At 42.2% G+C, this 461,373-nt stretch carries 422 protein-coding genes, 1 tRNA gene, 2 pseudogenes, 1 riboswitch and 4 other annotated features (2 of these 430 only partly in view); of the genes and pseudogenes, 341 read left to right on the plus strand and 84 right to left on the minus strand.

Annotated elements, in window-relative coordinates; all coding sequences use genetic code 11:
• The 12 genes from IGI88_RS12975 to IGI88_RS13030 form a co-directional block, all read left to right on the plus strand.
• On the plus strand, positions 1 to 89 hold the 3' end of the coding sequence (locus tag IGI88_RS12975) for a carbohydrate ABC transporter permease (RefSeq protein ID WP_005225516.1). The gene continues 832 nt to the left of window position 1, outside the view; 89 of the gene's 921 nt are visible here — the last part of the coding sequence; the start codon falls outside the window, past its left edge; the stop codon is at positions 87 to 89.
• Positions 90 to 116: 27 nt separating this feature from the next.
• The gene (locus tag IGI88_RS12980) at positions 117 to 1,586 is read left to right on the plus strand and encodes an ABC transporter substrate-binding protein (RefSeq protein WP_016613578.1); all 1,470 of its coding nucleotides are present in this window, start codon (positions 117 to 119) and stop codon (positions 1,584 to 1,586) included.
• 273 nt (positions 1,587 to 1,859) lie between these two features.
• Positions 1,860 to 2,480 (plus strand): DUF624 domain-containing protein, encoded by a 621-nt coding sequence (locus IGI88_RS12985; RefSeq protein ID WP_008378954.1) that lies wholly within the window; start codon positions 1,860 to 1,862, stop codon positions 2,478 to 2,480.
• Positions 2,473 to 4,221: a sensor histidine kinase gene (locus IGI88_RS12990; protein ID WP_429960615.1), complete on the plus strand. Its 1,749-nt coding sequence runs from the start codon at positions 2,473 to 2,475 to the stop codon at positions 4,219 to 4,221. The genes IGI88_RS12985 and IGI88_RS12990 overlap by 8 nt, the downstream gene beginning before the upstream one ends.
• On the plus strand, positions 4,214 to 5,698 hold the full coding sequence (locus IGI88_RS12995; RefSeq protein ID WP_005234772.1) for a response regulator transcription factor: 1,485 nt from the start codon (positions 4,214 to 4,216) through the stop codon (positions 5,696 to 5,698). The genes IGI88_RS12990 and IGI88_RS12995 overlap by 8 nt, the downstream gene beginning before the upstream one ends.
• 107 nt (positions 5,699 to 5,805) lie before the next feature.
• Positions 5,806 to 6,405 (plus strand): YczE/YyaS/YitT family protein, encoded by a 600-nt coding sequence (locus tag IGI88_RS13000; RefSeq protein ID WP_005234774.1) that lies wholly within the window; start codon positions 5,806 to 5,808, stop codon positions 6,403 to 6,405.
• A gap of 188 nt (positions 6,406 to 6,593) precedes the next feature.
• Positions 6,594 to 7,814 carry an MFS transporter gene (locus IGI88_RS13005; RefSeq protein WP_429960616.1) on the plus strand — a complete coding sequence of 407 codons (1,221 nt, stop codon included), beginning with the start codon at positions 6,594 to 6,596 and terminating at the stop codon, positions 7,812 to 7,814.
• A gap of 123 nt (positions 7,815 to 7,937) precedes the next feature.
• Positions 7,938 to 9,269, plus strand: a complete 1,332-nt coding sequence (locus IGI88_RS13010; RefSeq protein WP_429960617.1) for an APC family permease — start codon at positions 7,938 to 7,940, stop codon at positions 9,267 to 9,269.
• Positions 9,266 to 10,225 (plus strand): D-2-hydroxyacid dehydrogenase, encoded by a 960-nt coding sequence (locus IGI88_RS13015; RefSeq protein ID WP_429960618.1) that lies wholly within the window; start codon positions 9,266 to 9,268, stop codon positions 10,223 to 10,225. The genes IGI88_RS13010 and IGI88_RS13015 overlap by 4 nt, the downstream gene beginning before the upstream one ends.
• A 165-nt stretch (positions 10,226 to 10,390) precedes the next feature.
• Positions 10,391 to 11,422: a YibE/F family protein gene (locus IGI88_RS13020; protein ID WP_429960619.1), complete on the plus strand. Its 1,032-nt coding sequence runs from the start codon at positions 10,391 to 10,393 to the stop codon at positions 11,420 to 11,422.
• Entirely contained in the window at positions 11,419 to 12,180 is a 762-nt protein-coding gene (locus IGI88_RS13025) for a YibE/F family protein (RefSeq protein WP_429960620.1), read from the plus strand. Before IGI88_RS13020 ends, IGI88_RS13025 begins: the two co-directional genes overlap by 4 nt.
• Before the next feature lie 17 nt (positions 12,181 to 12,197).
• Positions 12,198 to 12,719, plus strand: a complete 522-nt coding sequence (locus tag IGI88_RS13030; protein ID WP_429960621.1) for a GNAT family N-acetyltransferase — start codon at positions 12,198 to 12,200, stop codon at positions 12,717 to 12,719.
• 82 nt (positions 12,720 to 12,801) lie between these two features.
• Here IGI88_RS13030 and IGI88_RS13035 read toward each other — a convergent pair whose 3' ends face one another.
• Entirely contained in the window at positions 12,802 to 13,800 is a 999-nt protein-coding gene (locus IGI88_RS13035) for a LacI family DNA-binding transcriptional regulator (protein ID WP_008378943.1), read from the minus strand.
• A gap of 254 nt (positions 13,801 to 14,054) precedes the next feature.
• Here IGI88_RS13035 and IGI88_RS13040 point away from each other — a divergent pair, with 254 nt between their 5' ends.
• The 4 genes from IGI88_RS13040 to IGI88_RS13055 all read left to right on the plus strand — a co-directional run bounded on the left by IGI88_RS13040 (position 14,055) and on the right by IGI88_RS13055 (position 19,624).
• Positions 14,055 to 15,326 (plus strand): extracellular solute-binding protein, encoded by a 1,272-nt coding sequence (locus IGI88_RS13040; RefSeq protein ID WP_016613571.1) that lies wholly within the window; start codon positions 14,055 to 14,057, stop codon positions 15,324 to 15,326.
• 139 nt (positions 15,327 to 15,465) lie between these two features.
• A complete protein-coding gene (locus tag IGI88_RS13045) occupies positions 15,466 to 16,701 on the plus strand; it encodes a carbohydrate ABC transporter permease (protein WP_429960852.1) in 1,236 nt (411 codons plus the stop codon).
• Between the two features lies 1 nt (position 16,702).
• A complete protein-coding gene (locus IGI88_RS13050) occupies positions 16,703 to 17,557 on the plus strand; it encodes a sugar ABC transporter permease (protein WP_429960622.1) in 855 nt (284 codons plus the stop codon).
• A 9-nt stretch (positions 17,558 to 17,566) separates the two neighbouring features.
• A complete protein-coding gene (locus IGI88_RS13055; protein WP_429960623.1) occupies positions 17,567 to 19,624 on the plus strand; it encodes a beta-galactosidase in 2,058 nt (685 codons plus the stop codon).
• Positions 19,625 to 19,715: 91 nt separating this feature from the next.
• Here the strand turns inward: IGI88_RS13055 and IGI88_RS13060 are convergent, their stop codons facing one another.
• Entirely contained in the window at positions 19,716 to 21,230 is a 1,515-nt protein-coding gene (locus IGI88_RS13060) for a flavocytochrome c (RefSeq protein ID WP_429960624.1), read from the minus strand.
• A gap of 572 nt (positions 21,231 to 21,802) precedes the next feature.
• Here IGI88_RS13060 and IGI88_RS13065 point away from each other — a divergent pair.
• Complete coding sequence (locus tag IGI88_RS13065; RefSeq protein WP_005234801.1) at positions 21,803 to 22,525, plus strand: metal ABC transporter ATP-binding protein; 723 nt, start codon at positions 21,803 to 21,805, stop codon at positions 22,523 to 22,525.
• 1 nt (position 22,526) lies between these two features.
• Positions 22,527 to 24,284: a metal ABC transporter permease subunit gene (locus tag IGI88_RS13070; RefSeq protein ID WP_008378930.1), complete on the plus strand. Its 1,758-nt coding sequence runs from the start codon at positions 22,527 to 22,529 to the stop codon at positions 24,282 to 24,284.
• A 27-nt stretch (positions 24,285 to 24,311) separates the two neighbouring features.
• Here the strand turns inward: IGI88_RS13070 and IGI88_RS13075 are convergent, their stop codons facing one another.
• The 3 genes from IGI88_RS13075 to IGI88_RS13085 form a co-directional block, all read right to left on the minus strand.
• Complete coding sequence (locus IGI88_RS13075) at positions 24,312 to 24,485, minus strand: hypothetical protein (RefSeq protein WP_005234804.1); 174 nt, start codon at positions 24,483 to 24,485, stop codon at positions 24,312 to 24,314.
• A 134-nt stretch (positions 24,486 to 24,619) separates the two neighbouring features.
• Positions 24,620 to 25,480, minus strand: a complete 861-nt coding sequence (locus IGI88_RS13080) for a metallophosphoesterase (RefSeq protein ID WP_005234806.1) — start codon at positions 25,478 to 25,480, stop codon at positions 24,620 to 24,622.
• A gap of 173 nt (positions 25,481 to 25,653) precedes the next feature.
• On the minus strand, positions 25,654 to 26,370 hold the full coding sequence (locus IGI88_RS13085; RefSeq protein WP_429960625.1) for a hypothetical protein: 717 nt from the start codon (positions 26,368 to 26,370) through the stop codon (positions 25,654 to 25,656).
• A gap of 185 nt (positions 26,371 to 26,555) precedes the next feature.
• On the opposite strand from IGI88_RS13085, the gene IGI88_RS13090 reads away from it, so the two are divergent.
• The 15 genes and pseudogenes from IGI88_RS13090 to IGI88_RS13160 all read left to right on the plus strand — a co-directional run bounded on the left by IGI88_RS13090 (position 26,556) and on the right by IGI88_RS13160 (position 40,795).
• Positions 26,556 to 27,326, plus strand: coding sequence for a TatD family hydrolase (locus tag IGI88_RS13090; protein ID WP_016613564.1), 771 nt, complete (start codon positions 26,556 to 26,558; stop codon positions 27,324 to 27,326).
• Positions 27,319 to 27,891 (plus strand): ribonuclease M5, encoded by a 573-nt coding sequence (gene rnmV, locus IGI88_RS13095; protein WP_005234813.1) that lies wholly within the window; start codon positions 27,319 to 27,321, stop codon positions 27,889 to 27,891. The genes IGI88_RS13090 and rnmV overlap by 8 nt, the downstream gene beginning before the upstream one ends.
• A complete protein-coding gene (gene rsmA / locus IGI88_RS13100; protein WP_008378923.1) occupies positions 27,888 to 28,775 on the plus strand; it encodes a 16S rRNA (adenine(1518)-N(6)/adenine(1519)-N(6))-dimethyltransferase RsmA in 888 nt (295 codons plus the stop codon). The genes rnmV and rsmA overlap by 4 nt, the downstream gene beginning before the upstream one ends.
• Positions 28,776 to 28,893: 118 nt before the next feature.
• Positions 28,894 to 29,505: a hypothetical protein gene (locus tag IGI88_RS13105; RefSeq protein ID WP_005225537.1), complete on the plus strand. Its 612-nt coding sequence runs from the start codon at positions 28,894 to 28,896 to the stop codon at positions 29,503 to 29,505.
• A 138-nt stretch (positions 29,506 to 29,643) separates the two neighbouring features.
• Positions 29,644 to 30,414: a C39 family peptidase gene (locus IGI88_RS13110; RefSeq protein ID WP_016613561.1), complete on the plus strand. Its 771-nt coding sequence runs from the start codon at positions 29,644 to 29,646 to the stop codon at positions 30,412 to 30,414.
• A 399-nt stretch (positions 30,415 to 30,813) separates the two neighbouring features.
• Entirely contained in the window at positions 30,814 to 31,782 is a 969-nt protein-coding gene (locus IGI88_RS13115; protein WP_244732169.1) for a homoserine O-succinyltransferase, read from the plus strand.
• Positions 31,772 to 32,971, plus strand: a complete 1,200-nt coding sequence (locus IGI88_RS13120) for a MalY/PatB family protein (protein ID WP_429960626.1) — start codon at positions 31,772 to 31,774, stop codon at positions 32,969 to 32,971. The genes IGI88_RS13115 and IGI88_RS13120 overlap by 11 nt, the downstream gene beginning before the upstream one ends.
• A complete protein-coding gene (locus tag IGI88_RS13125; protein WP_086332559.1) occupies positions 32,961 to 34,055 on the plus strand; it encodes an aminotransferase class I/II-fold pyridoxal phosphate-dependent enzyme in 1,095 nt (364 codons plus the stop codon). The genes IGI88_RS13120 and IGI88_RS13125 overlap by 11 nt, the downstream gene beginning before the upstream one ends.
• A 255-nt stretch (positions 34,056 to 34,310) precedes the next feature.
• A pseudogene (locus IGI88_RS13130) lies at positions 34,311 to 35,141 on the plus strand (MetQ/NlpA family ABC transporter substrate-binding protein).
• A gap of 50 nt (positions 35,142 to 35,191) precedes the next feature.
• Complete coding sequence (locus tag IGI88_RS13135; protein WP_429960627.1) at positions 35,192 to 36,772, plus strand: ABC transporter substrate-binding protein; 1,581 nt, start codon at positions 35,192 to 35,194, stop codon at positions 36,770 to 36,772.
• 72 nt (positions 36,773 to 36,844) lie between these two features.
• On the plus strand, positions 36,845 to 37,804 hold the full coding sequence (locus tag IGI88_RS13140; protein ID WP_005234830.1) for an ABC transporter permease: 960 nt from the start codon (positions 36,845 to 36,847) through the stop codon (positions 37,802 to 37,804).
• Complete coding sequence (locus tag IGI88_RS13145; RefSeq protein WP_005234832.1) at positions 37,804 to 38,634, plus strand: ABC transporter permease; 831 nt, start codon at positions 37,804 to 37,806, stop codon at positions 38,632 to 38,634. The genes IGI88_RS13140 and IGI88_RS13145 overlap by 1 nt, the downstream gene beginning before the upstream one ends.
• A gap of 3 nt (positions 38,635 to 38,637) precedes the next feature.
• Positions 38,638 to 39,516, plus strand: coding sequence for an ABC transporter ATP-binding protein (locus IGI88_RS13150; RefSeq protein WP_061054391.1), 879 nt, complete (start codon positions 38,638 to 38,640; stop codon positions 39,514 to 39,516).
• Complete coding sequence (locus tag IGI88_RS13155) at positions 39,516 to 40,406, plus strand: ATP-binding cassette domain-containing protein (RefSeq protein ID WP_008378908.1); 891 nt, start codon at positions 39,516 to 39,518, stop codon at positions 40,404 to 40,406. The genes IGI88_RS13150 and IGI88_RS13155 overlap by 1 nt, the downstream gene beginning before the upstream one ends.
• Positions 40,403 to 40,795 carry an OsmC family protein gene (locus IGI88_RS13160; protein ID WP_010747810.1) on the plus strand — a complete coding sequence of 131 codons (393 nt, stop codon included), beginning with the start codon at positions 40,403 to 40,405 and terminating at the stop codon, positions 40,793 to 40,795. The genes IGI88_RS13155 and IGI88_RS13160 overlap by 4 nt, the downstream gene beginning before the upstream one ends.
• Before the next feature lie 54 nt (positions 40,796 to 40,849).
• On the opposite strand, the gene IGI88_RS13165 is transcribed toward IGI88_RS13160, so the two are convergent.
• Positions 40,850 to 41,506 (minus strand): Crp/Fnr family transcriptional regulator, encoded by a 657-nt coding sequence (locus IGI88_RS13165; protein WP_061054390.1) that lies wholly within the window; start codon positions 41,504 to 41,506, stop codon positions 40,850 to 40,852.
• A 222-nt stretch (positions 41,507 to 41,728) separates the two neighbouring features.
• Here IGI88_RS13165 and IGI88_RS13170 point away from each other — a divergent pair, with 222 nt between their 5' ends.
• The 4 genes from IGI88_RS13170 to IGI88_RS13185 all read left to right on the plus strand — a co-directional run bounded on the left by IGI88_RS13170 (position 41,729) and on the right by IGI88_RS13185 (position 45,454).
• Positions 41,729 to 42,994 (plus strand): MFS transporter, encoded by a 1,266-nt coding sequence (locus IGI88_RS13170; RefSeq protein ID WP_016621547.1) that lies wholly within the window; start codon positions 41,729 to 41,731, stop codon positions 42,992 to 42,994.
• A gap of 31 nt (positions 42,995 to 43,025) precedes the next feature.
• Positions 43,026 to 43,208, plus strand: coding sequence for a hypothetical protein (locus tag IGI88_RS13175; RefSeq protein ID WP_005225550.1), 183 nt, complete (start codon positions 43,026 to 43,028; stop codon positions 43,206 to 43,208).
• A gap of 230 nt (positions 43,209 to 43,438) precedes the next feature.
• A riboswitch (THF riboswitch) is annotated at positions 43,439 to 43,540 on the plus strand.
• 26 nt (positions 43,541 to 43,566) lie between these two features.
• Positions 43,567 to 44,097 carry a folate family ECF transporter S component gene (locus IGI88_RS13180; protein ID WP_005234846.1) on the plus strand — a complete coding sequence of 177 codons (531 nt, stop codon included), beginning with the start codon at positions 43,567 to 43,569 and terminating at the stop codon, positions 44,095 to 44,097.
• A 130-nt stretch (positions 44,098 to 44,227) separates the two neighbouring features.
• Positions 44,228 to 45,454: a glycoside hydrolase family 3 protein gene (locus tag IGI88_RS13185; protein ID WP_429960628.1), complete on the plus strand. Its 1,227-nt coding sequence runs from the start codon at positions 44,228 to 44,230 to the stop codon at positions 45,452 to 45,454.
• Positions 45,455 to 45,525: 71 nt separating this feature from the next.
• On the opposite strand, the gene IGI88_RS13190 is transcribed toward IGI88_RS13185, so the two are convergent.
• The 9 genes from IGI88_RS13190 to IGI88_RS13230 form a co-directional block, all read right to left on the minus strand.
• The gene (locus tag IGI88_RS13190) at positions 45,526 to 46,377 is read right to left on the minus strand and encodes an Rgg/GadR/MutR family transcriptional regulator (RefSeq protein ID WP_008378897.1); all 852 of its coding nucleotides are present in this window, start codon (positions 46,375 to 46,377) and stop codon (positions 45,526 to 45,528) included.
• Between the two features lie 403 nt (positions 46,378 to 46,780).
• The gene (locus IGI88_RS13195) at positions 46,781 to 46,969 is read right to left on the minus strand and encodes a hypothetical protein (protein WP_429960629.1); all 189 of its coding nucleotides are present in this window, start codon (positions 46,967 to 46,969) and stop codon (positions 46,781 to 46,783) included.
• A gap of 229 nt (positions 46,970 to 47,198) precedes the next feature.
• On the minus strand, positions 47,199 to 47,396 hold the full coding sequence (locus IGI88_RS13200) for a hypothetical protein (protein ID WP_429960630.1): 198 nt from the start codon (positions 47,394 to 47,396) through the stop codon (positions 47,199 to 47,201).
• A gap of 8 nt (positions 47,397 to 47,404) precedes the next feature.
• Positions 47,405 to 47,620: a hypothetical protein gene (locus IGI88_RS13205; protein ID WP_429960631.1), complete on the minus strand. Its 216-nt coding sequence runs from the start codon at positions 47,618 to 47,620 to the stop codon at positions 47,405 to 47,407.
• A gap of 103 nt (positions 47,621 to 47,723) precedes the next feature.
• Positions 47,724 to 48,308: an AAA family ATPase gene (locus IGI88_RS13210; protein ID WP_005234861.1), complete on the minus strand. Its 585-nt coding sequence runs from the start codon at positions 48,306 to 48,308 to the stop codon at positions 47,724 to 47,726.
• A gap of 116 nt (positions 48,309 to 48,424) precedes the next feature.
• Positions 48,425 to 48,796: a hypothetical protein gene (locus IGI88_RS13215; protein ID WP_008378891.1), complete on the minus strand. Its 372-nt coding sequence runs from the start codon at positions 48,794 to 48,796 to the stop codon at positions 48,425 to 48,427.
• 258 nt (positions 48,797 to 49,054) lie between these two features.
• A complete protein-coding gene (locus tag IGI88_RS13220; RefSeq protein WP_429960632.1) occupies positions 49,055 to 49,540 on the minus strand; it encodes a tetratricopeptide repeat protein in 486 nt (161 codons plus the stop codon).
• 57 nt (positions 49,541 to 49,597) lie between these two features.
• Positions 49,598 to 50,125, minus strand: a complete 528-nt coding sequence (locus tag IGI88_RS13225) for a GNAT family N-acetyltransferase (protein WP_429960633.1) — start codon at positions 50,123 to 50,125, stop codon at positions 49,598 to 49,600.
• Between the two features lie 24 nt (positions 50,126 to 50,149).
• Positions 50,150 to 50,362, minus strand: a complete 213-nt coding sequence (locus IGI88_RS13230) for a hypothetical protein (protein WP_008378885.1) — start codon at positions 50,360 to 50,362, stop codon at positions 50,150 to 50,152.
• 721 nt (positions 50,363 to 51,083) lie between these two features.
• Positions 51,084 to 51,137 (plus strand) — a sequence feature (sodium ion sensor (DUF1646 type); this cis-regulatory element may regulate processes involved in with the transportation of sodium ions).
• A gap of 112 nt (positions 51,138 to 51,249) precedes the next feature.
• Here IGI88_RS13230 and IGI88_RS13235 point away from each other — a divergent pair.
• From IGI88_RS13235 to IGI88_RS13280, 10 genes are all read left to right on the plus strand, one after another.
• Positions 51,250 to 51,582, plus strand: a complete 333-nt coding sequence (locus IGI88_RS13235) for a hypothetical protein (protein WP_008378883.1) — start codon at positions 51,250 to 51,252, stop codon at positions 51,580 to 51,582.
• Positions 51,560 to 53,521: a V-type ATP synthase subunit I gene (locus tag IGI88_RS13240; protein WP_429960634.1), complete on the plus strand. Its 1,962-nt coding sequence runs from the start codon at positions 51,560 to 51,562 to the stop codon at positions 53,519 to 53,521. Before IGI88_RS13235 ends, IGI88_RS13240 begins: the two co-directional genes overlap by 23 nt.
• Positions 53,518 to 53,988 carry a V-type ATP synthase subunit K gene (locus IGI88_RS13245; protein ID WP_005225567.1) on the plus strand — a complete coding sequence of 157 codons (471 nt, stop codon included), beginning with the start codon at positions 53,518 to 53,520 and terminating at the stop codon, positions 53,986 to 53,988. Before IGI88_RS13240 ends, IGI88_RS13245 begins: the two co-directional genes overlap by 4 nt.
• Before the next feature lie 13 nt (positions 53,989 to 54,001).
• Complete coding sequence (locus tag IGI88_RS13250) at positions 54,002 to 54,586, plus strand: hypothetical protein (protein WP_429960635.1); 585 nt, start codon at positions 54,002 to 54,004, stop codon at positions 54,584 to 54,586.
• 3 nt (positions 54,587 to 54,589) lie between these two features.
• Positions 54,590 to 55,576, plus strand: coding sequence for a V-type ATPase subunit (locus IGI88_RS13255; RefSeq protein WP_429960636.1), 987 nt, complete (start codon positions 54,590 to 54,592; stop codon positions 55,574 to 55,576).
• Positions 55,566 to 55,874: a V-type ATP synthase subunit F gene (locus IGI88_RS13260; RefSeq protein ID WP_005225570.1), complete on the plus strand. Its 309-nt coding sequence runs from the start codon at positions 55,566 to 55,568 to the stop codon at positions 55,872 to 55,874. Before IGI88_RS13255 ends, IGI88_RS13260 begins: the two co-directional genes overlap by 11 nt.
• 15 nt (positions 55,875 to 55,889) lie before the next feature.
• Positions 55,890 to 57,677, plus strand: a complete 1,788-nt coding sequence (locus tag IGI88_RS13265; RefSeq protein WP_194188382.1) for a V-type ATP synthase subunit A — start codon at positions 55,890 to 55,892, stop codon at positions 57,675 to 57,677.
• On the plus strand, positions 57,661 to 59,058 hold the full coding sequence (locus tag IGI88_RS13270; protein WP_429960637.1) for a V-type ATP synthase subunit B: 1,398 nt from the start codon (positions 57,661 to 57,663) through the stop codon (positions 59,056 to 59,058). The genes IGI88_RS13265 and IGI88_RS13270 overlap by 17 nt, the downstream gene beginning before the upstream one ends.
• Positions 59,039 to 59,668: a V-type ATP synthase subunit D gene (locus IGI88_RS13275; protein WP_008378868.1), complete on the plus strand. Its 630-nt coding sequence runs from the start codon at positions 59,039 to 59,041 to the stop codon at positions 59,666 to 59,668. Before IGI88_RS13270 ends, IGI88_RS13275 begins: the two co-directional genes overlap by 20 nt.
• 77 nt (positions 59,669 to 59,745) lie before the next feature.
• A complete protein-coding gene (locus IGI88_RS13280; RefSeq protein ID WP_429960638.1) occupies positions 59,746 to 61,122 on the plus strand; it encodes a TrkH family potassium uptake protein in 1,377 nt (458 codons plus the stop codon).
• A gap of 43 nt (positions 61,123 to 61,165) precedes the next feature.
• Here the strand turns inward: IGI88_RS13280 and IGI88_RS13285 are convergent, their stop codons facing one another.
• A complete protein-coding gene (locus IGI88_RS13285; RefSeq protein WP_086316370.1) occupies positions 61,166 to 61,825 on the minus strand; it encodes a hypothetical protein in 660 nt (219 codons plus the stop codon).
• Positions 61,826 to 62,146: 321 nt separating this feature from the next.
• On the opposite strand from IGI88_RS13285, the gene IGI88_RS13290 reads away from it, so the two are divergent.
• The 6 genes from IGI88_RS13290 (at position 62,147) to IGI88_RS13315 (ending at position 69,692) form a co-directional block, all read left to right on the plus strand.
• Entirely contained in the window at positions 62,147 to 62,518 is a 372-nt protein-coding gene (locus IGI88_RS13290; RefSeq protein ID WP_016613534.1) for a MarR family winged helix-turn-helix transcriptional regulator, read from the plus strand.
• A 171-nt stretch (positions 62,519 to 62,689) separates the two neighbouring features.
• Complete coding sequence (locus IGI88_RS13295) at positions 62,690 to 63,799, plus strand: NADH-dependent flavin oxidoreductase (RefSeq protein ID WP_086296968.1); 1,110 nt, start codon at positions 62,690 to 62,692, stop codon at positions 63,797 to 63,799.
• Between the two features lie 349 nt (positions 63,800 to 64,148).
• Positions 64,149 to 65,195: a hypothetical protein gene (locus IGI88_RS13300; protein WP_429960639.1), complete on the plus strand. Its 1,047-nt coding sequence runs from the start codon at positions 64,149 to 64,151 to the stop codon at positions 65,193 to 65,195.
• A gap of 228 nt (positions 65,196 to 65,423) precedes the next feature.
• Entirely contained in the window at positions 65,424 to 66,260 is an 837-nt protein-coding gene (licT, locus tag IGI88_RS13305; protein WP_429960640.1) for a BglG family transcription antiterminator LicT, read from the plus strand.
• 116 nt (positions 66,261 to 66,376) lie between these two features.
• Positions 66,377 to 68,248, plus strand: coding sequence for a beta-glucoside-specific PTS transporter subunit IIABC (locus tag IGI88_RS13310; RefSeq protein WP_087664918.1), 1,872 nt, complete (start codon positions 66,377 to 66,379; stop codon positions 68,246 to 68,248).
• A gap of 16 nt (positions 68,249 to 68,264) precedes the next feature.
• Entirely contained in the window at positions 68,265 to 69,692 is a 1,428-nt protein-coding gene (locus tag IGI88_RS13315) for a 6-phospho-beta-glucosidase (RefSeq protein ID WP_086296957.1), read from the plus strand.
• A 106-nt stretch (positions 69,693 to 69,798) separates the two neighbouring features.
• Here IGI88_RS13315 and IGI88_RS13320 read toward each other — a convergent pair whose 3' ends face one another.
• A complete protein-coding gene (locus IGI88_RS13320; protein ID WP_429960641.1) occupies positions 69,799 to 71,502 on the minus strand; it encodes a sensor histidine kinase in 1,704 nt (567 codons plus the stop codon).
• A complete protein-coding gene (locus IGI88_RS13325) occupies positions 71,499 to 73,022 on the minus strand; it encodes a response regulator transcription factor (protein WP_429960642.1) in 1,524 nt (507 codons plus the stop codon). The genes IGI88_RS13320 and IGI88_RS13325 overlap by 4 nt, the downstream gene beginning before the upstream one ends.
• 168 nt (positions 73,023 to 73,190) lie before the next feature.
• Between IGI88_RS13325 and IGI88_RS13330 the strand changes: the two genes are divergently transcribed.
• The 6 genes and pseudogenes from IGI88_RS13330 (at position 73,191) to IGI88_RS13355 (ending at position 79,197) form a co-directional block, all read left to right on the plus strand.
• On the plus strand, positions 73,191 to 74,480 hold the full coding sequence (locus tag IGI88_RS13330) for an ABC transporter substrate-binding protein (protein WP_005234924.1): 1,290 nt from the start codon (positions 73,191 to 73,193) through the stop codon (positions 74,478 to 74,480).
• Between the two features lie 61 nt (positions 74,481 to 74,541).
• On the plus strand, positions 74,542 to 75,417 hold the full coding sequence (locus tag IGI88_RS13335) for a carbohydrate ABC transporter permease (RefSeq protein ID WP_005225588.1): 876 nt from the start codon (positions 74,542 to 74,544) through the stop codon (positions 75,415 to 75,417).
• A 2-nt stretch (positions 75,418 to 75,419) separates the two neighbouring features.
• Positions 75,420 to 76,235, plus strand: a pseudogene (locus IGI88_RS13340) (carbohydrate ABC transporter permease); the annotation flags it as partial.
• Positions 76,236 to 76,275: 40 nt separating this feature from the next.
• The gene (locus IGI88_RS13345; protein ID WP_429960643.1) at positions 76,276 to 78,468 is read left to right on the plus strand and encodes an alpha-galactosidase; all 2,193 of its coding nucleotides are present in this window, start codon (positions 76,276 to 76,278) and stop codon (positions 78,466 to 78,468) included.
• A 190-nt stretch (positions 78,469 to 78,658) separates the two neighbouring features.
• On the plus strand, positions 78,659 to 78,937 hold the full coding sequence (locus IGI88_RS13350; RefSeq protein ID WP_008378829.1) for a (4Fe-4S)-binding protein: 279 nt from the start codon (positions 78,659 to 78,661) through the stop codon (positions 78,935 to 78,937).
• Positions 78,925 to 79,197, plus strand: coding sequence for a GNAT family N-acetyltransferase (locus tag IGI88_RS13355; protein ID WP_016613524.1), 273 nt, complete (start codon positions 78,925 to 78,927; stop codon positions 79,195 to 79,197). Before IGI88_RS13350 ends, IGI88_RS13355 begins: the two co-directional genes overlap by 13 nt.
• A 67-nt stretch (positions 79,198 to 79,264) precedes the next feature.
• Here IGI88_RS13355 and IGI88_RS13360 read toward each other — a convergent pair whose 3' ends face one another.
• From IGI88_RS13360 to IGI88_RS13380, 5 genes are all read right to left on the minus strand, one after another.
• Positions 79,265 to 81,019: an ABC transporter ATP-binding protein gene (locus IGI88_RS13360; protein WP_139960102.1), complete on the minus strand. Its 1,755-nt coding sequence runs from the start codon at positions 81,017 to 81,019 to the stop codon at positions 79,265 to 79,267.
• Positions 81,016 to 82,746 carry an ABC transporter ATP-binding protein gene (locus IGI88_RS13365; RefSeq protein ID WP_194188374.1) on the minus strand — a complete coding sequence of 577 codons (1,731 nt, stop codon included), beginning with the start codon at positions 82,744 to 82,746 and terminating at the stop codon, positions 81,016 to 81,018. Before IGI88_RS13365 ends, IGI88_RS13360 begins: the two co-directional genes overlap by 4 nt.
• Positions 82,747 to 82,761: 15 nt before the next feature.
• Positions 82,762 to 83,301 (minus strand): GNAT family N-acetyltransferase, encoded by a 540-nt coding sequence (locus IGI88_RS13370; protein WP_429960644.1) that lies wholly within the window; start codon positions 83,299 to 83,301, stop codon positions 82,762 to 82,764.
• A 148-nt stretch (positions 83,302 to 83,449) separates the two neighbouring features.
• Entirely contained in the window at positions 83,450 to 83,809 is a 360-nt protein-coding gene (locus tag IGI88_RS13375) for a hypothetical protein (protein ID WP_429960645.1), read from the minus strand.
• Between the two features lie 73 nt (positions 83,810 to 83,882).
• Positions 83,883 to 84,815 (minus strand): WYL domain-containing protein, encoded by a 933-nt coding sequence (locus IGI88_RS13380; RefSeq protein WP_218193188.1) that lies wholly within the window; start codon positions 84,813 to 84,815, stop codon positions 83,883 to 83,885.
• A 77-nt stretch (positions 84,816 to 84,892) separates the two neighbouring features.
• On the opposite strand from IGI88_RS13380, the gene IGI88_RS13385 reads away from it, so the two are divergent.
• From IGI88_RS13385 to IGI88_RS13420, 8 genes are all read left to right on the plus strand, one after another.
• Positions 84,893 to 85,357, plus strand: a complete 465-nt coding sequence (locus IGI88_RS13385) for a VOC family protein (protein WP_086373142.1) — start codon at positions 84,893 to 84,895, stop codon at positions 85,355 to 85,357.
• A gap of 193 nt (positions 85,358 to 85,550) precedes the next feature.
• Entirely contained in the window at positions 85,551 to 86,678 is a 1,128-nt protein-coding gene (locus IGI88_RS13390; RefSeq protein ID WP_008378814.1) for an LCP family protein, read from the plus strand.
• Positions 86,679 to 86,854: 176 nt separating this feature from the next.
• On the plus strand, positions 86,855 to 87,772 hold the full coding sequence (locus IGI88_RS13395) for a cation diffusion facilitator family transporter (protein WP_429960646.1): 918 nt from the start codon (positions 86,855 to 86,857) through the stop codon (positions 87,770 to 87,772).
• A 771-nt stretch (positions 87,773 to 88,543) separates the two neighbouring features.
• A complete protein-coding gene (locus IGI88_RS13400; protein WP_086296856.1) occupies positions 88,544 to 91,210 on the plus strand; it encodes a cation-translocating P-type ATPase in 2,667 nt (888 codons plus the stop codon).
• Between the two features lie 209 nt (positions 91,211 to 91,419).
• Positions 91,420 to 91,827: a MarR family winged helix-turn-helix transcriptional regulator gene (locus IGI88_RS13405; RefSeq protein ID WP_086373139.1), complete on the plus strand. Its 408-nt coding sequence runs from the start codon at positions 91,420 to 91,422 to the stop codon at positions 91,825 to 91,827.
• Between the two features lie 14 nt (positions 91,828 to 91,841).
• The gene (locus IGI88_RS13410) at positions 91,842 to 92,477 is read left to right on the plus strand and encodes a nitroreductase family protein (RefSeq protein WP_008378805.1); all 636 of its coding nucleotides are present in this window, start codon (positions 91,842 to 91,844) and stop codon (positions 92,475 to 92,477) included.
• 14 nt (positions 92,478 to 92,491) lie between these two features.
• Entirely contained in the window at positions 92,492 to 92,779 is a 288-nt protein-coding gene (locus tag IGI88_RS13415; RefSeq protein WP_086373138.1) for a putative quinol monooxygenase, read from the plus strand.
• 2 nt (positions 92,780 to 92,781) lie between these two features.
• Entirely contained in the window at positions 92,782 to 93,141 is a 360-nt protein-coding gene (locus IGI88_RS13420; protein ID WP_429960647.1) for a DUF1304 domain-containing protein, read from the plus strand.
• A 132-nt stretch (positions 93,142 to 93,273) separates the two neighbouring features.
• Here IGI88_RS13420 and IGI88_RS13425 read toward each other — a convergent pair whose 3' ends face one another.
• A complete protein-coding gene (locus IGI88_RS13425) occupies positions 93,274 to 93,876 on the minus strand; it encodes an ECF transporter S component (protein ID WP_005234954.1) in 603 nt (200 codons plus the stop codon).
• Positions 93,877 to 93,985: 109 nt separating this feature from the next.
• On the opposite strand from IGI88_RS13425, the gene IGI88_RS13430 reads away from it, so the two are divergent.
• The 3 genes from IGI88_RS13430 to IGI88_RS13440 all read left to right on the plus strand — a co-directional run bounded on the left by IGI88_RS13430 (position 93,986) and on the right by IGI88_RS13440 (position 98,355).
• Entirely contained in the window at positions 93,986 to 94,606 is a 621-nt protein-coding gene (locus IGI88_RS13430; protein ID WP_005225615.1) for a TetR/AcrR family transcriptional regulator, read from the plus strand.
• A gap of 368 nt (positions 94,607 to 94,974) precedes the next feature.
• Positions 94,975 to 96,465, plus strand: coding sequence for an NlpC/P60 family protein (locus IGI88_RS13435; protein ID WP_429960648.1), 1,491 nt, complete (start codon positions 94,975 to 94,977; stop codon positions 96,463 to 96,465).
• Between the two features lie 33 nt (positions 96,466 to 96,498).
• Positions 96,499 to 98,355: a glucosaminidase domain-containing protein gene (locus tag IGI88_RS13440; RefSeq protein WP_005234959.1), complete on the plus strand. Its 1,857-nt coding sequence runs from the start codon at positions 96,499 to 96,501 to the stop codon at positions 98,353 to 98,355.
• Between the two features lie 62 nt (positions 98,356 to 98,417).
• Here the strand turns inward: IGI88_RS13440 and IGI88_RS13445 are convergent, their stop codons facing one another.
• The gene (locus IGI88_RS13445) at positions 98,418 to 99,041 is read right to left on the minus strand and encodes a hypothetical protein (protein ID WP_429960649.1); all 624 of its coding nucleotides are present in this window, start codon (positions 99,039 to 99,041) and stop codon (positions 98,418 to 98,420) included.
• Between the two features lie 488 nt (positions 99,042 to 99,529).
• Between IGI88_RS13445 and IGI88_RS13450 the strand changes: the two genes are divergently transcribed.
• The 3 genes from IGI88_RS13450 to IGI88_RS13460 all read left to right on the plus strand — a co-directional run bounded on the left by IGI88_RS13450 (position 99,530) and on the right by IGI88_RS13460 (position 102,224).
• Positions 99,530 to 99,907 carry a DUF7006 family protein gene (locus IGI88_RS13450; RefSeq protein WP_005234961.1) on the plus strand — a complete coding sequence of 126 codons (378 nt, stop codon included), beginning with the start codon at positions 99,530 to 99,532 and terminating at the stop codon, positions 99,905 to 99,907.
• A 138-nt stretch (positions 99,908 to 100,045) separates the two neighbouring features.
• The gene (locus IGI88_RS13455) at positions 100,046 to 100,813 is read left to right on the plus strand and encodes a putative ABC transporter permease (RefSeq protein ID WP_139960111.1); all 768 of its coding nucleotides are present in this window, start codon (positions 100,046 to 100,048) and stop codon (positions 100,811 to 100,813) included.
• Between the two features lie 205 nt (positions 100,814 to 101,018).
• A complete protein-coding gene (locus IGI88_RS13460; protein ID WP_429960650.1) occupies positions 101,019 to 102,224 on the plus strand; it encodes a 3D domain-containing protein in 1,206 nt (401 codons plus the stop codon).
• Between the two features lie 300 nt (positions 102,225 to 102,524).
• Here the strand turns inward: IGI88_RS13460 and IGI88_RS13465 are convergent, their stop codons facing one another.
• Positions 102,525 to 103,994 carry a helix-turn-helix domain-containing protein gene (locus IGI88_RS13465; protein WP_016621502.1) on the minus strand — a complete coding sequence of 490 codons (1,470 nt, stop codon included), beginning with the start codon at positions 103,992 to 103,994 and terminating at the stop codon, positions 102,525 to 102,527.
• Between the two features lie 860 nt (positions 103,995 to 104,854).
• Here IGI88_RS13465 and IGI88_RS13470 point away from each other — a divergent pair.
• From IGI88_RS13470 to IGI88_RS13540, 15 genes are read left to right on the plus strand one after another with little or no spacing between them, the layout of a single operon-like run.
• Positions 104,855 to 105,724 carry a hypothetical protein gene (locus IGI88_RS13470; RefSeq protein WP_429960651.1) on the plus strand — a complete coding sequence of 290 codons (870 nt, stop codon included), beginning with the start codon at positions 104,855 to 104,857 and terminating at the stop codon, positions 105,722 to 105,724.
• A 45-nt stretch (positions 105,725 to 105,769) separates the two neighbouring features.
• Entirely contained in the window at positions 105,770 to 106,702 is a 933-nt protein-coding gene (locus IGI88_RS13475) for an LCP family protein (protein WP_429960652.1), read from the plus strand.
• 15 nt (positions 106,703 to 106,717) lie between these two features.
• Positions 106,718 to 107,497: a YveK family protein gene (locus IGI88_RS13480; protein WP_429960653.1), complete on the plus strand. Its 780-nt coding sequence runs from the start codon at positions 106,718 to 106,720 to the stop codon at positions 107,495 to 107,497.
• A gap of 9 nt (positions 107,498 to 107,506) precedes the next feature.
• Positions 107,507 to 108,214, plus strand: coding sequence for a CpsD/CapB family tyrosine-protein kinase (locus IGI88_RS13485; protein WP_420680569.1), 708 nt, complete (start codon positions 107,507 to 107,509; stop codon positions 108,212 to 108,214).
• 23 nt (positions 108,215 to 108,237) lie between these two features.
• On the plus strand, positions 108,238 to 109,002 hold the full coding sequence (locus IGI88_RS13490) for a tyrosine-protein phosphatase (protein WP_008378782.1): 765 nt from the start codon (positions 108,238 to 108,240) through the stop codon (positions 109,000 to 109,002).
• Positions 109,003 to 109,014: 12 nt separating this feature from the next.
• A complete protein-coding gene (locus IGI88_RS13495) occupies positions 109,015 to 110,832 on the plus strand; it encodes a polysaccharide biosynthesis protein (protein WP_016613510.1) in 1,818 nt (605 codons plus the stop codon).
• Between the two features lie 12 nt (positions 110,833 to 110,844).
• Positions 110,845 to 111,459, plus strand: a complete 615-nt coding sequence (locus IGI88_RS13500; RefSeq protein ID WP_429960654.1) for a sugar transferase — start codon at positions 110,845 to 110,847, stop codon at positions 111,457 to 111,459.
• A complete protein-coding gene (locus IGI88_RS13505; RefSeq protein ID WP_429960655.1) occupies positions 111,456 to 112,301 on the plus strand; it encodes an NAD-dependent epimerase/dehydratase family protein in 846 nt (281 codons plus the stop codon). The genes IGI88_RS13500 and IGI88_RS13505 overlap by 4 nt, the downstream gene beginning before the upstream one ends.
• Positions 112,298 to 113,413: a glycosyltransferase family 4 protein gene (locus tag IGI88_RS13510; RefSeq protein ID WP_144330525.1), complete on the plus strand. Its 1,116-nt coding sequence runs from the start codon at positions 112,298 to 112,300 to the stop codon at positions 113,411 to 113,413. The genes IGI88_RS13505 and IGI88_RS13510 overlap by 4 nt, the downstream gene beginning before the upstream one ends.
• Positions 113,385 to 114,695, plus strand: coding sequence for a nucleotide sugar dehydrogenase (locus tag IGI88_RS13515; protein ID WP_429960656.1), 1,311 nt, complete (start codon positions 113,385 to 113,387; stop codon positions 114,693 to 114,695). Before IGI88_RS13510 ends, IGI88_RS13515 begins: the two co-directional genes overlap by 29 nt.
• Before the next feature lie 2 nt (positions 114,696 to 114,697).
• Positions 114,698 to 115,675 carry an SDR family oxidoreductase gene (locus IGI88_RS13520; RefSeq protein WP_429960657.1) on the plus strand — a complete coding sequence of 326 codons (978 nt, stop codon included), beginning with the start codon at positions 114,698 to 114,700 and terminating at the stop codon, positions 115,673 to 115,675.
• An 8-nt stretch (positions 115,676 to 115,683) separates the two neighbouring features.
• Entirely contained in the window at positions 115,684 to 116,787 is a 1,104-nt protein-coding gene (locus tag IGI88_RS13525; protein ID WP_144330528.1) for a glycosyltransferase, read from the plus strand.
• The gene (locus IGI88_RS13530; RefSeq protein WP_144330529.1) at positions 116,784 to 118,067 is read left to right on the plus strand and encodes an oligosaccharide repeat unit polymerase; all 1,284 of its coding nucleotides are present in this window, start codon (positions 116,784 to 116,786) and stop codon (positions 118,065 to 118,067) included. The genes IGI88_RS13525 and IGI88_RS13530 overlap by 4 nt, the downstream gene beginning before the upstream one ends.
• A gap of 5 nt (positions 118,068 to 118,072) precedes the next feature.
• Positions 118,073 to 119,521, plus strand: a complete 1,449-nt coding sequence (locus tag IGI88_RS13535) for an oligosaccharide flippase family protein (protein WP_429960853.1) — start codon at positions 118,073 to 118,075, stop codon at positions 119,519 to 119,521.
• 13 nt (positions 119,522 to 119,534) lie between these two features.
• Positions 119,535 to 120,062 (plus strand): acyltransferase, encoded by a 528-nt coding sequence (locus IGI88_RS13540; RefSeq protein WP_144330531.1) that lies wholly within the window; start codon positions 119,535 to 119,537, stop codon positions 120,060 to 120,062.
• Positions 120,063 to 120,152: 90 nt separating this feature from the next.
• Here IGI88_RS13540 and IGI88_RS13545 read toward each other — a convergent pair whose 3' ends face one another.
• A complete protein-coding gene (locus tag IGI88_RS13545) occupies positions 120,153 to 120,767 on the minus strand; it encodes a helix-turn-helix domain-containing protein (protein WP_429960658.1) in 615 nt (204 codons plus the stop codon).
• Between the two features lie 635 nt (positions 120,768 to 121,402).
• Between IGI88_RS13545 and IGI88_RS13550 the strand changes: the two genes are divergently transcribed.
• Positions 121,403 to 124,306, plus strand: coding sequence for a MucBP domain-containing protein (locus IGI88_RS13550; RefSeq protein WP_429960659.1), 2,904 nt, complete (start codon positions 121,403 to 121,405; stop codon positions 124,304 to 124,306).
• A gap of 81 nt (positions 124,307 to 124,387) precedes the next feature.
• Here IGI88_RS13550 and IGI88_RS13555 read toward each other — a convergent pair whose 3' ends face one another.
• Positions 124,388 to 125,059, minus strand: a complete 672-nt coding sequence (locus tag IGI88_RS13555) for a CPBP family intramembrane glutamic endopeptidase (protein ID WP_016613494.1) — start codon at positions 125,057 to 125,059, stop codon at positions 124,388 to 124,390.
• 234 nt (positions 125,060 to 125,293) lie between these two features.
• On the opposite strand from IGI88_RS13555, the gene IGI88_RS13560 reads away from it, so the two are divergent.
• Entirely contained in the window at positions 125,294 to 126,856 is a 1,563-nt protein-coding gene (locus tag IGI88_RS13560) for a polysaccharide deacetylase family protein (protein WP_429960660.1), read from the plus strand.
• Between the two features lie 71 nt (positions 126,857 to 126,927).
• Here IGI88_RS13560 and IGI88_RS13565 read toward each other — a convergent pair whose 3' ends face one another.
• Positions 126,928 to 127,812 (minus strand): helix-turn-helix domain-containing protein, encoded by an 885-nt coding sequence (locus tag IGI88_RS13565; RefSeq protein ID WP_429960661.1) that lies wholly within the window; start codon positions 127,810 to 127,812, stop codon positions 126,928 to 126,930.
• A gap of 1,152 nt (positions 127,813 to 128,964) precedes the next feature.
• Between IGI88_RS13565 and IGI88_RS13570 the strand changes: the two genes are divergently transcribed.
• From IGI88_RS13570 to IGI88_RS13625, 12 genes are all read left to right on the plus strand, one after another.
• Entirely contained in the window at positions 128,965 to 138,375 is a 9,411-nt protein-coding gene (locus IGI88_RS13570) for an Ig-like domain-containing protein (RefSeq protein ID WP_429960662.1), read from the plus strand.
• Positions 138,376 to 138,477: 102 nt separating this feature from the next.
• Positions 138,478 to 139,947, plus strand: a complete 1,470-nt coding sequence (locus IGI88_RS13575) for an adhesive domain-containing protein (protein WP_429960663.1) — start codon at positions 138,478 to 138,480, stop codon at positions 139,945 to 139,947.
• Between the two features lie 14 nt (positions 139,948 to 139,961).
• Positions 139,962 to 140,270 (plus strand): hypothetical protein, encoded by a 309-nt coding sequence (locus IGI88_RS13580; RefSeq protein ID WP_086332525.1) that lies wholly within the window; start codon positions 139,962 to 139,964, stop codon positions 140,268 to 140,270.
• Complete coding sequence (locus IGI88_RS13585) at positions 140,267 to 140,914, plus strand: WxL domain-containing protein (protein ID WP_429960664.1); 648 nt, start codon at positions 140,267 to 140,269, stop codon at positions 140,912 to 140,914. The genes IGI88_RS13580 and IGI88_RS13585 overlap by 4 nt, the downstream gene beginning before the upstream one ends.
• A gap of 111 nt (positions 140,915 to 141,025) precedes the next feature.
• A complete protein-coding gene (locus tag IGI88_RS13590) occupies positions 141,026 to 142,069 on the plus strand; it encodes a DUF916 and DUF3324 domain-containing protein (RefSeq protein ID WP_005235023.1) in 1,044 nt (347 codons plus the stop codon).
• 657 nt (positions 142,070 to 142,726) lie between these two features.
• On the plus strand, positions 142,727 to 143,455 hold the full coding sequence (locus IGI88_RS13595; protein ID WP_005235024.1) for a LytTR family DNA-binding domain-containing protein: 729 nt from the start codon (positions 142,727 to 142,729) through the stop codon (positions 143,453 to 143,455).
• 28 nt (positions 143,456 to 143,483) lie between these two features.
• Entirely contained in the window at positions 143,484 to 149,414 is a 5,931-nt protein-coding gene (locus IGI88_RS13600) for a bacterial Ig-like domain-containing protein (protein WP_429960665.1), read from the plus strand.
• A gap of 269 nt (positions 149,415 to 149,683) precedes the next feature.
• On the plus strand, positions 149,684 to 151,360 hold the full coding sequence (gene kdpA / locus IGI88_RS13605; RefSeq protein WP_429960666.1) for a potassium-transporting ATPase subunit KdpA: 1,677 nt from the start codon (positions 149,684 to 149,686) through the stop codon (positions 151,358 to 151,360).
• Positions 151,361 to 151,372: 12 nt separating this feature from the next.
• On the plus strand, positions 151,373 to 153,403 hold the full coding sequence (gene kdpB / locus IGI88_RS13610; protein ID WP_429960667.1) for a potassium-transporting ATPase subunit KdpB: 2,031 nt from the start codon (positions 151,373 to 151,375) through the stop codon (positions 153,401 to 153,403).
• 41 nt (positions 153,404 to 153,444) lie between these two features.
• Positions 153,445 to 153,981 carry a potassium-transporting ATPase subunit C gene (locus tag IGI88_RS13615; RefSeq protein ID WP_008378732.1) on the plus strand — a complete coding sequence of 179 codons (537 nt, stop codon included), beginning with the start codon at positions 153,445 to 153,447 and terminating at the stop codon, positions 153,979 to 153,981.
• A gap of 12 nt (positions 153,982 to 153,993) precedes the next feature.
• Positions 153,994 to 156,594, plus strand: a complete 2,601-nt coding sequence (locus IGI88_RS13620) for a sensor histidine kinase (RefSeq protein WP_194199543.1) — start codon at positions 153,994 to 153,996, stop codon at positions 156,592 to 156,594.
• An 11-nt stretch (positions 156,595 to 156,605) separates the two neighbouring features.
• A complete protein-coding gene (locus IGI88_RS13625) occupies positions 156,606 to 157,307 on the plus strand; it encodes a response regulator transcription factor (protein ID WP_016613477.1) in 702 nt (233 codons plus the stop codon).
• A 296-nt stretch (positions 157,308 to 157,603) separates the two neighbouring features.
• Here the strand turns inward: IGI88_RS13625 and IGI88_RS13630 are convergent, their stop codons facing one another.
• On the minus strand, positions 157,604 to 158,035 hold the full coding sequence (locus IGI88_RS13630; protein ID WP_008378720.1) for a GNAT family N-acetyltransferase: 432 nt from the start codon (positions 158,033 to 158,035) through the stop codon (positions 157,604 to 157,606).
• Positions 158,036 to 158,317: 282 nt separating this feature from the next.
• Between IGI88_RS13630 and IGI88_RS13635 the strand changes: the two genes are divergently transcribed.
• Positions 158,318 to 159,658 carry a peptidoglycan DD-metalloendopeptidase family protein gene (locus IGI88_RS13635; protein ID WP_429960668.1) on the plus strand — a complete coding sequence of 447 codons (1,341 nt, stop codon included), beginning with the start codon at positions 158,318 to 158,320 and terminating at the stop codon, positions 159,656 to 159,658.
• Between the two features lie 77 nt (positions 159,659 to 159,735).
• On the opposite strand, the gene IGI88_RS13640 is transcribed toward IGI88_RS13635, so the two are convergent.
• A complete protein-coding gene (locus IGI88_RS13640) occupies positions 159,736 to 160,104 on the minus strand; it encodes an iron chaperone (RefSeq protein WP_005235074.1) in 369 nt (122 codons plus the stop codon).
• Between the two features lie 418 nt (positions 160,105 to 160,522).
• Between IGI88_RS13640 and IGI88_RS13645 the strand changes: the two genes are divergently transcribed.
• From IGI88_RS13645 to IGI88_RS13760, 24 genes are all read left to right on the plus strand, one after another.
• Entirely contained in the window at positions 160,523 to 161,035 is a 513-nt protein-coding gene (locus IGI88_RS13645) for a hypothetical protein (protein ID WP_086316331.1), read from the plus strand.
• Positions 161,019 to 162,374: a PTS cellobiose transporter subunit IIC gene (gene celB, locus IGI88_RS13650; protein WP_016613472.1), complete on the plus strand. Its 1,356-nt coding sequence runs from the start codon at positions 161,019 to 161,021 to the stop codon at positions 162,372 to 162,374. Before IGI88_RS13645 ends, celB begins: the two co-directional genes overlap by 17 nt.
• Before the next feature lie 101 nt (positions 162,375 to 162,475).
• Positions 162,476 to 163,204, plus strand: a complete 729-nt coding sequence (locus IGI88_RS13655; RefSeq protein WP_008378710.1) for a GntR family transcriptional regulator — start codon at positions 162,476 to 162,478, stop codon at positions 163,202 to 163,204.
• Between the two features lie 789 nt (positions 163,205 to 163,993).
• A complete protein-coding gene (locus IGI88_RS13660) occupies positions 163,994 to 165,067 on the plus strand; it encodes a DivIVA domain-containing protein (protein WP_087663937.1) in 1,074 nt (357 codons plus the stop codon).
• Between the two features lie 137 nt (positions 165,068 to 165,204).
• The gene (locus IGI88_RS13665) at positions 165,205 to 165,945 is read left to right on the plus strand and encodes a hypothetical protein (protein WP_429960669.1); all 741 of its coding nucleotides are present in this window, start codon (positions 165,205 to 165,207) and stop codon (positions 165,943 to 165,945) included.
• Complete coding sequence (locus IGI88_RS13670) at positions 165,918 to 166,511, plus strand: hypothetical protein (protein ID WP_255321308.1); 594 nt, start codon at positions 165,918 to 165,920, stop codon at positions 166,509 to 166,511. Before IGI88_RS13665 ends, IGI88_RS13670 begins: the two co-directional genes overlap by 28 nt.
• Positions 166,508 to 166,882 carry a hypothetical protein gene (locus IGI88_RS13675; protein ID WP_005235091.1) on the plus strand — a complete coding sequence of 125 codons (375 nt, stop codon included), beginning with the start codon at positions 166,508 to 166,510 and terminating at the stop codon, positions 166,880 to 166,882. The genes IGI88_RS13670 and IGI88_RS13675 overlap by 4 nt, the downstream gene beginning before the upstream one ends.
• Positions 166,815 to 168,194 (plus strand): glucosaminidase domain-containing protein, encoded by a 1,380-nt coding sequence (locus tag IGI88_RS13680; RefSeq protein ID WP_086316327.1) that lies wholly within the window; start codon positions 166,815 to 166,817, stop codon positions 168,192 to 168,194. Before IGI88_RS13675 ends, IGI88_RS13680 begins: the two co-directional genes overlap by 68 nt.
• Positions 168,187 to 169,230, plus strand: coding sequence for a hypothetical protein (locus IGI88_RS13685; RefSeq protein ID WP_086316326.1), 1,044 nt, complete (start codon positions 168,187 to 168,189; stop codon positions 169,228 to 169,230). The genes IGI88_RS13680 and IGI88_RS13685 overlap by 8 nt, the downstream gene beginning before the upstream one ends.
• Before the next feature lie 13 nt (positions 169,231 to 169,243).
• Complete coding sequence (locus IGI88_RS13690; protein WP_429960670.1) at positions 169,244 to 170,698, plus strand: hypothetical protein; 1,455 nt, start codon at positions 169,244 to 169,246, stop codon at positions 170,696 to 170,698.
• Positions 170,699 to 170,736: 38 nt separating this feature from the next.
• The gene (locus IGI88_RS13695) at positions 170,737 to 171,060 is read left to right on the plus strand and encodes a hypothetical protein (protein ID WP_218213115.1); all 324 of its coding nucleotides are present in this window, start codon (positions 170,737 to 170,739) and stop codon (positions 171,058 to 171,060) included.
• A gap of 21 nt (positions 171,061 to 171,081) precedes the next feature.
• Entirely contained in the window at positions 171,082 to 171,780 is a 699-nt protein-coding gene (locus tag IGI88_RS13700; protein ID WP_244732034.1) for a type IV pilus modification PilV family protein, read from the plus strand.
• Positions 171,781 to 171,823: 43 nt separating this feature from the next.
• A complete protein-coding gene (locus IGI88_RS13705) occupies positions 171,824 to 172,510 on the plus strand; it encodes a PulJ/GspJ family protein (protein ID WP_016613462.1) in 687 nt (228 codons plus the stop codon).
• Complete coding sequence (locus tag IGI88_RS13710; protein WP_429960671.1) at positions 172,497 to 174,545, plus strand: type II secretion system protein; 2,049 nt, start codon at positions 172,497 to 172,499, stop codon at positions 174,543 to 174,545. The genes IGI88_RS13705 and IGI88_RS13710 overlap by 14 nt, the downstream gene beginning before the upstream one ends.
• 14 nt (positions 174,546 to 174,559) lie before the next feature.
• On the plus strand, positions 174,560 to 176,134 hold the full coding sequence (locus tag IGI88_RS13715) for a GspE/PulE family protein (protein ID WP_429960672.1): 1,575 nt from the start codon (positions 174,560 to 174,562) through the stop codon (positions 176,132 to 176,134).
• Between the two features lie 91 nt (positions 176,135 to 176,225).
• Positions 176,226 to 177,536, plus strand: coding sequence for a type IV pilus twitching motility protein PilT (locus tag IGI88_RS13720; RefSeq protein WP_228100728.1), 1,311 nt, complete (start codon positions 176,226 to 176,228; stop codon positions 177,534 to 177,536).
• A 3-nt stretch (positions 177,537 to 177,539) separates the two neighbouring features.
• Entirely contained in the window at positions 177,540 to 178,751 is a 1,212-nt protein-coding gene (locus IGI88_RS13725; RefSeq protein ID WP_194188340.1) for a type II secretion system F family protein, read from the plus strand.
• Positions 178,752 to 178,826: 75 nt separating this feature from the next.
• On the plus strand, positions 178,827 to 179,351 hold the full coding sequence (locus IGI88_RS13730; RefSeq protein ID WP_008378681.1) for a type II secretion system protein: 525 nt from the start codon (positions 178,827 to 178,829) through the stop codon (positions 179,349 to 179,351).
• Between the two features lie 96 nt (positions 179,352 to 179,447).
• The gene (locus IGI88_RS13735) at positions 179,448 to 180,200 is read left to right on the plus strand and encodes a prepilin peptidase (RefSeq protein WP_008378680.1); all 753 of its coding nucleotides are present in this window, start codon (positions 179,448 to 179,450) and stop codon (positions 180,198 to 180,200) included.
• Between the two features lie 108 nt (positions 180,201 to 180,308).
• Positions 180,309 to 181,355, plus strand: coding sequence for a type IV pilus biogenesis protein PilM (gene pilM / locus IGI88_RS13740; protein WP_087663944.1), 1,047 nt, complete (start codon positions 180,309 to 180,311; stop codon positions 181,353 to 181,355).
• Between the two features lie 2 nt (positions 181,356 to 181,357).
• Positions 181,358 to 181,981 (plus strand): hypothetical protein, encoded by a 624-nt coding sequence (locus IGI88_RS13745; protein ID WP_194188339.1) that lies wholly within the window; start codon positions 181,358 to 181,360, stop codon positions 181,979 to 181,981.
• Entirely contained in the window at positions 181,974 to 182,600 is a 627-nt protein-coding gene (locus IGI88_RS13750) for a hypothetical protein (RefSeq protein WP_194188338.1), read from the plus strand. Before IGI88_RS13745 ends, IGI88_RS13750 begins: the two co-directional genes overlap by 8 nt.
• Before the next feature lie 21 nt (positions 182,601 to 182,621).
• Positions 182,622 to 186,665 carry a pectate lyase-like adhesive domain-containing protein gene (locus tag IGI88_RS13755; protein ID WP_429960673.1) on the plus strand — a complete coding sequence of 1,348 codons (4,044 nt, stop codon included), beginning with the start codon at positions 182,622 to 182,624 and terminating at the stop codon, positions 186,663 to 186,665.
• A 252-nt stretch (positions 186,666 to 186,917) separates the two neighbouring features.
• Positions 186,918 to 187,631, plus strand: a complete 714-nt coding sequence (locus tag IGI88_RS13760; protein ID WP_086373095.1) for a demethylmenaquinone methyltransferase — start codon at positions 186,918 to 186,920, stop codon at positions 187,629 to 187,631.
• Between the two features lie 97 nt (positions 187,632 to 187,728).
• Here the strand turns inward: IGI88_RS13760 and IGI88_RS13765 are convergent, their stop codons facing one another.
• The 5 genes from IGI88_RS13765 to IGI88_RS13785 all read right to left on the minus strand — a co-directional run bounded on the left by IGI88_RS13765 (position 187,729) and on the right by IGI88_RS13785 (position 192,487).
• Positions 187,729 to 189,534, minus strand: a complete 1,806-nt coding sequence (locus IGI88_RS13765; RefSeq protein ID WP_005235129.1) for an ABC transporter permease — start codon at positions 189,532 to 189,534, stop codon at positions 187,729 to 187,731.
• Positions 189,535 to 189,547: 13 nt separating this feature from the next.
• Positions 189,548 to 190,300 carry an ABC transporter ATP-binding protein gene (locus IGI88_RS13770; RefSeq protein ID WP_005235131.1) on the minus strand — a complete coding sequence of 251 codons (753 nt, stop codon included), beginning with the start codon at positions 190,298 to 190,300 and terminating at the stop codon, positions 189,548 to 189,550.
• Positions 190,301 to 190,307: 7 nt separating this feature from the next.
• Positions 190,308 to 190,670: a YxeA family protein gene (locus tag IGI88_RS13775; protein ID WP_005235132.1), complete on the minus strand. Its 363-nt coding sequence runs from the start codon at positions 190,668 to 190,670 to the stop codon at positions 190,308 to 190,310.
• Between the two features lie 168 nt (positions 190,671 to 190,838).
• On the minus strand, positions 190,839 to 191,189 hold the full coding sequence (locus IGI88_RS13780; protein WP_008378669.1) for a hypothetical protein: 351 nt from the start codon (positions 191,187 to 191,189) through the stop codon (positions 190,839 to 190,841).
• A complete protein-coding gene (locus IGI88_RS13785; RefSeq protein ID WP_005235137.1) occupies positions 191,186 to 192,487 on the minus strand; it encodes a DUF1576 domain-containing protein in 1,302 nt (433 codons plus the stop codon). Before IGI88_RS13785 ends, IGI88_RS13780 begins: the two co-directional genes overlap by 4 nt.
• Positions 192,488 to 192,847: 360 nt before the next feature.
• On the opposite strand from IGI88_RS13785, the gene IGI88_RS13790 reads away from it, so the two are divergent.
• On the plus strand, positions 192,848 to 194,641 hold the full coding sequence (locus IGI88_RS13790) for an oligopeptide ABC transporter substrate-binding protein (RefSeq protein ID WP_016613448.1): 1,794 nt from the start codon (positions 192,848 to 192,850) through the stop codon (positions 194,639 to 194,641).
• 311 nt (positions 194,642 to 194,952) lie between these two features.
• Here IGI88_RS13790 and IGI88_RS13795 read toward each other — a convergent pair whose 3' ends face one another.
• Positions 194,953 to 195,816: a helix-turn-helix domain-containing protein gene (locus IGI88_RS13795; protein WP_429960674.1), complete on the minus strand. Its 864-nt coding sequence runs from the start codon at positions 195,814 to 195,816 to the stop codon at positions 194,953 to 194,955.
• A 1,047-nt stretch (positions 195,817 to 196,863) separates the two neighbouring features.
• On the opposite strand from IGI88_RS13795, the gene IGI88_RS13800 reads away from it, so the two are divergent.
• The 3 genes from IGI88_RS13800 (at position 196,864) to IGI88_RS13810 (ending at position 201,338) form a co-directional block, all read left to right on the plus strand.
• On the plus strand, positions 196,864 to 197,706 hold the full coding sequence (locus tag IGI88_RS13800; protein WP_008378663.1) for a PRD domain-containing protein: 843 nt from the start codon (positions 196,864 to 196,866) through the stop codon (positions 197,704 to 197,706).
• A gap of 169 nt (positions 197,707 to 197,875) precedes the next feature.
• Positions 197,876 to 199,777, plus strand: a complete 1,902-nt coding sequence (locus IGI88_RS13805; RefSeq protein WP_005235158.1) for a beta-glucoside-specific PTS transporter subunit IIABC — start codon at positions 197,876 to 197,878, stop codon at positions 199,775 to 199,777.
• 91 nt (positions 199,778 to 199,868) lie between these two features.
• Positions 199,869 to 201,338, plus strand: a complete 1,470-nt coding sequence (locus IGI88_RS13810) for a glycoside hydrolase family 1 protein (RefSeq protein ID WP_086299326.1) — start codon at positions 199,869 to 199,871, stop codon at positions 201,336 to 201,338.
• 50 nt (positions 201,339 to 201,388) lie between these two features.
• Here IGI88_RS13810 and IGI88_RS13815 read toward each other — a convergent pair whose 3' ends face one another.
• The 3 genes from IGI88_RS13815 to IGI88_RS13825 form a co-directional block, all read right to left on the minus strand.
• Positions 201,389 to 201,574 (minus strand): hypothetical protein, encoded by a 186-nt coding sequence (locus tag IGI88_RS13815; protein WP_016613442.1) that lies wholly within the window; start codon positions 201,572 to 201,574, stop codon positions 201,389 to 201,391.
• 346 nt (positions 201,575 to 201,920) lie between these two features.
• The gene (locus tag IGI88_RS13820; protein ID WP_005235163.1) at positions 201,921 to 202,178 is read right to left on the minus strand and encodes a hypothetical protein; all 258 of its coding nucleotides are present in this window, start codon (positions 202,176 to 202,178) and stop codon (positions 201,921 to 201,923) included.
• A gap of 106 nt (positions 202,179 to 202,284) precedes the next feature.
• A complete protein-coding gene (locus IGI88_RS13825; RefSeq protein WP_429960675.1) occupies positions 202,285 to 203,520 on the minus strand; it encodes a helix-turn-helix domain-containing protein in 1,236 nt (411 codons plus the stop codon).
• A 100-nt stretch (positions 203,521 to 203,620) separates the two neighbouring features.
• On the opposite strand from IGI88_RS13825, the gene IGI88_RS13830 reads away from it, so the two are divergent.
• The 7 genes from IGI88_RS13830 to IGI88_RS13860 all read left to right on the plus strand — a co-directional run bounded on the left by IGI88_RS13830 (position 203,621) and on the right by IGI88_RS13860 (position 213,277).
• Complete coding sequence (locus IGI88_RS13830) at positions 203,621 to 205,822, plus strand: glycoside hydrolase family 3 N-terminal domain-containing protein (RefSeq protein ID WP_429960676.1); 2,202 nt, start codon at positions 203,621 to 203,623, stop codon at positions 205,820 to 205,822.
• 19 nt (positions 205,823 to 205,841) lie between these two features.
• Entirely contained in the window at positions 205,842 to 207,194 is a 1,353-nt protein-coding gene (locus tag IGI88_RS13835; RefSeq protein WP_144330551.1) for a PTS sugar transporter subunit IIC, read from the plus strand.
• Positions 207,195 to 207,203: 9 nt separating this feature from the next.
• Positions 207,204 to 208,109 carry an ROK family protein gene (locus IGI88_RS13840; protein WP_061054304.1) on the plus strand — a complete coding sequence of 302 codons (906 nt, stop codon included), beginning with the start codon at positions 207,204 to 207,206 and terminating at the stop codon, positions 208,107 to 208,109.
• On the plus strand, positions 208,102 to 209,466 hold the full coding sequence (locus tag IGI88_RS13845; RefSeq protein WP_061054303.1) for a glycoside hydrolase family 1 protein: 1,365 nt from the start codon (positions 208,102 to 208,104) through the stop codon (positions 209,464 to 209,466). The genes IGI88_RS13840 and IGI88_RS13845 overlap by 8 nt, the downstream gene beginning before the upstream one ends.
• A 3-nt stretch (positions 209,467 to 209,469) precedes the next feature.
• A complete protein-coding gene (locus tag IGI88_RS13850; protein ID WP_429960677.1) occupies positions 209,470 to 210,441 on the plus strand; it encodes an alpha/beta hydrolase in 972 nt (323 codons plus the stop codon).
• Positions 210,442 to 210,443: 2 nt separating this feature from the next.
• Positions 210,444 to 212,144 carry a DUF4091 domain-containing protein gene (locus tag IGI88_RS13855; RefSeq protein WP_142971680.1) on the plus strand — a complete coding sequence of 567 codons (1,701 nt, stop codon included), beginning with the start codon at positions 210,444 to 210,446 and terminating at the stop codon, positions 212,142 to 212,144.
• Positions 212,145 to 212,389: 245 nt separating this feature from the next.
• Complete coding sequence (locus tag IGI88_RS13860; RefSeq protein WP_005235175.1) at positions 212,390 to 213,277, plus strand: SDR family oxidoreductase; 888 nt, start codon at positions 212,390 to 212,392, stop codon at positions 213,275 to 213,277.
• A gap of 83 nt (positions 213,278 to 213,360) precedes the next feature.
• Here IGI88_RS13860 and IGI88_RS13865 read toward each other — a convergent pair whose 3' ends face one another.
• Positions 213,361 to 214,866 (minus strand): helix-turn-helix domain-containing protein, encoded by a 1,506-nt coding sequence (locus IGI88_RS13865; RefSeq protein ID WP_429960678.1) that lies wholly within the window; start codon positions 214,864 to 214,866, stop codon positions 213,361 to 213,363.
• A gap of 139 nt (positions 214,867 to 215,005) precedes the next feature.
• Here IGI88_RS13865 and IGI88_RS13870 point away from each other — a divergent pair, with 139 nt between their 5' ends.
• The 5 genes from IGI88_RS13870 (at position 215,006) to IGI88_RS13890 (ending at position 220,564) form a co-directional block, all read left to right on the plus strand.
• Positions 215,006 to 215,626, plus strand: coding sequence for a WxL domain-containing protein (locus tag IGI88_RS13870; protein ID WP_005235179.1), 621 nt, complete (start codon positions 215,006 to 215,008; stop codon positions 215,624 to 215,626).
• A 16-nt stretch (positions 215,627 to 215,642) separates the two neighbouring features.
• The gene (locus IGI88_RS13875; RefSeq protein WP_194188326.1) at positions 215,643 to 216,692 is read left to right on the plus strand and encodes a DUF916 and DUF3324 domain-containing protein; all 1,050 of its coding nucleotides are present in this window, start codon (positions 215,643 to 215,645) and stop codon (positions 216,690 to 216,692) included.
• A gap of 18 nt (positions 216,693 to 216,710) precedes the next feature.
• Positions 216,711 to 218,870, plus strand: coding sequence for a lectin-like domain-containing protein (locus tag IGI88_RS13880; RefSeq protein ID WP_429960679.1), 2,160 nt, complete (start codon positions 216,711 to 216,713; stop codon positions 218,868 to 218,870).
• Between the two features lie 684 nt (positions 218,871 to 219,554).
• Positions 219,555 to 219,923, plus strand: coding sequence for a DUF7006 family protein (locus IGI88_RS13885; RefSeq protein ID WP_005235188.1), 369 nt, complete (start codon positions 219,555 to 219,557; stop codon positions 219,921 to 219,923).
• 278 nt (positions 219,924 to 220,201) lie between these two features.
• On the plus strand, positions 220,202 to 220,564 hold the full coding sequence (locus tag IGI88_RS13890) for a hypothetical protein (protein ID WP_008378626.1): 363 nt from the start codon (positions 220,202 to 220,204) through the stop codon (positions 220,562 to 220,564).
• A 50-nt stretch (positions 220,565 to 220,614) separates the two neighbouring features.
• Here the strand turns inward: IGI88_RS13890 and IGI88_RS13895 are convergent, their stop codons facing one another.
• Complete coding sequence (locus tag IGI88_RS13895) at positions 220,615 to 221,049, minus strand: MarR family winged helix-turn-helix transcriptional regulator (RefSeq protein WP_008378623.1); 435 nt, start codon at positions 221,047 to 221,049, stop codon at positions 220,615 to 220,617.
• A gap of 58 nt (positions 221,050 to 221,107) precedes the next feature.
• Positions 221,108 to 221,518: an organic hydroperoxide resistance protein gene (locus IGI88_RS13900; RefSeq protein WP_429960854.1), complete on the minus strand. Its 411-nt coding sequence runs from the start codon at positions 221,516 to 221,518 to the stop codon at positions 221,108 to 221,110.
• A gap of 184 nt (positions 221,519 to 221,702) precedes the next feature.
• On the opposite strand from IGI88_RS13900, the gene IGI88_RS13905 reads away from it, so the two are divergent.
• Both IGI88_RS13905 and IGI88_RS13910 read left to right on the plus strand, forming a co-directional pair.
• Complete coding sequence (locus IGI88_RS13905) at positions 221,703 to 221,978, plus strand: hypothetical protein (protein WP_016620494.1); 276 nt, start codon at positions 221,703 to 221,705, stop codon at positions 221,976 to 221,978.
• Entirely contained in the window at positions 221,975 to 222,934 is a 960-nt protein-coding gene (locus IGI88_RS13910; protein WP_005235198.1) for an SPFH domain-containing protein, read from the plus strand. Before IGI88_RS13905 ends, IGI88_RS13910 begins: the two co-directional genes overlap by 4 nt.
• Positions 222,935 to 222,999: 65 nt before the next feature.
• On the opposite strand, the gene mprF is transcribed toward IGI88_RS13910, so the two are convergent.
• Complete coding sequence (mprF, locus tag IGI88_RS13915) at positions 223,000 to 225,546, minus strand: bifunctional lysylphosphatidylglycerol flippase/synthetase MprF (protein WP_005235200.1); 2,547 nt, start codon at positions 225,544 to 225,546, stop codon at positions 223,000 to 223,002.
• A 2-nt stretch (positions 225,547 to 225,548) separates the two neighbouring features.
• The gene (locus IGI88_RS13920) at positions 225,549 to 226,274 is read right to left on the minus strand and encodes an alpha/beta fold hydrolase (RefSeq protein WP_005235202.1); all 726 of its coding nucleotides are present in this window, start codon (positions 226,272 to 226,274) and stop codon (positions 225,549 to 225,551) included.
• A 266-nt stretch (positions 226,275 to 226,540) separates the two neighbouring features.
• Between IGI88_RS13920 and IGI88_RS13925 the strand changes: the two genes are divergently transcribed.
• From IGI88_RS13925 to IGI88_RS13935, 3 genes are all read left to right on the plus strand, one after another.
• Entirely contained in the window at positions 226,541 to 227,566 is a 1,026-nt protein-coding gene (locus IGI88_RS13925) for an NAD(P)/FAD-dependent oxidoreductase (RefSeq protein ID WP_086299335.1), read from the plus strand.
• Between the two features lie 200 nt (positions 227,567 to 227,766).
• Positions 227,767 to 228,642: a cation diffusion facilitator family transporter gene (locus IGI88_RS13930; RefSeq protein WP_005235206.1), complete on the plus strand. Its 876-nt coding sequence runs from the start codon at positions 227,767 to 227,769 to the stop codon at positions 228,640 to 228,642.
• A gap of 131 nt (positions 228,643 to 228,773) precedes the next feature.
• Positions 228,774 to 228,944 carry a hypothetical protein gene (locus tag IGI88_RS13935; RefSeq protein WP_429960680.1) on the plus strand — a complete coding sequence of 57 codons (171 nt, stop codon included), beginning with the start codon at positions 228,774 to 228,776 and terminating at the stop codon, positions 228,942 to 228,944.
• Positions 228,945 to 229,057: 113 nt separating this feature from the next.
• On the opposite strand, the gene IGI88_RS13940 is transcribed toward IGI88_RS13935, so the two are convergent.
• Positions 229,058 to 229,321 carry a hypothetical protein gene (locus tag IGI88_RS13940; protein WP_086299336.1) on the minus strand — a complete coding sequence of 88 codons (264 nt, stop codon included), beginning with the start codon at positions 229,319 to 229,321 and terminating at the stop codon, positions 229,058 to 229,060.
• Between the two features lie 171 nt (positions 229,322 to 229,492).
• Here IGI88_RS13940 and IGI88_RS13945 point away from each other — a divergent pair, with 171 nt between their 5' ends.
• Complete coding sequence (locus tag IGI88_RS13945; protein ID WP_086299337.1) at positions 229,493 to 229,996, plus strand: GNAT family N-acetyltransferase; 504 nt, start codon at positions 229,493 to 229,495, stop codon at positions 229,994 to 229,996.
• Between the two features lie 14 nt (positions 229,997 to 230,010).
• Positions 230,011 to 230,748, plus strand: coding sequence for a MurR/RpiR family transcriptional regulator (locus IGI88_RS13950; protein WP_086299338.1), 738 nt, complete (start codon positions 230,011 to 230,013; stop codon positions 230,746 to 230,748).
• Positions 230,749 to 230,771: 23 nt separating this feature from the next.
• Here the strand turns inward: IGI88_RS13950 and IGI88_RS13955 are convergent, their stop codons facing one another.
• Positions 230,772 to 231,542 (minus strand): MurR/RpiR family transcriptional regulator, encoded by a 771-nt coding sequence (locus IGI88_RS13955; RefSeq protein ID WP_086299339.1) that lies wholly within the window; start codon positions 231,540 to 231,542, stop codon positions 230,772 to 230,774.
• A gap of 171 nt (positions 231,543 to 231,713) precedes the next feature.
• On the opposite strand from IGI88_RS13955, the gene IGI88_RS13960 reads away from it, so the two are divergent.
• The 9 genes from IGI88_RS13960 (at position 231,714) to IGI88_RS14000 (ending at position 241,450) form a co-directional block, all read left to right on the plus strand.
• Positions 231,714 to 233,105, plus strand: coding sequence for a glycoside hydrolase family 1 protein (locus tag IGI88_RS13960; RefSeq protein WP_086299340.1), 1,392 nt, complete (start codon positions 231,714 to 231,716; stop codon positions 233,103 to 233,105).
• 12 nt (positions 233,106 to 233,117) lie between these two features.
• Positions 233,118 to 234,422, plus strand: coding sequence for a PTS sugar transporter subunit IIC (locus tag IGI88_RS13965; RefSeq protein WP_008378600.1), 1,305 nt, complete (start codon positions 233,118 to 233,120; stop codon positions 234,420 to 234,422).
• Positions 234,423 to 234,809: 387 nt separating this feature from the next.
• On the plus strand, positions 234,810 to 236,108 hold the full coding sequence (locus IGI88_RS13970) for a PTS sugar transporter subunit IIC (protein ID WP_429960681.1): 1,299 nt from the start codon (positions 234,810 to 234,812) through the stop codon (positions 236,106 to 236,108).
• A 27-nt stretch (positions 236,109 to 236,135) separates the two neighbouring features.
• Complete coding sequence (locus IGI88_RS13975) at positions 236,136 to 236,387, plus strand: hypothetical protein (RefSeq protein ID WP_005235223.1); 252 nt, start codon at positions 236,136 to 236,138, stop codon at positions 236,385 to 236,387.
• A gap of 1 nt (position 236,388) precedes the next feature.
• Positions 236,389 to 237,483 carry a DUF871 domain-containing protein gene (locus IGI88_RS13980; RefSeq protein WP_034872254.1) on the plus strand — a complete coding sequence of 365 codons (1,095 nt, stop codon included), beginning with the start codon at positions 236,389 to 236,391 and terminating at the stop codon, positions 237,481 to 237,483.
• A 4-nt stretch (positions 237,484 to 237,487) separates the two neighbouring features.
• Positions 237,488 to 238,600 (plus strand): amidohydrolase/deacetylase family metallohydrolase, encoded by a 1,113-nt coding sequence (locus tag IGI88_RS13985; RefSeq protein ID WP_005235227.1) that lies wholly within the window; start codon positions 237,488 to 237,490, stop codon positions 238,598 to 238,600.
• Entirely contained in the window at positions 238,584 to 239,690 is a 1,107-nt protein-coding gene (locus IGI88_RS13990; protein WP_086299341.1) for a DgaE family pyridoxal phosphate-dependent ammonia lyase, read from the plus strand. Before IGI88_RS13985 ends, IGI88_RS13990 begins: the two co-directional genes overlap by 17 nt.
• Entirely contained in the window at positions 239,687 to 240,436 is a 750-nt protein-coding gene (dagF, locus tag IGI88_RS13995) for a 2-dehydro-3-deoxy-phosphogluconate aldolase (protein ID WP_086299342.1), read from the plus strand. Before IGI88_RS13990 ends, dagF begins: the two co-directional genes overlap by 4 nt.
• Positions 240,437 to 240,445: 9 nt before the next feature.
• Positions 240,446 to 241,450 (plus strand): sugar kinase, encoded by a 1,005-nt coding sequence (locus IGI88_RS14000; RefSeq protein ID WP_061054288.1) that lies wholly within the window; start codon positions 240,446 to 240,448, stop codon positions 241,448 to 241,450.
• A 106-nt stretch (positions 241,451 to 241,556) separates the two neighbouring features.
• Here IGI88_RS14000 and IGI88_RS14005 read toward each other — a convergent pair whose 3' ends face one another.
• The 8 genes from IGI88_RS14005 to IGI88_RS14040 all read right to left on the minus strand — a co-directional run bounded on the left by IGI88_RS14005 (position 241,557) and on the right by IGI88_RS14040 (position 248,863).
• A complete protein-coding gene (locus IGI88_RS14005) occupies positions 241,557 to 242,135 on the minus strand; it encodes a TMEM175 family protein (RefSeq protein WP_042890962.1) in 579 nt (192 codons plus the stop codon).
• A gap of 99 nt (positions 242,136 to 242,234) precedes the next feature.
• Positions 242,235 to 242,795 (minus strand): TetR/AcrR family transcriptional regulator, encoded by a 561-nt coding sequence (locus IGI88_RS14010; protein WP_008378578.1) that lies wholly within the window; start codon positions 242,793 to 242,795, stop codon positions 242,235 to 242,237.
• A gap of 2 nt (positions 242,796 to 242,797) precedes the next feature.
• Entirely contained in the window at positions 242,798 to 243,721 is a 924-nt protein-coding gene (locus IGI88_RS14015) for a phytoene/squalene synthase family protein (protein WP_008378577.1), read from the minus strand.
• Complete coding sequence (locus IGI88_RS14020; RefSeq protein ID WP_005235239.1) at positions 243,711 to 245,198, minus strand: phytoene desaturase family protein; 1,488 nt, start codon at positions 245,196 to 245,198, stop codon at positions 243,711 to 243,713. The genes IGI88_RS14015 and IGI88_RS14020 overlap by 11 nt, the downstream gene beginning before the upstream one ends.
• Positions 245,195 to 245,911, minus strand: a complete 717-nt coding sequence (locus tag IGI88_RS14025) for an ABC transporter ATP-binding protein (protein ID WP_005235241.1) — start codon at positions 245,909 to 245,911, stop codon at positions 245,195 to 245,197. Before IGI88_RS14025 ends, IGI88_RS14020 begins: the two co-directional genes overlap by 4 nt.
• 11 nt (positions 245,912 to 245,922) lie before the next feature.
• On the minus strand, positions 245,923 to 246,987 hold the full coding sequence (locus IGI88_RS14030) for an ABC transporter permease (protein ID WP_016613416.1): 1,065 nt from the start codon (positions 246,985 to 246,987) through the stop codon (positions 245,923 to 245,925).
• Positions 246,988 to 247,302: 315 nt separating this feature from the next.
• Positions 247,303 to 247,950, minus strand: a complete 648-nt coding sequence (locus IGI88_RS14035) for an HD domain-containing protein (RefSeq protein WP_005235250.1) — start codon at positions 247,948 to 247,950, stop codon at positions 247,303 to 247,305.
• 22 nt (positions 247,951 to 247,972) lie between these two features.
• Complete coding sequence (locus IGI88_RS14040; RefSeq protein ID WP_008378574.1) at positions 247,973 to 248,863, minus strand: dihydrodipicolinate synthase family protein; 891 nt, start codon at positions 248,861 to 248,863, stop codon at positions 247,973 to 247,975.
• A 336-nt stretch (positions 248,864 to 249,199) separates the two neighbouring features.
• On the opposite strand from IGI88_RS14040, the gene IGI88_RS14045 reads away from it, so the two are divergent.
• From IGI88_RS14045 to IGI88_RS14055, 3 genes are read left to right on the plus strand one after another with little or no spacing between them, the layout of a single operon-like run.
• Positions 249,200 to 251,032: a beta-glucoside-specific PTS transporter subunit IIABC gene (locus IGI88_RS14045; RefSeq protein WP_429960682.1), complete on the plus strand. Its 1,833-nt coding sequence runs from the start codon at positions 249,200 to 249,202 to the stop codon at positions 251,030 to 251,032.
• A gap of 46 nt (positions 251,033 to 251,078) precedes the next feature.
• Complete coding sequence (locus tag IGI88_RS14050; protein WP_005235257.1) at positions 251,079 to 252,542, plus strand: glycoside hydrolase family 1 protein; 1,464 nt, start codon at positions 251,079 to 251,081, stop codon at positions 252,540 to 252,542.
• A 20-nt stretch (positions 252,543 to 252,562) separates the two neighbouring features.
• A complete protein-coding gene (locus tag IGI88_RS14055) occupies positions 252,563 to 253,411 on the plus strand; it encodes a PRD domain-containing protein (protein WP_005235258.1) in 849 nt (282 codons plus the stop codon).
• Between the two features lie 67 nt (positions 253,412 to 253,478).
• Here the strand turns inward: IGI88_RS14055 and IGI88_RS14060 are convergent, their stop codons facing one another.
• Positions 253,479 to 253,880 carry an HIT family protein gene (locus IGI88_RS14060; RefSeq protein ID WP_254905026.1) on the minus strand — a complete coding sequence of 134 codons (402 nt, stop codon included), beginning with the start codon at positions 253,878 to 253,880 and terminating at the stop codon, positions 253,479 to 253,481.
• Positions 253,881 to 254,053: 173 nt separating this feature from the next.
• Between IGI88_RS14060 and IGI88_RS14065 the strand changes: the two genes are divergently transcribed.
• The 4 genes from IGI88_RS14065 to IGI88_RS14080 all read left to right on the plus strand — a co-directional run bounded on the left by IGI88_RS14065 (position 254,054) and on the right by IGI88_RS14080 (position 256,927).
• Complete coding sequence (locus tag IGI88_RS14065) at positions 254,054 to 255,034, plus strand: aldo/keto reductase (protein WP_005235260.1); 981 nt, start codon at positions 254,054 to 254,056, stop codon at positions 255,032 to 255,034.
• A 75-nt stretch (positions 255,035 to 255,109) separates the two neighbouring features.
• Positions 255,110 to 255,514, plus strand: a complete 405-nt coding sequence (locus IGI88_RS14070; protein WP_005235261.1) for a MerR family transcriptional regulator — start codon at positions 255,110 to 255,112, stop codon at positions 255,512 to 255,514.
• A 66-nt stretch (positions 255,515 to 255,580) separates the two neighbouring features.
• Positions 255,581 to 256,141: an NAD(P)H-binding protein gene (locus IGI88_RS14075; RefSeq protein ID WP_244731927.1), complete on the plus strand. Its 561-nt coding sequence runs from the start codon at positions 255,581 to 255,583 to the stop codon at positions 256,139 to 256,141.
• Positions 256,142 to 256,309: 168 nt separating this feature from the next.
• Positions 256,310 to 256,927 carry a YitT family protein gene (locus IGI88_RS14080; protein ID WP_008378566.1) on the plus strand — a complete coding sequence of 206 codons (618 nt, stop codon included), beginning with the start codon at positions 256,310 to 256,312 and terminating at the stop codon, positions 256,925 to 256,927.
• A gap of 52 nt (positions 256,928 to 256,979) precedes the next feature.
• On the opposite strand, the gene IGI88_RS14085 is transcribed toward IGI88_RS14080, so the two are convergent.
• From IGI88_RS14085 to IGI88_RS14100, 4 genes are read right to left on the minus strand one after another with little or no spacing between them, the layout of a single operon-like run.
• Positions 256,980 to 257,744, minus strand: a complete 765-nt coding sequence (locus IGI88_RS14085; RefSeq protein WP_429960683.1) for an ABC transporter permease — start codon at positions 257,742 to 257,744, stop codon at positions 256,980 to 256,982.
• Entirely contained in the window at positions 257,741 to 258,652 is a 912-nt protein-coding gene (locus IGI88_RS14090) for an ABC transporter ATP-binding protein (RefSeq protein ID WP_008378547.1), read from the minus strand. Before IGI88_RS14090 ends, IGI88_RS14085 begins: the two co-directional genes overlap by 4 nt.
• Positions 258,649 to 258,876, minus strand: a complete 228-nt coding sequence (locus IGI88_RS14095) for a PLD nuclease N-terminal domain-containing protein (RefSeq protein WP_005235274.1) — start codon at positions 258,874 to 258,876, stop codon at positions 258,649 to 258,651. The genes IGI88_RS14090 and IGI88_RS14095 overlap by 4 nt, the downstream gene beginning before the upstream one ends.
• On the minus strand, positions 258,869 to 260,059 hold the full coding sequence (locus IGI88_RS14100) for a helix-turn-helix domain-containing protein (protein WP_061054280.1): 1,191 nt from the start codon (positions 260,057 to 260,059) through the stop codon (positions 258,869 to 258,871). The genes IGI88_RS14095 and IGI88_RS14100 overlap by 8 nt, the downstream gene beginning before the upstream one ends.
• Before the next feature lie 167 nt (positions 260,060 to 260,226).
• Here IGI88_RS14100 and IGI88_RS14105 point away from each other — a divergent pair, with 167 nt between their 5' ends.
• Positions 260,227 to 261,393 (plus strand): glycerate kinase family protein, encoded by a 1,167-nt coding sequence (locus IGI88_RS14105; protein ID WP_429960684.1) that lies wholly within the window; start codon positions 260,227 to 260,229, stop codon positions 261,391 to 261,393.
• 70 nt (positions 261,394 to 261,463) lie between these two features.
• Here the strand turns inward: IGI88_RS14105 and IGI88_RS14110 are convergent, their stop codons facing one another.
• The gene (locus IGI88_RS14110; RefSeq protein WP_429960685.1) at positions 261,464 to 261,802 is read right to left on the minus strand and encodes a RidA family protein; all 339 of its coding nucleotides are present in this window, start codon (positions 261,800 to 261,802) and stop codon (positions 261,464 to 261,466) included.
• 269 nt (positions 261,803 to 262,071) lie between these two features.
• Between IGI88_RS14110 and IGI88_RS14115 the strand changes: the two genes are divergently transcribed.
• A complete protein-coding gene (locus IGI88_RS14115) occupies positions 262,072 to 264,636 on the plus strand; it encodes an HAD-IC family P-type ATPase (RefSeq protein ID WP_429960687.1) in 2,565 nt (854 codons plus the stop codon).
• 16 nt (positions 264,637 to 264,652) lie between these two features.
• Here the strand turns inward: IGI88_RS14115 and IGI88_RS14120 are convergent, their stop codons facing one another.
• Positions 264,653 to 266,104: a helix-turn-helix domain-containing protein gene (locus IGI88_RS14120; RefSeq protein WP_005235280.1), complete on the minus strand. Its 1,452-nt coding sequence runs from the start codon at positions 266,102 to 266,104 to the stop codon at positions 264,653 to 264,655.
• A gap of 812 nt (positions 266,105 to 266,916) precedes the next feature.
• Positions 266,917 to 267,129, plus strand: a binding site (T-box leader).
• Between the two features lie 66 nt (positions 267,130 to 267,195).
• Positions 267,196 to 267,441 (plus strand) — a binding site (T-box leader).
• A gap of 58 nt (positions 267,442 to 267,499) precedes the next feature.
• Here IGI88_RS14120 and trpE point away from each other — a divergent pair.
• The 7 genes from trpE to trpA are packed head-to-tail and all read left to right on the plus strand — an operon-like array spanning position 267,500 to position 273,908.
• The gene (gene trpE / locus IGI88_RS14125) at positions 267,500 to 268,906 is read left to right on the plus strand and encodes an anthranilate synthase component I (protein ID WP_142437086.1); all 1,407 of its coding nucleotides are present in this window, start codon (positions 267,500 to 267,502) and stop codon (positions 268,904 to 268,906) included.
• Positions 268,887 to 269,534, plus strand: a complete 648-nt coding sequence (locus tag IGI88_RS14130) for an aminodeoxychorismate/anthranilate synthase component II (protein WP_260605067.1) — start codon at positions 268,887 to 268,889, stop codon at positions 269,532 to 269,534. The genes trpE and IGI88_RS14130 overlap by 20 nt, the downstream gene beginning before the upstream one ends.
• Positions 269,482 to 270,516 (plus strand): anthranilate phosphoribosyltransferase, encoded by a 1,035-nt coding sequence (trpD, locus tag IGI88_RS14135; RefSeq protein WP_429960688.1) that lies wholly within the window; start codon positions 269,482 to 269,484, stop codon positions 270,514 to 270,516. The genes IGI88_RS14130 and trpD overlap by 53 nt, the downstream gene beginning before the upstream one ends.
• 26 nt (positions 270,517 to 270,542) lie before the next feature.
• Positions 270,543 to 271,301 carry an indole-3-glycerol phosphate synthase TrpC gene (trpC, locus tag IGI88_RS14140; protein WP_142437087.1) on the plus strand — a complete coding sequence of 253 codons (759 nt, stop codon included), beginning with the start codon at positions 270,543 to 270,545 and terminating at the stop codon, positions 271,299 to 271,301.
• The gene (locus IGI88_RS14145) at positions 271,298 to 271,945 is read left to right on the plus strand and encodes a phosphoribosylanthranilate isomerase (protein WP_142437088.1); all 648 of its coding nucleotides are present in this window, start codon (positions 271,298 to 271,300) and stop codon (positions 271,943 to 271,945) included. The genes trpC and IGI88_RS14145 overlap by 4 nt, the downstream gene beginning before the upstream one ends.
• Positions 271,942 to 273,135 (plus strand): tryptophan synthase subunit beta, encoded by a 1,194-nt coding sequence (trpB, locus tag IGI88_RS14150; protein WP_008378520.1) that lies wholly within the window; start codon positions 271,942 to 271,944, stop codon positions 273,133 to 273,135. The genes IGI88_RS14145 and trpB overlap by 4 nt, the downstream gene beginning before the upstream one ends.
• Positions 273,132 to 273,908: a tryptophan synthase subunit alpha gene (trpA, locus tag IGI88_RS14155; RefSeq protein ID WP_005235298.1), complete on the plus strand. Its 777-nt coding sequence runs from the start codon at positions 273,132 to 273,134 to the stop codon at positions 273,906 to 273,908. Before trpB ends, trpA begins: the two co-directional genes overlap by 4 nt.
• A 153-nt stretch (positions 273,909 to 274,061) precedes the next feature.
• Here trpA and IGI88_RS14160 read toward each other — a convergent pair whose 3' ends face one another.
• The 3 genes from IGI88_RS14160 to IGI88_RS14170 form a co-directional block, all read right to left on the minus strand.
• Entirely contained in the window at positions 274,062 to 274,919 is an 858-nt protein-coding gene (locus IGI88_RS14160; RefSeq protein ID WP_086332466.1) for a PhzF family phenazine biosynthesis protein, read from the minus strand.
• A gap of 628 nt (positions 274,920 to 275,547) precedes the next feature.
• Positions 275,548 to 275,621: transfer RNA gene (locus IGI88_RS14165), tRNA-Arg, on the minus strand.
• Between the two features lie 145 nt (positions 275,622 to 275,766).
• Positions 275,767 to 276,465 carry an O-methyltransferase gene (locus tag IGI88_RS14170; RefSeq protein ID WP_034872576.1) on the minus strand — a complete coding sequence of 233 codons (699 nt, stop codon included), beginning with the start codon at positions 276,463 to 276,465 and terminating at the stop codon, positions 275,767 to 275,769.
• A gap of 576 nt (positions 276,466 to 277,041) precedes the next feature.
• Between IGI88_RS14170 and IGI88_RS14175 the strand changes: the two genes are divergently transcribed.
• Genes IGI88_RS14175 through leuD form a run of 4 tightly spaced genes read left to right on the plus strand, consistent with a single transcriptional unit; the run spans position 277,042 to position 281,573 of the window.
• Positions 277,042 to 278,562 (plus strand): 2-isopropylmalate synthase, encoded by a 1,521-nt coding sequence (locus IGI88_RS14175; protein WP_016612263.1) that lies wholly within the window; start codon positions 277,042 to 277,044, stop codon positions 278,560 to 278,562.
• A complete protein-coding gene (gene leuB, locus IGI88_RS14180) occupies positions 278,559 to 279,623 on the plus strand; it encodes a 3-isopropylmalate dehydrogenase (protein WP_005235314.1) in 1,065 nt (354 codons plus the stop codon). The genes IGI88_RS14175 and leuB overlap by 4 nt, the downstream gene beginning before the upstream one ends.
• Positions 279,604 to 280,986 carry a 3-isopropylmalate dehydratase large subunit gene (leuC, locus tag IGI88_RS14185; RefSeq protein WP_005235315.1) on the plus strand — a complete coding sequence of 461 codons (1,383 nt, stop codon included), beginning with the start codon at positions 279,604 to 279,606 and terminating at the stop codon, positions 280,984 to 280,986. The genes leuB and leuC overlap by 20 nt, the downstream gene beginning before the upstream one ends.
• Positions 280,986 to 281,573, plus strand: coding sequence for a 3-isopropylmalate dehydratase small subunit (leuD, locus tag IGI88_RS14190; protein WP_005235316.1), 588 nt, complete (start codon positions 280,986 to 280,988; stop codon positions 281,571 to 281,573). The genes leuC and leuD overlap by 1 nt, the downstream gene beginning before the upstream one ends.
• Positions 281,574 to 281,590: 17 nt before the next feature.
• Here the strand turns inward: leuD and IGI88_RS14195 are convergent, their stop codons facing one another.
• The gene (locus IGI88_RS14195; RefSeq protein WP_429960689.1) at positions 281,591 to 282,244 is read right to left on the minus strand and encodes a uracil-DNA glycosylase; all 654 of its coding nucleotides are present in this window, start codon (positions 282,242 to 282,244) and stop codon (positions 281,591 to 281,593) included.
• Positions 282,245 to 282,413: 169 nt separating this feature from the next.
• Positions 282,414 to 282,484, plus strand: a sequence feature (ribosomal protein L21 leader region).
• Between the two features lie 19 nt (positions 282,485 to 282,503).
• On the opposite strand from IGI88_RS14195, the gene rplU reads away from it, so the two are divergent.
• From rplU to IGI88_RS14380, 37 genes are all read left to right on the plus strand, one after another.
• A complete protein-coding gene (gene rplU / locus IGI88_RS14200) occupies positions 282,504 to 282,812 on the plus strand; it encodes a 50S ribosomal protein L21 (RefSeq protein WP_005225751.1) in 309 nt (102 codons plus the stop codon).
• Between the two features lie 26 nt (positions 282,813 to 282,838).
• Complete coding sequence (locus tag IGI88_RS14205; RefSeq protein WP_005225752.1) at positions 282,839 to 283,183, plus strand: ribosomal-processing cysteine protease Prp; 345 nt, start codon at positions 282,839 to 282,841, stop codon at positions 283,181 to 283,183.
• Between the two features lie 12 nt (positions 283,184 to 283,195).
• The gene (gene rpmA / locus IGI88_RS14210; RefSeq protein WP_003126181.1) at positions 283,196 to 283,489 is read left to right on the plus strand and encodes a 50S ribosomal protein L27; all 294 of its coding nucleotides are present in this window, start codon (positions 283,196 to 283,198) and stop codon (positions 283,487 to 283,489) included.
• A gap of 109 nt (positions 283,490 to 283,598) precedes the next feature.
• On the plus strand, positions 283,599 to 284,063 hold the full coding sequence (locus tag IGI88_RS14215; RefSeq protein WP_429960690.1) for a GNAT family N-acetyltransferase: 465 nt from the start codon (positions 283,599 to 283,601) through the stop codon (positions 284,061 to 284,063).
• Between the two features lie 463 nt (positions 284,064 to 284,526).
• A complete protein-coding gene (gene phnD, locus IGI88_RS14220) occupies positions 284,527 to 285,462 on the plus strand; it encodes a phosphate/phosphite/phosphonate ABC transporter substrate-binding protein (RefSeq protein WP_005235326.1) in 936 nt (311 codons plus the stop codon).
• A 95-nt stretch (positions 285,463 to 285,557) separates the two neighbouring features.
• Positions 285,558 to 286,346, plus strand: a complete 789-nt coding sequence (gene phnC / locus IGI88_RS14225; RefSeq protein WP_005235328.1) for a phosphonate ABC transporter ATP-binding protein — start codon at positions 285,558 to 285,560, stop codon at positions 286,344 to 286,346.
• Complete coding sequence (gene phnE / locus IGI88_RS14230) at positions 286,343 to 287,125, plus strand: phosphonate ABC transporter, permease protein PhnE (protein WP_005235330.1); 783 nt, start codon at positions 286,343 to 286,345, stop codon at positions 287,123 to 287,125. The genes phnC and phnE (IGI88_RS14230) overlap by 4 nt, the downstream gene beginning before the upstream one ends.
• Positions 287,122 to 287,913 (plus strand): phosphonate ABC transporter, permease protein PhnE, encoded by a 792-nt coding sequence (gene phnE / locus IGI88_RS14235; RefSeq protein ID WP_008378503.1) that lies wholly within the window; start codon positions 287,122 to 287,124, stop codon positions 287,911 to 287,913. Before phnE (IGI88_RS14230) ends, phnE (IGI88_RS14235) begins: the two co-directional genes overlap by 4 nt.
• Positions 287,914 to 288,058: 145 nt before the next feature.
• Entirely contained in the window at positions 288,059 to 288,967 is a 909-nt protein-coding gene (locus tag IGI88_RS14240; protein WP_008378502.1) for a diacylglycerol/lipid kinase family protein, read from the plus strand.
• A gap of 96 nt (positions 288,968 to 289,063) precedes the next feature.
• Entirely contained in the window at positions 289,064 to 289,597 is a 534-nt protein-coding gene (locus IGI88_RS14245) for an N-acetyltransferase family protein (RefSeq protein WP_429960691.1), read from the plus strand.
• A gap of 230 nt (positions 289,598 to 289,827) precedes the next feature.
• A complete protein-coding gene (locus IGI88_RS14250; protein WP_429960855.1) occupies positions 289,828 to 292,602 on the plus strand; it encodes a sigma-54-dependent transcriptional regulator in 2,775 nt (924 codons plus the stop codon).
• A gap of 229 nt (positions 292,603 to 292,831) precedes the next feature.
• Complete coding sequence (locus IGI88_RS14255) at positions 292,832 to 293,326, plus strand: PTS system mannose/fructose/N-acetylgalactosamine-transporter subunit IIB (protein WP_026008065.1); 495 nt, start codon at positions 292,832 to 292,834, stop codon at positions 293,324 to 293,326.
• Positions 293,327 to 293,394: 68 nt separating this feature from the next.
• Positions 293,395 to 294,387: a mannose/fructose/sorbose PTS transporter subunit IIA gene (locus tag IGI88_RS14260; protein ID WP_008378493.1), complete on the plus strand. Its 993-nt coding sequence runs from the start codon at positions 293,395 to 293,397 to the stop codon at positions 294,385 to 294,387.
• Positions 294,388 to 294,417: 30 nt separating this feature from the next.
• Positions 294,418 to 295,221 (plus strand): PTS mannose/fructose/sorbose transporter subunit IIC, encoded by an 804-nt coding sequence (locus IGI88_RS14265; RefSeq protein WP_008378492.1) that lies wholly within the window; start codon positions 294,418 to 294,420, stop codon positions 295,219 to 295,221.
• Positions 295,222 to 295,241: 20 nt separating this feature from the next.
• A complete protein-coding gene (locus IGI88_RS14270) occupies positions 295,242 to 296,153 on the plus strand; it encodes a PTS system mannose/fructose/sorbose family transporter subunit IID (RefSeq protein ID WP_005235347.1) in 912 nt (303 codons plus the stop codon).
• A gap of 116 nt (positions 296,154 to 296,269) precedes the next feature.
• Positions 296,270 to 296,635 (plus strand): DUF956 family protein, encoded by a 366-nt coding sequence (locus IGI88_RS14275; protein WP_005235348.1) that lies wholly within the window; start codon positions 296,270 to 296,272, stop codon positions 296,633 to 296,635.
• Between the two features lie 74 nt (positions 296,636 to 296,709).
• Positions 296,710 to 296,949 carry a GlsB/YeaQ/YmgE family stress response membrane protein gene (locus IGI88_RS14280; RefSeq protein ID WP_005225767.1) on the plus strand — a complete coding sequence of 80 codons (240 nt, stop codon included), beginning with the start codon at positions 296,710 to 296,712 and terminating at the stop codon, positions 296,947 to 296,949.
• 214 nt (positions 296,950 to 297,163) lie between these two features.
• Positions 297,164 to 298,228, plus strand: a complete 1,065-nt coding sequence (locus tag IGI88_RS14285) for a M24 family metallopeptidase (protein WP_005235349.1) — start codon at positions 297,164 to 297,166, stop codon at positions 298,226 to 298,228.
• A gap of 209 nt (positions 298,229 to 298,437) precedes the next feature.
• Positions 298,438 to 298,863 (plus strand): Asp23/Gls24 family envelope stress response protein, encoded by a 426-nt coding sequence (locus tag IGI88_RS14290; protein ID WP_429960692.1) that lies wholly within the window; start codon positions 298,438 to 298,440, stop codon positions 298,861 to 298,863.
• A complete protein-coding gene (gene nusB, locus IGI88_RS14295; RefSeq protein ID WP_005235350.1) occupies positions 298,856 to 299,320 on the plus strand; it encodes a transcription antitermination factor NusB in 465 nt (154 codons plus the stop codon). The genes IGI88_RS14290 and nusB overlap by 8 nt, the downstream gene beginning before the upstream one ends.
• Before the next feature lie 293 nt (positions 299,321 to 299,613).
• Complete coding sequence (locus IGI88_RS14300; RefSeq protein WP_144330573.1) at positions 299,614 to 300,465, plus strand: bifunctional methylenetetrahydrofolate dehydrogenase/methenyltetrahydrofolate cyclohydrolase; 852 nt, start codon at positions 299,614 to 299,616, stop codon at positions 300,463 to 300,465.
• On the plus strand, positions 300,466 to 301,818 hold the full coding sequence (gene xseA / locus IGI88_RS14305; protein WP_429960693.1) for an exodeoxyribonuclease VII large subunit: 1,353 nt from the start codon (positions 300,466 to 300,468) through the stop codon (positions 301,816 to 301,818).
• Entirely contained in the window at positions 301,799 to 302,020 is a 222-nt protein-coding gene (locus IGI88_RS14310) for an exodeoxyribonuclease VII small subunit (RefSeq protein ID WP_005235356.1), read from the plus strand. The genes xseA and IGI88_RS14310 overlap by 20 nt, the downstream gene beginning before the upstream one ends.
• Positions 302,017 to 302,913, plus strand: coding sequence for a polyprenyl synthetase family protein (locus tag IGI88_RS14315; RefSeq protein ID WP_086299367.1), 897 nt, complete (start codon positions 302,017 to 302,019; stop codon positions 302,911 to 302,913). Before IGI88_RS14310 ends, IGI88_RS14315 begins: the two co-directional genes overlap by 4 nt.
• On the plus strand, positions 302,910 to 303,731 hold the full coding sequence (locus IGI88_RS14320; RefSeq protein WP_429960694.1) for a TlyA family RNA methyltransferase: 822 nt from the start codon (positions 302,910 to 302,912) through the stop codon (positions 303,729 to 303,731). The genes IGI88_RS14315 and IGI88_RS14320 overlap by 4 nt, the downstream gene beginning before the upstream one ends.
• Before the next feature lie 97 nt (positions 303,732 to 303,828).
• Complete coding sequence (gene argR / locus IGI88_RS14325) at positions 303,829 to 304,278, plus strand: arginine repressor (RefSeq protein ID WP_005235362.1); 450 nt, start codon at positions 303,829 to 303,831, stop codon at positions 304,276 to 304,278.
• A 15-nt stretch (positions 304,279 to 304,293) separates the two neighbouring features.
• Entirely contained in the window at positions 304,294 to 305,967 is a 1,674-nt protein-coding gene (gene recN, locus IGI88_RS14330; protein WP_087663984.1) for a DNA repair protein RecN, read from the plus strand.
• A 96-nt stretch (positions 305,968 to 306,063) separates the two neighbouring features.
• Positions 306,064 to 306,795 (plus strand): alpha/beta hydrolase, encoded by a 732-nt coding sequence (locus tag IGI88_RS14335; RefSeq protein WP_194188715.1) that lies wholly within the window; start codon positions 306,064 to 306,066, stop codon positions 306,793 to 306,795.
• Between the two features lie 399 nt (positions 306,796 to 307,194).
• On the plus strand, positions 307,195 to 308,049 hold the full coding sequence (locus IGI88_RS14340; protein ID WP_008378479.1) for a phosphate ABC transporter substrate-binding protein PstS: 855 nt from the start codon (positions 307,195 to 307,197) through the stop codon (positions 308,047 to 308,049).
• 97 nt (positions 308,050 to 308,146) lie between these two features.
• Positions 308,147 to 309,067: a phosphate ABC transporter permease subunit PstC gene (pstC, locus tag IGI88_RS14345; RefSeq protein WP_005235375.1), complete on the plus strand. Its 921-nt coding sequence runs from the start codon at positions 308,147 to 308,149 to the stop codon at positions 309,065 to 309,067.
• Entirely contained in the window at positions 309,067 to 309,951 is an 885-nt protein-coding gene (pstA, locus tag IGI88_RS14350; protein WP_008378478.1) for a phosphate ABC transporter permease PstA, read from the plus strand. Before pstC ends, pstA begins: the two co-directional genes overlap by 1 nt.
• A 13-nt stretch (positions 309,952 to 309,964) precedes the next feature.
• A complete protein-coding gene (pstB, locus tag IGI88_RS14355) occupies positions 309,965 to 310,771 on the plus strand; it encodes a phosphate ABC transporter ATP-binding protein PstB (RefSeq protein WP_005225783.1) in 807 nt (268 codons plus the stop codon).
• A gap of 31 nt (positions 310,772 to 310,802) precedes the next feature.
• Positions 310,803 to 311,561 carry a phosphate ABC transporter ATP-binding protein PstB gene (gene pstB, locus IGI88_RS14360; protein WP_005235379.1) on the plus strand — a complete coding sequence of 253 codons (759 nt, stop codon included), beginning with the start codon at positions 310,803 to 310,805 and terminating at the stop codon, positions 311,559 to 311,561.
• An 11-nt stretch (positions 311,562 to 311,572) separates the two neighbouring features.
• Positions 311,573 to 312,250, plus strand: a complete 678-nt coding sequence (gene phoU, locus IGI88_RS14365) for a phosphate signaling complex protein PhoU (RefSeq protein WP_008378477.1) — start codon at positions 311,573 to 311,575, stop codon at positions 312,248 to 312,250.
• A 525-nt stretch (positions 312,251 to 312,775) separates the two neighbouring features.
• On the plus strand, positions 312,776 to 314,338 hold the full coding sequence (gene liaX, locus IGI88_RS14370; protein WP_008378476.1) for a daptomycin-sensing surface protein LiaX: 1,563 nt from the start codon (positions 312,776 to 312,778) through the stop codon (positions 314,336 to 314,338).
• Positions 314,339 to 314,387: 49 nt separating this feature from the next.
• Complete coding sequence (locus IGI88_RS14375; protein ID WP_005235384.1) at positions 314,388 to 314,696, plus strand: PspC domain-containing protein; 309 nt, start codon at positions 314,388 to 314,390, stop codon at positions 314,694 to 314,696.
• On the plus strand, positions 314,696 to 315,055 hold the full coding sequence (locus IGI88_RS14380; protein ID WP_005225788.1) for a phage holin family protein: 360 nt from the start codon (positions 314,696 to 314,698) through the stop codon (positions 315,053 to 315,055). Before IGI88_RS14375 ends, IGI88_RS14380 begins: the two co-directional genes overlap by 1 nt.
• Before the next feature lie 63 nt (positions 315,056 to 315,118).
• Here IGI88_RS14380 and IGI88_RS14385 read toward each other — a convergent pair whose 3' ends face one another.
• Positions 315,119 to 316,819, minus strand: coding sequence for a M3 family oligoendopeptidase (locus IGI88_RS14385; RefSeq protein WP_008378475.1), 1,701 nt, complete (start codon positions 316,817 to 316,819; stop codon positions 315,119 to 315,121).
• Between the two features lie 157 nt (positions 316,820 to 316,976).
• Between IGI88_RS14385 and hprK the strand changes: the two genes are divergently transcribed.
• The 6 genes from hprK to IGI88_RS14415 all read left to right on the plus strand — a co-directional run bounded on the left by hprK (position 316,977) and on the right by IGI88_RS14415 (position 322,077).
• Positions 316,977 to 317,912 (plus strand): HPr(Ser) kinase/phosphatase, encoded by a 936-nt coding sequence (hprK, locus tag IGI88_RS14390; protein ID WP_005235388.1) that lies wholly within the window; start codon positions 316,977 to 316,979, stop codon positions 317,910 to 317,912.
• Between the two features lie 14 nt (positions 317,913 to 317,926).
• The gene (lgt, locus tag IGI88_RS14395) at positions 317,927 to 318,757 is read left to right on the plus strand and encodes a prolipoprotein diacylglyceryl transferase (RefSeq protein WP_005235390.1); all 831 of its coding nucleotides are present in this window, start codon (positions 317,927 to 317,929) and stop codon (positions 318,755 to 318,757) included.
• Between the two features lie 75 nt (positions 318,758 to 318,832).
• A complete protein-coding gene (locus IGI88_RS14400; RefSeq protein ID WP_008378474.1) occupies positions 318,833 to 319,861 on the plus strand; it encodes an NAD(P)H-dependent glycerol-3-phosphate dehydrogenase in 1,029 nt (342 codons plus the stop codon).
• Between the two features lie 17 nt (positions 319,862 to 319,878).
• On the plus strand, positions 319,879 to 320,796 hold the full coding sequence (gene galU, locus IGI88_RS14405; RefSeq protein WP_008378473.1) for a UTP--glucose-1-phosphate uridylyltransferase GalU: 918 nt from the start codon (positions 319,879 to 319,881) through the stop codon (positions 320,794 to 320,796).
• Positions 320,797 to 320,956: 160 nt separating this feature from the next.
• Positions 320,957 to 321,382: a DUF948 domain-containing protein gene (locus IGI88_RS14410; RefSeq protein ID WP_005235398.1), complete on the plus strand. Its 426-nt coding sequence runs from the start codon at positions 320,957 to 320,959 to the stop codon at positions 321,380 to 321,382.
• 14 nt (positions 321,383 to 321,396) lie between these two features.
• On the plus strand, positions 321,397 to 322,077 hold the full coding sequence (locus IGI88_RS14415; RefSeq protein WP_005235400.1) for a YtxH domain-containing protein: 681 nt from the start codon (positions 321,397 to 321,399) through the stop codon (positions 322,075 to 322,077).
• Positions 322,078 to 322,160: 83 nt separating this feature from the next.
• Here IGI88_RS14415 and IGI88_RS14420 read toward each other — a convergent pair whose 3' ends face one another.
• Entirely contained in the window at positions 322,161 to 323,039 is an 879-nt protein-coding gene (locus tag IGI88_RS14420) for an NAD-dependent epimerase/dehydratase family protein (protein ID WP_086316227.1), read from the minus strand.
• A gap of 54 nt (positions 323,040 to 323,093) precedes the next feature.
• Positions 323,094 to 324,194, minus strand: a complete 1,101-nt coding sequence (locus tag IGI88_RS14425; protein ID WP_086316226.1) for a M24 family metallopeptidase — start codon at positions 324,192 to 324,194, stop codon at positions 323,094 to 323,096.
• Positions 324,195 to 324,388: 194 nt separating this feature from the next.
• On the opposite strand from IGI88_RS14425, the gene ccpA reads away from it, so the two are divergent.
• Positions 324,389 to 325,387 carry a catabolite control protein A gene (ccpA, locus tag IGI88_RS14430; protein ID WP_008378470.1) on the plus strand — a complete coding sequence of 333 codons (999 nt, stop codon included), beginning with the start codon at positions 324,389 to 324,391 and terminating at the stop codon, positions 325,385 to 325,387.
• A 142-nt stretch (positions 325,388 to 325,529) separates the two neighbouring features.
• Here the strand turns inward: ccpA and IGI88_RS14435 are convergent, their stop codons facing one another.
• Positions 325,530 to 327,968, minus strand: coding sequence for a transglycosylase domain-containing protein (locus IGI88_RS14435; RefSeq protein WP_016612234.1), 2,439 nt, complete (start codon positions 327,966 to 327,968; stop codon positions 325,530 to 325,532).
• 262 nt (positions 327,969 to 328,230) lie between these two features.
• Between IGI88_RS14435 and tyrS the strand changes: the two genes are divergently transcribed.
• The 4 genes from tyrS to IGI88_RS14455 all read left to right on the plus strand — a co-directional run bounded on the left by tyrS (position 328,231) and on the right by IGI88_RS14455 (position 331,889).
• Positions 328,231 to 329,493 carry a tyrosine--tRNA ligase gene (tyrS, locus tag IGI88_RS14440; protein WP_008378466.1) on the plus strand — a complete coding sequence of 421 codons (1,263 nt, stop codon included), beginning with the start codon at positions 328,231 to 328,233 and terminating at the stop codon, positions 329,491 to 329,493.
• 70 nt (positions 329,494 to 329,563) lie between these two features.
• Positions 329,564 to 330,475 carry an AEC family transporter gene (locus IGI88_RS14445; protein WP_016612232.1) on the plus strand — a complete coding sequence of 304 codons (912 nt, stop codon included), beginning with the start codon at positions 329,564 to 329,566 and terminating at the stop codon, positions 330,473 to 330,475.
• Between the two features lie 88 nt (positions 330,476 to 330,563).
• Positions 330,564 to 331,457: a deoxyribonuclease IV gene (locus IGI88_RS14450; RefSeq protein ID WP_429960695.1), complete on the plus strand. Its 894-nt coding sequence runs from the start codon at positions 330,564 to 330,566 to the stop codon at positions 331,455 to 331,457.
• A 45-nt stretch (positions 331,458 to 331,502) separates the two neighbouring features.
• On the plus strand, positions 331,503 to 331,889 hold the full coding sequence (locus IGI88_RS14455) for a cytidine deaminase family protein (RefSeq protein ID WP_034872565.1): 387 nt from the start codon (positions 331,503 to 331,505) through the stop codon (positions 331,887 to 331,889).
• Between the two features lie 140 nt (positions 331,890 to 332,029).
• Here the strand turns inward: IGI88_RS14455 and IGI88_RS14460 are convergent, their stop codons facing one another.
• Positions 332,030 to 332,647 (minus strand): FMN-dependent NADH-azoreductase, encoded by a 618-nt coding sequence (locus IGI88_RS14460; protein WP_005225804.1) that lies wholly within the window; start codon positions 332,645 to 332,647, stop codon positions 332,030 to 332,032.
• 162 nt (positions 332,648 to 332,809) lie between these two features.
• Here IGI88_RS14460 and IGI88_RS14465 point away from each other — a divergent pair, with 162 nt between their 5' ends.
• The 18 genes from IGI88_RS14465 to IGI88_RS14550 all read left to right on the plus strand — a co-directional run bounded on the left by IGI88_RS14465 (position 332,810) and on the right by IGI88_RS14550 (position 357,796).
• Positions 332,810 to 333,505, plus strand: a complete 696-nt coding sequence (locus tag IGI88_RS14465) for a response regulator transcription factor (protein WP_008378457.1) — start codon at positions 332,810 to 332,812, stop codon at positions 333,503 to 333,505.
• Positions 333,502 to 334,449: a sensor histidine kinase gene (locus IGI88_RS14470; protein ID WP_086316224.1), complete on the plus strand. Its 948-nt coding sequence runs from the start codon at positions 333,502 to 333,504 to the stop codon at positions 334,447 to 334,449. Before IGI88_RS14465 ends, IGI88_RS14470 begins: the two co-directional genes overlap by 4 nt.
• An 89-nt stretch (positions 334,450 to 334,538) precedes the next feature.
• Entirely contained in the window at positions 334,539 to 335,315 is a 777-nt protein-coding gene (locus IGI88_RS14475; protein WP_005235419.1) for an ABC transporter ATP-binding protein, read from the plus strand.
• Entirely contained in the window at positions 335,287 to 337,377 is a 2,091-nt protein-coding gene (locus tag IGI88_RS14480; protein WP_429960696.1) for an ABC transporter permease, read from the plus strand. The genes IGI88_RS14475 and IGI88_RS14480 overlap by 29 nt, the downstream gene beginning before the upstream one ends.
• 265 nt (positions 337,378 to 337,642) lie before the next feature.
• Positions 337,643 to 339,157, plus strand: a complete 1,515-nt coding sequence (locus tag IGI88_RS14485; protein ID WP_429960697.1) for an Ig-like domain-containing protein — start codon at positions 337,643 to 337,645, stop codon at positions 339,155 to 339,157.
• 182 nt (positions 339,158 to 339,339) lie between these two features.
• Positions 339,340 to 340,392, plus strand: coding sequence for an LPXTG cell wall anchor domain-containing protein (locus IGI88_RS14490; protein WP_086316221.1), 1,053 nt, complete (start codon positions 339,340 to 339,342; stop codon positions 340,390 to 340,392).
• A 297-nt stretch (positions 340,393 to 340,689) separates the two neighbouring features.
• Positions 340,690 to 342,213, plus strand: coding sequence for a helix-turn-helix domain-containing protein (locus IGI88_RS14495; RefSeq protein ID WP_429960698.1), 1,524 nt, complete (start codon positions 340,690 to 340,692; stop codon positions 342,211 to 342,213).
• Between the two features lie 240 nt (positions 342,214 to 342,453).
• Positions 342,454 to 343,362 (plus strand): ABC transporter ATP-binding protein, encoded by a 909-nt coding sequence (locus IGI88_RS14500; protein ID WP_429960699.1) that lies wholly within the window; start codon positions 342,454 to 342,456, stop codon positions 343,360 to 343,362.
• 2 nt (positions 343,363 to 343,364) lie between these two features.
• On the plus strand, positions 343,365 to 344,168 hold the full coding sequence (locus tag IGI88_RS14505) for an ABC transporter permease (protein ID WP_010748033.1): 804 nt from the start codon (positions 343,365 to 343,367) through the stop codon (positions 344,166 to 344,168).
• Between the two features lie 107 nt (positions 344,169 to 344,275).
• Positions 344,276 to 344,497 carry a YneF family protein gene (locus tag IGI88_RS14510; protein WP_005225816.1) on the plus strand — a complete coding sequence of 74 codons (222 nt, stop codon included), beginning with the start codon at positions 344,276 to 344,278 and terminating at the stop codon, positions 344,495 to 344,497.
• A 199-nt stretch (positions 344,498 to 344,696) separates the two neighbouring features.
• The gene (locus IGI88_RS14515) at positions 344,697 to 346,445 is read left to right on the plus strand and encodes an ABC transporter ATP-binding protein (protein ID WP_429960700.1); all 1,749 of its coding nucleotides are present in this window, start codon (positions 344,697 to 344,699) and stop codon (positions 346,443 to 346,445) included.
• Positions 346,445 to 348,220, plus strand: coding sequence for an ABC transporter ATP-binding protein (locus IGI88_RS14520; protein WP_429960701.1), 1,776 nt, complete (start codon positions 346,445 to 346,447; stop codon positions 348,218 to 348,220). Before IGI88_RS14515 ends, IGI88_RS14520 begins: the two co-directional genes overlap by 1 nt.
• A gap of 668 nt (positions 348,221 to 348,888) precedes the next feature.
• Positions 348,889 to 350,241, plus strand: a complete 1,353-nt coding sequence (locus IGI88_RS14525) for an SLC13 family permease (RefSeq protein ID WP_176273393.1) — start codon at positions 348,889 to 348,891, stop codon at positions 350,239 to 350,241.
• Positions 350,242 to 350,303: 62 nt separating this feature from the next.
• On the plus strand, positions 350,304 to 352,433 hold the full coding sequence (locus IGI88_RS14530; protein ID WP_429960702.1) for a hydantoinase/oxoprolinase family protein: 2,130 nt from the start codon (positions 350,304 to 350,306) through the stop codon (positions 352,431 to 352,433).
• Positions 352,430 to 353,164 carry a hypothetical protein gene (locus tag IGI88_RS14535; protein ID WP_016612221.1) on the plus strand — a complete coding sequence of 245 codons (735 nt, stop codon included), beginning with the start codon at positions 352,430 to 352,432 and terminating at the stop codon, positions 353,162 to 353,164. The genes IGI88_RS14530 and IGI88_RS14535 overlap by 4 nt, the downstream gene beginning before the upstream one ends.
• 148 nt (positions 353,165 to 353,312) lie before the next feature.
• Complete coding sequence (locus tag IGI88_RS14540) at positions 353,313 to 354,422, plus strand: LacI family DNA-binding transcriptional regulator (RefSeq protein ID WP_005235448.1); 1,110 nt, start codon at positions 353,313 to 353,315, stop codon at positions 354,420 to 354,422.
• Positions 354,423 to 354,836: 414 nt separating this feature from the next.
• Positions 354,837 to 355,679, plus strand: coding sequence for a BglG family transcription antiterminator LicT (licT, locus tag IGI88_RS14545; RefSeq protein WP_429960703.1), 843 nt, complete (start codon positions 354,837 to 354,839; stop codon positions 355,677 to 355,679).
• A 197-nt stretch (positions 355,680 to 355,876) separates the two neighbouring features.
• Complete coding sequence (locus IGI88_RS14550; RefSeq protein WP_429960704.1) at positions 355,877 to 357,796, plus strand: beta-glucoside-specific PTS transporter subunit IIABC; 1,920 nt, start codon at positions 355,877 to 355,879, stop codon at positions 357,794 to 357,796.
• A 76-nt stretch (positions 357,797 to 357,872) separates the two neighbouring features.
• On the opposite strand, the gene IGI88_RS14555 is transcribed toward IGI88_RS14550, so the two are convergent.
• On the minus strand, positions 357,873 to 358,793 hold the full coding sequence (locus IGI88_RS14555) for a MurR/RpiR family transcriptional regulator (RefSeq protein WP_005235454.1): 921 nt from the start codon (positions 358,791 to 358,793) through the stop codon (positions 357,873 to 357,875).
• 260 nt (positions 358,794 to 359,053) lie between these two features.
• Here IGI88_RS14555 and IGI88_RS14560 point away from each other — a divergent pair, with 260 nt between their 5' ends.
• On the plus strand, positions 359,054 to 360,445 hold the full coding sequence (locus tag IGI88_RS14560; protein WP_008378426.1) for a 6-phospho-beta-glucosidase: 1,392 nt from the start codon (positions 359,054 to 359,056) through the stop codon (positions 360,443 to 360,445).
• Between the two features lie 20 nt (positions 360,446 to 360,465).
• Positions 360,466 to 361,899 (plus strand): 6-phospho-beta-glucosidase, encoded by a 1,434-nt coding sequence (locus tag IGI88_RS14565; protein ID WP_429960705.1) that lies wholly within the window; start codon positions 360,466 to 360,468, stop codon positions 361,897 to 361,899.
• Positions 361,900 to 362,130: 231 nt separating this feature from the next.
• Here the strand turns inward: IGI88_RS14565 and IGI88_RS14570 are convergent, their stop codons facing one another.
• A complete protein-coding gene (locus IGI88_RS14570; RefSeq protein WP_005235460.1) occupies positions 362,131 to 362,601 on the minus strand; it encodes a glutathione peroxidase in 471 nt (156 codons plus the stop codon).
• A 153-nt stretch (positions 362,602 to 362,754) separates the two neighbouring features.
• Entirely contained in the window at positions 362,755 to 364,140 is a 1,386-nt protein-coding gene (locus IGI88_RS14575; protein ID WP_008378420.1) for an MATE family efflux transporter, read from the minus strand.
• Positions 364,141 to 364,325: 185 nt separating this feature from the next.
• Between IGI88_RS14575 and trxB the strand changes: the two genes are divergently transcribed.
• The 6 genes from trxB (at position 364,326) to thrB (ending at position 370,968) form a co-directional block, all read left to right on the plus strand.
• Positions 364,326 to 365,258, plus strand: coding sequence for a thioredoxin-disulfide reductase (gene trxB / locus IGI88_RS14580; protein ID WP_008378419.1), 933 nt, complete (start codon positions 364,326 to 364,328; stop codon positions 365,256 to 365,258).
• A 147-nt stretch (positions 365,259 to 365,405) separates the two neighbouring features.
• Positions 365,406 to 367,133 carry a phospho-sugar mutase gene (locus IGI88_RS14585; protein ID WP_016620427.1) on the plus strand — a complete coding sequence of 576 codons (1,728 nt, stop codon included), beginning with the start codon at positions 365,406 to 365,408 and terminating at the stop codon, positions 367,131 to 367,133.
• 247 nt (positions 367,134 to 367,380) lie between these two features.
• The gene (locus IGI88_RS14590) at positions 367,381 to 367,674 is read left to right on the plus strand and encodes an ArsR/SmtB family transcription factor (RefSeq protein WP_005235473.1); all 294 of its coding nucleotides are present in this window, start codon (positions 367,381 to 367,383) and stop codon (positions 367,672 to 367,674) included.
• A gap of 116 nt (positions 367,675 to 367,790) precedes the next feature.
• Entirely contained in the window at positions 367,791 to 369,041 is a 1,251-nt protein-coding gene (locus IGI88_RS14595) for a homoserine dehydrogenase (RefSeq protein ID WP_086316212.1), read from the plus strand.
• A 2-nt stretch (positions 369,042 to 369,043) separates the two neighbouring features.
• Positions 369,044 to 370,102 carry a threonine synthase gene (thrC, locus tag IGI88_RS14600; RefSeq protein ID WP_086316211.1) on the plus strand — a complete coding sequence of 353 codons (1,059 nt, stop codon included), beginning with the start codon at positions 369,044 to 369,046 and terminating at the stop codon, positions 370,100 to 370,102.
• Positions 370,099 to 370,968 (plus strand): homoserine kinase, encoded by an 870-nt coding sequence (gene thrB / locus IGI88_RS14605; protein ID WP_005235477.1) that lies wholly within the window; start codon positions 370,099 to 370,101, stop codon positions 370,966 to 370,968. The genes thrC and thrB overlap by 4 nt, the downstream gene beginning before the upstream one ends.
• A 79-nt stretch (positions 370,969 to 371,047) precedes the next feature.
• Here thrB and IGI88_RS14610 read toward each other — a convergent pair whose 3' ends face one another.
• Entirely contained in the window at positions 371,048 to 371,935 is an 888-nt protein-coding gene (locus IGI88_RS14610; RefSeq protein WP_008378409.1) for a pyruvate, water dikinase regulatory protein, read from the minus strand.
• A 95-nt stretch (positions 371,936 to 372,030) separates the two neighbouring features.
• On the opposite strand from IGI88_RS14610, the gene IGI88_RS14615 reads away from it, so the two are divergent.
• From IGI88_RS14615 to recO, 9 genes are all read left to right on the plus strand, one after another.
• The gene (locus IGI88_RS14615) at positions 372,031 to 372,462 is read left to right on the plus strand and encodes a Fur family transcriptional regulator (RefSeq protein ID WP_008378408.1); all 432 of its coding nucleotides are present in this window, start codon (positions 372,031 to 372,033) and stop codon (positions 372,460 to 372,462) included.
• Between the two features lie 160 nt (positions 372,463 to 372,622).
• Positions 372,623 to 372,799: a 30S ribosomal protein S21 gene (gene rpsU, locus IGI88_RS14620; RefSeq protein WP_002356740.1), complete on the plus strand. Its 177-nt coding sequence runs from the start codon at positions 372,623 to 372,625 to the stop codon at positions 372,797 to 372,799.
• Positions 372,800 to 372,832: 33 nt separating this feature from the next.
• Positions 372,833 to 373,282: a GatB/YqeY domain-containing protein gene (locus tag IGI88_RS14625; protein ID WP_005235483.1), complete on the plus strand. Its 450-nt coding sequence runs from the start codon at positions 372,833 to 372,835 to the stop codon at positions 373,280 to 373,282.
• Between the two features lie 186 nt (positions 373,283 to 373,468).
• Positions 373,469 to 374,428 (plus strand): PhoH family protein, encoded by a 960-nt coding sequence (locus IGI88_RS14630; protein WP_016612213.1) that lies wholly within the window; start codon positions 373,469 to 373,471, stop codon positions 374,426 to 374,428.
• Positions 374,429 to 374,449: 21 nt separating this feature from the next.
• Positions 374,450 to 376,651, plus strand: coding sequence for an HD family phosphohydrolase (locus IGI88_RS14635; protein ID WP_016612212.1), 2,202 nt, complete (start codon positions 374,450 to 374,452; stop codon positions 376,649 to 376,651).
• Complete coding sequence (ybeY, locus tag IGI88_RS14640) at positions 376,651 to 377,127, plus strand: rRNA maturation RNase YbeY (RefSeq protein WP_005235488.1); 477 nt, start codon at positions 376,651 to 376,653, stop codon at positions 377,125 to 377,127. Before IGI88_RS14635 ends, ybeY begins: the two co-directional genes overlap by 1 nt.
• Positions 377,111 to 377,500: a diacylglycerol kinase family protein gene (locus tag IGI88_RS14645; RefSeq protein ID WP_176273390.1), complete on the plus strand. Its 390-nt coding sequence runs from the start codon at positions 377,111 to 377,113 to the stop codon at positions 377,498 to 377,500. Before ybeY ends, IGI88_RS14645 begins: the two co-directional genes overlap by 17 nt.
• A gap of 34 nt (positions 377,501 to 377,534) precedes the next feature.
• On the plus strand, positions 377,535 to 378,434 hold the full coding sequence (era, locus tag IGI88_RS14650) for a GTPase Era (RefSeq protein WP_008378264.1): 900 nt from the start codon (positions 377,535 to 377,537) through the stop codon (positions 378,432 to 378,434).
• A gap of 93 nt (positions 378,435 to 378,527) precedes the next feature.
• Positions 378,528 to 379,301: a DNA repair protein RecO gene (gene recO / locus IGI88_RS14655; RefSeq protein ID WP_086316207.1), complete on the plus strand. Its 774-nt coding sequence runs from the start codon at positions 378,528 to 378,530 to the stop codon at positions 379,299 to 379,301.
• Here recO and IGI88_RS14660 read toward each other — a convergent pair.
• A complete protein-coding gene (locus tag IGI88_RS14660) occupies positions 379,295 to 380,101 on the minus strand; it encodes an AraC family transcriptional regulator (RefSeq protein ID WP_429960706.1) in 807 nt (268 codons plus the stop codon). The two genes, recO and IGI88_RS14660, sit on opposite strands and share 7 nt — an antisense overlap.
• A gap of 121 nt (positions 380,102 to 380,222) precedes the next feature.
• Here IGI88_RS14660 and IGI88_RS14665 point away from each other — a divergent pair, with 121 nt between their 5' ends.
• From IGI88_RS14665 to glyS, 5 genes are all read left to right on the plus strand, one after another.
• Complete coding sequence (locus IGI88_RS14665) at positions 380,223 to 382,235, plus strand: beta-galactosidase (protein ID WP_016620424.1); 2,013 nt, start codon at positions 380,223 to 380,225, stop codon at positions 382,233 to 382,235.
• On the plus strand, positions 382,235 to 383,992 hold the full coding sequence (locus tag IGI88_RS14670; protein WP_005235498.1) for a glycoside hydrolase family 35 protein: 1,758 nt from the start codon (positions 382,235 to 382,237) through the stop codon (positions 383,990 to 383,992). Before IGI88_RS14665 ends, IGI88_RS14670 begins: the two co-directional genes overlap by 1 nt.
• Positions 383,993 to 384,291: 299 nt before the next feature.
• Entirely contained in the window at positions 384,292 to 384,531 is a 240-nt protein-coding gene (locus tag IGI88_RS14675) for a hypothetical protein (protein WP_008378255.1), read from the plus strand.
• A 15-nt stretch (positions 384,532 to 384,546) separates the two neighbouring features.
• Positions 384,547 to 385,458, plus strand: a complete 912-nt coding sequence (gene glyQ / locus IGI88_RS14680; protein WP_005225852.1) for a glycine--tRNA ligase subunit alpha — start codon at positions 384,547 to 384,549, stop codon at positions 385,456 to 385,458.
• A gap of 1 nt (position 385,459) precedes the next feature.
• The gene (gene glyS / locus IGI88_RS14685; protein ID WP_429960707.1) at positions 385,460 to 387,532 is read left to right on the plus strand and encodes a glycine--tRNA ligase subunit beta; all 2,073 of its coding nucleotides are present in this window, start codon (positions 385,460 to 385,462) and stop codon (positions 387,530 to 387,532) included.
• Between the two features lie 329 nt (positions 387,533 to 387,861).
• On the opposite strand, the gene rlmD is transcribed toward glyS, so the two are convergent.
• On the minus strand, positions 387,862 to 389,238 hold the full coding sequence (gene rlmD, locus IGI88_RS14690) for a 23S rRNA (uracil(1939)-C(5))-methyltransferase RlmD (RefSeq protein WP_429960708.1): 1,377 nt from the start codon (positions 389,236 to 389,238) through the stop codon (positions 387,862 to 387,864).
• A 114-nt stretch (positions 389,239 to 389,352) separates the two neighbouring features.
• Here rlmD and recX point away from each other — a divergent pair, with 114 nt between their 5' ends.
• The 4 genes from recX to IGI88_RS14710 all read left to right on the plus strand — a co-directional run bounded on the left by recX (position 389,353) and on the right by IGI88_RS14710 (position 393,042).
• Complete coding sequence (gene recX / locus IGI88_RS14695; protein WP_008378247.1) at positions 389,353 to 390,147, plus strand: recombination regulator RecX; 795 nt, start codon at positions 389,353 to 389,355, stop codon at positions 390,145 to 390,147.
• Positions 390,140 to 391,291, plus strand: a complete 1,152-nt coding sequence (gene mutY, locus IGI88_RS14700; protein WP_005235515.1) for an A/G-specific adenine glycosylase — start codon at positions 390,140 to 390,142, stop codon at positions 391,289 to 391,291. The genes recX and mutY overlap by 8 nt, the downstream gene beginning before the upstream one ends.
• A 93-nt stretch (positions 391,292 to 391,384) precedes the next feature.
• Positions 391,385 to 391,918, plus strand: a complete 534-nt coding sequence (ntdP, locus tag IGI88_RS14705) for a nucleoside tri-diphosphate phosphatase (RefSeq protein ID WP_005225863.1) — start codon at positions 391,385 to 391,387, stop codon at positions 391,916 to 391,918.
• Positions 391,919 to 392,079: 161 nt separating this feature from the next.
• Positions 392,080 to 393,042 carry an N-acetylmuramoyl-L-alanine amidase gene (locus IGI88_RS14710; protein WP_016612206.1) on the plus strand — a complete coding sequence of 321 codons (963 nt, stop codon included), beginning with the start codon at positions 392,080 to 392,082 and terminating at the stop codon, positions 393,040 to 393,042.
• 57 nt (positions 393,043 to 393,099) lie between these two features.
• Here IGI88_RS14710 and IGI88_RS14715 read toward each other — a convergent pair whose 3' ends face one another.
• A complete protein-coding gene (locus IGI88_RS14715; protein WP_142437114.1) occupies positions 393,100 to 393,543 on the minus strand; it encodes a GNAT family N-acetyltransferase in 444 nt (147 codons plus the stop codon).
• Positions 393,544 to 393,685: 142 nt separating this feature from the next.
• Here IGI88_RS14715 and IGI88_RS14720 point away from each other — a divergent pair, with 142 nt between their 5' ends.
• The 8 genes from IGI88_RS14720 to IGI88_RS14755 all read left to right on the plus strand — a co-directional run bounded on the left by IGI88_RS14720 (position 393,686) and on the right by IGI88_RS14755 (position 402,966).
• On the plus strand, positions 393,686 to 394,801 hold the full coding sequence (locus tag IGI88_RS14720) for an AI-2E family transporter (protein ID WP_008378242.1): 1,116 nt from the start codon (positions 393,686 to 393,688) through the stop codon (positions 394,799 to 394,801).
• Between the two features lie 112 nt (positions 394,802 to 394,913).
• Entirely contained in the window at positions 394,914 to 396,290 is a 1,377-nt protein-coding gene (locus tag IGI88_RS14725; RefSeq protein WP_005235523.1) for a hemolysin family protein, read from the plus strand.
• Between the two features lie 238 nt (positions 396,291 to 396,528).
• Entirely contained in the window at positions 396,529 to 397,545 is a 1,017-nt protein-coding gene (locus IGI88_RS14730; protein WP_005235525.1) for a lipoate--protein ligase, read from the plus strand.
• 10 nt (positions 397,546 to 397,555) lie between these two features.
• Positions 397,556 to 398,281 carry a methionine ABC transporter ATP-binding protein gene (locus IGI88_RS14735; RefSeq protein WP_008378237.1) on the plus strand — a complete coding sequence of 242 codons (726 nt, stop codon included), beginning with the start codon at positions 397,556 to 397,558 and terminating at the stop codon, positions 398,279 to 398,281.
• On the plus strand, positions 398,268 to 398,936 hold the full coding sequence (locus IGI88_RS14740) for a methionine ABC transporter permease (RefSeq protein WP_429960709.1): 669 nt from the start codon (positions 398,268 to 398,270) through the stop codon (positions 398,934 to 398,936). Before IGI88_RS14735 ends, IGI88_RS14740 begins: the two co-directional genes overlap by 14 nt.
• 5 nt (positions 398,937 to 398,941) lie before the next feature.
• Positions 398,942 to 399,757 (plus strand): MetQ/NlpA family ABC transporter substrate-binding protein, encoded by an 816-nt coding sequence (locus IGI88_RS14745; RefSeq protein ID WP_016620418.1) that lies wholly within the window; start codon positions 398,942 to 398,944, stop codon positions 399,755 to 399,757.
• A gap of 192 nt (positions 399,758 to 399,949) precedes the next feature.
• A complete protein-coding gene (locus tag IGI88_RS14750; RefSeq protein ID WP_008378231.1) occupies positions 399,950 to 401,530 on the plus strand; it encodes a peptide chain release factor 3 in 1,581 nt (526 codons plus the stop codon).
• A gap of 665 nt (positions 401,531 to 402,195) precedes the next feature.
• Positions 402,196 to 402,966, plus strand: coding sequence for a hypothetical protein (locus IGI88_RS14755; RefSeq protein ID WP_061054249.1), 771 nt, complete (start codon positions 402,196 to 402,198; stop codon positions 402,964 to 402,966).
• Between the two features lie 140 nt (positions 402,967 to 403,106).
• Here IGI88_RS14755 and IGI88_RS14760 read toward each other — a convergent pair whose 3' ends face one another.
• On the minus strand, positions 403,107 to 404,165 hold the full coding sequence (locus IGI88_RS14760; RefSeq protein ID WP_400450587.1) for a WxL protein peptidoglycan domain-containing protein: 1,059 nt from the start codon (positions 404,163 to 404,165) through the stop codon (positions 403,107 to 403,109).
• A gap of 19 nt (positions 404,166 to 404,184) precedes the next feature.
• Positions 404,185 to 404,667 (minus strand): hypothetical protein, encoded by a 483-nt coding sequence (locus IGI88_RS14765; RefSeq protein WP_005235554.1) that lies wholly within the window; start codon positions 404,665 to 404,667, stop codon positions 404,185 to 404,187.
• Between the two features lie 1,031 nt (positions 404,668 to 405,698).
• Between IGI88_RS14765 and IGI88_RS14770 the strand changes: the two genes are divergently transcribed.
• The gene (locus tag IGI88_RS14770; RefSeq protein WP_101699139.1) at positions 405,699 to 406,166 is read left to right on the plus strand and encodes a hypothetical protein; all 468 of its coding nucleotides are present in this window, start codon (positions 405,699 to 405,701) and stop codon (positions 406,164 to 406,166) included.
• Between the two features lie 473 nt (positions 406,167 to 406,639).
• Positions 406,640 to 407,959 carry a helix-turn-helix domain-containing protein gene (locus IGI88_RS14775; RefSeq protein WP_429960856.1) on the plus strand — a complete coding sequence of 440 codons (1,320 nt, stop codon included), beginning with the start codon at positions 406,640 to 406,642 and terminating at the stop codon, positions 407,957 to 407,959.
• A gap of 161 nt (positions 407,960 to 408,120) precedes the next feature.
• On the opposite strand, the gene IGI88_RS14780 is transcribed toward IGI88_RS14775, so the two are convergent.
• Together IGI88_RS14780 and IGI88_RS14785 are read right to left on the minus strand one after the other, a co-directional pair.
• Positions 408,121 to 408,432 (minus strand): DUF1827 family protein, encoded by a 312-nt coding sequence (locus tag IGI88_RS14780; RefSeq protein WP_008378223.1) that lies wholly within the window; start codon positions 408,430 to 408,432, stop codon positions 408,121 to 408,123.
• A gap of 151 nt (positions 408,433 to 408,583) precedes the next feature.
• A complete protein-coding gene (locus IGI88_RS14785; protein ID WP_185953765.1) occupies positions 408,584 to 410,845 on the minus strand; it encodes an ATP-dependent Clp protease ATP-binding subunit in 2,262 nt (753 codons plus the stop codon).
• Between the two features lie 271 nt (positions 410,846 to 411,116).
• On the opposite strand from IGI88_RS14785, the gene IGI88_RS14790 reads away from it, so the two are divergent.
• The 8 genes from IGI88_RS14790 to IGI88_RS14825 all read left to right on the plus strand — a co-directional run bounded on the left by IGI88_RS14790 (position 411,117) and on the right by IGI88_RS14825 (position 420,357).
• Complete coding sequence (locus tag IGI88_RS14790) at positions 411,117 to 411,308, plus strand: hypothetical protein (RefSeq protein ID WP_005235564.1); 192 nt, start codon at positions 411,117 to 411,119, stop codon at positions 411,306 to 411,308.
• Between the two features lie 160 nt (positions 411,309 to 411,468).
• The gene (locus IGI88_RS14795; protein ID WP_003126335.1) at positions 411,469 to 411,735 is read left to right on the plus strand and encodes a phosphocarrier protein HPr; all 267 of its coding nucleotides are present in this window, start codon (positions 411,469 to 411,471) and stop codon (positions 411,733 to 411,735) included.
• Positions 411,735 to 413,462 (plus strand): phosphoenolpyruvate--protein phosphotransferase, encoded by a 1,728-nt coding sequence (gene ptsP / locus IGI88_RS14800; protein ID WP_008378209.1) that lies wholly within the window; start codon positions 411,735 to 411,737, stop codon positions 413,460 to 413,462. Before IGI88_RS14795 ends, ptsP begins: the two co-directional genes overlap by 1 nt.
• Positions 413,463 to 413,727: 265 nt before the next feature.
• Complete coding sequence (locus tag IGI88_RS14805) at positions 413,728 to 414,738, plus strand: glycosyltransferase (RefSeq protein ID WP_429960710.1); 1,011 nt, start codon at positions 413,728 to 413,730, stop codon at positions 414,736 to 414,738.
• A gap of 31 nt (positions 414,739 to 414,769) precedes the next feature.
• The gene (locus tag IGI88_RS14810; protein ID WP_008378207.1) at positions 414,770 to 416,002 is read left to right on the plus strand and encodes a glycosyltransferase family 4 protein; all 1,233 of its coding nucleotides are present in this window, start codon (positions 414,770 to 414,772) and stop codon (positions 416,000 to 416,002) included.
• Between the two features lie 884 nt (positions 416,003 to 416,886).
• Positions 416,887 to 418,077 carry a DUF4297 family anti-phage-associated protein gene (locus tag IGI88_RS14815; RefSeq protein WP_375814930.1) on the plus strand — a complete coding sequence of 397 codons (1,191 nt, stop codon included), beginning with the start codon at positions 416,887 to 416,889 and terminating at the stop codon, positions 418,075 to 418,077.
• Positions 418,078 to 418,087: 10 nt separating this feature from the next.
• Positions 418,088 to 419,722, plus strand: coding sequence for an ATP-binding protein (locus IGI88_RS14820; RefSeq protein WP_375814931.1), 1,635 nt, complete (start codon positions 418,088 to 418,090; stop codon positions 419,720 to 419,722).
• 116 nt (positions 419,723 to 419,838) lie between these two features.
• Complete coding sequence (locus IGI88_RS14825; RefSeq protein ID WP_375814932.1) at positions 419,839 to 420,357, plus strand: YfbU family protein; 519 nt, start codon at positions 419,839 to 419,841, stop codon at positions 420,355 to 420,357.
• Between the two features lie 378 nt (positions 420,358 to 420,735).
• Here IGI88_RS14825 and IGI88_RS14830 read toward each other — a convergent pair whose 3' ends face one another.
• Positions 420,736 to 420,948 (minus strand): helix-turn-helix domain-containing protein, encoded by a 213-nt coding sequence (locus tag IGI88_RS14830; protein ID WP_375814933.1) that lies wholly within the window; start codon positions 420,946 to 420,948, stop codon positions 420,736 to 420,738.
• Between the two features lie 156 nt (positions 420,949 to 421,104).
• On the opposite strand from IGI88_RS14830, the gene IGI88_RS14835 reads away from it, so the two are divergent.
• From IGI88_RS14835 to IGI88_RS15025, 39 genes are all read left to right on the plus strand, one after another.
• A complete protein-coding gene (locus tag IGI88_RS14835) occupies positions 421,105 to 421,320 on the plus strand; it encodes a helix-turn-helix transcriptional regulator (RefSeq protein ID WP_375814934.1) in 216 nt (71 codons plus the stop codon).
• 533 nt (positions 421,321 to 421,853) lie between these two features.
• The gene (locus IGI88_RS14840) at positions 421,854 to 422,096 is read left to right on the plus strand and encodes a hypothetical protein (RefSeq protein WP_375814935.1); all 243 of its coding nucleotides are present in this window, start codon (positions 421,854 to 421,856) and stop codon (positions 422,094 to 422,096) included.
• A 172-nt stretch (positions 422,097 to 422,268) separates the two neighbouring features.
• Complete coding sequence (locus IGI88_RS14845) at positions 422,269 to 422,613, plus strand: nucleotidyltransferase family protein (protein WP_375814936.1); 345 nt, start codon at positions 422,269 to 422,271, stop codon at positions 422,611 to 422,613.
• Complete coding sequence (locus tag IGI88_RS14850) at positions 422,582 to 422,938, plus strand: HepT-like ribonuclease domain-containing protein (protein WP_270276407.1); 357 nt, start codon at positions 422,582 to 422,584, stop codon at positions 422,936 to 422,938. The genes IGI88_RS14845 and IGI88_RS14850 overlap by 32 nt, the downstream gene beginning before the upstream one ends.
• 28 nt (positions 422,939 to 422,966) lie before the next feature.
• Complete coding sequence (locus tag IGI88_RS14855; protein ID WP_375814937.1) at positions 422,967 to 423,275, plus strand: DUF961 family protein; 309 nt, start codon at positions 422,967 to 422,969, stop codon at positions 423,273 to 423,275.
• Positions 423,276 to 423,296: 21 nt separating this feature from the next.
• On the plus strand, positions 423,297 to 423,680 hold the full coding sequence (locus tag IGI88_RS14860) for a DUF961 family protein (RefSeq protein WP_375814938.1): 384 nt from the start codon (positions 423,297 to 423,299) through the stop codon (positions 423,678 to 423,680).
• A gap of 126 nt (positions 423,681 to 423,806) precedes the next feature.
• On the plus strand, positions 423,807 to 424,286 hold the full coding sequence (locus IGI88_RS14865) for an antirestriction protein ArdA (protein ID WP_375814939.1): 480 nt from the start codon (positions 423,807 to 423,809) through the stop codon (positions 424,284 to 424,286).
• Between the two features lie 35 nt (positions 424,287 to 424,321).
• The gene (locus tag IGI88_RS14870) at positions 424,322 to 424,681 is read left to right on the plus strand and encodes a hypothetical protein (protein WP_429960712.1); all 360 of its coding nucleotides are present in this window, start codon (positions 424,322 to 424,324) and stop codon (positions 424,679 to 424,681) included.
• Positions 424,674 to 426,047 carry an FtsK/SpoIIIE domain-containing protein gene (locus IGI88_RS14875; protein WP_429960713.1) on the plus strand — a complete coding sequence of 458 codons (1,374 nt, stop codon included), beginning with the start codon at positions 424,674 to 424,676 and terminating at the stop codon, positions 426,045 to 426,047. The genes IGI88_RS14870 and IGI88_RS14875 overlap by 8 nt, the downstream gene beginning before the upstream one ends.
• Positions 426,048 to 426,290: 243 nt before the next feature.
• Entirely contained in the window at positions 426,291 to 426,455 is a 165-nt protein-coding gene (locus IGI88_RS14880; RefSeq protein WP_429960714.1) for a hypothetical protein, read from the plus strand.
• Between the two features lie 391 nt (positions 426,456 to 426,846).
• Positions 426,847 to 428,031 (plus strand): replication initiation factor domain-containing protein, encoded by a 1,185-nt coding sequence (locus IGI88_RS14885; RefSeq protein ID WP_429960715.1) that lies wholly within the window; start codon positions 426,847 to 426,849, stop codon positions 428,029 to 428,031.
• A 63-nt stretch (positions 428,032 to 428,094) separates the two neighbouring features.
• Positions 428,095 to 428,307 carry a hypothetical protein gene (locus IGI88_RS14890; protein WP_429960716.1) on the plus strand — a complete coding sequence of 71 codons (213 nt, stop codon included), beginning with the start codon at positions 428,095 to 428,097 and terminating at the stop codon, positions 428,305 to 428,307.
• A 179-nt stretch (positions 428,308 to 428,486) separates the two neighbouring features.
• Complete coding sequence (locus IGI88_RS14895; protein ID WP_429960717.1) at positions 428,487 to 429,017, plus strand: hypothetical protein; 531 nt, start codon at positions 428,487 to 428,489, stop codon at positions 429,015 to 429,017.
• 4 nt (positions 429,018 to 429,021) lie between these two features.
• Positions 429,022 to 429,363 carry a hypothetical protein gene (locus IGI88_RS14900; protein ID WP_395997270.1) on the plus strand — a complete coding sequence of 114 codons (342 nt, stop codon included), beginning with the start codon at positions 429,022 to 429,024 and terminating at the stop codon, positions 429,361 to 429,363.
• A gap of 22 nt (positions 429,364 to 429,385) precedes the next feature.
• The gene (locus IGI88_RS14905; RefSeq protein WP_429960718.1) at positions 429,386 to 432,037 is read left to right on the plus strand and encodes a hypothetical protein; all 2,652 of its coding nucleotides are present in this window, start codon (positions 429,386 to 429,388) and stop codon (positions 432,035 to 432,037) included.
• 4 nt (positions 432,038 to 432,041) lie between these two features.
• Positions 432,042 to 432,356, plus strand: coding sequence for a hypothetical protein (locus tag IGI88_RS14910; RefSeq protein ID WP_429960719.1), 315 nt, complete (start codon positions 432,042 to 432,044; stop codon positions 432,354 to 432,356).
• Positions 432,357 to 432,389: 33 nt separating this feature from the next.
• Positions 432,390 to 432,551, plus strand: coding sequence for a hypothetical protein (locus tag IGI88_RS14915; RefSeq protein WP_429960720.1), 162 nt, complete (start codon positions 432,390 to 432,392; stop codon positions 432,549 to 432,551).
• A gap of 50 nt (positions 432,552 to 432,601) precedes the next feature.
• Positions 432,602 to 432,916, plus strand: coding sequence for a hypothetical protein (locus tag IGI88_RS14920; RefSeq protein WP_429960721.1), 315 nt, complete (start codon positions 432,602 to 432,604; stop codon positions 432,914 to 432,916).
• A gap of 21 nt (positions 432,917 to 432,937) precedes the next feature.
• A complete protein-coding gene (locus IGI88_RS14925) occupies positions 432,938 to 433,099 on the plus strand; it encodes a hypothetical protein (protein ID WP_016620384.1) in 162 nt (53 codons plus the stop codon).
• A gap of 61 nt (positions 433,100 to 433,160) precedes the next feature.
• Positions 433,161 to 433,559 (plus strand): hypothetical protein, encoded by a 399-nt coding sequence (locus IGI88_RS14930; RefSeq protein WP_429960722.1) that lies wholly within the window; start codon positions 433,161 to 433,163, stop codon positions 433,557 to 433,559.
• A gap of 4 nt (positions 433,560 to 433,563) precedes the next feature.
• Positions 433,564 to 435,057 carry an ATPase, T2SS/T4P/T4SS family gene (locus IGI88_RS14935; RefSeq protein ID WP_429960723.1) on the plus strand — a complete coding sequence of 498 codons (1,494 nt, stop codon included), beginning with the start codon at positions 433,564 to 433,566 and terminating at the stop codon, positions 435,055 to 435,057.
• A complete protein-coding gene (locus IGI88_RS14940; protein ID WP_429960724.1) occupies positions 435,047 to 435,901 on the plus strand; it encodes a hypothetical protein in 855 nt (284 codons plus the stop codon). The genes IGI88_RS14935 and IGI88_RS14940 overlap by 11 nt, the downstream gene beginning before the upstream one ends.
• Positions 435,898 to 436,659 carry a hypothetical protein gene (locus tag IGI88_RS14945; protein WP_429960725.1) on the plus strand — a complete coding sequence of 254 codons (762 nt, stop codon included), beginning with the start codon at positions 435,898 to 435,900 and terminating at the stop codon, positions 436,657 to 436,659. Before IGI88_RS14940 ends, IGI88_RS14945 begins: the two co-directional genes overlap by 4 nt.
• A 12-nt stretch (positions 436,660 to 436,671) precedes the next feature.
• Positions 436,672 to 436,842, plus strand: coding sequence for a hypothetical protein (locus tag IGI88_RS14950; protein ID WP_429960726.1), 171 nt, complete (start codon positions 436,672 to 436,674; stop codon positions 436,840 to 436,842).
• Positions 436,843 to 436,854: 12 nt separating this feature from the next.
• Positions 436,855 to 437,217: a hypothetical protein gene (locus tag IGI88_RS14955; RefSeq protein ID WP_270276376.1), complete on the plus strand. Its 363-nt coding sequence runs from the start codon at positions 436,855 to 436,857 to the stop codon at positions 437,215 to 437,217.
• 4 nt (positions 437,218 to 437,221) lie between these two features.
• Positions 437,222 to 437,371, plus strand: a complete 150-nt coding sequence (locus IGI88_RS14960; protein ID WP_429960727.1) for a hypothetical protein — start codon at positions 437,222 to 437,224, stop codon at positions 437,369 to 437,371.
• A 17-nt stretch (positions 437,372 to 437,388) separates the two neighbouring features.
• On the plus strand, positions 437,389 to 438,240 hold the full coding sequence (locus IGI88_RS14965) for a hypothetical protein (protein WP_429960728.1): 852 nt from the start codon (positions 437,389 to 437,391) through the stop codon (positions 438,238 to 438,240).
• A 13-nt stretch (positions 438,241 to 438,253) separates the two neighbouring features.
• Positions 438,254 to 439,267, plus strand: coding sequence for a conjugal transfer protein (locus IGI88_RS14970; RefSeq protein WP_429960729.1), 1,014 nt, complete (start codon positions 438,254 to 438,256; stop codon positions 439,265 to 439,267).
• Positions 439,267 to 439,485 carry a TcpD family membrane protein gene (locus tag IGI88_RS14975; protein WP_270276372.1) on the plus strand — a complete coding sequence of 73 codons (219 nt, stop codon included), beginning with the start codon at positions 439,267 to 439,269 and terminating at the stop codon, positions 439,483 to 439,485. The genes IGI88_RS14970 and IGI88_RS14975 overlap by 1 nt, the downstream gene beginning before the upstream one ends.
• An 11-nt stretch (positions 439,486 to 439,496) precedes the next feature.
• Entirely contained in the window at positions 439,497 to 439,889 is a 393-nt protein-coding gene (locus tag IGI88_RS14980; protein WP_429960730.1) for a TcpE family conjugal transfer membrane protein, read from the plus strand.
• A 30-nt stretch (positions 439,890 to 439,919) separates the two neighbouring features.
• The gene (locus IGI88_RS14985) at positions 439,920 to 442,442 is read left to right on the plus strand and encodes an ATP-binding protein (RefSeq protein WP_429960731.1); all 2,523 of its coding nucleotides are present in this window, start codon (positions 439,920 to 439,922) and stop codon (positions 442,440 to 442,442) included.
• An 11-nt stretch (positions 442,443 to 442,453) separates the two neighbouring features.
• Positions 442,454 to 444,934 (plus strand): CD3337/EF1877 family mobilome membrane protein, encoded by a 2,481-nt coding sequence (locus IGI88_RS14990; protein ID WP_429960732.1) that lies wholly within the window; start codon positions 442,454 to 442,456, stop codon positions 444,932 to 444,934.
• On the plus strand, positions 444,935 to 445,993 hold the full coding sequence (locus IGI88_RS14995) for a lysozyme family protein (RefSeq protein WP_429960733.1): 1,059 nt from the start codon (positions 444,935 to 444,937) through the stop codon (positions 445,991 to 445,993). It begins immediately after the preceding gene.
• A 13-nt stretch (positions 445,994 to 446,006) separates the two neighbouring features.
• Positions 446,007 to 446,591 carry a hypothetical protein gene (locus IGI88_RS15000; protein ID WP_429960734.1) on the plus strand — a complete coding sequence of 195 codons (585 nt, stop codon included), beginning with the start codon at positions 446,007 to 446,009 and terminating at the stop codon, positions 446,589 to 446,591.
• Positions 446,592 to 446,637: 46 nt separating this feature from the next.
• Positions 446,638 to 447,030 (plus strand): hypothetical protein, encoded by a 393-nt coding sequence (locus tag IGI88_RS15005; protein WP_429960735.1) that lies wholly within the window; start codon positions 446,638 to 446,640, stop codon positions 447,028 to 447,030.
• Positions 447,031 to 447,100: 70 nt separating this feature from the next.
• A complete protein-coding gene (locus IGI88_RS15010; RefSeq protein ID WP_016620367.1) occupies positions 447,101 to 447,307 on the plus strand; it encodes a DUF3173 family protein in 207 nt (68 codons plus the stop codon).
• Complete coding sequence (locus IGI88_RS15015) at positions 447,300 to 448,484, plus strand: tyrosine-type recombinase/integrase (RefSeq protein WP_429960736.1); 1,185 nt, start codon at positions 447,300 to 447,302, stop codon at positions 448,482 to 448,484. The genes IGI88_RS15010 and IGI88_RS15015 overlap by 8 nt, the downstream gene beginning before the upstream one ends.
• Positions 448,485 to 448,643: 159 nt before the next feature.
• A complete protein-coding gene (locus IGI88_RS15020; RefSeq protein ID WP_429960737.1) occupies positions 448,644 to 449,519 on the plus strand; it encodes an NAD(P)-dependent oxidoreductase in 876 nt (291 codons plus the stop codon).
• Positions 449,520 to 449,602: 83 nt separating this feature from the next.
• On the plus strand, positions 449,603 to 449,833 hold the full coding sequence (locus IGI88_RS15025; RefSeq protein WP_005225886.1) for a YkuJ family protein: 231 nt from the start codon (positions 449,603 to 449,605) through the stop codon (positions 449,831 to 449,833).
• Positions 449,834 to 449,902: 69 nt separating this feature from the next.
• Here IGI88_RS15025 and IGI88_RS15030 read toward each other — a convergent pair whose 3' ends face one another.
• Positions 449,903 to 450,844 (minus strand): GIY-YIG nuclease family protein, encoded by a 942-nt coding sequence (locus IGI88_RS15030; RefSeq protein WP_016612191.1) that lies wholly within the window; start codon positions 450,842 to 450,844, stop codon positions 449,903 to 449,905.
• Between the two features lie 320 nt (positions 450,845 to 451,164).
• Between IGI88_RS15030 and fabT the strand changes: the two genes are divergently transcribed.
• From fabT to IGI88_RS15095, 13 genes are all read left to right on the plus strand, one after another.
• Complete coding sequence (fabT, locus tag IGI88_RS15035) at positions 451,165 to 451,605, plus strand: fatty acid biosynthesis transcriptional regulator FabT (protein WP_008378199.1); 441 nt, start codon at positions 451,165 to 451,167, stop codon at positions 451,603 to 451,605.
• Positions 451,606 to 451,614: 9 nt separating this feature from the next.
• A complete protein-coding gene (locus IGI88_RS15040; RefSeq protein ID WP_101699137.1) occupies positions 451,615 to 452,577 on the plus strand; it encodes a beta-ketoacyl-ACP synthase III in 963 nt (320 codons plus the stop codon).
• 52 nt (positions 452,578 to 452,629) lie between these two features.
• Positions 452,630 to 452,854, plus strand: a complete 225-nt coding sequence (locus IGI88_RS15045) for an acyl carrier protein (RefSeq protein WP_005225890.1) — start codon at positions 452,630 to 452,632, stop codon at positions 452,852 to 452,854.
• Positions 452,855 to 452,977: 123 nt separating this feature from the next.
• Positions 452,978 to 453,901, plus strand: coding sequence for an ACP S-malonyltransferase (fabD, locus tag IGI88_RS15050; protein ID WP_429960738.1), 924 nt, complete (start codon positions 452,978 to 452,980; stop codon positions 453,899 to 453,901).
• Positions 453,902 to 453,910: 9 nt separating this feature from the next.
• A complete protein-coding gene (gene fabG / locus IGI88_RS15055) occupies positions 453,911 to 454,648 on the plus strand; it encodes a 3-oxoacyl-[acyl-carrier-protein] reductase (protein WP_008378189.1) in 738 nt (245 codons plus the stop codon).
• Positions 454,649 to 454,660: 12 nt separating this feature from the next.
• On the plus strand, positions 454,661 to 455,899 hold the full coding sequence (gene fabF, locus IGI88_RS15060; RefSeq protein WP_429960739.1) for a beta-ketoacyl-ACP synthase II: 1,239 nt from the start codon (positions 454,661 to 454,663) through the stop codon (positions 455,897 to 455,899).
• On the plus strand, positions 455,900 to 456,382 hold the full coding sequence (accB, locus tag IGI88_RS15065; RefSeq protein ID WP_005235584.1) for an acetyl-CoA carboxylase biotin carboxyl carrier protein: 483 nt from the start codon (positions 455,900 to 455,902) through the stop codon (positions 456,380 to 456,382).
• Between the two features lie 4 nt (positions 456,383 to 456,386).
• Positions 456,387 to 456,815 carry a 3-hydroxyacyl-ACP dehydratase FabZ gene (fabZ, locus tag IGI88_RS15070; protein WP_429960740.1) on the plus strand — a complete coding sequence of 143 codons (429 nt, stop codon included), beginning with the start codon at positions 456,387 to 456,389 and terminating at the stop codon, positions 456,813 to 456,815.
• 7 nt (positions 456,816 to 456,822) lie between these two features.
• A complete protein-coding gene (locus IGI88_RS15075; protein ID WP_005235585.1) occupies positions 456,823 to 458,187 on the plus strand; it encodes an acetyl-CoA carboxylase biotin carboxylase subunit in 1,365 nt (454 codons plus the stop codon).
• Positions 458,188 to 458,199: 12 nt separating this feature from the next.
• On the plus strand, positions 458,200 to 459,069 hold the full coding sequence (gene accD / locus IGI88_RS15080; protein WP_086316197.1) for an acetyl-CoA carboxylase, carboxyltransferase subunit beta: 870 nt from the start codon (positions 458,200 to 458,202) through the stop codon (positions 459,067 to 459,069).
• Positions 459,062 to 459,847, plus strand: a complete 786-nt coding sequence (locus IGI88_RS15085; protein WP_005235587.1) for an acetyl-CoA carboxylase carboxyl transferase subunit alpha — start codon at positions 459,062 to 459,064, stop codon at positions 459,845 to 459,847. The genes accD and IGI88_RS15085 overlap by 8 nt, the downstream gene beginning before the upstream one ends.
• 189 nt (positions 459,848 to 460,036) lie before the next feature.
• Positions 460,037 to 460,882 (plus strand): transporter substrate-binding domain-containing protein, encoded by an 846-nt coding sequence (locus tag IGI88_RS15090; RefSeq protein ID WP_005235588.1) that lies wholly within the window; start codon positions 460,037 to 460,039, stop codon positions 460,880 to 460,882.
• Between the two features lie 22 nt (positions 460,883 to 460,904).
• Positions 460,905 to 461,373 carry the 5' portion of an amino acid ABC transporter permease gene (locus IGI88_RS15095; protein WP_005225900.1) on the plus strand. The gene runs 221 nt beyond the window's last position, so 469 of the gene's 690 nt are visible here — the first part of the coding sequence; the start codon lies at positions 460,905 to 460,907; the stop codon falls past the right edge of the window.

The following is a 461,373-nucleotide window of genomic DNA, read 5'->3' on the forward strand; positions in this document are numbered from 1 at the left end:
TTGTTGCAACCTTACCGATTGCGATCACCTATCCATTCTTCCAACGGTATTTTGTCGGTGGTCTGACAATTGGTGGCGTCAAAGAATAATCAAATGAGTATAGGGAGGAAACAAAAATGAATTTGTGGAAAAAAACAGCTTTTGCTGGGATGGCCGCAGCGGCAACTTTGGGAATGGCTGCCTGTGGGTCGAACGGCGCAACATCCGATTCAGAGAACAATGCAGACGGCGTAACGACTTTATTGATGTATCAAGTCGGGGACAAGCCAGAAAACTTTGATCAATTAATGGAGATCGCTAATAAACGCATTGAAGAAAAAACCAACGCTCGCATCGATCTGCAGTACATCGGCTGGGGAGACTGGGATCAAAAAATGAGCACCATCATTTCATCGGGTGAAAACTACGATATTTCTTTTGCCTCAAACTATGTTGCCAATGCGCAAAAAGGCGCGTATGCAGATTTGACGGAGTTAGCACCAAAATATGCCAAAGAAGCGTATGATCAATTAGACGAATCTTATATCAAAGGCAATACGATCGACGGAAAATTATATGCCTTTCCAGTCAACGGCAATATTTATGCCCAACAAGTCTTGACCTTCAATAAACAATATTTAGACAAATATGATTTGGATATCAGCGGGATCGAATCTTATGCAGATGCCGAAGACGTGTTGAAGAAGTTCAAAGAAGAAGAACCAAACATCGCACCGTTTGCGATCGGACAAACCTTTAATGTTTCTGGAAACTATGATTATGTGATTGGGAAAGATTACCCATTTGCTGTCAAATTGGATGGCGATACAACGAAGATCATCAATCAATACGAAGATGATGAACAAATGGAAAACTTGAAATTGATGCACAAATGGTACAACGAAGGCTTGATCCCAACCGATGCAGCCACCAATACAACTGGTTACCCATTAGAAGGCAACACATGGTTCATGCGTGAAGAAACCCAAGGACCAATGGATTACGGTGATACGATCTTAAGCAATGCCGCAGGTCATGAATTGGTTTCACGTCCAATCACGAAACAATTAAAATCAACCGGACAAGCGCAAATGGCAAACTTTGTCGTAGCGAATGTTTCGAAAAACAAAGAAAAAGCAGTGGAAGTGTTGGGCTTGTTGAACAGCGATCCTGAATTGTTGAATGGATTGGTTTGGGGTGTCGAAGGTGAAGCATGGGAAAAAATCGAAGGCCAAGACAACAAAATCCGTCTCCTTGATGGCTACTTGCCAAATACCCGGATGGCTGCTTGGAACACTGGGAACAACATGATCCTTTACACACAAGAATCCATCACAGACGATATGATCAAAGAGCGTGATGAAAACATTGCTAACGCGGAAGCATCACCAATCTTAGGGTTCAACTTCAAGACTGATAATGTGAAAACAGAAATCACGAATATCGCCAATGTCATGAACCGTTACAAAGCAAGTTTAGCAACCGGAACGATCGATCCAGAAGAAAATGTTCCGAAACTAAACGAAGAATTAAAAACCGCTGGCTGGGAGAAGGTCCGCGATGAAATGCAAAAACAATTTGATGAGTACCGCGCAAGCCAAGAATAAGTAACAGGTGGTTCTCATAAATCAATAGATCAAGCAAGCCGGAGGCTAAACGCATCAGGACCAATGGTTCCCACGTCTAGCTTTTGGCTGCTTTTTCTTTTAAAGTAAATAGCAAAATCTTTGATAAAAACGTTACTTTTGTTTTTAACGTTCAAACAGCAAGCATGTTGCATCTAAAACGTACATAGCATTAAAAGATTCTCAGGTAGCTTGAGTAGGAAGCTGGAATCATGCTACATTTTCGGTAGGGAACAAATAAGGGAGGAATTTTAAATGGAAGAAACAGCAAATAGCGGGTTGGTCAAGGGCTTTCGCTTGATTTGGGCGATCGTGAAGTTGAATTTGTTTTTTGTCGTATTGACGCTTGCCGGTGGGGGAATCTTAGGGATTGGTCCAGCGTTTCATACCATCAGTGCTTTGATCCACGAAGATGGACTAAATTATGAGAATCAAAGTTTTCGTAGCGCATGGCGCATTTGGCGCAACGTCTTTGTCAAGGCCAATAAGCAGTTTTATCTGTTCTTCCTACTGACAGGGTTCTTAGTGTATAACCTGTATTTAGCTACCCAGATCCAAGGCTTGATTTGGTTGATGATCTCTTTTGTTTTAGTTGTTGTCAGTGGATTGAGTGTTTTACTGTACCTGTTAAGTGTGGTTTTTGACACGTCTTATGAGATATCCTTGTGGAATAACCTGAAATTGTCCTTTGTGTGTCTGTTTCTTCATATGGCGACCTTTCTAAAATTGCTGGTTGGGATCGCTAGTATTCTAGTTTTTACTTGGATGATGAAAGGGCTCTTGCTCTTTGGAACATTCAGCTTACTGATTTTATGGTGCCATGTGGCGATCAGTCAGGAAAAAAACGTCATTGATCGGGATTTGGCACATGACTAAGTGGCGTTTTCGTTTGTTCAAACATGATTTTTTGATCAATCAGTTGATGCAGCTGTACAGTGTACTCTTGGTGATCATCTCCATCATTATTATGTTGGTCCTGACCGCTTATACCGGAGCGGATCGTTTTACTACGAGTGAACGTTTAGTGGAGAGCACAAGCTTGCAGCTGGATGCTTACGTGCAAGATCAAAATACCGTTGTTTCAACGGTACTTGGCGAATTTACTAGTTCAGATACCGCCTTTGAATCATTACGCAACTATTTGCAGCTTTCATTGCCAGATTATTTTTCCTATAGTAATGATATTTTTCGCCAGACGGGACAAAGTGTTTACTTGCCCAATATTCTCTATCGTTTGATTCGTAATCATCCTAGTATCGAAGAGATCATCATTCAATTGGATGAAAGCAATGAGACATTAGTGGCAACGCCGGATACACCTTATGGAGAAAAACACAGCGGCAAACAGATTGATTTAAAAAATCGTCTGTTTTTTGTTCGTTCGATCGCCCAACCAAGTAATTATGCCCAGCCCTTAGGACAAGTCTACGTGATCTTTCGTTCAGACGATGTTTTAGCCAATCGACAAGAAGACAACCAAGTTCATGGAATCAACAGTTTTTTGTTTACCTCAAATGGTCAGCGCCTTTACAAGGATGCCACGAACCTCAGCAAGGAAACTTTAGCTAAAATAGATCAGGCGGTTGCTCACGGAACCATTCACGACACTCTTTCGAAAGACTTTTATATCAAAAAACAAACCACTGTCAGCGGAGAAGTGTCCCTGGTTTTGTTGTCAAAAAGGGTGATCTGGCGTGATATTTTTTCTAGTGCCATCTGGATCTTTAGTTTCGGGATCGGGATTCTCTTATTAGTCCTATGGGTGCTTCATCGCACCTTTAAGCGCTATACATCGCAAGTACAGCAGATCGTCTATGCGACGAAAGAAGTCAGCCAAGGGAATTTTGACAAACGGATCGATACCGCCAATGTCCAACAAGAGCTGAAAGAAATCGCAGAAGCCATCAATCAAATGACCTACAGTATCAACGAGTACATCAAAGATATTTACACGCTAGAGATCAAACAACGGGATGCCGACATGCGGGCATTGCAAGCCCAGATCAATCCGCATTTTCTCTATAACACCTTAGAATACATTCGAATGTATGCCTTGAGCCGCAACCAAGAAGAGCTGGCAGATGTCGTCTATGCCTTTTCGGCACTGCTACGGAACAATACGACGCAAGAAAAGACGAAGACCTTAAAAGAAGAAATCGATTTTTGTGAAAAATATGTCTACTTGTTTCAGATGCGCTACCCAGATAAGATCGCCTATCATGTAACTATCGATCCGACATTAGAACAGTTGGAATTGCCGAAGTTCACGCTGCAGCCGCTTGTCGAAAACTATTTTGTTCACGGTATCGATTATCAGCGCAATGATAACGCCATCAGTATCAAAGCTTATAAAGAAGCCGATCAGATCGTGATTGAAGTCAAAGACAATGGCAAAGGCGCAGATCCGCAGCAGTTAGCGATGATTCATGAAGAACTGCAAAATCAGGAGATCGGAGCCCAAACCTCGATCGGGATCAAAAATGTTCACGAACGGTTGCGGGGAATGTTCAACGGCGCCTATCAAATGGATGTTACGTCTCAAGCAGCCGCTGGGTTTACGGTCAAGATCCGTCTAGATGAAAACAGTTTGCAAAGGGGGCATGAGGCAGATGTATAAAGCAATGTTCGTTGACGATGAATACATGATCTTGCAAGGGCTGCAGATGATCTTGCCTTGGCAAGAGCTGGGCTTTGAGGTGGTGCATACAGCGAAAAGTGCTAGTGAGGCTCTCGAGTATCTACAAGAACATTCCGTTGATTTGCTGATCACGGATATTCGGATGCCAGAAATGAACGGCATCGATATGATCCGCCAAGCGCAAGCGTTTGGGAATCGATTCTTCTCGATCATTCTCTCAGGCTATCAAGAGTTTGCCTTTGTCAAACAAGGCATGGCGTTAGGTGTGCGTAATTATCTGGTCAAACCTGTTAACAAAGAAGAACTGCGTAGCAGTGTTCAAGCAATTGCAGCTGAGTTAGAGGAGCAGCAAAAACTGTTGGCAGAAAAAGAACTTTATCAAGAATCAAGCCTGTTGCTTTGGTTGAATGATGAATTGAACGAAAGCGAGTACCTCCATTTGCTGGCGCAACAGCGGGTGCCGCTAGCAGCACCCTTTACCGTTTTGCAGTTCAATGGGACTGCCGAGATCTTACAAAAAATCACGACGTTTTTTCAGCAAAACGATCAGCCATTGATCTTACCAGGACGATTAGATGAAAACCAAGTGATCATTACCGCAGCCGGACCAAGACAGCAAATCAACGCTGACCTAAAAGCACTGGCACAGCAGCTTGATAGTAAAGACTGGCAGTTGATCATGAGCGAAACCATCAACGAGTGGGAGAATTTGTATAAAGCCTATGAAAAAATCAAACAGGTTCAGTCACTGCAAGCCTTCTACCCAGATCTGTTCTTACAAGAACAGACGATCCACGTGGATATATTAGAGCGAAACGAAGAACTCCCGTTTCTATCTTTTAACAAAGCACTGACCATCGGGGATGTTAAAACGATCCAACATGAGTTGGATAAAATGTTCGCTATTTTGGAACAAACCCAAGCAGACCCTGAGCATGTTCGTTATGTTTCTTTTTTATTGTTCAATGATATTTATCGGCAACTGCCGGTGCTTTCCCAAGAAAACCATGAGCAGATTTTAGCACGAATCCGCGAGTCCAATACATTGGCAGATTTGCGGCAACTCTTTGATGATGTGCTGGAATTGGCTAAATCACAACCGCCGCAAAAACGTTATTCAGAGATCGTTCAAAAGACGATCCAGCTGATTGAAGAAGGTTATACCCATGATTTGACGGTCAAATCAGCGGCAGAAGAACTGCACGTTAGTGTTGTTTATTTGGGGCAGCTCTTTAAGAAAGAAACGGAAATGAGCTTTAATCAGTATGTCAATCTGGTGCGCATCAAGCAAGCCCAACAGCTGCTGCTTCATTCGAAAGCCACGATCAGTGAGATCGGGGATCGCATTGGTTACAACAATACTAACTATTTTTCCAAAATGTTTAAGAAATTGAATGGTTTGACCCCCAAAGAGTTTCGCGATACCTATGAACAGCATTATGAATCCCTTGATTGAATTTAGATTTCTTCAAAAAAAATCCGGTTTTTGTGATTAAATGATAGTAATTGTGACGCTTTCACGGTAAACTAAGAGAGGAAAAATAAAGAAGAGAGCGTGATGTTGTGAAAGAAACCAAAAAATTTGCACAAGTTTTGATAGGTACCGGGCTGATTGCGTTAGCCATATCCTTATTGATCACTGCCCATCAAGGATATGATACGATCAGTACGTTTTTGTTAGGAATTTTGAATTTTATCGATGTCCCTTTTTGGATAGCCAGTTTGTGTTTTAACATTGTTGTTTTGTTGATCGTTGCAGTCTTTGATCGTGCCGAATTAGGCATTGGCAGTTTTATCAACGGGATCGGCTTAGGCTTGTTGATTGGGATCTTTGAACCAGTGATGGACAAAGTATCAATTCATTTGCCTTTCTACCCATGGATCGCTATTTTCGCTGCACCGATCTTATTTGGCATCGGCGCCGGCATTTACGTTTCTTCCAACAAAGGGTCGGCCGCACTTGAAGCCTTGACTGCCTTGATCTACAAACGAAGCAAATTGACCCAAAAAACGATCCGTATCGGATTGGATGCTGCGATGGTCTTGATCGGTTTTGCGTTAGGCGCCAGTGTGGGGTTAGGTACTCTCTTGTGTATCGTCTTTATTGGCCCAATCTTTGAAGCCACCATGAAAACCATCGCTGCCCGGAGGAAAAACGCCTAGCCTTGAGAATAAGTCGGAAAAAGCTGTCTGTGAGGGCAGCTTTTTTGCTGCTTCTATTTAAGGAAATCATCTGAAGAAAGAGGAATCCTGATTTCCTTAAGATTCTCTGGGTAAAAAAAGTGTTTTCTCCATGGTTCCCGACTGATTGGACTTGGTATACTGATAAGACGAGCAAAGGAGAAGTGAAAATGAAAAGTTATCGTTCGACGATTGCGGCTTGCTTTGTAGGGTACATCGTTCAAGCCGTGATCAATAATTTTGCCCCCTTATTATTTTTGACCTTTCAAAGCCAATACCAGCTACCAATCAGCCAGATAACTTTGTTGGTCAGTTTTAACTTTTTGACTCAGTTAGCCGTCGATTTTGCAGCAATCTTTTTTGTAGACCGTATCGGCTATCGTATTTCGATCGTAGCGGCGCATTTTTTTGCAGCGATCGGCTTGATTGGTCTAGCCGTTTTTCCCTTATGGTTTCCGACCCCGTTTAGCGGATTGTTAGCAGCGGTTTTGTTGTATGCCATTGGCGGTGGCTTGCTGGAAGTCTTAGTCAGTCCCATCGTTGAAGCCTGTCCAACGGAACATAAGGAAAAAACGATGAGCATGCTGCACTCGTTTTATTGCTGGGGGTACGTGGGGGTCGTTTTGTTCTCAACGGCGTTCTTCATGGTGTTCGGTATTCAACAGTGGCCGATTTTAGCGATCGTCTGGGCGCTGATCCCGTTGGTCAGTTTGTTTTTCTTTACCAAAGTCCCGTTGGCGCCAATCGTTGCCGAAGGAGAACGAGGGTTGACCACTCGGCAGCTCTTTTCCTTGAAAAGCTTTTGGCTGTTTCTGGTGATGATGGTCTGTGCTGGAGCCAGCGAACAAGCAGTCAGCCAATGGGCATCGACCTTTGCTGAACAGGGCTTAGGTGTTAGTAAGACACTAGGCGATTTGGCAGGACCGATGGTTTTTGCCTTGATGATGGGGATCTCCCGCTTGCTTTACGGCAAATTTGGAGAACGAATCGATTTGAAACGCTTTATGTTTTTGAGTGTTTTGCTTTGCCTACTGGCGTATATGATGATCGGCTTTGCTTCATTGCCATTGATCGGGTTCCTTGGCTGCGGCTTAAGCGGTTTTGCCGTAGGGATCATGTGGCCGGGGGTCTTTAGTCTTTCTGCGCAATACATTCGCAACGGCGGGACGGCGCTATTTGCTTATTTGGCATTAGCGGGAGATCTAGGATGTTCAATCGGACCCGCTGTCGTCGGTAGCATCGTCGAATGGACGGGACAACAGCTGCAGGTTGGGATTTTAGGTGCGATCATTTTCCCGATCATCTTGCTGGCAGGAATTTATTTGGTTCAACAAATGCACAAAAAACGACAGCTTCCGTTGCTGGTTTTTCAAGAATCCACAAAAGAATAAAAAAATTTTGGAGCAAATGCCGTCTTTTCATGGTATTTGCTTTTTGTTTTCTGAAATTCCTCTAGTCAAGATAGTTTCTATCCGCTATACTTTGACTTATTCATTTAAAAAGGAAGTGATGTTGTGAAAAGTCAATTGAAAAAAGAAATCAGTTTTTTTGGGGCATTATCGACAGTAATGGGAACGGTGATTGGCGCCGGCGTGTTTTTCAAAGCAGCGGCTGTGGTCCAGCAGACCCAATCGACTGGATTGACCTTGTTGGTTTGGCTACTTGCCGGCTTTCTAACGATTTGCGGCGGCTTGACCGTGGCAGAGTTAGCGACGGCGATTCCTGAGACCGGCGGACCTATTCGATATATCGAAAGAATTTATGGGAAATTACCCTCCTTTTTATTAGGCTGGGCACAAAGTATCATTTACTTTCCAGCGAACGTGGCGGCTTTAAGTATTATTTTCGCAACACAATGTTTGAACTTATTTCATCTACCTAGCAATTATTTGCTTCCTTTATCGATTTTGACCGGAACGAGTGTGACCTTGATTAATCTTTTGGGAACAAAAGCTGCAGCTCAAGTCCAGTCCGTCACCTTAGCAGTCAAGCTGATTCCGATTGCGGTGATTATCGTGGCTGGCCTGATGACACCAGGGCAAGTATCGGTCTCATTGGTGGATTTTTCTTCCAATACTCAAGGCTCCCTTGCAGCTGGTATCAGTAGTGCCCTCTTAGCAACCCTTTTTGCTTATGATGGCTGGATGGGGGTCGGCAATGTCGCTGGAGAAATGAAGCGACCCGAAAAAGATTTGCCAAAAGCCATCATCTTTGGGTTGAGTTTTGTTACCTTGGTGTATGTGTTGATCAATGTTGCCTTTTTAAAAACATTGCCGATCGATCAAATCGCTGGTAATTTGAACAGTGCCTCAGAAACTGCGATGGCCTTGTTCGGCAGTTTTGGCGGAAAATTGGTCACGATCGGTATCTTGATCTCTGTGTATGGCGCATTGAACGGCTATACAATGACTGGCTTGCGGGTCCCATATGCGATGGCGTTGGAAGATGAGATTCCTTTCAGCAAGACCTTTGCGACCTTAAGTAAAACCACTAATGCACCCTATGCGGCGGCCTTTTTACAATTAGGGATCGCTTGTATCATGATGCTTTTAGGCACCTTTGATCTTTTGACCGATATGCTGGTTTTTGTTATGTGGTTCTTTAGTGTATTATTGTTTGTAGGAGTTTTTCGTTTGCGAAAAACAGAACCGCAGATGAAGCGTCCGTATAAAGTTCCCTTCTATCCAATCATTCCCTTGATTGCGATTTTAGGTGGCTGTTTTATCTTGATCATGACCTTGATCAATGACACGTGGTTAGCAGTCGTGGGAATCGGCGTGACGTTACTAGGAATTCCCGTTTTTTATGGAAAAGCAAAAGGAAAAGCGAGAGGGGCGAAAGAATGAAGATCGTTGTACTTGATGGCTATGCGTTGAATCCAGGGGATTTGGCTTGGCAAGGGTTTGAAGAATTAGGAGAGGTGACGGTATATGATCGTACCTCATATACAGATAAACAAGAAATAATTGATCGAATCGGTGATGCCGAAGCGATTTTGACAAATAAAACACCGATCACCGCTGATGTGCTCAAAGCATGTCCGCAATTGACCTACATTGGGGTCTTAGCAACTGGATACAATGTCGTTGATTTGGCAGCAGCGAAGGAACAAGGAATCACCGTGACCAATATTCCTAGCTACAGTACCAATGCAGTGGCACAAGCGACCTTTGCTTTGCTGCTGGAAGTGACGAACCAAGTGGGACACCATAATCGTTCCGTGCATCAGGGTGACTGGCAAACCAGCAAAGATTTTTCTTATTGGCAGACGCCATTGATGGAATTGGCAGGCAAAACGATTGGGCTGATTGGATATGGTGCGATCGCTCAAGCAGTTGCCACGATCGCACATGCGTTTCAATTGAAAGTAATCTACTTTAATCATCGACCAAAACCAGCACAAGCTGCTTGGGCAAAACAAGTGTCGTTGGCGGAACTGTATCAAGAAGCAGATATCATTAGCCTTCATGTTCCACAGTTTCCTGAGACAGAAAAAATGGTCGATCGCACAGCATTGGCACAAATGAAACCTTCTGCGATCCTGATCAATACCTCGCGTGGCGGCTTGATCGATGAAGCGGCAGTTGCTGAAGCGCTGCAAACTGGGCAGATCGCAGCCTTGGCGGCAGATGTCGTCTCGAAAGAACCGATTGCAGCGGACAATCCCTTGTTGCAAGCACCAAATTGCTATTTGACGCCGCATATCGCTTGGGCGCCCGTCGAAACCCGACGTCGTTTGATGGGGATCGCTGTGGCGAACTTAAGCGGCTTTAAAGCAGGGACGCCACAAAACGTCGTGTAAGCAAAACGAGCAAAAGGACTTTGACAAAGCAGGCGACTAGCAAAGCAGTTAGTCTCGCCAACACAGTAACCATTTCGACCAGTCAGCCAGCTTCACAAGGTGATTGGTCGTAGGACTGGTGGTTTGTCTAAGTTCTTTTTTTGCTGAAAAAGAAAGGAGACGGTCTTGAAAAAGTATTATTATCTAGCGGCCTTTGTTAGCTTGGTTGTCTTGAGCTGGCTGATCCAAACCCAAAGCAGCCGCTTTTATGCACAGCCGATCATAGAAGTACAAACGGTTCAAGTCACCGCCGACCAGCAGCAGATTCAAGGGATCCTTCTTAACGGAGAAGAAGCTGGGGTACTGCGGACAGTCATTACAGAATACACGCCCAACGGTGCGATTCATCCGTTGTATCAGACCGGACAACAGCTGCTTTTGCAAAAAGAAGGGGATGGCTGGCAGGTACAAGCACAAAAACGGGATGGGTATCTCTTTTTCTTCCTTGCCTTATTCCTGATGGCAGTAGTCGCAATTGGTGGCAAAAAGGGCTTACGGGCTTTGCTTAGTATCTTTGTGAATACTGGCTTGCTGCTACTCTTTCTTTGGTTTCACAAAGGCAACAGCTCCTTTTCATTGGTCTTTTTGATGATCGTTTTTACGATCGTCTCGTTGGTTTTGACGATGGGGATTTCCTATGGCTTTCGTACGATCGACAGCCGCAAAATCATTGCCTCGTTAGCCAGCGTCCTCTTGGCGTTTTTTCTCTGTCGGTTCGCCATGGATCTTTTGCAAGATCATGGGTTGCGCTATGAAGAAATGTCGTTTCTGACCCGTCCGTATCGCAGTGTCTATCTAGGGAGTCTGCTGATTGGCGCGATTGGTGCCAGCATGGACAATATCGTCATGCTGATTGCCAGTCTAGATGAGATCCAGCGCATCAATCCCCAGACTAGCCGCAAGGAACGATTAGCGATCGGTCGGTCCATCGCGCAAGATACGACTTCTTCGATGATCAATGTCTTGTTGTTTGCTTATTTAAGTGGGAGTATGCCAGCGCTATTGTTTTACCTAGCAAATGGCTGGCTGCTGTCGCAAGCATTGCCGATGCATCTTTCTTTAGAAATAGTGCGTACAGTATGCGGCGGCTTTGCGCTGGTTTTATCGGTACCGTTGACGCTTCTTTGCTTTGAACTACAAAGGAGGAAAGCAGGATGAATGTTTTGTTTGTGTTGATCTTGTTTTTTCTCTTGCTGACTTTCGCTGTTTTTCGGATCGAAGGGCTGTTTCAAGTCACTGGTCTGTTTATGAATGTGGCTGTCTTTCTAGCGCTACTGGTCCTGATTGACCGAGGGGCACCGATCATACCAGCGGCTTGTGTTGCCTTTTTAGCCGTGGCGGCGATCACCTTGTTTTTCGTGAACGGCGTCAATCAGAAAACCAAAATTGCCTTTGTCTGTGTGTTGGTCTTTCTAGGGCTTTTTCTACTATTATTTCCTCTTGTGCTCTCTGCAATGAATCTTCATGGGTTTTCGGCAGAGGAACTCGATGAGTTGGCGATGTATTCCTTTGATGTAGCCATCGATTTTAAGACATTGATGACTGCGATCATTTTGATGAGTTTTTCGGGGGCGGTGGCAGATGGGAGTATGGCGATCAGCACTGCGACCTATGAACTTTTTCAAGCAAACCCGCAAGTCTCAATCAAGGCATTAAGTAAAAGTAGTATGACCGTGGTATCAGACGTATTGTCTTCAACGATCAATACCTTATTGTTTGCCTTTATGGGAAGTAATCTGGCGTTGATTGCGTGGTTTCAAGATTTGTCGATCTCCTTTGGTGAAATGCTCAATTCGAAGGCGTTCGTCTCAGAATTGGTCGTTTGTTTGATCACGGGTCTGGCAGCGGTGATTATTTTACCCATCACCGCATGGGCAGCAAGTTGGTATTTTTTGAAAAGAAACCGAATGGAATAGAAGGGAGCGCAACAACTATGGAACCACTAATTGAAACCGAGCGATTATTGTTGCGAGAAATGAGTCATGACGATCGACCAGCGATTGAAAAGATTTTGCAAGATCCAGAAGTTATGATTGCCTATGAAGGACCCTTCAGTGAGCAAGAAGTCACTGGTTGGATCGACAAACAGCTGCAACACTATCAAAACGATCACATTGGCTTGTGGCTAGTGATTGAGAAAGCATCCGGGCAAGCGATCGGTCAATGCGGGTTGACATGGCAAGACGTCAAGGGAGAAGCCGTTTTAGAAATTGGGTACTTGTTTCAAAAGAACTTCTGGCATCATGGGTTTGCCACAGAAGCCGCCCAGGCCTGTAAAGACTATGCGTTTGCAACGCTGAATGCCGATATTGTTTATTCGATCATTCGTGAGTCCAATCAAGCCTCCATAAATGTGGCATTGCGCAATGGAATGAAGCTGGTGGATCGCTTTGTTAAACACTATCGACAAGTGGACATGCCGCATCTTGTGTATGCTGTGGCGAAAGAGATGTGAAAAACGAAAGAATGCTTTTTTCGATTTAGACAATGAAACGCCCCTAGAAAGTTAGCTTTTCCTAACTTTCTAGGGGCGTTTTTTAAGCTTGCGTAAAGCTTTTTCGCTCGATGAGTTCAGCCCCTAAAAGGACTGTTTTGGTTATCGCTCGAGGATGAACGATCTGATCCACCAGCAAATCGATCGCGGTTTTGGCGATTTCCTCCACATCGATGTTAAACGTTGTTAGTGGGGGAGCCACAAATTTTGCGATCTCATTGTCATTGATACTGATTAATTCCAAGCGATCAGGAATGATGATAGATCGTTCATTTAACGCTTGGAGCACACCAACTGCGACGGTGTCAGAAGCCACAAAGAGCGCCTCTGGCAAATTGTCACCAAGGGATTCCACCATTTTTTTCGCCAAACGATAGCCGGTTTCAACGGAAAAATTGCCACCAGTAAACAGGAACGCCTCATCGAACGCATCTCGACGAGCCAGCGTTTGACGGAAGATGATCTCGCGACTATCCATTTCTGCACGTTGAGTATCAGGGTTTAGATAAGCGCCACCAATAAAGCCGATCTTACGGTATCCTTTTGTTAAAAACAGATCGATCGCCAGTTGCGTCATTCGATCAGTATCGGGTTTGACCGTATCGAACAGCTCTGGACAGGGGTTGATTTCCAAAAGGACACCATAGGGGCAAACGGATTTGAACTGCTGCGTTTCTTTCTCAGTGAAAGAGCCAATCCCAATAAACCCCGCGACCTCTTGCAATGTTTCTAAAACATCATCTTCATGGGTGATCAGTTGAATTTCCAAATTGTTGATTTTCGCATATTTTTCTAAAGAGATTCGCAATTGTCGAAAATAGACATCTTGAAGCTCTTCTTGTTCTGTCAGCCAGAAAAGGACGGCGATTTTTTCTAGTGTTGTTTTTATTTTTGAGCGATCATAACCTAGTGATAAAGCGGTATGAATAATTTTTTGACGCGTATCGGCTGCGATCGACAACGATTCGTCGCCTTTCAATAATCGGGAAACAGTCGCTTGTGAAAAGCCTGATTGCTCGGCAATTTTTTTTATTGTAACCAATCTTCTTCACCTCTTTCTTCTAGTATACGCTAACAACTTTACCAAGTAAATGAATTTACTAAATATATTTACTGAATAGTGAAATTTCAGAGCGTGGAGGTGTTTCAAAAAAATGTTTGTTTGAAAAACCTTGATTTAACCCGTTTGTTTACTCTGTTAAAGAAATTAATTTAGTAAAACTATTTACATATTAAGTAAAATAATTTATTATAAACAAGAAGATAGCGTTTGCAAAATAAAGAAAAGGTGGAGAAATGATGATGAAAAAAATGTCTCGAGTTCTTTTTTTAAGTGTAGCAGCTTTAGGATTAGGTGCTTGCGGTCCACAAAGTGAAGGGACAGATAGTACTGCAGCAAATAGTGGCAGCGATAAGGACTATGATCTATTGGTCTGGGAAGACCAAGCAAAATCAGCTGGGATTGAAGAGGCAGTCAAACAATTTGAAGAAGAACACGATGTGACGATCAAAGTGGTCGAAAAAGCCTATGGTGGACAGATTGAAGATTTACGATTGGATGGACCCGCTGGTACAGGTGCGGATGTCATCACAATTCCTGGTGATCAAATCGGTACAGCAGTTACCGAAGGGTTGTTGAAAGAATTAACAGTCGATCAAACGCTACAAGATCTGTATACGGAATCAGCAATGCAATCGCAAATCGTTGATGGCAAAGTTTACGGCTTACCAAAAGCGGTTGAAACACAAATTTTGTATTATAACAAAGAGCTAATTTCCGAAGAAGACTTGCCACAGACAACGGATGAGTGGCTAGAGTATTCTAAATCTGTTTTAGGTGCTGACAGTTATGGGTTACTGGCATTATGGGATCAAATTTATTACGCACAAGGTGTATTGAGCGGTTATGGCGGTTATGTTTTTGGCGAGAATGCCGATGGATCCTATGACCCTGAAGATATTGGATTAGCTAATGAAGGTGCGATCGAAGGAGCGGACTATATCCAACAGTTTTATGATGCAGGTGTTTTTCCATCCGGATTGGTCGGTGAACAAGGAATCAATGTGTTGGACTCTTTATTTACGGAAGGAAAAGCTGCAGCTGTCGTCTCGGGACCATGGAACTTGTCTCCTTATAAAGAAGCGGGCATCGACTATGGTGTGAAAGAATTGCCATTATTAGGGAATGGTGAACATATGGGCTCCTTTATCGGTGTCAAAAGCTACAACGTAAGTAGCTATTCCCAAAACCCTGAATTAGCTGAAGCGTTCGTGAAATTTATCAGCAATGAGGAGAATTCAAAAGTCCGTTATGAAAAAACACAAGAAGTACCAGCGGTTGCTTCTTTGGCAGATGATCCAGCAGTTCAAGAAAGTGAAAGTGCTGCAGCCATCGCCGCTCAGTCCCAACACGCAGAACTAACACCAGGGATCACTGAAATGAATTCAGTATGGGAACCAATGGATGCCGCATTGCAAACCATTGCTACTGGAAAGGCTGAACCGAAAACAGCTCTACCACAGGCAGTCGATCAGATCAAATCAGCCATTGCAGCAATTCAAAACTAAAAAGTCGTTACGAGGACAAACGTTTCGGATGGTGATTCAGCACTAGGAATCAAGTAATGCCGAACGAAACGTTTGTCAGCGGCTTTTTCTTACAGGGGGCGAAAATGTGAAAAACACGCAGTCGTATGCAAAACGAGCAATGCTATTCTCGATAATACCAGGATTCGGTCAATTTTATAATCGGCAAAAAATCAAAGGCGCTTTATTTTTCTTCTTTTTTGCTATGTATCTTGTCGTCTTTAAAGATTTATTTAATATGGGACTTTGGGGCATCGTGACATTAGGCGTGGAAGTGCCGAGAGACAATTCCATCTTTTTATTAGCAGAAGGATTAGTTGCCTTGATCGTCATCGGTTTTGGTCTGTTGTTCTATTATTTAAACATCCGTGATGCCTATAAAAACGGCGAATTAAGAGACAATGAGCTACCAGTCAACTCTATCCGTGAAAGCTACCAGGCACTATTAAGAGAAGGCTATCCTTATTTAATGAGTAGCCCAGCATTTTTCTTACTCGTGTTTTCTGTTATTTTTCCGATTCTCTTTAGTATCGCGTTAGCTTTTACGAACTATGATCTGTATCATTCTGCACCTGCCAATTTAGCAGATTGGGTGGGATTAGAGACCTTTAAGAAGATTTTTACTGTCGATATTTGGCGTAGTACCTTCTTCAATGTTCTAGGCTGGACAGTTATCTGGACCTTGATCGCCTCAACGTTACAAGTTTCTATCGGAATATTTTTAGCGGTGCTGGTGCATCAAAAAGAACTACGATTCAAAAAGTTCTTTCGAACGATTTTGATCCTCCCATGGGCAGTTCCGGGATTTGTTACGATCTTGGTATTTTCAGGAATGTTCAATGATTCCTTTGGTGCGATCAATAATACGATTTTGAATTTCTTCCAGATTTCACCGATTCCTTGGCTAACGAGTGCGAATTGGACCCGTTTAGCTTTGTTACTGATTCAAGGCTGGCTAGGCTTTCCGTATATTTTTATCGTGACTACAGGGACGCTGCAATCCATTCCTGATGATTTGTATGAGGCGGCGACCATCGATGGTGCTTCAGCTATGCAAAAATTCCGACGAATCACATTGCCATTACTGCTTTATGCAATGGCACCAATTTTGATTACGCAATATACGTTTAACTTCAACAATTTCAATATCATTTATCTGTTTAATTCTGGTGGGCCGGCAGTTCCTGGTTCGACCGCTGGTGGTACCGATATTTTGGTTTCATGGATCTATAAGCTCACGATGCAAAATAGTCAATATGCACTAGCAGCAGCATTGTCGATTCTCTTATCGATCGTCGTGATCGCGATTGCTTTATGGCAATTCCGTCGAACAAATTCATTCAAGGAGGTTGGATAACATGAAGGCAGCAAGTATGAAAAAACAAAAATTTGTCCGCCTATCCTTGACATATCTCGTACTGATTTTTACGGTAGTGGTGATCGTCTACCCTTTACTATGGACGATCGGTGCTAGTTTTAATCCTGGGAACAGTTTAATAAGTACGAGTCTGATTCCGACGAGTCCGACATTAAGTCACTACACGAAATTGTTTGCTGGCGACAATTCGTTATATTATAGTCAATGGTATTTGAATTCATTGAAAATCAGTGTATGCACTATGTTCCTGTCACTGATCTTTGTCTCCATGACGGCTTATTCCTTTTCACGGTTTCGTTTTACAGGCCGTAAAAATGGATTGATGATGTTCTTACTACTACAAATGATCCCGCAGTTCTCTGCCTTGATCGCAATTTTTGTACTGGCGCAAATGCTCGGCTTGATCAATAGTCATTGGTTGCTGATCTTGATTTACGTTGGGGGTCAGATTCCCATGAACACGTACTTATTGAAAGGATATTTTGACTCGATCCCGTTAGATTTAGACGAGAGTGCCAAGATAGATGGCGCAAGCAATACGCGAATATTCTGGCAAATTTTGATTCCATTATCTCGACCAATGCTGGCAGTGGTTGCCATGAATGGTTTCACCGGACCACTGGGAGACTTTGCCCTGTCTTCAGTGATTTTACGTAATCCTGAGTACTATACATTACCCATCGGGTTATACAAATTAGTCACGGATAAAATGGGTGCCAGCTATACGACTTTTGCGGCAGGGGCCATTTTGATCAGTATTCCGATCGCGCTCGTCTTTATTGCATTACAAAAACATTTTGTCACCGGTTTGACCGCTGGCGGCACAAAAGGATAGGAAGAGAAGATGACAAGATATAACTTAGAAGAACGCTTTTTACATGGTGGGGATTATAATCCTGACCAGTGGCTAAATTATCCCGAGATCTTAGCCAAAGATTTAGAACTAATGGAAAAAGCTCATGCTAATACATTTTCCCTTGGTATTTTTGCTTGGAGTGCCTTAGAGCCAGCAGAAGGGGTGTTTCAATTTGAATGGTTAGACAAAATCATGGATGAGCTTGCCGAACGAAACAGTAACGTCATTTTAGCGACGCCAAGCGGCGCGCGTCCTGCCTGGTTGTCTAAAGCATACCCTGAAGTTCTCCGGACCAATGAAAAACGGGAAAAAATGTTACACGGTGGGCGACACAATCACTGCTTTTCTTCGCCAATCTATCGTGAGAAAGTGGCGATCATCAATCGGAAATTAGCTGAACGCTACCACGATCACCCAGCACTATTGATGTGGCATATTTCCAATGAGTATTCTGGAGATTGTCATTGTCCTATTTGCCAAGAAAACTTTCGTCAGTGGGTCAAGCAGAAGTACCAAACGCTAGCAGCCTTGAATGAGGCCTGGTGGGGACCGTTCTGGAGCCATACCATCACCGATTGGTCGCAAATCGAATCTCCTTCACCGATCGGCGAAATGCAAGTTCATGGACTAAATCTAGACTGGCATCGTTTTGTAACCGATCAGACTATTGATTTCTATGAACATGAGATCAAAGACATTCGTCGTTTGTCTCCAGATGTGCCGATCACAACGAATTTCATGGCAGATACCCGTGATTTGATTCCCTTTTATAGTCTTGATTATGGAAAATTTGCCCAGCATGTGGATGTCATTAGTTGGGACTGTTATCCTGCTTGGCATAATGATTGGGGAACGACAGCCGATTTGGCAAGTAAGGTTGGGTTTATCAATGATCAATATCGTAGCTTGAAAAAGCAACCATTTTTGATCATGGAATCAACCCCTAGTGGTGTGAATTGGCATCCAGTCAATCGCACGAAACGTCCCGGGATGCATCTTTTGTCTTCTATGCAATTTATTGCTCACGGTTCAGACAGTAATCTTTATTTCCAATGGCGGAAATCTCGAGGCTCGTCTGAGAAGTTCCATGGGGCTGTCGTGGACCATGACAACGACGAACAAAATCGTGTTTTTCATGATGTAGTAGAAGTTGGGAAAGCCTTAGAAGAAATCAAAGAAATCAAGGGATTGCACAAAAAAGCCAAAGTGGCGATCATCTATGATTGGGATAACAATTGGGCGCTCAATGATGCGCAAGGTTTTGGTTTAGAGAGCAAACGCTACCCACAAACGTTGCAAGAGCATTACCGCTATTTTTGGGATCATGACATCGCGGTTGATGTCATCACGAAAGACCATGACTTTGATGCTTACCAATTGATCATCGCTCCGATGCTTTACCTCTTAACAAAAGAAACTATGAAAAAATTTCAACAGTATACGAAAAATGGCGGGACACTGGTTTCCACTTATTTGACGGGGATCGTGAATGAAACGGACTTGACCTATTTAGGAGGATGGCCCCAAGAGTTAGAAGAACTGTTTGGTGTGTCTGTGAAAGAAATCGATACGTTATATCCGAAACAAAAAAATATGCTTTTAATGAAGGAACAGCAGTACCGAATTCATGATTATTGTAGTATTGTCCAAACAAACACCGCCCAAACGTTAGGGGTGTACGGTGCAGATTTTTATCAAGGTCAAGCTGCAGTGACCGTAAATGATTATGGTGAAGGAAGTGCCTACTATCTTGGGGGACGGACGGATCAAGCCTTTTTGGAAGACTTCTATCAAGAAGTAACACAACAGCTTCGCTTACAAAATGAGTGGGTCCGCCAAGGTTCAACGAACGTGTCGATTCAAAGTAGAGAAAGTCAGCAAGAGCAGCTCGCTCCGACTACCTATTATTTTGTGATGAATTTTTCCGAAGAAAATCAAGAAGTAGAGGTAGCAACTTCAGGAATCGACTTGCTTACTGGAAAAACGACAAGCCAACTTCTTCAGTTGGCGCCTTATGAGGTGCAGATCATCAAAGTGACAGCATAAGATCAATAAAACTATTGTGTCAATTATATGAGAAAAAAGAAGTACTAACGCTGATGAAAAGCGTTAATACTTCTTTTTTATAGAGAATGGTTTAATTTTCTTGCGCAAATTCGGCAGCTTTTGTTCCTGCTTGGCGTCCGAAGATGATGATATCGGCAACTGCATTTCCGCCAATTCGGTTTTCACCATGCAACCCACCAGTTACTTCTCCGGCTGCAAAGAGACCTGGAATGATCTCGTTATCCGTAGCGATCACTTCTTTGTTCGTGTTGATCTTCACGCCGCCCATCGTGTGGTGGATACCAGGAGCTATGGCGATGGCATAGTAAGGTCCTGTTGACAAATCGTTGTCCATTGCTGTGCTGCGTCCAAAGGCTTCGTCTTCACCAGCAGCCACACTGCTGTTCCAGGTAGCGATCGTTTCAGCAAGCGCTGCTTCTGGCATGTCCAATTCTTTTGCCAATTCTTCGATCGTGTCAGCGGATTTGACTAACCCTTGTTGCTCGTAAAAATCAATGGCTGTTACGCGTTCTTTGACACCTGCATCAAAAACTAACGTTGCCGATTTTTCAGGTAGGGCAATAATCGCTTCAGAGACTTTGTCTCGTGTTTCCATTTCATTGAAGAACCGTTCGCCTTCTTGATTGACCAAGATCGCGCCTTCTCCACGGACAGCTTCAGTGATCAACAGTGATTTAGACTGATCCACTGTTGGGTGGATTTGGATTTGCTCTAAATCAACCGTTTGTCCGCCTAACGCTTCGATCATTTTGATTCCATCACCAGTCGAACCCTCTTGGTTCGTTGTCACGTAGTCTGCCAATTCTGGTTTGTACTCGGTGATCATGTCGAAATTGGCACCGAAACCGCCTGTTGTAACGACAACTGCTTTGGCATCAATGGTTTGTTCGTTTCCTTCTACTTCAACGGTCACCCCGTTGACTTGACCATCTTCTTCATTGATTTCTTTGACATCGGCATTTACAAAAATTGGGATTTCCAATTCATGGATGTTGCGCATCAAGCCATCAACTAAGTATTCCCCAACCGCGGAACCATCAGATGGACGGTGCGTTCTTTTTTCACTCATCCCGCCAGTCGTTGTTAAGTTGTCTAAAGTGATACCCATGGAATCTAACCAATCGATCGCTTCTGCTGAATGATCCACAAAGTAGCGCAACAATTCTTCATCATTGGTGTTGTGACCGCCAGCTAATGTTTCTTCATAGAATAGATCGTTTGAATCTTCAATGCCTTCTGCTTCTTGGAATTTGGTTTCTGAAGCGTTCATTCCTGCAGAAGATTTCAATGTATTCCCACCAGAAATTGGCATTTTTTCTAAAATAACTGGGTTTGCGCCAGCTTCCTTTGCTTGGATCGCAGCGGCCATTCCAGCGCCACCCGCACCGACAATCACGACATCGTAGCTGTCTGCAAGTTCGCTAGGGTCTGTGTATTCTTGACCAGATGCAGCTGAAGTTGCATCTGTTTCTTCATTAGCAGATGAACCAGTACTTGTGCTGCTGCTTGTTTGTGAATCAGCGCCACAAGCACTCAAAGTTGCTAACGAGGTTAGGACTAATAGTGTTTGGAAAATTTTCTTCATTGTTTTTATTCCTCCTAAAACTTTTTCCAAATCAAAGACTAACATAGTTGTCATGTTATTTTTAGGTTTTGTTCGAAAAATCACATAATAATTAGAAAAGTTTAATTTATAAAGCGTTTTAGTCGAGATGAAAGGGTTTCTTGGTCATCATAAAAAAGAGTAGATTCGTGAATTTGTGGAAATAGAAGAATTACTGATTCTTTGATTTGTTTGGTATTAATCATGAAGGGAGTATGAAATGAGATTTGATTTTTCTCTTTTCTGTTATTGAAAAAAAGTACGTCACTGAGGTGCCGAGGAACGATCTCTTTTATTGAAAATAAATTAAACGCTTTGCGATCAAAAGATAGAAAGAAATTAGTGGAATCAGTATTTGTGGTCGCCAATTTTTATTCAATAAATAGAGATAGAATCTTGGGTTTCAAGAACCATTGCCAAAAAATTGCGGTGTTTCTTAAAAAAATCAAGAGAACTGTCTTGCAAAACCAATCCTTTCTTGTATAATAAAAATAAGTTAGGTCTACCTAAAAAATAAATAAACTATCCTTAACTATGGAAATGGAGTGAAAATAATGATTACTTTTTCAGAAATATCCGCAGCCTATGATGGCAATCATCAAGTGATCTCGGATTTGTCGTTTCAAGTAGAGAAACCAGCGATCGTAGGGATCATCGGACCAAATGGGGCAGGGAAGTCGACGCTGATCAAAGCGGCGTTGAAGTTGATCCCTTCCAGTGGGAACATGAGTGTCAACAAAAAAGCGTTAAAAGACTTTCAAAAGGAAATTGCCTATGTCGAACAAAAGACTGCGGTTGATTACACGTTTCCGATCACAGTCAAAGAAGTCGTATCTTTAGGCTTGTATCCTAAGATGCGCATGTTCCAAAGAATGTCGGCCAACGATTGGCAGAAAGTGACAGCCGCTCTGGCAGCGGTAGAAATGGAATCCTTTGCGGAGCGTCAGATTGGGGAATTGTCCGGTGGGCAGTTTCAGCGGGTCTTGATTGCTCGAACGTTGGTGCAAGATGCTAACTATATCTTCCTCGATGAGCCCTTTGTAGGGATCGATGCCACCAGTGAAGCGATCATCGTCGGCCTGTTGCGTAACTTGCGAGATGCCGGAAAGACGATTTTTATCGTTCATCATGATCTGGGGAAAATCACCGAATACTTTGATTACTTGGTTTTTCTCAATCAAACCCTGATCGCTGCGGGACCAGTCAGTGAAGTCTTTACCGAAAGCAATTTGAAGCAAACATTTGGTGATGCGATCATCGTGAAAGGAGGCGTTTAACATGTTGACAAGCTTTTTTACGAGTTTAAGTAACTATCATTTCTTACAAAATGCCTTGATCACGGCAGTCGCGATCGGGATCGTCGCAGGGGTGATTGGTTGTTTTATCATCTTACGAGGGATGTCCTTGATGGGGGATGCAATCTCTCATGCGGTCTTACCAGGGGTAGCCTTGTCTTATATCTTCGGCGTTCACTTTTTTGTCGGGGCAATCTTCTTTGGGATTTTAGCCTCCATGATCATTACCTATATCGCCAATAACAGCCTGATCAAAAGCGATACGGCGATCGGTATCACCTTTAGTTCGTTTCTAGCTTTAGGGGTTATCTTAATTGGGGTAGCAAACAGTTCGACTGATTTGTTTCACATTTTGTTTGGGAATGTGCTAGCGGTGCAAGATAGCGACAAATGGCTGACGATCGCTATCGCTATCCTTGTGCTGGCAGTGATCATCCTCTTCTTCCGTCCACTGCTGATCACTTCTTTTGATCCGATGATGGCAAAGGCTTTTGGGATGAAAGTGCAAGCCTATCACTACTTATTGATGTTCTTATTAACTTTGGTTTCAGTGACAGCGATGCAAAGCGTCGGAACGATCTTGATCGTGGCTTTATTAGTCACTCCAGCAGCAACGGCTTATTTATATACAAAACAATTGAAGCATATGATGATCATCGCAGGGGTTTTAGGTGGTCTCGCCTCATTTATCGGCTTGTTTATCGGGTACAGCTTTAATATTGCCGCAGGATCAAGTATCGTTTTGACCGCAGGAGCCTTTTTCGTGATCGGTTTCTTGTTCTCACCAAAACAAAAGACCAGTCCAGTCAAGCGCTGGTCAGCGACAGCGGTTTTAGCAACGGCAGCTGTAGCCGGTGGCTTCTTTTTGGCACAGCAAAACGGACAGATGGCCCAAACAGAAGGGAAACTTTCAGTAGTAGCGACCAATTCGATCATTGCTGATATTACGGAAAACATTGCCGGTGATCGAATCGATCTTCACAGTATCGTACCAGTGGGGCGTGATCCCCATGAATATGAACCTTTAGTGGAAGATGTTCGAAAAGCGACCGATGCTGATCTTATCCTTTACAACGGCTTGAATCTAGAAACTGGCGGCAATGGCTGGTTTACCAAATTGATGAACAATGCCAATAAGGTAGAAAATGAAGATTACTTTGCCGTCAGTGATGGCGTGGATGTGCTTTATTTATCTGATGATGAAGACCACAGCAAAGCCGATCCTCATGCATGGTTAAATCTAGAAAACGGCATGATCTATGCCCGTAACATCGCTCAACGCCTGAGTGAAAAGGACCCTGACAATCGCTCTTTCTATGAAGAAAACCTTGAACGCTACTTGGCTTCATTAGAAGAACTGGATCAGCAAGCGAAGGAAAACTTCCAATCGATTCCTGAAGAGAAGAAATTGATCGTCACCAGTGAGGGAGCCTTCAAATACTTCTCTAAAGCCTATGGTGTACCGTCTGCCTATATTTGGGAAATCAATACCGAAGAAGAAGGTACCCCTGCGCAAATCAAAAACTTAGTGGATCAGCTGCAAAACTCAGCCGTCGCTTCCTTGTTTGTCGAAAGCAGCGTCAATACTCGTCCAATGCAAAGTGTTTCTCGTGATGCGGGCATTCCGATTTTCGGAACCGTCTTTACCGATTCGATTGCAGAACCGGGAGAAGAAGGCGACAGCTACTATAACATGATGAAGTGGAATCTCGAGACGATTTATCAAGGCTTGAATCAATAATACAAAAACATCCTTAGCTCGTTCTGGCTAAGGATGTTTTTTCGTCGTATTTTTGTGCTGGAGAAAAGCAAAGAGATAAAATCCGCAGCCCATCAAGGCAGCAAGAAATGCGATGACAGGAAAGTACAACCCCTGACCGTAAACATAGGCTGTATAAGCAAAGAAGGCGATCAAAAACCAGAGTGTTCCTGAGATGACCATTTTTTGGTTCCTCCTAATTGTTTAAAAGTATTTATTTGGTATATTTTAACACGGTAGGGGCAAAAAGAAAATCAGCGAATCGAACGTTTGCTGAAACGATTTGCTGATTTTTTCCCAATTACAACGATGAACAGTTAAGAAACGTTCAATTGCTGTTGCGGTTCTAAATGGTAATAAAGGATCTCTGGCGGGACGCCGAGTCGGGCGGGAATCTTGGTCATACCGACCCCACTGGAAACACTCAATAAGGTCTCATTTCCTAAAAGGTAGAGCCCATCGGTATATTTCAACGCGCCCTTTGTTTTCGCATAATAAAAAGGCAAGCGAATCTGCCCGCCATGGCTATGGCCAGAAAGAATCAAGTCGTAGTTTGGCAGATTGGTGATCCGAGAAACATAATCGGGTTCATGGAGCAAAAGCAGCTGCCATTCTGCTAAGGTTGCTTCATAGGTAAAACTGACTTTCGGACTTTCTATATCGATACCGACAATATTCATCGACGTCTTGTCATCAGAACCAAAAACCGACTCATTATCAAGTAAGGTAAACCCTGCATGCTGGTATATTTCCTTAACAAAGTAATGACCGTCATTCAAATGGTCATGGTTCCCCATAACTGCGATCTTACCCAGAGGCGCTTGCAATTTTTTCAGCTTTTCGATCAGTCGCTTGGTTGAACGATGCGGCCATTTTTTATAATTATCGATCAGATCCCCCGTGATGATGATCAGATCCGGCTTGTTTTGGATCGTTGATCGAATGATGCGATTCATTCGTCTTGGTTTAAACCAACGAGAAAAATGGAGATCACTGATATGGGCAATCACGATATTGCTTTCTGCTTGGTAAAGGTCATAAGCTTTTGAAATATCTAAGACGGTGCGCTTGTCTTTTTTTATGAGATAATGCCGTTGTTTGAGAAGATGCGGTTCAATAATAAAGGAGTAAACTAGCAAGCCCGTAAGGAGGAATGCAATAAGAATGAGGGTGTACATGGCGTGGCTCCTTTTTTGATTTGCTAGTTTCTAGCATAGTAGATTCTTACAAAAAAAGCAATCATACGGAAGCAAAAATAACAAAAAATATCCATCGTATTTCGCTTGATTTTTCCATTAAAAAAGATACAAAAGGGGCGGCAATAGCCGATCTTTTGTATCCTAGATCGCAATTATTTGATTTTCACCAAACGTTTAAAGCGTGCTTTGTGTTTGACGGGGATCAAAGCCATGACACAATCATAAGGGACGGAGATGATCGCCCATGCGAGACTTTTACTTGAAGCAAAGGGATAGTTTTGCTTTAAGACAAAATGGCCACTGATCAAGGCAAAACCGATACTGCCGACCCACAGCCATTGCGGGTTCCAATTCGTAAAGTGTTGGAGGGCTGTGATGACAAAGGGATAGCCGTAAAAGTACAATGCAGTCAAAACGAAAGTGACATTTTTGGTTAATTGACGCAGGGTCAGTAAGAAAAATAAGCCAGAAAGAACGATACCCAATGGCGGGAACAGACTAACTAAGAAGGAATACACGATGCCCCATACGATCATGCCAGGTCCTTTGACGAGAGCGGCTAAGACAAAGATAAAAAGTAGGAATAAGAGCTGTTGCGTAAAGTTTGCTGCTGTCAAAAGTCCGAAGAAACCAACCAAAAACCAGTGAGAAAAAGTCGTTGTTTGATTCTTTTGTGGTGTCTGTTGCTGCAATTTTAGCCAGGTAGCAAAATTCGGGAAATCATGCTGGAAATTTCGCTGAAAATCGCTGTTGAATGCTTGATGGGCATTTTGCTGCCGATAGTAATGATATTGATGTTTTAACGTGCCTTTCGTTGCTGCTTTTTGGCCAGAAAAAAAGCGGCCGGGATCAATTTTTGATCGTTCCATATTTCCACCTCCATACGATTTCGTTACCCTCAGTATAGAGAAAATAAGCTTCGGCGTCCTCCAACTTTGGGCGGATTTTTTTTGCTTGCTGAAAGTTTTCTTAAACTGCTGAAAAAAGCGGAGAGGATTCGTTTCTTAAACCGTCAAAATATGCTAGAGTATAGAAGGACTAAGGAGGAGATTTCATGATTTTTGATTCTCATACACATTTGAATGCAGAACAGTTTAACGAAGACATTCCCGAAACCGTCGCCCGTGCGCATGAACTAGGAGTAACGGAGATGGCGGTCGTCGGTTTCGATCAGCCAACGATTGAAAAATCGTTAGCATTAAGCAAAGAATATCCTGGCATTTACAGCATTATCGGTTGGCATCCCACCGAAGCTGGTTCTTATACCCCACACGTAGAAACCTATTTGCAAGAGCGCTTGGAACGACCAAAAGTCGTTGCCTTAGGTGAAATCGGTTTAGACTACCATTGGATGGAAGATCCGAAAGAAGTTCAAGAAAAGGTCTTTCGTCGGCAAATGGCAATCGCTCGTGAACATCAGCTGCCCATCAGTATTCATACCCGTGAAGCCTTAGAAGATACCTATGCGATCTTAAAGGATGAAAAAGTCCAAACAATCGGTGGTATTATGCACAGCTTTAGTGGAGACGGAGAATGGGCGAAAAAGTTCTTGGATCTAGGAATGTACATTTCCTTTAGTGGTGTCGTGACCTTCAAAAAGGCCACGGAGGTACAAGAAGCTGCACTAGTCGTACCACAAGATCGGCTACTCGTTGAGACTGACGCGCCGTATTTAGCCCCTGTTCCTTATCGCGGCAAACGCAATGAACCCGGCTATACCCATTATGTGGTGGATAAAATCGCGGAGCTGCGGCAAGAAGCGGTCGCTGATGTTGCGGCCTACACGACAAAAAATGCCCACCGCTTGTTTAGGATCAATGACTGATAAACCGAAAATCGAAGAAATCATTGTCGTCGAAGGCAAAGACGACACCCGTCGATTGCAAGAAGTGTTCGAAGTAGATACGATCGAAACGATCGGTTCAGCGATCGATGATACGATCCTTGATCAAATCGAGCATGCCCAAGAAACACGAGGGGTCATCGTGTTTACCGATCCCGATTTTTCGGGAGAAAAGATCCGCAAAATCATTATGGAAGTGGTTCCGGATGCCAAGCATGCCTTTTTACCGCGCAGTCAGGCAGCACCGAAAAGCAAAGGCAGTTTGGGCGTGGAACACGCCAGCCATGAAGCATTGAAAGAAGCCTTGCGAAAAGTCGTAACCCCGATTGCTTCAAATGAAGTCAGTGAAGGAACCATTGATCGCCAACAGTTATTAGCGTATGGCTTGATCGCAGGCGCTGGAGCAAAAGAGAAACGAGAGCGGCTAGGAGATCTTTTACGCATCGGCTATACGAACGGCAAACAATTAGAGAAGCGGCTGGCAATGTTTCGTATCACCGATGCAGAGTTGGCAGAAGCTATGAAAACAGTGGAGGAAGAATTGTGAAGGAAGAACGGGATATAGCAACCCCCTCAAGAACCAAAGAGATTTTAGCGAAACATGGCTTTACCTTTAAAAAAAGTTTAGGACAAAACTTCTTAACAGAACCGAATATTTTACGGAAAATCGTAGAAACAGCAGGCATCGACGAAACGACAAACGTCATTGAGGTTGGACCTGGAATCGGTGCGCTGACCGAACAGTTGGCAAAACACGCCAAGCAAGTGTTGGCGTTTGAAATCGATGATCGGTTGATCCCTGTATTAGCTGATACGATGCAGCCTTACGCAAACGTAAAGATCATTCATCAAGATGTCTTGCAAGCAGACCTATCAACGACCATTCGGTCAGAATTCAGCGATACGGCTGCTTCATTAAAAGTTGTCGCAAATCTGCCTTATTATATTACTACGCCTATCATGATGCACTTTTTAGAGTCTCAGGTACCAGTAGATGAAATGGTCGTGATGATGCAAAAAGAAGTGGCTGATCGAATCTCAGCAGTTCCCGGGACCAAAGCCTATGGCTCGTTGTCGATCGCTGTGCAATACTACATGGAAGCAAAACTGGCATTCATCGTCCCGAAAACCGTTTTTGTACCCCAACCGAATGTTGATTCGGCTATTTTGAAATTGACGCGCCGTCCACAACCAGCGGTCGCAGTCACCGATGAAAAAGAGTTCTTTAAATTAACGAAAGCAGCCTTTCAGTTGCGTCGTAAAACCCTTTGGAACAATTTGCAAAATAGCTATGGAAAAGATGAAGAAACCAAACAGTGGTTGGCAGACAGTTTAGAAGCAAGTGGGATCGATCCGAAACGTCGTGGAGAAACGCTGTCGTTAGCGGAATTTGCCAAATTAAGCAATGAAATGCAAGCGCGCAAAGGATAACTTCTATAAAAACGGATGTTGAATAAACATTCGTTTTTTTGTGTCTTGACACCTTGTGGAAATACCAGTAGAATAAGCAAGACAGAACTGTCATGACACATTTAAGGAGAGAGTATAAATGAAAAATCATTCCATCCGCCATTTAACGATCGCTGCATTGTTAATCGGCATGGGGATCGTCATTCCCATGGTAATGCCCAAAATCGTCATCGGACCTGCATCTTTTACCTTAGCTAGCCATGTTCCCGTATTTGTGGCGATGTTCTTTTCACCAGCGATGGCGATCGCTGTAGCTTTAGGAACGACCTTTGGCTTTTTCTTAACACTACCACCAATCATTGCATTACGGGCATTGTCCCATGTTGTTTTTGCAGTCATCGGTGCCTTTTATTTACAGAAGCACCCAGATATTTTACTGAAAAATGGCAAACCCTCTTTATTGAATATCAAATTTCAGAGCTTTAACTTGATTATCGGACTGATTCATTCTGCCGTTGAAATGGCAGTCGTTGCCGCCTTTTACTTCACAGGAAATGTACCAGGGACAGCATTCGATGGCAATTTCTACTATTTCTTGTTCGTTTTGATGGGGATCGGTGGCTTGATCCATAGCTTGATCGATTTCAATTTGGCTTATTTTGTTGCAGGTGCCTTAAGCAAACAATTTGATATTCGTTCGTTTTCAAAAGCAAAAGGACGCTTTATTCAGAAACAGAAGAAAGCGGCATAAGCGCCAGTTTGAATAGACCCGCTGCGTAAACGGGTCTATTTTTTTGTATTCAGATTAAGAAAATACTCCTTCTTAAAACGTTTATTATAGTGAAATAATAAACAGAAATAAGTTATAATATAAAAGAGGAGGAAGTAGATGAAGAAGAAAAAGTTAAAACGGTTACTTTTAGGTATGTTCGTCTTGATGCTCTTCTTTCTGCTGATTTTTTATGACAGTAAGAATGGGCAGTCCCCCTTTGAAAAGATAGAGGATGAATTGACACTAGCACTTTCGGATGAAGAACAAACACCAGAGCCTGAATACAGTGACGTTATTCAATTGGATGTTCCGTTAGAAAATCAATTCGATGAAGTTACGTTAGGAAATGGTTGTGAAGTAACGGCTTTATCGATGCTCTTGAATTTTTACGGATTTGATACCAATAAAAATCAATTGGCAGAAGAATTAGTGTATGTCCCACTTTATGAGGATTATAATCACCATGGAGATCCGCGAGAAGGCTTTGTTGGAAACATCTATGGCGGCGATAGCGCGATGGGTGTTGACGTAGAACCGATCACTGATGTCGCCGAAAGTATTGTAAAAGAGCAATATGAAGTCGTTAGTGGACGAGACAAAAGTTTTGATGAGATCGTCAAAGTCCTGCAATCTGGGAAACCAGTTTGGATGATCGCGACGTTAGAATTACAAGTACCTACCGATGCTGATTTCTTTCAATGGAATACCCAAAATGGCGAAATCCTTGTGACTGCATTGATCCATTCGGTAGTGATCACTGGCATCGATGGTGATACGATGTATGTCAACGACCCTTATGGGCATAAGGATCGCGAAGTCAGCAAAGAAGACTTAGCAGCGATCTATGAAAAAATGGGTCAGCAATACTTATATTTAGAAGAAATCTAAGGAAAAGTCTCAACTTGCCGTTGACAGTAAATGAAAAAACAATTATAATTTTTTAAAATTAAACAAAGATTTCGATAACGTTGAAGAGAAGAGTAGCAGATCAACAAAGGTACAGAGACTCCGGTTGGTGAAAAAGGAGACATGCGGTGATCAGTGAAGATGAGCTCTGAGTTTTTTTGTTGGTTCACGCCAGCAAAACGGCATGCGCCCGTTACAGCGCCAAGTATCATAGTGTACTGTTGAGGTGTTATTTGTGAGAATAGCACGAATTAGGGTGGTAACGCGCATCAAGTCGTCCCTTTTATCCATAAGGATAAAAGGGCGGCTTTTTTTGTTTTTCACAGCCGAAACTGTTCGCTTTCTCTTCAACAAGAAATTTATCTGTAAGGGGTTGAAGCAATGCCAATCATTATTCCCAAAGAATTACCCGCTGCAGCGGTCCTGCAAAAAGAAAATGTCTTTGCCTTACTGCAGCATAAAGCGGCGAAGCAAGAGATCCGTCCCTTGAAAATCGCGATCGTCAATTTGATGCCGAAAAAGATCGCTACAGAAAATCAGTTGTTGCGTTTACTTTCCCAAAGTCCACTGCAAATTGAGGTGACTTTACTAAAAATGAAATACCACGAAAGCAAAAACACCTCTGTCGATCACATGGAAAAGTTTTATCAAGAATTTTCAGTGATCCAGCCGCAACGATTCGATGGCTTGATCATCACCGGAGCCCCAGTTGAAAAAATGGCATTCGAAGCCATTGACTATTGGCAAGAACTACAAAAAATCATGGATTGGAGTCAGACGAATTGCACTTCAGTCCTACATATTTGCTGGGGGGCACAAGCGGGGCTTTATTACCATTACGGTATCGACAAAGTGTTGTACCAAAGCAAATTGTTCGGTGTCTTCGAACAAACAGTCACGCATTTTCATCCACTGGTTCGGGGCTTTGACGACGTCTTTTATACACCGCATTCGCGCTATACTGGCATCGATGATGTCCAGCTGGCCCAAGCGCCTTTAGAAATATTGGCAGCGGGCGTTGAAACAGGGCCTTCCATCTTCGTATCAGAAGATCATAAAAATGCCTTCTTGCTAGGACATTTTGAATACCATTCAGCGACCTTGAATGAAGAGTACTTGCGAGACATGGAACGGGGCTTAGATACCGCGTTGCCCAAAAATTACTTTGCTTATGACCGCTTAGGGGGAAAAATCACCAACCGTTGGCGGGGACATGCCTCTTTGTTTTTCAGCAATTGGATCAATGAAACCTATTTGCGAACGCCGTATGACCTGTCCGTCATGCCAACGAAAGAAGGTTACCGAATTGGCAGTGAGCCAGAAGGTCGGGTGAGTATCAATGACGATTGAGCATTTTCTCTCCCACTATGCCAGGCAGCGAAAAGGCACCAATTCTTTAAAATGGGATCTTGTGGATCAACGGTTCCAAGGAGAAAAGCTTTTGCCTTTATGGGTAGCTGATATGGATTTTGCGGCGCCAAAGGCAGTGGAAGAAGCCTTGCAGCAACTGGTTGCTCAAGGAACCTTTGGCTATGCGATTCCCCCCTCAGGCTATTTTTTAGCCTATCAAGCTTGGCAAGATCGCCACTGGGGGACGAAATTCGAAGAAAAATGGCTCTCGTTTTCCACAGGGGTCGTCCAATCTTTGGTTGATTTGCTTCATTGTTTCACAGAACCTGACGATGGCATCTTGATCCAGCCGCCCGTCTATTATCCCTTTTTTGACAGCATCAAAGAGACGAAAAGGCGCTTGATAGAAGCACCCTTGCAAAAGGTGAAGAATTCCTATCAAATCGATTTTGCTGCTTTTGAAGCCAAAATCATTGAAGAAAAAGTGAAACTATTTATTCTCTGCTCCCCCCACAATCCAGTAGGGCGGGTCTGGCAAGAGAAAGAATTGCATCAGTTATTGGCCATTTGCCAAAAACATGAGGTTGTCGTGATCGCCGACGAGATCCATCGTGAACTGATACTCGGTGAGCAGCAATTTGTTTCAGCCGTGACAGTGGCACAGGGGTTCGGCTTTGAGAAGCTGATCGTTCTGGATTCGCCCTCAAAAACCTTCAACTTAGCAGGATTGTTACTCTCTCATGTTTGGATTCCTGATTTAGAGATGCGCAGAGCCTATCAGGCTTGGTGCCGACAATACAAGCAGACGGAAGTCAATCGTTTGGGATTGGTGGCTGCGAAAGCCGCGTATGAATCGGGGGATCAATGGCTAGATGACCTGCTTTTGGTGGTTGCTGCCAATGAACAAATGGTCCGCCAGCAACTGCAAGAAGCATTTCCCAAAATTGAGCTCCTGCCATTAGAAGGAACCTATCTTCTCTGGGTCGATCTGCGGCAAGTCATCGCCAAAGAACGAACCAAGCACGTGATCCAAGATACTGCCGGTCTGGCAGTCGACTATGGGGAATGGTTTTCACAAGACGGTCAGGGCTTGATTCGTCTGAATCTTGCGACAACACCAACGATCATTCAAAAAGCCCTTGATCGTTTGATTGAGGCAATCAAAAAGGAGGAACGACATGACCATTGATACAGCAACTTTTCTCGCCCAATTAGGCAATCATTCGGATCAGCAAACCGGGGCGATCAGTCCGCCAATTTATCTTTCCACGACCTTTGCACATCCTGAATTGGGGCAAAGTACCGGCTATGATTATACTAGGACCAAAAATCCGACCCGGGATATTTTAGAAGCAGGCCTTGCCGAATTAGAAAAAGGGGCTCGGGCAGTAGTGACCAGCTCTGGCATGAGTGCGATCGCTTTGATTTTTGATTTATTTGCCAGCGGCAGCCGCTTTTTGGTTTCTCGTGACTTGTACGGCGGTAGCTTTCGCTATTTTGCGGAACTGGAAAATAGCCAGCGGGCCTTTTTCGATACCTTCAGTACTTTAGCCGAATTAAGTGAAAAATTAACTGACGAGGTAACGGCTGTCTTCTTAGAGACCCCGACGAATCCTTTGATGACCGTGACGGATATTGCTGAAACCGCCAAGCTTGCTCACGAACAGGGGGCGCTATTGATCGTAGATAATACCTTTTTGACGCCCTTACGGCAGTTGCCCTTAGAAGATGGCGCGGATCTAGTGATCCATTCAGGTACCAAGTTCTTATCTGGTCACAATGATATTTTGGCAGGCGTCGTCATCGCAAAAGATGCGCAGCTGGGGGAGCGTTTGAACTATTTAGCCAATACTTCTGGCCCTACCTTGAGCAGCTTTGATACGTGGTTATTTATTCGTAGTTTAAAGACGCTGCCATTGCGCTTTGAACGGCAGGAAGCCAACGCCAAGGAAGTCGGCCGCTTTTTACGAGCCCATCCGGCGATCAAAGAGGTGCTTTATCCGAACGCCGGCGCGATGATCAGTATTCGGGTGCTTGATGAAACCAAAATCAGCGGCTTTTTAGCAGCATTACAGGTCTTTACCTTTGCGGAAAGCCTAGGTGGTGTGGAAAGTCTCATCACGTATCCAACGACACAGACCCACGCGGATATTCCTCAAGAGGTACGAGAATCTTATGGGTTGACGCCGGATCTTTTACGGATCTCCATTGGGATCGAAAGTAGTAAAGATTTGATCGATGACTTAGAAAATGCACTGAAGATATTCAAATAACCCGACCACAGATCAGCTAGTTAAAAACTTACTTTTGTAGAGTAATTTTATTGACAGTTTTAGTTGTATAGGATAAAGTTACACTACATATGAATAGTGAGTCCGATGTTTTCGGTTGACGGCAACAGGCATTTGCCATTTCTCCTTTGAAAAAACAATTTGTTTTGAGAAACAGAGGTGAAATTGGTCTAGTTGAGCAATACGTCAAGAAAACGGGACGATTGATCTGAGGAGGGAACAAAAGGGGAAAAAGGGATGAAAAGAAACGTAGTAAAGGGATTGGCAACAGGGGCTCTTGGATTGCTGGCATTGTTCAGCTTCGCCGCTTGCGGCAGCAGTCAAGCAGATGAGGAAGCCACCGTTGTCAAATTGGGTGTCGTGGGTGAGCAAAACGAAGCCTGGGAACATGTGCAGGAAGAATTGAAGGAAAACGAAAATATCGACTTGCAATTGGTGAAATTCACCGATTATCGTCAGCCAATCGTGGCGCTTGAGGATGGCTCAATTGACCTTCACGCAGCATTGACGGAGATTTTTATGGACAATGTCAACGAAGAAAGTGGTTATTCCAACACGACGATTGCCTATACGACATTAAACCCACTTGGTATTTATTCCGATAAAATCACCGATGTCAACTAATTGGCAGATGGTGATACGGTGGCTTTACCCAATGATGTCTCAAATGAGAGCCGTGCACTATTACTCTTACAGACCGCCGGTTTAATCACTTTGGATGAATCAAAAGGTTTACTGCCAACAACCAGTGATGTCATTGACAATCCCAAAGCCCTGAAATTTGAGCTACTTGACTCCAATCAAACTGCTCGGGCAATGACCGATGTCGACATTTCTTTGATCAATAATGGCATGGCCGTCGATGCTGGTTTGGTTCCTACAGAAGATGCGATTTTCTTAGAACCTGTGGCTGATTCCTCCAAGCCTTATTATAATGTGATCGCTGCGCGAGCAGACGAAGCAGACAATGACGTTTACCAAACGGTCGTTCGATATTATCAGACCGATGAAGTAAAAGCAATCATCGAGGAAGTAACAAAGAAATCTAGTATACCTGTATGGGAATAGAAAGTTAAAAACGACTATTACTATATAGGAACAGGAAGTAGGATGGAAAAATGATAAATTGGAAAAAAGGTTTAGCAAGTGTTGCCGTCGTTGGACTAGGATTTGTTCTAGCAGCCTGCGGTGGATCAAATACAGAAGAAACGTCAACCAGTAGTGCAGCTGGAGCTGGGGATGATTCAACATTCACTTATGCGATCAGCGGGGACCCATCGTCCACTAACCCGATCAACACCAGTGATCGTTGGGGATTGACAGTGACAAACATGATCTATTCTCCACTAGTTACAGTGGAAGCAGACGGAACAACAAAAAATGCGTTGGCAGAATCAGTGGAACCAGCTGAAGACGGCCTTTCATTGACAGTACATTTGAAACAAGATGTGAAATGGTCAGATGGCGAAGACTTTACCGCCGATGACGTTGTTTTCACATATGAACAAAAAGTCAAAAAAGAAAATGGCAATGCCGATTCCCTTTGGGTCGACGACCAACCAATCGCGATCGAAAAAGTGGATGAATACACCGTCAAATTCGTGTTGCCGACACCGAGTGCGGCAGCGATCAGCAATATTGCAACCGAAACATACATCATTCCCGAGCATATCTTTAAAGATGTTACCGACTTCTCTGTCAGTGAACTGCCTGAAAAACCAGTCGGCACTGGTCCGTATCAACTGAAAGAATACAAACGTGGTGAGTACTTTACTTTTGAAGCCAATGAAAACTATTATGGCGGCAAGCCTTCGATTCAAAATGTGACGTTGCGCATCATCGAAAGTACCGATACTGCGAAAGTCGCTTTGCAAAAAGGGGAAGTGGATGCAGCCGTTGTCTTGCCTTCAGATATTGAAGATTTAGATGATGATCAGATCTCTGTTTATCCTTATACTGAAAACCGTGTCGGTTATCTAGGCTTGAACACTCACTCAGATGCTTTGCAAGATGTGAAAGTTCGACAAGCAGTTCTCTATGCGTTGAACAAAGATGAATTAAATCAAGCGGCGTATTTAGATGAAGAGTATTACGCAACACCATATTCATTCTTGCCACCAAACAATCCATACGTTACTGATGATGTTGAAAAATATGAGACGAATGCTGAAAAAGCAAAAGAACTTTTACAAGAAGCTGGTGTGACTGATTTGTCATTGAATTTGGCTTTCAACTCAACCGATCCAGCCCAAACGATCCAAGCTACGTTGATCCAACAACAATTGCAACAAGCAGGCATAACGGTTACACTTGAAGGTGGCGATGGTACAGCGATCTTTACCGAGTTGAAGAAACCTGATTCAACGAAGTACAACTTATTCCTTGGCGGGTATATCATGGGAAATGACCCTGACTTATACGGCAGTCTATTTGAAACTGGCGGTAGTGCCAACTACTTCCAAAGCAATAGCGAAACCATTGACAATTTGTTTGCCCAAGCAGCAGTTGAATTAGACACGGACAAACGTGAAGCATTGTATGATGATTTGCAAAAGGCCATTGCTGACGAAGCGATCATTTACCCAATCGTTGACAACAAGAAAATCCTAGCGGTCAATAACCGAATTGGTAATGTAGAAGATGCAGGTTTGATCCCAATCTATACATTCGAAGATATGTCTAAATTGACAATCAAGTAAATCCATTGGCTGTGATAAAGAGGAATCTTTTTTATCACAGCTTTTTTCTATGAAAAAGAAAGTAGGTCAGTTATGTTTCGATACATTGCAAAACGAGTATTGCAAGCAATCCCTTTGCTGTTTGTGATCTCTTTTATCGTTTTTTCACTTATACATATCGCACCGTATGATGTGATCGACTCCATCACGACACCCAATATGTCGCAAGAGCAAATCGATCTTTTGCGGCAGCGCTATGGCTTGGATCAACCCTTTTTGGTTCAATATTTTCTTTGGATCAGAAATATTCTTACCGGTAATCTTGGCTTTTCTTTGGTGTCTCAAAGTAGTATTTCACAAGAACTTGCGACTCGGATTCCCAATACCATGCGCTTAGTCATCCCCGCTTATTTGACTGCCTTGTTGTTGGCCATCATTTTGGGCCTGTTGGCTGCTGCCAACAAAGGAAAAATTTGGGATCGAATCATTGACGCTGTGGCATCTCTAGGGATCGCTGTGCCGACCTTCTGGTTTGCGATGATCTTGATTTATGTATTTGGTTACTTATTAAATATGTTTCCAATCATTGGCATGTATACGGTCGGTAAAGAAGGGGATTTTGGCGATTTTCTGCAGCATTTTATTTTGCCTTATACCACATTGACAGTCGCCTTCTTTCCAGATTTGACGCGGTATATCCGCGCATCAGCGACACAACAAGTTTCAGAAGACTACGTGATGGTGCAACGGGCATTTCATGCCAGCAAATGGCAGATTTTCAGCCGTCATATTAGTCGAAATATTTTGATTCCTGTTGTCACCCAAATCGGCTTGGCGTTGCCGATGTTAGTTACCGGTGCGATCATTACAGAAACGATCTACGGCTGGCCGGGCGTCGGCCCTTACTTGATGAGTGCGACGAAAAGCCTCGATTATCCTGTGATCATGGCCATCATGCTGTTGTCAGCAACACTGGTCATCTTAGGGAATTTGTTAGCGGATGTATTATACTCCGTGGTTGATCCACGTATCCGTAAAGGAGGGAGTAAGTAATGAAACGTTTCAAAAAAATCAGTGAAGTCATGCTTGCTTCGCCCATCTATACCTTTTCTGTCGTTTTCCTGACGTTATTGATTATTTTGTCGCTTGTTGCACCTTTGATCCCCATCGATCCTAATGCAACGGATGTCAGCAACATGTCACAGCCGCCGAGTTGGTCTCATTTATTTGGAACCGATGAAGTGGGGCGAGATTACTTTATTCGGGTCGTCTACGGCGGTCGGGTATCATTGTTTGTAGGTGTTTTGGCAATGATCACAGCGACGTTTATTGGGACTCTTGTCGGTCTTGTTTCTGGCTACTTTGGCGGTTGGATCGACAACCTGCTGATGCGGCTCGTCGATGTATTGTCATCGATTCCTTGGTTGGTGTTAGTGATCGTTTTGAGCGTCTTTTTACGTCCCGGACTAACCACGATTATTATTGTGATCGGTGGCTTCTCCTGGATGAACATCGCTCGTTTGATTCGTGGTGAAACGTTAGCGGCGAAAGAACGGGAATATGTCGCTTACGGGAAATTTATCGGACGTTCTTCATTTAGTATTATCGTGAAGCATGTTTTCCCAGCAGTGCTTCCTACCTTGATCGTTGCGGCATCTGCAAGTATTTCAGGAGCGATCATGACCGAATCGGCTTTGAGTTTTCTAGGCTTAGGAATACAGCAACCGATGGCTTCGTGGGGCAGTCTGTTGCAAAACGCGCAAAACAGCTTGCAGCGGGCACCATACATGGCGATTCTTCCAGGGCTCTTTGTTATTTTCACCATCTATTCCTTTAACAATATCGGCGACATGATCAAACATGTCTTGCAGAGAGAGGTGTGACCGATGAAGACAGAGTTATTAGCGATCGAAGCGTTGAATGTGACATTTCAAAGCAAAACCGGTCCGAAACCGTTAGTAAAAAATCTTGATCTGGTAATTCCTAAGGGCAAAGTCGTTGGGATCGTTGGCGAATCTGGCAGCGGCAAAAGTATGACCATGAAAAGCGTCATGGATCTTTTGCCTGATAAAGTGACCGATCACTATACCAGTTATACATTTGAAGGAACAGCAGTGACCGATCGTCGAACATTACCGATCGCCATGATTTTTCAAGACCCGATGACTTCGTTAAATCCTTTGCGCACGATTGGCTATCATTTGATCGAAGTGATTCGCCGCTCACAAAAAGTATCGAAAAAAGCAGCACAAGAAATCGCCGTCAAAGAGTTAGAAAAAGTCGGCATACCTTTTCCAGCACAACGCATGAAACAATATCCTCATGAGCTATCTGGGGGGATGCGTCAGCGGGTGATGATTGCCATGGCTTTGTTGGCGCAACCGAAATTGCTGATCGCAGATGAACCGACAACGGCTTTAGATGTGACGATCCAAGCACAGATTTTGGCATTGATCAAAAACCTGCAAAGAGAGAACCAGCTTTCCGTCGTCCTTGTGACCCATGACTTTGGGGTCGTTGCAGGAATGTGCGACTTTATTAAAGTGATGTATCAAGGCCGAGTCGTGGAAGAAGGAACCACGGAAGAAATTTTTTATCAGCCGGAACATCCTTATACGAAACAATTATTGCAGGCGGCCCATTTAGGCGACAAGCATGCCGAATTAAAAGTCTTTGACTATCATGAGACATTGGCAGATGAACTGCAAGAAACGCAACTATCTAAGACACATCGCGTCTGGCGCAATCAGGAGGTGACAGAATAATGGAAGAACTGATTCGCGTAGAACATGCGACGAAAATCTTTCGCAGTAAAAACTGGCGCGGCACTGTCAGTGAAGTCCGAGCGGTCGAAGATGTCAGCCTAACGATCCATCGGGGCGAGACATTGGGGCTAGTGGGGGAATCTGGGAGTGGGAAAACCACTTTAGGACGCAGTATTTTAAATTTAGAGACCTTAACAAGCGGGGAGATTTTCTTTGAAGGCAAAGAGATAACAGCATTGACGGCAGAAGATCGCAAAGCAGCGTATCAGCAAATGCAGATCATTTTCCAAGATCCGTATTCATCATTGAATCCCCGTATGACAGCACTTGAACTGGTGATGGAGCCGTTGTATCATGAAACGAAAGATGCTGCTCGAGCGAAAGCCAAAGAAATTTTAGCGATCGTCGGGATCACCGGTGATGATGTCCATAAACTGCCTCGCAGTTTCAGCGGCGGACAACGGCAACGGATCGGTATCGCTCGTGCGGTGGTCAATCGCCCGGCGTTCGTCTTGTGTGACGAACCGACTTCGGCATTAGATGTATCCATTCAGGCTCAGATCATCCAATTGCTACTGCGTCTACAAAAAGAGTTTTCATTGTCTTATTTATTCATTTCCCATGACTTATCCGTGATTCGTCATATCAGTGATCGAACAGCCGTCATGTATCAAGGAAAATTAGTTGAATTGGCACCTACCGATCGCTTGTTTGAAAATCCGCTGCATCCTTACACGAAGAAATTATTAGCAGCAGCTCCGATCGCTGATCCTGTGTTAGCAAGAGGTGCGATGGAACAAACGGAAATTCAAAGCACGATTACTTTGACACCATTGTATGAATGGGTCGAAGTTGAACCAGATCATTTTGTGAGGAGAGAAAAACGATGACAGTAGAAACATTGACGATCCATCAAGGAAGCGACAAATTTGAAATGACGACCCCAACTGGCAATTGGGTGTTAGCACGGGAAAAAGGCTATTCGCCAGTCCAAATGCTGGTGAGTGCGGTCGCTGCTTGCGGCGGCTATGTATACGCATCCGTCCTAGAGAATTCAAAAATCACAGCAGAAATCGAAAAGATCGAAGTCAGCTATGACCGGGACGACAACAAAAAAGCCCAACCAGTCAGTGCTATCCACATTCAGTTTTATGCGAAAATCGCTGAAGCCGACCATGACAAAGCGACCCGTTGCCTAAAACTCGTTTCACCAAATTGCCCCGTGATCCAATCATTAGATCCAGCGATCGAAGTGACGGAAACAGTGACGTTTATTTAATCGAAAAAAGACTTTGTGTGCCTGAAACCAAAAGGCGTACAAAGTCTTTTTTGATCAATAAATAATATTCTCCCGAATAAAATCGATATCTGTCACTAATAGTTTGCGATCGACACTCTTTAGGGCGCCAGATTCTCGTAATTTTTGCATCATTCGATTGACACTGCTGGCAGAGGTAATGCCGCAAAAGCGAGCGATCTCTTCATTGGTGACTTCAAAGTCGATCAAGACGCCCTCTGTTGTTTGAACCCCAAAAGTTTCATAGAGCTCATTGATTTGGGTACAGACAGCACCGAATTTGCCGTTCATCAGCATTTGCTGCATCTTTTTCATCGTATCCATCAAGTTTCTCCGATAATACTCTTTGACATAATCCTGTAGCAGACGGTCACGATTGACATCTGCCCAAAATTGATCCCGCACGATTTTGTATAATTCGGCTTCTTCTGATTCAACCCGCACATTAAAAGGGGCTTCGACTTCTTGAGAAGATTCGTCTTTAAACAAAGAGACGATCTCGAAATCCGTCAAATAGCGCAAGTTGAATTCGCGCCCTTCATGGGTCACTACGCTAGTTTTGATGATGCCTTTTTTTAAAATATAGACGTACCGATCCGGGATGCCTTCATACGTCAAGTAACTCTTTTTCTTGCGGATAACGACCGGTATTGCTTGTTTTTCTAAATAATCACGTAATATCTGTTTCTCCACCCACGTTACTCCTTCACTTCATGCCAACCCAACATTTTCTGAAAAAAAGATGAAATATCCTCTATTCAAGCTCCATTAAAAGACATTTCTAGTGAAAAAGCAATAACAAATGTTAATGTTTCTTGTTAATGCTCTTTTTTAACAGCAAAAGCGCATTTCAAGTAGAGGAAGTTTCGGTATAGTAAAACGCATCACAGCACAAACAGGAGGAATGGAAGAAACATGTCAGACAGGGAAACCAATCAAGAAGGAATCGTCAGCTCGACGCCGTCAACCAAAAATGAAAAACTATGGAACAAAGGGTTTATCACGATTACCTTGATCAATTTTATCGTCTTTCTCGTGTATTATTGTTTTGTCGTCATCACTGCGAAATTTGCCACTCAGGAGCTAGGGGCATCCACCGCACAAGCTGGCTTGGCAGCGGGGATCTACATTATCGGAACCTTGATCGCTCGCTTGTATGTTGGAAAAATTTTAGAATTAGTTGGTCGTAAAGCTGTTTTGCGCTGGGGGATATTGTTTTATGTCATTACCACCGCTGCTTATTTGGTCTCAGTCAACATTTATATTTTAGATACTGTGCGCTTTTTCAATGGCTTTGCTTATGGTGCTGTCTCAACTGCGGCTAATGCGATCGTCACAGCATATATCCCAGCTTCCAAACATGGCGAAGGGATCAATTACTATGGATTAAGTACCAGTTTAGCAGCGGCAGTCGGGCCTTTTATTGGCATGCTATTATTACCGACCGTCGGCTTTGATTTCATTATTTGGTTAGCAACCATCTTATCAATCGCAACAGCCATCGCGTGTTTCTGGTTCCCAGTCAAAAACATCCCATTAACAGAAGAACACAGAGCACAACTAAAAAAATGGTCCATCAAAAGTTTTGTCGAACCAAAAGTCTTTTTCATTTCCGGGATTGCCTTTTTGATCGGGTTGGCTTACTCCAGTGTTCTCGGCTTCTTGTCGATCTACGCCAGTGAGCTTGGGTTAGAAACGGCCGGTGCCTTTTTCTTCATCGTCTATGCACTTTCCGTGACCTTCACACGGCCAATGACTGGCAAACTATTTGACCGCCATGGCGCAGATGCGGTCATGTATCCTAGCTTTCTTTTCTTGACCCTTGGTCTTTTCCTATTGAGTATTACCGGCAACAGCTGGATGTTGTTGCTTGCGGGTTGCTTTGTCGGCTTGGGCTATGGCACCTTCATGTCGAATGGCCAAGCCGTTTGCCTAAAAGAGGTCGATCCTCACCGTGTCGGCGTAGCGCTCTCCACCTATTTCATCGGGCTGGACCTCGGCTTAGGCGTAGGTCCCTATGCATTAGGAAGCTTGCACGGTCTGTTTGATTACTCGCAGATCTACATCTTATGCGGACTGATCCCAGTCGTCGTTCTTGTTTTATACAAATTGTTTTATAAAACGAAACGCGCAGTTGCCGCCGTTGGTACTTTGAAGCAGCCAATCAACGAAGAAGAATGACCTCAACCATCACAAAAAGGAGTGTTTCACCATGGATAACAATCAATTGATTATTGAAGCATTGAACAAATTAGTGACGAACATCAACGAATTAAATGAAGAAATGCACGCTATGAAAGAGGTCACCGCAACGATGACCCATGAACAACTTGCTATCGATCATCAATTACGCGACATCAAATCGGTATTGATCAATGACAATCTGATTGGATAATTTGCCATAAAGCATGAAATGAAACAAGAAACAGGAATGAACGCTTTTTTTGAGAATGTTTCCTGCTCACTTACTGGTGGTAGAAAGATTCACATGAGAAAAGCGTTTTTTTGATGCGCAAAAAAGAAAAGCGAACATTGGCAGAGTTTGTACAAGAAAATAAGCAAGAAAAATTGTGGCAGTCCGCGCTTGTATGCTATAGTGTGTCTGGGTAGCAATACCTAATAAAAATCAGAGTAGGAAATAAAGCGTTAAGTGCTGAAAGGATGGGATGTTGCCTTTCGGACGAAGAACGATCATTCGTTCGCGGTTTTATTTTCGCATTCGCTGCATGAATTTGTAGCAACTCTAAAAGGAGATGCTCGCTATGAAAAGAAAAGTCGATGCACACATGATTGCGGTCATGGGACTTTTGATTGCCTTAATGGTGGTCTTGTCGCAAATCTTGGGGTTTGAAACCTCCTATATCAAAATCACATTTTCCTTTGTACCACAGCTGATCATGGGTATGCTGTTTGGTCCGTTTTGGACAGCAGTTGGCTCCTCATTAGCCGATATCGCAGGAATGGTGATTTTTCCAAAATCAGCCTACTTTTTCGGCTTTACCATCAATGCCTTTGTTGGTGGACTGATTTATGGCTACTTCTTCTATCGGAAAGAAGTCACATTAAAACGAGCGGCAACGGTCGTCTTGTTAAATACTATTTTGATAACCTTGATCTTAACTCCGATCTGGTTAGCCATGATGCTGAATATTCCTTTGACAAGCTGGGCCATCTGGTCGGTCCGCTTGCTAAAAGCAGTCATCATGTTCCCGATACAAACTGCGTTGATTTACATCGTAGGGCGTGCGGTACCATACAAACGGCTGATCCGACGGTTCGTTTAACGAGTAAAAAAGAACGATAACATCCATTGAAGTGAATCATCTGCGAATATTTCGTCAGTGGTTCACTTTTTTCTTTCTAAGGATGGGCTTAGTCATTCTCAATAACTTGTTTAGAGGGGAAGGTGAACCTATGAATAAAAAAGGACTCGCTATGGGACTGTTTCTTTTCTTGGTCTTAGCAGCAATGGGAGGGATGAAGTGGGTGATAGAACAGCAAAAACAGCAAACGGAGGAGTCATCCGTGATCCAGCAAAGCAGCTCGAGAGACGAAACAAAGGAAGAAAGCAGTGCAAGCCAAGAAACCACCTCAGTTTCCACGTCACCTTCTGTTTCAACTTCCACGCAAGAACAGTCAGAAGAGGCAATAGAAGAAAAAATCGCCACGATGAGTTTGGAGGAGAAGGTCGGGCAATTGTTTTTTGTCCGTGTACCTAAAAGCAATCAAATCGAAGAACTTCAAAACTATCACTTTGGCGGCTATCTGTTATTCGGCCGTGATACCGAAAATGAGACGGCGGAGAGCTTGAAACAGAAAATTTCAGATTACCAAGCAGCCAGCGCCATTCCGCTGTTGATCGGTATGGACGAAGAAGGGGGCACGGTGACTCGCATCAGCCGCAATCCGAACCTTACGGATCAGCGTTTTCTCTCACCACAACAGCTATATGCCCAAGGTGGATGGTCGGCGATCGAAGAAGATACAGCAAAGAAAGCGGAAATTTTAAAAGCGTATGGCATCAATGCCGGGCTGTTTCCCGTTGCCGATGTTTCCACTGATCCGCAGTCCTTTATCTACGACCGAACCATTGGCATGGATGCGCAGGGCACGAGTGCGTTTGTAGAACGTGTGGTTCATGTTTTGCAGAAACACCACGTGGGGTCAACCTTGAAGCATTTTCCCGGCTATGGCAACAATCGTGACTCGCATGTCGCCATCGTCACCGATGACCGCCCGCTATCTGCACTGCGGGAAACGGATTTTCTGCCTTTTGCCGCAGGGATCAAGGCTGGTGCCGATAGTATTTTGGTGGCCCATACGATTGTCAATAGTATCGATAACACTGTACCCGCCTCTATTTCAAAACCCGTGCATGAGTTGCTCCGAAATGAATTGCATTTTGAAGGGGTCATCATGACGGATGACTTGGATATGGCAGGACTTTCTGAGTTCATTCCGCAAAATGAAGCCGCATTACAGGCGTTGCAGGCGGGAAATGATCTAGTGATCTCATCTACCTACCAAGAACAGATCCCCTTTGTCGTACAAGCGGTTGAAGATGGCCGCTATTTGGAAGCTGATTTGAATGCTTCCGTCAAACGAGTTTTGCTCTGGAAAGAAGCATTGCATTTACTTTAAGAAAAAATAAACCTGCTGTTTCCTCCGTGTAAGAGAGTCGTTCTCTTACTGAGAGGAAGCAGCAGGTTTTTTTAGATACTATGAGCCAGTACCTCTAATTCTTTGGCAAAGGCTTCTTGTCCAATAAATCGCAGATAGTCCAAGGCTTTTTCAATCGTGGCCATTCCCAGCGTACGATCTCCTTGGAACAAGGCGTAAATGCCTTCGAAATAACGAATCATCAGGCGGATACGATCATTGTCCGGCGGCAGGTGATCGGCTAGATACGTCAGCACATGCGCCAACTCGGCAGGTTTTTTGCGATCGATAAACAAGAAAGCCGCATTCGTCAGCAATTTTGTGTAGATTTGATAATTGATACTTAGCGTATTGCTGTAAAAAATTTTTTTATTCAGGTGTTTCATTTGATACAAGATGTACTCGTCAGAAAAAAGGAAAAGCAGATTGGTAAATAAGGAGATTTCAAACTTTCCCCACGTGTCGATTCGTTCCAAGTATTTCTTGATGGTCGCTTCGATGATGCAACGTTCTTCCTCGTCGGTAACTACGCCTTTTTTCTCTAAAATCAAAAAGAATTGACTATACAATACATAATAGAAAAAATCCTTCGTGGTTTTATACAGTGCTTGGGCTTTGTTGATCAAAGAGAGTACTTCAGAATAATTGCTTTCATAGTAAGCGGTGGTCAACTGTTTGGATAGCTGTTTTTTCTCGCTGACTTGATTGTCATCCAAGCGATACTCAAATTCCTCTAAGGTGACATTTAAGCGGTCCAAATATTGGTGCAAAATATCAAAGGCGATGCGATGCCCTTTTTGTTCAAAGGTTGCCAGTGTACTGCGTTCTGAAATGTTCTCAACCAATTTTCGCTGTGAGATATTTCGTTCCGTTCGTAACTCTTTTAACAAGTCATTGGCCTTCAAAAAATCCCTCCTAAAAAAGTGGACGGAAAAATAGTCCAAATATGTTACAGCTTTATTTTGCGGGTAAACTTGAAGAAAGTCAATTAAAGGAGGAGAAATGGATGTTTGATTTTTTTAGTTTTCCCTGGGAAGTTGTAGAACTAATGGCTAACGTTTTTTCTTTCTTCAAATAATCGATCCTTTGTGATTGGTTAGCAATTGATTTTTTAACAGGAAAAAAGTATAAGTGGTTTCACGTAATAAGTTACTGTTCATTCGCGCATTCAAACGCCCTCTCCCCAAACAGCTTACCCTGTCAAGGTGCGTAGGTTTGCCGAATCCCTTTTAAAAAAGGAGCAAACACAACAGCGAGTGATTGCTCTTTTTTTGTTGGTCAAAAAACCTACATACGGCATCGCAACAGTCAGTTTTGCTTTTTCTTAAACATTGGTTCATTCGGATCAGAATAGTAATCAGGATTGAATTCATCATCGATCGATACCCCGAAAAGAGAAACGAGACTGGGAAGAAACCCAATCACGCCGAGGACGACGGCAACTGGAAGGTAGAATTTTTTACGCTTGTACCACGGAAGCTTCGATTTCTTTTCCATAGGAAATCCCCCTTTTCGCTTAGTGTAACATGTTCTGAGTTAGGTGTGTTAATAATTACCTTCAATACTTAAAAATATACTAAAGCGGTGTATTGGTACATCTGATGGGGCAAAAAGTTTCGCTAGGTAAATCTAGGAAAGGGTCGTTTTTTTGTCATTGCTGCCAGAATCAAGTTTTTATATAAAAAAGGAACCGAGTAAGAAAGCAATTCTTCTTACTCGGTTCCTTTTATTGAAAATAATCCTTGGCTTGGTCCATCAAGGTTTGAAAGTCTGATTCGTTTTTTCTAATTGCCTCTGTTAGGGTAAACAAATAACCGTTGGGGTCTTTGATGGTCATTTCAAGGGCATTCCAAGGCTTTTCCATCAAAGGTTCCACGATCCACTTTGAGGGAATTTTCTGAGCGATATTCTGAAGATCATTCATCGCTACATTCAAAATTGCCCATCGCCAACAGTGAACGCTTCTGCTGCAATCAGCATCAAATCTTGGTAGTCAGCAAGACGCAGGTGGTCCATCATAACTTGATTTTCTTGATTGCGAAACTGATACAATGACTGGAAACCCAAGATTTCTGTGAACCATTTCGATGATTGCACAATATCTTTTGTCTTCATTTGGTAAAACATTGGCATAACATAAACTTTCATTTTGACACCTCCTCTTGATTAGAGGATACCGCTTGACGCAGCGTCAAAGTCAATAGACATTTTCGTAGTGAAGCAAAGCTTGATAATGGCGTTTCTTTGGCACTTAAGTCAAGGAAAAATGGGCAATAATTTTTTGACTCACTTCATCAGGTGACAAGTGGGTATTGTTGATTTTCAGCGAAGGAATCGTTGGGAAAAGGGTAGTTAATTCCTGTGGCAGGCTTTCTAAGCGATAGTTTTCATACGAAGACAAAAGCTCATTTCTAGAAAAAGCCAGCGCTCTTTTTGACGGCTTTGCGGCTAAACGGTCCTCATGGCAATTGCGCTTTAAACGTTCCTCAATATCAGCCACTAATTCGATAAAATAGACCTCTTGTCGGGCATCGGTAAATAGCTGGGCGATCTCTTGTAAAAAAGCTAAATCTCCCGCTTGATCGAAATCAATCAAGACCGTAAAGATGATTGATTTTGTCGTATTATTGGCTTCATTATGAACAAAGGCTTTGAAGAGTTCGATCCGCGTTTGATTAGACAAAGCAAATGCTGCTGGGCTATAGCCAAGAAAATTCGCAAATAGATCAATGGTCTGGTGATTGAATAATAGTTTTGCATCCAATCGTTTTTCCAGTTCTTTCCCCACAGTCATTTTTCCTACCGCTTGCGCGCCAATCAAGACGATCAATGGCATCACAACACATCCTTTTTATCAATCGTAACAAAGGTGGGCTATCGTGTAAATCCGTTCTTAGAAAGAAACGATTGAGAAGCTGGATTTTTTTATGTGGAAACCAAGGATGCTCTTTTTTAGGTAAAAAGGAATGAGCGAAATTTCTCTGAGACAGGAAAAAAGATCATACAGCATAGTAGCACGGTTTGGAACAACAAAATGACTAGTAGATTGATCGTTTCAAATCGTGAATAAAGATAGAAGTGGATCAGCCATTCGAAGACATTGACAAAGACTAAATAAAGGTAGTGCGCTTTTTTGACCTTGCAGTTTTTCAACCAATAATAGCTTAAGTAATAATCCAGCAAGATCATCAATAATAGAAAAAGTTTGCTAAAAGCCGTCAGATTGTCATGCTGGGAGGCAAGTTTTTGAAAAAATAGCAAAAGTGTAGGTGTCGGAATATAAATAATCAATAAGGATAGAAAAAAATAGACAATAAAGGGCATAGTCATTCCTCCAAAATATTGATAAAAAAAGCATAGATAAATTAGCAAATTTGACCGTACTCGTCAATTGGTTTTGTTATCGGAATTTTCGATAATGGATGGTTGGTATTGATTGAAGGAAAAAGGATTATAGGAAAGTCGATGGCTATTGATTCAACAAAGCGCTGATAGGGAAGGAATATTTAGGGGACAGGAAAAAAGAAATACTCCCTTTCTTTAATCGAGAAGGGAGCAGAAGGATTGATCCAACGGAAACCTCTAGTTCCATGTTTCGTTGAGCTTATCGGCATAAAACAAAAGCGCCTGATGGTAAGATTGGATATCTGGATCGCTAGAAGTTTCGGCAAGCAGGGTCAATAGCCGTTTAGTGGCTTGCTCATACTCTGCTAGATTAAACAGTGTCATGGCATAGAAGGTTTGCAAAGCATGATTTTTTGGAAACTGCTTCATCGCGTGTAAAAACACTTCTTCGGCTTTTTGATACTTGCCGAGAGCACGATAGGTGCTGCCTAGACCTAGGTAGGCATCTGGCAAGTCGTTTTCTGATAAACCTAACGCGATTGCTTGTTCATAATAAGGAGTTGCCTGTTGTTCTTCCCCTAAAAGATCATAACTCCAAGCCGTTTGGTAGTGGACAAAGGCATCTTGGGGATTTTCGGCAGCTAATTGAATCAATTGTTCATTTGATTGTTGCAGCTTTTTTTCAGCCCGCAGTTGGATCGCAGCAGCTAGTCGTTCATTCATTGGTTCGAAGCTCCTTTTCAAATAGTAGAAAATGACACAGATAACTTGCAAGCTTAGCTAAGGGGAAAGATCAGCCCAGCTTTCACCTGCAAAGGAAAAACCGCATGCTTCATACAGCTTGTAGGCTGGCTGATTTTCAACCGTCACTACCAGATAAAGGTGAGTGAGTCCCATGGCTTTTGCTCGTTGGATCACTTCATTCATCAGCAGCTTGGATAAGCCTTTGCCTTTAAAGGCTGCACTCATAACAACAAATAATAGCAGGGGAAGCTCTTGAAACGTGCTGGTTACTACGGCACCGATAGGATAATTATCCTTTTGCAACTGAAAAGAAAGCTCTGGACTCAAGGGACCGTATTTTCCATCAGCAGTCTCTCTCAGCTCTCTTTGCCAGTCAGCAATCGATTCCCCTTCGTCATCCGTCGTTTCATGATAGGCCGAATAAAAAAGTTCTGCGACACTTCGAGAATCCGGGATAAAGGGGTCAAAAGAAAGGGCGGATTCTTGTAAAGCTTTGGGGGTATGTTGTAAGTCACAAGCCATAATGATTCGTTTCATAGAAGCACTCCTCTCTGCTCGTTTCATTTATTATAGCAGAGCAAAGCTTTCTCAAGATCGTTTTTTTCTAATGAAAGCCCAGATACAACGAATTCCTTCGTAGATTGCAGTAAAGACAGCAACCAGAAACAAAAACGACATGTAATGGATCAAAAAAGCCAGTTGAAACCATAAGCCATAGACCATCGGCAGGACGACGAGCAAACAAATTCCCAATTCGATGTTTCGCTTTCTTCTTATTTGAAACCAACGTTCATCTGACATCCTTTTTTCCTCCTGTTCATTCTTTACACACGCTCTCGGATAAATATCCATTTTTTTATAAAATATTCAATATATTTGCGATATTTTGATTAAAAACTAGAAAATTAGTTTATTTTTTGGTAATCTTGAAGATAAGATTAGAAATAGCTGTTGTTTTTTATTTTGACTTATTATCCCACGAAAGACAAGGTGAGCACAATGGAAAGAAAACCGATGTATTTAAAAAATGGGCTTCCTCTAACAATGGAGCCCGGTAAGATTTATACATGCCTTTACCGAGGCGGTTATTTCATTTGTGAAGAAAAGGGCCAACCGCTGCCATCGATAAAAAGAGAAGCGAAATAAGCGAACTTCTCACTTAAGATTTGTCAGGGGTCGAACGGGTTGTTGGAATTGTTATCTCCTTTTTAGTACCAATCAAATGATGTCTAGCATTTTCAAAAAATCTCAACGTTCTTCATTCAGACCATTTTAAGGCTTAAATTGATTTTGACCGATTTCAATTTAGTAAGAACAATCCGATCCCTGGCAAATGTTAGGTGAAAAGTCCCTAAGAGACTGAACGAATAGTAATGGTCATTCGGACAGCCAAGAGCAGTGGAATTACGAGCGAACATACAAATAGTAGAAATCGTCTTTTTCTCATAAAAAACGATTCTACTTGAAGGGAACATTTTTTTTTGCTATAATAGTTCAGGAATTGAAAAATAAAATAGACAAAGGTTGAGCATTTTTTATGCTTCAAGGATCAGGTTTGCCAAGGGGTGAGGCAAACGTTCTTGGAGGAATGCTGGCCTTTTTTTTGTTATCAGCATACTTCTTCGTGAGGTATGCTTTTTTTGTTTATTTTTCAGTTGAGAATATAAATCACTATGGGAGGGAAATCGATGAGAGAAGCTTTGACTCGTTTACGAGAAGCAGAAGAAGCCAATGAACAGCAATTGCTCGCTTTGAAAAAAGAACTGCAGTCGGAAGAAGCGCAGCAGCAACAAGCATTGCAAGAGCGGGCTTCCGCTTTGGAAGAAGCCCTTGCTCAGGAACAAGCAACAGTCGAAGACCAGTTGCAACAGTCACTAGAAGCACAAAAGCAGCAGCTGGCAAAAGAGACCCAGCAAGTGTTAGATCGTTACCAAAAAAATATGCAAAGCTTCCAAGAGCAAGCGGTTCAACAGATCGTTGAAGGAGTGATCGGAACTTATGGCAGTAACCAAACTAAATAAACTAACGTTGATCACCCCGAAGCACTACCAAGAAAGGGTATTGACGAAGCTGCAAACGATGCAGTTTGTTGAAATCGAGAACGTATTTGAGCAGGAAGCGAACGAAACTTGGCTACGGGAATTTTTTGCAGGAGCCACCCCAGAAGGTGCTTCTCACCAACCAATGATTCGTCGACTGCAAGAAGCAATCCGCTTTATTCGCCAAAATGGTGATGCGAAAAAAGGCATAGAATGGCAACGAGATGCCTTGCGGCTGTCGGACTTTGAAACAAGCTTCGATGAAGCAGCAGCATTGACGGAGCTGGTTGAAGTCGAGAAGTTGCAAGAGCGCTGGGTAGAGACGATCGAAGCGATCGAAGCAGCGACGCAGACGGAAGAATGGGCGACACAGTGGCAAAATCTTGACGTGCCGTTGGAGATCGAAGCACCTGCTCATACAAGTTTTTTTGCTGGGCGTGTCGAAGGCCCACGCTGGGAAGATCTAGCTGAAGCCTTGCGACAATTGGAAGAGGTTCATATCGAAGTGATCTATTCTGAGCCAAAAAAAGTCAATTTCAGCTGCCTATTTTTAGCAGCGATCGAAGAGCAAGTGTTCCAATTGTTTCACCGATATGGGGTGAAGAAAGAAACCGGTCGAACATCCGAATCACCAAAAGTGGTTTTGCAAAACGCGAAACAAGCGTTGACTTCCTTGACCCAGCAGCGCAAAGAACTGATTACAGAAATCAGTCAGCACAAACAACGGCTGATCCTGTTGCAGCAAGCGGAAGAACTGTTTTTGACTCGTGAGAATCGGACAATGATGCAACAGCGCTTAGCAGCTGGTCAGACCTTTGCCCTCTTGCGCGGCTGGATCGCAGAAAAGGATCAACCGTTAGTGGCGGAAATGGTCCAAGAATCCTTTGCCAACGAGATTTACTATTCGTTTGAAGAACCCACTGCAGAGGAGATCGCTGCTAATCAAGTGCCAACGAAGCTAAAAAACGCCTTGTTTATTCAACCCTTTGAAATGTTGACGGAGATGTACAGCCTGCCAAAATACGATGAGATCGATCCAACCCCATGGATGATGCCCTTTTACTATGTTTTCTTTGGTATGATGGTGGCTGACTTAGGTTATGGTGCATTAATGGCTGTAGCGACCACGATCGGGCTGCACGCCATGCGTTTGCCCAAAGGGACCAAACGGTTTCTGAAATTGTTCCAGATTTTGTCCGTGCCAACTATGATTTGGGGCGCAGTCTACGGCTCTTTCTTTGGCGCTACATTGCCCTTCCAACTCTTATCACCCTCCGAAGATTTTATGGCGATCTTTGGTCTATCCATGATTTTTGGTGGGATCCAACTGTTTACAGGCCTTTATTTAGCAGCCAAAGAAAATATCCGCAAAAAGGATCTTTTAGGTGCAGTCAACGATGGCTTTGCGTGGCTAGGACTTTTGAGTGGTCTTTTAGTGGCAGCCGCAGGCAATCTTTTGATCGATGTCCCAGCACTAACAACCGTCGGCTTGATTTTAGCAGGCTTTAGTGCCTTATTGATCATCGTGGTACCGATTCTGAAAGGGAAAACCAAAGTGGGCGGCTTCTTTTTAGGGTTGTATGACTTGTACGGTGTGACCAGTTACATCGGCGACTTTGTCAGCTACAGCCGCTTGATGGCATTAGGGATCTCCGGTGGGAGTATCGCAGCAGCTTTCAACATATTGGTGGGCTACTTGCCGCCAGCCGCTCGTTTTTCTGTAGGCATTCTCTTATTGGTTGTCCTACAAGCTTTAAACATCTTTTTATCGTTACTGAGTGCGTATGTGCATGCCGCACGTTTACAATATGTAGAGTTTTTCGGAAAATTTTTCACTGGTGGGGGGCGCCAATTTGAAACCTTCAAGCCAAGTGAGAAATACGTTGATTTTGATAAAGAAAATGGAGGAGACAATAAATGATTGATTACTTAATTAATAACAATGGTGGTATGGTGTTTGCAATTATCGGAATGGGGATCGCTACGATCTTTTCTGGGATCGGTTCAGCCAAAGGGGTGGGCCAAACTGGTGAAGCAGCGGCAGCCTTAACGACGAATCAGCCGGAGAAGTTTGGACAAGCCTTGATTTTACAATTACTTCCCGGAACGCAAGGGCTATACGGATTCGTTATTGCGTTTATGATCTATGGTAGCTTAAGTGGTGAAATGTCGACAGTGACTGGTATGGCGTATTTGATGGCCTCACTGCCAGTTGCCTTTACTGGCTTATTCTCAGGAATGGCCCAAGGGAAGGTCGCTGCAGCTGGGATTCAAATTTTAGCGAAGAAACCAGAGCATTTCTTTAAAGGGGTCATGTTCTCAGTAATGGTTGAGATGTATGCCATCTTAGGCTTTGTTATTTCTTTTTTACTTTTAGGAACGATTTAAAGGGGGCGAAGGTATGGACGCAATCGACAAAATGATTGCTGAACTAGACCAAGAAGCGCAGACAAAACGGGAACGTTTGGCTGCCGCTGAACGTGCTAGGATCAGTGAAACGATGGCACGTGACTGGGCGAAAAAAGAGTCGGACTTGCAGCTTCGTGCCCAGCAAGCAAAAAAGCAAGCCGAAAAACATTATCAGCAAGCCCTGAATCGCCAAGCAAGTGCCGCTAAGCAGCAGCAAATGGTGAAACAAAACGAATACCTGACACAACTTTTTGAGCAAGCGTATCAAAAAATGGTTACCTGGACGCCAGAAGAGCTGCAGTCATTTGCTGAAAATGTGCTGCAGCAGTTGCCGATCAGTGGGATGGTGACCTTCCACGCTGGTCCTGAGCAAGTAGCCCATCTAGATGCCGCTTGGCTTACGTCTTGTCAATCAAAACTACCGTATCAAATCAAAGAAGGCGCACCATTGACAGAAGCGGGCTTTTTGGTAGATGACAACGGCATTCAATACAATTTTACCTATCAGGTACTGCTTGATGAATACAAGAAAGAAACCCGGGAACGGTGGTTGCAGATCATACAACAAGGAGGTTGATCCATGAGGAACTATCATCAATTGAATCCAATCATTCGGCTGAAAGAGATGACGTTGTTAAAGTCGCAAGAAGTCGAGCAAATGATTGCGGCAAAAGCTTTTGCTGAAGTCGAAGCTGTCTTGCAGCAGACCCATTATCAACGCTATTTGAAGCCGGATTTTCATGAACGATTCGAAACCTATCTCGATGAAGAATTGTTAAAGACGATCAAAGAATTGGCCGAGCTGGTTCCTGATCAAGAGATCCTCCGACTGTATATGATGCCTTTTACTTTCCATAATCTAAAAGTCTTGACCAAAGAGTCGGTCACTAAAAAAGATTATAATCATCTACTGAACGAAGATGGTTTTTACACGATCGATGAGTGTCGGACCGCCATCAAAACGGGAACCTCAGAGGTATTGCCTGAGAAAATCGTGACTACGATCCAAGAGGTGCGGGAGTACTTAGAAGGCGGCGCCGTGCTGCAAGGCATCGATATCATTTACGATCGCCGGTATTTACATGAACAACGGCGACTGGCAGATGAAATCAAGATCCCTGAGCTACAAGAAGCTGTCATCAAGATGATCGATCTGACCAATCTAACGATCGCCGCTCGTTGTGTACTTCAAAAACGATCGCGCAGTTTTATGGAGGCAGTCCTAGTGAGTGTCGGCAGTATCCCGAAAGAAGAATTTTTAGCGTTTGCGGATGCGTCCTATAGCGACTTTTTAGCCTTCTTATTAGAAAGTGATTATCAGGAAGTGTTGCGGCCTTTGATTCATGAACAGGTGATCGACTTTGCTGGCTTGGCACTTTTACAAGACAATTTGATCACAGAAAGCTATGGTCAAGCTCAAACGGATGCTTTAGGACCACTGCCTTTACTCGCATTTTTGAATGCTAAGGTTTTGGAACTGCAAAATCTGCGTATCTTGCTGGTAGGCAAACGCAGCGGCTTTACGGAAGAACAAATCAGAGAAAGGATGCGGCACTATGACTCATAAAATCGGCGTGATCGGCGAGAAAGAATCCGTCATTCCTTTTCAACTATTTGGCTTTCAGGTCTGCTATGCCTCGGAAGAAAAAGAAGTGAAGCAGGCGCTGGCAAAATTAATGAAGAACAGTACGATCATCTACCTGACTGAAAAATGTGCCGAGCTGATTCCCGATGAATTAGCAAAAGTCCAACAAAAAATGACACCTGCAGTCATCTTGATTCCTGATTACGATGGTTCCCGAGGAATCGGCAAACGAATGATTCAAGAAAATGTCGAAAAAGCAGTTGGGCAAAACATACTATAGAGAGGAGCCGATGTTGTGGAAAAAGGAACAATTATTAAAGTATCCGGTCCATTGGTGTTAGCCAAAAATATGGGCCATGCAAGTTTAGAAGATATCTGTTATGTAGGAGATTTAGGCGTGGTCGGTGAGATCATCGAAATGCGCGGCGACGTCGCTTCGATCCAAGTCTATGAAGAAACGTCCGGGATCGGACCTGGTGAACCAGTCGAAACCACCGGTGAACCGCTATCCGTAGAATTGGCGCCTGGGATCATGTCACAAATGTTTGATGGCATCCAACGTCCCTTAGAAACCTTCATGTCTGTCACCCAAAGTAACTTCTTGTCGCGTGGGGTGCAATTGCCTGCGTTGGATCATGAGAAAAAGTGGCCTTTTGTACCGACCGTGGAAGTCGGCGCAACAGTCAGTACCGGGATGGTCATCGGCACCGTGCAAGAAACACCGTTGATCAATCACAAGATCATGGTTCCTCATGGCGTTTCAGGAACAGTCAAGGCTGTTTATGCGGGGGAATTTACGATCGATGAAACGATTTATGTTTTAGATACCCCCAAAGGAGAACGGTCTTTCACGATGCTGCAAAAATGGCCCGTTCGTCATAGTCGTCCTGTAAAGCAAAAACTGAATCCAGTCGAACCAATGATTACTGGCCAGCGAGTGATCGACACCTTCTTTCCAATCGCTAAAGGCGGGGCGTCAGCCGTTCCAGGACCTTTTGGTGCAGGGAAGACTGTCGTTCAGCACCAAATCGCCAAATGGGCGGATGTCGACCTAGTCGTCTATGTCGGCTGCGGCGAACGCGGCAATGAAATGACCGATGTAATGAACGAGTTCCCAGAGTTGATCGACCCTCGCAGTGGTGAATCTTTAATGGCGAGAACCGTGTTGATCGCTAACACCTCCAATATGCCGGTAGCCGCTCGGGAAGCGTCGATTTATACTGGGATCACGATTGCGGAATACTTCCGAGACATGGGGTATTCCGTGGCGATCATGGCGGATTCCACCTCACGTTGGGCAGAAGCACTGCGGGAAATGTCTGGTCGTCTGGAAGAAATGCCCGGGGATGAAGGGTATCCGGCTTACTTAGGCAGCCGCTTGGCAGAGTATTATGAGCGTTCTGGAAAAGCGATTTGCTTAGGTTCTGATCAAGAAGGCAGCATCACTGCCATCAGCGCTGTTTCACCATCAGGCGGTGATATTTCAGAACCAGTTACCCAAAATACGTTGCGGGTTGTTAAAGTCTTTTGGGGCTTAGATGCCACCTTAGCGCAAAAGCGTCATTTTCCATCGATCGATTGGTTGAAGAGCTATTCTTTATACGAAAACGAATTGGGTGCCTTTTTAGACCAACAAATGCAAGTAGATTGGTCCAAACAAGTAACAGAAGCCATGCGGATGCTGCAAAAAGAATCTGAGTTGTCAGAGATCGTGCGACTTGTCGGCATCGACGCTTTATCCGAAAAAGATCAGTTATTGCTGGAAACCACCAAGTCTTTGCGAGAAGATTTCTTGCAGCAAAACGCTTTTGACGATGTCGATACGTTTACCTCTCGTGAAAAGCAGTTCAAAATGCTGGAAACGATCTTGCTACTCCACAAAGAAGCGGAAGATGCGTTGACACTAGGTGCCTATCTTTCAGAAATTTATGCAGGGACCGAAGAATTGCGAGACAAAGTGGCACGTATGAAGTACCTGCCTGAAGCGGAATTAGCAAAAATTCCTGCTTTGCATCAAGAGATCAAAGCAACGATGAAAGAAATTTTACAGAAAGGAGACCGCACTGATGATCAAGGAATATAAAACGATTGGAGAAGTCGTCGGACCATTGATGGCCGTCGATCGCGTCTCCGGTGTCAAATACGAAGAGTTGATCGAAGTCCGCATGCAAAACGGCGAAACGCGGAAAGGACAAGTACTGGAGATCCAAGAAGACAAAGCGTTGGTCCAAATTTTTGAAGGAACCGGCGGGATCAATTTGCGAGAATCTGCGGTCCGCTTTTTAGGACATCCTTTGGAATTAGGCGTTTCCGAGCAAATGATCGGACGAGTCTTTGACGGCTTAGGTCGGGTCAAAGATGGCGGAGTAGAGATCGTCCCAGAAAAATTTATGGACATCAACGGCGAAGTGATTAATCCAGCAGCGCGGGATTATCCTGATGAGTTTATTCAAACGGGGATCTCATCGATCGACCACTTGAATACGCTCGTTCGGGGACAAAAGCTACCGATTTTTTCTGGATCTGGTCTGCCTCATAAAGAATTGGCTTCGCAAATTGCGCGTCAAGCACAAGTGTTGAATTCAGAAGATGATTTCGCTGTTGTGTTTGCTGGCATTGGGATCACCTTTGAAGAAGCTGAATATTTCATGGAAGATTTTCGTCAAACGGGCGCCATCGACCATTCTGTCGTCTTTATGAATCTAGCCAATGACCCAGCGATCGAGCGGATCGCTACTCCCCGAATGGCACTGACGGCGGCCGAATACTTGGCTTATGAAAAGGGCATGCATGTCTTGGTGATCATGACGGATATGACCAACTACTGTGAAGCTTTGCGGGAGATCTCCTCTGCTCGTCGTGAAGTGCCAGGACGTCGCGGCTATCCTGGGTATCTATATACCAATCTATCCACGTTATATGAACGTGCTGGACGGATTCGCGGCTTGAAAGGTTCAGTGACCCAGCTGCCGATTTTGACCATGCCAGAAGATGACAAAACCCATCCGATTCCTGATTTGACCGGCTATATCACCGAAGGACAAATCATCTTGTCTCGTGATTTGTATAAAAACGGTATCCAGCCGCCCATCGATGTCTTGCCGTCATTGTCACGGTTAAAAGATAAAGGGACCGGCGAAGGCAAGACACGTAAAGACCATGCCGCAACGATGAACCAGTTGTTTTCTGCGTATGCTCAAGGAAAGCAAGCCAAGGAATTGGCAGTCGTTTTAGGAGAATCGGCATTGTCGGAAGTAGATAAAACCTATGCCAAATTTGCGGAACGCTTCGAAAATGAATACTTGAACCAAGGGTATCGCACCAACCGCTCGATTATCGAAACCTTGGAATTAGGGTGGGAATTATTGGCGATGCTGCCAAAAGTCGAGCTGAAGCGGATCAGCGATGCCTTACTGGCGGAATACTTACCGGGAGAGGAGAACAATGGCGCAAAAAACCGTTAATCCAACCCGCATGGAGCTGTCGCGCCTCAGCAAACAATTGGCGACAGCCAAACGCGGACATAAATTATTAAAAGACAAACAAGACGAACTCATGCGTCAATTTATTGAATTGATCAAAAAGAATGACCACTTGCGTAAAGAAGTAGAAGAACAATTGCAGCGTGCCATGAAGGCATTTCGCTTAGCCAATGCCACGATCAATGAAAAATACATTGAAGAAATGTTTATTTTACCAGCAACTGAGGTCTCCCTTGAGTTATCCACGAAAAATATCATGAGTGTGGAAGTGCCAGTGATGCATTTTGATTATGACGATACGGTGATGCAAGCGCCGATCGAATATGGCTTTTTGAATTCCAATGTTCCGTTAGATAATGCGGTCGCCCGTTTTACCGACGCCATGCCGAAGCTGTTGGAGCTAACGGAAATCGAAAAGACCTGTCAATTGATGGCAGGGGAAATCGAACGTACTCGCCGACGCGTCAATGCCCTAGAATATTTGACGATTCCCGAGCTGGAAGAAGCCATTTATGGAATCAAAATGCGGCTGGAAGAAAATGAACGAGCAAACGTAACAAGAATGATCAAAGTGAAGAATAAATCAAAATAAAATGGTATGATAAGTGAAAAACAACTGCAATAAACTATGATTACCAAGCCATTGGTTTTTGCAAAAGGTCAAAGGAAATGAAAATGAAAAAAAGAAATCGTTTGAAAAAAAAGCTGGCATCGCAACGCTTTTTGATTCCGCAGATCGTCACACTGGTCTTCGTTTTGCTGATATTGGCAGGAACTGGCTTACTGATGCTGCCGGCTGTCACCAAAAGTGGTGAAGGTACCAACTTTTTAGATGCACTGTTTACTGCCACATCGGCTGTTTGCGTGACGGGTCTTTCGACCTTGACAGTAGCCGACCATTACAATCTCTGGGGCCAAGGGATTTTGCTGATGTTGATTGAGATCGGTGGGATCGGCTTCATGTCGATTCCCGTCTTCTTTTACATCTTGGCGAGAAAAAGAGTCCATCTTAGTACCCGGATGATTTTGCGGGAATCATTGAACCTGGATCGGATGTCTGGAGAGATCCATTTGGCATGGTACCTGATTCGGATCGCCTTTTTGATCCAAGTCAGCGGGATTATCTTGCTGGCTTTTGCATTCGTGCCCCGTTTTGGTTGGGAGCAAGGCCTTTGGTACAGCGTTTTTCATGCGATCTCGGCCTTTTGTAATGCTGGGTTTGATTTGTTCGGCAACAGCATGGTAGGGTTTCAAAATGACCCATTTGTGCTGGGGATTATCAGTTTCTTGATCATTGCCGGCGGTCTTGGGTTTCTCGTTTGGTTCGATCTCCTGCATACGGCGTCCAAAAAACGGTCCCTGCATAGTCGCTTGGCATGGATCGCTATGATCGTTTTGGTGGTTTTTGGAACGGCAGGGTTCTTTTTGACCGAAGCCAATTCACAGTTGATCACGGGTGACTCGGTCATCGAACGTTTTTTCCAATACCTCTTCTTAGCGGTCACCCCAAGAACCGCGGGATTTTTCAGTATTGATTACGGACAAATGAGTCAAGCAGGCTTGATGCTGACGATGATTTTAATGTATATCGGCGGGACCTCTGGATCAACGGCTGGGGGATTGAAGACAACGACGTTTGCAGTCTTGATCATCAAGATCCGCAGTTTATTGAAAGGGCGCAGTCGAGCGGAAGTGTTCGGTCGCACGATCAAAGAATCTGCTGTATCGCGTGCCTTTACGTTGTTCTTTCTTACCTTGACGTTATGCTTCGTAGCGATTTTCTTATTGTCGATCACTGAGCGTATGCCGCAAACCCCAAACTTTGGGTTGCCAACCATTGCTTTTGAAGTTTTTTCCGCTTTTGGAACCGTGGGGTTGACCATGGGGTTGACGCCTTACTTGTCGGTTTTTGGCAAACTACTGATCATTTTTTTGATGTTCATTGGTCGAGTCGGCATCATGACCGTTGCTTTTTCATTGATGAAAAACGCCAACAAACAAGAAGCTGGCTACAAATATCCTGATGAAACCGTGATGATCGGGTAACGAAACAGGGAAACGAAGCACGCTTCGTTTCCCTGTTTTTCGTTTATTGAAGTACTTCTAACATCACATCTCGTTGGTCATCGCTGACATTCCCCGCATAATTTGGTGTGATTAAAGATAGACCACCCTCTTTATTTGTAAATAGGTACAGGTTTTGGTTAAAATCAGGATTTCCATTGGAAGTGATCCCTTTCGAAAAGGTCAACTGAGTGTTCACTTTTACTGTGCGAATCTCATTGTTTTTCGCAGAAAACACGCGAATCTCTTTTGTTGCGATCGTATCGACTTGTGCTTCATAGCTTGCGCTGTCGCCGATCGAAATGATCAATGGGCTCGTATTTTGAATCGTGACAGCATCTGGTACATTGACGCCATGGAAATAAAAAGTCAGTGAAGGGCCATATTGGGAAAGATCAACGGCATATGGAAACTCATTGGTGGATACTGAGCTTGCTGTTGTTTGCGTTGCGTCAGAGTGATCCGTCGATTGCTGGCTTGTGGTTGAAGTTTTTGAAGTGGAGCTTGACGCTAAGGAGCTGCTTTCAGTCGTTTGCGCCGTCGTGCTTTGTTTGCTTTCAGTAGACACACGACTCTGACTTAGCTCGCTTGTTGATTGCGCGGTATCTTTTTCGTTGTTACAGCCTGTCAAAAGCCCCAAACTGACGAGCGTCAGTGTGCCAATCAAAGAAAATGTTTTTTTCATTGTTTACTTCATCCTTTCCTTAGAATACTAAAGCATCTAAAACAAGCAAACTATTGTGTCGGAATGCACAATTTTGCTGACATAGCGTTTAAATATTCTTTAATGTTAAAGATATTGTAATCCAGAACACTGAAAAAGAATAGGAAGTTTTTGCTGAATTTTTCGTCAATTCTATCATAAAATATTCATTAACGTCCGCAGCAGCTGGCTAGTTTTGTATAATAAAGTTTCAGCCATAGTGGCGAATCTTTCTGGCGGCTTGCGTAACGCAGGGATCTAGATTAAAATACCTTGGTATAGGAGAATGGGGTGGTGAAGAGGATGGAAAAAGAACGGATGGGCCAATGGTTAGCCTTCACGAATCAGCATCAAGCGATCGAAGCTCGCTTGGAACAAGCCCTCAAAGCAGAAAGCAATCTGTCTTTGAATGAGTATTACGTGCTTTATTACTTAGAAAAGACCCCCAATCATAGCATGCGCCTCAACGATTTGATCGCCCATTTTGATTTGAGTCAAAGTGCGATGTCACGCATGATCATGCGCATGGAAGACAATTTGTGTGGTGTGATCGAACGGCATTCTTGTCAAGAGGATAAGCGGGGGATCTATATTGATTTGACCCAATCAGGGGAAAAGAAACTGCAGCGTTCTAAAGTCGTTTTTGAAAAAGTCTTGGAGGAAATGCTAGACTAAAGAAGGTTTCACTTGTTTTCTCCTTGATTCTTTTGTAATATAGATGCATGTGCATGTATATTTTGGCAAAAGAGAAAAAAATGCACCGATTTGCTTTAAGGATCTCCTTAGGTAACCAAGCCAGTCAGATTTACAAAGCGAAATGAATCCAATGGAAAAGGTGGGAAACCCATGCGAAATGTAACAGACAAAGCAACATTTAAGCGCGGATTACAGTTGAAAAATCGAATCATTATGGCACCAATGACGACCAAGATGTCCTTCTTTGATGGGGTGATTACGAAAGATGAGTTGGCTTACTATGGCTTACGCTCTGGGGAAGTCGGAGCAGTCATCACAGCGGCAGCCAATGTCCAAGAAGATGGCAAGGGCTGGGAAGGGGAATTAGGCGCTTATGACGATGCCTTTTTACCTGGATTAAGCAAATTAGCCAGCACCATCAAAACAAATGGGACCAAAGCCATTTTACAGATTTTTCATGCCGGTCGGATGACGGATGACTCAGTTCTACGAGGCACACAACCCATATCCGCCAGCGCGGTTGCAGCTGAACGACCAAATGCCCAAGTTCCCCGAGAAGTTACGGTGGATGAGATATTAGCGATTATTGAAAACTTTAAAAAAGCTACCGAACGGGCGATCAAGGCGGGGTTTGATGGCGTAGAACTCCACGGAGCCAATACGTATTTGATTCAACAATTCTTTTCTCCTCACTCAAATCGTCGATCCGATGAATGGGGTGGCTCACTAGAGAACCGTTATCGTTTTATTGAGAAGCTCGTCGATGAAGTATTGGAAACAGTAGACCAATCAGGTGTGAAGGAGTTTATCGTCGGTTATCGGTTTTCACCGGAAGAATTCGAAGAACCAGGGATTCGCTTTGAAGATACGTTGTTCTTAGTGGACCAACTGGCAGAAAAAGGATTAGACTATCTGCACATTTCTCTTGCGGATTATACCCGTAAATCGATTTCAAAAGCGTATCAAGAAAAATCGATGTTGGCGTATGTCTATGAAAAAATCGCTCAGCGGGTTCCTTTGATTGGTGTAGGGGATGTCCGAACGTCGAAAGATGCCGCGGGCTTGCTAGAACATGCAGATTTTGTTGCAGTGGGGCGGGCATTGTTGATCGATCCTCATTGGGGACAAAAAGTCTTAGACGGTCAAGATGAGTTGATCCGCACCACGGTTTCTACTTACGAACGTGAGGAACTCGTATTACAAAATGGCGTTTGGGGTTTTATGGAAAACATGATGCCAGATCGACTAAATGAAGAATAATAAGCAGACAACCACCTTTGCCTCGGGCAAAGGTGGTTTTTTGTGATCGCTACTCATTTGTGACACATTGAGAAGAGCTGTTTTTTCTCTAGTGAAACCCTGCTAGCTTCAAAATGACGAATCAGCAGAAGACTGTGAGAAACAAGCCTGTGATCGGAAGAAAGAGCGTGGAAAGATTTTTTTAGTTAAAATACATGAATGAATTTTTGTTTTATTTTAATAAATAGTCAAACAATTCAGAATCATTCATTTTTCTTACAAAAAGATAGCGCAAGTCGAGTTGATTGATAAAAAAACAATCAGTTGTTAGACTGAATACAGGTTAAAAAAACAAAAAGGGGATGTAATGATGAAAAAAGGATTCAGAAATTATTTAGGTTCAGATGAGCGGGAGGCAGGCTATAATTTGTCTTGGGGTTCTATCTTTGCAGGGGTCGTAACATTTATCGCATTGTTCATGACACTGTCAATGATCGGCTCAGCAATCGGTTTTGGTTTGGTGGAACCAACATCAAATAATCCATTAGATGGTGTGGGTACAGGATTATTGATTTGGACAGTCATTACCTTTGTCTTGGCATTATTCGGTGCAGGTTTTGTTTCAGGTGTGGCGGCTCGACGTGTTGGATTGGTTCATGGTTTCTTAACATGGGCAACTAGTATGATCGTGATGATGGTTATGCTCTCTTACTTAACGATCGGTGCATTTTCTGTAGTCGGTTCACTTTTAGGAAACGTTGCTTCTGCTGTTGGCAGTGGCGTTGAAACAGTTGCCTCAGGTGCTGGCGATGTCGCTTCAAAAGCCTTCGATGAAATAACAGGAAACATTGAAGACGTCAATACAGATGAATTACAAGCGAATGTCAATGATGTTTTACAAGATACCGATGTTCCTGAATTGCAACCAGACTACTTGCAAAATCAATTGTCTGATGCGACGAACGACATCAAAGATGCCGGCAAAGACATTGCAACCAATCCAAATGATGCTGATAAAATCATTGATGATTTAGCAAGCAAATTACAAGATCGTGCTACAACGATCGGTGATTCAGTCGATAAAGAAGCAATCTCAAATGCAGTGGCTCAAAACACAGATCTAAGCCAACAAGAAGCGGAAGAAGCAACGAACAATATCGTGAACGGCTTACAAGATGCTTCTGATGAAGCACAAAAACAAATCGAAAATGCACAACAAAATCTTGAACAAGCCAAACAAGACATTGACCAAGCAGTGGAAGACGCTCGTCAAAAAGCGGAAGAAGCAAGTGATGCAACAGCCAAAGCGTCTATTTGGGGCTTTGTGGCAATGGTCTTAGGACTCGCTCTTACGTCAATCGGTGGTATGGTGGGAGCAAACTTAGTTAAAACTGCTGACCACGAAAACCGTATCTAATTTTACCTCTCATCAAGAGAGCTAGTGATTTATAAACCAGTGAACAGCGTTCTGCCGAAGATTCAAATGGCAGCAGCGCTGTTTTCTGCTTTTAAACAAGCGGTTGAAAATCCCCATTGACGAGTGATTTTTCTCATGCTACACTGGCTCTGAGGATTGTTACCGCTTTAGGCGGGCTATACCTATTTTTTTGTGTGAAGAAATCTAAAGAAGAATTGGGTCGTTAAAATGAACGTAACAAAAGTGATCAATAACAACATTGTGATTTCTGAGAATGAGGAAAAACAAGAATTGGTCGTCATGGGCAAAGGCTTAGGCTTTAAGAAAAAGCCGGGCGATGCGATCGACGATACCAAGATTGAAAAAGTCTATCTCAGTACACAAGAGTGGAATGTCACAAAACTAACCCAATTACTTTCTTCTATCCCTATCGAACATATTCAAGCAGCGAATGAGATCATCAGTTTTGCAAAAGTTTCCCTTGGGAAAAAGTTGAGCGAAAAATTGTTTCTGACGCTGACCGATCATATCAATTATGCTATCGAGCGCTATCAAAACGGCATGGAAATTAATAATGCCTTGCTATGGGAGATCAAGCGGTTTTATAACCATGAATACCTCATTGGCAAAGAAGCGTTATCGATCATTAAAAATCGCTTGGCGATCGAGCTGCCGGAAGATGAAGCCGGCTTCATTGCTCTGCACATTGTCAATGCTGAGTTGGATATGGCGCAGGTCAGTCAAGTATCGGAAATGGCGAAGATCATTCAGCATATCCTAAACATCGTCAAATATCATTTTTCAATGGAGCTTGATGAGTATTCATTGAACTACGAACGCTTTGTGACCCATTTGAAATTTTTTGTCCAGCGCTTATTCAGCGGTACAAAGCTCGATGATGCAGGAACCGGCAGTTTTATTTTTATGTTGAAAGACCGATACATGAAGGAATATGCGTGTGCGTTGAAAATCAGTGACTACATCAACAAAGAATTCGGTAGACCGTTAGAAGAAGACGAATTGATCTATTTAACTATACACATCAAACGAATAACAAGTGCTTAGGATTGTTACTGGATTGGCAGGCTATACCTAAATGAACTCCCAAGGGGTTTGTTTAGGTATTTTTTTATGGTTTGACACACAAAAAACAAGCGAAAGACCAAAATAGGAGGAACGACATGAATTACAAAGAGTTAGCAAAAACGATCATCACCAATGTTGGTGGGGAAGAAAATATCCAAAGCTTGACCCATTGTGCGACACGCTTGCGCTTCAACTTGAAAGATGATAGCAAACCCCAAGAAAGTACTTTAAAACATACACCAGGGATCATGGGTGTGGTCAATAAAGGTGGGCAATACCAAGTAATCATCGGTAGTGATGTTGGCAATGTCTACAACGAAATCACTGCCCAAACCAATTTGACTAGTGACCAAGAAACAGTAGAAGACGATCGTGGACGTGTTGCGAAAGTCATCGATACGATCACCGGGATCTTCACTCCAATATTACCAGCCATCACGGCAGCTGGGATGCTAAAAGCGGTTCTTTCATTGCTAGTGGTCTTCAATGTCTTGACGGCAGAGAGTCAAAGTTACCAAATATTAAACTTTATGGCGGATGCGGCGTTCTACTTCTTGCCAATTTTGCTGGCTGCTTCTTCTGCACAAAAATTCAAAGCCAATATGTATTTAGCTATGATGGTAGGGGGGATTTTACTCCATCCGAACTTTATCGCGATGGTGACAGCAGTCAATGAGGCAGGCGGCGGCATCCATTTATTCGGCTTGCCGATTTCACCAGTGAGTTATTCATCATCGGTTATCCCAATCATCTTGAGTGTTTGGTTTATGTCTTACGTTGAACCGATCGCCGATAAAGTCTCGCCAAAAGCAATCAAATTCTTCAGCAAACCGTTGCTAACGATCTTCGTCGTAGGGACAGTAGCATTAGTTGCTTTAGGCCCTCTAGGCTACATGATCAGTGAAGCGATCTCTACAGGGATCCAAGCCTTAGAAACGGTTAGCCCATGGATCGTTCCATTACTGATTGGCGCCTTCACACCATTGTTCGTGGCAACTGGTACCCACTATGGATTGGTTCCTATCGGTATCAACAACCGGATGACCACAGGTTATGACACAGTGATCTACCCTGGCATGCTGGCTTCAAACGTCAGTCAGGGAGCTGCAGCTATCGGCGTTGGTTTTAAATCAAAAGATTCTACGATTAAACAACTGGCATTTTCTGCTGGTCTGACTGGGCTATTCGGCATTACTGAACCGGCGTTGTATGGGGTCAATTTGCGGTTTAAAACACCCTTGTATGCAGCAATGATCGGTGGCGGATTTGGTGGTCTATTTATGGGAATCATGCGTGTCCGCAATTTCTCAGGCGGATCACCAGGCCTGTTGACTTTGCCAAGCTATATCGGCGATGACACCTTACGTCATTTGACCAATGCTTGTATCGGTGCGGCAATCAGTATCGTGATCACATTTATTGCGACATTATTCTTATACAAAGACCCTGTCACAGAAGAAGCACCTGAAGCAACACCGACAGACAAAGCGCAAGAACCCGCACATCAAATCAGCGGCGCAGAGATCAAAGCACCTTTAAAAGGGGAACTAAAAAGCTTGCAAGCAGTCAATGACGGCATGTTTTCGGAAGAGATTCTTGGCCAAGGGGTAGCGATTGAGCCAACCGTCGGAGAAGTGCTAGCTCCAGTAAACGGGACTGTCACAGCAGTCTTTGATTCAAAACATGCTATTGGCTTGACCAGTGAGGAAGGCATTGAACTATTGATCCACGTGGGGATCGATACAGTGCAATTAAATGGTGAAGGCTATGCCTATCAAGTAGAAAAAGGGCAAAAAGTGACAGTCGGGGATCCATTGATTACGTTTGATATTGAATTTATTAAAGAAAAAGGCTATCCAGTAATCACGCCGATCGTTATCACCAACAGTACTGAAGTGGGGGACATTTTGACGGCTAACAGTGGCCCGATTACGTTTGGCGATCAAATCATCAAAGTGATCGGCTAAAAAAGGAGAATAAGACATGGGATTTCCAGAAAACTTTTTATGGGGCGGTGCAACAGCCGCCAATCAATGTGAAGGCGGGTTTAATCAAGGCGGGCGTGGGCTTGCCAATGTCGATGTAATTCCGACTGGCAAGGACCGCCGAGCAGTTATTACCGGCAAGCGTGAGATGCTTGCTTTTGAAGAAGGGTATTTCTATCCAGCCAAAGAAGCGATCGATATGTACCATCATTTCAAAGAAGATATCGCCTTGTTTGCGGAGATGGGCTTTAAAACCTATCGTTTATCGATTGCTTGGTCAAGAATTTTTCCGAAGGGGGATGAAGAAACCCCTAATGAAGAAGGCTTGCGCTTTTATGAAGAACTTTTTTTAGAGTGCCGTAAATACCAAATCGAACCCTTGGTGACGATCACTCATTTTGACTGTCCGATCCATTTGATCAAAGAATATGGCGGTTGGCGCAACCGTAAGATGATCACCTTTTATGAAAACCTTTGTCGAGCGATCTTCACTCGATACAAAGGATTGGTGAAGTACTGGCTGACCTTTAACGAAATTAATATGATTTTGCATGCCCCATTTCTCGGTGCTGGGCTGACCTTTGCTGAAGGCGAAAATGAAGAACAAATTAAATACCAAGCTGCTCATCATGAATTAGTCGCAAGTGCGTTGGCAACAAAAATCGCCCACGAGATCGATCCAGAAAATAAAGTTGGCTGTATGCTGGCTGCGGCTAGTTATTATCCTTACAGCTGCAATCCGAAAGATGTCTGGGAAAGCAAAAAAAGCGATCGCGGCAACTATTTCTTTATCGATGTGCAATCGCGAGGAGAATATCCAAATTATGGTTTGAAGATGCTAGCTGATAAAGGAATCACTTTGGAACGAACCGCCGAAGATGCGGCTTTATTAAAAGCCCATACCGTCGATTTTATTTCCTTTTCATACTATGCCTCTCGGGTTGCTGCTTCAGAAGATTCCGGTGTTGAGAAAACGGAAGGCAACTTGTTCCCGACCATTAAAAACCCGTATTTAGAAGCGTCAGAATGGGGCTGGCAGATTGATCCGCTTGGTTTGCGAATCACGATGAATGATCTCTATGATCGTTACCAAAAGCCGCTTTTCATCGTCGAAAACGGTCTAGGAGCGGTGGATACGCCAAACGAAGATGGAAAAATCAATGATGTGTATCGCATCGACTATCTACGTGCGCATATCGCTGCGATGAAAGAAGCGATTGACCAAGACGGTGTGGAACTGTTGGGCTATACTTCATGGGGCTGTATCGATTTGGTTTCTGCAGGAACCGGAGAAATGAAGAAACGCTATGGCTATATCTATGTCGATCGCGACAATGAAGGCAATGGCACATTAGCCCGCAGCAAAAAGCAATCCTTTTATTGGTACAAAAAAGTGATTGCCTCAAATGGGGAAGACTTGGCTTAAGCCAGTTAACTAACGATTATCATTAAGGAAAGAAACGCCAGCGGAACAGAACTGCTCATGGAAGCAGCCTGGTTCTGTTGGCGTTTTTCTTATTTAACGAAAGAAATTATTCTGCTTCCTCCCGCTGGATCGGCAGCAGCAAGCGAACGGTGGTTCCTTCGTTGATGCGTGATTCTACAGTCAATCCATATTTCTCCCCATAGAGCAGCTTGATACGCTGATCAATATTGTCTAAGCCAATACCCGAATAGTGTTCAAAGTGGTTCGCGGAGCTGGTTGGGTGCTCTTCATTGAACCCGATGCCCGTATCGATGATCTCAATTTTCAGGCCTTCCTTACTGACACGAGAAAAAATCTGGATCAATCCTGAATCCTCTTCGGGAAAGGCATGCAGGTAGCCATTTTCGATAATCGGTTGCAAAATCATCTTCGGTACGAGAATATCTTCGCAGCCATCTTCTGAAAAAATCGTTGACTGGATGCGATTGCCGTAACGTACGTTCATTAAAACGAGGTATTCTTCCACGATCGCTAGCTCATCCTTTAAGGGGACGATCTCTTTGCGGTTAAAGGTGTGCCGCAACAATTGGACAAAGCTTTCAATCGCTTGGGTGGCGGCTTCTTGTTCGTTTTGCCAGATCAAAAACTTGATGGCAGTCAATGTGTTGTAGACAAAATGCGGTTGGATCTGCATTTGCAACGAGCGGATCTCGAACTTGCGTTTTTCGGCTTCTGTAACCATTAAATGATCGACATAAGATTCCAAGTCCTCTAGCATCAAGTTATACGCACGCCCCAATTCTCGCGTTTCGTATGTCCCGTTGATGGTAACCTTGTCGCTGAAATCGCCTTGTGTGACCGCAGGCAGCTTGGCAATCAGCTGATAAATCGGTTGGGTGATGTTGCGGATGATCCAAAATGCCAGCAGACTAAAAAGTAAAATACTGACGACAGAAATCAAAAGAGCTGGCTTGATCAGATTCATATTGCGTACTAGATGCGATTCATCCAAAACATCGTAAAAAGTAAAATGATACGAATAAAGGGGCAGCTGATTGATGCTAGTATCTCTTTTGACCGTGACGAGGCGATCTTCAAACGGCTGGCCTAAAAGGCTCGGATCAGAAGTGGAAAGAATTTGATTTTGTTCATTGACGATATAGATCGAGTGGAGACTGGTATCTAAGAGTTGACGATAGATCGAAGAAAAATCGGATTCTTTTAAGAAAATCAGGGCATAGCCGAAAATCGTTTCTTCTTTCATTAATTTGCGCACGTACATCAAGCCAGGGGAGTCGCTGGTGGAGGTACTTAAGCCTTGGTCCAAGAAATAATATTGACTGATGGCGTCATTGTCATTGATCTGCTGGATAAAGGCACTGGCGAGAAAATCATCTACTGATTGATTGCGAACCGCATCGTTTTGAAAGAAAGTGCCCCCGTTGACCCCAATCAACACCAAATTCGAGGGGATGTCTTGAAACAAAGAGCGCGTGTCTTTTAATTGCTCGTTTAATTCTAAAATCGTACGGCCTTGATTCATGTCGCCTTCTAAGTATGTTTCAACGGCTTTGCTTTCATCGACGATATCAAAAATTCGATGGATATTCTCGTTCAGACGCTCATAATCTTCTTGGATTTTTTCCAGTAGCAGCTGATTGGAACTCTGGTACGAAGCAACATAGGCATCTTTCGAGCGACCATAGATCACGACGACGGTTAGCAGACAAACACTAATGACCCCGACGACAACAAAGAGGAAGATCCGACTGAATAATTCATTTTTCTGAATCCATTGGTTGATTTTCATAATTGATTCAACCGCCGATACTTCGATGGGGTGACTTGGCATTCTTTCTTAAAGATGCGAGAAAAATAGCTGATATCCGAATACCCGACCGCTTCACTGATTTCAGATAGATTCAGATCAGATTGTGTCAGTAGTTCTTTGGCTTTATCCAAGCGGGTTTTCTTTACATACTCAGAAAAGCTCATTTTCAGTTTCGCAGAAAGAAAAGCCGAAAGATAGGTGTAACTAAAATGAAAGGTTTCAGCCAGTTCAGACAAAGACAGACTTTTAGTGTAGTTGTCTTGAATGAAGCGCTGGATCGCAACGAGTAGATCATCTTCATCCAGCGGTGATAAGGTCGTCAGCTGTTGACGAATATCATCAATGGTCGCCAACAACAAATCAGAAAAATCTTCCAAATACTGCACGTGACCGATGGCATGCAAAAATTCGGCTTTTAAGCGGCTAAAGCGGGGAGCAGTGGGAAATTCTTCTTCCAAGCGGGACAGTAACGTGTAAAAAATACTGCTGGCCTGCTGTTTTAAAAATGTCGGATCGACATTGGATAAGATCATGTCATTAAAATATTCCTCAATTCTGGTGATTCCTAATAAAAAGTTGTTGTCTAACAAAGCCCGTAAGAACTTCTTCGTATCAAAGCGATCACTTTCAATGTACAAAAAGAGTTCTTGTTCTGGCACCAACCGTTGGCGTTTATAAAAAAACGATTGTCCTTGGCTTTTGGCTTTAAGGGTCACAAAATGATCCCGTAACTGTTCAATCTTTCGAAAGGGCACACTGAGAGTAAAGAAGGCATCCGGCTCGGTAAAACGCAATTGTTCCAACGTTTCTTTCAAAGCGGAATAAACATTCGTTCCTTCTGGATAACTGATCACTAAGCCGGCATCTTTATTACTGGTTTGAAAAAAGAGCGTCTTTACCTGCGGTTGTGATTGAGTAAATTCTGTCAACGCATGTAGCAGCTGATCATTGGCACGAAAGCCGCTAAAATTGGTGGTCAAAATTTGGGCTTGCTGTTGCGGCTGACCCAATGCAAGAGAGTCCGCTAAAGGAGCCAACGGTTCTTCATACCCTGCTAAATAGCGATTCAACGATTCTTGCAGCTGCGTTTCCTCAGTCACGGAGCCTTTTGTATGTGACAGCTTTTGTGTGATGTTGTGTAGCGTCTTCAACAAGAGTGTCGGTGTCAGTGTCGGTTTTAAAAGATAATCTACGGCACCATTTCTAAAAGATTGACTGACATATTGGAAATCATCGTAGCTGCTCAAGACCAAAAAATGGACTTCTGGATATTGTTGTTGAATGATCGTTGTGAGTTGAAGGCCGTCCATTTGTGGCATTTTCAAATCCGTAATCACGATGTCGGGATTTAGCTCATGGATCAGCGCCAATGCTTCTTGCCCGTTCGCTGCATCGCCTAAGAGACGGAACCCTTCTTGCTCCCAACGTATCATATGTTTCAATCCATCTCGGATCGTTGCCTCATCATCAACGACTAAGACCGTGCGTAAAATAGTCATGGTATCCCCCCTATATCTCTTCTTTATTATAAACGCTTTCAAAAAAGAAAGGTATTGTAACTTTTTTCTATTTTTGGACAAATTTAGTAAGCTCTTTCATAATCGTTGAATACGGTTACAAAATCAGTGTATAGTTAGCCTTGTAAATAAAAGGAAAGAGGGATAAAAATGAAAAAACTACTTGCATCGATGGTAACGGCGGCTGCAGTGCTGACTTTGGCGGCTTGCGGAAACAGCAACACAAGCTCTGGGGATTCCGGCGAGTCCTCAAACAAAGTCACGGTCTGGGCATGGGATGAGACCTTCAACATCAAGGCAGTCAATGAAGCCAAAAAAGTGTATGAAAATCAAGATGTCGATGTGGAAGTTGTGACGATGTCGCAAGATGATATCGTCCAAAAATTAAATACTAGTCTGGCATCAGGAAATACGGACGGACTGCCAAATATCGTCTTGATCGAAGACTACCGCATCCAAGGGTACCTTTCTTCTTATCCAGATGCGTTTAGTGATCTAACGGATATCGTGAATGAGGAGGATTTCTCCAGCTATAAATTTGCGGTCAATAAAGTCGACGATGTCATTTATGGGGTGCCATTTGACAGTGGCGTCGCAGGACTATTTTACCGCACAGATTATTTGACCGATGCAGGCTATGAGCAAGCGGATCTCCAAGATATTACCTGGGATGATTTTATCAGCATTGCCAAAGATGTCAAAGAAAAAACGGGTCACGCTATGATGTCGTTAGACCCAAGCGATCTTGGCTTGGCACGAATCATTATGCAATCGGCAGGCGAATGGTATACCGGTGAAGATGGCTCCACCGTGACCATCAAAGACAATGAATCCTTCAAAGCCGGTCTAACTGTCTTGGCAACATTGTTGAATGAAGGCTTAGTTGAACAAGTTTCCGATTGGGATGGCGGGGTCAATGCTGTTCAATCGGGGAATGTTGCGTCTGCGCCAACCGGTGCGTGGTATTCTAGCACAATTCAAGGCGCTGAAGATCAAAGCGGCAAATGGGCGATCGCTCCGATCCCATCCATCGCTGGCGATAGCAATTCAGTCAATGCTTCCAGCATCGGCGGAGCAGGCTGGTACGTGATCAAAGGGGTTGACGGCGAAGAAAATGCCAAAGACTTTTTAGCCAATACCTTTGCTTCAAACAAAGAATTGATGGGTACACTAGCTACCGAGATCGGTTTGGTTTCAACCATGAATGCTGCAGAAGAAACGGAAGAATATACGTCGGGGCTTGATTTCTATGGCGGTCAAAAAGTCTTCCAAGATTTCTCTCAATGGTCACAAGAAATTCCAGCCGTGAACTACGGCAATCACACCTATGCCATTGAATCTGTCTTGACTGAAAGCTTGCAACGAGTGATCAACGGCGAAGACATCGATAAAGTATTAGAAGAAGCACAATCACAAGTGGAAGCACAAATTGCAAACTAATCGAACAACTTTGCAGAAACTCGTGAGCGATCGCGAGTTTCTGTGTTAAGGGGGAATTACAATGAAAAACAAAACAAAAAATTGGTTTGCAAACGGCAATGCCTTTATTACCTTACCCGTCATTTTGATCACGATGCTGGTCTTTATCCCGATGGTCTCGGCATTGTTCACGTCATTCCAATCAGGACCACCGACAGCGATGACCTTTAACGGTCTTGGCAACTATCAGCGGATGTTGAGCGACTCAACTTTTAAAAAAGCCTTTGGCAATACGTTTTTATACTTATTAGTCCAAGTTCCGATCATGCTCTTTTTGGCGCTGATCGTATCGAACATATTGAATGACAAAAAATTGAAATTTAAAGGGCTGTTCCGCACCGCCTTGTTTTTACCATGTATCACATCCTTGGTTTCTTATTCCTTGATCATGAAAAGTCTCTTTTCGGCAAACGGGTTAGTCAATAACTTTTTGACGCAGCTACACCTGATCGATGCGCCGATCCAATGGTTGACAGATCCTTTTTGGGCAAAAGTACTGATTATTTTTGCCATCACGTGGCGTTGGACCGGCTACAATATGATCTTTTTCATCTCAGGCATGCAGAATATCGATCCAAGTATTTATGAAGCGGCAGAGATCGATGGCGCTTCAAAATGGGATCAATTCTTCAAAATCACGATTCCCAACTTGCGTCCAATCATCCTATTTACCACGATCACTTCAACGATCGGTACGCTGCAATTATTCGATGAAGTTCAAAATATCACTGGCGGTGGACCAGCCAATGCCACGACGACCTTGTCACAATATATCTACAATTTGAGTTACAAATTCACGCCAAACTTTGGGTATGCCGCTGCGGTCTCCTTTGTCATTGTGATCGCGATCGTGATTTTATCGATCATCCAAACGAAAATAGGAGGAAAAGAAAATTGAAAACAATCTCACTCACTTTAAAATACGTCTTTCTGGCGATTTTGGCTTTCATCTCTATTTTTCCATTTGTTTGGATGATCCTAGGGATGACCAATCAAACCTTTGATATCGTTGCCGGGAAAATCATGATTGGGGCTCAGTTGGTCATCAACTTCCAAAATCTTTTTTCTTCCGATTTGAATTTTACTCGGGCATTAGGAAACTCAGCGGTGATTGCCGTGATTACGACCTTCTTTGCACTGTTGTTCTCCTCCATGGCAGGGTATGGCTTTGAGATCTATCGGACGAAAACCAAAGACCGTATCTTTAATATTCTATTGCTGTCGATGATGGTGCCTTTTGCCGCGCTAATGATCCCGCTCTATCGGATGTTCAGCAAGCTTAGCGGCACACCAATCGGGATCAATACCTTCGCTGTCGTGATTTTGCCCTCGGTCTGTACCGCCTTTTTGATTTTCTTTTTCCGCCAAAACATCAAGGCATTCCCTAGAGAATTAGTCGAAGCTGCTCGGATCGATGGCTTGAATGAACTGAGTATTTTCTTTAGAGTCTACATGCCGACGGCTAAAAATACTTATGCAGCTGCCGCGATCATTACGTTTATGGGCAGCTGGAACAATTATTTGTGGCCATTAGTTGCCTTGCAATCACCAGACAAACGGACCGTTCCACTGGTTCTTTCGGCTATGGGTGCTTCTTATACACCTGATTATGGCATGATGATGTGCGGCATTGTGATCGCCACACTGCCAACGGCCATCATTTTCTTCGTTTTACAAAAACAATTTGTCCAAGGTATGCTGGGATCCGTGAAATAAACGGAGTATCAGCGAACAATTATAAAGTAGAGGGTACGATATGATTCTTTTTGACAAACAATTAAACGTCTTTCATTTAAGCAACGATCAAATCAGCTATCTCATACAAATAGAAGAAGGGGGCAATGTGGCACACCTTTATTTTGGAAAAAAAATCGCTCATTATTCTGGCGGCTATCGTTATCCACGTCTTGATCGGTCCTTTTCGCCCAATCCCCCAGACAGCAGCGACCGACTTTTCTCATTAGACACCTTGATGATGGAATTTCCTGGCAACGGCTTCGGAGATTTTCGAGAAGCAGCTTATAGGATTCGCCAGTCTAACGGTAGCCGAGTCAGCCATTTTGTCTTTAGTGATTACCAGATTCAACAAGGCAAACCCGCCCTAGCAGGATTGCCTCAGACCCATGGTGCCGACGACGGGATCGAAACACTGATTCTGTCCTTAAAAGATGATGTGACGGGACTCGAACTGCAGCTGTTTTACACGATTTTCGAGGATGCGGCAGTGATCGTCCGCTCAAGTAAAGTAATCAACCACGGAAACCAGCCTGTTACGATCGAGCAGCTGGCGAGTCAAGCGCTCGATTTTCCTAACCGTCCCTTTGATTTGATCCACTTGCCGGGGGCATGGGCGAAAGAACGCCAAGTCACCCGAGAACCAATCAATCGCGGCATCAAGCGTTTGGACAGCAAGCGTGGTTCCAGTAGCCATCAGCAAAATCCCTTTGCCGTCATACTGGAACCTAATGCTACGGAGTTTGCTGGGGAGTGTTTTGGTTTTAGTTTGCTGTATAGTGGCAACCATGAAATTATCATCGAAAAAGATCCTTACCATCAGACTCGTGTGATCATGGGGATCAACAGCCATCAATTTGCCTGGCAATTGCCGCCAACTGAAAGCTTTCAAGCCCCAGAAGCAGTGATTGCTTATAGTGAGGCTGGCTTGAACCAGCTGTCAGCCACCTATCATGACTTTTATGATGAGCATTTGATTCGGGGCAAATACAAAAAGCAAGAACGGCCGATCCTGATCAATAACTGGGAAGCAACGTACTTTGATTTCAATGAAGAAAAACTGGATGCCCTCGTTGATGAAGCGAAGGAGCTGGGAATCGAACTGTTTGTTTTGGATGACGGCTGGTTTGGTCAGCGAGAAGATGACCAAACCTCATTAGGCGATTGGTTTGAAAACGAAGGCAAGCTAGCTTCTGGCTTGGCAGGATTTGCCCAAAAAGTCCATGACAAAGGACTGCAATTCGGGCTTTGGCTGGAACCAGAAATGATTTCTGGTGACAGTGAACTAAACCGACAGCACCCTGATTGGCTGTTACAAGTACCAAATCGCAAGCCAGCGCTTAGCCGCAGTCAGTATGTGTTGGACTTTTCTCGACAAGATGTCAGAGACCATCTCTATCAGCAATTATCCCAACTGTTTGATACGGTTGCCATCGACTATATCAAATGGGACATGAACCGCAGTCTGTCGGATGTCTATTCCTTGCTCCTCGATCCTGCCCAGCAAGGGGAGGTCGCGCATCGCTATCTGCTGGGCTTGTACGAGTTCCTCGAGAAACTGACCACTGCCTATCCGACGATCCTGTTTGAAGGCTGTTCTGGCGGTGGCGGGCGTTTTGATGCCGGTTTCTTGTATTATATGCCGCAGATTTGGACCAGCGACAACACCGACGCCATCGCCCGCTTGAAGATCCAGTACGGTACCAGTCTGGTCTATCCGCCATCCACCATGGGGGCGCATGTCTCAGCGATCCCGAACCATCAGACCCAACGGGCAACGGATCTAGCGATTCGCGGCAATGCTGCGATGTCCGGCTTGCTAGGCTATGAGCTTGATTTAACACAGCTGACAGAAGAAGAAAAAACGCAAATCAAAGAACAAATCACTTTTTATAAAAAACATCGGCGCCTGCTGCAGTTGGGCCGCTTTGTTCGACTGCTCAGCCCTTATGAAGGCAATGACGCCGCCTGGCTGTATGTTTCTCAGGATAAAAAAGAAGCGATCGTCTTTTACTTCCGAGTCTTAGCTGAAGCCTCTGCACCATTGGTTACTTTAAAGCTGGCTGGTCTTGATCCTGACCTCACCTATCAAAGCGGGGGAGAGAGCTTCGGTGGCGATGAATTGATGCAACTCGGGTTGTATATCGATCCTCATTTAGCCGGGGATTACGCCACGAAGCGGTTTCATTTTGTTGCAAAAGTGCCCCACGAATGAAAAAAGCGTCCCGTCAAAGCAGCATGTTTTGACGGGACGCTTTATTTTGCTGCCGTAAGCTTTTGGCTAATGATCGGCAACTGAGAGGCTATTTTAGAACAAATGATTTATTTTTTTCTCGAGAAGTCGTATGATGAAGGAGGAGGCAGGCAGTTTGCTTCTGACAATCAGTAAGAGGAGGGTGTTCAACATGGACGAACAGCCACTAGCGAATGAAACAGAAGAAGGGTTGATTGCTGCAGGATATCGGAAGTATCGTGGTGAAGCGATCGATATTTATTACAACAAAGAGATCTGCACCCACAGCGGTAATTGTGTGCGGGGCAATCCCGCCATTTTTGAAGTTGGACGGCGTCCCTGGGTGATTCCTGATAATGGGGAAGCAGCCCAAGCGGCACAAGTGATCCATACCTGTCCAAGCGGTGCATTAAAGTATGTGTTAAAGGAGGAACAATCATGGAAATCTTAGAAGAAAATGCTCGATTTGTGTTAAAAGACGGTGACAAAGAAATTGGTGAAATGACGTGGTCGGAAGCGGGCGAAACGCGCTTGATCATTGACCATACCTTTGTCGATCCCGCTTATCGGGGCCAAGGTCTGGCCGAAAAATTAGTGGCAAAAGGGGTGGAAAAAGCCCGCAAAGAACAAAAGAAAATCATTCCTTTGTGTCCCTTTGCCAAAAAAGAATTTGAACGCAAACCAGAATATGCCGATGTTTGGAACCAATAAATAAAAAGACCCCCATCAGCTCAAGCAGGTACCTTCTTGAGCTGATGGGGGTTTTTGGTATGACTGATCAATGTTGGAATTGAGCATGGTACAGGCGATAGTAATAGCCTTGTTCTGCCAGTAATTCTTCATGAGTTCCTTGCTCCACGATTTGACCGGCATCCATTACAAGGATCTTGTCTGCTGCTCGAATCGTTGATAACCGATGGGCGATCACAAAGCTGGTTTTGCCTTCCATCATTTTCAAAAAGGCATCTTGGATTTTTTTCTCAGTCAGAGTATCAACCGAACTGGTTGCTTCATCCAAAATCAGCATGGGTGGGTTACTGATCATCGTGCGGGCAATCGTCAATAGCTGTCGTTGTCCGTCAGAGATCTTGATGCCTTGATGACCGATCGGTGTATCTAGTGTTTCTGGTAAGCGCATCACATATTCATACATATAGGCATGCTTTAGGGCATCATAGATTTCTTCATCTGTGGCAGTGTCATTTCCGTATTGCAAGTTTTCTCGTAAAGAGGCATCAAAGAGCCATGTATCTTGCAAGACCATTCCGAAGCTTTGCCGTAATTCTTCTCGTTTCAACTGACGAATATCGGTGCCATCGATCTTGATCGCGCCTTTATCGACATCATAGAAACGCATCAACAAATTGACCAACGTCGATTTACCGGCACCGGTTTTTCCGACGATTGCGACGGTTTCTCCAGGTTTTGCAGTAAAAGTGAAATCTTCGATCAATTTTTGACCAGGATCATAAGCAAAAGACACCTCCTCAAAGGCAATCTCGCCTTTGATCTCTCCCAGTGATTGAGATTCTTGATCATCGGCTGTTTCTGGCTCTTGATCCAACAGCTCAAAGGTTCTTGAAAGTCCAGCCAATGCCGTTTGGATCTGGGTCGTAATTCCTGACAATTCAATGAATGGTTTCGAAAACTGACTGGAGTAGATCGTAAAGCTGGAAATCATCCCAACCGTGACAGCACCTGTACCAGAAAAGTAAAGCAGACCGCCGACAAAGCCGACTGACAGATACGCCAAATGATCGACGAATCGTGAAAGGGGATTGGTCAAAGAAGAAGAAAACTGTGCCTTTTGCCCCCGGACATTCAATTCTTGGTTGATCGTTTCAAAACGGTTTTGGTTGATGGTTTCTCGATCAAAGGCTTTGACGATTTTTTGATTGCCGATCATTTCCGTAACAAAGCCAGAAATTTCGCCGACGATTTCTTGTTGCCGAGCAAAATGCGATTGTGACGTTCGTGCCACGATCCAGTTGACCAAAAAGATGATCGGGGTCGAAACCAATACGACCAACGTTAAGGGCACACTCATTTGCAGCATGACGACTAAGGCGATCAAGACGACCGAAATACCAGAAAACAGCTGGTTGAAGACTGCAGCGACGGCAATGGAAATATTATCCATGTCATTGGTAAAACGACTGACGATGTTGCCGTGGGAGTTTTGGTCATAATAGCGCAAAGGCAATGTATTGAGATGCGCAAAACCTTTTTTGCGCAAATCGGCGACAGATAAATACGCCACGCGGTTACCCAGTCGCTGGATCAACCATTGACTGACCACAGTCACTAAAACCACTCCGGCAAACAGAAGCAAAATACGATAGAGAGTGCTAAATTGCACTTGATCAGCACCTATCAGCTGATCGACGGCTTGACCAATCTGATACGTCATATAAACCGAGGAGACGCCAGCAGCGATCCCGAGGACAACTGCTGCCCAAGTTTCCTTCGCATAGGCAGTCAAATAAGGGAGGTAGCGACGAAAGGCCGACCAATCGAATGATTTCTTTTTCATGCTTCTTCCTCCTCTGCCTGTGATGCCACGATTTCTTGGTATTCTTTTGAAGATGCCAACAGCTCTTCATGGGTCCCTTTGCCTACCAAATTCCCTTGGTCTAAGACTAAGATCTGCTGCGCATCTTGAATGGAGCGAACCCGTTGAGAGATAATGATGACCGTGCCACGAATGCTTTCTTTTAAAGCCATCCGCAAATCAAGATCGGTTTGATAGTCAAGGGCGCTTAGGGAATCATCCAAAATCAAGATATCTGGTTTAGCAATCAACGCTCTGGCGATCGTTAACCGTTGTTTTTGTCCCCCAGAAAAGTTCTTGCCACCTTCAAAAATCGGGGTATCCAGTTGCTGCGGCAAGGCTTCAACGAAGTCACGGCTTTGAGCGATCTCTAAAGCGCGCCAGCATTCTTCATCAGTGGCCTCTTTTTTTCCCCATTGCAAGTTTTCCCGAATCGTCCCCGTAAACAGCACGGCGGTTTGAGGCACCATAGCGATTTTTTGGCGTAATTGCTGTAAAGGCCATTTCCGCACATCGTGACCGTCAACGATCACTTTGCCATCTGCTACATCGTAGAAGCGGGGAATCAATTGGGTCAAGGCAGATTTCCCACTCCCGGTTGGTCCAGTGATACCTAAAATAGACCCTGGCGCGACTTGGAAATCAATGTTTTTCAAAGCTAATCCGTATTCTTTTGAAAAGCGGAAATCAACATGTTCAAAGCGAATCGCTCCGACGTTGTTTTTCGGCTGATCCATAAAGACTTCTGAAAGTTCATCGCCGATCGACGGCTCAGTGGTTAAAACTTCGTTGATCCGTGAACCTGATGCTGCCGCACGGGTAAAGATGATCACTAAGTTGGAAACCACGATCAATGCTAAGAGCATTTGATTCATGTAATTGACCAGTGCCAGCACTTGTCCTTGCTGCAAATTGCCTATATTGACTTTGAATCCACCGATATAAAACAACGCGATAATGCCGACATTCATGATCAAGGTGGTGGCAGGCGTCAATAAAGCAGACAGATTTGTCACCCGTAAATAGACCTCACTTAAATCATCAGTTGCCTTATCAAAGCGTTTCGTTTCCGTTTTTGTGCGGGCAAAGGCACGAATCACCCGAATCCCGCTTAAATTTTGACTAACTAGCTCATTCAACTCATCTAAATGGACTTGAACTTTCTTATACAATGGCACGGTTTTGGCGATGATCCAGAATAAGACGATACAAAAGAGCGGTAAAACGAGTAGGAAAATCAAGCCAGCTTGCCAATCAATGACAAAGGCCATAATCACGGAACCGATACTTAAGAAGGGTGCCCGGACCACCAGCCGAATCAGCATCGCCAAAGCAATCTGCATCTGATTGATGTCGTTGGTCATTCGAGTAATCAACGTATCAGTACCGAATAAGTTCAGTTCGCTATGGGAAAGGGTGTTGATTTTTTTCATCAAGCGATTGCGTAATTCTGTCCCGAATCCTTGAGAAGCGACGGAAGCATAATACTGACAGATGACGGCACAGATCATCCCCACCACGGACATCACGATCATCCAGATCGTCATTTCAACGACCTTCGACCAATTGTTTTGCCGTAGGCCCTCATCGACTAAAGCGGCCATCTGCAAAGGCAGAACCAATTCAAACACCGCTTCTAAAAATTTGAAAAACGGACCAAGAATAATCTGTTTGCGATAATCCTTGGCGTAGCGTAACAAGCTTATCATAAAAAACCTCCTAAATTATTTCGGATGAGCAGGATATTCACTGACTAAACAGGCAAAAACCAAACTATCGGTCCATTCCCCCTTGTTCCACCAGTCTTGGATAAAATGTGCTTCTTGGCGCAATCCAATCCGTTGGCAAAGCTTGGCTGAGGCCTGATTGCGGGCATCTAGCGTCGCTTGGACCCGATGGATCTTCTGACTGGCAAACAACCAGTCCAACAACTCTTTCAAGGCTTCTTGAGCAAACCCTTGTCCGCCAAATGACGGATGGAAGGCATAGCCGATTTCAACGGAAGACGGCTGACCAGTAGACCACACCGACAAATCGCCGATGACCGTTTGATCGTGTAGTACCGCCAAAGAAAGACCTGCTTGGTCCGTCAAGGTGTGCTGTTGACATTTTTTGGCAAAAGACGCCGCTGCCGTTTCTGTCTGCCAAGGCTCATGAAGTAAGAAACGGCAAACTTCCGCTTGCTGATAAATAGCAAAGGTATCGGCAAAATCACTTTCTTGAAACGGACGGATCGTTAACCGTTCACTTTCCATACATACCATAGACAGCCTCCATTTCTTTAGGGACATCTTACCATAGAACGAAATAGCCGAAAACATTATCAGAAAAATACAACAACTTTCTTGTAAAAGAGTGTAAATTTCATGAAAATTCTTCTTTTACAATCAGAACTTGCCAGTTGCTGCCTACTTACCACGCCTGCCAGCGGGCAAGAAAGGTTTTTTGCCAATCGCCCAAGGGCAAAATCACTCGCTGCATTTGAAAACGGTAGGTTTCCCCTTTATAAGTAAAGCGAATCTGGACGAGCATCCCTACAACAGGATCTTTGTGCTGTTTTTTTAGCTCAGCAAGCGGCAAGATTTTGTGCTGCAGGACTTTTGTCGAGAAAAGATTCAATGCCAAAATCGTCAATTGCTGATCATCTAAGACGAGCAGGGTACGGCTGGTGATGGCATTGAAGGACTGCCATTTTGCATAGCCGATCACAGCTCCTTCCGTCAAATAGGGGGCTGCCAACGCTTGGAAGGTTTTTTTATTTAAAAGAAACATGGGTAGAAAACTCCTTATAAGTAAGAATCGTTTTAGGCAGAGTGTCAACCATCATCGAACAGCGTGAAGACGCTTAGTCAGTTGTAAATGGCTGCAGCATCCGCCGAACTTTTTCAGTATACGCCTGTTTGAGGGCTAACGGTTCGATTTCTTTGATGGTTGGCCCAAATTGCAAGAGAAAGTCAGCTAGAAAATCAAGCTCATTTTCGCTGATATAGCCATCCAAACAAAGCTCACTAGAGCGTTCGGTCACTCTCATGTCAGGATATCGTTCTTGCATAACTCGTTCTTTCACTTGCGGTATCAAGCGGATCTGATAGGCCAATGTTTGAGTTATTACTCGCTGTTGCGTCTGTTTTCTGGCTAACTGATCTAAGGGATAGCCCTTTGTTGTCGTTACAACAAGTCCCTGCATTGTATCACAGCGATAGCGGCGAAAGGCCTGCTTTTGACAATCAAAGGCCAAACAATACCAGTAACCAGCACGAAAATCCAGCTGAAAGGGTTGTACGGTCTTGTTCGTTTTTTGATAACGCTGATAGGTAAATTGGATGACCTGTTCTTGTACGATCGCTGAAAAAAGCGCTGAGAGGATCGGTGCACTCGTCAATTGAGGCACCCCTTGAAATGAAACCGCCGTCTCCATTTTTTCTAACCAGTCGGTATCTCCTTGATAAAAAGACTGCAAAAGTTTTCGCCGCAGCCCTTGATAGCTCCGATCAAAAGGAGAATCGGATAATTTTTGTAAGAGCTGTAAAGCAAAGAAAAGGGTATAACGTTCATTTTTGTCAAAGTACAAGGGGGTCAGTTGATTTTTTAAGATCTGATAGCCGCCATAACGACCGGTTTCTACCACGAGAGGCAATCCCAGCTCTTCCAACGATTGGACATCGCGGACGGCTGTGCGTTTTGAAATCGCAAAGGTTTTCATCAAATCAGCTAGATGAAAAGTGGTTTTTCCTTGTAAATACAATAGCTCCTGAGTTAAACGTTCTGATTTTTTCATTTCTTTCTCCAATGGTGCCAAGTTTTGGCAATATTCACAGTTACACTTATGGTAACAAGAAAAGGAGGAACCAACAAATGATCGAACCAAAAATCGCTTTATTTTTAACCTTAGACGGCAAAGCCCAAGAAGCCATCCACTTTTATCAGGAAACATTAGACGCGACCCTCTTATTCGCCATCACCAACCAAGAATATCAAGAAAAACTTGATCCAACACTGGAGATTCTTGCAGGTCAAGAACAGTATCTTTCTCATTCCATCCTACAAATCGGAGATTTCCAGTTGCAGCTGGCTGACAATCCATTGATCGAAGGGGAGCCCATTCAAGCAGGGAATCACTTATCCTTGAGTTTGACGATAGACGACACCAAAACAGCTCAAAAGCTTTATCAACGACTAGTGGAAAAGGGCAGTCAGGTGATCCAGGCACCTAGTGAAAATCCGTTTGCGTTTTTTTATGCAAGTGTTCGCGATCCATTTGGTGTAATTATTCAGCTTACTGTCGAAAAAGAAGTTGATCCATCAAAAAAGGGTGAATGAAAAAAATCGTTTTTTAATAAAATATCCATAGAAGTTGACTAATTATCCAGCTTTCTTTCATCATCAGAATTATTTTTAAGGAATGTTTAAAGGACTTCACAGAAAAAGAATAAAACTTCTTAAAAAAATAGGCGGATCGCAAAAATTCTGGTACAATCGGGGAGAGCAATTCAGGAGAAATGAAGGAGGCACTATGGATAGAAAGACGAGATATAAACAGCAAAGAGCCCACAAAGCGCGCAACAAACGCGTGATTATTGGAGGAATCTTTCTTTTCGCCATTGCAGGCATCGTTTTATTTGCCGGCTATACGTATTATGCAGCAAAAAATTCAGTGGATAAAATGTTTAAAGAATCCGCTGTAATCAGTTCCAATAAAAGTAAAGAAGACAACTCATTGAAAGCTTCTGATGTTAATTCAAAGTTTGGGATCTTGCTGATGGGTGTCGATAATGACGCGGAACGTGAAAAGACAGAACATTTGGACAGTGCCCGTACCGACAGTTTGATTTACATGGTATATGATGGCGAAAACAAGAAAATCGATATGGTTAGTCTCCCTAGAGATATTTGGACCAATATTTATGATGGAACAGGAACTGGGACAATTGCTACTACAGCCAAGATCAATAGTGCATTCACGATTGGTGAGGAAGACGCAACGATTGAAACAGTCCAAAACTACCTGCAATTGCCAATTGACTATTACGTAAACATCAATTTTACAAGTTTTGAAAAAATAATCGATGCGATTGGCGGAATCACTGTTGATGTGCCTTACGACATCAACAAGAAATATACTTCAGACAACACGGGAGAAACGTTGATTCCAGAAGGACGTCAATTGTTGAACGGTGAACAAGCCTTGATTTTTGCCCGTATCCGGAAAATGGATACTGATGTGGATCGAGGAAACCGTCAGCAAGAAGTTATTGAAGCAGCGATCCACCAAGCTTTGAAAATCAATAATGTCACCAAGTACCAAGAAATTTTAGATTCTGTCAGCGAAGATGTGAATACAAACTTTAAGTTTGAAGACTTAGTATCTTTAGCGGGCAATATGTTGTCTGGGTTCGATATTCAAAAACATACCTTTGAATGGTACGATGGGGAATCTTATGATGGACAATCGATCGTATATATTCAAGACTATTCTTACAATGAAATCCGTAATGATATGCTGAAAGCCTTAGGTCAAGCACCAGCAGATTCGCAAGCAGATGCCAATACAGAAACACAAACCGGTGTTGGAAACGAGACAGGTGCAGGAACTGGTGACGGATACGGCTCGGATGTCGTTGATGACGGAACCGGCTACTAATCAAGAGAAAAAAGTCAGGAACATTCCTGACTTTTTTTATACCCTCAGACCTTTAAAAATCGATTGAAAACAAGTTCAGTCTCTCAAGCCGCTTTCGTTTGCAGCTCAGAAGTGCAGTGCTATTCTTAAGAAAAGAGACAACTTGTTGCAGCAAGTCATACACTGGGGGAGGAACCATGATGGAAAAACAGCAAGAACAAAAAGCCCGTAGAATCGTTTTGCTGACCCACGTCTTAGGGTTGATCATGAAAGCCATCGGCTACTTCTTTAGCGGCAGTGCTGTCTTGATGAACGAAAGTATCCATAGTCTGATCGATTGCATCAATCAAGGACTTCTAGCCATCGGTGAAAACCGAGCACAGCGAGGACGCAGTGAACTGCATCAGTTTGGTGAAGGACGAGCGACCTATTTTTTTAGTACCGTAGTTGCCATGACAGTTTTTTTAGGCGGTGGGATTTTAGCGGTTGTTGAAGCCAGCCGCGATTTGCTGGACCCAACCCACGAAGTGGAACAGCTCCAGCTGGTGGCAGCGATCTTATTTGTCAGTTTGTTCATTGAAGTGACGGCTGTACAAGAGGGATGGCAAGAAGTCAAAGAACAAAACAAGCAAAACCAGCCCCTCGTCCGTTTCTTAAAAGAAAGCCGCGATTCCGATCTGCTTTTAGGCTTCACGGAAAATTTGTTTGCCTTAGGTAGTGTGACGATCGCCATCGCAGGAATCTCATTGACTGCTTTGACAGGCAATCCGGTATTTGATTCCCTCGGGGGCATTTTAGGTGGATTGTTGTTGATAGCTGCTGCTGTCTTTTTAGCCAAAGAATTTTATAGCCTTTTGATTGGCGAAGGGGCATCCGCATCAGATTTAATGGCGATCAAACAAATTTTAGCCAACCCTGCCATCATTCAAATCAAAGATTTACGAACCCTCCATCTAAGCCCAGAGGAACTTTTGATCGTCGCCGACCTTAGCTTGAAACTAGCGCCGGATGAAGAACCAAGCACGTTTATTGATACCATTGAGCAGCAAATAAAACAGGCTTTGCCTGAACTGAGGGTCTATTGCTATATCGAGAGTGAGGAAGTTCCCTCATAAAGTAGAATAAATACGAAGCATTCTTCGGTTGGTGATTCACAATTCAACACAGGAATGCTTGTTTTGGGTAGTGGTGAGCTCGTGTTGAATGAACACAAAGGATCAATGGCTTGTTTTAACTTTAGGCTTTTTTGACGATCAGGAATTAGATTGTAAGCGGAAAGATGCAGCGATTTATCTATTTTTTTAGCAGTAAACAGTTTTTTTGTTCAAAAGTTTGTGTTTTTTTGTTAAAATAAAGTAAGGACAATGAGCGTTCTCTTTTTAAAGTTATTTTTTTGCTAGAGTTGTAACATTGTAAATCACAACATAGCGAAAGCTCAGGTTATTAAGAAAACGCCGAAACGAGTGCCTGTTTGCCATTACTGGCACGCTGTCAAATCGACACCAAAAGCTGAGGTGCTAATTTTGTCACGACTGTTTTTTTACTTTACTTGTGAAGCAAAATCCTTTGCGAACATCTTCATCCATGATAGGTTAGAAATAGGCCGAATGGTTTTTTCACAAAGTACGTACATAGAAAGATCACTTGCGACTACCAAAAAAAGTTACTTCACTGCTCGCAAAATGATCGATGCTCATCACACATACCTTTTCCCTCAGCCAGTCAATCTGCGCTTGCTTTTCTTATTGGTTATATTCCCTTCAATCAGCAATTGCCTGAACCGATTAAAAATCAAAAAATGACTGTGCAAGGTATCTGTACCGATTTATCCCTTCAGAAACGTGGAAACCCTCGGCAAGAAGTTTACAATTAAAAGGAGGAATTTGATGGAAAAATTTTACCAGCAAAAGACTGAAGAGACCTTGAAACATTTTGAAAGTGACCGCAAGCAAGGCCTAAGCGGGAAAGAAGCCGACAAACGCTTAGAAAAATACGGAGAAAACACGATCCAGCAACAAGAATCCCTTTCTGTATGGGAATTGCTGTGGCATAACTTGAACAACTTGATTGTTTATCTCTTGCTAGCAGCTGCGTTACTCTCTTTTGCGATGGGGGAAACGGTTGAAGGAATTGCAGTATTGATTGCCGTGGTGATTGCTGTAATGACCGGTTTCATTACAGAATTACGAGCACAAAAATCAATTGATTCACTTCAAAGCATGATTTACACTACCGCAAAAGTGATTCGTGATGGAGAAGTAATGGAGATCGAGTCGGCAAAGATCGTTCCAGGCGATATTCTCGTTTTGGAAGAAGGGGATGCTATTGCGGCAGATGCCCGCTTACTTGAAACGAGCAACTTTGCCTGCATCGAATCAGCGCTGACCGGTGAGTCAGAAGCTGTTGAAAAAGATGCACGAGAAACTTATGAAGAAGATGTTCCATTAGGCGATCGCCGCAATGTCGTTTTCGCAGGAACTGCGGCAACTCGGGGAAATGCCTATGCAGTAGTGACAGAAACCGGCATGAAGACCGAGGTCGGAAAAATCAGTGACATGCTGACGGGTGACAAAAAGCGTCAAACGCCGTTAGATATCGAATTGGACAAGCTTGGAAAAGCAATCATTATTGCAGCGCTCTTTGCTGCGGTGGCAGTTTTGGTCGCAGGTATTTTGACGAATCAGCCATTTGTCGAAATGATCCATATTTCGATTATTTTAGCGGTCGCAGCCATTCCTGAAGCAATGCCAGCCGTTTCGACAATCACATTGTCTCGAGGCATGCGGACGATGGCCGAGCACAAAGCACTCGTCAAATCGTTATCTGCCGTCGAGACTCTTGGCGCCACCAGTATCATTGCCAGTGATAAAACGGGGACGCTGACAGAAAACCAAATGACGGTTGCCGAGATTATTTTAGGTTCTGGGGAAATGTTCAAAGTGACAGGAAATGGGTATGAACCCAACGGAAAATTCTATAAGGCAGACTCGGATGATAATTCCGAGATCGACGCAACCAATCATGATGCACTGCAAGGGATGGTTGCAAATGGCGCTTTATGTACCACCGCCACTTTACGTGAAAACGAAGGGCAATACGAGATCCTCGGTGATCCAACGGATGGGGCGTTTGTCGTTTTAGGTCAAAAGATCGGCATCGATCGGCAAAAAGAGCAGGACAGCGGGCTGAAGAAAATCGCAGAAATGCCCTTTGATTCCGACAACAAATACATGGTGACCGTGTATGAAGGAGAGCAACGGACATTGATCATCAAAGGGGCACCAGATGTCTTAATTGATTTAGCTGATGCTGATGCCACAGAAAAAGAACAACTTCATGAATACAATGACACGTTAGCCAGTCATGGGCAGCGGGTGATCGCTGTCGGTTGCATCAAGGATTATCAAGGTGGGACGGACGAAGCAGAACTGAAAGCAGCATTACAGGAAATCAAGATCCAAGGCTTTGCGGGCATCGTCGATCCGCCACGAACAGATGTCAAAGAGGCAGTGAAGGTCGCCCAAGAAGCGGGGATCCGAGTGAAGATGATCACGGGGGACCATCCGAAGACCGCATCAATGATCGCCAAAGAAATTGGCTTAAAAGATCATGAAAAAACCATGACAGGTCGCGAGATCGATGAATTGGCAGGGCAGGAAGGCTTTAACGAAAAAATCGAAGAAGTCGCTGTCTTTGCTCGAGTCTCTCCAAAAAATAAATTACAACTTGTGGAAGCCTTGCGTGAAGAAGGCGATATCGTTTCTATGACTGGCGATGGCGTTAACGATGCGCCGGCACTCAACGGCGCCGATATCGGGATCGCCATGGGGATTCGTGGGACAGAAGTAGCCAAAGAATCTTCCGATATGATTTTAACGGATGACCGTTTTGGAACAATCGTCGATGCCATCAAAGAAGGACGCATCATTTTTGACAACATCAAAAAATATGTTTCTTTCTTATTCTCATGTAATATGGTTGAGATCGTGACGATCTTTTTAAGTGTCATCTTCTTGATGCCAATGCCGATCCAACCGCTGCATATCCTTTTCTTAAATCTAGTCATCGATATTGCGCCAGCAATGGCGTTAGCCTTTGAACCAGCAGAAGACGATATCATGAAACGTCAGCCACGGTCGAAAGCTGATGGCCTCGTCAACAAACGCTTCTTAGGACGCATCATTTTAAGTGGTGTTGTGATTGGTTTGGTGGCGTTTGGCTTCTTCAATTTCTTGATGTTGACGGATCACGAGTTGCTTTATGCACAAACAGCGACCTTTACCTTTATGGCAGTAGCGCAATTGATGCATATTTTCAACGTTCGTAAGAGCAGCGGTTTTGGCTTAGACAAAACTCTCTTGAAAAACAAACCGTTGATGGGGGCATTGCTCCTTTCCGTAGGTTTGCAGCTTTCAGCAGTCTATGTACCGTTTATGAATGAGCTATTAGACACGATGCCAATTCAAGCCGGCACGTGGGGGATCATCTTCGCTGCTGCAGCGATCTCTACACTGATTGTGATGGGCTTGAAGAAACTCTTCCAATTAAAATAAAATAAATTCTCCAGTATTTTCTCAATACCGGAGTAACGAAGACCCGCAGCCTAATGGCGCAACTTCGCCAAAGGATTCTTGATTCGATCCTTGATGAAGTTCGCCTAGCTGCGGGTCTTTTTTGCTTACTCTTTACAAGCAAAAGAAAATGATTTATACTTGACTAGTCAACAGTTGACAAGTCAATGATGAAAGGAGCGGTTTATGCAATGAATTTACGTGAGCTAAGCGGATTGCTGTATCGGATGAAAATCGTGAATCAAGAATTAACGGCGATCTTTGAAAAAGAGACTGGCTTTAGTCTGACCCGTTATCAGTTGCTGCAGTTTTTGAATGAGCAAGGACGCTGTACCCAAAACCAAGTACAGAATGAATTGAAGATCGATAGTGCAGCGGTCACTCGGCATTTGAAGATTCTCGAAGAAAAACAATTTGTGACACGGGAACGAAACAAAGACAATAACCGCGAGATTTTTGTTTCTTTGACACCGAAAGCACAAGCCGATTTGGCTAGTTGTGCTTCAAAGCATGCCAGCTCTGAGGAGACGTTAGGCATCAATTTGACCGAAGAAGAAGAAGCACAGCTTCTAACATTACTTATGAAATTAGTTCCATGAAAGAAGGCAAACCCATGACAGAATACAGCAATAACAATTTTTCAGAGATTACCTTTGGCCGAAAATCGGTCCGTGTCTATGATGAAACCTACAAAATCCCTCATGAAGAAATGTTGACCATGATCCAAGAGTCAACGACAGCACCTTCCTCAGTCAATATGCAGCCTTGGCGCTTTGTCGTTGTGGAAAGCGATGAGCAAAAAGCAAAATTGAAACCGTTGATTCGTTTCAACGTCCGACAAAATGATACATCTTCTGCAATGGTCTTGATTTTTGGCGATATGCTTTGTCATGAACTAGGAGAAGAAATTTATAACAAAGCAGTAGCAGAAGGCAAAATGCCAGCGGAAGTACGTGACCAACAATTAGCAGCGATCATTCCTCATTACGAAAATCTTACAAAAGAACAAATGAATGATGTGGTGAAGATCGACGCTAGTTTAGCAGCGATGCAATTTATGTTAGTTGCGCGGGCGCATGGCTATGAAACCAACCCAATCGGCGGTTTTGAAGCAGATCAATTAGCAGAAGCTTTTGGCTTAGACAAAGAACGTTATGTTCCTGTCATGATCCTTTCAGTCGGAAAAGCCAAAGAATTAGGCTATGAATCCGTTCGGTTAGACGCAGAACAAATTACGACATTTCTATAAGAGGAGGGAAAACGATGGAAATCATCAATGCAACGTTTTACATCAAAGAAGAAAAGCGGGCAGATTTTTTAGCCGCTGTTACCCCATTAATAGCATCGGCAAGAACTGAGGATGGCTGCCACGGCTATCATCTCTATGAATCATTGGAAGAGAACAATCGGTTTGTCATGGTCGAAAAATGGGCGAATCAAGAAGCGATCACCGCTCACAATCAAAACCCGCTGCTGCAACAATTATTCCAACAAATGCCTGACTTTGCAGCCAAACCGAGCGAGATCGTTGTCGCTCATCAAGGAGAATAAAGATGACGATTTTATCGACGATTTTGATTGTACTGGTTGCCTTAGAGTTTTTCTATATTCTCTATTTAGAAACATTTGCCACTACGTCCAAAGCAACGGCGCGGGTCTTCAACGTGACGAAAGCAGAACTTGAACGACCGATCGTTGTGACCTTGTTCAAAAACCAAGGGGTTTACAATGGACTCATTGGTTTGGGGTTACTGTATAGTATTACCTTTGCTTCAGCACCATTGGAAATCAGTCGCTTGTCGCTGATCTACATTATCTTAGTAGCTGCATATGGCAGTGTGACTAGCGACAAGAAAATTATTTTGACCCAAGGCGGTCTAGCGATCCTTGCCTTGCTGTCCACCTTTTTTTAACCAATAAAAGAAGAAGCCCCCTAATCTAAGAAAGCCTTTCTATACAATAGAAGCTTTCTTAAATCGGGGGCTTTTAATGTTTGGGCAAAGAGTACTCAGAACGTGAAAAAAATGATAGGATAAGAGAAGGGACTAACGATTTTCTGGACGTAAACTGGTTGCCGCAAATAAGGCTTTTACTAGAATGGGTGTTAAGATCGCAGCTGTGATCACCTCAGAGATTCCATTCGTTATAGCAATTCCACCGAGGGTCACGAATAAAGCCGAAGCATCGACACCATAGGTATTGGCAACTAACCCAGTATATAAGGTTCCCATTAGGGTTAAGACCAAAACTGTATTTGTGATGGTCCCAAAGATCGCTGCAACAATCGAAGCAGCGACGACTTTTTTGGTCTTTTTGTAAATGATCGTAAATAAGAGACCAGCCACTAAGCCAACCAACACACGGGGGACCACTGAGATGATTGGGTTGGTGAAAACGGCAATGTCCAAGGGCGTTGTCGGGGAGGTAAACGCACGGATCATGGTAAAAATGCCCCAGACTAAGCCAATGAACATCCCGTCTTTTGTCCCTAAAACGATGGCAGCGACGATTACCGTGATATGGATGATCGTCAAACTAGTGATACCGATCGGAATAAATCCAAGGAAAGGCACCATCGTCTGTAAAATAATAATAGCAGTCAAAATGGCACGAATGACAAGGCGATAGGTTTTGCTTTTTGTATTCATTGTAAAAACTCCTTTTTTATAATGACACTCGTGTCATTTTTAAGTTAGGTTGATTATACAACAAAATGACACGAGTGTCATTAATAATGTGATGAAAGGAGCCAAAAAAATGGCGAAGAAGCAGCAGAGCGAATTGACTACAGCTGAAAAGAAAAAACAACAAAAGCGTGATTTGATTCTTGAAAGTGCCAAAGTCGTCTTTAGTAAGAAAGGTTTGATTGATGCGACAATGAAGGACATTATTGAAGAGTGCGGCATTAGTCGCGGCGGCATTTATTTGTACTTTCGTTCGGTGGATGAGATTTTTTTGGCAGTGTTAGAGCAGCGTTCCAAACGAAAATTTGATGATGTACGAGAGATGATCATGGAGCAAGTACCCTTTGAAACGATTTTAAACAAATATTTTTCCGACCATCGCAAGCGTCTACTCCACAGCATTTCTGACGGTATGCTGCGAGCCGTCTATGAGTATTACTATACGCATAAAACCGAAGCCTCCAGTTCACTGCAGCAAGCTCAACTCGCTGAGACGAAACGGACGATCCATGAGATTTTTCAAGTGGGCGTTCAGCAAGGTGTATTAAAAGATGAAAACTTGGCAGTGATTGCAGAAAACTATATGTTCGTGATTGAAGGATTAGGGATTTTGGCTCTGACCGGTCACATCACAGAACAGACCATTGATGACCAAATCGCCGTAATGAGACAACTACTCCCTTATCGTGAATAACACAGACAAAAAAACCTCGCTCTTTTCTAGAAAACACTAGGAAGGAGCTTTTTTCGTCTGTTTATAACTTTGTGAATCAAGCATATTTTGCAGAAAATTAATGTAATAAAAGTGAAATCTACAACATTATTTATTTTTTCTTAAGAAAAAGGACTTTTTCTATGAAGTTTTCTTGAACAGTTGATACATAGGGATTCACTCGGCGTGTCGGTGGGATAGGAGTGGGGAACATGTAATAAAAAAACAGAGCTTATTTATGTAACTAAAATGTAAATCGCTTACGGATTGGGTTTGTTGCTGAACTATGGTAAAATTAAAATGGTCAAATAAATGAAAAAAAAGTTTTAAAATTGAATTTGGAGGATCAGATGAAGAAGAAAATCTTTGCAACAGTGTGTATGTGCGGCATTGTATTGTCATCATTCGGCGGACCTGTGACCGTTTTTGCTACGAATCACGATCAATTGATTGAACAAAAAAATAACGAAATTGATCAGTTGAGACAGCAACGTCAAAGCGTACAAGGGGAAATTGACGGATTGTCTGCAGAAATTGATTCGTTAAATCAAGAAGCAGCAATCATTTTAGCGCAGCAAAGTGATTTGTTGCAAGCGATCGAAGGATTGGATCAGGAAATCAGTCAGTTAGAAGAGCGCATTGCCAAACGCTCAGAAAACATTGAAAAGCAAGCCAGAGAAACACAAGTTAATGGAAAAGGCGACCATTTTCTAACAGCGGTACTAGAGGCGGACTCTGTCAGTGATCTAGTCGGTCGTTTGCATGCGATGACGACGATCATTCGAGCGAATAATGAAGTGATCGAACAGCAAAAAGCCGACCAACAAGCTGTTGAACAAAAGCGTGCGGAATCACAAGAAAAAGTGGCAGAATTGCAAGCAGCACAGAGCCATCTGGAAGCACAAAAAGGTGTTTTGGAAGCAAGCCAAGCAGAATTAAATGTCTTAGTTAGTAATTTAGCCTACGAAGAAGCAACGAAAGAAGAAGAAAAAGAACAGCTGCGTGCGGAAAAAGAAGCCTATGAAGCGGAGCAAGCAAGAATTCGTGAAGAAGCTGCCCGAGTAGCTGCTTTACAAGCCCAAGCGGAACAAGCGGCGCAACAGCAGGCAGAACAAGCTGCAGCGGAAGAAGCAGCCTTGAATGAAGCAGCTGTTCAAGTAGAGAGCACAGAACCTGACGTAGAAACAGAGAGCCCAGCGCCAGTGGAAGAGCCAGAAGCACCAGCAGAAACGCAACCAGAGGAAACGCAAGAATCTGAACCGGTTGAAACACCAGAGGTTCCAGAGGAAACACCAGTAGATACACCAGAAATTCATGAGCCAGAAACACCAGTGACACCTGCAGCACCGGAGACGCCAGCGGACAGTGCACCTGCAGTTCCTGCACCAACGCCAGCACCGACGCCAGTTACACCAACACCGGCGCCAACGCCTGCTCCGTCACCTGCACCGATCGTGACGCCGCCAGCACCTTCTGCACCAGCATCAACAAATGGTGCTGCAATCGTGGCAGAAGCCTATAAGCATATCGGAAAACCCTATGTGTGGGGTGCCAAAGGACCGGACAGCTTTGACTGTTCTGGGTTTACTCGCTATGTCTTTTTACAAGTAACAGGGAGAGATATTGGTGGATGGACGGTGCCACAAGAAACAGCCGGTACAGTGATTTCCGTTAGCCAAGCACAACCAGGAGATCTTTTATTCTGGGGTTCATCAGGTAGCACCTATCATGTAGCCATTGCTTTAGGTGGCGGACAATACATTCATGCACCACGCCCAGGACAAAATATTTCTGTTGGCAGCACCGCTCATTTTACACCTAGCTTTGCAGTAAGAATGTAAGAAGTAGCTAGCTGTAGTTTTAAGGAGAGACAAATGGAAGAAAGAAAACAACTTCGTTATCGTGCGAAGAAACAAAAAAGAGGGCTTCTTTACCGTAAAAGTGCGGCGGCAACCGCTGCACTTGTTAGTACGGTGAATATTTTGCCGATGAATGTTTTAGCAGATACACTCGAGTCAGCAGAAGCCCAAAATGGTGTTCAAGTAGTTGAAACAGCAGAGTCAACCCAAGACACATCGACGCATGATTCAGTGAGCATTGTAGAAGATCAAGAAGTGAACGAGGGATCACCAGCAACTCAAGATAGTACCGATCCATCAGAAGCTGAAAGTGCGGATGGAGTAGACATCCAAGAGGTACCCGAAAATGCACCAGCAGATGATGCTTCTGAACAGAATGAAGCAGAAACCGATAGTGATATTCCTGTTCTGTCAGAAGAAGAGCGGATCGCCATTGAAACGAAGGTCATGCCCAACTACAACAATCCAATGGCACGTTCCAACAATCAGCAAGCATTTATTCAGCAAGTAGGACCAATGGCACAAGAAGTTGCCGGGGCAAATGACCTCTACGCTTCGGTCATGATTGCCCAAGCGATCTTAGAATCGGGTTGGGGGCAATCCACGCTGACCACTCTTGCAAATAATATGTTTGGTATCAAGGGATCTTACAATGGACAATTTGTAGAGATGCAAACCATGGAAGATGACGGGAATGGCAATCTCTATCCGATTATTGCTAGGTTTCGTAAATACCCCTCATTAAAAGAATCTTTTCAAGACAATGCGCACGTTTTGAGAACTACCTCATTTTCGCCGGGTGTTTTCTTCTACCATGGGGCATGGAAGTCTAATACAAATTCTTATCGTGACGCGACTCAATGGCTGCAAGGACGTTATGCCACCGATACTTCTTATGCAAGTAAGCTAAACAACTTGATTGAAACGCACAATTTGACCCAGTACGATACATCAAGTGGTGGCGGTTCAAATGATAACAACAATAACAATTCTGAGCAGGCGATCAATAAGCAATTCAGAACAAATGCAGCACTCAATATCCGTTCGGATGCTTCCACTAGCGCCTCGATCGTTGGTTCATTGGCTGCCAATGCAACATTTGAAGCAGTAGCGCAAAAAACTGGTACCAGTGTGAACGGCAATACGACGTGGTATCGAATTCAAGGACGTGGCTGGGTAAGTGCTGCTCACGTGACGGAGATCTCATCGAATACGGGTGGGAATGATAACAACAATAATAATGGTAACAACAACAATAACAACAATGCCGAACAAAGCATCAACAAAGAGTTCCGCACAACTGCTGCCTTGAACATCCGTTCAGATGCATCGACTAGCGCTTCTGTTGTTGGCTCCTTGGCAAGTAATGCGACATTTCGAGCAGTCGCTCAAAAGACGGGAACGAGTGTCAACGGAAACAATGTGTGGTATCGAATTCAAGGACGCGGCTGGGTGAGTGCTACGTACGTGACAGAAGTGAACGCTGGAAGTAATAGCTCTGAGCAAAGCATCAACAAAGAGTTTCGTACAACCGCAACATTAAATATTCGCTCTGATGCGTCTACCAGTGCCAGAATTGTTGGTTCTTTGTTAAACAACTCTTCTTTTCGCGCGGTTGCGCAAAAGACCGGAACCAGTGTGAATGGCAACAACGTCTGGTATCGAATTGAAGGGCGTGGCTGGGTAAGTGCAGCGTATGTTCAAGAAACGAACACTTCCTCATCAAACAGCACCACCTATACCGTACGTTCGGGAGACACTCTATGGGGCATTTCGCAACGCTACAGTGTGACTGTGAATCAGTTGATGCAGTGGAATAATCTTTCTGGCTCATTGATTCTTGTAGGACAGCGTCTTGTAGTCCGTAGATAAAATGAAAAAACATCTGGAACCATTTTTGCGGCTATTTGCCAAAATGGTTCCAGATGTTTTGTTTATTCTTCTTTGAAGCTGTTCATGATCGCTGTTAGCTCGTCTTTTGAAGAGTCGTATAAGCTTTCTAACGTCCAACCATACAACTGAACATAATTATTGTCGGTTTCAAGTACATAATAAATATAGTGGATATTTAGCCCCTCAACTGTCGCTGGGAGATCAACGAAATAGGCCTTCGTGTCAGGAATTGGTAAAAAGGTGGCGGTCGTATCGAAGCTTGTTGCCAAATTTTCTTGAACCAATCCGAGATACGTTTCTAAATCGGCAAAATCTTGTTTCGATTCAACGACTGCAGCTAAGTATTTCGTTTCTAACGCATCTGACAACATGAAATCATTGTCAGGATTCAATGAAGTGAAATCGGGTACCTCTTGCCAATTACTAGGCAAATCGATGGTATAGTTTGTTCCACTCACGCCTGTGATGGTTTGTTCCGAACTCGGTAAAGCCGCTTCGCTGGAAGAGCCCGTCGATTCTTGCGCGACTTCTGTTGACGAAGTCATAGATAAGCTTGTAGCGCTTGCATTTTCCGTGCTTTCTGAAGCTGGTTTCTCCTCTTTTGGCGTACAGCCAGCAAAAAGAAGTGTGAACCCCAATAAACTAAAAACAACACTTTTTCTCATTATTCTCACGTTCCCCTTTGTTTTCTATTTTCAAATAACCAACATTATTTAGTTAATCGTATAATAGGAAAGGAAATAACGCAATAAAATATTCTCAGTTACTGCATGAAAAGAAAAAAATAAAGGATTGTTAAATAATAAATTAAAAAAATGAAGCCGAAATAACTGACTGTTACCGCTTATTTTCACTTTTTTCTTAGATTGATGCAAAAGTTGATTATAAATACGGGGCGACTTTTGCTATGCTTTAGAAAAGAAAGGAAGCATTAAAAGAATAGTGAAGTTAAAAATTGTGTCGGTTATATCTATAAAATAATAGTGTGTTTTTTATTTATCTATTTGTTTTGAATAATTGTCAGAATTTTGTTGCGAAATACTATGGCTTCTTTCGATACAAAAAGTAGGGCGACATCAGCGACAGCCGGATAGAGAAAGATAGCTCAAAGCGGCGAGGAATAGAAAAAACATAAGATCTACGTTTAAAAATAATGGAACTAGGGGGAAGGAAATTGTTTTATCAATCAGTAAATGAGTATCTAGTAAAAATGAGAGAAGGATTATCTGCTGAAACCATTAAAGGTGAAATGCCATCAGTCTATGCGTACTGGTTAGCACAGGAAGCAGAATTGAAAAAAATATTGAAAAACAAAGACATGGCTTTTTGGATGGATATCCAAAGAGTTCTCTTGATCGATGCAAAATTAGTATTACTTCGCAGTTACATCAATGACTACGATTTTCACGGATTTTCCGAAGATGAGATCATTGCAAATGTGGAACAAGATCATTTTACCTTCAACAAAGAACTATGTGGCTATAGTTTGAAAGAACAAGTGCACCCATCAATTATTTTTGGTGATCAATAAGCAACGAAAAAAGAACGTTCAAACAGGGAATAAGCTACTGCACTGATTCAAAATAAGACTGATTGATTTGTGGTATGATTGTGATGACAAGTACGATTGCACAGATCATTGTGACAGTTTGAAAAGGAGCGGATAGGTATGGTTCAATTTGAACGGATCATTTTATTATTTTTCTTGTACTCATTTATCGGTTGGCTTTGGGAAACCATTTATTGCTCACTAAAAGCCAAGCACTTTGTTTATCGGGGCTTCCTTGTTGGTCCCATCACACCCATCTACGGCTTTGGGATTCTTGGCGTTGTCTATTTATTGCGGCCATTGCATGAGCAAGTGATTCCACTGTTCTTTGCGGCAGCATTGTTGGTTACCGTGCTTGAATATGTGACAAGTTATTTACTTGAGCGTTTTTTTCATGCCTCATGGTGGGATTATAAAGAAGTCCCATTAAATATCAATGGACGGGTGGCATTGCCGATTTCTCTTTTTTGGGGCGTGTGCTGTGTGCTCATTGTTCGATTTGTTCATCCGCAAATGCTGGAGATTGTTCAAACATTGAGTGCTCGCGTAGGATTCTTATTGCCAGTTTTCTTATTAATGGTTCTCTCTTTTGATATGGGCTATACCCTAGCTAACTTGGTTGCCTTTCAGAAAGCGGTGCAACAGGTCAATCAAGCCTTTGAACAGCACAAAAAAGAATTGGCTGAAAATATTGAGCAATATAAAAACGATTGGCAAGGGCGCTTCGCAGCGTTTCCAGAAGAATGGCGCGCATTAAAACAGAATCTACCAAGATTGAATTTCCATCAAAGAAGACTCTTAAAAAACTTTCAAAAGTTAGAAATCAATCAGATAAAAAGCAGTCAGGAATTGTCTCGATTTATTGAAGCGATCCGTAAGAAAAAATAGGTTTGTTACGGTAAGGTTACAAAAAATAAACCCTTATCAATGCTGATTCTTCCCACTTCTGACTGATTTCAGTTGAAAAAGACGATTAAAACACCCACTTTTACGATAATTTGTAACAAATTGTAAAGGTCCTGCAATAAAATTCTTCTTAAGAATTTGTATAATAGGATATGTTGGAAAACATAGTGAGAAGTGAGGGAATTTTTTGAAGGCAAAGAAACTACGAACAATCGTTGTCGCTGTCTTTGCGGCAGGAATCGTTTCTCCAATCTTTGCGCAGGCTGAGTCACTTGAATCATTGCAAGAGCAAGAAAGTGCCGTCATGCAGCAAAGTCAGGAAATCAGTACGGAAGTACAGATTGCATTGACTGATGTGAATGCGAAATACAGTGAGGTAGAAGAGCTAAAAGCTCAGATCGCTGAAAATGAAGAATCATTAGCAACAACCAAAGCAGAAATCAAAACTGCACAAGAAACAATTGAAAAGCGTGAAGCAGTCGTTGCGGAACGTATGAAAGACATCCAAGTCAATGGCGGGTCTACCAGAGACTGGACGGTACTGTTAGAATCATCAAACATCCAAGATTTTATCAATCGTGCCTATGCGATGACGATGTTACAAAACTTGGAAAAAGAAAAGATCGATTCATTAACAGCTGAAAAAGAAAAGCTAGAAGCTTTAGAAGAAAAAGCACAGTCAACACAGCAATCATTGAAAGAAAATCAAACCGCATTAGAATCAGAAGCCAAAACACTGGATTCAAAAATTGCGAATCTACAAGCCCAATTGAAAGAAAACGAATCAACTTTGGCACAAATCGCTTCAAGCAAAGAAGCTGAAACAGCTCGCTTAGCTGCTGAAAAAGCAGCAGAAGAACGAGCAGCCAAAGAAGCGGCAGAACAAGCAGCGAAAGAAAAAGCAGAAAAAGAAGCAGCCCAAGCTGCCGAACGTTCAAGCGCTTCTGAATCACAATCGTCTGCTTCATCGAGCAGCAATACGACTGAAAGTAGCACCTCATCATCGAGCAGCTCTTCAAGCAGTAACAATAGCTCAAATAGCAGCTCAAGCAATAACAATAACAATAGCAACAATAGCAACAATAGCAACAACAGCAATACAAGCAGTGGTCGGACATTGATGATGGAATCAACTGCCTACTCTTATAAAGAAGCTGGCTCCAGTTTCTTTACAGCAAGCGGTACAGACTTACGTAAAAATCCAATGGCAGTTGCCGTGGATCCAAGCGTGATTCCGTTAGGCACCTTAGTCAATGTTGAAGGTTATGGCGTAGCACTAGCGCTTGATACTGGTGGCGCGATCAAAGGAAATATCATTGATGTTCACTTTGATAACGTAGCACAATGTATCCAATGGGGACGTCGTCAAGTAAAAGTAACGATTCTCGATTAATCAATCAACTAGCAAGAAGCAGCTCACAGAATGAAGTGGCTGCTTCTTTTTTTTGCTTTTAATAGAATAAGCCATAAGTAGAGAGCGTATCGCTGTGTCAGTGCCGACCCGAACGGATACGCTCTGTTTTTATTTAAATTGCCTATAAGTCCTTACAATCGTTCTCTCAGTTATTTATTTTGTGGTGATCTAATCATACTAGAGAACGATATGTTTTTTAATACCTAAAATGAAAATGGGGCTGAAGAATCAGTTATGATTCCTCAGTCCCATAAATTAAAGGGCCAAGATTTTCATTTATCAAGGATTGAAGTTGGCATTCAGTTTTTCTTCTAAAGCTTCCCAGTCGTGCTCATCGGGAAAAGTTTTGAATAGCAAATAATCAATGTCTTGGGCATATTCGGTAATGTATTCCGTATAGTTGGTGACGATCAAGTCAATTTGATTTTTTTCCAAATAGCCTGCCGACAATTCATTGGAGTCTGGAAAATAAAATGTCCGAGAGCTGCGCAAATAACGAACAGATTTGCATTTTAATAATTGGCATAAATAAAAGGGGCCTTCAAACAAAAAAGCGATATTTTTCTTTGCTTGCCAGTACAAAGATTTAATAGAGGTAACGTACATCGTAAGACTCGTTCCTAAGTGTTCCAGTGTGATACTGTCCCAAATTTCTCTGGCTAATGGTTGCGTCAACAGATAGTTTTTAAATAGATGGTAATCATCCATATACGCCTCTTCGACAAAATGAACGGTATCCGAAATCATATGGTTTAATAAGGGGGATAATAATTGCTTGATTTTTGCTACCGTAAAAAAGGATTCTACTAAGAGCCGGTCACGAGCGCTATCTTGAGTATCTGGCAAACAATCCTTGACAAAGGCTGCAGCAAGCTGCTTAATTTCAGGCCAATGATTATACTCTTTACAAAAGGTTTGTTCGATCGCCAAGTTGCTGATCGAACGACGGGTTTTCACCAATAAGAACAAATAAAGGACTTCCTCATAGGGAAGTTCTTTTTGGTATTGTTCACTCATTGCCTCGTTGATTTCAGAAAATAGCCGAAAATCATTATATTGCTCAAATATTTTTTTTATTTGCTTAGGCAACTCGATACCTTGACCCGCACAATGGCGCTCAAAGGTGATATACAAGTAATAATTGAATTCACCAAACGAACAAGCATGCTGGTCAAGTTGATAACATCTAGAAAAAGCGCTAGCAGTGATATTTTGGATGGCGATCGGCGGAAAAATCGTATGGGCAGTAATTTCCGATTCGTAATAGAAATCATGGAAAAACTTGCGAATATTGATCTCCTCACCAATAAAGCAAATAGGATTGGTTTGGATCTCCAAACGATAGAAAGAAAAAATCGGTTGCACTTTCCGCAAATAGCGAAGAACAGTGCTTTCTGATATATGGTATTTCTCAGCCCATTCAGATGAGCTATAAAGATCATTGTGGAAAATACTTTCGATGATATGGAACAGAATCTCATTGGCAATCAGTGCACGTTTTTTCGTTAAATAAACAGCGGAATGTTTGATCGAAAAAATATACCCCTTGTGAGAAGAGTCGATCGATAAACAATCGCCAAAGTACTCTTTTAGATCCGTCACATCCGTAACGATCGTTCGCGTGGTACTTCCTGAAATTTTTGCCAAACCTTGAGTCGAACATTGATAATTTTTCTCGAATGCCCTCAAAATTTTCAGCCATCGAATCGTTGCAGTATTAGTAATAAAATTTATTTGAAAATTTCTCAAGACGTGGCTCCTTTCATGAACAAAATCGCAAATCTTACTTATTCATCTTAAAGAAGATAGGGAAGAAAAAACAAATCACGTATTTCATCGATTGGTGAAATCTATACCTGAGTCTATGCGAGATTTTTTGCATTTTCTATAAATCAACTGACGATCGGCATATATATAGGTAGAAACACGTTTTTTCCAGCATGTCGAAGAAGATTGATTGAAATTGAATAGCCAGAGAGGAGGCGAGACGATAAGTTTTTAGTGGTGGAATAAAAATTAAATGATTATTGTTTTTCGGGGGGCGATTGAATATTAAGGGGAACAGAATTGAAGAAAAAAGTCACTTTGCGAAAGACAACTTATAATTTTAACAGGAACGATTGACGTAAATAAATAGCAGCCGCAAAGGAAACCCTAAGTGCGCCAAGAAAAGAATTCAGCTTTGCCAAATTAATTTATAATAACAAGAAAAGTGTATAAAAATACTTTCTGAATTTCTTATCTTTTCTATTTATAATGAAAAGATGTTGAGAAAGTGAACGAATATAATCTCTTAAGGTTATTTTTCTATAATGTGACAACCTTCAAAGGTGATGAGAACAACGATTATAACTGAATTAATCATTATTTAAAATGAGGGTTTAAAAAAACTGTCAAGTAAAGTAGACGTTATTTATGGTTTTTTAAAATAACTGATGTTTGGCATTATATAAGTCTTTTATTGACGAAAAATATACCTTAATAAATAAAAAACGGGAATTTCCTTTATTTAATGATACATTTCTCTTATAATAAACTAGAATTGCCTTTATTATGTGAGAGGAAGGCAGAATGCTTAAACAAGCACAATTGAAGTAGGGAGTGTGTTCATGGGAAAGCCGTTAATAAAGACTTTGACTGTTTTAGCCGTTGGTATTGGCGCCGTTGCAATTTGTTTTATTGGTTACCGACAAAATAACCAAAGGCAATATCAGCAGCGAGTCGAATATGCACAGACAGCGATTGCCAGCGAAAAAGATCGCATCAATGAGTTGTCAAATGAAATTGCTGAATTTTACAGCAACGAAGATCAAACGTTTTTGCGAAAAGATCTTAAAGAAGAAGACGTTCTTAAAACAGTCGCAAAACTTTCTGCAGTGAAAGTATCTGCAGACGATTATGGGATCGATGATGATGCACTGCCAAGTGAGTCAGTGGAGATCCAACAAGAAAAAACCGCCCTTGATGATCAGCTAAAAGACATCGAGGCAAAATTAAAAGTACAAGCGGATACGGAAGCCTTATTTACTGAAGGTGTTTCAAATTGGCAAAGTGCTGAAAATGATGTCACCATTAGAGCTGATCTAAAAGAAACGGATGTCGGGAATGTCCGTGAAAATCTGAGCTTTTTTGAGGATAGTAAATGGAAAGAGTTAGTTGTTTCCTATTTAGAATATGCGGATACTCAATTGGACCGCATTGCAAAATTACAAGAAACTTTTGATGAAATGCTTGATGGGGATGAGGTGACAAGTGAAGTCACCTTAGAAAAATACCTGAGTGCAGTCGACAGTATCAGCAAAGTTCGCAACGAAGAATTGAAAGAGAAATTCACCGAATTAGCAGATAAAGTCGCTACCCAAATGGGGTACACAGGATACAGCACGTATACACCCCCCGCTTCAACAGAAAGTTATTCAGAGGATACATCCGCAGGAGAAGGCACCTGGACAGACCAAAGTTCAGACACTGTTTACTAATTTAAAGATGTATCGAAGAAAATAGAGATAACTGGAGGAAAGCAAATGTCAAAAGGAAAAAAAATCTTTTTAATCATCTTTTCAATCGTTGCAGTGTTAGTCATCGGAATGATCGGTGTCGCTGCAAAATTATATTTTGATGTATCAAACTCAATTCAAGAAACCTATCAATCAGTCGAACGTGATCGAGAAGATCGACTACGTGAAAATGATGTCGACCTATCCCAAAAAGATTCCTTCTCGGTTTTACTGATGGGGATCGATACCGGTGATTTAGGAAGAGTCGAACAAGGACGTTCTGATACCATGATGGTTGCGACTATCAGCCCACAAGACAATCAGACGACGGTGGTGAGTATTGGAAGAGATTCCTATGTTGATATCGTTGGACATGGGACGACAGATAAAATTAATCATGCCTATGCTTTTGGTGGACCAGCGATGGCAATGAATACCGTAGAAAAATTCTTGGATATTCCGATCGATCATTATGTATCAATCAATATGGCTGGTTTGAAAGAATTAGTCGATGCGGTTGGCGGCATTGAAGTTGATAATGAAATCACCTTTTCGCAAGACGGCTTTGATTTTGCTATCGGACGTACATCACTAAATGGCGAACAAGCCCTTGCCTATTCAAGAATGCGTTATGAAGATCCAAACGGCGATTATGGGCGTCAAGAACGCCAACGTAAAATCGTTGAAGGGATCGTTAAGAAAGTCTTGAGTCTTGATGGAATCACCCAATATCAAACGATCTTAAATGCCGTTGAGCAAAACATGAAGACAGATATGAGTTTCGATGACATACGAACCTTAGCATTTAACTATCGCAGTGCCTTTCAAACGATCAAACAAGATCAGTTGCAAGGGGAAGGATTCATGCAAGATGGCATCTCATATCAGCGTGTGAGTGACGAAGAACTAGCAAGAGTTCAAAAAGAGTTGAAAGCTCAACTAAATCTAGAGAATGAATAGGAAAGTGGAGAAAAGATGGAAGAAACAATTAGCTTAAAAGAAATATTCGCAATTCTACGGAAACACTTAGCTGCTATTTTTATTTCAATGTTTGCTGGTTTAGCTTTAGCAGGGATATTCACCTTCTTTGTCATTACACCGAAATACAGTTCACAAGCTCAGTTGATTGTGACATTGCCACAATCCGAAACTACCAATGCCAACGATGTGAATACAAACTTGCAAATGATCAATACGTATAAGGATATGATTGTCAGTGACTTGGTTATGACACAAGTAAAGGATCGTTTGGAGTCTGAAAATAACCTTGACTTGACTGTCGGACAATTGAAAGAATCCATTTCAATCAACCAGTCACAGAACTCACAAATGTTTTCCATTCAGGCAACTAGTACCAATGCAGTGTCAGCGCAAAATATTGCCAACACAACAGCATTGGTCTTTCAAGAAAATGCTCAAGATGTTATGAATGTTGATAAAATCTCAATCATTTCAAGTGCGGTAGCTAGTACTACACCCGTTTCACCTAACAACAAACTAAATTTAGCCATTGGTCTGGTATTAGGGATCGTGGTCGGTGTCGGTTTAGCCTTCTTATTGGAGCTACTAGATCGAACTGTCAAAGATGATAAATTTGTAACCGAAACATTAGGCTTTACCGTATTGGGTACTGTACCCCAAATGTCACCAAAAGAATTGGCTGCGACCATTCAGAAAAAACCAAGCGCACCATTTATTAAGAAACCGCAAGGCGACAAAACGGCAGAATCACGCCGTAGTCGTAGCCGGGTCTAGGAGGGAACAATGATGGCAAAAAAACAAGAACGTACTGGGACACAGACACATGCAGTGAGCTTGATTACAATGGTTGATCCTTCTTCACCAATCTCAGAGCAATATCGTACGATCCGTACAAATATTCAATTTGCGTCTTCAGCAGATAAACAAATCAAGACCATTGTTGTTACTTCTTCTGGTCCAGGTGAAGGGAAATCGACAACTTCAGCTAATTTAGCGGTTGTTTTTGCAAAATCAGGACAACGAGTATTGTTAGTTGATGCCGATATGCGAAAGCCTACTGTATACAAAACATTCAGCTTAAACAATGCGAGTGGATTGAGTACCGTATTAAGTACCTCAACGAGCGTCCTTGAAGCAGCTCAAAAAACGGTGATTGATAATTTATCTGTCTTAACCAGCGGACCAAAACCACCAAATCCATCTGAGCTACTTGGGTCAGCACGAATGAACCAAGTGATGGAAGAAGCGAAAAACCTTTACGATGTGGTTATCTTTGATATGCCACCAGTTGTAGCAGTCACCGATGCACAAATCATGGCATCTAAAGCAGATGGGACGATCTTAGTGGTTCGAGAAAATGTTGCACGTAAAGAATCCTTAACAAAAGCGAGAGATCTATTGAATATGGTTCAAGCAAGAATCATTGGGGTGGTCTATAACGGTGCCGAACACTCGAAAGACTCAGGTTACTACTATTATTATGGAAATTAATTAATTTGAAGGAGACGAGAGAAATGATTGATTTACATTGCCACATTTTACCAGGAATTGATGATGGTGCAGAAGACATCAATGCGAGCATTGCTATGGCTGAAAAAGCGATTAGCCAAGGAATTACGCATATCCTTTGTACCCCACATCATAACAATGGAAAATACCGCAATCCGAAGTCAGAGGTCATTTCTCTCGTTACCTCTTTACAAGAAGAATTAGACGCACGGAACCTGCCCTTGACAGTTCTTGAGGGGCAAGAGGTTAGGATAACAGGAGATTTAATTGAGGATATACAGAAAAATGACATCCTTTTTACAGATCTTGATGATACGTATATCTTGATAGAATTTCCTACGATTGAAGTGCCTACGTATACAGAACAAATATTCTTCGATTTACTACAGCTGGGAAAGATTCCAGTCATTGTCCACCCCGAGCGGAATGCTCATTTTAGAAAAGACCCTAACAATCTCATCCCTTTTTTGGATATGGGCTGTTTGGCACAGTTAACTGCGCCAAGTTATGTCGGCGTATTTGGAAAAGAAATCCAAAAAACAGCAAAAACAATGGTTGAACATAATCTTGTTCAGATGGTCGCTTCGGATGCCCATGGCGTTACAAAACGCACCTTTAATTTAAAAGAAGCTTATGAGCAAATTGAGCAAGATTTTGGCATGCTCAAAGTAACCTTGATGAAACAAGTAGCAAAAGATTTGATAAATGGGGATCAAATCAGTTTTCCAGCTTTTACAGAAGTGAAAAAAAAGAAATTCGGGTTATTTTAGGGGGCAACTGGGTTGTTTGAATTAACGAGAAGAAGAAAAATTGTAACTTTGATAGTTGTAGATAGTTTATTGATCATAGCAGCGAATATAGCAGCAGTTTATTTTATGAAACCCTTTGTGGCGATTCCAAAAGAATTTACATTGATGTCGGTGAGTCTGTCTGTAGGTTTCTACCTTTTTTATGGTTCCGTATTTCGTGTTTTTTCTCGGATCAATCGTTACACGAACTTGAAAGAAATGATCGCTATCTTCTTGGCTGTATCATGCAGCGCTTTTACTTGTAACGTGATCTTGTTTTTCGGTGATGAAACCTATAGCATGCGCTTAGTGATCTTTACGTACTTTCTTTCGCTCTTTTTGATCATTGCTAGTCGATTGATATGGCGGATCTATATAGAAAGAAAAAACATGAGAGGGGCATCCAATGAGGTTGTTAAGAATACCTTGATCGTCGGCGCAGGTGAAGGCGGCAGAATTCTTTATAATAGCTTTGTAGGTTCGAAAACGGCAAGTGACATTAATATTATCGGATTTGTCGATGATGATCCGAATAAACGAAACACTTATCTTTCTGGAAAAAAAGTCTTGGGTTGTATCAGTGATTTACCTGATTTGATTCAAAAGTATGAGATCAATATGGTTACGATCGCTATTCCATCCTTGTCACGGAAAAAATTGCGGAGTATTTTTAGCTTAATTGAACCTTTGCATGTCAAAGTCAACACGATGCCATCAATGGAAGAAATCGCCTCTGGAAAAATCAGCACCTCACGTTTGAAGAAAATCGATGTCGTTGATTTGCTAGGGAGAGATGAAGTCAAATTGGATATCGACTCCATCAAAGATCAAATTACTGGAAAGACGATATTAGTGACTGGTGCTGGTGGATCGATCGGTTCCGAAATCTGTCGCCAAGTGATTCAATTCAATCCTAAAAAACTAGTTTTGTTGGGACATGGAGAAAACTCGATTTACTTAATTGACCGTGAGTTGAAAATCAATTTTAAAGACAATATTACCGAAATCGTTCCTGTTATAGCCGATATACAAGATCGAGAAAAGATGTTTGAAATCATGAAGGAAGTCAAACCGGATATCGTTTATCATGCGGCAGCCCATAAACACGTACCGTTGATGGAATACAATCCTAAAGAAGCAGTTAAAAACAATATTTACGGAACGAAAAATACCGCTGAAGCTGCCAAAGCTGCGAAAGTGAAAAACTTTGTAATGGTGTCTACGGATAAAGCCAATAATCCACCAAACGTTATGGGGGCAACAAAGCGCATCTCCGAGATGATTGTTACTGGCTTAAATGAAAAAGGTTGCACGAAATTTTCTGCTGTACGCTTTGGTAATGTCTTAGGATCAAGAGGCAGTGTGATTCCAGTATTCCGTGAGCAAATAGCAAAAGGCGGACCAATCACAGTGACTGATTTTCGTATGACTCGCTACTTCATGACGATTCCAGAAGCAAGCCGCTTGGTTATTCAGTCAGGGGCACTTGCTAAAGGTGGCGAAATCTTCATTTTAGATATGGGCGAACCGGTGAAGATTGTTGATCTTGCGAAGAACATGATTCGTCTAAGTGGTTATAGCGAAGAAGAGATTGAGATTATTGAAACTGGGATTCGACCTGGGGAAAAATTATATGAAGAGCTTTTGCTGGATAAAGAAAGAAATGATAAAGCAGTCTTTGAGAAAATTTTTGTTGGGAATATCAAAGGATATTCATTGGAAGAGGTACTTTGTTTTGTAGAAGCACTTCCTAAAGACAGTGCTACATTGGCTAATGAAATTGTGAAATTTGCAAATGCTTCAAACAAATAGGAGTGGGTTTTGTTGTATAAGGATGGAATGAAAAGAATTATAGATTTTCTATTATCGCTAATAGGGATAATTGTTTTATCACCAGTACTATTACTATTATGTCTAGCGATAAAAATCGATTCAAAGGGTCCCATTATATTTAAACAAAAACGGGTTGGAAAGAATAAAACCTATTTTAATATTTATAAATTCAGAACAATGAAGATTGATACACCAAAAGAAATGCCAACACATCTTTTAGAAGACCCTGATTTTTATATCACAAAGGTCGGAAAATTTTTAAGAAAAACAAGTTTAGATGAACTGCCTCAGTTGTTCAATATTATCAAAGGTGATATGGCTGTCATTGGGCCTCGTCCAGCGCTATGGAATCAATATGATTTGATTGAAGAACGTGATAAGTATGGGGCAAATAATATTCGACCAGGATTGACTGGGTTGGCTCAAATTAGTGGTCGAGACGAGCTTGAGATTCCAATTAAGGCCAAGTTAGATGGCAAATATACGGATAATATTAGTTTAATGATGGATATAAAATGCTTCTTTGGTACGATTACTTCTGTTTTCAAAAGTGACGGTGTCGTTGAAGGCGGGACTGGAACGATAAAGAAGGAGGAAATCGAATGAAAAGAATTCTAATTACAGGAGCGAATAGTTATATCGGTACATCCTTTGAGAAATGGATGCAGCAATTTGGCGATAACTATCAAATTGATACAATTGATATGCATGGAGATCAATGGAAAGAAAAAGATTTCTCTCAGTATGATTCTGTTTTTCATGTCGCAGGAATTGCTCATGCAGATGTATCAAAAGTCAGTGAAGAAACGAAACAACTTTATTATAAAGTGAATTGCGATCTTGCAGTTGAGACAGCAGAAAAGTACAAAAACGATTTAAATGGAAAAAACGGACAATTTATTTACATGAGTTCGATTATTATTTATGGTGAGGAAACAAATATAAATAAGAAGCGTGTTATTACTCCAGAAACACAACCTAATCCATCCAATTTTTATGGTGATAGTAAGTTGAAAGCTGAAAAAAAATTGACTCCTCTTAAAAGTGACACTTTCAGAATAGCAATCATCCGCCCGCCAATGATTTATGGAGAGGGAAGTAAAGGGAATTATCAACAACTAGTAAAGATAGCCAAAAAGTTACCTGTTTTTCCCAATATCGAAAACGAGCGCTCAATGTTATCTATTGATCATTTATGTGATTTTATTAAAAATAGAATTGAATTTCCTGAATCGGGAATTTTTTTTCCGCAAGATCCGCAATATGTACGCACTAGTTTTATGGTCAAAGAGATAGCTGCATCAAACGGAAAAAAAGTAAAACTTTTTTCTGGGTTAAACTGGCTTATATATTTACTAGGTTACTTTCCAGGTAAAATAGGAAAATTAGTAAATAAAGCTTTTGGAAATTTAGTATACGAAAATTCTGATATGGAAATAAAGTTATGAAAGAAAAAATAGTTTTCATTGTAAACCATGATGTAGTGATATACAACTTTCGGCGTGAACTTATAGAAAGATTATTAGAGATGGAATATGAAATCCATATATTTTCGCCCTCAGGTAGTAGAATAGATAAATTAGTTGAGATGGGATGTATTCATAAAGAAATAAATGTGAACCGTCACGGAACCAGTATTTTAGAGGATTTAAAACTAGTAAAAAGATATCTTTTTGAAATTAAATCTATTATGCCTATAGCTGTTTTAACATATACCATAAAACCAAATATTTATGGGGGAATAGCTGCTAAGTTACTAAAAGTACCATATATCACAAATGTAACGGGTTTAGGAAATGCTATTGAAAACCAAAACTTTATTAAAAAAATTAGCACAAAAATGTATAGCTTTTCTTTAAAACGTGCATATCATGTTTTTTTTCAGAACAAAGCCAATTTAGGTTACTTTGAAAAGGAGTTAGATTCTAATAAATACAGCTTGTTACCTGGTTCAGGAGTTAATTTAACGCAATTTAAGCCTTTAGATTACCCAGAAGCAAAAACTATAAATTTTCTTTTCCTAGCAAGAATAATGAAAGAAAAAGGTATAGAAGAATATTTATTTGTTGCAAAAAAATTAAAAAAAGTTTATACACATTGCAATTTCCATGTAGCTGGTTTTGTAGATGGCGACTATGAAGAAGTTATAAAAAATGAACATGAGAGAGGGAATATAATCTATCATGGGATGGTAGATAATGTTACTAATTTATTTCAAGCAATGAATTGTATTGTATTGCCAAGTTATCATGAAGGAATGTCCAATGTTTTATTGGAGGCGTCTGCAAGTGCTCGTCCAGTAATTGCTAGTAACATCCCTGGTTGTCAAGAGATTATTGATGATAATGAAACGGGATTTTTGTGTGAAGTGAAAAATAAACATAGTCTTGAAGAAGCAGTCAGGAAATTTATTGGCTTGAGCTTTTATGAACAAAAAATAATGGGCGAAGCAGCTAGGAGAAAAGTAGAAAGTAGTTTTGATCGTGATATCATTATTGATTACTATACAACTAGATTAGGAGAAATTCAAAATGGAAAATTTATATCAAAAGATTGTTAGAAAAGAAGAGGCTATTTCTTTAGTTGGATTAGGATATGTTGGGATGCCTATTGCTGTTGCTTTTGCAAAAAAAACTAGAGTAATTGGATTTGATTTAAATTCTGAAAAAATATCTCTATATAAAAATGGAATTGATCCGACGAAAGAAGTTGGAGATAAAGTGATTCAAAATACTTCTGTAGAGTTTACATCAAATCCAGAAGATTTAAAAAAAGCTAAGTTTCATATTGTAGCTGTCCCAACACCGGTTAATGAAGACCATACGCCTGACTTAACACCAGTAGAATCAGCGAGTAAAATAGTAGGACAAAATTTGACAGCAGGTTCTATTGTGGTTTTTGAATCTACTGTTTATCCTGGAGTTACAGAAGAAATTTGTATACCAATATTAGAAAAAGAATCAGGTTTAGTTTGTGGGAAAGACTTTAAAGTAGGGTATTCTCCAGAAAGAATTAATCCGGGAGATAAAGTCCATCGTCTTGAGACAATCGTAAAAGTTGTTTCTGGAATGGATCAAGAATCTTTGGAAATTATCGCAAAAACATATGAGCTGGTTGTTGAAGCTGGGGTATATAAAGCTGCCACCATTAAAGTTGCTGAAGCAGCGAAAGTTATTGAAAACTCGCAAAGAGATATTAATATCGCTTTTATGAACGAACTTTCTCTAATCTTCCATAAGATGGGAATAGATACTAAAGAAGTGCTGGAAGCAGCAGGGACAAAATGGAATTTTCTTAAATTTTCACCAGGACTTGTTGGAGGACATTGTATCGGAGTGGATCCATATTATCTAACTCATAAAGCAGAGCAGTTAGGGTATCATTCACAGATTATTTTAGCAGGAAGACAGATAAATGATGATATGGGGAGAGTTGTTGCTGAAAGTGCCATAAAGCTAATGATTAAGAATAAAAAAGATGTGGCAAATGCTAAAGTGGGGATTTTTGGGTTTACATTTAAGGAGAACTGTCCAGATACTAGAAACACTAAGGTTATTGATATTATAAATGAGTTAAATGAATTTAATATAGAGCCTCTCGTTTTTGATCCAGAGGCAGATGCCGAAGAAGCTGAACAAATTTATGGATTGAAATTTGTAAAAGAAGATGAGATGAATAATTTAGATTTAATGATTATTGCTGTCAATCATGATGCCTTCTCTGATCAAAAAATGAGTTATTGGTTAAATAGAGTAAATAATAAAAAAGTTATTATGGATCTGAAAGGTATGTTGAACAAAGACGAAGTAGAATCATTAGATGTTGCATATTGGAGGTTATAAAATTGAGTTATAGCGAAGTTATTTTTCCAGAAAACAGTCGATTTTTAGTTACAGGTGGTGCCGGTTTTATCGGTAGCAATTTGTGTGAAGCATTGTTAAATATGGGGTATCAAGTAAGGTGTCTAGACAACTTGTCAAATGGGTTTTACGAGAATATCAAACCATTTATCAATAATACAAATTTTGAATTCATAAATGGTACTATTACAGATTATGATGTATGTAATCACGCGTGTAAAGATGTTGATTATGTTTTGCACCAGGCTGCATGGGGGAGTGTACCTAGAAGTATTGAAATGCCTGTGTTTTATGAAGAGGTAAATATTAAAGGTACTGTAAATATGATGGATGCGGCACTAAAAAACAAAGTCAAGAAATTTGTCTATGCATCTAGCTCATCTGTATATGGTGATAGCCCAACTTTACCAAAGATAGAAGGAAACGAAGGGAATGTTCTCTCACCATATGCACTAACAAAAAAAGTTAATGAGGAGTATGGGAAAATTTATTCTAATATTTATGGCTTACAAACTGTGGGTTTAAGGTATTTTAATGTTTTTGGTCGTAGACAAAATTCTAATGGAGCCTATGCTGCAGTTATTCCCAAATTTATCCTTTCTTTAATTAATAATTGTCCTCCAATTATTAATGGTGATGGAGAAACTTCAAGAGATTTTACTTATATAGATAATGTAATTGAGGCCAATTTAAAAGCAGCTATCTCTGATGTTAAGATAAGTGGTAAAGCTTATAATGTTGCAACAGGTGGTAGAGTAACATTAAATGAGTTATTTTCAGAAATTTCCTCATATTTGTCAATATCAGGAATATCTCCAATTTATAAAGACGAGAGAAAAGGGGATATAAGGCATTCAAATGCTAGCATAGAAAGTGCTAGAATTGATTTTAACTATAGGGGAGAGATTCTTTTTAAACAAGGTCTTTCAAAAACGATTGAATGGTACAAGAAAAATAATTGAGGTAGTTTATGGAAAAAATTTTATTTGTTGCGCCTAATTTAAATCCAGGTGGTGCAGAAAAAGTTCTAGTAACAATAGTAAATAATCTATCAAAAATGGGTTTTAATTGTAGCCTTGTTTTGTTAAGTGAAAAAGGTAAATTGCTTAGCAGTATTAATCCAGAAATCAAAGTAATAGAAGTGAAAGGTAAAAATATATTTTCAAGATTGCACTCTTTAAAGTGTATTATAAAAGACAATTCACCCGAGGTGGTTTTTTCAATAATAGGGCATGTGAACATCATGCTATCTTTTCTAAAAATTATTTATTTTAGAGAAATTACCTTCATTGGCAGAGAAAATGCAGTACATTCTATTTGGTTCAAAAAGAATAAGAACCTGAAAAAAAGTTTATTGTACTGTTCATATAAGATTTTTCTGAAACACTTGGATACAATTATAGCTCAATCAGAGTTTATGAAAAAAGATATAAACGAGATGTTTGCTGTTAAAGAAAACCAAATTTCAGTTATTTCAAACCCAATTGATTTTGATAGTATTGAAGAGAACTCTAATCTTCCTTTGGATAAAAGCGTTAAATGGGATTTTGATAAACAACATATTATTTCAGTGGGGAGACTTGAAACAGTAAAAGATTATCCTCGAATGTTTAATATTATAAAAAATCTTTCAGATGATTATATTCTGGATGTTTTTGGTGAAGGTAAGGAAAAGGAAAGTTTGAATGAGTTGATTAAAAGAAATAAACTTCAAGATAAAATTATTTTGCACGGATACAATAACAATGTATATAGATATATGAAATTATCGAACTTTCTCATCTTGACATCTGAGAGGGAGTCATTCCCTAATGTTATCCTAGAAGCTAATACATGCGGGATTCCAGCATTATGCTTAGAAATACCTGGAGGTATAAGAGAAGTTATAAGTGAAGATGAAATTAACGGTAAAGTATTTGCCGACGAGTGTGATCTAATTGATTACATTGCTAAAGAAAAATATCTTCATTTTCATAGTTGTGATATTAAAAAATATATTTCAGATAATTTTTCTTTAGAAGCTTTTTTAAAAAAAATATTAGTGTTAATTAAAAAAAAGGAGCGGTTTAATTGATTTGGGTGTATTATACTATAGTTTTCCTTAATTTTTCTTTTTTAATATTTAAAAAAAAGAAGATTACATTCGTTGATTTATATTTTGTTTCTTCTATTTTTTATTACATTAATGCTTTTATCGGAAATATCTATAGTTTACACAGCTTAAGAATTCCTATACCCATAGAAATAAGTAATCAAACCTACTTACTTCTATGCTTAAATCAATTAATAATACTACTATTTTATCTAATACCTAAAAAAAGAGTAACTGAAGTAAATGTTAAAAATGATACTAATTATATGAGTATCATATGGGCATTAAAAGTTATAACTCTATTGCTTTTTCTTTGTGCTATTTACTTTACAATAAGTATGAATTTGTTTACAAGAATTGAATTTAATAAAAGTGAATTACTTGAAAACTCCAGCTTTATTGAAACTTATTTTAAATATGGATCATTTTACTTTTTCGTAGCTGGGTTGTTAGTATGGGATAAGATTACTTTTTTTTGGAAAATCCTTCTCTTTTACCCACTTTTAGTAACTTTTCTAATGGGACATAGATCTTTTTTAGTACTATCTTTAATTGCAGCTTTTATTATTTATATAAATGAGATCTTGTATGATGGAAATCTGCTAATGTTTTTAAGAAAGAATAGAAAAATGATTTTTTTAGTACTTCTATTAATTATTTTTGTATACGTTATAAAAGGGGTCTCTGGAGCAATTTTTACTGGTGATTTTGATTTAGTGAAGGAAAGACTAACAACACCAAGCTACTATCTTGATAGTTTTAGAATGGGTGAGTCAAATGTAATTTTAAATCATGTTAATAATGTAGTTACCTATGGTTTAAATATAAATGGCAATACCTATAGTGTAATTTTAACACTTATGGTCCCTTTTGTTGGCAGGTACTTTCAAGTTAATTCTTTTAATTCATTTTTACAAGCAGCTTATTATCCTGATTATAGGTTAGGTTCGTTAGGGAATTCATTTTTAGCAGAAGCATATTCTCAAGGTAGCTTTCTTTTGGTTGCTATTATAGTAATTCTTTTAATATCATTTTCTAATTTCTTATTTAACTTATCGATTTCAAAAAGAACATCATTATTTACTAAAACTTGGGCGATGACCGTTGGTATTGAGTGTGCTTTTTATATTCATCGAAATAGTTTATATACTTTTTTTGTAAGATTAAGAGTATATATTTATCTTACTGTACTTTTTTTTATAGTATACTTAATAGTGACCATTTTGAAGAATACGATATTTAGCAAGGAGATAAGGCGTTGAAAAATATGAATGAGAATATTGCATTTGCTACAAAGTGGGCAGGATTTGCAGAGATTATGTCTAAACTGATAACACCTATTTCTAATATGGTATTAGCTCGTATTCTAACACCTGATATTTTTGGAATCGTTGCTACTATAACTATGGTAAATAGTTTTGCAGATATTTTTTCAGATGCTGGTTTTCAGAAATTTTTAATACAGCATAATTTTTCAAGCAAAAAAAATCTTTATAAATCAACTAATGTTGCTTTTATAACAAATTTGCTTATTTCAATTTTAGCTTGGTTAATCATTTTCATTATGAGAGACGGTATAGCTAGATCCATTGGAATAGAAGGTTTAGGCAATGTATTGATCATAAGTTGTTTAGCATTGCCTCTTACATCATTTTCCAGCATTCAAATGGCACTCTTTAGGAGAGCGTTTGAGTTTAAAAAGCTTTTTTATGCTAGAATTGTTGGAATAATAACTCCTTTCTTTGTAACAATTCCACTAGCTTTCATATATAGAAATTATTGGGCCATGATTATTGGAACATTAACCGGACATTTACTTAACGCAGTTGTACTAACTTATTTGTCCGAATGGAAGCCACGCCTATATTACAATTTTGAACATTTAAAAGAAATGTTCTCATTTAGTATCTGGACTCTATTGGAGTCGATTTTAGGTTGGTTAGGTAACTATGGTGGGATTTTTGTTATCGGTATTTTTCTGTCAAATTATTATTTAGGATTATATAGAACATCTATTAATATTTCAAATTCAATTCTGTCTGTAATTGTTTCTGCTACATTACCAGTTCTTTTTTCATCATTGTCTCGACTGAGTAATTCGGAAAAAAAGTTTTTCTCAGTATATTATGAATTTCAAAAAAATGTAGGAATTGTACTAATTCCTTTAGGAGTAGGGATTTTTTTATACAGAGATTTGGTTACTTTTGTCTTATTGGGAAGTCAATGGGGAGAAGCTGCAGATTTCTTGGGTTTATGGAGTTTTGTTAACGTCTTTAAATTAATACTGAGTTCTTATTGTCTAGAAGCTTTTAGAGCCGTCGGAAAACCTAAAATCTCAGTTTTGGTTCAAACTATTCAAGTGATAATTATGCTTCCGTTATTGTACTGGGCAGCGCAACAAAATTTTCGTGTATTATACATATCTCGCAGTTTAATATGTGTACTATTAATTGTTTTGTCATTAGTTTTCTGGTGGTTTACTTTCAAGCAAAATTCATTTAAACAAGTTTTTAATGTACTGCCTTATATAATTTCTTCGATTATAATGTTTTTAATAGGAAGTACATTGAAGAATATTTTTAATTCTCTTGTATGGGATATTTTTAGTATAATGTTGCTCGTCGTTATTTATTTTACAACTCTACTGATTTTCTCTAAGAAGGACAGAGAAAGAATTATTGATTTTACAAAGTCCAATATTTCTAAAGTATTTTAAGGAGGTATGTAATTTGATAAAGGTATTAAAAAAAATTAATGAATTTTTTTTATCACCAAAAGAATACGCCCTAAAAAAAGGTGTTACTATAGGTGAGAAATGTAGCATCATGACTAAAAACTTTGGATCTGAGCCGTATTTAATTCATATTGGAAATAATGTTCAGATAACTAAAGGTGTTAGCTTTTTTACTCATGGTGGTGCTTGGTTATTAAGAGAAGATGATCCTAACAGTGATTTTTTTGGTAAAATTTTAATCAAAAATGATGTTTATATAGGTAACAATGCTATAATTATGCCAGGTGTAATTATTGAAAATCAAGTTATTGTAGGAGCGGGTAGTGTAGTTACTAAATCAATACCCACAGGGAAAATCGTAGGTGGAAATCCAGCGAGAATAATCGGAAATGTAGAAGATTTTAAAAAAAGAATGATGTTATTAAACGTCAAAACTAAAAATTTAGAATACAACGAAAAGAAGCGTGTTCTCCTAGAATTGAGTGATGAACATTTTATAAGAAAAGAATATATGCAATATTGATTATTATTTTGATTTTTTTATAAGGTTTAACTAAAAAGATATAATTTGTTTGTTTTTATATAAGTTCATCCAAAGACAAGTTTGAAATTATTAAATCTCAAACTTCCGCCAATCAAACAAATAAATCACCCCAATTGCTTTAAACATCAAATAGACAAAATGACCATAATTATGGCCGATCAGATGTAACGCATCAGCGGAAGCTCCTTTATTCGACCAAAGAGTAAAACCTAATATAATGGCTAAGATCAGCAGACCTTTTCCTAATGTAAAGACAATTGTTTTTGCAGGAAGGGGTCTTTTTTTTGTGAGGAAAAAACCGAATAAAAGGACAAAGTTAACTAGTAACAAAAAATGTGCAGCAGCTGTCCATAGGGTCATTGTTCCTGTAGGTGTTAAGAAGTCGGTGAAAACGCAAGCGACGACTGCAGTCAAATTGAGCAAGTATAGAGGAAGGCGGAAGGTGGGTTTCTTTTCCTCACTCATTCTTTCTGGTTCGTCTGCTAATTGTTCTGGTTTTAGCAGTGCCTCTAAATCGATTTGATAGAGATCACTTAATTTGATCAATGTATCGATGTCTGGGGTACTTCGGTTGTTTTCCCAATTTGAGATCGTTTGTCTGGTAACAAATAATTTTTCGGAAACTTCTTGTTGGGTGAGTCCTAATTTCAAGCGACTCTCTTTTATTTTTTCAGCTATAGTCATTTCAATGCTCCTTCTGACATATCCTATCATAAAGCGGTTCAAAGAAACAATTGTAAAGCTCGATTTAACGAAGAAATGCACAAGTGTATTTCTTCGTTTTCAAAAAATGAAAATAAAATGAGTTTAGCTTAGAATTTCGCATTGGGTATTCACGGCAACTCGATTATTGTTAGTGATTTTTTCTTTTAAATAATACCTAATTCAATTATGCTGAGTTGGAAATTTGAAAAAATATCTCTTTTGAAGATTAGGAGGTATTTTTATATGAGTCATTTAAAAAAGAAAGGAAATCTTAGGTGAAAATAGTGTCCTGTTTTCGGAAAACGGAAATCGTTGATAAAACAAGGATGCAAAGAAGCTTTGCGTTGATTTGCACTGGATTTGCTTGAAGGGAAGGGTACTTGAATTATAAAATTCTGAAGAGGTGATGTAGTGCAATGATAAATGAATCAGGTATACACAAGATAAAGGGCATTTCATGAGTCCGCATAAAAACTTCAGCTAGGAGTGGAGAATACTATAAATAAAAAAATGTTTGTAAATTAAAATTTAATAAATTATAATGATTTTCAGGCGTGAAAAAAGCTTGAATAAAAAAGTATAAATTTTGAAAAAGAAGGTTAAGGTGAAAGTTTGTGAAAAAGAAATTTAAACATATTATGTCTTTAATAATCCTATTAAGTGCTGCGGTGGTAACGCCAGCATTTCAGGTAATGGCGGAAAGCGAAGGTTTTTCAGATTCCCAACAGTTGGAGCAAGACGAAAAGATAGCTACACCATCTAATGATACAAATGATTCAACGGAAGCAGATAATGCTGCGATGACATCAATGACCTCATCGAGTGTGGATGCTAAAAACGAGCAAACGCAAGTCAACAGTGATAATGAAAAAAATATTTCTGAATCAGATATTAAAGAAGATTCTGCTGTAAGCACTGTAGATAAGGTCCCCTCATCTGTTAATGCTTCAGCTGCAAGAGTTGTCAATGGGCAACTGACGGTTCAAGTGTTAGATGGTAATTCAAACCAACCGATCCAAGGAGCTTATTTCACATTGACCTCCTCGACATCTGGTGAAGTGACATTGTTAGTCACGGACAGTTCAGGAAAGGTTACAATTCAACTTCCTTCAGGTGGCTATTTTATTAAGCAAGTTGGTACCACGAATCAAAGACAAAACTATGCATTCACGTCGGTTGGAAATTCCATCACCTTGCAGCCTGGGGAAACGAAAACACTTGAACTCTACGAGCGTTTAATTACGGGTGAGTATGCTTTTGGAAACAGTCCCGATACGATTCATATTCCTGTAAACAGTACGTTTGATTTCTCAACCAAAGCATTAGGCATTGAGGCGTTTAAACTAAATTTTAGCGGCAATATAGAAAAAAGCATTTCTGACTCGCAAATCTATCCTTACTACACCAATGTTGACCCAAGCAACCCAGGTTCCTATGTAGCAATTTTTATGGCTCGACAGGCCTCCTATAGCGTGAATACCACACATGTGGTCAATGTCATTGTCGATCCGGAGCAAATTGGAGAGGTAAATGTCCGATACCTTGATGGTCAAGGGCAAGAAATCCATGAGATGCAGACCTTGACCGGTACCATTGGTGAACCATATGATGTCAGCAACGAAGAATATAAGTTAACAATTGATGGCTACACGTTAGATGAAACTAAGTTACCAGAAAACAGTAAAGGTATCTTGGGAGAAACAGCACAGACGGTCACCTATGTGTATACAAAAAATCCCGTACCAGCAGCAGATGTAACAGTCGAGTACGTAGATACAGAAGGCAAAGAAGTTCATCCTTCTCAAACGATCAGTGGAAATGTAGGGGACCCATACGATGCTAGCACAGAACAATATCAATTAAAAATCGAAGGCTACACTTTAGACGAAACTAAACTACCAGAAAATGGTATCGGTGTATTTGGCGAAACGGTGCAAACAGTCACTTATGTGTATACAAAAAATCCCGTACCAGCAGCGGATATCACGGTCGAATATATAGATACCGAAGGCAACGAAATCCACGCTTCTCAGACGATTAGCGGTAATGTGGGCAATCCATACGATGCCAGTACAGAGAACTATCAATTAACGATCGACGGCTATACACTGGATGAAAGCCAACTGCCAGAAAATACCACAGGAGTATTTGGTGAAACGGTGCAAACAGTCACTTATGTGTATACAAAAAATCCCGTACCAGCAGCAGATGTAACGATTGAGTATGTGGATACAGAAGGCAACGAAATCCACGCTAGCCAAACGATTAGCGGTAATGTAGGTGAATCATACGATGCCAGCGTAGAAAAATATCAATTAAAAATCGAAGGCTACACTTTAGACGAAACTAAGCTACCAGAAAATGGTATCGGTGTATTCAGCGATACGGCCCAAACTGTTACCTACATTTACATAAAAAATCCGATACCAGCAGCGGATATAACAGTAAAATACGTTGATACAGAGGGCAATGAAATTCATGACTCCCGAACCATTAGCGGAAGTATAGGTGATTCATACGATGCCAGCACACATCAATATAAAGTAACGATCGAAGGCTATACTCTGGATGAAACCCAGTTGCCAGAAAATAGTAAAGGTATTTTTAGCGAAACCGCGGAAACAGTTGCGTATATCTATATAAAAAATCCGGTACCAGCAGCTGATGTCACAGTGGAGTACGTGGATACAGAAGGCAAAGAAATTCACTCTTCACAAACGATCAGTGGAAACGTAGGCGAATCTTACGATGCTAGTACAGAAAAATATCAACTAACAATCGAAGGCTACACCTTAGATCAAAGTCAATTACCAGAAAATAGTAAAGGTTTGTTTAGCGAAACAGCACAAACAGTCACATACATCTACACAAAAAATTCTGTACCAGCAGCGGATATAACGGTCGAGTATGTGGATACAGAAGGCAAAGAAATTCACCCTTCTCAAATCATAACTGGAAACGTAGGCGAGTCTTACGATGCCAGCACAGAAAAATACCAAGTAACAATCGAAGGCTACACCTTAGATCAAAGTCAATTACCAGAAAATAGTAAAGGTGTATTTGAAGAAACAGCACAAACTGTCACCTACATCTACAAAAAAAATCCGATACCAGCAGCGGATATAACAGTGGAGTATATGGACACCGAAGGCAAAGAAATTCACCCTCCACAAAGGATCAGTGGAAACTTAGGCGACTCTTATGATGCCAGCACAGAAAAATATCAACTAACAATCGACGGCTACATATTAGACGGAAGTCAGCTGCCGCAAAATGCCAAAGGCACATTCGGTAAGCAGGGGGCAACTGTGACGTATGTTTATACAAAAGAAAACGTAGCAACAGTGGATAGTTCTGATAAAAAAGAAAAAGACCCAACAGCGACTGTCACTTCGAAAAAAAGCAATTCTGCGCAAAGATTGCCGCAAACCGATGAGCAGGGGACGTTGTTCCCATTTGTAGTTGGTTTGTGCTTCGTCGCCACAGCAAGCTGGCTTTATTTCAGAAAGCGAAAATAGCGATCAAGTAAGTCATTGGGGAAAGGCGTTACTGACTATCAAAAAAAGACAGCTACGATTCAGCTGTCTTTTTTTGATTATTTAACGAAAGAATGAAATAAAACCGAGTCCATCATAAAGAAAATGGCAGATCCAGCTGACCCAAACACTATTGGATTTTTTCCAGACGTAGTTGAGTGCCAATCTTGCGGGCATCAAGGTGATCAATAATTGTGCTGGATGAAAACCGTACGCTGGGATATGCCACAAAGCGAACAGCACACTGCAAATGATGGAAGACCAGAGGAAAGAGAATCCTTTTTTCTGTAAAGCTAACAAGAGATTGGTACTAAGCAACTCTTCTCCCATCAACATGAAAGGTACTTGTAAAAAGACCATTTGGACAGTGATGGTTTCGCCGATCGAGTTAGTTGTTGGTTGTCCAAAAATAGCGGCATAAATAAAGGAAAAGAACACGCCAGTCAAAATGACGAAAGGCACACCCCATAATAAAACGATGAAACGAAAATGTTTGAATTGTTCCAAAAAGGTCCTTCGTAAGAGAAAGTACCCTGCACCAAATGCCAAAATCACATTCCATACAGTACCAATGATGGATAAAACGGAATCGCTTAGGGGTGTATAGGGAAGCATTTGATAGGTTAAACCGATGACTAATGTAAGAATAAATAAATACGTTGCTGACTTGTGTTTCATTTTGAACACATCCTTTAAAGTAATTGCCACACGCTGAATTATAAACAGAAAAAACATCAAAGTACAAAAAGATCTCTCTCATTATTTTTAAACGAAAATAAAACGGAGTGAATACGATATCATGGCTGATAGGCTTGCTTTTATTAGTATCAGAATAAAAGATTTCTTAGAACAATTCTCAAAATTTATGAACAAAAAGAGAAGTTTATAAGAATCTCTGTAACACTGTTGAAATATTATTACGCTTATGTTACATTTTGTTTGCGTTATTATGTTTTAGGGAGAATGTTTATGAAGAAATCAAGCAATTATTCAAATAATTCACAACATAAAGAAGCGACGTCTGAAAAACAAGCACCTTTTTCAAGGGTCGAATCACATCAAAAGCAAACAACGGGAACGGCAAGACGCACGCAAACCACCAATCGTCAAGTTTCTAAAAAGAAGCCAACCCATCGCAAGTATCTCTTTTCATTGATGACGCTGCTGACAATCGTCATTATCGCCACTGGCGGCTATATTGCTTTCACGTTGAAGCAGCAAGAAGCCTTGGCACGGGAAAAATATGAGGCTGCTGCTGAAAAGTTATTGGCATCGATCCAAGAAGAACAAGCTAAAGAGGGAATCCCAGCAAAACTCGAAACATTGTCTAATGGGGACAAGAAAGAATTGATTTTCCGACCAAAAGAAGAAAGTACGATTCCTGTCAAAGATGCAAGCAAGAAATTGTCGACCATGGCGAACAAATTATGCAAAAAACACACCGACAAAGAGACAGTCACCGTTGCTCGGATTGAAGCACAAGCTGTCGCATCGAAAGTGTCAACCTATTCTTTAAAAGCGGACAGCTATGTTTGGAATCGGGAAACTGGTCGCTTTGAAGATGCGGATAGCGTGGTTGCCGATCCAATTTTTATTTCCGAGAAAACCGGCAATGAATTATCCTTGAAAGACTTGGTTCCAGACGAGGGCAGCTTGCTAGGGATCCAGCAAGTCATTCAGCAAAAGATTTTAGACCAAGCCAAGGAACCTGATAAAGTCATTGATGCGGTCTTGGCGATGGATCGAATCACCTATGAGTCGAAATTTACGTATGATCCTGAAAAAATAACGATTCAGTTGCCACAAAATCAAACTGGTGTATCTGAGATCACGTTGGCGTACAAAGAGATTGCACCGTTTATTGATCCGGAACTTGTTAATGCGGATCAATTGAAAGAGCAACAATCGACATTGGACCAAAACAAAAAATATGTTGCACTGACTTTCGATGATGGCCCTAACGACACAACCACATTAGATCTTTTGAAGATTTTAAAGGACAACGATGTCAAAGCAACGTTTTTTGAATTAGGACAAATGGTGGATCGATATCCTGAAGTATCGAAAAAAGTCCATGAGGAAGGGCATGAAATTGCCAGTCACTCCTATTCACATCCGCAATTAAATACGTTGTCGCCGGAGGATGTCAAAGCTGAAATAACTAAGACCGACAAAGCAATCTATCAGGCAACAGGAGTCTTACCTAAGAATTTGCGCCCGCCGTATGGGGCGATCGATCAACAGAGCGCCCAAGCGGCAGGAAAATCGATCATTCAATGGAGTGTTGATACCGAGGATTGGAAGCTAAAAGATCCGAACAAAATTTTGAAGGTCGTACAAAATAATGTCTACGATGGTTCAATAATTCTGCTCCATGATATTCATCCGAAATCCGTTCAAGCCGTACCTGGTATTATTCAAACGCTGAAAGCGCAAGGCTATGAATTTGTGACGGTGGATCAATTGCTCAATGGCGACCAAAAACCAATGTATCAATACTTTGGAGCGACAGACGAACGTAGTGTTAGCTAATAGCTGAAAAAGGAAGTGATGGCAATCATCACTTCCTTTTTTTATTAACGAACGCTGCAGTTGCCGCTTTATCACTCGGAGGAGGCAAATGCTCGGAGATAATCTTCATCCAATAGCAAAGCAAAATCATCGGCAAGGGCTTCTTGATCCAGTTCTCGCATAATAGCCAACATCTTTTGCGTGATCGTTTCACCAGCTTTTTGATCGCCGGTTCTTATGAGCAACACGCCTTGGAAAAACTTGCAGACGGTTTGGTGGAAAAATTCTTTGTAGTCTGTCGCTAAAAGTTTCAATTGGACAACGAGAACTTCCGTCGCATCGTACTGCTGGTGTTTTAGCGTATATTCAATCAAATTGATCAGCAAGGCGCAGTAGATTTCACGACCTTTTTCCATATCGATGTAGTACTCGAGCATCTTGGATACTTTTTTGAAAAAGAGGAAATTATGGTCGTTTTCCAGAAGATCGATGGTGTTGCCAAATAGTTGGATTTCTTGTAACGTCCAGCTCTCAACATCAATGAGGTAAGAAGTGATCGTTTGGCGATCGCATTCTAAAACAGCACTTTGTCGATAGACCCCATGTTTTGCCAAGCATTGTAGCATGCGAATTCGCGAGCGAACCTCTGCAATACGGATATTGTTCAGTCTACTAGTGGTTTGTTGTAGTTCCTGTAACAGCTTTTGTAAATTTGGCAGATCGTGTTTGTTTGAATATTGATTATACCGATGATTATAGCTGTTTTGCTCATCCAGGCGATAGCCATTCGCGATATAGAGAAATTCATCGATATCCATTGAGAGATTTTCTAAAATTTGCAACAGCAAGTTGGCAGCAATTTGATGCTTGCCTTTTTCGAACTCGATGGCATAAGACTTTGAAATAATCGTGCCATAGACTTCTTTTTGGGTGAAGCCTTTTTTCAATCGGATTTGTCTGATCGTTTCGCCATACATAAGAAAGCCTCCGCTCTCGTTGAATTAATGAGATCTTGTATCCCCATTATAGTAAAGTAAAGCCAATAGAGGAATCTAAAAGGTCTTTTATTTCAGACTTTCCTTGATTTGGTGGAAGAAATCGTTCAGTAATCTTTGTGATAGAGGATCCTCAGAGGGGGATCGTAGAAAAGCGTGAGAACATTCGGTTCTCACGCTTTTTTTAGACAAAACTGAGGCAGATCAATAGAAAAATCATTACTAGCCAATGCATCGTTTGTTGCTCCTTAAGTCGTATTAGAAGAAGTCAATTGGGCAGCGGTGTTTCCTTCTTACCAACAAGTATAACCGCTTCGAGTAGAATGAACGCTTACGTCCGAAATGTAGGACCAAATAACTAGGTGAGGATGAAAAGCAGCGAAGAGCAACTGAAGAAATAATCGTTCATAATAGTGCAACGTTGATTTTGATAGAATAGTTTCATTCTTTTTTCACAGAACTTTCTGCGAGCGTTTCGATTCCTTTTTTTCGTTAGCAAGAGTTATTTTAGGTGATATCGTGAAAAACGTCTAAATTATTTTTGTTTTTTTATTTGCGGAGGTAAAAAACGAGGTTAAAATCATGAAAAAACACAATCATCATTTTTCTCTATCCCGGTGTATAAACATGCAATTGTAATCGTATTCATTATATTGATTAAATATAAAAAAAAGAAAGGTTAACTGACGAAAAAAGGCAATATTTTATCATTATACATTTGTTTATAAGTTAAATATAAATAATTTCTGCTTGTTTATAAAATAAACCTTTTGTGTTTTGAAAGGTGAAATTCAGTGTTTTTTTAATTATTTATCGTGTTTATAATTTGTTGGAAAGAAATAAATTTGCTAGAATTTTGGTACACAGTGTGTTCGTTTAGTTATTTTATTTTTTAGTTTCACAAGAGTGAGCTAATGTGCTTCTAAACTATTTGAACACAAATCACTGGGTTTTTCAGAAAGCATGCGAAAAAATCTTCGCTTTGCGATCGGTTACTTTTTGTTTTCTCTCTATGCCTTTTGGTGTTGGGTTGAAATAGATTTTCATCTGGTTTTAAAGGGGGAAAGAAGGATTCCAGAGATCATCAGTTTTATCTTTTGTCGGTTAAATTTTTTTCGAACAGGAGGAGAATGAATGAAAGGCATTAATTATAAAAAGCTCATGGATTCAAAGAAAAACACACGCGTTCGAACAAAGAAAAATATTATTGCGAATTTAACTGTCAGTGGAATGTTGTTGACAAGTACGGTGGTCGTGCCAGCAAGTTTGTTATGGGCACCAACGACGGTTGAAGCTGCTTTGGTTTCAGCTGAACTTTTCTCAGATATCACAGCGTCTAATAACTCAGGCACGAGTGCGTCTGCACCTTATGCAACTCCTGGTGCAACGAACCAAGTCAATTTCTCGATTTCTGGATCGAATGCAGTAACGGTTGATGTCTTGAATGGGGATAAAGTCGCGGTTGTTGGGGTTCCTCAAGGCCTTACTGGTTTGGTTCAACCGGCAGGTAATGCATCGATTTCCACCAATGTGATACTCCAACTGGGGAATTTCCCAGCCTTGCAAACATTGATCGGTACAGTCACACCAGCAGTCAATACCTTGATCAGCACGGTGGATGGAATCGTCAATCAAAATTTAGCTGATGCACTTGATATTCCGCCAACAATCGTTGGCGGCTTGCCAAATCCGTTGTATACAGCGGCTTCAATCGTGGATGTTAGCCAAGTGATTTCCGTCAACTTAGATGAAATCACTACCCAGTTAGACTTATTAAATCAACTTGGACAATTTGGCCAAGCAAATTTTGAAGTTCCAGCTGGACTAACCGATAACGAACGTGCCCTGATTGCCAATGTGGATGATGGTTTATTTATCGTTATCAATCAACGCATCAATCAAATTCTCGATAATTTACAAGCAGCCCAGATTCAAGTCAGTATTTTGGATGGTGCAAGTGGGATTCCAGGCATCGGTACCTTGATCGGTCAAATCAATACGTTGGTACAAAGTACCGTTAATACAGCTAAAGCCACTTTAAACGCAACGGTTGAAACGGCACAAACAGTCTTCAATGCAACGATAGATTTAGCAGATCAAATCGCTTCTGCATCTGTTTTAGGTCAAACCAATGTGGTCATTCCAACGAATGTCACCAGTCCGACCTATGCACAATTGGTTGAAAACGGCGTGGCGAATCCATCTAATCCTTACGAAGCCCGCTTCGAAGGAACGATGTCTCAACTTGATTTGATCACCATTGATTTATTTACGGATGCTGACGGCAATAACTCGATTTGGTTTGCGCCAGATACACCAGAAGATCAAACCGATACACCAACAATCAATCCATTGACAGCAGGGGAAACGACGATCAGCGGAACATCTGAGCCAGGCGCAGCCATCACATTGGCGATCAACGGAGGTGCACCTATTACAACAACCGCAGATGGTGACGGCAATTGGACGGCAGATGTCCCTGAATTGGTGGAAGGCGATACAGTCACAGCAGTAGCGGAAGCTGATGGGGAATCGGCGAGTGAGCCTGCAACGGCAACGGTAGCAGCACCAGTGGTTAATGCACCAACGGCTTCGATTACAGGTAATAGTACCGATGGGTACCCTGTGACGGGGACAGCCGCAGCAAATGCAGCCATTGAAATCACCAATGCCGAAGGTGAAGTCGTTGGCTCTGGGACGGTAAATGAGAACGGTAACTACAGTATCACGTTGAACCCAGCAGATGTAGTAGAAAATGAAAACTTGAATGTTGCCGCAATCGTCACTGCCGGTGGGCAAACTTACCGTAGTGGCAATACGCCAATCGTCGTTCCAGCAGACGATGCGGAGCAACAAACGGGAACACCAACGATTCAACCGGTGACTGCCGGGGATACAAGCGTCAGCGGAACTGCTGAGCCTGGTGCCTCGATTACTGTGACCATCAACGGTGCAGATCCGATCGTGACGGAAGCCGATGAAGAGGGCAATTGGCGTGTGGATGTGGACGAAGTGTCAGAGGGCGATACGGTTTCAGCTATCGCCGAACTAGCAGGACAAACGCCAAGCCAACCGGCTAGCACCACCGTGTCCGCCTTAACAGTCAACGCACCAACGGCTTCGATCACAGGAAATAGTCAAGAGGGCTATCCAGTGACTGGAACCGCAGCACCAAATGCGGCCATTGAGATCACCAATGCGGATGGCGAAATTGTCGGAACAGGTACCGCCAATGAGAATGGTGTTTATACAGTCACGTTAGATCCAGCGGATGTTGACGCGGAAGAAACCCTGAATGTGACAGCGGTTGTGACCGCTGGCGGCGAAACCTATCGAAGCAACCCAACACCTGTTGTGGTGCCTGCAGATATCCTGCAGACGGAAACACCAACGATCGATCCAGTCAGTGCTGGAGATACGACCGTTAGTGGGACAGCGGAACCGGGGGCAACGGTAACGATCACGCTTCCTGAAGGCGATCCAATCACGGCTGAAGCCGATGATGAAGGCAACTGGGAAGCAACGGTTCCTGAATTATCAGAAGGCGATTCCGTGACCGTCGTAGCTGAGTCTGAAGGCAAAGATCCGAGTGCCCCAATCACCGTGAGTGTAAACGGTTTAACCGTGGCGGCGCCAACGGCTACGATCACCGGAAATAGCACAGATGGGTATCCAGTAACGGGAACAGCGACTGCCAATGCAGCAATTGAAATTTTGAATGAAGCAGGAGAGGTCGTTGGTAGCGGAACAGCTGATGAGGATGGTAACTTCACGATCACCCTTGATCCTCAAGAGGTGACAGCTGGCGACAACTTACGAGTGGAAGCGATCGTGACGGCTGGTGGTGAAGATTATCGCAGTACAGGCACACCGCTTGTAGTTCCTGCAGATGATGAAGAAAATTTAACTGAAACACCAACAATCGACCCAGTAACAGCTGGGGATACGACCGTCAGCGGAACGGCTGAACCAGGGGCAACTGTGACGATTACGCTGCCTGAAGGCGATCCGATCACGGCAAAAGCCGATGACGAAGGCAATTGGGAAGCGACGGTACCAGAATTAACGGAAGGTGATACGGTAACAGTCGTTGCCGAAGTAGATGGCAAAGAGCCAAGTGCACCGATTACCGTGACCGTTGATGGTGTGACTGTCAGTGCACCGAGCGCTTCCATCACAGGCAATAGTACGGATGGCTATCCGGTCAGTGGAACAACCACGCCGAATGCGGCCATTGAGATTTTGAATGAAGCAGGCGATGTCGTTGGTAGCACGACGGCGGATGACACGGGTGTTTATACCGTCATCTTAGATCCAGCTGATGTGGCGCCAGAAGAAGCCTTGCAGGTGGTGGCAGTTGTGACAGCGGGCGGTCAAGACTACCGCAGTAATGCCACGCCAATCACGGTACCAGCAGACATTGAACAAACTGGGACACCAACGATCGATCCGGTCACAGCAGGTGATACCACGATTAGCGGAACGGCAGAACCAGGTTCGACGGTTACTGTTACGATCACCGGTCAAGAACCAGTAACGGCTGAAACGGATGACGAAGGAAACTGGCTTGCGGAAGTGCCAGCAGTCTCTGGTGGTGATACAGTCACAGTCGTTGCGGAAGCCGAAGGCAAAGAGCCAAGCGCGCCAGTCAGCGTTGGAGTCAATGGAGTCACCGTTGCAGCACCAACAGCGATCATCAGCGGCAATAGTACCGATGGCTATCCAATCACGGGGACTGCTCCAGCGAACGCAGAGATCGAAGTGTTGAATGAGTCAGGCGATGTGATCGGTACTGGGACAGCCGATGGGGATGGAAACTATACGGTAACCATCGCACCATCCGATGCAGCACCAGAAGAAACCTTGTCTGTCGTTGCGATCGTAACAGCTGGCGGAGATCAGTACCGCAGTCCTGCCACACCGGTGACGGTCCCAGCAGATGAGCTTGAACAAACAGCATCACCAACCATCGACCCAATCAATGCCGGGGATACGACGATCAGTGGGACCGCAGAACCAGGCGCTACGGTGACGGTAACGATCCCAGGTGAAGAACCTGTTACTGGTGAAGCCGATGACGAGGGGAACTGGACAGTTGAAGTTCCTGAAGTTTCTGAAGGAGAAACCGTCACAGTGGTCGCACAAGCACCAGACAAAGACCCAAGTGCACCAATCAGTGTTGGGGTCAATGGACTGACGATCGCTACACCAACTGCGACGATCAGTGGCAATAGTACCGATGGTTACCCAGTAACGGGAACGGCACCAGCCAATGCAGCGATTGAAATCTTAAATGCCGATGACGAGGTTGTTGGAACTGGCACCGCAAATGACGAAGGCCAATACACGATCACGTTAACGAGTGATGATGCGTCTCCAGCTGAAAACTTACGAGTAGTTGCTGTAGTCACAGCCGGTGGTCAAGAGTACCGCAGTGCGGATGCACCAATCACAGTACCTTTGGATCAAACTGCAGTCCCAACGATTGAATCGGTGACAGCCGGCGACACGACCATCAGTGGTACGGCTGAACCTGGCGCGACAGTCTCAGTCACGATTGGTGACGCAGAGCCAGTCACTGCCGAAGCGGATGACGAAGGCAAGTGGACGGCAACTGTGCCCGAGGTTTCTCAAGGAGAAATTGTTTCTGTGGTAGCGACCCTTGATGGGGAAACACCAAGTGATGCAGCTACGGTCGTCGTAAATCCACTCACTGTGGCGACACCGACAGCAGCGATCAGCGGCAATAGTTCGGAGGGGTATCCAGTAACCGGAACGGCCACGCCAAATGCAGCGATTGAGATCTTAAATGCAGCCGGTGAGGTTGTTGGTAGCGGTGAAGCAAATGAGGAAGGTGCTTACAGCATCACATTGAGCAGCGACGATGTTAATCCTTCAGAAGCACTTCAGGTGGTGGCAGTGGTAACAGCTGGCGGCGATGAGTACCGCAGTGCGCCGCTCTCCATCGTGGTACCAGCAGACCAAACGACCACCCCAACGATCGATCCAGTGCAAGCAGGTGATACATCCGTCGGAGGAACTGCCGAACCTGGTTCAACGGTGACGGTAACGATTCCTGGAGAAGATCCAGTGACTGCCGAAACGGATGAGGAAGGCAATTGGACAGTCACCGTACCAGAACTTTCAGAAGGCGACACGGTCACAGTGGTTGCTGAAGCTGAAGGCAAAGACCCAAGTGCACCAATCAGTGTTGGTGTCGGTGCCTTGAACGTGGCTGCACCAACCGCAACGATCACGGGCAACAGTACTGACGGCTATCCAGTCACAGGAACAGCACCAGCCAACGCAACCATTGAAATCTTAAATGCTGCCAATGAAGTGGTAGGCAGTGGTACTGCCAATGGAGACGGTGAGTATACGATCACCTTGACAGAAGGTGTTTCACCAGCAGAAACCTTGCGCGTGGTGGCTATCGTATCAGCCGGCGGTCAAGACTATCGCAGTCCGGCAACTACTATCGTGGTGCCAGAAGATAACGCAGAAGACCAAACAGCGGCACCGACTGTCGCACCAGTGATTGCTGGGGCTACAACCGTTAGCGGAACGGCTGAACCTGGGGCCGATGTAACGGTTGAACTACCAAACGGCGATACTGTTACAGTGGTAGCGAATGACGAAGGTGAGTGGACGGCAACTGTGCCGACGGTTTCTCTAGATGATGTCTTGACAGTTACTGCCTTGGCAGACGGCAAAACAGAAAGTTTACCAGTAACAGTGACGGTGCAAGGGCTGATCGTGGCAGCACCATCGGCAACGATTTCTGGCAATAGTGCAGATGGCTATCCAGTAACTGGTACAGCACCAGCTAATGCGTCAATCGAAATCTTAAATGCTGATGATCAAGTGATTGGCACAGGGACGGCCAATGAGAATGGTGTTTACACCGTTACCTTGACCAGTGAAGAGGCATCAGCAGGAGAAACGGTCCGTGTCATTGCCATCGTTTCAGCAGGTGGGGATGATTTCCGTAGTCAACCAACGGCTGTCGTGGTACCTGCGGATCAAACGGCGACACCAACGATCAATCCAGCAGTTGCCGGCGCAACAGAAATCAGCGGGACAGCCGAACAAGGAGCAATAGTCAACGTGACGGTCGGTGAGCAAGACCCAATCTCAGCCGAAGTTGACGAAGAGGGCAATTGGCAAGTTGATGTGCCAGAGCTTTCCGAAGGGACGATTGTTACGGCAGTAGCAGAAGTAGAAAATGAGACACCAAGTACACCAGCAACGATCACAGTCGGTGCATTAACGGTGGCGGCTCCTAGTGCGTCCATCAGTGGCAATGCAGCCGATGGTTATCCAGTGACCGGAACAGGACCAGCGAATGCGACCATCGAAATCTTGAACGAAGCTGGCGAGACAGTTGGAACGGGTACGACCAATGATGCAGGGCTTTACACGATCGATTTGACCAGTGAAGGTGTCTCTCCTGAAGAAAACTTGACGGTAGTTGCGGTGGTCACAGCTGGTGGTACAGATTATCGTAGTCCAGCGACACCAATCATGGTGCCAGCTGAACCGGGTGAAAATCAAACAACGGCACCAACGGTTGATCCAATCAAAGCAGGCGACGAAACAGTTAGCGGAACGGCAGAACCAGGCTCAACTGTGACTGTGACACTACCTGACGGCACAGAAGAAACCGCCGAAACAGATGATGAGGGCAACTGGAGTGTCGATGTGCCTGAATTGTCTGAAGGGGATACCATCACAGTCGTCGCAGACAGTGACGGCAAAGACCCAAGTGATCCAATCACTGTCATCGTTGAAGGAGTGACTGTCGCAGCACCAACAGCTTCCATCAGCGGCAACAGCACGGATGGCTACCCAGTGACTGGTACAGCACCAGCCAATGCAGCGATCGAGATCTTGAACGCAGACAATGAAGTCGTTGGAACAGGCACTGCCGATGGAGACGGCAACTATACAGTGGACTTAACTGCTGAAACTGTCAATCCAGAAGAAACCTTAAATGTCGTTGCCATCGTAACAGCTGGTGGGAAAGAGTATCGCAGTAATCCCACAGCGGTCGTCGTACCAGCAGATACGGTAGTGGATCAGACAGCTGCACCAACGATCAATCCAATCACGGCAGGAGATACCAGCATCAGTGGGACCGCAGAACCAGGTTCAACCGTGACGATCACTGTACCAGATGCGGAACCAATCACGGCTGAAACGGATGACGAAGGCAATTGGACAGCAGAAGTACCAGAAGTTTCTGAAGGCGATGCAGTCACTGTTGTGGCTCAATCACCTGACAAAGAGCCAAGCGCTCCAGTCACAGTTGGTGTGGGTGCGTTGACGGTCACTGCTCCTAGTGCAACTATCACAGGCAATAGTACGGATGGCTATCCAGTAACTGGAACGGCACCAGCCAATGCCACCGTGCAAATCTTGAATAGCGATGGACAAATCGTCGGTTCAGGAACTGCAGACGCAGAAGGAAGCTACAGCATCACTCTTGAACCAACAGCTGTTGCACCAGCGGAAAGCCTAACAGTCGTCGCAGTTCTGACAGCTGGCGGCAAAGAATACCGCAGTAATGCGACACCAATCGTGGTACCTTTGGATCAAGAAGAGCAACAAACTGCAACACCAACGATCGATCCAGTCAAAGCTGGCGATACGACGATCAGCGGGACTGCCGAACCAGGTTCGACGGTGACGGTAACGATTGGTGAAAATGAACCGATCACAACTGAAACGGACGAAGAGGGCAATTGGACAGTCGAGGTACCTGAAGTTGCGGAGGGTGATACCGTCACTGTTGTGGCACAATCCCCTGAAAAAGACCCTAGTGCACCAATCACAGTGAGTGTGGATGGCATCACGGTTTCAGCACCGACCGCTTCCATCACTGGCAATCCAGAGGATGGTTATCCAGTGACGGGGATGGCAGCACCAAATGCGGCGATTGAAATCGTGAATGAAGCGGGGGATGTCGTTGGATCAGGCAATACTGATGAAAATGGCAACTACACGATCACGCTCTCTGGTGAAGATGTTTCTCCTGAAGAATCATTGAACGTCGTTGCGATCATTACAGCCGGCGGCAAAGACTACCGAAGTAATGCCACACCAATCGTAGTGCCCGTTGAGAATACGATCGATCAAACGGCCACACCAATCATCGAACCAGTCACAGCTGGTGACACGACCATCACTGGTACTGCTGTACCGGGATCGATGGTCACCGTGACGGTAACGGGAGAAGAAGCGGTTGAAACCGAAGCAGATGAAGCAGGAAATTGGTCAGTGGAAGTTGCAGAAGTTTCTCGAGATGAAATCGTAACAGCAGTGGCGCAAAGTGAAGGAGAAACCGCCAGTGAACCAGCAACGACCGTTGTTAATGGCATCACGGTCAACGCACCTTCAGCGTCCATTACTGGGGATTCCCAAGATGGCTATCCAGTAAGTGGGAACGGACCTGCCAATGCAGCAATTGAAATTTTGAATGAAGCGGGTGTTGTCGTAGGAACAGGCACGACCGATGAAAATGGTGACTATACGATCACATTGACTAGTGAGGATGTCGCACCAGAAGAAAACTTATCGGTTGTGGCGATCGTTACTGCTGGTGGGGATGACTACCGCAGTAATGCGACGCCAATCGTCGTACCTGTCGATGAGGAAAATATCAAGACAGATACACCAACCATTGACCCAGTCACGGCTGGTGATACAACGATCAGCGGAACGAGTGAGCCGGGTGCTACGATCACCGTTACCATCAGTGATCCGTTAACAAGCAGATTCCTAACCATCTTTGCGGCTGAAGGACCGATCACAACGATCGCCGATCAAAATGGCGACTGGCGTGTTGAGTTATCCGCGGAAGCGACGGAAGGTGAAACCGTTACGGTTCTTGCCTTAGCCGAAGGCGAAACCTTAAGTGATCCGACGACGACCGTAGTCGGTGCCTTGACGGTTGACGCACCGGTTGCCACGATCACTGGCAATCCTACCGATGGCTATCCAGTCTTCGGGAATGGGCCAGCCAATGCGACGATCGAAATCTTGAATGAAGCGGGTGACGTTGTCGGAACTGGAACGACCAATGGGAATGGTGCCTTCAGCATCACATTAGACCCAGAGGATGTTTCACCAGAAGAAACCCTTAACGTTGTGGCTATCGTTACAGCAGGTGGCAGAGAATACCGCAGTGCAGCAACACCAATCGTGGTACCAACGGGTGACAATGGTACGGATGGTACCGACGGCACGGACGGTAGCAATGGCACTGACGGTAGCAATGGCACTGACGGTAGCAATGGCACGGACGGTACCAATGGAACGAATGGTACCGACGGAAGCAACGGCGTTTGGGGTAACTGGGGCAGTTGGGGGAACAACAACGGCAACGGTAGCAATAACAACCAAAGCTGGTGGGGAAGTAAGTACCTACCGAAAACGGGATCTGAAGGAACTTGGTATGCTTCACTGATTGGGGCAGCAGTCTTCGTTGTAGGAGGAATTGGTTTGTTCTTCAAAGCAAGAAAGAAAAAAGACCAACAAAAATAGCATGACTTTACCAGCGGAGTGGACATCCTCCGCTGGTATCTCTAGTGAACAATAGTTTTGAAGCAATGATCATCGTTTCGTAAAGAAAGGGTTAGAAATGGTATGAAAAGCAGAAGGAGGGAAAAACGTCTTTACAAATGGACGATCGGCCAATTAATTCTCTTTTTGACCAGCATCAGTTTCGTCAATTTGTATCTTTTAACAACGACAATAAAAGCCGAAGCAGCAGTGAATGTTTTAGATGTGGAGATTTTAAGCAATTTAACGAGTGCCAATACAAGTGGCACCTCAGTAAGCGTTCCATGGCCAGGCAGCGTGACAAATCGACCAGTGACTTTTTCTATTAAAGGCAACGGCGGGTTGAACGCTTCTGTCAATGTCAGTGGGGAAGATAAATTTGCTTTATTAGCGATCCCAGCAGAATTGAGAACTAGCATTAGTGCCAATGGATCAGCATCGATCAAGACGTCGACCACAGTCAATATTGCCAATGTCCCACTTTTGAATGCGATCTTAACAGCGCTTGATTCCTTGACCAGTTCACTAAATCTCAACCTTGGGATTGTTCAAATCGATTTGACAGCGATCAATCAGCAGATTTCTTTACTAAAGACTGTCGGAAATATTGGGAATGTTGAATTTACCAGTCCGTTGCAGTTTACGACCCAGAAAGAAGCTTTATATGCCAATATGAGTTCGAACCTTGGTGTCGTCTTAGGAACCAATGTCCCGCAAATTCTACGGAATTTAAGTACCGCGATTCAAAATACCCAGATCCGAGTGATCGGCATCGATATTGGCGGCGTCGTGCGCGCATTGCTGCAAGGGTTGCTCAATACTCTACTTAGCACCGTGAACTCAGCATTGAATAATTTGACAACTGTCCAAGAACAGCTGGCGGATGCAGCTGTTTTAGGAGCAACGGATGTTCAAATTCCGACGTTACTTTCAGGTCCGGGTCAGTTGACTGCAAATTGGACTGCTAATTTTTCCGCTTCTGTTTTGAAAGCAAAGCCGACGGACATCAATCTCTTGAACTTTAGTGCGCTAAATATCAGCAGTCGCCAAACCATGATTTATTTCATGGTCGAAGCACTGACGATGGATCGGACGAATCTACCGACTCAGCTGAATTTTGGCCGACATGCCATTCAAACGAAAAAGAGTGAGACGTGGCGGGCAACCGCCAACGGCGATCAAAGCTCAGCTGCTACAACTGGGATTTTACGGATCAATGATACCCGCAATCGGCAGAAAAAATGGCAAGTCAAGGTCAGACAATCCACCAATTGGGTCAATGGTACACGCACATTGCCAGCCGCCGAATTAAGGGTTCAGCTTGGCACTGTCAATTCGACCTTTACGGATGGTCGAGTTGTTTTACCTGATAATGCAACGATTGCCCTGCAGCAAAATGTCGAAAAAAATGTGGTGACGTTGGAAAATGCGGCATCGACTGGTGGACTGACCGTTAACTTCTCACAGTTCAATTTATTTGTACCTGAGAAAACACCTAAATTTCAAGGTCAGTATCGCGCCACAGTCGTGTGGACCGTTTCCGATACACCTTGAAAAGGAAGAGCAGAATGAAAAAGAATTCCCTTGTGCTGCTTCTGATTTTGATGATCGGCAGTTTCTGCAGTTTCGTTCCATCAGCAGTAGCCAATACGACGACCGGCAACATTGAGTTTTATGAAGGACCAACGGAAACAGCTAGCAGTGATTCAATTGATGAAGAAATTGAACCACCAACCAATCAAGAAACGGTCACTAACGTAGAAGAACCACTGCCGCAGCTTGCTGAAACCAATCACTTTTGGCTGCCCTTAATAGGCGGATTCTTCATTAGTCTGACATTGATCATTTGCATCAAAAAAAGGAGGATGGCAACATGATTTCAAAGAAATCGGTAATAGGCGCATTGGGGGTATTGACCGCCCTTAGTATTGTGACCACGGTGCAAGCGGACGATACGACCGGTGTCGTAGAATATACCTCTGGTGGCATCGTGTTTGACCCGGATAAAGGCGGGAGTGATCCCAATACGCAGCTACCAACGAATTTAGATTTTGGTGCCCATGAGATCCAAACAGAAAATGGCGAAACGTGGGTGGCTACTACGGATGGGACTGGACTACCTGGCGATGGGTCCACGCTGCAAAGAGGGGCAGTTGCAGTCAGTGATAACCGAGGACAGGCGAACTCTTCTTGGGCAATTAAAGTACGGCAAGCAACCCAATTTACGGCAGGAGACAGTACGTTGGACGGTGCGATATTAACGGTAGATACGGGTACATTGACCAACAACTTAAGTTCGCCGCCAACCGGAACCAGTGATATTGCCAATGGCGAGCTTGATTTTGCGGCGATCAACAATGAATATGCTTTCTTGACCGCCAATGCTGGTGAAGGGATCGGTGAAACATCGATGCCTCTAGAACAATTTACCCTTTCGATCCCAGCCAATACGGAAAAACAATCGGCAACCTATCAAACGACCCTCGTTTGGACGATCAGCAATGCTCCGACGACCCCATAGGTTAGTAGTCATTGCTTAACAGTTAGCAGAAAAAAAGCAGCTTGCCTAAGCGGCTGCTTTTTATGCTAGCTGATTTTTCTTTCCTATTTTGTGTAGAAAGGATCTGACAGGATGCATCAGAACAAACTTCGAGGCAAAGGATTTCAGTATTGGGTAGTAAGTATTCTAACGGTCTTATTTTTCATTGGTACTAGTAGTACGGGGGCAGCAGATTCACTTGATACCTTCGATGTTCAAATCAAATTGCCGGAGTCACAGCGGGACAAAGAGTTGATGTACTATGATTTGTTGCTGGAGCCCAAGGCAGAAGAAAAACTAGCAGTCATGGTTTCCAATAAAAGCGAGCAACCAATCAATCTACAGCTATCGTTTAATCGAGCGGTCACGAACATGACTGGCGTCGTTGAGTACTCTGGGGCAAATGAGGAAGCAACGCCTTCTGCTCCGTACGCGATCGAAGAACTCGTTACTTTGAGTGATGAAACACTTTCATTAGCCCCTAATGAACAAAAAGAAATCACCTTGACAGTCCGGATGCCATCTAAATCATTTGATGGGATTTTGGCAGGGGGACTATACGTACAGCAAACCGGCAGTGAAGAATTTCAAGGGAATGTTCAAAACCTATTAGCAAGAGAAGTGGCGGTATTGCTCCGAAATAAAGAGTCAGACATCCCGCCAGCGGTCCGAATTGAAGAAGCCCATTTGGAAGAGATCAACCGCCGCAATGTCATCATCGTAGCGGTGGAAAATGCAGCAGCCGATTATCTCAGTAAAGCCACGCTTGCTTATGAAGTGTTCCATGAAGGAAAAGCAACAGCCATCAAAGGGGAAAAAGAAATCCAATTAGCGCCCAATGCATTAATGAATTACGCACTTCCGCTGGATGGAAAGGAACTGCTATCAGGAGAGTATGAAATAAAAGCGACCCTTAAAGCAGCCGATCAAGAATGGCAGGGAGAGCCGACCTTCCAAGTTGCAAGGCAAGAAGCGCAAGAAAGAAACGAGCAAGATGTCAGTATTGAAGAAACCGCTTCGCCGATCCTTCTCTATCTATCGATTGGTGGTGTTTTATGTTTGATCATCGCTTATCTGATTTGGCATAATCGAAAACTAAAACGAGCATTAAAAAAAACAGATGATAAAACCCCATGAGCACTTGAAAAAATTCCTTATTAATATAGAAGGAAAAAAAGAAAACAATCAAAATTCACGGGATGCATGTAAATCAAAAGCATAATAAAAGCAGCAAACAGGCCATTTATTGTTCGAAATAAATGGTTTTTTGTCGTGTCCATGAAGATTCGATATGGTAAATTAAGTAGAAAATTTTTTTTGATTGCATCTTGCAGCAGCGAACGATCTCTTTTATTTTGATGGAAAATCTTCAGAGGAAACAGTTGATTACCCTTAACCGGACTGCCCAAAGAGAAGGGTAGCTTTTTTTTGCGAAAAAACGAAGAATAAATAACGATTAATATTTAATTTGAACGAAGGTTTTTTTTTTGAAAATCATTAGAAAGGTTGGGCAGTAGTCGGTAAGTTTTGGAATTGTTAATTAGTTAAACTACTTAAAAAAACATAAGTTTTTATTGTTGTTTGCGCTTTCTGTCTTATAAATGTGTTAAGAAAGCAGTACGACGGGAACTCCTTTACTATAATAGGTTTAGACCAATTATAAAGTCTTTTCTTACTTTGTTTTTAATTTAAACTACCTTTTTTGCATAAACGTTTCGCTAATTCGTTTGAAAGTGCAAGCAGGCATTTTTAATTAAGAATACAATTAGAAATGATGTGAAAAGGAGAATTAAGATGTCTGCAAATTTGAGCAATTTCGCTGTTTATATAGTAGATGACAACTTTTTTAATGGAAATTTGATGAAAAAAATGATCACTGAAAGTCATGTTCCTTATTCTATGGTGGAGATCATTTCACCGGAAGAACTAGATTCTTTTCTTGAAGGGTATCTAACAGATGTGAACGATTTATTTTTATTTTCCATTGAAATGATGGGCTTTGATCGAAGTTTTCAATTAGCAGGGCGATTGAGGGAGCAGTGCAAAAAGTGTCAAATTGCTTTTTATGGTGCCTATGCGTCCAAAATCGAAATCAAGAAACTGAATCTTATCTGTCCTTTAGGAATCATCGATACAGAAGAAAAGGATGTGGCAATGCAGTTAAGAAATTTGTTAACAGAAGCAATTGAAGTGAAACGATCATTGCTGGGAAAAAAACACTTATTAAAAATTGTTAGTAAACGAGAGTTGATGATCGTTGATGCAGAAGCAATCAACTACATAACAACGATCAAAGGTGAGCGAAACCGAATCGTATTCCATCAAAAGAAATCAGTTGAGTGCATTGAAACTTCGTTAAAGGTCATCAAACAGCTAGATTTGCCTGAGTATTATAAAGTATTCAAATCGTACATTATTAATGCGCGACAAATCAAAATGATTGATCGAACAAACAATGTCCTTTGCTTTTTTAATGGGGAAGAATTAGAAGTTGGAAAAAAAATCCGTAAAGCAATCAGTTAAAACTACATATATTTAATGGAGGAAAAAAATGAAAAAGAGAAATAAACGAATTCGTCATGGCATTGTTGTTACCGCTTTAGGTCTGTCCCAAGTGATCACTCCGGTCATGGCGCTTGCGGAAACCACGGAACAGGAACAGACCATTCGTACTTTAGATAACTCAAATCATCTGCTGGAATCAACCAGCGGCGTTGCCAATGAAACAAACACAAGCGACGCGCAAACAACTGAGACTACTCAAACGGATCGTTCTTCAGAAGAAAGCGGCGAAGCAACCTCCAAGACGGATGCAGCAACAACGAGTCAAAGTGAAACGCCAGCTACAACTTCATCAACGCATACAGCAGATACTACAGATTCGACGCAAACAAGTTCTTCAGAAACTGAATCGAAAGAGGCAAAAGGAGCCGAAAAGAGTTCCCGTGTCAGCACCCGCATCAATGGACAAGAGCTTTTAGAAAAAGGCACATTACTGACGATTGCTGGTGAGGAGTTCAGTCAAACGGAAGAAACGCGGATTTTAAACAATAGTCCGGTGAAACTGAAATTAGACTTTGAAATCAATGACGAAGACTATTTAGCCGGCACCACTGCTGTTTTTGACCTGCCGGAAGGCCTTGGTTTTAGTGATATGCAAGGAACAAATGAAGCAATCAATGCTTCGTGGGCAGTAGATAGTGCCGCCCATCAATTAACGATCACCTTTAACCAATCCATTCATGATGCATCGTTTTCGATCGAGTTGACCAGTTATCTTTATTCAGAAGACAAGCCTCAGCTAACCATTGAGATGGGCGATCAAAACCAGACAAGCTACGCCATTGATTTGTATGAAGAAGTTGACCCGATTCAATATGTGTCAGAAAAAAATGTCTTTGGGATGCAAGGAATGGTTTACTACAATACCGATCGGACATTATCTGGAACGGAAACTCTTTCACTGCATTTGGTTGATACGCCGGGTGCGTCCTTCAAAAAGATTGAGACCCAACCGTTAAAAGTCTTCAGCTATGAAGTGGATATCAAAGGAAAGATCAAGCCAGAAACACAAACAGCATTGACTGAAGGGACGGACTACACAATCACCTCAAATAGTCTCTACAATACTGCTGTTGAAGTCAAACAAATGGACAAGCAAAAGGCCTATGGTGTTTCTTATCAATTCACGATGAGTTTGACCGCGTTGAGGGATTATACTTCTTCTTTTTCAAAAGGGTATCCGACGACCGGATTTGGTTCGGTACAGCTAAAACAAACAGCTGCCCAAAACAGAGGGTTTTCCTTCACGGCAGCAACCAGTAAAGATGAAAAAGAAGTCGATTCTAGGTATTATATGGGGGTTGCTTCTGCCAGTTTTATGAATGGCCTTTCTAAAGGAAACTACTATGTATCAATTCATCAAATGCCGACGGAGATGAAAGCAGGTCAACAAATCATTCTTTCGAGTCAAAACGGACAGCCGATCACGGCGAAACAGTTAACAGCAAGAGACGCCTTCTATCAAAATGTGACTTTTACGGATTATTTTTCTGTCGAAAATAATGGGGACAAACTGATTGTGACGGCCACAAAAGACAGCAATCTCACTCTTGGTTCCACGAACATAACCGTACCCTTTGATCAGAAAGATATCATCCTCAATGTCTCGACACCGTTAATTGCTAATAAAGAATTCAAAATCGTTGAAGACAACTACGTCGAACCAATCAGTGTTCTTAATCCCAATAACGCTGAAACTGCTTGGGGAAATTATGATCAAAATGGTGCCTATGCCAGTGACACTTCAGTCAATATCGAAGGCAGCACCTCACAACCGATTGAAAATTTACAAATGTTTATTGAACATCCCGAGTATCTTTCTTTAAGAAAGGTACCAAAAGTCGGCTTCTATTATACTTTAGGAACTGATTATACGATTGAAGAAGTAGCAGGCGGAACGATGGTCACCTTTACGTCGCCCATTACCTATTCTGTTCAATTTGATATTGGCTTCAATTATGTGCCAGATAGTTTAGCACCGACAAAATCAATTCCTAACGATACAATTCCAATCACGATTTCCGCGACAGGACTTGACACGGTTCATACCTCCGTCTATACCGGAAGAAAACTGTATTCTGAACGCACGCTCCAAAGCAGTAAGAATCAGTTTTTAGTCAACGCTCGTCAAGATACCATCAGTGATTTGACTGTTGAGACCCATGTTCCGAAAAATACGGATGTTGTGTTTTCGATCATCGATGTTTCCAATGAACAAGTCAGTGGCATTTATCCACAGTACTGGGATCGTGGTTATTATGATAATCAAGCCATGAAAGAAAGCGATCCGAATTATCCAACGATCACCCATGATGAGGCAACCAACTATTATACCTTTGATTTTGGGACGACTAACCATCGCTACATCATTTCCTATCAGTACGCCAATGGTTGGCAGGAAATGAGTACGATTTATGTACCTGGTTTTGCAAAAGAGCCGCTATCAAATAATCAGCAAGGCTCAACTACCGTTTCGGTTTCCAATACAGCGACGGATATTATTGGGATTACTCAAAATACCGTGAATAATACAAAAAACATGACTCAGGTCAAGGTCACAACAAAAAATATCGATGATGGCTCGAAAAAAGTAGCAAATCCAACGATCCTTCTAAAATCATTGGGAAATACCAATGGTGAAATCGATCTTAGGTCAATCAATGTTTCAAATGTGCCAGACGATAGCTACGAAATCAAAGAAGTTGACGGAGACGTACAGCTTGTCTTTTCAAACTATGTTTTAACGAAAAATATCGAAATCAGTTACAACGTACTTTCACAAAACGCCGGCCAAATCTCAGCTTCAGCAACGATCGTTTCTGATACGATTGATACCTTGTCGGAAGCCAAACGGACGGCTACTTCGACGGTGACTAACCTGCAATTTTCGGCAGGTGATTCAAACGGGATCATTTACAAAACTAGTGCGTCACTTGATGTTTATAATACCGAAGAACCAACTCAGAAAATTGCAGGCGTTACATTGATGCTTTGGAATCAGTTGACTGGAGATGTTATTTCTGTTGTAACGGATGAGAAGGGAGAGTATCAATTAGCTGATATTTATACAGGGACCTATATGCTTTATGTTTCCTACGTCCCAGAAGGTTACGTCATACCACAGGAACTTCAGCTTGGTAAAGAGGTGCAAGTGAACCGGACGGGCAATCATCTTTCTGTCGGCATCACACCAGAAGAAGACTTGTCGACGATCGACGCCAAAGATAGCACGATCTACGTGGGAGATGAATGGCATGCTGAAGACAACTTTGTTTCAGCGACAGACAAGCATGGCAATGCGTTGACCTTCTCGGAAATTACCGTCAACGGTGAGGTCGACACATCTAAAGTCGGCACTTATGAAGTCAAATACATGAATGGCAACGTGAGCGAGACAGCGACGATCACTGTGGTGGCCAACCAAGAAACGGTGGCAGCCAAAGACAGCACGTTATATGTGGGCGATGCATGGACAGCAGCTGATAATTTTCTAGCGGCAACGGATAAAGACGGTAACACAGTGGCAATCACAGAAGTGACCATCACCGGTGAAGTTGACACGGATACACCTGGAGAATACCAAGTAATCTATCGTAACGGCAAAGCCGAAGCAACAGCTACGATCACGGTCTTAGCAGACCAAACTTCGGTTAAAGCCAAAGACAGCACCTTATACATCGGGGACGACTGGCTTGCGGTTGATAACTTTGTTTCGGCAACGGACAAAACAGGAGCGAACGTTCCATTTTCAAATGTGACAGTTAGTGGAGCCGTGGATACTTCCAAAGAAGGCCAATATTTAGTGGTTTATCAAAATGGCAATCAAAAAGCAGTCGCCACGATCACCGTGGTTGCCAATCAAGAAACAGTCGTTGCCAAGGATAGTACACTTTATGTTGGAGATGCGTGGGAGCTTGCGGATAATTTTGTTTCAGCAACGGATAAGAAGGGACAACCGTTAAGCTTGGCAGAAGTCACCACCAGTGGTGACGTGGATACGAAAGTACCAGGAGAATACCAAGTAACCTATCGCAATGGCAAAGCCGAAGCAACAGCGACGATCACTGTATTGGCAGATCAAACGAGTGTCAAAGCCAAAGACAGTACCTTATATGTTGGGGATGACTGGCATGCGGTTGATAACTTTGTTTCAGCCACAGACAAAACAGGATCGAATGTCCCATTTTCAAATGTGACCGTTAGTGGAGCCGTTGATACTTCCAAAGAAGGTCAATATCCAGTGGTTTATCAAAACGGCAAAGTAAAAGCAACGGCGACGATTACGGTGGTTGCCAACAAAGAAACGGTAGTCGCCAAAGATAGTACGATTTATGAAGGCGATGACTGGCAAGTCGCCGATAACTTTGTGTCGGCAACAGATAAAGACGGCAACGCAGTAAAACTGGCTGATATCACAACGATAGGTACAGTCGACAGCGCCACACCAGGGAAATATGAAGTAATTTATCGCAATGGCAAGGCCGAGGCGAAAGCAACGATCACCGTGTTAGCTGATCAAACATCAGTTGAAGCCAAAGATAGCACCTTATATATCGGGGATGACTGGCAAGCAATCGACAACTTTGTCTCAGCCACAGACAAAACCGGAGCAAACCTACCATTTTCAGGAGTGATCGTTAGCGGATCAGTTGATACCAGCAAAGAAGGTCAGTATAAAGTTACTTATAGCAATGAGAAAATGGAAGCTATTGCTACGATTACGGTCGTTGCTAACCAAGAAACGGTAGTCGCCAAAGACAGTATGATTTATGAAGGTGATGACTGGCAAGCTGCCGACAACTTTGTGTCGGCAACAGACAAAGACGGCAACGCATTAAAACTGACTGATATCACAACAGTAGGTACAGTCGACAGCGCCACACCAGGGAAATATGAAGTAATTTATCGCAATGGCAAAGCCGAAGCAAAAGCGACGATCACCGTGTTAGCTGATCAAACAAGCATTAAAGCTAAAGACAGTACCCTATACGTCGGCGACGATTGGGAAGCTGCCGACAACTTTGTCTCAGCCACAGACAAAACGGGAGCAAATCTATCGTTTTCAGGAGTGACGGTTAGTGGCACAGTCGATACCTCCAAAGCAGACGAGTACCCAGTGGTTTATCAAAATGGCAATGTAAAAGCAACTGCGATGATTACCGTGGTGGCTGACCAAGAAACGGTAGTTGCCAAAGACAGTACGATTTATGAGGGTGAAGACTGGCAAGCAGCCGATAACTTTGTGTCTGCAACAGATAAAGACGGCAACGAAGTGCAACTGACTGATATCACAACAGTAGGTACAGTTGACAGCACCACACCAGGCAGATACCAAGTAACCTATCGCAACGGCAAAGCCGAAGCCACTGCCACAATTACCGTGTTGGCAGACCAGACCTCTGTGACTGTGAAAGATAGCGTGATTTATGTTGGTGACAACTGGACAGCTGCCGACAATTTTGTCTCCGCTACAGATCGTGATGGTAACACACTTACGTTGGAGCAACTGTTGGTGGACGGTTCGGTTGATACCAAAAAAACCGGATCCTATCAAGTCACTTATTCAATCATAACCGATGAAGCAGCAACTCCTAACTTTTTCGCACGCTTATTTGGTACTGACTCACAAGAAGCAGTCACCGCCACAGCGACGATCAAAGTCATTGAAAAAGCAGAAGAACCAGAGGAGAATGATAAGCAGCCAGAGAAAGATGATTCTAATAAAGGGCAAGAAAAACCAACGGATGCAGGACAGCCTGGTACACAAAGCAAAGCGACCGCAAAGGACAAGCGGGTGTTACCAAAGACCGGTACAGCCATCACTCAAGGCTATTCGATTGCAGGAGTGAGCCTTATTGCACTAGCGGGGATCGTCTTCTTTCGTAAGAAACACACGAACAAAAGCAGAAAAACAAAATAAGTCTCAATGACTCTAACAGCGGATATCCTTCACGATATCCGCTGTTTTTGTTTTTTTCTAAAAAAACCTGCAGTATTGCGGTTTTCTTGTCTGATAAGCAGCCGTATAAAGAAGATATAAAGACTCTAGCAGAAGATTTACACTATTTTTATTTCTTTTTGCGTATGCTTACGTCATGAAGGAGTGAAGAATATGAATCTTGTTTTAGGAATAATCGGAGTGATCGTAATGATCTATCTCTTTTGGTACTTGTTTGAGGGGGGAGAACGATGAGTAGCTATTTTGTGCAAGGTTTTTTATTTTTACTGATCTTACTAGCAGCAGCGGTTCCTTTGGGCTGGTATATCAAAGAAATCATGCAAGGAAAAACACCGCGGTTTGTCCGCTTTATTCAACCCATTGAACGGTTGACCTATCGAGTGATTGGTTCGGTCAGCAAAAAAGAAATGACCGCCAAAACTTATCTATTTTCAGTCTTGGCCGTCAGCGTCTTTTCCATCATCGGATTGACCGGATTATTGATGGTCCAGCACTGGTTACCGCAAGGGGCGGCCGTTGAGAATTTGTCCTTTGACTTAGCATTGAACACAGCCGTCAGTTTTGTGACGAACACGAACTGGCAAGCTTACGCTGGGGAAGAAGCACTGACCAATCTTTCCCAAGCATTAGGATTAACGGTGCAAAATTTCTTATCTGCGGCAGTAGGACTAGCTGTACTGTGTGCCTTGATTCGTGGGCTGCAGCAAAAACAAAAACGAACGGTAGGGAATTTTTGGCAAGACATCACCCGTTCCTTACTGTATATCCTTTTACCACTCTCATTGATTTTAGCGATCTTGCTCCTGTCTCAAGGCGTCGTTCAAACGTTGAGCAGCGGCGTGGAAGTCAATGGATTTGAAGGGAAATCCTTTTGGATGGCGCTCGGGCCGGTAGCGAGTCAAATCGCCATCAAGCAATTAGGGACCAACGGCGGCGGTTTTTTTGGCGCCAACGCCGCCCATCCATTTGAAAACCCAACGATGTTCAGTAATTTTTTAGAAAACTTAGCGATCTTGTTGCTGCCAGCTGCTGTGATTTTTGCCTTTGGCTTTTGGATCAAAGAGTGGAAACAAGGACGTACGATCTTGATCACCGCAACCGTCTTTTTGATCCTGGCCTTTATTGGCGTAGTGATCAGTGAAGCTTATGGGCCGCAATTCAGTCAAGTGCTTGGGAATGCCAACCTAGAAGGCAAAGAAGTACGTTTCGGTATCGGTTGGTCGAGTCTCTGGGCAGTGAGTACCACCGCCGCTTCCAGTGGATCAGTCAATGCCATGCTGGATAGTTTCACACCACTCGGGGGTGCGATCCCAATGTTCTTGATGCAGCTGGGGGAAATCATCTTTGGCGGTGTCGGTAGCGGACTTTATGGCATGATCGCTTTTCTATTATTGACGGTCTTTATCGCTGGTTTACTCGTGGGACGAACACCAGAATATATCGGCAAAAAAATCGAAGCCTTTGACATTAAAATGACGAGTATCGTTATTTTGACGCCATTGCTACTGACGCTTTTCGGGGCTATGTTGATGACCTTGCATCCTGACATCATGAGCTGGCTAACCAACCAAGGCGCCCATGGCTTTAGCGAACTGTTGTATGCAGCAACTTCGTTCAGCAACAACAACGGGAGTGCCTTTGGCGGCTTGACCGCAGATACTGTTTTCCTGAATAGTTTGGGTAGTATCTTGATGTTCGTTTCACGTTTCGTTCCCATCGCAGCCATCTTGTATCTGGCAGAAAACATGGGTGCCAGAAAGAAAACCGTTCGTAATGAAGGAACCTTGTCAACCACGAGTCCAGTCTTTGTCACGATGCTAATCATTGTGATCATCGTGATCGGTGCACTGAGCTTTTTACCAGCGATGGCTTTAGGACCAATCGCAGACTTTTTTACAACGAAATAGGAGAGAGAAAAAATGAAAAAAATCTATCAATGGGCGATCGGCGAATCCTTTAAGAAATTGGATCCTCGCCAACAAATCAAAAACCCCGTGATGTTTGTGGTTTACCTAGGGGCGATCTTGACAACGATTTTATGTTTTCAAGAACAAACGGTCCCGTTGTGGTTTAGCATCAGTGTGACCGTCTTCTTATGGTTGACTATATTGTTTGCCAATTTTGCCGAAGCAGTGGCAGAAGGGCGCGGCAAAGCACAAGCAGATAGTTTGAAGCAAGCCAAAAAAGACATCATGACCTACAAAGTCATGTCCTTGGAAGATGTCGCCAAAGAGGCTTTTGTTGAAGTCCGTTCCTCCGATTTGAAAAAAGGCGATTTGGTTTATGTTCCTTCTGGCGAACAAATTCCTGCCGATGGGGATGTCGTGGAAGGTGCTGCTTCGGTGGACGAAAGTGCCATCACAGGAGAATCAGCACCTGTCATTCGTGAATCTGGTGGCGACCGTAGTGCAGTCACGGGAGGAACCTTAGTCGTTTCCGATTACTTGGTCATTAAAGTGACCGCTGAAAATGGTCATTCTTTTTTGGATAAGATGATTGCGATGGTGGAAGGGACACAGCGGAAAAAAACACCCAATGAGATTGGCTTGCAGCTGTTCTTAGTGACACTGACCATCATCTTCTTGGCTGTTTCCATCACATTGATTCCCTTTACTGATTTTAGCAGTCAGTTATCTGGTCGGGGAACGGCGATTTCCAGTGTGATCGTGATCGCTTTACTGATTTGTCTCGCACCAACCACGATCGGCGCCTTGATTTCCTCGATTGGGATCGCTGGAATGAGCCGTTTGACCAAAGAAAACGTCATCGCCATGAGTGGACGCGCGATTGAAGCTGCAGGAGATGTGGATGTTTTGCTGCTGGATAAAACAGGAACCATTACTCTGGGAAACCGCCGTGCCAGCGAGTTCTTGCCGGTACCGGGGGTCACCGCCAAAGAGTTAGCAGATGCAGCGCAGTTGGCATCTTTTGCCGATGAAACGGCAGAAGGACGCAGTATCGTAATTTTAGCCAAAGAAGCCTTCAATATTCGTGAACGGGTATTTCAGCAAGCTGATGTCCATTGGATCGATTTTAGTGCCAAAACACGGATGTCTGGGATCGACTATCGTGGTGATGAGATCCGTAAAGGAGCTGCTGATACGATCAAGCAATACGTGACGGCAAAAGGGCAGACCTATCCCACTGCATGTGACGAGATTGTGGAAAAAGTCGCTAAAGCTGGTGGAACCCCATTGGTCGTAGTGAAAAATGGCCAGGTACTCGGGGTCGTTTATTTAAAAGACATCGTGAAAAATGGCGTCAAAGAAAAATTTGCCGACATGCGAAAGATGGGCATCAAGACGATCATGATCACTGGAGACAACCCTTTGACGGCAGCTGCTATTGCTGCGGAAGCGGGCGTCGATGATTTCTTAGCCGAAGCAACACCAGAAAACAAAATGAACCTGATTCGCGAATATCAGGAAAAAGGGCATTTGGTGGCGATGACGGGGGATGGAACCAACGATGCACCCGCACTCGCCCAAGCCGATGTGGCAATGGCGATGAATACCGGTACGCAAGCAGCCAAAGAAGCGGGCAATATGATCGACCTTGATTCCAGCCCAACCAAATTACTGCAAGTAGTCCAAATTGGTAAACAGCTGCTGATGACCCGTGGGGCATTGACGACCTTTAGTATCGCGAATGATATCGCCAAATATTTCGCAGTGATCCCTGTCCTGTTTTATGCGATTTATCCAGAACTTGCAGCGCTGAATATTATGAATCTTGGTAGTCCCTTGACGGCGATTTTGTCCGCAGTCATTTACAATGCAGTCGTGATCATCGCCTTGATCCCTCTGGCGTTAAAAGGGGTCAAATACCAAGAAAAACCAGCCAGCCAAATGCTGCGGCACAATCTTGTCGTCTACGGCCTAGGCGGCATCATCGCACCATTCATTTGTATCAAGCTAGTAGATTTGCTTTTGTCAGCTGTTCTACTATAAGAGAAGTCCATCAGAGTCAAAGAGTCATTTAGGAGGAAAACATGATGAAGAACACCCTCTTTGCCAGTATCAAATTTTTACTATTTAGTACCGTGCTATTTGGCGGTCTCTATACATTGTTGGTCACCGGTGTCGGACAAGTCTTTTTTGCCCATCAAGCCAATGGCAGTCAAATCGTGGAAGGTGGAGAGGTCAAAGGGTCTGAGCTGCTTGCGCAACCCTTTGACCAAGCAGGTTACTTCCAAGGCCGTGATCAAACTGTTTCACAATTGTCGCCCTATGATCCGACCCAAAAAAAGACTGTAGCTGAGCGGACAGCGGCGTTACTGGCAGAAAACCCAACCCAAACCAGTGTGCCGATCGATCTCGTGACCGCTTCGGGTAGTGGCGTTGATCCTGATATCAGTGTCGAAGCGGCACTTTTTCAACTGCCGCGGATCGCTGACACAAGAGGCATCGATGAACAAACAATTCATGATATAATAAACAGAAATAAAGTAGCTGATCTGTTCTCCACGAGAGAATATGTCAATATCATGACCTTGAATCAGCAGCTCGATCAATTACCCGAAGAATAGGGGGAAGCATCTATGAGTGAAAACAACCAGCAGACGATCCCAGAAGAGATGCTGCTGCAAGCCGGATTTGGCCCCAAACGTGGCAAGCTGCGGGTATTTTTCGGTTTTGCTGCCGGTGTCGGAAAAACCTATACGATGTTAACCGAAGCCCATGAGTGTTTGCTCATGGGCAAAAATGTGGTGATCGGCTATATCGAACCCCACAAACGTCCCGATACCAATCGATTGCTTGAAGGGTTACCACAAGTACCATTAAAGCAATACCAGCACAAGCAATTGACCCTATATGAGCCGGATATCGATCGACTGATCCAACTAAAACCAGATATCGTCTTGATCGATGAGTTAGCACATACCAATCCCATTGGTGCGCGAAACAAAAAACGTTACCAAGATGTTGATGAACTTTTGCATGCAGGAATCACCGTCTACACGACCATCAATGTCCAGCATATCGAAAGTCTGAATGACATCGTGGAAAAGGTCACGGAAGTGGAAGTCAGAGAAACTGTACCCGACACCTTTTTCCAGCACGCCAGCTTACGAGTGGTGGACGTTGAACCAGACGAACTGATTGATCGGTTGGAACAAGGCAAAATCTATGCCGATGAAAATGCCAAGCGGGCACTAAAAAACTTTTTTACGCCAGAAAAACTTGATCATTTACGTGGATTAGCGATCCAAAAAGCTTCCAATCATATCAATCAAATGAACGGCGGTCGAAAACGAGTCCAAAGCAAGCTTTTGACGATTATTGATGATCGCTTGCCGAAAATGGCAGAGAAATGCATTCGTTGGACCGCCCGCTTAGCCCAAGGAGTGGGGGCGGAATGGACGGTGATTCAAGTTCGATCGTTAGATGATACACCTACCGAGGTGCCATTGGCAGAGCGTTTGGGAGCAGAAGTCATCAACATCGAAGCGGATGACAGTTTTGAGACCATCGTAGAGTATGCCAAAATGACGGGTGCCAGTGACATTATCATGGGGAAACAGGTTTCTCAGAAGTGGTTCCAAAAATTGTTTGTCGAGGATTTAGAAGACCGCTTGATTCGGCGCCTTGATGACATTGAGATCCATTTGATTCCTTTTAAAGAAAAAATGCAGCGACCACGGCTGACGTTTTCGCAATTATTTGAAGGCGGCGGTCGAGATTTCAGCTTGACCTTTGGGCTGATCATGCTCGCTACCATAGTGACAGAAGGAATGCAGTACTTACATTTCGGCGATCAGAATTTGATGCTGGTTTATATCTTTTTTGTTCTCTTAGTGGCACGTTACACGAGTGGCTATCTATGGAGTGCCATGGCATCAATCATTAGTGTCCTTTCTTACAACTGGTTCTTTGTCGAACCTTTGTATTCCTTGACGGTCTATAAAGCAGGCTATCCAATCACATTAGTGATCATGCTGATCGTTGCCTTAATGATCAGTAATTTGATGGTTCGATTGAAGACCCAGGCAGAAAATGCCAAGGAAAAAGAGCATCAAATGGAGATATTGTATGAGTTGAACAAACAATACATGGAAACGCGGAATGAGCAAGACATTTATGAAAGTACGACCACCTATTTGGCACGCTTACTCCAGCGAGAAGTGGCGTTATATGACAGAGAAGGTCACTTGAGAAGTCTGCATTCTTCAAGAGAAACATTGTCTCAACTAACTGGCAAGGATGAGAAAGCCGTCGCTTTTTGGGTCGTGAAAAATCAAAAAGAAGCCGGTCGCGGCACAGATACTCTGATTGGTGCCAATGGATTTTACTTGCCGATCGTTTTAAACGGCAAACCACTAGGCGCCCTTGGGGTAGAACGCAACGAGGAGCATCAGTTGGCCAATAGTCAATTGAATTACTTGCGCCTTGTGATCACCCAAATTGCTACCGTGTTGGAGCAAGTCTCTCTGGCGAGTGAGAAAGAACAGATCCAATTAGAAAACGAACGGGAAAAAGTCCGCAGCAATCTACTGCGTGCGGTTTCTCATGACTTGCGGACGCCACTGACGACGATTTCTGGCATTGCCGAAACATTGAGCGAAACCGAAGGCGCGATCAAAAAGGAAACGAAACAAAAGCTGCTAGGAGATATCCAAAGTGAATCCCAGTGGTTAATCCGCATGGTCGAAAACTTACTGTCGGTGACCCGCATCAATTTGACTAACATGGCGGTCAAGCGCAGTGAAGAACCAATCGAAGAAATTATCGAAGCGGTTTTAACGCACCTAAAAAAAGTCTATCCGCAACAAAAAATCATCGTGAAGATGCCCGATCAGCTGATTTTTGTCAAAGTCGATCCAATCTTGATCGAACAAGCCTTGTTTAATTTGATTGAAAATGGCGTACGCCATGGAACCGCCGATACACCGATTTTCTTGCGAGTTTTTCAGGAGCAAGAAGTGGTCATTGAAATCGAGAACCAAGGGGAGATCCCCCTAGGGCAATACCAAAAAATCCAAGCGAATTTGACTAATGACACCGAAGTGCCGGTGGATTCCAAAAATGGACTAGGCATCGGACTGAGTATCGTTAAAACCATCATCCATGCCCATGAAGGCAAATTGGCGATCGAAACGAAAGCTGGCAGTACCATCTTTCGTATTTATTTAAAGCAGTAAGGAGGAAGAGCATGCAGCGACATTTTTTATTGATTGAAGATGATTCGAATATCGTTGATTTTATGGAGGTCGTCTTGCAAAGAGAACACTACAACTTTACGTCAGTTGGCACGGGCATGGAGGCATTGATGCTCTTGCAGGAAGAAACTATCGACTTCATCTTGCTGGATCTGGGCTTACCGGACATTGACGGCATGGAGCTGTTGAAAATCATTCGTAAGCGCATGAACACACCGATCATCGTGATCTCTGCCCGCAAAGATGAACAAGACAAAGTGCAAGCGTTAGACCTCGGTGCCGATGATTATGTAACAAAGCCCTTCAGTACTAATGAATTATTTGCCCGTATCCGCACGGCATTGCGGCACAAGGAGTCAGCTGCCTTTAGCAGCAGCCCGATTCTCGTAAACAAGGAGTTAACGATCGATTTTGAGAAGAAAATCCTGTACAAGAATCAAAATGAGATCCATTTGACCAAAAACGAATACCGTATCATGGCAGTAATGTTCAAGAATTTAGGTAAAGTCGTCACTTACGATACGCTGACCAGTGAAGTCTGGGGACCTTTTGCAGCGGATGCACAAACCTTACGAGTCAATATCTCAAACATTCGCAAAAAAATCGAAACCAATACGCTGCAGCCAGAATATTTGATCACTGAAATCGGCGTCGGGTATCGCTTGCGGGAGTATCCAGCAGAATCTTCTGTATAAGTTCGATTCAATCCTAAACAGCCTCCTCCTAAAATTTAGGAGGAGGCTGTTTACTTTCATTGCATCAATGACCATAGTATCCACTGCTTTATACCATTTGACAGTGCCAATCGAAGGGAAGATGGGACTGCACGAAGGGAAAAATAATCAATCATGTTGCTCATTCAAATTTTGTATATTTGTCCTATATGTATTGCTGGGAAATATGTTGTTTGATCAGTTATACTTTTTTTATTAAACAGTTTCCAAAGGGTTCGTTAACTAACAGGTAGAAAAAAAAAGGAAAAAGAGCAGCATCAACGATGCCACTCCATGGTGTTTTCGATTTCATTGGTATCAGAATCCAGTTGTTCAGAAACGATGGTAAAGCCGTTTTTGAGATAAAACGCAATAGCAGCTGTATTTTTTTGGTAGACATTCAGAGTCAGCTTCTCGTGTTCTGCTTGTACTTTTTGTAAAAGCTGCTTGCCAATGCCGTGGGCACGATAGTCTTTCAAAACGAAAATACCAGCGATATAATCACCCAACATCCCGATGAAGCCGACGGGATGATCATCCACCGAATAGGTGTAAATAAGGGCATCAGAGAAGGCTTTTTTCACAAAATCATAGTTATCTTGCCAATGGGCAGCCGAAATAAAGTCATGGGCATCCAAATTACTTTGCAGCCAAATCTGGGCGATGGTTTCTAATTCAGAATCAGTAAATTGGGTCACTTGTTGTATCATGAGAACCTCCGTTTTTATTCAGTATAGCATAGGTATATTGCTGATTGCTGCGAATCGCGGCACTTTTGTAGGCAATTGGTCAGGAGACGAACCGCTTGATAAGTAACGAAGGTTAAATGACGAAGAAAAGCAATCTTTTTCGTTGAAATATTCTAACAATTTCGTTTCAGCTAGATGTCAATTTCTTGCAGCCAGATGTTATTTGTGTGAAAACAGCCCCAAGAATGAAATCTTTCGGTATGCTAGAGAAAGCGATAAGACACATCTAGTTAAGGAGAAAAAATGAAAAAGACACTTTTGGTTGCAAGTTCACTTGTTTTGCTGACGCTGCCTGTCGTGACGGTATCCGCAGACAGCTTTGATCAGAAGATCCAGCAGCAAAATGAAAAAATCAATGACATAAAAAATGAATCTACCTCATTAGAATCACTGAAACGCTCCACAGAGGCAGAGATTCAATCGATTGAAGGAGAAATCCAAGCAATCCTACAAAAGAAAACGACGACGGAAGAAGAAGTCAATGCCTTGGCACAAGAGATCCAAGTCCTTGAAGAAAAAATCATCAAGCGCACAGAGGTACTGGCGAATCAAGCGCGTGACATTCAAACGTCGGAACCTTCCAATCGGTTGTTCCAAAAAATCGTTGATGCTGAATCCATCGGAGAAGCCATTCAACGGGCGATCGCTTCAGTAACGATCATGAATGCCAGCAATAGCATCGTCGAACAACAGCAAGAAGATATCGCAACGAGCCAGCAATTGGAAAAAGAGTTGCAGGAACAATTGGTTGTGATCGAAGAGCAGTCAAACGCATTGCAAGGAAAACAAGCGGAATTAGCTGATGTCAAATTGAATCAAGAAGTTGAACTAGCGGACCTTGCCTTGGCATTGAACACCGAAGAAGAGAAAAAAGACCGATTGGAAGCGGACCAAGCAGAAGCAAAACGGCAACGAGAAGCAGCGTTGAAGCAACTGGCTGAGCAAGAAGCACAAGAAGCAAAAGCGCGCAAAGAAGCAGAAGAAGCAGCAAAACGCCAGCAAGCAGCAGAAGCCGAGTCAGCTAAAACTGCTGAAAATCCTGCCGTTCAACAAGCAGCAGTGGCAGCAGCACAGCCGAAGACGGAAGCAGCAGTGGCGCCAGAAACATCGGTGGCTCCAGAAAAAACTGCAGCTACTCCTGCACCTGTGCAGCAAGCAACTGAGCCAAAAGAACAAGCAAGCACAGGTGGATGGCAAATGCCAGTCGATTCGGTTCATATTTCGAGTCGTTTTGGGTATCGAACAGATCCAACAGGGGCATCAGGAAATCAACATAATGGCATCGACTTTACCGGGGGGACAGGAACACCGATCTATGCGATTCAAGCAGGCGAAGTTGTCGAAGCGGGCTATGGTCCGTCAACTGGTAACTATGTGATCGTCAAACATGCCAATGGCATTTACAGCTACTACATGCACTTTAGTACACTGCCAGCTGTCTCGGTCGGACAAAGCGTCTCAGCTAGACAATATGTAGGCGGTATGGGAACGACTGGAAATTCAACTGGCGTCCATCTACATTTAGGGATGTCAACAAGCTTATGGTCAGGATTCTTTGATCCGGCACCAGAATTGGGCTTATAATAGTCAGAAAATCCGCAGAAGCGAACAGGCTTCTGCGGATTTTTTGGTTGCTATTCTTTTACGAAGTCTCAATTGGCTCAGCGCCAAAAGCGGGTCATCTCCGCTTTGTCTTTCAGGTTGAAAGCGATCATGTCTTCAATCAATGCTTGATCGATCGGCTCAGTCCACTTGATGCGAAAAATGTTATCCGTATGGCTGTAGCCAGCTTTTTCAATGGCATCGATAAACTGTTCAAGACACTTGGTTTCTGGAGAGACAGAAAAGTGCGGTTTTGAAACGCTGAAACCGATAATAAAGGTTTCATGTGCGGTGAACATCGGCTGATTCCATTTAATGACTGGAACGAGGTCAGGAAATTTCTTGGTAATAGCGGCAAATAAGGCACGCAGTTTTTCTTGTTTTACTGGATCTTCAATGCTGGTTAAGTAAGTTTCTAATACATCCACTGGGAGATCTCCTTTCGTTTTAAGGAACGAGTACAGGCAATGTCGATTAATAAAAATAACGCATGTTTGAAATCAACTATTTTGTTACTTAGAGTGTACTGTAAAGTTAGTAAGTTGACAAACCTGTTGCCTTGCATGGGGGATAAAGCCTTCAGAAACAAACATTTTTTGCAAAAAGTAACGCTAAAAACAACTTTTTTTCTGCTCGAACAAAAGCCAAACATCAGGAACATTCCAGTATTATCCTGCAAGGTTCCTTGAGATCAGCTTAACTTTTCAGAAACAACAAATGAAAAAGCAGGTTATTTTCAGAGAAAACTTTCAAAAAGAAATCGGTTGCATTCAACAAGAATTCTGCTAGAATATAACTTGTTCGAACAAGTTGTTGAGCGAAAGCAAAAAGAAAGGAGGAGGACTTGTGACCAAAAGGAAACCGGTAACCCAAGCAGCCAAGAAAGAATATGCAAACAAAAGTATGCGGTTTAATCGTTTTTTACTTTTTCGTTACATGACTGCGATCTTTTTCTTTGTCAATCTTTATTGGACCATATTGAGTCTGTCTCAATGGACATGGGCTGGTTTGATTCCCATTGCCTTATTGATCGTTGATGGACTTATACTTATTGAACAAACTCAAAAATATTGGCAGCAATCGAATCGTTTACTGGTGACAAAAATCGGATATTGGCTCCAATTCGGTGTCAATCTGATTGCAATTCTATTTATTTTGATCGGACAGCAAGCAACATTGATTCCTTTTATGAATCAATCGGGTAGAGGCATCTTACTTGCCTTGTTTACTGTCGGCATGATCGCGTGCCTGTTCATCCAGCGTAAAGCGTGGTTGATCGAGCATGACCGCGACAAATATTTCACGTATTTGACTACATTTGAAACTCAAGGAGGAACAGTCAATGGATTCAGAAAATAACAAAATGTTTGCCTTCTTGGACCGCTACTTAATGGGTCCAATGGGGAAAATCTCACAATTACGGATCGTTCGTGGGGTCATGGCAGCCGGGATGGCGTCGATTCCTTTCACTATTGTAGGATCTATGTTCTTGATCATCAGCGTTTTACCCCAAAGTTTTCCTGTATTAGAGGGCATTTGGAGCACATCATTTGATAAAGTAGTTAATCTATATATGCTGGGTAATACTGCAACAATGGGGATTTTAGCACTATATTTTTGTATTGTCTTTGGATATGAGTATACTAAGATTCAAGCACAAGAAGAAAAACTTGTTTTAAGTCCAGTCAATGGGGCATTGCTTTCAATGATGGCGTTCTTTATGTGCTTACCGCAACTAGTGTTTGAAGGCGGAGTAGCCACGCTAGTAGAAGTGATTTCTGACGATCAAAAAATCATTAATGGTTGGGAAATCGGAGGAGGCGTTACTCGTTTAGGAACAACTGGGATCTTTACAGCGATCATCATGGCGATCATTGCGGTAAAAATCTACGCGTTTTGTGTGAAGCGCAATATTGTCATCAAAATGCCTGATACAGTGCCTACAGGTGTTTCTTCCTCATTTACTGCTTTGATTCCTACAGCGCTAATCGCACTTACTGTAATCGTCATCAATGGTGTATTAGTCGCAATGGGCACAGATATTTTCAAAGTCATTGCGATTCCTTTTAGTTTCGTGACGCAATTGACCAGTACCTGGGTCGGACTACTTGTTATCTACTTCTTCATGCATGCGCTCTGGATCGTGGGTATTCATGGGGCAACGATCGTGACCTCATTTTTGACGCCAATCGTATTGTCGAATATGGTGGAAAACCAAAATGGTGCCAACATTGCCTTTGCGGGTGAGTTTAACAATAGTTTCGTAACGATCGGTGGTTCAGGAGCGACGTTAGGAATGGTGATTTTCATCGCCTTCTTTGCAAAATCAGCGCAGTTAAGTGCTTTAGGAAAAGCAGCGATCGTGCCATCCTTCTTCAATATCAATGAACCGATTTTGTTCGGGATGCCAGTGGTATACAACCCGTACACAGCGATCCCATTCTTCTTAGCACCGATGGTTTCAATGTCCGTTGCTTATTTTGGCATCAACTTAGGCTTTGTTAACCCACCGATTGCCCAAGTAGCGTGGCCGACCCCAATTGGCTTATCCGGCTTTATTGGTTCAGGTGGTGACTGGCGTGCCTTTGTCTTAGCAATCATCTGTGCAGTCGTTGCTTTCTTGATTTGGTTCCCATTCATCAAAATGTATGATGGCAAATTATACAAGGACGAACAAGCAAACGCAACGAAGGCATAATCTTTCCGTTTTTTTGATAAGCCGGCTATGAAAAATAGCTGGCTTTTTTTACGCCAAAGACGATAATAGTAGTAGAGAATCGCAAGGAAAGGAGTAGGCAGATGACGAAACTCAGTATTGAAGACTTAGCAGCAGAATTGATCAGAAAGATCGAAGCTGGTGACATTGGAAATGAGCAGGGGAAGATGCCTAGTGAACGAGAGCTTTTGGCAATTTATCCAGTTTCTCGTTATACGTTACGCCAAGCCCTCAATAAGTTGAGCAAGATGGGCTGGATCTACCAGATGCAAGGCCGCGGCTCGTATATTCGTTTTCATAACAACCAAAAACCGACCATTGAACAAGGAGATCTTGGCTTCAATGAAGACTTGACCCGGGGCGAGAAAAACATTCGAACGGTCAAAGCCTCAAAGCGACTGGTCAAAGTATCAGAGGCGTTGTTTCTCCCAAGTCAAAAACAATTTGCGAAAGATCAGCACTTTATCGAAGTCCAACGGTTTCGCACGCTAGATGACAAACCGTATTTGATTGAACGTTCCTATTATATACCTGAAATCGTAGGGGAGATCTCCGAAACAATGATGGAGGGGTCAATGTTCCAAGCTTTGGCAGAAGAAAAACAACTGACAGTCGCCTTCATCGACAAGTTCATTCAAAGCAAACCGTTATCACAGGAACAAGCTGCGTTCTTTCATCTAGAAGAAGGCATGCCCGCATTGATCGTACGAGATGACAGCTATCTGAGAAATGGGGAGCTATTAGCCTTTTCGATGATCCATTATGATTATCGGATGGCGACATTATACATGCATAAAAAGTTATTCGTTTAAAGCAAACTGATTTTCAAGAAACGGTTCTTTCTTTTTTTGAAGGCAAGAGAAAAGCAGCCCATCAGGGAGAAAAAAGACTTACAGTTGCAGATCGGTAGACAGGAACCGGCTTTCAAACTGAGAGAAAAGGGATCGCTTCCAATAGATGAAAGATGACTGAGCAGTAAAACTATATAATAGGTAAAGAATCGATCAGCGACCTTGGCTTATAAGGTCGCTGATTTTTTTTGAGGGGATTGATCGGCGGTTAGGAAGGCGTGATTGTTGATTTAAGATAAAGATCGTTTAAAGAAGACCATTCGTTTCCTTAATACGAGGATATTTTGCTCAATTTTTAACAATATCATGTGGATAAACGACTTGCTCTGACAAATATTTCATCAAGTGAAGAAATATCTGATTTTTCAATCTGTTTTTGCTTTGATACTATCAAATAGACAACAGATGTTCTGCGAACGGAAGCCGTCTTTTCGTTTAATGGCTATTTTATTGAGAAACAGGCCGATTCACTGACTTGATTTCTATCCTCCAAAATAAATGGAGGTCGTGGAAATCATGGGGTGTGGTGGTTTTGCTTTCTTTTTTTGAACGAATGATGGCAAGAAGGAAACGGACATCACTGCTCAAAAGGTCACAGCAGAAATGTCAGCTCGTTTGAAAAAAGACCGAGGTTAGAACAGCCAAAGTGCAACTTTTCACGAAAGTAGACGTTCAAGCAGACCAATTTGTAGACACACTAAATTGTTAACGAATCAAATCATCGATGAGTGAGGAATCAGGAGGGGTAACATGGCATTATTTCGCAAAAAGAAAGATGAAGAAACTTACGAAGGCGTTCATGTCTACGACGAGGAATATGATGAAGAAGAGTACGACGAAGACGAGTACGATGATGAAGAATATGATGACGATGAAGAATATGAGGACGACGAGTACGAGGACGATGAGTACGAGGATGAAGAATACGAGGAAGACGAGTATGACGATGATGCCCAAGAAGAGCTGCTGGCATTAGAAAATACCGTTTCACAACTGACCAAGACCGTCGAACATTTGACCAAGCAATTGGAAAACAAACAAGAATCCATCAATCGGATGGCTTCGCAAGCGACGCAACAAGAAAGTATCATTTATGAAAACAAGCAGCTGCAAATGCGCTACAACGAGTTACAGCAGCAGTTAAAAGAAGCAGAACGTCAACAAGAAGCCCTCAAAACCAATTATGAGCAAGAAATTGAGCAGTTGACGAGTCAAGAAGACGAATTGATCGAAGTAGAAGAAGAGCTCGAACAATTGCGTCAAAGAGAAGATGAACTGCTAAAAGAATTAGAAGAGAAAAGCAAGCAAGTGGAAGCTTTTGAAGAAAAAGCGATTCATTTAGAAGAAAAAGCGGCGATAATCGAAAACTACAAATTAAAAGAAGTCGAAAGCATGCGCCGGATCACTTCGCTTGAAAATGAAAATCAACAGTTGAACTTGCGCTTGCAAGAAGCGGAAGCGAAATATCGGGATCTCGAACGTTCAAGAGTCGAACAATTGGCAGATAAGAATGTCTTACAGCGTGACTTGGAACGTGAGCTGGCAAAGGTCGAACAAATGAAGGACGAGCTGGCGACGATTTTGATCGAAGCAAAAGAAAAAGCACGGGAAACCGCTGCTGAAGCAGAACTGGAAGCCGACAGAAGACGTCAGATGGCGGAAAATGAAGCCCACAAGATCATTTCAGAAGCATCGATGGAAGTGATGAAAATCCGTCAAGAGATCAAGCAATACCAAGAACGACTTACGACGTTTCATCATGAATCGAAAGGGTTGTTTGAGCAGTTGATCCAGCATAGCAAAGTGTTGAATCTTCCAGACTAAAAAGAAGGTTATGAGTCGGAATAGACGAAAAGGTCTGCTAAATAATTTCCGAGAGCGACACGACAAAGGAGGGAAACCCACTAGGACCATATGTGCTGTATAAGAAATCACAAGCAACAACTACGACTTGATTTCTTATGAGAATGTTGGTCATTGGGACGAATGTGACGAATGATATTTTAAAAATTGCCATCTATCCAACCTTGAGTCCAAATCTTGAGGAATTATTTTACAAACAAGAGGCACTTCCATCAGTAATCACTGCCTGCGACAACCTCTATCAAAAAAAGTGGCCGCTCAAATCGTCGATTCGCAAACAAGTGACGCATTACTTTGAGCAATTTTATTCCATCGAAGCCTTCACTCATCATATCGAGATGGAGATCTTACGGAAAAAAATCGATTACTCAAAATTACGCATTCCCTTGGAACAGCAATTTCCTCAGTTTGTGTGGACGCAAATCGGCATCAATCATGTGTCCGATGAGAAAAGCAATTTGTTTTTGGAGTTTGTACCAATCGCATACACAGAAGAAGAGTTTCCCTTTACGATGCAGTTGCATGCTAGCTTGCAGCAGCAAGCCCCCGCTGGTGTAAGTGATGCGAACGACTTTAAAGAGCAACTGGTAAAAATCGTACAAAGCGTGATCGACGAACAAAATGTCACGTTTGTGAGTCGCCCGAAAGCGCAAGTCCATGAAGAAAAACGTCAGGGCAAAACCAATGTAGTGAAAAAAGAACTGGAAGACACGCTCGAGTTCCAAAAGGTCAGTGCGGATGAGCCACCAAAGTTCAAAAAGAAAGTTCGAAAAAAAAGCAGCAAAAAAAACAGTCAAAAAAAGCCAAGCAATTGTCCAAAGTCAACGCCAATGAATTAGCGTTGGAGGAAGAGGCGAAACGAGAACGAGCAAGCAAAGAGCGCTTGCGCTTGGCCAATCAAAAGCTTGAGATCTACATCGAAAACTTAGAAGCCTCTTTGATCAAAAATAGTATCCACTATTTAAATAGCTTGACCGATGAAGAAGACGAGAACTGGCATACGCAATTGAAAATCAGCTTACGAGAATATACCTATCTTTTTCAAAAAGCCAAATACCTCGAACAGGTTTGGCGCATCAATGACAATCTCGTACAAAAGATCGAAAAAATGACCTTGAACGAAAAAGAATTGACCTATGAGAGAGGGCAAGTGCAGCAAGTGGTCGACAACAACCTATCTGCTAAAGATATCAGTTTGGTTTTTTATGAATGCAGCGTGATTGAGTCACGAGTCAAATTGTATGAGCGACCATGGTTTAGAAAACCTTACGCACGCATTATGAAGATGGACTATGACAATCTTTTACGAAAAGCTGCTTACTTTGATCTTCTCCAAAGCGAAAGCTATCTATTAGAAAAAAAAGCATTGATCGAAGGCAATACAGACGTTAGGAGCAGTCTATGAGAACCCAAAAGCAAAAACAACGATTCTTATTCTTATACCGCATCTACTTTATTGCTTCTTTGATCCCATTAGCGGTATTTTTGCAGCTAACCGCCTATTTTTATCTCTCTGCCTTTCGAGAATATGTCACTATCAGTCACTTGTTTTTACTCGCTCTTTTGCTAGGTTTTACGATGTATTTGCGGAACAATGCCTTTCATTATCAATTGCTGCTTGTGCAGCTTGAGAAAAATGAAAGCAAAGACCATGAACGACCAAAAAAAGGCACCAGCAAGAACAGCCCCAAGGAGGAGGATCAAGAAGATGAAAAAGCCCAGAAGAAACGTAAAAAGTCTGTTAGCGATCGGAGCATTTATCGGAATCATCAATAATCAAACGATTTCTGAAGCCATGGTTCGATCGATCTTAGGTGTAGAACCATCTACTTATATGGAAACCATCGATGCACAACGAGAAAGTCGTGGGCAATCGATAACGGATGCCCTCCGACCGGTCTCTTACGAAGGAGCTGACAGGATAACGGAGCAACTTGATACTCCTCCAGAACAAACAAAAGAAACCCTTCCAGAAGAAGCGGAGCAGGCCGAAAAAGGAACGGAAGTCCAAGTCGTAAATGATGTGGAACGACCGGCAGACGAGGGACAGACAGACGAGGAAGAGATGGAGAGCGGCTCGGATGAAACAGAAGACCAAGAGGCCGAAAATGTTCCGTCGACGCCAGATCCTTCAGAAGGCGATCAACAGCCGAATCAGCCTGCTGGACCTGAAACGAATGAGCAAGAAACCAACGATACCAACAGCAGCAACAATAGCGGAAACAACCAATCAAATGGGAATCAAACCAATCAGGACAAAGAAAAAGAGCCCGATCCAATCACTGAAGAACCCGAATCGCCGATCGATGAAGAAGAGCGGGAAAGCAACTTTCAGTTTTCGGTTTCACGTAATCTAACGACACAACAATTCATCAATGAGATTGGTTCTGACGCGCAAGATGTTGCCTATAACAATGATCTTTATGCCTCAGTGATGATCGCACAAGCCATCTTGGAGACCGGCTCAGGAAACAGCGCCTTATCCAGTCCGCCAAACCATAATCTTTTCGGCATCAAGGGCAGCTTTCGTGGGCAAAAAGTGACCTTCAATACGCAAGAAGATGATGGAAGTGGTGCGTGGTATACGATCTCTTCCAATTTCCGTAAATACCCAAGTTACCGTGAATCCATCGAAGATTACGCTCGCTTACTAAGAGGAGGCATCACTGGCAACCCGCGCTTTTATGCCCCCGTTTGGAAAGAAAATGCCCCAACTTATCGGGAAGCAACTGCGTGGTTGACAGGGCGCTATGCTACGGACATCCATTATGACCAAAAGCTGAATGCGTTGATCGAGGCCTATGATCTAACCATTTATGATAATGAGCCGACCGAAGAGATTTTGGAAGAGATTGAACGCACACGTGCACACGCAATCGAAGCAGCCCGCAAGGAAGAAGCGGAGACGACCCGTTCGTTGTTTGAAGACTTGCAAAGAAGCGCGGCAAATCGTCGAGGCTCAGGGAATTTGCCAGCATCCATTCGGACCGTCAAGGATCGCTTGCAGGAAAATGCCAATGCCAATACTTATGCAAACCAATTAAGAGGGATGGAACGAGCGGGCAGCGAGGTAGATGCCAATGAGTAATCAGTCGCAAGCACCTAGAAGAAAAAAACGTCCGCCACAGCCTGCCAAACGTGAAAAAAAACGAGACCAACCAGAGGATACACCGAGAAATCCCCGAATCGAAAAGTTTCAGGCGCAAGGAAAGCAAGCCAGCCCTTCTAGTGGCAAGAAACGACCAAAAAAGCCGACCCAAAAAGAACCGACAGGACAGGCGCCTGTGAAAAAGAAACGAAAAAAAGCGGCTGGTACAGCGAATCGCCCCAAATTACCGACCGAAAAGCAGCGTCCTAGCAAGCAAAAAGAAAGAGCAGCTGCCAGTACGACCAGTGAAGCACCACGCAAAAAGAAAAAGCGTCCACCGCAGCAAGCACGTCCAAGTCAGCACAACGAGCAGGGGAAAATCAAAAAATCAAGTCATCCTAATGCCAAATCAAAAGGGACCCACAAGCACGGCAAAAAACCAGCGGAAGTTTCCCAGAAACGACGTCCCCCGCAAAAAGGCAAAGCCGCGACGAAGAAACCAACAGCCAAAAAGAAATCTGGCAATCTCGTACTGAAAATCATCTATCTGATTTTCTTGGTTTGTAGCATGACTGTCCTATTTACGTTTATCGGCTTATATGTGACTGATCAAAACGAAATGACAGTTTTTAATCATCGGGTGGTGCGTTTATCAGATAATGGGATGGCGAATCTTGACAGCTCCGCATTACGCACACAAGATTTGATCATTTTAAGAGAACAAGCCTTCACTCAAGTACAGCCAAACGGGCTCGCGGTCTTTACAAATGGCTCAGGAACCGGCTATATTGCTCGCCGAGTACTATCGATCGAGGCTGACGAAGAGCAGGGCTATCATTTATCCGTCATTGGTGATGGACAGGCATTTGGGGAAGAAGCCATCGAAGCAGACCGTTTCGTTGGAGAAGTCTCAATGAGTATCAACCATGTAGCAGATGTGTTTCGTTTTATTGATCAAAACTTGATATTATCCATCATCTTCTGTGTATCATTGATCGCCTTATTCATTCTATTAGGCATTTATCTCTTTACTTGAGAGCCGTCATTACTTGAGAAAAGAGGAAACAAGGGTGCAAAAAAAAATAGTGTTAAGAAATAGTATCGCGGGTCTGCTTTTCTTTCTTTTGTTGCTTAGCATCTTGATTTGGCAGAATAATCAGTCTATTCATATTCGTCGATTAGCGGATGAAAATGAAGTGTTCGAAAAAATCGAGATTTTGGAAGAATGGCAGGAACGAATGACCCTTACAGGGACGACGATCCAACGATCCGTTCGGGTAATGAACGCTAGTGAAGTGCCAGTCTTTGTCCGAGCAAGCTTTGAAGAAGTGCTGCGCTATATCGCGCCAGACAGTGAGGAAGCAGCCTTTGAGCAGGCGGCTGATGCGAGTGATGCGCCAGACTTATTACCAGTACTGTCTCGCTTTGATGAAAACGAGATTTTAGCAAGAGGGTATCAGAACGTGACCCAGCAGATCCCAGAACTCATTGGAAATGCTCTTGATGGTCAAGTGATGGTTTGGATCAGCGATGAGACGATCGAAGAGTTGGCACCCACGCCTGCCTTGGATGCCTTCGATAGCGAAGAGGTGCAGGAGTTATTGGGGGAATTAGACGCTGAAGGACAGGATAATCCTGAGAACTTCTACGATCACACCGAGGGCAATGACGAAATGGAGGAGCAACCGTCATCAGACTTGATCGATGGTCCGCCAGATCTCTGGCAAGAACCGGTCCTTGTCGAAGCTCACTTCAGCTATTCCTTTCGACGAAACCAACAACCGGTCATGCAGAAAATGAGTGGGGAACTGCTGCTGCTCAATCCTGCTGATCCGGTTGCTGAGTGGACCTTTGAAGCAGCCAACTTGACCTATAGTTATTATCTTGAAGGGTATCGTTATTTTGTTCGAAACTGGGCGGAGTCGCAGCTAGCCAGCCCCTTTTCCACCAATGAAGAACCTACGGGATTCACGTATCTCGGAGAACAGGGAACGATTGACCAGTCGTCATTTGATTACACGACGACAGAATCTGGGTTAGGCAGTGCCTTTCAATTGCCAGAGATGATCAGTGCGTTTCCCGATGCTGCTGGCTTGTATCCGACCCAATCGGTGAAAACGCTAAGCAGCTTTGTCTCTGAAAGTCCCGCCCAGATCGACTCAGAAGCCATCATGATCGAATTCGGGTCTTTGAGCGATTACCGTCAGATCGATCGAAATACTTGGATCTATAATCCCGATGATGGCTGGTTTTATTATAGTTTTCCTTTGGACCGATCCTATCAAAGTGAAGACGGTTATGGCGTCACCCGTTCACTGATCGAACAAGTGATGATCGATACAAGTATCGCAGACGATAGCCATCTTGCCTACGAACTTTTACCAAAAGTCGAAGTCATTCAGGCTTCTGATCGACAATCACTAAAGGAGGTCTTTCAGTTAGACAATGATCGGCCAGAGAGTGCCACAGCGATCATCTATCGGCATTTGCACTCACTTCAATAAGTTGCTAGAAAATAAGTCAAGGAGAGATTCACGTGAAAATGGTCATTGAAGAAATTGAATACCGTTATTTTCTTCAATACGGGAAGTATTTGGATTATTTCTACCAACAATACATGCAAGCGAATGTCGAAGATCCTGATGTTGAAAAAGGGATCGCCGAGATTCAGCGACTGGTTGAAGAAGAAAGGTATCATTACATCAGGGAACGAATCCGCATTACACGCAAAGCCAAAAAAAGTATCCCATTAGCTGACTACCCTGATTTCAATAAACTGATTCACTGGGGGTTTACCCTTAGCAAATTATCTTTTCTTGACCCAGATACAAGTATCAACCACCTAGAAGAAAAGGATTCTCTTTGATCGGGACTAGGCAAAAAGCAGGTGATAAAACTGAAAAATGGCAGACATGCACATAGTGTACTTGATGAATCAGGGTTCAGCCTGGTTGAGATCCTTGGAGCGATCGTCATTCTCGGGATCGCAATGGTCATGATCGCCATGCTGATCATCCAAAACAACCTGATCCTTAGTTACAATACCCGAATGGAAGAGGCCATCGCAGCACGAGATGATGTCAAGGAATGGCTAATCTACCGGGCACAGACTCAAGACTTGGCGGATTTGAATATCGGAATCTTTACGGCTAGACCTTCTTGGATGATGGTCGATCCAGATGATCCCTCAGAAGTACGCCGACACCATTTGGTCCTCGATAATTCAGGGATTCAATACAATGCGCAAGGGCAACCGATGTATGAAGAAATCCCGATTGCTGTAGATGATCTCAATCGGGGCCGATTTATTCGCAAGGTGGTATACGATCATTCTGGCGCTCATTTGCCGCAGCCCTTGGTAAATTCGGAAGAAAATCGCCTCTATATGGGAACGTACTTGTCGGAGAATGAAGAAACCACCAACTATTTGGTCAAGGTCTCCATTCGCGAAGACCCCAGACATGGACTGCGAGAAGACAGTTACGACCGTCGTCAGCTCGGGCTCGGACTTATTATTCAGGTCTTCGATAAACAAACGGGCGCATTTTTGACAGAAACGTATCTGCATTGGGTAGTAGACTATTGAAAGGGCTGGCTGTTCTTGCGGAAGTTGCAAAGGAGGGGCGCAGATGAAGCATCGATTACAGGATGAGCAAGGAATCACGCTTGTCGAATTGTTAGGGGCGATGGTCATATTCGGCATCATCATTGCACTCTTTTCTGGGACACTCTTTTTGATCGTCCAAGCCTCTGTTCGTCAAGGTCGAATTGCTGCCTTTCAAGGGATAGCGAATGAAATCTTGGCGCAAGCAGACCAAATCGCCAAAATTGATGGTATCTATGAACATGCGGGGTATTTAGGAAAATATGATAGTCTTCTTTTCCACGAGGAACATATTGTCAAAACAATGCCCGAAGGAACCTTAGGGGCAACGATTACGGAAGAGGGCAGTCCGCGAATGGTTGTGACGGATATCACAGATACCAACAATATTCGTGCCAGAGTCTATGATACGAAAGATCCTACGATTAAGTTAAAGATCATTCAACAAAAAAATGAGAATGAAGCGACGTTGACCCATCACTATACGCCAAATTATCGCGATACGTTCAGTATCCAGACCAAGTTTTTCGTTTTATTTTACACGGAAACGATCAACTTTGCGGATTATTATGATGATTTGACTGGCTGGTGGCAGATGGAGGAGCTGGTCACTGATTACCACAAGCAGATTATCTATAAACGAGAATTTACGATCAATTATCGTGACAATGAGAAAGCAAGAGGGGGGGTACCCGGGAATGGACGATGGTAGACAAAATGAAGCTGGTTTTGCGCTGATTTATGCCCTCGCGGCGATCATTCTTTCCTCTTTGATGATTGGCTTGGTCTTCCTTGTTGCTCGAAATGTCAATTCACAAATTCGAACGATAGATAGCTTCCGTCGAGTGGAAGATGTACACGAATATTCCTTTCAACTCGCTTCTCAGGAGCTAAAACTGAGAATAGATGATTTCATCACTCGAACCATGCAGAATGGCGGCTTCTATTCTAATAATAATGAATGGCAAGACCATCTAGATAACGAATTGAGATTTGTGCTGGACGAAGTCGATGTGAATGAGACCATCGATGATACATTTTCTTTTACCTCCTCTGTCGTTGACTATGAATATAATGAGATCGCCCCTTATGTAATGACCAAATCTGGTGGGGAGCAAGGATGGATCCAATCCGCCTCGATGCTGCCAGATAAAACCAATCTTCAAATCATTATTCAAATTCAATCGCAAGTCACGGAGCAGACGCAATTGGCTGAAGGGCAACCGCGAGTACATACAGCTTCTGCCGAATATATCTATGAAATGCAGCTTGAAGAAGAAGACCTCGAACAAAGACAAACACAGCTGGATATTTGGCGAAACATTTTTTATCCCTATTACTTACCCTCTACAGCAGGGCAAGCTGTATCCGCCGATACTTGGGTTCGAAAATTGTTTGAAGTCGCCGATTTTCAACGCGCACGTCCATCGTTTGATTATCTCGCTTTTGAATCGGATGACTTCTTGCAATTCGGGTTTGCCAACAATGTCCTGCAAGATTTTCAAGACGGCAGATTTTTAGATTTTCGAACAAAGCCGATTCTTAATTGGCTGCATTTCGATGGTTCCTTTTTCTTTAATCATGGGGTCCAGATGGAAGGACAGGGAAGCGGGCAATTTTCGGCAAAAAGTCTGCTTGCGATCCAGAATGATGGCGGACAGCCTAGTAACGGGTTGAACGTGATCAAAGACATCTTCTTGCAAGCCGGTTTAGGAATGTATATCGATTTGGGCAGTCGAGCTGGCAGTCGCTTGGTCCTATCACAAGCATATACGGATATCCTTGCTGGAAACGTATGGATCAACAACACCAATAGTTCGGCTTCGAGAGTTGAGCAAGAAGGGGTTCTCTTTGCTGAAGGCCATCTAAATGTTTCCGTAAATTCACCGGATGCGGGCACTGGGTTAGGCGAATTAAATAGCAATTATTTTAATTTTTATCATCGAGAAGCCACGAAACAGAATCCTGCGGCAGATGGTAGTTTGACGTTTATGAAGCCGTCGATGGTTCTGACGAGCAGCAATTTTTATGCGGGACCAGTCACGGAAGGCTCGATCGTGCATAGTACCGAAGATACGGAACGAAGGATTACTGTTTATGGTGATTTTATGCTGACGAATACGATGATGCCTAGTGGTGGAACGATCGATGATTTCTCGTATTTTCAGAATCAAAATCAATTCACAGTGCCCCATGACCCGTCAAGAATCACATTGGATGGCAGCAATACCATAATGGAGGTTCACGGGCTTTCATTTATCGATGCGCCGAAAACTGCTCGTAGATTGGCATTAGCAGAAGCCGGCAGTTCCGCGGTTTTTGATTCTTATTATGAAGATCCAGCGTATTGGAATCAAATCACCTTAAAAAATGGTGCCCAGCTGATCTTGGGTCATACAGGCGTTGAACCCTTTCATTTAGCTGTGGATAGAGAGTCGACCTTTGTCATGGAAATACTGCCAGATTTGGCATTATTTGACCCGACTTTTTTAGCAACAGGGGCTCATAACCGTCGTCTTGAAGGAACGGTCGTTCTCGTACCTTACTATATGGATGACCAGGTGGAACTAGAAAATCAACTGCAACAATTAGGCGTCAATTATCGCGTCCGCGACTTTGAAAGTCAGGCGCAATCGGGGGAGGTAACGATCCTCAGAAGTTTTTTGGATCGAAACATGTGGTCTGATGATGAAGCATATTTAACCGTTACACGAATGTTTGACTATATCAACAAACTCGATTATTGAAAGGAGGGCGCCAGTTGCCGCAATCAAGTGAAAGAACGCCACGTAGAAAACCTAGAAGGCCTCTCAAAAAGTCAGAGAACACCACAAGTTCAACCACTGCTGAGAAAACACAAACAGGCAACCTGTTTGACTTAGAGATCAGCTCAGAGGTTTTGTCCCTGATCCCCCGCTCGTTTGCCAAACAGCACAGCGTCTTTCCATTAGAAAAAAAAGGCAACCGCTTGACCGTTGCGATGGCAAACCCTGGGGATTACGCGGCGATCAATGAAATGCGTTTGATCACTGGGTTATTGATTCGTCCGCAAAAAGCCCACAATGCCGATATCCAACAACTGATCGTTCGCGATTACCCTTCTGAGATCAGTTTGGATGGCTTGAGCGACTCTCTCGTTGAAACCATCGACCCAGAAGGCGACTCAAAATTAGATGATTCGCCGATTGTCAAATTGGTCAATACCCTGCTGCAAGATGCAGTGGATCGGGGCGCCAGTGATATCCATTTCGATCCCCAAGAAAAAGGATTAGTTGTCCGCTTACGGGTCGATGGGGAGCTTCGTACCCATGAAAACTTGCCTAAGAGTATTCAGACTGGTGTTACTTCACGACTGAAAATCATTTCCTCCTTGGATATCACCGAAACACGTGTGCCACAAGATGGTCGGGCAATGATTCGTAACGGGGGCAACGTGGTTGATTTGCGGGTATCGGTTTTGCCTGTCATTCATGGGGAGAAAGTCGTGATTCGGGTGTTGGATCGCTCCAGTGGCATTCGGCGCCTAGATGAGTTTCGCTTTGAACCGAAGGTATTGGCGACCTTTAAAGCGATTTTGCATAAACCCCATGGAATCATTCTTGTCACAGGACCGACAGGATCAGGGAAATCATCTTCCTTGTATGCGGCGCTGCAAGAGTTGAACACGCCGGAGATCAATATTATCACCGTCGAAGACCCAGTAGAGTTTCAGCTGCAAGGTATCAACCAAGTGGCAGTCAACAGCAATGTCGGTTTGACCTTTTCCGCTGGGTTACGGTCGATCTTGCGACAAGACCCCAATGTCGTGATGGTGGGAGAGATTCGAGATGGCGAAACGGCGGAGATTGCGATTCGGGCTTCCATGACCGGGCACTTGGTATTATCCACCCTGCATACCAATGATTCCGTCAGCACCATCAATCGCTTAGTCGACATGGGGGTAGAACCGTTTCTGGTCGCTAATGCGTTAGAAGGCATCTTAGCTCAACGGCTCGTCCGAACCCTTTGTTCTTCTTGTAAGACAGTAGGACCAGCCAGCGACAAGGACAAGCAGTTATTTGAATCCTATGGCATCACGGTTGCGGAACTGGCACAGCCTGTGGGCTGTCCAAAGTGTGGCAATACGGGATTCAAAGGGCGAATGGCCGTCCAAGAGCTGTTGACGATCGATGCCAAGCTGCGTCGTATGATCACGAACAAAGCGACTAACGACCAGCTGATGGATTATGTTCAGGAACGAAAGATGCGCTTTTTGTTGGATGATGGGTTAGACAAAGTGCAACAAGGCTTTTCCACCATCGAAGAAGTCTTGAAGGTGGTCGCCGCAGAAGAGTGAGGCGCGGATTGATTTATCGGTGATCTAGGGATCACCGAAGAACTACATACATTGTTTTAAAAGGAAATGCACATAGAAAGGGGCTGGTTTAATGGATCAAACGAGAGTGGCAACACAAGAGCGAGCAACCAAAAGGGCGACGAGAGAAAAAACAGCTCCGACCCGTACCCGCATTCGGGAAAATCGTGAACTGAGAGAAAAAAAACGTGCCCACAGTCGCCAGAGCGATCAAGACCGATCTGTCTCGACGCGGGAGATCATTCAAAAAGCAGAACGGCAAGCAGTGACAAAAACGACGACTGCCAGCAGTACACAGGGCGTCAATCGCAACGAAGCGGCGCAATTTGCTGCGGTGTCACCTAAAGAGCGGATCGATCATTGGTTGATGATCGCCGTCGAACAAAAAGCATCGGATATCCATTTAGTCGAAGGCGTACCGCCGATTTTTCGTCGCCACGGCGACTTGCTACCGATCGAAGGGGTTCCGACCATCGACACCAAGGACATCGAAGCCATTGCCGAAATCCTTTGCAACCAACGGCAATGGGAGGAATTCAAGGGAAAAGGCGAGACCGACTTGGCCTACGAACTAGGCGACATCTGTCGCTTTCGGGTCAATATTTTCCGCCAAAAAGATACCGTTTCGATCGCCTTGCGGCAGATCCCCATCGAGATCCCGAAGCTAAGCAAACTCGGTATGCCGACCGTCTTGCGGACTCTGATCCATAAAAGCCAAGGCTTGTTCTTAGTTACAGGGCCGACCGGTTCAGGGAAAACAACGACACTGGCTGCGATGCTGGACTATTTGAATGATACCAAAAAGACGCATATTTTGACGTTGGAAGACCCGATTGAGTACATCCATAACCACAAAAAAAGCATCGTTGCCCAGCGCGAAGTCGGCAGCGACACCATGTCCTTTGGTAATGGCTTACGAGCTGCCCTGCGTCAAGATCCAGACGTCATCTTAGTAGGGGAGCTACGAGATTTTGAAACAATCTCGATTGCTTTGACGGCAGCGGAAACGGGACACTTGGTATTAGGAACCTTGCATACGTCAAGTGCCCCAGCGACTATTGAACGGATCGTCGATGTCTTTCCTGCCGATCAGCAGACTCAGATTCGTACACAGCTTGCTGGCGCATTACTAGGGATCTTGTCCCAGCGCTTGCTGCCAACGATCGATGGCAACGGACGGGTAGCAGCAACCGAAATGATGCTCAATACCCGAGGGATCGCCAGCTTGATCCGTCAAGGGAAAACCCACCAGATCCATAATATGCTGCAGATGGGAAAAAACGAAGGCATGCATACCATGAGCGCTTCTTTAGAAGAACTGGTTGCTGCGGAACGGGTCGATGCTGATGTGGCAGATAACTTAATGGAGGAAGGGGGCGAATAGCCGATGGCACTCTTTGCCTATCAAGGCACCAATGTCCGAGGCGAAACGTTTTCTGGCAGCTTGCGTGCCAATTCCTCCGTCGAAGCCCGCCAAAAGCTGCGCCAAAAGCATATCAAAGTCAACAGTTTGATCGAACAGCCAGAAACCTTGGCGAATAAAGAGATTCAACTCTTTACAAAAGTTTCGTTAAAACTGCTGGTAGGGTATTTGCGCCAGTTTTCGACATTGATCGCTTCGGGGATCACGATTGTTGATGCCTCACGAATGCTGGAAGAGCAACAAAAAAACCCGAATTTCAAGAAAATTCTTGGCGAAGTTCGGGATGAGATTGATAGCGGACGCCCGCTCTCAGAAGCCTACAAAGATCATCCCAATGCCTTTCCGACACTTCTGACCAGTGTCATCGCTGTTTCGGAGATGTCTGGATCACTGGAAGGAAATTTGAAGGATATGGCGGATTACTATGAAAAAAGCGCCGAAAACCGCAGCGGGATCGTCACAGCGATGGTCTATCCGATTATTTTAGTGATTTTAACCTTTATCGTGGGGATCATTTTATTGGTGATGATCGTACCGATGTTCGTGGAAGTATTTGAAGGATTTGATGCGGATCTGCCGACGATCACCGTCGTAACGATGGCGATCAGCGAGTTCCTTCAGACCAGAGGGTGGGTTTTAGCCGTCTTGATCGTCGGATTTTTCGTCGGACTGTGGATCGCGCGACGCAATCCAACCTTCGATTTCGCTTTTCAAAGTTTTCTATTACGTATTCCGTTGGTGGGCGATATGATCACCAAAAATAGTTTTTCATTATTTATGACAACCATGTCGACACTGCTTAGCAGCTCTGTCGGTATGGTGACCGCCTTGAATATGAGTCGGGATGTCGTTTCCAATAAATACATCAAGCGAATCATCGATAATTGTGCCTTTCAAATTGAAGAAGGTGGCAAGATGAGTGATATCTTTCGTGGCAACATGATGGTCCCGATGTTAGTGACCCAGATGGTCGAGATGGGCGAAAGTACTGGTTCCCTAGAGGACATGCTAAAACGATTGAGTATCATCTATCAAAAAGAAGTTGATGAAACCAGTAAGCGACTGAAAACGATCATGGAACCGATTGTCATCTTGATAATCTGTGTGATCGTTGGCTTGATCGTTGCGGCGATCATGATCCCGATGTTCGATTTATTCGGTGCGATCCAAGGGTAATGAATTTTGGTATTATCAAGCCACCTAGACGGCTTGTTTAATATATATGGAAAAAACAGGAGGAGTAAACACACTATGATTGATGCAATTTTAGCAGAAGAAACAACGGACAATCGATTGAATAAATTATTGAAAGACGAGCGCGGCCTCTCCTTGGTCGAGTTGCTGGCAGTAGTCGTTATCTTAGCGATCATCGCTGGGATCGGGGTTATTGCGATTGGGAACGTGATTCAAAATGCTCGAGAAGATGCAGTTGTTTCTGATATTCAACAAGCTTTCTCAGCAGCAGTGCTCTATCAATCAACTAATAGCAACTTGAATGACGGGACAGCTAACGCGGTTTTAGATTTTACCTTAGAAGATGTAATGGATGATGGATTACTAAACAGTACATCATGGGAAGATACTGATAATGTTATGTTTTATATCGGATCAACAGGTGCTTTAACAATGTATGCTCCAGCTGGCGTTTTAAAGGCTGGACAAGAAAATAGCAACGAGATAGGTGTTCTCGGTACTGGGTTAACACAAAATCAAATCAATGGTTTAACTCGAGAGTATGTATTTGGAGATCCTCAACCAGCTCCTCCACCGTTATAAGATATTAATTTTTTTAGGAAACTAAAAACACCTCAAGTCACTAACCTGACCTAAGGTGTACGGCAACTCAACCCCCCAGGAAAAAAGGAGTTTTTTATGAACGAAATTTTGCAACAGATCCCAATGGGCCTAATCATTGGTTATCTTTTCATCATAGGAATGTGTCTAGGTTCTTTTTTCCTAGTGGTTGGTTGGCGGGTTCCCAAAAAGGAATCCCTGCTGACTCGCTCGCACTGTGATGACTGCCAACAGACATTAGGTGCAAGGGACCTCATTCCAGTTTTATCATACCTTATTTTAAAAGGCAAGTGCCGTAAGTGTCAAAAAAAGATCCCGCTGATTGCTTTTCTTTATGAAGTGTTGATCGGCATGCTATTTACGGGTACGACCTTGCTGTTTTGGGGCACTGCTGAAGTGATTGCCGCTTGGTGTTTATTAGCCTTATTAGCCATTATTTCTGCCAGCGACATCTTCTATCAGCTGATCCCCAATAAAGTGTTAGCCCCTTTTTTCGCCGGAGGGATCGGTTTACGGTTGATCCAACCGCAAAATGAATTTTGGTGGTATTGGCTCGTTGGCTTCTTTGCTGGCTTCTTGCCATTGTATCTCTTAGCGGAGCTCAGTAAAAAAGGCATGGGTGGCGGCGATATCAAATTATTTGCCGTCTTAGGCGTGTATATCGGCCCAGTGCAAGTCTTGACGGTTTTATTTGTCGCTTCTTGCTTGGCAGTGATCTTTTACGTGATCCAAATGCTACGGGGCAAAGTCAAAAGCCGCTACATTGCTTTTGGTCCCTTTATAGCCATTGCTACCGGCATGGTTTATCTTGGCAGCGGCTGGTTCCTTTGAATTGGGTTGCTGACCTTGGCGTTTGCTTGATTTGCTAAGCAAGCGTTGTACATAGAAATAACGTTGGTTCCTTCATATAAAACCAACAAGAAGAAAGCAGGTCCTCGTATGTTTGGCAAAAAAACAATTCCCCGCTTAGTAGGGATCGACATCCAAAAAAACTGCATCCGTTACTGTACCAAAAAAGGTGACCGTCTCAAATACGGCGAGCTGGTTGTGAATGGTACGATTTTTAAAGATGATAAGCTGCGCAATCCTGATAGTCTTGAAGCCGCCTTCAATGAGATTGCCAAACGCTTGGGATTACGCACGATGAGTGTGGTGATCACGGCACTAAATTCTCGTCTGCTGATCAAACAGATCCCAATCGGTAAGATGAACTCGGAAAAAGAGATTCGCGAGTACTTGTATTTTGAATTGGGGGAGTCCATCTCTTTGCCTTTTGAAAACCCGATTTTTGATCTACTGATCCTAGGTAAAGGTAACAAGGAAAAAGTACCAAAAGCACAAAAGAAAAAAGCCAGCAAGAAGGAAGAGAAAGCAGAACCGCAAGCTGTGGTCATCCAGCGGAATCGGTTTACCATCAATGGCAATGTGCCAGTCGTGGTCACATCAGAGCCGATTTTGATTCAACTCGGCGACACATTGAAAAAAGGCGGCCATCAGTTGATGGGCGTCGATTGCAGTTTTCTGGCGTATAGTCGTATGTTTCAGCGACAGATCAACTGGAGTGAAAATTTCGTGCTGGTCGAGTTAGATGCTGGCATCGCCAATATCACCTTTTTTGAAGAATTGGTGCCGACTTACCTGCAGTATGAAGATTATAATCAAGCCAACTGGAAATATATTGAAAAAGCCCAATCTGTGCAAGTGAACTTTAGGGAAAGTGCGGAGATCCAAGCTCTGGAAGGGTTAGCAGAAACCTTGAATTCGGTGATTGCTTACTATTATCAGGAAATCTCGCCTGATTGTGAATTGAAAAAAATCTACTTAGTCGGCGGTCATCCAATGCTGCGGAAAGAAGTCCAAGAAATATTTCATGAGTTGTCTTCTTTGCCGGTCAAAACGATTTCCGCAAAAGTAAGTGAAACCAGCAAGAAAAAAATTCCCGACCGCTATATCTTGGCTGCGGGATTAGCGACGAAAGAGGTGTAACCATGAACATCAATCTATTGCCTAATAAATTTATCCGTAATCGGGCGTTTGAAGTCATTCTTTCGGTTTCGCTTCTCCTTTCGTTAGTAGTCGTTGGGGTTTGTGGGTTAGGCTTTTGGTATTATCAAAGGCTGGTGACCAATAATCAAAGCAATATCATGTCTAGTCAAGCAGAGCGCATCGTTTTCCAGCGCCAGTTAGAAGAGATGCTGGCATCAAAATCACAAGAGCTACAAGAATTCATCGTCCTGCAAAAGCAAGAGAAATATTTCACGGCTCCCATTATGGAAACCTTTGAGGAAGTGGCATCAGGGATCGATGTGACCATCAATTCGTATAATTTGCTGCTAAATGGCGAGGGGACAATGTCCGAAACAGCCCAAGACGGCACACCATTGTTTCCTTTGGTGAGCATGGCAGTCCAAGGGGATGTTTATGAAAGTCTGATTCGCCTTAAATCGGCTTTTGAAGCAATCGATTGGGTGCACCATGTGACCTATCAATCCTTCTCTCATAGTTCAACGCCGCAAGATGGGCGCATCACTGTCTACCTCTCACGAATCGATGCACCACAAGTGATCAGTCAAGAGAGCGAAGAAGAAAGCGAGGTGGAAGCGGATGACTAGAGTTTTTTTCTCTAAAAAACACATCATCATCTCCGCGGTAATTGCGCTAGTTCTCGCTACTTCCGTACTCATTTTCTGGCTATTTTTACTGAACCCCAAACGTGCTGAAGGGATCGAATTGGCTCAGGAATTAGCTGGGATCGAAGCTGAGATCCGCGACATTCAGGAACAGCTAGTCTACCTGCAAGGGGAACCAGACCTTCTTTCCTCAGAGACGGTCAATGAGGTGCCAATCATTCCCAATGGTATGGCGATCGAGTATTATTTTACCGATCTCGCTGCCCTTGAAACGGAATTGCCGATCACGATTTTGCAATCGACCTTTAATGAAGAGATGCTTTACCCTACACCAGAACAACTGGCGGATCAGACCGGTGACAATCCTTTGGCTACGCAATTTCGGGTCACAAGGATCGGCTTTGACCTCCTGAGTGAGACGAATGAAGGAATCGTGCGTTTTATTGATCGGATGGAAAACCTGAATCGCTTTTTAAAAGTGGAATCAGTCGAATATCGGCAAGGAAGTAATACGTCAGGAGCAGATGCGTTTTCGGCAAGTGTCGTTATCAAGCTGTATTATCTATCGAGCTTTGAAACGGGACAAGAACTGTTGGAGTAATCAAAGGAAAGGGGTGCCTAGATGAAATCATTTACTGTTCTGGCGACTGTCTCGAAAATCAAATTGGCTACCGCTGCATTAGGGGGCTTTATCGTAATTTCTATCTTGTATGCGGTCTTTGCTATCCATGGTGGCAATTCCTATGAAGTGTCCGGTCACTTTGACCCAGAAACAGGACAATATGTAGTGACGATCGAATCGGAACAAGCCGCAGGCGAGACGCTTTTCTTGATGGCGAATCATGAAGCGCTGGTGTCATTAGAAATGTTTGAAATGCTTGAGCTTGAGGAAGCGACCTTGCATCCAGCTGAACAAGAGGGTGTTTATGGTGTGGCAATCGAAGTGGCGCCTACGGAAGAAACGTTGTCCTTGGCATTACCGGTCTCTTTAGGAGAAGAAGACGCCATCGAATTTGTTCTTAAACGGGGAAACCGAACGCTGCAAAAAATCGCTCCGCCTTCTCTCGAGGAACGACAAGCCTTGCGATTGGAAGCCGACATGGCTGCAGAAGAAGCAGCCTTGCTTGACATTCAGCAGCAGGAAACCAATGAGTCAGCGGCAGTCGAACTACTTTCAGAACGGGCGATGCAAGGAGAGCGTGCCGAAGTTTCGGACTATCAAGAGCTGCGGGCTGCTTTTAGTGATTCCTCGATCTCTGAAATCGTGTTTCTCGCTGACATTACCGCTGATTATACGAATGAGGCCAACAATCGCTTAACTGCGTTGAATCGGTCAGTGTCCATCGATGGGAATGGTTTTACCTTAACCACACCGAAGCGTTTCAACACGAACGGGACACCAAACTATAGCACGAATCCTACTGGACGTTTCTTTGAACTGACGACTACCCATGATCGTCAGCCAGCGGTCTTTGAGTTAAAAAATATGACGATCGATTTTCAGGGGAACAATCTAGGATTAAACGCGTTGATCTATCAACAATCGCTGGCAGCTTCGGCTTTTTGGACGGTCAAAATAGAAAATATCGAGGCAAAAAGTGGTGTGCTAGAGGGAAGTACGGGCAATGATTTCCTTTATTTGCAGCAAGGAAATCTCGAGATTCGAGGAACGTTCCATTGGGTGGCTCACAAGAATCCAACCGCAGGTACTAATAATGATAATGGCAGCTTTAATGTCAAAAGTGTCTTGATTACGGATGAGGCGGATGTCAAGATCTCAAATACTCGGCCAATTTTTCGACTTCATCCAAATAACAACAACATTTCAACCTCGTTTCGAGTCAATAAGGGTTCTAAAGTAGACCTCTACAGCGTCCAGCGGCAAGTAATTTGGGCGAATATGGAAAATCGCACAAATGAGGTGATTTTTGAAGTCGAGGGTGAAGGCACGGTTTTAAATGCCTCGTCACAAATGGACTTAGCGGGAGCTGACGGTGCAATCATTTCCTTGATTGGACAACGGGATGAGGGGAATAACAAGTTTTCTCGTACGATTATTTCTGGTGGGGCGGTCGTAAACTCCTATTCTAGAGCGCCCAGTCCCACGAATGGTGTACCGCAAGGAACGGCTGCTTTTGTCAATCAAATTTCCAAAGCGTCAAGAGATACCGAGCTCGGTGGCAATGTGACGGTAACTGGGGAAGGTTCACAATTTAATTTATTTGGCGATGGTCAAAATCATGACTATGCTTCTGTCATGCGGTTTCGCTTAGTAGGGGAACAGACCTTTGTGCTTGCCGACCAAGGGAGAATGAATATCGTCAAATACCATGGCAATGCGGCTGCAGTACGGATGTATGGTCGAAATAACGAGTTCTATGTGGAGTCAGCCGGTCAGTTGAATATCTTTAACCATGCAGGCACCAGGACTGCGGCAGATGACGGCATCTATATTGATGAAACAGGCTTTGCCGTATTCGATCAGTACAATGATGAAGAACGAGAACTTGATCCGTCAGCCGCTTCCACCATTACTGCCAGTAATGGTGCAGATAGAGCAGGTCGACAAGGGATTCAGTTTCCCCTTGATGGCAGTGGAACCTCGGTCTTTAATGCAAAAGACGAAAACAGTCGAATTCATATTTATGCTCACAGGGGACCAGCAGTTTGGGGACAAAGTGGTGGGTTCGAATTTCTAGCTGGCAAAGATGCTACCTTTCGAATGGAGGGGCATACAAGTGGAGCCAATAATGGTATTATCAGTTCCACCAATGTAAGTAATTTCACTATCGACGAACCACTGTTTTATGACTTCCGAAATAACCGTCCGAATGGCGGACAAGCATTCTCAAACACAAATCGCAACAGTACCTTTACGTCTAATCGTGTTGGACTAGCGGTTTGGGAAAAGCGCAACGACGTGAATCTAGATGGTGATCCGGACAATTTCTGGAATCCACTGAGCTATCAACTAGGCAATGTCAATTTTGCACAAATCGTTAGTCCGCAGCCGGGAGAGCCTTTTTCAAATGAATTCAACAGTACGACTTTTAGGGGCGGGAATGCCTATACGCGATTTTCTGCCAATAATTATCCGCCAATGATCCAGCACTTAGTGACCCCGACCAATGCCGACAAAACCTTTTATGCCAAAGCGGTCGTTCCGTATGAATACACGGGGGCGATTCGCGATGCCTGGGATGATGAGGTCTGGGTGGAAGTTGCTTTGAAGGACGAAGCAGGCAACCAGCTTGAAACGCAATGGCTTTCCTCCAAATCAACTGTCGATGTTTTTGGTGAGGTGCATAATGGTGTGATCGCATGGACGCGGGACGACTTTTTCAAGACAGGTCAACGTTTTGAAGTGCTGCGTGCCCACCGAGGATTAGACCCCACGATGGAGGATGTTGACGATTCGATTTTCATTCATGCAACAGAAGAGAGTATTGCCGCTTTGCCTGATGCGGTCGTCGTGGATGTACGACCACCGACTGGTCTGCAAGTGGCAGAGGATCAGGTCTTTAATGAACGGACGACAACAGTTTCGGGGATCATGGATTTTCATTCTCCGCAAGACGACCAGCCAAAAGAGCGCGTCGCCATTTATGCGAGTACCGCGCAAGGATTGATCCGTGATGCTTCAGGTGACCCATATGTCATTACGCTTGATGCCGAACAAGGCAACTCCGTGCCATGGCAGTATCAATTACCACGTCGCCTTGATCCTGAAGAGGATGTGTATATCGAATTTTACGCGAAAGATTTTGCAAATGATCGTTACGACGATTTCGTAGGAACGTTACCAGATACGACCACGACGGAACCCAATGGTCAGTTGGGGAGCACGAATCCGTCCGCCAGCGATTATGAGGACTATTTAGGGTATCGTGATGCCATTGGCGATGAACGTTTCCCACCAGCGCTCTCCTTTGAAGTCACCAGTATTCGACCTTCTGACCCATCGATTACGTTGCGAGTACCGCAAAGCTTTGATCGTGATGAAGAAGGCAATCCGATTATCACCGTCGGCAATCAATTGATCTTGCGGACGATCGTAGAAAGCAACGATGCGCGAAATTCTGGGAAAGACGATATTGAGAATGCTGTCGTGACACTAGATATCTCGCCGAATTTATTGACGTTCTTAAATGTCGATGCGCTCGTGTACCAAGACAATATAGCCTCGTCTAGTCTTTCTGGCGATCGTATCACGATCCACTTAGAACGACCAATCGCACCGGGGGATCGCATGGAATGGAACTTGACTGCTCGAGTGGATGAACAGGCAGCTGCTGGTAATGTTCTGACCCCGGTAACGATCAACGGTAGAGTTTCGGGGAATCAGCCAGAGACGGAAAACATTTTGATAGGGGAAGACAGTCTCACGCTTCAGACCGGCACACGCGCTGTCACTGGTGAGTTGATCAATCTTGCTGTTCATAACAATCAGCTGCAAATTTTTTATTCCAATCTTAGTACCTTTGACGTCTATATGGATGGCACCTTTTATCGAACATACAACGTGCAACAAAGACCCGTAACGGATTCTGTCACCCTTGACATTCCTGTTCATGACATCCGTAATTTGATTTCTGTGCTCTACAAAGATGAAAATGGCGCAGACCGTGTTTCTTATTGGAACAATATCTGGGACTTCATCGATTAAACGTGAACAACCTTTTTTAAAACAAACAGAAGAAGAACAGTCTTTCACTGCTGGATCCGCTTGTTGCTGACCGAATTGCCTTGGTCAACAAGCGGGGAGCTATGTAGGAAAGACTGTTTTTTTGTGGGGAAATGACTGGAGGAAAAGCCGAAAGCAGGGTTTTTGTTCCGCAGGTTTTTTCGTGCTAGACTAAAAAGCAGAAGCACGTGAAGCAACAGCAAAACGAAGGGAACAAAGAAAGGACGTGCCGCAATGGCAACAACAGCCAAAGAAACCAAAGTACATGATGTATTTGAATCGATCGCTTCCCGTTATGATCGAATGAACGGTATTATCTCCTTTCAGCTCCACAAACGGTGGCGCAAGGACACCATGAAACGGATGGCAGTACCAATGGGTGCGGAGATATTAGATTTATGCTGCGGGACCGGGGATTGGGCGTTTGCTTTAAATGAAGCGGTCGGTCCGACGGGGCAAGTGACCGGCGTTGATTTTAGCGAAGAAATGTTAACGGTTGCCAAAGCAAAGGCACAGAAAAAGCAACAAACGCAGATCCAGTGGCAGACCGGCAATGCGATGGCATTAAGTTTTCCAGACGCGCACTTTGATTATGTGACGATCGGGTTCGGGTTGAGAAATGTCGCGGATCGCCAACATGTCTTGGCGGAAATCCATCGGGTGCTGCGCCCAGACGGGAAAATCGTTTGTCTCGAAACATCACAGCCCACACTGATCGGCTGGCGGCAACTGTTTACTTTTTATTTTCACCATGTCATGCCGTTATTTGGCAAATTGTTCGCCAAAAGCTATCAAGAATATTCCTGGCTCCAGGAGTCTGCGCGGGATTTTCCTGACAAGGAGGCATTGAAACGGGAGTTTCAGGCAGCTGGCTTTGATGTGTTGCAAGTCAAAAGCTATGCAGGAGGTGCGGCGGCGATGCATATGGGCGTTAAACCTCAAAGCTAACGGCGTTTTTTTTCGATAGAAGAGCGACGAAATGAAAGAGACCATCAAGCGGATTGATGGTCTCTTTGCGTTGAGCAATTCAGAAAGTCTGTACGAGTTATTTTTTGTTTGGTCGTAAAACGATGTTGGTGTATAACCAGATGGTCACCACGTAATAAATGGCATAGAGAGCAATAAAGATGCCAAAGGGCAGCCATAGATCGTGGTACGGATCGATCATCAATGTTGTGAACATTTGTAATCCGAACAAGACATGGATCATCCCTAAGATACCAGGAACTAGGAAGAGCACACCAATCTCTTTGCGGATCGATCCTTTCAATAAGCTAGTCCGGGTTCCGATTTTTTTCAACATCGTATAGCGTTGAATGTCGCTGTTGGCCCCAGAAAGAATTTTAAACATCAAGCAGCTTGCTAACATCGTCAAGAAGGCGATCCCCAAGAAAAAGCCCATAAATTCAAAACCGGAGAAGAGACCATTATACGTGTCATAGACGAAGACCCGTTGCGAAAAATTCGTATCGGCAGTTTCAGTAGTATTGGTTTCTTGGTTTGTTTGCGCCAATTCATGTAATGCATCGTAACTTGCTTGAAAGTCTTTGACTTGCACCATTCGCAAGCTGGATTCAGGGGCATTGATTGTGTCAAAAGCGGTTTGATCGACAACTTGGATCTCTTTGCCTCGTTGTTCTGGCAAGAGGTAGCTACGCAATTGGTCCTGCGCGGTGATATCTTTGGCTAATTGGTCTCCCGACAGCTTGTTGTAGGTAACGTCGATACTCAACTGATTCGTACTGGTGCTGAGCAAGTTGTTCTTGTTGAATTGATCTTTATTGTAATAAAGGGTGTCGTCTGTTTCCTTCAGACTATAAGTGACATCAAGAGTCGGCTTTAAGGCTGCAACTTTTTCGTCAGAAGCATTTTGGGCATTATTCAAATACAAGTCATAAGGGGCAACGGATTTTGCCATAATTGGGATCTCGTTTTTGAAGCCCAGACCAACAGTCAAGGCACCTAATGCAAGAGCAAAGAGCATAGCTACCATCGATAGCATCTGCGTATAATCACGAATCCGAAAGCTTAGCTGAGACAAGGTGAAATTGTTTAACCTTTTCAAAGCAATGGCATCGGTCCTCTTCAGCAAAGATAAAATCGTGATGATCACGGAACGAAAGACAAGGTAGGTCCCTAAAATAATAGTAACTAGGGCAACACCGATCCCCACTAATTGGAATTTCATCAAGTCGCTCATCATATAATAACCGACTGCTAAAGAACAAATCCCTAAGACAGTTTGCAAAAAGAGCATGAAAGGACGTTGCTTGACTTGCGCCGGAGTGCTGGTTTCTCGTAACAAGGCTAAAATTGATTTCTTGGCAATTGCCCGTGCATTAAAGATAGCAGCGATCAAAAAGAGAATCGAGAAGAATGCAAGTGTCACGACTAATGCTTGTAGATTAAAGGCCGCATAATGGCTGATCTGTAAATTTAATTGGTTCACTAGTAAGGTATTGACACCACTGGCTAATCCAATACCTAGTAAAGAACCAACAGCAGTGGCGGCGATCCCGACCAAGAATGTTTCAATGAAAATCATTTGGGCGATCTTACGTCCTTTGGCTCCTAGCATCATAAACATGGCATAGTCTTTTTGCCGCATCGCCATTAAGAAAGAATTGGCGTATAAAATGTAGGCAAAGGTGATGATCCCCAATAAGACAGAACCAAAGCGAAAGATAAAGACCACCATACTGATGATCGAGTTGCTTTTTAAAAAGGCTTCATTGCTGGCCATTGATTCGAACATATAGAAGATGGCTGAGGCCATGACTAAACCAGAAAAGAGGACGATATAATCCTTCAACCGGCCTTTGATTCCGGTAAGTGATAATTTCCAAAGCATGTGTTCTTCCTCCTTATTGTTCCAAGTTTCCTAGAATGACAAGGATCTTGCGGTAAAATTCTTCCCGGCTTTGATCCTCACGTTTCACTTCTTGATGGATCTTCCCGTCCTTGATAAATAAAATACGTTGGCAATAGCTGGCAGAAAGGGGATCATGAGTGACCAATAAAATCGATACTTGGTCATTGGTATTCAAGTCGTCCATCATATTTAATAAGTCTTTGGCACTTTTTGAATCCAAGGCACCTGTCGGTTCATCTGCAAAAAGAATCGTTGGTTCCGTGATCAAGGCTCGAGCGGCTGCCACCCGTTGTTTTTGTCCACCTGAGATTGCTGCCGGATAGTTGTCGAGGATATGCGTGATAGACAAACGTTCTGCGACTCGTTTGATCCGTTGTTGGATGATCTTTGGTTTGACCCCTTGTAAAGAAAGGGGCACCGCGATGTTTTCAGAAGCTGTTAAGTTTTCTAGGAGATTGAAATCTTGGAAAATGAAGCCAATTTCACGGCTGCGAAAATCTGCCAAGGCATCACCTTTTAGTTTGGTGATGTCGCTGTTGTTGATGCGGATCGTACCTTTGGTTGGATGATCCAAGGTTGAAAGAATGTTCAACAAGGTAGACTTACCGGAGCCTGAAGCTCCCATGATTCCGATAAATTCACCTTTTTCAATATCAAAGCTGATGCCTTTCAAGGCTTCGGTTTGTTTTTCGTTGGCTTTTCCGTAAACTTTAGTAAGTTCACTTGCTTGAATAATTTTTTCCATGATTAAGTTACGCTCCTTTTAATTGAGTTAGTGCTTTTGCGGGAATGTCTTTTTCTTTGACCTCTTCATAGCTGGTCACGCCTTTTTTCTCATTCCAAGTAAGTTTCAAATAGGCTTCTTTACGCAAAGGCCGCTCTTGGAAACCATTGAAATCAAGGGTTTTGCTTTTGCCATTTTCGTCATAAGCCGGTAGTTCATAGTGGTATTGAGTATAGACATTGCCACTGTCATCTTTAGAAGTCGTCTTTTCGCCATCTGTCGTGATTTGGACATAATAGCTGTCGCCCCCCATGATGACTGATTCAGCAATTTGCAATGCACCAAATCCCACAAGCACGACAACTGCTAGTCCAATCAAAAATTTTTTCATAAATAGGTCACCTCGTTTTTTATTATGATGAAAGTATAACGCTAGTTTTCTGAAAAAGAGTGTGAAAAATCTATCAATAAACTTTCAATTTTGTCACGAGGAACGAACAAAAAAACGTTTCTGAATTGTGTGATCCACAAATCAGAAACGTCGTTTGCTTGTTACTCTTCAGTCATATTTTTTGCGAAACAGTTCAACGACTAGTTGTCCCTCATCATACATAATGGCGGCTTCATCGATCATTAATCCCAATAAATAGTAATCTTTTTCTTCATGGATCGTTTGATGACCGCCCAACAGTTCGACGTAATAGTTTTCCAAGGTACTGTCTCTTGGTGTATTGAGCATGTTGATAAAATGTTCTAGATCAGAGGGCTGTTCAGGGAAAGGGCCCTGCACGACTGCTTTGAAACCTTCTGCTTCAAAGGCCATCTCGCTCGTTATCTTTTGACAGTCATGGGACAAAAAGTAGGTGACTACTTCATCGACGATTCGTCGTGCCCGTTCTTTTTCAATCATTTTTTTCGCCGCCTTCTGATTTGTTGGTATTCATCTAACAATGGTACCATTGCCGCCGCGACAAATCCACTGGAAAAACCGTTATTGTATAAGTTCAATCCTCCATGTAAATAAGTGATATTTGTGACCAGTGCTGCATGGACGATGCCTGCTAAGATACCAGCTACAGGACCATAATACCCACTGATCGGAGCTAAACTTGTTCCAAAGATCGCTGTCAGTAATAAGCTGAAGGTGGATACATCAGAAGTCAAACCGACTTTGGTGGCTAAAACCACCCCAATCATCACGGGCAAACTATTTTTCCAATGGTTTCCAAAGGCACTGAAACCAATCACGGTCAATACAGCCCCTAAAAGTGGACCGGAAAGCTCGCCTTGCAGAAGGAAAATAAAGACTAACATCAAGAGCCCCATCATTGCCATGTTCATCATGGTGATTCCTAGTGAAAAAATTGTGACATAATCGGTCATCAGTTTCCCAGAAGTTTTAAAAAGATCCGTTAAACCTTTTATCGATCGTTTATTTAAAAAATAACCAATAAAAAACAAGAAAAAACAAAGGATGAGCAAGAAAGCCGTCAGATAATAGTGATAGTCAGTCGTCAATTGCTTGTTCGAATAGACTTCCATGTCGAATAATCGTAAAAAGCTAGTGAAAAACATGGTGATAATACCGGTGGCAAAGCCAATATTGTACAAAGAAAATCCTTGATGGAATTGTAAAAATTGTGCTGCCAGTGGAGGGAGTGTTAAGCCAATCAAAATGCCGATTCCATAACCTAACGCGATTCCTAGGGGCAAAGGTAAGCCTAAGCCAAATGCTAAGTAACTAATGACGGGTGAGGCAGCACTACCAAATAAAGCGACAAGTGAGTACTGGGTTGAGGGCCGTTGCTGTATGTAAGAGTATAGATAGACACCCAAGGGAATGGGGATTGAGTTAAAGATGTTTTTTCCAAAAAAAGAAAAGCCGGATATGGTAAAGAAAGCGGCGATCATCGGACCACTAATAATGGTTCCTTGCTTTTTAGCAAGTAGGATACTGATCAAGGTCAATAAGCCGCTATTTAAAAAGGCGCTTCCAAGATTACCGATTGCAAAATAATCCGAAATCAAATTGCTAGGGGCATTCAAAATGGCCAGCGATCCTTGCCACAATGCCTGAGGCGGCGAGGTGAACAAGCCGAGTAGAATCAACACACAGCTGTAAGCCAGAAGCAACCGCTGAGTTAAGAGCTGTGAGATCGGTGCAAAAGGTTTCGATTTCGTTTGTAAGAAAATTCGTTTGTCTGACATAGTTTCACTGAACGCTCCTTTTTTTCATAGTATCACATCTTTTCTCGTCTAAGAAGGTTTTTTTGACAGTTTCCACAAGGCGCTTTTCGAAAAATATGAGAGAAAAGGAACGTCATAAAAGAAAAACTTAAGAATATTTGAAAAAAAGCAATAGCGATTTATCAATGATTTTCGTCTTATTTTCAATAATTTCATAGATTGATGAAATTATTGACGGAAAGAGTTTTGAGAAAATTGTTATAATTTAGTTAATCTCGTTCAGATTTTCTAATAAAAAAGCCATTTTAAGATAAAAAAACTGTTTGCTTGGTTTTTTTATCAGTGAATCACAAATGAGGGGATTTAATAAGGAGGAAGAGTATGAAGAAAACGAAGTTTGGCATGATTACTTTATTGGCAGCGCTTGTTTTAGGGGCTTGCGGACAAAGTAACGGAGGTGGAACAGGTTCGACAGATACAGGAGAGTCGTCATCAGACGCTGCAGCATCAGATATCAGCACATTACCGTTAGCGGTAGTCAATGATGATGAAGTGATTGAAGGTGGAGTTTTAGACGTTGCTGTAGTAATGGACACCCAGTTCCAAGGATTATTCCAGTGGGAGTTCTATCAGGATGCCTATGACCGTGACTTTATGTTACCAAGTCATGAATATCTATTCTTACAAGATGAGGATTTTAAGATTATTGATGGTGGACCTGCAGACTTAGACTTGGATGTCGAAAACAATAAAGCGACGATCACATTACGTGATGAACTAAAATGGTCGGACGGGGTAGATGTTACAGCCGAAGATGTCATTTTTTCTTATGAAGTCATTGGTCATCAAGACTATGATGGCGTTCGCTACAATAATGACTTTACTAATATTGTTGGAATGGAAGAATACCATAGCGGTGAAGCAGATACGATTTCTGGGATCACAGCAGTTAGCGATAAAGTAGTTGAGATCGAATTTAAGGAAATGCATCCTGGAATGCAGCAATCCGGTGGAGCAATTTGGAACGCGGCATTACCAAAACATACCTTTGAAGGTATTGAAGTAGCAGATATGCCATCCAGTGATCCTGTACGGACAAACCCAATTGGTTTTGGTCCTTACAAGATGACGAATATCGTACCTGGGGAAACCGTAGAGTATGTTCCGAATGAACATTATTATGGGGGAACACCAACATTAGAAAAAATTGTGATGCGTAATGTTCCATCTGCATCGATCAATGAAGCACTAAATGCAAAACAATATGATTTAGTATTGAAAATGCCAACAGATACGTTCGATACGTATCAAGATATGGATGGCTACCAAATGTTAGGACGACCAGAACAATCTTACACCTATCTTGGTTTTAATTTAGGAACATGGAATGACGAAACAAATAGTGTTGATTTTGATCCAAACGCAAAAATGGCCAACAAAGCATTGCGTCAAGCAATGGGCTATGCTATCGATAATGATGCGATTGGTGAGCGTTTCTACCATGGCTTGCGTTCAAATGGTACAACATTGATCCCACCGGTTTATGGTAGTTTGCACAGCACTGATGTGGAAGGCTACCACTTAGATATGGATAAAGCAAATCAACTCCTAGATGATGCTGGCTTTATCGATGTTGATGGTGATGGCTTCCGGGAAGATCCAGATGGCAATAAATTAACTATCAATTTTGCTTCAATGTCAGGTGGAGAAGTGGCACAACCACTGGCAGATTACTATGTCCAACAATGGCAAGAAATCGGTTTGGATGTCCAATACTCTACAGGACGTTTGATCGACTTCCAAGCATTCTATGACAAGTTGAAAAATGATGATCCAGATATCGATGTTTTCCAAGCTGCTTGGTCTACTGGATCAGATCCATCACCAACTAGCTTATGGGGACCAAATTCAGCCTTTAACTACACTCGTTACGAGTCTGAACGCAATACAGAATTGTTAGCAGCCATCGATTCAAATGATTCCTTCGATGAAGAAAAACGTAAAGAAGCATTTGATGCATGGCAAGAATATGCATTTGAAGAAGCGTTTGCTATTCCGACATTGTACCGTAACCAAGTTTTGCCGGTCTCTGATCGTGTCGCAAACTTTACGTGGGCATATGATCCAGATCATAATCCATGGGCGACTATCGGAGTGACTTCAGAATCTCGCTAATCGATTTGTTGAATCACTGAAATCAAAAGAGAACAACGCTTTTGTCGTTTTCTGAAAAGCCAGCTCAGTTTACTTCTATAGTTAACCGGAGGGATGAGTTGTGTAAAATCAAATCTGGGTCAGGATAAACCAGATACGTTTTAAGATTTTAGCCCGAAAACCAGTTAGGTCTACGCACCTAACTGGTTTTTTGCGTACAAGTTAGGCTAGCATTTGGCTGAAAAACGCCTGTCCTTCAATAAGCAGACAGGCGTTTACGAAAAAGAAAAATCATGTTTGTAAGGATATAGGATGATTCAAAGGGAAGAATGTTAAATGGAGATATTCGTCACGGTATGAATCAAGTTTTGCAGGTCATTTTTATGGTTCTGGTAACCGGCTTGTTCGATAACGATTAAGCTGTTTCTTAACACTTCTTTGTTTAATTGAGAAGATTGCAAATAGGAGTAAATTTCTTGATACAAGACTTGATGGATTTTTAAATAAAAATACAGAGGTGTATTAGGCAAGGGATGAGACAAAAGCAGAAACTTGTTAAGCAGACAGGAATCCTTACTTTCACTGGCAAAGGCGCAGCCATTTAAGATCACAACACTTAACAGATTTGCATAAAAGGGATCATTGGCGTAGTGAAGGATTTTTTTGATCCCATGATCTAAGTAATAACTGATGGTTTCTTGGTCAAAAATAAATAACAAATTTGAGAATAAGTTCAACTCAAAGCGCCCCCAGGTTTCGATATCAAACAAGTATTGCTTTACCAGTTCAACTTCTTGGGTGTAAGCTCCTCGATTCATCAGAAATGATTCACGGTTGAGCAGCAGCAGGCCTTGGACATACAAAGAATAATAAAAAAAATTTTGTGTCTCAAAGTAGCGTTCCTCAAGGCTAGTCAAGTAGTCGATAGTCAGTGTTCGATCATAATATCGGGTATAGAAATCTTGCACCAGCTGACGTTTTTGACCTGTGGCTTCGCTGTCGATCAACAGACTGAACTCATGAACCGTGATATTCATTTTGTCTAAGTAGTCAAACAAGGTTTGTGAAGAGAGATTTGTTTTGCGATTTTCGAAAGAAGAAAGGGTGGTGCGAGAGGAAATACCTTCGGCAAGCTTGGCTTGCGAGATTTTGCGATCTGTGCGCAGTTTCTTGATTAAAGAGCCTTGCTGTTTCATGGGGGACCTCCTTAATTGTGACGCATTTCTGAACAATGTGATTTTAATAACATGTTATCAAATATAATAGGGTATAGCAAATAATAAAGGAGGTCGTTTTTCATGGAATTTGAACCATTTGGTCCTTGGGAAATCAACCCATTTAAAAACTAGTACAGGCTTTCATTTAGATACTTGTCATTGAAGGATCAGTGACAGATTGATAAATGAAATTTAGTTTACGTCCTGCTTTTTTCGCGGCGAACTGCGAACATTCTAAGCAGGAAAGAGAAGATCTTGAAGAATCGAAAGGTTATTTGGTTGATTCCCCCACTCAAAGAGACCTTTTCGTTTGTGGAAGTCATGAAACGCATGAATCGCGCAAGGTGGTCAGTCCCGTTGAATGTCTGTCATGCACCAGACCTTCCCCAATTTTCTGATTCTTTGTGATTGATCGTCTTTCAAGCATCATACTTCCAGCTATGACCGTAATGCACGAAGATTACGGTTTTTTGTGGTCTTATTGTGCTACACAGTAAACCTTGTATTTCAAGTGAACTAAAAGACCAAAGCTAGAAAAGAAATTCAGTGAGAAAGATAGTGAAAAAAAGTCAAAAACAAAAAAAGAAAAACGTTTGCAAAAAAAGTGTTGACATTTTTTCTCAGAATGAGTACTATTATCTCAACGGAACACGAGAGTGTTCTCATTACTGGATTCGTTACTGTTCGGCAGGCAAGACCAGAGGAAAAAAGTGCATTGATTACCCAAAGTTTCTTGGGTTGTACACTTTTTTGCTTTGGTCTTCTTTTTTTGCTCCATTATTTCTATTCGCTAAAAAAGAACCGGTTCCAAGGTAAGGTCCAGTCATTGATCATCAAAGGAGGGGAGAAGTAAAACGCAATGAAGTGCCAGCTAGGTTTGACGATATCCTGCAGTACTGCCTGGAGCAGACATTCACCTCGTCACTTAATGGCAAGTCAGAGAAAGAAAAAAATACAAGACCTTCTGCATAGACGTCAAACGATGCAAAGCTGTGTATGCGCTATGCTGATCAAGGAGGATCGTTCGTGAAGATTATCAAGAGGATCAACAACAATGTTGTACTTTCAAAAGAAGATGAAGTTGAAGTGATCCTAATGGGAAAAGGGATCGGCTTTCAAACGAAACCGGGTGACCTGATTCCGGCTGAGCGAATCGAAAAAAAATACTACCCAGAAGATGACTTGACAGTGGAACATATGTCGAAAGTCATGACGAAGGCTGACGAGAAACAAATGGCCGTCATTTATGAAATCGTGCGTCTTTTTCGGGAAAGTGTTGGAACCGATTTCAATCCAAACGTTTATTTCACACTGATGGATCATATCTTGTTTGCCATCAGTCGTCAAAAGCAAGAAATTGTTTTGACCAATCCCATGCATTGGGAAATCAAGAAAATCTATGCCAAGGAATATGCGGTCAGTGTCCAAGCGGTCGAGTTGATCCGCAAAGAGCTGTATCCCGATTTTTCGCAAGAAGAAGCTGCGTTTATCACTTTGCATTTTGTCAATGCGCAAATTGAAAAAAGCGCCAATCAAAGTGCCTATGAGCACACCGAGTTGACCAACAATATTTTACGGATCGTTAAGTATAGCATGAACATCGAGTACGATGAGAATTCTTCCTACTTCCAACGGTTTGTGACCCACATTCGCTATTATTTAATTCGACAAAGTCAAGAAAAAGAAGAGCCAGTATTGGCTAATCCGATGATTGCCTTGGCTTTCAGCAGCTATCCGAAAGAAAAAGAAACCGCAGATTCGATCAAAGAATACTTATTTGAACAAAAGGGCTGGCATGTCAACGATATGGAATTGATGTATTTGATTCTGCATATCGGTAACTTAGCCGCTCACTCAAAATTAACCTAAGAATGGAAATGGATTCGTTACAGTTCGGCTGGCAAGACCTGCACTTTCTTACAATACTCGTTGAGGAGACCCGTCTCGTTTTTTATGGGTGATACTCCTGCTTGTTTATTGTAGAAATGGCCGGTCTTTTTATTTTTATTAAATGATCTATTAAAAAGGAGAAATCAAAATGGCAAAATATACTGAATTAGCACAAGACATTTTGGCCCACGTTGGCGGCAAAGAAAATGTCTCTTCTGTAAAACACTGTGTGACTCGCTTACGTTTCCACTTAAAAGACGAAAGCAAAGCAGACACAGATTATTTGCAAAAACGTGACGGTGTCGTGACCGTTGTCAAAGCAGGCGGACAATACCAAGTGGTTATCGGTAATCATGTGCCAGATGTTTACGATGAAGTGCTGAAAGTCGGCGGATTAGCCGATGGCGGCAGTCTTGATATCGACGAAGGCGACGAAAAGAAAGGCAGTTTGTTTGACCGCTTTATCGATGTCATCTCAAGCTTGTTTCAACCGTTCTTAGGTCCATTAGCGGCAGCCGGTATTTTAAAAGGGATCACGGCGCTACTTGCAGCAACTGGGATGGAAGCGACCAATGGAATCTATGTAGTAATGAATACCCTAGGCGATGGTTTGTTCCAATACTTACCTATGATCTTAGCCGTAACTGCTGCAAAGAAATTCAAGATGAATACCTATACAGCATTAGCGATTGCAGGTGCGATGGTCTATCCTGGTTTAGCAGAAAGCGTTGCTGAAGCGAGCAAAGTCTTTGGTCTAACCTTGACCTTACCAGCAGGTGGCTACTTTAATAGCGTACTGCCGATTATTTTAGCGATTTTTGTCGCTTCGAAAATTGAACAGTTTATGCGCAAAGTTACACCTGATGTAGTCAAAATGTTTGTGGTTCCTTTTGTAACGATTTTGATCACTGTGCCGTTGACCTTCTTTGTGGTAGGTCCAGTCGCAAATACAGCATCTAGCTGGATCGGTATTGCTTTCCAAGCGGTTTATGATTTCAGCCCAATCATTTATGGATTTGCTTTAGGGGCATTATGGCAAGTATTGGTAATGTTTGGTCTTCACTGGGGTCTTGTGCCATTGGCGATCATGGATATGGCGCAAAACGGCTCTTCGATTATTTTGACCGCCGCAGTGCTACCATGTTTCACGCAAACGGGTGTGCTAGCAGCGATTTGGTTGAAAACGAAAGAACCAAAAGTCAAACAAGGCGCAATGCCAGCATTGATCTCATCGATCTTCGGTGTGACTGAACCTGCGATCTACGGTTATACTTTGCCAATGAAAACACCATTTATCGTTTCTTGTTTAGTTTCAGGTTTCGTTGGTATCTACTTGTCAATCTTTAACGTTACTGGTTACGCAATGGGCGGTATGGGTATCTTCTTGTACCCTGCATATATCGATCCAGCAACAGGCAGCTTCCATAGCGTGATCCACTTAGCCATCGGTACAGTTATTGCAATCGTAGCGTCATTTATCATCATGATGTTATTGAAAGTACCAACTTTGTATACAACTGTTGATTCACCAGTCGACGGTCAAGCAACACCAGCAGCACCAGCACCAGAAGCGAAAACCGTTTCTGCCAGCGTCAAAGATGAAACAGTCAAAAGCCCAGTAACCGGTCAAGTGGTTGCTTTAGCAGATGTGGAAGACAAAGTCTTTTCTTCAGGTGCTATGGGAAAAGGGATCGCCGTTGAACCAGCGATCGGTGAAATCACTGCTCCAGCAGATGCAGAAGTCAAAATCTTGTTTCCAACAAAACATGCCATCGGCTTAGTCACTGAGGATGGGACAGAATTATTGATCCACATCGGCATGAATACGGTGGAACTTGAAGGCAATCACTTTACTGCCTACATCAACCAAGGAGACAAAGTCAAAGCCGGTCAAAAATTGATCTCATTTGATACTGAAGCGATTCGTGCGGAAGGCTATTCCTTACTGACACCAGTCATCGTCACAAACTCTAACGACTACAGTGACATCCAAACGACACAGTCAAAAGAAGTAACAGCGAACGACAATTTGATCGAAGTCGTAAAATAAATGCGTTTATCGGCACGTCGTAGGATCAGTAAGAATGCTTTCTTGCTGATCCGATGTGTCGATCAATAAAGAAAAAGAAAGTAGGCTAATCATGACAGAAAAACAATTTCCAGAAGGCTTTTTATGGGGCGGCGCCACTGCAGCCAACCAATTTGAAGGAGCATGGAACGAAGGCGGACGTGGCCCAGCGACATCCGATACGGCGATCGCTGTCAAACCAGAAGACCGCAAAAACATGGCAGAATTTGCTGCACCAATGACTCGGGAAAAAGTCTTGTTTGCCTTAAATGACAAAGAAGGCTTGTATCCAAAACGTTGGGGATCAGATTTCTACCATCGTTACAAAGAAGATATCGCCTTGTACGCAGAGATGGGCTTTAAAACGTTCCGTCTGTCCATCGCTTGGTCAAGAATTTTTCCAAATGGTGACGATGTTCAGCCAAATGAAGAAGGCTTGCAATTTTATGACAACGTGTTTGATGAGTGTGCAAAATACGGGATCGAACCCTTAGTGACCCTCTCTCACTACGAAACACCTATCGGGATCGCGTTAAACTATGGCGGCTGGAAAAATCGCCAAGTGATCGATTTGTTCGTCAAATACGCAGAAACTGTGTTGACCCGCTACAAAGACAAAGTCAAATATTGGTTGACCTTCAATGAAATCAATATCATGGGGATCTCTGGCTATGTTGGCGGTGCCTTGTTATCCGAAGATGGCACGCAAAACCTTTCTGACATGTATCAAGCTGTGCATCATCAATTTGTGGCTTCTAGTTTAGCAACAAAATTTGCCCACGAAATCAATCCTGATATCAAAGTAGGGATGATGTTGGCACGGATGCAAGCCTACCCAGCTACACCAAATCCAGCAGATGTGATGGAAGAAATCAAGCGTGACCACGAGAATCTCTTCTTCTCTGATGTCCAAGTTCGTGGGAAGTATCCAGCGTATACGAAGCGCTTCTTTAAAGAAAACGGCATCGAAGTGACCTTCGAAGATGGCGATTTAGACATTCTTGCGCAATACCCTGTCGACTTCATGTCCTTTTCTTACTACATGAGTTCTATTGCCCGCCACAATCCTGAAGAAGGCGGCGAAGCAACGGCCGGCAACTTTTCTTTAGGCGAATCAAACCCATACTTGGAAGCCTCTGACTGGGGGTGGCAAATCGATCCAATCGGCTTGCGTGTGACTTTGAATAACTTGTACGACCGCTACCAAGTACCATTGTTTATCGTTGAAAACGGCTTAGGTGCCTTGGATACGGTGGAAGAGGATGGTTCGATCCATGACAGCTATCGAATCGATTATTTGAAAGCGCATATCGAACAAATGTATGAAGCGATCGAAGATGGTGTGGAATTGATGGGCTATACGCCTTGGGGTTGTACCGACTTAGTTTCGGCTTCAACGTCAGAAATGTCGAAACGCTACGGCTTTGTCTATGTAGACGCGGATGATGAAGGAAACGGTAGCTTTGACCGTTCCCGTAAAGATAGTTTTTACTGGTACAAAGAAGTCATTGCTACCAATGGCGGTAGTTTGTTACAGGATTAAAAAATAAACCAAAGCGGCTCTCAAAAAAGAGAGCCGCTTTTTTGTTGTGCTCAGTAAAAAAAGAAGAGAAAGGGGGTTAGCAGCTGCCATGCTAGAAAGATCAATGAAACAGTCAACGCCCATTTTTTCATTTTGGGCTTAGGCACAACGGCTTCGGGCATCAAATAGACAAGAGAGAATACTGTAAGAAAAAACAACAGGGTCAGTGGTTGGACGACAAAGGTCAGCCAGTTCATAGGGCAAGCTCCTTTTATGAGGATTGATGATTTGTTCTTTCGTGTTATTATTTTGCAAATTCATTATATATTTAGTTCGTTAAAAAGGCAAGGAGCTCATGGAATAACGATTGTGTGCAGGAAGGGGGGAGAAAAACGAGTGGCACATCCTTGTATTTTGATTCGAATCTTTCTAGAGTAACACAGTAAGCTTGAGGTTAGAATCAGAACTAGCAATAAAAAAGCCCCTTTTCAGGGGAGGGGAGTTCTTTAAAAAGATAGGAAGAAACCCGTGTATTTGATGAAGCTATTGGTCCCTAGTTACTGGGGACCTGACTAATTTACGTGGAAAACCCGCCACTGTCATTCACCGTTTTCTGATCCTCAAGTAGAAAATAAAACAAAGAAGACTAGCCGAAATCAAGAAACCCATAAAATAGAAAGTTAGCTGCATGTCAGGCATCGTATAGGAATACTCTAAAATCTTACAAACAAAGATCACTAAAGAAACCGTGATGGATAAGGAAACCCATGTGAAACGCGGCAATCGTTTCGTTACGATGATCAATCCTAACGAAAAAAAGATGACTGGTACCCAAAAGATCAAGCGAGCAAGTTGGATCATTTTATCTCTCCTCATTCAAATTGATTTGAGTAAAAGGATAGCTTACAACGCTTGTTATTAAAAATGATAGCCATTGCAATTGTGTATTTTTTTGAAGCGTGTGTTTTCAACTTAAAGCATGGGCGTAATGCTGCTCTTTAAATTCTTTTGGTGTTTGCCCCGTCACTGCTTTGAAATTGCGAATAAAATGGCTCTGATTGGCAAAGGCTAATTGGGTGCTGATTTTTTCGTAGGAATAGTCTGTGAACAACAATAAATGCTTGGCTTCACTGATTTTTCGTTCCTGAATGTAACTGTGGATCGTTTTGTTCATTTCTTTTTTGAATTGATTGCACAGATGGGTCTTGTGTTTTTGAGTGATGGCTGCGAGATCATCAATGGTCACTTTTTCATAGAGATGGCTGTCGACATAATTAACGATCGTCTTGACCAACAGCGATTTTTGCGCCAGCGGATAGCTATGCAGAAGCTCCATAAAGCGGTAGGTGGCTTCTTTGATATAGCGGAGGCACTCCTCGGCAGAATGAATATAAACCAGACCTTGGATCAAGGAATCAGATAAGCCGAATGCTTGGTTGACTGGTACTCCTTCATCAATGCTCATGCGGGTCACGACAGCGACAAAGGCCGAAAACTTTAGTTTTAAGCCTTCAAGTTCATGAGGGGAAAGGGAAACACTGTAGGTCTCTTTCATTTTGTTAAATACCCAAACTACTTTTTCCGGCTCGTTTCGTTTGATGTAGTCAAGATAGCGCAATTCAAAATGATAGGAATCAAAGGTAGCTTCATGCACACGGCGTTCATAAAGATTGGTTTCCAAGCTAAGATCTGTTTGCATGGATCGGTCGTGGGATTCAGTTTGGTAATGCCAATGGATTTGGTCTTTTGCCAACGGCTGCTCCGCAAACAGCGTATAAAGCAGCTGGATGTATTCTTCAAAGGAGTATTTGTCTTCTTTGGAATAGTGCACATTGTAGTGGTATTCATGTTCAAGAAACAGGTAAGACGTATCTGGTGTACCAATCACACCACAGGGGCCGATGACCATATAACAGGTTTTTCCAGCTAACTGAAATGCAAAGCAACCAAGCATATATTTGCCGAAATGATAGAGATTTGCAACTGGGCCGTTCGTTTCTTCCAAATAGTGTTTCAGAGGATTCTGGGCTGTTAAGGTGAGTGGGGGATACAAAGGAGTTCCTTCTTGATCCAAGAGGATCATCGGGATCAAATATTTTCGATACAGCAGATCCATGGCGGTCGTCAGTGTTGTTTTGTTCATAAGACACCTCAAAGTCCAAACATTGTTTTTTCTTTTAGTATAACGTAAATTTTTTCGCATTCAATAAATATTTTATTATAAACAATATTTTTTTAGTATATCTAAGGAAGGATTCTTTTTATAATTCAGATAAATAAAACGGTTACAGGAAGGAGCAAACATGGATAGTAAAAAATTGAAAGAATTGTTTCAGCAATTGACGCCAGAAGAAAAAATCGCTCAGACGATTCAATTGAATGGCAGTTTAGTCATTGAAAATGAGGTGATGTCTACGGGACCGATGCAAGATCTTGGACTTCCCAAATCGTTGAAGATTCATGAGATTGGTTCAATCTATAATGTCAATGATCATCAAAAATTGATTCAGTTACAAAGGGAAACGTTGGCACACAGCCGACTTAAGATTCCCATGCTGTTTATGTCTGATGTCATCTACGGGTTTCGGACGATTTTTCCGATCCCCCTTGCGCAAGCAGGTTCTTATGATTTTGACCTGATCGAGCAAGCCGCTGGGATGACCGCCAAAGAATGTTACCAAAATGGCCTTCATGTGATCTTTTCACCCATGCTGGATCTTGTTCGCGATCCTCGCTGGGGGCGGGTGATGGAGTCGCCAGGAGAAGATGTTTATACTGCCAAACGTTTTGCTAAAAGCGTCGTGACCGGTTACCAAGGCAATCTTGATAAAGGAGTGGCAGACAATCACGTTGCTGCTTGCATCAAACATTTTGCTGGTTATGGTGCACCCGAAGCAGGCAGAGAATACAATACGGTCGATATGTCGAATCAGCGCTTATTCAATGAATATTTGCAACCCTATCAAGCGGCGATCGAAGCCCAAGCACTGCTAGTGATGACGGCCTTCAACCTATTGAATGGTGAACCTGCAACGGGTAGCCGCTGGCTGAACCGAGAGATTTTGCGCGAACGATTCGGTTTTGATGGGGTATTGGTCTCCGATCATGCGGCCATCAAAGAATTGGTCCCTCATGGCTTTGCCAAAGATGAACGGGAGGCCGCTCAGAAAGGTTTGGAAGCGGGCGTTGATTTTGATATGATGACATCGGTCTATGCAACTTACTTACCAGAACTGATCAAGCAACCTGAACTCGCGGCTTTATTAGACGAAGCAGTTTGGCGTATTCTGGTATTAAAAAATCAACTAGGACTGTTTGAAGACCCTTATCGAGGGTTGAAAACGCAACAGACGGGAGAAGTTTTGTCGGATGAAGCCAAAGAGCTAGCCGTTAAGCTAGTAGAAAAAAGCTGTGTGCTGTTAAAAAATGAGGGCAGCTTACCTTTGAAAAAGGACCAAACCGTCGCTGTGATCGGTCCTTATGGAGAAAGCCGGTTGACCTTAGGTTTTTGGGCGTCAGTCAGCGGCAAGCCACAAGACACGATTCCTTTAAAAACCGGTTTGCTGCAGCATTTCGCACCCGAAAACTTGATCTTTGCTCGTGGATACAATCTATTCGACTCGTATGAGCAATTTGGTCCTTTAAAAGCCGGGATCGAACAGCTGAATGGACCGATCGAACCAGAAGATCAGTTGCTTTTGGAAGCCATGGAAGCCGCCGAAGCCGCCGAAGTTATCGTCTTGACTTTTGGAGAGCAGTTTTTGGAGAGCGGCGAAGGGGCATCAAAAGCTCATTTGCAGCTGCCATTGAAACAAATTCGTTTGATCCAAGCGTTGAAAAAGACTGGCAAGCCTTTGATTGGCGTGCTTTACACTGGCAGACCGTTAGTCTTAACGCAAGTGGAAGCATTATTTGATAGTCTGTTGCTGGTTTGGTATCCGGGAACGATGGGCGGGATCGGAATCGGCAATCTGCTGAGTGGGCAGGCTTCTCCGACAGCAAAACTGGCGATGACCTTTCCTCGGAGTGAAGGACAGATCCCACTATACAGTGCCCAACTGCCAACGGGCAGACCTTTGACAGATAGTGAGCATTCTGATCGCTTTTTGTCAAAATACCGAGATGAATCAAATGAACCCTTATTCGCATTCGGAACAGGTCTTAGTTACAGTTCGTTTACTGGTGAATGGCTTGGTAGTGAAGTATCTAGCGAGACAATCCATTTGGCTTATCGAGTGAAAAACCAATCGGCAATAGCTGCAGAAACCGTCATCCAACTTTATCTCATGCAGCGTCCAGCGGCAATGGTTCGTCCAAGTCGCCAATTAATTGCGAGTGACCTCATCTCATTCGCGCCCCAAGAAGAAAAAGAGCGCAGATTGTCACTGCCGTTTTCAGAACTTGTTTTCTATGACAATCAAGGGAAGAAACACATAACCAAAGGTACTTATCGATTCCTAATGCGGATCGATCAAAAAGAAACGATGCTTAGTGTAACGATCTAAACTAAAGGAGTGAGAAAGAATGGAAAAATTAGAAGCATTTTTAAGTAGCAAACTATTACCAATGTCACAAAAATTACAACAAAACAAAGTATTGGCCGCTTTGATGGAGGGGTTTATTCGAACAAGTCCCATCACTTTAGGAATTGCGTTTATCACGATCATTGGAAATTTTCCGATTCCTGGTTGGACGGACTATTTGACGAAAATTGGCATCTTCCAGCATGTTGAAGCGATCACCAACGGAGCAACTGGCGTTTTTGCCTTGTATGTTGTATACAGTTTGGCGTATTCTTACGCAAAACAATTAGGAAGCAATGAACGCAATTCAGCGATTATTTCTTTAGCTAGTTTCATTATGTTGATGCCTCAAACCGTTGCAACGACTGTCATGCAAGATGGTCAAGCAGTGGAACAAACGATTGGAGCTTTGAAGCTTGATTTCTTAGGCGGACAAGGACTGTTTATCGGCATGCTGACCGCTTTATTGGTGACACGTTTCTATGCTTTCTTATCAAGAAAAAATATTATGATCAAGCTACCGGATAGTGTTCCCCCAATGGTAACCCAATCCTTAGCACCAGTGTTTGTGGTCACGATTATTTTTGTCGTCGTCTTTGTCATACGCGTCTTGTTTGGGTTTACTTCATCCGGCTCGATTTTCCAATTCTTTATCGATGTGATCAATGCGCCGTTGAACTCCTTAGTTGCTAGCCCGCTATCGATCATCATCATTATGGAATTATTAGCTGTTTTATGGTTTTTCGGAATTCATAATGCAGTTTTACAAGGACCGCTCGGGGCGATTAGTATGACCATGGTCGTTTCAAATATTGCCGCTTACCAACAAGGACAAGCGCTGCCTTATCTGATTCCTTCAGTGATTTATATGGGCATGTATGCTGCTGGCTTCATGGGCTTTGTGACCTTCTTTATGATCCGCAGCAAATCGGCAAAAATGAAACAATTAGGAAAATTGTCGTTTATCCCGTCGATCTTTAACATCACAGAGCCAATCATGTTCGGGATGCCGATTATTTTGAATCCGTTGTTCTTTATTCCGCAAGTCTTTACACAATTGATCGCTGGCTTTGTGACCTGGGGATTGGCAACAACGATCCTCCCAATCAGCTTGAATCCAACCATGAGTCTATTGCCATGGACCACACCGACTTTTATCAAAATGCCCTTTTCAGGAGGGCTTAACTACACGATCTTAATGATCATCTGTATGCTGATCGGTATTGTTATGTGGTATCCGTTTCTAAAAATTGCGGATAAAAAAGAGTACGAATTAGAAATGGCTGCTGAAAAAAAGCAAGCAAGTGAAGCAGCAAAAATGACAGAAAAAGTCGTGGAAGAAATTCAAGCGTAAACAAAGGAAGTGGCACATTTGGTTTATTTAGGAATTGATATCGGTGGGACGCACATCAAAACGGGATGGGTTGAAAACAATGAAGTCACCGACGGACGAAGTTTTCCCACCCCGGCAACGCTGGCGGCATTTAGTGAAACTATCAAAACGATCCTCCAAAGCTATGCCCGTCAAGTTTCTTTCACGAAAGTGGCTATCGCAGTCCCTGGTTCAGTTAATGAAACAGGGACGGTCTTCTTTGGTGGTGCCTTGCCATACCTTGATGGGGTAAATTTGCCAGAATTGATCTGCCAGTTAAGCGATGGCATGGTGACAGAGGTTACTGTCGAAAACGACGCAAAAGCCGCCGCGCTAGGGGAAATGAAAGCCGGCAATCTGCAAGGGATCCAAAATGGTGCGGCGATCATTTTAGGAACCGGCGTGGGAGTTGGTCTTTGTCTCAATGGAAAACTCTATCGTGGGCATCATGGACAAGCTGGTGAAGTCAGTTTTATGATTCGTGACCGACAAATGAGAGGCGCGGACTCTTTTGTGGGGATCGGTCTTTCGGCTGTCGGATTAATTGAGCGTTTGGCTGCTAGTATGGCTATCGCGCCTGATGGTCCTTTGGTCTTTGATACCCTTACGAAAACTGCTGATCCTGAGGCAGAGGCTTTATTTTTAACTTATACCAAAGAAGTCGCTGTCTTGTGTTTCGATCTTCAGTGTCTTTTAGCTCTGGAGAAAATCGTTATCGGTGGCGGGATCAGCCGTCAGCCACGCTTGATCGAAGCCATAGCTAGCAGCTATCAAACTATTTTTAAAACCGCACCAATCATTGAGAAAACGCTGCAGCCAGTTGCGATCCAAGCCGCTTATTTTCAAGCGGACGCCAATTTGATCGGCGCAGCCAAGGAGGAACCGTGGGATGAGTAAATTTCCGGAAGCATTTTTGTGGGGAGCATCCACTAGTGCTTATCAAGTAGAGGGCGCATGGGCAGAAGACGGCAAAGGTCCCTCAGTGCAAGATATCAAAGAGATTCCGCAAGGGACCACTAATTTTAAAGTAGCATCAGATCACTATCACCGATATGAAGAAGATGTGAAATTGTTTAAAGAATTAGGGTTAAAAGCCTATCGTTTTTCCATATCATGGAGTCGAGTCATGCCCGATGGTCAGGTCAACCCAGCAGGATTGGCGTTTTATCAAAAACTGATCGATCTGCTACTAGAAAACGAGATTCAACCGATCGTCACCGTTTTCCATTTTGACCTGCCCGTTGCGATCGCGAAGCAAGGTGGGTGGGAAAACCGAGAGACGATCCAAGCATTTGCTGATTACTGCCAAGTACTGTTCGAAAACTTTGGTCATCAAGTACCGCTATGGCAAACCATCAACGAGCAAAATGTGATGGCACTTGCTGGTTCGGTCATTGGTACGAGTCAAAAATCCATGAAAGAAAAATTTCAAGAAAATCACCATATGCTAGTGGCCCAAGCATTGGTGACCCAACAGTTTCATGCCGGTAATTTTAGCGGCAAGATTGGCCCAGCACCGAATATCGCCAGTGTCTATCCAGCTTCTGAAAAACCAGCCGATCAGCTGGCAGCTCTTTCTATGAGTGCGCTGAGAAATTGGTTATTCCTAGATGCGGCTGTTTTCGGCACATACAACCATAACGCATGGCATTTGTTAGAGACGATTGGTGCAGCACCGACAGTCACTGAAGCAGATCGAAAGATTTTGGCAGCTGGAACATGTGATTACATCGCATTGAATTATTATAATACGATGACCGTCAGCAGCTATTTTCAAAAAGAGACAAAACTCGATCAACAGTCTGGTTTCGGGATTCCTGGCTTTTTCCAAGTAGTAGAAAACACCCATTTGCCCATGACTGAATTCGGTTGGCCTATTGATCCAGAAGGCTTTCGCTTTACGTTGAACGAAATCTATTCCCGTTATCGTCTGCCTCTTTTGATCACGGAAAACGGCATCGGTGCCAAGGATGTTTTGACAACTGATGGTAAAATCCACGATGATTATCGCATCGACTACTTGCAGCAGCACATAAAACAGATGGCATTGGCGATCGAAGACGGTGTCGATGTGATCGGCTATTGCCCGTGGAGTGCCATTGATCTCGTCAGTACTCACGAAGGCATCGCTAAACGGTACGGGTTTATCTATGTCAATCGTACGGACGATCAGCTGTTGGACTTGGCGCGATACAAGAAAGATAGTTTTTATTGGTATCAAAACGTTATCGATAAAAACGGGTTAGGAGAGTAAGCGATGTTTTTTCAGGAATATCTATTTGATCCAGAAGCGCAAGCCGGTTTGACAGTGTACCTGCATGAGGAAAAAGCCGAGTATGAACGGGAGGGCGATCGTCCGTTTGTCTTGGTGATTCCCGGTGGCGGCTACTCCTTTTGCAGTGAGCGGGAAGCTGAGCCAATTGCCTTAAATTTTGCTGCCCAAGGCTTTCACGCCGGGGTCTTACGCTATCATGTAGGGACACATCGCAGTTTCAGCCATTCCTTAGCAGATGCAGAAAAAGCGATTACTAAAATCCGAGAACTTGCAAGTGAATGGGGAATCGATGCCGAAAAAATCGCTGTGATCGGCTTTTCTGCCGGCGGCCATTTGGCAGCGGCGTTATCAACACTCTCCTCAATGAAACCGAGCTTATGTATTTTAGGCTACCCAGCGATATTGTCTTCATTTGCTACTGTGATGAAGATCGATGCCCCTTCATTAGAGGAATGTGTCACAAAAGATACGCCGCCCACCTTTTTGTTTTCAACCTTTGAAGACAATGTCGTTCCTATCGAAAATTCATTGGCGTATCTGCAGGCCCTAGAAGATCACGAGGTTCCCTTTGAAAGTCATATTTTCCAAAAAGGACGTCACGGTCTTTCTTTGGCGACCGAACGCTTCGGTAATCGTAAAGAAATGGTTGATCCACGTTTTGCCCGTTGGTTTGATGAATGCGTCGAATGGCTAGAGTTGAACTGGGCAGATAAAGTTGCCCAGCCAGCTTTGTTTCCTGATTTAGGGCAGTGGCCAATTCGGGCATTACTCGAGTCAGGTGAAAACAAACGCTTGCTGTTGCAGGCTTTTCCATCATGGGCAGACAAAAGCCGCTTAAAAATCGTAAAAAACATCAGCTTGCAGCAACTACTAACGATCATGCCAGAAGCTTTTGAGAATGTTTCTTATCAAGCGCTTGTTTTGCAGCTGATTGATCCTAGAAAGGAAGAGTAAAAATGAAAGCAATCCTGGTCCATGAAAGCTATAAGGCTTCAACAGAATTGATCACCCAAGAGCCACAAGCGATTGAACAGTTATCAGCTGTTCGTAACAGTACTGCTGCTTGTCAGTTGCTGCTGCACGATGGCAACCGCAATCATTATATTATTGGCGACGAGTTTTCGATCCCCGATGAAATCGAGATTCCCATGATACGCGTTGAGATTTTTAGCGAATTGCCGGTCAAAGCGCAATTCGTCGACTATTATGTCGGTCAGCAGGAATTGGCGTACGCCGATAAATTACTTGAACGAACTGCCAAAACCTATCCTGGCGATCGCTTTGCACCACTTTATTTGGAGTGGCAGATCGATGAGACGATCAAACCGAAAGTTTATCCCGTGAAAATCAAGGTCTATCGGGCACACTTGACTAGCCAAGAGGAGTGCTTGTTAGAAAAGAACCTAACGATTGAAGTGGACGCTTTTACTTTTCCAAAAGATTATTTAGAGACGTTCCACTTAAATATGTGGCAGCAGCCCAGCAATTTGGCTCGCACCTTTGACGTTCCGTTATGGAGCGATGCCCACTTTGACTTGATCAAGGAAATGGCTGAGAGTCTCGCTGTGATCGGACAAAAAGCGATCACAGTGATCGCCGGAGAGATCCCTTGGAAGGGCTGGTTCAATTACATCGTCAAAGATTATCCCGCCAATTTATATGAGTATTCGATGGTAAAGGTCAAAAAGACACCAGACGGAGAACTTTCCTGCGATTTTTCTGTGCTGACACGTTACCTTGATTGTTTTTTTGCTGCGGGCATCAAAGATGAAATTGATGTGTTTGGTTTATTAGGGGTCTGGGAACCGCCATTTTTTCCGTTAGTCAACTTGGACCATCCAGAAAAATTGGTGATTCGCTTTTATGATGAGGGGAAAGGCGCCTTTGGCTTTATTAATCAAAAAGCTGAGTTGCAGGAGTATCTACGCCAAGTATTTGATTATTTTAAAGGAAAGAATCTGTGGGAGAAGGTTCGCATCGTTTCTGACGAACCGAAGAAACATCAAATCGACAGTTTCCGAGCCTCGTTAGCTGTTTTAAAAGAAATTGATCCGTCGATCCAGATCAAAGCTGCTTTTGATAAAGAAGACGTGTTATTTGAGCTGCTGCCAGTGATCGATCATCCTGTGACTTCCTATTACTGTACTTGCAACCATTACGAAACACTAGCACAAAGCCATCCGGGCAAGATGCAGTACTATGTCTGCAATTATCCCGACAAACCAAATACCTTTTTGCATAGTCCCCTGTTAGAGACGCGAATGCAAGGAATCTTATCGTATCAGTTCAAAACAGACGGCTTTCTGCGTTGGGCCTACAATTGCTGGCCAGAACATGCTCGGTCCGATATTCGGTACAATACGAGCTCACTACCGATCGGTGATCTTTGTTTCGTCTATCCTGGCAATCACGGACATTTATTGTTGTCCCTAAGGTATAAACAACTACAGCGGGGGATTGAAGATTTCTATCTCTTGAAGACCGCTCAAGCTGCACAACCGCAGCAAACCGACGCCGTAGTAGCAGATTTTCTTAAAGTTACAGACACGAAACACTGGATGATCGACAGCCATCACAGTCATCCCGATGTTTTTCTACAGACCGCGGAGGAGATGGAGGCCTTTCATCGGGCCCTCCTCGAACTGCTAGAAAAGTAGCAAAATCAAACACTGCACCCAGAAATTTCACTACGATTTTCCAGAAGAATAGTGAGATACCTGTGGGCGTTTTCACTACTGATTCACGCAGCTTTTTCGTTTTACTAGGCATCTGTTTTCTTACAGATGCTTTTTTTCTGGTGAGCGTTTCGTTTTTCATTCCCTCCATCTTCCTTTACACTTTTAAGTAAGGTCATAACAAACGATGACAAATAGAAGTAGAAATAATCAAGGAGGAAACGAGCATGTCAGAAAAAATCAACAATCCGTTAACGAAGTATTATGATGGCAAATTTGAAAAACAGGTGCAAGAAGCACCGGCAATTCAAGGAAAGATGCAGCCAGTACCTGATTGCGGGGAAGAAAGCTACGCAGGTTCAGGCAAATTAGCTGGACGCAAAGCATTAGTGACCGGTGGTGATTCTGGTATTGGTCGAGCAGCAGCGATTGCTTTTGCCAAAGAAGGCGCCGATGTTGCAATCAACTATCTTCCTTTTGAAGAAGAAGACGCGCAAGAAGTCAAAGCAGTCATTGAAAAAGCTGGACGCAAAGCAGTTTTGATCCCAGGAGACTTGAAAGATGAAACTTTCGCTCGTCAATTGGTTCATGAAGCAGCCAAAGAATTAGGCGGGTTAGATACGTTGGTTCTAAATGCTGGGATGCAACAAGCGGTGAAGGACATCAAAGAGTTGACTACACAACAAATTCAAGATACCTTTACAACGAATATCATCTCGATGTATTGGACAGTCCAAGAAGCGTTGGATTATCTGCCAGCTGGTGGGAGCATCATCACGACCACTTCGATCCAAAGTGCGGAGCCTAGTGCCCATCTTTTAGACTATGCAGCCACGAAAGGTGCTATTACTTCCTTTAGTAAAGGGCTAGCTGCTCAATTAAGTGAAAAAGGCATTCGGGTCAATACGGTGGCTCCTGGTCCAATCTGGACACCACTTCAAATTTCGGGTGGACAGCCACAATCTGCGATTCCAGAATTTGGTCAAAAAGAACTGATGAAACGTGCTGGACAACCAGTCGAATTAGCACCAGTCTATGTTTTCTTAGCCTCTGATGAAGCAAGTTATGTAACTGGTCAAGTTTACAGTGTAACTGGCGGTAGCTTCTTCGCTTAAAATTCCTAGGACTAAAATAGTAGAAAAAAAGCTCGAGCAAAGAGGCTCGGGCTTTTTTTGCGGATGAAAATGGAATCGGCAACTTATTTTCCTTGTTCGGCAAACATCTTGGTCATCATCAGTTGATTGATCTTTGCAAAAACGGCTGCCCACTCTTGCTCGGCTTGCAGGTTAGACAGTAAGACTAATTTTTCGGAAAACATCACTTCTTCATAATTATCCGTGATCAATAAATCTGCGGCTTCCATTTGTTTGACGAAAGTCACAGAAGCTTTAGAATAAATCGAACGAATCCTCGTCTCAATCATTTGCTTTGTGCGGTATTGAATCGTCGTTTGAATATAGATCGACACGGTCGGGGGCGTATTCATCTGTGTTTCCAAATACAAGAGATGAGCCAGATAAGGCAACTGTGTCTGTTCAAAATACTCTTTATCCAAGTCAGCAAATGGATACTTTTCAACATGGGTCAGTAAAAGGGTGCAGATTGCTTCATAGGTTCTGTCTTTGGAAGGAGCATTTTCAGTCAACAGTTGGTGTTCTAGCTGCCACACTTCCAGAAGATCGATGCCGATAATGATCGATAGATTGAAGACCAGTAGACAGCTGCTTAATAATTTTTCGAATTCGGCGGCTTCCTGACTTGGAGCAAAGGTATCGTGCCAATCTTTGATCATTGCAGTGAAAAAGCGCACAAGATCAGTATCAGAATGTTTGATCTCTTGGATGATCGTTTGATTCTTTTCTTGGGGAACAACCCCTGGCAAAAAGACATGCAAAAAGAAATTCAAGTAAAGATACTCTGACTGAAGCATCTTTTCTGAGGCATAATCGGCACTCAAAAAAAGTGATTCGAGAATTTCTTCTGGTAAAAAACAATAGAAATTCATCAATCCCATGTATTTTTCAGGAATCGGCGGTAAATATTTTTTCTGGATCGTTCGGCTGACCACTGCTTGCCAAAATGCAGCGAGTTTATTTTTCGTCAACGGATCAAAGTGAGAAACAGCAAAGAACGCTGTAAACTCTTCGACATTTATATGGGAAACGCTCGGCAATAGCCACAAATCAGCAGGCGCACTTTGGGTCAAGAAACTGTAGGTGAAAATACGGATATCAAGCTCTTTTCCAGCAAGAACGATGCGATTATTCAGGTCTGTTCGAATTCGGATTTGAAATTTTTCCAATAGTTGGTTGATTTTCTTGATCAACCGATACATATGCGATTGGCTGACATGCAAATCCAAACATAATTGAGTCAAGGTCATTTGCGGGCGCCCAATCAAGTAATGAATCAGGTTGTATTGTGTGGAGTTGAGCAAGTAATGATACATCAATTGTGCATAGAAAGGTTCATCATCCTCTGTTCGATCAAGAAAATACTGATTGTAATGATTTTTTGATAGAAGCATGTGAGGTGAGAGCAGCTGCAAATCTTCATTTAAAAAATAGATATATTTTTGCAGGCTTTTTTGCGGGATATTCAAAACTTCTGACAGTTGGACCAATGTCACTCCGTTGGAATTGCAGACAACTTTGAAAATCTCTAATTTCTTTTCTTCTGCGGGAGAAATGAATTCTCGATACATAAGGGATTCTCCTTTTTGGCGTTTTTTTTACGCTAAATCTGTGAACCGTATGATAACCATGATGGATTATACTTATGATAGATGAGAATAGAATGAAAAAACACCAATTAAATTATTATTTTTTAAGGCTGTTTTTTCGATGACCCTCGGTTTCTCATTAAAAAAAGTGAAGGAAGAGATGAAAATGAACAAAAAGGTACGAATGTTAGGTTTGGTCGGAATGGGTTTAGGAATGGCGCCCACTGCGGCAGCTGCAGCAGAAGCGAATCCAACGGCTTCAATGACGAGTCAAGCAACACTAACGATCGAACAAGGAATCTTGTCACTGGATCAGGTGACCAATTTTAACTTCGGTACAAGCAGTATCCAAGATATCGCTACCGATGAACAAGTGATTCAAACAACGTCGGATGAAGTGACATCGATCACGGATTACCGTGGACCAAATCAAGCTGGCTGGCAGTTGACTGCGCAATTATCGAAAATGACGAATGCCAGCGATAACGAGCTAGCAAATGCCAAAGTCACTTTAAATGGTTCAACGGCTTCGGGCGATGCAACGCTAGTATCGGGCACCGAATTGATGGTAGGGGCAACAGAACCTACATTGATCGCTTCTGCTAATGGGACGACCGGCTTAGCAACCAATGACTTTAACTTTTCCAATGCTTCATTAACCGTACCAAAACAAAATGTGAACAGCGGCACTTATAGTGGAACGATCACTTGGACATTATCAAACACCTATCAAGCAGAATAGCAAGGAAAGGGCGACAATGAAAAAACAAATCAAGTGCTTCGTACTCATTAGTTTCTTTATCAGTTTGTGTTGCTTTACGAAAGTCACCGGTCATGCACAGACCACACGGTTCACTGTAACCCCAGAACTTCCCCAAAATCAAGTCAGTGACGTCAGTTATTTCGACTTACTGGTAAATCATGAGACCGAACAGAATTTGACCGTTGCCCTTCATAATACAAGTTCAGAGCCGTTGACCATTAAAGCAGCAGCACTAAATAGTTATACGGCCTCTACTGGGATCATCGCGTACCAAGCAGAACAGACCGCCGAAGAGAACCAAGGAATCTCGTTTAGTCAATTGATTGAAAATCCGAGACAGACGATCCAGCTTGACCCTGGAGAAAGTCGTCAGGTCCATTTTACCCTTTCAATGAAGGCAAAAGAATTTGCAGGAGAAATACTTGGTGTGTTTGACTTTGAAGAAGAACCGGCGGAAACAATTGAAAGTCAGCAAACAAATCTGCAAGCCAACTATAAAATTCAACAAGGGATCCGCTTGCGTCAGAATGTAGCAACCATGCCTGACCCCCAGTTGTCTTTGGTCAATTCTGAGGCGGTGGAAAGATATGGTTCTACAGCTCTCAAAAGTAGGATCCGCAATGATCAGCCCACAGCCTTTGGCAACATCACTGTCAAAACAGTGATACGTGAGCAAGATAGCGGCAACAAGGTCGGTGGGTTTTCTGCAGAGAATTTTCAAATAGCTCCGAATTCGGTTTTGGAGCTGTTTAGTGCCTTTGATCAGAACATTCTCGAACCGGGGACCTATCTATTACGGATTGAGTTGAATGCGCCTAAAGGAACATGGGTGTTTGAGGATTCGGTGGTGGTTGATCGCAAGCAAGCCAACCTTATCAACCGTCAGACAACGTTAGGTGCAGCGTATCTTCAAAAACAGTACTGGCTCTATGCAGGAGGGCTACTTCTCTTCCTGTTTGTCCTACTTCTCTTGTTCATTTTATATAGGAGACGTAAAAAAGCAGAAGCAGATGTTAGGCTGTCAGTGCAAGAAGAGTCAGAATGAAGAAAGCGGAGGACAGTGATGAAAAAGTTTGGCATTATCCGATGGGGCTATGTGTTCTTTTTTAGCATTTTGCTGCTATGTGGGAAACAAGAAATCGTCCATGCTGCGGTATCTGCGCCAGATTTTCCTACGTTAGCGATTGACGATTCTCTGATCACTCCTGTGGGACAAGCGGGGTCGCCACAAGGGGAACCGGGCGTTAATTATGTTCAGATTAATGATGGAGCTACTACCAACTCCAGTGGTGGTGTCTGGTTCAATAAGCCGGTTTCTTTTACTCGCTCTTTTCGGTTAGAAATGGCATTTTGTATCGATAATACAGCAACGGACAGCGATGGGCTCGCTTTTGTGATGCAAAGCAATGGCTTAAATGCGCTGGCAGAACAAGCAGGACCGACGATTGGCGTCTGGTCAAATACAGGAGGAACGACTCCTTTAAATACGGGGGCAATCCCGCAAAGTTTTGCGATTGAATTCGATACGTTCTATAATAATGCCGGTTTGACTGGGGACGGTATGATGGATCGCGATGTTCCTTCCGGCCATCATATCGCATGGAATTTTCCCGGCTCAAATGACGCATATACCACCGATGGCTGGCTGATTATCGATAAAGTCTTAAATCATCGTGATACGGTATCAGTAAGTGATATTTCCGATGGGGTGTGGCATAGTTTTACAGTAGTTTTTGATCAGCCAACGCAAACGTTGCGTTACACCGTACCAGATTTCGGTGTTGATGTGACGGTACCTGTTGATGACACCTTCAAATCAAATTTGAACCTGACTAATAGTGCACCGGTCTATTTTGGTTTTACTGGTGCAAACGGGGGCTATGTTCAAGAAAAAGCAGTGGCGTTTGTCGATGTTGAAGGATTAGTAGAACTTGAGATGCGAACCGGTGTTTTTGAAAAAGACCCAGTCAAACTATTGTTGGATACTGGTACGACACTTTCCCAGCCAGCCACTGTCGACAATAGCAAAACCATTACTTATGCGACCTATCTCTCCTATAAAAGCACCAGTGATCTAGCTGACTTGGAATCGGGAATCTTGCTCTCATCGCTTTTTCCAGAAGGACTATCATTAGTTCCCGAGGCGGTTTATTTTGGAAAAGCCAGTGAAATCATGGTTAATGGCATGCCGGAAGGCGGAACTGCCTTACCTTTTGTCATTGAAAATGGGCAATTGGTTGCGACACTGCCTGACATGGTCAAAGGGAATGAATACATCGTTCACTTTTCCGTCAATTACACAGAAGCGCCCCTCAATCAGAATTTAGATATAGCCATCCCTGTCCAAACTGTTTTTAATGGAAATGCTTTTGTTTCCAGTATGACGTCAGGTGATCCAGAAATTCATTATTATCAAATGACTGGAATCTTTCCACCAACGCTTACAACAGGTTCGGCGTCATTGGCAGAAGCAAAAGCAGACCTGCAGATCGTGCGGCAAAAGCGCAATTCCTATATACCGATCACGATTGATGACCAAAACTCGACCCAAGCCAAAATATATGTCACAGAGTTCTTTACGGAGGATGTGACAATCACCGAAACCGATTTCTCTGAAGCAGCGTTGGTTGAACGGGGAACATTGTCGGAGCCGCTAACGGATACATTGGTGTTAGACACCGAAGAACTAGAACCAGGCACAACCTATTATCTGGCTTCCTATGTGATCGATACAGAAGGCAATCGATCGGCGACACGTTATTATGGGATTGACTTTCGTGGGATTGTAGAATTTCAGCGTGCGCCTGCTTCAATCACAGCGACAGTGACCTTGAATGAACTGGTACGATCCATCAGAGACGATGGCTTTGCTTATATAGCGATTGCTTTTGATCAAGAAGCCCTTTTGTCTATCAGCAATACCAGCGAAGGAACCTGGCAGTTAAGTGGACAGATAAAGGATTTTATGCAAGAGCAGCAACTATTGGCAGAGAAAATTCAGTTGGTACTCTATGATCCGGTGACCAATCAGCTGGTGGCTTCTGTCACTTCTGAAGAACAAGTGATTTTCCAGCAGGAGCCAACAGGAGCAACGGACTTAACCTTGGATCTTCAGGAATATGATTGCTACTTTCGCTTTGTCCCCAAGTTAGATTTGATTTTACCAGGTACCTATACAGGCACAGTCAACTGGCTGTTGGAGAGTACAATCATTAATGAATAGAAAAAAAAACGCCTAGAAGGCGTTTTTTTCGTCTAAAAGTTTATGTCGGTCCCTTTAACTTTGGCGGCTTTTCGCAATTTTTAAAACTAATGATAGGCCTGCTAAAGCAAAACTGCCGTATCTAACGAATTTTTCCAAGGATTCTAAGGTTTGCTGTTTTTTGTGTTTGCAGTCTGGACAGCTTTTTTCATGGGCATTCATTTTTTTTCCACATTTACAATGACTCTTCATCTGTGATCCACTCCTCGTTTCGTTTTATTTTGATGACTTTCTATAATTTAATTATACATGTTGTATAAGGTTCTGTCTGAAATTATGCTGTGTAAGACGTTTGTTAAAATGAGAAAAAACCTACGTTTATTGGGGGGGCGTGGAAGTGTGTAATTGCGAGGCTATTGGCAGTTACAGAGCCCGATGGGTAGGAATCGCTATAGATAAAAAAGGAAGGAAATCTGACAATTTTCTCATTTTCGATAGGTGCTGAATCGCTTTGCTTATCAGTTTAGCAAAATTTTGCTATTGTGGAGTAAGATTAGGGGACAAGAAAATACGCTTCTCTTTTTTTTCTATATTCTATCCTTAATCTGAGAACGAAAATCACCGATAGTATGCTATATATAAGAACAAGGAGCCATCCTTGACAATGTCGAATATGGCATTTGAATGAAAGGATTGATGAAATAAGTGATTTCTTCAATAATTTATACCGATACAAAGGCTTATTTAGATAAAGTGCTAGACCAAGCACTGTTGGATCTACTAAAATCTGATTATCCTAAAGTCTATGAACACGTGCAAAACTTGATTGTTGCTATGGAACAAACGATCCAACAAATTGACAGCACAAATTTTTGGCGGTTGATGCCGGAAATTTTAGGCTATGATTCTCGCTTTGTTTTGTTGAACTCGCTGCAATTGTCAGAAGACAAACTGTTGACGGAAATCGAGATTATTCAGATGATCGAACGTGATTTTCCGAATTTGAATAAAGAATTTTGTGGCTATTCCTTAAAAGAACAAGAGCATGAGAGTTTGATCTTCAGTGTTCAATAAACACTTCTCGTAGGAATATCAAGTAGAGTAAGAAAACGACTAGCTGATCTAGTCGTTTTTTTTTATCAAGAAAAAGAATAATTAAACATGTTATTTATCATTAAAATAAAAATTATTTTGAAATTATGAATAAAATAGATTATTATTGGTATATAATCCTTTTAGTGAAAGAAAAAACAATCGAAAAAAGGAAGAGGAAAGCCAGCTGACTGAAATAGCTGCGATTGTTTTAATTTAGAAAATAAGAACCAGCCTCATCGGCATGGAAAGGAGCAATTATGGATTACTTGAGTTTTTCAAAAAAAGAGTGGGAAGTCTTAGTTTGTTTTTGGGCTGTGGATGAACCTCTGTGCTGTACAGAATTTAGTGAACGTTTCGGCTTAAACCGTAACACATCACTGTCCGTGATTCGCAAGTTAGTAAACAAAGGAGTTCTGGAGATTGCAAGTATCAAAATGAGCGGATCAGTCTTGGCTCGTCGCTTTCAGCCAGCTGTAAGTGAATTGGAGATATTACAGACAGGCCTAACCGATGACCAGATTTTTGAATTAGTGAAAATCGCCATCAGAAAAATCGAAGATCCTGAACAATTAACCCAGTTGCTAAATGTGATTGGTGAATTGAAAACTAAAGCTTCTTAAAGAATACTCGTTTGCATGATAAAAAAATGATCCGCTGTGAAAACAGCGGATCATTTTTCTTGTTCTTGAAATTTTTGTACCATTTTTGTCGTCAATTGATGGAGCACGGACAGTTCTTCCGGTTCAAGAGGCAAGAATTCGGTCACTCTGTAGGGGATCTCTAACGCTTGTTCATGGAGCGCTTTGCCTGAGTCAGTCAATGTGACCCGCAAAGAACGTTCATCGTCTTGATTTCGATTTCTTGCTAGGTAGCCTTTTGCTTCAAGCTTTTTTAAAACCGGTGTCAGTGTGCCAGAGTCGAGACATAATTGCTTCCCCAATGCTTTGACACTGATCGCTTCATCTTCCCATAACACCAACATCACTAAATATTGGGTATAGGTCAAATTCAACGGGTCCAGTAAGTCTTTGTACTGTTTGATAATTTCTTTTGAAGCGGCGTATAGAGGAAAACACAATTGGTTTTCTAACGCTAAGACATTCATGTTTTCACCCCTTTTTCTAATATCCGCCTCTTATCATAGCTGTTTTTTCAACGAAAGTCTACTCGCTAACGGCTTCGACAGTCACTTCAATGTTGCCAGCTGTGGCTTTTGAATAAGGACATACGGTATGAGCGATCTCAAGCAATTCTTGTGTTTCTTCTGTTGACAATCCTTCGATTTGACCTTCGATCTCAACACCCAAGACAAAACTGGATTCGCTTTCTGCGTATAAGGTCACTTGTGCGCTCACCGTAGAAGCACCATCGATTCCTTTGCTGCTTTTCACCAATTCAAGGGCACTGTTGAAGCAAGCACTAAAACCAGCTGCAAAAAGTTGTTCTGGATTGGTAGCATTTTCGACACGTTTGCCAGGTGCAGTGATGTTTAGCTCAAATGAATGATCGGGACTGTGTACTTCTCCTGAACGGCCACCAGTGTTGATCATTTTAGTCGAATACATTTTTTTCATCATTTCTTCACTCCTGATTTTTATATTTTGTACAATTAAATTGTATGCAATTTAAATGAAAAATGCAAGGAATTGGTTTTCGTTCTATTTTTTTTTCTAAAAAAAAGCGGAATCAGCATAAGTTTACTGTTCTCTTGGGTGAAACGTGCTATCATAGTTAGTAACACTTGTAATAGATTAACAAATGAGTTTGAAGCTTCAAATTTACTGCATGAAGGCAAAGAGGGTGAAAATCATCGTAGATTATATGGAAAAACGAGCGGTAGGGCGCTATTTTCGATCGTTGACGGATCATTATTCAGGCTATATACGGCTTTATGGCACCTATACAGAATATCGGGTGATTGCAGGGATTCCTGCTGAAAATGTCATGTTAGAGATTATCGGGGTTGAAAACGGTGTCTTATTGACCCGTGTAAACAATACATTATTTGAAAATGGAAGAGGGTTTTTACAATGATCATTATCCAAATTATTTTAGTTATTTTAGTATTAGTGATTCTGATTTGGCTGATTGCAAGCACTGCTGTGATCGTTCGTCAAGGGGAAGTCAAAGTTGTCGAAAGTTTTGGGAAGTACGTTCGAACGTTGGAACCAGGGCTTCATTTTCTTGTTCCGATTTTGTATACAGTTAGAGAAAGAGTGTCCTTGAAACAGATTCCTTTGGAGATCGAACCCCAAAGTGCAATCACAAAAGATAATGTAATCGTTCAAATTGATGAAGCAATCAAATACCATGTCACAGATGTGCGTGCCTTTGTCTACGAAAATGAAAACTCCGTTGTTTCAATGATCCAAGATGCCCAGTCGAACTTGCGGGGAATCATCGGGAAAATGGATTTAAATGAAGTTTTAAATGGGACTGAAGAAATCAACGTAGCATTGTTTACTTCAATCAAAGATATCACGGCAGGCTATGGGTTAGCGATCGACCGAATCAACATTGGGGAAATCAAAGTTTCGCAAGAAATCATTGAATCAATGAACAAATTGATCACTGCCTCTAGAGACAAAGAATCGATGATCACAAGAGCCCAAGGTGAGAAATCTTCTTCAGTCTTGAGTGCAGAAGCCAAAGCTTCTCAAATGACGATCGACGCCGAAGCCCGAGCGGAACAAACTCAAATCGATGCCGAGGCGCGGGCAAAGCGTGTACGGATTGATGCCGAGGCGGAAGCAGAACGAATCGCGAAAATCACTGAAGCTGAACGCAAACGGATTTTAGCCATCAATGAAGCAATCAAAGAAAGCCAGCTCGACGAGCGCTCACTATCATATCTAGGGATCGAAGCCTTCAGAGATGTGGTGAATAGCAATACCAATACGGTCATTCTGCCATCAAATATGACGGAACTGGGAAATATTCCAGTCGTCAAACAACTTTGGGAAAATGCACCATCTAAATCGGCTGAATAAGTTAAGCACAACAATTGAAAAAGGTTCCCATACTCCGAAAAGAAAGAGGAGTATGGGAACCTTTTTTACTTCGTTTTTTCCGCCGATTGATTATCGACGATCAAGAGGGCCATCATGACATACCCGATCCAACTATCCCGAGAGTATAAAATGTAGCGAGGGGACCAAGAAGCGGCATATTTCTGTTTGTATTCGCGTAACCCTTCAAAAGAATAGAAACGAGAACCAAAGGTGTAAACGAGATAGGCGATCCGCTCTTGCAAGAAACTGCTTCGGAAAGTACCAACGTTGGCTAATGGTGCCATGCCTAAATCAAATTGTTGGTAGCCTTGTTCTTTAAAATAGTCGAATAGCTGAATAAACAAGAAATCCATCGTTCCATTCGGCGCTTTTTCAGGATCGTGGCGCATCAAATCAATGGATGCTAGGCCTGTTTGATAGGTGGGCATAAAGGAAGCGAATGCGACGATCTCCTGTTGCTGATTACGGACGACAGCAATTGGTGCGGTGCTTAGATAGGATTCTGAAAAGAACCCAAGGGAGAACCCTTTTTCTTTCCGTCCATCTAGCCAGTTGTCAGAAATTTCCTTAAGCGTTGCAAATGTTTCGGCTGAAAAGGGAGGGGTGAGCACATCAAAAGTAAAGCCTTCTTTAGTGATCTTATTGTTCAATGCCCGCTGTCCCTTCATTTTCTTTCCTGAGAGGGTGAAGCTAGGTAGATCCACATAAGCTTTCTCACCGAATTTGATAAAGTCATACCCAAATTCATGCAGCAGCATCACCATTTCTTCACTACTTTCATAAAAGACCGGCAGATAATTCCATTGATCCATTTCTGTTAAGAAAGTTTCCAGTGCCTGTGGAAAGTCTGCTTGCTTCCCAGAAGGATCCCCCATGACTAAACATTTGTTATTAAAGGTCGTAAATTGAAAAAAGACCGTCGGCTCGCCAATTTCTGGATACACGTATACTTTCTTGTCTTTTAGATACACCAGATGGCTGTCGCTGTTGCCACCGTAAGTATTTAAAACATGTTTCACTTTATCAGTGGCAGCACTGACGCCTAATTGGTGTTTTGGTCCCATCAAGTACCGGGCAAACAGCAGCATCGCAATGGCGACGAATAAAATCGCAACGAACCCTTGCAGCCATAATTTTTCAGAAGGGAAAAGCAAAAAATCCATCGAATGGTGATGCGTTGGATGTCGATTGATATGAGGCATATTGTAGACCCCGATAATGACATAGAGGATCGTCAACGAACCAATTAACAAACCATCGATCGTCAGCCATTCCCACGAGAAGACGAGTTGTTTACGGAACAACTCGCTTTTTGAAAAAATCATGATTGCTAATAATAATAGAAGAAACAGCATGGTCGAAAAACGGAAGCCCGCAAAAATAGCATAACCGATTGTTGCTGCAATCAACAAAAGCGTCGGCACGTACGCGCGACTGACACGGGCAGATATCCCTCGACCGGCAATTAAAAAGAGGTAACCGAGAAAAATACTCGGGTACTGCATCACAAAATTCAAGCGAATCGGATTGAGGTGGGCTAACCATTTGATTTGATCAAAGGCTTCTGGAATCGTGGCGGAGAGCACCAACATCGTTCCCGTCAAATAAAGCAGCAACACTTCGATCTTGTGGAACACTTCCAACAACAAGCTTTTTGGAATACCAGAAAAGCGCTGGTTGAGGGAGACGCCGACATTTTTTGAGAAAAAAAGCAAACCGATCAAAAAGGGAATGATGTAATAAAACAGGCGGAAAAGCAACAGCCAAGCAATGACACTTTCACGGGGAATCTGCAGTGAGCCCATTCCCATGATCATCATTACATCAAAGGTTCCAAGTTCTCCGGGAATCATCGAAACGATCCCAATCACGGAGGCAGCGATGAAAAGTGGCAACAATTGAAACACATCCACCGAGATGCCCATCAAGAGACCAGTCGTAAAGAAGGCTGCAAAAACACCTAGCCATTCTAATAAGGAAGCGGCGATCAACTGCAGACGATCACGCCGTTGCAGTCCACCTAAGTAAGCATTTTTTTTGGAAAAACTAAGGGCATAGACAACTGGAAAATAAAGACTACCACCTAAAAGCCAGATCCAATACTGTTGCAGATAATCTGTCGTTGGACCAAATAAGACGAAGGCTAGTGCAGCAAGGGATAAAATCGAAAGACCAGACATCAGGTAAATAAAAATCTTCGAAATTGCTTGGGCAACTTCTTTGCCTTTTTTTCCTTTGCCGTAAAATTCCGAGCGTAATCCGATGCTGATGAAGCCGCCGAAGCCGATTAAGTTGTTCATAGTGTTGATGATCCAGCTGGTTTCCAGCAAATAACGGCGATCAGGTTTGTCCCCTAATAGGCGGTTCAAGACAATGTCATATAAGACCATTGGCAAGACACATAATAACCCAATGACAGCCATTAATGCCACTCGCCAAAGTGCCAGTTGCGCAAACAACTCTTTTAATTGATCAATGGAGATCGTCTTGCTTAATGAAAGCAGTTCGCCCAACACGATCACGGCTACTGCAATCAAGAAGAGTGTTTTAAACAGTGAGCGGTGGTCGCGGAGCCAAGTAAAGATTCTCATAGTTATTCACCGACCTTTTCTAAAAAAGATAATACTTTCGTGTTAAATACCTCTGGATTCTTTCGTGCAAAACTATGTCCTTGTCCTTTGACGACGATAAAATTGGACTGAGGGATACTGTTTGCAATATAAAAAGAATGGGAAAGTTTGATCGAATCACGTTTGCCGACCAAAATCAATGTCGGCACACTGAGGTGATTCAAATCGGCTGTAGATAAACCGATTGGACGAAACAACAATCCCAAAATAGGGAGAAAGCCCCGCATTCCTTTTGAGAATGGGGAACAAAGCCAAACGATCAGATATTGCAAGACACTCCCCATTCGAGAAAAGAGTCTAACTCCCCGTGGCTCAGTATTGCCCGAGTTTAAAATCATACAACTAACATACTCAGGGTAAAGATGACAAAAGACCATTGCTAGATTAGCCCCATCACTAAATCCTAATAGGGCGATTTTAGACAAATTTTCTTGCTGAATGATTGCTAAAAGATCCGTTGCCATTTTAAAAAAATCGATCTTTTTCTGTGTGTTAGTGGACTTGCCATGCCCACGGCTATCGATTAAGTACAATTGATGTTTTTGTCGCAATGCGTCGACCTGCTTTGAGAAATAGGCACTGCTACCGCCATTTCCGTGCAATAAAAAAAGAGGGCATCCTGAACCGGTTTTTTCGTAATAGAGGACAGACCCATCCGGTAAGGGTGCGTAACATTTTTCAACTTTCATTTTTTCACCTACTTTCTAAGAGTATACCTTGAAGTCAGTAGCTATCACAAACATATCACTAGATAAAATGAGAAAAAATAACATTCTACTCATTTTTTCTTTAGCAGATATTTAGGAAAAGGCTTTTTTCTTTACAATGTAAATAAAAATAATCGGCTAAGTTAATTAATTTGTTTTCAGAAAATTCTTTACAAACACGGTTTCGTTGACTATAATCGAACTAACTAATTGAGAATGATTTTCATTTATGAAAGAGAGGCTAGCCAATGACCACTATAGCAGATGTTCTGATTATCGGAGGAGGGCCCACGGGGCTTTATGCGAGTTTTTATGCTGGATTACGTGATCTATCGGTCGTATTGTTTGAAGCACAAGCCGAATTAGGCGGGAAGATCAATTTTTATCCTGAAAAAATGGTCTGGGATGTGGGTGCATTGCCGCCAACCAAGGGGAAGAAAGTCAAAGAACACTTGATTGAACAGGCTAAGTTGTTTGATCCAACGATCTATCTGAAAACGAAAATCATCGAATTGACCAAGGAAGACGATCTTTTTTATGCAGTGGATGACCAAGGGAGGACCCATGTTGGACGCACCGTTTTAGTTTGTATTGGCGGCGGTGTCGTTTCTCCGCAAAAATTGCCTTGTTTCATCCATAATAATGTCGACAACTATATCCACTATCAGTTTCCTGACCAGCAAGCGATCCAAGGCAAACATCTTGTGATCTCTGGCGGCGGGGATGCAGCAGTTGATTATGCGATTGAAGCGGCGTCTTATGGGGCAAAAGTTTCGCTTTGTTATCGGGGCGAGAAATTGAAGGCCCATGAAGCACAAGTAAAGAAGATGAAAGCAGAAGGGATTCAAGTGCTGATGAATCACACGATTGACGGGGTGAATCAAGCCGAAACCTTCAATATGGTTCTAAGATTAAAAAACAGTGCTAACCAAGAAACGATCGATTTTTTATGCGATCATTTGTTGATCCAACATGGCTATGACCGGGACAGTGCCTTGTTAGATAAAGTTTCCTTTGATCTCGCGCGTCATGAAGATTTTTATTTGAACTGTGAGATTCCAACAAAAACCAGCCATCCCGGTGTGTTTGCAGCTGGTGACATCCATTACTTCAAAGGCAAAGTGAATCTTTTGGCAGGCGCCTTTCAAGATGCTGCGCAAGCAGTTAACCAGATCAAACAGTATTTAGAGCCCGCTAGTGTCCCACAAGCGATGGTTTCTTCCCATAACGAGAAATTTAGTGAAAGAAATCGACAGCTGCTGGTGAACGAGTAGCAGCGATTCTTTGTGAAAGAAAAAAAGCAAAAAACAGGATTCCCTTGGGAGTCCTGTTTTTTTGGTAGCCTCAGAACAGAAATTCGTTTCACTAGAAGTGAATGTTTGCCACTCCTAAAAAATAAAATCTCTCAAATAAATGATGCAATTGATGAAAATTTCAGCTATTATTTTCAAGTTGACTAATTGGAGGGGATGACATGAATCAAACAAGATATGCAGAATTAAAACAAGCAGAAAGAGGCGCTATCTTAAGTATCGTTGCCTACATTTTTGTTTCCATCGCCAAACTAGTTATTGGTCGTTTGGCAAACTCTGAAGGATTATGGGCGGATGGATTAAACAATGCGACGGATATCGTAGCGTCTATCGCTGTTTTGATCGGTTTGCGTTTGGCTCAAAAGCCAGCAGATGAAGACCATAAATATGGTCATTGGAAAGCAGAAAATGTGGCGAGTCTCGTAACATCCTTGATTATGCTGGCGGTCGGTCTGCAGGTTTTATGGTCCTCCATTCAAACGATTCTACTCGGTGAAACGCAAAGTCCCGATATGATTGCGGCAGTCGTCGGTATCATTTCAGCTATTTTGATGTATGGCATGTATTACTACAATAAGCGATTATCCGCTCGCGTAAAAAGCTCCGCTTTGCTAGCAGCTGCGAAAGACAACCGCAGCGATGCGTGGACAAGTATTGGAACGGCGATCGCTATTTTTGCCGCCTCATTTGGTATCGGTTGGTTAGACAGTTTGACTGCGATCGTGGTAGCTCTTTTGATTATCAAAACCGCCGTTGATATTTTTCGCGAGAGTGCCTTTTCACTTTCTGATGGGTTTGATGAATCGTTAGTCGTGGAGTATGAAGCGGCAATCGCTGGTTTTTCTGAAGTGAAATCTGTTAAATCGATTCGAGGAAGAATGTATGGCGCCAATGTTTTTCTTGATGTCGTCGTGACGATGGACAAATCTTTGACGGTTGAAAAGAGTCATAACGTGGCAGATGCTATTGAAGATCTCTTAGCTGATCGTTTTCAGGTGTTTGATACTGACATCCACATTGAGCCAGCTACCGAATAAATTTTCTGGAAAAACCTTGGTAGGACAAGGATGTAAACCACCCGTTTCCTGTTTGTAAACTGAAAAGTTCTTACGGAACCTGCTCATTCATGGCAAACTAGAGGTAACAAAGGAAGAAAGTAGGGAGCCCTATGAATAATAAGCAGGTAGTAGAAAATGAATTAGTTATTTCTTTAGATAAAATGGATGAAACAGAAATGATGGCAATTTGCCAACAATATATTGCGACTATCGATGATAGCCAAGTCCTCTTCGCTTTACTGAAAAAAGTTCAAGCCTCTAAAGCAGCAGTAAGCAAATAAAAAAACCGGCATCTTATGCATTGATGTTCCCCACAGCGAAAGCGAAAGGGGCATTGATCAACAGGAAAAGATGCCGGTTACTTTTTGATTCGTTCAAGTCTTTTTAAAAACTTTTAAAGGACGTTTAATAGTGCGGTTAATCCATAGACGAGCAAAGAGGCTATTCCTAAAGGAATAATGCCTCGAAATATAATCTCTTTCAAGCGCTTGCCTGCTTGTCGTTCTTTTTCATAGTTAGGATCATGAGCGTGTGCTTTAAATTGCTGAGGAAAACGAGAAAAGATCAAGCCATTGGTCATCGATAAAACCCATCCAATCAACACCATGAAGAAAGAAACAAAAATGATTGCCAGTAAAAGTAGTTGTAAGAGTTGCATCGTATTGCTACCTCCTTTTTGTAGCCATTTTTTCACTTCTAGTTTACCATCTTTTGAAACTTTTAGGGATCTTTATTCAACGTGCCCTTTCTTTTTTTGGTTCTTCCCTTATAATAGAGATATTTATAAGCGAGTTTCTGTTTCGCACAGCAACAGAGAGAAGGGATTCTTATGGCAATTACACAAAAAATCATTCAATCACCAGAAGACTTCCAAACGTTGGATCGTTTGATCAAAGAAATCTGGCCAGAAGTGTTTACACCAATCATTGGTTCGGATCAAGTCGCGTATATGCTGGCTCATTATCAATCACCAGCAGCGATTCAAAACGAAGTCCAGCAAGGAGCCGTCTATCTTTTACTAATGGAAGGTGACCGAGCAGTGGGGTATACAGCGTATGAAGAAACGCCGCAGCAGATTTATTTAAGTAAACTGTATCTCCACCTATCCACAAGAGGCAAAGGCTATGCCAGCCAAGTCTTTGATTGGTATGAGGAAATCGCCTCAGGCAAAACGTTGCATTTAAACGTCAACAAACAAAATCAGCAGGCGATCGCTGTTTATGAACATCGCGGCTTTGAACGCGTTTCTGAACGCACCGTTACGATTGGTTCGGGATTTGTTATGGATGATTTTATTTATGAGAAGAAGATTGCTGGAGACGAAGGGGCGTAACAAGGAGAAAACGAATGGAACTCACTGCCAAGAATAAGTCGTTCAGTAAGAAAGAATGGCAACTATTTCAATACGTTTTAAATCAACAAGCAGAAGTCTGTTCGATGTCTATTCGTGAACTGGCTGATACAACAAAAACTAGCTCAACGACTGTTCTGCGGTTTTGTCGAAAATTTGATTGCGAAGGTTTTTCAGAATTTAAAATCAAATTGAAAAAGACGTTACAGAAACAAGGAAAGACTGATCGATTATTCAAACAAGATAAAAAAGCCCTGCACTATTTTTTTGAACGTATGGATGAATCCTTCTATCGAGAAACATTATTAACGATCGCCAAACGAATAAGTAAAGCAAAACTTTTGATCTTAGCCAGTGATAGGGAATCGACACTTGCTTTGAGCTATGCCCAACAAAAGTTTACACGTTTAGATAAGATCGTGAGCGTAGAGGAAGAAGCAACATCGATTAAATCCGTTTGGCGAACCTTAAGTAGCGAAACCACGTTGCTGGTCTTTTCTAATAAAGGCGCCGATCCATTCCTTGAATCTTTGATCACTGAATGTAGCCTCGCTGGAATTTCAACCATTTCACTGACAAATCGTTCAACAACGTCAATTGCTAAACTATCTGAGCGAAATTTTGCTTATTATTATTCCGATAATCAAGAAGCTGATTCATTGTCCTCACAAATTCCAGCCATTTATTTGGTGGAACTTTTATTTGATTTAGTTACTGATTGTGAAGGCCGCTGAATAATTAAAACTACCTACGCCTATCAGAGAAGTTCTTCTGATAGGCGTATTCTTTTGGCAATTTTTTCAATTAAATAGATTGCTGGTAGTTGAGAAGTCAGTTCAATGGTTTTCTCTTTTTTCTGACTGGCTTTAAAAATGGTCTCTCTTTCGATGTAATAGGGCACCGTCAAGTCGGATAACTGGCTGATGGTTGAATCTTCGGTATTCGTGATGGCAATAATCTGACAATCTTTTTGATTTAACTTTTGTAAGTATCGAATCATTTCTTGTGTTTCCCCAGAAATCGACAAAACAATGATACCGGTTTTGCACAATATGTCTTCTGGAAACCAGTCGATAGGATAATTTGAGGGATCGTCAACTTTTAATGCCGTTTTTCCCAAGTCAGTAAAATAGAGTGCGCCATATTCCGCAATCGTTTCAGATAAGCCTGATCCAATAAATAGAACGAAGCTTTTGTTCTTAAGAATCTCTGTTGCTCGATTGATTCTCTCAGATAAAAAGGGCTGGTTTACTCGCTTTAAGAAATCAATTGTTTGAGATTCATCACTATCGGATATTTTGGATTTTACGAGAGAATCTAAGTAAAAGCGCAAATTGATCTTAAATTCGGTAAACGTATCACATTCAAATTTCTTGCAAAAGCGGCTAATACTAGCAGTACTGGTATGAGTCTCTTTGGCAAGTTCTTTCATCTTCATTTTAGACACTGAAGCCAAGTTTTTTGATACAAATCGGTAAACCTCGTATTCTAGTGCAGTAAGTTCAGGATTGTAGTCAAGAAAAAGCATGATGCACCTCCGTAACAAAGTGTTTTTTTTGTGGAACAAATGACAAGGGATGAAAACGTTCTCTATTTAGGATTATAACATTATATTGATTTTACTTCATGCTATACTTTCGTTGTTCAATAATGTAAGCGGATGCTTCGCTTAGTAAAAAAGGAATTGTAGGAGGGCGACATGGAGTATAATTTTTCGAAGGACTTTTTCTGGGGTGCAGCAACGAGTGCGACACAATCAGAAGGAACGATAGCTGGAGACAATAAAGGAGAAAACATTTGGGATTATGCATCAAAAAACTATAACCATCGGTTTTTTGAAGGAGTTACAACAGAACATACATCAAGGTTTTATCAGGAAATGGAAGCGGATCTGGATCGAATGGCGGCACTTTCTTTTAATTCTTTTCGGACTTCGATCTCTTGGTCACGTCTTATTCCCGAAGGTATAGGGGAAGTCAATCCAGAAGCTGTTGACTTTTATACCAGAATGCTTGATGGGTTAAATCAAAGAGGCATCAAACCGTTTATCAATCTTTATCACTTTGACATGCCAATGAAATTACAAGAAATCGGCGGATTTGAAAATCGTGAGGTCATCGAAGCGTATCGGGCGTATGCGAAAATTTGTTTTGATCTATTTCATGAGAAAGTTGCGTACTGGTTTACCTTTAATGAGCCGATGATTCCAGCAGAAGCCGGCTATTTGCATGACCGGCACTATCCTTATGTAGTTGATTTTAAACGAGCGGCACAAGTACTTCACCATATCATCCTTGCTCACTGTGAGGCAGTTAAGGTCTTTCGACAAGGAACTTATCAAGGAAAAATCGGTATCATCATGGATGTGATCCCAGTTTACCCAAGAAGCCAGCATCCTGCCGACTTAAAGGCAGCGGAAATGGCAGACCTGTTCTATACTCGCTCCCTTAATGAAGCGATATTAAAAGGTCGTTACCCTCAAGAGTTAAAGGCTATTTTAACGCGCTACGACCAAATGCCACGAGTGGAAGAACAGGATCTTGCCTTGATTGCTGAAACAACGATTGATCTGTTAGGGATCAATTATTACCGTCCACGGCGAGTGAAAGCCAAAGAATCATTGCCTAATCCCGAGGGAGTTTTTTCGCCAGAATGGTTTTACGATGATTACGAGATGCCCGGCAGAAGGATGAATACTTCAAGGGGGATTGAGATTTATCCTCATGGCTTGTATGATATCGCCAAAAAAATCCAGTTAGAATATGGGAATATTGATTGGTTTGTTTCAGAAAATGGCATCGGGATTCAGGGAGAAGAAACATTTATCGAAGGGGGGCAAGTACAAGACAACTATCGGATTGCTTTTTTAAAAGAGCATTTAATTGAGCTTCACCAAGCAATGACGGAGGGTAGTAACTGTCTGGGGTATCACATGTGGACATTTGTGGACTGTTGGAGTTGGCAAAATGCGTTCAAAAATCGCTATGGCTTTTATCGCTTAGATTTAGAAACAGGAGAAAAAACGGTGAAAAAGTCTGGTCTATGGTTTAAAGAAGTGATTCAAAGAAATGGTTTTTCAAACGAATTTTAGGAGGTTTTTATAATGAAAGTTTTAGACTCGGTTGCAATGAAGTTATTACCGATTGCCAATGCTATTGGACAGCAGCGGCACTTGCAGGCAATTCGAAATGGGTTGATTTCTATTTTGCCGCTCACGATCGTTGGTTCTTTTTTCACCATTATTTTAAATTTGCCGATTCCTGGTTATACCGAATGGGTCGCTCCTTATTTACCGGCACTTGACATTCCTTTTCGATTTACGGTGGGGCTAATGTCTCTCTATGCCTCATTTACGATCGGCTCCAACTTAGGTGCAAGTTACAAACTCGATCGGATAACAAGTGGGTTTTTATCCATGTTAGCAACGATTTTAATGGTCGTTCCAATCAATTTGGCGGAAGGCATCAGCACGACAGGAGATGCCGTACTTGCAGGAAGGTATTTACCCATTGCTTCACTTGGATCACAAGGATTATTCGGTGCGATCATTGCGGCGCTAGTTTCAGTAGAGATTTATCATTTTACGAAAGCAAAAAACTTGGAAATCAAGATGCCAGAAGGCGTACCTCCTGTGGTAGGAGAATCCTTTGCGGCACTCCTACCAACCTTGCTAGTTATCTTAGTCTTTTGGATTCCGCGACACTTTTTTGGTTTTGATTTAAATGGATTGTTGACGATCGCCATCTCTCCTTTAAAAGGGTTCTTAACGGGAAATAATTTGATTGGTGGGATCATCACACAATTTGTAATCTGTGTATTCTGGGTATTGGGTATTCATGGCCATGCCGTTTTAGGTCCCATCATTCGCCCGTTTTGGGATCAGGCAATTTTAGAAAATGCAGAATTGTTCCAAAATGGGATGTCTGCCTTTGATCTACCAAATCTTTTTACCGAGCAATTTTATCAATGGTATGCCCAAATGGGTGGAACAGGATCAACGCTTGCATTGGTTGTTTTGTTTATGTTCTCCCGTTCAAACTATTTAAAACAATTGGGGCGTCTTTCCATTTTACCGGGAATTTTTAATATTAATGAACCAATGATCTTTGGGACACCGATTGTAATGAATCCGCTATTGGCGATTCCCTTTATTCTAGTGCCAATTGCTAATACCATTATAGTTTATATCGTTACCGCTTTAAATTGGATGCCTAAGATGATGGTCAAACCACCATTTTCAATTCCCGCACCTCTTGGCGCATTGATTACCTCAAATTGGAATTGGGTTGCTTGTTTGATGGTCTTCGTCTGTTTCTTCGTTTCGTTAGCGATTTATTATCCATTCTTCAAAGCATTTGAGAAACTTCAAGTGGCGCAAGAGCTAGAAACAGTTAAAGAAGGTGAGTAGAATGGTTCTAGTAGTGAGTTGTTTGCTATTGATTTTTCTGACCCATCTTCTTTTAGAAAAAAATAATGCTAGAATCACGCTGTCTTTTTGGAAACTATTACTTGTTTCCTTACTTTTCTTACTCAGTTTGTTTTTCTTGTTGATCCGCACTCCTTTGGCGCCAGTTTTCATTTTGTTACTTATCATCAATTGTACCGTCATCCAAAATCGATTTATGTATCAGTATCGACCGAAAGGACAACGATAGGACGCTTGATGGTTACTGTAAGAAATGTTATTGCGAAAAGATTATTCTATCTACTGTTTAAAAAACTATTTACGAACCTTGATCCTATGTGCTATTATCCTTGTATAAACATTATAATGTTATAAACTAAGGAGGCAATTATGAAAGGGTTTGTAGAATTTATTGAACAGAAATTGATGCCGATTGCAAATAAAGTGGGGATGCAACGGCACATGGTAGCGATTCGTAAGGGGATCATCGCTACGTTACCATTAACGATTGTTGGGTCTTTCTTCACGATCTTACTGAATTTTCCCATCGAATCAGTCGCTGCGGTGATCGAACCGTATCGGGAAGTTTTGGATATTCCCTTTCGTTATACAGTCGGATTATTGGCATTATATGCAACGTATGGGATTGCTTCATCGCTAGCCAAAAGCTATAAGCTGGATTCATTGACTGCGGGTATCTTAGCAACGATGTCCTTTCTTGTAACCGCTGCACCACCGTTGCGAGTCTTTGATTCTGTGGAAGGCATCATTGATGCGGGACGTTATATCAATGTGGCAAATTTAGGGTCAGGCTCTTTGTTTGGCGCGATCGTCACGGCGATCTTGTCCGTTGAAATCTATCGTTTCTTTATCGTAAAAAACATTACCATCAAAATGCCAGATGGTGTGCCACCAGAAGTGACGAATTCATTTATGGCGTTGATTCCTGGAGGAGCCATCCTGATTTTGTTCTGGGTGATCCGTCATATGCTCGGTTTTGATATCAATGGCTTTTTAAGTAACTTGTTGATGCCGTTAAAAGATGTGCTAGCGGGTAACAGTTTGTTTGGTGGTTTATTGACTGTCTTCTTGATCTGTTTCTTCTGGGTACTGGGAATTCATGGACCAGCCATCATGGGTCCTGTCATTCGTCCCTTCTGGGATATTTCCATCGCTGAAAATATGGAAGCCTTCCAAGCATCTGGCAATGCGCATGAATTGCCTAATATTTTTACGGAACAATTTTTACAATGGTTCGTATGGATCGGTGGAGCCGGTACGACCTTAGCGTTGGTCGTTTTGTTCTTCTTCTCCAAATCAAAATACTTGAAACAATTGGGCCGTTTGTCCATCTTGCCAGGCCTATTCAATATTATTGACCCAGTGATTTTCGGTGCACCGATCGTAATGAATCCGATCTTAGGCATTCCTTTCTTGGTGGCACCGTTGATTACGACAACGATTTCTTACTTCGCGACCATTACGGGCGTCGTACCGATGATGGCTGCCAGACTTGGGTTTGCCATTCCAGCACCAATCGCCGCCTGGATGAGTACAGACTGGAGTATCGCAGCAGCGATTTTAGTAATCGTCAACTTCTTTATCACACTCGCAATCTATTACCCATTCTTTAAAGTCTTTGAGAAACAACAGATTGCCCGAGAGCAAGAAGAAGAAACAGCCGCTTAAGCAAAACAAAAAGAGTGAGGTGCAAACATGGGGATTTATGCCATTTGTTTATTTTTTGGTTGTCAAATTTGGTTAACAAAATCAGCACAAGGGAAAAAAATTCAAGAAGTGCCGTTTTGGCGGATGCTTTTGTTCGGGATTCTTGGCGTTGCTGCAGCGATCCTACTGAGCCGTCAGTTTCCGTGGGGACCATTTTTGACGATGACGGCGACGATTGTTTGCAGTTCGCTTTTACTGACACGTTTTACTGCTTTTTATGAAGAAATGAGGATGAGATAAGTTGAAAAGAAAACTAGGAGTATCGGTGTATCCCGATCACAGTGATTTTGAAACAGATAAAGCCTATCTGCAATTAGCCCATGATTATGGCTTTAGCCGCATTTTTATGAGTATGTTGGAAGTGAGTGACGGCAAAGAAAACGTGCAGAAAAAATTTAAAGCGTTGATTGATTTTGCCAAAGGATTAGGCTATGAAACGATTTTAGACGTGGCACCAGCCATCTTTTCTGAACTAGGCATCTCCTATGATGATTTGACCTTTTTCCATGAACTAGGTGCCGATGGAATTCGTTTAGATTTAGGTTTTGACGGCAACAAAGAAGCGATGTTGACCTATAATCCCTTTGGTTTAGCTGTTGAATTGAATATGAGCAATGATGTGGCGTATTTAGACAATATTTTGACCTATCAAGCCAACATTCCTTACTTATACGGCTGCCACAATTTCTATCCGCAAGAAGGGACTGCCTTACCCTATGATTTCTTTGAAAAATGCAGTCGTCGTTTCAAGGAAAAAGGCATTCGAACCGCCGCATTTATCTCTTCTCAAACGGGAACGATCGGACCTTGGGATATCAATGATGGCTTACCGACCTTAGAAATGCACCGAAGAATGCCTGTAGAAACTGCCGCAAAGCATTTGTTTGCCACAGGCTTGATTGATGATGTCATTATCGGCAATGCTTATGCTTCGGAAGCAGAATTGGCGGCACTAGGAGCGATTGATCGCTACCAGACCGCATTTGCGATTGAATTTGTGCCTGAAATCAATGAAGTTGAACGCCAAATCGCCCTTGACGAGCAGCATTACCGTCGAGGCGATATCACCGATCGGATGATCCGTTCCACAGAAGTTCGTAAAAAGTATAAGAACCATGACAATCCTGTCCATGACCACGAAGGCGTCTTTCAACGAGGGGACGTTGTGATCGGCAATGATCGTTTTGGCAAGTACAAAAACGAGCTGCAAGTCGTGCTGGAGCCTCACTCAGATCCACGAAAAAATAAAATCGGTTCGATCGTCGAACAAGAGTTAGTTCTGCTGCCCTTTATCCATCCTTGGTCGAAATTCACTTTCACAGAGAGGAAGGTGTAACGAAATGTTTGATTTGATTATTCGTCAAGCCCGCACGATCGATGAAAAAGTATTTGATATTGGGATTCAAGACGGCAAAATCACTGCTCTGGCACCCATGTTGAAGGAGCAGGCGAAACAAGAGCTGACCTTAGCAGAAGGGGAGTTCTTGTCAGCTGGTTGGATCGATGACCATGTCCATTGTTTCGAGGAAATGACGCTCTATTATGATTATCCAGACGAGATCGGTGTCAAACAAGGCGTCACGACCGTTATCGATGCGGGGACGACTGGCGCCGAAAATATCCATCGGTTTTATGATTTAGCCAAAGAAGCCAAAACCAATGTCTTTGCTTTAGTCAATATTTCCAAATGGGGGATCGTAGAGCAGGATGAACTTGCGGATCTGTCAAAAGTCAAAAAAGAATTGGTCAAAGAAGCGTTGCAGAAGTTTCCTGACTTTATCGTCGGGATCAAAGCCCGAATGAGTAAAACGGTGATCGGCGAAAATGGCATCACGCCGTTGAAATTAGCCAAAGCGATCCAAGCTGAAAATCAACCGTTGCCTCTGATGGTCCATATTGGTTCAGCACCACCGAATTTAGCAGAGATTCTCGCTGAATTGGAAGCAGGTGATGTGGTGACCCATTGCTTTAACGGCAAAGCCAATGGGATTTTGGATCAGACGAACCAAACCATCAAGCCTTTCGTCTTTGCTGCCTATGAAAAAGGCTTGGTCTTCGATATTGGTCATGGGACAGACAGTTTCAATTTTGATGTGGCGGAGACGGCCTTTGCCAATCAGCTAAAGGCTTCTTCCATTAGTACGGATATCTACATCCGCAATCGTACCAATGGACCTGTTTTTGATTTAGCGACGACTATGGAAAAATTAGCGGTCGTAGGGTATGATTGGCGTGAGATCATCGAGAAGGTGACCAGTGCCCCTGCGAAGCAATTTCATTTACAGAACAAAGGCGAGATCGCATTGGGATATGATGCTGATTTTACGATTTTCCGCTTTGAAGAGGGCGAAAAGGAATTGACGGATTCTAACGGCAATCGCCGAATCACGACACAACAGATCGTGCCGCAAAAAGCGGTGATAGGAGGGGAACTTTTTGACACTGAATATTGAAGAACTAAGCTTGAAAGAAGTCATCAATGCTTCTGGCAAAATGACGATTCTAGGTGTCTCGAAAGTCAGCGAAGGCGTGCTTGCAGCCCAGCGCTATGGCGGGGAGCATTTCTTTGAAATGGCAGATCTAGCAGAAAAAACCGGTGCCTATTTAGCAAAATTGTTGAAAACGGAAGATGCGCAAATCGTTTCTTCCGCTTCGGCGGGAATCGCCCAATCAGTGGCGGCACTCATCGGTCAAGGAGACAGCTATCATTTGTACCACCCATATAGTGAGAAAATCAGCAAGCGGGAGATCATTTTGCCCAAAGGCCACAACGTAGATTATGGCACACCGGTGGAAGTGATGGTGGCGCAAGGCGGCGGAAAAGTCGTAGAAGCAGGCTATGCCAATATGTGCACACCCGAGCACATTGAACAGATGATTACGCCCGAAACGGCGGGGATCCTCTACATAAAGAGTCATCATACCGTTCAAAAAAGTATGCTGACGGTAGCAGAAACGGCCCAAGTTGCCAAGGCACACGATCTTCCATTGATCGTTGATGCGGCTGCTGAGGAAGATTTGTTTGCCTATACCCAAGCAGGTGCTGATTTAGTGATCTATTCAGGTGCGAAAGCACTGTCAGGACCAAGTGCTGGCTTAGTGATCGGCAAGCAGCCCTATGTCTCTTGGGTGCGCCTGCAATCCAAAGGTATTGGTCGAGCAATGAAAATCGGTAAAGACAATATTCTCGGATTTACCCAAGCCGTGACGGATTATCTAGCGGAGGGAACAGAATCTGGCGCTTCGATGCAAGAGCGCCTACAACCATTTATTGCGGCAATCAATGAAATCACTGGTTTCGAAGCAAAAATCGTTCAAGACAGCGCCGGCAGAGACATTTATCGAGCGAGTGTCAAAGTGAAAGAACCAAGTGCCAAAGCAGTGATCGACGCGCTAAAAGCGGGAGAACCAGCGATTTATACCCGTGAATACCAAGCCAATAACGGCATTATTGAATTTGATATCCGAGCAGTCAATGAACAAGAAATGGCAGTGATCACCGATCGCTTACAAGAAATTATGTTAGGAGCAACCCAAAAATGAAAACTTCACCCAATTATTTCGCTGACCGTGTCTGTCTGAATGTGTTAGCAAACTCTGTTGAAAATGCGAAAGCTTGTTATGAAGCAGCAGAGGGCAACATCGTCCTAGGTGTTTTATCAAAAAACTATGATAGTGATGAGGCGGCTATCGCTGACATGAAGAACTATCAAGCGGCAACAAATAATGCCCTTTCTGTAGGGCTTGGTGCTGGCGACCCCAACCAAAGTGAAATGGTCTCCCGAATTTCCGCTGTTCTACAGCCACAGCATGTCAACCAAGTATTCACGGGGGCAGGGACCTCACGAGCTTTGTTAGGACAATCTGAAACGATCGTCAATGCCCTTGTTTCACCAACCGGAAAAGTCGGCTATGTCAATATTGCTACTGGACCATTGAGTTCACAAACTCCAGCTGCAGAAGTCCCCGTCGAAACAGCGATCGCTTTATTAAAAGACATGGGGGCTAGTTCTATCAAGTATTTTCCAATGAAAGGGTTGGCTCATAAAGCAGAGTATCAAGCAGTAGCAGAGGCTTGTGCTGCGAATGATTTTTATTTGGAACCGACCGGCGGCATCGATTTAGAAAACTTTGAAGAAATCTTGCAGATCGCTGTTGATGCAGGAGTAAAAAAAATCATTCCACATATTTACAGCTCGATCATCGATGGCGAAACAGGGAACACACGCCCTGAAGATGTACAGACATTAGCAGAAATGACGAAAAAGGTGTTGGCAGCAGCCAAATAGGGGGGATCAATGATGCGGATCGGTGCTTACGGTGAGGTAATGATGCGATTGACTCCACCAGAATATCGAACACTGGAACAGACCCACTCTTTGCGGATGGATTTTACAGGAACAGGGGTCAATCTGTTAGGCAATTTGGCGCATTTCGGCTTGACGACGTCGATGCTGACGCAGGTGCCAGCCAACCGATTAGGAGATACGGCAAAAGCCAGCTTGCGTTCCTATGGGATTCAAACGGCATTTGTTGGCAAAAAATATAGTCATATCGGCAGTTATTTCGCCGAGATCGGCTACGGCGCTCGTCCGACTTACGTGACTTATCAAAATCGCCATCATAGTTCCTTTGGCGTTTCAGGTCCAGAAGAATATGCCATCGATGGATTTCTAGAAACAGTCGATCTCATTCATATTTGCGGGATCTCTCTTAGTTTGACTGAGAGAACCTGGCAAACTGCATTGGCTTTGGCGAAACAGGCCCATGTAAAGCAGATTCGCGTCTGCTTTGATTTTAACTTCCGCCCAAGCTTGAATGAAGAATTAAATCGGGAGGTACTAAAACAACGGTATGAAACGATTCTACCTTATTGTGATCTAGTTTTCGGCTCTGTCCGTGACTTGGAGGAGCTGCTGGCATATCCCTTAGAGGAAACAGAAGGCGCCGAGCTTGCGTTGATCCAATCCTTTATTGACCAGTATCAACTAGAATGGTTCTGCGGGACACGCCGTCTAGCCGTGGAAGACAAGCAGTTTATCAGTGGAAGAATCATTACGGCACAGGATGCCTATGAAACGGCACCGCAGCTGCTGCAAGTCTTGGATCGGATCGGGGCAGGGGATGCCTATGCCGCTGGTGTATTATTAGGCTATGCCGAAAAATGGTCGCTCCAACGCACCGCTGATTTTGCAATCACGAATGCTGTATTGGCTCATACGATGCTGGGAGATGTCCCCTTAACCACCAAAGAACAAGTGGAACAAGTCTTACAGGCACCAGGGAAAGACTTGATTCGCTAGAAAAAACACTTGCATCCTTCTCCTAAAAGCGATGGATGATTGCGCAAAAGCAGCCGATTGTTCTGCTTTTGCGCAGTTATCCATCAGGAGAAGGACGCAAGTGTTTTTATTGTTTTAAAAAGGTTTCTACTTTTTTCTCAGGGATCACCCACAACAATAGCACGAGACTATCCAGCGTGATGATAAGTAGTGGATGGACCAGCCAGCCGAGGAGCAATGCCAGCACGTTGATAAACAACGTAAAGTAGAGTTTCTTGTATCCGCGAAACAGTTCTACGATGGCTTGATTGTCAGGGTTGGCACGCACCAAGGACTTTCCTACAAGGAAATAGCTGAAATCCGTCAATAAAATGACAGACCCGTATAGCAGCTGAGGGGCAAGAGCGACTGGATAACGACTGACCCATGACGTTACAAAAGGAAAGAGGGTTAGTGCCAGGATCAATAAATGATTCGCCCACAAGGTCCAACCGTCAATTTTAGATACTACTTGAAATAGATGATGGTGATTGTTCCAGTAGATCGCTAACATCACAAAGCTGATCAAATAAATAATAAATTGCTGTTCCACTCCTAAAAAAGAAGCAAATGTATCGCCTTCGGGCTGGTGCAATTCCAGTACTAATAAGGTCATTACGATCGCAATGACCGCATCCGTAAAGGCTTCGATTCGATTTTTTGACATGTACATCCATCCTTTTATGTTCCAGTTTACAGGATCAGTGTACGCGATTGTCAGAAATTCGTCTAATAATTTTTCTCGCGCATTACCCAATTGGACTCGCTATTTCGCAATTGGCCCACTGCCTAGTGCACCGAATAAAAACAAATCGATCGCTTCTGGCATTTTGTCTTCTTTTCCCGGTGAGTCCAAGTGAGCCGCCATCAGCACTAACAACTGACTGGTGACAAATTCTGGATCGACATCCGAACGAAGATTGGAATCACTGCGACGGAACAAGTCAAGAAACGGTTCTTTGTAATTTTTCCGCCAAAGCAAGTACAGTTTTTTTGAAGTGTCCTCAGAAACGGTATGCTGAATGTCGTGCATCATCATATAAAAATTGATGCGATGCCGACTTCTTAAAAAAAGAAACATGTTTAAGATTTTTTCAGAGATCGTCAAGGAAGTATCTTCAACAGTCTGATTTAGTTTTCCAGAAACCTCTTGTGCCAAAGAGACCATCACTTCATAATAGATGGCTTCTTTGCCTTTGAAGTGATAATAAAGATTGGGTTGGGTGATGCCGACGGCTTCTGCGATCTGTCTAGTAGAAGTTGCTTGATACCCCTGCTGCATAAACAGGTTTTCTGCGACTCGTAATATTTTTTCTCGCAAGTTCAAAGTCAGCCCTCCCAACGTTCCTGACGAAGCATTTTTTTCGCGGTAAACAAAAGTTGGATTTTCCGTTGTTTCGGTACCGCTGTTTTTTCAGCAAATACTTGATAGTTGTTTTTGCGGATCACAGTCAAGATTTCCCGATAGATCAAAGCAGCTGCTAATAGAGCTTCACGGCAATCTTCATCGATTTGCGGCATCATGACAAAAGATTCCTGATAAAGCGTCTCAGCAAGTTGCGCTTCGTGTTCCCACATCTCGATAAACTGCTGGTTTTGATTGCCAGCTGCTAATGCCTCTCGCGAAAGGTTGAATTGCGCCAAGACCGTTTGTGGCAAATAGATGCGGCCCATTCGCAGATCCTCGCCAATATCACGTAAAATATTGGTGCGTTGCATCGCTTCACCTAATTTTATGGCGGGCTCTTGAATCGCAGCGGCTGTTTGTGAGAGAATCGGCAAGAGCATCAGACCCACACTGCCGGCTACGTAGTAACTATAGTCGGAAAGCTCTTTTTCAGAGGTGGGCTGCTGGAAGTCAAGGTCTTGTTTTTGTCCCACCAATAGATCGAAAAAGGGTTGAAACTGTAGGTCAAACTGTTGGAAAGAAAGGGTCAATGCCCGCCAAATGGCTTCATCAGGATCTTCTTCCTTGATGGCTTGCGGCAAGTCGATCGCATCGCCGGTTAATAGTTCTTGTATTTCTTCCAAGCGTTTTTTCATGGCTTCGATCAACAATGGGTCATGCTTTTCATCGACGGCATCATCGGCACGTCGGCAAAAGGCGTAGACGGCATAGACGGCGCGTGCTTTGTCTTTTGGCAATTGAGAAAAGGCGGTATGAAAGTTTTTCGAATGCTTTTTTATGATGGCCTCACAGTATAAAAAATCGTTGTCGTATTCATCAAAGACGCTTAATGATTTAACGGTCATCTTTTAACAACTCCTCCACAGCTAACTTGGCACTTTGCATCACGATTGGCACACCCGCTCCCGGATGCGTACTGCTGCCGCAGAAGTATAGGCCTTCTGCATAATCAAATTTATTATGGGGACGATAGTAATTGCTTTGCGCCAAGGTTGGTTTCAAGCCAAATGTCGCACCGTTGTAGGCATTGAACCGATCATTGAACGTATCTGGCGTATACATTTTTTCATACACGATGTGTTCATCGATATCCGTAAAGATCGTTTTTTCTTTTAATAATCCAATGATCTGCTGGCGGTAGCTTTGAATCGTTTCATCCGTCCATTGATCAAATTTAGATAATTCAGGTACTGGGACTAAAACATAAAGACCTTCTTGACCATCAGGTGCTAAGGAAGCATCTTTCAGGGTTGGACGATACAAGTAGAAGGATGGATCTTCTGGCAGCTTGCCAGCCTCGAAAAGATCGTCTACATTGCGTTTGAAATCATTGGCAAAATAAATGCTATGGAGTGCGCTATCTTCATATTTTTTGTCCAGTCCTAAATAAAGCAAGAAACAAGAACAAGAGTAATCCATCGAAGCGATTTTTTGATTGGTGTATTTGCCGCGTTTTGATTCATCAGGAATCAAGCTTTCCATAGCATAAGGAAAATCAGCCGCACAAATCACGGCATCTGCGGTGATCGTTTCTCCATTGACACGAACGCCTTTGGTTTGCTTGTTTTCGATCAATAATTCATCGATTGGGGTATTGTAATGGATCGTTCCGCCTAATTCTTGGAACAAACGTGCCATACCAGTGGCTAATGTATACATGCCGCCTTTGATGAAATAGACCCCATACATCAACTCGATCATAGGGATGATGGTATAAAGGGACGGCCCTTGGTAAGGGGAGACACCGATATACAAGGTTTGAAACGCTAATGATTTTCGCAGGCGATCATCTTTGACAAATTTAGAAATGGAAGAGTAGGCGTCACTAAACGTTCGCAGCTTTAACCCTGCCCATAATGATTTGGGATTGTAAAAGTCTCGCCATGTCCGAAACGACTTGGTGATGAAGGACTCTTTGGCGATCACATAGCGTTTGTAAATATCTGCTAAAAAGGCAAAATAGCCTTGAGCATCTTCTTCCGAGATCGCTTCTAGCGTTTTGGTCAATTCTACTAAGTCGTTTGAGAAGGTCAGCGGTTCGTCTTGAGCAAAATACAGCTGCAGCATCGGATCGACTTTCTCCATAGGAATATAGTCATTCGGATCAACGCCAGCAAATTCAAACACTTCACGATAAATTTCAGGCATCATCACGATGGTGGGTCCCACATCAAAGGTAAAGCCGTTTTCCTTGATCTGATTCATTTTGCCCCCAGGTTGACCTTCTTTTTCGTAGAGGGTGACGTCATAGCCAAGTTTTTGCAAACGGACAGCAGCAGCTAATCCTGACACGCCCGCACCGACAACAATAATTTTTTTCATGCTTGCTCCTTCTGCGAATCACTTGATTCGGCTTCTTTTTTCGTGTGTTCTTTTTCTTCTAAAACGCCATCCTTCATGACGAGGACCCGATCACAATAATCTGTCAAACGGGTATCATGGGTCACCATAATGGTAGCTTTTTGTTTTTCTTTGGTTTCTTTTGCTAAGATTTTGACGACTTCGACGGCTTTTTTTGAATCAAGACTCGCCGTTGGTTCATCTGCCAAAATGATGGTGGGATCATGATAGAGCGCTCGGGCAATAGCCACACGCTGCCTTTCACCACCAGATAGTTCATCGGGGTATTTGTTCTGCAGCTTTTCAATCCCTAGTTGTTCAAACAATTCAGTAGCTGATTGCTCTTGGGGTTCTTTGCTGACCTTATCCACCAATTGAAGTTGCTTTTTGACCGTCAAAAAAGGGACAAGGTTGGAAGCTTGTAAAATAAAGCCAATCTTTTTGAAACGAGTTTTTGCCCGTTGCTTTTCTTTTTGTTTACTAAAAGGTTCGTCATTGATAAATACTTCGCCTTCAGAGGGAGCTTGTAGACCACCGGCAATCGTCAGAAAGGTACTTTTCCCAGAGCCGGAAGGACCGATGATGGCGACAAATTCGCCTTTTTCTACCGAAAAGTTGGTTTCTTTCAAGGCTTCAATCGTCGCGTCCCCATCTTTAAATGATTTTTTGACTTGTTTGAATTCAATGGCACTCATGTTTTTTCCTCCTATCCGATTGCTTTCAATGGGTCGATTTTTACAATCGTTCGCACCGAGAAGAAAGCACCTAGCATCGCGATCAGAATCATCATTACACTGATACTAGCAAAGAATAATAGATTGATTTGGAATGGCACTGCCGCAGGTAACACGAGGGCGGTACCGATCGTTGCCAACCCACCGATCAAAACACCCGAGGTGGCCAACAAGAACGTTTGGGCGATCACCGAAAAAGCAATGTAGCGGCTAGAGATCCCTTGGGCTTTCATGACACCGAAAATTTCTGATTTTTGCATCGTTAGTACATAGATAAAAATACCGATAACGATGGCAGCGATCACGATCAAGAACCCGATCATAAAGCCAAAGGTCAGCACTTGTGCGTTGTAACCAGGCAATTCATTAATAAATTTGCTGATATCCGTAGCGACTAGATCATCTGGCACTTCTTTGATTTTGCCACGAGTTACGATCGCGTTGATACGGGCATTTTCTGAATCATCTTCTTTTTCAAAACGAATTTCTTGATAGGCACCGATCGAGGTGTAGAGGACCGGAGCAACACTGAAGCGGGCGTTATCTGTAAAACCGACGATTTTCAATTTTTTGTCACTGCCGGCTAATTTGATGGTGTCACCAATGGAAATCCCGTATTCTTCCTCAATGCTGCTGTCTGCGACCGCTTCATCATCTGACGCAAACATCTCGCCATCGATAATATTTGGTGCTAGAAATTGATCTGGATCAATGCCGAAAAAGGTGACATCGACTTTTTCACCGTTGTCTTCTTTAGTCACTACCCCAGCGGTTTGCGCCAAAACAGCTTTTTCTGGTGCATCGACTTCGTCATAAAGACTGCGAGGAAGCATCGACATGTTTAAATTATCATTTGCTTCTTCAGTCAACAAAATTTGATCTGCCTCCCATTTGTCGACCGCCATCCGATTATCTTGAGCCAACCCATACGCTAAGCCAGTTAAAAAAAAGACCAGATAGGCGATTAAAAACATGACCCCTGTGACTAGGGCGTAACGCAATTTGGAATGGCGTATTTCATTGATTGCCAAAAACATAACGATTCCTCCTATTATTTTATCACTTGATAAAATAAAAATACCATTTTTTTTATTTTCAGCAAACTATCTTGCTTACAAAGAGTAAATTCGGTGAAAAAAGGAAGGTTATTTAGAAGGGCGTCTGTTGATTGAAGAAAACCAGTTGCTGCCCCCTGATTTCAATAGGAGCGTTGGAGCAGCGAAGGAGCGGGGGATTTTAGTGAAAAAAGAACTAGGATAACAGTAAAAGCCCTCTGATTCAGCGCACGCAAACACTTGGCGTATTTTGAAATCAGAGGGTTTCTATTTAAAGTCTGGTGCTGGATCAAAGTGTCAATCGTCAGTTTCTTTGCTTGTAGCGATAACTAACGGCACGATTTTTTCAAAGGTGTGGCGGAAGCTTTCAGGTTGTGCTAATTTTTGATAAATGATCGCCAAACCGTCTTGGTTTTTGCGATAATCCAACCAAACCTTCAGCTCACTTTGAGGACCATATTTCTTTGAAATGTACTGATACGCTTCTTGGTGCAATTGTTCTAGATCTGTGAGTTGCTTTTTCTCATAAGCAAAAAGCAAGGTTCGCTTGAGGATTCGCTCAAAATCTAAGTCACGATCGGCTTCGGAAATAATTTTGCCATAAAGCGAGCGAGGCTCATAAGGCAGCGAAGCACGATGGTCTTCTACTGCTTCGCCGATCATTGAAATGACTGGAGGAGAGAAAAAGTGTGGCAACACAGCATCTTGTTCAACGATCTTGCGGGAATTGCTTTCGTGGTTTTTGCGGCCATAGAGCAAGCCGATATCATGGTAGGCAGCTACCGTATAGACGATATTCAGGTCAACAGGCAATGTTTCAGCAATCTCAAAACTATTTTGGATCACTTGGTGGACGTGCGCTGGGGAGTGACTGCTATCCAATTGGTTGTATTGTGGGATGATGGAGCTTTCAATATAGTGCTTTAGTTGTGGATCAATCTTCATTTGTCTGGTTCTCCTGCCTTTCTTATGCTAGATGAGGGGGAATTGAGCCAGTGCCAAACCGATCACTCGTTTCTAGACCTAGCGGCTGACGACAAAAGCCAAAGGGCTGTCCATCAATGGTGATTTGCTGCTTGAGCCACGGAAGGTAACTGATGGTATCTGTTGGATCGCCGGCAGCTGCTTGTTCCATTTTCTGCCATTCATCCGACGTAGAAATCGTTGCAGCACCTTTGAGTAACCCTTGCCAAATCACCTGGATCTCCTCGGGACAAAGGTTTCCTGCCATTGATGACAGCCCGTTAAACCCTAGTGCGACCTTTTCCGCCAAGTCCGCTTCACCACCAGCATAAAAACGAAAATCGGCAGCCGTCTTTGTTTTTAGTTGAGGCACTCGCTCCTTACTGCCAGCTTCTTTTGAGCCGATCACCCGAGGGTCAGCGATCAAGGTCAAGAGACTTTCTGCAGATAAATCAAAGCCCGTGCGGCGGGGATTGTTGTATAAAATAACTGGTTTTTCGCAAGTATGGATCAATCCCTGAGCATAGAGGACGGCTTCCTTTTGGGTCAGGCAAAGATAAGGGGGAAAGCCTAAAACCACACCATCGATTCGGGGATTTTTGCTGATTGCTTCTGCCAACGCGAGCGTTTCATGAAATACAATGCCAGCTAAACCGAAGAGGACTTCGAAATCGGCTGCCCAGCTGGTTTCTTGCGCTAAGGCATGTAGAAGCTGTTTTTTTTCTGTTAAGGTCAATGAATGCTGTTCACCGGTGGAGCCGCACACCAAAACCGATTTGATCCCTTGCTTTTGCAGTTGCAAGATATGAGCGATCGTCCTTTTCGTGTCAAGTCTTTCTGCATGATCAAATGCTGTTGGGACGGCAACATGCAGTGAGTGATTCAATGAAGTCATCCGATTCATCCTTTCTTGTGATACGTTTAGCCAGCGATGTTCTTCTTGCTTCTGGTGCAAGCCAAGGAAGACGAAATAACTGATTATCCACTAAGTGTAGCAAACTTCTCGTTTCAGCAAAAGGCTTAGCAAAATATTTTTAAAACGGTGGTTGCGTTTTCAAATAAAGCATGGTATTATGCAAGTAATAAAACAGGCATGTGACTGGTAATGCAGGCAGGACCTATAAAAAACATGGAAGGGATCGTTGGATTCCGTTCAATGTTTTTGTAGGTGCTGCCTGCTTTTTTCTTTGTTTGGCCAACAAAGGAAAACTAATTAAAGGAGAAGAAAATTATGAATGTAAAAGAAACGGCAACTGCCATCGTTGAGTTGATTGGCGGAAAAGAAAATATCGCACATTTGGAACATTGCTCCACACGCTTGCGCTTTACCTTAAAAGATAATAGCCTCGTACAAAAAGATGCCTTGGAAAAAGTCGATGGCGTGATTGGGGTGCGACAAAATGTCCAATGCCAAGTCATCATCGGCAATGATGTCGTCGAAGTGTATGATGAGGTTATGAACGTGTTAGGTCATGAGCTAACAGCGGATGGAGGAAGTGATGGCAAACAAAAACAATCGTGGGGTGCGGTCCTGCTTGATTTTATTATCTCGATTTTTCAACCGTTGATTCCAGCGGTCGCTGGTGGGGGCGTCTTGAAATCCTTACTGCTCCTTGCTTCTGTCACTGGATTGATGGACAATACCAGCCAAACGTATCAAATTTTGAATCTGATCGGTGGCGCACCATTGTATTTCTTACCGATTTTAGTGGCGATCACCACGGCAAATAAATTAAAGGTCAACCAATTGGTGGCGGTTTCCGCTGTCGGTGCCTTGATTTTGCCTGAACTAACAACACTATTGACAGATGGCGCAGCTTTCATGGGCTTCGGTTTACAAAATATCGCTTATGCGTCACAAGTATTTCCAGCCATTTTAACGGTTTTATTTTACGCTCAAATTGAAAAACTGTTTACCCGAATCTCACCAAAACCGATCCGTATCTTCTTTGTTCCAATGATGAGCTTAGTTATTACGGTTCCAGTTGCTTTATTGATTTTAGGCCCATTAGGCTTTGAAGTCGGAACGATTTTCTCAGCAGCGATTATTTGGCTGTATGCCCATTTAGGTTGGGTGGCAACGGGGATCTTAGCCGCTGTTTTACCATTGATGGTGGTTACCGGTATGCACAAAGCTATGATTCCTTATGCTGTTTCGTCCATGAGTGAGATGGGGGCAGAGCTGTTATACTTACCTGCCTCATTGGCACATAACATCGCAGAAGCCGGTGCTTGTTTTGCGGTGAGTGTTCGGACCAAAGACCAAAAACTTCGTTCAACCGCTGTTTCTGCAGGCATCTCCGCCCTTTTTGGCATCACCGAGCCTGCTTTGTATGGGGTGACGATCCTGCACAAACGAGTGCTTTACGGCGTGATGGCTTCCAGCCTAGTTGGTGGTGCAGTGGCTGGGTTATTTGCCATCAAGGCCTTCGCATTAGTTGGTCCCGGTCTAGCAAGTATCACTATGTTCGTCGATGAAGCCAACCCGATGAATCTTGTGTGGGCATTAGTCACGTTAGGGGTATCCTTTGCTGTTTCCTTCGTCCTTGTCCTTTTCTTATTCAAAGAAAAAACAGTGGAAAATAAGACGACAGTTGCCGATCCGAAAGCCGAAGTATTGAGTAAACCAGTAGAAGGCCAAGTGGTAGCCCTATCTAAAGTCAACGATGAAGTCTTTTCAAGCGGTATGATTGGAGAAGGTTTCGGGATTATCCCGACGTCTGGCGAATTGATCGCACCGGAAGATGGCGAAATCACGATGTTGTTTGAAACCAACCATGCGATCGGGTTAAAAACTCGTAATGGCGCAGAATTGCTCTTTCATATCGGCTTGGATACCGTTCAATTAGAAGGCAAACACTTTACCCCTTACGTGAAAGCGGGGGATCAAGTGAAACAAGGGCAACCCCTGATTCAATTTGATCTAGATGCCATCAAAGCAGCTGGGTTTGATCCAATCGTGATCTGTGTTGTCACCAATCAAGAAAACTTTACGGTCAAACCGATCGAATCAACCGATGAGCGCAACGAACAAGGCGTTCTATCGATTGCACCGATCGTCTAAACCAATGAGCAATGCAACCAAAACAATGTAAAAGGGGATTGAAAAAATGACTGAAACAACTTTTCCAAAGGACTTCTTATGGGGTGGCGCTATCGCCGCAAATCAAGTAGAAGGGGGATGGAATCTTGGCGGCAAAGGCTTGTCGGTAGCGGATGTGGCTACTTACAAACCTCATGTCGACGTGAAAAACTTTGCAGCACATATGAGTGTGACTGTTGAAGCCGTCAAAGAAGCAATGGCGGATTCAACGGATACCATCTATCCAAAACGCCGAGGGATCGACTTCTATCATCGCTATCCAGAAGATTTGGCTTTATTTGCGGAGATAGGTTTTAAAGTATTGCGTTTATCGATTGCATGGACCCGATTGTTCCCAACTGGGGAAGAAACGACACCCAATCCAGAAGGGATCGCTTTTTACCGCAATGTCTTCCAAGAAATGCAGCGTTTGGGAATCAAACCGATCGTAACGTTGTCTCACTATGAGATGCCGTTAGCGCTGAGCTTGAAGTACAATGGCTGGGTGGAACGTAAAGTGATCGATGACTTTGTCCGTTTTGCGACCGTCTGCTTTGAAGAATTTGGGGAGTATGTGGAGTATTGGCTGACCTTTAACGAAATCGACAGTATCCATCGTCATCCCTTTACAACAGCAGGTCTCATTCCTGAGCAATCAGAAGCTGGTAAGGAAGAGCAAGACGTATATCAAGCCCTCCATCACCAATTTGTGGCCAGCTCATTAGTGACAAAAATCGCCCATGAAATAAATCCCGACAACAAAGTCGGCTGTATGATCACGAAGTTGATGACGTATCCATTGACTTGTGACCCATTGGATGTTGAATTAACTTTAAAGAAAAACTTGGAAAATGATTTTTATGCGGACGTTCAAGTCAAAGGTGCTTATCCGCGAATGATTGAAAAAGATCTCGAAAAACGGGGCATCAAGATTGAAATGGCACCAGAAGACCGCCAAATCTTAAAAGATCACACCGTTGATTTTCTTTCTTTCAGTTATTATATGTCTATGGCTGAATCAGGCGACCCACATGCGGAACGGACACCGGGCAATACGGTTTTAGGGGTAAAAAATCCCAAGCTGCCGTCAACTGAATGGGGCTGGCAGATCGATCCTAAAGGCTTGAAAATCTCCTTGCTTTCATTGTATGATCGGTATCAAGTGCCATTGATGATCGTTGAAAATGGTATGGGTGCCGTGGATGTCCTTGAAGACGGTCAAGTGCATGATCCGTATCGGGTCGATTATTTCAAGGCACACTTCAAACAAATGAAGGAAGCCATCGATGAAGGAGTCGATTTGATTGGTTATACTTCATGGGCACCGATCGATCTGGTCAGTGCGGGGACGTCACAAGTGACGAAACGCTACGGCTTCATTTATGTGGATGCCGATGATGAAGGAAACGGCAGTTATGACCGTTTGAAAAAAGATTCCTTCGATTGGTACAAAGAAGTGATCGCTACCAATGGCGCAAGTTTGGCAGAATAAACAGTGAGGAGCGAGAGTGCATGATTTACATCAAGAAAGTCTTAAATTCAAGTGTCGTACTTGTTGATAAGGAAGGCCAGGAAATGATTGCACTTGGGAAGGGGATCGGCTATGGAAAGAAAGTCGGCGACAGCATAGCCGATACCCAGATCGATCAAGTTTTTCTGCCAATCGATGAAAAAAAATCGGGTCAGTTTGCCGATTTGGTGGATGAGATTCCGTTGTACTATTTTGAAATGACCAAAGAAATCGTTCAGCTGGCGCAAAAAATGCTGCCCTATCCGCTAAATTCAACGATTTACCTTACCTTATCGGATCACTTGCACTTTGCTGTGGAACGTCAGCAAAAAGGCTTGAGTGTGACGAATCGACTCTATTGGGAAATCAAGAATTACTATACGGAGGAATTTCGAGCCGCCGAACAGGCACTACGCTTGTTGAAAGAGAAGTATCAAATTGATCTGCCGGAAGAAGAAGCCTCCAATATCGCGTTTCATTTGATCAATGCCCAGTCGAACACCGAGGAAAATCAAGATGGGTTGAAAAAAGCCAAATTGATCGGGTTGATCGTCAATATGGTACGCTACTCGATCCAGCAAGACGTCAACACCAATTCGATCCATTATAATCGCTTTATCACCCACGTGCGTTTCTTCGTTGACCGGTTCTTTTTGGATGGTCTGCTGCAAGAAGAAGACGAAGGACTATACCGTCAAATGTGGGCTCTTTATCCAAATGCTATGGAGATCGCGACAAAAGTCAAAGCCTATATCGATAAAGAATATCAAACGAAGATCCCTGTCAATGAAATCGTCTATCTAGGCGTTCATATCAATCGGTTGATGAACCATTCAGCGATCAATTCCTAAGCGTCCTCATTTTTAACAAACACAAACAAGCCGTTTCCCTTTGCTGGAAGAAACGGCTTGTTTGTATTTAGTAGGCTTGCTTGTCAGGAATCACGCCTCGAACGCCGCCTTTTGGTTCCTCCACGTCGCCTTGGTAGCGTGGGATCAAATGACAATGGCAATGAAAGACCGTCTGTCCGGCAGCCTCCCCGCAATTGAAGCCGATGTTGAAGCCGTCTGGTCGATAGGTTTCCAACAAATAGGCTTTGCCTTCCTGCAACAAAGCCTGCAAGTCTTGTAATTCCTCTTGGGTGAGGGCAAAATAATCCCTTCGATGTTCTTTGGGGATCAATAGCAGGTGTCCAGGGGTGACGGGAAACTTATCAAAGATCGCATAAAAGCGTTCGTTTTCAATGATCGCATGTTTTGAGGCAGTACAAAAAATACAAGTCAAAATCTTCCGCTCCTTTTTCTCAGCTAGATAGCGTATCGATACTTATCTTTAGTGTACCAAAAGCTGATTCGAAATGAAACGCACGACAAAAAGCATGTCATTATGAGTCATTTGCGAGTAAAATGAAAAAAAGTTTGCTGATTCGCTTGACTTAGAGTGCACTTCAACCTGTATGCTTAGTGTAACTTAAAAAACAGGAGGACGAGCAAATGAACTATGTAAAATTTGGCAATACGGGACTTGATGTGTCACCATTATGTTTAGGGACAATGGGATTTGGCGATCCCAATAGTGGCTTTCATGAGTGGGTGTTAGAAGAAGCAGATAGTCGCGAAGTCATCAAAAAAGCCTTGGATCTAGGCATCAACTTTTTTGATACGGCAAATGTCTATTCTTATGGAGCGAGCGAAGAAATCGTCGGTCGAGCATTGAATGATTTTGCTCCGCGGGATGAGATCGTGGTTGCCACAAAACTGTATTCAAAAATGAAGCAACGGCCAAACAGTGGAGGGCTGTCTCGAAAAGCGATCTTTTATCAAGTCGAACAAAGCTTAAAACGCCTACAAATGGACTACATTGATTTGTATATCATCCATCGTTGGGATTACCACACGCCAATTGAAGAAACCATGAAGGCCTTACATGATTTGGTGGTTTCTGGAAAAGTGCGCTATATTGGTGCATCCGCGATGTACGCTTGGCAATTTGCCAAAGCACAAGCAGTTGCAGAGAAAAATGGCTGGACCAAATTTGTTTCGATGCAAAATCACTTAAACTTGCTTTATCGAGAAGAAGAGCGAGAAATGATGCCCTTGTGTGCCGATCAAAAAATTGCCGTGACGCCATATAGTCCTTTGGCTGCTGGACGTTTAACAAGAGATTGGGGTGCAGAGACCAAACGGTACTTAACGGATAAAACCGCCAATCAAAAGTACGACAAAACGATGGAACAAGACCGGGAGATCGTGGCACGAGTCGCAAAGATCGCTGACAATCACCAAAGCAAACGGTCGCAAATCGCCTTGGCTTGGTTATTGCAAAAAGAACAAGTGGTCGCACCAATTATTGGCGCAACAAAAGAAAGCCACTTATTGGATGCTTTACCTGCCCTTGATCTAAAGCTGACTGCCGAAGAGATTGCTTATTTGGAAGAGCCTTACTTGCCTCATGCAGTGGTAGGAGCGGAATAACGAGTAACAAAAGGGCTTCTGGCTCGTAGCATGTAAAACGATCTAGGAAAAAATGCAAAACAAGGAAGTGAAGTCATGAATATCAAAAAAGTCAGTGAACTGAGCGGTGTCTCAGCTGATACCATCCGTTACTATGAAAAAATTGGGCTGATTCCGCCGGTCAAACGCAATAAAAACGGTGTTCGTGAATTTGATGATGACGACTTAAAATGGATCACCTTTACTAGGCAAATGCGTAATGCTGGACTATCGATTGACGGGTTGAGTCATTACCTGGCTTTATTTGAAGAAGGGCGAGGGACGGTTCCTGAGCGCAAGCAGCTCTTAGCAGAACAAATTGCGGTACTCAGGGAGAAAATCTCAGATATGACGGAAGCTGTTGAACGTTTAGAATACAAACTAGAACATTACGACGAGCATGTTCTGCCGACAGAAGAACGATTGCGTCAACGAAAAGCCAATTTGGTCACTAAGTCTTAATGACTGAATTCTCTACTATGGAAATTGAAACGTTCTGCTCAATGGAATCCAATAGAAAGGAAGCTTATGAAACGACTTGCGATTTTAGGTGCTGCTGGAACGATTGGGCAGCTGACACGCCAAACACTTTTAGAAAGAACCAATTTCTCCCTAGTACTCTATGCCCGCCAGGCAACGGAGCGTTTGCAACAGATTGATGCTGCGCGTGAGACGATCATTGATGGTGACTTTCTCGATTTAGGGCGACTCGTTCGGGCATTGCAAGGTTGCCAGTCGGTTTTTTTGACGGATATCCATGATCCGCGGGCAACGCTGCGGGTGGTCGAGGCGATGAAATTAGCAGAGGTCAGCCAATTGATCAGTGTCGCACCAGAAAGAAACCTTTGTCATCCAGAGGCATTAAAGCAATTGGTGTCCGCAACTGATCTTTCCCTTTCCCCGAAAAAGCATCAGCTGTTATTGCAGCAAAAAAATCGCTTGATGTCCTATCAATTGATTAAAGGATCAGAATTGTCGGTTTACTTTGTTCATTTGCCGTCAGAGAAGAAACGTATGGCGAATAGAAGAGCATGGCGGGAATCTGTTGTAGAAGAAATCCTTTCCGCTTGTGATTGCTGTGCAGCTTAACAGCAATCTTAAAGGAATGAAAAAATAGCAGAATACTTTCTTGAAGGTCAGAATCAATTTTTTCATGTTTTCATGAAAAAATTGGTTCTTTCTTTTACGATTTTTTTGATAGAATAGACAGAAGCTTTTATACATAAAAATAGTTGCCAGATCGAAAGGAGAACGTTGATGGAAACACTTATCAAAAAAAATCTTGCTTTATTGCTTGGGGTGCTATGGATCTGCATCGCATTAAACTTCTTCCTTTTACCTCACAGCATTGCTTCTGCCGGTGTCGGGTCGATTGGCTACCTCATCGAAACTGGCTGGTCGATCAATCGCCATATCGTTGTCTGGGGTATAAATTTATTGATGCTGGCCCTTGCGTTTTTACTTTTGAAACGAGAGGTCTTTGTCAATACGGTTATCGGTAGTTTGGCATTTCCCGTTCTTCTAGCACTTTTACCAGAAATTATGCTGCTGCGCTTTTATTCCATCTCATTGATTTTAGGTAGTTTCTTCTTTAGCTTCGGCATCTTTTCGCTCTACAAAATTGGTGCGTCTAATGGCGGCGTGACGATTCCGCCACTAATTTTGGAAAAATACTATGGCATTCGCAGATCTAGTGGGGTTTTCTTGACCAATTTGATCATCATCTTATTGAACCTTCTGATCTTTTCTTGGCAAGAAGCACTTATTTCTGCCTTTTCAATCTACTTGATTGCCTTCTTCATGCGGCTCTTCATGAGAATCGAACAAAAAATGCAGGCCAAGAAATCTGTGAAAGTCCAAGGAACAGCAAAATAGAGTAACATTTCAGAAGCAAAACATCGGTGCAAAAAATCTGCACCGATGTTTTTTAATATTTTCTTTTTCTTAGAACAGCTATGGAACCAGTCAAACAAGCGATGATCAAAAAGCAAGTTAACAACAGTGCTGGCAGCAGTTCCCCTAGTTTGATTTGGTCGGTTAAGTAGTTAGGAAATTGGCTGGAAAGGGAATATGGATTCCAGTTTGTTACTTGACTCCATAGGTTGCCTAACATGCCCATCAGATAACAGACGCCAATAAACAACAAACCTTGATAGATACTTTTAGTAAAGCTGGAACCTAGCAGCAGGATGCTGATTGCTAGTAAACCGAAAAGCCAATAGCTGACCAAAGCGCTAGGGACTTGAGCAGCGCTGGAATCATCGAAATAAATCATCGTATAAAAAGCACTGACACTGGCACTTATAAGGTAACTCAAAGACCAAAGAATCATTAAATAGCAAGCTTTTGCTATGACGATCGTGGTTTTTGGTAAGCCTCTGGTGATCAGCTGAATAAAGGTACCCTGATTTATTTCGGCTGAGAGCGTATCGGTAAAAAGAATCACAAATATTAGCAGGCCAATCGTGCCGATGTTGCTGTAAAACTGAAGCCACGCATCGATCGATGTCGGATCAGCAATCGTGATTTCAATCGATTCCGGCATCATACTGGCCATCAGATCTGGCATAATTTTGGCAGTAAAGGGAGAAAGCATACCAATCAGGGCAAACAGGATCAAGCAAATCAGTAGTTTTTTGCTACGAAGACCGCCGAGAAACTCTTTCTTTAAGAAAACAAGAAACGCATTCATTTGATCACCTCCAAATAAATCGACTCTAACGATGGTTCGATTCTTTGAAAGGATTCTGGGACAATGTGTTGTTCGTTCAGCAATTGTAGCAACTGTGAACCGATATTGGTTCCAGTTTGTTCATCGATCAGTAATTGATTGTTCTTTCTTTTCGCCGAAATACCGTGGATTGCTAACACTTTGGCAAATTTTAAATGGTCACCTTCGTCGGTAAAGACAATCCCAAAGACGGTTTTTCGATAACGGTTTTTTAAGGAATCCATCGTTTCGAACGCACGGATCTGACCTTTGTGCAAAATCGCAATATAATCTGACAGCTGTTCGACATCTGCGAGAATATGAGAGGAAAAAAGCACTGTCGTTTCTTCTTTGATTTTTTCCAATACATCAAGAAATGCTTTGCGTCCTAGAGGGTCTAGTGCGGATGTTGGTTCATCACAAATCAAGATGGCGGGGCGGTTGATCAGAGCTTGGGCTAACCCGAGACGTTGCTTCATGCCGCGAGAAAAGCCAGCGATTTTTTGTTTCGAAGCTTCCAGGCCTACCAACTCTAAGACTTCCATCACTCGCTGAGGCTGAAAAGATTCTTTATTTGGCTGAATTTTTCCGCAGAAAGTCAAATATTCTACAGCTGTCATAAAAGAGTAAAACTGCGGCACATCTGGCAAATAGCCGATCCAGCGATTGGTCTTGGTTGAGCCAAATTGTACTGGTTCGCCACAGACAGTGATTTCGCCTTCATCAATAGGGAGTAACCCTAAAATCGCTTTCATAGTGGTTGTTTTGCCAGCGCCGTTTTCCCCTACAAATCCCACGACACTCCCTTTGGGGACCGAAAAGGATAGGTCTTGTAGCACTTGTTTGTGCCCAAAACGTTTGGATAAGTGATTGATCTCGATCATCTTCATTGTTGATCCCCTTTTCCAAAAGCAAAATAAAGGATAGGACCGATCAGGCTAACAAAACAGGCGATGAAGAGCCAAAGAATACGAGAGCCGAACTTAAATTGTTCTTGTTTTAAAATATCTCGAACTGCCAAAACGATCAAGATCAATTGCAAAAGAATCAGAGGGATCAGTATGGGCAAATAATCAGATATATTTTCTGGTACGTTTAGTGAAAAACTATTCATGTGAGTCACTCCTTTGCGAATTAGATACTTGTTCAGCCAGATTGCTCAAGCGCTGAAACAACTCTTTAAATGGGGGTTTTTCTTGATACGGTTCAAACAAGGGTGTCAGCTGTGCTATTGCAAGAAATTGTTTTTTGACACTACCTGAGTTACGCGGGATCTGACTCCCTAATTCTAATTCACTGATCCACTCATCGATGCTGTTGAAATAATCATCTCCTTTCAAAACGATTTCCTCTGGAGTAGCTTCTAATGTTTTGACATACAGCGTTAATGCTTGTAACAATAAGCTTTCTTTTCCTAAAGCAGCAAACGAAACCATCCCAGCGGCTAGAAAATTCAGTAAAGAGAGGGGATGCAATTCGGCCAGTTGGAAGCTCTCGCTGAGTGCCAGTCCACGTGCATAGGTTTTTTCCAGTTGCTCCTCGTCTTGTGTGAGCATTGCTAAATAATTCGTTAGCAAACTCATAAAAATAATTAAGTACTGGTAAATCGCACTTTGCGTAACGATCTCAGCTTGTTGCAACTGATTTTTTTGCTGAAATGCTGCGGCAATCAACGGTTCGCTAGGTAAAAAAGAGAGAGTTTTCGTGCCAAGGATCGCCAAGACTTCTTCTGGCTTGTTTCTCATCAGAAGACAATAAGCATCGATCTGTTTCGCTTGTTGTGCCAACTCACTGTCTCCTTGGTCCATGATCCGTTGGTACAGGGTTTCTGCTTCCTTCAAATAGGTATTTTTCTTTGCTTCCATCAAAGCGTCTTCGTAAGTTTGCCCTTTCGGGACGCCTTCTACGGGGACATCCGGCAACAGATCCCAATGATTCAAGTAAAAGGACCCCATTTGTAATAAGAATGGATAACAAGAGTAATACCGTTTGGTAAAACTTTGAGCAAGAGCGAGAACTTCCGTTGGTGTTTTTGTTTGGAAGGCGTCTTTTAATAATTGATAGATTCGCTGGATCTCTTTAGGTGATAGCTGCGAATCTAAAATCAACAATTCATCGACGCTGCAATCAAAATACGCCGCTAATAAGGGCAGTGAAGTGATATCTGGATACGTCTGTCCCGTTTCCCATTTTGAAACGGATGCTTTTGACACGTTCATAAATGCTGCTAATTCTTGCTGCGTAACGCCTCTGTGTTTTCTTCTCCGGGCGATTTCCTCGCCAATTGGTAAGTCCATAGTACACCTCCGATAGGTTTGTTTGATATACTTCTATCATAAGAGGAGAAGGGATAACTTACAATGGATTACTAGTTAACTTTTGGTTGATTTGATTAACCATAGGTTGATTATTAACGTAGGTGCCCCCATCTCTGGCAAAGAGATGATCTAGAAGGAGAGGCAGAATGATGAAAATTGTAGCAGCGATTGATTCCTTCAAAGGAAGCGCCACTTCCGCAGAATTAAATCAAGCGGTCTTAAGCGGGTTTTCAGACCAGTGGGAAAAATGTAGTATTCCCATCGCTGATGGGGGAGAAGGCTCAATGGCAGCAGTCTTTGCTGCGTTTGGAGGCAATTACGAAACGGTTCCAGTGACCGACCCATTAGGTGGTAAGTTGCAAGCCCGTATGTTGGTCACAAAAATCAATGAAGAAAAAATCGCTTTGATTGAATCTGCGGAAGTGATCGGATTGCAACTCGTGGAACCTAGTGACGAGACCACCCGCAATAGCTCTTCTTTTGGTTTAGGCCAAATGGTCTTAGCAGCTTGCAGACAAGGAGTGAAAAAGATTTACCTGACCCTTGGCGGTAGCGGCACTTCTGATGGGGGCGTAGGCTTTTTACTTGCGTTAGGAGCAACCATTCAAAGAAACGAGCGAATGGAAAACAATCCTTTGCTGCAGGCAGAATCTCTGGAGCTCAGCCAGTTGAACCCTCTGCTTGCACAAATTGACCTGTTTGCTTTAGCCGATGTAACAAATCCTTATTCAGGTGAACAAGGATTTGCGTCAGTTTTTGGTTCACAGAAAGGGGCAACCAAAGAAACGATCCAGCAGTTGGATCAACAAGCAAAGCGTTTGGCTGAACACATCAAGCGGACCACGGGGATCGATTTGGAAGTCCCTGGTTCTGGTGCAGCTGGGGGCCTTGGTGGTGCGGTTTATTTGGCAGGTGGTCAGTTGGTTCCGGGATTTTCGACGATTGCTTCCTTGATTGGATTTGAGGAAAAAATCAAAGGAGCAGACTTATTGATCACCGGTGAAGGTCGTATCGATGGCCAAACAGCTAGGGGGAAAGTACCCTATGGTGTCGCTTTGCTCGCTCAAAAACGCCAACTCCCAATTGTTGCAATCTGTGGCTCCCGAACCGAACGTCTCGGCGAACTGTCGCAATTGCTTCCAACAGTCTTCAGTATCCAACAAGGACCAGTTTCCTTGGCAGAAGCGATGGAAAAAAAGCGAACCTTGATTAATGCTCAACAGACTGCTCAAGCCATCGCGGGCTTTGTGGAGCAGTGGCAAAAAAAGACCGGATCAGTTCCTTCAGAAGGCACTGATTTTCCAACCAAATAAGAAGCAAACACCAAAAAACTTCGTAGGGAAGGCAATCGCCAGTACGAAGTTTTTTGGTGTTGCGCCTTTTTTAAGCCAAGGTGGCTTGTGCTTCAATTTCCACTTTAAATTCAGGGGCAACCAAGCCGGCAACGATGACGAGACTCATGGCTGGTTTGTTTTCTGCTAAAATAGTTATAAACGCCGTACGGACAGCAGCTAAGTATGCAGCATCCGTTAAAAAGACGGTCATTTTAACCACTGATGACCAAGACAGTTGATTGGCTGATAAATGCTCTTCGATTTTCTTCAAAACGATGGTTGTTTGCTCTTGCGGGTCCTCAGGTGTGGCTCCGTCTTGTGACGGCGTTTGACCAGAAATGAAAAGAAAAGGTCCTTGAGCGATTTTTGTATCGGTATAGATTGCCATTTATTTGGCTCCTTTCTTCTATCTTACCTTTGGATGATGGGGACAGATAGCAATTGATTGGGTGTGTCTTAGTTTACTTGATTACACCTGCAAAAACAATCAACAAACGTTTTCTGTTGGTTTTGTGAAACCACGGGACGAAGCCGCCCTTCCCCTTTAATAAAAACACTCATTTTTTTCAGGCTCCACTGAAATTATCGCCAGAATTTTATGGTTTTAATGTCTTATACTATGTTCAGATCAAATAAATAAACAAGGAGGAAAAAAATATGAATTGGTACAAAAACACAACAGAAGAACTATTACATACGTTGCAAACAACACGGCAGGGCCTTTCCTCCGAAGAACGCAACCAGCGTTTAGCAAAGCAAGGTGAAAATAAAATTACTGAGGCTGCGCAGATCCCTACATGGAAGAAAGTCGGCAAGCATTTTACAGACTTACTGATGTTGGTCTTAATCGTCGCAGCCGTCTTAAAAGGGGTTTCGGGTGATTATATCGAAAGCGGCATTATTATGGCGGTCGTCGTCATCAATGGATTAGTCGGCTACTGGCAAGAGCGTAAAGCCCAAGAGTCACTGGATGGGTTGAAGCAATTCATGGGGCAAGAAGCAACAATTTATGTTCATGGCCGCAAGAAGAAAATTGCTGTTTCTTCCTTAGTAAACGGAGATTTAGTCGTTTTAGGACCAGGAGATGTCGTACCAGCAGATATGCGCTTGATCGAAACCCATGATCTTGTGATTGAAGAGTCTATCTTAACCGGCGAATCTGAGCCAGTTCAAAAAAAGACCGAACCCATTACTCAAGAAAGTACGATTGGTGACCAGCGGAACATGGCGTTTTCTGGTACCCATGTAGAAAGCGGAACTGCCAGCGGGATCGTCGTTGAAACAGGAGACGATACACAAATCGGCCAGATCAATCAAGCAATTCAGTCTGTGAAAGCGCAAGAAACCCCGTTGATCAAAAAAATGAAGCAATTGAATCACCAAATCTTTAAAGGCATTATCGGATTAGTGATTTTCTTGATCTTCTTTACTACCTTCCGCTACGGCTTTGATCTTGATCTCTTGTTCTCATCAGGTATCGCATTAGTTGTAGCAATGATTCCTGAGGGCTTGCCAGCCGTGCTGACCATGATTTTATCGATGGGTGTCAAGGAAATGTCTGAGGAGCAAGCAATCATCAAAACGATGCCATCAGTGGAGACACTAGGTGCCATGACGGTGATTTGTTCAGACAAAACAGGAACCTTGACCAAAAATGAAATGACGGTCGTCGATGTCTTAGTTGAGTCAAACGTGGATAAAGCAACGGTGCTTGATATCATGGCAAATTGTCAAGATTTGAAGCAAGACGAAGGACAAAAGGCGGCTGAACTCGTTGGAAACCCAACCGAAAAAGCCTTGTTACAATACGCAGAATTAGCGCAGCAACCCTTGCGTAAAACAGTCGATAAAATTCCTTTTAGTTCCTCTTACAAGTACATGGCAACACGCCATCAAAATCAAGAAGAGCCGAATGACTCGGTAGTGTTTGTCAAAGGTGCGCCCGAAGTGTTGCTTGAGAAAAGCCAACTGACTTCAGATCAAAAGCAATGGTGGTTTGATGAAAGTGCAAAATTAGCAGCGAAAGGGCAGCGACTGATCGGCTTTGCGCATCTGACGCTGTCGGCACAGGAGTCCTTGTCCCACGAAGCACTCATCAATTTAACCTTTGTTGGGATCGCTGGCATCATTGATCCTCCGAAAGACAGTGCCATCAAAGCAGTAAAAGAGTGCTTGCAAGCGGGCATCCAAGTCAAAATGATCACAGGAGATCATGGCAAGACCGCTCAAGCTATCGGCAAGCAAATTGGATTGAAGCACACGAATCACGTGTTGGAAGGGCTGGAAATCGATCTGCTGTCTGAGGAGGAGTTGCAGCAAGCAGTCCAAAAGACAGATATCTTTGCTCGAACGACCCCAGAGCATAAATTACGGATCGTTAGTGCTTTGCAGGCGAATGAAGAGATTGTCGGAATGACCGGCGATGGTGTAAACGATGCACCAGCTCTGAAAAAAGCCGACATTGGGATCGCTATGGGGATCAAAGGCAGTGAAGTAACGAAGCAAGCAGCCGATATGGTTTTGGCAGACGATAATTTTCATACGATCGCCAATGCCGTCCGAGTGGGTCGACGGATCTACGATAATTTGAAGAAAACCATCAACTTCTTCTTACCAACGGCTGTTGCACAAGGATTGATCGTTATTGCGGCACTCTTGTTGAACCGACCACTGCCACTGACACCTGTACAAATTTTATGGGTAAATATGGTGACAACCATCACGCTTTCTTACGCACTCGGTTTTGAAAAGGCAAGTGCGGATGTCATGAATCGACCACCACGGCCAATCAAAGAAGGTATCTTATCTTGGTACAGTCTGTTCCGCATCTTCTATGTCTCGCTGTTAATCATGATTCCTTCCTACGTCTTAGCGATTCAGTTTGAAGGAACGGTCCTTCAACAAAGCATGCTACTGCAAAGTATCGTCTTTGCTCAAGCAGTCTACTTACTGAACTGTCGTGAGCTGGTAAAGCCGGCGTTGAATCGCCAACTCTTTGCCAATAAAGCACTCTTAGTCTCCCTGGCACTACTGATTGTATTGCAGGCAGCGATTTTCCTAACACCTATCGGACACCAGCTTTTAGGGATCGGTTCTTTGACGCTGATGCAGCAGTTGAGTATTGCAGCCAACGGGGCACTTCTTTTCACAGTCGTCGAAGGTGAGAAATTTATTACAAACAAGCTGCAAGGACGTCAAAAAGCTGCCCCAGTGAAACAATAAAGGCAGCTTGATGATTCTAGTGATAACTTAAATAATAGGTTTGAATGAGCTCAGTCACTTGATTGAGCTCATTTTTGGTCGGTACCATCGATAAATAAAAGACTGGGACAGGGGCATCATCTAATGGGAAGTTTGACAAAACAAAATCAACGTCGGTTGCCGATAGCCCTTCTAGTTGACCTGGTTCGATCGCCGATAGCAGAATACGTGCTCCGAGAAAGTCATTCAATTCTTGCATAAGGTAAGCTTTCCATGCTGGCTCCCCTTGAAAGATAAAGTATCCCTTTGCCCGGATAGGGTTGATTTGTAAAATAGCCTGTTGGATCAACAAGGTGGTGGTTGACCATAAAGGAAAACTCGTTTCCCTTTGACTGTTTGTCTGTTCTTCTAAAAAGTCATGGATCGTTGCTTCTATCGGTAGCGAATAGGGCTGATTCAAGCGCTGGATCTCGTGAAATTCTAACCCAAACCATTCTGAGAGTTTGGCAGACTCTTGCGTTTTGATCAAGAGCAGCAACAGATTCTCAATCAGCTGCGTCCCGCTAGCGAGAGGTAGCTGCAACGAGCGGGCTAATTGTTCGACAAAATGGGTCGTTTTATCGTGAATGGTTTGATACGTTTCAAGAGTCGCTTGAATCGTTTGGGACCAATCGTTATTGTAGTTCCAGCTTTCTAAAAAACAGTAGAAGCTAAAGAAGTGTTCGCTGCATTCTAAATATACGCCTTCTTTTTGGTAGAGATAACTTAATGGCTGTTGGAAAAGACCGTAGAGGGGATCATCCCCATTAAATTCGAAGGAATCCATGCGGCAATTGGCCTTGATACGGATTGTATTGATAAAAAACCAGCAAGTACCGAAGATTTGTTCTACGTCGATTTGGAGTTTATCTTTGCCCAGACGCTGTAAAAAATGTTGATAGTGGGACTCATGAATTGTATATTCCTCAAAAAAGTAATTGTTATGGGTATAAGGCAGTAAAAGTCGATGGAAAAAGACCCGAATATTGATCTCACTTCCTTCAAAGCGGATCACGCGATTTGTGATGCGAATCCGTAAGGAAAAATCCGTCAAACTTTTATTTAATTTTGTAATATGCCGCCGCAAAGTTTCATAGGAAGTTCCCGCTTGGCCAAGAATTTCTTGCGTGCTAAGTTCGCTGGAAAAAAGCAATGCTTTCATTAAAGAAACACCGATTGATTGAGGGAAAAACGTTTCCCATAGCTGACTCATCAACAATGGCCCATCATGGGTCAAAGCAAAGCCATTACTGGCGGCTTCAATCTGCCAACCTTCGGGTAATTGTTGACGAATATAGGTTATATCAGAAAAAACCGTTCGTTCCGTCGTATCGATCAATTTTGCTAGTTGCTTGGCAGTGATCATTTTGTGATTCGCCAGTTGTTCCAAGAGAAGGATCTGACGTAATAAATCCTTCTCGGTAATGATTTTTTTCATCATCCCATCCATGACAAAAACTTCCTTTCTGAGTCTTTCGTGTTCTTTTTGATTTTATACGAAAAAGGCAAGTTTTGCTATTTCCAATTCACCGAATGATGTTTTTCTATTAAAAAAGATGGAATGGGTATCCTTCTGAGTAACTGTCTAAAGGAATGAGGTTTTTTATGTGTTTTAACGGTTAGAGGTCTATCATATGTTCGTATTTCTTCATTCGCAAATACAAAGAATAACTTTCTTTCGATAATTTTATTTTTGAGGAAAAAAGACTCTTTTTGCGAGAGGCGTAGAGTTTTCGATGGAGAGCAGAGTCGATGATCCATTCAATTTCTGCTTGTTCTTCCTCTGATAAATCGGCATTTTTCTCATTGGATTGAATGAGAGAGTAAGTAAATTCTAAGCAGCTCATTTTATAAATAAAGGTGGAGAAATATAATTTGTCTATGTGCATTTAATCACCCTTTCTTATATCCGGTTCAATCATATAGAATAATATTTTGAATAACAATTCTGTTTTTTCATGATGTCATGAAAATTTTGGGTAAATGTCGATTTTTTGGTAAAAGATAGCGAATATTTCGTAGCTTGATCTTCACGTAAGGGTTATAAAAAAACAAATATTATTTAAATGGATCAGCAACTATAATTAAGTAATCTGAAAGAAGTGAAGGGCATTTTTGGCCTAAAGAGTGTGTCGTCATTTTGGTTAAGACAAACCGTTGCAGGATGTTTTCTTGTTTTGTCAAAAGGAGCCAAAAAAATAAAATTCGCTTTTTCCTGTTGACAGATCAACAAAAGCCGCGTAATATAGCTACCAATAACTCATTAAGACTAAACAAAAGAGAAGTATGAGGACGTTCGTCTTGCAGAGAGCTGATGGTGGTGCAAATCAGCAGATTGACGCTTCAGAAATGGACTTTTGTGTCGAAAGGCTGAAATCAGTAGGCTTTTTCCGGGAACTCCCGTTACAGAGAACGATCGTTGATAGACGATCTAGAGAACCAATTGAGGTGGCACCGTGAGTAATCGCCCTCAGGCAGACAAGTTTGTTTGCCTGAGGGCTTTTTTGTTTTTCTTGCCCTTCAAACAATAAAAAAATAAACGTAAAATCAAACTAAGAGAAGTACTTGAGTCTTTTTTGGTTACAGAAAGTCGGCGGTGATGAGAGTCCGGCACCAAGAAATCAAGGAAATGGCCTTAGCCGATCATTTTTTGAACCCTTTTTTGGCAGTAGGAAAATGCGGGAACTCCCGTTATAGAGGAAGACCGTTGTTAGACGGTTGATAGAGAAGAAGTTGTTTATTTGGGCAACTTCAATTGAGGTGGTACCGCGATCATTCGCCCTCAAGCAGACGTTTTTATGGCGTTTGCTTGAGGGCTTTTTGTTTACAAAGAAAGGAGCAGCTTATGTATCGAATGGAACGAATCAACAGCGATTGTTTGACACCTGTCTCAGTTTTTTTACGGATTCAAGGGGCGCATAAATGTTTATTGGAAAGTATTCCCAGAGAAGAAGATACCGGACGCTATTCGATCCTTACCTTTGATCCCGTTCAGAAAATGACCTTTAAGGATGGTGTTTTTCAAGTGGAGGATCTTTTGAAAAAAACGGTCAACAAGTACCCGTGTCAGGACCCTCTAAAAGAAATGGAAGGGTATGTAGTCAAAAAGGAAATTAGCGCTTTACCGAATCTACCGCTGCAAAGTGGGGCTATCGGGTATGCGGGCTATGATATCGCCGCTTGCTATGAAGACATCGGACAACTGCCCGCAGATGAATTGCAAGTGCCTGATATGGCCTTTTGGCTTTTCGAAACTTTTCTCGTTTTGGACCATCAGACGGAAACTTTAACGATCATTCTTGAAAATTGCTATAGCCAAAGAGGAACCGTCGAGATGGAGCAGGTAATGCAAGCAGTGAAGCAGCAGTTAAGGACACCAGTCGCCGCTGAGACCCGTGTATTGTCAAACGAAAAACTGCATTTTACCAGCAATGTCACACAGCAAGCCTTTGAAGCGATCGTTCAAGAGGCGAAAGCCCGAATTACGGCGGGAGACATGTTCCAAGTCGTTCCTTCGCAACGTCTGAAAGCGTCATTTAAACAAGAGCCCTTTGACTATTACCGCAAACTACGAGTGACAAATCCTTCCGCGTATCTCTATTATCTTGATTTCGATCACGGATTTAAAGTGATTGGTAGCTCACCTGAAAGCCTGATTCGCGTTCAAGGCGACGAAATCACCACGAATCCGATCGCTGGTACCCGCAAACGAGGTGCAACCAAAGCAGAAGACGAAGCTTTGGCAAATGAACTATTGGCAGATGAAAAAGAACGTGCAGAGCATCAGATGCTTATCGATCTTGGGCGCAATGATTTAGGGCGGATCGCTGAACATGGGACGGTTCATGTTCCTTTATACATGGTGATCGAGAAATACCGCTATGTCATGCACATCGTTTCGGTAGTGGCTGCCAAGCGCAGAGCAGGTGTGACGGCAATGGATGCCTTGAAAGCAACCCTGCCAGCAGGCACGGTCAGCGGGGCACCAAAGATTCGTGCCATGACTCGCATCTATCAGTGGGAAGCTGTTCGAAGAGGGGTCTATGCTGGTGCAGTTGGTTATTTTTCACGAAATGATCAAGCGGATTTTGCCATCGGGATTCGGACATTGGTATTGAAAGACGAGATCGCTTATGTCCAAGCAGGGGCGGGGATCGTTTATGATTCTGATCCTTCATCTGAATACCAAGAAACATTACACAAAGCCAAAGCACTATTGGAGGTGTCAGCCAATGATTTTACTCGTCGATAATTATGATTCCTTTACGTATAACTTAGTCCAGCAATGTCCAGCGGATACGATCGTCTTGCGAAATGACGATCCAGAGCTTTTTATTGTTGCTAAAGAAGCAGATGGCATCATTTTTTCCCCGGGACCAGGCCGTCCCGAAGAGGCAGGATTCATGATTTCTTTGATCAAAACATACCATGATAGCAAGCCGCTTTTAGGCATCTGCTTAGGTCATCAAGCCATTGGTGAAGCGTTTGGTGCCAAAGTGGTCCAAGCACCAGCTATTATGCACGGCAAGCAATCGACCCTTACGTATCAGAAAAAAGGCGTATTCGAAACCTACCTAGGAGACATGACTGTCATGCGCTATCACTCGCTTGTCATTGAGCCAGCGACACTTTCAGCGGAATTTGAGGTGTTGGCTGAAACAGAAGGGATCATCATGGCGATTCAGCATCGCGAAAAACCAATCGTAGGACTCCAATTCCATCCAGAATCAATGGGAACAAACGAGGGGGCATTTTTCATAGAACAGTTTCTTAAACTCGTCTCGGATAATACAGAAAAACACAAGATGAAAAAAGGAGGAATCTTTAATGCAAGCACTAAAAAAGCAGCCGCCGCAACAAATCACTCAGCAATTATTTAATGGCCGTCATTTAAGTTATCAGGAGATGCGTCACTTTGCTCAAGGAATTTTAAGCGGGGTGTTTTCAGAAAGTCAATTGGGCGCAGCATTAGTTGCGATGAAGATCAACGGCATCACAGCTGCCGAATTGACTGCTTTAGCAGAAATTATGTTAGAGCATGCCGTGACCATTCCTTATGAAGGAGGAGACACCATGGACAATTGCGGCACTGGTGGCGACCACGCCAATAGTTTTAATGTCTCCACTACGGCTGCCTTCGTTTTAGCAGCTGGGGGAATCACGATGGCAAAACACGGCAATCGCAGTATCTCTAGTCGTTCAGGCAGTGCCGATGTCTTAGCATGCTTGGGGGTGGCAATTCAAGCATCACCAGAAAAAATCGCCGATCTATTAGCGACAGTCGGCATCGCTTTTCTCTTCGCCCCGTCGTTGCATCCGGACATGAAAGCAGTGATGAAAATACGGCAAGAATTAGCGACACCAACGATTTTTAATCTATTAGGCCCTTTGATCAATCCTGTTCCGTTGACTACGCAACTGATCGGTACTTACGCTGGCGAGAGCTTGGTAGACACCGCTCAGGCGTTAGGCAGTCTTGGTCGGCAACGAGCAATGGTGATCCATGGATGTAATGGGATGGATGAAGCCAATTTGGCTGGTGAAACGGCGATCAGTTTTTATCACGAAGGAAAGGTGACGAATTTTTCTTTGGATCCGCAAGCGTATGGCTTTACGCCAGCACCGATCGAGGCGATCGTCGGCGGAGATGCGGCTCAAAACGCCGCGATCTTAACAGCAGTTTTGAAAAATCACCCTTCCGTTTATCTAGAGACAGTGGTCTTAAATGCAGGGTTAGGCTTTTATACCAACGGCAAAGCCGCCACCTTAGCGGAAGGCTTTGCGATGGCACGAGCGTGTATCGCTTCGGGCGCGGCCTACGACAAACTGCAGATGCTGATTCGTCAGTCAAATAGCCATTAACTACGAGAGCTGTAAGGAGGAGAATCATGGATTTTTTAGAAACGATCATCCAGGAAAAAGTTGAAGAAGTTGCCGCGATGCCACAAGAAATCGAAAAGGTCGTAGCGAAACGTCCATCATTTTATCAGCAAGTCAAGGACCGACCACAAAAAATGCACCTCATTGCTGAAATCAAGCGTGCTTCACCCTCAAAAGGAGACATCAACCAAGGAATCGACCCAGTCACACAAGCGCAAGCTTATGAAGCCGCGGGTGTCAGCGGGATTTCCGTTTTGACCGACCAGCAGTTTTTTAAAGGCTCGCTGGCAGATCTTGAAGCAGTCAGTAATGCCGTTTCGGTGCCTATACTATGCAAAGACTTTATTATCGACAGAAAACAATTGATTCGCGCCAAGAATGCGGGTGCCAGTATTGTTTTATTGATCGTGGCCGCTTTAAAACCAGAACGCTTAGCCATACTTCATCAAGAGGCAATAGCACTAGGGTTGGAAGTACTCGTTGAGACTCATAATGCGGCTGAATTTCTACAAGCCCAAGCATTAGGTGCCAAAATCATCGGCGTCAACAATCGTGACCTAAAAACTTTTGACGTTTCCTTGGATGTCAGTGTTGCTTTAGCACCTCAGCCATCAGAGGCGGTTTATATCAGTGAATCTGGTATTCGAACTGCCGCAGATGTGCTGCAGCTTGCACCGTTTTATCATGGAGTCCTCGTTGGAGAAACGTTGATGAGAAGCAATCGAATTGCTGAAACAGCGGCAGATTTGCAGGTGAGCCGCCGATGACCAAAGTGAAAATTTGCGGACTCACCGAACGCCTGCATGTCGAAACTGCCATCAATGCAGGAGCAGATTACCTTGGCTTTGTTTTTGCCGAAAGCCGTCGGAGAATCGATCCGACCCAAGTCCGCAAGATAACGGAGCAAGTACCCGAAAATGTAGGGAAAGTCGGGGTTTTCGTTTCTCCAAGTGTTGAAGAAGTGCAAGCGGCAATTCAAGCCGCCCAACTGACAGCGATTCAGCTCCATGGAAAGGTTCTGCCATCTTTGCAAACAGCCATCCAGACAGGCATTTTTGCGCATCAAAAGATCGCAGTGATCCAAGCCTTTGATGGAGAAGCAGAGACTTTAGAACAAGATTTCCTAAGCTGCGATGCAGATTTTGGGTTATTGGACGCTCCAGTAAGAGATCACCCTTATGCTGGCGGCAACGGCCAATCCTTTGATTGGCAAAAAGCGGCGAGAAAACCGTTGCCGTTGTCTGAGCGATTTTTTATTGCTGGCGGTTTGCACGCGGAAAATGTAGAAGAGGCGATCCAACTTTTTAGGCCTTATGCTGTCGATGTTTCTTCAGGCGTGGAAACCCAGGGCAAGAAAGACAGTCGGAAAATCGAACATTTTATTCATATAGTAAAGGAGAAAAAAAGATGACTCAGTATCCCACAGAAGCAGGATTTTATGGTTCTTTTGGCGGGCAGTTTGTGCCAGAGACATTGATGTATGCAGTCAAGCAATTGGAAACTGTCTATCGTGAAGCACAAGCGGACGCAAGTTTTCAAGCAGAATTACAGGAATATTTGCAAGAGTATGTAGGAAGAGAGACCCCCCTTTATCATGCACAGCGCTTGTCACAACACTTAGGCGGTGCCAAAATATATCTGAAGCGAGAAGATTTGAATCATACGGGTGCCCATAAAATCAATAATGCACTTGGCCAAGTCTTATTAGCAAAACGGATGGGGAAAAAGAAAGTGGTAGCGGAGACCGGTGCTGGACAGCATGGCGTCGCCACAGCGACTGCGGCCGCGTTGTTCGGTATGGAATGCACGATTTTTATGGGTGCGGTAGATGTTCAGCGGCAAGCACTAAACGTCTTTCGAATGGAATTGTTGGGAGCAAAAGTGGTTTCAGTCACTTCAGGCAATCAGACATTGAAAGATGCTGTCAATGAAGCGCTGCGTTACTGGGTCGCAACCGTCGAGGACACCCATTACGTGATGGGTTCCGTACTCGGTCCGCATCCTTTTCCAGAGATCGTTCGAGATTTTCAAAGTGTGATTGGCAGTGAGACACGACGGCAACTATTAGAAAAAGAAGGACGACTACCGACGACAGTCGTTGCTTGTGTTGGTGGCGGCAGCAATGCGATGGGAATGTTTTACCCTTTTATCGATGATCAGACCGTTCGTTTGATTGGCGTTGAAGCAGCTGGGAAAGGTGTGGATACTACTGAGCATGCGGCGACCTTGACGAAAGGCAGTATCGGTATTTTACATGGTACCAAAATGCATCTGCTGCAAGACGATGATGGGCAAGTGATCGAACCTTATTCGATTTCAGCTGGTTTGGATTATCCAGGGGTCGGTCCCGAGCATTCTTACTTGAAGGAGATTGAGCGAGCGGAGTATTTCGCTGTCACTGATGAAGAAGCCGTTGACGCCTTTTATCTCTTGTCTCAAATCGAAGGCATTATTCCTGCTTTGGAAAGTGCTCATGCCGTTGCCTATGCCCTAAAGCTAGCCCCAATCATGACACCCGAAGAACGCTTAGTGATCTGCTTGTCTGGGCGAGGGGACAAAGATGTTCAACAAATCAAAGACCGGAAAGGAGCAGCGAAATGACCAGCAAAACATTGACGATGAAACTAAAGGAGCGCCAAAAACAAGGCAAGCCACTATTTGTTCCTTATATTATGGCGGGTGCCAACGGACTGGAACGCCTGCCAGCAGAAATCGAACTGTTGACGACACATGGCGCAGCCGCCATTGAAATCGGCGTGCCCTTTTCAGACCCAGTCGCAGATGGAGCGGTCATCCAAGCAGCTGGAATGCAGGCATTAGCCAATGGGACCACTTTAAAAAAGATCATTGCTTTGCTGCAAACAATCCATTCCGAGGTTCCACTGGTATTGATGGGGTATGCCAATTCATTCTTTCATTATGGGATTGAACAGTTAGCAAATGAGTTAAAAGCGACAAATGTGAAAGGGTTGATTATTCCAGATTTACCTTTTGAACATCGATCACTAGTAACCCCTACTTTTGATGCGGCGGATCTCGCGCTGATCACACTGGTCTCTTTGACCAGTCCTCCAGACAGAATTCAGACGCTGATCGAAGACGCGGAAGGATTCGTTTATGCTGTGACAGTGAACGGTGTCACTGGAGAAGATCGCCAATACAACGAACAGCTGGATCAGCATTTGCAAGCCATTTCGGAAAAAAGTCCGATTCCAGTATTAGCTGGTTTCGGGGTCTCGACCCACGCAGATGTGCAGCGCTTTGCCAGTGTGTGTGAGGGGGTAGTGATCGGTTCAAAAATCGTAGCAGCGCTACAAAACGAGCCACTGCCTAAAGTCAGTGAGCTGTTAGCAGAACTTGTTGGTAAGCCATAGAAAACAATGTGAAGGAAAGAACCCGAATTGGGTTCTTTTTTTATGAGAAAACTAGTATTCGAGGTACTGATGGGCTGCTATGGAAAAAAGAACGCGATGTGTGAAAAGGAAAAGAAAAAAGGCTGATTGAAGATCAGCCCCAAATTGTCGTGATTATGCCAGTGTATCGGTGTCGATGGTTACTGTCTCGCAAAAATGCCCTCTGCCCCCAACGTAAACATGTTGGATTTCCTTTCGCGAAGTCGTAACGAGTTTGACAAAGATTTCAGAAGGTTCACCTAAATTGCTGCCTTGTTCAAAGCGATACACTTCTTTTTCGAGGGCACACTTTTGATACAAGAAGCAAGCCAAGGCGGCATTGGAAGTGCCTGTGGCAGATTCTTCATTGATGTCAAACAATGGAGCAAAGTTACGACAAACGATTCGTTCTTTTTCCATTGCATATAAGTGCATGCCAACTACTTGTTGAAGCGCACTTACTTTTTTTATTTCCTCAAAATTAGGTGCAACTTGCTGCAACTGGGCCGTTGTTTTGATTGGAATAAGGATATCCTTTAATCCAGTAGAAACGATTTGAATAGGAATTTGATCATTGATAGCATTGGTATCAAAACAGTCAGTTAATTGTTCTAGTGAAAGCACATCTGAAAACAGTGGTTTGTTCTGTTCCATGAAAATGACACCGTCTTTGATGGTGATCGACAAACGTCCGGCGTTGGTGTCGATGCGATACTGTTGCCTGGAAAGTTTGTTTAGATACGATAATAGTGCAAAGGAGGCAATTGTTGCATGTCCGCATAAGTCAACTTCTTCTTTTGGCGTAAAATAGTCAAATCGGAAATCGGCCTGCGGGGATTTCGATAAAAAAGCTGTTTCTGAAAAGCCTAACTCTTTTGCGACGGCTAACTTTTGTTGTGGCGTAAGAGGCTGTTCCAACAAGACGACTCCAGCCTTGTTGCCACCCGTTTGATTTTTACTAAACCCACTTGCGATATGTACCGTTATCTCCATAGGACACCTGCTTTCTTTGTTCTTGTTAAGCATAGCATAATTTTTGCAGGAGGAGGATATGAAAACGGATTGGGTAAGCGTGTTATACTGAAGGTACGATAAAATGAAAAAAATGAGTGATCGAAGAGTGCGGTATGTAAGCATACTATAGCAAAAACGTTCCTTTGAGCATGCCAACCTTTCTCGTCAACTATTATCTTATAGGTACCAGTAAATATTTTAGCTATCAAAAAAGCAAATGAGAACGCAACATCCCTCTTGCTTTCTCATTTACTTAAATCATTTAGTAAAAAGCGTTGAGGCTATGCTAAAATAAGCCCAGCCTTCACCCGTGAGAGCAGTGACCAATAGTAACATGGTGAGGCATCATTTAACTAGAGAACAAGTAGTTTACGGGGGGATTACTGATAATAAGGATAAACACTGAAATTATGATACCGATGAAAGAAATTTGCTTAAGATTGAAACGGATGGGAAGCGATCGTTTGGTTGCTTTTGATGAGGAAGGGAACAGGCTGTTGATTAGTCACCAAATTGCTATGGCAAAAAAATTAGATCAATTTGGCACATATTTGGCACAAGAACAAACAAAAACCGCCAAGAACAAGGGTTCTCGACGGTTAAATAACGTTCCAGGAGGGATTCGAACCCCCGACCGTTCGCTTAGAAGGCGAATGCTCTATCCGGCTGAGCTACTGGAACAAATAATTTTCAGCGAATGCTCACTTCGCCTAAGCTGTTGAAATCAATCAGCAACAAATAACATTATAGAAAAAGGGCGCAGCAATGTCAATCGCTTTTCGCCCTTTTCTTATTTTTTCTTTGAAAAAAGGAAGCGCAGCTGCCCTCAACCTTTCTCAGGTTCCTCAAGAATTACGCTATCTGCTTCTTTCGTAATGAGAATCACACCATCTCCTAAAGGGACAAGCGTGGAGGTCAGCTGAGGATGGTTCATCACGGTATCCAAGAAAAGATTCAATTTGCGATGGATCGCTCGCTGGTTACGAGGGATTTCTTCGATGGGGTGTAGAATCGTTCCAGCTTGAAATACGTCATCCACCATCAGCACACCGCCTTTGCGTAATAGACGCAGACATTCTGGTAAAAATTCAATGTATTTTGATTTGGCGCTGTCCATGAAGATAAAATCATAAGGGCCACTCAATGTAGGTAGGACGTCTGCCGCTTGTCCTTCTAATAGCGTGATTTTTTCTTCATTTCCTAAGCGAGCGTAGGTTTCTTTGGCTTTGCGGATCATGACGTCAAAGCGATCGATCGTTGTGACATGACCATCTTTCACACATTGCGCCATCAAGCTTGAAGAAAAACCGATCGCTGTGCCGATCTCAAGGATTTCTTTTGGCTGGAGCTGTCCTAATAAAAACTGCAAAAAGACCACTGTTTCATGTGGGATGATTGGCACTTCTTTTTCATGAGCGGCTTGCTCGATTTCACCAAGTTCGCCGGGTAATTGCTTTTGTTTTTCACGCATAAACGCCACTAGTTCTGGTTTGACTACTGGACGATGCATCATTTCGTTGCGCATCTTCATCCTCCTAATTTATCGCTGCCCCTTATTATACGAATAACTCACCTTAAGTTCAATCTTTTCGAGTCTTTGGAACAACAAAAAAACCAGTCATAAGACTGGCAGGATAAAGGGGTGAAAAATATTTTTGGGATATTTCTATCATAACGGTGTTATGTGGAGGTTTGGTTAAAATCCTGTGAAGATCTCGTCAGGTTCTGCTTAAATTTTCATCAAGGAAGAAAAGCAACCCATCAACAGGGCAAAAACGAACTTTTTATCGAAATATTCAGAAAATTCAGGGAAAAGTGTTGACAGAGGAACCTGCTGTTTGGTATCTTCATAACAAGATAAAAAAAGTGATAGGTGACGACGATGGATAAACGATTGAAACAAACAGCTGCATTTTTATTATTATTATCGTAAGGACTCTTTTTCTATGACCCGCCTTTTTTAAGGCATCATTTGAAGAGTCCTATTCGCATTGCATGAAGGAAACCCTTTATGGAGTGCTTTTTTTATACCATTTTTTCAATTGTGTTTGAATGAGGTCGCGCCAAGCGTGCTCCTACCACTGCTAAGGAGGAAATAGTGATGAGAAAAATCCAGTTTTTTGATACGACATTGCGAGACGGTGAACAGACCCCGGGAGTCAACTTTAATACGAAAGAGAAGGTTCAACTGGCGCTGCAATTAGAAAAATGGGGCATCGATACGATCGAAGCAGGTTTTCCGATTGCATCAGAAGGAGATTTTCAAGCAGTCAAAGCGATTGCTGGGGCGGTGACGAAAATGACCGTTGCAGGACTTGCCCGTTGTCAGAAAAAAGACATTGATCGTGCCTATGAAGCTCTTTATCAAGCCGTCGATCCACAGATCCATGTCTTTCTAGCAACGAGTAAGGTGCATCGCCAGTACAAGCTGAATATGACGAAAGCAGAAGTACTCGCTTCCATCAAAGAACATGTGGCTTATGCGCGTGAACGCTTTGAAAAAGTTCAATTCTCGCCAGAAGATGCCACCCGCACCGATAAAGCCTTCTTGCTTGAGGCGGTTCAAACAGCGATTGATGCCGGCGCGACGATCATCAATGTGCCCGATACAGTAGGGTTTACCAATCCTACGGAATATGGAGCGCTTTTTGCCTATTTGATCGCCAATATCAAAAGCGAGCAGCAGATCACTTTTTCTTCCCATTGTCATGATGACTTGGGAATGGCGACAGCCAATGCGCTGGCGGCTATTGAAAATGGTGCTGATCGGGTGGAAGGAACGATCAACGGGATCGGCGAACGAGCTGGCAATACTGCATTAGAAGAAGTGGCCTTGGCGTTGCATATTCGCAATGATTTCTATCAGGCTACCTCCAACATCAAATTAAACGAAACAAAACGAACCAGCGATCTGGTGGCACGTTTGTCAGGAATCACGGTACCGAAAAACAAAGCGATCGTCGGAGGCAATGCTTATGCCCATGAATCAGGGATTCATCAAGATGGCGTCTTGAAAAATCCTGAGACCTACGAAATTATTACCCCACAGTTGGTGGGGGTAGAAACCAACTCGTTGCCTTTAGGCAAACTTTCTGGCCGCCATGCGTTTGTCGATAAAATGCAGCAACTGGGCTACCAGTTTGACCAAGAAGAAACCAACGAATTGTTTAAACGCTTCAAAGAATTGGCAGATAAAAAGAAGCAAGTGACCGAACAAGATTTGCTGGCTTTGGTGGCCGATCAAGGCCGCAGCCAAGAAGGCGGCTGCGAGTTGGACGCCGTTCAGCTACAATACGTGTCCAATGGCCATCAAGGAGCAGTGGTTTCTATCATCAAAGACGAGGAAAAACAAGTGGCATCAGCCATCGGTGCCGGCAGTATCCAAGCTATCTACAACTCGATCGATCAGATTTTCCAGCAGCAGCCGAAGTTGTTGAATTATGAGATCACTGCCTTGACCAGTGGGGAAGATGCGCAAGCGGAAGTGCACGTGGTCATTGAATGCCAGGAAACCAATGAAAAAATCAGCGGGATCGGCTTAGACTTTGATGTCTTGCAGGCGTCAGCCAAAGCATATGTACAGGCTAGCGCAGCTCTAAAGAATCGAGGTGTCCTTGTTTGAAAAAGATCGTGGTTTTAGCAGGAGATGGCATCGGACCAGAAATTATGGACAGTGCCCTTGCGGTATTGAAAGCGGCTTGTCCTGACCATCTCCAGCACTTTCATTTTGACCAGCGGCCATTTGGTGGAGCGGCGCTGGCACTTACTGGAGAGCCATTGCCGCAAGAAACACTACAAGCTTGCCAGCAGGCGGATGCGGTCCTTTTAGGAGCCATTGGTGATCCAGCTTGGGAAAACGCACCGACAACACCCGAGAAAGGACTTTTGAATCTGCGTCAAGCGTTAGGTCTATACGCCAATATTCGACCCATCAAAGTAGTTGATGCGGTGATTGCTTTGTCTCCCATCAAAGAAACGATCCTTCGAGGGACAGATTTTGTCATCGTTCGTGAGTTGACTGGCGGTATCTATTTTGGCGAAAAAGCAGAAAAACCTGAAGAAGCCTACGACATCAATCATTATCACCAAGCAGAGATTCGACGGATTTTGCGTAAAGCCTTTGAGATCGCCCGTACGCGGAAGAAGCGGGTTCTCTCTGTCGATAAAGCAAATGTGTTGGCGACTAGCCGGCTTTGGCGCCGATTAGCGGAAGAAACGGCACAGGAATTCCCAGATTGTCAGTTGACTCATCAATATGTTGATTCCGCCGCTATGAAAATCATCCAAAATCCCAAAGACTTTGATGTAATCGTGACCGAAAATCTCTTTGGCGACATTTTAAGTGATGAAGCCTCGGTTTTGCCGGGGTCATTAGGGGTGCTACCAAGCGCAAGCCATGGCGCAGAAGGGGTTTCTTTATATGAACCGATCCATGGCTCGGCACCGGATATTGCTAGGCAAAATTGTGCCAATCCGGTTTCCATGATTTTGTCTGTCGTGATGATGCTAAGAGAGTCCTTTCAAGAGGAACAGCTGGCAGATACCATCGAAAGTGCGTGTTATGAGGTAATGAATGCGGGGATCTTGACGCGTGATTTAGGTGGGACGGCAACGACAACTGCCTTTACAGAAGCGGTTATTGCACAGTTAGGAGTGAGCAATTATGGGGAAAACGCTGTTTGATAAACTATGGGATCGGCATGTGATCACAGGAGAAGAAGGGCAGGCGCAGCTGCTTTATGTCGATCTGCATATGATCCATGAAGTGACGACGCCGCAAGCCTTCGAAGGATTGCGGCAAGCGGGACGGACAGTTCGCTGTCCCGAAAAAACCTTCGCAACAATGGATCATAATGTGCCTACCAAAGATATTTTTACCATCACCGATCTGGTTGCAAAAAAGCAAATGGATACGTTACGTAAAAACTGTCATGATTTTGGGATCGAATTGTGTGACAATGGCTCTGCCAACCAAGGAATTGTCCATATGGTTGGCCCAGAAGTAGGCTTGACCCAACCAGGAAAAACGATCGTTTGCGGTGATTCCCATACTGCCACCCATGGTGCTTTCGGCGCGATCGCATTTGGGATCGGTACGAGTGAAGTGGAGCATGTCTTTGCGACACAGACGATTTGGCAGACAAAACCGAAACGCATGGGAGTTGAGATCACCGGTCAGCTGCAGCCGGGGGTGTACGCCAAAGATATTATTTTGGCATTGATCGCGACGCATGGCACAGATTTTGGTGGTGGCTATGCCGTAGAATTCTTTGGCGAAACGATCCGCAACCTGACGATGGAAGAGCGCATGACCATTTGCAATATGTCGATCGAAGGTGGGGCAAAAATGGGCTTGATCGCACCTGATGAAACGACCTTTGCTTATGTGAAGGATCGACGCTTTGCGCCACAAGCGTTTGCCAGTGCGGTGACGGATTGGCAAACCCTTTATACCGATGAAGGTGCCAACTATGATGCCCTGATCACCTTAGACGCAGCAACCTTAGAACCTTACATCACTTGGGGCACCAATCCAGAAATGGGAGTACCGGTCAGCGAAACGTTTCCTGAAGTGCGAGATCACAATGATCAGCAAGCCTATGAATATATGGCACTGCACCCCGGACAGACGGCTGCCGATATCCCCATCGAATACATCTTTATCGGATCGTGTACCAATGGTCGTTTGTCTGATCTGCAAGAAGCAGCGGCGATTTTGAAAGGTCAGACCATCAAAGAAGGGGTCACTGGCATTATCGTTCCTGGTTCACGCCCTGTTCGTAAAGCAGCGGAAGCTATCGGTTTAGACAAAGTCTTTATTGAGGCTGGTTTTGAATGGCGGGAGCCTGGCTGTTCCATGTGCCTAGGAATGAATCCTGATAAAGTACCAGAAGGCGTCCACTGTGCCTCCACGTCAAACCGCAATTTTGTTGGACGGCAAGGGAAAAACGCTCGGACGCACCTTTGTAGTCCGGCAATGGCGGCAGCAGCTGCGATTCATGGGCGTTTTGTCGATGTACGAGAAGTGGTTGGAGGTGTTGGTTAATGGAAGCTTTTACGCAATTTGAAGGTACGACGCTGCCTTTGATGAATGACAATATCGATACCGATCAAATCCTACCGAAAAATTATTTGAAGCGCGTCGAAAAAACGGGGTTTGGCGAATTTTTATTTGACGATTGGCGCTATTTGCCGCAACGCAAGCCTGATCCAGCATTTATCTTGAATGATCCAGCATATCAGACCGCTCAAGTCCTCGTCACTGGTGATAATTTTGGTTCTGGCTCTTCTCGAGAGCATGCGGCTTGGGCGCTGTTGGATTACGGCTTCAAAGCCGTGATTGCTGGTAGCTTCGGTGATATTTTCTATATGAATGCCACCAAAAACGGGCTGCTGCCCATCGAGCTGCCTTTGACTGTTCGCCAAAGGATCGCCTCGCTGCCTGCTTCTGAAAAAATCAGCATCGACTTGCCGAGGCAATGTGTGATCGTTGCCGGGGAGGAGCATTTCTTTGCAATCGATGCTACCTGGAAACACAAATTGATCCACGGTCTCGATGAGATCAGTATCACCTTGCAGGAAGCGGCGAAAATCACCGCCTATGAGCAGACGATTCCAGCGTATTGGCAGTAGGACTAGGGGACTGGTCGTTATTCGTCGGCTGGTATTTGTGAAAGAATGTTTCTTAACCCTCGCCAATCAGCTTCGATTTGCGGAGTCAACGTCCGATTATAAAAGATCGCAGCAGGATGATACATCGGCACGATCAGATATTCTTTTTCCGACCATTGATAGCCATCCTTTGTCGGATTGCTTTCTTGAATTTTGGAACGGATCACTTCGCCATGGTGGTCTTTGATATGATAGGCGTTGCCTAATAATCGCTGTAGTCCGATATTGCCAACAGTTGCAATGACGGGCGGATCCACGATGGACAACTCGTAGTCAAGCAGTGGTGCGTGTAGCAAGACTTCCTTTTTGGTAGGTGTCCGATTGGGATGGACGATCTCATGGGCACCGCTGCGCTTGTTGATTCGTTCTTTGACGGAATATGGACGGCTGCGGACAGCGCTGGTGATGTAGACATCCTCACGGGTCAAACCGGCTAAAGCCAACGATTTCATCAATTCTTTTCCTGCTTGTCCGCTAAAAGGAATAAAATTCTCGATTTCGGTTCGACCAGGGGCTTCACCAACGATCATCAATTTGGGCTGCAGCGGTCCTTGACCTGGAACAAATCCTTCCAACGGATAACTGCGGGATGCCTGTTGAACGGCAGTGGCTAATTCTTTGGGGTATTGCATGAAAACTCCTCCCATTCTGTTTCGCTTGTGCTCTTTCTTCTATAGTAATAGAAAATAAAAAATGCACAAAAGGAAATGACTAGTAGCAAAAGAATTCTGTCTTTTCCTTAATTAGTGATTGACTTTAGGAAAACATTTTGATAAAGTTAATCTGTTGTAATTGTGGACTCCACAGCTACAACCGCACAGAACAAGTAGTAAGTACGAAAGTCACTTGGGATGGCGAGTCTAAGTATATTATAAGGAGGTGCTGTAGAGCATGTACGCAATTATCAAAACTGGTGGGAAACAAGTAAAAGTTGAAGTGGGTCAAGCAATCTACGTTGAAAAATTAGACGTTGAAGCTGGACAAAAGGTTACTTTTGATGAAGTTATCTTAGTAGGTGGCGAATCAACAAAAGTGGGTGCCCCAATCGTTGCAGGAGCAACTGTTGAAGGAACTGTTGAAAAACACGGCAAACAAAAGAAAGTCGTAACTTTCAAATACAAACCTAAAAAACATTCACACCGTAAACAAGGTCACCGTCAACCTTACACAAAAGTTGTTATTGACGCGATCAACGCTTAATTCTTACGAAAAGCAGGGTAACGAATATGATCAAAGGGACATTCAAACGAAATGACTCTGGTCGGATTGTTTCTTTTGAACTAGCTGGACACGCACAAGCAGGAGAATACGGCAAAGACATCGTCTGTGCTGCAGCATCCGCTTTAGCGATCAGTGCAGTCAATGGGATCGATGCTTTGGCTGGCGTTGCGCCAAAAGTTGAAGCAGATAACGAAAATGGTGGGTACTTATTAGTCACGCTGCCTTCTCGTTTGACCCAAGAGCAGTCGAATATCGCACAAATTCTTTTAGAAAATTTGTTGATCGGCTTGCAATCAGTTCAAGAGGAGTACAACGATTATATCCAAATCAAAACTACTAAAGAAAACTAGGAGGTGCATCTCATGTTGATGAAAATGAATTTGCAATTCTTCGCTCACAAAAAAGGTGGGGGTTCTACTTCTAACGGACGTGACTCTCAATCAAAACGTTTAGGTGCGAAACGTGCTGACGGTCAAACCGTTTCAGGCGGATCAATCCTTTATCGCCAACGCGGTACTAAAATTTACCCAGGGGTAAACGTAGGTATCGGTGGAGATGATACATTGTTTGCAAAAGTTGACGGCGTTGTTCGTTTCGAACGTAAAGGCCGCGACAAAAAACAAGTATCTGTTTATCCAGTAGCGCAAGAAGCATAAGAAAATGACATCCAGATTACGTAAAAGTAACCTGGGTGTTTTTTTATACACCAATGAAACCGTTTTAACGAAATAGTTATTTATAATAGCTTAGATAAGGAGTGAAGCAATGATTCAATTAAAAGAAATCACGAAGGAAAACTATCGTGCGTGCATGAATTTGAAGACAACGAAGGAGCAAGAAGATTTTGTTGCGCCCAATTGGTACTCAATGTTAGAGGCGATCTATGAGGAACCACGTCAGGCATTTGCCCTCTACAATGGTGAGGATATGGTCGGCTTTCTCTTATTTAGTTTTTACGAAGCGGATGAGGATTATCCAAAAGCTTCGTGGTGGATCGAGCGGTTTATGATTGCAGAAAAATTCCAAAATCAAGGGTTAGGCAGTCAGGCGTTTCTTGCTGGGTTAGATTGGTTCGAAACCCATATCCAAGCGCAAGAATTAAGGATCTCCGCTGTAGATGGCAACGAGATCGCAACAAAGCTTTACGAACGAAACGGCTTTGTCTTGACAGGTGAAATGATTGATAACGAGCATGTACTCTTGTTGCAGCTGCCAACGGATCAAGGGTAAATGACTCTTTCTACAGTAAAAAATGAGGTCAAAAGCAGAGGTTCTTAAGGGGATTCTCTGCTTTTTTTATTGGTGTTTTTCCGGTCAAAAAAGTGTGCCGTCATTTTCTGGCTAGATTTTTCAAGAAATTTTGTGCACTTAGGGTAAGAATTACGAGTATATCCATGCTTTGTTGTTCACAAAGTTCCTTTTGCTATTAACGAAATCTTTACACGTTGACAACACAAACCTTATATTCATTTGATACTCTGAGGAAGTAGAACAAATGGAAAGAAACTTTCGAAAAACGTTGATTATTGAGAATGTGCTCACGAATGATTTTGGTCGAAACACGAACATTATCAAAAAAGAAAACGTTCGTAATTCGAAAAAGATTGTTTTTGATTCGTTGGTTTTTTATAATCAAAAAGGAAAGTTCGGAATTCCGTGAGTTCGATTTTTTTAATGAAAAGGAGAAAAAGTGATGAAAGTTTGGAAGAAAACGGCAATGTTTGGTTTAGGTTTGGTGGCAGCAGTTACGCTGGCGGCATGTGGCTCAGGTGGAGCAAGTACTGACTCGGCGGCTGAAGAAGCAGGATATGTACCAGAAAAGTTGACCGTTCAATTTGTTCCATCACAAGCAGCAGAAACATTAGAAGCAAAAGCAAAACCACTTGAGCAATTATTAAGTGATGAATTGGGGATTCCAGTCACTGTGAGTGTTTCCACTGACTACAATACAATCGTCGAAGCAATGGCTTCGAAACAAGTAGATGTAGGCTTTTTACCGCCGAATGCCTATGTTTTAGCAAATGAACAAAGCAATGTTAAGGTGCTATTACAAGCACAGCGTTATGGCATCAAGCAGCCTGGTGGGGAATCAACGGATGAATTGGTTGATAGCTATCGCTCAATGATCGTCGTAAAAAGCGGCAGCGATATCAAAGAGTTGGAAGATTTAAAAGGCAAAACGATTGCCACGCAAGATGTTACTTCTTCTGCCGGTTATGTTTGGCCAGTAGCAGAAATGAAAAAAGCAGGCATCGATATCAATACGGATGTGACGACTGTTCAAGTCAAAGGCCATGACCAAGCGGTCTTATCTGTCTTGAATGGCGACGTTGACGCAGCGTTCGTTTTTGAAGATGCCCGCAACACGGTCAAAAATGATTACCCAGAAATCATGGATGAGGTAGAACCAATGTACTTTACCGAACCGATCCCGAACGATACGATCAGTGTTCGCAGCGATATGAGTGAAGAGTGGGACAAAAAAATCCAAGATGCCTTTATCGCGATCGGTAAAGATGAAGAAGGAAAACAAATCATCTCTGATATTTACTCTCATGAAGGATACGTTGTTTCACAAGACAGCAATTTCGACATCGTAAGAGAGTATGCGGAACAAGTCGGACAATAACTAATAGATGAATAGATCGGGAGGGTACCGGTAGTTGAGGTACCCTTTTCGAATGGAAAGCAATTTTTACCTAATGGAAAGAAAGTAGGAGAATCATGGCTCTAGAGAACGAAACGATTATTTCATTTCAGAATGTGACCAAGCAATACCCAAATGGGGTATTAGGTTTGAAGGACTTAAACATCGATATCAAAAAAGGGGAATTTGTCATCGTAGTGGGTTTATCAGGAGCAGGAAAATCAACGATGCTGCGCTCCATCAATCGACTGCACGAGATCACGAGTGGCGAGATTTTAATCGATAGCAAGTCGATCACAAAAGCAAAAGGAAGAGAGCTACGCTTGATTCGTCGAGACATTGGCATGATTTTCCAAAGCTTTAATTTGGTGAAACGTTCGAGTGTCTTGCGAAATGTCTTAACTGGGCGAGTAGCTTATCACCCAACGATCAAAATGTTGCTTGGTTTGTTCCCGCAAGCGGATAAAGAGCTGGCTTATCAATCGCTGCAGCGGGTCAATTTAGCAGAAAAAGTCTATACTCGAGCCGATGAATTGTCTGGCGGTCAGCAGCAGCGGGTTTCGATTGCCCGTGCTTTGACGCAAGAGCCGAAGATTATTTTAGCGGATGAACCGGTTGCTTCCTTAGATCCTTTAACCACTGAAAAAGTCATGAATGACTTAAAACGGATCAATCAAGATCTGGGGATTACCATCGTAGTCAATTTGCATTCTGTCCAATTGGCAAGAGAGTACGGCACGCGGATCATCGGGTTGCGAGACGGAGGCTTGGTTTTTGATGGCCCTGTCAGTGAAGCGACCGATCAGCGATTGAAACAGATTTATGGCAGCGAGATCATAGAAGAGCAGGAAGGGGCAGGACAATGACGACAAATACGTTGCCGAAACGCAGCGGACTATGGAAAAATGTTCTGTGGCTCGTCATTTTTTTAGTGGTATTGTTCGTTAGCGGCTCTATTTCAGGCGTTGATTTGGCACGGTTCTTTAGCAATAGCAGTCAAATGAATGTCATTTTACAAAAGATGGCTCATCCTGATTGGGCATATGCCAAAATCATTGTTGAGCCGATTTTGCAAACGATCCAAATGGCGATCATCGGCACGACCTTTGGTGCACTGGCGGCCTTTCCGTTTTCGCTTTTAGCAGCACGAAATATCATGACGAATCATTGGATCAGCGGTTGTTTCCGTTTTGTTTTAAATATCATTCGGACAGTACCTGATTTGATGCTGGCGGCTTTATTTGTTGCCATTGTCGGAATCGGTCCCGTTGCCGGGGTGATCTCCATCTCTGTGTTTTCTTTTGGGATGATCACCAAATTGTTTTATGAATCGATTGAAACGATTGATGAAGGTCCGATCGAAGCAATCACGGCTTCTGGAGGATCGAAGTTTGACATCATCCGCTATGCAGTCGTACCGCAAGTCATGAGCCATTTTCTTAGTTACTTGCTTTATGCCTTTGAGATCAATGTGCGGGCATCGACGATTCTTGGGTATATCGGCGCAGGCGGAATCGGTGTTTTCTTACAACGATCTTTAAGCCAATTTCGATATGACCAGACGTCGATTATCGTCTTAGTGATTTTTGCAGTTGTTTTGGTGATTGATACCATCAGTAATAGATTAAGGGAGCGATTGTTATGATGTTGCCAGCAGAACCGAAAAAGAAAAAAATACGGAATTGGCTGATCGCAGTAGTCGTTATCCTCCTTTATATTTGGGCTTTTGCTGGCGTGCCTTTTGCGGGTGTTAAAGAAAATGTCGGTCAAATTGTCGGCTCAATCTTTTATGGCCTGATCCATCCTGATTGGGGCTATGTTTATACCGGTGATGGCGAAGATTTGATCAGTTTGATGATCGAAACCGTTGCGATCGCCTTTGTGGGTACGTTTTTATCCTCAATATTAAGTATTCCTTTTGCCTTTTGGGCGGCGCGCAGCAAAAACAGCCCTCGCTGGCTATCAGGTTTCGGTAAAATCGTGCTGACGGCGATTCGAACGTTTCCAGAAATCGTCTTAGCGATCATGTTCATCAAAACAGTGGGTCCCGGATCCTTTGCTGGTGTTTTGGCAGTTAGTGTCCATTCCATTGGGATGTTGGCGAAACTCTATAGCGAAGCGATCGAGAACATGGATCACGGTCCTTCAGAATCGGTCGTTAGTGCGGGAGGAAATCGTTGGGATGTGTTAGGCTTTGCGACATTGCCACAATTGATTCCAGAATTTCTTTCTTTTACCTTGTATCGTTTTGAACTGGCTGTCCGTTCAGCTTCGATCTTAGGGATCGTAGGGGCAGGTGGGATCGGTACGCCGATGATCTTTGCCATCAATGCGCGATCATGGAGCCGTGTAGGAATCATTTTATTAGGGATCGTTGTGACGGTCACGATCATTGATTTTATTTCTGGGCGCTTGCGTAAACGATTGGTTTAATAAAATGAGGTGCGTACTCGAAAAAACACAGTCTGCATAGGCTGTGTTTTTTTTCAGCGGATAGGCGGATGTCGTTTAAGACAGGTTTCGTGAAACTTGTTATACTGGATTCATAGAAAATGAACCCAAACAAGGAGGCTGTTTTATGAAAGCATTATTGATCGTCAATCCAAGTTCTGGTGGGGAACAAGCGAAAGAATTTGAGGAGATGGCAGAAGAAAAGCTGCGGGAAGCTTTTTCAGAAGTCGTTGTCAAACATACCGAAAAAGAAGGAGATGCTACACGTTTTGCCTCTGAGGCAGCAGCAGAATTTGACAGTGTCTTCGCAATGGGCGGTGATGGTACCGTCAATGAAGCGGTCAATGGCTTAGCTCCTCATGACAAACGACCAAATTTCGGTTTCTTCCCGCTGGGCACAGTAAATGATTTAGCCAGAGCATTAGCGATTCCACTAGATCCCAAGGAAGCCATCGAATCATTTGCAGTGGATCACACCCGCAAAATCGATATTGGGCAGGTTAATCAAGACTATTTTACCAATGTAGTGGCGATTGGTATGATTCCAGCGGCGATCAACAATGTGGAAGTTGAAGAAAAAACCAAGCTGGGAAAAATGGCCTATTTTGTTTCTGGTCTACGGGAAGTGCGGAAAAATGAAAGTCATCCGTTTGAAGTGACCGCCGAAAATAATGGCGAAAAAACGACGATCGCTGTGGAAAGCAGTACGATGATCGTTGGTTCATCCAATACGATCGGCGGTTTCGAATCTCTTTTGCCTAAAGCGAGTACCGATGACGGCAAATTACATCTGATCTACTTAAAGGATACGAATCTTTGGGAAACTGTCAAAAGCGTGCCTGAGCTTCTCAAAGGAGTTACGGAATCAAATGATGTTCTTGGTTATCAAACTTTTGATAAAGCAACGATTCGTTTGACGGATGGGGCAACGATCGAAACGAATGTCGATGGTGATCCAGGGCCGGAATTGCCAATCACAGTAGCGGTGCTGCCGCAACATCTTACCGTGTATTGCGGAGTTGAAAAAGCCCGTTAAATCATTCATAACTAGGAAACGATCCGTCAAAAGCGGATTGTTTTTTTTATTCAGAAAGAGTATACTGGGAAAAAATTTACTGAAAGAAGGGGTTCTATGACGATACGTTCTGCCACGATTGCAGATGCCCAAGCCTTGACAGCAATCTATGCTTATTATGTAGAAAATACACCGATTACCTTTGAAACGGAGGTGCCATCGGTTCAAGAATTCGCGGAACGCATCGCCAAGACCTTGAAACGCTACCCGTATCTCGTTGCAGAAGAGGCTGGTGAAATTGTCGGTTATGCCTATGCGTCAGCCTATAAAGAACGGACGGCGTATGATTGGACCGTTGAAGTAACCGTTTATTTAGCGCCGGATGCCAAAGCAAAAGGGCTCGGCACCGCTCTTTATCAAGGACTTGAAGAAAAACTAAAAGCGCAAAACGTGGTCAATCTGACTGCGTGTATTACAGGAGGCAATCAACAAAGCGAGGCTTTTCATGAGAAGCTTGGGTATCGGAAAGTTGCTGATTTTTCGCATGTCGGCTATAAGTTCAATCAATGGCACGATGTGATTTGGATGCAAAAAGAACTGCAACGATTTCCAGACCAGGTGCCAACGTTCATTCCCAATGAAAAAGCCTAACACATCCTGACTTTTGAATATCTTTTTTTGGCAAAATGCTTTATGCTGAGAGTAGCATGTGAAAGGACGTTCTATTATTCTTTCGAACAAAGTATTTTGCTTTTTCTGTGTGGAAAAAAAGTTGCTTTTTTATAGAAAAATGAGTAAAGTATTCAAGTGGAAAAAACAAGGAGGCGAAGCTGTTGGGCAAGCGAATCGAACGGATTTATCAATATATCGTCGAAAATACGATGAGCGGCTTAGGGGAAAAGAAGGGGTTGTCTACTTCAGAAGTTGCCGATCATTTAGCCATTCAGCGCAGTAATGCCAGTAAGGATTTAAATAAGCTTGTTAAAGAAGGACGCGTCGAAAAAAGCGACTCGCGGCCTGTTCGTTATTGGGCGGCAGGGGTCGATCCCAGCAGTAAGGAAAAGTATGTCCCAAGCTACAAAGAAAGTCGCCCGCAAAGAGAAAAAGCCTTCCCTCAACGAGTACAAGGAAAACCCTCTGACCGAGATATTTTTGCGACGATCATCGGTGCCAACGGAAGTATGAAAAACGCTGTTGAGCAGGCGAAAGCAGCGATCTTGTATCCGCCGAAAGGGCTAAACTGCTTGATCACAGGGCCTACTGGTTCTGGGAAAACGTACTTTGCCCATGCGATGTTCCAGTTTGCCAAAAGCAATCAAGTAATTGCCGATGACAAAGAATTGATCGTCTTTAACTGTGCGGACTATGCAAATAACCCAGAGCTTTTGATGAGCCATTTGTTTGGTTATGTACGGGGGGCATTTACGGGTGCCGATCAAGATAAGATTGGTATTATTGATCAAGCGGATGAGAGTATGTTGTTTCTCGATGAGATCCATCGATTACCGCCAGAAGGGCAAGAAATGATTTTTTACTTTATGGATCATGGAACCTTTAGCCGTCTAGGAGAGACGGGCAAAAATCATCAAGCGAATGTCCGAATCGTTGGTGCTACTACCGAAGACCCCAACTCAACGCTATTAGATACCTTTACCCGACGCATTCCCATCAATATTCAACTGCCCTTTTTTGAGAAACGACCCGCATCAGAAAAAGTCGATCTCGTTCGGGTATTAGTCGGGCAAGAGGCGACCCGTATTCAGCGGACGATCTCCTTGACAGAAGATGTGGTCAAAGCGTTGATCGGCAGTGTCAGTTTTGGGAATATCGGTCAATTGAAATCCAATGTCCAGCTAGTCTGTGCACGGGGCTTTTTGAATCATATGCAACAAGATGAGATTGAAATCGATTTGATCGATTTGCCAGAAGGGATTCGTTCAGGATTGATCGTTTTGGGGAATCGCCGCAATGAGCTGGCAGAGCTTTCTAAGATCCTTGAACCGAAGATCAGCATTCAACCGAATCAAAACTTAAACAATATTCAATCAGATTCCTATGAATTGCCTTATAATCTTTACGATATTATCGGCGACAAGGCTGCTCTGCTAAAAGCAGATGGGTTAGATCAAGAAGCGATCAATCATTTTATCTCAACAGATATCAATGTTCACCTAAAGTCTTTTTATAAAGATCACGGGTTTTCCTTTAACTCGGTCAATAAACTAAGTGAATTCGTCGATCAGAAAGTGATCAGTGTAACAAATCAAATCTATGAGCTGGTTCGACAACGCTTAAATTATGATTTTCAGCAAAATTTCATCTATGCCATGAGCTTACACATCAGCTCGTTTTTGAAAAAAATCCATTTGGGAGAAGAACGACAAACCAATGACAATATTCGTCAGATGGTAGCTGATTATCCTCAAGAGTTTGAAGTCGCCAAAGAAGTCCGCGATTTTATTGGTGATAGTTTCCAAGTGGCGATTCCTGAGAGCGAATCTTATTATTTAGCGGTTCTTCTGGTTTCTCTTAGAACCTCTCATTCCTCTGGGAAAATCGGCGTCGTCGTTGCAGCCCACGGCAACAGCACAGCCAGTAGCATGGTACAAGTGGTCAAACAATTGCTGGAAGTCGATCAAGTGACAGCGGTGGACATGCCATTAGATATGCCCCCGGCTGTGGCGTTGAAAAAAATCGTGGATAGTGTACGGGCAGTCAATGATGGCAGTGGGGTGATCCTCTTAGTCGATATGGGGTCCTTAGCGACCTTTAATAATGAAATCCAGCGAGAAACGGGTGTGGCTGTTCGAACAGTCGATATGGTGACCACCTCCATCGTCCTAGAGACGGTCCGTAAAGCGTCAGTGATCGGCACGGACCTCGATCAGCTCTATGATTCATTACGGAAGTTCCGCGGGTATGGAGCGGTCACTGTGGAAGAACCAGTGACACAAAACCACCATCCTAAAGCGATTCTAGCGGTCTGCGCTTCGGGAAAAGGAACGGCGCAGCGCATCAAAGAATTGATCCAAAGCTCATTGTCAAAACGTCAAAATCAAAATGTCGAAGTGGTGACGTTATCGGTGGCGGATCTGAGGACGGACTTGGATCAGATTCAACAGCGCTACCGTCTGATTGCCGCAACAGGGATCATCGATCCCCATATCGACGCACCGTTTATTTCATTAGAACGTTTTATTGACCAAGATGTTGATCTTTTGTTGGATGATATCCTATTAGAGAATGATTTGAGTTTTGAAGATGAAGTACAGCTAGATGATCGGCAGGCGAAAGAAATCTGTATCCGGTATTTAGAGGAAAACTTTACCTATGTCAATGCGAAAAAAGTAGTAGAGCCGTTGTGGAAATTTGGCGAAGAGATCATTCACGATTTGGATTTGGTAGGGGCGCAGCAAGGCTTTCAGATCAATTTTGTGATGCATGGCGCAGGTATGCTGGAGCGGATCTTACTGCGGCAGCCATTGACTGTTTCTAAAATTGATTTAGCAGCGATGGAGGAGAATCCGCTTTATGGCCAATTGCATGTGCATGTCCAATCGTTTTCACGCTTGATGAATATCGAAGTGCCTAAGACTGAAGAGTACTATCTGCTAGAGCTGATCAAAAACCATCACGAAAAAGAAATGTATTTTTAATTCTTACAAATAATACAGATACACTAAAAAAGATACAGTATTTTTTAGTGTATCTTTTTTAGTGTATTATCTGAATGCTGATTCTTAAGGTTTTTTCAAGAATAGTGTATCGGGAAAACTTGGCACGCTTCTTGCTTCTATATAAGTGGATACAGGAGGTGATTGAAAAAAGAACAGATCCTCAATATGAAAAGCGGATCGATGGATGTAGGAGGCTTGCACAATGGGAATGGATATACGTCTTGCCCGAATCGACGATCGGTTGATTCATGGTCAGGTCGCCACAGCTTGGTCGAAAATGACTGGTATCAATCGAATCATCGTGGTCAGTGATGAAGTCGCAAATGACCAATTACGAAAGTTTCTCTTGAAAGAAGCTGCTCCACCAGGGATCAAATCCAATGTGGTGACAGTAGCGAAAATGCTTGAGGTGGCGCATAACACATTATTTAATACGCAAAAAGTCATGTTATTATTTACCAACCCTCAAGATGTCGTGACTCTGGTTAAAGGAGGCATTGACATTCGTTCCGTCAATATCGGCGGTATGAGTTTTTCAATGGGAAAACGAATGATCACTAATTTCGTGTCAGTCAATGATCAAGATCTTGCTTCATTGCTTTACTTGCAAAACCAAGGCATTGAAGTGGAGATACGCAAAGTTCCAGCTGATCGTAAAATCTTTTTGAAGGATATTTTGGAAAAAGAAGGTAGTCACCCTTAGTTTTTCGATGTTGTTTTTTCTTTCGTATTCGTGTCACATTTTTCAATTTTGATATAGGAGGTAAAAAGATGGTAGGAATTATCCTAGCAAGTCATGGAGAATTTGCTAACGGCATTTTGCAATCTGGTTCAATGATCTTCGGCGAACAAGAAAATGTTAAAGCTGTTACATTGATGCCAAGTGAAGGTCCAGATGACATCAAGGCAAAAATGCAAGAAGCAATTGCTACATTTGACGATCAAGAAGAAGTATTATTCTTAGTTGATCTTTGGGGTGGTACTCCTTTCAACCAAGCGAACAGCTTGTTTGAAGATCACAAAGACAAATGGGCAATCGTTGCTGGTATGAATTTACCAATGGTGATCGAAGCCTATGCTTCACGTTTTTCAATGAATACAGCGCATGAAATTGCTGCGCATATCGTTGAAACAGCTAAAGAAGGGGTCAAGGTCAAACCAGAAGAACTTGAACCAGAAGAAGCTTCAGCACCAAAAGCAGTGCAAGACGATCAACCTAAAGGATCACTTCCTCCGGGAACTGTTCTAGGCGATGGCAAAATCAAAATCGTACTTGCTCGTGTCGATTCACGTTTGTTGCATGGTCAAGTTGCTACAGCTTGGACAAAATCAGTGAATCCATCTCGGATCATCGTTGTTTCTGACGCGGTGGCAAAAGATGACTTGCGTAAAAAACTGATCGAACAAGCAGCTCCTCCAGGAGTAAAAGCGAACGTCATTCCAGTGGACAAAATGATTGAAGTTTCTAAAGACCCTCGTTTCGGGAATACGAAAGCTTTACTATTATTTGAAAACCCACAAGATGTATTACGTGCTGTTGAAGGTGGCGTTGATATAACTGAAGTGAACGTTGGTTCAATGGCTCACTCTGTTGGGAAAGTTGTTGTAAGTAAAGTATTGTCGATGGGTACAGATGATGTGAATACATTTGAAGATTTGAAAGAACGCGGCATCAAATTCGATGTGCGTAAAGTACCAAATGACTCTCGAGACAACATGGATGAAATCTTACGCAAAGCCAAAAATGAATTGGCAAATAAATAGAAACGTATTCAACTAAATAGGAGGTCTATCATGACTATTATATCTATGGTATTAGTAGTACTCGTTGCCTTTTTAGCTGGTATGGAAGGGATCTTGGATGAATTCCAATTCCATCAACCGCTAATCGCGTGTACTTTGATCGGTTTAGTGACCGGTAATTTGGAAGCATGTATCATTTTGGGCGGATCATTACAAATGATCGCACTTGGATGGGCAAATATCGGTGCCGCTGTTGCACCTGATGCTGCATTGGCGTCTGTCGCATCTGCAATTATTTTAGTTTTAGGTGGACAAGGAACTGCTGGTGTTGATACAGCGATTGCCGTTGCGATCCCTCTAGCTGTTGCTGGGTTGTTCTTGACAATGATCGTTCGTACATTGGCTGTGCCAATCGTTCACTTTATGGATGCTGCTGCTGAAGAAGGCAACATTCGTAAAATCGAAATGTGGCACGTGATCGCTGTATGTATGCAAGGGGTTCGTATTGCGATTCCTGCAGCTGCATTGTTGGCTATCCCTGCTGCAACTGTTCAAAACTTCTTAGAATCAATGCCTGCATGGTTAACTGATGGTATGGCTATCGGTGGTGGTATGGTTGTTGCCGTTGGTTACGCAATGGTTATCAACATGATGGCAACTCGCGAAGTATGGCCATTCTTTATTATCGGTTTCGTAATCGCAGCTATCTCTCAATTGACATTGATCGCTATCGGTGCCTTGGCAGTAGCAATCGCATTGATCTACTTGAACCTAACTAAAATGGGCGGATCATCAAATGGAGGCGGCGGCAGCAACACTGGCGACCCTCTAGGCGATATCTTGAATGACTATTAGAATCGAAGGAGGAGAAAAAAATGGCAGAAAAAATTCAATTAAATAAAAAAGATCGTTTAGCCGTAGCATGGCGCTCTACCTTCATTCAAGGTTCATGGAACTATGAACGTATGCAAAATGGTGGTTGGGCATTCTCAATGATTCCAGCAATCAAAAAATTATACAAAACAAAAGAAGACCGTGCCGCTGCTTTGAAGCGTCACTTAGAATTCTTTAATACTCACCCATATATCGCATCACCAATCTTAGGTGTAACTTTAGCGTTAGAAGAAGAACGTGCCAATGGCGCGCCTGTCGATGACGTAGCGATCCAAGGGGTAAAAGTTGGGATGATGGGTCCTTTAGCCGGTGTCGGTGACCCTGTGTTCTGGTTTACTGTACGTCCGATGTTAGGTGCATTAGGTGCTTCTCTTGCTTTAGGCGGAAACATCTTAGGCCCAATCATCTTCTTCGTTGCTTGGAACATCATCCGTTGGGCATTTATGTGGTACACACAAGAATTCGGCTACCGTGCTGGTTCTAAAATCACAGATGACCTTTCAGGTGGTTTGCTACAAGATGTAACAAAAGGTGCTTCTATTTTAGGGATGTTCGTATTAGGGTCACTTGTTCAACGTTGGGTATCGATTTCCTTTGCACCAGTTGTCTCAAGCGTACCGCTTGATGAAGGTGCTTATGTCGACTGGGCGAACTTGCCTTCTGGTTCAGCTGGTTTGCAACAAGCCTTCCAACAAGTAGCTGAAGGCCGTGCATTGACTGATACAAAAGTAACAACATTGCAAAACAACTTGGATCAATTGATTCCTGGTTTAGCTGCACTATTGCTTACTTTATTATGTATGTGGTTATTGAAGAAAAAAGTTTCTCCAATCGTCATTATTATCGGTCTATTCTTAGTCGGTATCGGTGGACACTTGATCGGATTGTTATAATCTTTTCAATGATAGGTGCTTGGGGAGACCCAAGCATCTTTTTATTTATTCGCCAAACATGCCGCAAACACGTATAATAGGTAACGATAAGACGATATAGAATGGAGTAAGTGCAAATGGTACAATCCCTTAATACAAAAGTTGATTTGACGATCGATGCTACGTCTTTTTTAGGTATCAATGAATACGGCAAAATAATGATCGGCGATAATGCCTTTGAGTTTTATAATGATCGTGACAAACGCAAGTTTATTCAAATTCCTTGGGAAGATGTCGACTATGTGATCGCTTCGGTCTTGTTCAAAGGACGCTGGATCCCACGGTATGCGATTCGGACCAAAAAGAATGGGACATATACCTTCTCATCAAAAGAACCAAAAAAAGTTCTGCGGGCAATTCGCGAATACGTTGACCCAGATCATATGGTCCATTCTCTTGGCTTTTTCGATATCTTGAAACGGGCAATTACCCGTAGAAAATAACAAGAGAGCATATGTTTTTCCAATTGATTCTCAATATGTTACCCTTTTTATAAGAAAGTTTAGGAGGGGTTATTATGCACTTTTTATGGACATTGATCGTGGGAGCGGTCATCGGTTCAATCGGTGGCGCCATCGCAGGAGAAAAACGCGGTTGCATTTTTGATATCGTGGCAGGACTTGTGGGCGCATCAATCGGACAAGGCTTATTCGGCACTTGGGGACCGCAAGTGGCAGGAATGGCAATCGTGCCAGCAATCATTGGGGCAGTCATTTTCGTGGCTGTCGTATCATTCTTTTTGGGACGTAAAAGATAATTATCAAAGAAGCAATCCGTTGATTGGGTTGCTTTTTTTGTGGATTAAAGTTATCTAGAAAAGAACAACGAGAGAGCCAACTAGAGTCTTTTTAAAACACCATTCTTTAGGTTCGTATTGTTTGATTTTTTAGAAAACTTTTCGCTTACTTTCCGCTTTTTCTGGAAGTTTGTTATAATACTATCGTATAGAACAAGAAAGTAGGGAACGATACATGTTAAGAGTTGAAAAATTACGTGAAGCAATGAGAAAAGATTCGATTGATGGGTTCTTGATCACCAGCCCATACAATTTGCGTTACTTGACAAACTTTACTGGTACAACTGGTTTAGCAGTCATTACGTTGGACAAAGCTTTTTTTGTAACAGATTTCCGATATACAGAGCAAGCAGCGGCCCAAGCCCAAGGATTTGAGATCGTAAAAAATAGTGGACCGATTTTTGAAGAAGTTGCAACTATCTGCCAAAAGGAAGAAATCAATGTCTTAGCATTTGAAGAAAGTTTCGTCAGCTTTGCTGAATACTCCGTCTTAGAAGACTTGATTGAGGAATCCTCATTAGCTCCTGTATCTGGTATGATCGAGGCATTGCGGGAAGTCAAAGATGAGGAAGAAATCGCATTGATCCAACAAGCCTGCCATATCGCCGATCAAGGGTTCGAACATATTTTGAAAATGATCCGCCCAGGGATGACCGAAATCGAAGTGGCGAATCAGTTAGATTTCTTTATGCGTTCATTAGGTGCCACAAGCGTATCTTTTGAAACGATCGTGGCCAGTGGTCTTCGTTCAGCAATGCCCCATGGGGTTGCCAGTGAAAAAGTGATTGAACAAGGCGATCTGATCACGTTAGACTTTGGCTGTTACTATCAAGGCTATGTGTCTGATATGACCAGAACTTTTGCTGTGGGGGATCCTGGCGATAAATTGAAAGAAATCTATCAAATCGTGCTAGAAGCACAAGAAAAAGTCTTGGCAGCAGCAAAACCTGGAATGACCGGAATTGAACTAGATGCGATCGCCCGGGATCACATAGCTTCCTTTGGCTACGGGGATGCTTTTGGTCATTCAACAGGCCATGGGATTGGTTTAGAAATCCACGAAGGACCAAATGTCTCCTTCCGTGCTGATAAAGCATTTGTTGTCGGAAACGTCATTACAGATGAACCAGGCATCTATCTTCCAGGAATTGGCGGCGTTCGTATCGAGGATGATCTTTTGATCACTGAAACTGGTAATAAAGTGTTGACACATTCACCGAAAGAATTGATCATTCTCTGATTCATCGACCTTGTTTTTCAGAAAATTCATTGAGAATAGTGGGTTATTATAGATTCTCAGTGCAGAAAATGATAAACTTAGAGCGAGAAGAAACACTGTGCCATGGATGTTATTGATTGAATCAAGCGCTGGCTTGCTTCAAACGGAAAAAACGAGCGATTTTTTTACAAACAATACGGTACAGCTGTTTAGAATGGAGGCAAAAACGTATGAATGAAGATAAAAACCTTGTATTAAATGCAAGTCCTGAATTAGGCGAGATCGTCATCGCGCCAGAAGTGATCGAGATCATTATTGGGATCGCTGCTTCTAAAGTGGAAGGTGTCTTTGGGATGCGAGGAACACTGGCAAACAGTGTCACTGAATTACTAGGCCGCGCAGCTCATGGCAAAGGAGTCTACTTAACGATCGATGAAACAGGGATCAAAGTGGATATCTACTGCTATATCACTTATGGGATGTCAGTGCCTAAAGTGGCAATGGAGATCCAAGAACGGGTCAAACAGCAAGTCTTATTTATGACAGATGTGCAACTGGCTGAAGTAAATGTTCATGTTGTGGCAGTCGTGCCAGAAAAAGTAGATTTACCAGACATCGAAGAATTATTTGGAAACGACGAGGAAGAAAATGAGTAAAGAATTATCACGGCATGAAATACGGAAAATGGCGTTACAAGCTTTATTTCCACTAGACTTTAACAAAGATTTAACGAAACAAGATGCCATCATGCATGCCATCGAGTTGGAACACCATGAATTGATTGATGAAGAACAAGAGCATTTTGTCCCTGTTTATTTAGATCAATTAGTGGCAGGTGTCTGTCATTATAAAGAAGCCTTGGATGAAGTCATTCAAAGTCATCTAAAAGCCGGTTGGAAAATCCAGCGTTTATCAAAAATGGACGTGACGATTTTACGAATCGCTTTGTATGAAATGATCTATGTGGATAATGTGCCGAATCGTGTGGCTTTGAATGAAGCAATCGAATTAGCGAAAACCTTTAGTGACGATCAGTCAAGAAAGTTTGTCAACGGTATTTTATCGACTGTCAATCAAGAGCTAGAAACAAAAAACAACCAAGTAAGTGAGTAATTTTTAGCCTTAACACTATCGATCAAAAGAAAACAGCCTTTTTTCGATCGAGGCAGAAACCGAACGATTTGTGAGCAACCGCCTTGTTTTGACGGTCCTGCTTGATCGTTCGGTTTTTTTGCATACACTTTGTCGGTTTGCCCTCGTTTTTTCCGAAAAAAGGGAGCGTTAGACGGTGTTTTTCTTTTCAGAAAATGCTATGATAGAAAACATGAAGAAGCAGATCGACAAACGATTGGTGCGTTTCTTTTTACAAAATAAGTCAGTATAATCAGGTTGGAGGAGTTGTCAGAATGGGTACATTGATCAATGGAAAAGAATTGGCTGAAAAAATGCAAGCAGCGTTTCTTTCAGAGACAGAAACACTAAAAGAGCAGGGTGTGACACCGGGATTAGTTGTTTTACTTGTTGGAGAAGACAAAGCAAGCCAGACTTATGTGAAAAATAAAGAACTAGCTGCGGCGAAAATCGGCATCAATTCCCGTGTTGCCCGCTATCCTGAATCCATTACTGAGGCAGAATTATTAGCAGAAATCGAACAGTTCAATAACGATGATGCCTTTCACGGCATTTTGGTTCAACTTCCTTTGCCAAAACATATCAATGAAGAAAAAGTGCTGTTAGCCATCAAACCGGAAAAAGATGTCGACGGTTTTCATCCAATCAATTTAGGAAAATTATTTGCCGGTGTACCTGACCGAATTCCTTGTACCCCTTATGGCATCATGAAAATGTTTGCTGCATATGGGATCGAATTGGAAGGGAAAAATGCTTTAGTTATCGGCCGCAGCAACATTGTCGGAAAACCGATGGCGCACTTGCTCTTAGGGGCAAATGCCACCGTGACTATTGCTCATTCAAAAACCAAAAATCTGCCTGAGTTAGCGAAGCAAGCGGACATTTTAGTCGTGGCGATCGGCCGCGGTCATTTTGTCACAAAAGACTTCGTAAAAGAAGGGGCCGTGGTGATCGATGTAGGAATGAATCGGGATGCCAATGGCAAGTTGATCGGCGATGTGAAATTTGATGAAGTCGAACCGATCGCTAGCTATATCACCCCGGTACCTAGAGGTGTAGGACCAATGACGATCACGATGTTGATGGCCCAAACGATCGAGGCAGCAAAGGAGACAATGAAAAACTAAATGGCGCAAGAATATTTAACGGTGACCGCATTAACAAAATATATCAAGCGTAAGTTTGACGTCGATCCGTATTTAGAGCGGGTTTATTTGACGGGGGAGATCTCTAATTTTCGTCGTCGCCCCAATCACCAATACTTTAGTTTAAAGGATGATGGTGCAAAAATTTCGACCGTCATGTTCAAGGGCGCTTTTGACAAGCTGCGCTTTCAACCAGAAGAGGGCATGAAAGTCATGGCGGTTGGACGTATCACCTTGTATGAGGCAAGCGGAAATTACCAGATGGTGATCGATCACATGGAACCAGACGGTGTCGGTGCCCTTTATCAAGCCTATGAACAATTAAAGCAGAAATTGGCAGCGGAAGGATTATTTTCTGCACCGAAGCAGTCGTTGCCGAAATACCCGAAACGCATCGCAGTCTTGACCAGTCCTAGTGGGGCGGTGATCAGAGATATCATCACGACGACCCAGCGGCGTTATCCCATTGCTCAGATCGTTTTGTATCCAACCGTGGTACAAGGCAACAAAGCCGCGGATGATGTGGTGAAAAATATCCAACGAGTCGAAGCCGATGGTACCTTTGATACTCTGATCATCGGACGTGGGGGTGGGTCGATTGAGGACCTCTGGCCTTTCAATGAAGAACGAGTGGCAAGAGCCATTTTTGACGCAAAAACCCCTATTATTTCTTCAGTGGGGCATGAAACTGATACGACAATTGCCGATTTAGTGGCGGATGTGCGGGCGGCAACTCCGACCGCAGCTGCCGAATTAGCAGTGCCCGTCCTATCAGAAGAGATTTTGAGGATCGAAGAAAGACAAGCCCGATTAGAGCAAGCTTTTATGCACCAGATCCAGTACAAACAAGAACGCTATCAGCGAGTGATTGGATCATATGTTTTTCGACAACCAGAGCGCTTGTATGAGGCACAGTCCATCAAACTCGATCAGTTGCAGCAGCGGATGCAGCAAGGTCTGCAAACTTTGCTTTATGACAAGGATCGCCATGCACAGCAATTGATTTCACGGTTAGCACAACAACAACCAAAAGCGCGATTGCAAGCTAGTAACCAAGAGGTCAGTTATCTTTCCCAACGCTTAATGAAAGCCATGAAAGATATTTATGCAACAAAAGAAAATCAATTTGCAAATGCAGTCCAATCTCTTGATTTGCTAAGCCCACTGAAAATCATGGGTCGGGGCTACAGCTATACCACGAAAAATGAGCAGGTGATCAAATCGATTGATACGATCGAGCCAGAAGACCAGCTGACGATCCATTACCAAGATGGCCAAGCACTTGTCGAAGTTATTAGTACAGAAGGAGTTAATCATGGCAAATCCAACATTTGAAGAATCATTACAAGAATTAGAACAAATTGTAACCCGTTTGGAACAAGGGGATGTTCCCTTAGAAGAGGCACTAGATGCTTTTCAAAAAGGGATGGTTTTGAGTAAGCAATGCAAGGACACTTTGAGTAAAGCGGAAAAGTCCTTAACAAAAATGATGACAGAATCTAACGAAGAAGTGCCTTTTGAAGAGGAAAACCAATGAGTGCTTTAACAGAATTCACAAAAGAACACGCCCCATTGATTGAAGAAGTCATGGAGCGCTTTGTCAAAGAACACACCTCTGATCAACGATTGTTTAAAAGCATGCAGTATTCGATCCAAGCTGGCGGCAAACGTATTCGCCCGCTTTTATTGGCAGCAACAGTCGCCGCTTTTCACAAACCCGTCAATACCGCGGTGTACCAGTGTGCGGCAGCCCTAGAAATGGTGCATACGTATTCGCTGATCCATGATGATCTTCCAGCAATGGACAACGATGATCTGCGTCGAGGCAAACCTACCAACCATAAGGTTTTTGGTGAAGCTTTAGCGATTTTAGCTGGAGATGGTCTTTTGACGGCTGCATTTCAATTAGTCGCTATGGCGGAGATCGAAGCCAATCAAAAAGTCTTGCTGCTGCAGCAATTGAGTAAAGCGGCGGGAACACAAGGCATGGTCGCCGGCCAAGCAGCTGATATTCAAGGAGAAAACCAAGCCCTTAGTCTTGAGGAACTGATGTCCATTCATGAACGGAAAACTGGAGAATTGATCCGCTTTGCGGTGATTGCTGGAGGTGTCTTAGCCGACCAGACGGAAGAAGTTCTGCATGAATTGGATCGCTTTGCCCAGCATATTGGGTTAGCCTTTCAAATTCGCGACGATCTGTTAGATGCCACTAGTACGACCGAAGAGCTAGGCAAAGTTGTCCGCCGAGATGACGAGTTGGCGAAAAGTACCTATCCTGCTTTACTTGGCTTAGCAGGCGCGCAGCAAGCCTTGACAAAAGAATTAGGCAAGGCCAAAGAAATTCTGGCGCAATTAAGTCAATACGGTCAATTTACGCCGGATGTTTTGTTGGCATTTGTGGAACGATTTGAGATTCGAGGGAACGCATGAAGAAAGAACGAGTAGATGTTTTAGCTGTCCAGCAAGGCCTGTTTGAGACCCGAGAGCAAGCCAAACGGGGAGTGATGGCTGGATTGGTGTACAAAGAAAAAAATAATGAGCGCCTAGATAAGCCGGGAGAAAAAATTGCCGCAGATACACTGCTGCAGATCAAAGGCAAAAAGCTGCCTTATGTTTCTCGTGGTGGTCTCAAGTTAGAAAAAGCACTCAAACTCTTTGATTTTGACGTAACCGATAAAATCATGTTAGACATCGGCGCATCCACCGGTGGTTTTACTGATGCGGCATTGCAAAATGGTGCCAAAAAAAGCTATGCATTGGACGTCGGTTACAATCAGTTAGCCTGGAAGCTGCGGCAAGATGAGCGAGTGATCGTAATGGAGCGGGTCAACTTCCGTTATGCAAAACCAACTGATTTTTTAGACGGTCTTCCAGATGCCGCTACGATCGATGTTTCTTTTATTTCACTTAAACTGATTTTACCCCCGCTGTATGATATTTTGGTAGCGGATGGCGAAGTGATGGCGCTGATTAAACCGCAATTTGAAGCGGGCAAAGAAGCAGTCGGGAAAAATGGGATCGTTCGTGATCCCAAAACCCATGAACGAGTTTTGGAGGAAGTACTAGCATTTGCTAAGAAAACAAACTTCGATGTCTTAAATCTAAGTTTTTCACCAATCACTGGTGGCGAAGGGAATATCGAGTTTATCGTACATTTAAAGAAAAGCCTGCAAGAAGGTACCGCAGCAGGGATCGATATCCCGAAAGTTGTTGCATCAGCACATGAGACCTTTCATCAACCAAAATAAAGAATGGAAGAGAGTGGACATTTTACTTGTCGGCTCTCTTTCTTTCTTGCGCAAAATAGGATAAAATTAGTAGGAATTCATTCAGGAGGAACAAGAGATGAGAAAAAAAGAACGGCATCGCTTGATTACACGATTGTTAAGTGAACAAGATATTCAGAAACAAGAAGATTTTGTCGAGTTGTTAAAAGATCGCGGCGTCTCAGTCACACAAGCAACCATATCAAGAGATATCAAGGAATTGAAGTTAGTGAAAGTTCCTTCCCAAAAAGGCGGCTATCGCTACAGTATCCCACAAGAGACAACGGAAGACGTGAGTGGTAAACTTGATAAAATCCTAAAAACGGCTTTTGTTTCTGTCGATCGAATGGACAAATTTGTGATCCTGCGCACACTGCCCGGCAATGCCTCGGCTTTGGCGAATTTAATCGATAAACGTTATGCCAAGGAATTATTTGGCACGTTAAACGATGATGACAACGTCTTGATGATCACTAGAACAGAAGCAGATACCGAGAACCTATTCAGGGATTTCCAACGTTACGTTTAGAAGAGGAGGCAAGGGATGCTTTTAGAATTGTCGATCCAAAATTTTGCGATTATTTCCAACTTGCACTTATCTTTCCATGAGGGAATGACGGCACTGACAGGTGAGACAGGTGCCGGGAAATCAATTATTATCGATGCGATGGGTTTGCTAGCAGGCGGTAGAGGTTCCAGCGACTACTTGCGTCAAGGAGCAGAGAAATGCCGTTTAGAAGGGATCTTCGAATGGCCGAATCAGCAGGAGTTCAAAGACTTGACCGCAGATTTAGGTATTGATGAAGAAGAAGTTTTGATCGTACAACGAGATATCTCTCAATCGGGGAAAAATATTTGTCGTGTCAATGGTCGAACCGTTACCTTGTCGGTTTTGCGTCAAATCGGTTTATTCTTGGTCGATATCCAAGGACAAAATGAGCATCAAGAGCTGCTGCAGCCAGAAAAACATTTGACCTTGATGGATGGGTTTGGGGATGATAGCTTTAAAGCGGAGCTTGCGGATTACCGTCAAGCCTATCAAAGCTATCGCTCTTTAGAAAAACACGTCAGGACCATTCAAGAAAATGAACAGCTATATGTCCAGCGAATGGACATGTTGCGTTTTCAACAAGAAGAAATCGCCCAAGCAGAATTGATGGAAAATGAAGAAGAACTGCTGATCGATGAACGAGAAAAACTGACCAATTATCAAAAAATCGTGGATGCTCTAGGGCAAAGCTATGGTGCCTTATCTGCCGAAGAAGTCAATAGCCTAGATGGGGTCAGTGTAGCTTTATCCGAGATCCAGTCAATCGCCCATCTTGATCCGGCTTACGAAAAAATCAGTGAAGCGATCCAAAGTGCGTATTACTTGTTGCAAGATGCAGCCACTGATATTTCGCGGCAAGTCGACAATCTTGAATTAGATGAAGGCCGACTGGAAGAAGTCATTTCACGGCTGGAAACGATTCGTCAATTGAAGCGCAAATACGGGGAGTCGATTCCTGTGATTCTTGCTTATTATGATGAGATCAGTAAAGAAATCAGCGAGTCTGCCTATACAGAAGGTCAGTTGGAGCAATTAGAAGAAGAGCTTGCCCAAAAAGCTGAAGCAGTTTGGCAGCTGGCGGAAGCTTTGCACGTCAAACGACGTGAACTGGCTCATCGTTTAGAAAAAGAAATCGTTCAAGAGTTAAAAGAGCTGTATATGGAGCACGCACAATTTGAAGTACGGTTTGCACCTGGCTCAAAACAATTGAGTAGCAGCGGATTTGACACCGTAGAATTTTATTTGACCACAAATCCTGGTGAAGGCATGAAGCCGTTGGTGCGGGTTGCTTCTGGGGGAGAACTTTCACGGATCTTACTGGCCCTCAAATCAATTTTCTCTCGGAAACAAGGAATCACCAGTATTGTTTTTGACGAAGTTGATACTGGGGTCAGTGGCCGAGTAGCCCAAGCAATTGCTGAAAAAATCGCCAAGATCGCAGCCAATTCGCAAGTTTTGTGTATCACTCACTTGCCGCAAGTAGCTGCTGTAGCGGATAATCAATATTTTATTGAAAAAGCAATCCAAGAAGGACGGACAGAAACCCACGTCCGTAAACTATCTAAAGAAGAACGGGTGGCAGAGATCGCCCGTATGCTCTCAGGTGCAGAAATCACCGATTTAACGATCGAACATGCACGAGAACTATTGGCACTTGCACACCGATAAAAATTGGGAAACATTCGTAGAAAGATTCAGGAGATGATGGACCAGCAAGTTTCGTCTGCCATCCTTTCCTGATCTTCTTTTTTGCAGGAGGATATGATGAGAAAAAGAACAAAAGTTTTGATTGGTGTATTGGTCACCGTTGTTATTTTAACTATTGCCGGTTGGATCGGTTGGCAACAACTACACTACCCAGCAGTTGATGCTGCAGTCACAGCTGCGAAAGAGGCAGAAGATGAGGGGAATGCCCTTTATTTTGTTGGAGATGAAGAAAAGCCATTGGTTATTTTCTATCCCGGCGCCCTTGTCGATGCGGAAAGCTATAGTGTATGGGCAGCAGGTTTAGCGGAAAAAGGCTATCCTGTCGCGATCGTTAAAATGCCCTTTAACATGGCTGTTTTATCAGGCAATCGTGCAGAAGAGGTCTTGAAAGAAATTCCCCATAACTCCTATGTCATTGGTGGTCATTCATTAGGTGGGGTAATGGCGAGCCGTTTTGCAGCGAATCAATTGGCTGCAAACGACAAGGATTTAAAAGGGGTCTTTTTCTTCGCAAGCTATCCCGATGAAAAAGGGTCTTTGGCTGATCAGTCGATTTCTGTGCTATCGTTGACAGGGAGTCAAGATCAGGTGGTCAATCAAGAAAATTGGCAAGCTGCCCGTAGCTTCCTTCCAGAATCTACCACGTTCCAAACGATCGAAGGCGGCAATCATGCTGGCTTTGGTACCTATGGGTTACAAAAAGGAGAAGCCGCCGCTGATTTATCAAATGAAGCGCAGCAAAAAGCCATCGTTGAGCAGATGGCTGCGTGGCTAAGTGAATTAGAGTAAAAAAAGACGGCAGAAGATGCATAGAAATGCTTCTTTCTGCCGTTTCGATTCAACAGACATTTTGGGGAAATGTTGATGAAATCGTGAAAACGCTGAACATAACAACATATTGTACTTGATTGGGGAAGCAAGATTAATAATTATGTTCTTTTAAAATACGTTTCCTCTCACAGTATAGCATAGCATACCTTCTGGATGCACGTAATTTAATTAAGAAATTCTGTCAATTTTTTTACGAAACAGTTATTTTGAAAAAGAAAAAAAGCGTTTTAAATAAACGAACGGACGCTGTTCCAGAAAAAAAAGCAAATAATAATTTTCATTAAATTCAACTAATGGTAAAATGAAAATAATTGATTTTTAAGATCAATGACTTACGAAAGTACAAGGAGCGTTATGATGAAAAAATTTAAACTTCTAAGTCCTATTATCGGATTGGTTATTTTACTCTCAGGATGTGCAAGCTGGGCAGATAGAGGAGAATCGATCACCGCAGTCGGTTCCTCTGCTTTGCAGCCGCTAGTAGAAACAGTTGCAGAAGAATTTCAAAACTCAAACCCAGGACGGTTCATCAATGTCCAAGGAGGCGGAAGCGGAACCGGACTAAGTCAAGTCCAAGCCGGTGCAGTCGATATCGGAAATTCTGATTTGTTTGCGGAAGAAAAGCCAGGAATCGATGCTGATGCCCTTGTTGATCATCGGGTGGCAACGGTGGGAATCACACCAATCGTTAACAAAGGAGTTGGTATCACAGATATTTCCACAGAAGATCTAAAAAATATCTTCTTAGGAAAGATCACCAATTGGAGCGAAGTCGGTGGAAATGATCTGCCGATCGTTTTATTGAACCGGGCGACAGGTAGTGGTACGAGAAGCACGTTTGAAAAATGGATCATGGATGGCGAAACCGCTATTCCTTCTCAAGAGCAAGATTCTAGTGGGATGGTACGCTCGATCGTTTCTGATACACCAGGGGCTATTAGCTACGTTGCATTTTCTTATGTGACTGATGAAGTCAATGTTCTTTCAATTGATGGCGTTGAACCTACGATTGAAAATGTGACGACGAATGATTGGAAAGTTTGGGCGTATGAGCATATGTATACAAAAGGAGAACCAACAGGATTAACTGCTGAGTTTTTAGAATATATGCTTTCTGACGAAGTCCAAGAGCATATCGTTGGGGATCTAGGCTATATTCCAATTTCCATCATGCAGGTGGAAAGAGACTGGGAAGGCAACATTGTTGAATAATCTTTACACAAAATTTACACAAGCTTTAACAGAAATTGATGTTGAACCGATAAACTAATGGTTATGAGTTTAGTTTGATTTTTGAGGAGGAACCCTCGTGGAAAATGTAAAAGAAGTGTTAACAAAAAAATCTAAGCGCGCAAGAATGGAACAAAGAGGAAAACTAATCAGTTTTCTTTGTATCGCGTTGATTGTTTTGGTTGTGATCTCCATTTTTTATTTCGTTGCTAGCCGAGGATTAGCGACATTCTTTGTAGACAAAGTCAATGTGTTTGACTTTTTGTTTGGTACCCAATGGAATCCGAGTGCTGTGGGACCTGATGGACAACCGTTAGTTGGTGCCTTGCCGATGATTCTAGGATCGTTCTTCGTAACGTTCTTATCAGCGATCGTGGCAACACCTTTTGCCATCGGTGCCGCCGTCTTTATGGTAGAAATCTCACCTCGTAATGGAGAGAAGATCTTGCAGCCGGTCATCGAACTTTTAGTCGGTATCCCTTCAGTTGTTTATGGTTTCATCGGTTTGTCTGTCGTTGTACCAGCAGTCCGCTCCGTTTTTGGCGGTACTGGTTTTGGTATCTTGGCGGGGACGTTTGTCCTGTTTATCATGATCTTACCGACAGTGACTACGATGACTGTCGACGCTTTGCGGGCAGTCCCACGGCATTATCGTGAAGCTTCGTTAGCTTTAGGTGCGACTCGCTGGCAAACGATTTACAAAGTTGTTTTACGAGCAGCTGTTCCTGGTATTTTAACAGCGGTTGTTTTTGGAATGGCGCGGGCGTTTGGTGAAGCATTGGCGATTCAAATGGTTATTGGTAATGCGGCATTGATGCCAACTAGCTTAGTGACACCAGCTTCAACATTGACTTCTATCCTAACGATGGGTATCGGAAATACGATCATGGGGACAGTCCAAAATAATGTCTTATGGTCATTAGCCTTGATCTTGTTATTGATGTCCTTACTATTTAACATTGTTATTCGCTTTATTGGGAAGAAAGGAGCCTTGAAATAATGAATGCAAAACGTTCAGATAAAATTGCTACCGGCGTCTTGTATGCCGTTGCTGGAATCATTGTTTTGATTTTGGCTTCCTTATTACTGTACATTTTGGTTCGGGGGGTTCCTCACATTAGCTGGGAATTTCTGACCTCTTCTTCAAAAGCGTATCAAGAAGGCGGCGGGATCGGCATCCAATTGTTCAATTCCCTTTACTTGCTTTTAGTAACAATGATCATTAGCTTCCCGATTTCTTTAGGAGCGGGGATCTACTTATCAGAGTATGCAAAGAAAAACTGGTTGACGGATATCATTCGGACATCGATCGAGATTTTGAGCTCACTGCCTTCAGTGGTTGTCGGTCTCTTTGGTTTCTTAGTCTTTGTTATTCAGTTTGGTTATGGCTTTTCAATTATTTCTGGTGCCTTGGCATTGACCTTCTTCAATTTGCCACTATTGACGAGAAATGTAGAAGAATCACTTCAAGCGATTCATTACACGCAACGTGAAGCAGGCTTGTCTCTTGGGTTGTCACGTTGGGAAACGGTCACACGCATCATTGTTCCAGAAGCAACACCAGGGATTTTGACTGGGGTCATTCTAAGTTCTGGTCGGATTTTTGGTGAAGCGGCAGCGCTGATCTATACTGCAGGACAAAGTGCACCGGCCCTTGATTTTACAAACTGGAATCCATTGAGTGTTTCCAGCCCGATCGGTCTTTTCCGACAAGCGGAGACGCTGGCAGTCCATATTTGGAAAATCAATACAGAGGGCACGATGCCTGATGGCGCACAAGTTTCAGCTGGAGCTTCGGCAGTATTGATCATTGCCGTCTTGCTATTTAACTTTGGCGCCCGTGCAGCTGGCAAACGGTTGTACAAGAAAATGACGTCAGCATAAGGAGAATGACAGTATGAACGATTACAATTGGGATGATCGAAATATCATTACCTTTGATAAACCAGAAGATGTGGCGCTTTATACCACTGACTTGCATGTATGGTATGGATCAAATGAAGCCATCAAAGGCATTGATCTACAATTTGAAAAGAATAAAATCACCGCATTGATCGGTCCCTCTGGTTGCGGAAAATCAACGTATCTGCGTTCCTTGAATCGAATGAATGACGGAATCGCAAATACGAGAGTCACAGGAAACATCATGTACAAAGGGGTCGACGTGAACACGAAAGAAGTCGATGTCTTCGAAATGCGTAAGCGGATCGGCATGGTTTTCCAACGACCAAACCCTTTCAGTAAATCGATCTATGACAACATCGCCTTTGCTTTGCGACGTCATGGAGAAAGAAACAAAAAGAAATTGGATGAAGCAGTCGAAACCAGCTTGAAACAAGCCGCACTTTGGGATCAAGTAAAGGACAGCTTAGACAAAAGTGCTTTGGCATTGTCCGGTGGACAGCAGCAACGTCTGTGTATCGCTCGAGCAATTGCGATGAAACCAGATATTTTGCTTCTAGATGAACCAGCTAGTGCCCTTGATCCCATCTCAACCGGGACAGTGGAAGAAACTCTTATCAACTTGAAAAACGACTATTCAATCATCATCGTGACCCACAACATGCAGCAAGCTGCTCGGATCAGCGATTATACCGCCTTTTTCTACTTAGGAAATGCGATCGAGTACGATGAGACCCGTAAGATATTTACTCGTCCAAAAATTAAAGCAACAGAAGATTACGTATCCGGTCATTTTGGCTGAGCCGATTCGATCAGTAAACGGAGGCAAAACAATGGCAGAAGAAATTATTACATCGAAAGATCTGCATTTATACTACGGAAAAAAAGAAGCATTAAAAGGAATCGACCTTTCCATCAAAAAAGGCGAGATCACTGCGATGATCGGTCCTTCAGGTTGTGGGAAATCGACCTACTTGCGTTCTCTTAATCGAATGAATGATTTGATCCCTGGTGTGACAATTACAGGAAGTGTTGTCTATAAAGGGAAAGACATTTATAGTCCGAAGCAAGACATCGTTGATTTGCGTAAAGAAATCGGGATGGTTTTTCAGCAACCGAATCCATTTCCCTTTTCAATTTACGAAAATGTGATTTATGGGTTAAAATTAAAAGGAGTCACGGACAAGGCGATTCTTGATAAGACGGTAGAGGAAAGCTTGAAAGCAGCGTCTGTCTGGGAAGATGTCAAAGATAAGCTTCACCAAAGTGCGCTATCTTTATCCGGTGGACAACAGCAGCGGGTATGCATCGCTCGGGTATTGGCTGTCGATCCAGAAATCATTTTGCTGGATGAACCAACCAGTGCGTTAGACCCAATTTCATCTGGGAAAATCGAGAATACCCTTTTGGCACTGAAAGAACGCTATACCATGATCATCGTGACTCACAACATGTCACAAGCTTCAAGAATCTCAGATAAAACCGCGTTCTTTTTGGACGGCAACTTGATCGAGTTTAATGACACGAAAAAAGTGTTCCTAAGTCCAAGCAAAAAAGAAACAGAAGATTATATCTCAGGAAGATTTGGTTAGGAGGAAAAGGGATGTTGCGTACACAGTTTGAAGAAGAATTATTAAATCTACACAATCAATTTTATGAGATGGGGATGCTAGTCAGCAGCGCGATCCACAAATCCGTACGAGCATATGTCAGACATGATAAAGCAATTGCTCAAGAAGTGATTGAAAATGATTTGGCGATCAACAATATGGAAGTTCGTTTGGAGAAAAAGAGCTTTGAAATGATTGCTTTGCAACAACCAGTAACCACCGATCTACGAATGATCATTACTGTAATGAAAGCCAGCTCTGACTTGGAACGAATGGGAGACCATGCAGTATCGATCGCGAAGTCAACGATTCGGGTCAAAGGTGAAACACGGATCGCTGAAATCGAAAAAGAAATTTCTGATATGTCGGATTATGTGAAGAAAATGGTCGATAATGTTTTAGTTGCCTATGTAAAAACTGACCAAGAAGATGCCCGTATGATCGCCCAAATGGATGATCGGGTCAATGAGTATTACAAAGACATCTATTACAAAACGATCGAGAGTATGAAAGAAAATCCGGAAACCGTTGTTAGTGGAACCGATTATTTATCTGTTGCACAGTACTTAGAACGTATCGGTGACTACGTAACGAATATTTGTGAATGGATCGTGTATCTTGCTACTGGAAAAATCAGTGAATTGAATACAAACCGTACGGAAATGATTTAAGAAACCAGCTTAGGTTCTTGATCACTTATCTCTTTTAAAAGAGATGGGACAGACCGCCGAAAGAAGTTGACCTTTAAGGAGTAACTTCTCTCGGCGGTCTTTTTGATTTGGAAGAATCACTGAAATAGATGACGTGAACAAGATAGACAAATTATAAAATGGCTTCCCTAAAGATGGACAATGGAAATCGATTCTATCGTAACCGAATTTTTCAAGTTGAACCTTCTGCTCTTTTCATCCCCGACCCGCAGTGAAATGAACAATAGATCATTTACTCTAGCAGGCCTATTCCTCAAGGCTGCTATTAGCTGAAACTTTTGTTTCCAATGGTTTTTCGTGGTACTGTTAAGATAAGGAAGATCGTTTTGTGCCTAAAGTAACGAAGAAAAGTGCCGGTTCTGCTTGCCAATCTGCAGATTGAGAAAAACTTGGTACTTAAGACCTATGACACTTTTGCAAAAACAAGGCATAATAGGTTCGTAAGCTAAACTTGCAATCACACATTTGCTGAAGGAGGCAATTTCCATGAACGAAAGAGAACGTATATTGGATCTAGTAAAAAAAGGTGTGCTTTCTACAGAAGAAGCCTTAGATTTACTAGAAGGTATGGCAAAAGCCAAAGACGAAAAACAAATTAACAAAGCTGCTGCTGAGGTAACCGCGGATAAGAATGCGACAAGCCCATTTGATGATACTGAAAATGACGATGAGATGTTCACGTTTGACGGCGAAGAAAAACTTCGTCAAAACGAAGCGCAAGACAAAGAAAATCTTGAAAAGATTCTTGATGGCTTAGCAACGGAAGCCAACCAAGCATCTGCTGAGTTGGACGAAATCAATGCTGAAATTCTTGGCGTCAAAGAAGAATTAAAAGAAGCGCAAGAAACTCTGATGCAATTGAATACCAAAGAAGAATTGGATCAATTGTCAGAAGAGGAATTGGCAACACGTCATGAAACAGAAGCGACCATTACTAGCTTAGAAGAAACGTTAGATGGCTTAACCGAAGAAAAAGCAGAATTGGAAGCAAAACTAAAAAATATTCGCAAAGACCAATGGTCTCAAACGAAAGAGAAAATCTCTCAAAAATTAGATATTCCAGAAGATTGGAAAGAGCAAGCGACCGATACTATCAATCAAGTAAGTGAAAAAATGGTCGATGCCAGCACCCACTTCGGACACTTCTTGAAGAAAACGGTTCGAGCAGTAACGGATTCTGTTAACGACAACATGGAATGGAAAGATATCAACTTGAAAGTTCCCGGTGTTGCAGCGACGAAATTTGAACACACATTCAGCTATGACGAAACGGCAGCGACATTGATCGATGTGAAGTTAGCCAACGGCAATGTTTCCTTCCAATTATGGGATGAACCAGGTGTCAAAGTAGATGCCAAAATCAAACTATATGGTAAAATGGATGCGGCGGAGCCTTTCGATGCTTTTGAAGCAAGAAGCCAAATCAATGTCGATGATGAACGCATCTCCTTCCAAATTCCAAACAAACGCATTCGTGCCGATCTGGTTTTCTATTTACCAAAACGTACCTATGATCATGTGGCAGTAAAACTATTGAACGGAAATGTTACATTCATTGAATTGGATGCAAAAGATGTTTATACAAAATCAACAAATGGCAATATCGATTTCCGCAAAGTAAACGCATCGATGTTAGAGATTGAAGGCGTGAATGGAACGATCACTGTTCAAGAGGGTGAGATTTTAGATGCCATCATCGAAACAGTGAATGGCGACGTGACGTTGACAGCCACACCACAAAACACCGGTATTTCTTTAGTAAACGGCAATATCCGTGTGACCTACAAAGAAGAAACGGTCCAAAAATTAAACGCCAGCTCTGTAAATGGCAATGTTAAAGTAGCATTACCTGCAGGGATCGGTTTTGAAGGGATCGCCAAAACAAGTTTAGGTAGCATTAACAATCGCTTAAGTGAGATGGAAGTTGTACGGGAGAAAAAAGAACGCCTAAACCAACTATTGCAATTCCGTCGGGTTGCCGATAAAGTCGCACAAATCGATCTATCCACAACAACAGGAAATGTCTTTATCAAAGATACAGATAAATAAGAATAGTTGAGTATACACTCATTAAAGAAAAGAAGGAAGGTGTAGATAAATGAACAAAAAATTAACAAAATCAGCCAATAACGTCGTCATTACAGGGACTCTAGGGGGTCTGGCAGAATACTTGCGAATCGATCCAACTATCGTTCGCGTGATCTATGTCTTTCTATCTTTAGTGACTGCTGGGTTCCCTGGAATCACTTTATATATCATCATGGCGGTCTTGATTCCTTCAGGACGCAAGAGCACCTCAGGATATGGTCATGACAATCGATATTACAAACAAAACAAATACAATGAAGCAAATCGTCCCCGTAAAGAAGCGGAAAAGGTAGAGGATGAGGACTGGAGTGACTTCTAGTGTCTTATTTTCAACGGCTTATCATGAATACACTGACGTTTGTCACATTGGCGGTTCTATTACCAAATATGATCCACGTTCAAAGCATTATGACTGCAGTGATCGCCAGTTTTGTACTGTCGATCCTGAATGCTTTGATTAAACCAATTCTGATCGTCATTTCATTTCCATTGACTTTACTGACGCTTGGGTTTTTCACCTTTGTGATCAATGCGCTCATGCTGAATTTGACTTCGTATTTTGTTGGGTCAGCCAACTTCGGCTTTTCCTCGTTTGGGGCTGCTTTATTAGTGGCACTGATCATGTCAGTGATCAATATGATCGTGACCGAACACCATATCGAAAAATATTCACGTTAAAAAGACGTTTCACGTTTTCTCCTACTAGCTAAGAAGCTAGTGGAGAAACGGAAACGTCTTTTTTTAGTTTAACTGTTCTTCTTTGATGGCTGACAGATACGTATCTACTGCCTGTAACGTTTCATCAAGCGCTCCTTTTTCAAAAGGTGAACGTAGATGAGCCAGAGCCAGGATCTCAAGAAATGTTTTCGTGCCGCCGACTTCGCAAATGGCCAAATAATCTTGCCAAGCGGTTTCGTCTTTTGCCACGATGAATCGATACCAAAATTGGAACGCACACACTTGTGCCAATGTGTAATCGATATAGTAGAAAGGTGATTCAAAAATATGCCCCTGTCTGAACCAATACAAGCCACGATCAAGGTCTGGATACTCTGAATAATCCCGTTCTGGACAGTATTGGCGCTCTAATTCCCGCCAACGGGCTTTGCGCTGTGATGGTGTCCATTCAGGATGCTCATAAACGTCTTGTTGGAAGTGATCTACTAAAACGCCATAAGGCAGAAATTGCAGGCTGCTAGCAAGATGCGCAAATTTGTATTTTTCTGTTTCTTCTCCAAAAAAGGCGTCCATCCATGGCCAAGCGATAAACTCCATCGACATTGAATGGATCTCGCAAGATTCATAATTTGGAAACAAAATTTCTGGTTCTTTGATCCAACGAGAGCGAAAGGCTTGAAAGGCGTGGCCAGCTTCGTGGGTCAAAACATCGACATCGCCCGAAGTACCGTTAAAGTTGGCAAAGATAAATGGCGATTGATATTCTTGGATAAAGGTACAGTAGCCGCCAGATTGTTTGCCTTTTTTGCTGAGGAGATCAAGCAAGTCATGTTCGACCATAAAGTCAAAAAATTCGCCAGTTTCAGGGGATAGTTCCTGATACATCACACGGGCTTTTTCCACTAGTTCTTCAGGTGTTCCTTTAGGCTCTGCGTTGCCACTAGGATAAACAAGTGGCAAGTCGGTAAAAGTTGCTTGTGCCAATTGATTACGCTGTGCCTGTCTTTGGTACAGTTTTTGGGTGATTGGGACGACTTTTTCTAAAATTTCACGACGATAGGTCTCAATCATTGAACGATCATAGTCCCAACGATTCATTTGGGTATCCGCAAAGGCGACGTAATTTTCAAAGCCGAGCTTGTGGGCGATCTCGGTACGAACCTTGACCATCTCGTCATAAATTTGATCAAAACGGTCTTCATTTTCCGTGAAGAAAGCCGTTTGCTTTTCAAACGCTTCTTTACGAACGCTGCGATCTTTATTTTCGGTAAATGGTCGCAGTTGTGCGAGGGTATAGGTTTCTCCTTGGAAGTCGATTTGGGCAGAAGCGACCAATTTGCTGTAATCGGAAGCCAATTGGTTTTCTTTTTGAAACAATTCGATCAAGGCATCATCAAAAAGCTTCACGCGGCTTTCGGCAAACAAGAAAAGTGTTTCTGGATATTCGGCTTTTAATTCATCTAAGACCGGTGAAGCCAAGAGTGCTTGATAGAATTGAAAATCCAGAGCTTCAAAATGAGGCTGGTATTCATTCCAGAAAGTGTCTTCTGTTTCATAAAAGGCATCGTTGGTATCGATCGAATAACGGATCGAAGCCAAGTTCATTGCGGTATCGATCGTTCCTCTTAGTTCGTTCAAAGCATCAAGAGCTTGCTTCGCCTCCGAGAAGGTATCGGCTGACTGAAGGTTTGCTAATGCTTTTTTGAATGTTTCTTGATAGACTGGAAAATCAGGGCGTTGATACGTGTATGCTGAAAATTTCATTAAAAATCCCTCCTTAGTAAAATAATAACACAAACGAAAAAGAATGAGGACTTCTATTGGCGAAGGTAGTAACTTTACTGATAGAATGATAAAATAGAACCAGAGTGTCGTTTACAAGAAGCAGCGGCAAGAATCATTGAGAAAAGAGGGAAAACCTATGGCAGAAACCGTCAAAGTCAGCGAGCTGGCGGAGGCTTTAAATTTAGAGATAGTTGAAGGAACTGAAAACAGTTTAGAAAGAGAAATCATTACCGGCGATATTTCCCGACCTGGTTTGGAATTGACGGGTTATTTTAATTACTATTCCCATGATCGTCTGCAATTATTCGGCAGCAAAGAGATCACCTTTGCGGAACGAATGATGCCAGAAGAACGCTTGATGGTGATGCGCAAAATGTGTGCCGATGATACACCGGGATTTATTGTTTCTCGCGGCTTGGAAGTACCAGCAGAAATGATTCAAGCCTGCAAAGAACATGAGATTACGATTCTACGTTCGCCCATCTCAACGTCACGTCTGCAAGGAGAGCTTTCTAGTTTTCTCGATGGGCGTTTAGCAACAAGAACCAGTGTCCATGGGGTATTAGTGGATGTCTATGGCTTGGGCGTTTTGATCCAAGGCGATAGCGGAATTGGTAAAAGCGAAACAGCATTAGAGTTGATCAAACGTGGGCATCGGTTGATCGCTGACGACCGTGTGGATGTGTATAAGCAAGATGAATTGACTTTGGTGGGGGAACCGCCGAAAATCTTGCAACACTTGATCGAGATCCGGGGAATCGGGATCATCGATGTCATGAATCTTTTTGGTGCCAGTGCCGTACGAGGGTATATGCAGGTTCAAGTAGCGGTGTATTTAGAAGCTTGGGCGAAAGACAAAAAGTATGATCGACTAGGAACCGATGATACGACGGTTGAAATTGGTGGCGTTGATGTACCACAAATCAAAATCCCCGTAAAAACTGGTCGAAATGTTGCGATCATTATCGAAGTTGCTGCCATGAATTTCCGGGCGAAAACGATGGGTTATGATGCTACGAAGACCTTTGAAAATCGATTGACGCAATTGATCGAAGAAAATTCTGGAAACTAGAGAGGATAAGATAGATGTTAGGTTTAGTAAATCGAGTCGCATTTGAACTATTTGGTTTGCCGATTTATTGGTATGCGATCATTATCGTATCAGGCGTGATCATTGCTATGTGGTTAAGCACGAGAGAGGCGGTTCGTGTCGGGCTCAAGCCAGATGATGTGACTGATTTTATGTTGATTGGATTGCCAGTATCGATCATTGGTGCACGGCTTTATTATATTCTATTTGACTTGCAATACTATATTGATGACCCAAGTCAAATTTTCAATATTCGGTCTGGTGGGATCGCTATCTATGGTGCATTGATCGCCGGGGGGATTTGGCTGTACTTTTTCTGCCAACGAAATTTTATTTCTCCCTGGACCTTTTTAGATATCGCCGCACCAAGTGTCCTATTGGCACAAGGCATCGGGCGTTGGGGCAACTTTATGAACCATGAAGCATTTGGAGCAGAAGTCAGCCGCTCCTTCTTAGAAAGTTTGTATATACCGAAATTTATTATCGATAATATGTATATCGACGAAGCGTATCGGCAGCCGACGTTTCTTTATGAATCGGTTTGGAATGTGATCGGATTTATCGTTTTGATTTTCTTGCGCAAGAAAACTGGGTTATTAAAAGAAGGCGAAGTTTTCTTGAGCTACTTAATTTGGTATGGGTTCGGACGCTTCTTTATTGAAGGAATGCGCACCGATAGTTTATACTTATTTGGGGATATCCGTGTGTCACAAGCACTTTCCGCTTTATTATTTTTTGGAGCGATTGGGCTATTGATCTGGCGTCGGAAAAACCAAACTTTAAAAGACTACAATCGCAGCTTTGGCAAAAACCAAACGATTATCTAAACAGTTATTTTATCGAAATTATGGTAAAATGATAAAGTGCATGAATTTGCGAAAAGGATAGAGGAGGTTTCCATAGTGAAACAGAAAATCGCCGTTTTAGGTCCCGGATCATGGGGGACTGCTTTGGCACAAGTCTTGTCTGAAAACGGACATGAAGTGACTATTTGGGGCAACAATCCCGCCCAAATCGATGAAATCAATACGTATCATACCAATCGGCATTATTTGCCTGATTTGAAATTACCTGAAAATATTTTAGGCTGCAAAAATCTAGAAGAGGCGATCCAAGGGGCGGATGCTGTCTTGTTTGTAGTACCAACCAAAGCGATTCGTGCCGTGGCACAAGAATTCACTAAGAAGACAACCGGTAAACCAGTCATCATCCATGCCTCAAAAGGATTAGAACAAGGCAGTCATAAACGAATCTCAGAAGTACTTGCCGAAGAGATCCCAGCCGATAAACGGCAAGAAATCGTTGTCCTGTCAGGACCATCACATGCCGAAGAAGTCGCTGTCCATGATATTACCACGATCACGGCAGCTTCAGAAAATGAATCGGCTGCTAAATATGTACAAGAGCTATTTATGAATGATTACTTTAGAATCTACACCAATAACGATGTGATCGGTGTCGAAACTGGTGCCGCGCTGAAAAACATCATCGCTATTGGTGCCGGAGCGATTGCTGGACTGGGCTTTGGGGATGATGCGAAGGCTGCGATCATGACCCGTGGGTTAGCAGAAATCAGTCGTCTCGGTGTGGCAATGGGTGCAAATCCATTAACCTTTATCGGATTGAGTGGTGTTGGCGATTTGATCGTCACGTGTACCAGTGTCCATTCGCGGAATTGGCGTGCCGGAAACCTATTAGGAAAAGGCCATAGCTTAGACGAAGTGTTAGACAATATGGGCATGATCGTTGAAGGAGTTTCAACCACCAAAGCTGCCCGCGAATTAGCAGAAGCTTTGTCAGTGGAAATGCCAATCACAGAAACGATTTATTCGGTCTTGTATGAAGGCAAAGACATCAAGCAAGCAGCTAAAGATATTATGCTGCGAGACGGCAAAGAAGAAAACGAATTTACGGTAGATCAATCATTATGATTAAAGGAGCGAGTCACATGAATGTCAAAAAAGCAGTTATCCCAGCAGCCGGTCTAGGTACCCGATTTTTACCAGCTACAAAAGCAATGGCAAAGGAAATGTTGCCGATCGTTGACAAACCAACGATCCAATTTATCGTGGAAGAAGCTTTACAATCAGGGATCGAAGATATTTTGATCGTAACAGGAAAAGCAAAGCGTCCGATCGAAGACCATTTCGATGCCAATTTAGAATTAGAGATGAATCTAAAAGAAAAAGGCAAGACAGAGCTTTTGAAATTAGTGGAAGAAACAACTGACGTAAATCTGCATTTCATTCGCCAATCTCATCCGAAAGGATTAGGCCATGCCGTATTACAGGCGCGGGCATTTGTCGGAAATGAACCGTTTGTAGTCATGCTAGGTGATGACTTGATGGAAGATCAAGTGCCATTGACGAAACAGCTGATCGATAATTATGAAAAAACGCATGCATCAACGATCGCTGTCATGGATGTTCCTCATGAAGATACATCAAAATACGGAATCATTGATCCTGGTATGGAAGTTGAAAAAGGTTTGTTCAATGTCAAAAACTTTGTTGAAAAACCAGCGCCAGAAAATGCGCCAAGTGATTTAGCAATTATTGGCCGCTACTTGCTGACCCCTGAAATTTTTGATATTTTAGCCAATCAGGAACCTGGTGCTGGCGGCGAGATCCAATTGACGGATGCCATCGACACATTAAACAAAACCCAACGCGTGTTTGCTCATCAATTTACCGGCAAGCGTTACGATGTAGGAGACAAATTTGGTTTCTTAAAAACAAGTATTGAGTATGGTTTAGTACACCCTGAAGTCAAAGACAACTTGAAAGAGTATTTGATCGAGTTAGGAAAAGAACTAGCTCCGGCTCAAAAAGAAGTCAAAGAAGCACCGAAAGAGTCAAAAAAATAACAAAAACTCCTAAACAAGGCAATTTCTGATGAAATTGCTTTGTTTTTTTATTATTTCCTGTTGAAAGCGGATAATTTTCTTAAAAATGCAGTCTTTTATTTGTAGAAAGTGCAGTGAAATGCTATTCTTAATATAAGTAAATGGGGAAAGGAGCCATTCTATGTCAGGAGGAGAACTAGCTGCATTGATTGCTGCGATCGCATTTGTCGTATTGGTCATTTTCGTCGTTCGTTTGTTGATGCAAGTCAGCAAGACAATGACCAAAGTAGACAAAACGGTCGAAGAAGCAAACACAACCATCCGTGTCATTACCAAAGATGTTGATATTCTTTCAAAAGAGGTTGAAGGTCTATTGGTAAAAACGAATGAGCTTTTACAAGATGTGAACGGAAAAGTCGCAACCATCGATCCTTTGTTCACAGCAGTTGCAGATCTAAGTACCAGTGTTTCAGAACTAAATGTTTCTGGAAAAAATTTAATTACGCGCGTGGGTAGTCTTGGCCGGACCACTGCCAAAGCAACGGTAGCTGGAAAAGTCGGTCAAACAGCCATGAAATTTTTCAAAGACAAAAATAACCAAAAATAAAAGGAGGACTTTCAATGAGTAAAAAAGGCGGATTTTTATTAGGAGCAATCATCGGAGGAACAGCGGCAGCAGCAGCAGCACTTTTGTTGGCGCCAGAATCTGGTAAAACATTAAGAAATAAATTAGCAAAACAAGCAGACGATTTATTAGATAAAGCATCTGATTATGGTGATTTAGCCAAAGAAAGAAGTACGGATCTTGTCGATATCGCTAAAGATAAAGCAGCAAAATTAAGCGAGCAAGCATCTGACTTTACCGGTTCTTTAACAGCGAAAGTCGATGACTTAAAAGAAACAGCAGCTGGTTCATCAGAAGAAACCGTTGAAGAGTTAAAGAAACAAGCAGGTGACCTATCAGAACGCTTCAAAAAATCAGCAAGCGATGTGAAAGAAACAGCGAAAGATGCCAAAGAAGATGCAGATGATACAGTCCAAGATATCATCATTGATGCAAAATCTTCTGCAGCGGATATGAAACAAACCGTCAAAGAAGGGGCACAAGAAGCAAAACCTGTAGTTGAAGAAGCCAAAAAAGACGGTCAAGCAGCCGCAGCTGATTTGAAAAAAGAAGCTGGAAAAGCAGCGGATGATGCCAAAAAAACAGCGAAAGCAGAAACAAAAGAAGCTAAAGCTGACTTGGAAGATGCAAAAGAAGAATTAAAAGATACATTAGAAAAAAACAATCCTGAAGCATAAGCAAGGATACAAAATTTGATTACTTTAAAAGATAAAAACGTTCGCCAGTTAAATCGGCGAACGTTTTTTTGTGATTTCAGTAGTTATTCGTTTGATGCTTGGGCGATTTCCCAATCGCAAAGTTGGTAGATCCAATCCTGCAGTTGACTGAATGAAAAACCAGTTTCCTCAGCGAGCGCCACATTGATCGAATAAGCAGGTGTACCATTGTAAGGGCCTTGATCGGCTGTTTCTGAAAAGAGCGGGGAAAGACCGGTTTTTTTCGATACGTATTGCAGCACTTCTTCTAAAGAGATCGTACCTTTTGACGCACCATTGATGGGTCCTGTGAAAGAGCTGGTACCTAAAAACGCTAAAAATTTACCAGCTTCTTGGGCATCCACAAAGCCCATTTGATGCGTTAGATTATCGACAGCCATTGGCTTTTGCTTTATAAGATGGTCAATGTAAAAGGTAAAACGTTTTGTGTAATCATCTGCACCAATCACATAAGGAAAGCGGACAAAAACGGAGGGGATCTGACTGTATTTTTGGGTCAGGATTTCTTCCACGGTTCGCTTGCCTTCAGCATAATTGACTTCCTCAGAGCAAACAATTTTGACCGCTTCTTTGGCAGGATCAAAATCCGCTTCTTTCAAATCGAAGTGCAGTTCATGATAGGCAGACATCGAACTAGTGACAATGTAGCGTTTGGGTGTTACATGACGCAACAGAATCTCAATATCATTTGAAGTATAAGCAATATTGTCGTAAATAACATCATAGGTTTCTTGTGTCAACGTCGTTTTGATACTTTGTTCATCCGTGCGATCAAAGACAAGTCGGTTGACTTGATCCCCAAAAGAATCAGTCGTCTTCCCTCTGGTAGCGATCGTGACATCATAGCTTTGATCCACTAAAGATTGAACCAAATATTTACCGAAAAAACGCGTGCCGCCTAAAACCAACACTTTTTTACTCATAAGAACACTCCTTTTCATGTAATTCCAACATATTGCGCCGTTTCATTAAAAGAATCAAGATAAAATCAACAATTCTTTTTCTGTTTTGGTAAATGGTACACAGCCATCTGCAGTGACATAGATGCAATCTTCAATACGAACACCGACTTGATCTGGCAAATAAATCCCTGGTTCGATAGAGAAGCACATGCCTTCTTCAATCACTAAATCATTGCCAGTGATCAAAGAGGGGAACTCATGAACCGTGGTCCCGATGCCATGACCTAAACGATGGTTGAAGTAGTCGCCATAGCCATAACCCGTAATCACATCACGAGCGATCTTGTCTAATTCTCCAGCGGTGATCCCAGGTTTAACTGCTGCTTGAGCGGCCAATTCCGCCTCTAAGACGATGTCATAAATTTTTCTTTGTAATGCAGTCGGTTCTTTATAGGCAACCGTTCTGGTTGCATCGCTGCAATACCCTTTCCAGATGACTCCTAAATCAAATAAGACGAGTTCATTGGCAGTCACTTTGCGATCCCCAGGTACGCCATGAGGACTTGCTGCATTGGCACCAGCTAATACGGTCGTATCGAAGGACATATGGGAAACCCCACGTTTTTTCAACTCGTACTCAATTTCTGCCACGATTGCCATTTCGCTAACGCCTTCTTTGATGGCAGCAAACCCAACCTCAAAAGCAACATCTGCCCAGTTGCCAGCTTCTAGTAAGGTGTCAATCTCAGACGCGGTTTTTGTTAATTGCATTTTTTGAATCACCGGGGTCACATCTAAAGAAAAATCGGTTTTTGGCAAGAACCGTTTCAATGCTTCATAGCGCTCGACGGAAAGGTCATTTTTTTCTAATGCCAAGGAAGAAACCTCGTAACGAGAGGTCAATTCTTGGCAGATTTTCGCCCAAGGGTCTTCACTATCGAGATAACCGATAATGTCAAAGGGCCAGCCGCTATTTTTTGCTTCTTCTACTTCCAGAGCTGGTGTGAAAAGAAAGGGATCTTTTCCAGGTGCGACGAACAAAGCAAGGACCCGTTCATGAGGTTCACTTTTAAAACCGGAAAAATAAGCGATCGTTGCTGGATTAGAAATATAGGTAACATCGGCGCCATTGGTTTTCAACCAGGCATTTAACTCATTGATTTTTTTATCATTCATTTGATAAAACCTTCTTTCAAGTATTCTTTTTCTATTTTATCATGCTTTCGAAGAGAATAGGGGAGGGGAAAGTAGGAAATTGCTAAGTTTTCATGAAAACAAAATTAAAACGGTTGCAAATCCAGAAAAAATTTGCTATCCTAACAAAGAAATGTAAATAAGATTTTCTGAAAATAGAATAAGGGAGATATATCATGGAAAAACAAACAATTACGATTTATGATGTTGCACGGGAAGCGAATGTATCGATGGCAACTGTTTCACGGGTAGTCAACGGAAATCCAAATGTAAAACCAGCAACTCGTAAGAAAGTGCTGGAAGTGATCGACCGCTTGGATTATCGTCCAAACGCAGTTGCTCGAGGGTTGGCAAGTAAAAAGACCACAACTGTTGGTGTTATCATTCCTGATGTCAGCAATATGTTCTTCTCATCACTTGCTCGTGGGATCGATGATGTAGCGACCATGTATAAATACAATATCATCTTAGCCAACTCTGATGGCGATACGATGAAAGAAGTCAACGTATTGAACAACTTGTTAGCAAAACAAGTGGACGGCGTTATCTTCATGGGTCATCGCATCACGGATGAAATTCGCGGGGAATTCTCTCGCTCAAAAACACCAGTCGTTTTAGCTGGTTCGATCGATCCTGATGAACAAGTAGGAAGTGTCAATATCGATTACACAGCAGCTGCCAAAGATGCTGTTTCATTATTGGCGAAAAACAATCAAAAAATCGCTTTTGTCAGCGGTGCTTTGATCGATCCAATCAATGGCCAAAACCGCTTGAAAGGCTATAAAGAAGCCTTGAAAGAAAACAACCTTGACTATTCTGAAGGGTTGATCTTTGAATCACCATACAGCTTTAAAGAAGGCTTAGCATTAGTTGATCGCATCATCAACAGTGGTGCAACAGCAGCTTATGTTACAGACGATGAGTTAGCGATCGGCGTCTTAGATGGTTTGTTAGACAAAGGCGTTAAAGTTCCTGAGGATTTCGAGATCATCACCAGCAACAACTCATTATTGGCTGAAGCAGCTCGTCCACGCTTATCAAGTGTGACGCAACCATTGTATGATATGGGTGCCGTTGCGATGCGTCTATTAACTAAAATGATGAACAAAGAAGATGTAGAACAAAAAACGATCGTCTTGCCTTACGGTATTTCAGAAAAAAGCTCTACGAAATAAGCAGCGATTTAATAAAAAGACTAGTGGAGCAACGCTTTGTTGTTCCACTTTTTGCTTCAACGATCGTTCGTGTGGGTAGAAAATCTATGGATTTTCTACCCACACTTTTTTTGTATAAAAAAACTGATCAGCACAAGGCTGATCAGTCATCATCATCATTTGTATTAGGTTGGTTATTTTCTTGCTCGTCCTCGTCGTCATCATTTGCAGTAGGTGTAACATTGTTGGATGCGTTATTCGATGATGTATTCGACGAACGATTTGTTGAACGGCTAGAAGATGCTTTTTTCCAATAGTCAGCATAGTTTGCATCTGAACCACCGAGTCCAAATTTGAAATCGACCGTATCTGGTCCGCCAGTTGCCCAATAAGAAGTAACGGTACTACTTGGATTCGTATAGGTTCGATTATCGACTCGCACGGTTCCTCCTGGTTGGGTACCAGTAAACTTGGAAACTTGAGCTTTTTTGACATCACTAGAAAGTTCAAACTTCTGATTTACACCAAAGACTTCTTGGTTTGTTTGATAGATACGATTGATCAAGTAAGCCATGTAATTGGCTGTCCGAGTTCCTGCTGCACTATCGGTAGCTTTATTGTCATCCCGCCCTGACCAGCTGCTGATTGTGATCGATGGGGTGGAAACGACTAGCCAAGAGTCAGACCAATTATTGGTAGACCCAGTTTTACCGACCCAATCGGCATTCCCGAGGTTCCAATCTAATCCGCTGATAACCGATTTAAAGGAACTGGTTTTTTGCTCATCGATAACACTACGCATCATGTCGGTCATAATGGAAGCTGTCGCTTCAGAAAAGACTTGGACCGGTTTGGCTTCATGCTGATAAAGCACTTCGCCTTCATTATCCTTGATTGATTCGATGATGTAGCCTTGCTGATAGACACCGTTATTGGCAAATGTTTGGAAGCCATTTGTTTGATTCAACACTGTGACATCGGTAACCCCTAATGGCGCTGATTCATATGCCCAGCTGTTATCTTCAGGATAGCCCATTTTGCTCAAATAATTTGAATAGGCATAAAAATGATCGCCTTCTTTTTCCCACAGATCTTGGAAAATATTTGTCGCTGCGATATTACTGGAAACTTCCAATGATTCGCGAATCGACATAAAAGTATTGGTTCCACGGTTTGTGGCATTGACGATCGGCTCACCGGCGTTTTCTCCTGTCCGCCATTTTGCGGCATAATCAGAAACCATTGATTCAGAGCCCATCAAGCCACTTTCGATCGCCGGTCCGTAAACCAGCATTGGTTTGATACTTGAACCTGCTTGGCGTTTAGCATCAAAGGCATGGTTGAATTGATTGTCAGCATAGTTACGACCACCAATAAAGCCTAATACTTTCCCGGTGGCATTGTCCATCATGACGTTGCCGACTTCGATGGTGGAGTCGCCCCAGTTGTCTAACATATAGCCGTATTTATCGACGGCATCTTGCATTGCATTATAAATATCTTTATCGATCGTTGATGTGACGGTATAGCCACCATTAACCAGTTTTTGCTGCGCCAATTCGAAGTATTTTTGGTAGGTTTCGTCTTTGGCATATTCTTCGTCACTGACATCATCTTCATCTGCCAGCTGTTTGGCAATAATGTCTTTTGCTTCATTTAACACAGTGTAATAAAGGAAGCTTTGATCCGTTTGTTCAATGGCTTCTTGTTTTTTGAAGTCTTGCTTCAAGTCATAATTAAGCGCCTCTTCGTATTCTTCTTTCGTAATATCGTGGTTACGATACATACTGAAGAGCACGAAGTCTTTCCGCTCTAAGCCAGCGGTCAAGTTTTCCTTGATCTCGCCCGTATTTGTATAAGGGCTGTAGACGATCGGGCTTTGTGGCAGACCCGCAATAAAGGCTGCTTGCGGTAAAGACAGGTCAGCTGCGTTAACGCCAAAAATTCCTTGCGCCGCTTCTTGCACACCTGCGATATTTTGCCCTTTATTGTTCCGGCCAAAAGGGGAGATGTTTAGATACATGGTGACGATCTCATCTTTATCGAAAAATTTCTCCACTTCCATGGCTAATAAAATCTCATTGGCTTTGCGTTTGAAGGTCGTTTCACTGGAAAGGATTTGTTGTTTCACCAGCTGCTGGGTCAAAGTGGAACCCCCGCTGCCGCCAAAGCCTGTCGCTTCGGATAATAACGCCCGCACGACTGCTTTTGGTACGACGCCATTATGAATATTAAAATATTCGTCCTCTGTTGCGATGATCGCTTTTTTCAAGTAGTCTGAAATTTGATCGGAATTAACCGACGTTCGCATCAGATCTGAGCGAATCGTTGCGATTTTACTGCCATCAGCGTATGCGAGTTGAGAAGTCTCTGTGATGTCGGTCAGTTCTTTCTGCAACTCATCTTTAGAAGGAGCTGCGGTATCTTCCACAAGAAAAGCAAAGTAGCCGGCACCGATCCCTAAAGCTAAAGAACCGCCTAGCACCAGTAAAGAAATAGCCACTAAGAACAAGGCATGTAAAACCCTAAGACTGATATTGAAATAGAACCAGCCTCTATTTTTGTTTTCTGTATTCTTTTGATTTTTCGTTTTCTGGGACAAAAAGAGTCACCTCAATAAATTAGAATAGATTCCGTGTAATTATAGCAAAAAACAAGGCGCTTGGGTAGCACCCTATCTGTTATCGAAAGAAGTGTGCGAGAAAATGCCAGTTGGTATTTGTATTGAACCAGCGATAATAAGGGAAAACGAACAGATTTGCCTAAAAGTTTCTTTTTTGGTAAAGGACTTTGAGAGAAAGACTTTTCATTGCCCTCTTTTTCAGTTAAGATGAACAATGAAGCAATTATTAGGAGGAGAAAGAATGAGTACAGACTTTTTTGAAGAACTAAAGCAACGCGGATTAGTTCATCAGACCACAGACGAAGCAGCCTTGACCAAACAATTAAATGAAGAGTCTGTGAAACTATATATCGGCTTTGATCCTACCGCAGATAGCCTGCATATTGGTCATTTATTGCCTATTTTGATGTTGCGCCGTTTCCAACAAAACGGACATGTGCCGATCGCATTAGTTGGTGGCGGTACAGGAATGATCGGTGACCCATCCTTTAAAGATCAAGAACGTCAATTAAACACATTAGATACCGTTTTGGAATGGTCACAAAGTATCAAAAGCCAATTATCTCGCTTTATTGATTTTGATGACCAAGAAAATCCTGCCATCATTGCCAATAACTATGAATGGTTAGGGGAATTGAAACTGATTGATTTCTTACGGGACACGGGGAAAAACTTTACCATCAACTACATGATGAGCAAAGAAAGTGTCAAACGTCGGATCGAAACAGGAATTTCCTACACGGAATTTGCATACCAGCTTTTACAAGCCTATGACTTTTTGAACCTTTACGACAACCACGGTTGCTTGTTGCAATTAGGTGGTAGCGATCAATGGGGTAATATCACTTCTGGAATCGAATTATTGCGTCGTGAGCGTGAAGTCCAAGGGTTCGGTTTGACTATGCCATTGATCACAAAAGCAGATGGAACGAAATTTGGGAAAACAGAAGGCAATGCGGTTTGGCTAGATGCCAAGAAAACAACGCCTTACGAGTTCTACCAATTCTGGATCAATACGGATGATCGTGATGCAGTCAAATTCTTGAAATATTTCACCTTCTTATCATTAGAAGAAATCGCTGCGATCGAAGCTGAATTTAACGCTGCACCAGAATCTCGAGCAGCACAAAAAGCTTTGGCAAAAGAAGTCACTACTTTGGTTCATGGGGCAGAGGCTTATGAACAAGCCGTACGCATCTCAGCAAGTTTATTCAGCGGCAATATCAAAGAATTGAACGCTGAAGAGATCGAACAAGGCTTTAAAGGGGTTCCTAGTCATCAGGTAACAGCGGATGATTCTTTGAACATCGTTGAAGTGTTGACGACTGCTAAAATCGAACCATCAAAACGTCAAGCAAGAGAAGACGTACAAAATGGGGCCATCTACATCAATGGGGAACGCGTCCAAGACCTAACGTACGAGATCCAAGCAAGTGATCGGATCGGTGGAAAATACGTCGTGATTCGTCGTGGCAAGAAAAAATATTTCTTATTAACATTTTAATCGCAAAAAGCGAACCGACCTGTTGGTTCGCTTTTTTTCAAATTTTTGTAGAGGAAGGGTCTTTGTTGGAATGGGAAATATAGTGTTGAATGCCGCCGGTTTATTTGCCATGATCTTCTTAGGGTATTTTCTTAAACGGCTAAATGTCCTTTCAAAAGCGGATGGCTCGATCTTATCCAAAATTATTTTGAATGTGACGTTACCGGCAGCAATCATTTTGAATTTAGCTTCAATGCAAGTACAAGTCAGTGCGCTTAGTTTGATTGTGATCGCTTTGATCATTACGATCGTCCAGATCCTCTTCGCATTTTTCTTGACCAAAAAAGAATCGAACACGCTGCAACAGTTTGCTATGTACTGCGGGTCAGGATTTAATATCGGCAATTTTGCAATTCCTTTTGCCCAAAGTTTTTATCCTTTAGGGATTCCACTGATTTCGCTGTTTGATATGGGGAACAGTATCATGTTGGCAGGGGGAACGACGATTTTCATCGAGTTCTTGATTGGAAAGCGGACGACGTTTGAACCAGGAAAAATCTTTTTGAATCTCCTGCGCTCGCCAACATTTACCATTTATCTAGTGATGCTGATTATCCGCAGTGCGGATTGGAGGATTCCCGAGTCAGCCTTGGCGCTCGTTCAGCCAATCGGGATCGCAAATACGTTTCTGTCCATGTTTATGATTGGCTTATTTTTGGATTTCCGCTTACCGAAGCACACTACGCCAACGGTAATCAAAATTTTAAGCTTACGCTACGGACTAGCTTTCGTGCTGTTCGCGGCTTTCTATGTTTTACCGATCCCAGTTTTATTAAAACCAGTACTTTGTTTGTTAGTGTTTGCTCCGATCCCTTTATTTGGGGTCATTAATTCCGTGATTGCTGGGATGGAGGAAGAGGCGGTGGGATTTGTTTCTTCCATTAGCTTTTTGATAAGTATGCCGCTAATGACGGGTGTCCTGATGTTATTTGGACTCGCTTGATAAAAAAATACGGCAATGAGCAAAATAATCGCTTTACAAGGTGCTTTTATCGATAATAGAGAAGACTAGATTTAGGAGGAAAAGAAAAATGTTGATTGGTTCACACGTTTCAATGAGCGGCAAAAAAATGCTTTTAGGAGCAGCAGAAGAGGCGGCTAGCTATCAAGCTACTACGTTTATGATCTATACCGGAGCTCCGCAAAACACGCGGCGCAAACCGATCGAAGAGATGCAGATCGCAGCTGGACAAGATTTTATGACGGAAAAGGGAATTTCGAATATCGTTGTCCATGCCCCTTACATCATTAATTTAGGTAATACCATCAAACCAGAAAACTTTGGCTTTGCCGTTTCGTTCTTACAAGAAGAAATCCAACGAGCCCAAGCTTTAGGTGCAACTCAAATCACGTTGCACCCCGGTGCCCATGTCGGTGCAGGACCCGAAGCTGGGATCAAGCAGATCATTAAAGGCTTGAACGAGGTCCTTGAAAAAAATCAAACCGCCCAGATCGCATTAGAAACAATGGCAGGTAAAGGCACCGAGATTGGTCGCAGTTTTGAAGAATTGGCAGCAATTATCGATGGCGTTACCTTAAATGAAAAGTTATCCGTTACACTAGATACTTGTCATACGAATGATGCCGGCTACAATGTCAAAGAAGACTTTGACGGCGTGTTAAACGAGTTTGACAAAATCATCGGGTTGGATCGCTTGAAGGTCATCCATGTCAATGATTCAAAAAATCCACAGGGTAGCCACAAAGACCGACATGCGAATATTGGTTTTGGCACGATCGGCTTTGAAGCCTTGAATAAGATCGTTCATCATGAGCAATTATCAGCGTTACCGAAAATTTTGGAAACACCCTATGTTGGCGAAGACAAAAAGAATAAAAAAGCCCCTTATGGCTATGAAATCGCGATGCTGCGGGAAAAGACCTTTGATCCTGAGCTATTGACGAAAATCATGGCGGATGCTTAAACGGTTCATTTAACCATGAGCCAGCTTATTATTGGAGGAAGAAAAATGGACTTTCAGTTGCTGATCGATGCCGCGAAACAAAAACTGGGATTCAGACAGCTCTCTCAATTTGCAGAAGCAGGGAGTGTCGCGGCAGCTCTGGCTACTGCAGATGGACAGATTTATACAGGGATCTGTATCGATACCAGCTGTTCCATGGGTTTTTGCGCCGAACAAGCTGCGGCTGCGCAAATGATCACCGATGGGCAGCAGCGGGTGTTACAGATGGTTGCAATCAATTCGGCAGGTGAGCCGATCCCACCTTGTGGTCGTTGCCGTGAATTCATCAGCCAGCTGGATCCTGCCAACCACAACACGCAGGTCATGATCGCAGCAGGAAAAATAATGACGATAGAAGAGCTGTTGCCTTTTGATTGGAAAGCATCAAAATAAAAAGAGATTTAGCCCCTTAGACCGCTCTGTTCTAAGGGGCATCTTTGTTTTATCGATCCAATGGACGATCAACATGTTTAGATAAAAAAACTCCTCAACCAGCAATAGCGCTTTGTTGAGGAGTTGATCGATAGCAATGATTAGAATTTTTTCGCAGCTGCTGCTACGCGTTCTAAACCTTCAGCAATGATTTCTGCTGTTTTAGAAGGATCTGCATTGTGACCTTCGATGATTACTTCTTCTGTGATGTTCATGCCGAACATACCACCGAAAACTTTTTCCATAAAGGTTACAGCGTTTTCCATTGCGCTCATTTCGCCTGAGTAAACACCACCACGGGCATTCAATAGAACGATTTCTTTGTCTTTCAACAATTGGTTCATTGAACCATCTTCGTTATAAGAGAAAGTAAAGCCAGCTTGGAAGATATAGTCGATGAATGTGTGCAAAGCTGCTGGGATCGTTAGGTTCCACATTGGGAAAGCGAAAACGATGGTATCTGCTGCTGCGAATTTGTTCATCACGTCTTGACGGACAGTCATCAATTCTTGTTCTTCTTGGTTTAATTCTTGTTCTTGTGAAAGTTTGCCAAATGCTTCAAATAACGTTTGACCGATATAAGGCATTGGTTGTGCGTACACATCAAAGGTTACAACGTCCACATTGTTCGTATCAAGATTTTCAACGAACGTATCAAACATTTTTGCAGATACTCCATCAGGACGGTTATTGGCTTTAACAACTAAAATATTTTTCATTTTTTTCCACCTTTACTTTAAGTAAGTTTTAATCACAAAACGTAGTATACTATAAAATAATTTTGCTTACAATAAATAAGTGTACTTTTTTAAAAAAAGCTGGAATTTTGCGGTATTTTTCACGTAGTTTTGGTAAACTTTAGAGAAAACAGGAGGGGTTCTATGAAAATATTCGTGGTCGAAGATGACAAATCGTTAGTCAAAATGATGGAAAATCAATTATCCCGCTATGCGTATCAAACCTTTGTTCCGGAAAATTTCGCTGCGGTTTTAGCTGAATTTTTGCTGATCCAACCTGATTTGGTTTTGTTAGATGTCAATCTGCCTTATTATGATGGGTTTTATTGGTGCCAAAAAATCAGGGAACATTCATTGGTTCCAATTCTCTTCATCTCCGCACGTGACGGCAATATGGACCAAGTGATGGCATTAGAATACGGTGCTGATGATTATCTGGTCAAACCTTTTTCTTATGACTTGCTGCTGGCTAAAGTGAAGAGCCATATTCGCAGAGTCTATGGGGATTATGCACAGTCTGATCGGGCGAGAAGCTTGAAGGCTGGCGAATTGACCTATTATCCGGAAGCGTTGAAGATGGTCTATCGTGAAGCCAGTGAATGGCTGACTGTTCGAGAAGGAGAATTATTGACCCTGTTAATGTCGGCACACCCAGAGATGGTCAAACGGGAACGGATTTTAAATCTATTATGGGATGATGAGCGCTTCGTTGATGACAATACGCTTTCTGTCAATGTCGGCCGTTTGCGAAAAAAATTGGCGGCAATGGGCATCAATGATCCGATCCAAACGATTCGCGGCAAGGGTTACGCCTTATCGGTAGTAGGTACAGAAGAATGAGAGCATATGCAAGTGTTCATTTACCTAAACTACTCGTTACCTTCCTAGCCATTTCATTGTTCGTTTTGGTGATTTGGTTGGATGGCTATCGAAATTACCTCGTGATTGGTTATGGTCTGCTTCTATTCGGGCTGTTCATTGTTCTTGTTTATTTGGTAGATTACCTTTCCAATACTGCATTTTATCATTATATCAAGCATGGAAGAGCGACTCACCGAAGCAATGGCTACCTTTCCAAGCAATGGCGCAAGCAGTTCGATGCACAAGAACAGCAAGAGCAAGAACGGCTGACAGAACTAGATCAGCACCATCAAAATCATATTCGTTTCATGAATATCTGGGTTCATCAAATGAAAACACCTGTCTCAGTGTTGGCGCTAATGGCTGAAAGTGAGGAGGTCGACAGCTACGATCTTTTAGCTGAAACAGATCGCTTAAAAAGTGGCTTGGCGACTGCGCTGAATTTTGTGCGCTTGGAAGATTTCACAGAGGACTTCGTTATCGAGTCAGCCTCACTGTTGGAATTGTTAAAACACAGTATCGGTGACCAGAAGCGGAATTTTATTCGCAGTGAAGTCTATCCGAAGCTGATGAGTGAAGCGGATATCACGGTGACAACAGACAAAAAATGGCTAGGTATTTTGCTCTTTCAGCTCATCAGCAACGCCGTCAAGTACTCAAAGCCAGACAGTAAGGTCTATATTGAGATCGATCCTTTTTCTAGAAAATTGACGATCTCAGATGAAGGGTGCGGAATTGCAGAAGCGGATCTGCCAAGGGTTTTTCGCCCCTTTTATACAGGTCAGAATGGTCGGCAAACAGGAGAGGCAACTGGGATCGGTCTTTATTTAGTTGAAACGATCAGTACGCAATTAGATATCGATGTGTCGCTTGCCTCTATGGAGAATCAAGGCACGACGGTTACCCTAACATTTCGGAGGTGAAGGCTTTCTTACAATTTTGTAAGCTTTCTATCATGAAATCGATAACTGATTGCGGTGCCGCCTGCTAAACTGGTAGCAAAGGAGTGAAGATGATGGCTTTACTAGAATTGAAAAATGTATCGAAAACCTACACAGGGGAAGTGTCTGTTGAGGTTTTACAGCAAATCGATCTCAAAGTGCCAGAAGGAGAATTTATCAGCATTATGGGTCCATCTGGCAGTGGCAAGACCACCATGCTGAATTTGGTGGCAACATTGGATAAACCGACTTCAGGTTCGGTGATCATCAAGGGCGAGCAGCCCCTAGAATTATCTAAGCAAAAACTCGCGGAGTTTCGTCGTCGGCAACTAGGTTTTGTTTTTCAAAACTACAATTTACTTTCGCCATTGAGCGTGCTTGAGAATGTGATTTTACCACTGACACTGGATCGGGTGCCCGTTCCTGAAATGAAAGAACGTTCGGAACAGCTATTACGTGAGCTTGGGATCTATGAGAAAAAAGACAAACGCATCTATCAGCTTTCCGGTGGAGAGCAGCAGAGAGTTGCGATTGCTAGAGCTTTGATCCATCAACCGGAATTGCTTTTAGCAGATGAACCGACGGGCAATCTTGATTCAAAGGCAGCACGAGATGTCATGGAAATACTAAGTCAGATGAACAAGCAACTTAAGGTCACCACCATGATGGTCACCCATGATCCTTATTCTGCCAGCTTTTCTGATCGGGTCGTTTTCATCAAAGATGGAAAGCTGTATAACGAAGTCTATCGCGGGGCTGATCAACAGCAATTTTATCAAAAAATTCTTGAAGTCCTAGCACATTTAGGAGGTCGCCGTCATGAATTTCAGACAGTTGATCATTCGTAATCTGCAGGGGAATTTTCGAACCTATGCGGCCTACTTCGTCAGTAGCGCCTTCGCGGCGATGGTGTTTTATATCTTTAGTCTTTTGCTCTTTCATCCGCAATTGGAAGAAAATTTGTCCAATAGCGGTACACTTTCAGAATTGGCGAAGGTCGGTCTATCCGTCGCACTTGTGGTGATCGCTTTACTGTCGCTGTTGTTTTTATGGTATACATTTGTGGTCTTTTTAAAACGACGCAAACGTGATCTGGCAATCTACTTGATTTTGGGGATCGAAGAAAAAGATCTGCGAAAGATTTTGTTTGTCGAAAATGCCCTTTTAGGAACCTGTGCCACAGTGACCGGTATTGGGTTAGGGATTTTATTGACGAAATTATTGCTGCTGATTGCGCAAAATGTCATGTATCTAACAGAAGGACTGAGATTTATGGTTCCTATGGAAGGTTTAGGATTGACCTTTGGGATTTATGTTTTTATTTTTCTCTTGATCTCCTTTTTCAGTACTCGGGCTTTGCAAGGAGAGCAGATCATCTCCTTGATCAAGGAAAATGAAAAACCGCGTCCTGAGCCAAAAAGTCATTGGGCATTGGCATTTTCAGGAATTGTGCTGTTGCTAGTTGGCTATGGATTGGTCTTTTATTTTAGCTACCAAACGTACTCAATGCTGCCACTTATGCTAGGAGTCTTGTTGACTGTTGCAGGCACGATTTTGTCATTCCATCAGTTCAGCGTATTTCTGTTGAAACGATTAAAGAAACGGTCGACCTTCTTACGGGGCACTCGGATGTTGACTATCAGCGAATGGATCTTTCGCATGCGAGACAATGCGGCGATGTATAGTCTGATCGCTATTAGTACCTCCGTGGCATTCGTTGGGATTTCCGTGATGTTGGCAATCGGCAGCTCTTCTTTTTCTTCGATCCAAGGAATCAGTGTAGCCTATGTGTTTCCGTGGTCTGGGCCAGAAGACCTCAATCATACCGAGGGAAAAGTAAACGAAATTAAAACTGCTATAGAAGAAAAAGGGTATGCGCCTGTAACGGATAGTGTTTCCTTACTATGGGCATATGCGAATCTTGATGAATCTGCAGTTACGAATGATTCATTCTATACGACGAATGGCTTTTCAATTATGCGAGAAAGCGACTATCAGAAAATGATGAAACAAATTGGTGAGGAAGCTGATTCTGTTGCAGATAATCAAATAATGACACTTAGTGCTAATTATTCACGTCGAAAACAGCTTCTAGAAGTCCCTGAGAACGAACGTACAAGTATCTATCCAATCGAATTGGGATCAGAGACCGGTATAAAAAAAGATGTTACGATTGTCCACAGTCCCTCAATGCTTTCTCTGGATTACTTTGGACTGTCAGTTGTGACAGATAAAACCTTTGAGGAGTGGCAAGCCCTCTTGCAAAAATCCACCGACGATATGGAATCTGGTTTTATTTGGTTAGACTATCCAGAATGGGCTGAAACACCTGAATTGGTATCTGATTTCAATGGGAATTTAGATAAAGAAAATGCCTTGATCGATCAGCAATACGAAGAGCTCAGTCAGGAGTTTGAAGCCAAAGGTGACTATACGGATGAAGAGTGGGCAGAAGCAGCAAAAGACATTCCGATGCGTACGTCTTATACCTCGAAATACCAAGTTTTCCAAGAAAATCGTCAAGGAAATGGCATCATCTTAATGATCACGGTATTACTGGGTTCGGTTTTCTTTATTTTCTCCGCTTCAATTATCTATTTCCGTTTATTTGCAGATTTAGATAAAGATGGGGCGTACCACCGTTCCTTGCATATCTTAGGTGTGTCGCCGAAGGAGCGTCACAAAGTTCTGCGACGCCAACTGCAAGTGATGTACTTCTTGCCAACAGTCGTGGCAATGATCCATTTTGCGGTGGCAATGACCGCTTTGCGTATTTTAGTAGAATTGCCTGTATGGCAATACTACGGTGTGATCGTTAGTCTCTTTTTGATTTTCCAAATCGTTTTTTACTTTGTTTGTCAGTATCGGTACTTGCAGCAAATTGATAGGATCGCCGATCCTACAGAGTAATTTATTCTTCAAGCCAAATCTCTTTCAGTTTGTACTGATTGGGAGTTGGCTTTTTATTAGCTAGTTTGTCTAAATTTCTATCCATGAAGCCTTTTAATTGTGCAAATCATTGAAAAGCAGATAAAATTAAGTAACGCTCATTTTGTCAAACAAACGAAGAGACACTGTTAGAACACGACAACTGTCAGATGCAAAATTCATTTCGAGTACAGTGAAGGCTGCGGTCGATGGATTTAGGGAAGCACTTATTTGAGGGAGGAGACCAATGATCACACGACTTGGAAAAGCATTTGCAGTCTTACTGTTGCTGATTCCTTTATTTGCTGGTATCCGGATTGTTTATGGGGAAACCGATGTGGGTGCCAACCTGATCACAAATGTATCGATCGTTAATAGCCGCAACGAGGTCATCACAAGTATTGAAAAGGATGATTCCTTCAAAATAGATATGACCTGGAGTTTGGAGGATTTAGGAGATTTAAAAGCCGGTGACAAAGCGACTGTCACCTTGCCAGTTGAGATTGAAGGCGTCAATAATACGTATGCTTTATACGATGAAAATAACAACTTAGTGGTCAATGTTACCCAAGTTGGCAATCAGCTGACCTTTGTTTTCACGGAATTTGTCGAACAAAATACCAATGTACACGGGGACTTTTATTTTTGGACAAAGTTCAGCGATGAAGTGACAGAGAACCAAATCAACAACATCAACTTCGAAACAGTAAATGGAACGCAATCGGTGCCTATTTTTATTCAAGCAGTGGATGATACAGGGGAGGGAGCCTTACTCACCAAACAAGGACTGTATTTAGGTACGCAAGAACCCAAACGGATTATTGATTGGCGTGTGTACATCAACTCGTTTGATACAAATCAAGTGACGATCAAAGATGGAACGTTTATTGATATTTTAGGTCCTCATCAGACACTCATCAGTACGAGTGCCCGAGTAGTCTATGGACCCAGCGTTTCCAACCCAACGTATGTTGATCAAGTACCGATCGTTTTAAATAGTGATGGGTCCTTTGAAATTCCTTTGCGGGATACGGAGGAACGGATCTACATTACCTACAAAACAGAAACTGATGGATCATTGGAACAATATACCAATCGGGGCATCCTTGATGCCGTGGTCAATGATGTGCCAAGAACAAGCAGTATTACTGGCTATACGCCACGCTATGGTGGCGGTGGTGGCGGAACCGGTGAACCAGGGGAGTCCAGCAGCACGGAACCAAGCAGTGAAAGCAGCACCAGTAGTACTACCGAACCAAGTAGTGGAAACAGTACTAGTAGTACTACCGAACCAAGTAGTGAAAGCAGTACAAGTAGTAGCACGGAACCAAGTAGTGAAAGCAGCACCAGCAGTAGCACAGAACCAAGTAGTGAAAGCAGCACTAGTAGTACCACCGAACCAAGTAGTGAAAGCAGTACAAGTAGTAACACGGAACCAAGTAGTGAAAGCAGCACCAGCAGTAGCACAGAACCAAGTAGTGAAAGCAGCACTAGTAATAGCACGGAACCAAGTAGCGACAGTAGCACCAGTAAATCCACCGAATCAACTAACAGGAGTAGTTCTAGTAATACTGGGGCGGTGTCACCTGAAAATTCATCCTCTGGGATCAATAAGTCATCCAAAACAAATAATTTGCATAATCAATCAGAAAAACAGCACTTTCCTCAAACGAATGAAGTGTCTAATCATTTATGGATTGCAATAGGAATGGTTTTAGCAGGATGCGCATTAAAGTTAGGTTGGAGTAAATTTATCAGGTAGATAGAAACTGAAATTTTGGAGGCAGTTTTATTACTTGGAAGAAAAATTAATAAAGACTTATTTAAAGGAAAGATGCCATTTTATGGCCACTTTCCTTTTTTTTTCGGCGCATGTTTTCTCTGAGAATTTATTATAATTTCCTTATCAAGTTATCTTGAAATATTCATTTAGGAAGTGAGGAAATGAGAAAGCTGGTTGGAATCGTGTTGATTTTGCTGTTAGCGGGATTATTGCTGCTGGTGTTTGGTTTCGATCATACTTCAGCAAAAGAACGAGCCGGAGGGAATTTATCGTTTTCTGTTCAAACGAACCGAGTGATCTATGATGAAGCCTTGAAAGTCATTACGATCCCGGTACGGCCGAACAAAACGCTGACTTCACAAAAGGTTCGTGTCCTACTAACTTATGGTTGGGATGGGAACGGTCACAGCGAAAAAGTGATCGGCGAAACAGTTTTAACGAATGTCGATTGGTTTTCAGGTATTGAAAACTACTTAAGAATTCATGCTGAGATGGTTATTGATGAGATAAAAAGTATGGATAAAGTTGATTTAGTTGTCATATATGATGGTGAAACAACGATAACTGAGAACTTGAAGCCCAGTCAATGGCAAGTAATAACGCCCCCGAGCTCTAGCGAGACCACGAACTCTGAGATAAGCGCAAGCTCTAAGGTGACTGAAGAAACGGGCTCTTCCTTTAGTAGTATCGAACCGAAATTTAGCGACTCTCAATCCACGGATCCAAGGACTTCTACTACGGAAAACACAAGTCGGGATTCTCAAAGTATAGAAAGTAGTCACAATTCAAGTGAGTCAGAAAGTTTGAACACTCAACCAGTCAGTGAGAGCGAATCAAGTCAGATAACTAGGAGTCGAGAAACCACCGCAACAACAGGAACAACGACCGTTAGTGAAGCTGCATCTGAGGAGCTTTCAGATTCAGAAACGAAACCAAACAAATTAGCGCCGAACCAAAGTCAGTCAAGCAAGCTAAGTGTTTCCTCCAATGATCCCGCAGGCAAACAACTCGCTAAAGCATCGTCTTCAGTGAAAAAGGAACAGGAACAACCTACGAAGACAAGCAGTGCTAAGGAGGTCAATGGAGCCGTACTACCGAAAACCGGCAGCAAAAATACGAGTATTCACTATATCCTCTTTGGTCTAGGCGTGGTTATCCTTGCTGTCTTCCTTTACTGGCTGAATCGAAAGTTATTTTCTGATGAGAGGCAGTAAAGAAAAAAGCCAAGGAAAATGAGAGACTTGATAACCCACGATTGGAATTTTCTTCCCCAGAAAGCACAATCACGTTTTGTTTTACCGTTTTTAACAAAATGTCTGACGATCGTTTTGAGGCGTCAGACTTTTTTTATGAAAATACACAGATAACGAAAGGAAAATTTGTTAAAAGTGATTTGACAGAAAAGAGCGCACGGTGGTACGATCACCAAACATTGACAGCTTACAATTTTGTAAGATGACAAATTTAAGGTAAAAACAGCGTTTGCTGATTATACAAGCGAGGGAAATTTCATGTTACAGGCACTTTTGGATACGACAGAAAAACAAATTTATGCGTTTCTAAGTTATTGTTACGAAACGAACAAGAAAGACTATACAATGAAAGAGCTCTCAAGTGTTTTCGATAGGAAAACCAACAAAATGCAGTCGATCGTTCAGCAAGTAGAGGTGTTTCGTGCACGCTATCCTCAGTTTACTTTGACCTATGATCGGCTGGAGAAAGAAGTGTCCATTGCTTTTTCTCCACGATTCCTATTGAGTCAAGCCTATAGTGTATTGTTGCGGGGAACCGTTGGATTTATCTTGCTGGATGCACTCTTTCAGGGGGACTATCATTCCCTTGAACAACTCAGTCAAAAAACCTTTAGCAGTCCCCGCACGATTCAACGAAAATTGCAGGAGTTAAATCATGTTTTGGCGAACTATCATTTGTCCTATAGTTTAAAAAAAGGTGATCCTTTAGCAGGTGCTGAATATGCGATCCGCTATTTTTATCATCTTACCTATTGGCAAATTTTTGATGAGAAGGACTCACGAGTCTTGGCATCGCTCAAGGAGAAAGAGCAGGCTGTAGCGTTGTTTGAAACCCATGCTTCTTATATGAGAAAAATCGATATCGAGAAATTTCTTCATCTATTCGCTATCTCCGTGCAAAGAATCCATCAAAAGCATCCGCTTTCGTTTTTACCAAAAGAAGTACTGATGTTTGAGCACCCATTAATTGAAAAAAATCAGTTTGATCAGGTCTTTTTGAAACCATTGTTTAACAGGAATCATCTGTCGTTTTCTGATATTTCGGAGGATGAACGCAGCTTCTTGTATTATATGTTTGGCGTAATAAACACCTATCTTGAGGAGGATCTCGATGCTGCTAACATCTCGTGGCTGACTCAGCCAACGTACCAGCAAGAAGCGCAGCTCGTTGAAAAACTAGCCGTGTATTTTCGGTTGACGTTTACAGAAGCCGAAAAAAACTATTTACTGGTTAATCTGGTAATGATCCATTCCGCCTCTGGCTGTTTTGGTACGCGACAAAAAAGCGATAGTTTTGGCAAAACAACCGACGAGCAAGACCTGCAAGCCGCTTTTCCGGTGCTCTATCCAACCATGAAACGGTTTTTTTTGGAAGCGACTGTTTCTTTACCAGCGTTGCGTAGATTACTGCAAATGAATGATCGCTTGATTTTCCAATACTGTATGTTACTGAGAGTTATTTTTATAAAATATGAACAGCCGGTCACGTTCTCGATCCATTCGAAATACGGAAAAACGCAAGAGCTTTGGATCAAGAACCGCTTAATGAATGCCACGCATCGAGCGATGGCCCATTATTCGCTGTCTCAAAAGCCAGATTTGGTGATCAGCGATTATCCGATCCATCAGGAATTTTCTGAGGAAGAACAGCCGTACCTCTTTTATTGGAATGGTCACCCAAGCGCAAAGGAGTGGAAACAGCTCAAGCAAGTGATCAAACAGATCAGAAGTGCCAAGAACAAGGCAGCGTTTGCCCAGCTGGCATTCACCCAAACGGAGTGATCCCGCTATAAGATCGATCAGATAGAACTTATAATTTTGCCAAGCTTTTGACCAGTAGCAATAGGTCAAACGTTAAAAGTAACAGTGTTAAACGAAGAGGTCAAGAAGCAAAAACAGGAGCATCGATGTTCCTTTTTCGCTTCTTGACTTTTTTTTACAGAGATGGCATGGTATACATATTATCATAACGTTTTTTATTTAAAATCGTTGCAGAAAAGGTGTTAGGAAGAAGGGGTAACTTTGACAGAAGTATTAGCACTGCAAAATGTTTCCAAATTGATTGGAACCAAACGAATCATTGAGGATGTTTCCTTTGTGGTGGGCCAAGGACAAGTCGTTGGTTTATTAGGGCCTAATGGGGCTGGGAAGACGACGATCATTCGGATGATTGTTGGGTTGATGAAGCACAACACAGGATCGATTGCCATTATGGGGAATTTACTGGATTCTTCTTTTAAAACCGCGATTGCCTCAGTCGGTGCGATCGTTGAAAATCCTGAGTTTTATAATTATATGACAGGCTATGAAAATTTGATGCAGTATCAGCGCATGGCGAAGAAAAAAAGTACGACAGCAGAATTAGAAGCTCTTATTCGTCAGGTACATTTAGAAGGACACATCCATCAAAAAGTCAAAACCTATTCATTAGGGATGCGTCAGCGTTTAGGTGTTGCCCAGGCATTGGTCCATCAACCAGACTTATTAGTTTTAGATGAACCGATGAATGGCCTGGATCCTAAAGGCATGCGGGAGTTTCGAGAAATGATTCTTTCTTTGAGAGAAAAAGGCGTTTCTGTCTTAGTTTCCAGTCATCAATTAAGCGATATCGAACAAATTGCCGATCATTTGATCGTGGTGCAAAAAGGAAAAGTCACTCATCAAGTAGCAATGGCAGAGTTGAAAGCAGAGAAAAATGTACTGATTATTAAAACTGATGATAATGCGGAAACAGAAGCACTGTTAAAAGCTTCCTTTGAGGTCGAGGTCTTGCAGGTTGCAGATGAATTGCAAGTCACTCTAGCAACAGATCAGCGTTCGGCAATCGCTGCAGCGATCGTGACGGCTGGGATCGGCTTGAAAGAACTACGGACAAAGCAATCTTCTCTAGAAGATACATTCTTGGCTTGGACCGAAGAAGGAGGTTTGTAAGCATGCTGACATTGATTAAAAATGAATGGATCAAATTAACCAAAAAACGTTCTACTTGGATCATGCTGCTTTTATTGGTTCTAATGACTTTTGGGTTGACCTATGTGGTTCGCTTAGGTAGTCCCGAGATTGGTGCCAATGATTTATTCGCTTCTTTGAGCGACATGACTTCCTTTTTAAACTTATTTGTGGTGATTGTGGCAGCTTCTTCAGTGGCGGAAGAGTTCAGTCGTGGAACAATCAAGTTCTTATTGATTCGGCCTTTTTCCAGAAGCCAAATCTTAGCAGCAAAAGCCATCAACACGTTTTTATTTGCGCTTTTAGGGACTGCTGTTTTACTAATCAGTAGTTTAGCAGCCGCCAATTTATTTTTAGCAGCTGAATCACCTTTTGCTGCTACTGGCTACAACGGGCTAGCGGCGATTCTCGTTGCCCTTGTTTTTGCGGGAACAAACTTGCTATTGATTGTCTTTTATATTGCATTGACCATCTTTATCTCAGCCGTCATTCGCTCTCAAAGCCTGGCGGTTGGCTTAGGCTTGGGTATGTTGTTTGGAAGTAGCATCATCAACTCGATCATGCTTTTTGCGCAAGAAAAATACCCATGGCTGAAGTGGAACCCGTTTAATTTTATGAATATCAAAGAGCAGATACCGAGTTTATTAAATAGTCCTGACATGCAGATGACTGCCTTTGATCCGGGATTGGGCTATTGGGAAATGGCGATCGGGATCCTTGTTTATAGTGTTTTAATCTACCTTTTAACAAATTGGTTATTCAATAAAAGAGATGTCGCATTAAGTTGAGGAAACGAGTGAAAGTTTTTGGATAAATCCAGCTTTCACTCTTTCTTTTTGTGTTTTTTTCTAGTAAAATGATTCATTGAGAGTACAAGAGAAAGGAGAGTTTTCAAATGACTATTAATATAGGAATCGTAATCGTGATCGCTGTTGTTGCAGCATTACTAGGCGCTGTCGGCGGCTTCTTTTTGGCGCGTAAATATATGCAAGACTATCTAAAGAAAAATCCTCCCGTTAATGAGGATATGCTTCGCTCGATGATGATGTCAATGGGTCAAAAACCTTCTGAGAAAAAGATTCGTCAGATGATGCAGCAAATGAAAAACCAAAAGTAGGTTTTTTTCTAAGAAGCGGGCTGATTTTATCAGCTCGCTTTTTATTGCGGCAAAATGCAGAAACTAATAAAAATGTCCCCGGACTGCTTTTGCTATTTACGTTCTGTGAATAGCGGGGCAGCTATCGAATCCGAATCCAATGAATATTCGGAAAAATCGCAAAATTTAGGCAACAGGTCACAAAGAAATGGAGAGTGTTATGTCAATATTTAGGAAGTTAGGTTGGTTTTTTAAACAAGAAAAGAAACATTATTTGTTAGGCGTAGGCTCTTTAGTCCTAGTCGCCTTGGTACAGTTGGCCCCTCCCAAAGTTATCGGGATCATCATCGATGAAATTGCGGAAAAAGAGATCTCGATGCAGAAGATCTTTTTTTGGGTTATGATCTTGATTGCTTCAGCTATCGCTCAATATGTGTTTCGTTTTGTCTGGCGAACGCATATCTGGGGCAGTGCCGCTCGGCTAGAAAAAACGTTACGCAGACAGCTATTTGCACATTTTACAAGGATGGATCAGTTGTTTTATCAAAAGCATCGGACAGGTGATTTGATGGCCCATGCCACCAATGACTTGAATGCCATCCAAAATGTGGCAGGGGCAGGGATCTTGACCTTTGCCGATTCCTTCATCTCGGGAGGGGCAACCATTATTGCGATGATTCTCTTTATTGATTGGCGTTTAACGTTGATTGCTTTGTTGCCGCTACCATTCTTAGCAGTCATGGCACGGGTTCTTGGCAGCAAATTGCATGATGCGTTTCGTGACTCGCAAGAAGCATTTTCTTCCATCAACGACAAAGCCCAAGAAAGTATTACTGGGATGAAAGTCATCAAAACCTTTGGACAGGAAAAAGAGGACATCGCTGATTTTCAAACCAAAATTGACCATGCCATCATCAAAAACCGTAAAGTCAATTTTCTGGATGCCTTGTTTGATCCGTTTATTACGATCATCATCGGAATCTCCTATGTGCTGACGATCATCGTCGGCGGCAATTATGTTATGGACGGTACCATCTCGATCGGTCAATTGGTATCCTTCATCAGTTATATCGGTATGTTAGTTTGGCCGATGTTTGCCATTGGACGTCTGTTTAATGTGCTGGAACGAGGCAATGCTAGTTATGATCGGGTTGCCGAATTGTTGGCGGCAAAGACCCATATCATTGAAGCCAAAGATGCGGTCGATGCCCCAGCTCAAGGAACGGTGAACGTTCAAATCAATGAGTTTCACTATCAAGGAGATGATTTTGCCCTGCAAGACATCCACTTTACTTTGCCTGCCGGGCAAACACTTGGTGTCGTCGGTAAAACCGGTGCTGGAAAAACCTCTTTGATGAAGCTTTTGTTGCGAGAGTATGATTCATTTGATGGAGCGATCACCTTCGGGGGCATCGATAGCAAGCAATACTCTTTGAATGCTCTTTTGGGATCAATCGGTTATGTTCCGCAAGATCATTTCTTATTTTCCATGACGATTCGAGACAATATCCGCTTTGCGCAACCACGGGCTTCTCAAGCAGAAGTTGAAGCGGCTGCTGGATTGGCAGTGATCCACGAGGATATCAGTCAGTTTCCGGAAGGGTATGAAACGATGGTGGGGGAACGTGGTGTTTCTCTTTCTGGCGGACAAAAACAGCGTTTATCCATTGCCCGTGCTTTGATCACTGATCCAGAATTATTGATTTTAGATGACGCCCTTTCAGCAGTAGATGCCAAAACGGAAGAAGCTATTTTACAACAATTACGGACGTTCCGTCAGAATAAAACAACGATCATTGCTGCCCACCGCCTAAGCAGTGTCAAGCACGCAGAAGAAATTCTCGTGATCGACAACGGGAAAATCAGTGAACGCGGGACCCATGAACAATTATTGGCTGCAAATGGCTGGTATAAAAAAATGTGGGACAAACAGCAACTAGAAGCCAAAATCGAAGGGAGTGAAGCCTAATGCAAGAATCAGAATGGAGTAAATCGATTCCCTTTAAAGAACAAAAAAGCATCATCAAGCGAATGTTTCTTTTTGCCAAGCCATTTCGAAAAACCTTCTATGCAGCGATCTTTTTTGCTTTTGTGCTATCGATCGTCAATATCCTGTTGCCTTTGATCATTCAAACCTTTATGGATAATTATTTGACCAATCAAACGGCGACCCAGCAAGTCATTTATTTCTTTGCTGCATTGTATTTCTTTGGGGTGTTGGTAAAAGCTGTGATTTGGTTTTTCCAATGGTTCCTTTATTCGATGGGTTCTTTAAAAACCTATCAATATATTCGAGCAAAATTATTTGAAAAATTGCATAGTCTTGGGATGCGCTATTTCGATCAGACGCCAGCGGGTTCAATCGTTTCACGGGTCAGCAACGACACAGAAACGTTGTATGAATTTTGGTATGTCTTCTTGATGGTATTGACAGGGATTTTTGCGGTGGTTTCTTCTTTTGCCGCCATGTTTCGCATCAACGTCAAAATTGCTTTACTGAACTTGATTTTTCTGCCAATCCTAATGGTAGTCATCTGGTATTATCAAAAATTCAGCTCTCGTATCTATCGTCAAATGCGGGAAAAACTGAGTCAGCTGAATACGAAATTGAATAAATCGATTTCTGGCATGCAGATCATTCAGCAATTCCGCCAAGAGGCGCGGCTGAATGAAGAATTCGAAGCGACCAACGATGATTATTTGAAAACTAGATACGCCATGATCCGCACGAATGCGCTGCTACTATCACCAATCATTAGTTTGTTGTATGCCTTAGCGATCGCCTTGTCATTGACGCTCTTTGGGTTTGATGCTTTAGAATCGCCGATTGAAGTTGGGTTAATTTTCGCCTTTACGACCTATATTCAAGGATTCTTTAATCCAATGACACAGATGATGGATTTTCTCAGCGTCTTTACTGATGGGATGGTAGCCGGCAGCCGGATTTTGAAGATTATGGATAACGAAGAATATACGCCGCAGCAAAACTCCGATGCCAGTCAAACCATCACCAAAGGAAAAATTGAATTTCGCGATGTCAGTTTTTCCTATGATGGAAAAAACAACGTATTGAATCATATTTCTTTCATCGCCTATCCAGGTGAGACCGTGGCTCTAGTCGGTCACACAGGAAGTGGCAAGAGCTCGATCATCAATGTGTTGATGCGTTTTTACGAATTTGGGGAAGGGCAAATTTTGATCGATGATCAAGATATCCGCGACTTCACGATGGAAGAGCTTCGGAAAAAAGTTGGACTCGTATTGCAAGATGCTTTCATGTTTTATGGGGACATCGCTGACAATATCCGCTTATTGAATCAGGACATTCGTGAAGAACAGATCGAAGCAGCAGCAAAATTTGTTCAAGCAGATGCCTTTATTCAAAAACTACCTGGTAAATACCACGCCAAAGTGATTGAACGGGGTGCCAGTTATTCAAGCGGGCAACGGCAATTGATTTCCTTTGCCCGAACGATGGTGACCGATCCGAAAGTGCTGGTCTTGGATGAGGCGACTGCCAATATCGATACTGAAACAGAAGGACTGATCCAAGAAGGCTTGGCAAATATGCGTCAAGGGCGAACCACGATCGCGATCGCCCATCGATTGTCTACCATTCGCGATGCTGAGTTGATTTTGGTGCTTGATAAAGGCTCGATCGTCGAACGAGGCACCCATGATGAACTTTTGGCTCAAAAAGGGTTGTATGCCGATATGTACCGTTTGCAGGCAAGTGAAGTTTAAACGGCCAATAGACCTTAAAATACCACGTAGGTATTTTAAGGTCTATTTTGTATAAATTGAACAAATGAAGCAAAAATTTCTATTTGTGATTGACAGCGTTTTCACCCTTTGCTATCATGTAGACATTAAAACAACTAGCACCTAGTCAAACAAATGATTAATCGGTTAGGATCCTTTTCGGTTTAGACTAGTAATTACGCTCGGTCAGGCGAGCGTCAGAGGAGCCTTATGTGAAATGTTGTGCAAACAAGAGGATCGAATCATAGAGGAGAAACAGGAGGGAAGCGGCTCTAAGCAAAAGGCAAGCATCCTGAGCCTATCTTTTACGAAGAGCCCAACCGACGAGAGTGGAATATGGAGGTTGATTTGAATAGTGGCAGCTCCCCATCGAGAAGGGATCGAAGGAGAATCGAGTGGAAGCTTAAAGATAGTGGATAAACACGAGATATTATTCGTTGTTTTATTTTTTTAAAATTTTAGTTAACCGGTTAACTAAAACGGTTAACAAAAAAGAGGAGGGAAGCAAACGTGGGAAATGGTCACAAGTTTAGCCGATTATTTCATGATAAAGGTCGCATTCAGCGAGAATAGGGGAAGTAGCAAACGTAGAAACTTGCAACACGATGTATGAACAAAAAAAGTTCAAATGGAAAGATGAGGGAAAATTTATGGTAGAAATTATAATTGGTATTTTAATGATCGTTTCTTTCTTAGGAATGGTTTGGTACTGCGTCAAAGGGTTCAACCTGATGGTGGGTTTCTTCGTTATGGCAACACTTTGGACCGTTTTAGCTTTTATTGGCAATGCGTTGAGTCCGGATTTAACAGCTTTGAATTTTGTCGATACGATCACAAATATTTATCAAACAGGACCCGCCGGTTTTGCTAGTTCGATTCTGGTCAATATTTTCTTCGGTTCCTTCTTTGGTCGGATTTTGATGGATACAGGGATCGCAGCAACGCTGATTCGCAAGGTTGTTGAGCTTGGTGGGGATAAACCACGGATCACCATGACCCTTTTATGTACTGTTACTGCTTTATGTTTCACATCCATGACGGGCATTGGTCCTGTAATCTCTATCGCAGTGATCGTTATGCCAATTTTGCAAGCGTTGGGTATTCCAACAGCGATCGCTTTATTCGCTTTTATGGGTTCCATCATGGCGGGAATTTTTGCCAATGTAACAAATTTTGTGCAATACCAAGGTATTTTAGCGGCATTACAACCTGACGGAAGTCAATCCATGATGGAATATGGGTTTTCCGATTATTTCACATTCGGCATGATTGCACTAGTCGTTTCCTTACTTGTGACATTGGTTTTTGCCAATATTGCTTTAAGTCGTGCGAAATCATCAAAAGTCAAAGCGTGGGCTTCCACACCTGGCGCAACTTCAGGCGATGCTCCTTGGTATTCTTGGGTAGCTGTGATCGCACCAGTCTTACTCGTTGTGTTTGCTGAATTTCCTATTATTCCAGCATTTATTCTCGCAGCTTTGTACGCCTTACTGACTTGCGGAAAATTAAAAGGTGGTTTCGTGAATATTTGCCGCATGTTAGCTAAACAATTTGCAGATGGTGCTGTCGATGTTGCGCCCCTGGTAGGTTTCTTATTAGTACTGGCTATGTTTAATTCAGCTGCAAGTCTAGCGGTTCCTTTCTTTGAACCAATCGTTGGCGGTCTAGTTCCTCATAGTACCCTGGCTCTTGCGATCTTATTTGCCATCTTAGCGCCCCTTGGTTTCTTCCGCGGTCCTTTGAACTTAGTCGGATCAGGAGGCGCAGTAGCGGCAGTGATCTTAGCTGCCACAAATTGGGATCTGGCATTCATTTTTCCACTTTTCGCTGTGGTCACGATCGCTCCTCAGCATTTGGATATTACTCAGTCATGGGTAGCATGGGGGCTAGGACATCATAAAGTTGGTTCTAAAGATTTCATGAAGTTTTCGATACCAGCTGGGTGGCTTTCTAGTGCGATCCTGTGTATCATTGCGCTCATTTTGTTCGGTTTGAATAACTAGTCGATGAAAGAACGTAGCTAATCAATAAATCATGCAACTATGGATGTAGGAGGAAAGTGGAAATGTGTGAATTAAGAAAAGTTAGAATGGGGATCGATGTAGGCGGTACCCATACAAAAGCTGTCGCTATCGATAATCTGACTCACGAGATCATAGGAAAATCCAGCGTGAAGACCACTCATGATCATGAACGGGGGGTAGCTGCTGGCGTTGTCGAGAGTTTTCAAAATTGTATGAAAGAAAATGATATTGACCCAAAAAGTGTGATTTTTGTTGCTCATTCAACCACCCAAGCCACGAACGCTTTGATTGAAGGGGATGTGGCTGACATTGGTGTTTTCGGTATGGCTCGTGGTGGTTTCGAAGGATTTCTGGCAAAGCGTCAATTAAAAATTGCCGATATCGTTCTAGGGAATCAGCGATCCATTAAGATCATCAATGCCTTCTCAAAACTCAAAGGAATGAATAAAGCGAGTGTTGAAGAAATGATCGATGATCTAGTGAGGCAAGGATCAGAAGTGATCGTCGCTAGTATGGCTTTTGGTGTAGATAATAATGATGCTGAGAATCTAGTGATGGAAGTTTGTACAGAAAAAGGAATTCCATGTACTGTTGCTTCAGATATCACGAAACTTTACGGATTGACCAGAAGGACACGAACTGCCACTATCAATGCAAGTATTTTACCTAAAATGTTATCTGTCGCAAATTCCACGGAAGTCTCTGTGAAGGAGTCTGGTGTAGATGTACCCTTAATGATCATGAGAGGCGATGGTGGGGTTATGGAGATTGCTGAGATGAAAAAGCGGCCAGTTCTGACCATGCTCTCGGGTCCGGCAGCTTCAGTAATGGGTTCACTGATGTATTTACGAGCATCAAATGGCGTGTATTTTGAAGTAGGCGGCACAACCACCAATATCGGTGTCATTAAAAACGGACGGCCAGCGATCGACTATTCTGTCGTTGGCGGACATGAAACATACATTTCCAGTTTGGATGTACGAATCACGGGCTGTGCAGGGGGGTCCATGATTCGCGCAACTGCTAATGGAGTGGTAGATGTAGGACCTCGTTCTGCACATATTGCCGGTCTTGACTACGCAGTTTACTCTGATCCAATCAACTGGACAGGAGGAACGGTGGAATTCTTTAGTCCGAAAGAAGGCGATCCTGCAGATTATGTTGCAATCAAATTTGATAATGGTTATCGGGTAACCATCACCAACTCATGTGCAGCAAACGTGTTGGGCTTGATCAAACCGGAACATTTCTCTTATGGGAATATCGAAGCGGCTCGAAAAGCGATGGGCGTATTAGCGGATTATTGTGGCACGACGATCGAAGATATCGCGACTCAAATCATGGAGCGTTCTTACGCAAAATTAGAGCCAGTCATTTTGGCTTTAGCAGAAAAATACAAACTAGAAAAAAGCCAAATTTCATTAGTAGGAGTTGGTGGCGGCGCTTCGTCATTAATTATCTACTTGTCAGAAAAAATGGGCGTAAAATATTCGATTCCGGAGAATGCTGAAGTGATTTCCTCTATTGGCGTCGCCCTAGCGATGGTACGAGATGTCGTTGAACGGATTATTCCTTCACCTTCGAAAGAAGACTTGCGATCAATCAAAACAGAGGCTATCAATAAAGCCATTGAGAGTGGGGCTACCCCAGAAAGTGTGGAAGTCTTTATCGAAATCGATCCTCAAACGTCTAAAGTCACAGCCATTGCAACTGGTTCCACCGAAGTCAAGACGACGGATCTTTTAGCAGAAGCAACCGTCGAGGAAGCCCAAGAATTAGCAGCGGGCGATTTAGGGCTACCTACTAACGAAATTGATCTTTTAGAGAAAAGCTCGCATTTTTATGTGTTTGGAACCCGTGTTTCTACAGGAGACAATCCGGCAATTCGAATCCTTGATAAAAAAGGCTTTATTAAAGTACAACGAGCTTCAGGGAAGGTCATCAAAACCACCGCGGAGAATTATGTGCAAGCAGTCGAGCAACTATGGGATGATTTGGCGATCTATCAGACAGAAGTGATTTTGCGTCCAGATTTCTATATTTGTGCCGGACCTCGGGTGATGGATTTTTCAGTAAACGATTTGGAGGCATTGATGTTGTTGATCGATATCGAAATGTCGACTTTAGATTCTAATGAAGAAGTGATGATTCTGGCGGCGAATTCCCTATGATCAAGCAGAGGTTTTTCTTAAAACAGCAACATACGGTTGATCTGGCATTATTAGAAAAGTGGTATGAACAGCTCATGCCCATCAGCGAATTCAGTTGGGGAGTATTTGAGTTTACCCGCGAGATGCTACGTAATAAAGTGAGGGAAGAGGAAAAAAACGAAATCATTGAAGAAGCCATCTTATGTGGTAGAACATGGGCGCAAAAAATGCTCGACCAGTTTGATTTGAAAAAACAGGAAAAGGCAGATCGTGCCTGGTACTTGGCGAATAAGCTTGGTTTATCAATTACGGAAAGATCTGGAAAACCGACGAAGTTTCGCATGGTCTTTGCGCAGTTTGTCATGGAGCGCTCCATTGAATTGATCACTGAACCCATTGCTGCCTACACTGTGCTGACTCAATCTTCGCAAATATTGCCTAAACCAGAAGTTGTCCGAGGGATCTTGATCGCCCATGAAATTTTTCACTATTTAGAAGAGCAACATGGTGCCACGATGTACCATATCACCAAAACGATCCCACTGTGGCGCTTTTTTTCCTACGAGCACCGGTCAACGGTTGGTTGTGCTTCGGAAATTGCTGCGATGGCTTTTGCAAAAGAACTGTGTGAGGCAGACTTTGTGCCTCAAATATTAGATATTTTGCTTTCCTATCCGTTGGAAGTGGACTTTTCAAAAAGTATATATGAAGTCGTGCAGCAAGAAATGCGCCACATTGAAGCAATGGGCTAGTTCTTTGAAAATAGCTCACTTAGCGGCTTCTTTACGATCTGTCACTATTGAGATAGGACAGTCCGTGTCGAACGAAATCGGTCCTTGTTCATTTTTCAAGGGTTCCATGATATAATTGACCAACAGCAAAAAGCAAGGCGTGGATTGAATGGCAAATGAGAAAATCACCATTAAGATGGTGTCAGAAAAAGCAAATGTTTCAAAAACCACCGTTTCTAGATATTTGAATGGCAAATATGAATTTATGTCAGCAGAGACAAAAAAGCGCATCGAAGAAGTGATCGCAGAGCTTGAATACCGTCCAAATGCGCTAGCACAGGGGTTGAAAAACAATAAAACGGGATTGATCGGCATCGTTGTCAGCAATATCATGATCCCGGAAGTAGCGGCTTTAGTTCGAGGCGTCAATGATTATTGTATACGAAAATCTTTTCAGGTGATTCTTGTTGAAACCGATCAAAAAAATATTTCTCAGCAGGATCAAATCCAAGCGTTGATCGACCGTCAAGTGGAAGGGCTTATTCTATCGTCGAATCAGGACGAAGCATTCGTGAAAAGCTTGACTGAGCAAAAGGTCAAAATCGTGCTGGCTGATTGCACGATCGAAGAATTGATGATTGATACAGTCATCGTTGATAATGAAAAAGCGACGGCCGAGATGATTCAACGTATTTATTCAGAAGGCTTTGATCGAGTCGCTTACTTTACACCACCGCTCACAACGCCTAGTCGGAAGAAAAAACTTGCTCTTTTTCTGGAAAGTTCTAAAATCGCAGTCAGAAATCCTGAGCAACTAGCATTTGAGATCGAAGAAACACAAGTGGCATTTGACGCGTGTAAGGAATCACTAAACGAATTGTTGAAAAAAAATCAAGGCTATCGTTTAGCAATATTAGCTGAAAACAGTGAGTTGATGTTTGCATTGATCCATGTGATCTATAGCTTGGGCTTGCGGATTCCAGAAGACGTTGCGATCGGGGGCTATGATGATTTAGGCTGGAACAAACTTTATCATCATGAAATGTCTGTGATTGAAAAACCGTCGTATGAAATTGGTTCGCAAGCTGCTGAACTTTTAGTCAAGCGGATCTCAAAAGGGAAAATGCAGTATAAACCAAAAGTGATCGAAGTACAGCCAAAAATCAAAATGAGTGGTTCGACACAAGTGAGTGACAATAGTTTTGATAAAATCGTTATCCGTATGAACCAAGAAAACCAGCCTTACATCAAAAAAAATTATCGTAAACAAGATGATTAGCTTTTTTTGAAAAAACAAGAAGCAAATGACACAATAGCCGACTCCCCATCATTAGACTGATCAGTCAAGTCTTTGGGGAGCGGTTTTTTATCGTTCGCTAAGGTTTTGTCTTTATCTAAGATAAGAACGAATAAAAATTGATCCCTCGTGTTTTTAACAAACGATCAATAGATTCGTATTAGGTGTCAGTAAAAATAACGAACAACGATTGACAGCGCTTTCTACCTTTGCTATGATAAAGATAATAGAACTGGTTCTAATGGATAGTGATTGTTGATTTTTAACAAGCTAAACCTGATGAAGCTGCGGTATTTGCGCTGCTTTCATGAGGTTTTTTCTGTGTTGACTGTTGGCTAAACAATAAAGACAAGCAATGAACCATATCCGCAATGATAAAGTAAGTGGGGGTAGGACATGAAAATCAGTAAAGTGTTAAACAATAATGTTGTGATCACTACCGATCAAAGTCAAAACGAGATTATTGTTATGGGGCGGGGGATTGCCTTTAAGAAAAAAGTGGGAGATGACATTTCTTCAGAAACGGTCGATAAAGTATATCGCTTAGAAAATCAGACGATCTTATCTCAATTTCAAGAGCTGCTTGCTGACTTACCACTGGAATATCTTGAATTATCCAATGAGATCATTGAGTATGCTCGGCGAGAATTGTCATCCCCCATCAATGATTCCATCTACATCTCGCTGACAGATCATATGCACTGTGCCATTGAACGATCGAAAAAAGGAATGACGGTCAAAAATGTCTTATTGTGGGATATCAAGCGTTTTTTCCCCGATGAGTACCAAATAGGTTGCAAAACAGTAGAAAAAATCAAAGAACATTACGGGATTCAGCTGCCAGATGATGAAGCTGGCTTTATTGCTCTGCATCTGGTCAATGCGCAAACCGAAAATGGTGACCAAGGCAATATTGCTGAGCTAACCCAAACGATGCAAGACATCATTAACATTGTTAAATATTTTTTCAAAACCACCTTTGATGAAGAGTCCGTTTATTTTTATCGCTTCACTACGCATTTGAAATTTTTTGTCTCGAGAATGCAAAACCATACCCCTCATACGGATGAAACCGATGAAGATCTTTTGGCTATGGTCAAAGTGAAGTACCGAAATGCGTATCAATGCGTACAAAAAATCGATGAACTATTAGAAAATCAGTATCAGTATCAAATGTCCAGTGACGAAAGTTTGTATTTAACGATTCATATTGCCAGACTTGTGCAAAAAAATCGTTGATTGAAATAAAGAAGAAAGGAGAAAGAGTTTTACTCAGTGCAAGATATAGAAGAAAGAATAATTTTTTGGCAATGATTTTTATTAAAACGTATTTTTAGGACCGCTAGTTAAGAAGCAGCATATCAAAGACGAAACATTTTGGATAGTGACATTCAGTTGGCTAAACCTTCAATACAAAAAAATTGGAGGAATCAAAAATGGGAAAATACCGTGAATTAGCAGAAAAAATCGTCACAAATGTCGGTGGGAAAGAGAACATCAATAGCTTGACGCATTGTATCACACGCCTGCGTTTTAAATTAAAGGATGAAGGCGTCGCAAATGATGAAGTCTTAAAGAACATGGAAGGTGTCGTGACGGTCATGAAGAGTGGCGGTCAATACCAGGTGGTTATCGGAAACCATGTGCCAGATGTCTATGCAGAAGTGATCGATGTTGCAGGAATCAGTGGTGATGCTGAAGAAACAGCCTCAGGTGGCAACCTGTTTGATCGTTTGATCGATATTTTGAGCGGCTGCTTCCAACCCTTCTTAGGTGCTTTGTGTGCGGCTGGGATGATCAAAGGACTAAACGCACTGTTGCTTTTTATTGGTACAACAGGTTTGATCGATTATACAACAACGACTGGTACCTATGTGATGTTCAATGCGATCGGTGATTCAATCTTCATGTTTATGCCGGTGATTTTAGGGTATACGTCAGCAAAAAAATTCCGCTTAAATCCAATGGTGGGAATCGTGATCGGGTCGGCGCTTTGCTATCCGACGATTCAAGGATCAGCCTTGCAAGCGGCATTTGTTGCCGGAGCTGGCGAGGGAGCTGCTGCACCTTATAGCTTATTAGGCTTGCCAGCGTATGAAACCTTCTTAGGGATTCCGTGGGTTGGTGCGACATATACTAGTAGTGTGGTTCCAGTAATCTTTATCATCGCATTCGCTGCACAAGTTCAAAAATTGGCGAAGAAAATCATTCCGTCTGTTGTCCAAACATTTTTAGTGCCTTTCTTGGTTTTATTGATTGCATTGCCAATTGGCTTTTTGGTGATTGGACCTGTGATCAGTATGTTGACGGATCTTTTAAGCTCAGGATTTGAAGCATTGATGGACTTCTCTCCAGCGATTTATGGTTTGTTATTAGGCTTCTTCTGGCAAGTCTTGGTTATTTTCGGCTTGCATTGGTCAGTTGTGCCACTACACATTATGCAAGTGACACAGCTCGGCTACAGTCAAATTTTGGTAGCATCATTTGGTGCCAGCTTTGCCCAAACAGCGGTAGTGATGGCTATGTACTTTAAACTTAAAGACAAAAAACTAAAAGCTCTATGTCCACCAGCCATTATCTCAGGACTTTTCGGTGTAACAGAACCAGCAATTTATGGGATCACGTTACCGAAAAAAATGCCGTTTTTCTTCTCAATGATTGGTGGGGCGGTCGCAGGTGCCTTCTTAATGATCAATGGCACAACGAGCTATACCTCTGGTGGTTTAGGCGTCTTTGGAATCTTTAACTATATCACTCCAGAAGGCGATGCCAGTGGCATGTGGTTCTCGGTCATCGGGATCTTGATCGCTGCAGCGATTGGTTTTGGTTTGACGATGGCTTTCTGGAAAGATGATGCGGTGGAAGAAGAAATCGCAGAAGGACAACCAGCGATGACTGTTCGGAAAGAAGTAATCACTTCCCCTGTTGAAGGAACGATCGCACCACTAAGCAGTGCAAAAGATGAAGCCTTCGCACAAGGGATTCTAGGAAAAGGCATCTTGATCCATCCCTCAAAAGGCGAAGTTGTGGCTCCTTTTGACGGAACAGTAATGACCTTGTTCCCAACCAAACATGCCATTGGGTTGATCTCTGAGAACGGCTTAGAGCTTTTGATCCATATTGGTTTAGATACTGTTCAATTAAACGGTGAATACTTTGAAGCCCATGTGAAGCAAGGCGACACGGTGACTCGCGGACAAAAATTGATCACCTTTGATAAGGATGCATTGATCAAAGCTGGATTTAATATTGAGACCCCAGTGTTAGTCACCAACTCCGCCGATTATTTGGATATCATCGAGTCAGACAAACGTGAGGTAGGCTGTTCCGATGATTTGATCACGGCTTTAGTTTAGCCAAAAACTTTCTAACAAGTTCTACGTAAGGTTAAAAGCGATCGCCCATGTGAAGCGATCGCTTTTTGTCAGTCATTTAATTGGGAAAAAGTGAGTCTTTATAATGAAGATTTTTATCGTAGGTTGGCTCAGCGATTATCGTCGATGATGTAGGGCGCTTGTCATAAGCCATGCCAATATCGATCAAATGCTGCAAGTTTTTTTCATAATGCTCCGAAAAGACGACTGCGTACAACAAATCCAGCAAGTAGCAAACGGACGTATTGATCGTAAAGTTGGCGATCTTTGAGTAGAGCCGTTCTCTTGTCGTGATATTCAAAACACAATTACTTAATTTCGCCAAGGAGTTCTCCCCGATACTCGTCATGCCAATGATGGAAACCTGCCGCTCGGCAAGGATCTTACCGATTTCTTTGACCATTTTGTTTTCACCGGTGTAAGAAATCAAGATCGCGGTCGTATCGGAGGTACAGTTAGATGCCTCGTAAGCACTCTCGCCGAAGGTGTCGCAGACGTGAATGTTTTTTCCTAAACGCCGCATCTTCAAAACAAAGTCTTGAGAAATCAAGGTATTGGCATTACTGGCGAAGATCTTGATATGGTTGGCGTTGAGCAACGATTGTTTCGCTTTTTGTAATTCATCATGATGGATCAAGGAAAGCGTATCTTCAATCGTTGTTTGTTCAAGCTTTGCCAACTTTTTGGCGATGGTCATAATGCCGTCATGGGAGGAAAAAGGGAAGTTCGCATCTACATCAGTAAAATGGCTGCTCATATAAGTTTGCTCTTCCACAAAGGCCGTTTTTAAGTCGAGCCAACCATTGAAGCCTAATTTTTTGGCAATCCGAATAAAAGTAGAAGGATGAACGTAGGTCTTTTCTGACAATTCCTTAATGGTTTGATCCGCCATCGCAGTCGGGTTGGCTAATAAATAATCGATCAACGATCGTTCCGCTGGTGCTAGTTTGATTTGGCGCATTTTTTCTTGTAACAACATGGTATATATGCTCCTTTTTACATTTTTTTATGATTATTTGTAAATGGTTTTTACAAAAATTCGTTTTTATTCAGTACCTAGCGAATCGTTTACATCCTAATTATTCCTTATTTGATGCTCTTTGTAAATCTTTTTTACAAAACATCTGCAAGAAGAAGCGAGATTTGCAAACGCTTTTTCTAAATATGCTATTTACATTGAATTAAATGTTTTTATGAATGATAATAAGAATGTAAATAAAATAGCAAAGGAGCAATACAATGACAAAAGGAATTAAAATTGCAACCATTGGTGGCGGCAGCAGCTATACCCCGGAGTTAATGGAAGGCTTTATCAAACGCTATGAAGAATTGCCGATTCGTGAGATTTGGCTAGTAGATATCGAAGCAGGAAAAGAAAAATTAGCAATCGTTGGTGCGATGGCACAACGGATGTGGGATGCGTCACCCTACGATGTAAAAATCCACATGACATTGGATCGAGAAGAAGCGCTAAAAGATGCTGATTTCGTTACGACCCAATTTCGAGTAGGGTTGCTGAATGCCCGCATTAAAGATGAACGAATTCCTGCTTATTATGGCATGATTGGTCAAGAAACCAACGGCCCTGGCGGAATGTTCAAAGCGTTTCGTACGGTTCCGATCATTCTTGAAATTGTTGAAGACATGAAACGTTTATGTCCGGATGCTTGGTTGATCAATTTTGCGAATCCAAGCGGCATGGTGACTGAAGCAATCGTGCGTTACGGAAAATGGGACAAAGTGATCGGGTTGTGTAATGTGCCAGTCATGGCAACCATGATTGAGCCAGCCTTGATCGGTAAAGAACCGGACGAATTGATCTACAAATTTGCAGGATTGAATCACTTCCATTGGCACAAAGTTGCTGATTCACACGGCAACGATGTAACGATGGATATTATTGATAAAATGTATGAAGAAGACAATGGCTTACCGAAGAATATCTTTGATATTCCATTTTACAAAGAACAGCTAGAACAAATGAAGATGATCCCTTGCGGTTATCATCGTTACTACTATCGTCAAGAAGAAATGCTGAATCATGCGATCGAAGAATACAAGACTGTTGGGACCCGTGCACAGCAAGTGAAACAAACCGAAGCCGAATTGTTTGAGTTGTACAAAGACCCTGAATTGGATCATAAACCTGAACAGCTGCAAAAACGTGGTGGTGCGTATTACTCAGATGCAGCGTGTGAAACGATTGCTTCCATTTATGCCAATAAAAATACCCAAATCGTTGTTTCAACAAAAAATGAAGGCGCCGTTCCAGATCTTCCTGCCGATTGCGTAGTTGAAGTAACAGCTTACGTTGGCGGACAAGGTGCTAGAAATGTTGCCTTTGGTGAGTTACCGACAGCTGAAAAAGGTTGGTTACAGGTAATGAAAGCAATGGAATTATTAACGATCGAAGCAGCTGTGACTGGGGATTACAATATCGCATTACAAGCCTTCACCATCAACCCATTGGTTCCATCAGGTGATACGGCAAAACGTGTCATGGACGAACTGTTTATTGCCCACAAAGATCACTTGCCTAAATTTAAGGAAACGATCGCACGTCTTGAAAAAGAAGGCGTAGAAGTACAAGATGAAGTAGCCCGCGAACTTGATCGCGAACTAGTTAAATAAAGAGAAAGTAGGAAAGAAACATGGCATTTAGAAAAGACTTTTTATGGGGCGGCGCAACAGCTGCCAATCAATGTGAAGGAGGCTACCAAGAAGGCGGACGTGGCTTGGCAAACGTTGACGTGGTACCGATCGGCAAAGATCGTTTTCCAGTCATTACTGGTCAAATGAAAATGTTCGATTTTGATGACGAACATTTCTACCCAGCAAAAGAAGCGATCGATATGTATCATCGCTACAAAGAAGACATCGCGCTATTTGGCGAAATGGGCTTTAAAACCTACCGTTTGTCGATCGCTTGGAGTCGGATTTTCCCTAAAGGTGATGAAACAGAACCAAATGAAGACGGCTTGAAGTTCTATGAAGATCTTTTCAAAGAATGCCACAAATATGGGATCGAACCATTAGTAACGATCACTCACTTTGATTGCCCAATGCATTTAGTTGAAAAATACGGAGCATGGCGTTCTCGTGAATTAGTCGGATTCTATGAAAACTTGTGTAACGTGATTTTCAACCGCTACAAAGGATTAGTAAAATACTGGTTGACCTTCAACGAAATCAACATGATTCTACATGCGCCATTTATGGGAGCGGGACTTTATTTTGAAGAAGGCGATAACGTTGAGCAAGTGAAATATCAAGCGGCTCACCACGAGTTGTTGGCATCCGCAATCGCAACGAAAATCGCTCACGAAGTTGATCCTGAAAACAAAGTAGGTTGTATGCTGGCTGCTGGCGCGTACTATCCATATACAAGCAAACCAGAAGATGTCTGGGAATCACGCAAAGCAGATCGCGAAAACTATTTCTTTATTGATGTTCAAGCACGTGGGGAATATCCACAATATGCGCTGAAAGAAATGGAACGCAATGGGATCGAAATCAAAATGGAAGAAGGCGACCTTGAGCTGTTGAAAGCTCACACCGTAGACTTTATTTCTTTCTCTTACTATTCTTCACGCGTATCAACAACGGACGCTGAATTGTTAGAACAAACGGCTGGCAATATTTTTGCCTCTGTGAAAAACCCATACTTGGAAGCAAGTGAGTGGGGTTGGCAAATTGATCCACTTGGTTTGCGGATTACAATGAATGACATTTATGACCGTTACCAAAAACCATTGTTTATCGTTGAAAATGGTCTAGGCGCTGTGGATACACCAGATGCAGATGGCTATGTGGAAGATGATTACCGCATCCAATATTTGGCAGAGCATATCCAAGCAATGAAAGATGCGGTTGAACAAGATGGTGTCGACTTATTGGGTTACACGACTTGGGGTTGTATCGATTTAGTTTCAGCTGGAACAGGTGAAATGAAAAAACGCTATGGTTTCATTTATGTGGACCGTGACAATGAAGGAAACGGCACCTTGAAACGAACCAAGAAAAAATCATTTGATTGGTACAAACAAGTGATTGCTTCAAATGGTGAAGATTTATCGAATAACTAATCAAAAGAAGCTGCAGTTGATCCCGTTGAGAAATCAAATGGGATCCACTGCAGTTTTTTTAAAGTCTTTTTGAAATCTTTGTAACGAATGGTTTCTTTAAGAAGAAATAGACATTCAGATATTTTGACAAGCGCCAATGTGATTGTTGTATAATGTTTATGTTGCAGCAATCACAAAAAGGTGACCTTAAGGATGACATGTTTTGTCCTCAAAATCGCCTTTCTCTGTTTTTTAAAGAACTTTTTCAATTTCTGGAATCATTTTTTGAGGATTTGTCTGGGGAGCAAAACGCTCAACGACTTTACCTTGGCGATCCACCAAGAATTTCGTGAAATTCCATTTAATGGCTTTTCCTAGCGTGCCAGGTGCTTCTTCTTCCAAATAGCGAAACAAGGGATCCGCGTCTTTTCCATTGATCACTGTTAACTTGTGCATCGGAAAGTCGACACCATAGGTGGTTCGGCAAGCGGCTGCGGCTTCTTCGGCTGACCCGACTTCTTGTTTGAACTGATCAGAAGGAAACCCTAAAACGACCAATCCTTGGTCTTTATAAGTTTCATAAAGACCTTGTAGTTCTTTGAACTGCGGGCTCAAACCACACTTCGTAGCTGTATTGACGATCACTAGCGGTTGACCTTCGTATTTTGCTAGCGAATAAGTTTCGCCATTTTCCAATGTTGCTTGATAGTCATAGATTGACATAGCAAACGCTCCTTTTAATGTAAATCGTAGTCGATAGCTTCTGAGACAAGTATAGAGCAAAGTCTTCAAAAAAACCAAGCAAACTTCTTGGCGCATTTTATTTTTTATGGAAAACAAAAAAGTCCAGCAGTCACCGAGACCGCTGGACTTTAATTATGCTTCTGGCAATACTTCGGGTTCTGTTTCTTGTGGATGAACGACAGATTTAGTTTTCCATACACCGGAGTGCCAACGATAAATCATTAAGACGCTGCGCAATGCTTCGTCAATGGCATAAGCGATCCAAACGCCGATCAAGCCGAATTTAAAGACGATCGCCAGTGAATAGGAAAACGGTAAGCTGATGACCCATAGAACAACTAGACTACAGATCAATGGGAACTTCACATCGCCACTTGCATTTAAGGAACCCACAAGGATCATATTGACTGCACGCGCCGTTTCTAAAACGATCTCTACCAAAAAGACACCTTTGGCAATCTCGATCACTTCCGCGTTGGTGGTAAAGATTCCCATGATTGGCTCAATAAACAAGTAAGTCAATAAACAGATCGTTACCGAGGCAATGATCCCGATCACCATCGTGCGCATGCCTCGCTGATGCGCGCGATCGTATTCTCCAGCACCGACATTGCGGCCAATCATGATTTGATTCCCTTGACTCAATGCGGAGGCAATCAAATAAACAAATTGGGTGATAGCTGTTACGTAAGATTTTGCAATCAAGACGCTGGCACCAAGTTGAGCCACGATCATCGTCACTACGACTTGCGCTCCTTGATAGGAAAGAGACTCGCCAGAAGAAGGCAATCCGTAAGTCAAAATGTTTTTCATCACACCCCAAGAGACATTCGAGAAACGGGCAGATAAAACAGAAAAATTCACATGCTTCTTCAGCAACATTGCGGCAATTATTAAACCAATCGAATTACCAAAGACGCTAGAAAATGCCAATCCGGTCACACCAAAATTCGGTAAACCAAAGGGGCTATATAAGACAAAGTAATTCCCAATGACGGCTAGGATACTAGCAAACATCGGCACCAATAACGCAGGTTTTGTGAAACTGTGGCTACGCATGACAGCAATTATGACCGCCGTGATCGATGAAAGGAACAGACTTCCCCCATACACTTGTAAGTATCCATGACCTAAAGCAACTAATTCAGCATCCAATCCCATGAAACGAAGGAGATAGGTTGAGCCGAAAAGGAACATTAAGCTGATCAAAATCCCGATGAACAATGAGCCAAAAAGAGCGGTATTGATGACTTTCGGTATCTGGTCGCGTTTTTTCGCACCAATCAATTGTGCGATAATGATCTGAGTACCCACGGTGATGAAACCGTAAATAAAGACCGTTAAATTCAATAGTTGATTGGCAGCACTGACGGCCGCTACTGCTGGCTCGGAGTAATGAGAAATCATCCAAACGTTGACATTCCCAATAACGACCCGCAAAAATAGCTCAACAAAAATCGGCCAGCTGAGGAAAAGCAGTTCACGGTCTGATTTTCCTAAAAGTTTTTTCTTATTCAATTGTAAGGACTCCTTATTTTCTATATAATAGACGTATCGTGAAAATTTTACAAAAATTGAAAAGAAAGTCAATGTAATTTTCAAAAGTAAAAGCAGGAATATCTTATTATTTTTTGTAAGCAGATGAGTTGAAAGAATTTGCTTTTGAAAGTAAAGTATGGGTAGTCCAAATTGGAGGGAAATATATGTATGATGTAATTATCATCGGCGCAGGCCCTGCGGGGATGACAGCAGCGCTTTATGCGTCAAGATCGAATTTATCAGTACTAATGATTGAACGAGGCGCACCTGGCGGTCAAATGAACAATACGGCTGAAGTTGAAAACTACCCAGGATACGAATCAATCTTAGGCCCTGAATTAGCATTTAAAATGTATGAAGGTGCCATTAAATTTGGTGTTGAAAATGCCTATGGGATCGTTCAGAGCATCACGGATCAAGGTGAATTCAAAGAAGTTGCCACCGAAGACAAAACCTATCAAGGGAAAACAATCATCATTGCCACAGGATGCGTACATAGAAAGTTAGGCGTCAAAGGCGAAGAAGAATTCGCGGGACGCGGTGTTTCATACTGTGCGGTTTGTGACGGTGCCTTTTTCCGTAACAAACGCTTGATTGTTGTTGGCGGAGGCGACTCGGCAGTCGAAGAAGCTATCTACTTAACACAATTTGCTTCCGAAGTAACGATCGTTCACCGTCGTGACGAATTACGAGCACAAAAAATCATTCAAGATCGCGCATTTGCCAACGAGAAAATCTCTTTTATTTGGGATTCTGTTGTTGAAGAAATCAAAGGCAATGAGATGGTCGTGACTGGCGTGCAAATCAGAAACGTAAAAACGGATGAAGTGACAGAAGAAGCTGCTGGCGGTGTCTTTATCTATGTTGGTTTAGATCCGTTGACAGAACCATTCAAAGCCAGCGGTATCACGAATGATGCTGGCTGGATTTTAACCAATGAGCAGATGGAAACTTCAATTCCTGGTGTTTACGCGGTTGGCGATGTTCGTGAAAAAGGCTTGCGTCAAATCACGACGGCAGTCGGCGATGGCAGTATTGCTGGTCAACAAGTGTTTGATTTTATTGAAACACAAAAGGATGCTCAATTAACGAAATAGTTTAATGGAATCAGCTGTTATTTTTAAAGTGTCAATCACTTTTGATAGCAGCTGTTTTTATTTTTCGTTTGGTTATTCTTTGAGAAATCTGTAAGTAGTGTTATACTAATTTTAGAGCATTTTAACGGAAAAAGGAGAGGTTATTTTATGGCATGGGAACAAACATTTAATCAATGGAAAAACAGTGAACACTTAGATCCACAATTAAAAGAACAATTGACCGCATTAGAAGCAGATCCTGCGATGTTAGAAGACGCTTTTTATATGCCTTTGGAATTTGGAACTGCCGGTATGCGAGGAATTTTAGGACCTGGTATCAATCGGATGAATATTTATACGATTCGTCAAGCAACCGAAGGATTGGCTCGCTTTATGGATACACAAGATCCTGAAACAAGACGTCGTGGCGTAGCGATCGCCTATGATTCCCGTCATTTTTCACCAGAGTTCGCGATGGAAGCGGCAAAAACATTGGCAAAACACGATATTCCAGCCTTCGTCTTTGAAAGCTTACGTCCGACGCCAGAATTATCTTTTGCTGTGCGTTACTTAAAAACCTTTACTGGAATCATGATCACAGCTTCTCACAATCCAGCCGAATACAATGGCTACAAAGTATATGGGGAAGATGGTGGACAAATGCCACCAGCAGATGCGGATGCATTGACAAAATTCGTTCGGGAAATTGAAAATCCGTTAGAGATCCCTGTTTTAAGTGAAGAAGAAGCCAAAAACAGCGGCTTGATCTCTATTATTGGCGAAGAAATCGATACTGCCTATCTGAAAGAGATCAAAGAAGTCACGATCGATCAAGAATTGATCGATACGGTGGGCAAAGATTTGAAACTTGTCTATACACCACTTCACGGAACAGGGCGGATGCTTGGGGAGAAAGCGTTGAAACAAGCTGGTTTCCAACAATTCATTATTGAACCTTCTCAAGCGGTTGCTGATCCAAATTTCAGTACAGTAAAATCACCGAATCCAGAAGAGCACTCTGCCTTTGAATATGCGATTGCTTTAGGAGAAAAAGAAGGTGCTGACCTGTTGATCGCAACAGATCCAGATGCCGATCGCTTAGGAGCTGCAGTAAGAATGCCAGATGGCAACTACCAAGTGTTGACAGGTAATCAGTTAGGCGCATTGATGATCCGTTACATTTTAGAAGCCCATAAAACAGCTGGGACATTGCCAGAAAATGCAGCAGTCTTAAAATCGATCGTTTCTAGTGAATTGCCAACAGCGATCGCTAAATCCTACGATGTGGATATGATCAATGTATTGACCGGCTTTAAATTTATTGCCGAAAAAATCCAACAATTTGAAAAAGACCATTCTCAAACCTTTATGTTTGGCTTTGAAGAAAGCTATGGCTACTTAGTAAAACCATTCGTACGGGACAAGGACGCGATCCAAGCGCTCGTTTTATTAGCAGAAGTGGCTGCTTTTTACAAACAATCAAACAAAACATTGTATGACGGTCTGCAAGATATTTTTGAAGAGTACGGTTATTATGCAGAAAAAACGATTTCTGTAACGATGAGCGGCATGGAAGGGGCAACTAAGATTGCTGCCTTGATGAAGACTTTCCGTGAAAAAGCACCTTCTGTCTTCGCAGGAACCCCTGTCGTACAAACAGAAGACTTTAAACTTTTGACTCGTGTGGGCTTAGATGGTCACCAACAAAAAATGACCACACCGCCTTCTGATGTTTTGAAATACACCTTGGAAGATGAAAGCTGGATTGCGGTTCGTCCTTCTGGGACCGAACCGAAAATCAAGTTTTATATTGGTGTAAAAGGCGAAACGGCAGAAGCAGCAGAACAAAAAATTGCTGATCTGCAAGCAGCGATTGAAGAAATCACAGGTGAATAAAGTCATCTGCTGCCTTCATAATCAAAAAATTGCAATTTGACTGAATGATCCGAGTGGTAGAAAAAGAAGCATTTGTTTCCCTCAACGAACAGTTGTTGAGGGACCTAAGCTTCTAAAGGGAATTTTCTGACACTTGGATCTATTCTTGTCTTTTATTTAATTACTTCTCCTTGTTTGGCGGCCGCTGATTGACAAGCCGTCTATCAAGGGCTAAAATGCAAAAGGAAATAAGAGAGGATGTGGCGCGATGACTCCGCCTAAATTAGAGGAAATTCAGCAAGTAACGCAGATTTTTAAGATGCTTAGTGATCCGACCAGATTAAAAATTTTGTTGTCCCTTCAAGAGGGTGAACGCAATGTCACTTCAATCGCGGAACAAGTACATATGGAACAATCAGCAGTCTCTCATCAGTTGAAACTATTGAAAGATAATCGGATCGTAAAGTCGGAAAGACAAGGAAAAACCATCCTTTATAGTCTTGATGACAAACATGTTGTGGATATTTTGCAAAAAACATTCGAACATATCCATCACCGTTAAAACTAGGGCGAGAATTTCTCAAAAGTCCTAGTTTTTTCTTATTGTTTTTGGTATGCTAGTGGAAATATTAAAATTAGATGAACGGTTTTTAATAACGTTTTCAGTTAGGGGGCATTATGGGTAAGCAATTGAACATTGGATTATTAGGAATGGGTGTTGTTGGCAGCGGGGTATGCCAAGTGTTGGCAGAGCAAAAAGAAGCCATTCTGGCACGCACAGGAGTCAGTGTGCAAATCACGAAAGCATTAGCTTCGCCTTATGAGGATAAGTCTGCGTTAGCAGCTAAGTATGGGTTTGCTTTGACGAATGAGGCAAATGAGTTGTTTGAAGATGAGACCATCGACGTAATTGTGGAATTGATCGGGAAGATCGATCCGGCAAAAGCGTTTATTTCAGCTGCTTTAGAAAATAAAAAGCATGTTGTGACGGCAAATAAAGATTTGATTGCCACCCATGGACCTGAACTGCTGGCAATTGCTGAAAAAGCCGGTGTTTCTCTTTATTATGAAGCCAGTGTGGGGGGAGGAATTCCGATTTTGCGCACATTGAGCACCCACTATCTACCTGATACCATCACAGGAATTTTTGGTATCGTCAATGGGACGACCAATTACATGTTGACGAAAATGACGGAAGATGGCCTGACCTATGAAGATGCGTTGTCGCAAGCTCAAGCAAAAGGCTTTGCCGAATCAGATCCTACCAATGATGTTGACGGTATCGATGCGGCTTATAAAATGGTGATCCTGACCAAATTTGCTTTTGGGAAAACAATCGACGTTGCTGATGTTGCAACAAAAGGTATTCGCGGATTAGCTGTAGAAGATATTAAGCAGGCACAAGCTTTTGGCTATGAAGTGAAATTGATTGGCGCAGCTCAAAAGACTGATGACGGTTCCCTTACTGTATCGGTTGGACCGGTGTTAGTACCAAAAAACCACGCCTTGGCGACGATCCAAAATGAGTTCAATGGTATTTTTATCGAGAGCGAAGGAATTGATCAGTCGATGGTTTATGGACCAGGGGCTGGATCGCGGCCGACAGCCACTAGTGTGGTTGCCGATTTGACGGTATTGGCTAAAAACAAAACATTCGGGATCGTTGAACCTTTTTTAACCTTTGAAAAAGAAACAGCATTGGCTTCGGTACAAGAAGTTCCTGTGCAACACTATGTTTCCTTTTCAAGTAAAGACCTTAATGCAGCTTCTTTCCCAGAATGGTTTGAATCAAAGCACACAGCATTTGATGAAGCAAGCCAACGAATAGCTGGAATCACGAAGCCAATCAGTGAAAAGGAACTAACAGTAGCACTCAAGGCATACGCGAATACGCAAAACGTGCAAATAATGAAAGTGATGGAGGAATAAACATGTATCAAGGATTATTGCATCAATACAAAGAATATCTCCCAGTTAATGAAAATACCCCAGCATTGTCGCTGGCTGAAGGAAATACACCTCTGATTCCATTACCAAGTCTTTCAAATGAATTAGGGATCCAATTGTATGGAAAATACGAAGGCCTGAATCCGACAGGCTCATTTAAAGACCGCGGCATGGTGATGGCGGTGGCAAAAGCGGTGGAAGAAGGCGCGAAAGCGATCGTTTGTGCCTCGACAGGAAATACTAGTGCAGCCGCAGCCGCTTATGCGACCAGAGCAGGAATCAAAGCTTATGTCGTCATTCCAGAGGGCAAGATCGCTATGGGGAAACTGGCGCAAGCGATCGTTTATGGAGCGGACATCATTTCGATTCCAGGAAACTTTGATGAAGCGTTAAAAGCAGTCCGGGATATTGCGAAAACAGAAGCTGTGGCATTAGTGAACTCTGTCAATCCTTATCGTTTAGAAGGACAAAAAACAGCTGCCTTTGAAGTATGCGAACAGCTAGGACAGGCGCCTGATGTTCTTGCAATTCCAGTTGGTAATGCTGGGAATATCTCGGCTTATTGGAAAGGATTCAAAGAATGGCATGAGAAAAAAGGCACCACGTTGCCAAGAATGCATGGGTTTGAGGCAGAAGGTGCGGCTGCCATCGTTCGTGGGGAAGTCATTGAACAGCCGGAAACCATCGCTACAGCGATTCGTATCGGCAATCCAGCCAGCTGGCAGTTGGCAGAAGCCGCTCGTGATGAATCAAAAGGATACATCGATGCAGTAACCGATGAGGAAATTTTGAATGCGTATCGTAAAATTGCTGCGCAAGATGGTGTGTTTATTGAACCAGGCTCTGCTGCCTCGCTTGCTGGTGTCATCCAGCACGTGAAAGCAGGAAAAATCAAATCAGGTGAAACTGTCGTTGCTGTCTTTACTGGAAACGGGCTGAAAGATCCTGATACAGCAATTAAAGCAACGGAAGTAACCATCAATAAAATGAGTGATTTAGAAGAAATGCGTCAGCATCTTCGTGAAGGAGTTGCCAATCTATGAAGATCCGCGTTCCTGCAACCAGTGCGAATTTAGGGCCTGGCTTTGATTCCTGCGGGATTGCCCTGTCAAAGTATTTGTTCATCGAAGTTTTAAAAGAAAACGATACATGGGAAATCATCCATGAGCTAGGCTCAGAGATCCCAAACGATGAAACTAACTTACTTTTGCGTGTGGCACTAAAATTAGCACCAGACATGAAACCCCTGAAGATCCGTATGAGTTCGGATATTCCTTTGGCACGAGGCTTAGGCAGTAGTTCCTCGGTGATCGTCGCTGGTATTGAACTAGCCAACCGAATGGCCCACATGAATCTGAGTGCAGCACAAAAGCTTGAGATCGCAACTGCCATTGAAGGGCATCCTGACAATGTTGGACCAGCGATCTATGGAGATTTTGCAGTTGCTGCTTATGACCATCAGCACAAGCATACGTATTTAGTAAAGCATCATTTTCCAGAGTGCGAGATCATTGCCTATATTCCTCATGAAGAACTTTTGACTGAAGAAAGTCGTCAAGTCTTGCCGCAAACACTTTCTCACGAGCAAGCAGTTGAGGCCAGTGCGATCGCCAACGTGATGATCGCAGCGGTCATCAATGGCAATCTGCCTCTTGCAGGGAAATTGATGCAGCAGGATCGCTTTCATGAAGCCTATCGGGAAAAGCTTGTGCCACACTTGTCGACCATTCGCCAGATTTGCGAAGAAGAAGGCGGCTATGGCTGTTTCTTAAGCGGCGCTGGACCAACGGTCTTAGCGATCGTCCCAGAGGAACGGGCAGAACGAATCTCAAAACTTTTACATGCCTTGGAGAGCAATGCGTATATCGAACAATTACAAATCGATCGTGAAGGGCTGCAAGTTTTTTAAAAAACTTTGAAATGATAGATATTCTAAAAAAGATGAGCAGACGGCAGTCTGTTCATCTTTTTTTATTGCGTTATCGTTATCAGTCTTTTGTCTCTGAAGTGTAATAGCTATGGTCTTCTAAGTTTAATGCATTTAAAATCATTGAGGCGGTTTCTTCGATGGAAAGGGAAGCGACATTGATCACGACACAACCTAATTTCTCATAAAGATCATTAGCAAACGTCAGCTCCGCTTTGATTTTTTCAATATCGGAATATGCAGAGTCAGGGTTCAGGCCGTAAGAACGCATCCGTTCTTTGCGGATACTGTTTAACACATTCGGATCGTTTGTTAACCCGACGATTTTTTTCGGATCGATTTCCCAGAGCTGTTTCGGGATGTGGGCTTGTGGAACCAAAGGCAAATTAGCGACTTTTAAGTTTTTGTTCGCTAAAAATAGACTCAACGGTGTTTTTGAGGTTCGAGAAACCCCTAGTAACACGACATCTGCTTCCAAGAAGCCACGAGGGTCTTTTCCGTCATCGTACATGACCGCAAATTCCATGGCTTTGATGCGTTTGAAATAATTTTCGTTCAGGTGGTGCAAAGCCCCTGGCTCTCGTGAAGGTGCTACTCCAGTGCGGCGTGCCACTTCACTGACAGGCGGTGTTAATACGTCGAAATGATAGAGATCCGCTTCTTCACAAAAATGATTCGTCAAATCCACGAGTTCTTCTTTGATCAAAGTGTGAAGAATAATGGCATTGTGTTTCTTAGCATCTGATAATGCTTTGATCAAGTGCTCTTTCGTGTGGATAAATGTGCGTCTAAAAAGGTTAAATTCGACGCTGGGGTACTGTGCCATTGTCGCTTGGGCAAGCTTCGATGCTGTTTCACCGGCAGAGTCCGACAAAACGAACATCGTCACTGCAGCACTGGTTTGCAATTTTTCTTGCAAGTCTAGTTGTTCTGGTTCATTTGGCTTCATAAGAAAAATCCTCTCTTGCTTTTTTATTGATTTCATTATACCATACTTAAGATTGATAGAATCGGAATGATTTTGATTTATCAGGAGGGTCTACGATGAAAAATCAAACGCTCATAGAGCATGCCATGACAACGTTGAAAGAAAATGGCTTTAAAAATACGAAAAAAAGAGAAGCGATCATTACCTATTTAGTGAAACGCAATCGCTATTTACCGGCAAAAGAAATTCACGAATACATGTCGGAAAAGTACCCTGGCTTGAGTTATGATACGATCTACCGGAATTTGCACGATTTTTCTGAGATCGGTATTTTAGAAGAAACAGAACTGAACGGTGAGATGAAGTTTCGCTATAACTGTTGTGCAGAATTAGAAGACCATCATCACCATCACTTTATTTGCACGGTTTGTGGCAAAACAAAAGAACTGCATATTTGCCCAATGGACTTCTTTCAAGAACAGCTTCCCGGTTGTTTGATCGAGGGTCATCGCTTCGAGATTTTGGGTCGTTGTGAAGAATGTCAATGAAAACCCAAACAAACTTGACAGTATCGAAGACTTTTTTAACAGAATGCCTTGACACTTTTTCAGGGGTTAGCTATAATTTTTAAAGGACAGTCGTGTTTTTTGGGATTTTATTTCAATAACAACTACGGTTACTTTTTAAGCTCGGAGGGAGGGAATTTACATGTCAAAAACAGTCGTTCGCAAAAACGAATCACTTGACGATGCTCTTCGTCGCTTCAAACGTTCCGTGTCAAAAGCGGGTACTTTACAGGAATCTCGTAAACGTGAATTTTACGAAAAACCTAGCGTAAAGCGTAAGAAAAAATCTGAAGCAGCTAGAAAACGCAAAAAATTCTAATTTTCTACTGTTTTGAGAATTGGAGCTGGTAGTGTGACACTACTAAGTACACTGAATGATGACATGAAGACAGCGATGAAAGCCAAAGACAAGGAAACCTTGCAGGTGATCCGCATGTTGAAAGCATCAATTCAAAATGAGCAGATCAAAAAAGGTTCTGACTTGAATGAAGAAGAAGAGTTGACCGTTTTATCTCGTGAGATGAAGCAACGTCGGGACTCTTTACATGAGTTTGAGAAAGCTGACCGAAATGATCTAGCTGAGAAAGTCAAAGTTGAAATTGCAGTTGTTGAAAAATATTTGCCAGCACAACTTGATGAAGCGGAAATCCGCCAAATCGTTGCTGGAGCGATTGAAAAGACTGGTGCTTCTTCTTCCAAAGAATTTGGAAAAGTGATGGGTGCTGTAATGCCGCAAGTCAAAGGCAAAGCAGACGGCAATCAAGTCAATGCGATCGTTAAAGAATTATTGGATCAAATGTAAGCTCACGCCGCGAGTATGGATGACATGCTCGCGGCTTTTTTTCTGATTTCAAAAACTTAAAAAAAGCATAAGGACAAAAAGGAAACTACCCTTGGACTTTATAAGTAATTTTTCTTTTTTGCATCTTATGTTATTATTAATAAGAACGCCAAAAAAGGAGCTGTAACATATTTGACAGACAAAACTATGACGATCGAGATAACACTTAGTGAGAACGATGACGTTCGTTTACTCTTAGGTGCTCACGATAAGAACATTAAAATCATTGAAGACTCGACGGGGACGGTCATTCACACTCGTGGGGAGCTGATCCAAATCGTCGGCGAAGCGGAAGCTACAGAAAAAGCACAATCCGTGATCCGAGCGTTGCAAGAGTTGATCAAACGAGGCATCAATATCAGTACTCCTGATGTGATCACAGCTTTGAACATGGTAAACAAAGGCAGTCTTGATTATTTCAAAGATATGTATGAAGAAGAAATCATCAAGGACCGTAATGGGAAACCGATTCGGGCAAAAAATGCCGGTCAAAAGAAATATATCGAAGCTGTCCGTAAACATGATGTGGTCTTTGGGGTCGGACCAGCCGGAACCGGAAAAACCTTTCTGGCCGTCGTAATGGCGATCGCTGCTTTAAAGAAAGGTCAAGTGCAAAAGATTATTTTGACACGGCCCGCGGTTGAAGCAGGAGAGAACCTTGGCTTTCTGCCAGGCGATTTGAAAGAAAAAGTCGATCCTTACTTACGCCCCGTTTATGATGCGTTGTATCAAATTTTTGGGATGGATCATACGAACCGTCTGATGGAACGAGGCGTCATTGAGATCGCACCATTGGCATATATGCGTGGACGTACGCTAGAAGATGCCTTTGTCATTTTAGATGAAGCGCAAAATACGACGATCGCTCAAATGAAAATGTTTCTGACGCGTTTAGGATTCAACTCCAAAATGATCGTCAATGGCGATACGAGTCAGATCGACTTGCCAAAAGGGACTTTAAGCGGTTTGATCCATGCGGAGCGAACGTTGCAGGAGATCCCTAAAATTGCTTTTGCTAATTTTGAAGCAGGAGATGTGGTGCGGCACCCAGTTGTGGCCGATATCATTCGAGCTTATGAAGAAGCAGATCTTAAAGACAAGCGCTGATCGTCTTTCAGGAGGAGAACTATGATCATTCAACCACTACGGAAACTTAGAGAAAGACTCGGGAAGTTTTATTTACCAGTTTTGATGTTTCTCTTCTTTCTTTTTTCGATTGGTATCATGTACACCAGTGTCAAACAGAATAATGTCGATTATAGTGAAGGCCAGGTGGCGGAAGAAAACATTCGTGCCAATAAAACGATCGAAAACACTACTGCAACGGAACAAAAACGCAAATTGGCAGCAGAAGCGGTTCCGCCAGAGTACACCTATCAGGATACTCTAGCGCAGACACAGCACGATCGCATCGACCACCTTTTTGACTTAGTTGATTCAGTCAAAAAATCAACGGATGAGACACATGCAAAAGAAGTTGCTGAGGCGGATGAGGATGAAAATATCCCTAAACCGAGTACGGATGAATACATTGCAGCCTTAAAAAAAGAGTTTGAAAAAATGAGTGATGATGAACTCGATTTCTATCAGTCATTGACGAATAATTTTTTGTCGACATTGTTTTCATTAAGTACCGATGAATTGAATACGGTACGAACCTATGCGTTGCAGCTAGTAGACGAGCAAATGGCCAAACAGATCCGTCAAACAGAACTCAGTACTTTCCGCTCAGAGGCGGAAGACAAGATCCAATTTCTAGATGTTACTTCGGATATGGCGTCCGTTTTACGCTTCATTGTCAATCAAGGAATCGTCGTCAATGATATTCCCAATGAAAAGCGGACGGAAGAAGCGAGACAAACCGCCATGGATGCTGTTCCACCGGTAATGATCTATCAAGGGGAGATCATTGTTCGTGAAGGATCACAGATCGATGCCAACGCATTGGAAAAGCTGCAGCTTTTAGGAATGACCAATCAGACCTTCTCAGTTTTTCCATTAATCGCCTTAGTTTTAGCGACCTGCTTACAAATGCTTATGCTGTTTTATTATACAAGACAGACAAAAGATGTTGAAAAGCGAATGAACGCCGTCACTTTTTATATTTTGGCGATGGCATTCAGTATCTTGATCATGAAATTTTTCCAACTGTTCCAATCAGAATTAGTGACCTTTATTCCGCTCTTTTTCCCAGCAGCCTTTACACCGCTGATTCTAAGCATTTTCTCCAGCAGACGTTTAGGGATATTAGCCGCGATTTTCCAAGTGGTCAGTGCACTCTTCATTTACTTTGATTCCAGTGGGACCAACTTGTTGACGACTGTTTTAGTGACCTACCTTTTCTCTGGTTTAATGGGGACGATGATCAAACGAGCACGTATTGCCAGTCAAGGGAAAATCGCAGTCATGTGGGTGATCGTTTTCCCATTACTCTTAAGCATCATGCTGGTCATTTTCCAAGGAATGGATTTGGCCCGCGGCAACACATGGACAACGCTCGTCTGCGGATTGGCCGGCTCGCTTCTTAGCTATTTGCTGACGATGGGGCTGCATCCATATATCGAATTATTGGTAACGGATGAAAGTATGATCGTGTTGAATGAATTGAGTAACCCGAACCACCCGTTATTGAAGCAGTTGCTGGAAGAAGCACCAGGGACCTATCATCACAGTATGATGGTTGCTAATCTTAGCGCCAATGCTGTCGCCGAGATCGGTGGGCAAAGCTTACTGACCCGCGTGGCTTGTTATTACCATGATATTGGCAAAGTCAAACATGCCAATTTCTTCGTAGAAAATTTACCTGCTGGTGCCGAAAACCCGCATAATTTTTTGCTGCCGGAAGACAGCAAACAAATCATCTTCGGACACGTGATCGACGGAGCGGAAATTCTCGAAGAAGCCAAAATGCCGCGGATGGTGATCGATATTTGCCGTCAACACCATGGCACAACTCTGATGCGTTATTTCTATGTAAAAGCTCAAGAGCGTAATCCCGAGGTGACGGAAGAAGATTTCCGTTATCCTGGGCCAAAACCGCAGACACGAGAAGCGGGTGTCGTGAGTATCGCTGACAGTTGTGAAGCAGCTGTTCGAGCGATGGAAAATCCGACCAATCAAAAAATTCAAGAATTTGTTGCGAATCTCATCAATGATCGGATCTTAGACGGTCAATTAGATGAAACGGGACTAACGTTGAAAGAAATCCGGATGATTGAAAAATCACTGGTCAACGGACTATGCAGTACCTTCCATTCACGGATCAAATACCCAAAAATGAAATCGGAAGCAGAGAAAATGAAAGAAGAACAAGAAAGAAGAGAGCGCTAATGGAGATTACCTTTTTAGATGAGACAAATTCAGTGGGGGAAACGAAGATCAAAGAGATCGAAGGACTTCTGCAATTTGCTGCAGGACATTTAGACCTTCCAGCGGATACGGAAATGTCCGTCACGTTTATGGACAATGCAGCCATCCAAGAAATCAATCGGGAGTATCGCGGCAAAGATATGCCGACAGATGTCATCAGTTTTGCCTTCGAAGAAGAAACGGCGGAGGAGATGCCGATTATTTTTGACGAAGCCCTTGAAGAGATGCCTCGTGATCTAGGAGACATTATGATCTCCATTGAACGGGCAAAGGAACAAGCTGCTGAATATGGGCATACTTATGATCGGGAACTTGGTTTCTTGGCGTTGCATGGTTTTTTGCATATCAACGGCTATGATCATATGACACCAGAAGATGAAAAGGAAATGTTTGGATTGCAAAAGGAAATACTGGATGCCTATGGACTCAAAAGATAAGAATATTGGGAAAAATAAACAGTTTATCTCGTCAATCGAATTTGCTTTCACCGGTATAAAAACCGTCTTTAAAGAGGAACGTAATATGCGTAAACATGTTGGGTTAGGAATCGTTGCGATCATTGCAGGCTTTATTTTCCGTTTGAGTCAAATGGAATGGCTCTGGTTGCTGCTAGCTGTTTTCTTAGTCTGGATCGTTGAGATCATCAACACCGTCTTTGAAAACGTCGTAGATATGTTTACAGATTTCCATTTCCATCCTATCGGAAAAAAAATCAAAGATATGGCAGCTGGTGCCGTGCTGATGACTGCAGTTTTTGCATTAGTCGTCGCCGCGATCATCTTCTTGCCAAAATTGCTGCAGCTCTTCTGATGCGCACCAAAACACAAGATAAAGGGGAACAACAATGACAACACACAAATCAGGCTTCGTTGCGATCGTCGGGCGGCCAAATGTTGGGAAATCAACACTACTAAATCGAGTCGTAGGACAAAAAATCGCGATCATGAGTGACAAAGCGCAAACGACCCGTAACAAAATCCAAGGGGTCTACACGACGGATGACGCACAGCTGATCTTTATCGATACACCAGGGATCCACAAACCCAAACACCGTTTAGGCGATTTTATGGTGGAAACCGCCTATAGTGCACTGCGAGAAGTTGACGTGACGCTATTTATGATCAGTGCCGATCAAAAGCGCGGCAAGGGTGATGATTTTATCATCGAACGGTTGCGTCAAAGCCAGACGCCAGTTTTCCTGGTGATCAATAAAATTGATAAAGTCCATCCGGATGCTTTATTGGCAATCATTGAAGATTACTCCTCACAAATGGACTTTGCTGAGATCGTACCGATTTCTGCAACGGAAGGCAATAATTTCGAAACGCTAATGAAACTATTGGTCGATGAAATGCCTGAAGGTCCTCAGTATTTCCCAGAAGATCAAATCACTGATCATCCGGAATACTTTATCGTTTCCGAGTTGGTACGGGAAAAAGTCTTGCTGCTGACCAGAGATGAAGTGCCTCACTCGGTAGCGGTCGTCGTTGACTCCATGAAACGAGATCATAATGACAAGGTGCATATTCAAGCGACGATCATTGTCGAACGTGACAGCCAAAAAGGCATTATCATCGGTAAAGGCGGTAAAATGCTGAAGCAGATCGGGACGAAAGCCCGTCTAGATATTGAACACTTACTAGATGACAAAGTCTTCTTGGAATTATGGGTGAAAGTTCAAAAAGATTGGCGCGACAAGCAAACCTTCTTAACGGATTACGGCTATCGTAAAGATGAGTATTAAGGAAAGGCAGATCCATCACGGTCTGCTTTAAAGAGGAAAAACTGATGCAGTTAGCGAACTGGATCAGTTTTTTTCAAGAAATGAGGTGCGACGATGAATCTTGTTGAAACAAAAGGAATTTTGCTTTTTTCAAAGGACCATAAAGAAAAAGACAAGCTAGTCAAAATCTTTACGGAATCTGCCGGGAAGCAAATGTTTTATGTCAAGGGTGCTCATCGGAAAAATAACCCCTTGGCACCAGCGTTGCTCTCCTATACTGAAGCCACCTACATGGGAACCATCAAAACGGAAGGCTTGTCCTTTTTAAACAATGCCAAAGACATCCATCCTTTTCGTACGATCCAAAGTGATATTTTTATTGCTGGTTATGCAACCTACTTGTTGAATTTGGCTGATTCTGCTATCGATGATCGGGTCTATGACCCACATCTATACCAATTTTTACATGAGGCATTGCACTTAATGGATCAAGGGAACGACGCAGAGATCATCACCAATATCTTTGAGATCCAGATTTTGCATCGTTTCGGGATCACCCCGAATTGGACCCATTGTGCCATCTGCGGAAAAACCGACGGTCGGTTTGACTATTCCTCAAAATATAGTGGCATTTTATGCGAACAACACTGGGGGATGGACGAACGTCGCTATCATGCGGATTCTCGTGCGATCCATTTTATTCGCTTATTTTCGCAAATATCCTATGAGCAGATTGCTTCGATCAAATTAAAGCCAGAAACGAAAACAGCGATTCGACAAGTGATCGATCTATTGTATGATGAATATGTGGGCATTCATTTAAAAAGTAAGAAGTTTATCGATCAGATGGGGCAATGGCAAGACGTTTTAAAACCGAAAAATCAATGATAGAGTTGGCGAAACTTCAATGGAGTTAGGCCGACTCTTTTTTTGAATAATGCGGTAAAGTGACTTGCATCTTGAAACCCCACGGCGAAGGCGGCTTGTTGAATGGGCAGATCCGGCTGTGCCACCAAAAGCTCTTTGGCACGAGCCATGCGATAGTTTAATAAGTATTGGGCGGTGGATTGTCCTAAAAAACGCTGGAACAACCGAGAGAGATATTGAGGAGAAACATAGACTAAACCAGCCAAGTCTTTGATCGTGATCGCCTGATCATAATTGGTTTCGATTTCTTGTATAACAGGGACCAGATATTGTTGAAACAAGAGGTGTTTTTCGGTTGGATTCCCAGAGCGCTCTTGCATGATCGCCAGCAAAAAACGATAACACTCACTAGAAGCCCGTAACGGATCCCAGCTTATTTTTTGGTCTTCTTTAATGCGTTGTTTGATCCAAGTCATATAGGAAAAAGTTTCAGACTCTTCAACTAAAAGATAAGGTTGACTTGTAAATTGTTTTAATATCTCAGCTGCCAAAGGTCCTTGAAAGGTAGCAAAGGAGGTTTTCCAATCTGACAAGGGATAGTAGCGATGAGGAGTGAAAGGGAAAATCAAGATGCCTTCACTGGGACGTAAAATAAAGGATTCTTGACCAAAGGTGACGCGACCTTCTCCTTGTTCTGTCTGCAGCCAATGAAAGTAAGGGTAGCCATCGAGACGAACAACGTCATCTTGTGGCCAATCGTTTCCGATACTTTCAAGCGACAAAGGCAACTGCTGGTTTGTTTGATAAAAATAAATAGGCATGTTCAACCTCCATGTTTCGAAAAGTTATAAAATAGTGTTTCATGTATTATACTACAACAAAATGAAAAGCCTTACAATAAGAGAGTAGAAATCATTTTATTTTAAAGGAGCGTTCACTTATATGACAAAATTTTTTGATCGAATTCTATTCGGCGGCGATTATAATCCAAATCAGTGGCCGAAAGAGATTTGGGAAGAAGACATTCGGATCTTTAAAAAAGCAAGTATCAATAGCGCGACCGTCAATGTTTTTTCATGGGCAAAGATCCAACCCTCTGAAAATTGTTATGATTTTGAGGAATTGGATCAAATCATCGAAAAATTAAGTACGGAGGGCTTCGACATCGTCTTAGCCACTTCCACAGCCGCTTTGCCAGCTTGGATGTTTAAGAAGTATCCGGAAGTCGCTCGCACCGATTATGATGGACGCCATCATAAGTTTGGGCAACGGCATAATGCCTGTCCCAATAGTTTGGTTTATCAAAAATACGCAGAACGTCTGGCAACGAAATTAGCCGAACGTTACGGCGAAAATCCACAAGTGACTTGTTGGCACATCAATAATGAATACGGCGGCGAATGTTATTGCGAGAACTGTGAAAAAGCGTTTCGTGTTTGGCTAAAGGATAAATATCAAACGATCGAAGCACTGAATAAAGCCTGGAATATGGAATTTTGGGGTCATACTGTATATGAATGGGATGAAATCGTTCTGCCAAATGCGCTGTCAGAAGGAATCGGCTATGACAAGACGGCATTTGCAGGAATTTCTATTGACTACCGACGCTTCAACTCGGATAGCCTTTTAAAAAACTATATGATGGAGCGGGACGCTATTCGGAAAATCGATCCCACGACACCGATTACAACGAATTTGATGGGAACCTTTAAAGGACTGGATTATTTCAAGTGGGCGAAGGAAATGGACCTTATTTCGTGGGATAATTATCCAGCGTATAATACGCCATGGAGTTTAGTAGCCATGACACATGATCTAATGCGCGGCTTGAAACAACAGCCCTTTATGCTGATGGAACAAACACCCTCCCAACAAAACTGGCAACCCTATAACTCATTAAAAAAACCGGGACAAATGCGGGCGCAAAGCTACCAAACGATCGCTCATGGGGCGGACACGATCCAATATTTCCAATTGCGACGTTCCATCGGTGCTTGTGAGAAATTCCATGGAGCTGTTATCGAACATGTCGGTCATGAAGACACGCGAGTTTTCCGAGAAACGGCAGCTCTTGGTGCTGAATTAGCGCAGCTTTCAGACATTATTGGGACGCAAACTCAAGCACAGGTTGCCGTGATTTTCGATTGGGACAATTATTGGGCATTAGAATATACGAGTGGTCCGACCGTTGATCTGAAGTATGTAGAACAGATCCATCGCTACTATCGTTATTTTCATGAACAAAATATTGCCGTCGACTTGGTTCCCGTGGATGCTGACTTGTCAAAATACAAATTAGTCGCAGCACCTGTTCTCTACATGATCAAAGAAGGAATGCAAGAGCGGCTCACTGATTTCGTCAAACAAGGTGGTTCTTTACTTACCACGTATATGAGCGGTATCGTTGATCAATCTGACAACGTTCACTTAGGGGGCTATCCTGGGCCATTGCGGGAGTTAGCTGGCATCTGGGTGGAAGAAATCGATGCATTAGCCCCAGAACAATCAAACGGCGTTTCCTTAGTCAATGAAGAACTGACAGGAACCAGTAATTTAGTCAGCGATTTGATCCATTTAGAAACCGCCGAAGCGCTAGCGCATTACACAAGCAATTTCTATGCAGGAATGCCGGCAGTGACGAAAAATATGTTTGGCGATGGCACCGTCTATTACTTTGGTGGACAGTTGGAAGATCAGCTGCAAGATCAGCTTTTCAAAACGATTGTCGAAGAAAACGATATCACCCCAGTGATCGAGGAAGCAACAAAACTAGAAGTTGCCTGTCGTGAAAATGCAGAGGCGAAATTCTTCGTTATCATCAATTTCCACGAAGAAGCACAACCGTTGCCAGCAATGTTTGTTGGAAAGACGGATCTTCTGACGGGTGAGGTTCTTTCTTCAGAAATGATGCTGACACAATACACCACCTATATCGTCAAAGAGGAGCGTAACTGATGCGAACTTTTGCTATCGAAGATGACTTTTATCTAGACAAAAAGCCGTTCAAAGTGATCTCTGGAGCGATCCATTATTTTCGGGTCGTTCCTGAATATTGGCAAGATCGATTAGAGAAACTACGCTTGATGGGTTGTAATACTGTGGAAACCTATGTTCCGTGGAATCTCCATGAAGCACAGGAAGGCGTCTATCAATTTGAGGGGATCCTTGATTTGCGGCGATTTATCCAAACGGCACAAGAAGTAGGGCTTTATGTCATTTTGCGACCAGCACCTTATATTTGTGCAGAATGGGAATTTGGGGGACTGCCTTATTGGCTTTTGCAAGATCCCATGATGAAGCTTCGGTTTGATTATCCACCATTTATGGAAAAAATCACTCGTTATTTCGCCCATTTGTTTCCACAAGTGCGGGATCTGCAGATCACCCAAGGCGGTCCGATTTTAATGATGCAAGTAGAAAATGAATACGGCAGCTACGCCAATGATAAAGAGTATTTGCGGAAAATGGTGGCTGCGATGCGGCAACAGGGTGTAGAAACGCCGTTAGTGACCTCTGACGGACCTTGGCACGATATGTTAGAAAACGGCACTATCAAAGACTTGGCATTGCCTACGATCAACTGCGGCTCCAACATCAAGGAAAACTTTGAAAAACTTCGAAGATTTCACGGAGAAAAACGGCCACTGATGGTCATGGAATTTTGGATCGGCTGGTTTGATGCTTGGGGTGATGACCATCATCATACAACATCAACGGCTGATGCAGTAAAGGAACTTCAGGATTGCTTGGCAGAAGGTTCTGTCAATATTTATATGTTCCATGGCGGGACCAATTTTGGCTTTATGAACGGGTCAAACTATTACGAGCGCTTAGCGCCGGATGTCACTAGCTATGATTATGATGCCTTGTTGACAGAATGGGGAGAACCTACTGCCAAATACCAAGCCTTCAAAAAAGTGATCGCTGACTATGCGGAAATCCCTGAGTTTCCCTTGAGTATGAAACTTGAGCGAAAAGCTTATGGAACATTCTCAGTGAAAGAACGAGTCTCCTTGTTTTCGACGATCGACACGATCAGTCAACCGATCATAAGGAATTACCCTTTATCGATGGAAGCCTGCAATCAAGCGACAGGTTATATCTACTATCGCTCACTGATTGGGCCTGCACGGAAGATTGCCGACTACCGTCTGATCAATACGATGGATCGTGCCCATACGTTTATCAACCAGGAACTTTTGCGCATCGATTACGATCGAGAAATCGGTCAATCCTACAGTTTCGATCTATCAGAATCAGAAAACGAGTTGGGGATCTTGGTGGAGAATATGGGGCGGGTCAATTATTCCGTTAAAATGAACCATCAGCACAAAGGCATTAAAGACGGTGTGATCATTAATGGCGCATTCCAAAGCAACTGGGAAATCTATCCCTTGCCGATGGATAATTTGCATGCCATTGATTTCCAAGGGAAATGGCAAAAAGGCCAACCAAGTTTCTCACGCTTTGAATGTGTTTTTGATGAATGTGCAGATACCTTTATCGAATTGCCGGGCTGGGGCAAAGGGTTTGTCCAAGTCAATGGTCATATGATCGGCCGTTTCTGGGAAAAAGGACCGCAGCAGCGCTTGTACGTCCCGGCGCCGTTTTTAAAAACTGGAATGAATGAGATCATTGTTTTTGAAAGTGATGGGAAAATCGCTGATGAGATCGTCTTTCATGATCAGGCGGATTTAGGTCCAGAAGGATAAAAGTTCAAATTAATCATTGACAAACCCTAGCTTCAACTACTATCATAAGGGTAATCGAATCCGTGCTATGACCGGAAGAAAGAAAGAAGACCATTCCATGAAGCGAACTTGGGAGAGTGAAAGCCAAGTTGGAACCTTATTTCGCAGGCGTCCGTGAGCATGATCAATGAAGCTGCCGACTTGTCGGAAGTAGGGTGGAACCGCGAATGTATCGTCCCTATATCTATACACTTTGTATAGATATAGGGACTTTTTTATGTTTCACACCAAGAATAGCCAAAAACAAAGGAGGTTTTTTTATGTTATTTGATATGACGATTCCAGCAAGTGCGTTTACCGAAAAAAAGCTCAAAGTATTAGCAAGTATTCCACTGCAGGTTCGACTTTTAAAGGATGAACAGCTTTTACATGAATTTACAACGAGTCCAGACCAAATGCTTTACGACTTATCTGATATTTTAGAAGCAGATGCCGTGGTCGAAGTAAAATTGATCCCCGGATCAGTTGTCGAGTTTTATCCTGTCGTCAATGCGTTATAAGAAAGGAAGAAAAAGATGAGTAAACTAACTGTGCAAGAGATGATTTTGACTTTGCAAAAATTCTGGTCTGAAAACGGCTGTATGCTGATGCAGGCCTATGATACAGAAAAAGGGGCTGGAACCATGAGCCCATACACATTTTTACGTGCAATCGGTCCAGAACCATGGAACGCCGCTTACGTAGAACCTTCTCGCCGTCCAGCTGATGGCCGCTACGGGGAAAACCCAAATCGTTTGTATCAGCACCACCAGTTCCAAGTCGTGATGAAGCCCTCTCCTGAAAATATCCAAGAGCTTTATTTAGAAAGCTTGCGTCTTTTAGGGATCGATCCATTAGAACATGATATTCGTTTCGTCGAAGATAACTGGGAAAACCCCTCAATGGGTTGTGCAGGTCTTGGTTGGGAAGTTTGGTTAGATGGGATGGAGATCACCCAGTTTACTTACTTCCAACAAGTTGGTGGCTTAGCGTGTAAGCCAGTGACATCAGAGATCACTTACGGCTTAGAACGTCTAGCATCTTATATTCAAGAAGTTGAAAGTGTCTACGATCTTGAATGGTCTGCAGGTGTCAAATATGGTGAGATTTTCCGCCAACCTGAGTATGAACATTCAAAATACTCCTTTGAAGTCAGTGACCAAGACTTGCTTTTAGGGAACTTCGATCGTTTTGAAAAAGAAGCAAAACGCTGTATCGATGAACGCTTAGTTCATCCAGCTTACGACTATATCTTAAAATGCAGCCATACCTTCAACCTGTTGGATGCTCGTGGCGCAGTCTCCGTCACTGAACGTGCTGGGTACCTCGCACGTATCCGTAATATGGCTCGTCAAGTAGCAAAACTATTTGTAGCAGAACGGGAAAACCTCGGTTATCCATTGCTTGATCCAGAAGTGGCGCAAAAACTGATTGAGGAGGGAAAATAAGATGGCACAAAACCTATTATTAGAAATCGGCTTAGAGGAATTACCTGCGCATGTCGTAACCCCAAGTATGAAACAATTACAAGAAAAAACGGCAGCTTTCTTAGATGCTCATGCATTACCTTATACAGCGATTGAAGCTTATTCGACACCTCGTCGTTTGGCAGTCTATGTCACCGGTCTTCCTGAAAAACAAGCCGATACACAAGAAGACGTCAAAGGGCCAGCGAAAAAAATCGCCTTAGACGAAGCAGGCAATTGGTCGAAAGCAGCTCAAGGATTTGTTCGGGGGCAAGGATTGACAACCGATGACATCACCTTCCGTGAATTAAAAGGTGTTGAGTATGTCTATGTAACGAAACATACCCAAGGTCAACCAACCGTTGAGGTATTGAAAGGATTGCAGGAAGTAATCACGAGTTTGACTTTCCCAGTAACGATGCACTGGGCAGACTACGATTTTGAATATATCCGACCAATTCATTGGATCGTCGCACTCTTTGGTGAGCAAGTCATTCCTTTCCAAATCCTTGATATTGTTACCGGACGCGAGTCAAAAGGTCATCGTTTCTTAGGTGAGGCAGTCACGTTTGATCATGCGGACGACTATTTGGAGAAAATGAAGCATCAGTTTGTCATTGCTGATCCAAGCGAACGTCAACAAATGATCACCTCACAAATCAATGCGATCGCTCAAGAAAACAACTGGCGGATCGATTTAGATGAAGACCTACTCGAAGAAGTGACAAATCTGGTTGAATACCCAACAGCTTTTGTAGGGGACTTTGAAGAAAAATATCTTTCTGTACCTGAAGAAGTGTTAGTTACTTCTATGAAAGAACATCAACGCTACTTCGATGTCCGCACCCTTGATGGAGAATTGCTGCCGCATTTCATCTCTGCCCGCAACGGGGATGCCGTGAAAATTGATAATGTCATCAAAGGAAACCAAAAAGTACTGACCGCCCGTCTAGAAGATGCTGAGTTTTTCTATAATGAAGACAAAAAGCTGACCATTGACCATTGCGTAGAAAAACTTAAGCAAGTCACCTTCCACGAAAAAATCGGCAGCTTATATGAAAAAATGCAACGTGTCGGACTAGCAGCGCAAATCATCGGGAAGACCGTTGGTTTAACACAAGAAGAACTGACCGACCTTCAACGGGCAGCTCAAATCTATAAATTTGATTTAGTGACCAATATGGTAGGGGAATTCCCTGAATTGCAAGGAATCATGGGGGGGAAATATGCCCTGATCCAAGGAGAAAAACCAGCAGTTGCCCAAGCGATTCGTGAACACTACATGCCGATTTCAGCAGAAGGCGAACTGCCGCAATCGAAAATCGGGGCTGTTTTAGCCATTGCGGATAAATTGGACAGCTTGCTTGCGTTCTTCGCTGTCGATATGGTTCCAAGTGGTTCAAACGATCCTTACGCACTCCGCCGGCAAACGTACGGAATTATCCGCATCCTAGCTGAAAAACGCTGGTATTTCCCATTTGCTCAGTTACAAGAAGAGATTCGTGAAGCTATTAATGCCCAACCGGAAATTTTTGGTATTCAACTTGCCGCAGGTCAAGAACAAGTGACCGATTTTGTGAAAAGCCGTCTGCGTCAATTCTTACTCAGCAAAAATACGCGTCATGATGTCATTGAAGCTGTTTTAGGGGCACGCCAAGCAGATATCAGTACGCTATTTGAAACGGCTCAGATGTTAAGAGAACATCTGCAAGACACCGACTTCAAACCATCGATGGAAGCCTTGACCCGAGTAATCAATTTAGCGAAAAAAGCCGAATTGGAACAAGCAGCAATTGATCCTGCCTTGTTTGAAAACGACTCTGAAACTGCCTTGTATGAAGCGGTCTTAACAGTAGAGAACAAGTTCCCACATCAAACGATGGAAGAAAACTACCAAAGCTTAGTGGCACTGCGCCCATTGATTGAAGCTTATTTTGATCAAACAATGGTCATGGTGGAAGATGAACAGATTCGCCGCAACCGTTTTGCCTTGTTGGATAAAATCGCGAAGATGAGTCTGGCAGTGGCTAGTTTAGATGCTTTGATTACAAAATAAAAAGCAGCTTGCAGTTGCACATTTCTGAATAAAAAAGCTGGAACTGAAAGAATCAGTTCTGGCTTTTTTTCTATGTTTCTCGATTTTTTTGTACTTAGAATTGCTTTCTTGCAGTGTTAAATATTATATAATAAAAAACATTTTGACCCATTACTTTTCAAGGGATCGAACGATTCTTCGGCTTTAATGATTGGGGATTTGATGATGCTTATAATGATACAAAGATTCTCATCATACAGACCGATTCATTTTTCCATTGAAAATACGCTGAAACGATAGGTGCAATAAAATAGCCTGACAGATCACAAGATGATTTGTCAGGCGAATGTTTATTTGCGGGTCAATTTTACCACCACTTCGCAGCGGGCGGTTTGTGGAAACATATCTACTGATTGCAGATATTCTACGTGAAACACTTTGGCTAATTGGACTAAGTCTCTTGCTAAAGTAGAAACATTACAAGATATATAGACCATCTTCTTCGGTGGTTGTTTCAACAACGCTTGCAATAATCGTTCATCCAAGCCTGTCCTTGGCGGATCAACAATGATGCTATCAGGTTTGAAGCCTTCATTGAACCATTTTGGCAATAGCTCTTCCGCAGTACCCGTTTCATAACGGGTATTTTGGGCACCAATACGGCGTGCATTTTCTTGGGCATTTTCGATCGCTTGAGGAATAATGTCCATGCCGCGGACTTCTTTGGCATAAGGTGCCACACTCAACCCAATCGTCCCCACACCACAGTAAGCATCAACAACTGTATCATTTTTGCTTAAGTCAAGGGCTTTTAACCCTTCTTGATACAAGACGCTGGTTTGCTGCGGATTCAGCTGGAAGAATGCGCGGGCGGACAAGTCGAAGGTCAGTTCATTCAACCGTTCTTCGATCGCTTCTTTGCCCCAAAGATGAATCGTTTCCTCTCCCATGACGACGGACGTTTTTTTGTTTTGCACATTTTGCATGATGGAAACGACTTGCGGCAAGCGCTGATTGATCTCGCGAATCAGCGCATTTTTTTGCGGCAGTTTGACAGAATTGGTAATGAAAACAACTTGGACTTCGCCAGTGGCGATCCCGATGCGAACCATCAATGTTCGTAAAATCCCGCTATTTTTTCGTTCATCGTAAATCGGGATCTGGTATTTGTTCAACAATTGGACGATGCCGTTGATCACTTTTTGCGTATCTTGTTCTTGTACGAGGCAATCATCAATGGCGACTAAGCGATGAGACTCCATTTCGTATAAACCCGCTTCGATTCGTTTGGTTTGACTGTTGTAACGCAATTGAAATTGTGCTTTGTTGCGGTAATGCCAAGGAACATCCATGCCTAAAGTATCCCTTAGTTCAAACTGTTGGTAACCTTTTGGCTTAAATTTTTCAAGTGCTTGTTTCAATAGGTCTTTTTTGAAGTCTAATTGTTTGTCGTAGACTAAGTGCTGCAATTGGCAGCCGCCGCACCGGTCGTAAAACTTGCAGGGTGGTTGGATGCGATCGCTGCTTGGCTTGATGATTTTGGTCATCTTAGCTTCAGCAAAGCGGGGAGAGGCTTTGGTGACTTCGGCAATGACCTGTTCCCCCGGTAGAACACGGGGAACAAAGATGATCAGCTTTTTGTAATACCCGATGCCTTCTCCGTTGATCCCCAAGCGTTTGATCGTTAGTTGTAGTTTTTGTCCAAGCTGGACTTGTGTATTTGCCATGTGAACTCCTTAAATAAAATAGTCAATTCATTTTACCACATTTTTTCAGCTTGATTAGAAGGAATTTCATCGTAGTTGTGGTAAAATAGAATGTACGTTCGCGAGGTGAAGAAGATGAATACAATTATTCGTATCAATAAAGGAAAAGGACCATTTTATGAAGTGGCGACATCAGAAGGTGAAACGCTGCGGGTCTCAGAAGATCTTTTGGTCCGTTTTCGGCTATTAAAAGGCAAGGAACTGAGTGAAGAAGAATTAAAAGAAATCAAAAAAAGTGCGGGGTTTGATTTAGGATTGCAGCAAGCCATGAACTATATCAGCTATCAGCTGCGTTCTGAAATGGAAGTCCGTACCTATTTGAAAGACAAAGAAATCGAAAAACAAGACCGAGACTTAGTCGTTGAACGTCTGAAAGAGTTGAATTTGATCGATGACAAAAACTACGGAGAAAGCTACATTCGCACCCAAGTCCGCATGAGTGATAAAGGACCCGTGGTCATCAGTCAGCAATTGAGAAAAAAAGGTTTGAAAGATCCTGTGATTCAGGAAGTATTGCCTTTGTATACCGAGGAAATGCAGTTTGAAGTCGGGTATCATACGGCTGAAAAAGCGATGCGTCGTTTTCACAACAAAAGCCATAAAGAAATGATCCAAAAGATAAAAATGCATTTGATGCAAAAAGGTTTTCATCAAGGGGTCATTCAGATGATTTTGGATGAATTACCGATGGAAAAAGATGAGGACCAAGAAAATGAAGCGCTCCAAAGAGAAGGGGCCCGACTTATGCGGCGGCATCAGCGGTTACCATTGATGAAACGAAAAATGAAAATCAAGCAAGGCCTTTATCAAAAAGGGTTTGCCATCGATGATATACAACGATTCTTAGATGAGGAAGTAATGGATGAGTAAGCAATGGGAAACTTGGGATGAAGAAAAAATCAAGACGTTCCAAGAAACATTTTTAACTTGGTATCATAAAGAAAAACGCAATCTGCCTTGGCGGGCGACCAACGATCCGTATGCAATCTGGATCTCAGAGATCATGCTTCAACAAACACGAGTGGAAACAGTGATTGGCTATTTCTATCGTTTTATGGAACAATTCCCGACGATCCAAGACTTGGCGGCAGCCGAAGAACAAAAGCTTTTAAAGGTTTGGGAAGGTTTAGGTTATTACTCTCGTGCCCGTAACCTTAAGGCTGCTGCACAGCAAATCGTTGCCGAATTCGACGGAGAAATGCCCCAATCAATTGAAGAGATTCGCTCATTAAAAGGAATTGGTCCCTACACAGCTGGAGCCATTGGAAGTATTGCTTTTGGCTTGCCAGAACCGGCAATCGATGGAAATGTGATGCGGGTCGTCAGTCGGTTATTTTGTATCGAAGCAGATATTGCGAAAGCCAGCAGCCGAAGACCATTTGACGAGGCGATGAGAACAATCATTTCCCCCGATGAACCTGGTGAGTTTAATCAAGCCTTGATGGATCTTGGCTCACGAATCTGTACACCCACTACACCGAAATGTGAAGAGTGTCCCATCGGTCAGTACTGTCTTGCATATGCGGAGAATCGACAAACAGACTTTCCAGTGAAATCGAAAAAAGCAAAGCCGAAAGATGTCTATTACATCGCTGGCGCCATCGAAGATCAAGGTTCGTTTCTACTCGTGCAGCGACCTGAAACAGGCTTATTGGCCTCTATGTGGCATTTTCCGTTGGTAGAAGTAACGAAAGAACAATATGATGCTTTGCAGCGAACATGGGTAAAAGAGGAACAGTTGCAGTTGGATTTGATTGCAGAAGAGGATGCACTCGAGATTTTTCCTGGTCTTCCTGTCGTTTGGCAAAAACGACATTTCGGCGAGATCACTCATATTTTTAGCCATTTGAAATGGCATGTCCTTTTATTTTACGGTAGAAAACGGGGAGAAATCCCGTTACAAGACAGCGAATGGGCTGCCAAAGAATCCTTTGAAAACTATGTTTTTCCAAAACCTCAGCAGAAATTAGTCGAGCAATTAAAGAAATATCAGAAACTCGATAAAGATTTCTAGGCAAAGCTTTCTTTTATTGCTATAATATTAACGATGTCGGTGTAATGAACACCCAAACAAAACGCAAGTTTTCTTGCTGAGGGAAGGGTTGCTATGCGAGTTCCAAAAGAAGGAGAGTTTGTCAGCATTCAAAGCTACAAACATGACGGCAATTTGCATCGAACGTGGCGGGATACGATGGTCTTAAAGACCAGTGAATTCTCAGTGATAGGGGTCAACGATCATACATTAGTGACCGAATCAGATGGAAGACGCTGGGTTACCCGTGAACCAGCAATTGTATATTTTCATAAAAAATACTGGTTTAATGTTATTGCAATGATTCGAGAAAAGGGGGTTTCCTATTATTGTAATCTTGCTTCACCGTATTTACTTGATGAAGAGGCATTGAAATATATCGATTATGACCTTGATATCAAAGTATTTCCTGATGGCGAGAAACGTTTACTAGATGTGGATGAGTATGAATTGCACAGTAAGATTATGCAATATCCGCAAGACATTGATTTTATCTTAAAAGAAAATGTCAAAATTTTAGTAGATTGGATCAATAATGGCAAAGGACCCTTTTCGCAAGGGTATGTGGACATTTGGTATGATCGCTACAAGCAGTTGTCTCAAAAATAAGTAAAATGGGTCGAATCGCTCATTTTCCCTAAGAAACTTCAACCAAGTTGGTTGGAGTTTTTTTGTGTTTCTAATGGAATGCTTCAATCAGCAGGTTTTAAGTTCTGTTTAAGCTGACAGTCCCATGATAGAGAGACCAAGAAAATTAGTGGGGGAAGCACATGAAGAAAAAAGGGAAGCTTGTTATCGGGACCACCATGATTCTGCTTTTTGCAGCAGGGTTTGCTGTGTTGAGAAACGACCAATCCGCTCGTGAGGAGAGTCAAGAAAGTACTTCTCAAACTGAGCTTAACGCTCAAACTGAAGAGACCGCTCAGACTGCCAGTATGGTTCAAATTTATGTAGATCCCTCAGAATACGATGCAGCGATTGAAAGTGAGAACGATTATGTACCGATTTATCAGTCAACAAGTCAAGAGACAGTCATTGGAAAAATCCATCGGGGAAGTTGGGCAACCTTCATCAGTCAAACAGAAGACATGGTTGAAATTCAAACAGACGATGGGGTAACTGGTTATATTGAAAAACAATCAGCATCGATTCAAGAAGTCGCGCTTTCGGCAATCCCAAAAGATCTATCGAACTTCAAAGTCGTCCTTGATGCAGGTCACGGCGGCGAAGATTCTGGGGCACTGTCAACGGATCAAACGATCATGGAAAAAGACTTGACGCTAACAACGGTCCAAACGATCGGCGAAGTGTTGACAGAAGCAGGTATTCAAGTCAGTTATACACGCACTGAAGATCGTTATCTCTCGCTGTCTGATATCACCGCTGCTTCGCTTTCAGAAGAACCAGATTTATTTATTAGCATTCATTACGATAATTCAGAAATACCAAACAGTAATCAAGGACTGACAACTTACTATTACTATACTGGGTCAAAAGAGATGGCAGAAACGATCACTGCCAATTTGAGTTCTTCGGTGGCATTGAGTTCCAACGGCACTCGTTTTGGTAACTATTATGTGTTGCGAGAACAATATCTTCCAGCAGTATTATTGGAGTTAGGCTATTTGAACAGTGACAATGATTTGGCAATGATTACAAGTGAAGGGTATGATCAAAGGGTGGCGCAAGCGTTGCTGACAGCGATTGAAGAGATCGTTGAAGCAGAGGAATAAAAAACGGCGACTACAAAACAGAGGAAGGATCTGTTTTGTGGTCGCTGTTTTAAGGAATCACTTCTCGTTAAAGGTTTTGCTCATTTTGATATGGGGCATATCCGCGTCTAAAAAAACATCGCCTTCAGGCTGATAGCCTAACTTCAAGTAAAACTCTTTGGCAGTTATTTGTGCCCCTAAAGTGACTTTTTTGATTCCTTGTTTTTGAATGAAGGCTTCCGCACCTTCGATCAGTTGACTGCCATAACCTGAACCTCGATAAGCAGCGGGGACCGCCATTCGCTGCAACTTCACTTCATGATCAGAGATAGGTAAGAAACGCAAGGTTGCGACTGCTTCATTATCGTCGTCATATAAGACAAAGTGGACTGCCAATGCTTCATTTTCATCTACTTCCAATGCTAATGGAACACCTTGCTCTTTCACGAATACTTGATTTCGTATTTTCAATGACGCCAAATAAATGTCACTCAGCGTATCTTTTGTTTGTGCAATATGCATAAAAAATTCACCTCAGCTAAGATTTCTCCGTTATTTTTAATAGTATACCACTTTTTTTACAAATTTTTTTTGTTTGCGGCTAAAGTCGCAAGCTTTTTTTTTCAAAATCATCTATAATGTTATAAAAAAGGGAGGGAATCTTTTGTTCGACAAATTCAAACAATCAAAACTGTTCTTTTGGTCATTGGAAGCATTGGTTTTAGTGACACTCGTGTTTGTGTTAAGTAAAGTCAATTTTCTATTTGCACCGATTGGCACGTTTTTTTCTACTTTATTTGCACCAGTATTGATTGCTGGCTTTCTGTATTACCTGCTAAATCCAATCGTCTTATTTTTGATGAAAACCACAAAAATAAAACGACTGTTTGCTGTCATATTGGTTCTGTTGTTATTAGTAGCAGCAATCATCTTGATTTTCGTCAGCGTTATTCCTAATCTAGTGAGTCAGATTACTTCATTGGCGGAAAATATTCCAACATTTGCCAAAAATATGGAAAGCTGGATCTCAAGAATCGCAGATGATCCATTTTTCAAACAAATCGATATCGCGCAGCAGTTAGAAAACCTAAATCTTTCTTATGGTTCTTTGCTGCAGCAGTTTCTTAGTGGGTTATCCACTAGCTTAGGATCGATCGTCAGTACGATTGCTTCCGCGACGATGATCATCGTTACAGTACCATTCATCCTTTTTTACATGTTGAAGGATGGAGAAAAGCTAGTTCCTAATCTGAAAACTGTCTTTCCAGAAAGAAGACGAGATCAGATTGTTGGGTTGCTAGGTGACTTAAACAAGACATTATCCAATTACATTAGTGGGCAAGCGATCGAATGTATTTTTGTCGCTACCTTCACGTTTATTGGTTACTGGATGATCGGCGTTAACTATGCCTTTCTTTTTGGGGTAATTGCAGGCGTCACAAACTTGATCCCTTATTTAGGCCCATATCTTGGTTTGATTCCGGCGGTGTTAGTGACGGTCTTTGATGAACCATTTCGCGCATTATTATGCTGTATCGTGGTTCTGGTCGTCCAACAATTAGACGGAAATGTTATTTACCCGAATGTAATCGGAAAATCATTGGCGATCCATCCGTTAACGATCATTTTGGTCTTATTAGTTGCTGGAAATCTAGCTGGCTTGCTGGGGATTTTCCTAGGTGTGCCATTTTATGCGATTTGCCGAACGATCGTCGTCTTTATTGTTCGCCTGATCAAAGACGACAAAATCAAGAAAAATCAGGAACGGTTGATCGAATAATCAATGACTGGTGTTTTTTATTGCAAAGAAAAAAACTTTGTGATAGGATTTTATCGTGGGCTAAACCCACGATTTTTTTTAGAAAATGAAAAAATAAGGAGAGAATGCTATTATGAATGCTGACCCCGAGAGTCAGTCGCTTCTAGCGCAAATTTTATTATTGATCGTTTTGACATTGATCAACGCTTTTCTAGCGGCCTCTGAGATCGCAGTTGTCTCAGTTAACAAAAACCGTGTGGAGCAAAAAGCGGAAGAAGGAAATGTCAAATCACAAAAATTATTGAAAATCATTGATAATCCAACAAATTTCTTGTCAACGATCCAAGTTGGGATTACCTTGGTGAATATTTTATCTGGGGCATCTCTGGCAGATACCTTGTCGACCCGTTTGGCACCTTTATTAGGTGGAGGGACGGCGGCTAAAAGCTTAGCGAACATTATTGTTTTAGCGATCTTGACGTATGTGTCGATCGTTTTTGGTGAGTTGTATCCAAAACGGATCGCCATGAACAAATCAGAAGAAGTTGCCCAGTTCACTTCTGGTGTCATTCGAACGATCGGGATTATTGCAAAACCTTTCGTCTGGTTCTTATCTGCTTCGACAAGTTTATTGGCGCGCATCACTCCAATGGAATTTGACGATGAAGACACGAAGATGACCCGTGATGAAATGCGGTATATGTTGGAAACAGAAGGGGTCTTTGAAGAAGATGAATTAGAGATGCTGCAAGGGATCTTTTCATTAGACACGAAAGTCGCCCGGGAAGTCATGGTTCCTAGAACCTCAGCCTTTATGGTGGACATCAATGACTCAGTAGAAGAAATTTTGACTGAAATTTTAGCAGAAAATTATTCTCGTATTCCTGTATATAATGAAGATAAAGACAAAGTCGTAGGGATTCTACATACCAAAAATCTTTTGAAATGTGCGTACAAATACGGCTTTGATACGATGGACATCAAACAAATCCTGCAGGAACCATTGTTTGTGCCAGAAACGGTCTTTATCGATGATTTGCTTTATGAATTAAAGAAAACCCAAAACCAAATGGCGATTTTGCTTGATGAATATGGCGGCGTCGTTGGGTTGGTTACACTAGAAGACTTGCTAGAAGAAATCGTCGGCGAGATCGATGATGAATCAGATGAAGTCGAAGAGCTTTATGAAAAAATCTCTGATAAAGAATATGTCATCCAAGGACGCATGTTGATCGATGATTTTAATGAAGCCTTCAACATGAGCTTGCATATGAGTGATGTGGATACGATGGCAGGATATTTGATCACTGCTTTAGGATTAATCCCCGATGAAGGAGAAAAACTATCCTTCGAAGTGGACAATGTGAAGCTGATCTCTGAAGAAATGGAAGGATCACGCGTCTTGAAGATCCGGGTGATTTTCCACGACCCAGAAGAAGGGGAAGTGGAACCAGAGGAAGAGCGGCGCTATTTCCGTAAAGATTTTGAGGAAGATGAGCCTCGCCGTTAAAGTTCCGTATAAATGAAATGAGAAAGACCAAGGCAGTTGCTTTGGTCTTTTTTGTCCGTTTTTTTACGTATTCCCCTTGATTTGTATGGAAGAAACGGTTACGATAAATTTATTGAATAATACAGTTTAAAAACAGATAAAAAAACACGTGTATCTTATCGTTAAGCAGTTTGATTGCAATTTTCCGTAAGAAAAGCGAGAATATCCATAGAAATATAATGAGAATGAGGGGCTTGAAATGAAATTTTACCGTATGCTTAGTGAAGATATCCGTTACAATTTGGCGACTGAAGAGTATTTGATGAATAACGTAGATGTTTCGGAGCCTTGTCTTCTGTTATACATACAAAAACCATGTGTTATAATCGGCAGAAATCAAAATGCGTATCAAGAGATTGATTTTGACTATCTAAGAAGCCGTAAGATCGTTTTGACTCGCAGAACGTCTGGTGGTGGAGCGGTTTATGACGATCTAGGCAATATGAGTTTTAGTTTTGTCACCAAAAAAGATGCCACGAGCTTTGGTGACTATCAAAGTGCAACACAACCTATCATGAAAGGCTTAGCGGCAATGGGAGCCAAGGATGTTGAAGTACATGGCCGTAATGATCTGTTCATTGATGGGAAAAAGTTTTCTGGCAATGCGATGTATACAAAAAAAGGCCGGACGTATTCCCATGGCACATTGATGTATGATGTGGATCTAGAAGAATTGACGAAAGTTCTACATGTTGCCCAAGAAAAAATTGCTTCTAAAGCCACGAAATCAGTTCGGAAAAGTGTGACGAATATCAAGCCCTTTTTGGCAGAGCAATACCAATCAATGGATACCAAGGAATTTCGAGATACACTCCTTTGCCGAATCTATGAAGTAGAATCGATTGATGAAATCAGTGAGCAAGAGATCGTCTTAACGGAAACCGATCGACAAGCGATCCAAACACTGTTTGAAGAACGATATGCCAATAATGAGTGGATTTTTAATGAAGCGCCTGCTTTCGAATGGCAAAAAAGAAAGCGGTTTGAGCAGGTTGGGATTGTTGAAGTCGATTTTACTGTCAACAAAGGCAAGATTGCAGCGATTCAAATTACCGGTGATTTTTTTGGACAAAAAGAGATCAGTGAACTTGAAGCGATGTTGCAAGGTATTGATTTTGAAAAAAGCACCATTAGCCGCTTGCTAGAGGGAATCGCCATCGATCAGTTTATCCATCAGATGACCGCTTCTGAATTTTTAGCATTGCTGTTTGATTAGGAGGAAAAAGATGTTAGAAGCAATCAATCTCACAAAGCGTTACGATCGAAAGGTTCTCGGTGGTTTGTCTTTTTCTGTTCAGGCAGGAGAAATCGTTGGGGTCGTCGGCAAAAGCGGCTCAGGAAAATCGACGTTGTTGCGGCTTTTAAACTTGATTGAAACCCCAGACAGCGGGGAATTACTTTTTGATGGCAAAAAAATCGATACATCGAATAAAAAGCATCTGCTACGTGCACAACAAGAAATCGGCATGATTTTTCAAAATTACAATCTGTTACACAATCGAACCGTTTTCGAAAATGTCTATTTGCCCTTGAAGTTAATGGGAAAGTCAGCAGATATGGTACTTGAGATGCTTTCGTTTGTTGGCATGGAAGATAAGGCCCACATCTATCCGGCCAAGTTAAGCGGCGGAGAGAAACAACGAGTGGCTATTGCACGGGCTTTGATCCGTGAGCCAAAAATCTTGCTGTGTGACGAGCCCACTAGTGCGCTGGACGAAGATACGAAAGCCGATGTTCTTGCTTTGCTGCAAAATGTTCAACAGACGTTTCAACCAGCTGTCGTCTTTGTCAGTCATGAGCTATCGGCCGTCCGACAAATTTGTCAACGTGTGTTTGTATTGGAGGACGCCGTCTTTGAGGCGGAGTTTGCCAATCAGCCACAACCAATCGTCCGCATTGAAAGCTCTTATGTGAGCAAAGTGGAGAGGAGTCTGCTGCATGACGATCAGTGAGAGTATTTTGTATTATCTGCCTGAATTGCTGCAATCTTTGAAAGAAACAGCGATCATGATGGGCATTTCGATGCTCGCAGCCATTGTCTTAGGTCTACCGTTAGGTGTCTGGCTTTTTCTCAGTCGCAGCCGAGGGAAAAAAATCTCATTTCTTTATGAGTGTTTGAATCTCATTGTGACGATCATCCGCTCGTTTCCTTTTTTATTATTTGTTGTAGCGTTGATCCCGTTGACGCGGATGCTTTTAGGCAGCTCATTTGGACCGATTCCCGCCAGTTTTCCTTTGAGCATCGTTGCTATGAGTATTTTTGCTCGTTTGACGGAGCAAGTGCTGTTGGATGTTCCAGAAGAAGTTTCTTATTTGGCGAAATCTCTTGGTGTCAGTCAATGGCAGTATGTTTGGTTGTTTTTACTAGTGGAAGCTAGAAGCGGCTTGATTTTATCTTTAACGACGACAGCAGTCAGCATGGTTTCTTATTCGACGGTGATGGGGGTCGTTGGTGGCGGCGGTATCGGCGATTTTGCGATCCGTTATGGGTACCAGCGTTATGAGTATGGCGTGATGTATTTTGCAATTATCATCATGATTCTTTTGGTCTTTATCCTGCAAGGGATTGGCAATCAAGCAGCAAGAAAACTTGATAAACGAAAATAGGAGGAATGAAAGTGAAAAAAGGATTTGTTTTAGGATTGAGTGTATTGGCATTAGGTGTATTGGGGGCTTGCGGTACAGGTTCTGATGAAGCGAGCGAAGAGAAAATCATCAAGGTCGCTTCGCAAACGACGCCAATGACCGATGTCGTAAAGGTTGCAGCTGAAGCAGTGGAAGATGGCTGGGAAATCCAATTGGTCCAAGTCAATGACAATATCCAGTACAATGAGTTGCTGAATAATGACGAGGTCGATGCTAACTTTGCGCAACATGAACCATATATGCAAATGTATAATGAAGAAAAAGATGCAAACCTAGTGGCACTAGATAAAATCTACAACGCAAAAGTCGGTTTTTATTCCAAAGAGTATACGAATATCAATGATATTCCAGAAGGAACGAAAGTCGCATTGCCAAATGATGTGTCCAATGAAGGTCGAGCGTTAGCGATTTTAGCAGAAGAAGGATTGATCACCCTTAAAGAAGGCGTTGGTGTCAATGGAACACTTAAAGATGTTACCGAAAATCCGAAAAATTTTGAGTGGTTATCTGTCGATTTACTGAATCTTGCGGAAGCCTATGATGAACCAAACGTATCTTTGGTATACAATTACCCAACCTATATCGCGAAAATCGGTTTGAAACCAGCAGATGCCCTTTTCTTAGAAAAGACCATCGATGATCGCTTTGCTATCTCATTGGTTGCTCGAGAAGACAATCAAGATTCTGAAAAAATCGCTGTATTGCGCCGTGCCATGACTAGCGATAAAGTTCGTGAGTTTTTAGAAAACGAGCATAGCGATACCTTATTGCCAGCATTTTAATTTATTTCTATCAAAATGGAAGGAGCGCCCTTTGCCTAACTCTCTAAAAGAGAGTAGTCAAAGGGGTTTCTTGTCTTTTTTTGCTTTTTTATCACCCTTATCCATGATATACTGATTTGGTCAGAAAACTAGCGACAGTCTAAAATAGACACTGTTCGCATTGTAAATACAAGAAATGGAGCAATAGAATCAATGGATAATCCAAAATTAAAACAACAAGTCGATAGTCGCCGTACCTTTGCGATTATTTCCCATCCGGATGCGGGGAAAACAACCATTACAGAACAATTATTATTATTCGGTGGCGCGATTCGCCAAGCTGGTACGGTCAAAGGGAAAAAGACTGGTAATTTCGCAAAGTCCGACTGGATGGAAATCGAAAAACAACGGGGGATCTCCGTTACCAGTTCCGTTATGCAGTTTGATTACCAAGGCAAACGGGTCAATATTTTAGATACCCCTGGACATGAGGACTTTTCTGAAGATACCTACCGTACCTTGATGGCGGTGGATAGTGCTGTCATGGTGATCGATAGCGCAAAAGGGATCGAAGCACAAACGAAAAAACTCTTCCAGGTCGTTAAAAAACGTGGTATTCCGATTTTTACTTTTATCAATAAACTCGACCGTGATGGCCGCGAACCATTAGAATTATTAGAAGAACTAGAAGATCTTTTAGAGATCGAATCATTTCCAATGAATTGGCCGATCGGCATGGGGAAAGGCTTGGAAGGACTGTATGATATCCACAACCAACGGGTCGAATTTTACCGTCCTGACAATCACGGTGGGGAACGTTTAGTTGCCCTAGATGAAAATGGTCAATTCCCAGCAGATCATCCATTTGCCGAAGATGGGCTGTTCCAACAAGTTTTAGAAGAAGTGGAATTGCTGCAAGAAGCTGGCGACGCCTTTGATACAGAAAAAATCGCTCGGGGCGATCAAACCCCTGTATTCTTTGGTTCTGCTCTCACAAATTTTGGCGTACAGACCTTTTTAGAAACCTTCTTGACTTTTGCACCAGCACCTTACGGACATAAAACACTAGCTGGTGAGGAAGTCAGTCCTTATGAACCAGAAATGTCTGGGTTTGTATTCAAGATCCAAGCAAACATGAATCCTGCCCATCGTGACCGGATCGCCTTTGTCCGCATTTGTTCAGGAACCTTTGAACGAGGCATGGACGTTACTTTAGAACGTACTGGCAAAAAAATGAAACTCAGCAATGTGACTCAATTTATGGCTGATACCCGTGAAAATATTGAAGAAGCTGTCGCCGGAGATATTATTGGTGTCTATGACACGGGGAATTATCAAATCGGTGACACGATTTATGAAGGAAAACTAAAAGTTGCTTACGAAGAGCTGCCATCGTTTACTCCGGAACTCTTTATGAAAGTTACTGCGAAAAATGTGATGAAGCAAAAATCTTTCCATAAAGGAATCTATCAGTTGGTCCAAGAAGGGGCTATCCAGTTGTACAAGACGTATCTTAGTGATGAGTATATCATCGGTGCTGTCGGGCAACTGCAATTTGAAGTTTTCCAATATCGCATGATGAATGAGTACAATGCGGAAGTCATCATGACCCCAATGGGCCACAAGATCGCCCGTTGGATCGATCCGAAAGACTTGGATGAGCGTATGAGCTCCAGTCGTAACATTTTAGCGAAAGACCGTTTCGACCAGCCATTGTTCTTGTTTGAGAATCAATTTGCGATGCGTTGGTTCGCAGATAAGTACCCAGATGTCGAATTGAAGAGTTTGATGTAAGAGCCGTTTCCCGCGAGCCTGTCTAGGTATGCGCAACTCTGTACGTAAGGCTGATCTTTTTGAATTGAACGATCGTAGAAAGTCCTTTCTTATCAAAATGGATAAGAAGGGGCTTTTTTTTGCTGAAAACGTGCTTTTGATACAGAAAGAAGGCTGTGTGATTGGGGCAATGGTCCAATGATCAGACAATTATCCTTATTTATAAACATTCTTTTAAAAGAAGATAAAAAGAGTTGGAAAAAGAGCGTAGTATTAAAGATGACCGCAAGGAAGTGCACTTGAAATGAATAGAAAAATATCATAGGCACATTTGGTGATTCAGGAAATTTTCACTTGTTTGAAAGTAGAGGGAAAGCAGAGAATAGATTGCCAGTGATAGAGGTCATTTAATCATTTGATCGAGGGACAAGTTCTTTTTGTCAGATGCTACTAGTGAAGACTAAACTTTCTTTATCTGAGCATGATTCGGTTATAGCCCTTAAAACTTCATTTGAAGCACTTCTAACAGATGGCTTAAGTTTTCAGTTGGTGAACCATGGCTTCATAACTCCAAAATGAATTAGTCTCATTGCTAGTCTACTAGTTATCTATAGATCGATTTTGCTAAAGCGAATGATTATTTGTTAAATAAAAGTGATTTCTGAAAGAAGAAAGGGGACCATGTAGTGCTAAAAAGTTTGTTATTTATATTTTCGGCGATATTTTTCTTTCCAACAGTAGAGGCTGCGGCTGATGAGGTTTCCGAAACGTTGATTTTTGATTTGAACACGATTGACTTTAAGGACGAACACTATTATTTGTTGAAAACCACACAAGATCTTCAGCTGACCGTCGATAGCAACGGCAGTGAAGGTGCTTTTGGCGTAGAGATCACAGCTGTCGGGAAGGCATTTTCAGCAGAACTAAACAGCGTGAACGGTTCGGAAGAGAAAATCATTCAGATTGAGGATACTGATGAAGCATCAATGATTCTTAACGTAGCTGCAACATTGAACATAAAGGAATATCTTGATTCCAACTCTGAGTACTACCTATCAGTCACTTTTACAGCAATTGATGATTCAGAGACCTTTACGAAAGATATAAAAATGAATCAGACGGATGAGGAAAAAGAAGAGATATCGGATGAGAATTTAATGACTGAAGACCAAGACGATGAAAAGCAAGAAGACAATGGCATCGAAGATGATTCTGAGAGCCAAAAGGAAGAAGCAGAATCTATTTACGACGAGCAAGCAAACTTGGAAGAAGACTCGCTTGATAAGGATTCTACCAAACTAGAAGATTCAATCAGTGATGTTGAGGATGAGGCTGGTACTGAGTTTTTTTTAGGGAAGAAAAGCCAATGTGAGACAGCAACATTTTTTTCAAAAGAAATGATCATTGAAAAAAATATGTTTAGATTTATATTAGGAAAAACCGCTTATTTGATATGAGCAGTTTTTCTTGTCTCACTTCTTCTATTTCTTCCTAAAGAGGAAACCATGGAGAGAAGATACGCAACATTTCTTTAAAAAGGAATCTCTCAATAATTGATGACCAATGGAATAAGTAGAAGCAGAACAAAAGAGAGGAACTAGCCCTCTCTTTTTCTTTTTGATTTTAAAATGTAGATGACTGCAGCTGCCAGCGCTGCAATGAGAACAAAGATGATCCAGATAAGGATTTGATTATTTGTCTGAACGTTGGCAGCGTTCGTTGGACGGTTCTCTTTTTTGAAGTTATCCAAGTCCTCTTTCTCATAAGAAAAAGTAGTGGTGATCGCTTTTCTAGTTGTTTCTATTGTTAAACGGTATTCGCCTTCAATAAGCTCACTATCGTCTATTAAAGGAATCTGCATTCTTGATTTGGTTAACGGCGTTAAAAGAACGGAATCTGCTAACTCTCCAGAGGCAATTGTTTCTCCATTTGGGTTTATTAGTTCGTAGAGCGCATTGTTTAAGTTGCCTAAAATAGGATTATAGTTGAGGGCATAAAATTGTAGGTTTATCGTGTCCTGAAGAGCAACAAATGAGAAATCTTGATAAATAATATCTTGAATATCCTCATATTTGCTAAAAATTAAGTTGATAAAAATGATAGACTCGTAGGCAGACGCAATACTAATAGAATCTTCAGCTGTTTGAACACCTAATATTTGCTTAAAATTAATTCCACCCATTACAGTACCTTCAAGCTCTATGTCGTCTGGAACATTTATGGTAATGCTGACACCAACAGATTCATTAGGAGCAATTTCTATTTGATTCTCTTCGTCTATAGCTTCTGAAGCGATAGTAACATAATTTGAAAAGTCGTATTTATCATCGAGAAGGTTCTCTGTATTCGAAGTGTACAAAATAGAGGATTCTCTTGAAATAGCAGTTGAAGCAAAGGGAGTGACCACTATTGATGAATCACCAGCTCCGATGTTTTCCAATTTAATTTCAAATGTATACTTTTTATCAACATCAGAAGGAAGAGTAATAGTATTTCTTGATGTCTCATATTCGGTATCGCTAAGCGATAGTTTTAAAGTATTCGTTGTCTCATTCGCTGTTGCAATACTTATATTTATATTTGCGATTATTGTCAATATGAGGAAGAACACAGAAACTCTTAGAAAGGAGTCTCTGTGTTTTGATATTTTATCCATATGTTATCCTTTTTAAGAATTAAAGGTCTTGGCCATTGTCTAAGTCAGTAGTATCTGATGCAGTAACTGTGATAGTGGGTGTGCCATCTAGCAAAGCAGTTTGACGATTGAATGTGAAAGTTGTATCTACGCTGGTAGCTACTGATTGGGAAATAGCTTCTGCTTCAACGGCAACATCACCATTTTCGGTGATAACGATTCCTTCAGAATCAGAAGAAACTGTAATTGTAACTTTATTAACTGAACGAGTTAAGTTTGTTAATGTTCCGCCAACGTTTTCAATAGTTCCTGTCATTGTTCCGTTGACAAATAATGCTGGACTTATTTCGAACGTTTCGTTTAAATTCATATCATTAAATGCAAAACTAGATGTTCCTTCTGTTATAGTAACAGCAAATGGAACAGAGGGAACCTCTGGCATAGCAACATCTGCTGACGCAGTGATTCCTCCTACTAGTAGTAAAGATGTTGCCAATGTAGTACCCAAAATAACTTTTTTCATAATAAAACCTCACTTTAATTTTTGCAGATGATTTACTGCTTAAATAAAGTATACAATGATGATGTATTAAGTTATTATCCGTTTTTGCGCTATTTTTAATGAAAAAGTAGAAAGTATTTTATTAATCTGATTTTTTATAAAATAATTTAATCAAATTTTCTAGTAGTCAAGTGATGTTGATTATCAAGTCCACATATTTTTCTGTGTAGCAATTGTCCGTGCGGTAATGATTTATATGAAAATAATTTTGTTGCAATTTTACAATTTGGCTAATATTTTAAGTCAAGATCTTCTCAGAGTTGAAAGAATTGTCGTTCCAACTAGGATTCGACCTAGCAAAGTAATTATATTGTTATTCGTAGTCTCTGAGAATTTGCTCTGAATCAGTCGCTGTCAGGGGAATCAGTTCTGAAGATTCATATCTGTTATTTCTTTCGTGAACATCTGCAATTCAGTAGAATACAATCTGCTATCATTTTTAAGATACTATTTATAGAAGTAGTTTTACGAGTATGAACTATTGCATAGGTGGGGATTGAACGTATTGTTCTATTTATGCATTTCTATTGAATAGGCAATCAAAGTCATAGATTTGAAAATTATCAATTAATGTTTTTATTCAATTTGTAATCTGTACCTACAAATCTTCTACCTTAACGGGACAGAGATATTAAAGGTTGCTTCAAGCTTAAAATTATAAATCCGTACTTGTTTCATTTTAAAAATATTTCAAAAAAATTAGCTGTTTAGAATCACTATCTCATCAATACTAGATTTTAGTAGGATTCATAATATTAGGAGAATATACAATAAGACTCTTTGAAGAAACCTTAGAGTTTTTTTGTCTCTTTTATTTTTATGAAGTTGCTACTCGTTTCTAATTAACAGGTCTTTAAGTCAGTAGAAAGAAAAATGAGGAACAATGATTATTTTATTTGTAGTTTTTTTGAAAAAAAGACGATAAAAATCGGCTGGTTCTTACTATATCCTTAATAGCAGAGGATCAAAGTTCTTTTAAGGAGTGAATCAAAATGCTGCAAACCAGAATAAATTTCAGTCGACAAAAGAATGCTACCATGTTGACTGTGCGCTTTTTCAGCAACAAGACGAATACGATTTTAGAGAGAAATTTAATTGTGGATCAAGAAGATGATCGCCAATCGGTTCTTGACTACTTAGCACAATCACTAGGGGAAATCAACATCTTGCAATACTCTTCGAAAAACGTTTTGTGTATCGCTGAACGTTCAAGGTTAGAAAAAGCAGGCGGCAGTCATCGATTGGAACATTTTTGGGGAGATGTGATCAGCTATATCGTTGAGTGCGTGGATAAATCTGGTGTTCATTATGATTTGCATGTCATTGGCAATGTTGATTCGGATGATGAAGAAATCATGCGGTCAATCAATCAAATGAGTGATGAATTGTCGATCATCAACATTTATGAATACAAAGATTGCTGGCTAAAAAGAGAAGATATTTTATTACAAGCTCTTTGAAATGAACTTGATTCCTCAAAGAAGTTTGTCCAGCTAGAAAATGATTTTACTCTCCAAGTCACTTACCAATCAATGAAAGAATACGAATTTTTTCTAAGTTTATGGAAACAGCTAATTCACAGGTTCTTTTTCATGGTTTCCAACACTTTTATGTTACAAAAAATAAGAATCGTTTCACAAGTTTTTCTCACCCGTACTGTTTTAAAGAAGAGGGGATTTTTCTGAAGTTTTTATTAAAATTGTCCGTTTAATGAAAAAAGAGGCTTGAATTTAAGTTTATTTTACTATAATTGGATACTGGGATACTTTTTAAATAAGGCGGGTAAAAAATTTTGGAGTATATAGAAAAATTGTATAGGTTTTATTTAACCAAAAAACAGGTAGATAAATTAACTGTTGTTAGAAATATCATTTTGGAGAAGCAGCTGTCTCTCGATAAAATATGTGAAACGACAAACAAATCTTTGTATCAGGTGAAAATATTGATCAATGAAATCGCCGAAGATATGAGAGAGTTTACGACTTTTGACGAGTCAATTTTTTTGCTGAAAAAGAGAACTGTTTATTTGTCACGAGAATTAAATGAAGAACAAAGCCTGCATATTTTTGTGAATCTAAAGAAAAAATATTTCTTAGAATCTCCTTATTATCGTCTATTATCCTATTTGTTAAGAAAAAGAAAGACCCGTATGGTGGACATCTCGGAAGAATTGATTTTTAGTATTTCTTATTGTTATAAATTGATCAGCTATCTTAAGAAAATGCTGGTTATCCAAAATGTTCCGATTACTATCAATAACAATACAGATTCCATTGATTTGACAGGGGCAGAGCCGTGTGTGAGGATGTACCATTATTTAGTTGAGATCATGGCTTGTAATGTATACATCAATCAGCGAACCCGTGCCAGCGTTGAATTAGCAGCTAAAGAATATGAGCCGTTAAAAACCACGAAAGTGAAGCACGACATTATGTTTTCAATCATTGAAAATGCGGTGTTGAGAGGCTATATTGTCAACGAGTTAGACGATGCTTCCATCACTATTTATGAGCAAATCAAGCAACTAGATGGGGAAAAGCAAGTGATCAAGCTGCTGCCGATCAGAAGTCAGCAAGATATTGAGAAAGAACAGATTTTTTATCATTTCTGGGTTTTTCTTTTCATACCTGAAACGATCTCGGATCAAGAAAAACTACTTTTGGGCCAAAAGCTGAGAAATCTTTTAGGAAATCCGCTGGTCGAATTTTCTGCCGATGTTGTAGCTGTCTTGTCGCAAAAGTATAATCTTTCTAAAGAGATCGAAGAATTCATTACCTATGAATTAGTGATGAATACATGGGGCTGTCTTCATCTCTTTTTGGATAGTTTTGTGTCTACTGAAGATTTGTCCTCTACGAACGAACGAGTATTAGAGGTGGAAGAGCTGATTGCAGCTGCCTTGCAGCGCCATTCGTTTGTAATAGAAAAAGAAGCCCTCTTCTTAAGGAAAATCGCTCAGATCACAGCGTCTTATTTACCTATCCAGGAAGAGGAACCGATTCGCATTGGTATTTCTCTTTTGAACCATCCAGAATATATTCCGGTCATTAAAAACAAACTGTTGAAAATTTACAATGAAAATGTGATTCACTTTAATTCGAATTTAGGAGACTCAGATATATTGGTTTCTGATGGCGTGCTAATCCATAATGAGTCGCAGAAATTCACATTTTTTGGCAATGTTCATAGTACCAAGGATTGGCACAATCTAAATGTGATGATCCAGTCGATGATTTCTAATAAATATACTTGAAAAGAGAGCGTATGGCTCTCTTTTTTTACTTGAACATCAGGTATCGTTGATCGAAGTACTAACCAAAAGAAGGAAGAGAGAAGACAAAAAAAGATATCTATAAAAGAGGGCTGCGACAGTCACCTTTTATAGATATTTTTTAAACCCATGATCAGGCAAAGCTAACGTGATGAGGATAGCGTTTTTTTTATGGAGATTTCCACCACTTCGGGCATTTGGATCACAGAGATCGTTGCAGGATCATAAGAGCCATCAGGTAATTTTTTCAAGAAGTAATTTTTGATTTCTTCAACTTCCGTCGGGCGAATAGTTCTTTTTTTATTGATCAGCAAAATTTCATTGTGGTTCGGCGCTGAGGTAAAGATCACGGTTGTATCTCCGGCTGTGTAAACCTTTACAAGTTCCGCGTCGGTATTTTCAAGTTGATTCAATACTAGTCGAGAATGGCTGTTCGTAACATTGATTAATTTCACCAGACTCACCTCACATTCTATGTATTTATTAATAACATTATAGGGCGTTTTTTTTCAAAAGAAAAGCCAGACAACTCGGAATTACCCAATTTTTTGGCAAAACATGGTTGTCTGGCAAAGGAAACGTTTCGTTACACGTTTTGGAAGCTTGTTACTCGTTTGTTCCCGATGCTTCTTCTTCAGAAGCCGGATTGGCTTCTTCAAGAGGTGCAGGGGACTCAGCGGAGGTCACGATGATTTTATCTGCATCTTCTAATTGTGCTTTTAGTTGATGTACTTGTGGATGCTCAAGATAAAATTCTGCAATGCCGTCTTCGATTTGATCTTGGATGGTTCTACGCAATGGGCGAGCCCCCATCGTTGCACTGTAACCAAGATCCACCAATTTTTCTTGCACGTCTTGTGGAACGTCGATATGCAATTTTTGTTGGTTAAGGGTTTGATTGACTTCATGCAGCATGAGAGACACGATCGATAACAAGTTTTCCTTGCTTAAAGCTTTAAATTCGATGATGCCGTCAAAGCGGTTGAGAAACTCTGGTGTAAAGTAATTATTCAATTGATTCAAAACGGAACGAGTGATACCTTCACGCGCCGCACCGAAGCCAACGTTAGCTTCAACTTTGCCGGTTCCGGCATTACTTGTCATGATGATCAAGGTGTCCTTAAAGCTGACGGTACGTCCTTGAGCATCGGTCAAGCGACCATCATCGAGAATTTGCAAGAACATATGCAATACATCAGGATGGGCTTTTTCTACTTCATCTAATAGAATCAAACTGTAAGGATTCCGACGAACTTTTTCAGTCAATTGACCTGCTTCTTCATAGCCAACATAGCCTGGAGGAGAACCAATCAATTTGGATACACTGTGTTTCTCCATGTATTCTGACATGTCGAAACGAATCATTGATTCTTCAGAACCAAACATTTCATAAGCTAATTGTTTTGCTAATTCGGTTTTCCCGACACCGGTTGGACCGACGAATAGGAAAGAGCCGATCGGACGGTTTTGTTTGCCTAAACCGACCCGATTTCTGCGGATCGCTTTTGCAACTTTGTCGATTGCTTCGTCTTGACCAATAACTTTAGCTTTCAAGTCATCCGCAAGATTCCTCAACTGGGTTTGTTCTTTTTCTTTTAATTCCCCAACAGGGATATTTGTCCGTTCTTCAACAATTTGTTCCATGTCTTTTTCGGTGATGACAGGCGTTTCTTCTTCGCTGATTTGACGTTCTTTCATTTTTTGAAGCTTGTTGATTTGATCGCGATAGTAAGCAGCTTTTTCAAAATCTTCTTCTCGAGAGGCAGCTTGTTTTTGTTCTTCCGCTTCTTGTAATTTCTTTTCGATCGTTTTTGGATCAACGATTTGGATCGTCAAGTTTTTCTTCGAACCTGTTTCATCTAGCAGATCGATCGCTTTATCAGGCAAGAATCGATCTTGAATGTAACGGTTAGAAAGGGTAGCGGCAGCTGCGATCGCTTCATCCGTATATTTCACATGATGATAATCTTCATAACGCGGTTGTAGGCCTTTTAAAATACGAATGGTTTCTTCCACAGAAGGTTCATCCACACGTACTGGTTGCAAACGCCGTTCTAAAGCGGCGTCTTTTTCGATGATGCGGTATTCATTTAACGTCGTTGCTCCGACCATTTGTAGTTCTCCACGGGCAAGAGCTGGTTTTAAGATGTTTCCAGCATCCATATTTCCGTCGCCGGCTGCACCAGCGCCAACGATTTCATGGACTTCATCGATAAACAAGATCACATTTTCCGCTTGCTTGATTTCTTCGATCAATTTTTGGATGCGTTCTTCAAATTGGCCACGAATACCTGTGCCTTGAACAAGCGACGCAACGTCCAAACGAATAACTTCTTTTTCCATCAATTTTTGTGGCACATCACCATCAACGATTTTTTGGGCTAACCCTTCAACGACGGCAGTTTTCCCAACCCCAGGTTCACCAATCAATACAGGATTATTTTTGGTTCGGCGATTAAGGATCTCGATCACGCGTTTGATTTCTGAATCACGACCGACCACTGGATCGACTTCACCATCACGAGCCATTTGAGTGATATTGATGCCATATTCTCCTAGCAGACCCGCAGGTGCTTGGTTATTGCGTGGTGGTTGCCCGCCAACAAAACCGTTACCACCAGTTTGTGTCGGTGGGGTTTGTTCATAAGGGGTATTTCCTTGCTGCATTTGACGAGACATTTGACGGAATAAATCATCAAGATTGCCAAATCCAAAAGGATCTTGCGCCATTGCAGCTGCAGCATTCCCAGATTGTGCTTTTAATTTTTGGTAACAACTTTGACAATAATCGAGTTGTTTTCTTTGACCATTGACATTGGCATATAAATGAATTGAAGCTTCATTTTTGCCGCAATTTTGACAAAGCATAGATTCACGACCTTTCATATTTGTTCCAACAACCCTATTTTACGGCGCATTTGATTGCTTGTAAAAGAAAAGGGGCTGTGGGCAAAGTAACGGTCACCTTCAAGGTAATGTGTTATTGACCTTTACTGACCATAATTCTATTATACTAACTTTTTGTCAGACTGCAAGAATTTTACCTTTAAAAATTTTCCCTTCGATTTCACTTATAGAAGCGGTCTTTTAAATAAAAAGTAATTCCTATATAATAGAAAGAAAGAGGTGAGAATAGACGTTGGAGAACAGAGATTTTGCTGCAGAAGTAGTACGTTTACGTAATGGAGAGATCCAAGAATTGATTGTCCAACAGCCGGAATTTCTGGCGTTTAGAGATGTCTGGCTCCAGTTGGAAGACCGGTCTTCTTTTGTCGGAGAAGCGGGGTTAAATGGGAAGATCATCTACCGTTACGTGCAAGAAAATAAATAGGACATTTATTTCAATCGTTTATTTAAGAGAAAACGGTTGTCTATCGAGGAAAAAAATGGTAATCTTAACAGTTGAAAGGGCGATTTTTTTCGGGTATCATTGCATGCATGGAAATTTTGCCTTCACACAAAAAAACGTATCATAAAGGAGATTGATCAATATGGAAAAGAAAGATTTTCACGTAGTTGCTGAGACAGGGATTCACGCACGTCCAGCTACATTATTGGTTCAAACAGCAAGCAAATTCAACTCTGATATCAACCTAGAGTACAAAGGTAAATCAGTAAACCTTAAATCAATCATGGGCGTAATGTCATTAGGTGTTGGCCAAGGTTCTGATGTAACTATCACTGCTGAAGGTGCTGACGAAGCAGATGCAATCGCTGCAATCGTAGAAACAATGAAAAAAGAAGGTTTGTCTGAATAATGGTTGAGATGCTAAAAGGAATTGCTGCTAGTGATGGTGTAGCCGTTGCGAAAGCCTACCTGTTAGTACAACCTGATTTATCTTTTTCAAAAGTATCAGTTGAAGATACTGCAGCAGAGGAAGCACGCTTAGATGATGCGTTAGCGAAGTCAACAGCGGAATTACAACAAATCCGCGACAAAGCAGCGCAAACTTTAGGTGAAGCAGAAGCACAAGTATTTGATGCTCATTTAATGGTTCTTTCAGATCCTGAGATGATCGGTCAAATCAAACAAAACGTGACAGATAACAAAGTCAATGCAGAAGCTGCATTGAAAGAAGTTACTGACATGTATATTGGTATGTTTGAAGCAATGGATGACAATGCTTACATGCAAGAACGGGCAGCTGACATCAAAGATGTTGCTAAACGTATCTTGGCGCATTTGTTGAATGTGACTTTGCCTAATCCTTCAATGATCAACGAAGAAGTAGTCGTTGTTGCGCATGACTTGACACCAAGTGATACCGCACAATTAGACCGCAACTTTGTTAAAGCTTTTGTAACAGATATCGGTGGACGTACTTCTCATTCCGCAATCATGGCACGTTCTCTTGAAATCCCAGCAATCGTTGGAACGATGGAGATCACTGCAAAAGTGAAAGCGGGCGACATCTTAGCTGTTAACGGCATTATCGGTGACGTTATCGTCAACCCGACAGATGACCAAGCGGCTGAATTTGTTGAAGCTGGGAAAGCCTACGCAGATCAAAAAGCAGAGTGGGAAAAATTAAAAGATGCTGAAACAGTTACGGCTGATGGTAAGCACTTTGAATTAGCTGCGAACATTGGTACACCAAAAGATTTAGAAGGTGTCCACAACAATGGTGCAGAAGCAGTCGGTTTATACCGTACTGAATTCTTGTACATGGATTCTCCTGATTTCCCAACAGAAGAAGACCAATATAAAGCGTATAAAGCAGTTCTAGAAGGAATGGCTGGAAAACCAGTGGTTGTCCGCACAATGGATATCGGTGGCGATAAAGAACTTCCTTACTTAAAATTGCCTCATGAAATGAATCCTTTCTTAGGCTATCGTGCATTGCGTATCAGCTTGTCTGAACTTGGGGACGACATGTTCCGTACCCAACTTCGTGCGTTGTTACGTGCTTCTGCTCATGGTAACTTACGTATTATGTTCCCAATGGTGGCAACATTGAAAGAGTTCCGTACAGCGAAGAAAATGTATGAAGAAGAGCGTCAAAAATTGATTGACGAAGGCGTTGAGATTTCTAACGAGATCCAAGTCGGAATCATGATCGAAATTCCAGCAGCAGCTGTCTTAGCAGACAAGTTTGCGAAGGAAGTTGACTTCTTCAGTATTGGTACCAATGACTTGATCCAATACACAATGGCTGCAGACCGCATGAATGAACGCGTGTCTTACTTGTACCAACCATACAACCCATCCATCTTACGCTTGATCAAAAACGTGATCGATTCAGCGCATGCTGAAGGCAAATGGGCTGGTATGTGTGGAGAAATGGCCGGCGATCAAACTGCTGTGCCACTTCTTGTAGGTATGGGCTTAGATGAGTTCTCAATGAGTGCAACATCTGTTCTGAAAACACGTAGCTTAATGAAACGTTTGTCAACCACTGACATGCAAGAATTAGCAAAACGTGCTTTAGAAGATTGCGATACAATGGAAGAAGTTGTAGAGTTAATCGAACAGTATGTAAAATAATCATTTCTAGGCAACAGGCAATTTTTGCTTGTTGCCTTTTTTTGTTTTAAGAAGACATTTTGTTTGATTTGACTTGCAACAACTTACTACTTTTTTCAGAAAACGAACAGTTTTGTCATATCTTGGAATTAAGCTATGATTCCCTGAGTTTTTCCCGTATCATGGTTAAATGGGGAACAAAATCTAGGACCATGGTAGGAGTATCTCTGCGATCGCCTATGGTATACTAATATCAGATATAAGCATTTCCAAGGAGGAATCATCTTTGAAAGTACTTCTTTATTTTGAAGGAGAAAAATTATTAGCTAAATCAGGTATCGGTCGCGCATTGGCCCATCAGCAACGAGCGCTGACATCTGTCGGGATTCCTTTTACTCTTGATAAAAATGATGAGGATTATGACATTCTTCACATCAACACGTATGGAATCAATAGTATGCATATGGTCAATAAAGCCAAAAGACAAGGAAAAAAAGTGATTTACCATGCCCATTCTACAGAAGAGGATTTTCGGAATTCATTTATCGGTTCAAATCAGCTTTCGCCATTATATAAAAAATATTTGATCAATCTTTATTCCAGAGCCGATCAATTGATCACCCCGACCCCTTATTCGAAAGAACTTTTGGAAGGGTATGGTATCCAAGTGCCGATCGAAGCGATCTCAAACGGGATCGATCTTGACAAATATCAGCCGGATCATGAGAAAGAAAAAGCCTTTCGTGAGTATTTTCAGCTTTTACCTGATCAAAAAGTCATTATATCGGTCGGTTTGTTTTTTGAACGAAAAGGCATTCTTGATTTTGTAGAGATAGCTAGACAATTGCCTGAATATACGTTTATCTGGTTTGGTCATACACCAATGATGACGATTCCTAAGCAGATCCGCGACCTTGTCAATGAAGACCATCCAGAAAATGTGCTGTTTCCCGGCTATATCAAAGGAGACATCATCGAAGGGGCATATTCAGCGGCTGATCTGTTCTTCTTTCCTTCCTATGAAGAAACAGAAGGGATCGTGGTCCTTGAGGCGTTAGCCAGCCACCAAAATGTGCTTGTTCGGGATATTCCAGTATATAAAGGGTGGCTAAGCAATGGGCACAATGCATACATGGAGAAAACCAATCAAGGGTTTATCGAGAAAATCAAAGGAATCTTAGATGGCACGTTGCCACAGTTAAGTGAAGCGGGTTATGAAACGGCCAAGCAAAAGAGTATTGATGAAATCGGATATGAGCTAAAAGAAGTTTATACAAAAGTGATGAATACGGAATAAAGAAACTAATGTAAAGTTTGGAGGTACCGTTTTGAAAATCGGATTTTTTACAGACACCTACTTCCCCCAGGTAAGTGGTGTGGCGACATCGATCAAGACATTGAAAGAAGAGCTTGAGAAAAAAGGCCATAAAGTGTATATCTTTACTACGACCGATCCCAATGCTGATCTAGACGAAGAAGATATCATTCGCATGCCAAGTGTCCCGTTTGTGTCCTTCAAAGATCGGCGAATCGTAGTGCGCGGCATGTTGTATGCCTATTTGATCGCCAAAGAGTTAGAGTTGGAATTGATCCATACCCATACCGAGTTTGGCTCTGGGATGTTAGGGAAAATGGTGGGGCGCAAATTGCAAATTCCTGTGATCCATACCTACCATACGATGTATGAAGACTACTTGCACTACATCGCCAATGGGAAGGTCTTACGGCCGTCTCACGTGAAATATCTTTCGCGGCTATTTGCCAACCACTCGACAGGTGTTGTTTGTCCAAGTGAACGAGTCATCGATACGCTGAGGGGGTATGGTGTGGTTTCACCGATGCGGATCATCCCCACAGGGATCGAAGTCGAGAAGTTTCGTCGACCGGACATTACATCTGAAATGAAAAAAGAATTGCGGGAGAAATTAGGCATCACTGAGGATCAACCCATGCTGCTTTCCCTCAGTCGTATTTCTTATGAAAAGAATATCCAAGCGATCATCGATGGGATGCCGGAAATTCTAACCAAGATTCCTGATGCGCAATTAGTGATCGTTGGGAAAGGTCCGCATAAAGAAAAATTAGAAGAAAAAGTGGTGGATATGGCGCTAACTGACCATGTTCAATTTGTCGGCGAAGTGGCGAATGATAAAGTGGCGATCTATTACCACGCTGCCGATTACTTCGTCAGTGCCTCCACTTCAGAAACACAAGGACTGACATACACGGAAGCAATGGCTGCTGGGACCCCATTAGTCGTTGAAGGCAATGATTACTTAAACACCTTGATCGATGATCCATCGTTAGGCGTCACCTATGAGAGTGATCGGGATTTCGCAAAAGCATTTATTGATTATTATGAACAAAAGATTCCTGCTGATCCCGAAGTTCTTTCTAGGAAGATGTACGAGATCTCGGCATTACGCTTTGGTGAGTCGATGCTGTCTTTCTACCATGATATGGTTGCCTATTATGAAACCGAACGCATCGAGAAAGAAACCGAGCAGACGTTAGAAAAATTCAAAGTAAAATTAAAGGCATTTCGCCGAACGATCGATTAAACAGAAAATTTTCGCAAGTTCATGTTTTTAGCGTAAACAATAATTTTAGATTAATTAATCGTAAAATCCTTTAATATCAACATTTCTATCAAATCTTTTTTGTACAAATTTAAAGAAAAAGTAAGTTTGGTTCTCAAAATGTTCTCACGCCTATATAAAAACAAGACAAAGAGTATTATCAGAAATGATAGTACTCTTTGTCTTGTTTTTATATTTAGTATAGTTGTAATTACTATTATTACGAAAATATAATTCTAATCTTATAAAATACATCTTTTAAATAAATTATAATCCGAGTGATCCGTATAATAGTCTTCCATAGTACCAAGTATTTACAATTTTACTCAAGATCATTAGTAAAATCCTTTTGTTCAAGTGGAAACAAAAGCCTACAATCAAAAAAACGAAGAGTATCCAAAAAAATGATGAGTTAAAAAATAGTTGAAGAGATTACACACAGCAACTTGCATGAATGAATTAAGAATTATAATAATCATTTGGTATTATTAATGATTATTTTGCATGAGTAATATCTAATAAAAATGCAAAATCAGATAAATCATGAAGTGTCTAATGTTTAAAAAGAAAATTTTAGGTTCTTGTGATTTTAATTACAATTAATATTTGTTACATGGTAAAATGAAATAGTAAAAAATATTAACAGGAGAGTTATAAGTGGAGTAGATAAATTCCAGCATTGTAATAGTTTTTTCGCGATTGATGAGGGATATGTAAATATCTATACCCAGTTCTCATCTAACAGTTTTAATATTGTAAATTTACTAAAGTTATTTTTTCGGGAATTTTAATAAATGTAATAATTGAATGCTTAAGAAAATAATCAAGAATAATCTAGTACTTAAGAAAAAGTTTGAGGATGAAAGATGAATAATAGAGATGCTACAGATACTATAAAAGGATATTTTTATCAGTTTGATCATTATATCGTAAAGATTTTAAAAAGTTTAGATGATAACGCTTTAATATATACAGAAGGAATAGAAGATATAGATATAGTGAATTTAAATGAAACGACCGCTGTTCAATGTAAATACTATGAAAAAACAGAATATAACCATTCTGTAATTAAGGAATCAATATTATTTATGATCAGGCACTTTAACGAAAATAAAGATAAAAATATTCATTATCATATTTATGGTCATTATAAAAGTGGTCAAGAAAAATTACCAAAAGACTTTGATATTGAATTTTTAAAAGTGAATTTTTTGTCATATGTACGTAATAAGAAAAAATTTGAAGAACATATTATTTTAAATCTTTCTGATAGAGAGCTTAGTCAATTCTTAAAACAGCTAAAGATTGATATTAATGGTTTGAGTTTTGACGAGCAGAATAAACAAATTATTGATAATTTAAGACTAATCTTTAGTTGTAATGATATGGAAGCAGAATATGTATATAATAATGCTTTGAAACTCGTTAAAGATATTTCAGTAAAACCCGATATTAAAGATAGAGTTATTACTAAAAAAGATTTTCTAACTAAAATAAATAACAAAGAGTCATTATTCAATGAATGGTATCTTAATTTAAGAAGCAATGAAGACTTTTTTAAAATGATGAAAAATAAACATTTTTCATCATTTAATCTATCTCCTCACACTAGAATTATTTTAATTGATTGTAAGTATTGTATGGATGAATTAGAGATAAAACAATTATTAATTCATATTTCAATTCGATTGACTAGAATTAGTAAGAGGCAAACTATACCCTTTTGTCCATATGTTAATCTTTATGGTTTAACTGATGATAAGTTGTTAAAAGTTAAACAGATGATGAGATCAGATTCCATTAGATTTGTTGACGGACATGATTTCAAGGGAGCTGACTTTGACTTACAATCGATACTTATTGAGCCAAATTATCAAAATCAAATCAAGTTAAAAATAATTAATGAAATAGAGAATATTGAACTAGTTTTAAATGAGTGCTCTAATACACGGAAAATTTACCAATTTTATATAAAAAAACCTTTCTATGAGAACTTCGAACATGAACATAACAGGATACCTATTAATTCTGTGAAGGACATAATCCAAATTATTTAAGGAGAAAAAAATGAGTGAAGAAATTAACGCGCAAGTAATAGCAGTTTTTCCAGATAAAGTTAAAATTTCTGTTGATAAGTTGGAAGATTTTCAACTTGTAGATGAGAAGTTAAAAGTTGGTTCCTATTTAAGAATAGCCGATACTGAAAATGCAATTTTGATTGCTACTATTGAAAACTTTACGATTGCAGTTGATGACAGTGCAAATCAAAAATATTTAATTGAAGCAAAACCTTTAGGGATGATTAGAAACGGTAGATTTGAAAGAGGAGGTGACACTATTGCAATCCCACCAAAATCTGTGGAACCAGCAACTCAAGAAGATATTAGGAAAATATTTGAAGAATCTTTAGAAGATAAGCATAAGTTTACATTTGGAAAACTTTCTAATAATACTAGTATTCCAATTCCGGTAGACGGGAATAAATTTTTTAATAAGCATATTGCAATTGTTGGATCAACTGGATCAGGTAAGTCACACTCTGTAGCTAAAATAATTCAAGAAGCAATTGATTCAAAAGATGGCGAATATGACGGATTGAATAATTCACATATAGTTATATTTGATGTACATTCAGAGTATAAAGCAGCACTTCCAGAAGCGAATATAATAGATGTGAATAATCTTGTTCTACCATATTGGCTATTGAATAGTGACGAACTTCAAGAAATGTTTCTCGACACAGAGGCTAATGATCATAATCAACGTAATATTTTTAAACAATCTGTAGTGAATAGTCGTAAAGAGCATTTTATTGGAAATGAAGAAGAAAAAAAATCAATACACTTTGATTCTCCATTGTACTTCGATATTGAAGACGTGTTAACAAAAGCAAAAGATAAGAATTCCGAAATGGTACCTGGTGCCAGAGCGGATAAAGCTGGGCCATTAAACGGAAAACTTTCTAATTATATTAGTAGATTAGAAAATAAAATACAAGACAATAGATTGGAATTTCTACTAGGAGAAAATGCAAAAAGAGCCCAATTCGAAGATGTGATAGCACAACTATTAGGATATGGGAACGATCTTGCCAATGTAACTATACTCGACTTGAGTGGGGTACCGTTCGAAGTTCTAAGTATCACTGTATCTCTTATTTCTCGTATAATGTTTGAGTATGGCTATTATTATAAACGCCTGAGACTTAATAATGATCCTGAAGAAAAAATTAATAATGATGTTCCTTTATTGTTAGTTTACGAAGAAGCTCATAAGTACGTACCAAATAGCGACCTAGCAAAATATAGAGCATCCAGACAATCAATTGAGAGAATTGCTAAGGAAGGAAGAAAATATGGGATTTCTTTGCTCCTAGCGAGCCAGAGACCTTCCGAAATTTCTGAAACAATTTTTTCTCAATGCAGTAATTTCATAGCCTTGAGATTGACTAACCCTAATGACCAGAACTATGTAAAAAGACTTTTGCCAGATACCCTAGGAAGTTTGGTTGATAAAATATCATCGCTAAGAGCTGGAGAATGTCTAGTCATTGGTGATGCTATAACAATTCCTTCAGTAATTCAAATTGATGAGTGCGCCTTAGCCCCATCTTCTAATGACATTCCTTATTTTGATATATGGAAGCAAAAATGGGTAGATTTAAATATTGCGTCAATCAAAAATACTTGGTATGGAAATTAACTGCCGTACTTAAAAACATAATTTTTTTATCTATAAATACTAGTCCGGTCAATAGGTTGTTATAAAATAAGTGGAAATATGTGATAGAATCAATTAAAAAGATTGGAGAGGTCTAAATGAATCTAAATGAGTATGAAAGAATAACACTAATAAATCAATTTCTTCTGTTACAAGAAAATGGAGTGGAAAATGGACACTACGATGTAAAGCAGTATCAAAATTATATAGATATATTATATAACGGATATGAGGGGCTTTATGATGAAATTTTTTCTTCATTACCAAGGAATATCATTTCTAAAGATGTTTCTGATGAAGTGGGAGAAATCCTTTATATGTATGACCGAGCGGAGATAAGTTATAGTAATTTATCCAAAAGCGAACAAATGAAAATTGATGTTAGTGATATCACATTTCATGGTTTTGACGGAAATGAAGAATACGATCATTATGCTATTTGTACTTTTATAATTAAGAACTTGAAATATTACTCGAGTATGTTTAAAACAAACGAGTTGAACTCCCATTTTCGAACATTAGGAAAATATAGAGAACAGTTAAAGAAATTTAACGAAGAAAAAGTTTCAGGCGATGTTTTAACTTTAGAAGGTTTAATCAAAGTTTTTTCAAATTAAGTTAAATAATTTTATTATATATATTTTTGGTCTTTGCTCACAATACTAGGTCTTGAAAAAATATTTATTTCCAAAAATATTTTTTTATTGGATGAAGAGAGTTCTCGGATTACTTAAGTTTGTTAATAAAATGAGATTTTTTATAGAAATAACTTAAAGGCAAAACGCATGGAAAATATTTTTTTATGCGTTTTGCTTTTAAAAATTATTTCTAGATGATACGTGATAATGAACTTTTTGGTTAATGCTTCACAATATCTTCGATAGTAAAAATTTAAGTCTATACGAATTAAATCAAAAAACATTTATTTTAAGGTGATATTTTTTTATCGCTTTTTTAAGAATTATGAATGTTAGAGATATTAAATATTATACGTTTTATGAAAAAAAGTCATCGATTTTCAGATTGTAGAAATCAGCAAGAATTCTAGCAGATGATAATTTTGGTTCTTCCTTGTTATTCTCCCACTTAGATAGTTTTCCTTTATTGAATTTAGCTGTATTTGGATACTTTTCATTGAGCTGCTTTGCTAACTCCTCTAAGGTTAAATGTCGTTCAATTCTTAGTTGTTTTAGTTTGTCCCCAATCAATTTAAATCCTCCCTTTTTGCTCTCTATGATATTATATCTTCCCTGTTGCGAAAACGCAACAGACATATTTTTTCCGCTTTTTGTATTGACAGGGTAAATAGCTATGATAATATAGAAATATAAAGTTTCGAAAACGAAACAAAAGGGGGTTGAGGTATGGTCACTGCACAACAATTCAAAAGTCCGTATAATAATTTGAAAATAATAATTGAGAAGCAAGAACAGACTCAAAAAGATGTTGCGGATAAAATGGACATGAATCGCTCTACATTCAATCTTAAGATTAATCGAACAAATGGGCGAGATTTTTCACTGGAAGAAGCAAAAAGACTATCGGAGATATTAAAGATAAGCATTGATAATTTTTTTTGAACTGAAAGTTTCGAAAACGAAACAAAAAAAGATGTGGAATTACTACATGTTACAAAGGGGTTTTAGCGAAGCAACTTAAAATAGATGGCAGAATTAAGTTGTTTCACTAAGGCGTTAGCCTTTAATGTCCATTGAAAAATAAATAGGAACCTACAATCTTCCCAGCTGACTTACTCGAAAGAGGTTAGAGGCTGGAAAGGTTGTGGGCTCCCTACAAAGAGTTTCCCCTTTGCAAATCGTGGTTGATTTCATTATAAAGGAAAAACGCTTTGGTTGGTAGTGGAAACCATTTATAAAATCCATAAGACGCTCGCTTGACTCGGTCATTGGGGGCGCTGATCGCACTAGATGGAACGCTTAGACTCGGTAACGAGATGAGTGTGTGCGTGACTGACAAAGAAGCCTAACTGGCATGTCTGTATTTTCGCTGGGAGCGTGTTGATGCGATGAATTTTTCTGATTATAGCATTGATAGTGCCAAAATCATCGGAAGGAAAAATCAGAACTATGTTGCTATAGGAGTGTATAAATGAATGTCGAAAGTTGAATTAGTTCGAAGAACAGCTCGTTTATTAAAGATAGTGGGTTGTTTGATTAGTTGGAAAGACAATAAGATTTGTTTTGCTAAAAATCATTCTGAAATTAACTTATTTTACTATTTAAAAAACGCATATAGTGTAGATGAATTAAAAGATTTAGTAGATTATTTGTTGGATGTATTAGATGATCTTGAAGTAATTGTATTTACAGGAGATTATGATGTCAGAGCTATGTAATATAGATACGAGCTATTTGAAAGATTTATTAGAGTCACGATTACAAGAATTGAAATGTTTATTAAGAGAGTTTTCAAAGTGCCGAATTTCGTGTAAAGTAGATATTGAAAATGAAATCCGTATTTGTGAACGTGTCTTAAGTAAACTAAAATGAGAAAGGATCGATGATTACATGATTTATTCTATTGAAGAGATACAATCAGTCATTAAGCCTGTTTGTGAAGCATATAGAATCCATGAAGTGTATCTTTTTGGTTCTTATGCTAGAGGTGAAGCAGACGAACAGAGTGACTTAGATTTTGTTGTAGATACAGTAGATTCTAAGATCGTTTCCTTATTAGACAAAATGGCATTTAAAAATCAGCTAGAAAATTTATTGGATAAGGAAATTGATGTTATCTTGAAGTCTTCACTGGATAATCCTAGTAATCGTAAAAGAAACCCTTTCTTTTTGAAAAATATTCAAGAAGACATGAAGGTGATTTATGGAGCAGAAAGACAAGTTTTCGTTAACTAATATTGTAATAATTATAGATGAGATTAGAGAAACTGTTACTAAATTTGGTAACAGTTTTTTTTCGTTTGAAAATGATAGTGACTATCAAAAATCAGTAGCATTTAGTCTTACTCAAGTTGGCGAAATGATTCGTCATAACTTGAGTGATGAACTAAAAGAAAAGTATACAGATATATCTTGGGATCATTATCGTTTATTCAGAAATGACTTAGTGCATGCATATAATACAATAGATTTAAAAGAAATCTGGTATTTTGTCCAAAATGATTTGAAACCGCTAGAAGAGTACATTAGGTATATCTTAGTTGAAGAACAAGGACGATAATTTTTGAGAAAGATGAGGTATTAAATTTATGGAGTTTGCTATTTGTGAGCCTAAAGCAACATTTGGTCGTTTAGAATATGTAGGTAGAAAAGAAGAATTTGCAGAATACGTCAATGGTCGACGTCAACCAGTCGGTTACTATCATGCAATTATGTCGGTGAAACAACAAGAAACTATTGAAGTAATCATTCCAAATCGTTTAAATACATCAGGATTGAGCTACGGTGATGAAGTTGTTTTGAGAGATGTAAGATGCGAGCCATTTTCACAAGCTGCTGGAACAGACGGAGCGGTTGCAGGATGGACAATCAAAGCGCAAGGCATTGAAAAAGTCTAGATAATGGAGGGCTATTAGTTTATGGCAAAAATCAATGAATTGAATAAAGGGATTAGTTTAAATATTGAAGAAACCTTTGGTGAATTGAAATTTCTTCGAATGAAAGAAGATAAAAAACGAGAAAACGACGAGGGAGAACTTATTTCTACCCAAGTGCGTTATGTTGTGCAATCGAAACGTCAAGTGTCTGAGGAGATTGTGAGTATTGATGTCTCTGCTGATCGGAAAGAATTTGAGTTTGGTGATCAGGTGAAATTGATCAATCCGAGAATCGAATACTATTCGTTCAGACAAGGTAATCGAACAAATAATTATTTAAAAGTAGTCGCCGATGGGATTGAGAAAGTTCAAAAGAAAGTAGATCAAAGAAAACCAGAACCACATAAACAAGAATCGAATAAGTAACAATAAAAAATTAGTGAAAAGCGTACAACAAAAGATTCAAGTTGTGCGCTTTTTTTTGATAGCTGGAGATACATAAAATGAATTTAAATTGGGCGTTTGTTGGAAAAATAGACTGAGGTGAAAGCAATGGTTAAAATATTTGTTGAAAACTTACATGTTAGAAATCAAGGGAATTTGAAGGGGGATTGGTTTGATTTACCTGTTAGTATTGACCATATGAATCGAAAACTGGGATTAGAAGATGGTGATGAACATATCATTACTGATTTTGAAAGTCCGTTTCCAATTGGTGAGTATGATGATTTAGAAGAATTAAACGAGCTAGCAGAATTGTTAGAAGACCTGCCTAGCGGCTACAAAAATAATCTAGCTGAAATTAAGGATGCTTTCTTTAGCGATATTCGAGAAGCAATCGAAGATTATGAGGAGATCATTCACTTACCAGAGGTTTATAACGACAAAGATTATGGGAACCATTTAGTCGAAGAAGGCTTATTTGAAATTCCTGAAAAATTGCGATCATACATTGATGAAGAAGCATTAGGTCGGGATTGTCGATTTGAAGGAAATATTATTTACACTGATGACGGAGCATTTTATAAATAATAAGTGCTAGTATAAATGAGATAAGGTGGGATGGAATGAATCCAACGACAAAAAAGTGGTTGTGTCTGTTGATTGAAAGATCAACCGAAAAAAGAAATAGTTTCAGAGAGCTATTTTATAAGAAACAAAAGCCAATTTTGGATGATGAAATTTTAGTAGAATTAGAGGTTTTCTTTTACAATCAAATGAAAAAGCTAACGGATATACATGATGAAGGAACCCAAAAGCTAGCTGAAATATTTTTTGATCGTACATTTAGCGATGTGCAAACGCAAGAGGAATTGCTTAAAAAATATGTAGAACAAGAGTTTCAACCCAAACTAAATGATGTGTATGAAAGCTGTGTTTTTGATTTAGAAGAAAAAGTGAAATCGTTAGGTGTAGATTATGTTTAAAGAAATATTCAAATATCGAGGGCGGCGAATAAAAAAAGTCCATCTTTATGATTGGTGGCTTCATTTTTTATTTTTGCTAAGTCCTTTTTTGATTGGGATAGGTTTGGTTGGTTTTATTTTGTTGAAACCAGTATTCTCCGAATTTCAAAAAGCACAACAATTAATCGTACCATTTCTAGTGATAACAATTCTATTGTTAGTTGCTTGTTTTATGGTCTATTCACTTATGATGTGGTCTCGTTTGAGGGGTGGATATTTTCTAAAAGTAAAATACTATGACATGATTGCCAAAATGTTAAAACTAAGTGGCTTTGTAATTAAGAAAGAATCACGTCAAGCTGGAAAGAAACCTAAAGAAAAATTCCCAAAAGTTTATGTAAAAAAAGGCAAACATACAACAGATGTTACTTTGCCTTTAGACGGCGGACAACACCATGATCGTTTTTTGCAGTTAGGAAAAAAGTTAGAAGAAATGTTTCTAGCTGATCTTGTTGCAGAGCAAATGGATTTTGGCTTTGTGACCTATTCTTTCATGACGAACGTCATATCTAAGCGGCTTACGATTAATGAAGTTATTGCTAAAGATGGCGCAATTACACTCATGAACGGCGTAAAGTGGGCATATGATGAGTTGCCTCATATGTTGATTGCAGGCGGCACCGGTGGCGGAAAATCATATTTTATGTATTCGTTAATCAAAGCAATTTTATCGATTGGAACCGTGCATATTTGTGATCCTAAGTCTGCCGATTTAGCCGACTTAGCTGATTTACCTGTTTTTAAAGGGAAGGTTTATTATGGTCAAGGGGAAACAATGATTCGTTGTTTAGAAGATGCAGTCAAACGTATGGAACAGCGATTTAAGTATATGAAATCTTTGCCAAACTATGAATCAGGGCGTAATTATGCATTCTATAAGATGCCTCCTGAGTTCATTATTTTTGATGAGTGGAAGGCATTTTATGGGAGTCTAGGTCGTGATTATAAGAAAATTGAACGAGTGGATAATGCAGTTCAACAATTAGTTATGAAAGCTAGGCAAGCTGGTATATTTTTAATTCTTGGTACACAAAAGCCTGATAGCAGTGATTTTCCATCAGGGGTGAGGGATAATCTCATGTGCCGAGTAACTCTTGGAAAACTGTCAGTACAAGGCTATTACATGGTATTTGGTGATGAAAGTAAAAATAAGGCTTTCTTCAATAAACCAATTAAGGGTAGAGGTTATATTGACGATGGCAGTGGTGTTGTAAGAGAATTTTATTCGCCGTTCGTACCTAAAAGCTATAATTTTCTAGAAGAATTCAAGAAATATGATCATATGATCGAGTTAGATATGCAGAACAAAAAAGAGTCCGAAGGGTAAGATGACATTGAGAATAACTACTTTTTCCATAGAGTATACGAAAGAAGAAGAGCAGTTGATAGCAGATGTAATCACTGCTGCTATTGAATCTATCCGTCTTCATAAGAAACAAATGAAATATGAGCTTTCCTAAATGCAAATAAGCCGCATGGATAGTGAGTGTTCACAATTACAGAATTTACTATATAAGTGTGCTTTACGAAAACAGCTATTGTCTTAGTCAATATATTTTGGAGGAATGTGATGAATAGGCTAAGAAGAGCAAGATTGAAAGAAGTTGCTGATATCATTTCTGAGATGATTGAAATTTTGGATGATATCGGAGAGGATGAAGAAAATTATGAAGAAAATTATGTAGAAAATTATGTAGAAAATATGCCTGAAAATTTACATGGGTCTCAACGATAGGAAAAAGCAGAAGAAGCTATTGACCAGATTAGTGATGATATTGATTCTTTAGAAGAAGCTACGGAATCAATTGAGGAAGCTATGAGTTAAAGCAGTCTAGAGTATAACTTGAGGGTTCGTGACTGTCGGAAAAAAAGGCGTGGCGAGTCTGCCGTGCAGGCTCAGCAAGTGGGGCTGCCCTAAGCAGCGCCGCTGTTAGGCTTTTTTAGGGAGTAGGTGGCGCCGTGCGACGCCTGCGACCGTAGAACCCCCGTATTCTAACAGGGGGGTAATGAAGATGTAAAAATGACAGAATTTAACGATTAAACATTGATATATAAGCGATTTATTACTTTACATTGCGCTCGAAAAAAATGGCGAAAATGTAAAGTAAAGCATGATTAGAGGTGAAGTGTTGGATAGTGAAGAATTGAAGATGATTGGTAAAAGTATAAAAGCTTCGAGAAATCTGTTGAAAATGACTCAGGCAACTTTTGCTGATAATGTTGGTCTTTCAAGACAATCGATTTATAACCTCGAAAGAGGTTTAAGTTTGCTATCAGATGAAAAAATGTATCGAATTTATGACTTTATTGCAGAGCAAAATTGTCATGAACCGCTGGAAAGTATTATTGATTATATTCGTATCACGTTTCAAACTCATGATGTTGATATGATTTTTTGCGAGATTCTAAAAATCAAAAAGGAATTTTTTGCACAAATATCTAGCCACCTTTACGGTTATGTCGGAGGGTACCAGTTAGATTACTTGATGGTTATGTATTCTAAAAAAGGTGATTCTCGTGGAACAATGATCCAATTATCTGGTCAAGGATGTCGTCAATTTGAAGCATTTCTGAAAGCTCAAGGACGGACTTGGTTTGATTTTTTTCATACTTGTTTTGATTACAGAGCAAAGTTCACTAGAGTTGATTTAGCCATCAACGATTATAAAGAATATTTGAGTATTCCGACATTGCTAAACAAAATAAATCGACAAGAATTGATTTCCCGTTTTGAACGTTTCGATTTCAATGGTTCTGGATCAATTTCTAAAAAGAAACGAGAAGGTGTCACTATTTATCTAGGTTCAAAAAGAAGCGAGCTTTATATTGCGTTTTATCAAAAGAATTATGAGCAGGCGAAAAAACTTGGGATTGATGTAGAGGATGTGCCAATCAAGAATCGTTATGAGCTTCGGTTTAAAGATGAAAAAGCCGAACAGGCGATTCATGGCTATACTAAAACTGGCGATTTAACTGCATTTTTATTGGGAATTTTAAGTGACTATCTTTGCTTTGTAGATAGAAAAGGCGGTGTTTCAAGGAAGTACTGGCCTGTAAATAAAAAATGGGAATACTTTCTTGGCGGTGTTGAAAAAGTAAAGCTAGTAACTGAACCGAATGAAGCTTTATACGAACGCTCAAAAAATTGGTTTAAACGATCGGTGGCTCCTACGATTAAAATGTTGATGGAAGTAGATGAGATTGAAGAAACAGATGAGGTGCAAGAAATTATCGATGAAGCTGAACTTAGTGACAAGCATTTACACATGATTGAAGCACAAACAACAAGAATTGAGGATATGATTCTTTGATGAAAATAGAAAAAATGGAAAGATTGTGATTTATGTCGAGAATAATAAGCAGGGAGGAAATGCATGGATCGGTTAAATGAACTATTGTGCAATCCAGAAAAATATGAATTATCGTTACAGGCAAGAGATGGCTTGCGTGAGTTGAAAAGAATTTTTGATGGGAATCCTTTCTTCCCGATGGAACCTTATGTTTATGCAAAAAATCATTTGTATGGCATGTATGCAAGAGGAGTGATAAGTGGGGACTTGATGCAAAGTATACTGAGCGATTTTTAATATAATGAGGTGAAATCTGTGTGGGGAATTTTTGAAGATGGCGAATTGGAAATATCTTTGGAGATGAGGCTGGTGCTGAATACTTTTTGGAATGTTGGATAAAAGAGGAACCACTGAGGAACTTTGATGATTTCTCTGTTGAGAAAATTGATGACAAAATGAACGAGTAGGTGTTTAAATTGGAGTTTCGGGAATACATTGACTGTTATATGGACTCAATCGACGAGGTATTAAGAAAAACGATTCCTGATTATGACGAAAATTGTTCAAGATCGATATTCTTACTCACAGAAGAAGAAAAAATTGCTGAACAAGATTGGTATAATTATGTGAATGACAATCGAAAGAAGCCTGATCGTGCATTCTTGTTCGAGAATGTTCATCGGTTTGGTGTCAATCGTGCTGATTTATTTGATGCTAATCAACGAGAAGTGTCAAAGACTGACTTCATTGACTTTTACTTAAACGAAATCAAAAATCACACTTTAATGAAAGAAACAAAATTTGAAGCAGAAGATCGTACGTTTATTATGGATCGTGAGAAATATATTGCGATTAAAAAATTTGATGAACGCACGAACCCCGCAAAGGGATACGATGAACTGAATATTACTACGTCTAAAAAGACCCAAGAATGGTTGTTACAAGCGCTCATATTGCGTTTTGAACGAGATTTTGGGTCTTTTTATATTGGACTACAAGCAAGGTGAATTTATGAAATCAATTCGTCTAGTAGATCACTTAAAAGAAAAAGGCTTTATGTGTTATGTTTCTAGTCCAACTAGAGAGGATTATGAAAAATTTTTTGAACTACAAAAAAGGACAGGGAATAAGAACATGAAATTTAAGCCTTTCGTTCCAGTCTGTTATGAAAAGCAACTTTCACGAATTACATCATTAATTATTGAAGGTTGTGCAAAGAAAAATGTGTATTATTACGACTTTTATAAAGTCACATTTTTTCCTATGCAAAATCAAGGATCAAATATAAAAGTCTATGGTAGTCATATGACAAGAAATCAATTGTTGCGCTGTGTCGATTGGGTAAAAGAATAAAAGACAAAAAGGGAGTTTTTGGATGAGTATACGTTCGCCGCCTGAGTTATTTTCAAAAAAAGAAAGAGAGGATGTGAAAACATTGCTAAAAAGAATAGGGACACATTTTTTAATACTAGGAACCTTAGTTGCTATGTTCCTTGTTAATACTACGATTGCCGATGCTTCAAGAAATACAAATACTTGGGGGACTGGAAATTTAGGAAGTTCTGAATATGGTGAAATTGTTAATGATGAAACAGAAATCAGCGGAGAGTATTCTTTTATTGCTCGCTGGATAGATGGAGTAACGACTGTTTCAACTTTTGGTGGTCGCTGGGATAGTTGGTCATATAGTTATGGTGGAGCTACTGGGATTTTAGGATACTTACCTACAAACGATAACAGTAAAGGGAAAGTTGGTGTTACTTATCATAATGTTGGTATGCATAATGGTCGTGTGATTGATTTGAAAATCACTGTTACGGATTGGGAAAGAGGCGCTACTAACTATGGGTATATTTTTTATACGACAGGCGCTATCTCACATGTTCAACAAAGTTATCGCTATGTGAAGCAGCGTTGGGAATTTATTGATGCCCGAACAGGTCAGCCTGTGAAGCTAAGTGGCTATATGACCATTACAGATATTGATTTTAACCAAGGGGTTACTTTCGACAAAAACACTGTCCCTCACCTAGGCACGATATATGTAACAGAAGACAGTAATATCAGTGTCAAAAAAGAAAATGATGGTTCTTTAACTGTTTATGATCCGTTTCGTGTGAATGCTGATCCGAGCGATTTGTGGGCTCAGTTCACCTTTTTATACAGAGATACAAGCTTTGTAGAATTCGATTGGAACTTAAAAAATCTACCTAGTCATATGCAAATAGGGGAACCAAACACAAATGAACGAGGTGGGGAATTCTTCGGTTTTACAGGAAAAAAACTTGCTCGAACCGCAACGATTGAGCCAGAAAAATATATTCAAACTGATGATGGCTTGGTAACCAGTTCAGTTCTTGAATCTCTTCACGATTCATTTGTGTACCTTCTGATTCATAAGGTACCAGATGAACTTGATGAGTTTTACTATCGATCGTATGAAATTCGTGACGATCTACCAGCTGGTCTTGAAGTAGTGAATTATCGGATCGTTGATCAAGAAGGAAGAGATGTCTCATTATTTTTTGATGATTATTCGACAAAAGACAAAATTCATTTTGTTGCAAAACCTGCTGTGTTAAAAACAGACCGCTTCTATGATACGGATTATCGGATCGAAGTAGAAGTCAAGGTGAAAGATGTACGGTATTTAGAAGAACTAATCGAATCCGATCATGTGCTGTTTCGAAATGTTGTTCGTGTCAGTGTGGATGATAAACCAAAAGTGTCAGAAGAAGTAACAACACAATTGTTTCGAAGACGGATTGTTGTTGATCATATCGATAAACAAACCGAAGAATTGCTTCGAAAAGTGGAAGAACACAAATTTGATGGTGAATCATACTCGTATGAGCCTTTTGATGATTTAGAAGATGACGAGGGCAATCGATACAAATCAACTGTAAATCATTTAGGTGTTGTGAATGGTCGTGATCTATACTTTGTGATTCCATATCATATCCCATTGTTGGAAGTAAATGTCGAATCGATTCAAATCGATACGTCTAAAGCAGAAAAAGATGGTGGGCTTCCTGCACGACTAGTTTTAGTAAAAGAAGCAGAATACCAAGAGGACTTGTCGAACCTGCGTTTTGTTATCGAAATTGTTGAAGAAGCAACAAATCGTGTGGTCTATGAACAAGAATTGACTGTGAACGATGTAGATGATGTTTTTGAGTTATTGCTCCCAACGGATGCAGTCGAAAAAGCGGAAAAAATTGATTACCTTGTAACAATCAAGGTAGTGGATAATCCAGACAAGAACAAATTTGTCACGGACACAAAAGATTTAGCTACTCACGGTTATACAGCTACTGAAAAGGTTTTGACCGAGCGAGATGTAACGAAGGGTGTCGTAGATTATGAAGCGGTGGTTCGAACATTACGCTTGCGTGAGGAAGTATCGGTTCAAGAATTTAGTGAAACAATTCGATTCGATTTTGAGCCAATGGTCAGTTCTAAAACAGGTTATGGCTTTGCGATTGACTTAGCACCAACCTTTTCGAGCGAAGTTCATGATACTGTTGAAGCTTTTGACCTTCGAGTTCGGGTACCGCAAGAGCTGGTAGATAGTCAAATTCATGAGGTTTTTGTCGCAAAAGAAAAGGAAGTAATCATTCCTTTGGATCAAACGTGGGCGTTGGCTCGTTCGGGAGATAGTCGGACAGATAGTTCTTTCACTTATGAATTTCCAGAAATGCGTGTTGAGAAAATAACAGGAAATCTCTTCACAGCAAACCAAATGACCAGAAGCAATCGTGAATTGCTTGATGGCGGTCGTAATTTCTATCTACCAATTTGGCTAGATCTTAGCAGTTATGAGGTAACAATTGAATCCGATATTGTAGGGAAGAATCATATTCAATTGGAAATGACTAAAACTGTCGATGTCTTTGCGTATATGTACGCAACAATGGATAGCGACACAAAAGAGTTAGACGAGTTGTTGCTGACACCAGTTTTTCCAGAAACCGATGCACCGAGAGGTTGGTCGGATGAAGAAATTGCTTGGCTGAAAGGGGCGTGAGTGCATGTATGGAAATCATGTATACAGTGTCCAGCGATCATTGGATGATGCCCGTGCTCGCTTTTGGCGGCTAATTTGGTTGTTGCTCTTTATGAGTCTAGGAATCTTTATTGGTAAACAGTTGATTGAGATTCCTTTTTCATTTTTAGGAGGACTTGGTCGAAGTGTAATGGATGGTAGTTTTTCTCCAGTTCAATCGTTTGGACAAGCTTTTCTAGAAAATGACTTAGTACAAGCCGTTATAGTTTTTTTTACAGGATTGCTTACTGTTATAGTGACTTTCTTTAAAGAACTTCGCCAGATTTTTTTTCCGAAGTAAATGGTTTTCTGAATGAGAGGGAGGTGAGAATCAATGAATCTAGAACTAAATACAGATAGGTTTTGGGCAACGCTGGGAGTAATTGCACTATGTTCGCTCGTGATAGGAGCGGCGCTAGTTTTCTTCCCTGAATTAATGAACAATATTTTTGATCAGATGCAAAACTATATCAATGGAATCAATGTACCGAACTAGATGAAGAGGAAGAGCGATCTTCCTTTTTTTCTTTTAATGGAGGTGATGTGATGAAAGTAGAAGCTATGTATGAGGAAGCTTGGCAACGCTTGTTTGCGGATCGTGCAAAAATATTTGTTGCAAAAATGGAAGCTGAGAATGTTCCTTTCGAGTGGGTTGATCAGAGGCTAGATGAATTGAAGGCGTTTAGTCGAAATCGTAGAGAAAAAGAAGTACGAAAGAGTTATGAAGGAATCAAGGAAGGTGAAATTGAACAACGAGCCATTCGTATTTTTTCGAATGAAATTGATCCATTGTTTACAGAGAAAGAGTCTTTGTTAAGAAAAGAAACAGCACAAAGACCTGAAAATGTAGTAGAAAAATAAATTGATAAAGGTGGAAATTAAATGAATTTAGAATTGAATACAGATCGCTTTTGGGCAACTCTAGGAGTAATTGCATTATGTTCACTGGTTATTGGAGCGGCATTACTGTTCTTTCCAGAATTGATGGATAGTGTTTTCGGGCAAATGCAGAACTATATCAACGGAATTACAGTGCCTAACTAAATGGTGAAAAAGGTGAAGGTGAGGGGAAACCCTTGCCTTTTGTTTATATAGGAGGTGGCAAATGTTATCAGGAATACCTAGAAAAGTTGCGTTGATGTCTGTTAGTTTTTTGGTTATTGCAGGTCTCGTTGTTTTTGTATTAGGTAATTATCAAACGGATGTTGATTCGTTGACCCTGACGGAAACATTGCGTAGTACGGCGCTTGCCAATCGGGATGATTCGGCACGAGTGAATCAAGGTGATTTTTATTTAGACAAAGAAAGTTTTGAGAAAGACTTTGAGCGAACGATCAAAAGACAAGGAACCTATCAAAACCGTTCGCTGACTATTGATTTTGAGTATTTGATGGCTTCAAACGAGAAAGGAATTAAGGCAATTCGTGTGTCGATCTTTGATGGACGGAAGACAGACCAAGCAACGTGTATTTTGAGTACGCCAGAAAATGAGGAGGAGGGATGATTCGTTGGCATTAAAAATAACTGATGATAGTCAAGAAGAATTGCAAAAAGAAGCTACGGCGGTAAAAAAAGCTGGTACAACCGTGAAAAAGATCGTTAAAAAAATGGAACCAGTCCAAGATGCTGTAACGAACAAGCTGGTGGATGTACAAGCCAATGGTTTATTACCCAAAAAAGAAGAAACACTGTCTAAAAAAGATTTCAAACGTGCAATATCTGACCAGCAATTAATGAGTATTCGAGAAGATTTGGTCAAGCACCACACACAACTTATTTTAGATGCAGCAGTGGATCAATCCGCACGGGAGGAATTGTTAAAAATCGTAAGGAAGGAACAGCGATTAAGCATGCACGGCAAAGAAGTTGCGGAATATGTCGTCCAAGAAATTGTCGGGACAGGGTTCATTGAGAAGATTCTTTTAGATAATTCTGTTACAGATATTGGTTGGAATGGTACGTTTTTGACTGTCCAAGGCAGTGATTCGTATCAAGTGTTTTCAAATGAAGACTTGGAGTTAAGTGATCCAGAAGGTTCCGTTTTACGGATTATTAATCGTTTTGCTAATTCCGAAGGAAAAGCATTTAACCCGTCAAGACCAGTCTTGGATGGGGTATTCAATCATTTGCGCTTAAGTGCGGTGGATAAAAGTTTAAGCCCAAATGGAACAACGACTTCTTTAAGAGTTGTAAGACCAATATTGGCATTAACTGAGGAACATTTTGTTGACTTTGCACCTGAGTTTGTTCTTGACTTTTTTAAAGTAGTTATGCAAACAGGTGTGTGTATGACGATTGCTGGAGAAACAGGTTCTGGTAAAACTGAGTTGTTAAAATTGCTTATGTCGTTTATCCCTGAGCAAACACGGCAAATTGTAATTGAGGATGTTCAAGAAACACATATCAAGGAGCTTTTACCTGAACATGATGTTTTCGCATGGGTTACTTCTCCAGAAAAATCGATTGAGGATTTGGTAAAGGCGAGTTTACGTTTTTATCCAAAGTATATCAATGTTTCTGAAACACGTGGAGCAGAAGCGTATGAAATGATTCAAGCAGCGTTAACCGATCATAAAATTGTCACAACAATCCACGCAACCGATGCGTGGTCAATCCCACGACGGTTAGTCAATATGTGTAACTCAAAATATTCAATCAATGAAGAGGCAGTGACTGAAGATGTGCTAACCTATTTTGATTTTGGTGTGCATATAAAAACCGTTCGATTAGTTGTGGATGAAGAGAAAAATATATTTAAAATCATTCGTTACTTGTCTGAGATTGTCGAGTTTTCACCGAATGGATCAAGGTCTATTTTTAAACAAAAATTTGCACATGGGCAATTTTATGTAACTACAGGTACGTTGTCGGAAGCTTTTCAAGAACGAATGGCAGAGAAGTTTTTGTCATTTGATTTTCCAGAAATGGAAGAGGAAGAAATTCAAAAATCAGAGGAATTATCAGCGATTATCAAAGATGTGGTGAAACGTCATGAAAATTAGCCAGATTGAAACACAGAAAAAGAATTATTTAGATTTAGAAGAACTTTATGCCTTAAGTGCTGCTTACGGCAATGGCATGCAGCGAAAAGAAGTGGTGCGCTTGATTGCTATGCCTGCTTTAGTGATCGGAATCATGTTGGGCTTATTAACCTATCTTTGGTGGGTTGTTTTAATCGGGATGATTTTTGGTAGCTGGTATGGTTATCGTAAAATCTTGCCTAAAATTGTTCAACGTCGGTATGAAACAGAGGCGTTAGCCGCAAGAAATCATTTTATGAACACAATGACTCAGGTAATGGCTGATCGAAGTAAAACCGTGATTCGATCGATTGAACATATCTTGCCACGTATGCGAGGAGAACTTCAAATCGATATGTCGGAATTAGTCGCTTCTTTAACAATTGGTGCCGACATGCAGTTAGTCATTGAGACCATGTCAAAGCTCAATGAGAAGTATCATGACGATGTTTTGTTCTGCCAGTATCTAGAACAGTTAGAAACGACGATCCATGAAGGAAAGCATAATGTATCGTCCATGCAAGATTTGACAAAACACCACAATGATATGCTTCAAAAGCGTAAGTTATTTTTTGCGGCAAAAGATGGCTATTTGCGAGGTGTGAAGCTGATGTCAACGATGATTATTGGTTTGATTGGCATGTTCCACCTATCGTCCTATGTAATGGGAAACAGCTTTGAGATGTATATTGACGGTTTTGCAAGAAGTATCGTGGGCTATGTCACTACTGGACTCTATGTTCCGATATATTTTCTGATTATTAACCGCTTTTTAAAAAATTATTTTGATGATTCGGTAATGGAAGTGACGGTGAGAACGAAATGACAACACGTAGTGCAAAACATTTAGTCGTTGAGAATAAACCGCCAGTTTGGCTGCGGCTATTACCAGAAGAAATTGTCCGACAATTAAGAGAGATGAACAATAGCACGGTAGCGATTGCGAAATGGCAAAAGAAAAATATCCAACGAACACTTTTTTTGACGAGTTTGTTTTTACTATCAGGTTATTTTATCGATTGGCGTATAGCACCACTTGGTTTTGTGGTGAGTGTATTATTGTATCGCCAACAATTACAAACAGTCAAACGAGTCTATATGCAGTTTCGTTTTGAACGTCAGATGCAATTTGCCAAGTTTGCTCGATTGTTGATTCCACTCTTAAAACAAGCAGAATCAGGGATTAATCTTTATCAAATTTTTAGTCGAGTCGTCCCACGTCTAAACTATCAAGTTGACAAAGATTTATTGATGGGCTTGATGAAAGACCTGTCAGATTTTCCCAATAGCATTCAACCGTATGAGGACTATGCGATGGCAGTGTCGGGGAGTGAGATGAGTATTCTGTTTATGAGCACACTCTATGATCTGGAGCAGGGAGCGATCAACTTACAAGTCATTGACCGACTCGGACAACTCGCTAGTGCCGAAATGATGCAAGGCATTGATCAAATCATTGCTTTCAAAATCAAACGATTCCAGTTGTTGTTTACCAAAATGATGACGAGTATCGTGGTGTTGATCGTTGGTTTTGCGCTGGCTTTGTTTCTTTATCAGATAGGTCAAGTCGGGTTTTATTTTTAAGGGAGGAACTTTGTGGAAAAAGATTCCAAACAAGAGCCAAATCCAACAACTTGGTGGAAGATTCTTAGAGTTTCGTTCCTCTTTTTGTTGAGTGTAACGATTACTGCTTTATTCTTTGGACATGCAGGGGTGTTGGGTTTGTTATTTGCGTTATTAGTTGTCAGTCACATAAGAAATCGATGACGAGGTGATGAAATGTTAGAACAACCAGTATCAGAAATTTTTCGCTATCTTTTCGGCATGATTTTAATGTGCTTTATTTTAAGTGTAGCGATTTTTTGTTACCAAATTCAAGAAGTCAATACGTTCCGCCAACAAGTCAACTATCGGATCGAGCGCCGAGGGGGCTTGACTGATGAAGCGATGGCAGAAATTACCGAGTATACAAATGACTATTACCAAGGGCGTTATATTGTGAGTAGTCCGCAAATGGGACAAAAAGTTCGTTTTGGTGACATAGTAAGTTATGAAATCGTTGGTGAATACCCACTGTTATTTGTCCCGATGCCGAATGTCTTTCTTACCATTGAAGGGCAAGCAATCTCTCAAGTGAGGTGAGGACATGAACCAAGAAAATATGACGGGTCGCTTATGGCTCTTTGTATTGGCGTTAGCGCTTGTGATTATCCTAACACCAATTATTTTGAACTATTGGGAAGTAATTCAAGAGATTTGGAATCAGTGGTTTAGTAATCGTCAGTTGAAGATGTAAAAAGGAGGAAAATTTTTTTGAAGAAAAAGTATAGTTTGCGATTTAGAGGAGTCGAAAAGCACCTTTATCGGAAGTACGGGTTTTTGCGAGGTGCAGATTATGGGGTATATGATGCCCAACAAGCCTTGGTCGAGTTACAAAAAAATCTGCGTGAAGGTACTTTTTTAACTGTGACCGTGAAAGACCTTGAAGCGTCTCAGACGTATCATTTTGAAGGTATTTTGATTGATCCAGTAGGGACGGAATTTAATTTGTTAGATGAATTACAGCGTCAATTATTAGAAGCAGGGGAAGCGATTGATGGCGCAAAAATTTACACAGAAATCAATCGTCAATTCAACACGGAAGCAGAAGCTGTCCGTCCTTCGCCACAAAGTTATGCCCAACCAGCAGTACCAGTATCAGCGCTACCGAAAAAGAATGTGCTGCAAAAAATGTTTCCATATTTGTTTAAACCAAAAACAGTGGGACAAGAACACCAAATCTACAATCAGCCGATTTTCTCGCCGAGAGAAGAGCCAGTGATTGATGATCCAGCACCACGAGTTACCAAAGCAACAGCTGTATCAGAGAAAGCACCAATCTACGACTATGAATTAGTGGTCGTGAAAACCAATGGGGAAGAAATTCGTTGCGAGTTTCAATCAGGAAATCCCAATGAGAGTCGAAACACAGCGCTGAAAACGTATTTTCCGATTGAAGGAAAATATCTTGTCGTTGATACGGAAAAAATTCTCGTTACAGAAATCAAGGCTTGTCGTCTAGAAAAGGTGGAAGCATTTGATATTTTCTCGTTACCTGAATATGCCGTTGGCGATGAATTTGAAGCTGTCAATACCTTCACTAACCTGACGGAATTGCCAGAATAGAGGAGGTGTATACATGGCATTAAAAGTAATTGATGAACCAATTCAACAAGCCCCAAGAACCTCTGTAATCAAGAAAAGTAAGCTACTGAAAGGAAAAAACAAACAAAGAAGTACGATTCCGTCAGGAAAGCGTACAATAGCGAAACGTACTCGTTATACGGTTTGGGGAATGATTGTTGTCCTTGGCTTAAGTGGTGTATTCGCATTTATAAAAGCGAATAATGTCTCTGCCAGTAATGCGCAATTATATGAACAAGTGGATGCAATGACAAAGAAACTAGAAACACTAACGGCGGTCTCGGTAGATGAACGAAAAACGGATGCTTATTTTGCTGAGTTTATTCCGCTTTTTATGAATCTTGATGCGGAAGACTATGACTCTAGAGTCGAGCGTGAACAGGCATTAGGATATTACTTTGAATCCACGAGTGATTATACGCTTGGCAATGACACGAATCGCCAATTGGAAGACTTCCGTTTGTATGAACTCAACCAAGCCCAAGAGGGGTTTGTAGCACGTTACTTTGTGCGGTATACAACCAGTGAACTCGAAGGAAGCAATCGTCAAACCTTTGAACACTTATTAAATATTCCCTTTGTAGAAGAAAATGGAGTATTTGCGATTACTGAATTTCCATATTTTGGTTTAGTGCCAGAAAACAGAGGTCTTGTTGCTGCAACGGAAAGTGCTTTGTCAGAACGGAACCAAGTCTCTTTTGCAGAAGTAGAAGGTCTCGAAGAATTTTTAGAACAATTCTTTAATAACTATGCGTCTAGCAGTGTAGAAGATATTGCCTATATGATGCAAGAGCCAATTTCACTGGATGGACAATTTGAATATGTTCGTTCGGAGAATAAGGTTTACGAATTTGAGGATCAAGAGGAATTAATTGTGCAATCAGTGATTGAACTACAGTTGAACAATACTGGGTTGGCACACAAAGAACATATGACATTAACGATCTCAAATAATGGGGATCGTTTTTTTGTTGAAAAATTATCACATAGTATAGGAGGAATAGATTAATGCCAAGTTTATCAGCGCTTTTAGAATGGGTACAAAGAGAAGGAATCAATGCGGTATGGATTGTCATGGTTGGTTTTGCTTTGAAATATCTATATGAACAAAAATGGAGTAAATTTGTGATCTTTTTACTTGCAGCAGGCGCAACTGCTTTTGTTGTGAACAATCCTAGAATTGTTTCGCAAGCCTTTGAAGCTGTTAGTAACTTGTTCTTTAGATAAGGGGCAAGTATATGAAAGTTTGTTATAACTACAAAAAGATATTTGATGATCCGATTCGTGTGCGAGCTTTCGGGAATTTTATGTTGCCGATGGCGATTGAGTTAAATCGTGTGGTGCTTTTTTTCGTTCTGCTAGCAATCACTCATATCGTGTTTGGTGGCTTGATTGCAGTGATCAATCAGATTGCTGGGGGAACTAGATTTGCGATTTATTTAGGTTTACCTTATTGGACTTCTGGAAAACTGTTGAACTTGAATCCTGATGGGCAAAAAGTGTTTCCTTACCTGAGAGATTTATTGATCTATTTAGTTATCTTTAAATTGTTTAAGGTACGCTATTGCAATGAAGAAATGGTCAACGATGTTGGCAAAATTGTATTTGAGAAAGTAGGGGACGGAGTTTAAACTCTGTTCTCTTTTTTAAAGGAGGAAAAAATGAAGGCAGTTAAGGAAATGATCAAATTAGCTCAAATTCCCTTTAAGGCAATCAAAGGCAATTTGATGTTTGATAAAAGCGGCTATGTGTGGGCGTATTATCGGATTGCCGCTGAAGAAACCAATCCGAATAATTTTGAAGAGCTAGAAAAATTTAAGAAACGCTGGTCAACGATTTTCCGAAAAACATTACCGAAATATGGCGAATTTGAGTTGGTAATGTATCCGAAAGATAAACAATTGACGGAACGTTTTAAAGAGTTTTCAAAGGATTTAGCGCCTGAATATCACCGTTTAGGATTAGAGTACATGGGTAGAACAGTTGCAGGTTTGAAAAGTGAATTGGGTGAAATTACGGAACCAGATTTTGTGTTAGGTGTCCGATTAAAGGATATGTATGGGAATGAAAATCCAATTGAATCCATAAAGAGGGTCACGGACGAGGTGAGTGATCAAATTCTCTCGTTATTTGGGAAAAAGGTTGTAATGGAAGAGGATGAATTAGAAAAAATTCAACCAATCGAAGAAGAGTTGTTTCGTTCTTTGCGTAGTCGAAGGGCGGCTCGTTTAACCGAAGATGAACTGATTTATTTGAATCGACTCTCTTTTATTGGTGGACTTCCCCACGAAAAGAAAAACGAAGATTTTTCCCAAGCACGAATCAGCGAAGCGATTGTCGATGCAGGCAAAGACGTTGGCTTTATTCACTTATCTTCTGATTTGGGCAATAGCGTTGTGTCTTATTTACCTATTGCCGACTTTGAAGAAAACAATATTGCCTATAATCACCTCTATCAGGTTGCCCAACAGATGGACTTCCCTTGTGATTTTCGGATAAAGGCGCATTATCCTGACCCTAAAGGGGTGACAGGTTTTTCTTCGAAGGTTATGATTCAAAAAAATCGTCACAAGACTGAAGCAAAAGAAGCAAGGTTGGCAGGAGAATCTGCGAGTGACCGTATCAAAAGTAATGCCCAAATGGTAAATCATATTAGTAATGAACTAGAAAGTGGCGAACCTCTTATCGCTTGGATGGGCTGTTTTGTGATCATAGGAAAGAGTCGGGAACAAAACAAACGTCGTGGTGATGCGTTGATCAATGCAATGAAGAGCTTAAAAATCAGTGTTGTCCGCCCAAGTGCCAAACAAGCACAATTGTTCTATCGGTGCTTGTTTAGTGCGTCTGTTGAATCAATGTCTGATTGGATGCAAGTGACGAATGGACACGGCTTAGCTGAGACCTTGTTTGCGGTCACGAATAGTGCAGGTACACGATCGGGATGGTATTTGGGTCGGATCGATCCTTTTTTAGAATCAGAAACGTTAAAAGATAGTATCCAGTCTTCTAGAAATAGTGTCTTCTATAATATGTTGGTTGCCAACCAAGGTCAAGAAGGAGCAATTACAGATAGTCCGCACGTCGCAATTACGGGCGAGACAGGAAAAGGGAAGTCCTATTTAACTGGAATGTTATTCTTTTATTCGTCTTTACTGGATGCGAAAGTTTTGTATATCGATCCGAAAAATCAAGTTGCCAAGCAATTTAAACGAACTGCCAATGATCCAGTGATTCGACAAAAATTCCCGAGCTTCGTGACATATTTGAATTCCATTAACTATGTGACACTAGACGCTACGAAAAAAGAAAACCATGGTGTTCTAGACCCAATTGTGTTTCTGCGTGGCGTAGAAGCGAAAGATACGGCACAAGCAATGATTCAATCCATATACAATTTGGATAATCGAGAAGAGGTAGAAACGGCGATTAATGAAGAACTAGACAAAGTCATTGAAGAACGTGAACTGGGAGAAAAAGTTGGCTTGCTCACTGTGATTCGACGGTTACATAACTATGAGGATCAAGTGATTCAACGTGCAGCCAAGTTATTGTTTTCTAAAATTCAAAACAGTATCTTGCATTTGGGTTTTAGTGATGGTGATTCTAATGGTTTGGATTTGAATCATAAATGTACAGTACTGGGTATTGCAGGGCTGAGTTTGCCTGAACCGCATGTACCCGTCAAAGACTATTCAGAAGCCAACAAAAAATCAACCTGTTTAATGTTGCCATTAGGCAAGTTTTGTGAAAAATTCGGGAATCAAAATGAAGAACAGTATACGATTGAATTTTTTGACGAGGCGTGGATTCTGGCGAAAGCCAAAGGCGGACGTGAAGTGTTGAAAGCCATGCAGCGTGTCGGACGATCATTTTGTAATATCCTTGTCTATTCTACTCAATCCGTCAAAGATGTTGGAGATGATCAAGATACGAATAGTTTTGGTACAATGTTTGCCTTTGATTGGCAATCTGAACGAAGTGATATTTTGAGCCATATCGGCATTGAAGTCAATGAGCGTAATTTGACGCTGGTGGAGAACATGAAAAAAGGGCAGTGCTTGTTTAGAGACATTTATGGACGCACAGCAAAACTAAGTATTCATAATCTTTTTCCAGAATGGCACCATGCCTTGCAGACAGTGAAGAAAACAGCTTCAAGTGAAGCTGAAAAACAGTTTGCTTAAAGGAGGAGTGTATGAAAAATAATAAATATTTTAAATGGTTGGCACTATTCTTGTTGTTTTTTACTCTGATGACAACTGTTAGTGCCGATGCAGCACCGACACCAATCAATCCTAATGAAGATGCAACTGTGGTAGATAAGGCAGAGCAATATAGCCTAGATTCTTATCAGAGCTACATGTTTGAAAGACCACGTTTTTTTCAAAATTTAGATATCGCAAATTGGTTAAATGGTGGTGCCAATCTATTTTTTGATTTAAATAAAATAGTGTACTCGATGTTTCGAACAGGGATAGATTTGTTTGGTAATGCGAATGTAGTTAATGATTATGTTTCTGTTTTTACAGTATATTCTAAGTCAATGTACGATTCACTGTATCGGGATTTTGGATTAACAATCATTATTGCGATGGCGTTGTACTGTTTGTATCTATATATCATTAGATCACCTCAACAAGCCGCAAAACAGTTCTTTGCTTTTTCAGCGGTAGTGGTTATGAGCATGGTTTGGAACAATAGTGCGACGACAATTATTCGTGATTTTAATTCTCTAACTGAAGAGGTTCAGGGGAACTTAATTCGAACAACAAGTAATGCACAATCTACCAATGCCGCAACACCAGTAACTCATGCTCAAAATACATTATTTGAACTAGCGATTGAAGAACCGTTCTTATTGATGAATTTTGGTATGGCAAATAGAAGTGATGTCATATCAGAATATGAAGCAAGCACTCTTTCTTCTTTATTGTTTCAAGGTGAATGGGATGAAAAGAAAGATGAAGATATTAAAGATTTTGTAGAGGAGATGGCAGATGATAATGTGTTTATGACGACTGAAAAAGCAGGTTGGAAATTCGTTGTTGGCTTTCTATCACCGATTACTACCATTGTGCTTGGTACACCGATCTTGATCATTCAAGTATTAAATTTACTAACAGGTGTTATGGCACTGGTGGTGGCAGCTTTTATCGGTTTAGCGATGTTTATTAGCATGATTCCGAAATTCCGAGGGGCATTTCTCAAATCCTTGCAAACCCTGATTGGTTTGTTTGGGGTAAGAGTTTTGTTAGGGATTTCATTCATGATGTTAGTGTCCGTGATCAATGTAGTTCGAGGCGTTATTCCAGCAGATGGCGTTGCCAACTATTTATTGCAAGTCATTGCAATTACTGTAACTCTAGTGGTAATTTGGAAAAATCGTGACAAGATTTTCAAAATGATTTCAGGCGGTATGATTTCGAGTGCTGATGGTGGTATCTGGAATAAAGCCAGTGCACCACTTAAGAAAAAAGTAAAGGATACAGCTAAGCTTGGTGCTGATGCGGTAGGCTTGGCAACTGTCGGCATGCCGTTAGGCGAAGTAGGAGGTCGTCTTGCAGAGAATACGAAAGAAAATGCCTATGATATTTTTTCGGATCGTCAAGCATTCAAACAGCATGAGCAAGACTTATTCACACAAGTGGCGGTGGATGATTACTTTGATACGGTTGATCGAGCGAAGAGCGCTATCGATGAAGAAAATCAAGCGACAAATCAACCAACAGAAGCACCTTTTAAAGATGCTAATAACTTCCAAGCGCCAACAGAAGATATTAACGCCGATGATGTAGCCCTAGACGCGGATGCCGTTCAAGTCGAAATCAATGAATTGTTGGCAGATGATGTCCATTCTACGAATGATGATTTTGAGGAAATTGATGCTCTTGGAATCGATAAAGTAGAAACAGAAAATGTAGAACAGGCAGAAATCAATGAGTTGGAAGCGACAGATGTTCAATTTACGAATGAGGATTCTGAGGAGATTGATACGATTGAGGTTGATCATGCGGAAACAGAGAATGTAGAACAAGCCGAAATTCAAGAATTAGAAGCAACAGATGTACAACAAACGAAAGAAGATATTGCACCGATTGATGCAATTGAACTCCAAAATGAGGAAACAAAAAACGTAGAACAAGCTGAAATTCAAGAATTGGAAGCAACAGATGTACAACAAACGAAAGAAGATATTGCAACGATTGATACAATTGAAATTCAAAATGCCGAAACTGAAAATGTAGAACAAGCCGAAATCAATGAGTTGGAAGCAGCCGACGTACAAGCGACTGGTGTAGGATTTGGAACTGAGGAACGCCAAGTAGAAGCATTAGAGATGTCCGCTATTGAAGGAACGAATCCTGAAATAACGTTGAATCCATTGGAAACTATGCCAGAAATCGAACTAGGCTTACCTGATGTATCAATGGAGTACCTTGATCAACAAACAAACGAGTTTTTTAATCATTTAGAAAATGAAACATTGGTACAAGCCAATAATGTGTTTGAAACAGAGATTGAAACTAACCATGTGTCGGCAATTTCTGAAAGTTTTGAGCATCCAGAACAAATTGGTGAGAGGGTAGGTGTAGATTTTCAAGATGAAGTGAATCAACTTGCGGCGGACTCCAAGGCTTCGTTTGATGCATTATTCGGAGAAGTGCGAGGTGAGTAAATGATCAAAAAATATATACTATCTGTGTTATTTCCACTGTTTTTTATAGGCGCTTTTCTGATTTTATTTGCAGGAGGCTATGATCAAAGTCAGAAAAAAGGCGATGATATCTCTTTTGAAGGAGCCTATGGGAATGTCGGTTTAAGCGAAGCAGTCTTACGTTGGAAAAGCGAAGTGGAACGAGTCGCAAGAGAACATGATGTTTTAGATCAGGTGCCAATTTTATTAGCGATGATGATGGTTGAAAGCGGAGGAAGATACCCAGATTTATTTCAAGCAAGTGAATCGCTAGGTTTGCCTGTCAATACGTTAAACGAACGAGAGTCTATTGCGCAAGGAGTGAAGTATTATGCGCAAGCCTTAGCAATGGCGCGAGAAAATGAAGTGGATGAGTGGTCAGCTGTACAAAGCTATAATTTTGGGCTGTCTTATATTTCATTTATCGCTAATAATGGCAAACGCCATACAACTGATTTAGCGGAACGATATTCGAGAAATGTGGTGGCGCCAAGCTTGGGTAATACAACAGGTGTGAAAAATGTGTATATCAATGCAGTATCGATTGCGGATGGACGCACGTACCAATACAATAACGGCGGAAATTTTCACTATGTCGGTCTTGTCCGACAATTTATAGTTGTTGGTGGGACAGGAGAATATATCTTACCGCTTGATCCGCCTAATATCAGTTCTTGGTTTGGTTGGAGAATCCATCCGAACGATGGCGGACGAAATTTCCATCGTGGGATAGATTTTGCCCATCCTCAAGGAACGCCGATTCTAGCGATTGCAGATGGTGAAGTAATCTTTTCAGGATGGCATGATTCATGGGGAAACTACGTTCGTATTCGTCATGAAAATGGTCATTGTAGTTTGTACGCCCATAATGTGAGTAATAGTGTACGGGTTGGTGATCAGGTGAAGCAAGGGGATGTAATTGGATTTGTAGGAACTACTGGGAACAGTACTGGACCACATCTTCATTTTGAGTACTCAACAAATGATAGTTTAGGCGAAGATGTTTTATTAGACCCAGCAGAAGTACTTGGTTTGAAATGATAGGAGGAGTTGTGTGAAAAAAATAGGTTTAATCATTACCAGTATTTTAATGATAGGTGTTGCTGCGTTCTTTATAATATCAAATGAAAAAGTTGATATGGAAGGGAGCAATCCGATTGAAGAATCAAAACATTATTTTGATTTTCGACCTAGTCCGAATGTTTCGGTTTCTTCTTCTGAGTCGTCAATAGAGCAAACGGAGGCTTCCAATTATGTAGTCGACATTCTCCCAATCGAAGAAGAGGAAGAAACTGGAAGTACGGCGATGGCATTTTTGGATATGAATCATAAACTATTTGATGCATATTATGGTGAGTGGTCAATGGAAGAACGAAATCAACAATTGAGGAATATTTTGTTGGAGTCGTTACACGACGAGTACCTTTTTACAGATGATGGAGAGATTTTTTCAGGAAGTATCACTGAGTATAGCTATCAGTCTTTTCATAGTCAGGAAGAATACAATCGTGCGGCTGTCGTCAATGTACTGGAAATGATTGTTGATGGTTTAGAACAACGGTTGTTAGTAACGGTGGATTTAGAATTAGATGGTAAATGGTTGATTTCAGGCTTGAAATTTGAGTTGATCTATGGGTAAACTGGTATCAAATGCTAGGAAATTCGTTAGATAAAAGGAGAATTTTATGAGAAAGAGAATAAAAATAGGGTTGTTGTTGGTTGCGATAAGTCTTTTTGTTTTAGTCGGCTGTGGTAATAAACCGAATAAGGACGTTCAAGAGGTCATTGATGCGATAGTAGATGAACGGAATCAAAGATATGAAGAGCATGATTGGGGAGAAGATGACCTTAGTCTCAAGGTCTATTACAGTGAGCTGCTTGATGCATATGTGGTGCATGCTTTTGTACCTCGGATTTCAGATCGTGAGTCTAGCAGAGGAGAAATAAAGCAATCAGAACGTCTGTATTCCTACCATTTGAAAGAGTTAGATTGGACTAGCTCTATCAGCCAATTACCAAGTATTTTGACCGAAGGCAACTATGAGGAAGTTTATCGTAGTGGAAAATTTGATGAATAAAATAAATGAAGTGAGTACCAGTGAGGAAATTAATCCTTGCTGGTATTTTTTTTAGGAGGAGTGTCTTATAATGGAAACATGTACAAAACAAGATTTGATGAAGAAAGGATATCGTGAATATCAAGCAAGAGAAATAATTCGTGAAGCAAAGTTAATGTTAGTAAAAAGGGGCTGCCCTTTCTATTTAAGTAAAGGGAGAGGGAGAGTGCCGAAGTGGGCGATTGAGGAAATTTTGGGTTACGAACTTGAGACGGGTGAGGTATCTCAAAATGGGTAAAAAGCAAAATGTTTATAAGGATTCAAATGGATTTTATTTCAAAGCTAATCTAGGGAAGGATCCAATTACTGGAAAAAGACTTACTAAAACGAAAAGAGGTTTTAAGACAGAGGCAGAGGCATATCGTGCGTATATGGTTTTTATGTTGAATCAGACACAAGCTAAAGATCAAGTGGTCTCTGATTCAGATAGTAAAGAAAATATGACTTTTAAGGATTTTAGGGATCAGATATATTTGGATTGGTATAAATCGAGAGTTAAGCCGAACACATTTAATCCAAGAAAATACTGTTTGCTGAAAGATTTTAAAGATTTTGAAAACAAGAATATGCGTGATATTAGTGTTTTGGATGTGCAGATATTTCAAAATAAACTTTTATCAAGTGGTGTGTGCGGATCATATATTAATTTGTTGTGCTCTTTAATGGCTGGTATATGGGATAGAGCAAAAATCTTTGGGTTTGTTGAAGAAAATCCATTTCGTGCATTAGGAAGAATAAGGGTTGAAAAGAAAAAGATCAATTTTTGGACGTTGGATGATTTCAAAGTTTTTGAGAAAAGTATTTTTACAACTAATCTCGAGAATAAAATTATGTTACAAGAAAAGCTATCGCAAACTGAATACTATGATTTTTTTCACTATTTATTTTATCGCTTTTTGTTTTTCACTGGCTTAAGATTTGGGGAGAGCGCTGCATTATTGTGGGAAAGTGTTGATTTAGAAGAAGGAAAAATCAAGGTGCTATATACAGTTGGTAATCGATCCAAAAAAAAGTCGGAACAATATCTATCTACTCCAAAATCGAAAAGTAGTGAAAGAACATTATTTATTGATAACAGGACGATTTTATTATTAAAAAATTGGAGATTTTATCAACATCGTTCTGGTGACATAAAATTAGTGTTTAGCCATGACGATGTATTCATTGATGGAGCTTGGATGGGAGTCAAGTTCAAACGCTTGCAAGAGAAGTTTGGTCTTCCTAGAGCTACGTTGCATGATTTGCGGCACTCACATGCTAGTTTACTTATTCATATGAAAGAGAATCCTAAAATGGTTCAAGAAAGATTAGGTCATGCCAAGATTGAAATGACATTAGATATATATTCTCATTTGTATCCGACAGAGAATTTTGATATTGTTGATCGTTTAAATACGATCAGCGGTAGAGAATAACGTACTATAATAGAAGCAAAATATTGGGAAATGTTCTCACGAATGTTCTCACGAGAAAATAAAGGGGCTGTAACCGTTGATAGCAGTGGATTTGTTTCCCTTGTTCATGTTTTTAGCGTATACTAAAGACATGAACTTTTTTATTTTGGAGGGATCTGCATGAATTTAGGATTTATCGGTACTGGTGTCATGGGTCAAGCGATGGTTGGTCATCTCTTAGCTGCAGGACATACAGTGAATGTTTACAATCGGACGAAAGCAAAAACAGATGAACTCGTTGCGAATGGAGCAATTTGGTGTGACACCCCAACAGAAGTTGCATCAGAAAGTGAAATCATCTTTACAATGGTTGGTTATCCATCCGACGTTGAAGAAGTTTACTATGGGCCTCAAGGGATTTTTCAAACGGCTGTGACGGGCAAAACATTGGTGGATTTTACCACCAGTACACCTGATTTGGCAGAACGAATCTACCAGACAGCGAAGGAAAAAGGAGCAGCGAGTATTGATGCGCCAGTTTCTGGTGGTGATCTTGGTGCGAGAAACGCCACGCTAACGATTATGGTTGGTGGCGATGAAGAAGCTTACCAACAAGTAAAACCACTTTTTGAAGTATTAGGAAAGACGTTTCAACTTCAAGGAGGGGCAGGAAAGGGTCAGCATACGAAAATGGCCAATCAGATCATGATTGCCGGAACCATGACGGGGATGACAGAAATGCTGGTCTATGCGAACCAAGCCGGTCTTGATTTACCACGAGTGATTGACACGCTTTCTGGCGGTGGGGCAGCCAATTGGTCCATGACGAATTACAGTCCTCGTATCCTAAAAGAGGATTATTCACCAGGCTTTTTTGTCAAACATTTCATCAAAGATTTGGGGATCGCTTTGGATGAGGCTAAGAAGATGGGATTGGATTTGCCGAGCACCACTTTAGCTAAAAAATTGTATGATCAGTTGGCTGAAAAAGGCTATGAAAATGACGGAACGCAGGCGCTGATTAAACTTTGGTGGCAAGATGGAAAAAAATCTTAAAATGACAAAAAAAATACGAAAAATCAATGCAAGATAGAGGATGTTTTGATACAATATAACGGACAGAAAAAGGAGGCTTACGAATGAAAAGTTCGCAATTAGTCGCTATCATCAAACGTTTAGAAGCGATGGTCGAAGCGCAAGACAATGAAGTTCAAGTACGTCGTTTTGAAAAAGAAGGCGTCGAAAAATGTACCGTTACTTATGACAATTCGACAGAAACGTTTGAATTAACGGAAGCAGAATCAAGTCAATCTTATCAATTTGATAATGTTGATATTGTAGCCATGGAAATCTATGATTTGATCCAATAAGAATGAGTGGGACGTTTTGATGTCTTTGACTCATATCTATACAGCAAGCCTACTTGGGCTTGCTGTTTTTTATTTATCTGCTGCTTTTTCTTGGCGGTACAGGTGATTAAGGATGATCCCTAATGGATCGAGATCTTCCGGGGCTAAAGGCAGCGCAGCGCTTGATGGCGGAAGTGGCTGGAATGTTTCTTCGGGAGAAAGAATGTTTGTTTGGATCAACTTACCAAAGCTGACTTGATAGTATTTGAGTTGAGTCGTCTGTGATACTGGCTCCTCTAAGTCAAGGGGAATCGAAAAAATCACTTCCGGTTCTTGAATGAACTGATTGACCCTCACGATTTCTTGGTAAAAGCTTTCTGCTAAATGGATCTCTCGCTGCAGTACACTAGCTTGTTCAAACAATAAGTGATCAATCAGGTATGCCAAGCGTTTTTTAAGGAGTGAAAAACAGTCTGTCTTCTTTCCTGCAAAAAAACAGCCGATCTCTCGCCACTTCTCTTCCAAGGGATACGCCTCCATTTGAGGGAGTTGTTTACGTAAGGTTAATAGCGTCAGTTCGTTGACAGTCGGCAATTGAAACGTTTCTGACAATAATTGAAACAACACAGGCAATTTTTTTGTTTGCCGAAAGGGGCCATAACTGCCAATTTGTGGTGTTTGAGTGATCGTGAAGCTATGATTCGTCAAATCAACAAAGCAATAGTTCGCTGAATGGTTCATTTGGCGGTTGTAGATAGGATGAAAAGCTTGGATCAAACGACATTCAAGTAATAGTGCATCCAATTCGGTATCTGTTTCGATGGTTTCAAAATCAACGACATTATAAACAAGTCGAAGTACCTTATTGGCATGCTGCTGGTTTTTTCGGAAGTAGGAAACGACACGCTGCTTCAATGATTTGGCTTTTCCCACATACAAGACTTCGTTGTGTTGATCTTTCATTAGATAAACGCCAGGCTTTTCAGGCAGTGCATTTGCTTTGTTTTTTAGAAACTCTTTGTTCGGATTCATCGATCGTTCCTCTCCTTCCTTCAAAGAGTAGCAGATGAGAGCGGAGAGAGCAACGTTTGCTGGCCATTGACAAGAAAAAAATAGGAATAGAGTGGAGACAACGCAATGATAAACTTTGACATTCAAAGGAAATTTCTCTATAACGGAAACAGATTATTTTGTCAACTCGCAGCTTTTAGAATCTTAGAAAATCAGTTCTCAAATAAAAATGTGCTTAAAAATAAAAAAAGTTCGAAAAAATTCTTGCATTTCTCAATAACTTCCGATATAGTTTGACTATCAAATGATTTGATTATCAAAGTATTCGGATGGTGAAGGTTATGGAACCCAATTTAGAAACAGTTAATGACTACTTAGTCAGCGTCTTTAATGACATCTTAGTGATTGAAGAATCTGAATTGAAAAAATCTCAATTCAAAGACCTTTCAATTACCGAAATGCATACCATCGAAGCCATCGGGATGTACAAAAAAAAGACCACGACTGAAGTTGCCAAAGAGCTTTCGATCACTGTTGGGACTTTGACCATCGCGATCAATCGTTTGGTGAAAAAAGAATATGTAGAACGGATTCGCAGTGAAGATGATCGGCGAGTCGTCAAACTAGGTTTGACGAAAAAAGGAAAACTCCTTTATCGTGTTCATCAGCATTTTCATCGTGAGATGGTGAAAGGTGTCTTGAGTCAGATGTCTCCTGAAGAGGAACAGGCACTGTTGAAAGCACTGAAAAATCTGCATGACTTTTTACAAGATTATAAGTGAGAATAATGGATGAATATGTTTGGAAAAATTACCGCGACTGCAAGTTATGTTCCAGAAAAAATCGTAACAAATGATGATCTATCAAATTTGATGGATACTTCAGATGAATGGATTCATTCTCGCACGGGAATCAAAAAAAGAAGAGTCGCTGTTGGCGAAAACACTTCTGACCTTTGTATTCGCGTCGCTCAAACGCTCTTGCAAGATGCTCAGCTTTCAGCAGAAAGTCTGGATTTTATCTTGGTAGCGACGATCACACCGGATTTCAATACACCGGCGGTTGCTTGCCAAGTCCAAGGGGCGATTGGGGCAGTGAATGCCTTTGCTTTTGATATCAGTGCAGCATGTGCTGGTTTCGTTTATGCATTGTCTATGGCTGAAAAACTGATTCGAACAGGCGCTAAAAAAGGATTGGTCATCGGTGGAGAAGTACTTTCAAAGGTCTTGGATTGGAACGACCGTTCGACGGCTGTTTTATTCGGAGATGGTGCCGGTGGTCTATTGCTGGAAGCATCTTCAGAGCAGCATTTGCTCAAAGAGTCTTTAAAAGCAGATGGGACGCGAGGCATGTCCTTAACATCTGGTTTTCGGACGAATGAGAATCCTTTTTCACAAAACGTTCCGGCGTATAGTGCTTGTATGCAAATGATTGGACGAGAAATCTTTGATTTTGCGACGCGTGATGTGGTCGCCTCGATCAATGATCTGATACAAGATGAAGCAATTGATTATTTTTTGCTTCACCAAGCAAATTCACGCATTTTAGACAAAGTTGCTCGCAAGCTGAAGCAACCCCGTGAGAAATTTTTGCAAAATATGCAAGATTATGGCAATACTTCGGCAGCCTCGATTCCGTTATTGCTAGATGAAGAAATCAAACGAGGTACACTGTCTCTTGGCAGTGGTCAAAAAGTGGTGTTCTCAGGTTTTGGCGGCGGATTGACATGGGGAACTATGTTAGCCACCTTATAACTTGTTCACGAAACAAAATTACTATTGAAAAACACATTGGAGGAATATACACATGGTATTCGAAAAAATTCAAGAAATCGTAGCAGAAGAATTAGGAAAAGAAAAAGAAGAAATCAAATTGAACACGAACATCCAAGAAGATTTAGAAGCAGACAGCTTAGATCTTTTCCAAATCATTAACGAGATCGAAGATGAATTCGATGTGAAGATCGAAACAGAAGATGGTATCACAACCGTTGAAGATCTAGTTAAATATGTAGAAAAACAACAAGCATAAAACAAAGGCTAGGCAGACAGCCTAGCCTTTCCTTTTTAAGAACGTGTTTTTGCTGATTCATAGACGAACTGCAAGAATCCATGTTCTCCAACAACAACGAACAAAGTAATGAAGGAGTGCAAGATGAAGACAGCCTTTTTATTTAGCGGTCAAGGCGCACAGTACCCCAAAATGGGAGAAGAGCTCTATCACCAAGAAGCCATCGTTCGTGAGACGTTTGAACAAGCCAGCACCATTCTAGGATATGATATGGCGGAGCTATGCTTTACTGAAAACGAACGTTTAAACCAGACGGAATATACGCAGCCTGCCATCTTAACGGTAAGTACGGCTTTTTGGCGTCTTTTGGATGCGCAAGGAATCAAAGCAGATGCTGTTGCTGGCTTGAGTTTAGGCGAATATACAGCCTTAGTCGCTAGTGGTGCGCTTGATTTCAAGACCGCAGTCGCATTGGTGCAAAAGCGCGGTCGGTATATGGCAAGTGCGGCGCCTGCAGGTGTTGGGAAAATGGTTGCTGTGATGAACACACCCGCTGAAACGATTGAAGAAATCTGTAAAGAAGCAAGTCAAGTGGGGATCGTGACACCAGCGAATTACAATACGCCGCAGCAGATCGTCATTGGCGGTGAAGCGCCGGCAGTGGATAAAGCGGTGGAATTGTTACAAGCTGCTGGAACCAAACGGGTGATTCCTTTAAATGTCAGCGGTCCTTTCCATACTGCTTTGTTGGAACCGGCATCGCAGCAATTAGCACAGGAATTAGCTCAAATTACCTTTGATGAGTTGCAAGTACCTGTCATCAGCAATACGACCGCGCAGCCGATGCAGCAAGACCAAATCAAGGAACTGTTGACGCTGCAAGTGAAATCGCCAGTGCGTTTTTACGAAAGCATTGCGACACTGAAGCAGCTTGGCATCCAACAAGTCATCGAGATCGGACCAGGAAAAGTATTGAGCGGTTTTATGAAGAAAATAGACAAAGAAATCCAGACTGCGCGTGTAGAAGATAGCCAAACGTTGGCAGATACACTAGCCCGATTCAACTAGGAGGAATTTATGGATCTGCAAAATAGAAACGTCTTTGTAACTGGTAGCTCGCGAGGGATCGGTTTTACCATCGCGGAAGCCTTTGCCAAAGAAGGAGCGAATATCGTTTTAAATGGACGAAAAGAAATTCCCCAGTCACTGATCGATCGCATCACCAGCTACGGCGTGAAATGTGTAGCGATCAATGGGGACATTTCTGATTTTGATCAAGCGGCAGCCATGCTTTTGGAAGCAGAAGCGGCAGTCGGACCGATCCACATTTTAGTCAATAATGCCGGAATCACGAATGACAAATTATTGTTGAGAATGAAACCCGAAGATTTTGATTCAGTGATCAAAATCAATTTGACTGGTACCTTCAATATGACGCAGCACGCGTTGAAAAAAATGATGAAGTTGCGAGAAGGCCGCATCATCAATTTGACGAGTGTGGTCGGCTTGACGGGAAATATCGGGCAAGCCAACTATGCGGCAAGTAAAGCTGGCGTGATCGGTTTTACGAAATCTGCCGCTCGTGAAGGTGCCGCTCGGGGGATCACCTGCAATGCGATCGCCCCAGGATTTATCGAAACAGAGATGACTGAAGTGCTGTCGGATAAAGTCAAAGAACAATCATTGGCAAATATTCCATTACAGCGTTTTGGTTCCACACAGGATGTTGCGCAAACAGCAGTCTTTTTAGCAAAAAGCCCCTACATCACTGGTCAGGTGATCAGTGTAGACGGCGGGATGGCAATGCAAGGGTAGGAGGAAGAAAAGATGAATCGAGTAGTAGTTACAGGATACGGCGTCACTTCTCCAATCGGAAATGACCCAGAAACTTTTTTAGCAAGTTTACAAAACGGGACCAACGGCATCGGCCCGATTACAAAATTTGACGCAGAAGCAACAGGGATCTCAGTTGCCGCTGAAGTCAAAGATTTTCCGTTAGAAAAGTACTTCGTTAAAAAAGATACGAAGCGGATGGATCTTTTTTCCATTTATGGAATTTATGCGGCCTTAGAAGCGATGGAAATGGCGAAGTTAGATACAGAAACCATTGATGTGGATCGTTTTGGCGTGATGGTTGGTTCGGGGATCGGCGGCTTGCCAACGATTCAAGACCAAGTGATTCGAATGCATGACAAAGGAGCAAATCGGGTATCACCAATGTTCGTACCGATGTCGATCGTAAATATGGTTGCCGGCAACATTGCGTTACGGGTAGGTGCGAAAGGCATTTGTACGACGACTGTTTCCGCCTGTGCTTCTGGTACCCATTCAATCGGTGAAGCTTTTCGGAACATCAAGCATGGCTACGCAGATGTCATGATCGCTGGTGGTTCAGAAGCGACGATCTGTGAAATCGGTATCGCTGGTTTTGCGTCTCTGACGGCGTTAACCACTGAATCAGACCCTGACAAAGCTTCCGTTCCGTTTGATAAAAATCGTAGTGGGTTTGTCATGGGTGAAGGCGCTGGCGTCTTCATTTTAGAATCATTGGCGCATGCGCAAAAACGTGGGGCAACGATTTTAGGTGAAGTCGTAGGGTACGGTGCGAACTGTGATGCCTACCATATGACTGCGCCAAATCCTGATGGATCAGGTGCCGGAAAAGCAATGAAATTGGCGATGCAAGAAGCATCGATCACCTCGGCTGAAGTTGGCTACATCAATGCCCACGGTACAAGCACGCCCGCCAATGACAGTGCAGAAGCGACATCGATCCAATACGGATTGGGCGAAGACTATAAAAAACCATATGTTAGCAGTACAAAGTCAATGACTGGTCATTTGCTTGGGGCGGCTGGCGGAATCGAAGCCATTGCTTCACTATTAGCATTACAACATCAATTTATTCCACCAACCATCAACGTGACAGAACAAGATCCTGAGATCGACTTGAACGTTGTTATCAATCAAAGCCAACCAGCAGAATTGACCTATGCCATGAGTAATTCACTTGGGTTTGGCGGTCATAATGCAGTGATCTTGTTGAAACGTTGGGAGGAAGCGTAATTGGAAACACATGAGGTAAAAGAGCTGCTCAGCCAATTCGATCAATCGACGTTAACTGAGCTTCAATTAAAAAAAGAGACATTTGAACTTTATTTTAATAAAAATACGACAAGTGGGCTACAAAGTGCATCCTCTGCACCTGCGCCTGCTCCTGCAGCGAATGCTGCGTCAACTCCTGTTGCACCAACGCCTGCTGTCTCAGCAACACCGGACACAGTAGAAACGGCAAAACCTGTTTTAGAGGGCAAAGAAGTTGTCTCTCCATTAGTGGGTGTCGTTTATTTGAAACCAAGTCCTGATAAAGACAACTTCAAACAAATCGGCGATCACGTGAAAAAAGGTGATATTCTCTGTATCGTTGAAGCGATGAAAGTCATGAATGAAATCGTCAGCGACGTCGATGGCGAATTAGTTGAAGTCTTGGTTGAAAGCGAACAAATCGTTGAATACAATCAACCATTATTCCGTGTGAAAGAAGGGTAAAGCAATGAGCGCATTAACGATTCAAGAAATCAAAGAAATCATCCCTCATCGTTATCCGATGCTTTTAGTGGATCGGGTAGAGGAGCTAGAAGAAGGCAAACGGGTCGTTGCGAAGAAAAACGTTACTATCAATGAGCCGTTTTTCCAAGGTCATTTTCCCCATGAACCAGTGATGCCCGGAGTATTGATCGTGGAAGCAATGGCACAAGCAGGTGCTGTGGCATTGCTATCATTGGAAGATTTTCGTGGGAAAACTGCCTACTTTGGCGGTTTAGAAAAAGCGAAATTCAGAAAAAAAGTAACACCAGGCGATACCTTGATCTTAGAAGTAGAAATAATCAAAGTGAAATCTGCAGCTGGCATCGGCAAAGGAATTGCCTATGTTGATGGGAAAAAAGTGGCGGAAGCAGAATTGACTTTCATGATTGGATAGGTGAGACATGTTTTCTAAAGTATTGATCGCAAACCGTGGCGAAATCGCCGTACGTATCATTCGCGCTTGTCGCGAATTAGGTATTCAAACGGTCGCCGTTTATTCAGAAGCAGATAAAGAAGCGTTGCATACAGAGCTTGCCGATGAAGCGATTTGTATCGGACCTGCCAAAGCAGCCGACTCTTATTTGAATGTACAGCAGATCCTAAGCGCTGCGATCGTCACAAAGGCTGAGGCGATCCATCCTGGATTTGGCTTTCTTTCAGAGAATAGCCGCTTTGCTGCGATGTGCGAGGAATGCAATATCGTCTTTATTGGGCCAAAGAGTGAGACTATCGATGCAATGGGAAACAAAATCAATGCAAGACGCTTGATGATCGAAGCAGAAGTACCGGTCATTCCCGGAAGCAAAGGCGCGATTTCTGATGTGGAAGAAGCTTTAACGATCGCTGAAGAGATTGGTTACCCAGTCATGCTCAAAGCTGCGGCCGGCGGTGGCGGTAAAGGGATACGGAAAGTCGCAGATAAAGAAGCATTGCCGCATCATTTTGCTTCGGCACAGCAAGAAGCGAAAGCGGCATTTGGCAACGATGAGATGTACATTGAAAAAATCATTTATCCTGCTCGACACATAGAAGTGCAAGTGTTAGGTGATTCTTTTGGTAATATTATCCACCTTGGTGAACGCGATTGCTCGCTGCAACGCAACAACCAAAAAGTGTTGGAAGAATCCCCTTCTGTGGTGATTTCTGAAAGCAAACGAGCAGAGCTAGGAGAAGCAGCGGTACGTGCCGCACAAGCGGTAGGGTATCGAAATGCCGGCACGATCGAGTTTTTAATGGCAGACACTGGGGCGTTTTATTTCATGGAAATGAACACTCGAATCCAAGTGGAACACCCCATCACTGAAATGGTGACTAACATTGATCTAGTCAAAAAACAACTCGAAGTTGCTAGTGGCGAACCGCTAGGCTTGACACAAGCAGACATCAAGATGACAGGTGCGGCAATCGAATGTCGGATCAATGCAGAAAATCCAGCCTTCAATTTTGCACCGTCACCAGGCAAGATCAACAATTTATTTCTGCCTGGTGGAGGCTTGGGTGTACGGGTAGACAGTGCCATGTATTCCGGCTATACGATCCCGCCTTATTATGATTCCATGATCGCTAAAGTGATCGTTCACGGCGAGAACCGTTTTGAAGCATTGATGAAAATGCAGCGGGCGTTAGCTGAATTAGTGACCGATGGTGTCATTACGAATGCAGAATTCCAAATGGACTTGATCAGTCACCCGAAAGTGATTGCGGGAGACTATACAACCGCCTTTTTACAAGAGGAATTTTTGCCAAATTGGACACCTGAACAATAGGAGGGAAGTTGAGTGGCTTTATTTAAGAAAAAAAACTACATTCGCATCAATCCTAATCGAGGTCAGCTGCCAACGAACGAACCAGTCGTCCCAGATAATCTTTGGGCGAAATGTCCTAGTTGCAAACGAACGCTTTATACGAAGGAGATGGGGGCAGAAAAAGTCTGTCCCCACTGCGGGTATAATTTCCGGATCAGCGCCTGGGAACGGATCGCTATCACGATTGATGAAAAAAGTTTTGAAGAATGGGACACAGATGTTACCACAAAAGATCCCCTTGATTTCCCAGGGTACCTGGATAAAGTCGCACAAATGCAAGAAAAAACTGGTTTGCATGAGGCTGTTCTAACGGGAGAAGCCAAAGTTCGAGGATTGCCGTTAGCAATCGGTGTCATGGATGCGAATTTCATCATGGGCAGTATGGGAACGGTCGTGGGGGAGAAAATCACCCGTTTGTTTGAACGTGCGATCGAAAAACAGCTACCAGTTGTTCTTTTTACCGCTTCGGGTGGGGCTCGGATGCAAGAAGGGATTTTGTCACTGATGCAAATGGCGAAGATCTCCGCGGCAGTAAAACGCCACAGTAAAGCTGGCTTGTTTTATCTAACGGTTTTAACGGACCCGACCACCGGTGGCGTTACCGCTAGTTTTGCGATGGAAGGGGATATCATCCTGGCAGAACCGCAAGCATTGATCGGTTTTGCTGGACGACGTGTGATTGAACAAACCATTCGTCAGGAACTACCTGAAGATTTTCAAAAAGCAGAGTTCCTGTTAGATCATGGCTTTGTCGATCAAATCGTTCCACGGACGAACTTGCGGGAGAAAATCCACCATTTGATTTCTTTGCATACGCGGAAAGGATGGAATCGCAATGACTAGAGCAGCCCACGAAATCGTTGAACTCGCTCGCAGCAAAGACCGCTTGACGGCACTGGATTACTTTGAAGGCATTTTTTCTGAGTTTGAAGAGTTTCATGGAGACCGTCTGTTTGGCGAAGATGAAGCCGTTGTTGGCGGGATAGCTTGTTTAGATGGCAAGCCAGTGACCGTGATCGGTATTCAAAAAGGCCGTAATCTACCTGAAAATTTACGCAGAAACTTTGGCTCACCACATCCTGAAGGCTATCGAAAAGCGTTACGCTTAATGAAGCAAGCAGAAAAATTTCAGCGACCTGTGGTCACATTGATCAATACAGCAGGGGCGTTTTGTGGTATTGGCGCGGAAGAACGGGGAGAAGGGGAAGCGATTGCCCGTAACTTGATGGAAATGTCCGATTTAACGGTGCCGATCTTGGCAATCATCATTGGTGAAGGCGGCAGCGGCGGTGCTTTAGCACTGGCTTTAGGGGATGAAGTGTGGATGATGGAACACTCGATCTATGCCATTTTATCTCCCGAAGGCTTTGCTTCGATCCTATGGAAAGATGGTAGCCGGGCCAAAGAAGCTGCTGGTTTAATGAAGATCACTGCCCAAGAACTATTTGAATTAGGCGTTATTGAAAAAGTGATTGCTGAAACCCATGAAGAGGCCTTTTTACCGAAAGAGCAATTGATGGAACAGATGAAAGCGGCAATTTCAACGAAACTCGCTGAACTTTCTACGTTGCAAACAGAAGAATTGCTTGAGGCAAGGTATCAGCGTTTTCGCCGATTTTAACAACTAGGATATCCACTCTGAATAGAGAGAGGGTATCCTAGTATTTTTTTATTAAAAGTGTTATTGAATAAATCGTGCAAATGACGAAGTTTTTAGTTTAAAATTTAATTATTCTGTGCTATTATGTATATATTCTGAATATAAGAAGATTATATTGCATAAATATTTGTTTTGAAGAGGAGCGTTTTAATGAAAAAATTATTTGGAGCACTTGTTGTATTGACGGGGATTTTGGTTTTAGGAGCTTGTGGAAATGGCGGCTCATCGAGTACTGGCAGTTCTAGTGCCAGCGGTTCGGCGGATAACCAATTGGAAGCCATCAAAGCAGCCGGTGTGTTGAATGTGGCAACTTCTGCTGACTTTGCCCCCTTTGAATTTCATGCCTTGATTGATGGCAAAGATACGATCGTGGGCGCAGATATCGATATGGTCAATGAGATCGCTGATCGTCTTGGTGTCGAAGTGAATATTTTGGACCTTGATTTCAATGCTGTCTTGACTGCTTTGCAACAAGGAAAAGCCGATATCGCTGTTTCAGGCATCTCAGCAACTGACGAACGTAAACAGACTTTTGATTTCACCGATAACTATTTTACACCAGAACAAAAAGTAGTTGTTAATAAAAACAATGAGTCGGCATTTGATTCAATCGAAAGCTTGTCTGGCAAAAAGGTAGGCGCTCAAAAAGGCTCGATCCAAGAAATGATCGTTCAAGACCAATTAGCGGATTCGCAATTGGTTTCCATCGCCAAAGTTCCGAATCTAGTCAATGAATTGAAACAAGGATCGATCGACGGTTTGGTGCTTGAAAGTGCGGTGGCTGAATCGTATGTTGCACAAAATGATGACCTCGTGATCACTGATGTAGCATTAGAAGCGTCTGAAGGCGATTCTTATGCAATTGCTTTACCTAAAGGGAGTACCGAACTACAAGAAGAGCTAAACAGTATTTTGAAAGAATTGATTGAAGATGGTACAATCGATGAGTATGTACAAAAGAACACAGATCTAGCCAACGAAAATGCGGCGCAATAGATAGAACGGAGTAGACACAATTATGGATTTATCCTTTTTAGCGATATATTACCCTTATTTTCTTTCTGGTGTGGTGATCACCATCGTGATCTCTATCATCACCGTGATCTTTGGAACGATTCTAGGGGTGATTTTTGCCCTAATGAAATTATCAAAAGTGACGCCTTTGCGCTGGTTTGCTAATGCGTATATTGAAGTCATCCGCGGCACACCAATGTTGGTGCAGATATTGATCGCTTTTGGTCTTTTGCAAGGCATGTTTGCCTTGCCGACAGTCTCGATCGGTGTGTTGAGTCTTGATTTTGGGCGGTTATTTCCTGGGATCATTGCGCTCTCGCTTAATTCTGGGGCATATGTTGCTGAGATCGTCCGAGGGGGAATCAATGCCGTTGATTACGGTCAAACAGAAGCGGCTGGTTCTTTAGGGCTGCGGCCTTTTCAAACGATGCGTTATGTCGTATTGCCACAAGCACTACGCAACATCTTGCCGC

This window comes from Enterococcus sp. AZ179 (assembly GCF_050498885.1).
Lineage (GTDB): Bacteria > Bacillota > Bacilli > Lactobacillales > Enterococcaceae > Enterococcus_D > Enterococcus_D entomosocium.

What these genes read in the sequence shown, in the direction of transcription:
- IGI88_RS12980 (WP_016613578.1), top strand. Translation starts at nt 117, where the DNA reads ATGAATTTGTGGAAAAAAACAGCTTTTGCTGGGATGGCCGCAGCGGCA.
- IGI88_RS12985 (WP_008378954.1), top strand. Translation starts at nt 1,860, where the DNA reads ATGGAAGAAACAGCAAATAGCGGGTTGGTCAAGGGCTTTCGCTTGATT.
- IGI88_RS12990 (WP_429960615.1), top strand. Translation starts at nt 2,473, where the DNA reads ATGACTAAGTGGCGTTTTCGTTTGTTCAAACATGATTTTTTGATCAAT.
- IGI88_RS12995 (WP_005234772.1), top strand. Translation starts at nt 4,214, where the DNA reads ATGTATAAAGCAATGTTCGTTGACGATGAATACATGATCTTGCAAGGG.
- IGI88_RS13005 (WP_429960616.1), top strand. Translation starts at nt 6,594, where the DNA reads ATGAAAAGTTATCGTTCGACGATTGCGGCTTGCTTTGTAGGGTACATC.
- IGI88_RS13015 (WP_429960618.1), top strand. Translation starts at nt 9,266, where the DNA reads ATGAAGATCGTTGTACTTGATGGCTATGCGTTGAATCCAGGGGATTTG.
- IGI88_RS13025 (WP_429960620.1), top strand. Translation starts at nt 11,419, where the DNA reads ATGAATGTTTTGTTTGTGTTGATCTTGTTTTTTCTCTTGCTGACTTTC.
- IGI88_RS13030 (WP_429960621.1), top strand. Translation starts at nt 12,198, where the DNA reads ATGGAACCACTAATTGAAACCGAGCGATTATTGTTGCGAGAAATGAGT.
- IGI88_RS13040 (WP_016613571.1), top strand. Translation starts at nt 14,055, where the DNA reads ATGATGATGAAAAAAATGTCTCGAGTTCTTTTTTTAAGTGTAGCAGCT.
- IGI88_RS13045 (WP_429960852.1), top strand. Translation starts at nt 15,466, where the DNA reads ATGCTATTCTCGATAATACCAGGATTCGGTCAATTTTATAATCGGCAA.
- IGI88_RS13050 (WP_429960622.1), top strand. Translation starts at nt 16,703, where the DNA reads ATGAAGGCAGCAAGTATGAAAAAACAAAAATTTGTCCGCCTATCCTTG.
- IGI88_RS13055 (WP_429960623.1), top strand. Translation starts at nt 17,567, where the DNA reads ATGACAAGATATAACTTAGAAGAACGCTTTTTACATGGTGGGGATTAT.
- IGI88_RS13060 (WP_429960624.1), bottom strand. Translation starts at nt 21,230, where the DNA reads ATGAAGAAAATTTTCCAAACACTATTAGTCCTAACCTCGTTAGCAACT.
- IGI88_RS13065 (WP_005234801.1), top strand. Translation starts at nt 21,803, where the DNA reads ATGATTACTTTTTCAGAAATATCCGCAGCCTATGATGGCAATCATCAA.
- IGI88_RS13070 (WP_008378930.1), top strand. Translation starts at nt 22,527, where the DNA reads ATGTTGACAAGCTTTTTTACGAGTTTAAGTAACTATCATTTCTTACAA.
- IGI88_RS13075 (WP_005234804.1), bottom strand. Translation starts at nt 24,485, where the DNA reads ATGGTCATCTCAGGAACACTCTGGTTTTTGATCGCCTTCTTTGCTTAT.
- IGI88_RS13080 (WP_005234806.1), bottom strand. Translation starts at nt 25,480, where the DNA reads ATGTACACCCTCATTCTTATTGCATTCCTCCTTACGGGCTTGCTAGTT.
- IGI88_RS13085 (WP_429960625.1), bottom strand. Translation starts at nt 26,370, where the DNA reads ATGGAACGATCAAAAATTGATCCCGGCCGCTTTTTTTCTGGCCAAAAA.
- IGI88_RS13090 (WP_016613564.1), top strand. Translation starts at nt 26,556, where the DNA reads ATGATTTTTGATTCTCATACACATTTGAATGCAGAACAGTTTAACGAA.
- rnmV (WP_005234813.1), top strand. Translation starts at nt 27,319, where the DNA reads ATGACTGATAAACCGAAAATCGAAGAAATCATTGTCGTCGAAGGCAAA.
- IGI88_RS13105 (WP_005225537.1), top strand. Translation starts at nt 28,894, where the DNA reads ATGAAAAATCATTCCATCCGCCATTTAACGATCGCTGCATTGTTAATC.
- IGI88_RS13110 (WP_016613561.1), top strand. Translation starts at nt 29,644, where the DNA reads ATGAAGAAGAAAAAGTTAAAACGGTTACTTTTAGGTATGTTCGTCTTG.
- IGI88_RS13115 (WP_244732169.1), top strand. Translation starts at nt 30,814, where the DNA reads ATGCCAATCATTATTCCCAAAGAATTACCCGCTGCAGCGGTCCTGCAA.
- IGI88_RS13120 (WP_429960626.1), top strand. Translation starts at nt 31,772, where the DNA reads ATGACGATTGAGCATTTTCTCTCCCACTATGCCAGGCAGCGAAAAGGC.
- IGI88_RS13125 (WP_086332559.1), top strand. Translation starts at nt 32,961, where the DNA reads ATGACCATTGATACAGCAACTTTTCTCGCCCAATTAGGCAATCATTCG.
- IGI88_RS13135 (WP_429960627.1), top strand. Translation starts at nt 35,192, where the DNA reads ATGATAAATTGGAAAAAAGGTTTAGCAAGTGTTGCCGTCGTTGGACTA.
- IGI88_RS13140 (WP_005234830.1), top strand. Translation starts at nt 36,845, where the DNA reads ATGTTTCGATACATTGCAAAACGAGTATTGCAAGCAATCCCTTTGCTG.
- IGI88_RS13145 (WP_005234832.1), top strand. Translation starts at nt 37,804, where the DNA reads ATGAAACGTTTCAAAAAAATCAGTGAAGTCATGCTTGCTTCGCCCATC.
- IGI88_RS13150 (WP_061054391.1), top strand. Translation starts at nt 38,638, where the DNA reads ATGAAGACAGAGTTATTAGCGATCGAAGCGTTGAATGTGACATTTCAA.
- IGI88_RS13155 (WP_008378908.1), top strand. Translation starts at nt 39,516, where the DNA reads ATGGAAGAACTGATTCGCGTAGAACATGCGACGAAAATCTTTCGCAGT.
- IGI88_RS13160 (WP_010747810.1), top strand. Translation starts at nt 40,403, where the DNA reads ATGACAGTAGAAACATTGACGATCCATCAAGGAAGCGACAAATTTGAA.
- IGI88_RS13170 (WP_016621547.1), top strand. Translation starts at nt 41,729, where the DNA reads ATGTCAGACAGGGAAACCAATCAAGAAGGAATCGTCAGCTCGACGCCG.
- IGI88_RS13175 (WP_005225550.1), top strand. Translation starts at nt 43,026, where the DNA reads ATGGATAACAATCAATTGATTATTGAAGCATTGAACAAATTAGTGACG.
- IGI88_RS13180 (WP_005234846.1), top strand. Translation starts at nt 43,567, where the DNA reads ATGCTCGCTATGAAAAGAAAAGTCGATGCACACATGATTGCGGTCATG.
- IGI88_RS13185 (WP_429960628.1), top strand. Translation starts at nt 44,228, where the DNA reads ATGAATAAAAAAGGACTCGCTATGGGACTGTTTCTTTTCTTGGTCTTA.
- IGI88_RS13195 (WP_429960629.1), bottom strand. Translation starts at nt 46,969, where the DNA reads ATGGAAAAGAAATCGAAGCTTCCGTGGTACAAGCGTAAAAAATTCTAC.
- IGI88_RS13200 (WP_429960630.1), bottom strand. Translation starts at nt 47,396, where the DNA reads ATGAATGATCTTCAGAATATCGCTCAGAAAATTCCCTCAAAGTGGATC.
- IGI88_RS13205 (WP_429960631.1), bottom strand. Translation starts at nt 47,620, where the DNA reads ATGAAAGTTTATGTTATGCCAATGTTTTACCAAATGAAGACAAAAGAT.
- IGI88_RS13210 (WP_005234861.1), bottom strand. Translation starts at nt 48,308, where the DNA reads ATGCCATTGATCGTCTTGATTGGCGCGCAAGCGGTAGGAAAAATGACT.
- IGI88_RS13215 (WP_008378891.1), bottom strand. Translation starts at nt 48,796, where the DNA reads ATGCCCTTTATTGTCTATTTTTTTCTATCCTTATTGATTATTTATATT.
- IGI88_RS13220 (WP_429960632.1), bottom strand. Translation starts at nt 49,540, where the DNA reads ATGAATGAACGACTAGCTGCTGCGATCCAACTGCGGGCTGAAAAAAAG.
- IGI88_RS13225 (WP_429960633.1), bottom strand. Translation starts at nt 50,125, where the DNA reads ATGAAACGAGCAGAGAGGAGTGCTTCTATGAAACGAATCATTATGGCT.
- IGI88_RS13230 (WP_008378885.1), bottom strand. Translation starts at nt 50,362, where the DNA reads ATGTCAGATGAACGTTGGTTTCAAATAAGAAGAAAGCGAAACATCGAA.
- IGI88_RS13235 (WP_008378883.1), top strand. Translation starts at nt 51,250, where the DNA reads ATGAGAGAAGCTTTGACTCGTTTACGAGAAGCAGAAGAAGCCAATGAA.
- IGI88_RS13240 (WP_429960634.1), top strand. Translation starts at nt 51,560, where the DNA reads ATGGCAGTAACCAAACTAAATAAACTAACGTTGATCACCCCGAAGCAC.
- IGI88_RS13245 (WP_005225567.1), top strand. Translation starts at nt 53,518, where the DNA reads ATGATTGATTACTTAATTAATAACAATGGTGGTATGGTGTTTGCAATT.
- IGI88_RS13250 (WP_429960635.1), top strand. Translation starts at nt 54,002, where the DNA reads ATGGACGCAATCGACAAAATGATTGCTGAACTAGACCAAGAAGCGCAG.
- IGI88_RS13255 (WP_429960636.1), top strand. Translation starts at nt 54,590, where the DNA reads ATGAGGAACTATCATCAATTGAATCCAATCATTCGGCTGAAAGAGATG.
- IGI88_RS13260 (WP_005225570.1), top strand. Translation starts at nt 55,566, where the DNA reads ATGACTCATAAAATCGGCGTGATCGGCGAGAAAGAATCCGTCATTCCT.
- IGI88_RS13270 (WP_429960637.1), top strand. Translation starts at nt 57,661, where the DNA reads ATGATCAAGGAATATAAAACGATTGGAGAAGTCGTCGGACCATTGATG.
- IGI88_RS13275 (WP_008378868.1), top strand. Translation starts at nt 59,039, where the DNA reads ATGGCGCAAAAAACCGTTAATCCAACCCGCATGGAGCTGTCGCGCCTC.
- IGI88_RS13280 (WP_429960638.1), top strand. Translation starts at nt 59,746, where the DNA reads ATGAAAATGAAAAAAAGAAATCGTTTGAAAAAAAAGCTGGCATCGCAA.
- IGI88_RS13285 (WP_086316370.1), bottom strand. Translation starts at nt 61,825, where the DNA reads ATGAAAAAAACATTTTCTTTGATTGGCACACTGACGCTCGTCAGTTTG.
- IGI88_RS13290 (WP_016613534.1), top strand. Translation starts at nt 62,147, where the DNA reads ATGGAAAAAGAACGGATGGGCCAATGGTTAGCCTTCACGAATCAGCAT.
- IGI88_RS13295 (WP_086296968.1), top strand. Translation starts at nt 62,690, where the DNA reads ATGCGAAATGTAACAGACAAAGCAACATTTAAGCGCGGATTACAGTTG.
- IGI88_RS13300 (WP_429960639.1), top strand. Translation starts at nt 64,149, where the DNA reads ATGAAAAAAGGATTCAGAAATTATTTAGGTTCAGATGAGCGGGAGGCA.
- licT (WP_429960640.1), top strand. Translation starts at nt 65,424, where the DNA reads ATGAACGTAACAAAAGTGATCAATAACAACATTGTGATTTCTGAGAAT.
- IGI88_RS13310 (WP_087664918.1), top strand. Translation starts at nt 66,377, where the DNA reads ATGAATTACAAAGAGTTAGCAAAAACGATCATCACCAATGTTGGTGGG.
- IGI88_RS13315 (WP_086296957.1), top strand. Translation starts at nt 68,265, where the DNA reads ATGGGATTTCCAGAAAACTTTTTATGGGGCGGTGCAACAGCCGCCAAT.
- IGI88_RS13320 (WP_429960641.1), bottom strand. Translation starts at nt 71,502, where the DNA reads ATGAAAATCAACCAATGGATTCAGAAAAATGAATTATTCAGTCGGATC.
- IGI88_RS13325 (WP_429960642.1), bottom strand. Translation starts at nt 73,022, where the DNA reads ATGACTATTTTACGCACGGTCTTAGTCGTTGATGATGAGGCAACGATC.
- IGI88_RS13330 (WP_005234924.1), top strand. Translation starts at nt 73,191, where the DNA reads ATGAAAAAACTACTTGCATCGATGGTAACGGCGGCTGCAGTGCTGACT.
- IGI88_RS13335 (WP_005225588.1), top strand. Translation starts at nt 74,542, where the DNA reads ATGAAAAACAAAACAAAAAATTGGTTTGCAAACGGCAATGCCTTTATT.
- IGI88_RS13345 (WP_429960643.1), top strand. Translation starts at nt 76,276, where the DNA reads ATGATTCTTTTTGACAAACAATTAAACGTCTTTCATTTAAGCAACGAT.
- IGI88_RS13350 (WP_008378829.1), top strand. Translation starts at nt 78,659, where the DNA reads ATGGACGAACAGCCACTAGCGAATGAAACAGAAGAAGGGTTGATTGCT.
- IGI88_RS13355 (WP_016613524.1), top strand. Translation starts at nt 78,925, where the DNA reads ATGGAAATCTTAGAAGAAAATGCTCGATTTGTGTTAAAAGACGGTGAC.
- IGI88_RS13360 (WP_139960102.1), bottom strand. Translation starts at nt 81,019, where the DNA reads ATGAAAAAGAAATCATTCGATTGGTCGGCCTTTCGTCGCTACCTCCCT.
- IGI88_RS13365 (WP_194188374.1), bottom strand. Translation starts at nt 82,746, where the DNA reads ATGATAAGCTTGTTACGCTACGCCAAGGATTATCGCAAACAGATTATT.
- IGI88_RS13370 (WP_429960644.1), bottom strand. Translation starts at nt 83,301, where the DNA reads ATGGTATGTATGGAAAGTGAACGGTTAACGATCCGTCCGTTTCAAGAA.
- IGI88_RS13375 (WP_429960645.1), bottom strand. Translation starts at nt 83,809, where the DNA reads ATGTTTCTTTTAAATAAAAAAACCTTCCAAGCGTTGGCAGCCCCCTAT.
- IGI88_RS13380 (WP_218193188.1), bottom strand. Translation starts at nt 84,815, where the DNA reads ATGAAAAAATCAGAACGTTTAACTCAGGAGCTATTGTATTTACAAGGA.
- IGI88_RS13385 (WP_086373142.1), top strand. Translation starts at nt 84,893, where the DNA reads ATGATCGAACCAAAAATCGCTTTATTTTTAACCTTAGACGGCAAAGCC.
- IGI88_RS13390 (WP_008378814.1), top strand. Translation starts at nt 85,551, where the DNA reads ATGGATAGAAAGACGAGATATAAACAGCAAAGAGCCCACAAAGCGCGC.
- IGI88_RS13395 (WP_429960646.1), top strand. Translation starts at nt 86,855, where the DNA reads ATGATGGAAAAACAGCAAGAACAAAAAGCCCGTAGAATCGTTTTGCTG.
- IGI88_RS13400 (WP_086296856.1), top strand. Translation starts at nt 88,544, where the DNA reads ATGGAAAAATTTTACCAGCAAAAGACTGAAGAGACCTTGAAACATTTT.
- IGI88_RS13405 (WP_086373139.1), top strand. Translation starts at nt 91,420, where the DNA reads ATGAATTTACGTGAGCTAAGCGGATTGCTGTATCGGATGAAAATCGTG.
- IGI88_RS13410 (WP_008378805.1), top strand. Translation starts at nt 91,842, where the DNA reads ATGACAGAATACAGCAATAACAATTTTTCAGAGATTACCTTTGGCCGA.
- IGI88_RS13415 (WP_086373138.1), top strand. Translation starts at nt 92,492, where the DNA reads ATGGAAATCATCAATGCAACGTTTTACATCAAAGAAGAAAAGCGGGCA.
- IGI88_RS13420 (WP_429960647.1), top strand. Translation starts at nt 92,782, where the DNA reads ATGACGATTTTATCGACGATTTTGATTGTACTGGTTGCCTTAGAGTTT.
- IGI88_RS13425 (WP_005234954.1), bottom strand. Translation starts at nt 93,876, where the DNA reads ATGAATACAAAAAGCAAAACCTATCGCCTTGTCATTCGTGCCATTTTG.
- IGI88_RS13430 (WP_005225615.1), top strand. Translation starts at nt 93,986, where the DNA reads ATGGCGAAGAAGCAGCAGAGCGAATTGACTACAGCTGAAAAGAAAAAA.
- IGI88_RS13435 (WP_429960648.1), top strand. Translation starts at nt 94,975, where the DNA reads ATGAAGAAGAAAATCTTTGCAACAGTGTGTATGTGCGGCATTGTATTG.
- IGI88_RS13440 (WP_005234959.1), top strand. Translation starts at nt 96,499, where the DNA reads ATGGAAGAAAGAAAACAACTTCGTTATCGTGCGAAGAAACAAAAAAGA.
- IGI88_RS13445 (WP_429960649.1), bottom strand. Translation starts at nt 99,041, where the DNA reads ATGAGAAAAAGTGTTGTTTTTAGTTTATTGGGGTTCACACTTCTTTTT.
- IGI88_RS13450 (WP_005234961.1), top strand. Translation starts at nt 99,530, where the DNA reads ATGGAACTAGGGGGAAGGAAATTGTTTTATCAATCAGTAAATGAGTAT.
- IGI88_RS13455 (WP_139960111.1), top strand. Translation starts at nt 100,046, where the DNA reads ATGGTTCAATTTGAACGGATCATTTTATTATTTTTCTTGTACTCATTT.
- IGI88_RS13470 (WP_429960651.1), top strand. Translation starts at nt 104,855, where the DNA reads ATGGGAAAGCCGTTAATAAAGACTTTGACTGTTTTAGCCGTTGGTATT.
- IGI88_RS13475 (WP_429960652.1), top strand. Translation starts at nt 105,770, where the DNA reads ATGTCAAAAGGAAAAAAAATCTTTTTAATCATCTTTTCAATCGTTGCA.
- IGI88_RS13480 (WP_429960653.1), top strand. Translation starts at nt 106,718, where the DNA reads ATGGAAGAAACAATTAGCTTAAAAGAAATATTCGCAATTCTACGGAAA.
- IGI88_RS13485 (WP_420680569.1), top strand. Translation starts at nt 107,507, where the DNA reads ATGATGGCAAAAAAACAAGAACGTACTGGGACACAGACACATGCAGTG.
- IGI88_RS13490 (WP_008378782.1), top strand. Translation starts at nt 108,238, where the DNA reads ATGATTGATTTACATTGCCACATTTTACCAGGAATTGATGATGGTGCA.
- IGI88_RS13505 (WP_429960655.1), top strand. Translation starts at nt 111,456, where the DNA reads ATGAAAAGAATTCTAATTACAGGAGCGAATAGTTATATCGGTACATCC.
- IGI88_RS13510 (WP_144330525.1), top strand. Translation starts at nt 112,298, where the DNA reads ATGAAAGAAAAAATAGTTTTCATTGTAAACCATGATGTAGTGATATAC.
- IGI88_RS13515 (WP_429960656.1), top strand. Translation starts at nt 113,385, where the DNA reads ATGGAAAATTTATATCAAAAGATTGTTAGAAAAGAAGAGGCTATTTCT.
- IGI88_RS13525 (WP_144330528.1), top strand. Translation starts at nt 115,684, where the DNA reads ATGGAAAAAATTTTATTTGTTGCGCCTAATTTAAATCCAGGTGGTGCA.
- IGI88_RS13535 (WP_429960853.1), top strand. Translation starts at nt 118,073, where the DNA reads ATGAATGAGAATATTGCATTTGCTACAAAGTGGGCAGGATTTGCAGAG.
- IGI88_RS13545 (WP_429960658.1), bottom strand. Translation starts at nt 120,767, where the DNA reads ATGACTATAGCTGAAAAAATAAAAGAGAGTCGCTTGAAATTAGGACTC.
- IGI88_RS13555 (WP_016613494.1), bottom strand. Translation starts at nt 125,059, where the DNA reads ATGTTTTTTCTGTTTATAATTCAGCGTGTGGCAATTACTTTAAAGGAT.
- IGI88_RS13560 (WP_429960660.1), top strand. Translation starts at nt 125,294, where the DNA reads ATGAAGAAATCAAGCAATTATTCAAATAATTCACAACATAAAGAAGCG.
- IGI88_RS13565 (WP_429960661.1), bottom strand. Translation starts at nt 127,812, where the DNA reads ATGTATGGCGAAACGATCAGACAAATCCGATTGAAAAAAGGCTTCACC.
- IGI88_RS13570 (WP_429960662.1), top strand. Translation starts at nt 128,965, where the DNA reads ATGAAAGGCATTAATTATAAAAAGCTCATGGATTCAAAGAAAAACACA.
- IGI88_RS13575 (WP_429960663.1), top strand. Translation starts at nt 138,478, where the DNA reads ATGAAAAGCAGAAGGAGGGAAAAACGTCTTTACAAATGGACGATCGGC.
- IGI88_RS13580 (WP_086332525.1), top strand. Translation starts at nt 139,962, where the DNA reads ATGAAAAAGAATTCCCTTGTGCTGCTTCTGATTTTGATGATCGGCAGT.
- IGI88_RS13585 (WP_429960664.1), top strand. Translation starts at nt 140,267, where the DNA reads ATGATTTCAAAGAAATCGGTAATAGGCGCATTGGGGGTATTGACCGCC.
- IGI88_RS13590 (WP_005235023.1), top strand. Translation starts at nt 141,026, where the DNA reads ATGCATCAGAACAAACTTCGAGGCAAAGGATTTCAGTATTGGGTAGTA.
- IGI88_RS13595 (WP_005235024.1), top strand. Translation starts at nt 142,727, where the DNA reads ATGTCTGCAAATTTGAGCAATTTCGCTGTTTATATAGTAGATGACAAC.
- IGI88_RS13600 (WP_429960665.1), top strand. Translation starts at nt 143,484, where the DNA reads ATGAAAAAGAGAAATAAACGAATTCGTCATGGCATTGTTGTTACCGCT.
- kdpA (WP_429960666.1), top strand. Translation starts at nt 149,684, where the DNA reads ATGAGTAGCTATTTTGTGCAAGGTTTTTTATTTTTACTGATCTTACTA.
- kdpB (WP_429960667.1), top strand. Translation starts at nt 151,373, where the DNA reads ATGAAAAAAATCTATCAATGGGCGATCGGCGAATCCTTTAAGAAATTG.
- IGI88_RS13615 (WP_008378732.1), top strand. Translation starts at nt 153,445, where the DNA reads ATGATGAAGAACACCCTCTTTGCCAGTATCAAATTTTTACTATTTAGT.
- IGI88_RS13620 (WP_194199543.1), top strand. Translation starts at nt 153,994, where the DNA reads ATGAGTGAAAACAACCAGCAGACGATCCCAGAAGAGATGCTGCTGCAA.
- IGI88_RS13625 (WP_016613477.1), top strand. Translation starts at nt 156,606, where the DNA reads ATGCAGCGACATTTTTTATTGATTGAAGATGATTCGAATATCGTTGAT.
- IGI88_RS13630 (WP_008378720.1), bottom strand. Translation starts at nt 158,035, where the DNA reads ATGATACAACAAGTGACCCAATTTACTGATTCTGAATTAGAAACCATC.
- IGI88_RS13635 (WP_429960668.1), top strand. Translation starts at nt 158,318, where the DNA reads ATGAAAAAGACACTTTTGGTTGCAAGTTCACTTGTTTTGCTGACGCTG.
- celB (WP_016613472.1), top strand. Translation starts at nt 161,019, where the DNA reads ATGGATTCAGAAAATAACAAAATGTTTGCCTTCTTGGACCGCTACTTA.
- IGI88_RS13655 (WP_008378710.1), top strand. Translation starts at nt 162,476, where the DNA reads ATGACGAAACTCAGTATTGAAGACTTAGCAGCAGAATTGATCAGAAAG.
- IGI88_RS13660 (WP_087663937.1), top strand. Translation starts at nt 163,994, where the DNA reads ATGGCATTATTTCGCAAAAAGAAAGATGAAGAAACTTACGAAGGCGTT.
- IGI88_RS13665 (WP_429960669.1), top strand. Translation starts at nt 165,205, where the DNA reads ATGAGAATGTTGGTCATTGGGACGAATGTGACGAATGATATTTTAAAA.
- IGI88_RS13675 (WP_005235091.1), top strand. Translation starts at nt 166,508, where the DNA reads ATGAGAACCCAAAAGCAAAAACAACGATTCTTATTCTTATACCGCATC.
- IGI88_RS13680 (WP_086316327.1), top strand. Translation starts at nt 166,815, where the DNA reads ATGAAAAAGCCCAGAAGAAACGTAAAAAGTCTGTTAGCGATCGGAGCA.
- IGI88_RS13685 (WP_086316326.1), top strand. Translation starts at nt 168,187, where the DNA reads ATGAGTAATCAGTCGCAAGCACCTAGAAGAAAAAAACGTCCGCCACAG.
- IGI88_RS13695 (WP_218213115.1), top strand. Translation starts at nt 170,737, where the DNA reads ATGGTCATTGAAGAAATTGAATACCGTTATTTTCTTCAATACGGGAAG.
- IGI88_RS13705 (WP_016613462.1), top strand. Translation starts at nt 171,824, where the DNA reads ATGAAGCATCGATTACAGGATGAGCAAGGAATCACGCTTGTCGAATTG.
- IGI88_RS13710 (WP_429960671.1), top strand. Translation starts at nt 172,497, where the DNA reads ATGGACGATGGTAGACAAAATGAAGCTGGTTTTGCGCTGATTTATGCC.
- IGI88_RS13720 (WP_228100728.1), top strand. Translation starts at nt 176,226, where the DNA reads ATGGATCAAACGAGAGTGGCAACACAAGAGCGAGCAACCAAAAGGGCG.
- IGI88_RS13725 (WP_194188340.1), top strand. Translation starts at nt 177,540, where the DNA reads ATGGCACTCTTTGCCTATCAAGGCACCAATGTCCGAGGCGAAACGTTT.
- IGI88_RS13730 (WP_008378681.1), top strand. Translation starts at nt 178,827, where the DNA reads ATGATTGATGCAATTTTAGCAGAAGAAACAACGGACAATCGATTGAAT.
- IGI88_RS13735 (WP_008378680.1), top strand. Translation starts at nt 179,448, where the DNA reads ATGAACGAAATTTTGCAACAGATCCCAATGGGCCTAATCATTGGTTAT.
- pilM (WP_087663944.1), top strand. Translation starts at nt 180,309, where the DNA reads ATGTTTGGCAAAAAAACAATTCCCCGCTTAGTAGGGATCGACATCCAA.
- IGI88_RS13745 (WP_194188339.1), top strand. Translation starts at nt 181,358, where the DNA reads ATGAACATCAATCTATTGCCTAATAAATTTATCCGTAATCGGGCGTTT.
- IGI88_RS13750 (WP_194188338.1), top strand. Translation starts at nt 181,974, where the DNA reads ATGACTAGAGTTTTTTTCTCTAAAAAACACATCATCATCTCCGCGGTA.
- IGI88_RS13755 (WP_429960673.1), top strand. Translation starts at nt 182,622, where the DNA reads ATGAAATCATTTACTGTTCTGGCGACTGTCTCGAAAATCAAATTGGCT.
- IGI88_RS13760 (WP_086373095.1), top strand. Translation starts at nt 186,918, where the DNA reads ATGGCAACAACAGCCAAAGAAACCAAAGTACATGATGTATTTGAATCG.
- IGI88_RS13765 (WP_005235129.1), bottom strand. Translation starts at nt 189,534, where the DNA reads ATGCTTTGGAAATTATCACTTACCGGAATCAAAGGCCGGTTGAAGGAT.
- IGI88_RS13770 (WP_005235131.1), bottom strand. Translation starts at nt 190,300, where the DNA reads ATGGAAAAAATTATTCAAGCAAGTGAACTTACTAAAGTTTACGGAAAA.
- IGI88_RS13775 (WP_005235132.1), bottom strand. Translation starts at nt 190,670, where the DNA reads ATGAAAAAATTTTTGATTGGACTAGCAGTTGTCGTGCTTGTGGGATTT.
- IGI88_RS13780 (WP_008378669.1), bottom strand. Translation starts at nt 191,189, where the DNA reads ATGATTGAAAAAGAACGGGCACGACGAATCGTCGATGAAGTAGTCACC.
- IGI88_RS13785 (WP_005235137.1), bottom strand. Translation starts at nt 192,487, where the DNA reads ATGTCAGACAAACGAATTTTCTTACAAACGAAATCGAAACCTTTTGCA.
- IGI88_RS13790 (WP_016613448.1), top strand. Translation starts at nt 192,848, where the DNA reads ATGAAGAAAACGAAGTTTGGCATGATTACTTTATTGGCAGCGCTTGTT.
- IGI88_RS13795 (WP_429960674.1), bottom strand. Translation starts at nt 195,816, where the DNA reads ATGAAACAGCAAGGCTCTTTAATCAAGAAACTGCGCACAGATCGCAAA.
- IGI88_RS13805 (WP_005235158.1), top strand. Translation starts at nt 197,876, where the DNA reads ATGGCAAAATATACTGAATTAGCACAAGACATTTTGGCCCACGTTGGC.
- IGI88_RS13810 (WP_086299326.1), top strand. Translation starts at nt 199,869, where the DNA reads ATGACAGAAAAACAATTTCCAGAAGGCTTTTTATGGGGCGGCGCCACT.
- IGI88_RS13815 (WP_016613442.1), bottom strand. Translation starts at nt 201,574, where the DNA reads ATGAACTGGCTGACCTTTGTCGTCCAACCACTGACCCTGTTGTTTTTT.
- IGI88_RS13820 (WP_005235163.1), bottom strand. Translation starts at nt 202,178, where the DNA reads ATGATCCAACTTGCTCGCTTGATCTTTTGGGTACCAGTCATCTTTTTT.
- IGI88_RS13825 (WP_429960675.1), bottom strand. Translation starts at nt 203,520, where the DNA reads ATGCGAAAAAATTTACGTTATACTAAAAGAAAAAACAATGTTTGGACT.
- IGI88_RS13830 (WP_429960676.1), top strand. Translation starts at nt 203,621, where the DNA reads ATGGATAGTAAAAAATTGAAAGAATTGTTTCAGCAATTGACGCCAGAA.
- IGI88_RS13835 (WP_144330551.1), top strand. Translation starts at nt 205,842, where the DNA reads ATGGAAAAATTAGAAGCATTTTTAAGTAGCAAACTATTACCAATGTCA.
- IGI88_RS13845 (WP_061054303.1), top strand. Translation starts at nt 208,102, where the DNA reads ATGAGTAAATTTCCGGAAGCATTTTTGTGGGGAGCATCCACTAGTGCT.
- IGI88_RS13850 (WP_429960677.1), top strand. Translation starts at nt 209,470, where the DNA reads ATGTTTTTTCAGGAATATCTATTTGATCCAGAAGCGCAAGCCGGTTTG.
- IGI88_RS13855 (WP_142971680.1), top strand. Translation starts at nt 210,444, where the DNA reads ATGAAAGCAATCCTGGTCCATGAAAGCTATAAGGCTTCAACAGAATTG.
- IGI88_RS13860 (WP_005235175.1), top strand. Translation starts at nt 212,390, where the DNA reads ATGTCAGAAAAAATCAACAATCCGTTAACGAAGTATTATGATGGCAAA.
- IGI88_RS13865 (WP_429960678.1), bottom strand. Translation starts at nt 214,866, where the DNA reads ATGTATCGAGAATTCATTTCTCCCGCAGAAGAAAAGAAATTAGAGATT.
- IGI88_RS13870 (WP_005235179.1), top strand. Translation starts at nt 215,006, where the DNA reads ATGACCCTCGGTTTCTCATTAAAAAAAGTGAAGGAAGAGATGAAAATG.
- IGI88_RS13875 (WP_194188326.1), top strand. Translation starts at nt 215,643, where the DNA reads ATGAAAAAACAAATCAAGTGCTTCGTACTCATTAGTTTCTTTATCAGT.
- IGI88_RS13880 (WP_429960679.1), top strand. Translation starts at nt 216,711, where the DNA reads ATGAAAAAGTTTGGCATTATCCGATGGGGCTATGTGTTCTTTTTTAGC.
- IGI88_RS13890 (WP_008378626.1), top strand. Translation starts at nt 220,202, where the DNA reads ATGGATTACTTGAGTTTTTCAAAAAAAGAGTGGGAAGTCTTAGTTTGT.
- IGI88_RS13895 (WP_008378623.1), bottom strand. Translation starts at nt 221,049, where the DNA reads ATGAATGTCTTAGCGTTAGAAAACCAATTGTGTTTTCCTCTATACGCC.
- IGI88_RS13900 (WP_429960854.1), bottom strand. Translation starts at nt 221,518, where the DNA reads ATGAAAAAAATGTATTCGACTAAAATGATCAACACTGGTGGCCGTTCA.
- IGI88_RS13905 (WP_016620494.1), top strand. Translation starts at nt 221,703, where the DNA reads ATGAGTTTGAAGCTTCAAATTTACTGCATGAAGGCAAAGAGGGTGAAA.
- IGI88_RS13910 (WP_005235198.1), top strand. Translation starts at nt 221,975, where the DNA reads ATGATCATTATCCAAATTATTTTAGTTATTTTAGTATTAGTGATTCTG.
- mprF (WP_005235200.1), bottom strand. Translation starts at nt 225,546, where the DNA reads ATGAGAATCTTTACTTGGCTCCGCGACCACCGCTCACTGTTTAAAACA.
- IGI88_RS13920 (WP_005235202.1), bottom strand. Translation starts at nt 226,274, where the DNA reads ATGAAAGTTGAAAAATGTTACGCACCCTTACCGGATGGGTCTGTCCTC.
- IGI88_RS13925 (WP_086299335.1), top strand. Translation starts at nt 226,541, where the DNA reads ATGACCACTATAGCAGATGTTCTGATTATCGGAGGAGGGCCCACGGGG.
- IGI88_RS13930 (WP_005235206.1), top strand. Translation starts at nt 227,767, where the DNA reads ATGAATCAAACAAGATATGCAGAATTAAAACAAGCAGAAAGAGGCGCT.
- IGI88_RS13935 (WP_429960680.1), top strand. Translation starts at nt 228,774, where the DNA reads ATGAATAATAAGCAGGTAGTAGAAAATGAATTAGTTATTTCTTTAGAT.
- IGI88_RS13940 (WP_086299336.1), bottom strand. Translation starts at nt 229,321, where the DNA reads ATGCAACTCTTACAACTACTTTTACTGGCAATCATTTTTGTTTCTTTC.
- IGI88_RS13945 (WP_086299337.1), top strand. Translation starts at nt 229,493, where the DNA reads ATGGCAATTACACAAAAAATCATTCAATCACCAGAAGACTTCCAAACG.
- IGI88_RS13950 (WP_086299338.1), top strand. Translation starts at nt 230,011, where the DNA reads ATGGAACTCACTGCCAAGAATAAGTCGTTCAGTAAGAAAGAATGGCAA.
- IGI88_RS13955 (WP_086299339.1), bottom strand. Translation starts at nt 231,542, where the DNA reads ATGCTTTTTCTTGACTACAATCCTGAACTTACTGCACTAGAATACGAG.
- IGI88_RS13960 (WP_086299340.1), top strand. Translation starts at nt 231,714, where the DNA reads ATGGAGTATAATTTTTCGAAGGACTTTTTCTGGGGTGCAGCAACGAGT.
- IGI88_RS13965 (WP_008378600.1), top strand. Translation starts at nt 233,118, where the DNA reads ATGAAAGTTTTAGACTCGGTTGCAATGAAGTTATTACCGATTGCCAAT.
- IGI88_RS13970 (WP_429960681.1), top strand. Translation starts at nt 234,810, where the DNA reads ATGAAAGGGTTTGTAGAATTTATTGAACAGAAATTGATGCCGATTGCA.
- IGI88_RS13975 (WP_005235223.1), top strand. Translation starts at nt 236,136, where the DNA reads ATGGGGATTTATGCCATTTGTTTATTTTTTGGTTGTCAAATTTGGTTA.
- IGI88_RS13985 (WP_005235227.1), top strand. Translation starts at nt 237,488, where the DNA reads ATGTTTGATTTGATTATTCGTCAAGCCCGCACGATCGATGAAAAAGTA.
- dagF (WP_086299342.1), top strand. Translation starts at nt 239,687, where the DNA reads ATGAAAACTTCACCCAATTATTTCGCTGACCGTGTCTGTCTGAATGTG.
- IGI88_RS14000 (WP_061054288.1), top strand. Translation starts at nt 240,446, where the DNA reads ATGATGCGGATCGGTGCTTACGGTGAGGTAATGATGCGATTGACTCCA.
- IGI88_RS14005 (WP_042890962.1), bottom strand. Translation starts at nt 242,135, where the DNA reads ATGTCAAAAAATCGAATCGAAGCCTTTACGGATGCGGTCATTGCGATC.
- IGI88_RS14015 (WP_008378577.1), bottom strand. Translation starts at nt 243,721, where the DNA reads ATGACCGTTAAATCATTAAGCGTCTTTGATGAATACGACAACGATTTT.
- IGI88_RS14020 (WP_005235239.1), bottom strand. Translation starts at nt 245,198, where the DNA reads ATGAAAAAAATTATTGTTGTCGGTGCGGGCGTGTCAGGATTAGCTGCT.
- IGI88_RS14025 (WP_005235241.1), bottom strand. Translation starts at nt 245,911, where the DNA reads ATGAGTGCCATTGAATTCAAACAAGTCAAAAAATCATTTAAAGATGGG.
- IGI88_RS14030 (WP_016613416.1), bottom strand. Translation starts at nt 246,987, where the DNA reads ATGTTTTTGGCAATCAATGAAATACGCCATTCCAAATTGCGTTACGCC.
- IGI88_RS14035 (WP_005235250.1), bottom strand. Translation starts at nt 247,950, where the DNA reads ATGAAGATTGATCCACAACTAAAGCACTATATTGAAAGCTCCATCATC.
- IGI88_RS14040 (WP_008378574.1), bottom strand. Translation starts at nt 248,863, where the DNA reads ATGACTTCATTGAATCACTCACTGCATGTTGCCGTCCCAACAGCATTT.
- IGI88_RS14045 (WP_429960682.1), top strand. Translation starts at nt 249,200, where the DNA reads ATGAATGTAAAAGAAACGGCAACTGCCATCGTTGAGTTGATTGGCGGA.
- IGI88_RS14050 (WP_005235257.1), top strand. Translation starts at nt 251,079, where the DNA reads ATGACTGAAACAACTTTTCCAAAGGACTTCTTATGGGGTGGCGCTATC.
- IGI88_RS14055 (WP_005235258.1), top strand. Translation starts at nt 252,563, where the DNA reads ATGATTTACATCAAGAAAGTCTTAAATTCAAGTGTCGTACTTGTTGAT.
- IGI88_RS14065 (WP_005235260.1), top strand. Translation starts at nt 254,054, where the DNA reads ATGAACTATGTAAAATTTGGCAATACGGGACTTGATGTGTCACCATTA.
- IGI88_RS14070 (WP_005235261.1), top strand. Translation starts at nt 255,110, where the DNA reads ATGAATATCAAAAAAGTCAGTGAACTGAGCGGTGTCTCAGCTGATACC.
- IGI88_RS14075 (WP_244731927.1), top strand. Translation starts at nt 255,581, where the DNA reads ATGAAACGACTTGCGATTTTAGGTGCTGCTGGAACGATTGGGCAGCTG.
- IGI88_RS14080 (WP_008378566.1), top strand. Translation starts at nt 256,310, where the DNA reads ATGGAAACACTTATCAAAAAAAATCTTGCTTTATTGCTTGGGGTGCTA.
- IGI88_RS14085 (WP_429960683.1), bottom strand. Translation starts at nt 257,744, where the DNA reads ATGAATGCGTTTCTTGTTTTCTTAAAGAAAGAGTTTCTCGGCGGTCTT.
- IGI88_RS14090 (WP_008378547.1), bottom strand. Translation starts at nt 258,652, where the DNA reads ATGAAGATGATCGAGATCAATCACTTATCCAAACGTTTTGGGCACAAA.
- IGI88_RS14095 (WP_005235274.1), bottom strand. Translation starts at nt 258,876, where the DNA reads ATGAATAGTTTTTCACTAAACGTACCAGAAAATATATCTGATTATTTG.
- IGI88_RS14100 (WP_061054280.1), bottom strand. Translation starts at nt 260,059, where the DNA reads ATGGACTTACCAATTGGCGAGGAAATCGCCCGGAGAAGAAAACACAGA.
- IGI88_RS14105 (WP_429960684.1), top strand. Translation starts at nt 260,227, where the DNA reads ATGATGAAAATTGTAGCAGCGATTGATTCCTTCAAAGGAAGCGCCACT.
- IGI88_RS14110 (WP_429960685.1), bottom strand. Translation starts at nt 261,802, where the DNA reads ATGGCAATCTATACCGATACAAAAATCGCTCAAGGACCTTTTCTTTTC.
- IGI88_RS14115 (WP_429960687.1), top strand. Translation starts at nt 262,072, where the DNA reads ATGAATTGGTACAAAAACACAACAGAAGAACTATTACATACGTTGCAA.
- IGI88_RS14120 (WP_005235280.1), bottom strand. Translation starts at nt 266,104, where the DNA reads ATGGATGGGATGATGAAAAAAATCATTACCGAGAAGGATTTATTACGT.
- trpE (WP_142437086.1), top strand. Translation starts at nt 267,500, where the DNA reads ATGTATCGAATGGAACGAATCAACAGCGATTGTTTGACACCTGTCTCA.
- IGI88_RS14130 (WP_260605067.1), top strand. Translation starts at nt 268,887, where the DNA reads ATGATTTTACTCGTCGATAATTATGATTCCTTTACGTATAACTTAGTC.
- trpD (WP_429960688.1), top strand. Translation starts at nt 269,482, where the DNA reads ATGCAAGCACTAAAAAAGCAGCCGCCGCAACAAATCACTCAGCAATTA.
- trpC (WP_142437087.1), top strand. Translation starts at nt 270,543, where the DNA reads ATGGATTTTTTAGAAACGATCATCCAGGAAAAAGTTGAAGAAGTTGCC.
- IGI88_RS14145 (WP_142437088.1), top strand. Translation starts at nt 271,298, where the DNA reads ATGACCAAAGTGAAAATTTGCGGACTCACCGAACGCCTGCATGTCGAA.
- trpB (WP_008378520.1), top strand. Translation starts at nt 271,942, where the DNA reads ATGACTCAGTATCCCACAGAAGCAGGATTTTATGGTTCTTTTGGCGGG.
- trpA (WP_005235298.1), top strand. Translation starts at nt 273,132, where the DNA reads ATGACCAGCAAAACATTGACGATGAAACTAAAGGAGCGCCAAAAACAA.
- IGI88_RS14160 (WP_086332466.1), bottom strand. Translation starts at nt 274,919, where the DNA reads ATGGAGATAACGGTACATATCGCAAGTGGGTTTAGTAAAAATCAAACG.
- IGI88_RS14170 (WP_034872576.1), bottom strand. Translation starts at nt 276,465, where the DNA reads ATGCGCAACGAAATGATGCATCGTCCAGTAGTCAAACCAGAACTAGTG.
- IGI88_RS14175 (WP_016612263.1), top strand. Translation starts at nt 277,042, where the DNA reads ATGAGAAAAATCCAGTTTTTTGATACGACATTGCGAGACGGTGAACAG.
- leuC (WP_005235315.1), top strand. Translation starts at nt 279,604, where the DNA reads ATGGGGAAAACGCTGTTTGATAAACTATGGGATCGGCATGTGATCACA.
- leuD (WP_005235316.1), top strand. Translation starts at nt 280,986, where the DNA reads ATGGAAGCTTTTACGCAATTTGAAGGTACGACGCTGCCTTTGATGAAT.
- IGI88_RS14195 (WP_429960689.1), bottom strand. Translation starts at nt 282,244, where the DNA reads ATGCAATACCCCAAAGAATTAGCCACTGCCGTTCAACAGGCATCCCGC.
- rplU (WP_005225751.1), top strand. Translation starts at nt 282,504, where the DNA reads ATGTACGCAATTATCAAAACTGGTGGGAAACAAGTAAAAGTTGAAGTG.
- IGI88_RS14205 (WP_005225752.1), top strand. Translation starts at nt 282,839, where the DNA reads ATGATCAAAGGGACATTCAAACGAAATGACTCTGGTCGGATTGTTTCT.
- rpmA (WP_003126181.1), top strand. Translation starts at nt 283,196, where the DNA reads ATGTTGATGAAAATGAATTTGCAATTCTTCGCTCACAAAAAAGGTGGG.
- IGI88_RS14215 (WP_429960690.1), top strand. Translation starts at nt 283,599, where the DNA reads ATGATTCAATTAAAAGAAATCACGAAGGAAAACTATCGTGCGTGCATG.
- phnD (WP_005235326.1), top strand. Translation starts at nt 284,527, where the DNA reads ATGAAAGTTTGGAAGAAAACGGCAATGTTTGGTTTAGGTTTGGTGGCA.
- phnC (WP_005235328.1), top strand. Translation starts at nt 285,558, where the DNA reads ATGGCTCTAGAGAACGAAACGATTATTTCATTTCAGAATGTGACCAAG.
- phnE (WP_005235330.1), top strand. Translation starts at nt 286,343, where the DNA reads ATGACGACAAATACGTTGCCGAAACGCAGCGGACTATGGAAAAATGTT.
- phnE (WP_008378503.1), top strand. Translation starts at nt 287,122, where the DNA reads ATGATGTTGCCAGCAGAACCGAAAAAGAAAAAAATACGGAATTGGCTG.
- IGI88_RS14240 (WP_008378502.1), top strand. Translation starts at nt 288,059, where the DNA reads ATGAAAGCATTATTGATCGTCAATCCAAGTTCTGGTGGGGAACAAGCG.
- IGI88_RS14245 (WP_429960691.1), top strand. Translation starts at nt 289,064, where the DNA reads ATGACGATACGTTCTGCCACGATTGCAGATGCCCAAGCCTTGACAGCA.
- IGI88_RS14250 (WP_429960855.1), top strand. Translation starts at nt 289,828, where the DNA reads ATGAGCGGCTTAGGGGAAAAGAAGGGGTTGTCTACTTCAGAAGTTGCC.
- IGI88_RS14255 (WP_026008065.1), top strand. Translation starts at nt 292,832, where the DNA reads ATGGATATACGTCTTGCCCGAATCGACGATCGGTTGATTCATGGTCAG.
- IGI88_RS14260 (WP_008378493.1), top strand. Translation starts at nt 293,395, where the DNA reads ATGGTAGGAATTATCCTAGCAAGTCATGGAGAATTTGCTAACGGCATT.
- IGI88_RS14265 (WP_008378492.1), top strand. Translation starts at nt 294,418, where the DNA reads ATGACTATTATATCTATGGTATTAGTAGTACTCGTTGCCTTTTTAGCT.
- IGI88_RS14270 (WP_005235347.1), top strand. Translation starts at nt 295,242, where the DNA reads ATGGCAGAAAAAATTCAATTAAATAAAAAAGATCGTTTAGCCGTAGCA.
- IGI88_RS14275 (WP_005235348.1), top strand. Translation starts at nt 296,270, where the DNA reads ATGGTACAATCCCTTAATACAAAAGTTGATTTGACGATCGATGCTACG.
- IGI88_RS14280 (WP_005225767.1), top strand. Translation starts at nt 296,710, where the DNA reads ATGCACTTTTTATGGACATTGATCGTGGGAGCGGTCATCGGTTCAATC.
- IGI88_RS14285 (WP_005235349.1), top strand. Translation starts at nt 297,164, where the DNA reads ATGTTAAGAGTTGAAAAATTACGTGAAGCAATGAGAAAAGATTCGATT.
- IGI88_RS14290 (WP_429960692.1), top strand. Translation starts at nt 298,438, where the DNA reads ATGAATGAAGATAAAAACCTTGTATTAAATGCAAGTCCTGAATTAGGC.
- nusB (WP_005235350.1), top strand. Translation starts at nt 298,856, where the DNA reads ATGAGTAAAGAATTATCACGGCATGAAATACGGAAAATGGCGTTACAA.
- IGI88_RS14300 (WP_144330573.1), top strand. Translation starts at nt 299,614, where the DNA reads ATGGGTACATTGATCAATGGAAAAGAATTGGCTGAAAAAATGCAAGCA.
- xseA (WP_429960693.1), top strand. Translation starts at nt 300,466, where the DNA reads ATGGCGCAAGAATATTTAACGGTGACCGCATTAACAAAATATATCAAG.
- IGI88_RS14310 (WP_005235356.1), top strand. Translation starts at nt 301,799, where the DNA reads ATGGCAAATCCAACATTTGAAGAATCATTACAAGAATTAGAACAAATT.
- IGI88_RS14315 (WP_086299367.1), top strand. Translation starts at nt 302,017, where the DNA reads ATGAGTGCTTTAACAGAATTCACAAAAGAACACGCCCCATTGATTGAA.
- IGI88_RS14320 (WP_429960694.1), top strand. Translation starts at nt 302,910, where the DNA reads ATGAAGAAAGAACGAGTAGATGTTTTAGCTGTCCAGCAAGGCCTGTTT.
- argR (WP_005235362.1), top strand. Translation starts at nt 303,829, where the DNA reads ATGAGAAAAAAAGAACGGCATCGCTTGATTACACGATTGTTAAGTGAA.
- recN (WP_087663984.1), top strand. Translation starts at nt 304,294, where the DNA reads ATGCTTTTAGAATTGTCGATCCAAAATTTTGCGATTATTTCCAACTTG.
- IGI88_RS14335 (WP_194188715.1), top strand. Translation starts at nt 306,064, where the DNA reads ATGAGAAAAAGAACAAAAGTTTTGATTGGTGTATTGGTCACCGTTGTT.
- IGI88_RS14340 (WP_008378479.1), top strand. Translation starts at nt 307,195, where the DNA reads ATGAAAAAATTTAAACTTCTAAGTCCTATTATCGGATTGGTTATTTTA.
- pstA (WP_008378478.1), top strand. Translation starts at nt 309,067, where the DNA reads ATGAATGCAAAACGTTCAGATAAAATTGCTACCGGCGTCTTGTATGCC.
- pstB (WP_005225783.1), top strand. Translation starts at nt 309,965, where the DNA reads ATGAACGATTACAATTGGGATGATCGAAATATCATTACCTTTGATAAA.
- pstB (WP_005235379.1), top strand. Translation starts at nt 310,803, where the DNA reads ATGGCAGAAGAAATTATTACATCGAAAGATCTGCATTTATACTACGGA.
- phoU (WP_008378477.1), top strand. Translation starts at nt 311,573, where the DNA reads ATGTTGCGTACACAGTTTGAAGAAGAATTATTAAATCTACACAATCAA.
- liaX (WP_008378476.1), top strand. Translation starts at nt 312,776, where the DNA reads ATGAACGAAAGAGAACGTATATTGGATCTAGTAAAAAAAGGTGTGCTT.
- IGI88_RS14375 (WP_005235384.1), top strand. Translation starts at nt 314,388, where the DNA reads ATGAACAAAAAATTAACAAAATCAGCCAATAACGTCGTCATTACAGGG.
- IGI88_RS14385 (WP_008378475.1), bottom strand. Translation starts at nt 316,819, where the DNA reads ATGAAATTTTCAGCATACACGTATCAACGCCCTGATTTTCCAGTCTAT.
- hprK (WP_005235388.1), top strand. Translation starts at nt 316,977, where the DNA reads ATGGCAGAAACCGTCAAAGTCAGCGAGCTGGCGGAGGCTTTAAATTTA.
- lgt (WP_005235390.1), top strand. Translation starts at nt 317,927, where the DNA reads ATGTTAGGTTTAGTAAATCGAGTCGCATTTGAACTATTTGGTTTGCCG.
- galU (WP_008378473.1), top strand. Translation starts at nt 319,879, where the DNA reads ATGAATGTCAAAAAAGCAGTTATCCCAGCAGCCGGTCTAGGTACCCGA.
- IGI88_RS14410 (WP_005235398.1), top strand. Translation starts at nt 320,957, where the DNA reads ATGTCAGGAGGAGAACTAGCTGCATTGATTGCTGCGATCGCATTTGTC.
- IGI88_RS14415 (WP_005235400.1), top strand. Translation starts at nt 321,397, where the DNA reads ATGAGTAAAAAAGGCGGATTTTTATTAGGAGCAATCATCGGAGGAACA.
- IGI88_RS14420 (WP_086316227.1), bottom strand. Translation starts at nt 323,039, where the DNA reads ATGAGTAAAAAAGTGTTGGTTTTAGGCGGCACGCGTTTTTTCGGTAAA.
- IGI88_RS14425 (WP_086316226.1), bottom strand. Translation starts at nt 324,194, where the DNA reads ATGAATGATAAAAAAATCAATGAGTTAAATGCCTGGTTGAAAACCAAT.
- ccpA (WP_008378470.1), top strand. Translation starts at nt 324,389, where the DNA reads ATGGAAAAACAAACAATTACGATTTATGATGTTGCACGGGAAGCGAAT.
- tyrS (WP_008378466.1), top strand. Translation starts at nt 328,231, where the DNA reads ATGAGTACAGACTTTTTTGAAGAACTAAAGCAACGCGGATTAGTTCAT.
- IGI88_RS14445 (WP_016612232.1), top strand. Translation starts at nt 329,564, where the DNA reads ATGGGAAATATAGTGTTGAATGCCGCCGGTTTATTTGCCATGATCTTC.
- IGI88_RS14450 (WP_429960695.1), top strand. Translation starts at nt 330,564, where the DNA reads ATGTTGATTGGTTCACACGTTTCAATGAGCGGCAAAAAAATGCTTTTA.
- IGI88_RS14455 (WP_034872565.1), top strand. Translation starts at nt 331,503, where the DNA reads ATGGACTTTCAGTTGCTGATCGATGCCGCGAAACAAAAACTGGGATTC.
- IGI88_RS14460 (WP_005225804.1), bottom strand. Translation starts at nt 332,647, where the DNA reads ATGAAAAATATTTTAGTTGTTAAAGCCAATAACCGTCCTGATGGAGTA.
- IGI88_RS14465 (WP_008378457.1), top strand. Translation starts at nt 332,810, where the DNA reads ATGAAAATATTCGTGGTCGAAGATGACAAATCGTTAGTCAAAATGATG.
- IGI88_RS14470 (WP_086316224.1), top strand. Translation starts at nt 333,502, where the DNA reads ATGAGAGCATATGCAAGTGTTCATTTACCTAAACTACTCGTTACCTTC.
- IGI88_RS14475 (WP_005235419.1), top strand. Translation starts at nt 334,539, where the DNA reads ATGATGGCTTTACTAGAATTGAAAAATGTATCGAAAACCTACACAGGG.
- IGI88_RS14480 (WP_429960696.1), top strand. Translation starts at nt 335,287, where the DNA reads ATGAATTTCAGACAGTTGATCATTCGTAATCTGCAGGGGAATTTTCGA.
- IGI88_RS14485 (WP_429960697.1), top strand. Translation starts at nt 337,643, where the DNA reads ATGATCACACGACTTGGAAAAGCATTTGCAGTCTTACTGTTGCTGATT.
- IGI88_RS14490 (WP_086316221.1), top strand. Translation starts at nt 339,340, where the DNA reads ATGAGAAAGCTGGTTGGAATCGTGTTGATTTTGCTGTTAGCGGGATTA.
- IGI88_RS14495 (WP_429960698.1), top strand. Translation starts at nt 340,690, where the DNA reads ATGTTACAGGCACTTTTGGATACGACAGAAAAACAAATTTATGCGTTT.
- IGI88_RS14505 (WP_010748033.1), top strand. Translation starts at nt 343,365, where the DNA reads ATGCTGACATTGATTAAAAATGAATGGATCAAATTAACCAAAAAACGT.
- IGI88_RS14510 (WP_005225816.1), top strand. Translation starts at nt 344,276, where the DNA reads ATGACTATTAATATAGGAATCGTAATCGTGATCGCTGTTGTTGCAGCA.
- IGI88_RS14515 (WP_429960700.1), top strand. Translation starts at nt 344,697, where the DNA reads ATGTCAATATTTAGGAAGTTAGGTTGGTTTTTTAAACAAGAAAAGAAA.
- IGI88_RS14520 (WP_429960701.1), top strand. Translation starts at nt 346,445, where the DNA reads ATGCAAGAATCAGAATGGAGTAAATCGATTCCCTTTAAAGAACAAAAA.
- IGI88_RS14525 (WP_176273393.1), top strand. Translation starts at nt 348,889, where the DNA reads ATGGTAGAAATTATAATTGGTATTTTAATGATCGTTTCTTTCTTAGGA.
- IGI88_RS14530 (WP_429960702.1), top strand. Translation starts at nt 350,304, where the DNA reads ATGTGTGAATTAAGAAAAGTTAGAATGGGGATCGATGTAGGCGGTACC.
- IGI88_RS14535 (WP_016612221.1), top strand. Translation starts at nt 352,430, where the DNA reads ATGATCAAGCAGAGGTTTTTCTTAAAACAGCAACATACGGTTGATCTG.
- IGI88_RS14540 (WP_005235448.1), top strand. Translation starts at nt 353,313, where the DNA reads ATGGCAAATGAGAAAATCACCATTAAGATGGTGTCAGAAAAAGCAAAT.
- licT (WP_429960703.1), top strand. Translation starts at nt 354,837, where the DNA reads ATGAAAATCAGTAAAGTGTTAAACAATAATGTTGTGATCACTACCGAT.
- IGI88_RS14550 (WP_429960704.1), top strand. Translation starts at nt 355,877, where the DNA reads ATGGGAAAATACCGTGAATTAGCAGAAAAAATCGTCACAAATGTCGGT.
- IGI88_RS14555 (WP_005235454.1), bottom strand. Translation starts at nt 358,793, where the DNA reads ATGTTGTTACAAGAAAAAATGCGCCAAATCAAACTAGCACCAGCGGAA.
- IGI88_RS14560 (WP_008378426.1), top strand. Translation starts at nt 359,054, where the DNA reads ATGACAAAAGGAATTAAAATTGCAACCATTGGTGGCGGCAGCAGCTAT.
- IGI88_RS14565 (WP_429960705.1), top strand. Translation starts at nt 360,466, where the DNA reads ATGGCATTTAGAAAAGACTTTTTATGGGGCGGCGCAACAGCTGCCAAT.
- IGI88_RS14570 (WP_005235460.1), bottom strand. Translation starts at nt 362,601, where the DNA reads ATGTCAATCTATGACTATCAAGCAACATTGGAAAATGGCGAAACTTAT.
- trxB (WP_008378419.1), top strand. Translation starts at nt 364,326, where the DNA reads ATGTATGATGTAATTATCATCGGCGCAGGCCCTGCGGGGATGACAGCA.
- IGI88_RS14585 (WP_016620427.1), top strand. Translation starts at nt 365,406, where the DNA reads ATGGCATGGGAACAAACATTTAATCAATGGAAAAACAGTGAACACTTA.
- IGI88_RS14590 (WP_005235473.1), top strand. Translation starts at nt 367,381, where the DNA reads ATGACTCCGCCTAAATTAGAGGAAATTCAGCAAGTAACGCAGATTTTT.
- IGI88_RS14595 (WP_086316212.1), top strand. Translation starts at nt 367,791, where the DNA reads ATGGGTAAGCAATTGAACATTGGATTATTAGGAATGGGTGTTGTTGGC.
- thrC (WP_086316211.1), top strand. Translation starts at nt 369,044, where the DNA reads ATGTATCAAGGATTATTGCATCAATACAAAGAATATCTCCCAGTTAAT.
- thrB (WP_005235477.1), top strand. Translation starts at nt 370,099, where the DNA reads ATGAAGATCCGCGTTCCTGCAACCAGTGCGAATTTAGGGCCTGGCTTT.
- IGI88_RS14610 (WP_008378409.1), bottom strand. Translation starts at nt 371,935, where the DNA reads ATGAAGCCAAATGAACCAGAACAACTAGACTTGCAAGAAAAATTGCAA.
- IGI88_RS14615 (WP_008378408.1), top strand. Translation starts at nt 372,031, where the DNA reads ATGAAAAATCAAACGCTCATAGAGCATGCCATGACAACGTTGAAAGAA.
- rpsU (WP_002356740.1), top strand. Translation starts at nt 372,623, where the DNA reads ATGTCAAAAACAGTCGTTCGCAAAAACGAATCACTTGACGATGCTCTT.
- IGI88_RS14630 (WP_016612213.1), top strand. Translation starts at nt 373,469, where the DNA reads ATGACGATCGAGATAACACTTAGTGAGAACGATGACGTTCGTTTACTC.
- IGI88_RS14635 (WP_016612212.1), top strand. Translation starts at nt 374,450, where the DNA reads ATGATCATTCAACCACTACGGAAACTTAGAGAAAGACTCGGGAAGTTT.
- ybeY (WP_005235488.1), top strand. Translation starts at nt 376,651, where the DNA reads ATGGAGATTACCTTTTTAGATGAGACAAATTCAGTGGGGGAAACGAAG.
- IGI88_RS14645 (WP_176273390.1), top strand. Translation starts at nt 377,111, where the DNA reads ATGGACTCAAAAGATAAGAATATTGGGAAAAATAAACAGTTTATCTCG.
- era (WP_008378264.1), top strand. Translation starts at nt 377,535, where the DNA reads ATGACAACACACAAATCAGGCTTCGTTGCGATCGTCGGGCGGCCAAAT.
- recO (WP_086316207.1), top strand. Translation starts at nt 378,528, where the DNA reads ATGAATCTTGTTGAAACAAAAGGAATTTTGCTTTTTTCAAAGGACCAT.
- IGI88_RS14660 (WP_429960706.1), bottom strand. Translation starts at nt 380,101, where the DNA reads ATGCCTATTTATTTTTATCAAACAAACCAGCAGTTGCCTTTGTCGCTT.
- IGI88_RS14665 (WP_016620424.1), top strand. Translation starts at nt 380,223, where the DNA reads ATGACAAAATTTTTTGATCGAATTCTATTCGGCGGCGATTATAATCCA.
- IGI88_RS14670 (WP_005235498.1), top strand. Translation starts at nt 382,235, where the DNA reads ATGCGAACTTTTGCTATCGAAGATGACTTTTATCTAGACAAAAAGCCG.
- IGI88_RS14675 (WP_008378255.1), top strand. Translation starts at nt 384,292, where the DNA reads ATGTTATTTGATATGACGATTCCAGCAAGTGCGTTTACCGAAAAAAAG.
- glyQ (WP_005225852.1), top strand. Translation starts at nt 384,547, where the DNA reads ATGAGTAAACTAACTGTGCAAGAGATGATTTTGACTTTGCAAAAATTC.
- glyS (WP_429960707.1), top strand. Translation starts at nt 385,460, where the DNA reads ATGGCACAAAACCTATTATTAGAAATCGGCTTAGAGGAATTACCTGCG.
- rlmD (WP_429960708.1), bottom strand. Translation starts at nt 389,238, where the DNA reads ATGGCAAATACACAAGTCCAGCTTGGACAAAAACTACAACTAACGATC.
- recX (WP_008378247.1), top strand. Translation starts at nt 389,353, where the DNA reads ATGAATACAATTATTCGTATCAATAAAGGAAAAGGACCATTTTATGAA.
- mutY (WP_005235515.1), top strand. Translation starts at nt 390,140, where the DNA reads ATGAGTAAGCAATGGGAAACTTGGGATGAAGAAAAAATCAAGACGTTC.
- ntdP (WP_005225863.1), top strand. Translation starts at nt 391,385, where the DNA reads ATGCGAGTTCCAAAAGAAGGAGAGTTTGTCAGCATTCAAAGCTACAAA.
- IGI88_RS14710 (WP_016612206.1), top strand. Translation starts at nt 392,080, where the DNA reads ATGAAGAAAAAAGGGAAGCTTGTTATCGGGACCACCATGATTCTGCTT.
- IGI88_RS14715 (WP_142437114.1), bottom strand. Translation starts at nt 393,543, where the DNA reads ATGCATATTGCACAAACAAAAGATACGCTGAGTGACATTTATTTGGCG.
- IGI88_RS14725 (WP_005235523.1), top strand. Translation starts at nt 394,914, where the DNA reads ATGAATGCTGACCCCGAGAGTCAGTCGCTTCTAGCGCAAATTTTATTA.
- IGI88_RS14730 (WP_005235525.1), top strand. Translation starts at nt 396,529, where the DNA reads ATGAAATTTTACCGTATGCTTAGTGAAGATATCCGTTACAATTTGGCG.
- IGI88_RS14735 (WP_008378237.1), top strand. Translation starts at nt 397,556, where the DNA reads ATGTTAGAAGCAATCAATCTCACAAAGCGTTACGATCGAAAGGTTCTC.
- IGI88_RS14740 (WP_429960709.1), top strand. Translation starts at nt 398,268, where the DNA reads ATGACGATCAGTGAGAGTATTTTGTATTATCTGCCTGAATTGCTGCAA.
- IGI88_RS14745 (WP_016620418.1), top strand. Translation starts at nt 398,942, where the DNA reads ATGAAAGTGAAAAAAGGATTTGTTTTAGGATTGAGTGTATTGGCATTA.
- IGI88_RS14750 (WP_008378231.1), top strand. Translation starts at nt 399,950, where the DNA reads ATGGATAATCCAAAATTAAAACAACAAGTCGATAGTCGCCGTACCTTT.
- IGI88_RS14760 (WP_400450587.1), bottom strand. Translation starts at nt 404,165, where the DNA reads ATGGATAAAATATCAAAACACAGAGACTCCTTTCTAAGAGTTTCTGTG.
- IGI88_RS14765 (WP_005235554.1), bottom strand. Translation starts at nt 404,667, where the DNA reads ATGAAAAAAGTTATTTTGGGTACTACATTGGCAACATCTTTACTACTA.
- IGI88_RS14770 (WP_101699139.1), top strand. Translation starts at nt 405,699, where the DNA reads ATGCTGCAAACCAGAATAAATTTCAGTCGACAAAAGAATGCTACCATG.
- IGI88_RS14785 (WP_185953765.1), bottom strand. Translation starts at nt 410,845, where the DNA reads ATGCTTTGTCAAAATTGCGGCAAAAATGAAGCTTCAATTCATTTATAT.
- IGI88_RS14795 (WP_003126335.1), top strand. Translation starts at nt 411,469, where the DNA reads ATGGAAAAGAAAGATTTTCACGTAGTTGCTGAGACAGGGATTCACGCA.
- ptsP (WP_008378209.1), top strand. Translation starts at nt 411,735, where the DNA reads ATGGTTGAGATGCTAAAAGGAATTGCTGCTAGTGATGGTGTAGCCGTT.
- IGI88_RS14815 (WP_375814930.1), top strand. Translation starts at nt 416,887, where the DNA reads ATGAATAATAGAGATGCTACAGATACTATAAAAGGATATTTTTATCAG.
- IGI88_RS14820 (WP_375814931.1), top strand. Translation starts at nt 418,088, where the DNA reads ATGAGTGAAGAAATTAACGCGCAAGTAATAGCAGTTTTTCCAGATAAA.
- IGI88_RS14825 (WP_375814932.1), top strand. Translation starts at nt 419,839, where the DNA reads ATGAATCTAAATGAGTATGAAAGAATAACACTAATAAATCAATTTCTT.
- IGI88_RS14835 (WP_375814934.1), top strand. Translation starts at nt 421,105, where the DNA reads ATGGTCACTGCACAACAATTCAAAAGTCCGTATAATAATTTGAAAATA.
- IGI88_RS14840 (WP_375814935.1), top strand. Translation starts at nt 421,854, where the DNA reads ATGTCGAAAGTTGAATTAGTTCGAAGAACAGCTCGTTTATTAAAGATA.
- IGI88_RS14845 (WP_375814936.1), top strand. Translation starts at nt 422,269, where the DNA reads ATGATTTATTCTATTGAAGAGATACAATCAGTCATTAAGCCTGTTTGT.
- IGI88_RS14850 (WP_270276407.1), top strand. Translation starts at nt 422,582, where the DNA reads ATGGAGCAGAAAGACAAGTTTTCGTTAACTAATATTGTAATAATTATA.
- IGI88_RS14855 (WP_375814937.1), top strand. Translation starts at nt 422,967, where the DNA reads ATGGAGTTTGCTATTTGTGAGCCTAAAGCAACATTTGGTCGTTTAGAA.
- IGI88_RS14860 (WP_375814938.1), top strand. Translation starts at nt 423,297, where the DNA reads ATGGCAAAAATCAATGAATTGAATAAAGGGATTAGTTTAAATATTGAA.
- IGI88_RS14865 (WP_375814939.1), top strand. Translation starts at nt 423,807, where the DNA reads ATGGTTAAAATATTTGTTGAAAACTTACATGTTAGAAATCAAGGGAAT.
- IGI88_RS14870 (WP_429960712.1), top strand. Translation starts at nt 424,322, where the DNA reads ATGAATCCAACGACAAAAAAGTGGTTGTGTCTGTTGATTGAAAGATCA.
- IGI88_RS14875 (WP_429960713.1), top strand. Translation starts at nt 424,674, where the DNA reads ATGTTTAAAGAAATATTCAAATATCGAGGGCGGCGAATAAAAAAAGTC.
- IGI88_RS14880 (WP_429960714.1), top strand. Translation starts at nt 426,291, where the DNA reads ATGAATAGGCTAAGAAGAGCAAGATTGAAAGAAGTTGCTGATATCATT.
- IGI88_RS14890 (WP_429960716.1), top strand. Translation starts at nt 428,095, where the DNA reads ATGGATCGGTTAAATGAACTATTGTGCAATCCAGAAAAATATGAATTA.
- IGI88_RS14900 (WP_395997270.1), top strand. Translation starts at nt 429,022, where the DNA reads ATGAAATCAATTCGTCTAGTAGATCACTTAAAAGAAAAAGGCTTTATG.
- IGI88_RS14905 (WP_429960718.1), top strand. Translation starts at nt 429,386, where the DNA reads ATGAGTATACGTTCGCCGCCTGAGTTATTTTCAAAAAAAGAAAGAGAG.
- IGI88_RS14910 (WP_429960719.1), top strand. Translation starts at nt 432,042, where the DNA reads ATGTATGGAAATCATGTATACAGTGTCCAGCGATCATTGGATGATGCC.
- IGI88_RS14915 (WP_429960720.1), top strand. Translation starts at nt 432,390, where the DNA reads ATGAATCTAGAACTAAATACAGATAGGTTTTGGGCAACGCTGGGAGTA.
- IGI88_RS14920 (WP_429960721.1), top strand. Translation starts at nt 432,602, where the DNA reads ATGAAAGTAGAAGCTATGTATGAGGAAGCTTGGCAACGCTTGTTTGCG.
- IGI88_RS14925 (WP_016620384.1), top strand. Translation starts at nt 432,938, where the DNA reads ATGAATTTAGAATTGAATACAGATCGCTTTTGGGCAACTCTAGGAGTA.
- IGI88_RS14930 (WP_429960722.1), top strand. Translation starts at nt 433,161, where the DNA reads ATGTTATCAGGAATACCTAGAAAAGTTGCGTTGATGTCTGTTAGTTTT.
- IGI88_RS14940 (WP_429960724.1), top strand. Translation starts at nt 435,047, where the DNA reads ATGAAAATTAGCCAGATTGAAACACAGAAAAAGAATTATTTAGATTTA.
- IGI88_RS14945 (WP_429960725.1), top strand. Translation starts at nt 435,898, where the DNA reads ATGACAACACGTAGTGCAAAACATTTAGTCGTTGAGAATAAACCGCCA.
- IGI88_RS14955 (WP_270276376.1), top strand. Translation starts at nt 436,855, where the DNA reads ATGTTAGAACAACCAGTATCAGAAATTTTTCGCTATCTTTTCGGCATG.
- IGI88_RS14960 (WP_429960727.1), top strand. Translation starts at nt 437,222, where the DNA reads ATGAACCAAGAAAATATGACGGGTCGCTTATGGCTCTTTGTATTGGCG.
- IGI88_RS14970 (WP_429960729.1), top strand. Translation starts at nt 438,254, where the DNA reads ATGGCATTAAAAGTAATTGATGAACCAATTCAACAAGCCCCAAGAACC.
- IGI88_RS14975 (WP_270276372.1), top strand. Translation starts at nt 439,267, where the DNA reads ATGCCAAGTTTATCAGCGCTTTTAGAATGGGTACAAAGAGAAGGAATC.
- IGI88_RS14980 (WP_429960730.1), top strand. Translation starts at nt 439,497, where the DNA reads ATGAAAGTTTGTTATAACTACAAAAAGATATTTGATGATCCGATTCGT.
- IGI88_RS14985 (WP_429960731.1), top strand. Translation starts at nt 439,920, where the DNA reads ATGAAGGCAGTTAAGGAAATGATCAAATTAGCTCAAATTCCCTTTAAG.
- IGI88_RS14990 (WP_429960732.1), top strand. Translation starts at nt 442,454, where the DNA reads ATGAAAAATAATAAATATTTTAAATGGTTGGCACTATTCTTGTTGTTT.
- IGI88_RS14995 (WP_429960733.1), top strand. Translation starts at nt 444,935, where the DNA reads ATGATCAAAAAATATATACTATCTGTGTTATTTCCACTGTTTTTTATA.
- IGI88_RS15005 (WP_429960735.1), top strand. Translation starts at nt 446,638, where the DNA reads ATGAGAAAGAGAATAAAAATAGGGTTGTTGTTGGTTGCGATAAGTCTT.
- IGI88_RS15010 (WP_016620367.1), top strand. Translation starts at nt 447,101, where the DNA reads ATGGAAACATGTACAAAACAAGATTTGATGAAGAAAGGATATCGTGAA.
- IGI88_RS15015 (WP_429960736.1), top strand. Translation starts at nt 447,300, where the DNA reads ATGGGTAAAAAGCAAAATGTTTATAAGGATTCAAATGGATTTTATTTC.
- IGI88_RS15020 (WP_429960737.1), top strand. Translation starts at nt 448,644, where the DNA reads ATGAATTTAGGATTTATCGGTACTGGTGTCATGGGTCAAGCGATGGTT.
- IGI88_RS15025 (WP_005225886.1), top strand. Translation starts at nt 449,603, where the DNA reads ATGAAAAGTTCGCAATTAGTCGCTATCATCAAACGTTTAGAAGCGATG.
- IGI88_RS15030 (WP_016612191.1), bottom strand. Translation starts at nt 450,844, where the DNA reads ATGAATCCGAACAAAGAGTTTCTAAAAAACAAAGCAAATGCACTGCCT.
- fabT (WP_008378199.1), top strand. Translation starts at nt 451,165, where the DNA reads ATGGAACCCAATTTAGAAACAGTTAATGACTACTTAGTCAGCGTCTTT.
- IGI88_RS15040 (WP_101699137.1), top strand. Translation starts at nt 451,615, where the DNA reads ATGAATATGTTTGGAAAAATTACCGCGACTGCAAGTTATGTTCCAGAA.
- IGI88_RS15045 (WP_005225890.1), top strand. Translation starts at nt 452,630, where the DNA reads ATGGTATTCGAAAAAATTCAAGAAATCGTAGCAGAAGAATTAGGAAAA.
- fabD (WP_429960738.1), top strand. Translation starts at nt 452,978, where the DNA reads ATGAAGACAGCCTTTTTATTTAGCGGTCAAGGCGCACAGTACCCCAAA.
- fabG (WP_008378189.1), top strand. Translation starts at nt 453,911, where the DNA reads ATGGATCTGCAAAATAGAAACGTCTTTGTAACTGGTAGCTCGCGAGGG.
- fabF (WP_429960739.1), top strand. Translation starts at nt 454,661, where the DNA reads ATGAATCGAGTAGTAGTTACAGGATACGGCGTCACTTCTCCAATCGGA.
- fabZ (WP_429960740.1), top strand. Translation starts at nt 456,387, where the DNA reads ATGAGCGCATTAACGATTCAAGAAATCAAAGAAATCATCCCTCATCGT.
- IGI88_RS15075 (WP_005235585.1), top strand. Translation starts at nt 456,823, where the DNA reads ATGTTTTCTAAAGTATTGATCGCAAACCGTGGCGAAATCGCCGTACGT.
- IGI88_RS15085 (WP_005235587.1), top strand. Translation starts at nt 459,062, where the DNA reads ATGACTAGAGCAGCCCACGAAATCGTTGAACTCGCTCGCAGCAAAGAC.
- IGI88_RS15090 (WP_005235588.1), top strand. Translation starts at nt 460,037, where the DNA reads ATGAAAAAATTATTTGGAGCACTTGTTGTATTGACGGGGATTTTGGTT.